The organism is Geobacter sp. FeAm09 (assembly GCF_008330225.1).
In the GTDB taxonomy this organism is placed as follows: Bacteria; Desulfobacterota; Desulfuromonadia; order Geobacterales; family Pseudopelobacteraceae; genus Oryzomonas.
Window position 1 is genome coordinate 1431523 of the sequence record NZ_CP042466.1, and the last position, 461373, is coordinate 1892895.

Here is a 461373-nt window from a genome sequence, read left to right on the forward strand (position 1 = left end):
CCCCAGATCTCCTCGGTCTGCGCCTTGACGCCGGAGATGGCGGAGAGGATGACGACGGCGCAGTCCAGGGCGCGCATGCAGGCGCGGGTATCGGCGATGAAGTTGCCGTAGCCGGGGGTGTCCACGATGTGGACGGAATGACCGTTCCATTCGCAATGGTCCAGGGCCGAGGTGATGGATATCTTGCGCTTGATCTCCTCAGGCTCGAAATCCATGGTGGAGGTGCCGTCATCGACCCGCCCCAGGCGGTCGATCATGCCGGCGTTGAACAGAATCGCTTCGGACAGCGAAGTCTTGCCCGCCCCGCCGTGTGCGATGATCCCCAGGTTCCGAAGTTTGCTCGTGTCGTACTGTCCCATTGCATAGCCCCCTTAAAAATGAGATATCCTCTGCGTAGCTGCCACTTCACCGCTGTTCGTACAACTGTGTGTGTCTGCACAAGAAAGATGTATCTGCCGTCTCAAAAAGGCATTCCGGTTTTTCCGCCACGGCGCTCCGGGGGGCGCGCTGTGGGGTCGTGCCGGAATCAGCTGTTGCGTTCGTACAGTATTCTCAGTCCCTCCAGGGTAAGGAATTCGTCCACCTCGTCGATGGTTTTGGATTCGGGTGCGATCAGGGGCGCCAGTCCTCCGGTGGCGATAACCCGGAACTTCTCCCTTGATTCCAGGCGCATATGTTCCACAATCCCGTCCACCAACCCCACGTAACCGAAGAAGATGCCGGCCTGCATGGAGTTGACGGTGTTTTTGGCAATGATGTGGGGCGGCTTGGCGATGTCCACGCGCGGGAGTTTGCTGGCTCGCTGAAAGAGCGCTTCCAGGGAGATGGCCAGGCCGGGGGCGATGGCGCCGCCGCAGTACTCGCCGCGGGCGCTGATATAATCGAAGGTGGTGGCGGTGCCGAAGTCCACGATGACCAGGGCGCATTTGTGCTTCTCGTATCCCGCCACGGCGTTGACGATACGGTCGGCCCCCACCTCCCGCGGGTTGTCGTATTGGATCGGCATGCCGCTTTTGATTCCCGGGCCGACCACGTAGGGGGTCAGGTTGAAGAAATCCCGGGCAATGGCCTCCATCACCCCGGTGAGCGGGGGGACGACCGAGGAGATGATGGCGGCGGTTATGGCGTGGAACCCAAGGCCGGCCTGGCCGAACAGGCTGTGCAGCAGGACCGCGTATTCGTCGGACGTGCGCGACTTGTCCGTGGAGAGCCGCCAGTTGCGCACGAGCTTTTGCCCCTCGTAGATCCCCAAAACGATATTGCTGTTACCGACGTCAATCACCAGGAGCATTTCAGAGCACCCTCACATCCCCGCTGAGTATTCGTTCGATCGTGCCGTCCGAGTGGCGCACCAGCAGGGCGCCGTCGCCGTCGATGCCGGCAAAGAACCCCCGGACGTCGTCGCGGCCGTGGTTGCTGACCAGTACCTCGCGGCCGTTGGCATTGCAGCGTTCCTGCCACTCCCGGCGCACCTGGGCGAAGCCGTGGTCGAGAAAACCGGCATAGAGCCGGTCCAGTTCGTTCAAGAGACACGCCGTGAACCGCGCCCGGCTGACCCTGCTCCCCGTTTCCATGAGGAGCGAGGTGGCCGGGTGGCGCAGGTCGCCGGGAAACTGGCCGGCCGTCATGTTCAGGTTGACGCCGATCCCCAGGATGACGAAATTGATGCCGTCGTTGATGCCGTCGGTCTCGGCGCTCATCTCGTTGAGCAGTCCGGCCACCTTTTTGCCGCCGATCAACACGTCGTTGGGCCACTTGATCTCCGGTTTGAGGCCGGTGGTCTGTTCGATGGCCCGGGCGGTGGCGACGGCGGAGAGGAAGGTGAGCTGGGGGGCCTCAAAGGGTTTGATCCGCGGGCGCAGGATGACCGAGCAGTAGAGGTTGGCACCCGGCGGAGACGACCAGACGCGCCCCAGGCGTCCCTTGCCCTTGCTCTGCTCCTCGGCGGTGACCACCGTCCCTTCGCCGGCACCCTCTTCCGCCAAGCGGAATGCCTCGGAATTGGTGGAGGTCGTGGTGGCCAGGTTGACCAGCCGCGTGCCGATGAGCGTGGCGTTCAGGTGTGCGCCGATCTCCTCGGCCGCCAAGGTGTCGGGTGACGAAAGCAGCCGGTACCCCTGGGAGGGAACCGCCTCCACCTGGTATCCCGCGCCCCTGAGGGCCGAGATGTGTTTCCAGACGGCGGTGCGCGAGACGCCCAGTTCCCTGCTCAACTGCTCGCCGGAGACGAACCCGCTCTGTTGCCGGAAAAGTTGCAGGATGGTGGCTGCCTTCTTGTGCATTGAACGACTCCTGCAGGGTTCGCTGCGGGTCAATCCAGCAGCATGGAAATATCCATGGCCCGGGCCGAATGGGTCAGGGCGCCGACGGAAATGATATCGACCCCGGTCTCGGCGATGGCGCGCACCGTCTCCAGATTGACGCCGCCGGACGCTTCCACCTGCGCGCGGCCGGCAATGGTCGTCACGGCGGAACGCATGTCCGCGAGGCTCATGTTGTCCAGCATGATGATGTCGGCGCCGCTGGCCAGAGCCTCCTCGACCTGGGCCAGGGTCTCGGTCTCTATCTCGATTTTCAGGGTGTGGGGGATAAAGGAGCGGGCCCGGGCGATCGCCTCCCGGACGCCGCCGGTGGCTGCGATATGGTTTTCCTTGATCAGGACGCCGTCGTAGAGGCCGGTCCGGTGGTTGATGCCGCCGCCGACGCGCACGGCGTATTTTTCCAGCTCCCGCAGGCCGGGGGTGGTCTTGCGGGTATCGACGATGCGTGCCCCGGTTCCCGCCACCGCCGCCACGTAGCGCGAGGTGAGGGTGGCGATGCCGCTCAGGCGCTGGAGCAGGTTCAGGGCCACCCGTTCGCCCATGAGCAGGTCGGCCGTGGTGCCGCGCACCGTGGCGATAAGAGCCCCCCTGGCGGCCGGCGCCCCCTCCGCCAGGCAGACATCGAACTCCATGGCGGGGTCGAGGCGCTTGAAGACCCGCTCGGCCACGAACAGTCCGGCCAGGATCATCTCCTCCTTGGCGATCAGGCGGGCCGAAGCCCGACTGTCGGCGGGGATCAGCGCCTGGGTGGTGATGTCGCCGGTATGGATGTCTTCGCGCAGTGCATGGTCTATGAGGTTGTCGAGTGAGAGCATCATCTGTGAGTTCACCTGAATGGGGGAAATATGCCTATTCCTATATCACAGGTGGAAAGGCGTATCAACCGCAAAACCGGCGCGTTGGAGACCGTGTTTGCCCGTCTACTTTGCAATTGACGGGAAACGCCCCCTCCTGTATAGTAAACCGCTTGAAAATCCAATTTAATCTTATCATAGAGGAGTGGTTAGAATGCAGAAGCACATCTCAGCGTATGTTCTCGCGGTTATTCTACTCACAGCCGTCTGCGCCGCTGCAGTCGAAACCAAGGACATCAAGTTTTCCTTCAAAAACGCGGCGCCGGTTGTTTTCAGCCACGAGCGACACCTGCTCAAATACAACAACAACTGCAAGATGTGCCATAACGCCCTCTACGATCTGAAGACCCGCCGCCATTTCACCATGGCCGAGATGGAGAAGACCAAGTCCTGCGGCGCCTGCCACAGCGGGGTCAAGGCTTTCAGCGTGGCGAGCGAAAAGGATTGCGTCAAGTGTCACAAGGGCAAGACCCAGGACAAGGTCTACAAGGTCAAGGGGGTGTCCGACGCGGTCTTCGGCCATGCGCTCCACGTCTCCAAGACCGGCGGCGCCTGCCGGACCTGTCACAGCGGCAAGATCTTCAGCGGCAAGACCAGGGGCGTCACCATGGCCGAGATGGAAAAGGGGCGGACCTGCGGCGCCTGCCATAACGGCACCAGGGCCTTCACCGTCGCCGGCAACTGCGACCGCTGCCACAAGGGGCTGAAACCCCGGGAGATCACCTTTACCCTCAAGGATACGGCAGCGGCGACCTTCAGCCATTCGTTCCATACCCAGGCATACTCCTGCAAGGATTGCCACACCAAAACCTTCCCCTACAAAGCGGTTTCCGGCAAGGCCACCATGGCCGACATGGAGAAGGGCAAATCCTGCGGGACCTGCCATAACGGCAAGGACGCTTTCGCCGCCAGCGGCGACTGCGGCAAGTGCCACAAGGGGATGAAGCCGGCCAGGATCGCGTTCAAAACCTCCGCCGGCGAGGCCGTTTTCAGCCACGAGTTCCATCTCCAGGCGTACAAGTGCGCCGACTGCCACACCAAGGTGTTCCCCTACAAGGCGGTGACGGGCAAGGCCACCATGGACGACATGGCCAAGGGCAAATCCTGCGGAACGTGCCACAACGGCAAGGAGGCCTTTGCCTCCAGCGGCGACTGCGACAAGTGCCACAAGGGGTTCAAACCGCGCACCATCACGTTCAAGACCGATGCCGGCGACGCCACCTTCAGCCACGACTTCCATACCCAGGCATACAAATGCGTGGACTGCCACACCAAGGTGTTCCCCTACAAGGCGGTGACGGGCAAGGCCACCATGGCCGACATGGAGAAGGGGGCCTCCTGCGGGACCTGCCACAACAAGGACAAGGATGCCTTCTCGGTCAAGGACGACAAGCTTTGCGCCAAGTGCCACAAGATGTAACGTCAGGACTGCAAACGGTATGAAAAAGGGCGTCCTTCCCGGTTGGGGAGGACGCCCTTTCTGTCTCTGCAATGCGAACCCTGTTGGCCGCGCGCTACTCGCCCTTGCGCTGGTCCACCAGGTACCGGCTCCCCTCCGACTCCTTGGCCAGTTTCTTCAGTTCGGCGGCCACCTCGGCCACCTTGGCCACGTGCCGGATCTTGTCCGAGTTCATGGGGACGGCGGCGATGGAGATGGAGAGCAGGGGGATCTTTTCCATCTCCCCCTTGCGGTTGGTGCCGTTGTAATACCCCTGCCGCTTGGTGGCTTCGTCGAACAGGTCCAGCACGATCTGGTCGAAGTGATCGATGATGGTCCCGCATACCGATTCCACCTGGGTCAGGGAGACGATGAAGACGAAATCGTCGCCGCCGATATGCCCGCAGAAACCGCCGCCCGCATCGCGCACGGCGTTGAACATGATGCGGGCCAGCATCCTCAGCACCTCGTCGCCGTGGGAAAAGCCGAAGGCGTCGTTGTACGGCTTGAAATGGTTGATGTCCACGTGGCAGACCGCCTGAGGCTTGCCCATGGCGTCCTCGATGGCCCGCTGGATGGATGTGTTGCCCGGCAGCCGCGTCAGGGGGTTGTTGTCGAAGATGCGCCTGAGGCGGGAGAAGGAGAGCGCAATGCGGCAGAAAAGTTCGCTGAAGTTGAGGGGGAGGAAGGCAAAATCGTCCAGGGGATAGGTTTCCCACGGGAAGGAGTCGTAATCCCTGCTCGACACCAGGCCGATGATCGGGATGGTGCTGAAGAAGCTGTCGCTGCGCAGGGCCGTGACGATCGTGGATCCCGCGTTGCTGTCCGAGGCGAGGTCGATGATCAGAAGGTCGGGCGGGTCGGAATAAAAGGCGCCCAGCACGCCGTCGATATACGACATGCCGGTGGCCTGGTGCCCCCTGCTTTGCAGGCGCAGTTGCAACTGGGAGATGAGCTGCGCGTCGGAGGAGACGAGGGCGATCCTAATAGGTGGCAGCATTATCGACGCCCTGCTGCAACTCCAGGCTGAAGTTCTTGACCTCCACCAGTTTGTCCTCCAACTCCTCGACCAGGTCGGCAATGATCTGCTCGTCGAGCTTGAGGGTATCCCAGGCGGCCTGCTGGATCTGGGGGACATAGCCGTCGCCGCTGTCGCCGAAGCCGCTGGCCTTGATCAGCGCGTCGGCGATATGCACCACAGCGGTCTTGATGCGGTGGTTCCCCGACGCCGCCACATTGTGGTGGCAGTTGATCGGTTCGCTCAGCTTATCCGGCAGGAACCAGCTCTTGGCAAGCCATCCGCCCACTTCGGCGTGATCCGTGTCGATGACTTCCTGCTCCGCCTCCCGCATATGGACCCGCTTTTCCCCGATGACGCGACGGACCTCCCGCTCGGCCTCGCTGCATTTGAGGCTGATGATGACCTTGCCGATATCGTGCAGCAGTCCGGCGGTGGCGATCTCCTCGCACTCCGGCAGGCCGAGCTTGGTGGCGATCAGGTTGGAGGCCACCCCGACCCCCAGGGAATGCTCCCACAGGCCGACGCTGTTCTTCTCCATGATCTCGAAAATGGATGAGGAAAGGGCCAGGCTTTTGACCACGTTGACCCCCAGGAGGATCATGGCGTTGGAGATGGTCGAAACCCGGTAGAAACCATAGGAGGGGGAGTTGGCCAGCCTGAGGATGCGCGCGGAAAGCACCTGGTCCGAGGAAACGATCCTGGCCATCTCCTGTACCGATGATTTGTCGTTGTCGGACAGGGAGTTCAGTTTGCTGATGACACCGGGCAGGGTGGGGAGCGTTTTGGTGTCCATGATGATTTTTTTCAGTTCATTCCGCTTTTCGTCCACCAGATTCTCCCATGGAACGTTTCAGATACTCGGCATAGATGTCGTAGACTTTTGCCATCAAGGGATCCTGACGAACCTTTTCAAAGCGGGTGTCAAGATCGCGGAGCGTCTCTTCGAGCGTCCGGTCTCCTTCCGACCAGACGGGATGCCCCTCCACATAGACGGATTGAATGTTCAGATTCTCCAGCCGGGCAATGAGCGAATCCGTCAGTTCCGTATCCTTGCCGCAGATGGGGATGCCGTTTGCGGACTCGGTGCGAAAGACGTCCCGCGCGAGTACCATGCCCACTTTGGCGGCCATGAGGGGTATTTTCTGCATTGAGGTCGCTGTCCTTGCCTGATGGTTGAATTTGCTAAGCGATTGTTAATAAAACAGGATTAAGCATGATAGCCAAAAAAGGCCCTAACGTCAATCTGTTCATTGGCGGAGCAGGACTTTCGTACCCTGGAACAGATAATACCAGACAAATCGGCAGAGTTCGAGTAGCAAACTCAAAAAAAAGATTCCAACTGCCGTGGCTGTTGCGTCGGTGCGGCAACTTTGCGCTTGCCCACCCACACGACGCCGGTGCCGGTTTGCATGACGATCTTGCGTCCCAGGTGCCCCCCCACGTCCCAGGCCTTGATCGGTATGGCGTATTCATCCAACAGCTGATTGGCCAGGATGACGTTGCGGTCGCCAATCATGAATATCTCGTTGCCGTTGCCGCCGCCGTTGACGTTTGCCCCCCCGAAAACCTTTGCCACGAGATGCTTTTTCGAGCAGCCGAGCGCCAGCATCTTGTGCAGGAGTTTCTCCACGGCGATGTTGCCGTACCGGGGGGTCGCCAGGCCCTCGCCGTTCCAGAGCGGCAGCATGAAGTGATTCATGCCCCCCACGCGGGCCACGGTATCCCACAGGCAGACCGAAACGCATGACCCGAGCACGGTACTGACCTGGTAATCGCGCAGGTCGGCAAAGAGGGTGCCGGGGAACAGAAAGTGCCTGTTTGGAGTGTCTTCCCTATTCATGGAGCCTATTTCTCGCTGATGTCGTCGAACAGAAACAGGTTGCCCCCTTCGGCAAAGGAGGTGAAGGGGGCGTCACCGACAGGGGCCGGGAGCGTGACGCGGAACAGGGAGCCCTGCCCGCGGCCGCTTTCCAGGTCAATGGTCCCCTGCAACAGGTCGGCCAACGCCTTGGCGATGCTGAGTCCCAGGCCGTGCCCCAGGTGGGAGCGGGTGGTACCGGTCTCCAACTGGGTGAAACGGTTGAAGATGCGCTGTTGATCCTCCTCGGCGATACCGGCTCCAAAGTCCCGTACCCCAACGACCAGGCTGCCGTCCGGGGCGAGGGCCAGGGAAACCTGGATGCGCCCCCCCTCGCGGCTGTATTCCAGTGCATTGGCCACCAGATTGGAGAGGATGATCTGCACCTTTTCCGCGTCGGTGTCGAACAGCAGCGGGGCTGCTTCCGGCGGCGGCTCCAGCTCGATCTCCACGTCCTTGCGGGCCGCGCGGTGCCGGAACGATTCCGCCACGTCCCGCGCCACTGCGGTGACGTTCACCCGGCTTATGTGCGGGTCGAGTTCCCCCGCCTCCAGTTCGGCGGCCGCGAAAATATTGCGGAGTTGAAAATCCAGATGGTTTGCTTCAGAGCAGATCATGGACGCCAGGGCGACAATCTCGTCCCGCTCGGGATCAAGGGCCCCTATCTGCCCCGCCAGTCCGACAATGGCATTGAGAGGATTGTTGATCTCGTTGCGGATGTTGGAGAGGAAGTTGCTTTTCAGCGCCTCAGACTGCTCCAACCGCCGGTTCATCTCCACCAGTTTGCGGTTGACCACGCTCAGATCCGAAAAGGTCTTGCGACTCCGGGCAAAGCGGTTGCTCAACTCCTGGATCAGCTCATCGTCCGTCAGATTCATGGCAGATTCTCCCTCACCGATATCCCAGTTCCGCCCCGGTCTCTGTCTATGCCCCCCCACCGGTGGCCTCGGCGATGGGCGCCCGGTTTTTGACCCCGAAGACCTCGATGCCCGCCTTCGTCTCCAGGGGGCAGGCGTTTTCGCAGATGCCGCACCCGTTGCAGATATCCTCCACCACGTAGGGCTCCCTGACCTTTTTACGTACGCCGTCCAACCCCAGGACCTCCACCTCCCGCGTGCGGATGGCCTTGGACGGGATGGGGCAGTGCTCTTCGCAGACCATGCAGTCGATCCGTTTGGCGAACGGCAGGCAGTGGTTCTTGTCGAGAACCGCCTTGCCGATCACCTCGCGCTGCTTGGCGCCCGCCGGCAGTTTGGGGATGGCCCCGGTGGGGCAGACCTGCCCGCACAGGGTGCAGTTGTATTCGCAGTATCCCAGGCGCGGGACGACCAACGGGGTATAGAGACCCTCCATGCCGGCCTGCCAGGCGGCCGGATAGAGGGCGTTCTTCAGGCAGACCTTCATGCATTCGCCGCAGCGGACGCATTTGTTCAGAAACTCGGCCTCGTCGCGCACGCCGGGTGGGCGCAGCAGGCGCTCGCCCTTCTCGGGCGGGCGGAAGCGCGCAGGGATGGCCAGCAGCAGACCGGTGGCCACGCTCCCCAGCAGTACCCGCCGCTCCGGGAGAAACGGCCCGGCATTCCCGCGTCCGGCGGCGAGGCGGAACGAGATGCGCTGATGGGGACAGTGCAGTTGACACTCCATGCAGAGGATGCATTCCTCCTTGGCCAGCAGGTCTCGGTCAAAGGTGGTCGGGCAGAGTTCGCGGCATTTGCCGCAATCGCCGCACAGGCCGGCCGGGATGCGCCGGAAGAGGGAGAAGCGTCCCAGTAACCCCAGCAGGGTGCCCAGGGGACAGAGGTTGCGGCACCAGTTGCGCTCTTCGAACTGTTCCAGGACGATGATCGCCAGGAGGACCAGGGCCGAAAAAGCGGCCAGGGGATAAAGGGTTTCGCGGAACGGCAGCAGATGGGCGTGCAAAAGTTCGTAGGCCGGGGCGATGGCGTCGCGCCGCTCGCCCAGCAGGTGATAGAGTCCGACCCACCCCTCCCGCGCTCCGAGCCCCAAAAGGGGATAGAGAAAAAAGGTCACCCCCCGCAGCAGGATGGCCATGGGGTCCAGCAGCCCGGCCAGATTCAGATTGAACAGGGCCGCCGCCAGGATCGGCAGCAAAAGCCAGTATTTCAGGTTTCCCTTGAGGGCGGCGATGGGCCGGCGTGTGCGGCTTTTGGGCGTCACCAGGTCGAGGACGGTTCCCAGCGGGCAGATCCAGCCGCAGAAAAAACGCCCCAGAAGGAGCGTTGTCACGGCCATCAACACTGCCGGCAGCAGGAGCCAGGTCCAGGTTTTTGCGGCCAGAAGGTAGCTGAAGAACACGAGGGGGTCGGCCCGGAAGAAAGCGTTCACAGCGGCATTGATCTCGTCGCGGCCGCGGTACTCGGTCTGGACGAACAACACGAGGAACAGGGCCAGGAAAGCCAGTTGGCTGGTGCGGGAAGAAGTCGGTTTCATGTCGTCACCTTGTCGGGGGTGGAAAATCGGTGCGGTGGACCGTCTGCGGCGGTGCGGGGTGTGCGAATCGTGCTCATATGTGTGTTTTGTGCTCCTCCCGGTCACGACCGCCAGGTGACGGTAAGGGGGTTGCGTTTCGGTGGTCGCTGGTAGCGCAACAGCGGATAGCCGAGCATCATGGCGTGGATCGGCAGGTGGTCCACCGGCAGGTCCAGCGCCTGCCGCAGCGGTTCCCACCGGGCGGCCGCCATCTGGAAGAAGCCGGCCCAGCAGGTGCCGAGGCCGAACGAGGGGGCGGCGATCTCAAGGTGTGCAAGGGCGATGACGGCGTCGGTTCCGGCCACAATGGAGTCCTTGTGGGCGTATGCCACCACGAGGTGGGGGGCCTTGCGGCAGACCGGATCGTTGCCCTTGTCCCAGGAACGGATGATCCCCTCGAAGTTAAAATAGGCGTTGACCGGCGCGTCGGAAACCATGATGGTCCGCATCCAGTCAACCGCCAGGCCGGCCAGGCGCCGCACCTCGCCACTGTTGTGGACGACCAGCCAGCGTATGGACTGGCTGTTGCCGCTGCTGGGGGCATAGCGCACCATATCCAGGAGCCGTTCAATGGTACCTCGCTCCACCGGGGTGTCACGGTAATTGCGTACCGACCGCCGCATGCGCAGGTAGGCCGCCAGGCGTTCCGGGGCGATGTCGGCCTCGCCGGTTTCGTAACCGTCCGGGACGAGGCGCGCATCCTCGATCTCCACCGCTTCGCTCGGGCAGACCGCCACGCAGTGGCCGCAGATTATGCAACGGGTGGCGCCGTCCGCCACGTAGCGTGGCTGTTCTCCCCGGGGAAGCCTGATGATGTCGAGGGGGCAGGCGGCTGCGCACAGGCCGCAGCGGGTGCATCTCTGGCTGTTGATGGCAAGTTTTGGCATGTCTCGGCCGCTCGCTCCGTCGGGCGTCAGGCCCGCACCACCTTGATCCGCCCCAGGTCCATCTCGCCCAGGCCCCTCTTGTGGGCGGCCACGATGGTCGGGATATCTGCCGGCCTGAGGCCGAACAGGGTGGTGGCAAAGGCGTCGGCGGCCACGATGTCGGCGGAGGCGATCACCTTGTTGAGCACCCTGACGTCGGCCATGTTCCCCCCTTGGGGACCGTGGGCGGTCAGGATGCGGGTGGCGTCGATCACGGTCAGGTGGCTCTTCAGGCGGGCGTTCACATCCGCCAGGGCCGTGTCGAGGCTGCGATGGATGTAGCCCCGGTTCCCTCCCATGACCCCCATGATATTCTTGAGGCCCAGGGTAAGTTTGGACAGGCCGTGGTGCTTGGCGATTGGGACGTTGATGAAGACGTTGGCCGAAAGGGCCTCGTCGTACAGTTCCCACTCCTTGAGGAAGCGGCCGTTCAGGGTCACTTTTTTGAAACGCTCCTGCTCGATCTGCTTGCACTCCACCTGTTTCATTCCCCTGAGTGCCCCTTCAATACCACTGTTGACGTAGCAACGCCGCGAATCGTTACAGGTATAGTCGAACACCTTGACTTTTTTTGCCCCGGCGGCCAGGCATTCCTCCACCAGGGCCCGTACCACCTGGGGATGGGTATTGGCGGCAAACTCGGTGGAGCGGTCCCACCCCATGTTGGGCTTGACCACCACCACATCGCCGGCCTTGACGAAGCGCCGCATGCCGCCGACGGCGTTGACCGCCTTGCGGGTGACGGCCCCGTAATCCTTACCCTCGGCCACCGCTACCAGCGGCTGTTCCTTTGCCGCCAGGGCTTCCTTGACCAGGCTGGGGGTAAGAAGGGAGGCAGCGGCCGCTGTCCTTAAAAACTCGCGTCTATCCATGGGAGGGGCTCCTGTCGGCTGTGGAATCAATGCATATATGGAGGATCATTGTACGCCAGCAGGCGCAATTTTCAAGTACGCAAAAAGGAAAAAGGAGCCGTGGTGGTGCCGGCTGAGCGCACCATACGGGGCATGAGAGCCGGTGATGGCCGTGTCGTCAGCGTCGGCAGGGGGAAAGGGGGGGCTGCAGGCGCTCTTCCGCCAGCGCCGCTCCGCCCAGGAGGCCGGCGTCGTCCCCCAGTTCGGTCTTGAGGATGGCAAGCCCCTCGCGGATGTGGGGGAAGCAGCGCTGTGCCAGCTCCGCCTCAAGCCCCGGGAGCAGCAGATCGAAGCTGGCGGCCACGCCGCCACCCACGATGACCGCCTGCAGATTGAGGATGTTGGCGAGGCTCCCCAGGGCGATGCCGAGCCACCCACCCACCCGCTCGAAGGCGGCCCGGGCGCCGGCTACCCCCTGGCGGGCCAGGGTTGCCACGGCCTCCGCGCTCGGCTCCGTAGCCGCAGCGGCGAGTCGGTCCGCCGGGACCAGTTCGCGGGCGGCGCGTACCACGGCGCCTGCCGAGCAGTACTGTTCCAGGCACCCCCGGTTGCCGCAGGGGCAGGGGAGGCCATCCGGGGCCACGGTGACATGGCCGAACTCGGCCGCAAAACCGTTTGCGCCGGTCCAGAGCCGGTTGTCCAGAATCAAGCCGCTCCCCAGGCCGGTCCCGATGGTGACCGCCAGGAACGACGGCACCCCTCTGCCGGCGCCAAAACGTTGTTCGCCCAGGGCGATGGTGTTGGCGTCATTGCCGCAGGCGGCCGGGATGCCGGTGCGCTCTTCCAGGAAGGCGCCCAGATTCAACCCCTCCAGGGGGCGCATGTTGACCGACGACCGGATCTGCCCATCCCGTCCGATCAGTCCGGGTACCCCGGCGCCGATGGCCTGAATCCCGATGCCGCTGCGGGCCGCCCCGTCGCGCAATTCCGCGATGTCGGCCAGGAGTCGGGAGCAGAAACTCTCACGTCCTCCTTCGATCCCGCTGGCGCTACGCCGCTGGTCGATGATGGTCCCCGATGCCGTAACCAGGGCGCAGCGCAGATTGGTCCCGCCGATGTCGATGCCGATGACGGCCGTTTTCATCCCTTTGCGGCTCCCGCCGTGATCTCTTCGGACAAGCGGTCGTAGGTTTCCATCAGTCCTTCGGGGATGACGCGCACGTTCCCCACGACGGACATGAAGTTGGTGTCGCCGTTCCAGCGCGGCACGATATGGATGTGCATATGGTCCTCGATGCCTGCCCCGGCCGCTTTGCCCAGGTTGATGCCCATGTTGAACCCCTGGGGATTGGCAACGGCCCTCAGCAGGTTGTGGGCCCGGCGCACGCTCTGCATGAGGTCCAGCAGTTCCGCATCGGAGAGATCGTCCATATCGGACACGTGCCGGGCGGGGGCGGCCATGAGATGGCCGCCGCTGTAGGGGTAGCGGTTCATCATGATCAGGGAGTGCCTGCTTCGGGCCAGCACCAGCCGTTCCCGGTCGTCGTTTTCCTCCCAGGCCTTGCAGAAGATACACCCCTCCTGGGGGGCCGGGTTGTTGATGTAGGCCATCCTCCAGGGTGCCCAGATCCGTTCCATGGCGGTTCCTCCTTTGCGCGCTGTCCCTGGATTGTAGCAGCACGAGCGCGGGAGGCAAACCATTAGTTGCGGATATAATATTTTTTTATCCGTACTTATTAACTTCTTGACAAATACGGTGTTTTAGGGATATGTTTTTTTAATTTGAATAAAGATGTTGTCGATATGACCGGGGCTAAGCCCCTGTTTTTTTACCGTAACTAAAACTGGAGGACATGATGGCCAAAATTACCGGTGCATTGGAATATCACTCGAGCGGTAGAAAAGGCAAGATAGAGGTTGTATCTTCGAAACCGTGTTTGACGTCGCGGGACCTTTCCCTGGCATACTCGCCCGGTGTCGCCGAGCCCTGCCTCGAGATCGAGAAGAACCCGGAAGATGCCTACCAGTACACGGCCAAGGGGAATCTGGTGGCCGTGGTCTCCAACGGCACGGCTGTCCTAGGCCTGGGCAATATCGGCGCCCTGGCGGGCAAGCCGGTCATGGAGGGGAAGGGGGTTCTCTTCAAGCGTTTTGCCGATATCGACGTGTTCGACATCGAGCTGAACAGCGAGAACCCGGACGAGATCATTCGGGCCTGCCAACTCCTGGAGCCGACCTTCGGCGGCATCAACCTGGAGGATATCAAGGCCCCCGAGTGCTTCTACATAGAAGAGGAATTGAAGAAGACCATGAACATCCCGGTCTTCCACGACGATCAGCACGGCACCGCCATCATCTCCGCCGCGGCCCTGATCAATGCCCTGGAACTGATCGGCAAGAAGATCGACGAGATCAGGATCGTGGTGAACGGTGCGGGCGCCTCGGCCATCGCCTGCGCCAATCTGGCCATCTCCCTGGGGGTGAGGCGGGAAAACCTGATCATGTGCGACACCAAGGGGGTGATCTACCGGGGGCGCGCCGAAGGGATGAACAAGTACAAGGAGCGCTTTGCCGTCGATACGCCGCTGCGCACCCTGGAAGAGGCGGCCAATGGGGCCGACGTGCTCTTCGGGCTTTCCTCCAAGGGGGCGTTCACCCAGGAGATGGTGCGCAAAATGGCCGCCAATCCCATTATCTTCGCCATGGCCAACCCCGACCCGGAGATCACCCCGGAAGAGGCCCGGGCCGTGCGGGGCGACGTCCTGGTCGCCACCGGGCGTTCCGACTATCCCAACCAGGTCAACAATGTGCTCGGTTTCCCCTTCATCTTCCGCGGCGCATTGGATGTGCGCGCCACGACCATCAACGAGGAGATGAAAAAGGCCGCGGTCTTCGCCTTGGCGGAACTGGCCCGGGAGGAATGCCCCGATTCGGTCTGCCGGGCCTACGGCAACGTCAAATTCTCCTTCGGCCGCGACTACATCATCCCCAAGCCGTTCGACCCCCGGGCCCTGTTGCGGGTGGCGCCGGCAATCGCCAAGGCCGCCATGGATTCTGGCGTTGCCCGGCAGCCGATCGCCGACATGGACAAGTACGTGGAACACCTGGAATCGCTGCAGGGCAAGGCCAAGGAGACCATGCGCCTGATCATCAACAAGGCCAAGAGCGACCCCAAGCGGATCGTCTTTCCCGAGGGGGACAACGAAAAAATCCTCCGCGCCGCCCAGATCCTGATCGAAGAGGGGATTGCCAAACCGATCCTCATCGGCAACCGGGACAAGATCAACGCCAAGATGGAGGAGTTGGGGCTTGATCTGAACGGCAGCGCGCCGATCATCGATCCGGCCAACTTCGATCAGGCCGAGGCGTACGCCCAGGAGCTGTTCAGCCTGCGGCAGCGGAAGGGGCTGACCCTGTCCGAGGCCCGACGGATCCTGACTCGCAAGTCGCGCACCCACTTCGGCTGCATGATGGTGCGCCAGGGGGATGCGGATACCCTGCTCTCGGGCATCGATACCCATTATCCCGAAACCATCCGTCCGGCCCTGGAGGTGATCGGCAAGCAACCCGGTCTTTCCAGCGTGCACGGCCTCTATATGATGATATTCAAGAAGCGGATCTTCCTCTTGGCCGACACCACGGTCTGCATCGAGCCGACCGCCGAGGAGTTGGCCGAAACCGCCATCCTGGCCGCGGAAAAGGCCCAGATGCTCGACATCGAACCGACGATCGCCATGCTCTCCTTCTCCAACTTCGGCTCGGTCCAGCATCCCCAGGCCCTGAAGGTCAAAAAGGCGACGGAGATCGTCAAGGACAAGGTGCCGGGGCTTGTCATCGACGGCGAGATGCAGTCCGATACCGCCGTGGTCACGGAGATTCTCCAGAAGAGCTTCCCCTTCGCCAACCTGAAAGAGGCGGCCAACATCCTCATCTTCCCGGATCTGAACTCGGGGAATATCTGCTACAAGCTCCTGCACCATCTGGGGGGGGCCGAGGCCATCGGGCCGATCCTCATGGGCATGAAGAAGCCGGTCCATGTCCTGCAGCGGGGGGATGACGTGGACGACATCGTCAACATGGCGGCCATAGCCGTGGTGGACGCCCAGATATCATGACATGATCGGGGGTGTGCGCGCGAAGCCCCGCATGGTGAGCCCAATTAGGCCATCAGGAGATCGTCTGCGGCATCCCGGGGATTGCAAGGTGGCGGAATGCCGTGATAACTATGTGATATGTTTTCTTTAGCCATCCCCTGTTTCGTCGCCTCCCCGTGAGGATTATTCAGAGCCCCGACAGGGCATTGTGCAACAAAAACCACAGGCGGTCAGCCTGTGGTTTTTGTGTTTGAATTTGAGGTGCGATGTGATATTTTAACGCAGTTATGGCGATTTATACCTGCAAACTCGGCGCAGCCGACGGCAAAGTTGTGTTTCGCGATCTCGAAGCGGATGAGCCGTTGCAGTTGCGCAAAAGCCTGGAAGACCAAGGTTTTTTTGTTTTTGAAGTAAAGAAGAAGCCGCTGCAGTTTCTTTTCGAAAAGGGATTGAAGCGGCGCCGCATCGATAACCGGTCGCTTTTGACCCTGAATCAGGAAATGCTCGTCCTGATCAAGTCCGGCATGCCGATCATGCAGGTGCTCGATGCGATCCTGGAGCGGCACGAGGCGGGCAAGCTCGCCGAGATACTGCAGCAGGTGCGTGAAGACGTAAAGGGAGGGGCAGCGCTCTCGGCCGCCCTGGACAAGCATGGTCGCGCATTTCCGCAGTTGTACGTCGCCTCCATCCGCGCCGGAGAAAGGACCGGCGACCTGCTCCGCACGATCCGGCGGTATATCCAGTATCTCAAACGGGTTGACGGCATTCGCAAAAAGGTCATCTCGGCGTTGTTTTACCCCTCCATACTCATTATTTTCGCATTCATAGCCATTACCCTGCTTTTGTTGTACGTGGTGCCCACCTTCAGCCAGGTCTATGCCGACTCCGGGTCCCAGTTGCCGGCGCCGACCCGGATGCTGATCGGTTTCACCTCGTTTCTCCGCCATTTCGCCATTTTCGGGGTGCTTCTGGTGGTCGGCCTGATCGCCGCGTATCGCTCCTGGGTCGGTACTGAGTCCGGCCGCTACACGGTCGATCGTTTCAAGCTGACGATCCCCGTGGCGGGCGACGTGTTCACCAAGTATTCGGTGGCCGGGTTTACCCGTACCCTGGCAACGGTGCTCGGTAGCGGCATACCGATCATCGAGTCGCTCCGCATGTGCATCGGGACCCTCAACAACCGGTACATGGAAAAGCGCCTTTTCGAGACGGTCCGGTTCATCGAGGAGGGGGGGAGGCTTTCCACCGCCCTGGAGCGGATCAATATCATGCCGCCCCTTGCGCTGCGCATGCTGGGGGTGGGGGAGGCGACCGGCGCCCTGGAGGATATGCTGGTTGACATTTCCGATTATCTGGAGGAAGAGTTGGAGGAGCGCATGCACGTCCTCACAACGGCCATAGAACCCGCCATCATGCTTGTTGTCGGCGTGGTGATCGGCATCATCATCGTTGCCATGTACCTGCCCATCTTCAAGATCGCGGGCACGGTAGGCGGCTAGGAGCGGCAATGCAGTCGTACCGGCGGAAAAAAATTGGCACGATCCTTATCGAACGCGGCTCGCTCGCAGCGGACCAGTTACCGGTCGTGCTGGATAAATTGACTACCAGCAAGCTGCGTTTCGGGGAGATCTGCATCCAGGATGGGCTGATCAGCGACGATGACCTGGCCCGTGCCCTGGCAGAGCAGTTCAACCTGGAATACGTGGACCTGACCAGTTTCAAGCCGGATGAGGAATTGCTCAATTCCCTGCCGCCCGACGCCCTTTACCGTTTCCGCTTCGTGCCGCTGGAGATGGCGGAAGACTCCATAGTGGTCGCCGTTTCCGATCCCACGGACGTGGTGAAGCTGGACGAGCTTGAACTCCTGTTCGACCGCCCCCTGCAGATCCGCATTGCCGCGGAGTCGGCCGTCGCCGCCCTTGCCAAGGCGGGGGAGGGAACGCGCCGGGTGCTGCGCGAGGTCTCGGAAGACTTCATGCTGCAGTTGGTCAAGGAAACCGACCGGGGTGAAGAGGTCCTGTCGGTGGAGAGCATCTCCGAAGACACGAGCCCGATCATCAAGCTGGTCAACAGTACCATCCTGGATGCGCTTAACCGCCGCGCCAGTGATATTCACATCGAGACCGGCCACGACGGCGTCGAGATAAAGTACCGCATCGACGGCGTCCTCTACCGGGCCAACGAGCCTATCGACCTGCATTTTCAGGGGCCGATCATCTCGCGCCTCAAGGTCATGAGCGAACTGGACATCTCCGAGCGGCGCATCCCCCAGGACGGACGCTTCAAGATTCGCTTCAGCGAAAAGTCCATCGACTTCCGCGTCTCCATCATGCCGAGTGCCCTGGGGGAGGATGCGGTCATCCGTATCCTGGACAAGGAGAGCATCGCCAGCGACATGAAAGGGCTCTCCCTGGAAAATCTCGGGGTGTGCGAACGGGAGATCAAACGGCTACGCAGAAAGATCCGCGAACCGTACGGCATGGTGCTGGTGACCGGCCCCACCGGCTCGGGCAAGACCACGACCCTCTATGCGGCCCTGACCGAGATCCACACGGGCGAGGACAAGATCATCACCATCGAGGACCCGGTGGAGTACATGCTGCGCGGCGTGCTCCAGATCCCGGTCAACGAGAAGAAGGGGCTCACCTTTGCCAAGGGGTTGCGCTCCATCCTGCGCCACGACCCGGACAAGATCATGGTCGGCGAGATCCGGGACTCGGAGACCGCCCAGATTGCCGTGCAATCGGCCTTGACCGGACACCTGGTCTTTACCACGGTGCACGCCAACAACGCCTTCGACGTGATCGGACGCTTCATTCACATGGGGATCGACCCCTACAACTTCGTCTCCTGCCTCAATTGTGTCATGGCGCAACGCCTGGTGCGGCGGGTCTGCATGAAATGCCGCCGGCCGGTCAGCTACTCCGACGACGAACTGCGGGAGGCCCGGGTTGACCCGGAATGTACGCGCAATGTCGTCCTGTACGAGGCGGTGGGGTGCGAGGAGTGCAACGGGACCGGATACCGGGGGCGCTCCGCCATTGTGGAACTGCTCGAATTCAATGATGAGATCAGGGACCTGATTATCGCCCGGGTGCCGGCCACCCAGCTCAAACAGACCGCCCGCGGGGCCGGGGTCGTTTTTCTGCGGGAGGCCGCCGTAGAAAAACTGCTTGCCGGGGAAACGACGCTCAAGGAGATCAACCGCGTTACGTTCGTGGAATAACGGGGATGAATTGACCACTATGCTGCTTGCCAAGACTTCACTCGGAGCCGAGATAAACCCATCCGGCATGGCCTTTGCCCTTTTGGGGGGCACCGCCGCCGCGCCGCGCCTGGAGAGAACCGCCTACGCGCCTTTGGCGGCAGGCACCGTGCGCAGTTCGCTGCGTGAAGCGAATATTCTCGACCCGCAGGCATTTGTCGAGCGTTTCCAGAGCGCCCACAACCTGCTGCTGCATCGTTCGAAGCGCCTTTCCCTTACCCTGCCGGACTCGACTGGGCGCATCATGCTGCTGGATATGGAAGGTCGTTTCAAAAACCGGGCAGAGGGCCTGGACATGATCCGCTGGAAGTTGAAGAAAAACCTTCCGTTCGATGCCGCCGATGCTCATCTGGATTACCAGGTGCTGAAAATTCGCGAGAACGGCGATATGGCCCTGCTGGTAGCCCTGGTATCCCGCACGGTCATCGGGCAATACGAGGACGTACTCACATCGGCGGGGTTCACGCCGGCGCGGATCGATTTCAACAGTTTCAACCTCTACCGGGCATTCGACCGTCGCCTGGCCCTGCTGGACGACTGTCTCCTGATCTTTTTTCACAACCATACCCTCGGCATCATGGCCTATTACGGCGACATACCCGAGTTCATCCGGGTCAAGGAGCTTGCCGGCACGGAGGCCGTGGATAACCGTGTCTTCATGGAGATCAATAACTCGCTCATGGTCTACCGGGAGCGCTTTCCCGAACGGAATACGGCCAATGTGTTCTGCTGCGCCCCCCCTGATGCGGCCCACGCTTTCTGCGAGATGGTTGCCGAAGCGGCCGGATCGGAGGCAACCCTGCTGGAAACCAAAACCGCCGTGACACCCGGCGACGGGGCACCCGGGGACCAGGAGTCGCTCTTCCTCTTTTCCGCCGCCATCGGCGCCGCCCTGAGGAGTCTGTGATGCGTTTCACCATCAATCTGGCCACCAGAACCTATGTAGACCAACGGCTGATCAGCCAGGTCTGCTACACCGCCCTTGCCCTGCTTGCCCTCGTGTTGACATGGAACGTGGTGATTGCATTCAGTAATTTCGGGGAACTGCAACGCCTGAGGGTGGATATCGCAACCTATGAGGGCCGGCTGAACAGCCGGCCCAAGGACATCCCGGAACGCGACTACACCCGCCTGCTGGCGGACATAACCTTTTTCAACGGCGTGATCGAACGCAAGGCCTTTAACTGGCTGGGACTCCTCGATCAGGTGGAGGAGGTCACGCCTGAGGGTATCGCCGTGTCATCCCTGGCGCCTGACATGAAAACCGGCGAGGTGAAGATCGAAGGCTTGGCACACTCCTTTGCGAACGTTCGCGCCTTTATGGAAAAGTTCGATGAATCCAGGGCATTTACCAGAGCCCTGCTCCTGTCCCACCGAGACGTGGCGATGGGCGACAAGACCCGTGGCGTACAATTCAGCCTTTCCTGCAGGATGGCGTCGAAATGAACCAGATGATCCTGGAAATAGCCAGCCAGAGGCGGCGTGTCCTTGTGGCGGTCCTGGTGCTCCTGCTCCTCAACATCGCCGTGCTTGTGGTTTTGAAGGGGTATCTGGCATCCGCCATCAGCGATGCCCAGACCAAATGGGGCGACCTGCGGCGCCGCGTAGCGGTTGCCGGGCAGAACGATGCCGCAACGATCTACCGCCGGGGCAAGGCCGAGCTGGAACAAGTGCGAGGCCGCATCCCCCATAAGAGCCAGTTTCCCCGGTTATTGGGAGGTATCTTCGATACGGCGTCTTCCGACAGCGTCAGGGTCGTAACGGTCACCTACAAGCCCACGCAGGTAAAGGAGAACTCGGCGCTCCTCTCCTACGGCATCTCCCTGTCCGTCAGCGGCAGGTACGCCGCAGTCAAGAATTTCCTGGCGGACATGCAGAAACACGGGGAGATGATCGTCATCGACGGCATGACCATGGCGAACAGCGACCCCTATGAGGAAAACGTCGTTATGGACCTTCACCTGACGGTGTATCTCCGGGAGGTCCCATGAACCGGCAACGGCTGATTCTGTTCATACTGCTCATCGCGCTGGTTGCTGCCGTGATCTGGAGCTTTTGGGCCACGCCCCGCCCCAAGGTCGCTCCCACCCTGAAATACGCCCCGGGCCAGCGGGGCGCCGCCGGTTCGGGTACCCCGGGACGCCCAGCCCCGCCACCGGCGTTGCCGAGCGACGCCCGTATCTTGAGGCTGGGGCTTCTCGACCAGGGGCAGGATCTTTTCAAGGGGTATCGCCGCAATATCTTCAAGCCACTCTTTGTCGATGAGATCAAGGTCATGCAAAACAGGGCAGCGGCGCTTAAGCAGGTAAAACCGCCCCCATTGCCACCCCCGCCGGCTCCGCCGCCCAAGATCGCCCCGCCCCTGACGCCCGCGGAGGAGCGGGCGCAGCAAACCAGGCGTGAATTGGCCCGATTCGTTTTCAAGGGGTTTCTCAGCAAGGATCAGCAAAAAACCATCTTTTTGTCCAAGGATAGCGCCATCTTCCTGGTGAAAAAGGGCGATATTTTCGAAAAGCGCTACAAGGCCGCATCGATTACCGAACAGGCGTTGACCATTCAGGTTACGGATACGGGAGAAGAGATTGTCATACCGCTCATGGAAAATCTCTCGCTCAGAGCAGTGCCCTGACGCATGAACACAGTTCCAGAGGAGACGCTACGGATGCGCTATCTGATTCATCTGACCATACCAAGCCTCATTGCGATTACCTTGCTGTCCGGATGTACGGGCGGACGCCAGGCTTTCAGCACGGGGGAACGATTCGAGGCTGAAGGGCGCTACGACGAGGCCATGTACAGCTATGCCGAGGCCTTTCGCAAGGAGCCCGAGGCCGGCGAATACCGGGTGCGTTTCCTCAGCGCCCGCCAGAAGGCCGCCGACAGGCATTACCGGGACGGTATTCAGCTCAGCGCCAAGGGGGACTATGTCGCGGCGCTGGAAGCGTTTCAGAGTGCCTACGGGCTCGATCCCGGCCAGGCTGCCTACAAACAGCAGGTTGAAGCGGCCGGCCGCCTGAAGGATGCCCAGCTTGCCTTCCAGGAGGGGGCGGAGCTTGAAAAGGCCAACAAGCTCAAGGAAGCCAATCGCGCCTTTACCCAGGCGGTGGCGCTCTGTCCCGACAACAAGGAGTACCAGGCTGCCTTGCGGCGTGTCAGCGGCATGCGCAAGAGCAAGCTTGAAGGCTTCGAACTGAACCTCAAGTCGGCCAAGCCGATTACGCTCAAGTTCAAGGATGCCAAGATCAAAGATGTCTTCAGCATCCTCACCCGGCTTTCCGGCATCAATTTCGTGTTTGACGATCTCGTGAAAGACCAGAACGTCACCATCTACATGGAGAACGGGACCTTTCAGCAGGCCCTGGACCTACTGACCAACATGTTCAAGCTGGGGCGCAAGGTGCTGAACGAAAGCACGGTGATCATCTACCCCAAAGTGCCGGACAAGATAAAGCAGTACGAAGAGATGGAGGTGCGTACCTTCCATCTCAACTACCTGGAGGCCAAGAAGGCGATCAACCTGATCCGGGGCATGTTGCAGGTGCGCAAGATCCAGGCCAATGAAGATTCCAACTCGATCATTGTCCGCGACACCAAGGATGTCGTCGATGTGGTGGACAAGATCCTGGACGCCCACGATGTCCCCGAACCGGAGGTCTTGCTCGACGTGGAGGTGGTGGAGCTCAACGATTCGAACACGGAAAGCGTGGGGCTCCTGCTCAGTTCCTACAACGTGCAGCTGGGGGGCTTTGCGCCGGACGGCACGGCGCTCTCTTCCAGCCTTTCGACGACAACAACCACATCGACGTCATCGACCACGTCGTCGTCCACCATCAGCAGCCTGATCCGCGCCTTTTCCATCAAGGGGTACGGCGGCTACGTGACCGTGCCCAACGCCACCTACAATTTCGGCAAGACGCTGTCCAAGGGCGAGGTGCTGTCCAACCCCAAGGTCAGGGTCAAGAACAAGGAAAAATCCAAGTTCACGGTCGGCACCAGGGTCCCGATCACCACCACGACCACCACCAACTCCACCACGAGCGTCAATGTCCAGTACGTGGACGTGGGGGTCAAGGTGAACGCCGAGCCGACCATTCAGCTCAACAATGAAGTCACCATAAAGCTCTCGCTGGAGGTGAGCTCGATCCTCTCCACCGAAACCGTGGGCAGCACGGATAGCGCGACCAAGGTCGTCACCATCGGCACCCGCAACCTTGAAACGGTGCTTAGCCTGAAGGACGGCGAAACCAGCGTCATCGGCGGCCTGATCTCGCACACCAACAGCGACAGCAAGAGCAAAGTCTTCCTGCTGGGGGATCTGCCGCTCATCGGACCGCTCCTTTCCAACAATTCCGGCAGCAAATCCAAGACGGAACTGGTGCTGGCGATCACCCCGCGGCTGGTGCGAGGGGTGACCGTACCCCAGCTCGACCTCTCCGCGTTCATGTCCGGCAAGGAAGACGACCCTTCCCTGGTTCGGCCGCTGGGGGCCTTCGAAGAGGAGCCGGTCTTTTCGACGGACGGGAATGTGCCGCAGGTTTCCCCGTCCGAGGCGATTACCGACCAGCTCTCGCGGACAAAACCGGCCATTCAGACGTTAACGACACGACGCTCCAAGCGCCCGATTCCGCCTGCCGTGCCGCCGGCATCGCTTGGCGAAAAGGAACGTCAGGCGAAGCAAAACGCCGAGCAGGAACGCATCGCCGCAGAAAAAGGCGAAGAAGAGGGGGCGGCGGCTTCCCCGGCGGCCCCATCAGCAGCGACCGGGGGCGCGCCTTCGGCAGCGGCGAAAGCCACGTGGGTTCCGGACAAGGGAATGCTTGAATTTGTGATGCCGGCCGCCACCACTGTCGGGCAGCCGTTTACCGTCAACGTCAAGGCCAGCTTTGTCAAGGATTTGGCGAAATCTGCTTTCGTGCTGACCTATGATACGGCAAAACTTGATTTTGTCTCGGTGGCGGAAGGGGAACTGCTCAAGGGTGACGGCATGCCGACAACTTTCTCCGGCGAGGCGCAACCTGCAAACGGAACGGTGACGGTCAGCCTTTCACGAAAAACGGAAAATGGCGGCATTTCGGGCAGTGGAACCGTTGCAACCCTTGTTTTCAAGGCGAAGCAGCCGGGGCTTGCCAGTTTTGTCTTTGGCGATGTCACCTTTGCCGCCACCGACGGCAAACCATATGCAATGGTCCCGTTCAGCAAGGCAATTGATGTTAAACCGTAGGCAGGGCAGCCAACTGTTTGGTCGTCGCGGCGTCAGCCTGGTGGAACTGATCGTGACGATGACCATCCTGGCTATCCTGGCGTCGGTCATCATGCCCATGATGCAGATGACCGGCACCCGGTCCCGGGAGATTGAACTGCACCAGAACCTGCGCACCATCCGCACCGCCCTGGACGAGTTTAAAAAGAGCTACGACAAGGCCATAACCGAAAAAAAGATGCTGCAATCCGCCAACAAGTCGGGGTACCCGGAAACGCTGCAGCAATTGGTGGACGGGTATGATTTCGGCGGCCTGTACGCGACCAAGAAGAAATTCCTGCGCAGGATACCGTCCGATCCGACGAATCCGCCCCGGCCGGGCGAAGAGCCGAAATGGGGCATGCGCTCCTATGCCGACAAGCCGGATTCCAGCGTGTGGGGCGGCGAAGATGTCTACGATGTGTACTCATTGAGTGAAGGAACGGCCATTGATGGGACGAAATACAAAGATTGGTGAGCGCCCGGCGCGGTTTCATGCCCTTCCGGCTTCCGACGGCCTGCGGGGCAACGACCGCGGTTTCACCCTGATCGAACTGATGATCGTGGTTTCGATCATTGGCATCCTGGCGGCTATTGCCGTGCCCAACTACCAGTGGGGCATCATCAAAACCAAGGAGTCGGTGCTGCGGGAGGACCTGTACAACTTCCGCTCCACCATCGACCAGTTCTATGCCGATCAGGGCAAGTACCCCGATACGCTCGCCGAACTGGCGGACAAAAAATACCTGCGCGGGATCCCCAAAGACCCCTTTACCGGCAAAAACGATACCTGGGTGACCGTTCCGCCGCCGGCCGAGGGGGGATCTTCGCCCTCCGGTTCGAGTTCGAGCAATGTCTTCGATACGTCGAGCATCCGCGCGGGGCAGATACTGAACGTCAACCAGGGCAATGTGTATGATGTCCATAGCGGCTCCGATCTCGTCGGGACCAATGGCGTTCCCTACAACGAATATTGAGGTGACAGGCGCGGCGCCCGCTGCCGGGACGGACGGCACCCGTCGTGCCGCAGGGGGCTTGCACGCCTTCCAGTCCGAGTTTGTCCGATAACCACCACAGGTAAATCACATGATCCAGTTACATAACGTTTCCTTGGCGTACCAGAAGGATGCCACGGCCTTGAACGGCATCAACCTGCGGATCGAAAAGGGGGAGTTCGTCTTCCTGACCGGTCCGTCGGGGGCGGGAAAGACCACGCTGCTGCGCCTTTTGTACGGCGCCCTCACCCCCACCCGGGGGCAGGTGCTGATCGACGGTCAGAACGTCTCCCGCATGACCCGGTCCCAGATCCCTTTTCTCCGCCGCAGTGTCGGGGTCGTCTTTCAGGACTTCAAGCTGCTCCCCAACCGGACGGTCTTCGAAAACGTCTCCATCACCCTCGAGGTCCTGGGATGGGGGAGGGCGGACATCGGCAAGAAGGTCATGCACGTGCTGAAGCAGATGGGCATGGACTCCAAGATCGCCATGACCCCCCAGCGCCTTTCCGGCGGGGAGCAGCAGCGGGTGGCCCTGGCGCGGGCACTGGTGAACGACCCCAAGATTCTCGTGGCGGACGAACCGACCGGAAATCTGGACGACGCCAACAAGAACCAGATCCTTACCATCTTCAAGGAAGCCAACGTGCGGGGGACGACGGTCGTGGTCGCCACCCATGACCGCCGGCTTATCGATAATTGTCACAAACGGCTGATAACCCTCAGCAAGGGAGAGATCGTTGAACAGGTGGAAAAAGAAGGCGCCCCCGGCGAACCAGCCTAGCATACGCCCCAATCTTGCCGGCGAAGGGTTCGGCGGCCGGCTCGGCTATTATTGCAACCGCGCCTTGACCAACATACGGCAGAATGTCTTCGTCAATGTGGTGACGGTCGGCACCATCACCCTGGCGCTCCTGATCGTTTCGCTGTTTCTGCTGGTGTTCGTCAATCTGGAGAATGCCGCGGAGAACTGGAGCGAACGGGTCCAGGTGACGGTCTATTTCGACCGCGAACTGAGCGCCCAGGAACAGACGGCGTTGCGCGGCAAGATCATGGCCCTGGGCGGCGTGTCCCGCATCGGCTACGTGTCCCGGGACGAGGCGTTCAAGCGTTTTGTCGGCAGGCTCCGGGGGCAGGAGACGCTGCTCGAGGGGGTCAGGTCCGATATCCTGCCCACCTCCTTCGAGATCTCCCTCAAGCGGGCGAACCGGGATACCCGCGGGGTCGAGACGTTTGTCGCCGCACTCAAGGGCATTGCCGGCATCACCGAGGTGCAGTACGGCGAAGAATGGGTCCGGCGCTTCAACACCTTCCTGAACTTCATGCGGCTGCTCGGGGCGCTGTTGGGCGGCTTCCTGGTAGTCGCGGTGGTGTTCATCGTTTCCAACACCATCAAGCTGACCATCTATTCCCGGCGCGATGAACTGGAAGTCATGGCGCTGGTGGGCGCCACGCGCTTTTTCATCAAGGCCCCCTTCCTCATCGAAGGGATCATCCAGGGGGGAGCGGGCGCGGTGCTTGCCGTCGGCCTGCTGTGGGGATTGTACGAGGGGTTCCTCCACAACGCGGGGAGTTTTCTGACCTTCAATCCGGCCACCTCGGGGCTGGCTTTTCTCCCGCTCGAATATCTGGGCGGCATTGCCGTGGCCGGCATCCTGCTCGGTTTCCTCGGCAGCCTCACGTCTCTCAAACGTTTCATTACCGTCTGAAGCAATGATGCGACTGGTATGCATACTACTGATGCTCGCAGCGGCTTCACCCGGGTGGGGCGACAGCCCCAAGGATGAACTGAAGGGGGTCAAGCGGGAGATCAAGGCGAAGCGGCAACTCATCACCAAGAGCCGCAAGGTCGAAGCGGTCGTCTCCACGGAACTCCAGGAGATCGACCGTTCCCTGGAGCGGAAGATGAACGACCTGGGGAGCCTCGACCGGGACCTGCGGAATGTGGAGTCGAACCTCGACCGCACCGGGCGCACCATCACCCAGGTTACGGAGGAGACCAACCGGAAGAAACGGGAGATCGAACGCCGCCTCGTCTCGCTCTACAAGGCGGGCGAACTGGGCGCGCTGCGCATGTTCTTCTCCGCCGAATCGTTTCCCCAGATGGCGGAGAATATCCGTTACATGCGCTCCATTCTGGAGAATGACAAAAAAATATTTGCGGAGTATACTACCAAGATTGAAGAGTTGCGCCGGCTGAAAGCCTCCCTGGAGCAGGATATGACCAGGAAGGAGCGGATCAAGAACGGCATAGCCCTCAAAAAACGCGAGATCGAGCAGGAAAAGAACAAGAAGTTCGCGTACCTGGTCAAGGTGCGCCAGGACCGCAAGGGGTACGAATCGTCGCTCAAGGAGCTCCAGGCCAACGCAGCCCGTTTGCAGGCCATGCTGAACCGCCTTGAGGCGCTGAGCCGGAAAAAGCTTTCATCCCGGCACGAAAAACCGGGGAGCAAGCTCAAGCCGCTCCCGGAACTGCCGCCGGTGCCGGATCGGGGCTTCGCCTCCCAGAGGGGGCGCATGGCGCTGCCGGTCCGGGGCGACATCATCGAGACGTACGGCAAGCACAAACACCCGGAATTCAATTCCTACACCTTCAGCAAAGGGCTCTCCATCGCCGCCGGAGCCGGTACGGAGATCAAGGCGATCTACGACGGCAGCGTGATCTTTGCCGACTACTTCAAGGGGTACGGCAACATGATCATCGTGGATCATGGCGGCGGTTATTTCAGCCTGTACGCCCACGCCGCGAAGATAACGAAAAAGGTGGGCGCCGAGGTCGGCAAGAACGAGACGCTGGCCACGGTGGGGGATGTGGATTCGGCCAAGGGGCCGATGCTCTACTTTGAAATACGGCACCAGGGCAAGCCGGTGGACCCGGCCGGCTGGGTGCGGTGACCATTATCACAAGATATCCTAACGGTGTTCAATACAAACGGAGGCAGAAGATGTTCACAAACGGCAGCAGAAAGAAGAAGATGGTGGTCGGCTTTGCACTCGTTGTAGCTGTCCTTGTGGTTTTCATCGGCATCAGCACGCAGCGGCACGCGGCGGCTGAGGGCAAGGGGAGCGATTACGAGTCCATCGAACTCTTCACGGACGTCATGGCGATCATCAAGAAGAGCTACGTGGACGAGGTGGATACCAAGAAGCTCATCTACGGCGCGATCAACGGCATGCTCTCGTCCCTCGACCCCCACAGCTCCTTCATGGCCCCCGAGACCTACAAGGAGATGAAGATCGATACCAAGGGGGCCTTCGGCGGTCTGGGGATCGAGATCTCCACCAAAGACGGCGTCCTGACCGTCATTTCGCCCATCGAGGATACGCCCGCCTTCAAGGCCGGGATCAAGGCCGGCGACCAGATCCTCAAGATCGACGACAAGTTCACCAAGGACCTGAACATCAATGAGGCGGTCAAGCGGATGCGCGGCCCCAAGGGGACCAAGGTCGTCCTGACCATCATGCGGGAAGGTTACGAAAAACCGCAGGAATTTACCCTGGTGCGCGACGTGATCCAGGTGAAGAGCGTCCGTTCCCGCCTGCTGGACGACGGCTACGGGTATGTGCGCATCGCCCAGTTCCAGGAAAAGACCGATGAAGACCTCACCAAGGCCCTGAAAGCCCTCAAGGAGGAGAACAAAGGCGACCTCAAGGGACTGGTCCTCGACCTGCGCAACGATCCCGGCGGACTCCTGGACCAGGCGGTACGGGTGGTTGACCACTTTATCGCCGAAGGGCAGATGGTCGTCTATACGGAAGGGCGCGAAAAGGATTCCAAGATGCAGTTCACGGCCAAAAAGGGCGGCAAGGAGCCGAACTACGCGATCGTCGTGCTGATCAACGGCGGCAGCGCCAGCGCCTCCGAGATCGTGGCCGGGGCGCTGCAGGACCACAAGCGGGCCATCATCATGGGGACCCAGAGCTTCGGCAAGGGGTCGGTCCAGACCATCATCCCGCTCTCGGACGATTCCGGCCTGCGCCTCACCACGGCCCGGTACTATACGCCCAAGGGGCGCTCCATCCAGGCCAAGGGCATAACCCCCGACATCACGGTCGAGCGTCTGGAACTGCCCAAGGAAACTGCTGAGAAGAAAGAGTTCATGCACATCCGCGAGAAGGATCTGGAGCACCATTTCGAAAACGAGGACAAGACCGACCAGGGCGCCGCCAAAAAGGACGTCAAAAAGGAAAAGGAAAAAGGCACCCAGCAGAAGATCGACGACGCCCTGAAGAACGACTATCAGGCCATGCGCGCCCTTGACCTCCTCAAGGGGTGGGACATCCTGAAGACCATGGGGCCGGGCAAGTAGGGTAGCCGCCCGGGGGCGCACGGGAAACCGGCGCCCCGGGCAGGCTACCGTCCCGCAACGCCATGGCGAACAGACCCAAAAACAGAAGATCCAAGCAGAGCCGGGGCGGCAGCCGTATTGCCGCCCTGGTTGTTGTGGCCCTCATCGTTGCCGCCGCCGGGCTTTACCTGCTGAACGCCCGCCGGGGCCCCGCCCCGTCCCCCGTTTCTCCCCCCCCTGCACACCAGCCGCCCGCGGCCGGACGGAGCACCCCCCGCCGGCGCACCCCGCGGTACCGGTGGCGCCGGTACCCGCGCCACCGGAGCCGACCCATAAAGAGTATCCCCGGGAACCCGCCGCCGTGGAAGAGGAGCAGGAGCAACCGGCCCCGGGACGGAAGGATGGCGCCCGTGGACAGTTGGCCGTCATCATCGACGACATGGGGAACAGCATGCAGGAGGCCCGCGCCCTGGCAGGCATCGGCCTTCCCGTGACCTTCTCCATCATCCCCGGCCTGCGCCACGATCGGGATGTGGCCGATTTCGCCGCCCAGGGCGGTATCGAGACCATGATCCACATCCCCATGCAGTCCAAGGGGTGGCCCCAGCGCAGGCTTGAGGCCAACGGACTCCTGCTCGCCATGGACGACGCCGCCATCCGCGAGCATATGGGCGACTATGCGCTCCGCATCCCCCGGGCCCATGGGGTGAACAACCACATGGGCTCCGAGTTCACCGAGCACGAGGACAAGATGCGCACGGTACTGGAGGTATTGAAGGGGAGGGGACTGTTCTTCGTGGACAGCGTGACCACGCCCAAGACGGTGGGGCTGCGCCTGGCGCGCGAGATGGGGGTGAAGACGGCGAAGCGGAACGTGTTTCTCGATAACGAGCAGGACGGCGCCTATATCCGCGGGCAACTGGCCCAGGCGGTGCGCCTGGCGCGAAAAAACGGCTCGGCCATCGCCATCTGCCACCCGCACCCGGCGACCATCGCCACCCTGGCCGAAGCGCTGCCGACCCTGGCCGGGCAGGGGATCACCCTGGTGCCGGTGTCGCGCCTGGTGCGATGATTAGTGTTTATTGGTGGGGATGGTAGCACTTCTCGGCCGGCGACCCAGCGCAGGTTCATCGCGACCGGGTCTGCTGGACTCATTGGACGTTCGTTTCTGACATTGAACACCAGGGCCTTTCAAATACTTTCCAGCTGTGCCCCCAGACCTCCTTCAACTCTGCTTGGAATTGAATTTATACGTAATTTCAAGGTTTTAATTCTTTGGTCTCCAAGGGGCCAATTCCCCGCCCCTCGGGGCGATCGCTGTATCCAATAAGACCATAGATGCCCCGCTGCTTGCCGCTGGATGATCATCATAAAAAATATTTTGTATTAAATCGTGAAGTCCGACATAATATAAAATATTTTTTGTGTTATATGGGGTTGAAAATGACGGAAGACCAACAGCTCTCTTTGCTCGGATCACGGCTTCGCTCTGAACGAATTGGGAGAAACGATTCCCAGGCCGCATTCGCTGCCAGAATCGGGATCAGTATACCGACGCTCCGCAAAATGGAAGAGGGGGACGGTTCTGTCCGGATAGGGCACTGGGTCCAGGCCCTGAGGGTGCTCAACCGCGATAGGGATCTGGATATGATCCTGGCTCCAAAGGAAGACCTCTTTGCCAAATTCGACAGGCTAAACGCTCCTTCCCGCAAACGGGCTTCCAAAAAGAGAGCATAAGGGGGATATCCTGGTATGATGTACCGCCTTAACGTATGGTCGCGCCTGACGAGTGAAATACTGGTTGGGGATATGGTCTGCGAGATAGATGATTATGGCCTGGCACGCGGAGCGTTTCGTTATTCTCCGGGTTTTCTCGAACATGTGGACGCTTTTCCCCTGGACCCGGTATCGCTGCCACTTCAGCAGGAAATCTTCGAATTCCGCCATCCTGGCGTCGCGAAGGTATTTGAGGACAGCCTGCCGGACGATTGGGGGCGAAAGCTCTTGATACGGAAACATGGGATTCCCCAGCAGAGACAGAACATGCCTGTCTTGCTGGCCGCTCTTGGCGGTTCGGCTCTTGGCGCGCTGGCCTTTTCCCGGCACAAAAAAGTTGATCCCCCGCTTGCGTATCCATCCGTTATCAATCTCTCGACGCTTCTCCACGAGGCGGAGAAATTTGAACGTGGCGAGGCACGGGACGGGGAGATAACAATGCTGCTGAGTGCGGGAAGTTCCCCGGGTGGAGCCCGTCCCAAGGCATTGGTATGCAGCGAGTCGGCCGGAATCGGGTATATCGCCAAGTTTCCAAGCGAAAAAGATACGGTCAATGTGGTCAGGATCGAGGCGGCAACCATGTCCCTCGCCCGAAAGGCGGGGCTTGTCGTTCCGAATACGGTTCTGTCGCCGTGCGGGCGCCGCGACGTGTTGCTGGTAGAGCGCTTCGATATTGTTCCGTCCGGGCGCCGTCACATGATCAGTATGCAAACTTTGCTCAAAGCGGATGGTTATTATGTCGCGCGTTATGGACAACTGCTGGATATCGTGCGGCGGTTCAGCGCCGACCCGGCCAGGGATTCCGAGGCATTGTTCAGGCAGATGGTATTTAACGCCGTCATCGGCAACACTGACGATCATCTGAAAAATTTCTGGATGACGTATGGAGCCGGCGAGGGGTGGAGGCTCTCACCGGCATTCGATCTGGTGCCAAACATCGGGCAGCGGGATGAACACGTCTTGCTCTTTGATTGTGGCCCGTATCATCCGGGCCGAGGAAAACTGGAGAAATTAGGGCGTTCCTGGGGGGTACACCTGCCCGGCACGGTGATCGGGCAGGTGTACGAGGCTGTTTCGACATGGCGGGAGGAGTTTGTCTCCCATGGGGTAGCCGCAGGTGATGTGGACCGTTTCAGGGAAATCGACCGGAACCTTTCCGCGACCTGAGAAGTATGCCCATGGAAGGCTGCCTCAGAGATTCTTCAGCAGGTGCCCCATCTTTGCCTGCTTGGTCTTGAGATACTTGCGGTTGCTCTCGTTGGGGGGCGCCTCTATGGCGACCCGCTCGATGATGTCGATCCCGTACCCCTGCAGGCCGATGAGTTTCTTGGGGTTGTTGGTCAGGAGGCGGATCTTGGTGATGCCTAGGGCCAGCAGGATCTGGGCGCCGATGCCGTAATCCCGCAGGTCGGCCTTGAAACCCAGCTCCAGGTTGGCCTCCACCGTGTCGCGGCCCCGGTCCTGGAGCTCGTAGGCGCGGAGCTTGTTGATCAGGCCGATGCCGCGTCCTTCCTGGCGCATGTAGAGGATGACCCCTTTCCCCTCCCGTTCGATCATCTCCATGGCGCGGTGCAGCTGCTCGCCGCAGTCGCAGCGCTTGCTCCCCAGGACATCGCCGGTCAGGCACTCGGAATGGACCCGGACCAGGATGGATTCGCCCTTGGCGAATTCCCCCTTGACCAGGGCGATGTGATCCAGGTGGTCCACGTCGTTTTCAAAGGCGATGGCCTTCCACTCGCCGCCGTACACCGACGGGAGATGAGCCTCGGCCACGGTGCGCACGAGGCGCTCGTGGCGCAGCCGGTAGGCCACCAGGTCGGCCACGGTGCAGATCTTGATGTCGTGCTCCTGGGCGAATTTCTTCAGCTCCGGCATGCGCGCCATGGTGCCGTCGTCGTTCATGATCTCGCAGATGACGCCGGCCGGCCGGAGCCCCGCCAGGCGCGCCAGGTCCACCGAGCCTTCGGTCTGCCCCGACCGGACCAGAACGCCCCCCTTGCGGGCGCGCAGGGGGAAGATATGGCCGGGGCTGACCAGGTCGTTGGAGGTGGCGTTGTCGGCAACGGCGGTCAGGACGGTGTGGGCCCGGTCGGCGGCCGAAATGCCGGTGGTGACCCCGTGTTTCGCCTCGATGGAGATGGTGAACGCGGTCTCGAAGGGAGAGGTGTTGTCCCGCACCATGGGGCGCAGGCCGAGCTCGTCGCACTTTTCGGCCGTCATGGTCAGGCAGATGAGGCCGCGCCCGTATTTGGCCATGAAATTAATCGCCTCCGGCGTGACCGCCTCGGCCGCCATGGTCAGGTCGCCCTCGTTCTCCCGGTCCTCGTCGTCGGCCAGGATGACCATCTTGCCCTGCCGGATATCCTCTATCGCTTCTTCTATGGTTGCTATCGACATGTGAATCCTATCCTTTCTACGTTCTACCTACAAAAATCCGTTCTCCGCCAAGGTCTTCATGCTCAATCCGCCGCTGTCCTTCCAGGGCTGGGCCAGGCGTTCGATATATTTCCCCAGAATATCGGTCTCTATGTTCACCCTGCCTCCCGGCGCCAAGCCGGCCAGGGTCGTCGTGGCGAAGGAGTGGGGGATCACGGTGACGGTGAACCCGTCGCCGCTCACCTCGTTCACGGTGAGGCTGATGCCGTTTATGGCCACCGACCCCTTTTTGACCAAATAACGCCCGAATTCGGCCGGGAGCGTGAAGCTCAGGACATGATACCCGGAAGCCTGCTCGATCCTCGCCAGCATGCCGCAGCAGTCCACATGGCCGGTCACGATGTGCCCCCCCAGGCGGTCCCCCATGCGCAGAGCCCGCTCCAGGTTGACCTTGTCGCCCGTTTTCAGGGTGTCGAAGGTGCTCTTGGAGATGGTCTCCGGCGAGACGTCGAAGGTCAGCACCGTGCCGCTGATGCTGGTGACCGTCAGGCAGATGCCGTTGACCGCCACCGAGTCCCCCAGGGCGATCCCGTCCACGGGCAGGGCGGTTGCGATGCCGAGCACGGCCGCCTTGGCGCTGCGCCTGAATGAGGCCACCGTCCCCAGGTCTTCGATCAGGCCGGTGAACACGTCGCCTCCGCCGGCCAGGCGTGGACGATGATGTCCTGGCCGCTGTGGGCTATCTGGCCGAATTGCAGCTTGATCGCCTGGTCCATGCTGGTGATGCCGCGCAGGGTGAAGGGCGCGAACCCGTCGCTGCCGATGATCTTGGGCGCCAGGAAGAAGATGAACTCGTCGATGGCGTTGTTTTGCAGCATCTCCCCCGCCAGCCTGCTCCCCCCTTCGAGAAGGATGGACTGGATGCCCCGCTTGCCGAGCTTCTGCAGGAGATCCACCATGGATACCCGGCCGTCGTATTCGTCGCAGACGACGACGGTGGCTCCCTGCCGGGTGTAGCGCAGATGCACCCGGGGATTGCTTTCGGTGGTGGCGATGATGGTGTCGTGGGCCATGCTTTCGCTGAGCACGCCGACGCTCTCCGGCGTCCGTAGGCGGGTATCCACGATGATCCGCTGGGGGTTGCGCCCCTTTACGTGGCGTACCGTCAATTGGGGGTTGTCGGCGATGATCGTATCCACGCCCACCATGATGGCATCGTGTGCCGCCCGCAGCCGGTGGGTGTAGCGCCGCGAATCAAGGCAGCTGATCCACTGGGACTCGCCGGTGACGGTCGCGATGTTGCCGTCCAGGGTCATGGCGCACTTGTAGGTCACGTAGGGGAGGCCGGTGGTGATGTGCTTGATGAAGGGGCGGTTGATGGCCCGGCACTCGGCCTCCATGACGCCGTGCTCCACGATGATGCCGGCCTTGCGCAAGAGGGCGAAGCCCTTGCCCGCCACCTGGGGGTTGGGGTCCACCATGCCGGCGACCACCCGCCGTACGCCGGCGGCGATCAGGGCCTTGGCGCAGGGAGGGGTACGGCCGGTGTGGCTGCAGGGCTCCAGCGTGACGAAGACATCGGCGCCCTGTGCCTCGGCACCGGCCATGGCGAGCGCGTTTACTTCGGCATGGGGCTGCCCGGCCTTCTGGTGCCACCCCTCGCCGACAACGCGGCCGTCCTTGACAACGACGCACCCCACCGCAGGGTTGGGCGACGTTTTGCCGATCCCCTTGCGGGCCAGGGTGAGAGCCCGTTTCATATGCCGTTGGTCCTGTTCACTCATTTTTTGAGCAGCTCCTGTAACTCCTGCATGAATTCGCCAATATCGCGGAACGACCGGTAGACGGAGGCAAAACGGACATAGGCCACTTCGTCCATGCCGTGCAGCTCCTTCATGAGCCATTCTCCGATAGCCGTCGTGGATATCTCCCGCTCGGAGGACTCCTGTATCCTGCTTTCCAGCCGGTCCACCAGGCGTTCGATCTCGTCGATGGAGATGGGGCGCTTTTCACAGGCCTTCTTGATGCCTGAGACGATCTTCATCCGGTCGAACGGCTCGCGGCGCCCGTCCTTTTTGCATACCAGGGGAAGCATTTCTTCGATGCGCTCGTGGGTGGTGAACCGCTTGGCGCATCCCTCGCACTCCCGCCGGCGCCTGATGGTGGCTCCCCCCTTGTCGGGGCGCGAGTCCACAACCTTGCTGTCGGGATGGTTGCAAAAAGGGCATTTCACAGTCAGGACCCTCCGGTGTCGCCAATAAATTGTATCACGTCTATGCCGCTTTCGGTGGTCATTTCCCGAGCAAGTTCGTCGGCATACCCCTCGCCGTAGATGATGGCGCGTATGCCGGCGTTGATGATCATCTTGGTGCAGATGATACAGGGCATGGTGGTGCAGTAGAGGGTGGCGCCGTCGATATTGGTGCCGTGGCGTGCAGCCTGGATGATGGCGTTTTGTTCGGCGTGCAGGCCGCGGCACAATTCGTGGCGCTCGCCGGAAGGGACGCGAAGCCGTTCCCGCAGGCAACCGGTGGCGTCACAGTGGCTGATGCCGGAAGGGACGCCGTTGTAGCCTGTGGCAAGGATGTTGCGGTCTTTGACAAGTATCGCCCCGACCTGTCGGCGCAGGCACGTGGAACGCGTCGCGACCAGGCGGGTGATGTCCATGAAGTACTGGTCCCATGATGGGCGGGGCATAAATAACGTCTCTTTGCTCACAAGATGTGCATCAAATTACTCCAATATCCGCATGAGGTCAATATGTAAGCAGCGACATGGTGGGCGGGCGCCGGGCATCCGGGGGGAAACGGTGGGGACGGCACGCCTTATTTGCTTGAAATGTCTAGTATAATTGTCTTTCCGCGAAGGTCTTGCATTTTTGCCGGACGGGTGATAGTATTTAGCAGTCAGACGCGAAGAGTGCTAACACTCTTCCGGGAACGTCATCAATTTCCTTTACAGGAGAATCCATATGGTTACACGTCTTCCGGTTGTAGCCGACAGTTTGACCCTGTATCTTTCGGAGATCAGAAGGTTCCCCATCCTCTCGGAGGACGAGGAGCACCGCTTTGCGGTGAAGTTTTTCGAGGAAAAGGACCTGGAGGCGGCCCATTCGCTGATCACCGCGAACCTGCGGTTTGTGGTCAAGGTGGCCTCCGAATATCGCCATTACGGGATGAAGATGCTCGACCTGATCCAGGAGGGCAATATCGGCCTGATGATGGCGGTGCGCAAGTTCAATCCCTACAAGGGGATCCGCCTGATCTCCTATGCGGTCTGGTGGATACGGGCCTATATCCAGAATCACATCGTCTCCGCCTGGAGCCTCCTCAAGATCGGCACCACCCAGGCGCAGCGCAAGCTGTTCTTCAAGTTGCGGGAAGCCAAGGACGCCATCCGCAGGTTGGGCAACGGGGAGGACGATCTCCATGCCACGGCCCTGTCGCTCAATGTGAGCGATCAGGAGGTGGTGGAGATGGAGCAGCGCCTCCACGGGGAGGCCTCCCTGGATGCTGAGATCCCCGGTGGCGACGGCTTTACGCTGCTGGAAAACCTGGCCGATGACCGGCAAAACCAGGAGGAGGCGCTGTCCGAGTTCCAGGAGAGCCGGCAGCTCCACCAGCAGGTGGCGCAGGTGGTGGCCGGGTTGAACGAAAAAGAGCGCTTCATCGTGGAAAAACGGATAAGCGCCGAAGAACCCCTGACTCTCCAGGAAATCGCCACCCATTTCTCCATCTCGCGGGAACGGGTCCGCCAGATAGAGGAGGGGGCGCTGAAAAAGATGAAGATCGCACTTACCCCACTATTATCGGCAGCTTAGGCGCTGCACCCTCTGGGTGTGACACGGTGGTGCCCCCCCGACAGGACGGGCGTGCGAAAAACTTTTTTTGCAGATCAGAAAAAAACCTTGACTTTGTCGGCGTGTTTCTTTAAATAAACAAATTCTGTTTCGCGATTAATGAAACAAGTGCTGGCGTAGCTCAATTGGTAGAGCAGCTGACTTGTAATCAGCAGGTTGCGGGTTCGAGTCCCATCGCCAGCTCCAGCGAACAGAAAATGGATTACTTGGCTTTAGTACCGTTCTCCCTGGAGGGATTCCCGAGCGGCCAAAGGGAACAGACTGTAAATCTGTCGTCGTACGACTTCGGAGGTTCGAATCCTCCTCCCTCCACCATACAATCATCGGAAGCCGGCAGCAGGTGTGAATCCAGGAGACTTCGGTCGTTTGAACTGGTAAGGATTGTGTTGGGGTGGTTTCCAAATATCTTCATCTGGTAGCGCGGGAGTAGCTCAGTTGGCTAGAGCATCAGCCTTCCAAGCTGAGGGTCGCGGGTTCGAGTCCCGTTTCCCGCTCCAGTTATCGCCCACATAGCTCAGGAGGTAGAGCACTTCCTTGGTAAGGAAGAGGTCTCCGGTTCGAGTCCGGATGTGGGCTCCATTTCATTTCAGCATCACCACAACATAACAGCGTGCAGGTAGACAAAACAAAAGGCAATGAATGAGGAGGGCCTGTTATCATGGCGAAGGCTAAATTCGAGCGTAACAAACCGCATGTAAACATCGGGACGATAGGTCACGTTGACCACGGCAAGACCACTTTGACGGCAGCGATCACGAAGGTATTGGCCGGTAAGGGTCAGGCCGAATTCAAGGCATTCGACCAGATCGACAACGCTCCTGAAGAGCGTGAGCGCGGTATTACGATTGCCACTGCGCACGTTGAATACGAGACGGACAAGCGTCACTACGCCCACGTTGACTGCCCGGGCCATGCCGACTACGTGAAGAACATGATCACTGGTGCCGCGCAGATGGACGGCGCGATCCTGGTCGTGTCCGCCGCCGACGGCCCCATGCCCCAGACGCGTGAGCACATCCTGCTTGCCCGCCAGGTAGGCGTACCCTATATCGTCGTGTTCCTGAACAAGGCCGACATGGTGGACGACGCCGAGCTGCTGGAGCTGGTGGAGTTGGAGATCCGCGAACTGCTGTCCAGCTACGACTTCCCGGGCGACGACATTCCCATCATCAAAGGTTCGGCCCTGCAGGCGCTGAACGGCGAGAAGGGCGAACTGGCCGAGCCGGCCATCATTGCCCTGATGGATGCGGTCGATGCCTACATCCCCGATCCGGAGCGCGCCATCGACAAGCCGTTCCTGATGCCGGTGGAAGACGTGTTCTCCATCTCCGGTCGCGGTACGGTTGCCACCGGCCGTGTTGAGCGCGGTATCGTCAAGGTTGGCGAAGAGGTCGAGATCGTCGGCATCAAGGCCACGGCCAAGACCACGGTTACGGGCGTGGAGATGTTCCGCAAGCTGCTGGACGAAGGTCGTGCCGGCGACAACATCGGTGCGCTGCTGCGCGGCGTGAAGCGTGAGGACATCGAGCGCGGCCAGGTGTTGGCGAAGCCGGGCAGCATCACCCCGCACACCAAGTTCAAGGCCGAAGCGTACGTCCTGACCAAGGAAGAGGGTGGCCGCCATACTCCGTTCTTCAACGGGTACCGTCCGCAGTTCTACTTCCGTACCACGGACGTGACGGGCGTTGCCGAACTTCCCGCGGGTATTGAGATGGTCATGCCGGGCGACAACGTTGCCATGACCGTGAAACTGATCACCCCGATCGCCATGGACGAAGGTTTGCGTTTCGCCATCCGTGAAGGTGGCCGTACCGTTGGCGCCGGCGTCGTCAGCTCGATCATCGAATAATTTCCGAACGCCGCTGCGGTCGTCTCCGGCCGCAGCGGCGTCACTGTTAAAGGAATAGTCAAATGAGAGACATTATTACCCTTTCCTGCACCGAGTGTAAGCAGAAGAATTACACGACCACCAAGAACAAACGGACCAAGCCGGAGAAACTCGAATTCAGCAAGTATTGCCGTTTTTGTCGTAAACACACTCCTCACAAGGAATCCAAATAATCGTTGTTTTCGGGCGTGCAGGCCAGTAGCTCTAACGGCTAGAGCGCCGGTCTCCAAAACCGGATGTTGGGGGTTCGAATCCCTCCTGGCCTGCCATTTTTCCCATCAGCGTTCAGCGAGCGGGAAAACGCCACTGACGGTGGCGTGACACCAAAGACGGTTTGTCGGTCACTACAGGAGCTCACGTGCAAAACGTAAAAACTTTTCTCGAATCGGTTAAGATTGAGCTTGGCAAGGTTACCTGGCCAACCCGTAAGGAAACCGTGGCCACAACCGGCGTTGTGGTCGTCATCATCTTTCTTATCTCGATTTACCTGGGGGCTTGCGATATCGTCCTGGCCAAGCTGATGCGGCTTATACTGGGATAAAGGATTTATTATGTCCAAAAAGTGGTATGGGGTTCACACCTATTCAGGATTTGAAAACAAAGTCAGGCTGAACCTGAATGAACGCATAAAGAACGAAGGCGTGGAGGAGTTTTTCGAAGAGATCCTGATCCCCTCCGAAACCGTCGTCGAGTTGAAAAAGGGTGAAAAGAAAACCTCTTCCCGCAAGTTTTTCCCCGGTTACATCCTCGTCAAGATGGAGCTGACCGACGAGACGTGGCACATTGTGAAGGAAACAGCCAAGGTCACCGGCTTTGTGGGCGGCAACACGCCGTTTCCCATCAGTGATGAAGAAGTGAACAAGATTTCCCGCCGCATGGAAGAGGGCGCTGAAAAACCGCGGCCGAAGGTGCAGTTCGAAGTCGGCGAGACCGTGAGGGTCGTCGATGGTCCCTTCCTCAACTTCTCGGGTATTGTGGAAGACGTCAAGCCGGACAAGGGCAAGTTGCGCGTCACGGTCACGATTTTTGGCCGGGCGACGCCGGTCGAGCTCGAATTCATGCAGGTGGAAAAGAATTAATTCGCGAACAAGCGTCATAATAGAGAAACGGCATTTGTCACACAAAGGAGCACCATAATGGCAAAGAAGATCACAGGCTATATCAAGCTGCAAGTACCCGCCGGCAAGGCTAATCCGTCACCTCCCATCGGACCGGCGCTTGGTCAGCACGGCGTCAACATCATGGAATTCTGCAAGGCGTTCAACGCCAAGACCCAGGCGGACGAAGGTACCATTACCCCGGTCGTCATCACGGTCTACGCCGACCGTTCCTTCACGTTCATCACCAAGACGCCTCCGGTTCCCGTCCTGATCAAGAAGGCGCTGGGCATTGCGAGCGGCTCCGCCGTTCCCAACAAGACCAAGGTCGGCAAACTGACCAAGGCGCAGGTCGAAGAGATCGCCAAGAAGAAGATGCCGGACCTCAACGCCGCTTCCGTGGAAGCCGCCATGAGAACCGTTGAAGGGACTGCCCGCTCCATGGGCGTCGATATCGTCTAGTCACGGGTTTATATATTCAAAAGAACCAGAGAGAGGTTGTATCATGTCGAAGAGCGCGAAAAAGCATACGGCGGCGATGTCTCAGATAGACAGAACCAAGGTGTATCCCCTTGGGGCCGCCCTTGATGTTGTCAAGCAGACCGCCTATGCCAAATTTGACGAAACCGTCGATGTCGCCGTGAAGCTGGGCGTTGACCCGCGCCATGCCGATCAGATGGTCCGTGGGGCGGTTGTGCTGCCCAATGGCCTGGGCAAGAACGTGCGTGTCCTGGTGTTTGCCAAGGGTGAGAAGGAAAAGGAAGCCCTTGACGCCGGTGCAGACTACGTCGGTTCCGACGACCTGGTGGCAAAGATCCAGGGTGGCTGGTTCGAGTTCGATACCGCCATTGCCACGCCGGACATGATGGGTGTGGTCGGCAAGATCGGCAAGCTGCTCGGTCCCCGCGGTCTGATGCCGAACCCCAAGGTCGGCACCGTCACGTTCGAGATCGGGAAAGCGGTTAAAGAGTGCAAGGCCGGTAAGGTCGAGTTCCGCGTCGAAAAGGCCGGTATCGTCCACGCCCCGGTAGGGAAGGTGTCCTTCGACGCCGAGAGCCTCAAGGGCAACGTGCTGGCGCTGGTCGAAGCGCTGGTGAAGGCCAAGCCTTCCGCCGCCAAAGGCACTTATATCAAGAAGATCTCCCTCTCCTCCACCATGGGGGCCGGGATTAACCTCGATATCAGCGAAGTGACGGCACAGATCTAGTCGTCCCGCTGTAACGATTCTGCAGCCAAAGTCAAAGACAGCAGGCGCACGCACAGCTTAATCCGGTGATGCGGCCGGACCTGCCGAGACTTGGGTAACGTAAGGCTCACTCCTTGCGCTTCCTGACTTTGGCCGGGGCTTTGCCCCAGATACCAAAAGAAAGGAGGAAGTCGCTTGAACAAGAATAGCAAGCAGGAACTGGTAACCGAGATGCATGAGCGGCTCACACGCGCCAAGGCGGTCTTTCTGGCCGATTTCCGCGGCATGAGCGTGGGACAGGCCACCAGCCTTCGCAACGAGCTGCGCGGCGCATCCGTCGAGTACAAGGTATTCAAGAATACCCTGCTCGACCTGGCCGCCAAGGGCACGGACGCCGAACCGCTCAGCCCGTATCTGGCAGGGCCGACCGCCGTCGCCATCACGTATGACGATCCGGTCAGCGCCGCCAAGGTGCTCAGCAAATTCGCCAAGGACCCCCAGGGCAAATTCGTCCTGAAGGCCGGCGTTCTTTCCGGCAAACTGCTGGACGTGAAGCAGATCCAGGCATTGGCAGACCTGCCCTCGCGTGAGGTCCTCATCGCCAAGATGCTGGGCTCCATGCAGGCGCCCGCCACCAACTTCGTCGGCGTGCTTGCGGCACTGCCGAGTTCGCTGGTTCGCGCCCTGGACGCCATTCGCGCCCAGAAGGCCGGCAACTAGCCACCCAATTGACAACTACGCTACATTAAACCTATCGGAGGATTATTTACATGGCTATCACCAAGGAAGAAGTAATCAGCTTTATCGAAAATATGACCGTGCTCGAGCTTTCCGAACTCGTTAAGGAACTCGAAGACAAATTCGGCGTGTCCGCTGCCGCTCCGGTTGCCGTTGCCGCTGCTGCCGGCCCCGCTGCCTCTGCCGAGCCCGCTGAAGAGAAGACCGAATTCGACGTCATTCTCAAGGCTGCCGGCGCCAACAAGATCAATGTCATCAAGGTTGTCCGCGCACTGACCAGCCTCGGCCTGAAAGAAGCCAAGGACCTGGTTGACGGCGCCCCCGGCACCGTGAAGACCGGCGTTTCCAAGCAGGAAGCCGAAGATGCCAAAAAACAGCTGGTTGAAGCCGGCGCCGAAGTCGAGATCAAATAGTACGCCGTACCTTAATAGAAATGTAAGCCAAGGTCGCCTTGAGCGGCCTTGGCTTGTGCTGTTTCAACAAATCCCCTCCCGTTCTGGTAGTCTGTAAATCCGGCTAGTTACGCGTTTGCCGGATGCCTTGATGATACTCGCCAAAGGAGAAGCTATGGCTTATTCGATCGCCAATAACCACTTGTTGCGTAAAAACTTTGCCAAGATTAAAAATATCATTGATATTCCCAATCTGATTGACATACAAAAAAACTCCTACCACCGTTTCCTGCAACAGGAGGTTGCACCCGAATCCCGGAAAAACATCGGCCTCGAAGCCGTTTTCAGAAGCGTGTTCCCCATCAAGGACTTCAGCGAGAGCGCGTCGTTGGAGTACGTTTCCTATACGCTCAACAAGCCGAAATACGATGTGGAGGAATGTCATCAACGCGGGATGACCTTTGCTGCGCCCATGAAGGTCAAGGTGCGCCTGGTCATCTGGGAATCCGGCAAGGAAACCGGCGTCAGGGCGATCAAGGATATCAAGGAGCAGGAGGTCTATTTCGGCGAGATTCCGCTGATGACCGATAACGGGACGTTCATCATCAACGGCACGGAGCGCGTCATTGTCAGCCAGTTGCACCGCTCCCCCGGCGTGTTCTACGATCACGACAAGGGCAAGACCCACTCCAGCGGCAAAGTTCTCTACTCGGCAAGGGTGATCCCGTACCGCGGATCATGGCTTGATTTCGAGTTTGACCATAAAGACATTCTCTACGTGCGTATCGACCGCCGGCGCAAGATGCCGGCAACGGTATTGCTCAAGGCCCTCGGCTATTCGGTCGAGCAACTCCTCAACTATTACTACAAGAGCGAAGAGATCTTCATCAACGGCGAGTCCCTCACCAAGGGCATCGATCCCGAACTGCTCACCCTGCAGAAGTCCACGGTGGACGTGGTTGACCCCAAGAGCGGCGAGGTGATCGTCAAGGCCAACCGTAAATACACCAAGGCCTCCATCAAGAAGCTCTCCGAGCACGGCATCAAGACCGTGCCGGTTGCCGCCGACGGCGTCATTGGCCGTTATGCCTCGTCGGACATCATCGACCCCGCCACCGGTGAAGTCCTCGTAGAGTGCAACGAGGAGGTGACCGCCGCCAAATTCGACGAGATCACGGCCCGGGGCGTGCAGAGCTTCAGCGTGCTCTTCATCGACAACCTGCACATCACCTCGTCCTTCCGCGACACCCTGTTGGTGGACAAGGTGGCCAGCACCGACGAGGCGCTGATCGAGATCTACCGCCGCCTGCGTCCGGGCGATCCCCCGACCCTGAAGAGTTCTCTGGCGCTGTTCGACAACCTGTTCTTCAACCCGGAACGGTACGACCTGTCAGCCGTGGGGCGCCTCAAACTGAATTACAAGCTCGGCCTCAAGGTCTGGCCGGATTGCACGGTGCTCAACGCCCCAAGCCAGCTGGCCGTGGAGGACATCCTGAATCCCCAGGAGCTTGTGGCCCGTCTTGCCAAGGGTGAGGACCAGTTCTCCCAGTACCTGATGATGAAGCTTCCCGCGGAACTGGTGAAAACGCTCAAGAAGAGCGACCTTGCCCAGCCGGTGCCCGAAAAGCTGGTGGAGCAGGTGGTCCAGGAATTCAACAACCTCTTCAAGGACCACGACTTCTTCCAGAAGGACGTTTTCGCCCCCATGGCCCTGAGCGCAGCGACCGTCAAACTGTCCGAGGTGATCGACCAGGGCGTGTTCGACGAGAACCGCCGCGCCATTGAGATCCTGCGCCGCAACCGGATGATCTTCGAGGACCTGTACGCCGATCTCATCGCCGCGTCGTCCAAGAACGACATTCTGGAGATCGTCCGGTACCTGATCGACCTGAAAAACGGTCGCGGCACCATCGACGACATCGACCACCTGGGCAACCGCCGGGTGCGCGCCGTGGGCGAACTCCTGGAGAACCAGTACCGCATCGGCCTGGTGCGCATGGAGCGCGCCATCAAGGAGCGCATGAGTCTGCAGGAGGTGGAAAACCTCATGCCCCACGACCTGATCAACTCCAAACCGGTTTCGGCCGTGGTCAAGGAGTTCTTCGGTTCGTCCCAGCTCTCCCAGTTCATGGACCAGACGAATCCGCTGTCCGAGGTTACCCACAAGCGCCGTCTTTCGGCCCTCGGACCTGGCGGCCTGACCCGCGAGCGCGCCGGCTTCGAAGTCCGCGACGTTCATCCGACCCACTACGGCCGCGTCTGCCCGATCGAAACGCCTGAAGGTCCGAACATCGGCCTGATCGCCTCCCTTTCCACCTATGCCCGCATCAACGAGCACGGCTTCGTGGAAACCCCGTATCGCATCGTCCAGGACGGCAAGCTGACCAGCGAGGTCCGCTTCTTCTCGGCCCTGGAGGAGGAGGGGCACGCCATCGCCCAGGCCAACGCCGAGGTGGACAAGAGCGGCCGCTTCGTCAACGACTACGTCTCGGCCCGCAAGAGCGGCGAGTTCATCCTGGTGCATCGCGACGAGATCGAGCTGATGGACGTGGCCCCGAAGCAGTTGGTGTCGGTCGCCGCCGCCCTGATTCCGTTCCTGGAAAACGACGACGCCAACCGCGCCCTGATGGGCTCCAACATGCAGCGCCAGGCCGTGCCCCTGCTGCGGGCCGACTCCCCCCTGGTCGGCACCGGCATGGAGCGGATCGTGGCCAAGGACTCCGGTGTTTCCGTCATCGCCCGCCACAAGGGTGAGGTGGAGTCGGTGGACGCCTCCCGCATCGTCATCAAGATCGACGAGGACGAGCACGACGAAACCGGCACCGGCGTCGATATCTACAACATGATCAAGTTTGCCCGCTCCAACCAGAACACCTGCATCAACAACCGGCCGGTGGTCAAGGTGGGCGACAAGGTCAAGCGGGGCGACGTGATCGCCGACGGCCCCTCCACCGACATGGGCGAGCTGGCCCTGGGCCAGAACATCGTCGTGGCCTTCATGCCGTGGGGCGGCTACAACTACGAGGACTCCATCCTGGTGTCCGAGAAGATGGTGAAGGAAGACCGCTACACCTCGATCCACATCGAGGAGTTCGAGTGCGTCGCCCGGGACACCAAGCTGGGCAAGGAAGAGATCACCGCCGATATCCCCAACCTGGGTGAGGAAACCCTCAAGGACCTGGACGAATCCGGCATCATCCGCATCGGTGCCGAGGTCAGGCCGGGCGACATCCTGGTGGGCAAGATCACCCCCAAGGGCGAAACCCAGCTCTCCCCCGAGGAAAAGCTGCTGCGCGCCATCTTCGGCGAAAAGGCCGGCGATGTCCGCGACACCTCCCTGACCGTACCCCCGGGTGTGGAAGGGACGGTCATCGGCGCCAAGATCTTCTCCCGCAAGGGGAACGACAAGGATGCCCGCACCGAGCTGATCGAAAAGGCGGAAGAGAACAAGCTCCGCAAGGACGAGCAGGACGAGATCCGCATCATCCGCGATTCGGCCATCGGAAAGCTCAAACGCCTCCTGGTGGGCAAGACCCTGGCGGTCAAGCTGGAAGACGGGGAGGGGCTGCTGCTCCTGGCCAAGGGCAAGAAGATCACCGAGGAAACCCTGGACGGCGTGCCGCTGGATCGCTGGGCCGGCATCTCCGTCAGCGACGAAGGGGATACGGACGAGAAGGTAAGCCAGGTGCTGGATACCCTGAACCGCCAGATCGACCTGATTCACAGCGTCTTCGACGATAAGATACAGAAGCTCAAGCGCGGCGACGACCTGCCGCCGGGCGTGATCAAGATGGTCAAGGTCTACATCGCCATCAAGCGCAAGCTGCAGGTGGGCGACAAGATGGCCGGCCGCCACGGTAACAAGGGTGTCGTTTCCCGCATCCTGCCCGAAGAAGACATGCCGTACATGGAAGACGGCCGGCCGGTGGAGATCGTGCTCAACCCCCTGGGCGTTCCTTCCCGTATGAACGTCGGCCAGATCATCGAGACCCATCTGGGCTGGGCGGCCAAGGGTATCGGCTGGAAGATCGAGGAGATGCTGCAGAAGCACCTCTCCGAGGACAATCTCAAGGCATACCTCAAGGACGTGTACGACGACAAGGAACTCACCAAGTTCATCGACACCCTGGACCAGGAAGAGTTGCTGAAGGTCTGCCGCCGTCTGCAGCGGGGCGTTTCCATGGCCTCGCCGGTCTTCGAGGGCGCCTCGGAGGACAAGATCAAGGGGATGCTGCAAAAGGCCGGATTCCATTCCTCCGGCCAGGTCACCCTCTTCGACGGCCGCAGCGGCGAACCGTTCAAGCACAAGGTAACCGTGGGCGTGATGTACTTCCTCAAGCTGCATCACCTGGTTGACGACAAGATCCACGCCCGGTCCATTGGACCCTACAGCCTGGTTACCCAGCAGCCGCTGGGCGGCAAGGCCCAGTTCGGCGGCCAGAGGCTGGGCGAGATGGAGGTCTGGGCAATGGAGGCCTATGGCGCTTCCTACGCACTCCAGGAATTCCTTACGGTCAAGTCCGACGATGTCTCCGGCCGGACGCGGATGTACGAAGCCATCGTCAAGGGCAAGCACACCCTTGAGCCGGGCCTGCCGGAATCCTTCAACGTCCTCATCAAGGAACTCCAATCCCTCTGCCTTGACGTGGAACTGCTGGAAGGGGACGAGGAATAATTACAGATACCTTCGTAGACAGCCGGCCCGGCGTCGTTACGGAGCTTCAGAATAACGGAGGAGAGCAACGTGGAAGATTATTTCAGTTTTTTCGATAAACCAAAAGATCCACTCCACTTTTCAGCTATACGGATATCGGTTTCGTCGCCCGAGAAGATTCGGGAACGTTCCCACGGCGAGGTCAAGAAGCCGGAAACGATCAATTACCGCACCTTCAAACCGGAGCGGGACGGTCTGTTCTGCGCCAAGATCTTCGGTCCCACCAAGGACTACGAGTGCAACTGCGGCAAGTACAAGCGCATGAAGCATCGCGGCATCATCTGCGAAAAGTGCGGCGTTGAGGTTATCCCCTCCAAGGTGCGCCGGGAGCGGCTGGGACATATCGACCTGGCCACCCCGGTGGCCCATATCTGGTTCCTCAAGTCGCTGCCCTCCCGCATCGGCAACCTGCTGGACATCACCCTCAAGGACCTTGAGAAGGTCCTGTACTTCGAGGCGTTCGTCATCAGCGACCCCAAGAACACGCCGATGCAGTTCTGCGAGGTCATGTCGGAGGAGAAATACCTCAAGGCCCAGCAGGAATACGGCAGCGACGCCTTTGAAGGGGGCATGGGGGCCGAAGCCATCCGCAACTGCCTCCGTTCCATCGACCTGGACGAACTGGCGGTGTCGCTCCGTTCCGAGATGATGGAGTCCACCAGCGAGGCGAAGCGCAAAAAGACCGCCAAGCGCCTCAAGGTCGTGGAAGCGTTCAAGTCCTCGGGCAACAAGCCGGAGTGGATGATCCTGGAGTGCATCCCGGTCCTGCCGCCGGAACTGCGCCCCCTGGTGCCGCTGGATGGCGGCCGCTTCGCCACCTCCGACCTGAACGACCTGTACCGCCGGGTCATCAACCGCAACAACCGCTTGAAGCGCCTCTGCGAACTGCAGGCGCCCGAGGTGATCATCCGCAACGAGAAGCGGATGCTCCAGGAGGCGGTTGACGCGCTGTTCGACAACGGCCGCCGCGGCCGCGCCATCGCCGGCCCCAACAAGCGTCCCCTGAAATCCCTGTCCGACATGCTCAAGGGCAAGTCGGGCCGGTTCCGCCAGAACCTCCTGGGCAAGCGCGTCGACTACTCCGGCCGTTCGGTTATCGTCGTCGGCCCCGAGCTGCGGCTGCACCAGTGCGGCCTGCCGAAGAAGATGGCCCTGGAGCTGTTCAAACCCTTCATCTACAACAAGCTGGAAGAGCGCGGCTACGTCACCACCATCAAGAGCGCCAAGAAGATGGTGGAGAAGGAGCGCCCCGAGGTGTGGGACGTGCTGGAAGAGGTCATCAAGGAGCATCCGGTGATGCTCAACCGCGCCCCGACCCTGCACCGCCTCGGCATCCAGGCCTTTGAACCGGTGCTCATCGAGGGCAAGGCCATTCAGCTGCACCCGCTGGTTTGTACCGCCTTCAACGCCGACTTCGACGGTGACCAGATGGCCGTGCACCTCCCGCTCTCCATCGAGAGCCAGGTGGAGGCCCGCGTCCTGATGATGTCCACCAACAACATCCTGTCGCCGGCCCATGGCAAGCCGATCATCGTACCGTCCCAGGACATGGTTCTCGGCGCCTACTACATGACCCGCGATCGCCTGTACGAGCCGGACCCGGACGAAAGCGGCCGCGCCAAGGTCGATCCGGCCACCGGCAAGCTGATGTACCGCAAGGTCAAGGGCACCGGCAAGGTGTTCTCCTCGCCCGACGAGGTGCGCATCGCCTTCGATGCCGGCGAGGTCGATATGCAGGCCAAGGTCCGCGTGCGGATGAAGAACTTCGTGGACGACGAAAAACCGCAATTGATCGATACCACCATCGGGCGGGTCCTCATGCGGGAGATCCTGCCGCCCCAGGTGCCGTTCAGCACGATCAACAAGGTGCTCAACAAGAAGGAACTGTCCAACCTGGTGGACACCTGCTACCGCCTGGCCGACAGCAAGGAAACCGTTATCCTGGCCGACCGCCTCAAGGAGATGGGCTTCCGCTACGCCAACCTGGCCGGCATCTCCATCTGCCTTGACGACATGGTCATCCCGGAAGGAAAGGCGGCCATCATCACCAAGGCCGAGGACGAGGTCAAGGAGATCCAGAACCAGTACACCGAGGGTCTCATTACCGACGGCGAGCGCTACAACAAGGTCATCGACATCTGGGCAAAGGCGACTGAAGACATCGCCAAGGAGATGCTGGACAACCTCTCCAAGGAGAGCTTCATCGTGGACGGGGAGGATATCAAGGAGTCGTCCTTCAACGCCATCCACATGATGGCCGATTCCGGCGCCCGTGGTTCCGCCCAGCAGATCCGCCAGTTGGCCGGTATGCGTGGTTTGATGGCCAAGCCTTCCGGCGAGATCATCGAGACCCCCATTACCGCAAACTTCCGCGAGGGGCTGACGGTTCTCCAGTACTTCATCTCGACCCACGGTGCCCGTAAAGGTCTGGCCGATACGGCGCTGAAAACCGCCAACTCCGGTTATCTGACCCGCCGCCTGGTGGACGTTGCCCAGGATGCCATCATCACCGAGGACGATTGCGGCACCCTGGACGGTCTGGTCGTGTCGTCCCTGACCGAGGGGGGCGAGATCATCGAGCATATCGGCGACCGTATCCTGGGCCGCGTGGCCCTGGACGACATCCTCGACCCGGTTACGGGCGAGGTGTTGGTGGACGCCAACCAGGAGATCGACGAAAACCTGGTGAAGCGGATCGAGGACGCCGGCCTGGAGAAGGTCAAGATCCGTTCCGTGCTCACCTGCCAGAGCCGCCGCGGCATCTGCGCCAAGTGCTACGGCCGCGACCTGGCCCGCGGCCATATCGTCAACATGGGCGAAGCGGTCGGCGTCATTGCCGCCCAGTCCATCGGCGAGCCGGGTACCCAGCTGACCATGCGTACCTTCCACATCGGCGGTACCGCTTCCCGCCATGCCGAGCAGACCTCCCTGGAGGCCCGCACCGATGGTTCGCTCAAGTTCATCAACGTCAACAGCGTTGTGAACAACGAAGGGCACCATATCGTCATGAACCGTAACGGCGAGATCGCCGTCACCGACGAAACCGGCCGCGAACGCGAGAAATACACGGTCGTGTACGGCGCCAAGATCAGGATCGCCCCGGGCGGAGCCGTCAAACAGGGCGACACGCTGGCCGAGTGGGACCCCTACACCATGCCGATCCTCACCGAGGTCGCCGGTAAGGTCAAGTTCGGCGACATCCAGGAAGGCGTTACCATCGAGGAGCAACTGGACGAAGTCACCGGTCTCTCCCGCAAGGTCATCATCGAGACCAAGGATACGGACAAGCGTCCGCGCATCGCCATCAAGGATACTGCCGGCGACGGCAGCGGGACCATCGGCCGCTACTTCCTGCCGGTGGGCGCCAACATCTATGTCCAGGAAGATGCCCTGGTCAGCGCCGGCGACATCATCGCCAAGATCCCCCGCGAGACGACCAAGACCAAGGATATCACCGGTGGTCTGCCGCGCGTCGCCGAGCTGTTCGAGGCGCGCAAGCCCAAGGACTTCGCGGTTATCTCCGAGATCGACGGGCGGGTTACCTTCGGCAAGGATGCCAAGGGCAAGCGCAAGGTCGTCGTTACTCCCGAGGTCGGCGAACCGAAGGAATACCTGATCCCCAAAGGCAAGCACATCAGCGTCCACGAAGGGGACCACGTGCGTGCCGGCGAGGCGCTCATGGACGGTTCTTCGAACCCCCACGACATCCTCCGCGTACTCGGCGTCAAGGAACTGGCCAAGTACCTGGTGGACGAGGTCCAGGAGGTGTACCGTCTCCAGGGGGTCAAGATCAACGACAAGCATATCGAGACCATCGTGCGCCAGATGTTGCGGCGGGTCCGCATCAAAGAGGTCGGCGATACCAACCTGCTGGTGGATGATCAGGTGGAACGCTGGGTCTTCGAGGACGAAAACGAGAAGGTCTTTGCCGACGGCAAGCGCCCGGCCATCGCCGAACCGCTCTTGTTGGGCATCACCAAGGCTTCGCTCTCCACCGAGTCGTTCATCTCGGCGGCTTCCTTCCAGGAGACGACCAAGGTGCTGACCCAGGCCGCCATCGAAGGGAAGGTCGATTACCTGCGCGGCCTGAAGGAAAACGTCATCATGGGCCGCCTCATCCCTGCGGGAACGGGATTGGCGCGCTATCGCCATCTGCGTCTGCAGGCCGAAGCGCAGATGCAGGAGGCGGCACACCAGGAAGAACTGGTGGCTGACCTGTCGGACGACGAACAAGAAGCTGCATAAGTAGTGGATTATGCTGTGATTTGGTGGGGGAGGAGCGTGCCGTGCGCGCGCCTCCCCCACCGCAGCTAATAAAAATGAAGAAATTGTTTTTTTTAATTGACAGGTGCCGTTCGGATGTAGTAAATATACGGACCATTTGAGTTCGCCTGTGTAACAAGGTTCAGCGCAATAGCCATGAATGGAGATGTCGGTAAATTCCGACCCTACACCTATTCCATTCCCTTTCGCTTATTGTCATGTGCGCTGGATCGGTGGCTCGGAACCAAAACCATTGTTGTTGTATTGTTTGTCGGCTGCGCAAGTTTTCCGGCTTGTGCGTAGTGTCCTGTTTTTTTGTGGAAGCGGGCACAATTGGGTTGACATTTGCGTTTAAAATTTGTTAGTTTCACAATTCGCCTCTCGTGAGGGGTGAATCAGTGTGTCTGGATATTTTTGTGCTGGGAGAATAATGCGACTATGCCAACGATTAATCAGTTGATTCGTGAGGGCAGGGAAAAGAAGAAGGACAAATCGACGGCGCCTGCGCTGAAGTGCTGTCCCCAGAAGCGTGGCGTTTGCACGAGGGTTTATACGACTACCCCGAAAAAGCCGAACTCGGCTCTTCGTAAGGTTGCCAGGGTGCGTCTGACCAACGGGATTGAGGTTACCTCCTATATTCCGGGTGTCGGTCACAATCTTCAGGAGCACTCCGTTGTCCTGATTCGTGGCGGCAGGGTCAAGGACCTTCCGGGTGTTCGTTATCACATCGTTCGTGGCACTCTTGACTCGGTCGGCGTGAAGGACCGCAAGAAGAGCCGCTCCAAGTATGGGGCCAAGCGTCCGAAATAGATATTTGACCTGATTTGCTGAGGGGATAGATATGCCAAGAAGAAGAGAAGTACCCAAAAGAATCATTCTGCCGGACCCGAAATACAGCGACAAGGTGGTTGCCAAGCTGATCAATACGTTGATGCTGGCTGGCAAGAAGAGCGTTGCCGAGTCGATCCTGTACGGTGCGCTCGATCTGGTTGCCCAGCGGAGCAACGAAGAGGCTCTCAAGGTGCTCAAGAAGAGCCTCGACAACATCAAGCCGATGCTGGAAGTCAAGTCGCGCCGTGTTGGCGGTTCCACCTATCAGGTGCCCATCGAGGTTCGCCCGGATCGCCGCATGTCTCTGGCCATGCGCTGGCTGATCAAGTACTCGACCGCCCGCAGCGAAAAAAACATGAAGGACAAGCTTGCCGGCGAAATCCTCGACGCCTACAACAACAGGGGCGCCGCCGTCAAGAAGCGTGAAGACGTTCACAAGATGGCCGAGGCCAACCGCGCTTTCGCCCATTATCGTTGGTAATCATTCAACAGCATCACTTTTTTGGAGGATTTTGTGCCCCGCTTATCACCGCTTGAACAATACAGAAATATTGGGATCATGGCTCACATCGACGCCGGCAAGACGACGACGACCGAGCGCATCCTTTACTATACCGGTGTTTCTCACAAGATTGGTGAAGTGCACGAGGGTACTGCCACCATGGACTGGATGGAGCAGGAGCAGGAGCGTGGCATCACGATCACCTCTGCTGCGACCACCTGTAACTGGAAAGATTGCCGCATCAACATCATCGACACCCCGGGCCACGTGGACTTCACCATTGAGGTGGAGCGCTCCCTGCGTGTTCTCGACGGCGCGGTCGCGGTATTCTGTTCGGTTGGCGGCGTCGAGCCCCAGTCCGAAACGGTCTGGCGTCAGGCCGACAAATATCATGTACCCCGCATCGCCTTCATCAACAAGATGGACCGTATCGGCGCGGACTTCTTCCGCGGCGTGCAGATGATCAAGGATCGGCTCAAGGCCAATCCGCTCCCGATTCAGCTTCCGGTCGGCAAGGAAGAGAATTTCAAAGGCGTCATCGACCTGGTCACCATGAAGGCCATCATCTGGGAAGAAGAGGCCCTGGGCGCCAAGTTCCACGAAGAAGAGATTCCGGCCGACCTGCTTGAAGAGGCCAGGGAATATCGTGAGAAGATGATCGAGGAGATCTCCAGTCACGACGATGCGCTCATGGAGAAGTACCTGGGCGGCGAAGAGCTGACCGAGGCCGAGATCAAGGCTGCCATCCGTTCCTGCACCATCAACATCCAGATCTGCCCGGTCATTTGCGGTTCCTCGTTCAAGAACAAGGGCGTGCAGAACCTGCTCGACGCGGTCGTGGATTACATGCCTTCTCCGCTGGACATCCCCGCCATCAAGGGTATCGATGTGGACAGCGGTGAAGAGGTGGATCGCAAGGCGTCCGACGCCGAGCCGTTTTCCGCCCTCGGCTTCAAGATCATGACCGACCCGTTCGTCGGCCAGCTGACCTTCTTCCGCGTCTATTCCGGCGTGGTTGCCGCCGGGTCCTATGTCTACAACTCGACCAAGGGCAAGAAGGAGCGCATCGGCCGCATCCTGAAGATGCACGCCAACAAGCGCGAAGAGATCAAAGAGGTCTATGCCGGCGATATCGCCGCCGCAGTCGGCCTGAAATATACCACGACCGGCGACACCCTCTGCAATGAGGACAACCAGGTCATCCTCGAATCCATCGAGTTCCCGGAGCCGGTCATCTCCATCGCCATCGAGCCCAAGACCAAGGCTGACCAGGAAAAGCTGGGCATCAGTCTGGCCAAGCTCGCCAGCGAAGACCCTTCCTTCCGCGTCAAGACCGACGAGGAAACGGGTCAGACCATCATCTCCGGCATGGGCGAGCTGCACCTGGAGATTATCGTGGACCGTCTGATGCGTGAATTCAAGGTCGAGGCCAACGTGGGCAAGCCCCAGGTCGCGTACCGCGAAACCATCACCAAGAAGGTCAAGGTGGAAGGCAAGTTCGTCCGCCAGTCCGGTGGCCGCGGCCAGTACGGCCATGTCTGGCTCGAGGTCGAGCCGCAGGAAGCCGGCAAGGGCTTTGAGTTTGTCGATGCCATCAAGGGCGGTGTCGTGCCCCGCGAATACATCCCCGCCGTTGGCAAGGGCGTGCTGGAAGCCTGCGATAACGGTGTCCTGGCCGGCTTCCCGGTGGTGGACGTCAAGATCACCCTGATCGACGGTTCCTACCACGAGGTTGACTCTTCGGAAATGGCGTTCAAGATCGCCGGTTCCATGGGCTTCAAGGAAGGCTGCGCCAAGGCCGGCCCCATTATTCTCGAACCGATCATGTCGGTGGAGGTCGTTGTCCCTGAAGAGTACATGGGTGACGTCATCGGCGACCTCAACTCCAAGCGCGGCCGCATCATGGGCATGGATTCCCGTGCCGGCGCCCAGGTCGTGACCGCCATGGTGCCGCTGGCATCCATGTTCGGCTACTCCACGGACCTGCGTTCCGCTACCCAGGGGCGCGCCACCTACACCATGACGTTCGATCACTACGAACCGGTACCCAAGTCGGTTGCGGATGATATAGTCGCAAAAGTAAAAGGTTAATCAATTACGTTACCAACATTTCTCTGAGGAGGGCCTGTTATCATGGCGAAGGCTAAATTCGAGCGTAACAAACCGCATGTAAACATCGGGACGATAGGTCACGTTGACCACGGCAAGACCACTTTGACGGCAGCGATCACGAAGGTATTGGCCGGTAAGGGTCAGGCCGAATTCAAGGCATTCGACCAGATCGACAACGCTCCTGAAGAGCGTGAGCGCGGTATTACGATTGCCACTGCGCACGTTGAATACGAGACGGACAAGCGTCACTACGCCCACGTTGACTGCCCGGGCCATGCCGACTACGTGAAGAACATGATCACTGGTGCCGCGCAGATGGACGGCGCGATCCTGGTCGTGTCCGCCGCCGACGGCCCCATGCCCCAGACGCGTGAGCACATCCTGCTTGCCCGCCAGGTAGGCGTACCCTATATCGTCGTGTTCCTGAACAAGGCCGACATGGTGGACGACGCCGAGCTGCTGGAGCTGGTGGAGTTGGAGATCCGCGAACTGCTGTCCAGCTACGACTTCCCGGGCGACGACATTCCCATCATCAAAGGTTCGGCCCTGCAGGCGCTGAACGGCGAGAAGGGCGAACTGGCCGAGCCGGCCATCATTGCCCTGATGGATGCGGTCGATGCCTACATCCCCGATCCGGAGCGCGCCATCGACAAGCCGTTCCTGATGCCGGTGGAAGACGTGTTCTCCATCTCCGGTCGCGGTACGGTTGCCACCGGCCGTGTTGAGCGCGGTATCGTCAAGGTTGGCGAAGAGGTCGAGATCGTCGGCATCAAGGCCACGGCCAAGACCACGGTTACGGGCGTGGAGATGTTCCGCAAGCTGCTGGACGAAGGTCGTGCCGGCGACAACATCGGTGCGCTGCTGCGCGGCGTGAAGCGTGAGGACATCGAGCGCGGCCAGGTGTTGGCGAAGCCGGGCAGCATCACCCCGCACACCAAGTTCAAGGCCGAAGCGTACGTCCTGACCAAGGAAGAGGGCGGCCGCCATACTCCGTTCTTCAACGGATACCGTCCGCAGTTCTACTTCCGTACCACGGACGTGACGGGCGTTGCCGAACTTCCCGCGGGTATTGAGATGGTCATGCCGGGCGACAACGTTGCCATGACCGTGAAACTGATCACCCCGATCGCCATGGACGAAGGTTTGCGTTTCGCCATCCGTGAAGGTGGCCGTACCGTTGGCGCCGGCGTCGTCAGCTCGATCATCGAATAAAACGTTACGAGGATATCAATGCAGAGCCAGAAGATCAGAATCCGCCTTAAGGCATATGACCACAAGTTGCTGGACGTTTCGGTAGGCGAAATCGTTGAAACGGCGAAAAGGACCGGAGCCCGCGTGGCCGGACCGATCCCGCTGCCGACGACCATCAATAAGTACTGCGTTCTCCGTGGACCGCACGTTGATAAAAAGTCCCGGGATCAGTTTGAAATTCGGACCCACAAACGTCTGATCGACATTCTCGATCCTACGCAGCAGACCGTGGATGCCCTGATGAAACTGGACCTGTCCGCCGGTGTGGACGTTGAAATCAAACTGTAACGGATAATACGACTGAATAGGAATGGCTATGAAGAAAGGTATCATCGCAAAAAAACTGGGCATGACCCAGATATTCCTGGAAGACGGCACCAAGGTTCCGGTTACGGTTGTTCAGGCTGGCCCCTGCGTCGTCGTTCAGAAAAAAACCACCGATAGCGATGGTTATACGGCGGTTCAGATTGGTTTCGAGCAGGTGAGCGCCGCCAACACCACGAAGCCCCTCCTGGGGCATTGCACGAAAGCCGGCCAGGGCGTCTTCAGGTACCTGCGCGAGTTCAAACTCGAGAACGCCGCCGAGCTGAATGTTGGCGATACCCTTACCCTCGATCAGTTTCAGCCCGGCGATTATGTGGATGTTACCGGGACCAGCATCGGCAAAGGTTTCCAGGGCGTCATCAAGCGCTGGAACTTCAAGGGTGGTCGTGCTTCCCACGGTTCGCGCTTCCACAGGGCGCCCGGTTCCATCGGCGCTTCCGCCACCCCTTCCCATGTCTTCAAGAACAAGAAGATGCCGGGGCAGTTGGGCAACGAACGTGTAACCGTGCAGAGACTCCAGGTCGTACGTGTGGTTTCTGCCGATAACCTGCTGTTGATCAAGGGGGCGATCCCTGGCCATGCCAACAATATCGTCCTCATCAAACAGAGTGTCAAAGCTTAGTAATCAATCGGGAGTAACAGTATGCCTTCGATAGCGGTTTATAACATGAACAAACAGCAGGTGGGCGAGGTGCAGTTGCCGGACGCAGTCTTCGGCACCGAGGTGAAGGAGTATCTCATTCACCAGGCACTCCGTATCCAGCTTGCCAACAGACGAGCCGGGACCGTGGCGGTAAAGAACCGCGCGGCCGTTTCCGGCGGCGGCAAGAAGCCTTTCAAACAGAAAGGCACCGGCAATGCCCGTCAGGGCTGCAGCCGGGCCCCTCAGTATCCGGGTGGTGGCGTTGCCTTCGGTCCGCAGCCCAAGACCTATAACCTGAGCATGAACAAGAAAGCCCGTGCCGCCGCACTCTGTTCGCTCCTTTCGTTCCAGTACAAGAGCGAAAGCATCACGGTGCTCGACAAGCTCGATTTCGACAAGATCTCAACCAAGGATTTTGCCGGCTTCATGCAGCGGTTCGAACTTGAGAAGTCCCTGATCGTCACCGATAGCCCAAGCAATAATCTCTACCTTTCTGCGCGGAACGTACCGCATGTCAAGCTTTTGAAAGTGAGCGCCCTTAACGTTCACGACATGCTGAAGTACAAGAACATCATCTTCACGCAGGATGCGGTTCAGACCGTTGAAGGAGCGTTGCAGAAATGAACATTTACTCCATTATTAAAAAGCCTCACGTCACGGAGAAGACCTCGCTTGGCAGCGATACCTCCAATACGGTTTCCATCGTCGTTGACAGGGATGCCAACAAGATTGAGATCAAACAGGCTGTCGAAACGCTCTTCAAGGTCAAGGTCGACGATGTCCGCACCGTCAACGTGGCCGGCAAGGTCAAGCGCGTCGGCAAGAATTTCGGCAAGCGTTCCAACTGGAAAAAGGCCTATGTGACCCTCCAGAAGGGTCAGTCCATAGATTTTTTTGAGGTTTAATTACTAGTATTCGGGGTTCACAATGGGAATCAAGAGTTATAAACCAACATCGGCAGGACGCAGACACCAGACCTGCTCGACTTTTGAAGAGATTACGACAACAACGGCTGAGAAGTCCCTTCTCGTTTCGCTGCGGAAGTCGGGCGGCAGAAACGCGCTGGGTCGTGTTACCGCACGTCACATCGGTGGCGGCCACAAGCAGAAATATCGCATCATCGACTTCCGTCGTGACAAACGCAATATACCGGCCACGGTGGCGAGCATCGAGTATGACCCGAACCGTAGTGCGCGCATCGCGCTTCTGAACTACGTCGACGGCGAGAAGCGCTACATCCTGGCGCCGCTCAACCTCAAGGTGGGCGATACGGTCATCAGCGGTCCCGAGGCCGACATCAAGCCGGGCAACTCTCTGCCGCTCCGCGCGATACCGCTGGGTACGATCATCCACAACATTGAGCTCAAGATCGGCAAGGGCGCACAGCTGGCCAGAAGCGCCGGTACCTTTGCCCAGCTCATGTCCAAGGAAGGCAAGTATTCCCAGATCAAGCTGCCGTCGGGCGAGGTGCGTCTGATCCTCCAGGATTGCTATGCCACCATCGGCCAGGTCGGCAACATCGACCATGAGAACGTCAACGTGGGCAAGGCCGGTCGTTCGCGCTGGCTCGGCAAACGCCCCAAGGTCCGTGGTGTCGCCATGAACCCGGTTGACCATCCCCATGGCGGTGGCGAAGGCCGCACCTCCGGCGGTCGTCACCCGGTAACCCCCTGGGGTATCCCCACCAAGGGCTACAAGACCAGGACCAACAAGTCTTCCGATCGCTTCATTGTGAAGAAGCGTACCAAATAATACGTTGAGAGGCTGATACATCATGGCACGTTCAATAAAAAAAGGACCTTTCGTAGATGGGCACCTGATCAAAAAGGTGCAGACAGAAGGGCCCAACTCGAAAAAAATCATCAAGACATGGTCGCGTCGCTCAACCATTACGCCTGATTTTATCGGCCTCAGTCTTGCCGTCCACAATGGCCGCAAGTTCATTCCGGTCTTCGTGACCGAGAATATGGTCGGCCATAAGCTGGGTGAGTTTGCACCTACGAGAACGTTTCACGGCCATGCCGCCGACAAGAAGAGTAAAGTCAAGAAGTAATCAGGGGAGTTTGAAATGGAATCCAGCGCAAAATTGACACTTGCACGACTTTCGCCTCGTAAGACTCGCCTGGTGGTGGATCTTGTCAGGGGCAAGGCAATACAGGATGCACTCAATACGTTGCGTTTTCTTCCGCAACCTTCAGCCAAGCTTATTTCCAAGCTGCTGACGTCTGCGGTTGCCAATGCAGAGCAGAAGGGTGTCTCCGACGTTGATAAGTTGTTTGTGAAGACCATATACGTCGATGGCGGCTCCGTGTTGAAGCGTTTTACGCCGCGCGCCATGGGGCGTGCCAGCAAGATTCGCAAACCGACCAGCCACATAGCGGTTACTCTTTCCGATACGAAATAGTTTTTCCTGGAGGTGTAGTTTGGGACAAAAAGTTAATCCGATAGGTTTCAGGCTTGGTGTCGTTAAAACATGGGACTCCAAGTGGTATGCGGAAGCTGACTATGCAAAGCATCTGCATGAAGACCTGGCAATTCGGAAATTTCTGAAAAAGCGCCTGTACAATTCCGGCGTTTCCAAGATTGAAATCGAACGTGCGGCCAACAAGACCAAGATCAACATCCACACCGCACGGCCGGGCCTGATCATCGGCAAGAAGGGCTCCGAGGTCGAGACGATCAAGAAGGATCTGGCCAAGCTGACTTCCAAGGAAGTGTTCATCAATATCCACGAAGTCCGCAAGCCTGAACTGGATGCCCAACTGGTGGCCGAGAACGTGGCCCTCCAGCTTGAGCGTCGGATCGCCTTCCGCCGCGCCATGAAGAAGAGTGTGACGTCCGCACTCAAATTCGGGGCCAAAGGAATCAGGATCACCTGTTCCGGGCGACTCGGCGGCGCTGAAATGTCCCGCACCGAATGGTATCGTGAAGGCCGCGTTCCCCTGCATACTCTGCGTGCAGATATCGATTACGGGTTCGCAGAAGCCAAGACGACCTACGGCATCATTGGAATCAAAGTTCTGATCTTTAAGGGTGAAATCCTCCCCGGTCAGTAACATCCTTATTTTGCGCTACAGGAGTATGCATCAATGTTAATGCCTAAAAGGGTAAAACATAGAAAACAGATGAAGGGCCGTATGACCGGCAAGCCGTGTCGCGGTATCGAACTCTCCTTCGGCGAGTTCGGCCTGCAGGCAACCGAATGCGGTTGGGTGGACTCCCGTCAGATTGAGGCAGCCCGTATCGCCATGACCCGCTACGTCAAAAGGGGTGGCAAGATCTGGATCCGCGTGTTTCCGGACAAGCCGTTGACCGCGAAGCCCGCCGAGACCAGGATGGGCAAGGGTAAAGGTTCGCCCGATTCCTGGGTATGTGTTGTCAAGCCGGGAACCGTTCTTTATGAAATGGAAGGTGTCAGCGAGGAGATTGCCCGCGAGGCGCTTCGACTTGCCGCTCATAAACTGCCCGTTTCCACCAAGTTCATAACCAGGGGAGGCGACCATGAAGCCTAATGAGTTGCGCAATCTGTCGGCCGACGAGCTGTCGAAGAAGCAGGGTGAACTCACCCAGGAACTGTTCAACCTCACGTTCCAGCTGCACACCGGCAGGCTCGAAAATACCGCCAAGCTGAAGACTATCCGCAAAGATATTGCCCGGATCAGCACTATTATTACCGAGAGCAAGGCATAGGGAGCAACTGATGAGTGAACGTGGCCACAGAAAAACACAGTTGGGTGTCGTGGTGAGCGACAAGATGGAGAAAACGGTTGTCGTCAAGGTTGACCGTCTTGTAAAGCACCAACTTTATAACAAATATATCAAGCGCAGCGTGAAGTACAAAGTCCATGACGAGCAGAACGTCTGCAAGGTCGGCGACCGCGTTCAGATCATCGAATGCCGCCCCTTGAGCAAGGACAAGCGCTGGAGCCTGAAGCAGATCATCGAAAGCATCTCTTAGGACAGGGGTACCGAGTAATGATACAGATGCAATCAATACTGGATGTAGCCGATAATTCAGGTGCCAAGAAGCTCTTTTGCATTAAGGTGCTTGGCGGCTCGAAACGTAAATATGCCGGGGTAGGCGACATCATTGTGGCCTCCGTCCGCGAGGCTCTGCCTAACTCGAAGGTGAAAAAGGGCGATGTGGTCAAGGCGGTTATCGTCAGGACCGCAAAAGCGCTTGGCCGCCCCGATGGTTCATATATTCGTTTCGACGATAATTCCGGCGTCGTCATCAATAACCAGAAAGAGCCTGTGGGAACGCGTATCTTCGGCCCTGTTGCCAGGGAGCTGCGCGCAAAGAAATTCATGAAGATCATTTCCCTCGCACCGGAAGTACTTTAATCTGAATCGGAGAACGTAGATGCAAGCCATGAAATCTCATGTCAGCAAGGGCGATACGGTGATGGTTGTTGCCGGCAAGGAAAAGAACAAGACCGGCAAGGTTCTCAAGCTGCTGCCCAAAAAGAATGGTGTGATCGTTGAGGGGCTCAACCTTGTCAAGCGTCATGTGAAGGCACGCGGCAACGAGGCGGGCACCATCAAGGAGAAAGAAGCCGCGATCCACATCTCCAATGTCATGCCCTATTGTCCCAAGTGCGCCAAGCCTGTCAGGACCCGCCATACGGTACTGGAAAATGGCGAAAAACAACGGAACTGCGTTAAATGCGGCGCTTCCATTGAGAAATAGTTCGAAGGAGATACCATTACCATGGCCCGTATAAAGGAATTGTATGATAACGAAATCATTGCCAAGCTGCGCAAGGATTTCAATTATAAGAACATAATGGAAGTTCCGCGCATCGAGAAGGTCGTTGTCAATATGGGCCTTGGTGAAGCTATCCAGAACGTCAAGATCCTTGACTCCGCAACCGCCGAGTTGAACGCCATTACCGGACAGAAATCGGTTATCACCAAAGCCAAGAAGTCCATCGCGACCTTCAAGCTGCGCCAGGGCATGCCGATCGGCTGCATGGTGACCCTGCGCCGGGACCGCATGTACGAATTCCTGGACCGGCTCATGAACGTAGCGCTTCCCCGGGTTCGCGACTTCAAGGGCGTTTCCGGCAAAGCCTTCGACGGCAAGGGTAATTACACCCTTGGCATCAAGGAGCAGCTCATCTTCCCTGAAATCAGCTATGACACCATTGACAAGATCAAGGGTATGAATATAACGATCGTAACAAGCGCCAAAACCGACGAGGAAGGCAAAGCGCTTCTCAAGTACCTGGGCATGCCGTTCAGGAACTAAGATAACTGGAGGATTTCCGTGGCAAAAACCTCAATGATCATCAAGTCGCAGCGCAAGCCTAAGTTCAAGGTCCGCCAGCATAACCGTTGCCCGGTCTGCGGAAGGCCCAAAGCATATTATCGCAAGTTTGAGATGTGCAGGATCTGCCTTCGCAAGTATGCGTCCATAGGCCAGATCCCCGGCGTAATCAAGTCCAGCTGGTAAGCAATCGAACTTGAAGTACACTAGATAGGAGCACACGCACGATGTCCATGACAGATCCAATCGCAGATATGCTGACCAGGATACGCAACGCCAATATGGTCAAGCTGCAGAAGGTAGATATCCCTTCCTCTAACCTGAAGGTCAATATAGCCAATGTATTGAAGCAGGAAGGCTTTATTAAGAATTATAAGGTTATTTCCGACAATCTTCAGGGTGTCCTGAGGATCTATCTGAAGTATATCGACGAGAAGGATGGCGTGATCAACGAGATCAAACGCGTCAGCAAGCCGGGTGGCCGGGTTTATACCAAGGCCGAGGATATCCCTGTCGTCAAGAACGGTATCGGTGTTGCCATCCTGTCAACATCCAAGGGAATCATTACCGACAATGCCGCCCGTCAGGCCGGCGTCGGTGGTGAGCTTATCTGTACCATTTGGTAAACATCGCGATCAAGGAGTAAGCAGAGATGTCGAGAATAGGGAAACTCCCCATAGAGATACCCAAAGGGGTAAAGATCGTCCTGGATGATACGCTGGTTTCCGTACAGGGGCCCAATGGCAAGCTGGCTCGCCAGGTAATGTCCTGCGTCACGATCAATGTCGGCGAGAGCTCGGTAGAGGTCGTCAGGAACGACGAGAGCGCCGCCGCACGCGCCGCCCACGGCCTGACCCGCACCCTGATCAACAATATGGTCGTCGGCGTGACCAAAGGCTTCCAGACCGATCTTGAAATCAACGGCGTCGGCTATCGTGCCGAAGTTAAGGGGAAAGAGCTTGTTTTGAGCCTCGGCTACTCCCATCCCATAAATTTCCCGATCCCGGAAGGCATTGCCATCGATGTGGACAAGATGACCAAGGTCTCCGTCAAGGGCGCCGACAAGGAACTGGTGGGGCAGACCGCCGCCAAGATCAGATCATTCCGCGCACCCGAGCCCTACAAGGGCAAAGGCGTTAAGTATGCTGACGAGACTATCTTGAGAAAAGCCGGCAAGACCGGTAAGAAATAGTCTTTATAAGGAGATTTCTGTGGCAAAGACCGCACTTAAAACCATCATCCGTCTCAAACGCCAGGTCCGTGTCCGTAAAAAGATACAGGGCACCAGCGAGCGCCCCCGCCTGAACGTGTTCAAGAGCGCACGCCATATCTACGCCCAGTTGATCGACGATACCAAAGGCGTTACCCTGGCTGCCTGTTCAACCCTTACTTCCGACTCTGCCGAGCTCGCTTACACTGGCAACGTTGCTGCGGCTACCTATGTGGGGAAGGAAATCGCCCGCTTGGCCATCGAAAAAGGCATTTCATCAGTGGTATTCGACCGTAACGGTTTTCTGTACCACGGCAGAATCAAGGCACTTGCTGACGGAGCCCGCGAAGCCGGGCTGCGTTTCTAAAGCATACGAGGAGGCTTTCATTGAGCAGAATCAATCCAGCGGAACTGAATCTCACGGACCGTGTCGTTCATATCAGCCGCGTTGCCAAAGTTGTTAAAGGTGGTCGTCGTTTCAGCTTTTCTGCCCTGATCGTGGTGGGTGACGGCAACGGCTACGTCGGTTATGGTCTTGGCAAGGCGAACGAAGTACCCGAGGCAATCCGGAAGGGTGTGGAGCAGGCCAAGAAGAACCTCATCAAGGTACCGGTCAACCAGCATCAGACCATCCCCTTTGAAATCGAAGGCAGGTTCGGCGCCGGCCGGCTTCTGATGAAGCCTGCATCCGCTGGTACGGGCGTTATTGCCGGCGGTGCGGCACGCGCCATCTTTGAGGCTGCCGGGATCAACAACATCCTTTCCAAATGCCTTGGCTCCAACAACCCGCACAATGTGGTGAAGGCTGCCTTCGCCGGCCTTGAGCGGTTGAAGACCCCTGAAGAGATCGCCGCACGCCGTGGAATAACCGAATAATCGACTGAAGTGAGGATACCATGAGCAGCACGCTACAAATCACACTCATCAAGAGCACTATCGGGAAAACCAAGAAGCATCGCGATATCGTCGCCGGCCTCGGCCTTTCCCGTCTCAACCAGACAGTTACCCGGCCCGACTCTCCGGAAGTGCAGGGGATGATCAACAAAGTCGGCCACATGCTGAAAGTGACGAAGTAAAAGGGGTGGAATATATGGATTTGAACACACTGAGACCCGCACTGGGATCGACAAAAGATAGGAAGCGCATCGGTCGCGGCACCGGTTCCGGCCACGGCAAGACCGCCACGAAGGGTCACAAGGGACAGAAGGCCCGTTCCGGCGGTAGCATCAAGGCCGGCTTCGAGGGCGGCCAGATGCCTCTGCAGCGCAGGCTGCCAAAGCGCGGTTTTACGCCTCTTGAGCGCATTGAGTATGCTGTGGTGAACCTCAGCCAACTCGACGTGTTCGAGGCCGGCGCCGAAGTGGATGCCGCCGCACTGGCTGCCAAAGGCCTGGTCAAGGGCACCAACGGTCTGGTCAAGATCCTTGGTAACGGCGATATCACGAAATCTCTCAAGGTCACTGCCAATAAATTCAGCCAATCCGCCAAAGAGAAGATTGTTGCCGCTGGCGGGTCTGTCGAGGAGAAGGCCTAGTGTTCGACGCACTCCAGAATATTTTCAAGATCCCCGAGTTGAAGAAACGCGTGCTTTTTTCCTTGGGGATGTTGGCTGTCTATCGTATCGGATGCCATATACCGACACCCGGTATCGACAGAATCGCGCTCGCGCATTTTTTCAAGCAGGCCCAGGGGACGCTCCTCGGCCTGTTCGATATGTTTTCTGGTGGTGCACTTGAACGTTTGACGGTATTTGCCCTGGGCATCATGCCGTACATCTCCTCGTCGATCATCTTCCAACTGCTGACGGTCGTGGTCCCGGCCATAGAAAAACTCTCCAAGGAGGGTGAATCCGGGCGCAAGAAGATCGTCCAGTACACCCGCTACGGCACGGTGGTGCTGAGCGTCGTGCAGGGCCTCGGCATTGCCATCGGCCTGGAAAGCATGCGCGGACCTGCCGGCGAACTGGTCGTCCCCAACCCGGGCTGGAGCTTCCGCCTCATGACGGTCATCACCCTGACGGCCGGCACCGCCTTTATCATGTGGCTCGGCGAGCAGATGTCCGAAAAGGGGATCGGCAACGGCATCTCCCTGATCATCTTTGCCGGGATCGTGGTCAGAATCCCGACGGCATTGAGCAATACCGCCCGCCTGCTGAACGCCGGCCAGCTCTCCCTGTTCGTGCTTATCTTTGTGCTGGCCCTGATGTTCGCCGTTATCGCCGGCATCGTCTTTGTGGAGCGGGGGCAGCGGCGTCTCCCCATTCACTACGCCAAACGCGTGGTGGGGTTGAAGACCTTCAATGCCCAAACCTCCCATCTGCCGCTGAAGGTGAACATGGCGGGCGTCATACCGCCGATCTTCGCTTCGTCCATCATCATGTTCCCGGCAACGGTCGCCAACTTCATCAATATTCCCTGGGTGCAGAAGGCCGCCAAAAGTTTAACGCCCGGCAACCTGGTATATGACATCTTTTTTGTTGCTTTCATCGTCTTCTTCTGTTATTTCTACACGGCTGTAACATTCAACCCGGTAGATGTTGCCGAGAACGTCAAAAAGCATGGCGGCTATATTCCCGGCATCCGTCCGGGAAAAGAGACGTCCGACTTTATGGACAGTGTCCTGACGCGGCTCACGTTTGCCGGCGCCATCTATATATCGATAGTGTGCGTGCTGCCCTCAATTCTGATCGGGAAGTTCAATCTCCCGTTCTATTTCGGAGGGACTGCGCTGCTGATCGCTGTCGGTGTTGGCATGGATACGGTCGCCCAGATCGAGTCGCACCTCATTACCCGCAATTACGAAGGGTTCTTGAAGGGCGTCAGGATCAGGGGGAGAAAATAGGATGAATGTCATCCTGTTTGGCCCTCCGGGGGCCGGTAAAGGCACCCAGGCCCAGTTTATCGTCGAGCGCTTCGGTATTCCCCAGATTTCGACCGGCGACATGCTGCGTGCCGCCGTCAAGGCGCAGTCGCCCCTCGGCGTTGCCGCCAAGTCGATTATGGATGCCGGCGGGCTCGTGTCCGACGAGATCGTCCTCGGCTTGGTCAAGGAACGGATCTCGCAGCAGGACTGTCATAACGGTTTCATTCTCGACGGTTTTCCGCGCACGACCCCCCAGGCCGATGCACTTATTGCATTGCTGGATGGGGTGGGCAAGCACATCGATCATGTCGTTTCCCTCGAGGTGGACGGCGCCGAGATCGTGCAGCGACTTTCCGGCCGGCGTACCTGCCCTTCGTGCGGCAAAGGCTACCATGTGGCCTATGATGCGCCGAAGGTCGCCGGAATTTGCGATGTCTGCGGTGCCGCCCTGGTTCAGCGCAACGACGACCGCGAAGAAACGGTCCAGAATCGCCTGGATGTGTATCGTGAGCAGACCTCGCCGCTTAAGGATTATTTTGAGCAGCGGGGCCTGATGCGTCATATTGACGGCAACGGCACGATCCAGGACATTCAGGGGCAGATCTGCTCATTACTGGAAGGCAGCGTCGGTGATCGTCCTTAAATCTCCCCGAGAGATTGAGAAGATGCGAGCCGCCTGCAAGATCGTTGCAGAAATACTCCTCCTGCTCCGCGAACGGGTAAAACCCGGGGTTACCACCGCAGAACTGGACGAGTTCGCCGATTCCGAGACCAGGCGCCGCAACGCAAAGCCCGCGTTCAAGGGGTATTGCAAGTACCCCAACGCTTTGTGCTGCTCCCCCAACGACGTGGTCGTGCATGGGATGCCGACGAAGATCCCCTTGAAAGAGGGGGATATCATCAGCCTCGATTTCGGTGTCCTCTATAACGAATTTTACGGCGATGCCGCCCTGACCATCCCGGTGGGAGCCGTGCCGGCACGGATCGCAACGTTGCTCAAGGCAACGGAAGAGTCGCTGTATGCCGGCATAGACAAAGCGGTGGCCGGCGGCAGGCTGCACGACATCTCCCACGCGGTCCAGACGCACGTTGAGGCACAAGGTTTTTCCGTCGTGCGCGATTTTGTGGGACACGGCATCGGCAGGAAGCTTCATGAGGAACCGCAGGTGCCCAATTTCGGCGCCGCGGGCACCGGGGTCCGGCTCAAGCCGGGCATGGTGCTGGCCATCGAGCCCATGGTCAACGAAAAGTCGTACGAGGTCGAAGTCCTTGAGGACGGTTGGACGACCATCACCCGCGACGGCGGTTTCTCGGCACATTTCGAACATACGGTTGCCATAACCGATAAGGGTCCTGATATTCTGACACGCATTTAGCAAGCATGTGAAGGGGAGTAATATGAAAGTACGAGCATCGGTTAAGAAGATTTGCGACAAATGCAAGATTGTCAAACGCAAGGGTGTGGTACGTGTTATCTGTGACATCCCTAAGCATTCTCAGCGTCAAGGATGAGTAACTAAAGGAGGATTTACAATTGGCACGCATTGCAGGTATTGACTTACCAAAAAACAAACGGATCGTGATTGCTCTCACCTATATCTATGGTATCGGTAATTCGTCAGCAGAGCAGATCCTTGCCTCCACACAGATAGATCCCGACACCCGCACGGACAAGTTGACTGAAGCCGAAGTCTCTCGTCTTCGCGACGAAATCGACCGCAACTGCAAGGTCGAAGGGGATCTTCGCCGTGAAATTTCGATGAATATCAAGCGGCTCATGGATCTTGGCTGCTATCGCGGCCTTCGTCACAGAAAAGGCCTCCCGTGCCACGGCCAGCGCACCAAGACCAATGCCCGTACGCGTAAAGGTCCTGCCCGCACCGTTGCCGGCAAAAAGAAATAATCCCATTTAGCTCTGGAGAATTCGAATGGCAAGTCCTGCGAAGAAAGTCGTCCGCAAGAAGAAGGAACGCAAAAATATATCCAACGGTGTTGCCCACATCCAGGCGACATTCAACAATACGATCATCACGATCACCGACCCGGTCGGTAATGTCGTGGCCTGGTCCACCGCCGGCGCCAAAGGTTTCAAGGGTTCCCGCAAGAGCACGCCCTTTGCCGCCCAGATCGCTGCCGAGGATTGCGTGAAAAAGGCCCAGGAACACGGCATGCGCAGCGTCGAGGTGTACGTCAAGGGTCCCGGCTCGGGCCGCGAGTCCGCTCTTCGCGCCCTCCAGGCCGCCGGCTTCACGATCAGTTTCATCAAGGATGTGACACCGATTCCCCATAACGGTTGTCGCCCCCCCAAACGTAGAAGAGTTTAACTCGCGTCATTCATATCAAGGAGGTTTTCATTGGCTCGTTATACAGGACCTTCATGCCGTCTGTGCAGAAGAGAAAACATGGAATTGTTTCTGAAAGGGGAACGCTGCTACACCGATAAGTGCGCCATCAAACGCCGCAATTATCCTCCGGGGCAGCATGGCCAAGGCCGTTCAAAAACCTCTGACTACGGCGTGCAGCTTCGCGAGAAGCAGAAGGTTCGTCGTATCTACGGCCTCTTGGAAAAACAGTTCCGTGGCTACTTTCAGGAAGCTGACCGCATGAAAGGGGTTACCGGTGAAAACCTGCTGTCCCTGCTCGAGCGGCGCCTCGATAATGTTGTCTACCGGCTGGGATTCGCCTCTTCCCGCACGGAATCGCGCCAGCTCGTCCGTCATGGTCACTTCACCATCAACGGCCGCAAGGTGAATATCCCCTCCATCCAGCTCAAGGTGGGCGATGTCATCGAACTGCGCGAAAAGAGCAAGAAGATCGTTGCCGTCACCGATTCTCTGGAAGCGGTCGTGCGGCGCGGTGTTCCCCAGTGGCTCGAACTTGATCGCGACGCCTTCAAAGGGCTCATCAAGAACCTGCCGGTTCGTGAAGATGTCACGACTCCGATCCAGGAACAGCTGATCGTCGAGCTCTACTCGAAGTAATTCCCGGGAGACCTGCGCGGCGCCCTGCGCCTCATGTCCATGACCGGACACTAATCCTCCGGAGGAGGTTGTAATGTATAAAAATTGGCGAGATCTGATCAGGCCAAAGCAGCTTCAAGTAGAAAAAGAAACACTTTCAAATACATATGGCAAGTTTTACGCCGAACCCTTTGAGCGCGGGTTTGGCACCACGCTCGGCAACTCTTTGAGAAGGATTCTGCTGTCGACCCTCCAGGGCGCGGCCATCACCTCGGTCCGCATGAAGGGTGTGTTACACGAATTCTCCACGATCCAGGGCGTGACCGAGGACGTGACCGATATCATCCTGAACCTCAAAGGTGTGCGCCTCAAGCTGCACACCGCCGATCAGGCGACCATACGCATCGTACATAAAGGGGAGGGGGTCATTACTGCGGGCGATATTCTCGTCGGCCACGCTGTCGAAGTAATGAATCCCGACCACCACATCCTGACCTGCGGCAAGGATGCCAATCTCGAGATCGAGATGTCGGTCAAGATGGGCAAGGGCTATGTCCCGGCCGATCGCAACCGCGATGAAAAGGCCCCGGTGGGAACCATCCCCATCGACGCCATCTATTCGCCCATCAAGAAAGTCAACTTCACCGTATCCAACGCCCGCGTGGGCCAGATGACGGACTACGACAGGCTGACCCTTGAAGTCTGGACCGACGGCAGCGCCAATCCTGAAGACGCGGTGGCCTATGCCGCCAAGATCATGAAGGAGCAGTTGAGCATCTTCATCAATTTCGACGAGGAGTCGGAACCGAGCCTGATTGAAGAGTCCCAGGAAGAGAAGGACAAGATCAACGAAAACCTGTACCGCACGGTGGATGAACTGGAGCTTTCGGTACGCTCCGCCAACTGCCTCAAGAATGCGGGCATCAAGTTGATCGGCGAACTGGTTTCCAAGTCCGAGGCGGAGATGCTGAAGACCCAGAACTTCGGTCGCAAATCCCTGAACGAGATCAAGGACATTCTCAGCGACATGGGGCTGACGTTCGGCATGAAGCTGGACGAGTTCCCCGATCCCGAGATCATGCGCCGCCTGCGTGGCGAAAAGAAGGAAGAAGAGTAATTCCCAGGATTAGCCAATCGTTTCAGAAAGGAATGCGTTATGCGTCATAACAAAGCGGGCAGGAGACTTGGCAGGAAGACGAGCCATCGCGAAGCGATGTTCCGGAATATGGTCACCTCGCTCTTGAACCATGAAAAGATCACGACAACCGATGCCAAGGCAAAGGAAATACGTTCCGTTGCCGAAAAGATGATCACTCTTGGCAAACGTGGCGATCTGCATGCCCAGCGGCAGGCTGCATCATATATCCGTGAAAAATCCGTCGTGACGAAGCTCTTCTCGGCCATTGCTCCGCGTTACAAAGACCGCCCCGGTGGCTATACGCGCATCATAAAACTGGGCATTCGCCAAGGCGACACCGCTCCGATCTCCTTGATCGAACTGGTGGAAGAAGAGATGAAAACCAAGACGGCCCCGGCGACTCCGCCGAAGGCGGCCAAGGCCCCCGCCCGCAAGGCTGCGGCCAAGAAGGCGGCACCTGCCGCCGAACCGGCGACCGAGCCGGCTGCCGAACAGACCAAAATCGTGGAGCCGGAAGAGGTATGCGAAGCCAAGGCTGACTAGGCGCCTGCCGCTCCCGTACGGCAATGGACGAACAAAAAAGAGGCAAGGGATACATACCCTTGCCTCTTTTTTGTCTTCTTTTTTGCGCCCGCCGTGCCGTCAGGTTATCAGGTCCACCACCAGCCCCTTGATGCCGATGACCTTGGCGGTGATCGCCATATTGTCCCGGTGGTCCTGGACGATGAGGTTGTACAGCTTGTCCGCCTCGGCGTTGATGATCGTGATAATCTCGAAGGTGCGCGGATTCTGCGGTGTCCCGCCGATCTTTTCCAGTCGATAGGCCTCGTTGGAGATCCGCTTGGCCAACTGGCTCAGCAGATCGCGAAACTTTTTGAAGTTGGGCAGGGTCGGTTCGTCCGCCAGTTTGTCTCCGACCATCCCGATCTCGTGGCGCAGGTTCTCCACCTCCTGCTCATAGGACGACATCTCGGACTGCTGGTTGGTCAACTCGGCCGCAAAGGGCGACGTGGCCCCCGCGCCGCTCTTCATGGCGGGCGAATTCCTGCTCTGTTTCCCGATCCCCGGCGTTGCCACCGCATCCCTGATCCGCATTCACACCCCTCTGTCGCTTAGTCCCGCTACCATACCATACTCTTCCCCTTCGAGGCAATTGCGGCGAAAATGCAACAATCACGTTTGCATCGTTTGCCGCTTGTGATATGCTTGCAGCCGTTACCGGGCTGTGCACGTCAGGAGACAAAGGGGGCGACTATGCTGGATTTATTGGAAAAGACGGTCATGACCGCCATCGGGGCCGCTGCCATTACCCAGAAAAGGGCCGAAGAGCTGGTAAACGAGATGCGGGATAAGTACAAGCTGAGCGAGGACGAAGGCCGGAATTTCGTTGACCGGATCCAGGGCATCGCCCAGGAGAGCAAGGACAAGATCGGGGAGATGGCGGAGATCGAGGTCCGCAAGGTGGTTGACCGGCTCGGGTTGGTGTCGCGCGACGAGTACGAGCGTCTGGTTGCCAGGGTGCAGGAGTTGGAGTCCCGCAACAGCGGTTGAACGTGATGCCGGGAATCCGTGTCGTCAAACCCGTGCCACGTGCTGGGTGATGGCAGGCGCGCGCCCGTTGCGGCCCGCTGTGCCCTGGTGGATATCTGTCGTCGGGAATAGCCCATGTTTTCTTTTTTCAAAATCAACCGGAATATCCGCAGCATCCGCCGCTACTGGAATATCGCCCGGGTCTTGAGCGCCTATGGTTTCGACCACGCCCTGGAGGCGCTGGGGCTGCACGATATTGCGGCCCGGGGCAGACGGCTCCTGCGCCATGACGCCGTGGACATCGCCCGCCTTTCGGCCGCCGAGCGGATGCGCCTGGCTCTGGAGGAGTTGGGGCCGACCTTCGTCAAGCTGGGGCAGCTCCTCTCCACGCGGCCCGACATCATTCCCGCCCCCTTTGTGCGTGAGTTCGAAAAGCTCCAGGACCGGGTTCCCAGTTTCTCGTTCGCCGAACTGACGGCCCAGGTGGAGCACGAACTGCATGGCCCGCTGCACGACTTCTTCGCCGAGATCGACCCGGAGCCGCTGGCGGCGGCGTCCATCGCCCAGGTGCACCGCGCCCGCCTGCGGACGGGGGAACAGGTGGTGATCAAGGTCCGCCGCCCCGGCGTGGTGGAACTGGTGGAGGCGGACATCGGCGCCCTCATGTCCCTGGCCCAGTTGGCCGAGCGCCATGTGGCCGGCAGCGAGATCTACGAACCGGTGGCGGTGGTGCGCGAGTTTGCCCGCACGATCCGTCGGGAGATGGACTTCACCCGCGAGGGGCACACCATCGAGAAGATCCGGGACAATTTCGCCCGGAGCGGGTGGCTCTATTTCCCCCGCGTCTATTGGGAGCAGAGCGCGCGGGGGGTGCTGACGCTCGAGTATGTGGACGGCATCAAGGTCTCGGACCTGGACCGGCTGGAACGGGGCGGGCTCGACCGGCGGATCATCGCCCAGCGGGGGGCCGACGCCTTTCTGGAGATGGTGCTCAAACACGGGTTTTTCCATGGTGACCCCCATCCCGGCAACGTCATGATCCTGCCGGGCAATATCATCTGCCTTCTGGATTACGGCATCGTGGGGCGGCTGGACGAGGAGCTCAGGGCCTTCCTGAGCGACATCCTGCTGGCGATCGTCAACCGGGACATGGACCAGGTGGTCTCCCTGCTGCTCTTTGCCGGCGATGTCTCCGACAGCCTGGACGTGCGCGGCCTGAAGCGGGATCTTGCCAACTTCATCGACAGCTACTACGAGATCCCGCTCAAGGAGATCGAGGTCGGGCGGATGCTGATGGAGTTCATCGAGATCATTACCCTGTACAGCATCCGCATCCAGCCGGACCTCATGCTCCTGGCAAAATCGCTGATCATCATCGAGGGGATGGGGCGCTCCCTGGACCCGGCCTTCAACATGGTAGAGCACCTGCGCCCCTTCATGGAGAAGGCCATCCGCCGGCGCATGTCGCCCCGGCGGGTGGCCCACGACATCAACACCACCGTGGAATCGTATCTCAGTCTGGCGCGCAATCTCCCCCGGGATCTCAAGGAGTTCATCAACCGGGTCAACCGCAACAAGTTCAAGATCGACCTGGAACACCGCGGTCTGGATAAGTTTACCGCCGATTTCGACCGCTCCATCAACCGGCTCTCCTCCAGCCTCATCCTGGCGGCCCTGATCATCGGCTCGTCGATCATCATGCAGATCGAGCGCGGGCCGCAACTGTTCGGCCTGCCGGTGCTGGCCTTCCTGGGGTACACGGCGGCCGGGCTGATCGGCCTCTGGTGGGTCTACGGCATCATCCGTTCGGGCAGGTTGTAGCAGGCGGCACACAGAAAAAACTGGTCCTGCGCAGGCAGGAGCCCCAAGGTGGAAGAGCCCGGCATGGAATCGAAACTGACAACCGGTGAACGGAAAAAACGGATACGCGAGGCCCTGGTCATCGTCCTGGCGATCATCCTGATCATCTTTCTCACCAAAACGGAGATGCACCTGACCCAGTTGAGCGCCGACGCGCCCATGGGAAGCAACATCGCCATCTTCGGCGTCATCAACGTCGTCGTCATGCTGGTCATCCTGCTGGTGTACCTGGTCTGCCGCAATGTGGTGAAGCTCTTCGTGGAGAGCCGCACCAACCCGTTCGCCAAACGGCTGCGCACCAAGCTGGTGCTCTCGTTCGTCGGCCTGTCCCTGATCCCCACCATGCTGCTCTTTTTCGCCGCTGCCGGGTTCATCAACAATACGGTCCACAACTGGTTCAACGCCCAGGTGGAAACCTCCCTCAGCGAATCCCTGGAGGTCGCCCAGACCTACTACAAGAATTCCGCATCCAACTCGCTCTATTACGGCCGCCAGATCAGTTCCTTCATCAAGTCCCAGAAACTGCTCAACGAGGCCAATCTGCCCCGGCTCAAGGAGCTGGTCCGGCAGAAGCAGGAGGAGTACAACCTGGGGGTGGTGGAGGTCTATTCGGCCCAGCGGGAGGAACTGGTCCGCTCCTCCAATCCCAACGTGCCCCAGAGCGAGTTCACCAATCCCGCTTCCGAGGACATCAAGCGCGGCCTGGTGGGCGAGGAGCTGACGCGCATCAACCAGGCCGGCAAGGCCGACCTGATCCGGGGCATCGTCCCGGTCTACTCCACCTGGAACCAGACGGACGTGGTCGGGGTGGTGGTGGTCAACTACTATGTGCCCTATTCGCTGGTCAACAAGATGAAGGAGATCACCGGCTCCTATCACGAGTTCCGCCAGCTCAAGATCATGAAGAACCCGATCCGCACCGGCTATATCGCCACCCTGTTCCTCATTACCGCGGTCATCGTGTTCTTCGCCTACTGGATGGGTGTCTACCTGGCCAGCAGCATGACCAAGCCGCTCCAGGACCTGGTGGACGCCACCCGCGCCGTGGCGGACGGCAATCTGGACATCCACATCGAATCCTACTCGGCCGACGAGATCGGCATGCTCATCCACTCCTTCAACCGCATGACCGAGGACCTGCGCGGCAAACAGCGGGCGCTCAACGCCTCCAACCAGGAGTTGTCCCGCATCAACCAGGAGATCGAGGAGCGCCGCCAGTACATGGAGATCGTGCTGCGCAACGTGGCCGCCGGGGTGATCTCGGTGGACAAGACCGGGATGGTGACCACCATCAACAAGTCCGCCGAGCGCCTCCTGAACATCAACACCGGCAAGGTGCTGGGCCGGAATTTCCGCGACGTGCTGCGGGAGAAGCATCTGGAGATCGTCAAGGAGGTGGTGCGGGACCTGGCGCTTTCCAAGCAGGATACCATCAGCCGGCAGATCTTTCTGGACATTCAGGGCTCCCGTCTGGCCCTGCACCTTCACCTCACCATGCTGCGGGACGAGGCGGGGGTCATCCTGGGGACGGTGCTGGTGCTGGACGACATGACCCAGATGATGAAGGTCCAGCGCATGGCTGCCTGGCGCGAGGTGGCCCGGCGCATCGCCCACGAGATCAAGAACCCCCTGACCCCGATCCAGCTTTCGGCCCAGCGCCTGCGCAAGCGCTACCTGTCCCGGTTCAGCGGCGATGAGACGGTCTTCGACGAGTGCACCGAAATGATCATAAAATCGGTGGACGAGTTGAAGAACCTGGTCAACGAGTTTTCCAATTTCGCCCGCATGCCGGCGATCCAGCCGGAGCCCAACGATCTCAACGCCCTGATCAGCGAGACCCTGACCCTCTACCACGAGGCCCACCGGGGCGTGGCGTTCCAGTTCGAGCCGGACGGGCACCTGCCCCTGCTCAAGATCGACCGGGACCAGATCAAGCGGGTGATCATCAACCTGCTGGAGAACGCCGTGGCGGCCATGGGAGAGAAGGGGACGGTCAGGATCACCAGCAGCTACGATGCCGAACTGAAGATGGCGTCATTCGCGGTTGCCGACACGGGCCCCGGCATCGCGCCCGAAGACAAGCCGCGCCTGTTCGAGCCCTATTTTTCCACCAAGAAGTCGGGCACCGGCCTCGGGCTGGCCATCGTCAGCAGCGTGGTCACCGATCACAGCGGCTTCGTGCGGGTCAAGGACAACCAGCCGCAGGGGGCCTGCTTTATCGTGGAGCTGCCGGCGGCATGACGGGAGCGCCACCGCGGACGGGGACCATTTTTACTTTACTGAATGTTGAGGGGTAACGCATGTCGAAAACAATTCTGGTCGTTGATGATGAAAAGGATATCAGAATATCCCTGACCGGTATCCTGGAGGACGAGGGGTATCAGGTGCTTACGGCGGAGAACGGTGTGGAGGCCCTGGAGTGCGCCCAGCAGGAGTTGCCCGACCTGGTGCTCCTGGACATATGGATGCCGGGCATGGATGGCTTGGAGACGCTGGAGCGCCTCAAGACCCACTTCCCCCAGATCACGGTGATCATGATCTCGGGGCACGGCACCATCGAAACGGCGGTCCGCGCCACCAAGCTCGGCGCGTTCGACTTCATCGAGAAACCGCTCTCCCTGGACAAGGTGCTCATCAGCGTGGTGAACGCCCTGCACATGAAGGACCTGCGGGTGGAGAACGAGGAACTCAAGCGGGTGGTGGCCAACGAACATGAGATGATCGGCAGCGCCCCGGTGATGTCCCGGCTGCGGGAGCAGATCATGCGCGTCGCCCCCACCACCGCCTCGGTGCTGGTCACCGGGGAGAACGGCACCGGCAAGGAGTTGGCGGCCCGTTCGCTCCATTATTACAGCCCGCGGCGGGACCGGCCCTTCATCGCCATCAATTGCGCCGCCATACCGGAAGAGCTGATCGAAAGCGAGCTGTTCGGCCACGAAAAGGGGGCCTTTACCGGCGCCGTCGCCCAGAAGAAGGGCAAATTCGACCTGGCGGACGGCGGCACCCTGTTTCTGGACGAGATCGGCGACATGTCGCTTCGGACCCAGGCCAAGGTCCTGCGCATCCTCCAGGAACGGTGCTTCGAGCGGGTGGGGGGCACCCGGCTGGTGACGGTGGATGTGCGGATCATTGCCGCCACCAACAAGGCGCTGGAGGAGGAGATCGGCCAGGGACGGTTCCGGGAGGACCTGTACTACCGCCTCAACGTGGTGCCGTTCCGGGTGCCCGCCCTCAGGGAGCGGCGCGAGGACATCCCGGTGCTCGTGCAGCATTTCGTCGCCCAGTTCTACCGGCGGGAGGGGCGTGAGCCCAAGACCTTCCAGCCCGAGACCCTGGATCTGCTCGCCCGCTACGACTGGCCCGGCAACGTGCGGGAGTTGAAAAACATCGTGGAGCGCATCCTGATCATGACCCCGGGCCGGACCATCACCGCGGCCGATGTCCCGGAACTGCACGGCGCCGCCCCCCTGTCCGACCTCGCCGAGCACCGGCCCGAGGCGGGGCAGCCCATGGGGACCCTGCGGGAGGCCCGGGAAGGGTTCGAGCGGGAGTTCATCATCCAGAAGCTGGAGGAAAACGACTGGAACATCTCCCGCACCGCCGAGGTCATCGAACTGGAGCGGAGCAACCTGCACCGTAAGATCAAGAGCTATGGGATCGACGTCAGGAAGTAGTTTCGGCGCATGACACAGGAGATACCGGCGCCAGGGCCCGTCACGGTCCTGGCGTCGTCGTTTTCGGGGCGGACGGGCGGGAGCGGGACCAGGCGAACAGGCAGAGGGCTGCCAGGCATGCCAGCCCGGCCCCGAAACTGAACGCCGCCTGGGGCGAAAACCTTTGCCAGATCGCGCCGAACAGGAGGCTGGCGGGCAGGGCGCCGACCCCCACCGCACAGTTGTACCATCCAAAGGCGTTCCCCCGTTCGGCCGGTGCCGCCAGATCCGCCAGGTAGGCCTTTTCCACCCCCTCGGTCATGCCGTAGAACAGCCCGTACCAGGCGAACAGGAGCCAGATGTGCCACTCGGCCGCGGCCAGGGCAAAACCGGCATAGGCTATGGTATAGACCGCCCAGCCGGCGATGATCACCCCCCGGCGGCCGATCCGGTCGGACAGGGTGCCGAAGGGCATGGCGGAGCACATCTTGACGACGTGGAAGAAGGTCCAGAGAAGCGGTATGCGGGCCGGCGCCACGCCCAACTGCCCCGCCCGCAGGAGCAGGAAGGCGTCGGAGGAATTGCCCAGGGTAAAGAGCAGCAGGATCAGCAGATAGCCCCTGATGTGCCGGGCCGGCGCCAGCGCTGCGGCGCGCAGGTCTCCGCTGGAGACCGGGTGCGCCACGTCCCGCACCTTGAAGGCGATCAGGGCCACGGCCAGGACGCCGGGGAGGGCGGCCAGCCAGAAGACCGTGCGCAGGTCGGCGACGAACCACGCCATAAGGGCGGTCGCCAGCAAGGGGCCGACAATGGCGCCGGCATGGTCGAGGGAACGGTGAAAGCCGAAGGCCTTGCCGCGCAGACCGGCAGCGGTGGAGTCGGCGATCAGGGCATCCCGCGGGGAGGTGCGGATGCCTTTGCCGACTCGGTCGGAAAAGCGGACGGCAAGGACGGCGAGGGGGGAGGCGGCCAGGGCGATGAGGGGCCGCGACAGGGACGACAGGGCGTAGCCGAAGAGGACAAGCCCCTTGCGCCCCCGGATACGGTCGCAGGCGATGCCCGACGCCAGTTTCAAAAGCGCTGCCGTGGATTCGGCGACCCCCTCGATCATGCCCAGGAAAGCCGGGCCGGCACCCAGCACCCCGGTGACGAACAGGGGGAGCAGGGGATAGATCATCTCGCTGGAGACATCGGTCAGGAAGCTGACCAGGCCGAGTATGAGGACGTTGGCGCCGATGCCGCTGAACATGTGAATGCTCCGCATCTGTTTCTGTCCCTGGGCCGGGGACGTTGTCGGGGTCGTGCTGCTTCCATGATAACGCGCCGCCGCCTTTGCTTCAATTGTAAAAAAGTGAATGACTCCTGTTTGGGACGGAAACTGCCCAACAGGGCGGCACCGTGCCTCAACAAGCGGCAGTTTGGGGGGCATTCCGCCGCGTCGTCGGCCTGCTGTTCGATAAAGTGCAGCTAAATCGGCATATTATGGGGCTGGCGCCTGCTGGCACGCCCCGTGAATCCGTTTCGGGTGAACCGTATCCGGAAGCGGAACGGAGACTACGGGAGGCGTTATGGACAAAACGGAAAAACAGGCCACGATGATGGCGTTCGACGAGGCGGTGGAAGAGCTTGCCACCACGGGCCTCAGGCTGCTGATGCTGCTGAGGGAGGGGACCGTGGAAGGGGTGGAGCAGGAGGACGGCTCCTGGCTGATCGCCAGGACCTCCCTGGAACGCCTCAAGACGGGGGGAGGGGTGCCGCCGGTCAAGCAGAAGGGGTGCGCGGCGTCGTGCACCGCATCCCGCTCCGGCTGTTCCTGCTCGTGACACGGGAGGCGCTTAGGGCAGGCGCTCCCGGGCCGTTGCCACGAGGCAGGCGTACACCTCTTCCCGCGTGACGAAGAAGCGCGGCATCTCGTTGAGGATGTCCTCCAGGAGGTGCAGCACCCGGCCATCGGTGCTCTCCAGGGCATCCATGACCGCCTCCATCATGGGGAGGATGTCGTAGAGATCGTCCCGATTGAAGGGGGTAGGGTCCGGTATGCCGCTGAACTTCGGCTCCTCGCGGTTTTGCAGGTCCTTCGGGTATTTGAACTTCAGGTCGGACGCCTTGACGGTAATTCCCATTCCTCATTTCTCCTTCTCGCTTGAAATCGACAGTTCCGCCGCAGTGCCGCCACGTCTTTCCCGCGTTTGAGCCCCTGCAAGTTACGGCATGATCACCAGGGCGATGCCGCCGGCCACGACCGCCAGGTTGCACCCGGCCGAGATGCCGTGCAGTTTGGCGAACTCCTTCCGGAGCGGATGCTCCTTGGGGGTCGTGTCGAAGGACGGTATCTGCCGCTTGAGGGCGGCCGCCCGCGGCTCGATGGAGAAGGCCTGGAACGAGGTAAGGGCCAGCATGACGACCAGCAGGCAGGCCGGCACGAGCGCGGTGCCGCGCATGATGAGCCGGCAGATGAGGGCGACGGCGCCGCAGGCCAGGCCCCAGCGGAAATATCCCGGAAAGAGGATGCCCACGATCTGGCCGGCCTGGTCCCGGGAGAGGGCCTTGAAGAGCATGGGCGTCAGGATGAAGGTGAACAGGGCGGTCCCCCCGGTCCAGAAGGCGATGGACAGGCGGTAGAGCAGGGCGGCGATCTGCATGGCAACTCCCGTGGCGTTATGCCGGTTTCGGTTTGTGATTCGGTGCAACGATACACCAAGTTGGGGGGGGATGTAAATTAATCGTGGGAAAACGGCGCAGAATGATGTAGAACTAGGCCAAAACTCACCGTTGCGGGATGCCCAGGCATGAAACTACGCTCAAAACTGCTGCTGTCCCTTCTCGCCGCCGGCATCGCCGTGTGCCTGGCCCTGATCTTCGCCAGTCGCTGGACTGCGCCCGGCAGGCATGCCGACGCCGCCTACGTCTCGCTCCTGAACGAGGCCTATGGGGCGGTGGTCAAAAACTACGTGGAAAAGCCCGATGCCAAGAAGCTCGTCCAGAGCATGGTGGACGGCATGCTGGCCTCCCTCGACCCCCACAGCGCCTATCTCCCCCCGGAACCGTACCATGAGATGGAAGTCCAGATGTCGGGGAGTTTCGGCGGCATCGGCCTGGAATTGGGCATGAAGGACGGCCGGCTGACGGTCATCGCCCCCATCGAGGACACGCCCGCTTTCCGGGCCGGCATCCAGGGGAACGACCACATCTACAAGATCGACGGAGTCCCCACGGAGCGGATGAACATCTCGGCGGCCGTCAAGCGCATGCGCGGCGAACCGGGGAGCCCGGTCGTGCTGACCATCCTGCGGGGGGATTCCTCCCAACCCCGGACCTTCAGGCTGGTCCGCGCCGTCATCCGGGTCAAGAGCCTCAAGTCCCGGCTGCTGGAGCCGGGGTACGGCCTGATACGGATCACCCAGTTCCAGGAGCGTACCGGCGATGAATTCACCCAGGCGCTGCAGGCGCTCCGCGCCGCCTCGGGCGGCACGCTCAAGGGGCTGGTCATCGACCTGCGCTACAATCCGGGAGGCCTTTTGGAGTCTTCGGTGGAGGTGGCCAACAACTTCATCGGCGACGACGCCGCGCATACGCTCATCGTCTCCATACGGGGGCGCACGCCCGATGCCACCCAGAACTTCCACGCCACCCTGGGGGCCAAGGAGCCCCGCTACCCGATCGTCGTGCTGATCAACGGCGGCAGCGCCAGCGCTTCCGAGATCGTGGCCGGCGCGCTCCAGGACCACCGACGGGCCGTCATCATGGGGAAACAGAGCTTCGGCAAGGGGTCGGTGCAGAGCATCTTTCCACTGCGCGACAACGGGGCGCTCAAGCTGACCACGGCGCGCTACTACACCCCCAGCGGCCGCTCCATCCAGGCAAAGGGGATCACGCCGGACATCGAGGTCGGCACTGCCGGGCCGGTGGCCGACAAAAACGCCGGCAAGGGAACGGAGCTGAGGGAAAAGGATCTGGAGAACAGGCTGGAGCCGGGCGGCGAGGAAAGAGACGCGGAAGGGGAGGCGGCCATCCCCCGCGGAGCGAAGAAGGGGGCTGCCGCCGAGACGGCCAAGGACTACCAGTTGAGCCGTGCGCTGGAACTGCTGCGCTCCCTGGACCTGCTCCGGCAGAAGGGCGTTACCGCGCTGCCGTAGCGGTCGTCCCGCAAAGGGGGATCACGAAAGACCCCGGTTGCGGAAGATGCGCATCAGCAGCACCCCCAGTATGGAGAGGCAGAGCCCGGCGCAGAGAAACAGGTAGCCGATGGCGCGCCCCTCGCCCCAGCCCCACAGGTCGCGCCCTTTCATGAACATGATCAGGGCGACGCCGGCGAAGGTGCCGATGCCGCCGATGATGTAAACCGCAAAGGCCGTTATGGCCAAACCGATCCCGCGTATACCCGCCATGAATTATTCCTCCCCGGTTCTTGTCTGCTGGGGCATAGTGGAGAAATACCGCAAAAATGTCAATTTCAAAGAGAGCCCCATATGCCGTGTGGCCAGGGGAAGGAGATGCCTGTCATGAAACTTGTCTGTCTGTTGGGTAGCCCCCGCCGCAACGGGAACAGCGCCACCATTGCCGCGCATATCGTGCAGCGGGCGCAGGAATTGGGGGCGGAGACGGAGACCGTGTACCTGAACGGCCTTGCGTACCGTGGGTGCCAGGGATGCTACGCCTGCAAGACCACCCTTGAGCGATGCGTGCTGAACGACGACCTGGCGGCGGTGCTGGAGAGCGTGCGGGAGGCGGACGCCCTGGTCCTGGCCACGCCGGTCTATTACGGGGATGTGGCCGGCCAGTTGAAGAACTTCATCGACCGGACCTTTTCCTATCTGGTGCCCGATTATTACGCCAATCCCCAGCCTGCGCGCCTGGTGCCGGGCAAGCGGCTGGCCTTCGTCTTCTCCCAGGGGAGCCCTGACGAGGCCCGGTTTGCCGATGTGTTTCCGCGCTACAGCGAATTCTTCCGGTGGTACGGCTTTGAGGAGGGGCTCATGGTGCGGGGGTGCGGCCTTTCGGAGCGGAGCACCGTCACCAAGAGGACGCACCTGTTCGAACAGGCCGACGAGGTGGCCCGAAAACTGGTGCTGGGGCAGGGGGCTTAGAGCCCCCCCAACTCCCGCAGCTTGGCGCCCATATCCGCTTCGCGCATCAGCGACTCGCCCACGAGAAAGGCGCGGGCGCCGTCGGCGGCCAGGCGCTCGATGTCCGCGCGGGAGTTGATGCCGCTTTCGGCCACCAGCAGCCGGTCGGGGGGGAGCATGCGGGCCAGGCGGGCCGTTGTGTCCAGGTCGATGGCAAAGGTGCGCAGGTTGCGGTTGTTGACGCCGATGAGGGTGCACTCGGTCCCAAGGGCCGCTTCCATCTCCGCCTCGTCGTGGACCTCCAGCAGCACGTCCAGGTGCAGCTCCCGGGCGATGGCGTGGAATTCCCGCAGCTGTCCCGGGTCGAGGGAGGCGGCGATCAGGAGGATGGCGTCGGCCCCGGCGGCGCGGGCCTCGTAAATCTGGTACGGATCGACGATGAAGTCCTTGCGCAACAGCGGCAGGCTGACCGTTTCGCGGATCAGGGCCAAGAGCCGCAGGTGCCCCATGAAGAACTGCTCGTCGGTGAGCACCGACAGGCAGGTGGCGCCGTTTTCCTGGTAGACCTCGGCGATCTCCAGGGGGTCGAACGCCTCCCGGATGACCCCCTTGCTCGGGGAGCCCTTCTTCACCTCGGCGATGATGGCGGTCCAGCCCGAGGCGACTGCGCTCCGCAGGGCACGCTCGAAGCCGCGCGGCGTATCCTCCAGGTCGGCGATGCGGGCCCGGAGTTCAGCCTGGGGCGTGGCCGCCCGGGCAGCGGCCACCTCTCCCCGCTTGTGTTCGTTGATCTTTTTCAGTACATCGGCCGTATCGTTGTTCATGGGTGGCTCTGTCTTTCCTTGGCTCTTCCCCCGGTGTCCGGGACCGGGGGGTATAAAAATCATTCCGACCGGTTCGTCAGTTCTACCAGTTTTTCGAGCTGTGTCATGGCGCGGCCCGAATCGATGGCCTCGGCGGCCAGGGCAATCCCTTCGGCCGGTGTGGCGACCTTGCCTGCCGCCATCAGGGCGTAGGCGGCGTTCAACAGGACGATGTCCCGCCGTGGCCCCTTTTCCCCGGTCAGCACCGAACGCACGATGGCGGCGTTGGCCGTGGCGTCGCCTCCCTTCAGGATATCCATGGGGCAGCGGGCAAGCCCCACCTGCTCCGGCGTAACCGTCATCAGCCGCACCCCCGCCGGCGTGACCTCGCCCACCAGGGTCTCGCCGGTCAGGGTCATCTCGTCCATGCCGTCGCTGCCGCACACCACAAAGCCGTGCTTGCAGCCCAACCGCTGCAGGACCCCGGCCAGCTTCTCCACCAGGTCGGCCCGGTAGACACCCATGACCTGGCAGTCGGCCCCGGCCGGGTTGGTGAGGGGGCCCAGGATGTTGAAGATCGTGCGGATGCCGATCTCGCGGCGCGGGCCGATGGCGTATTTCATGGCACCGTGCAGGGCCGGGGCGAACAAAAAGCCGATGCCGATCCCGGCGATGCATTTTTCCACGGTTTCCGGAGTGACATCCAGGTTGATGCCCAGCTTCTCCAGCACGTCGGCGCTGCCGCAGGCCGAGGAGACCGAGCGGTTGCCGTGCTTGGCCACCTTGACGCCGCAGGCCGAGACCACGAACGACACGGTGGTGGATATGTTGAAGGTATTGGTGCCGTCACCGCCGGTGCCCACCACGTCCAGGATGGTTTCCCGGTCGATGTTGATGTCGTCCCGGTCGATCCCCAGCACATTCCGGCCGACCCGGATCGGTGTGGCCCGTTCGCGCATGACCCGGGCAGCGCCGGCGATCTCCTCCACCGTCTCCCCCTTCATGCGCAGGGCGGTGATAAACGAGCCGACCTGGGCCTGGGTGCATTCGCCCGACATGATCTGGTTCATCACCTCGATCATCTCGCCTTCCGAGAGGTCCTGCCGCTCAACGATTTTTGCTATGGCTTTTCTGATCATTGTCCAACTCTCCTCCTCCGTCCCCCGGAAGGGATAACGGTCGCGCTGAAAATAAAAAATGGGGATGCAAAGTCATCCCCATTGTCGTGATATGTGCTTGTCAGGTGTGGCCTAGCGCCGCTCCTGAATCTTGAGGATGGCTTCCTTGATCATGGCCTCGGCCAGATCCGGCACGATCTCCCACACGATCCGCTCGATCACCTCTTTCGAAGCGCCGGCGATGGCTGCCCTGAGCTGTTCTTCACTGATGGCGCCGGCCTGGGGGAGGGGGGGCGGCGCGCTCGCTTCGACAACAGCGGCAGGGACAGATGCTTCGAAAGGCGCGCGGACCGGCGGCACGCCGGGAGCCGGCTCGAAAGGCGCAGCCTGCGGGGCGGCTTCCTCGAAGGAAAACTCGCCGAAGGCCGCCTCCTGCGCCGGGGGAGCGGCAAAGGCGTCGGTGTCGGAGTGGAACTCGAAGGTCTGCTCTTCCACCGGAATCCACTGGGAACCGGTGCCTGCGGGCGCGGCCGCCGGCTGGACGGGCGCAAAGGTCGGCTCTTCGTGGGGCATGGCAAAGACGTGGCCCTGTTCTTCGACCGTTTCAAATGCCGCCGCTGCGGCCGGCTCGAAGGCGGGCGGCTCAAACACCGGTGCCGCCGCCTCGAAAGCGGGTGCCGGAGACGGTTCGAACGGGAAGGGCGCGGCAGCGACAGCCGCTGCGGGCTCTGCAGCGGGGGTGAATGCCCCCCATATATCCTCGGGTTTGGCGCTCTCCACGGCGGGAGCCGCGGCGGCAAACGGGTCGGGAGCCGCCGCCGGGGGAGGGGGCTCGAACACAGGTGCTTTCTGGGCCGGTTGGGCCAGCGCGGCGGCTGAGGCGCGGGACGCCCCCTGTTCGAAGAGCGCTTTTACCTTGGTGACGATCTGTTGGGATTCAAAGGGCTTGGCAAGGAAATCATCGGCCCCGCAGCTGTGGGCCTTGTTTTCGTCAAACGGCTCAAAGGAGCCGGTCAGGAGCAGGATCGGTTTTGCGGCCAGGGCAGGAGTGGCGCGAACGGCTTCGCAGACCTCGTAGCCGGTCATGCCCGGCATGACCGCGTCGATGAGCAGAGCGTCGGGGAGAACCTCCCGAGCCTTGTCGAGAGCGTCCTTGCCGTTGTCAACTACCGTGAGGGAGTAGTCATCGCCGCCGAAAATGATGCCAATCACTTTTTGGATAGTGATGCTGTCATCGGCAAGGAGAATTTTGATGCCCATCGTTCCCTCCCTTGTGCGCGCGTACGGGGTGTGTGGAGTGCGATGAAAGCTACCATACGGCTGCTAAGGTGTCAAGGTTTAAGCAGTTCAGCGACTTCGGCGCGATTCGGCCGAACGCCTTTGTGCGCGGGGGGGCGAAAACCGCCACGGAGGGGTGGAGCCGTCGCTGCGCAACCGGTTGAATAACCGGGAGTCCCGAGAGTCGCGGAGATGGGACGGTCGGAGTAGGGGACGGGCTGCGGCGCGCGTTTCCCGGTTCCGGACGTGAAAAAGCCCCCGTGAGGGGGCTTGTGGGGGAAGCTATGGCGCGGCCCCGGAGGGGTCAGGAACGGTAGTCGGCGTTGATGCTCACATACTCGTGGGTCAGGTCCGAGGTATAGACCGTGGCGGTCCCGGTGCCGAGGCCGAGATCCACGCTGACGGTGAACTCCTTTTTCCTGAGCACCTCGGTGCCGAGCGCTTCCGCGTCGCCGCCGGCAAAGACGCCGTTCTTTGCCATGCAGACCGCGTCGAAGCTGAGGGAAAGGAGGGATTGGTCCACCACGGCCCCCGAGTAGCCCACGGCGGCAAAGATACGGCCCCAATTGGCGTCCTGGCCGAAGAAGGCGGTCTTCACCAGGCTGGAGTTGGCGATGGCCATGGCCGCCCGCTTGGCGTCGGCATCGCTTGTGGCGCCGGTGACCCGGATTTCCACGAATTTGGTGGCGCCTTCCCCATCCTTCACGATCTGTTTGGCCAGGGAGAGGAGCACGTCCTGCAGCAGGGCCTCGAACGCCAGGGCCTCGGGCGTATCCCCGGCTATGGCCGGATTGCCCGCCATGCCGTTGGCCAGCACCAGGCAGGTGTCGTTCGTGGAGGTGTCGCCGTCCACGGTGATGGCGTTGAAGGACGTTGTCACCGCCCGGCGGAAGCACCTGTCCAGGGTATGGGCGTCCACGGCGGCGTCGGTGATGATGAAGGAGAGCATGGTCGCCATGTTGGGCATGATCATGCCGGCGCCTTTGGCAATGCCCGCCACCGTGTAGCCGATCCCCCCCGCCTGGCCGCTCCTGGCCTCCATCTTGGGGAAGGTGTCGGTGGTCATGATGGCGGCGGCCACGTCGTCCAGGGTGCCGGAGGTCAACCCCGTCACCAGGGGCGGAATCGCCGCCCGCATCCTCTCCATGGGGAGCTGTACGCCGATGACCCCGGTGGAGGATACCTGCACCGCCTCGTCTGGAATCCCCAGCCCTTCGGCAACCAGGCGCGAGGTCTCCCGCGCGGCCCGCATCCCCTGTTCGCCGGTGCAGGCGTTGGCGTTGCCGCTGTTGACCACCAGGGCCTGGGCCTGGCCCCCTGCGATCCGCTCCGCCGAGAGCAGGACCGGAGCCGCTTTGACGGCATTGGTGGTGAACACCGCCGCTGCCCGGGCCGGCACCTCGGAAAAGATCAGGGCCAGGTCCTTTCTCCCCTGTTTCTTGATGGCCGCTTCCACGGCGGCGAATTGAAAGCCTTTGATATCCATGGTCAGCCCCTTTCGTTAACCACAGAAGCACAAAGAACGCGAAGAAAATCGAACGGGCAAAAACCGATGCCTCGTGTTCATGCCGCTCTTGGTGCCCTGGTTGCTTTGTGGCAAAATAGTCCTGATTTTATTTACCGCAGCACTTCTTGTACTTCTTGCCGCTGCCGCAGGGGCAGGGGTCGTTCCTGCCCGCCACCTTGGCGCTTTTGGCCGGTTCCTGGTGGCGCTCCTCGTCCCCGGAGATGTTGAAGACCAGCTTCTGGGGACGCTGCTCCTCGGCGATCTCCTGGATCTCGTCCTCGTGATTGACCTGAACCCAGTAGATGCGCTCCACCACCTCCTCGCGGATGCGGGCGATCATCTCCATGAACAGGTTGTAGGCCTCTTTCTTGTACTCCTGCTTGGGGTCCTTCTGGCCGTAGCCGCGCAGGCCGATGCCTTCCTTCAGGTGGTCGATGTTGAGCAGGTGGTCTTTCCAGTGGTTGTCGATGGCCTGGAGCATCATCACCTTGATCAGGTGATCGATCAATTCGTCTCCCAATTCGGCGACCTTGGCCTGAAAGATGGCGTGGGCCTGTTCTTTGAGCGTCTCCTGGAAGTTGGTCGGATTCAGCCGGTCCAGCGCCTCCCCGGGCAGGTCCAGGTGGAGGTTGAAACATTTGAACACCAGTTCGCCGATGGCCTGCCAATCCCATTCATGGGCCGGCATCCTTTCGATGCAGTAGGTGGCGGAGATATCCTCGATGGTCTCGTCCAGCATATCCAGGAAGTTGTCGCGGATGTCCTGTCCCGCCAGGATCTCGCGGCGCTGGGTGTAGATCACCTCGCGCTGCTTGTTCATGACGTCGTCGTACTCGATCAGGTGCTTGCGGATGTCGAAGTTGTGGGCCTCCACCTTTTTCTGGGCGTTTTCTATGGACTTGGTGATCATGGTGTGGGTGATGGCCTCACCCTCCTCGATCTTGAGCAGGTCCATGATCTTCGCCACCCGCTCGGAGCCGAAGATCCGGAGCAGGTCGTCCTGGAGCGAGAGGTAGAATTTGGACGAACCGGGGTCGCCCTGGCGTCCGGAGCGGCCGCGCAGCTGGTTGTCGATGCGGCGGGACTCGTGGCGCTCGGTGCCCAGGATGTGCAGGCCCCCCAGCTTGACCACCTCGTCGTGCTCCACGGCGCACTGGGCCCTGAATTTTTCCAGTTCCGCCGCGAACTGCTCGTCGGTGGCCTCGGGGTTGGCCCGGCGCCACTGCTTGGCCAGGGAGTCCGGATTGCCCCCCAGGAGGATGTCGGTACCGCGGCCGGCCATGTTGGTGGCGATGGTGATGGCGTTCTTGCGGCCGGCCTGGGCCACGATCTCGGCCTCGCGCTCGTGCTGTTTGGCGTTCAATACGTTGTGGGGAATCCCCTGGCGCTTGAGCAGTTCCGAGAGCACCTCGGACTTTTCGATGGAGATGGTGCCCACCAGGCAGGGCTGGCCGCCGGCGTAATGTTCCTTGATGTCCTCAATGACCGCCGCGAACTTCTCCATCTCGGTCTTGTAGATCACGTCCGGGAAGTCCGGGCGCAACAACGGTCGGTTGGTCGGGATGACCACTACTTCCAGCTTGTAGATCTTGTTGAATTCCTCGGCTTCGGTATCGGCGGTGCCGGTCATGCCGGAGAGCTTCTTGTACATGCGGAAATAGTTCTGGAAGGTGATGGTGGCCAGGGTCTGGTTCTCGTTTTCGATCTTGACCCCTTCCTTGGCCTCGATGGCCTGGTGCAGGCCGTCGGACCAGCGGCGCCCCGGCATGAGGCGGCCGGTGAACTCGTCCACGATCATCACCTCGCCGTCCTTGACCACGTAGTCCACGTCGCGCTTGTACATGGCGTGAGCCCGCAGGGCCTGCTGGACGTGGTGCAGCGACTCTATGTTGCGCGGGTCGTACAGGTTGTCCACCTTGAGCAGCTTTTCGACCTTCAGGACCCCCTGCTCGGTGAGGGTGGCGCTCTTGGCCTTCTCGTCGATGGTGAAATCGCCGGTGTACTGCTTGCGTTTGCCCGAGAGGGTGTTGGCCTCGACCTCCTTCACTTCGCCCCGCTGCAGCATCGGGATGATGCGGTCGATGATGTAGTACTTGTCGGTGGATTCCTCCGTCGGGCCGGAGATGATCAGCGGCGTCCTGGCCTCGTCGATCAGGATCGAGTCCACCTCGTCCACGATGGCGTAGTTGAAGCCGCGCTGGACGTAGTCGTCCAGGGAGAACTTCATGTTGTCCCGGAGATAGTCGAAGCCGAACTCGTTGTTGGTCCCGTAGGTGATGTCGGCGGCGTAGTTGTCCCGGCGCTCGTCATCCTCGAGGCCGTGCACGATCACGCCGACCTCGAGCCCCAGAAAGCCGTACAGCTTGCCCATCCACTCGGCGTCGCGCTTTGCCAGGTAGTCGTTGACAGTGACGACATGTACCCCCTTGCCGGAGATGGCGTTCAGGTAGGCGGGCAGGGTGGCCACCAGGGTCTTCCCCTCGCCGGTCTTCATCTCGGAGATCTTGCCGGAGTGCAGCACCATGCCGCCGATCAGCTGTACGTCGAAATGGCGCATCCCCAGCACCCGCTTGCCCGCCTCGCGGCAGACGGCAAACGCCTCGGGCAGGAGGGCGTCGAGGGATTCACCCTTGGCGTGGCGCTCCTTGAACTCGGCCGTCTTGCCGCGCAACTGCTCATCCGTAAGCTGGGCGATGGAGGATTCCATGCCGTTGATTTTGGTAACGATCGGCCAGAGCTTCTTGAGTTCGCGTTCGTTCTTGCTGCCGACGATTTTTTTGATAAGGGAACCGAACATTACAATCTCCCACGAAATTTAGTGACGACAAAATAGCTTTCAAAACTAGCATAACTCGGCACGGCACTTCAATAAAAATCAGGGATGACCGGCGCTGGACGGCTCTGGATACGGGCTTGCGGCGGGATATGCGGCCTGTTTCCGGAGGCGGCGTGCCCGGCGGCCATCTGGCTGTGGCTGCGGACCGGTGTGTATTACATTGTAAAGCAATAGCGTTTAAAAATACTAAAAAATATATTGAATAAAACGGAGGTTAGTATCATCGTAAATCTCGGTAAGCACCATGTTGCTACAGGGGTATTTGTTTATAAACTTTTGAAATTAACCAATAAAATTTATTTGATCGTGCGGTGCATAAAAATGCGTTGACATTTTTAGAACGTTGTATTAGATAATAAATTAAATGGTTGGTTTGGATATTTTAAAACGGTAGTTGCATTTGTTGCGGAATGCCGCGGAGATGCTATGGACAGGGCAAGAGGGGCATACTCGGTTCAGTCGGTTCTCAAAGCGTTCGATCTTCTGGAGGCCCTGGCGGCCGAGGGGGCGCACGTGACCGTCCCCCTGCTGGCCCAAAGGCTCGACCTGAGCAGGAACAAGGTCTTCCGGCTGCTGGCAACCCTCGAGGACAGCGGGTTCATCGAACGGGACGGCGAGGGGGCTTACCGGCTCGGCCTGCATGCCTTCGAGATGGCGCAGCACATTCTGAAAAGCACGAGCCTGATCAGGCTCGCCCACCCGGTGATGGAGGAGTTGGCGCGCAAGCACGACGAAGCGGTGTACATCACCGTGATGAACAACGATGAAGTGCTGTTTCTCGATATGGTGGACTCGTTCCAGCAGGTAAAGGCCATGGATATGGTGGGGCAGCGCTTCCCCTTCTTCACCAACGCCGCCGGCAAGGCCATCAAGGCCATGAGTTCTCCGGACATCATCAAATATATGGGGCGGCGCCGCGCCGGAAAGAACGGGGTGCCCGACCTGAAACAACTGGAGAGGGAGCTGCATGAAATACGCAAGAACGGCGTGGCCATCGACTTTGGCGGGGTAGGGGATGGCATCTGCGCCGTGGCGGTGGCGATCCGCGATTATGCCGGCAAGGTCGTGGGGGCGCTCACCATGCTGGCTCCGGCGTTCCGCATGCTTCAGGAACGGCTGGAGCAGGAGATCGTGCCTTCAATGCGTGAAGGCGCGGAGATCATTTCCATGAAATTCGGCTATGCCAGGATGCCGGCTTATTAGATTCACGATCCATGAAATGTGAAAGGAGGGGTTTGCTGGCGGATACCCGTGAAGGATGTGTGAGCCGACCACGTTTACAAAGAGAAAGGAGCACCCCATGGCAGAGAAACAGTACGACTGGTCAGCAATTGCGAAGAATCCCAAGTTTATCGAACTGCATCACAAAAAATCCGCCTTCCTCTTCGGCTGGTGGATATTCTCCTGCGTGTATTACTTCCTGCTGCCCATCGGAGCGGCGTATGCACCGGGCCTGTTCAAGATCAAGATCATCGGCGTCATCAACTTCGGGTACATCTTCGCCCTTTCCCAGTTCTTCGTTTCCTGGGGCTTGGCCCTGTACTACGCCCATGTTGCCAACAAGGACTTTGACCGGCTGACCAGGGAACTGGTCGAAGAAATCCAGTAAAGGAGGATACGACATGACTCTCAAGCATATCACCATTGCCGCCGGCCTGGCTCTTTCCGTAGCCGTGGCCGCCTTTGCCGAAGAGCCCGCCAAGGCCCCCGCGGGTACCGGCGCCGCACCGGCCGCGACCGCTCCTGCCGCACCCTCCACGACCATGACGGCGCCGGCCGCCCAGGCTCCGGCCCCGGCCCCGGCCAAGGCCCCGCTCAAGAAGAAGGAGCTCAAGGCCGACAAGACCATCACCCTCACCATGTTCGCCGTCATCATCGGCATCACCATGGCCGTCGTCGTCTGGGCCGCCCGGCACACCAAGACCGCGGCCGACTTCTACGCCGCCGGCGGCGGCATCACCGGCACCCAGAACGGCTGGGCCATTGCCGGCGACTACATGTCGGCGGCCTCCTTCCTGGGGATCTCCGGCCTGATCTCGCTCTACGGTTATGACGGGTTCATGTACTCAGGTCGGCTGGCTGGTGGCCTACATCACCGTGCTCCTGATCGTGGCCGAGCCGTGCCGCAACGCCGGCAAGTACACCCTGGGGGATATCCTCTCCTTCCGTACCGACCCGAAACCGGTGCGCGCCGTGGCGGCCATCTCCACCGTAGCCGTCTCCACCTTCTACCTGACCGCCCAGATGGTCGGCGCCGGCAAGCTGATGGCGCTCCTGGTCGGGGTCTCCTACAAGACCTCCATCATCGGCGTCGGCATCCTGATGGTCGGCTATGTCGTCTTCGGCGGCATGACCGCCACCACCTGGGTCCAGATCATCAAGGCCGGGCTGCTCATGTCGGGTGCCTTCCTGCTGTCGGTGCTGGTCATGGCCAAGGCGGGCTTCAACCCGATCGGTTTCTTCTCCGACATCGTCAATAGCCCCGATATCCAGGACCACGTCTCCAAACTGGTGCTGAAGGATGGCGTCACCCTGGGCGGCGTGGAGGCGGGGCAGCGCTTCCTTGAGCCGGCCCTGTTCATGAAGGCGCCGCTGGACCAGATCTCCCTCGGCATGGCCCTGGTGTTCGGCACCGCCGGCATGCCCCACATCCTGATGCGCTTTTTCACCGTGCCCACCGCCCAGGCCGCCCGCAAATCGGTCATCATCGCCATGTTCATCATCGGCGGTTTCTACGTCCTGACCACCCTGCTCGGTTTCGGCGCCGCCATCCATGTGACCCCCCAGGGCATTATGTCGGTTGACCCGGGCGGCAACATGGCCACCCTGCTCCTGGCCCAGCAGTTGGGTGCGGACATCGCCCCGATCGTCGGCGACCTCTTCCTGGCCTTCCTCTGCTCGGTCGCCTTCGCCACCATCCTGGCGGTGGTCTCCGGTCTGGTTCTGGCCGCCTCGGCAGCCATCGCCCACGACATCTACGTCAACGTGATCAAGGACGGGCATGCCGACCAGCACGAGCAGGTCATGGCCGCCCGTATCACCTCCCTGGTCGTGGGTGCCGCCGGTATCGCCATCGGCCTCATGGCGGAGAAGGCCAACGTTGCCCATTTGGTGGCCCTGGCCTTTGCCGTGGCTTCCTCCGGCAACCTGCCGGTGGTCATCCTGTCGCTCTTCTGGAAGAAATTCAACACCGCTGGCGTGATCTCCGGCTTGGTGGTCGGCACGGTTGCCTCCATCGGCCTGGTGATGGTATCCCCCAACATGACCTATCCCAAGGTGGTCGCGGCCGGGGCCCAGAAGGTCATCGTCGCCATGGAGAAGAAGCAGGCATCCCTGCCCATGGGCGCCCAGCTTGACGAGAAGGACGCCAAGGCCCTTGCCAAGGCCAGGGTCGATTACGAGAAGAACAAGGACGGCACCTCCATCATGGGGCTCGACAAGCCGATCCTGAAGCTGAAGAACCCGGGCATCATCTCCATCCCGCTGGGCTTCCTGGCCGCCATCCTGGGCGCCCTGGCGTTCCCCAGCAGGCGTTCCGAAGAGATGTTCGACGAGATCTATGTGCGTCAGAACACCGGTATCGGCATGGCCAAGGCCATCGACCACTGATGGTGTAATATTCGCGAGCAGGTGTATAATGGGGAAAGCTTTTGGCTTTCCCCATTTATTTTGTACCGTTCAGGGGCCCACCATGAGGCGAATGTCACGGCATGTGCCGGCAACCGTGGAGCCGGCGGCAGCCCGTCATCCCGGCGCCGGGGGAGGGGAGCGCGATGTCCTGGGAGCGCTGCCCGATCCGCGCCGTATCGGCCGTTACTGCACGGCCGACGAGATCGGCCGTTTCCTGAGGAGCATCTCCGCTCTCCTGGATGAGGACCGCCGGCGTATGGCGGAATGGCGCGCCGAAGGCGACCGGCTCATGCACGGCATTGCCGGGGCCGGGCACGAGGGGTTGAAAGGCATCCATGAGGCCCTGAACCGGATCGAGGTCGAGCGCTTTCTCCTGCTTTTTTCCGTTGCCTCCCTTCATCACAACTGCACCCGGTACCGGGACGAACTGGCCGAGCGCGCCATGGCCACGGTGGCCGAAGAACTCGAAAACAGCGGGCGGCCCGCGCCCCCCGTCCCCTTTGCCCTGATCAGCATGGGCAGCGACGGACGCGAGGAACAGACCCTGATTACGGACCAGGACTACCTGATCGTCTACGGCGACGGCGGCGGCGAGGAGGCGGATCGCTATTTCCTCGACTACTCCACGCTGTTGGTGGATCGGCTGGAGGAGGCCGGTTTCAAGCGCTGCACCGGCGGCATCATGCCGACGAACGCCACCTGGCGCGGTTCCCTCGCCCAATGGCGCAAGCGTCTTTTGGCCATTGTCAGGTACGAGGTGGAGGATTACGGCAAGAACATGATGGATCTGATCGTCCTCTCCGATGCCCGCCATGTCGCCGGAAACCGTTCCATAGCCGAGGAACTGATCGGTCTGATCAGGGGCATGGAGCGGGACTACTTTCAGGTGTTGTGGGGGATGGCCCGGGCGGCGACCGAGATGCGGCTGGCGTTGGGGTTCATGAAGCGGCTCTGGACCGAGGGGAGCGGCGAACACAAGGGGGAATTCAATCTGAAGCTTTTGGCCTGGGCGCCCTTGGTGATGAATATCCGCATCCTCGCCATCAACCAGGGGGTGCCGGCCACGAACACCGTGGAGCGTATCGCCTTTCTCGAAAAGGAGGGGAGTTTTTCGGCGGAGATGGCCCAAGGCCTGCGCGAGGCGTATTATATCCTGACCAAATACCGTATCCTCATGCAGATCAACGTAATCAAGGGCGTCCAGGGGGATTCCCACTACCTCAACCCCTACCGGCTGCCGGCGGAAGAACATGAAAAGATCCGCCACGCCATTATCAGGATCGAGGAGTTGCAGAAAATCATCCACACGAATTTTTCGATCGTGTAGCCGCTGCCGCCGCCTGCCGGGGCGCGTCCGGGATCAGCGGGCTCCTTCGGGGGGAAGGGGGAATGGAAAAGGGAGCGTCGCACGACACTCCCTTTTCTGTTTGCTTCCCGTTTTGTGGTTGCCGGAACTACGGGCGTTTTTTGGCGGCGGCCTTCTTGGCCTTCACCGCGGGCGCCTTGTTCGTCCAGTTGTTCAGGTCATGGGCGATGTTGTGGCAATCCTGGCATTTGGGGAACTTGGTCAGGATGCCGGCCGGATGCGGGGTGCCGTGGCAATCCTGGCACTTGGGCAGCATCTTGTGCTTGTTCTGGTGGCACGTTACGCACAGGAGCTTGCCGTGTTTCGCCTTGCTGGCCGCCAGGAAGGACATGGCGTTTTTGTGGCAGGCGGCGCAATTCTTGTTGGCGAGCGACGAACCGTAGGTAACCACCTTCGGCATATGGGCCTTATGGCAGCTTTTGCAGTCGGCGGCGGTCATGTCGCTGGAGTGGGGCTTGTGACACTGGGTGCACAGGGGGATCTTGCCGTGCACGTCGTGACAGAAGGAACAGTTCAGGGCGGTATGCTTGCTCTTGTTCTCCCTGAGCTGCTTGATCTGGCCACTGTGGCAGGAAAGACAGGGGTCGGTCACGTTGCGGCCGAAGGAGATGTCCTTGGGCTTATGCGGATTCTTGTGGCAGGAGAGGCAGCCCGCAAGCTTGTAGTGCGGCTTGTCCGAGTGACACATGCTGCATTTGGGGATCGGCTTTTTGACCGCCGGCGGGTGGCCGACGTGGCAATCCAGGCACGATACACTCGTTTTGTGGGCTCCGCCCGCTGCCGCAATGTCTGCCGGGGGCTTGGCATGGCATTTTACGCAGTCAAGGTTGACAAGCGTCGTGGCGGGGGCGTCGGCGGCCCATGCACCGGCGGCGAAGCTGACGGCCAGGGATAGTGCTGCAAGAATTCGGGCTGCGGTTCTCATTTCTCCTCCTTCATGTCAATTAATAAAATCGGGGCTAATTATAAGCAAAATAAGGTGAATTTTGCAACAGGCATTTTGCGCGGGGCCCGGCGTCCTCCCCTGTCCCGATCATGTACGTGTTCTTATTTTATGGGATATTATGCAATTAATTAACTTTTTATGTATAAATTATATAAAAAATGGTTGACAGTTCTTTAAATTGTTGTAAATAGGTGAGCAAGCTAAAATAAGAGGCGGTGTGGTAATGCTATGAAATGCACAAACAAGGTAAAGACAATCCGCGAATCGAAGCTCATGAGTAAATCGGAACTTGCCCGCAAGGCTGGCGTGTCCGCGCTTACGGTGGACCGGATCGAGCGGGGCGAAAGCTGCCGTCTTGAAACCAAGCGAAAGATTATCCTCGCGTTAGGCTACTCGCTGGACGACAAAAACAAGGTCTTTCAGGATTAACGACAACGGGAACCTGATATGTTTCTTTTCAGAAAACAGAAAGACGTCATCGGAATAGACATCGGCTCCAGTTCGGTGAAACTGGTGCAGATCAAATGCCTCAAGGATGCTTTCCAGCTTCTCAACGTGGGCATGGTGCCGCTTCCGCCGGAAGCCATCGTGGACAACACGCTCATCGATAGCGCCTCTATCGTGACGGCGTTGAAGAGCCTGACGGCAAGCCTGGGGATCAAGGTCAAGGATGTGGCCTGCTCCATTTCGGGGAACTCCGTCATCATCCGCAAGATCACCTTGCCCGCGATGCCGGCCGAGGAGTTGGAAGACCAGATCATGTGGGAGGCGGAGCAGTACATCCCGTTCGACATCAACGACGTCAACATGGATTTTCAGATACTCTCGCCCGACAGTATCGATCCCGCCAAGATGAATGTGCTGCTGGTTGCCAGCAAAAAGGATATCATCAACGACTATGTGGCTGTTTTCAACGAAGCATCCCTGCAGCTGTCGGTGGCCGACGTGGACTCATTCGCCGTGCAGAACGCCTTTGAGATCAATCACGACGTCGGCCTGGACGAGGTCCTGGCGCTCATAAACATCGGCGCCAACATCATGAACATCAACATAGTCAGAAACGGCATCACGCTTTTGACCCGCGACGTCCAGATGGGGGGCAACCTCTATACGGAAGAGATTCAAAAACAGATGGGGCTGGACAGTGCCGAAGCGGAATCGGCAAAGATCCTGGCCCATGAAACCCGGAACGGCGCCCTGCTGGATGTTCTGAACAAGGTTAACGACACCATTACCCAGGAGATCCGCCGTTCGCTGGATTTCTACAACTCCACGGCGAACGAGGAACGTATTACCGGGATTTTCCTGAGCGGGGGGGCTCCAAGGTCTATCACCTGAGCGAGACGGTGAGCGAAAAGCTCGGCCTGCCGGTAGACACCATCAACCCGTTTGCAAAGCTCAAGTATAACGATAAGGACTTTGACCCTGAATACCTTCAGGAAATCGGCCCGCTCATGGCGGTAAGCGTTGGGCTTGCCATAAGGAGGGTTGGGGACAAATGATCAAGATCAACCTGTTGCCGGTTCGCGCCGCGAAAAAGAAGGAGACGGCCGTCCAGCAGATCACCATCTTCTGCGTCAGTCTGCTGCTGGTGGCCGCTGTCGTGGTTTCCCTGTATGTGGTCAAGCGGATGCAGATTGCCGCCGCGCAGACCGATATTGCCGCGGCCAATGCCAAGATCGGCGAACTGAAGAAGAGGATCGGCAAGCTTGAGGAACTCAAAACACTGAAGGACCAGGTGAAGAAGAAGCTGGATGTCCTGGCCCAGTTGCGCAAGAACAAGACGGGGCCGGCCGAACGGCTGGCCACGCTGAGCGACATTACCCCCGAGCAGCTCTGGCTTACCGGCTACGCGGAAAACGGCGCGGATGTCAAATTGTCAGGTATCGCCTATACCGAAGAGTTGATCGCGTCGTTCATGCGCAGCCTGGAAGCGTCCCGGGACTACACGGGGGTCGAGCTGGTCGTGTCCGAGCAGATGGAGCTGGCGGGGACCAAGCTGAAAAAGTTTGAGCTGACATGCAAGTTGAAGGCAGCTGCCACGCCGCAGCCCGAGGCCGCCCCCAAGAAATAGCATTTACCTTGAACTAGGATGGACTGGCTATGGATCCGCAAGTCGAAAAAATACTCAAGCTGCCGACAAAGCAAAAGATCATCATACTGGTGCTGGTGATGGCCGTGGAGGCTGCCGCGCTGCTCTACGCGCTGTACCTGCCCAAATATAAAGAGCTGGACGGCCTGAAAGCCGAGTTGTCGAAGCTGCAGAACGAGATCGATGACAAGACCAGGATCGCCAACAACCTGCCCCGCCTCCAGCGGGAATACGACCAGCTCAACAAGGAACTGGCCCAGGCCCTGACCGAACTCCCCAACTCCAAGGAGATCCCCTCGCTCTTGACGAGCATCACCACCCTGGGCAAAGGGGCGGGACTCGATTTCCTCGTCTTCAAGCCCAAGGGGGAATCCCCCAAGGATTTCTATGCCGAGGTGCCGGTGGACATCACCGTGTCAGGATCGTATTACAGCGTTGCCAACTTCTTTGCTGCCGTTGCCAACCTCCCCCGTATCGTTAATATAACCAACGTAGCTTTTGCCGATATCAAGAACGTCAACAACAGGATGATGACAAAGGTTACCTGTCTCGCCACCACATTCCGCTTCCTTGATAAGAAAGAGATTAAGGATGATAAGAAGAAACCTGCTCCCAAATAGCCGTTCAGTAGCGGTCGTTGTTGCTGTCGGCATCGTGGCGGCTATGCTGCCGGGCTGCAAGAAGCACGAACAGCCCGCACCTGCCGCGCAACCGGCCGCGAAGGCCGCTGCGCCGCAACAGCCCAAGCCGGTGCAAAAACCGGTCAGTTCGGCGCTCAAACTGCCGCCGCCCCCGGTCAATCAGTTCGATTTCAGCAACAAAAAGGATCCCTTCAAGCCCTTTCTGGTCGTCAAACCGCATCCGGCTGCCCCGGCGGCGGGCACTGCGGCCAGGATCTCCCGGAGCGGCCTCCCCATCCATAGTTTCGACGTCAGCCAGTTCAGGCTGATCGGCGTGGTAACGGGGGATCGGCAAAACAAGGCCATGGTTGTGGACCCCAACGGCAAGGGATACGTCCTCAGGGTCGGAATGTCGATCGGCAAAAACGAGGGCACCGTGACCTCGATCAGCAACAGCGGCGTGGATGTGCTGGAGCAATTCAGAGACGACAATGGTCGGGTGCGCAAGGAAACCATCAAAATCACCCTTCCCAGGAAATAATAAGGAGTTCCGCATGAAGTGGTTTACGAGACAATCTATTGTTCTAGCCCTTGTCTTGACGGTGTCGGCAGCCTTCCTTACGGGGGGGGCAGGCGGTGCGGAAGCAGCCACGGAGCCTGCAAAAGCCAAGCTTGCCGCTATCGAATCCATCAGCGCATCCGGCGAAGGCGCTGCGGCGGAGCTTGTCGTCAGGCTTTCCTCACCGGCAACCTATACCAGCTATAAGACCACCTCGCCCCTTCGCCTGGTGATCGACTTGTCGCAAACGACGCAAGGCGCCATTACAGCGCCGGTCGCCATCAACCAGGGCAATATCAAAAGCGTGAGCGTCAACCGTTTCGACACCGATGCCGGCACCCTGACGCGGATCAGCGTGGAGTTGGTCAACGACATCGACGCGGTCATCTCCGCTTCTCCGGCCCAGCCCGGCGAGTTGCATGTCGCCTTTCCGGTGCAGCATGCTCCGGCGGCAGGACCTGAAACGGTAACCGCCGCCAACGGCGAAAAACCTGCGGAAATCACTGAAAAGAGTCCCGCGCCCGCTGCCGATGGGGTGAAGCCGGTGGAACCCGTCCAGGATGGCGCCAAATTGCAGCCGGTTGTGCCGGCGACGGCCACCAAACATGCGCTGAACGCGGTAACGGCCAGGGACGGCGCCATAATCCTCGCCGTCGAGGGCGGCGTAGACGAGTTCAAGACGTTCAGGCTCAACAAGCCCGAACGCTATGTCATCGATCTGTTCGGCGTCACGAGTATTCTTCCCAGCCGTTTCATCCCCCTGAACGCCATCGGGGTCGCATCGGCCCGCATCGGCCTCTACCCCGACAAGACCCGCGTGGTGCTCGACGCGATCAACGGCAGTTTTCCGGAAGCCACGGCGACAAGAGCGGATGAGGGGGTACGGGTCGTTCTCGCCGGTGCATCCGGCCCGGGCACACCGGCACAACCTGTCGCGGCCGGTGCGGCAAAAACGGATGCCGCGGCTGTCCCGCACAAAGCGTCCGCCCCGGCGGCTCAAAAGGCGGCAGAGGCTGCCCCCGCCGCAGCGCCCCGGGTGGATATGCATCCGGCAGTTGGTCCTGCCATCGTAGAGATGATCGACTTCCAGGTGGTTGACGCCATATCCCGCGTGGCGGTCAGGGTCAAGGGAGATGTGGATGTGGAGCAGCCGGTCACGACCCCGGGCTTCGTTACCCTGACCCTCAAGAACGCGACCCTGGCAAAACGGCTGCAGCGCTCTTTGGATGCCCAGGCCTTCGTGACGCCGGTTCTCCGGGTAACCCCCTTCATGGTCAAGACCCGCAAGGGGACCGACACCAAGGTGCGTATCGCGCTGCGCGTCGCCGCGCCGTATGAATTCCGCCATGAAGGCGACATGTTCTTCATCGATTTCAAAAACCCCGAGGGACTCACCGCCGGCAAGCTGGAGCTGGATACGCCGGAGGCCCGTCTCCATCCCAAGCGTCATGCCGCGAAAGATGCCGATATAACCACGGAACTGGCGCCCGCGCCGGAGGTGCCGTCGAAACCGGGCGAACTGGTGAGGCACTACAAGGGGCGGAAGGTTACCCTTGAGTTTGCCGACGCCGAGGTGCGCAAGATCTTCCAGCTCCTCTCCGAAGTGAGCAACAAGAACTTCGTGCTTGGCGACGATGTCACGGGAACGATCAGCATCAAGCTGGTCAACGTGCCGTGGGACCAGGCCCTGGATATCATTCTCGATACCAAGGGACTGGACAAGCGCGAAGAGGGTAACATCATCATCATCAAGGGCAAGGGGAAATTCAAGTCACAGGCCGAAGAAGAGCAGGAGATCAAAAAGGCCCTGACGAAATCCATCGAGCTTAAAACCGAGACCTTTAGCATCAATTACGCCGACATCACGAGCATCGCCGGGCAGTTCAACGGGCTGAAAAGCGAACGCGGCGTGATTTCCCAGGATGTGCGCACCAACAAGGTGATCGTCAAGGACATTCCCCAGGCTCTGGACGACATGCGCAAGCTGCTGCAGCAACTCGACGTGCCCGAGAAGCAGGTCATGATCGAAGCCCGGATCGTGGAGGCGACCTCGACCTTCACCCGTTCCCTCGGCGTGAACTGGGGCATCCATTACCGGGACGGTTCCGCGTCGTTCCTGGGCATCAACTCGCTGGACACCACGTTCGGCGGCACTGTGTCCACGGTCCCGTCCACATCCGGGGCCAGCAGCAACTCCGGAACGGCGACCGGCATTTCCTTTGGCTCGCTCACCAGCAATATTCAGCTTGATATGCGCCTGAATGCCGCGGCAACCGCCGGGCTTATCAAAATCGTCTCCACGCCGAAGGTTGCGACGCTGAACAACAAGACCGCCAAGATCACCCAAGGACAGCAGATCCCCTACACATCGTCCACCTCCGACAAGGTCGAAACCAAGTTCGTCGAGGCGGCCCTGGCGCTGGAGGTAACCCCGCATATCAACTCCAATGGGACGATCAGCATGAAGATCGACGCCAAAAATGACTCTGCCGGTACCGCCACCGGCAGCAGTACCGCTCCACCGATCAACAAAAAGCAGGCAACGACCGAGATGCTGCTGCGTGACGGAGAGACCACGGTTATCGGCGGGATCTACGTCGACAACGATACGGAATCCGATGAAGGGGTCCCGTTCCTGATGGACATTCCCTTCTTCGGGAAATTCTTTAAATCGAATACAAAATCAAAGACAAAGACCGAGTTGCTGATCTTTATTACGCCGAGAATTTTGAATACCATTTAGACGTTGAAATCTGGGAGGTTTCATGAAGCCGTTTAGTTTTGTTCTTTTGCTAGCAATGCTGTTGGTTGCTATAATACTTCAGTCTTGTGGAGGCGGGTCTGATAAGGCGGTAAATGGTTCTCTCACGCTAACTACTCCAACCGTCACTGGTCCGACAGGTGGATATTATACTGTGTCTTCAACGTTGACATATACGCCACCGACGGGAAAAGATCCAAATGGTTTAGATGTGAAGGTTACGATGGGAGGAGTCTCAAAGACGATTTATCTCGATTCTACCGGTAGTTATGTCCTGACCGATTATGTGGCGCAGACGACTTCTTCTGTCGTGTATACTATAAGTGCTTCGACGGGGGATCTTACGAGTTCTGTGGCTACGATACTCGAAGGTCTTACCCCTCTCAATGCGAGTACCTCTCCCATATTGTTTGCATCGACGGATGCTGCTGGCACCGTAAAGACGACAACCATTGGCGGAGGGGTCAGCCCTTATGCCGTATCTTTGGATTCTACGAGCTCAAGCGACTTGGTGATCTCACTTTCAGGGACAACCTTGAGCATAACTAAAACTTCCACAACCGGCACTACCCAGAAGTCTGGCACTATTACGGTAACCGATTCCGCCGGTTCTAAAATAACAATACTTGTGTATTATTATTAGCGCCACATAGAGGCGAGATACGCGGTTGGCCTGATGTCAGCAAGAGACTGACCAAAAAGACAACAGATCAGCTTTTTTGCAGGGGGATGTTGCATAATCCCCCTGTTTTTTTTATAGTGGCTATTCGGGCGCGGCCATGACGCCGGTGCCGCGAGGCGCCGCCGGCCGGTACCCTGAACAGTCTGAAATTCATTACGTTAAAGGTGTTATGCAACCATGAGCAAAGAACTGGCAAAAGGCTACGAGCCGCACGACGTGGAAAAGAGATGGTACGCGGAATGGGAGACCAAGGGATACTTCCGTGCCGCCGCCGCATCGGACAAGAAACCCTTCAGCATCGTCATCCCTCCCCCCAACGTCACCGGCGCCCTGCACATGGGACACGCCCTCAACAATACCCTGCAGGACATCCTCTGCCGCTGGAAGCGGATGCTGGGGTACAACGTGCTCTGGATGCCGGGCACCGACCACGCCGGCATCGCCACGCAAAACGTGGTGGAACGCCAGCTTGCCGCCGAAAAGATGGATCGCCACGAACTGGGGCGCGAGGCCTTCATCGAGCGGGTCTGGAAGTGGAAAGCCGAGTCCGGCGGCCAGATCATCGGCCAGTTGAAGCGCCTGGGCGCCTCCTGCGACTGGGAGCGGGAACGCTTCACCATGGACGAGGGGCTGTCCAAGGCGGTGCGCACCGTGTTCGTCAAGCTGTACCAGGACGGCCTCATCTACCGGGCAAACCGCCTGATCAACTGGTGCCCCCGCTGCCATACCGCCCTGTCGGATATCGAGGTGGAGCACGAGGACAAAAAGGGGCACCTGTGGCACATCCGCTACCCGGTGGCCGGCGAGCCGGGCAGGTATGTGGTGGTGGCCACGACCCGCCCCGAGACCATGCTGGGCGATACGGCGGTGGCCGTGCACCCCGCAGACGAACGCTATCAGGGCCTGATCGGCAAAAAGGTGATCCTGCCGCTGGTCAACCGGGAGATCCCGGTGGTGGCCGACGAATACGTGGACCGGGAGTTCGGCACCGGGGTGGTCAAGATCACGCCGGCCCACGACTTCAACGACTTCGAGGTGGGGCAGCGCCACAACCTGGACATGATCAACGTCTTCGACGAGTCCGGCGTCGTCAACGCCGCCGGGCGCCAGTACGAGGGGATGGACCGCTTCGAGGCCCGCAAGCGGATCGTGGGTGAACTGGAGGCGGCCGGGCTGCTGGAGAAGATCGAGGACCACGCCATGGCGGTGGGGGGCTGTTACCGCTGCAAGACCGTGGTGGAGCCCTATCTCTCCCTGCAGTGGTACGTCAAGGTCGCCCCCCTGGCGGAGCAGGCCCTGGCCGCGGTCAAGGAGGGCAAAACCCGCATCATCCCCAAGCAGTGGGAAAACACCTACTACGATTGGATGGAAAATATCCGTGACTGGTGCATCTCGCGCCAGATCTGGTGGGGGCACCGCATCCCGGCCTGGTTCTGCGACCACTGCGGCGAAGTGACCGTGGCCATGGAGGCCCCGGCGACCTGCTGCAAGTGCGGGAGCGATGAGCTTCGCCAGGAGACCGACGTCCTGGATACCTGGTTTTCCTCGGCCCTGTGGCCCTTCTCCACCATGGGCTGGCCCGAAAAGACGGCGGAACTGGCCACCTTCTATCCCACCTCCTGCCTGGTGACCGGCTTCGACATCCTCTTCTTCTGGGTGGCCCGCATGATGATGATGGGACTGCACTTCATGGACGAGGTACCCTTCGGCGACGTGTACATCCACGCCCTGGTGCGGGACGCCCACGGCCAGAAGATGAGCAAGTCCAAGGGGAACGTGATCGACCCCCTGACCATCATCGACCAGTACGGCACCGACGCCTTCCGGTTCACCCTGGCCGCCTTCGCCGCCCAGGGGAGGGACATCAAGCTGGCCGAGGAGCGCATCGCCGGCTACCGCAACTTTTGCAACAAGGTATGGAACGCCGCCCGTTTCACCCTGATGAACCTGGAAGGGTTCGACCCCGACACCCTGCGGCTGGCGGAGTTGCCGCTCTCCGAAGGGGACAAGTGGATCCTGCACCGCCTGAACGAAACCGCCCGGGAGACGAACAAGGCGTTGGCGGAGTACCGCTTCAACGAGGCGGCCATGGGGCTGTACCAGTTTACCTGGAGCGAGTTCTGCGACTGGTACGTGGAGCTCTCCAAGAAGGACCTGTACGGCGACGACCCGCTGCGCAAGAAAACGGCCCAGTATGTGCTCTGGTACACCCTGGAACATCTGCTGCGGCTTTTGCACCCCTTCATGCCCTTCATCACCGAGGAGATCTGGCAGGCGCTGCCGGGTACGAAGGAGGGGGCGACCATCATGCTGGCCCCGTACCCCGAAGCTGCCCCGGAACGTTCCCACCCCGGGGCGGCGGCCGACATGGAGCGGGTCATGGCGGTCATTTCCGGCATCCGCAACATCCGCGGCGAGATGGAGGTGCCCCCGTCCCGGGAGATCGGCGTGATCCTATCCTGCGGCAGCGATGAGAGCCTCAGGCTCATGAAGCACAACGAAGGGGCTATCATCAGCCTGGCCCGGGTCGCCGACCTGGCCCTGGGGCAGGGGATCGAGAAGCCGGAGGACGCCTCCATCCAGGTGGCGGGAGACGTGCAGATCTTCGTGCCGCTCAAGGGGCTGGTGGATGTGGAGGAGGAAGAGAAGCGCCTCTCCAAGGAGATCGCCAAGATCGAAAAAGAGATCGACCTGTTTTCGAAAAAACTGGAGAACCCCAGCTTCGTCGAGCGCGCCCCGGCGGACGTGGTCGCCAAGGAGCGGGAAAAGCTGGCCGAGGTTACCGACAAGAAGCAGGTGCTGGAAGCGAGCCTGGAAAAGATCAGACGCCTGAGGGGCTGATGCATGGGGATACGCAAGGTCGCCATATTCGCCAAGAAACATGACCCGCGCTGCCAGGGGGTTGCCGACGACCTCATCAACTGGCTGGAGGAAAGGGGGTGCCGCCCCCTGGTGGAGGCGCACCTGGCCCGCCACATCGGCTATCACCTGGGGACCACGGCCGAGAACATCCGCGAACAGGCCGAACTGGTGGTGGTGCTGGGAGGGGACGGCACACTGATCTCGGTGGCCCGGCTCTTCAGCGGCAGGGAGGTCCCCATTGTGGGGGTCAACTTGGGGAGCCTCGGCTTTCTTACCGAGGTGACGGTGGAGGAGCTCTACCCGGTCCTGGATCTGTGCCTCAAGGGCGACCCCTGCGTTTCGGAGCGGATGATGCTGGAGGTGAGCGTCCGCCGGGAGGGGAGGGAGATCGAGAAGCACCACGTGCTGAACGATATCGTCATCAACAAGGGGGCGCTGGCCCGGATCATCGACCTGGAAACCAAGGTCAACGGCCACCCCCTGACCACCTTCCGGGCCGACGGGCTGATCGTCTCCACGCCCACCGGTTCCACCGGCTATTCCCTGTCCGCCGGCGGCCCCATCATCCACCCGCAGATGAGCTGTCTCGTGATCACCCCCATCTGCCCCCACACCCTGACGAACCGTCCCATCGTGGTCTCCGATGCGGCCACCGTCTCCATTACCGTGGCCTCGTCCTACGACGAAAAGGTCTATCTGACCCTGGACGGCCAGGTCGGCTTCGAGTTGACGGAGCGGGACTCGGTGGATGTGCGGGCCGCCCTCAAGACCACCGCCCTGGTCATGTCCCGCAGCCGGGATTATTTCGAGGTGCTGCGGACGAAACTTAAATGGGGGGGGCAGTAGGGGCGCATTGCATGCGCCCGTTTTGTCTGTATCAATCGAACCTGGGCGCATGCAATGCGCCCCTACTCGCATGTCATCCTGATAGCAAAGCCGAATTACAAGGTGCTATGCGGCGGAGCGTGATTCCATGTTGACCGACCTGACCATCAAGAACATCGCCATCATCGACACCCTGCACATCTCCTTCAGGGAGGGGCTTACCGTGCTTACCGGCGAAACCGGCGCCGGCAAGTCGATCATCATCGATGCGGTCGGCCTCATCATGGGGGGGCGTGCCTCGGCCGACCTGATCCGTTCCGGGGCTGACGAGGCGGTGGTGGAGGCGCTGTTTGACATCTCGGCCCAGCCCGAGGTGGCCCAACGGCTTCGGGATTCCGGTTTCGACTGCGACAACGACGAACTGCTCGTGAAGCGCTCCATCTCCCGGGCCGGCAAGAATCGGGTCTTCATCAATACGAACATGGCCACCCTGGCGCTTTTAGCCGACATCGCCCCCCGCCTGATCAACATCTACGGCCAGCATGAATCCCAGACCCTGCTTCGCCCGGAGAACCATCTGCGGCTCCTGGATGCCTACGCCGGGTTGAATCCGCAGCGGGAAGAGTATGCCCGCGCCTTCGAGCGTTTCCGCGCCCTCCAGGAGCGGCTTGCAACCCTGGACGAGGAGGAGCGGGAGGCGGAACGGCGGCTCGATCTCCTGTCGTACCAGTCCGATGAGATCGCCCGGGCGGAGTTGCGGGCCGGGGAGGAGGAAGAGCTGGAGGAACGCCGCCGGCTGCTGGCCGGCGCCGAGAAGCTGGGGGGAACCACGGCCTCTGCCTTTGAGCGGCTCTACGAGGGGGATGGGGCGATCCTCGGCCAGTTGCGGCGCATCAAGGACTCCATTGCCGAGGTCTCCGCCATCGACCGCAGCCTGGAAGGGGTGGCCGCCTCCCTGGAAAACGCCTACCTGCAGGTGGAGGATGCCGCCATCATGCTGCGCGACTACGCCTCCCGCATCGAGGCCGACCCCACGGCGTTGCAGCAGGCCGATGACCGTCTCGATCTGATCCACCGGCTCAAGAGGAAATATGCGCCCACCGTGGAGGCGATCCTCGAATTCAAGCAGGGGCTCGATGGCGAGATAGATGCCCTGAAGGGGCGGGAACAGGCCCGGCATGACCTGGAAGAGGAACGGGAGCGGCTTGCCCGCGACGTGCAGCAGCGGGGCAAGGAGCTCACCGCACGGCGCACCGCCGCCGCCGGAGCCCTCTCCAAGGCCCTGGCCGCAGAGGTGCATCAGCTCGCCATGAAGAACGCCGTCGTGGAAACGCTCCTGGAGCCGCTGGCGGAGCCGCGCGCCACCGGGTACGAGCGGGTGGAGCTCCTCTTCTCCCCCAATCCGGGCGAGCCGCCCCGGCCCCTGGCCCGGGTCGCCTCCGGCGGCGAGTTGTCGCGGCTCATGCTGGCATTCAAACAGGTGTTGCCCGAGGGGGATGTGCCGACGTTGATCTTTGACGAGGTGGATACCGGCATTGGCGGCGCCACCTCGGAGATGGTGGGACAAAAGCTCAGGAAGGTCGCTTCGGTTCAGCAGGTGCTCTGCATCACCCACCTGGCCCAGGTGGCGGTTTTTGCCGCCCAGCATCTGCGGGTGGAGAAACAGGTGGCGAACGGCAGGACCACCACCCGGGTCATGCCGCTGGCGGATGATGAACGCACCCGCGAGGTCGCCCGCATGCTGGCCGGGGCCAAGATCACGGATTCGGCCCTGGCCCATGCCGCTGAGATGCTGGTGGCGACGAACACCTTGTAGCATGCAAATAATTCGGATATCCCCCCTCCTTGATAACGAGGGGGCATATCCGAATTGTTACCAACTGTTACGGGATACGGGTGGCATGGCGCAAGCTTTCGCTTTACCGCCAGGGGTGGAGGTCAGGATGGCTGGGCGAGGTGCTCGGCGATCCTTGCATGGACCTGCCGTACGGCGCGATAGCGCTCATCCTGCAGGACCGTTTCCGGGGCGTCGGCATCCACGGGGTGCACCGCCAGCCAGGTTTCTTCGCGCAACGATCCCTCGTAGCCGGCCAGCGATTCGTTCAGGAGCAGGAAGAGCCGGTCGTTCATGCCGTCGAATTCCCCCTCGCTGAACCCCTGCATCGGCAACTCCTTGCTGAAAAGCTGATCCCCCTCATGGCTGAACTGCCGATAATCGAGCATGGCCGTCGTTCCCGCGGACCGGGGAAAGAACAGGGATACCGTTTTCATCGCCCGGTCGGCAATCACCATGCGCGCCGCGCCGTAGGCCTGGGATTGGCTGGTCATGCCGTAGAGCGCCGCGCAGAGCAGGTCGGTGAAGCAGTCGCTGTGCAGGAAGCCGCGGCTGGCCCGGTCGGATGTTTCATAGTAGAAGCCCCGCCGCTGCGGCTGCTCCGCCAGGAGCGCGCCGCAGACCAGGCAGCGTTCGGCCAGCCCCTCCAGGCGGGCAAGGTACGACTCCTTCTTTTTTCCTTCCTTTTCCTTCAGCCAGGCCGCGTACAGGCAGGAGCGGGGCTCCGGCGTGGCATCGTAATTCCGCAGAATATCCCGGGTGATCTCGGTAAACTGGCCGTAGACATCGGTGCCCCGGGCATGGGTCAGGATCGGGTAGATCTTGCCGTCCGGGTTGGTATTGAGGCTCTCCACCTTGGGGCTTTTGGAGATGAAGGTATCCAGGCAGCGGTAGCCGCGGTTGATGGCAAAGGCCCGCAGCAGGGTCTTCTGGTCCTTGAACAGGCCGTCGTACTTGATGCGCGAGTCGATCAGGCAGGGGATCAGGGAGAGGGACTTCTTGTCGATGCCGCGCTGATCGAACAGGGCGAAGATGTTCTTGCAGTTCTCCAGGCTGGGCATATCCTTGACCGGGATCAGTACCCGGTCGGCGGCGTACAGGGCGTTCTGGGTCAGGATGTTCAGGTCCGGCCGGGTGTCGATGATGACGATGCCGCCAAAGCCGCATTCGGCGAACATGCGCGTCAGGGTCATGGGCCCCCGGAAGCTGTCGTTCATCTCCCCCAGTTCGGTGGAGGAGGGGATGTAGCCGACGCCGTACTGGCCCACGTGCACCAGCTCCCGTGCCGGAACGCCCGTGAGCATCTCATGGACCGTGCCCCTCGGCTTCTGGCCCGGCAGTTCGAACATCCGGTCGATGGTGAAGTGGTTGTCGAAGGAGAAGATCGTGACCGGCAGGTCGTCGCGCATGGCCTTCAGGTAGATGGCCAGGTTGGAAGCCAGGGTGGTCTTGCCGACCCCTCCCTTTTCCGAGGAAATGGTAATGATGTAGGGATAGTTCTGCATGCATATCCTTCAAAGTAGTGTCGGTACCGGGAGGAAAAGCGAACTTTTGGCTACTTGACCAGCGCGTCGATGGACTTGAGCAGCTTCAGGAGCGCCGGCAGGTCGTCCAGGGGAATGGAGTTGGGGCCGTCGCACAGCGCCTTGTCCGGGTCTTCGTGCACCTCCATGAAAATCCCGTCGATGCCCGCGGCAACGGCCGCCCGGGCGAGAAACTCCACGTATTCCCGCTGGCCGCCGGAGGACTCGCCCTGGCCGCCGGGAAGCTGCACGCTGTGGGTGGCGTCGAAGATGACCGGGAAGCCGGTGGCGCGCATGATCGGGAAGGTGCGCATGTCCACCACCAGGTTGTTGTAGCCGAAGGAGGCGCCCCGTTCGGTGAGGATGACGTTCTCGTTGCCCGACGCCACCGCCTTGGCGGCCACGTTCTTCATGTCCCAGGGGGCCAGGAACTGTCCCTTTTTGACGTTGATGACCCGGCCGCTCTGGGCCGCCGCTACGATGAGGTCGGTCTGCCGGCAGAGAAAGGCCGGTATCTGCAGCACGTCCAGCACCTCTGCCGCCGGCGCCACCTGCTCGATGGAGTGGATATCCGAGAGCACGGACAGGCCGAGAGATTCCTTGACCTTGGCCAGGATCTTCAGGCCGTCCTTGATGCCCGGCCCACGAAAACCACCGATGGAGGTGCGGTTGGCCTTGTCGTAGGAAGCCTTGAAGATGAGCGGTATGGACAGGCCGTTGCAGATGGTCAGCAGCCGCTCGGCATGGCGCAGGGTTGCCGCCTCCGATTCGATGACGCAGGGGCCGGCCACCAGCACCAGCGGCCTGCCGCCGCCGATTTTCACGTCGTTGATTGCGATCTCGCGGGTCATGGGTTACCTCGTTATCTCGTATTGCGGTGCGTGAGCGCCGCCCCGATAAAGGCGCGGAAGAGCGGGTGGGGCTGGAGCGGTTTGGACTTGAACTCGGGGTGGAACTGGCACCCCAGGAACCAGGGGTGGTTGGGGAGCTCGATGATCTCCACCAGATCCTTTTCCTTGTAGATGCCGGACAGGATCATCCCCTTTTCCGTAAGGGCGGAACGGAATTTGTTGTTGAATTCGTAGCGGTGGCGATGCCGCTCGGAGATCTCGGTGGAGTTGTAGGCCGCATGGGCGAGGGTCCCCTTGGCAACGACGCAGGGGTATGCCCCGAGCCGCATGGTCCCGCCTTTTTTGCTGACGGATTTCTGCTCCTCCATGAGGTGGATGAGCGGAGAGCCGCAGTCCGTGAACTCGCTTGAACAGGCGTCCGTGACGCCGCAGACGTTGCGGGAGAATTCGATGACCGCCATCTGCAGCCCCAGGCAGATCCCGAAGAAGGGGATGTTGGCGGTGCGGGCGAACTGGATCGCGGTGATCTTGCCCTCGGTGCCGCGTTCGCCGAACCCGCCCGGCACCAGGATGCCGTCCACATCGTCCAGGTGGCCGTCAACGCCGTCCCGCTCGATCTTTTCCGAATCCACGTACTTGAGGTACACCCGGCAGTCGTTGGCGATGCCGCCGTGGGTCAGGGCCTCGGCCAGGGACTTGTAGGACTCGGTGAGGTTGACGTACTTGCCGACCACGGCGATGCGCACCTCGCCATGGCTGGGATGCCGCAGGGTTTCCACCACGTCCTGCCACGGGGTCAGGTCCGGTTCCTTGGTCCAGATGTTGAGCTTGTCCACCACCTGCTCGTCCAGCCGCTCCTTGTTGAGCGCCTGGGGCACGGCATAGATGTGCTCCGAGTCCACCACCTGGATGACGTCCTTCTCCTCCACGTTGCAGAACAGGGCGATCTTTTTCTTCATGTCCTGGGGCAGTTCCCGGTCGCAGCGGCAGAGCAGGATGTCGGGCTGGATACCGATCTTGCGCAGCTCCATGACCGAATGCTGGGTCGGCTTGGTCTTCAGTTCGCCGGCAGTGCGGATGTAGGGCACCAGGGTGACGTGGACGTAGAGGGTATTGCCGTGGCCGCGGTCGTAGCGGAACTGGCGGATCGCCTCCAGAAAGGGGAGGGATTCGATGTCGCCCACGGTGCCCCCGACCTCCACGATGGCCACATCGGCCCCCTTGGCGTTCTCGATGATCTTGTTCTTGATCTCGTCGGTGATATGGGGGATGACCTGCACTGTGCCCCCCAGATAGTCGCCGCGCCGCTCCTTGTCGATAACGGAGAAATAGACCTGGCCGGTGGTGAAGTTGCTTTTCTTGGAGAGGCGGGCGTTGGTGTAGCGTTCGTAGTGCCCCAGGTCCAGGTCGGTCTCGGCGCCATCGTCGGTGACGAAGACCTCGCCGTGCTGGAACGGCGACATGGTGCCGGGGTCCACGTTGATGTAGGGGTCCAGTTTCTGCATGGTGACGCGCAGGCCGCGCGCTTCCAGCAGGGCGCCGAGGGAAGCGGCCGCCAGTCCTTTGCCGATGGACGAGACGACCCCGCCGGTGATGAAGATGAACTTGGTTTTCATGAAATCTGCTCCTGTGGGAAAGGCTAGAAAATTATTGCGTCACTATGCGGTAGCGCTCCTGCGCCTTGGCCAGGTCATCGGGGGTGTCCACACCGATGGATTCGAACTCCGTTTCGATCACACGGATACGTATGCCGTTCTCTATGGCCCGCAACTGCTCCAGTTTTTCCGAGATCTCCAGAAAGGTCGGCGGCATGGCGGCATACTCGAGCAGAAAGTCCCGGCGGTAGACGTAGAGGCCGACGTGTTTGTAGCAGAGCAGCTTGCCGTTGACGAAGGATTCGTCCTTCAGGTCCTGCCACTTGTCCCGGAAGAAGGGGAGGGGGGAACGGGAAAAGTACAGGGCGCAGCCGTCGGCGCCGGTCACCACCTTGACCACGTTCGGGCTCAAGAAGTCGTGCAGGCACTTGATGCGCGTCTTCAGGGTCCCCATCTTCAGGGCCGGGTCATGGAGAAACGGCATGGTGGCCTGGTCGATCATCTCCGGGGAGATGAGCGGCTCGTCCCCCTGCACGTTGACGATGACATCCGTATCCAGGCCGGCGGCCACCTCGGCCAGACGGTCGGTGCCGGTTTCATGGTCGGTGGAGGTCATGACCGCCTCGCCGCCGATCTGGCGTATGGCCTCGGCGATGCGCGTATCGTCCGTCGCCACGATGACCCGCGAGACCAGGGATGCCTGGCACGCCCGTTCATAGACATGCTGGATCATCGGCTTGCCGCCGATGTCGGCCAGGGCCTTCCCCGGAAAACGCGTGGAGGCGTACCGGGCGGGAATAATTGCTGTGATGTTCATACTGACGTGACCTTGCAAGGAATTTCGAGTGGTACGCCCCGGGACGGATTCAAAGGAAAGCAGACAAAACGGGAGCGCAACGGCATGGTACGGGCCGGCACGCGGAAAACCGCCAGGAAGCCTGCAAGCGTGTGGTTTGAATGCGCCCTGGGATCAGGCATGTCCTATGGTAGGACATAATAGGCTACCTCAAAAAGCATGGGGTGTCAAGAATGGAAAGGCGCGGCTTTGCCCGGCCGCCGCGCCGGGCAGAGCCGCCGGCGCATCAGTGGGCTATGATGCCCGAGCGCCAGTTGAAGGCCTCCAACTGGGCCGCCAGAAGTTCGTCCAGCGTTATGCCGCATCGTTCGAGCAACGACGTGACCGCATCGAAATCCGTCACCTCCAGCTTTTCGGCAAGCAGGAGCAGGTCGCCCAGCCGTCCGGAGCGGTCGAGCAGGGCGGAGCAGATCTCCTCGTTGAGATTGAGGTTCGAGATGATCTCGTCCATGGGCGTCTCGAACAGGACGTCGAGCAGGGAGAGGATGCCGGTCATGAACGCCTCTTCCGATTGCTCGGAGGAAGAGGGCTGCTGCAGCTTCTGCAGCATTAGGGTCTCCATCAGGCGCCCCCGCACCGCCGCCATCTCTAGAAGCGGATTGTCGATGCCGCGGGAATCGTTGCCGGAAAACAGGGACAACTGGATCCAGCGCCGCAGATGGTTGGTCCCCAGCATGAGGATGGCGTGCCGGAGGGTCTTGATCTTTTCCCGCATGCCCAGGGCAACGGAGTTGACCAGCCGCAGGAGGTTGTAGGAGAGACTCGGGTTCTCCTTGAAGGTCTGCTCCAGCTCTTCGAGGGGGGCGTCCGCGGTAAGCTGCTGGAGCAGGGTCAGCATGGCCCGGCCCGAGACATCGAGCCGTTTCCTGTTGAGCACCACCGGGCGTTCGAAGAAATACCCCTGAAAGTAGTCGAAGCCCAGGGCGGCGCAGGTTTCGAACTGCTCGAAGGTCTCGACCTTTTCCGCCAAGAGCTTGAGGGGCCACTGGCGCAGCTTGCGGACGATCTCGGGAAGCTGTTCCGGGCTGGTTTCCAGGATGTCGATCTTGACGTAATCCACGGCGGAGTAGATCTCGTGATAGTCGGGGTTGTACACGTGGTCGTCCAGGGCCAGCTTGAAGCCGAGCTTTCTCAATTCGCGGCAGCGCTCGGCAACCTGTCCGTCCAGCTTGATGTTTTCCAGCAGTTCGAGGACCGATTGTCCGATGGGGAGCAGTTCGAGCAGTTCCGAGAGAAACAGGCCGAGGTAGACGTTGATGAAGCCGACCTTGCCCCCCAGGACCTCCTGGAGGCCGAAGTTGGACAGGGCGCTGGTGATGACGCTGGTGCTGGCCTGGGAATAGCTCTCGAATTCCGCACGGTTGACCGTGGTGGCGCGAAAAAGCAGCTCGTAGCCGACGATCTCCTGTTTGCGGTTGAGGATCGGCTGCCGCCCCAGAAAGAAATTTTCGTTGTTCTTACCCATGGAAACCAACCCGTTACCCGCACAGCCTCAGCACTTCCGGGGCAATGCTCTGAAGGGGGAGCGTCCTGTGGACGCCGCCCTGTTTGACCGCTTCGTTCGGCATGCCGTACACCACGCAGGTCGCCTCATCCTGGGCCAGGGTCATGGCGCCGGCGTCGAACAGCTCCTTCATGCCGTGGGCGCCGTCGTCCCCCATGCCGGTCATGATGACCCCCACGGCGTTTTTCCCGGCGTAACGCGCGGCCGAGCGGAACAGGACATCCACCGAGGGGCGGTGGCGGGACACCAGCGGGCCGTCCTTGATCTCCACGTAATAGCGGGCGCCGCTGCGTTTGAGCAGCAGGTGGTGGTTTCCCGGCGCGATCAGCACCCGCCCGCGCACCACCGAATCGTTGTCGGCCGCCTCCTTCACCGTCACGCGGCAGATGCCGTCGAGGCGCTTGGCAAAGGCGGCCGTGAAATGTTCCGGCATGTGCTGGACGATGACGATCCCCGGGGCGTTTTCCGGCAGCATTTCCAGAAAACTCTTGAGGGCCTCGGTGCCGCCGGTGGAGGCGCCCACCACCACGACCTTCTCAGTAGTCTGGATCATGGCCCGGGTCGCCGGTTTCTCCATGATGACATCGGCGGACAGCTTGGGGGTCACGGTATGGGTCGCCCGCGGCGCCAGTTGTCGCGGCCTGGACATGGCCGCCGCCTTGACCGTATCGCAGATGCGGACCCGCGACTCCTCGATGAACTGTTTGGTTCCCAGCTTGGGCTTGGCGATGATCTCCACCGCGCCGTATTCCAGGGCCTTGAGGGCCGTTTCGCTCCCCGAGTCGGTCAGGCTCGAACACATGACCACCGGGATGGGGTGCTGGGTCATGATCTTCTGGAGGAAGGTCAGGCCGTCCATGCGCGGCATCTCCACATCCAGGGTGATGACGTCCGGCACGCACGCCTTCATGCGCTCCGCCGCCACAAACGGGTCGGAAGCGGCGGCCATGACCTCGATGTGGGGGTCCGACGCCAGGATTTCGGTCAGCGCCTGCCTGACGAGGGCCGAGTCGTCCACGATCAGCACCTTGATCCTGGCCATCATGCGCGCGCTCCCCTCTTGATTGCCCGGATGCGGATCATGGGAATGTCTTGTGTACCTGGCGCACGAAAACCTCGCCGCTGTGGGAATAGAAAAACAGCTTTCGGCCCCGGCTACCGCCGGTGTCGGCCGCCGCCACCTTCACGCCGAGCGTGTCGAGCGCCTGGAGGGCGGCCGCAATGTTCCGGCATCCCACCGACGGCGCCCCCTCGCTCCGGACGCCGGAGTTGAGCACGGCCGCCCCTCCGAAGAGCTTGGCTTCGATGCTGCCTGCGCCGCCGCACAGGGCGTTTATCCTGTTATACAGGTAAGGCACGGCCTTGTCCACATAACGAAAGTCGTCGTGCTCCGCGTCGCCGCCGGGGAGCATGGCGTGGCAGATGCCCCCCACGCCGCTCCGGGGCGCGTGCAGGACCACCGCGACGCAGGAGCCGAGCACCGTGGAAACGAGGGCAGGGCACCGGGCGATGAAAAGCTCTCCCGGCTTCAAGTATACGTTGGACATGCGCTGGTCGTACAGGTTTTTCATGGTTTCCGGTATACGGTCGAGGCCACCGGCGTCAAGGGGACGTTCAGGCCGCTCAGGGTTTCGGAGTGTCCGAGAAAGAGGTAGCCGCCGGGAACCAGTTGGCGGCAGAATTTGTTCAGGAGCCGCTCTTGGGTCGGCTTGTCGAAATAGATGATCACGTTGCGGCAGAAGATGATGTCCATCTGCTCCCGCATGCCGAAATCCTCCATGAAGTTCAGACGCCGGAACTGGACCAGGGCGCGCAGCTGGGGAACCACCCGCACCAGCCCCTTGCTTTTGTCGCGGCTTTTCAGCAGGTATTTTTTCTTCATCTGCAGCGGGATGGTATCGACCCGGTCTTCGGTGTAGATGGCGTTTTTCGCCTTTTCCAGCACCGCCGTGGAGATGTCCGTTGCCAGGATGGCGACGCGAATCCCCGGGTTGTTCGCCATGAATTCCGACAGGACCATGGTCAGGGTGTACGGCTCTTCGCCGGTGGAGCACCCGGCGCTCCATATCCTGAGCGGCGACCGGTAGCCCGCCTCCCGGTCCTCCACCAGCGCGGGCAGCGCGGATTTCAGAAGGTAGTCGAAATGGGCCGGCTCGCGAAAAAAATCGGTCTTGTTGGTGGTCACCACGTCGATCAGGTGAATCAACTCATTGCTCTTGTCCGCGCCGCTGAAGACGTACTCCGCGTATTCCTCGAAGCTGCGCATGCCGAGGGCCTTGAGCCGTTTTTGCAGCCGTGCCTCCAGCATGGTCTTCTTGGCCGCCGGCATCTTGATGCCGACCTCCTCGTAGATGAAACTGCTGAACCTGTTGAATTCCCTGTCCTTGAGCACGGCGGGAATGCCGGGGGTATGGAGGGCCTCGTCGCGGTGGTTCATGAAGCTGTTCCGGCGGGGGTGCGGGGCGTAATCGGCAGCCGGCGCGCGCTCATAGGCCGTCCCTGTCCAGCAGAAGGATGTTGTTCGTGAGAAGCTCCAGCTCGTGGGGGAGCTGGGCGGCCCACTGCGCACAGTCATCCAGGTTGCCGCTGTCGAGGCTCGACTGGATGTGGCTGCACAGGTGGGCGAGGCGCTTGGCGCCGATGGTGGTGGCGGATACCATCAGTTTACGGATGTAGCTTTTCGTCGTCTCGGTATCGCCGGCCTCGATCAGGTCGGCCAGATGGCCGATCAAATGGGGGGCCTGACCGGTGAACATGTCCACAAGCTCGTCGTAGAGGGGGCGGACCCCCCCCAGGTTCTCCAGCGCCTCTTCCTCATCCAGGATGGGGAGTGTGCCGCCCGCTTCCAGTTCCGCCTTTTCCCGGGGGGGAGGGCGCAGAACAGGCCGCACACCGCCCGCAATTCCCTGGCCGACATCGGTTTCGAAAGATACCCGTTCATGCCGACGCTGCGGCACTTGTCCTGGATCGCCTTGAGGGAGTAGGCGGTGAGCGCGATGATCGGCACGCCGCCCCCGCCATCGGCCTGTTCCTCCTCGCGGATCTTGAGGGCGGCCACAAAGCCGTCCATCTCCGGCATGAGAATATCCATCAGGATGAGGTCGTATCCGCCGGTTTTGGCTTCCTCCACGGCATCGCGGCCGTTATCGACGCAGCGGACCTGAACGTTTTCCTTTTCCAGCAGCCTGCGGATGGTGACTTGATCCAGGGTGTTGTCTTCGGCCAGCAGTATGCGCGGCGCCGCATCGCCCCCGCGTCCCGCCTGGGGAGAGGCGGGGCAGCTCCATACCTGGTATTTTATCGCTCCGTGCTGCATGGCCGTTGCTGCCTCGTCATAACGTGGAATCGGGGTGTTAGGCCGCGTCCTGCACCGTGTGCAGTTCCTCGTCGGTGAAGATCTTGTCGCTGTCCAGGATCATGATGAACCTGGTGTCGTGTTTGCCCATACCCTTGATGAAGTCGGTGTTGAGATGGGTGCCGATGTGGGGCGCGGCCTCGATCTGCTCCGGCTCCAACTCGATGACCTCCTGGACCGAGTCGGCCAGAACCCCCAGGATGAGGGTCTCGTCCAGAAGCTCCACCTCCACCACGATGATACAGGTGTTGACCGTGCGCTCGGTGGCGGACATGCCGAACTTGAGCCGCAGGTCGATGACCGGCACCACGCTGCCCCGCAGGTTGATGACCCCCCGCATGAAGTCGGGGGTCTGGGGCACCTTGGTGATGCCGGTGTACTCCAGGATCTCCCGGACCTTGGCCACGTCGAGGGCAAAAATTTCTTCGTCCAGCTTGAAGGTGAGGTACTGGACCGTTTCCGTGATGTCCGCTGCACTCATGGCGCCCTCCTAGAATTTCTCGAATTCGTCGTCGAGGCGGTCCGGCCCCGAAGGCCCCATGTCGAGACTGACCCCGTTGCCCTTGCGGACCACCGGCGCGGAAACGCTCCGGGCCGCGTGGGCGATCTGGACGCTCTTGCGGGCCGGCCGGGAAGCCTGGGAACTGCGCGCCTGGCCGGCGTCGATACGGAAGAAGCTGATGGAATCCTTCAACTGCTCGGCCTGGCCCGAAAGCTCTTCCGAGGTGGAGGCCATCTCTTCCGATGCCGAGGCGTTCTGCTGGATGACGCTGTCCAACTGCTGGATGGCCTTGTTGATCTGTTCGGCCCCGGCGTCCTGCTCCTTGCTGGAGGCGGAGATCTCCTGGACCAGCTCCGCGGTCTTCTGGATGTCGGGGAGCATCTTGTCCAGCATCTGCCCGGCGGTCTCGGCCACCTGGACGCTGCGGGTGGAAAGCTCCGAGATCTCGCCCGCGGCCGCCTGGCTCCGCTCGGCCAGCTTCCTGACCTCGGAGGCGACCACGGCGAACCCCTTGCCGTGCTCCCCGGCCCGGGCGGCCTCGATGGCGGCGTTGAGGGCCAGCAGGTTGGTCTGGCGGGCAATCTCCTCGATGATGGAGATCTTGGTGGCGATCTCCTTCATGGCGCCCACGGTCTCGGCCACGGCCTTGCCCCCCTCCTTGGCGTCGGAGGCCGACTTGACGGCAATCTTCTCGGTCTGGGTGGAATTGTCGGCGTTCTGCTTGATGCTGGAGGTCATCTCCTCCATGGACGACGAGATCTCCTCGGCCGAGGCCGCCTGTTCGGTAGCCCCCTGGGAGAGCTGCTGGGCCGTGGCGGAGAGTTCCTGGCTGCCGGAAGCCACGTTGTCCGCCGCCGCAACCACGTCGCCCACCACGTGCTTGAGCTTGTCCACCATGTTCCTGATGGCCTCCATCAACTGGCCGGTCTCGTCCCTGCTCGTGACCTGAACGGCCACGGTGAGGTCACCGGCGGCCAGTGAGTTGGCCACCCCAACGGCTTCGGACAGGGGGCGCACGATGCCGCGGGTCAGGAACACCGCCACGAATACCGCAAACAGGATGGCAACGCCGCCGATGGCGAACATCCAGCTTCGGGCGGCATCGTAGGTTTTGCCCGCCTCTTCGTAGCGGATCTTGGTACGTTCCTTCTGGTGGTCGGCCAACCCGTTGAGTAGATCGATCCATTTTCTGGTGGCGGGGCGGGCCTCTTTCATCATTAACGCCGATGCCTCGGCGCTTTTTCCCGCCAGGGCGAGCTCAAAGACCTTGTTGTTCAACGGCCGGGCCGCATCCTGGGCCTCTTTGATCTTGGCAATCAGGTCCAGCCCCTTCTGGTCATCCTTCGTGGTCATGCCCTCGATTTTTTTGAAGCCCTCGTTGTATTTTTCGCGCTGTTCCTGGGAACTCTTGTAATATCCCTGCCGTTTTTCGCTGCTCTCGTCGATGATCACGTTGCGCAGGTTCAACGATACCTCAAAGATATTGTTCAACATGTCGTTTGCCAACTCGAACCGTTCATTGTTGACCTTGACGATGCGCTCAAGTTTTCCCTGGATCTGCCCCATATTGGAGATGCCGATCCAGGTCAATGCCAGCATCAGCGCCAGCACAATGCCAAATCCCAATGCGAGCCGTTTACCGATCTTCATGTTGTTGAGCATACCGCCTCCTGGAGTTGAGTAGTGGGCGTACCATGAATCACACGTTGTGCAGAAATGAAAGGTGAACGTCGTGTTTCGTATGACTGAACGTTATCAGTTTTTCGTCAAACTTCAAGCGCGGCGCGGTTCGAACCGGCGGCCTGAAGCGGCACCATGAGCCGCGCCGGGCACACACAGGGCCGGGGCGGCCGCTCCGTTTCACGGGCTCCCGTGCCCGTCGGCTTCGACCGACTGGAGCAGCAGCCCCATGTCGAGGATCAGGGCCACGGTGCCGTCCCCCAGGATCGTGGCGCCCGAGATGCCTTTGACGTCGCGGTACATCCGCCCCAGGGACTTGATGACCGTCTGGTGTTCGCCGATCACATTGTCCACGACAAAGCCGACCTTGGTGCCGTGAATGTTCGTGATGACGATCTGTTCGATGTCCGGCCGGTCGTCGGAGATGCAGAACCGCTCCCGCAGCGGGATGTAGGGGACGATGGCGCCGCGCACGTTGGCCAGGTTGCGGCCGTGGGCCTCCTTGATGTTGTCCCGGGTCAGCTCGACACACTCCTCCACCGACGAGAGCGGCATGACGAAATAATTGGCGCCGATGCGGACCAGCAGGCTTTCGATGATGGCCAGGGTCAGGGGGATTTTGAGGGTCATGGTGCTGCCGGCTCCGCGCACCGTAGCGATATCGATGCTGCCGCGCAGCGCTTCGATGGCCTTCTTGACCACGTCCATGCCCACGCCGCGCCCCGAGACGTTGGTGATCCTGGCTGCGGTGGAGAAGCCGGGGGCGAAGATCAGGTTGTAGATCTCCTTGTCCGACAACTCGGCAGTGGCCGTTATGATCCCCCGCTCCACGGCCTTGGCGCGGATGGCCTCCCTGTCGAGCCCCGCCCCGTCGTCGCGGATGGTGATCAGGACGCTGTCTCCGGAGTGCACCGCGCCCAGGTGCACGGTCCCCTGGGCCGGTTTGCCGGCGGCCACTCGCACGTCGGGCATTTCGATGCCGTGGTCGATGCTGTTGCGGATCAGGTGCACCAGGGGGTCGTTGAGCCGCTCGATGACGGTTTTGTCCAGTTCCGTTTCCGCGCCCTCGGTCTCCATCTCGATCTCTTTGCCCAGTTCCTGGGAGAGGTCGCGCACCAGGCGCTTGAATTTGCTGAAGGTGGTGCCGATGGGGAGCATGCGGATGTTGAGGGCCGTGTCGCGCAGGTCGTTGGTCAGGCGTTCCACCTCTTCGGCGATGGAAGCGAAATCGGCGTTGCCGTGCAGGGCCGCGGTCTGGCTGAGATGGGCCTGGACCGTGACCAGTTCCCCCACCAGGTTGACCAGGAGGTCGAGCTTTTCGGCGGGCACGCGGATGCTGGAGGTCGATTCCTGGTTGGCCCGATCCTGGCGCACGTTCTTGACGTGCTGCTGTTCCACCAGGGCCGACTGCACCTTGTCGGGCGTCACGGCCCCCACGGCAACCGCCAACTCTCCAAAGCGTTTTTGCAGTCCGAGTACCTTCTGGATTTCCATCTGGCTCAAGTCGCCGCGCTCCACCAGGATATCGCCCAGCTTCTTATAGTCCAGATCCGTGTCGCCGTCGCCGCCGTCGTCGATCAGGTCCACCTTCAGCTCGCAATCGTCCTCGATGAAGATGAAAACATCCTTGATGGCGTCCATATCCCGTGCGGTGGTCAGGATGATATCCCAGTAGAGGTAGCAGAGTTCTGGGTTGATGTCGTCAAGCGCGGGAACGTCCGAGGTGTGGGCCACCACATGGCAGGTCCCCAGTTCGCGCAGTTCATTGATCAGGCCCAGCGGCTTGGTGCCGGAGAGGAACAGCTCCGGGCACGGCTTGAAGCGGATGCGCCAGGTCTTCACCGTCTCGGCCCCGGTGGCAGGGGCGGGGCCTGGAACCGCCGGCGGGCTCGTTTCGTCGGGGAGCTGCGGAGCCAGTTGCCTGAGTCCGGCGATAACCGCCTCGCCCTCTGTCCGGTCGGGCTCGTCCCCGGAAACCGACGCGTCCAGAAGGCCCTTAATATGGTCCCGGGCGCGCAGGGTCAGGTTCAGGAGCGATTTCGAAACCGTCATCCTGCCGTTGCGCACCAGGTCGAAGACCGTTTCCACCTCGTGGGTGAAGCCGGCGATCTCGTCGAAACCGAACATGGCGCCCGATCCCTTGATGGTATGCATGGCGCGGAAAACCCTGCCGATCAACTCTTCGTCCGCGGGGTTCTCCTCCAGTTCGAGCAGCGACGTTTCCAGTTCCGTCAGCAGTTCATTCGCCTCTTCCCGGTAGGTGACAATATGGTGTTCGATCATGATAGGGGACCTCGTGCGGGGGTGGCGGGTGCCGGAACGGCAGGGCTCACCCGAGAACCTTCCTGATGACGGCGATAAGCTGCTCGGGCTTGAAAGGCTTCACGATCCAGCCGGTGGCGCCGGCGGCCTTGCCTTCGGACTTCTTGCCGTCCTGGGATTCGGTGGTCAGCATGATGATCGGGATGAACTTGTTGAGCGCCCCGGCCCTGACCCCCTTGATCAGGCCCAGGCCGTCCATGTTCGGCATGTTCAGGTCGGTAATCAGCATATCGACCTTTTGGGAGGAAAGCTTGGTCAGTGCGTCTTTGCCGTCCACCGCCTCCAGGACGTCGTACCCGTTCTGCTTGAGGGTGAAGCTGACCATCTGCCGGACACTGGCCGAATCGTCGGCCGTCATAATCAGTTTTGCCATTATTTCACACCTCCGAACCAAATGCAGGATGCGTTGCCGTTATGACTGCACGGGCCGGTCTGGCATGCCCCGATCCCGTCCTTCAACTCCATTAGGCACGCGGGAAGCTGCCCCGCGAAGGTGAATACTTTGCCGGCCGCCGCCGCCGTCTTGCAGGCGGAGCAGATCAACTGCAGGCCCGGTATGTCGATTTCATGCACCTGCGTCACATCCAGGACGACCTGCTGCGCGCCGGCCAGGGCATTCCTGAGGGTCTCGCGGAATTCCCTGCCCCGTTCGATGGTCAGGGCGCCATCGAGGATGACGGTTGCGGCCGGGGCATCCGCCGCACTTCCCGGGTCATGCGCCTTCTGTTCCGTCATGCCATTTCCCCCGCTCGTTTCTTGGGTTGTACGTCGCCTCAAAAGAGATCCACATTGTCGCCGAACTCCGAAGCGGTGTCCGCCGCTGCCGGGGCTGCCCCCTGCGGTGTTGTGATAGCAAGAGCTATGCCGCGCTTGCGGGCAATCGCCTCGTGGATGTGGCGCTCGCTCTCCATGGTGTAGCGTTCTTCCATGTGGCGCAGGTTGTTTTTGAATTCCGCGCTGGCCGGTTCCAGTTCCCGGGCTTCCCTGACGATGCCGTCGAGGATGGCCATGACCTCGTCCGCCATGCCCGCGACCCGCTCGTGGGCGTCCATGGTGCCGGTGGCCTCCTCTATCCGCTCCGCCAGGGCGCTGACCTTGTCGTTGAGACCGGCCAGCAGGGACACCAGTTCGTCGTTCATGGCGCCCAGGGCCGCGAGGATCTGCTCGGTTTCCGCCTCCATGGTGGCCACCTTCGCCCCCAGGTGATCCTGTTCCTGGCTCGCCTCGCCGAAAAGGCGCTCCGTGACGCGGTTGATCTGCAGCAGGGCCTCCGAGACCGCCGAGGTCTGGGTCACGGCCTCGACCGAAAGCCGCTTGATCGCCTCGGCGAGCACCCCCAGGGCCGCACCCTCGCGACCGGTATGGGCCGCTTTGATCTGGGAGTTGAGGGCGATCAGGTCGATCTCCGAGCCGATCTCCTCGATATCCGTCACAAAGCCGGTCACCTCCTGCATCGTATCGGCGACCTTCTTCAGGGTGGCGGACATCTCCTGGTCGGCCAGGGCGCATTTGGCCAGCACCGCGGTCACGGTGGCCATGTCGCTGCTGATGGCCCCCACGAACGAACCACCGGTCGCCGCGTCCGCGATGCCGGTGGTGGCCAGGGTCTCCGAGGTCATGCGGGCCTGTTTGCCGGCCACGTCCCGGAGGTTTTCGACGATGGAGCGGACCGCGCTGCACAGCTCGGATGCCGCGTGCCGGAGCTGCGCGGATTGCAGTTCGCACACGTCGCCGGCCTCCGTGACCAGATGGCGGCAGTCGCCGTTTGCGGCGGCATCGGTCGGGATGCCCTGCATCCTGGCGGCAAGGCACTCCAGGGCCTCCACGATGTGCTCGAACTGCTGGCGGGTCATGTCGTGCATCTGCATGGAGGAAACCACTTCGCTGATGTTGCCGGAGACCTCGCCGGAGACCGAGGAGATCATGGTGGCGAAGCTGGTGCAGCGGTCATTGACGGAGATCAGTTCTTCCAGGGTGTGGGAGGCGCCCGCCAGGGTCGTGCTCAACTCCCGGTCCTGGGCGTCCTCGCTGGCGCGGACGGTGCGCAGGGTGTCGCCGATCATGCCGGCCAGCATCTGCCGGTCCCCCAGGATGCTGGCGGATTTTTCGTTTACCATGTGGGAGAGTTTTTCCACGTCCATGGCCAGGGTCTGGAACCCGAGCCCCACCTCGCCCAGGCGGGAACTCTCTATCTTCGTGGAGGTGCTCAGCATCCGCAGAATCTTGTACATCTTCTGGAAGCCGTCCAGGGGCTCGGTCAAATGATTGAGAAGCTCCAGGATGCGTTCCAGCATGGTGCAGTTTTCGCGGCTCTGGGAACGGGTGCCGGCGAGGTAGGCCTCCATGTCGCCCATCATCTCGCGCAGGCGTTCGATCACCGTCTGGGCCTGCGGCCCGGAGACCGCCTCGACCATCCGGTTGGCCAGGGAGGTGATTTCCTGGGAGCGCTGGTAAAAATCCTGCATCTGGGCGCCGATATGGAGAAATTCGTTCTCGGTGGTGCCTGCCAGCCTTTTGAGCGTGTCGATGGAAGGGGTGATGACGGAGCGCCACCCGGCTATCGCCGTCGCGTCGCTCGATCCCGCCCCGGATATGGTGATGTGCGCTGTTGCAGGGGACATGTAACGCTTCCTTTATGACGGAACGGATGGATTCAGAGCAAACCGAGCGTCCGTAACTCGTTCATCAGTTTCTGCTTGCCAATGGGCTTGACGAGATAGGCGGTCGCGCCCCCCTGGTAGAACGCCTGCACGACCGTTTTGGGGTCGTCCAGGGCGGTGGTCATGATCACCTTGGCCTCCAGGTGGGCGGGAACCCGGAGCGAGCGCTCCACCTCCCGGATACGCCTCAGTGCCTCCTGGCCGTTGACGCCCGGCATCATGATGTCCATGCAGATCAGGTCGTAGGGGTGCTTGCCCTCGTGGGCCAGTTGGAAGGAGGTCACCGCCTCTTCGCCGTTGATGGCGATGTCGCAGTCGAAATGCTTCGACAGTAGTTCTTTGAGAATGCGGCGCGAAATGAAGTCGTCTTCCACAATGAGGCATTTCACGAGGGGCTCCTTGAGGGCACCGGCATGTCGGTCCTGACCTGAAAATGAAAGCTGCACCCGCCGCCCGGACCGTTTTCGGCCCACAGGCGGCCATCCAGAAGGGTGGCGATATGTCTTGCAATACTCAGGCCGAGTCCGACGCCGCCGAAACGTCGCGTCAACGAACTGTCCACCTGAACGAAGGGGTCGAAGATCCTCTCCAGCATGGCGTCGGGGATGCCGATGCCGCTGTCGCGCACGGTGAAGCATACCCAGGGGCCTTCCGGTGGCTCCGCGGCAACCTCCAGGCGCACCCCGCCGGCCTCGGTAAACTTGAGGGCGTTCTCCAGGAGTATCCCCAGGAGCCGGCAGAGCTGCTCGCCGTCGCAGGCGATGCTCTGCGGCGCATCCGGCGCCACCCGTACTTCGAGGCTGAGCTCTTTTGCGGCGAATCGCTCGCGGTGCTCCCGAGCCAGCCGTCCCAGGGCCGCGGGGATGTCGAGGGGCTCGCGCCTGACCGCTGCCCCATGGCCGAAGCCGCTCCGGAACGAGAGCAGCCGGTCCACGAGTTCCAGCATCTTCCCCGCCGACTGGCGGGCCATTTCGAGGTATTCCTTCTGGAAGCCGGAGGGTTCCGTATCTGCAAGCAGGTCGAGGGCGCCGATCACGCCGTTCATGGGGGTGCGCATCTCATGGGTGATGGTCGCCATGAACTCGCTTTTCTCGTTGGCCGCCCCGAGCAGGGCCGTGCGCGTTTTTTCCAGTTCGGCCAAGGCGTTCTGCAGCTCCCCAGTCCGGGTGGCAACGGCTTCTTCGAGCTCGGCGCGGTAATTCTTTTCCATGCGCAAAAGCTTCGAGTAGGTGACGGCCTTTGTCACCACATTCTGCAGGTAGGGGAGGTCGAACGGTTTGGAGATGAAGTCGAAAGCCCCGTTTTTGATGGCGTTGACCGCCACCTGGAACTGGGCGTATCCGGTCATGATGACGATGGGGGTGTGGGGGCGGCGCTGATGGATGTCGCCCAGGAAGGTGATGCCGTCTTCGTCCGGCATCATGACGTCCGTGATGATCGCGTCGAACTCGCCGTCTTCCAGCAGGCGGCGGGCTCCGGCAGCATGACCGGCGGTGCTGACCCTGATCCCCGTCTTTTCCAGGCCGAAGGAGATGAGACGCAGTATGTCATCCTCGTCGTCCACGACGAGGATGTGGGGAGAACGCCGGTCAAGCTGCTCTGCGGATAGGTTCATGGCTGCCCGGTGAAGGTGTCGAGATGAGAATGTGCTACATGCTATTTTTTGAAATCGTTGATGGTCGAGATGACGTAATCCCTTTTGGCTGCGTCCTTCTGGTGGCAGCCGAAGCAGGTGCCCACGGGGTCAAGCCCGCTCGGGGCGCCGTCGGCGCCGTATCCGGCGAACAGCCAGCCGCCGGTCGTTTTCATGCGCTTGTCCTTGCGCATCAGGACGATCATGTTCTTGGAGCCCTCGGCGGGGGAGCCGGAGCCCTCCTTGATGTTGAAGTGCTCGATGATGATGGAACTCCCCTCGGCAAACCGGTTGCCGGCCTTGTACCCCGCCATGGCCTTCTTGTCGGCGTAGATGTAGTGAATCCCGTAAAACAGGGAACTCTTGTCGGTAACGACCTTGCGGCCGCTTTTTTGCCAGGAATGGTACGACTTGGGCAGGGAAGGGGAGGTTGAGCCGGCCCACAGGGCGGCCGGCAGGGAGATAAGGCACAACATGACACAAGCTGCGATCCGGTTCATAAATGCGAGACTCCTGAGGTGATGGTTTTCTGGTAGTAATTTATCATAACTTGCCTGTTTGTCCACAGGGTAAATACGCCGTTCGCGTTGGCCGGCCGCGCTGGTCAGGGCCGTGAACGCCATGGTCATCGGTCTGCGCGGCACTCAGGGGATCGAGATGACGAAGGCCCGCAGGTTCTGTCCTTGATCGTAGAGCACAATCCCGGCCTTGCTGCCCGCCTTGCCGCGCTTCAGGGAAAAGCCGTCCCGTTGCTCGCGGGAGGTTATGCGGTAGTCGCTGGTCCCGGCCACTTCGGCCAGGGCCGATCTGAGAAGCGTTTCGCTGATGGCATCCCGCTTGACCGCCAGCACCTGGAGGGCTTTGATGCGGCTGCCCGACCTGAGGACGCGGAACTCGTAGTTCGCGTCGGTATAGCGCTCCCAGTTCGGCTTCTGCCGGGAGTAGGCCCTGTCCCGCCCTTTTTCCGGGATAAACGATGGCAGCTTCGCGGTCGCGGCCGGAGGGGCGGCGGGCTTGCGCGGGGCCGAGGGGGCCTTCTGGACAATCGCGGCGGGGGAGGGGGCCGGAGCCGGAACCGGAACCGGAACCTTCTTTTTGGCCGGGGGAGCAGGGGGCGTCGCCGGAGAGGTGGCCGCCGGACGCGGCGGCGGGGAGGAGGTGCCGCCCCCTTGATCGGACCGGTCCGAGGTCAGGTACCACCCCCCCACGGCCAGGCATGCCGCCAGGGAGGCGGCGGCATACGTGAGCCACCTGCCCCGGTGCCGGGAGTGGTAGTTGTGCTCGAAGGCCTTCAGCAGCTCGGCCGGGATCTCCCCTTTGGGGGCGGCGGTGCCGGTCCGGGCGGGTTCAGCCGCTTCCCGGGCGGGTGCGTCCGTCGCCGCCTCGTCCTGGTCCCGGGGGATGTAGATGTCGCCCCAGCGGAGCTTGAAGGCGGGTTTGAGAACCACGCGGAGGATGCTCTTGGCGAGCTGTTCCACGGGCAGGCTCAGGTCCACGACCTGTTCGAAGCATTGCCCGGACGGCAGGGTGGCGTCATCCCCCTCGCGCAGCAGGGCAAAGAGCGGCGTCCTGTCCCCCGGTTCCCCCAGGATGATGTCGGCGATCTCTTTGGCCCCCATTCCCGCTACCCGTTCCTGGATGCAGATGACGGCCGGCCGGTTGCCGCGGATCTCCTCCCGGAGGTCCCGGATGTCCGCCGTCACGCCGATTTCCAGTTTGAGCGACGGCTGGAGCAGAGCCCTGATCTGCTCCACCTTGGGGTTGTCGGATATGAATAACAAGTCTGGCATAGGATTCCTGGGCAATCGATGGGGTGATGTCGCGCCGGGCGCTGCCCGGTGCGTGGCGGTCAGTCGGAGAACGCCGCGTTGATGATGGCCTTTTGCTCTTCGGCATGGATTCTATGGGAGCCGACGGCGGGGCAGCTGTCCTCCGGGCGCCCCACGTAGCGTACCGCCCCCGCCGCCTCGGCCAGGTGCTGGCGCAGGCTGGGCCATGCCCCCATGTTTTCCGGTTCCTCCTGAACCCAGGTGAAGCGTACCCCCGGGGGCAGCGTCCCGACGATCTCCGCGAGCAGGTCCCGGCGCAGGGGGTAGAGCTGTTCGACCCTGAGGATGGCGGTGTCGTTCCGGCCCAGCCGGTCGCGCTCGTCAACCAGTTCGTAGTAGATCTTGCCGCTGCAGGCAAGCACCCGGGTGACGCCGGAGGCGGCCTCGGGGCTGTCCATGATCATCTCCCGGAAGCTCCCCTGCTGCAACTCCGCGAGGGAGGAAACGCAGTTCGGGTGGCGCAGCAGGCTCTTGGGCGTAAAAACGATGAGCGGCTTGCGGAAGGGCTGCTTGAGTTGGCGGCGCAGCAGGTGGAACATCTGGGCCGGTGTGGAGGGCATGGCCACCACCATGTTCTCCCGGGCGCACAGTTGCAGGTAGCGCTCGATGCGGGCACTGGAGTGCTCGGCCCCCTGGCCTTCGTAGCCGTGGGGAAGCAGCATGACCAGCCCGCTGGCCCGGTTCCACTTGGTTTCCCCGCTGGCGATGAACTGGTCGATGATGACTTGGGCGCCATTGGCGAAGTCGCCGAACTGGGCCTCCCAGATGACGAGGCCGCCCGGGGTCTCCAGGGAATAGCCGTACTCGTAGCCGAGCACGCCGAATTCCGACAGGAGGCTGTCCCAGGCCTGGAACGTCGCCCCCCCCCGTGCCGTCGCGGCCAGCGGCGTATAGGAGGTGTCAGTGGCGGTGTCGTGCAGAACGCAGTGGCGGTGGTTGAAGGTCCCGCGCCGCGAGTCCTGCCCCGAGAGGCGCACCGGCATGCCCTCGTCCAGCAGGGTGGCGTACGCCAGGGTCTCGGCATTGCCCCAGTCCAGGCCGTTGCCGCTGATAACCGCCTCGAGGCGTTTTTTGATCAGGGTCAGGATCTTGGCGTGGGGGGCGAAGCCGGGCGGCAACTCCACCATGGCGTGGGCCAGGGCCACGAGCTTTTCCGCCGGGACGCCGGTTTCCGTGCCGGTGGCGGCATAGTCGCGGCCGATGTCGCTCCACTGCTGGTGGAAACCGATCTTCGCCGGCTGGGGCTCGCTCTGCAGGGCGTTGTCGAGGCGGTTCGCGATGTCCTGTTCGATGCCGGCCACTACCGTCGCATCCTGTCCCTCTTCGGCCAGGGTGTCGGCATAGATGCGGTTGACCGGGGGGCGGGTCGTGATCTGACGGTACATGAGCGGCTGGGTGAAGGCCGGTTCGTCCCCCTCGTTGTGGCCATGGCGGCGGTAGCAGATCAGTTCGATCACCACGTCGCGGCCGAACGTCTGCCGGTATTCCAGGGCCAGGCGGGCGGCGTGCACGGCGCTCTCCGGGGCTTCGCCCTGCACGTGGAAGATGGGGCAGGCGAGCATCTTGGCCACATCGGTGGCATAGCGGGTGGAACGGGCATCCTTGGGGAGGGTGGTGAAGCCGATCTGGTTGTTGAGCACCACATGGATGGTGCCGCCGGTGCCGTACCCTTCCAGTTGTGACATATTGAGCACTTCCATGATGCTCCCCTGTCCCGCAAAGGCCGCGTCGCCGTGGATCAACAACGGCAGCACCCGCTGGGCTCCCCCTGCGCCGTAACGGGTCTGCCGGGCGCGGCACTTGCCCTCGACCACCGGATTGACCGCTTCCAGGTGGCTCGGGTTGGAGGTGAGGGTCAGGTGCAGCCTGCCGTCGGGCAGCTCGATGTCGGCCGAATACCCCTTGTGGTATTTCACATCCCCGTCGCCCAGGAAGCCGAACTCCATGGTATCGCGGAATTCGGCGAAGATGTTCTCATAGGGCTTGCCGAAGATGTGGGCCAGCACGTTCAGCCTGCCCCGGTGCGCCATGCCCAGCACCATGTCGCTGATGCCGGCGGCCGGGCACGCCTGCCTGAGCGTATCCAGCACCGGGATCAGGACCTCGCCCCCTTCCAGGGAGAAGCGCTTCTGGCCGGGGAAGCGGCGCTGGAGAAACGCTTCGAACAGCGCCGCCTCATGGAGTTTCTCCAGAATATGCAGCTGTTCGTCACGGGACACCTCCGGCTTGTTGCGGCGCGGCTCCATGCGGTCGATCAGCCATTGCCGCTCGGCCGGCTCCTGGATGTGCATGAACTCGACGCCGATCTCCCGGCAGTAGGTTTCCCGCAGGGTCGCCACGATCTCCCGCAGGGTGGCGCTCTGTCTGCCGAACCGCCGGGCGGTGAAGGTCGTGTCCAGGTCGTCGTTGCTCAGGCCGAACTCGGAAAGCATCAGCAGGGGGTGCTCAAGCAGACAGGGGGAGAGGGGGTCGGTACAGGCCAGCAGGTGGCCGATATTGCGGTAACGGTAGATGAGGGACTGGACCCCGGACTGTTTCAGGGGACCGGGGCCGCCATCCGCCGTCACGGTGGCGGCAGGGGCGCCCCCCTCCCTGCCGAGTTCGAAACCGCTGAAAAAATGCTGCCATTCCTCCGCCACCGCCGTGTTGTCCCGCTGCCAGGTTTCATAGAGAGTTTCGAGCCATGGACCGGAGAGGTTGGAAATGAAGTCTTTTGCCATGTCTGCCTCGTAAGATGTGATGAATGTTCCGCTGCGCACACGCGCCTTGGGGAGCCTACCACAAAATCACCCGTTCAGAGCAGAAAATCGTTGCGGCGCCACTAAGTGCCCCGCAAAGCGGCACCCGGGCCGTGCCTCACGGGTCCGCTTCGGGCGCCGCCTCCCTGGCGCCGTTGCGCAGGTAGAGCAGGAGTATGTTCCCGGCCATGAACAGCAGGGCACCGGCCAGGGCCGCTGCCGCCCCCGGCTCGCGGTGTATCTCCAGCAATGCCCGCCGGTGGGGAACCGCCTCGGCCTGTTTGAGGTAGACGCCGTAACCGCCGGACAGCCAGGGATGGTTGGGGGTGATGGTGACCCGCGCGGCGGCGTCGTTGGGTGCGGTGAACAGCTCGCTGCTGATGCCGGTCGGCATCCCTTGGGGAGACATGATAACACCGATGCTGCCGATTGCAAAAGGCCTGCCGTCCGGCAGGCGGATCACGTCCCCCTCGAAGGCCACCACCTGTTCCATGAAGCCGCCGGTGGCGCTCAAGAGGTGGGCGATCATGATCAGCAGGAAGCCGGCATGGAGCATCTGCGGCGCCAGCAGGGGCACAAGGCCCGCCCGGCCCCGGCGTGCGCCGACGGTGGCAATGGAGCAGAACACGGTATTGACTGCCAGCAGGGCCAGAAGCGCCAGGCAGAGCCAGAGCCACCAGGAGACCGGGAACGGCGCCCGGCGCAGCCATGCCAGGAGCGGCATGGCGTTGATGGCCGCGGCGTATTCCCCCGAGAGCCGGAACGATCCCGCGGCCATGGCGCCGCAGACCGCGGCAAGCAGCACCAGGCACAGTTCGAGTGATATGCACAGTCGCCAGAACGATTTCATGATTTTTAGGCTTGACGATTTTTCCGTTTCAGGATATATAAACTAACTCTTTATGGTGGCTATGGTGAAGCGGTTAACACTTACGACTGTGACTCGTACATACGTGGGTTCAAATCCCACTAGCCACCCCATTTAATTTTTAACTACTTCAGGTAGTTATCGAGTGCAGCCCCTGGCATTGCCCAACGCTTCGACCACAAGCGATGGCCATGACAGGGGCTTTTGTCATTTCTGGCCGGCATGGCCGGCCGCGCCGCCCTGTGCCGGGATCGCCCGGGAAATGCCGTCCGTAACTCCTCAAGCACCGGAAAAACCTCTCCGTGGCGTTGGAAAAATCGTCTGCCGTTCGCTCGCCCCTATACATACTCCCTTAAGGCTCCATAGTCAAAGGGACTGCCGCTTCGGCACAGTCGGGAGCCCCTCGGGGAGCTCCCGGTGCCGCCGGCCGGGCGGGGGAAAATTAGGTGAATTCAGGCCGATGCAGCCGAAGATTGCGGTGGCGCCCGTTGCGGGCGCTACGGAGGAGGCTGCGGGAGTCTGTTCGGCCGCCTGGTGCGGGGCGGCTTGACGAGGCGGGTCGGGACGGCACAGCCGGTACAGGTGGACATGGTGCGGTCTGTCGCCGCAAACGACAAGAGGCCGGGGGAATGGTTCCCCCGGCCTCCGGTTTATCCGGTCGGCGCGGCAAAGGTGGTGCCGTCTTCAGCGGCAAGCAATCCCCGGTACGGATGCGGGCTCAGATCCCGCCGCCGTCCACGTAGCCCACCTTGTTGAGACGGATCTTCTCGCTCTTGTCCACCTGAATCACCCGGCCGTCCTGCACCACAAGCGTCACCGTACCGAAACGGATCGCAGACAGCGCCTCGCGCACCACCAGTTCCAGGTCACGGGTCCATGGCTCGGTCGGGGCGGCCATCAGATCCCCTCGAACAGCGGCGTGGACAGGTAGCGCTCCGCTGCGTCCGGCAGGATCGCCACGATGGTCTTGCCCGCAAATTCGTCCAGCTTGGCCAACCGGACCGCAGCAGCAGCGGCGGCGCCGCTGGAAATACCCACCAGGAGACCCTCTTCCCGGGAAAGGCGCTTGGCGAATTCGATGGCCTCGTTGCTCTCCACCGGTTCCACCCGATCGATCACGCTCAGGTCAAGGGTGTCGGGGATGAAACCGGCGCCGATCCCCTGGATCTTGTGGGGGGCCGGCTTCAATTCCTGGCCGGCCAGCTTCTGGGTGATCACCGGGCTCTCCTTGGGCTCCACCGCCACCGAGACGATCTTCTTGCCCCGGGTGTTCTTGATGTACCGGGAAATCCCGGTGATGGTGCCGCCGGTGCCCACGCCAGCCACCACCACGTCCACCGCCCCGTCCGTGTCGTTCCAGATCTCCGGCCCGGTGGTCTTCTCGTGGATCTCGGGGTTGGCCGGGTTCTTGAACTGCTGGGGGATGAAGTACTTCTTCGGGTCGGAGGCGGCGATCTCCTCGGCCTTGGCGATGGCTCCCTTCATCCCTTCGGCACCAGGGGTGAGGATCAGGTTGGCGCCCAGGGCGGCCAGCACCCGGCGCCGCTCGATGCTCATGGTCTCCGGCATGGTCAGGGTCAGCTTGTAGCCGCGGGCCGCAGCCACGTAGGCCAGGGCGATGCCGGTGTTGCCGCTGGTCGGCTCGATGATCTCCACGCCGGGCTTGAGCACCCCGCGCTTCTCCGCATCCCAGATCAGGTTGGCCCCGATGCGGCATTTGACCGAGTAGGCCGGGTTGCGACCCTCGACCTTCACCAGGACCGTGGCCTTGGCACCCTCTGTAACGTGGTTCAGTTTGATCAGCGGTGTGTTGCCGATGGATTGGGAGTTGTCTGCGTAGATGCTGCTCATGGGTAGTCTCCTTTCAGGTGTTTGCTGCCTATAGAAATACTAGATTAAAAGGGCAAAAAAATTCAGATGCTGAAGTCCAGCACGTTCGCCAGCTTGCTCCGCTCGGTTTCGCTCCGTTCAAGCATATCAGCCAGGGTCAGGCTGTCCAGCACCCGAATCAAAGCCTTGTTGACATCCACCATCACCAGCCGGATGCCGCAGGTCGCCTCGTCGTCGCATTCGTCGCACTTGGCGTAGTTGGTCTCGCTGAGGCACTGCACCGGCGCCAGGTCCCCCTCCAGGATCCGCACCACACTCCCCAGGGTGATCCTGGCGGGCGGGGAGGCCAGGTAGTAGCCGCCCCCCTTGCCGATCCGGCTCTGGAGGATGCCCCCTTTGCGCAGCGACAGGAGGATGAACTCCAGGAACTTCTTGGGGATGTTCCCCGCCTTGGCCAACTCGGAGATCAGCACCGGCTGCGAACTGGGCTGCCCGGCCAGGTGATAGAGCGCCTTGAGCGCGTATTTGGTCTTTTTCGATATCATGTCTAGTTGAACTATAGATAAAGCCAATAAGCATTGCTGTCAAGATTTTTTTATCATGGCTCTCTCCGCATGTGTGAATAAGTGCGCTCGCCGCCCCTTCGGCAACCCCGAACAGCGCCGGCTGTTTCCGCAGCTTGCCCCGCGCGGCGGCAGTTCGCACTATTTGTTATACAGCACACAGTTTAGAGGGAATGTCGAAATAATTAGTAATTACACACTGTTGCTTGTTCTTGATTGTTTTGATAGGTATTTGGCGGGTATTCACCCCGCGGGACGAGCGGAGGAGGCGATGGGCATTTATTCCGGTAATATCGGCAGGTTGAAAAGGATGTGCCCCCGGAGGGCTCTTGGCATGTCAAATGCTTCCTGTTCCGGAGGGGAACCGGATTTTGCCGTAGAAGGAAACACGTCTCGGAGCTCGTTGACGCTACTGCGCGATAAAGGTAGGCACGACAATGAAATCTGACAAATACAAAACCATATTCCACTGGTTGATCCTGAACTCCATCATCACCATGTGCATCGGTCTCTACCTCTCGACCATCTGTCTCATCCCTTCCTGCGCACCCGACCTGCGCAGCATGTTTTTCGATACGAACATAGATATTGTCGTGCCGTATATCATCGCGGCCCTGATCGCGATCCCCATGATTTCGCTTTTGTTTTATTGGAAATGGTACGCGGGACGCAAGCGCTGACGCGGGCATTACCTGGGGAGCAGGGTGGGGGAGGGCTGTTGCGGCTTTTTCGGGAGCGGGCCGGCCGAGGTGGCGTTGGTAAAGGCATAGGACGATACGATCCCCTTGTCGTTGAACAGGATGCGCAAGGTTTCCTGTTCAACGATGTCGAGCATCCCCAGATAGTGGATGTGGTAGAGCCAGGTTTCGCCCCCCGCGTGGAGCAGGTATTCCTTTGTGCCCGATGACATGGACATGCCCGGGGTCTTGTACCTCAGGTAGGGGGCGCCGTAGAGCTTCACCACCTCCTGCTTGGTGGTCCTGCCCGCGACGATCTGCTGCTCGACCCTTTCAGGGGTGAGCCGGTAGACGCAGCCGGCGAAGAAGATGACGGCTGCCGTCACTATAAATACGGTATGGCGCATGACGTCTCCTTGTCGTGTGGTTCTAAGTATAGCAGGACCATGCCGGCGTTCAAGGGGCAAGACGGCGGGGCGCGGGTGAGGTGGCCGCACCGCCGGTCGATGCCGCCGGCAGATGCTTGTAAGACAACGGCATACCAGGGGATTCCGCACAATCTTCGTGTCTCATTCGCCCCATGCCGACGCCCGCTTTGGTACATTTCCCGTCTGGCTGCGCTCCGGCCGCCCTTGCATCGCCGCAATCATCTGTTACAGTTCTTGGCAATACTATCGACGTGTCGATACCGCCAAGGGGCCGCTTCCATGCATGATCAATCGAGCCTGCCGGCCGGTGCCGTTGAACCGGGCGGCGCCGCGCACATCTCACCAGAACCGAAGGACGACCGGCAGGAGAACCGCCAGGCCAGGCAGGACTGGGAACAGACCTTCGACGCCGTTCCCGACCTCATGACGATCATCGACGCCCAGTACACCATACGGCGTGTCAACCGGGCCATGGCGGAGCGGTGCGGCCTGCGGCCGGAGGAGTTGATCGGGCGGAAGTGCCATGAGGTGATGCATGCCTCGCCCGATGCGGCGGGGGTCTGTCCCCATGTCATGATGATGCGGGACGGGTGCGGTCATACGGAACAGGTTGAAGAAAAGAGGCTGAACGGCATTTTCGAGGTGACGGTGTCGCCGATCTACGATGCCGAAGGGCGCTTGACCTCCTGCGTCCACATTGCGCGCGACATCACGGCCCGCAAGAGATCGGAAGCCTATCGCAGCATGGGGCAGGACATACTGCGGGCGTTGAACGAAGAAGGGGACCAGAAAGAGGCCATCCAGAAGGTCATCGGCCTGGTGAAGACGGCAACCGGGGTCGATGCCGTGGGGATTCGTCTACAGGACGAGGACGACTTCCCCTATTTCTACCAGGAAGGCTTCTCCCGGGAGTTCCTGCACAAGGAAAATTCGCTTCTGGCCAGGACGCGGGACGGGGGCATTTGCCGGGACGAATGCGGTGAGGTCTGTCTGGAATGCACCTGCGGCCTGGTGATTACCGGGAAGACGGATGCCGCGGACACCGGTTTCACCAAAGGAGGCAGTTGCTGGACCAATGATTCCTTTCCCGTTCTCCATGTCCCTGCTGCCGAAGACCCCCGGGACAACCCCCGCAATGAGTGCATACACCAGGGGTTCGCCTCCATCGCCCTGATTCCCATTCGGGCCAAAGGCCGCATTGTCGGCCTGCTGCAACTGAACGACCATCGGAAGGGGTGCTTTACCCTTGAGGCCATAGAAACCCTCGAAGGTATCGCCGAGAATATCGGCGAGGCCATGCTGCGCAAGCAGGCGGAAGAAAAACTGGTTGCCAGCGAGAGGTTCCTTCGGACGCTGAACGACCAACTCCCCGGCATGGTCAGCTACTGGACCGACGAACTGCGTTGCCGGTTCGCCAACAGGGCGTATCTGGAGTGGTTCGGCAAGGGGCCGGAAGAGATGATGGGGATTGCCCTGCAGGACCTGATGGGCGAAACGGAATTTTGCAAGTATGAACCCCGCATTCGCGGCGTCCTGCGGGGAGAACCGCAGCATTTCGAAAGGCCCCTGGTAAAGCCGAACGGCGAGACCGGCTACACCTGGACCCATTATATCCCGGATCTGGTGGAGGGTAAGGCGCAGGGGTTCTTCGTGCTGGTCTCCGATTTTACGGAACTCAAGCGGACCGAGGCGGAAAAGGCCAACCTGGAGGCCCAGCTCCAGCAGGCCCAGAAGATGGAGTCGGTGGGGCGGCTGGCCGGCGGCGTGGCCCATGACTTCAACAACCTGCTGACGGTCATCCTGGGCTATACCCAGATGGGGATCACCGAATTGGGGCCAGCGCACCCGCTCCAGGCCAACCTGGAGGAGATCCGCAAGGCCGCCCAGAAGTCCGCCGACCTCACGCAGCAGTTGCTGGCCTTTGCCCGCAAGCAGACCATCGCGCCCAAGGTGCTGAATGTGAATGAGGCCGTGGAGAACACCCTCAAGATGCTGCGGCGCCTCATCGGCGAGGATATCAACTTGGCGTGGAAGCCGGCAGCCGGCCTGTGGCCCGTTCGTGTCGATCCGTCCCAGATCGACCAGATCCTGGCAAACCTGTGCGTCAACGCCCGCGATGCCATCGCCGATGTGGGCAGGATCACCATCGAGACCGGCAACCGCTTTTTCGATCGGGAATATTGTGCCACCCATGTGGGCTTTATCCCGGGAGAGTACGTCGCGCTTGCCGTGAGCGACGACGGCTGCGGCATGGACAAGGAAACGCTGACACACATCTTCGAGCCGTTCTTCACAACCAAGGGGGGCGGCCAAGGCACCGGCCTGGGGCTGGCGACGGTCTACGGCATCGTCAGGCAGAACAACGGTTTCATCACTATCTACAGCGAGCCGGGCCATGGGACGACGCTCAGGATCTACCTGCCCCGTCACGAAGGCGGGGTGGGACGGTCCCGATGGAAGGTGTTGCGCAGCCGCTCTCCGGGGGGCAGGAGACCATTCTGCTGGTCGAGGACGATTCGAGCATTCTGACCATGACAAAGATCTTGCTGGAAAGGCAGGGATACCGCGTGCTGGCGGCAAACAGCCCAAGCGAGGCGCTCCGGCTCGCCCAGGAACACGCCGCCGACATCCGGCTCCTTATGACCGATGTGGTCATGCCCGGGATGAACGGGCGGGAACTGGCGAAAAATCTGGCGCCGCTCTGCCCGAAGGTGAAGTGCCTCTTCATGTCCGGATATACGGCCAACGTCATCGCCCATCACGGTGTGCTGGATGAGGGGGTATACTTTATCTCGAAGCCGTTTTCCCTGCCCGATTTGGCGGCCAAGGTGCGTGAGGTGCTGGATCGGTGAGGGAAAGGCGGGGAACCTGCGAAGGTGACGCGTGTTTGCCCCTGCCGGCTGGCTGGGGCAATGGGGGAAAGGCTGACACGTCATGAGCAAAATGATCGGCATCTTGACTTCCGGGGGCGACAGCCCCGGATTGAACGCGGCGATCCGGGGGGTCGGCAAGGCGCTCCTGGGACGGTACGGCATGAAGGTGATCGGGTTCCGCGACGGCTTTCGCGGCATGATGGAAAACCGGACCCAATTGCTGGATTCGGCCGCGCTCTCGGGCATTCTTACCCTGGGCGGCACGATCCTGGGCACGAGCCGTGACAAGCCCTACGCCATGCCGGTTGCCGGCAAGCTGATGGATATGACCGACGTTATTGTGGAAAACTACCGCAAGCACCACTTGGATGCGTTGGTTTGCCTGGGCGGCGGCGGCACGCAGAAGAACGCCTATCATCTGATGAAGCAGGGGCTGAATGTGATTACCCTGCCCAAGACCATCGACAACGACGTGGTCCTGACCGATGTCTCCTTTGGCTACGACACCGCACTCGGCATTGCCACGGAAGCGGTGGATCGGTTGCACAGTACCGCCCACAGCCACCATCGCATCCTCGTCCTGGAGCTGATGGGCAACAAGGCGGGGTGGCTGGCCTTGGGGGCCGGCATTGCCGGCGGCGCCGATGTCATCCTGATTCCGGAAATACCCTATGATGTGAAGCAGGTTGCCGCGGCAATCATGCGCCGCAGTCACAGCGGGCAGGGGTTCAGCATCGTTGCCGTGGCCGAAGGCGCCGTTTCCCGGGAAGATGCCGCCAAACTGGCCGAAGGGGGCAAGGACAAAAAGAAAAAAGAGCAAAAACAGCAGGCCCAGGAACGGATTGCCGACAGCAAGCCGGGCAACAGCCTGCAATTGGCCCGGCAACTGGAAGAACTCACCGGCCTGGAATCGCGCCTCACGATTCTGGGCTACCTTCAGCGCGGCGGGACGCCTTCGGCTGGCGACCGTCTCTTGGCCACGCGCCTGGGCACGGTCTGCGCCGACCTCATCCATAAAGGCGAATTCGGCGTCATGGTGGCGGCGCGGGGCGATGGCGTCAAGCCGGTGCCGCTCAAGGACGTGGTGGGGAAGCGCAAGACCGTGCCGCTGGATCACGACTGGGTTAAGAGCGCCAGGAGTGTGCATACCTGTTTTGGGGATTAGGACAGGGGAGGGGGAACTCGTCATACGCAAAGACTCACACCGGTTGCAAAGCACCAGGCCGGTATGAGTTATTTTTGTAGCAAAATGATACAAATTGCGGCGCCCGAGGGGATTTCAGGCGCCGTTTTTCGTTTGATAATAAGGTGATAAGGCTCTTGCTCTGTTTGTGTTAATTTTATCAACAATTTGAAATTGCGTTGAAATTTGGGCTTGGGTGGGGTAGAAGGAGGCGTGGGTGGAAAAAAGTGACGAGCTGAATTGCCCTTGGTCAGGTATCCATTCTATATATAATGAAAAATATAGACGCGCCCCCTCTATTCTTTTTGGCCTGTTTCTTGTCCTCTCAGATAAAATAAATGGAAATACTAAATGAGTTCATGTCTTCATAAAAATAATAAAAGAGCAATACAAGTTACTGATAAATATTTGAGAAATAAAAGATACTCATGCCTATTTCCTGGATGTAATGAGACAGCGATTCAATCACATGCTATCCAACGTGCTTCGTGTGCTGAAGCTCTAGCCACTAATGGTGTTGTTTACTCTCTGCAACAATCATATAACATGGCGATTAAGAATAATTCAGCCACTGATCCGCTACATGTCGTAAAAGTTGGTATTAATGACGCTAGTGTGTTCAAGGGTTTCTGCCCTGCCCATGATACGATGCTCTTCGCACCGGCAGAAGCTCCGCCTATGGGCAAAAATGACGGAATGTATATTTCACTTCATCTGCGCGCACTTGCTTTAGAATACTGTCGAAAAAGACGACACGCTGATTTTTTAAGAAAGATGGCTGGATTTATTGTTAATCCAGAAGGACGACAATCATATCTTTCTGTCGCCGATATGCATGATAGATTTTGTAGTAACTTTATGGCGTTATATTTAGGCAGTACATTTAATATTATTCTTGGCTCCAGTATTGATAGTATTGAATATTTTGTAATAAATTTCTCTCAAAATTTGTTAGTTTCATGCTGTGGCTGCTTCAATGTTGAGCCAGATGAATTTGAATCAGTAGTCGCTTACAATCTAATTTCCTACTCAGAAGGTTCGTTACTTGTGCTCACAGTATTTAAGGCCGTTGAGAGGTTTTTGGATGCCTTTCTGGAAAATTATAATCAGCCTCAGAGGATAGAGCAACTAGTCAACGATATTGCCTTTTTTAGGTGCGAGGAACCACTCATTTCTCCTCGGCTGTGGTTGTCGCTGAATGATGAAGAGAGACTTGCTGTACGACGTTCCCTTCGACATCCTGATTATAGGGATGAAATTGAGGCCCCAAGAATTATCAAGCTCACAAAAGCCGACTCTGAGCAATTTGCAGTGCCAAAAGTGCTGGCACGAACGCCCCACTACACAGCAATAATGAACGATCTGGGAAAACTTGTGTGTCCTAACAAATTGTAAATGGGTAATTCCAGGGACATCATACTTAATTCCAAACTATGATTTGTGTTATTTGCCAAAGAAAAAGGCTTTGCAGGAAAAACCCGCAAAGCCCTTATTTATCTGTGGTGCCGGAGGCCGGGGTCGAACCGGCATGGGGTTGCCCCCGCTGGATTTTGAGTCCAGTGCGTCTACCAATTTCACCACTCCGGCAGGTCTCGGCACTATACTGTAACCATACGTGCCCGTCAAGGGTAAATAGCCTTGTTCCCCGTTGCCGGGGGGCAGGGGATGGGGGTGTCGAGAAAAACGTAAAAAAGTTTCAAAATAATATTGACAGCGACGGCGTCATCTGGTAGTTAATTACTTCCTTAGTCAATGGGGCTGTAGCTCAGTTGGGAGAGCGCTTGAATGGCATTCAAGAGGTCGACAGTTCGATCCTGTTCAGCTCCACCAGAAATTCAAGGGGTTAGGCGATACGCCTAACCCCTTTTTCTGTTCCGATTTGGCGCTTTTGCCACCTGGTGACAAAAGCGCCTCCATTCCACGAGGTAGTGCCATGTCCGTATCCGCCGAACGTACCGATCTGGCCGGCTATGCCTGCATCAGCGCCAACTCGCGCGGCCGGAAGCATGCCGAGGAGTTTCGCGACGATCGCCCGGCCTTCGAGCGGGACCGGGACCGTATCATCCACTGCGCCGCCTTCCGGCGCCTGGAGTACAAGACCCAGGTGTTCGTCAACCACGAAGGGGACTATTACCGTACCCGCCTGACCCATTCCCTGGAGGTGGCCCAGATCGGCCGCGCCATCGCGCGCCGCCTGCACCTGAACGAGGAATTGACCGAGGCGCTGGCCCTGGCCCACGACCTGGGGCACACCCCTTTCGGGCATACCGGCGAGGAGGTGCTGAATCGCCTCATGGTGGGGCACGGCGGGTTCGAGCACAACCTGCAGTCCTTCCGCACGGTGGACGAGCTGGAGGAGCGCTACCCGGAATTCAACGGCCTGAACCTGACCTGGGAACTGCGCGAGGGGATCATCAAGCATTCCAGCCCCTACGACGCCCCGTCGGAGATCATGGCCGGGTTTCTGCCGGGCGTGGTGCCCTCCCTGGAAGCCCAGATCATCAACTATGCCGACGAGATCGCCTACAACAACCACGATATCGACGACGGCCTCAAGTCCGGGTACATCACCCTGGAGATGCTGGAGCATATCGAAATCTGGCGTCAGGCCAGCGACGGGATACGCCGGAAGTACCCGGCAATCGACACCAAACGCCTGATTTTCCAAACCATCAGCACCCTGATCGGCCTGTTGATCGGCGATATCTGCGCCACCGTCGCCGCCAACCTGGAGCGGTACGCCATCGTGTCGCAGGACGACCTGCGGCGGGTCAACCGGCCCATGGTGCATTTCAGCGAAGCCATTACGCTGCAGAACATGGAGCTGAAGCGCTTCCTCTTCGAACACCTGTATCGCCATCACAAGGTCGACAAGATGCGGGTCAAGGCGGAGATCTTCATCACCCGGCTGTTCGAGACCTATCTCCGTTTTCCGAACCTGCTGCCCCCCAAATACCGGGCGCGGTTCGACCGTTTCGGCCTGGAACGGGTGGTCTGCGATTATATTGCCGGCATGACCGACCGGTTTGCGCTGGATGAATACAAGCGGCTCTTCGAGCCGTACGAGCGGGGCTAAGAGATGCAGCAGGCAGAGAAGCAGGACGGCACCTACGATTTTTACGCCTTTCTGGCGCGCATGCGCTACATCAGCCGCTGGGGCCTGATGCGCAATACCGTGCCGGAGAATATCCAGGAGCACAGCCTGGATGTGGCGGTGATCGCCCACGCCCTGGCCATGATCCGCAAGACCTATTTCGACGGCAACCTGGACCCGTCACGGGCCGCGTTGTACGGCATCTTCCACGACGCCAGCGAGATCTTCACCGGCGACATGCCCACCCCGGTCAAGCACTTCAACCCCAATTTCAAGCGTTCCTTCCACCAGTTGGAGGATCGGGCGCGCCGCAAGCTGTTGGCCATGCTGCCGCCCGAGCTGGCCAGGGAATACGAGCCGCTCTTCTTTTTCGAGGGGGACGAGGAGTACCGTGCCCTGATCAAGGCGGCCGACAAGATCGCGGCCCTGGTCAAGTGCATCGAAGAGGGAAAATCCGGCAATGTGGAGTTCCGGCGGGCCGGAGCCGAACATTTTGAGAGTCTTTCCGCCAGCCCGCTCCCCGAGGTGCGCTATTTCCTGGAGAAGTTCCTGCCCGGTTACCGGCTGTCGCTGGACGAGTTGCGCCTGGGGTAGCGACCGGCGTGCCGCAATGTTTCCCCTCCCCGGCTTTTCTCCGCAAGGGGGGAGAGGGCGATATCCATAAAAAACGCGCCCGGCAGACCTGCCGGACGCGTTTTTTTTGTCGAACTCAATGAGCTTGCTGCGGATCAGCGGGTGGCTGAACCCTTCATGGTGGCCATAAGGCCCTGGAGCAACGCCTTTCGGGTGGCGTCATCCATCCGGGCATGGGGATGGGCGATGCGGTACTGGAAGGGGGGCATGTCCCCCGACTCCACCTCCCTGGTCACCCTGTCGGGTTTCTCGCCCTTGGCCGCACCCCCCTGCCACTGGGAAAAGTTCAGGTGTTCCCGCGCTTCCGCAACATCGCGGTAGACCAGCCAGGAGGCCGGGGCGATCCGCGAATACCAGGGCCACACGGTTTCGTTGCTGTGGCAATCGAAGCAGGCCTGCTTTACGAGGTCGCGCGTGGCGGGGCTGTCCCAGGCAGGTTCGCGCACCACCGGCGGATTCGTGTGGTCTTTCCCGTAAGGGACCAATTGGCTGGCCGCGGCCAGGATGATGATCATGGCCAGCGATTTGCGGACGATGCTCATGGCTATGCTCCTTTCCGGTGCAGGATCGCCCGGCGGGTGCAGCGGCCCGGAATCAGGCGATCAGGTACGGGGTGACGGCCCCCTCGTTCATGTCGTTTGCGACGGTGATGATCTCTTCGCTCCCGCTGCAGCGGACCTTGATCCGGCAGGCGGCCGCCTGCTCGGCTTTGGTGTAGCGCAGCAGGATGCGCGCCGCCAGCTCGATGCCGGCCGGGTCCTGGGCACCGACGATGACCCCTGCCGGTGTGTTGCCGTCCATCCAGGTAAGGGCCGTCTCGCCCGCCTGCATGACGTTTTCCAGCAGGTTGTTATCCGCTTCGTTGCGGCCGATGATGACCTTGGTGCGCGCCCCGATGCGGAAGTGGCGGCCGATCTTGAGCAGGCGGCAATCCCGCAGGTTGAGCTCGTCGCTGTGGTCGAAGACGTCCCGGACCTTGGGGACGAAGGAAAGCTCGGTCAAAAGACAGCCGCCGGCGGGGCAGGGGTAGTTTTTCACGTCCATCTCGTCGGCCAGTTCGATCTGATCCTTGCGGGAACGCCCCTTGATGGCGAGGAGCTTTTCCCGGTCAATCCACCCCTCGCGCTCGGGGAGGGTCGGAGCGAAGAACTGGGCCGACAACGGCCGCAGCAGCAGGTCTTCCAGGCCGCTCTCCCGTTCGATCACCCGCATGGCGTCGCGGCGCTGGCTCATGGGGCGCTGCCCGAGCACTTCGCCGGTGATGACGAAGTCGGCGCCGCTCTCGGCCATATATTCCTTTGCCTTGCGCAGCAGGTAGATGCGGCAGTCGATGCAGGGATTGATCCCCTTGCCGTATCCGTGGCGCGGGTTGCGCACTACCTCCAGGTAGTCGAGCCCCTTGTTCATTACCTTGATGGGGATCTGGAACTCCTCGGCCACGCGGACCGCCTCGGATTTGCAGCCGGCGTTCTTGCCGGTGCAGGTGCAGAAGGGAGAGGTGAAGTTGAGGGCCTCGACGTCGATGCCCAGGTCGAGCATCAGTTTGACGGCCAGGGTGGAATCGAGCCCCCCGGAGAGGAGGGCCAGTGCTTTGCGTTTCATCGTGAACTCCTGGGGCTCCATGATACGGCCTATCGTGAGCGGAAGGCGCCGTATTACGGGACCGGTGATGTTGGCTTGGATAAACTGCCGGCAGGCAATGGTGTTTTTATAACCCTTCAATTTACCCTGTCACAATTTGAATTTCAAGCATAAAGCAAATATAATCTTTTAGTGCTGTGTTCATGCCGCGGTCAGGGATGGAAACTACCGTTTCATGCCGGAAAATGTGGTTACCTCCACCGCTAGCTGCAATGATTGGGTCGTTTATCTCATACAGCCGGGAACGTTGTGCGAAGGGACCATCGGGTGGATGGTGGACCATGAGGTGGTATGGCGATGGCGGTCGTTGCGACCAGACGGAGAGTAAGAGTGTTAATTTTTTTAACACTCTTAAAAATGTGTTGTTGTTGCAGGTAGTTGTGTAGTGTTAATTTTTTTAACACTTTTGAATTTGTTTAATAATATCAAATTATTATGGCTGTCATCAAAATGTTAATTTTATTAACATTTTGGGTAAGCCCAGAGGGCCATGGCGGGAACAACATCTCTACATATTGAGGCGTTTCATCTTTTCGACCAGGGTTGTCCGGTTGATGCCAAGCAGTGCCGCGGCCTTTGCCTTCACCCCGCCGGCCATGGCCAGGGCCTGCGCGATCAACGATTTCTCGATGGTGGCGAGGGAGGCAGCCATGTCGATCCCCTGTTCGGTCAACTCGACGCACGGTCCGCCGGAAGTCCTCATCTGGCCGCCGATCCCTGGCGGCAGGTCCTCATAGCGGATGACATCCCCCTCCGTCAGGGCCACCAGCCGCTCCACCATGTTTTCCAGCTCCCGTACGTTGCCCGGCCAGCCGTACTCTTCCAGCGCCTCCAGGGCTTGCTTGTTGATGGTCATGGGAGCACGCGCCATCACCCGGCAGCACTTTGAGAGAAAATGTTCCACCAGCGCCATGATGTCGTGACGGCGTTCCCGCAGGGGAGGGAGGTGGAGGGGGATGACGTTGAGGCGGTAGAAGAGGTCCTCGCGGAACCTGTTCTGGCGGACCTCTTGTTCCAGGTCCAGGTTGGTGGCCGAGATGATCCGCACGTCCAGCTTGACCGGCTTGTTCGAGCCGACCCGTTCCAGTTCCTGCTCCTGGATGACGCGCAAAAGCTTGGTCTGCAGGTGCTGGGGCATGGTCCCGATCTCGTCCAGGAAGATGGTCCCGTGGTTGGCTGCCTCGAATTTGCCCGCCTTATCCCTGATGGCGCCGGTGAAGGCGCCGCGCACATGGCCGAACAGCTCGCTCTCCAGCAAGGCTTCCGGAATGGCGCTGCAGTTGACGGCGATGAACGGCTTGTCCCGGCGGTTGCCGTTATAATGGAGAGCCCGGGCGACTAGCTCCTTGCCGGTGCCCGATTCCCCGCTGATCAATACGCTCGAATCGGTCTTGACGATGCGGGCCATCCGTTCGAAGACCAGGGTCATGGCCGGGGAGGTGCCGATGATGTTGCTGAATTCGAAACGCTTCTGGAGTTGCTTGCGCAGGTAGATGTTTTCGGAGAGAAGCTGCTGCTTTTCCAGCGCCTTGCCGATAACCAGCTTCAGTTCGTCGAAGTTGACCGGCTTGGTTATGTAGTCGCAGGCCCCTTCCTTCATGGCCCGCACCGCTGTTTCGGCGGAGGCGTGGCCGGTGATGACGATGACCTCGGTGGAAGGGGAGAGGGCGCGGGCGGTCTGCAGGATGTCGAACCCGCTTTTGTCCGGCAGGAACAGGTCGGAGACGATCAGCTTGAACGGCTCCTGGGTCATGAGGCCAAGGGCCGCTTCGCCGGTGGCTGCCGAAGCGACGCTGTACCCGACCGATTTGAGGAGCAGTTCCAGGGCCTCGCGCCCCGAGTCGTCGTCGTCGATCAGGAGGATGCGGGTGTCATGTGTCATCGTGCGCACCTCAACTAAACCTTCTAACAGGCTATTGAACCCCCTAGGTTGTTCAAAAATAGTCAGATCGTCGCACCCGGAGAAAGTCTTGCGGAGGCGTAGCAAGCGCTACGCCGCACGAAAGGGCTTTCGAGGACGGCGGCGAGATGGCTGTTTTTCAACAACCTTTTAAACGTTGAAGCGGAAATGCATCACATCCCCGTCCTTTACCACATATTCCTTGCCCTCCAGGCGCATGAGCCCCTTCTCCTTGGCCCCGGCCTCGCCGTTGCAGGAGAGGAAGTCGGCGTAGGCGATCACCTCGGCCCGGATAAACCCCTTTTCAAAGTCGGAGTGGATCACGCCGGCAGCCTGGGGGGCCTTGGTGCCGTTGACGATGGTCCAGGCCCGCACCTCCTTGACGCCGGCGGTGAAATAGGTGATCAGTCCCAGGAGTTCGTAGCCGCTGCGGATCAGGCGGTCCAGGCCCGCTTCCGCCAGCCCCATGTCGTGGAGGAACGCCTGTTTCTCCTCGCCCTCCAGTTCCGAGATCTCCGCTTCGAGCTTGCCGCAGATCACTACCGAGCCGGCGCTTTCCGCCGCGGCGATCTCCCGGACCTGGGCCACAAAGGGGTGCTCGCCCCCCAAGTCGTCCTCGGCCACGTTGGCCACGTACAGTACCGGTTTGTCGGTCAGAAGGTGCAGGTCGCGCAGCCAGAGCCGCTCATCCTCATTTTCCGCCACGCCGTGGAGCTTTTTCACCTGCTCCAGGAGCCCTTTGACCCGCTGGTAGAAGGCAACCTCGTCCTTGGCCTTCTTGTCCCCGCTGCGCGCCATCTTGTCGGCCCGCAGGATCTTCTTGTCCACCGTGTCCAGATCGGCCAGGGCCAACTCGGTATTGATCACCTCGATGTCGTCGGCCGGCGAGACGCGGCCGCTGACATGCACCACATTCTCGTCGTCGAAACAGCGCACCACGTGGACGATGGCGTCCACGCTCCGGATATGCCCCAGGAACTGGTTGCCGAGCCCCTCACCCGAACTGGCGCCCTTGACCAGGCCGGCGATGTCCACGAACTCGATGGTGGTCGGTTGGATCTTCTGCGGCTTGACGATGGCCGAGAGCTGATCCATGCGCGGGTCGGGCACCTGGACGATCCCCACGTTGGGGTCGATGGTGCAGAAGGGGTAGTTGGCCGATTCGGCACCGGCCGAGGTCAGTGCGTTGAAGATGGTGGATTTGCCCACGTTGGGCAGCCCGACGATACCGCAGTTAAAACCCATGATTTCACCCTTAATAAAGTACTATTCAAACGTCGATTCTTCCACAATATTGAAAATCATAATCTGCCACAGAGACACAGAGACTCAGAGAAAACCAAAATCAGAGATAAGACTAAAAAACAACAATACCATTTCTATTTATCAAAAGACGGTTGTGTTTTTCTCTGTGTCTCTGTGTCTCTGTGGCAGGTCTTGTCATGATTTCAGCCTTCCAGAAAGTTGCGGTTGTTGAACATGCTCATGGCCTTGGGCAGGCCTTCGTCCAGCATCATCTCCAGCATGTCCAGGCCGCCGTCGATGATGTTGGGGAGGGTCTCCATCTGGTCCGGCGGGATGGTGCCCAGGACATAGTTGCTCGTATCGCCGTGGACCGGTTTGCCGATGCCGATACGCAACCGGACGAAATCACCCTTGCCGAGCTGTTCCATGATGGAGCGCAGGCCGTTGTGGCCGCCATGTCCGCCCCCCTGTTTGAAGCGCGCCGTTCCGAACGGCAGGTCGAGTTCGTCATGGACCACGATCAGGTGCGACAGGGGGAGCTTGTAAAACTGGAGCGCCTGCATGACCGACTTTCCCGAGAGGTTCATGAAGGTCTGGGGCTTGAGCAGGATCAGGCGGTTGTCGCCGTGGTTCCATTCGCCCGCGAGCCCTGAAAATGTCTTGCGGGTTATGGAGATGTTTTCCCGGTGGGCCAGGCGGTCCAAAAAAAGGAAACCCGCATTGTGGCGGGTCCATTGATACGTGGGGCCGGGATTGCCCAGCCCCGCTATGAGTAATGTCTTCATGCGATGAAACGGATCCGGTTAGGCGGCCGGTTCGGCGGGGGCGGCCTCTTCTTCTTCCTTGGCCCTGCCGAGGACGCTGACCACGGGGGTCTTGGGGTTTTCGAGCAGTTTGACCCCTTCCGGAAGGGGAATCTCGCTGATGTGGATCGAGTGGGCGATCTGCAGCTCGGTAATGTCGATCTCAATGTGGTCGGGGATGTTGCCCGGCAGACATTCCACGTGCAGTTCGTGATGGGCCAGGTCCAGCAGGCCGCCTTCCTTGACCCCGGCGGCGGTGCCCTTCAGGGTGACCGGGACCGTGACGCGGAGTTTTTCGTTCATGTTGACGCGGTGGAGGTCAACGTGGCGATAGGTGCCCTTGAGGGCGTCACGCTGCATATCGGCAATGATGGCCATGCTCTGGTCCAGGCTGCCGCCTCCCACCAGGGTGATCAGGTTGTTCTGGCCGCCTTCGCCCGCCAGGGCGCTCTGAAGATCGCGATATTTGATGCTTACCGCAACCGGATCCATCCCCTTGCCGTACACGACGCCGGGGACCATGTCGGCATTCCTCAACTGGCGGCTGATGCCCTTGCCGGTCTTCGATCTCAGCTCGATGTTCATCTGTTTCTGTTGCATACTGTTCCTCCCATGTAGTGATGGGGCGGGCCCCACCCTGTACAGTTATAAAAATATGTCCTTATTGTTCAGAACCCTTAATTCGAAGCAGCCGCACAGAATACTATACCACTATACAAAGAGTGAGCTGACGGATTCTTCCTCATGGATGCGGCGGATCGCCTCCGCCAGAAGCCCCGACACGGACAGCGTCGTGATCTTCGATGTCATGCTTTCCTTGTCTCCCAGAGGGAGGGTATCGGTCAATACGACCTCGGCGATCTCCGAGTTGTTGATGCGTTCGATGGCCGGACCGGAGAGCACGCCATGGGTGGCGCAGGCATAGACGGCGGTGGCGCCGTTGTCCTTGAGCGCCTTGGCCGCCTGGGTCAGCGTTCCGGCGGTGTCGATCATGTCGTCCAGGATGATGGCGATCTTGCCGCGCACATCGCCGATCAGGTGCATGACCTCGGCAACGTTGGGGCCGGTGCGGCGTTTGTCGATCACCGCCAGGGAGCATTCGAGCCGTTTGGCGAAGGCCCGGGCGCGTTCGGTGCCGCCCGCATCCGGGGTTACCATCACGATCGGCTGGCCGTCGAAACGGTTCTTCAGATGGTTGAGGATGACGGGCGCAGCATAGAGGTTGTCCACCGGGATATCAAAGAATCCCTGGATCTGGCCGGCATGCAGGTCAACCGTCACCACCCGGTCGATCCCGGCCGTGGTGATCAGGTCGGCCACCAGTTTGGCGGTGATCGGGGTGCGCGGCGCCGCCTTGCGGTCCTGGCGGGCGTAGCCGTAATAGGGAACCACGGCGGTGATGGTCGCGGCAGAGGCCCGTTTGAGGGCGTCGGTCATGACCAGCAGTTCCATCAGGTTGTCGTTGGTCGGGGCACAGGTGGACTGGATGACATAGACATCGCGGCCACGGACGTTTTCGTTGATTTCAACCATGACCTCGCCGTCCGAAAACCTGCGGACACGGGCCGCGCCCAGCGGCACCTTGAGGGCCTCGCAAATTTTCTGGGCAAGGGTGGGGTTGGAGTTGCCGGAAAAGACTTTGATCTTGTCGAGCATAATGGTTTGTCTGCCTCTCAGCCGAAAAGGACCATGCCGGGCTTTACGCGCGGAAATCCCTGAATTTCCAAAAAGGAAATAAAAGATATACTAAAACGACCGCCAAAATGCAACCTCTTTCGATCATGAATCGCTTATTCCCTGCCGGCGACCCAAAATCAGGCCCGGACACGCATCGGTCCTGCCATGGGCGGGGGTCAACCCCGCAATACGATCCCCTCGGCCAGGGCGAACAGGAGAAACCGGGCCGCCTCGTCGGCCTCAAGCCCCAGGCCGGCAGCGATGCGCCCGGCCGGGTCCCTGCCGTTCAGGCGTTCCAGGAGGCGGAAATAGGGCTCGGCCAGGGATTCGGTGCAGACGCCGTCGCGGCTTGGATAGATGGCGGCACAGGAACCGGCCGGAGCCAGGGTGTCGGCCAGGCGGCGGATGTCCGGCACGCCGGCATCCAGTATCTCCAGGATCTCGTAGTGGAATTCCGCCAGGCGGACCGATCCCGCCAGCCGCAGGGGGGCACGCAGGAGCTTCCCCCCGTCCGTGGTCCGTCCCGGCCGTTTTTCCGGCGGGGTCAGGAGCGCGGCGGCATAGTGATAGTGGTAGTCCACGAGGTCGAGAACCACCGGCAGGAGCCGTTTCAGGCCGGGCCTGCGGAACGCGCTGTCCAGAAAGTCCCGCTGGAGCCGCCAGACTGCACGGTCGTCCAGGTCCTTCTCGTCGATCTGCGGGCCGTGCACGGTCGGCAGCCATTGGGCGAACCGGTGCAGAAAACCGCTGGGGGATACCTTGAGTGCCTTGGCCGCCTCGTTGAACCAGGCTACGGCTTTGCCCCGGGTGTAGAAGATGTCGCAGGCCGTTGCCAGGCGTTGCGCCTCGGCCATGTCGCCGGCCGTGAACGAGGGGGAGGAGAGGAGGGTGTAGGGTGGGTGGGGCAGGTGGTCGAGGCCGATGGCGGCGCTTCGGTCGGCAAGTGCTGTGCCGGGCAGCACCGCCAGGGGGAAGATGTCCAGATGGTTGGGGTAGAGCGCCAGGGCGAAGTCCAGGCTGCGGCGGAAACCGGCCAGGGTGTCGCCGGGCAGGCCGTAGATGAGGTCGAAGCCGAAGGTGGCCCCGCTTTCGTTGAGCAGCCCGACCCGGGCGGCAAAGTCGTCGGGGCGGAAGGAACGCCCCACCCCGTGCAGGACGCGGCTGTCGGCGCTTTGCAGGCCGATCTGCAGTGAACAGGTGATGTGGGCGAAGAGATCGGCCAGTTCCCGGTCGATGAATTCGCTGCGGACTTCGAAGTGGAAATGGATGTGGGGCGCGATTTTTCCGATCAGCTTCAGGATGCTCTTGGCCCTTTTCACATCCTGATTGAACGTGGAGTCGAGCACGAAGACCTGGGCAACCCCCCCCTTGGCGAAACAACGCAACTCGGATTCGATCCGCTCCAGGGAAAAACGCCGCACGCCGTGCTGGCCGCGGGAATCGAAGCAAAAATCGCAGGTAAAGCCGCACCCGCGGGAAAGCTGCCACAGGATGCCCGGGTAACGGCCGAAATCCAGGATGCCCTCCAGGTAGGGGGAGGGGATGGCGTCCAGGCCGGGCAGGGGCGTGGCGGGGGTAAACCGCGGTGCCGCGCCCGGCAGGAGTATGCCGGGAATTCCCTCCAGGGGGGCGCCAGCGGCAAGCCGCGTACAGAGGGTCCTGAAAGGCTGCTCCCCTTCACCCGTAATGACCAGGTTCAGAGGGGACCCGTCGAGGACGCCGTGGGGGTCGGCCGTTGCCTCCGGTCCGCCGGCGAAGAGCAGCACCCGGGGCATGCTGCGGCGCACTTCGGCCGCGATTGCCAGGCAGGCGGCGCGGTTCCACACATACAGCGAAAAGCCGATGGCCGCCGGCTGCCTCTCCAGCAGCTTCTGGGCGCATGCGCGGGGGTCGTCACCGGCAAAAAAGTCCTCCAGGCCGATTGCCACGCCTGTTTCAGCCGCATAGCCTTTCAAAAAGGCGGTGGCAAGGGGGAGCGCCTGGGGAGAGGGGGCGGTATGAAGTGAGACAAGGGTGATGCGCACTGGTGCGAATCCTTTCCAAGGGGCGTCTCGTGTATGACGCGGCGGTGTGCGGCCGAAACAATGAAAAAGGGCTAGCTTGGCAAGCTAACCCTTCATGATGACGTTCACGGTAGATACTGTGTGAGGATTACTATGGTCTTTGGTAAAAGTCAATAACAAAATCAATATGTTTGCGTGATGTGGCGAAGCGTGCCGGAGGTCGTCGGCTCTCTGCTTGCCCTGTCTGCGTTGTTGTATACCGGCAAATAATGTGCGTAAGTCGTCGTCAAGCCGCATTTTTATTGGCAATTTGTCAATGGTTTGTGATATGTGTATGAAAAATAGCAAGAAGTAGCGCATAAACCTGAAAGCGGTCGTGGCAAGAATCTCGTCTGATCTACAAGAAGCAATGCTCTGATTCATGTACGGATGCCTTCATTGCGGAGGCTAATTCATAGAGCTCGAAAGGAGAGCACAATGACCAAGGCAGAGCTGGCAGTAAAGATCGCAGAGGCGGCAGGAATCACCAAGACGCAGGCTGAAAAGGCCCTCAAGGGGTTCATCGATGCTACGACCGCAGCACTCAGGAGTGGCGAGAAGGTCACCCTGATCGGCTTCGGCACCTTCAGTGCGGTCACGCGAAAGGCTCGTACCGGAAGAAACCCCCAGACCGGCAAGGCGCTCAAGATTCCGGCCAAGACCGTTGGCAAGTTCTCCGCGGGCAAACCCTTGAAAGACCTCAAGGCTTCTGCGCCCAAGAAAGCTGCTCCCAAGAAGGCGGCGGCTCCCAAGAAAGCCGCTCCCAAAAAGGCAAAAAAGAAATAGCTCCGCATTGCGGGCGCCTTCGGGGGCCCACGATGGCCGGGCACCACACTCTGCAAAGGCCGTTTTCGCATGGGAAACGGCCTTTGCAGTAAATTTCCCCCGGAGTTCTCTTTCCCGCGACCGCAGCAGACGAGGGGCACGAGCCTATGGACGAGCAACACCCTCCCGACGTAACCACATTCGGCCCCCGGCTTGCCGGGATTCGCAGGCGGCGCCGTTTTTTTTTCGGGACGGTCGCCATCTACATACCGGCCATGTGGATCATCCATTCGATTTCACCCACCTACCGCACCATGGGCACCGCCATCGGGATATGGGTCGTCATCCTCGTCATCGCTATGTTCCGGTCGGCTGTTTGCGTCTGTCCACGCTGCGGCAACCTTTTCCATGTCAATGGCATGACCCTGCTCTATTTGCGCAAATGTCTCCATTGCCAGCTCCACATAAACGCCGACAAAAAACCCGCGAATAGCTGAAAATACTGCATCGGCCCCTTCTTTCATCACCGCATTTCCTTATTTCCTTCGCATTTCTTCCATATTTTACAATTACCCTCGCCCTGACAGCAACAGCCGTACTGTGAGCCCGGAGACGTATGAGCGTCTCCCGATGTCATGAGCGTGAAGGGGTCGTAAGGTCATGGAGACGAAATTACTCGAAGAAACCCTGGTGCAGCAGCTGCAGCTGTTTGAGGAACTGCACGCCCTCCTTGAGCAGGAAACCGATGAACTCGCCCGGATGAATCTTGATGCCATGGAGGACGTGAATCGGCAGAAGAAGGATCTTGCGGAGCGCGTCGAGGCCCATAACGGTTCGCTGCGCCGCATGATCGCCATGATTGCGTCGGAGCAGGGGCTGGCATCGGGCGTCACGCTGGGGAGCATCGCCGCTGCCATGGGCCACAAGGGGGACCTCGTCCGGTTGCGCCACAAGCTCACCGTGGCGGCGCAGCGCGTCCAGGACACCGCCGCCGTGAACAGCACGATTTCGGAACGTTTCGCCAGGACTGCGAGCATGACGCTCGGCCATCTGAGCCGCCAGATCAACCGGTCGAGCGTCTACGGTGCATCGGGGGGCTATCAGCAGAGATCGTCCGTGGCGGTCATGATCAATAGGGAGGCATGAATATGAGCCTTAGTTCGGCGCTGCAAATAGGAAGGAGTGGTCTCGGTGCGTACCAGACCGCCATTGACGTAACCGGTGAAAATATCGCCAATGTCAATACCGCCGGCTATTCCCGCCAGACGGCGGAGCTCGAAACGGCCCCCCAGACAACCACGAGCGGCCTGTCCTTGGGGAACGGCGTGAGCGTCGCTTCCATAGCGCGCTCTTACGATGCCCTGCTGCAGAGTGAGATCGTGGGCGCCCAGACCGAGCAGGGATACGACACCACCACGTATACCGCGCTCCAGGCGGTTGAACCCTCCTTCAATGAGGTCTCCACCGACGGGTTGGGGGCGGCGATCAGCGACTTTTTCGGGTCATGGCAGGATCTGACCAACAACCCCACCGGCACGGCCGAGCGGCAATCGGTTCTGACCGCCGCCCAGAACCTGGTGGACAACTTCAATTCCGTCAGCAAGACCCTTTCGGACAGCATCACGGGGGAAAATACCTCCCTGGTGACGTTGACGGACAGCATCAATCAGAATCTGACGAGTATCGCCGACCTCAACGGCCAGATCAGGACCATCGAGCAGGCCGGCGGCAACGCCAACGAGCTGAAGGACCAGCGGGATCAGAAGATTCAGGATCTTTCCCAGCAGATCGGGATTACCTATACGGAAAACAGCGACGGCACCACGGATGTGAACTTTGCCGATAGCGGCGCAGCCCTGGTGAGCGGGACCAAGGCCGGTTCGTTTTCCCTGGTCACCAATGCCGCAACCGGGCTCTACGATGTCAGCCTGACCGCAGCCGGGGACACCGCTGCCGTCCAGGTCACGCCGGCATCGGGCAAGCTCGGCGCAACCATCGACCTGCGCGACTCCATACTACCGGAGTACCAGAGCAAGATCGACGCCTTGGCGACCGGCATCGCCACGGCGGTCAATGCCCAGCAGCAGGCCGGCTACGACCTGACCGGCGCGGCCGGGATCGCCCTGTTCAGCCCCGCAACGAGCGGGGCGACCATTGCCGTCAACGCAGCCATAACCAGCACGGACCAGATTGCCGCTTCGTCGAGCGCCTCCGCGAAAGGGGACAGCGGCAATGCCCTGCTGCTTGCGGACCTGGCCAACGATACCTCGGCCATGTCCGGTTCGACCTTCGGCGGTTATTACAACAACCTGGTCACCCAGGTCGGCCAGGATGTGCAGAACAGCAAGAACAACGTCACCCAGGACGAAGCCTATACCACCCAGTTGAGCACGCTGCGCGAATCGAACTCGGGCGTATCCCTGGACGAAGAGCTGATCAATCTCACCAAGTACCAGAAATCGTATGCGGCTTCGGCCAAGTTGATCACGACGGTATCCGATATGATGGATACGGTTTTGGGACTCATCCGGTAGGAAGGGAATGTCATGAGAATTTCGTCGAACACGTCGGCTATCAATTCAATCTACAATTTGCAGAAGGGGCAGGCGACCTTCAACAGGCTGACCGAGTTGACGACATCGGAGCAGAATGTCAACCGGCCGAGCGACGACCCCACGGCCACGAGCACCCTGCTCAATATCGGCGATACGCTCAAGGCCATCGACAAGTACTCCACCAACATAACCAAGGCCACCACCTTCCTTACCATCACGAATAACGCCCTGACCGGAATCTCGGACACCATTTCCCAGGCCAAGGAACTCGTCGCTTCCATTTCCGACGGCAGCGACAGCGCAACGGAACGGCAGAGCGTCCATGACCAGTTGGTTTCCCTGAAAAAGCAGATCATCGATTATGCCAATACCCAGTCGGGCGATAATACCTACGTGTTCGGCGGCACCAGCAATTCAACGGCGCCGTTCAGTTACACGAGCAACTCCTACGGCGGGGACGGCAACCAGTCCCAGGTGGAGATCGCCGAGAACTCATACCAGAGCCTGACGGTGACGGGAGATCGCCTCCTGAAGGGGGCCGGTTCCAATCCCAGCTACGGCTCGACGGATATTCTGCAAACGCTGGACAACCTGATCAGCGCCGTGGGGGACAGCACCACCGCGAGCGATGCCACGGCCATCCAGCAGGGGGCCAAGGATTTGGAGGCCGGGGCCTCCCAGATCAACAATGCCCAGATCGATGTGGCCGCCCGGATGAAACGCCTCGAAACGATGGCCACCATGAACACCAATAGCAAGAACACCCTGGAAAACGTCGTCAGCGACATCCAGAACGTGGATCTGACGACGGTGGGCGTCCAGTTGAGCCAGCAACAGAGCGCATACGAAGCGGCCCTGGCCGCAACGGCCAAGATATCTTCCCTGTCGCTCCTGGATTACCTGTAACTGCTCGGTGCTGCCCTGATTGTGGTGTTGGTGAGAAACGCAAGGCCCGGCCTCGGCGTTTCTGGCGAGGCCGCATGAATGCCGGAGAAAGCTGAACCTACGGGGAAACTGCCGAAGCGAGCGGTGCGCCGAATGCCGGTTGATGGGAGGCGGGGGTAGTCAAGCCTTTGTCTGCCTGTGCCACGAGTTGTCCTTCATAGCCGATCAGTTCCTGGGCCGTCTTCAACGCCTTGTAAAGCCTGCCTGATGCAATGCAATCCCTGATCTCGACAAAATAGCGCCGGCTGCTGGGAGCGGCCGCGGCCATCTCCTGCTCCAACTCCGCAAACGCCTCCAGGTATTTCGGGCTGCGGGCATCGTTATCGATGTACATGAGTTGCAGGATGAAGTAGATCCGGCGCGCCGGGGTCGTGGCGCCGGCCTCCGTCATGATGTCTTTCTGGCGGAGTATGGCGACGCTGTTGTTCTCCACGATGAAGTTGACCGGTGTACCGCCGCATTTGATGACGGCCCCGCCCAGGATGATCTTTTCATACGGCTTGAGATGGAGTTTCAGCGACATCGATTCGCCCCGTGTGGTCGTTGTGTGAAATTACGGATGGAGGGGAGATTCTCTCCCCTCCATTCTTTTTGTATCGAGGTACCTTTTAGAACAGTTTCAGGACAGCCTGTGCTGCCTGGGAAGCGAGGCTGAGCGACGTGATGCCCAGGCTCTGGCGGGTCTGCAGCATCAGCAGGTTGGCGCCTTCCTGGTTGGTGTCGGCCAGGGTCAGGTTGTCGGCGCCGGTCTGGAGCGTGTTGACCATGTTGTCGGTGAAGGTCTGACGGGTGGTGACAACGCTCAGGTTGGCGGACAGCGAAGACGACTGGCTGCGCAGGGTGTTGAGTGCATTTTCGAGCTGGGTGGCCGAAGACTGGATGTTGCTGGTGCCGGCGGTTGCGTCCGTATTGCCCCAGTCGAGGTCGCCGCTGACGGCGGTGCCGCCGCTGGTGGCGGAAGCGGTGCTCAGGCCCAGGCCGGTTGCCGTGGCGTCGAAGCCCTTGATCTGCAGGGTGGCGGCGGCGGTGGCGGGGGCGAATTCAACGGTCTGGTTCTGGCCGTTGAGGAAGTTGGTGCCGCGGTAGCCGGAGTCGCTGGCCAACTCGGTGATCTGGGTCATCAGGGTGTTGAAGGTGGTTGCGTAGGTGTTGCGGTCGGTAACGTTGCTGGTTGCCAATGCGGCCTGGGCGACACCCTGGGCGGACTCGATCAGGGAGGTGATGCCGGTGATGCCTGCGTTGGCGGCGGAAACCATCTGCACGGCCTCGCTCATGCCGTCCTTGCGGGACGACAGGTCGGTGGCGCGGGCGGTAGCGGTCTGGGCGGCAAAGAAGTTGGTCGGGTTGTCGAGAGCGGTGTTGACCTGTTTGCCGGTGGACAGCCTGGTCTGGGTCCTGCTGATCAGTTTGGTGGTGTCCTGGAGGGACAGCAGGTTGTTGCGCATGCCGCTGGTGAGGGAAATGTCATTGATTGCCATGGTTACTACTCCTTTCTAGGGTGTGTGCGGTAATTCTTACCGCGTGGTGCGGATTGAATCCGGTTGTTCTGCGTCGTGCCGGTACGGCCTGTTCTTCACCCCCTTTCGCGATAGAATGGGATAACCGGATCGACACCGGAAAAAGGTGGCTTTCGGGCTCCCGGCATCCGTAGAGAACATGAAGTCCCATTGGCATTTTCAGTATCTATCGGCCCTAAATGAGGAGGAAATGTGGCCAAAATAAGGAAACGTGAAACAATCTCGAACAGCGTTGCGATATTCGGGAGGATCGTGAACCAAGGCGCGGGCCGAGCCGCCATTTTTTGCACATTTCGGGATGCCGGCCGTGCGATGGTGCGACATCGTCATGAAGCTAAAATCCCTCCCCGGCAAAGCCGTCTATCTGGTTGGCGCTGGGGTCCATGGTCTTGCCGCTGCTGTCCGTGCCGTTGAAGCTGAAGACGATCCGGGAGGTATCGATGGTTCCCGTCGACGTGCTGTTCTGCCTGATGGAAAAGAAGATCGTTGCCTCCTGGGTGGTCGCGTCGTACATAACCCGGGTGGGCAGGGGCGAGACGACGGTATCCGTGGAGCGATAGGCGCCGTTGTCGTACAGCCCGGTATCCTTGTTGATGGTCGCCCCCCGGGCCTTGGTGATGCTCCAGTTGCTGATGTCCATGACCGAGCCGGCGTCCATCTCGGAGTCGAACAGAAAGGTCACCGAGACCTCTTTGGCGGCGTCCGGCTGAACGAAATCCGTGTCGATGGCCAGAAGCGGCACCGCGCCGAGGGTTGTGTTGAGGGTGCTTTTCGATGTGTCTATGGCGGTGATCTTGGGCTGGCTGACCATGTTTTCGAGATCGGTGGCATAGGTGGTCGCCTCGGTCGTATCCAGATTGGTCAATGCCGTAATCTGGGCTTCCACCTGGTCTTTCTGGCCGTTTTTGTAGTAGGCGTTGCCCAGTTCGTAGATTGCGGCGGCAAAGCCGGATTTAAGTTCAATGGCCTTTTGCAGTACCGGGATGGCGTCGCTTGACTTCCCCTGTTCGTTAAGGCTCAGGCCCAAACCGTAGTAGGCGTTGCCGTCCTCGGGCGACAGCTTGATGGTCGTCCTGAAGTAGGTTTCAGCCTCTTGCGGTTTGCCTTCCTTGGTGAGGAGCTGCCCGAGGGTATAGGGTGCCACGACATTCGAGGGATCGGCGTTCATGGCCGCCTTCAGTTCCTTTTCGGCGGCGTCGTTCTGGTTGTCCTGTATATAGATATTGGCCAGGGCCACGTGAATGTCGTCCTGGGTGTTGTCCAGCTTGAGCGACTGCTTATAGGCGGCAATCGCCTCCTTGTCCTTGCCCAGGGCCGCATAGGCTTTGGCCAGATAGTTATAGGCGGTCTTGTTGTTTCCCGTGCCGTTGTCGGCGTTGTAGGAGATGGCCATCCTGAAGGAGTTGACCGCCTGCTGGTATTTGCCGTTCTGATAGAAGGTCAGGCCGTTGTTCAGCGCCGTATTGGAGGCGCTCTGGCGATTCGTCGTGTCCACCATGGCGGCAAATATGGAGCTGAGGCTGTCAGAACCGATGACCGATGCCATAGCAGAAACTCCTTCCCCTGTGTGTGGTTGTGCGCATTGTTTGCACTGTCGGTTGATTGAGTCGCATTTGTGGCGAATGGCGACACATTTGCTTCTATATCGACTGTAAATGAGGAGGAAATGTGGCTTAAATAAGGAAACGTGGCGTTCCTGGGTGGGGCTGGGGGGCGTGCGGCAAAAAAGGCACCTCCATCAGTCGATGGAAATGCCTTTTTGCCCGTTTTTATGACGTATATTCCACGGGGCATCCGATGCCCGGAGATTCAATGATCCGGTTCGAACGGCACCGGTTCGCAGACGCTGGCGCTGCTATGGGTTTTGGCCCCGCACCGGGAGCAATAGAATGCAGGTTCGCTGCTCAGTTTGGCGCGTTGGCGGCTGTCGGTAACGGCGCATATCTTCGCACTTTTGCTTGCCATGACCTGATCCCCCTTTCGGGACGATTGTCTATCTTACCACGTACCCCTATGATAAACCTTTTTGGGGGGAATGAGCGGCTTTTTAATTCCCGAATTTTGGTACAAAAAAACGGCTTTGCAATCTCTGCAAAGCCGCATATTTATTGGCTGGGGCGCCAGGGATCGAACCTGGGAATGCCGGAATCAAAATCCGGTGCCTTACCGCTTGGCGACGCCCCAATAAAACTATGGCTGGATGAATCGTATCAGATGGTCTCGGCAACGGCGGCAAACCAGCCGGTGCCGTCGGTCAGGACGGTGCGGGCCCGCTCGGCGCTTTCCCGGTCCCCGAAGAGGCCGAAGACCGTCGGGCCGCTGCCGGACATCATGGCCCCTGCCGCACCTTCGCGGAGCATGGCCTCCCTGATCTCGGCAATCACGGGGAAAGCGGGTATGGTTACCGATTCCAGGTCGTTGGAAAGGATCGAGCAGACATCCTCCATACTCCGGAAAAGCTCGGGGAGTTTAGCCAGACCTTCCCGGTTTGTCAACTGTAAACTTCGATAAACCCAGGCCGTGGAAACATGCACGCCGGGGTTGACCAGCAACACCCAGGCGGCCGGCATGGCCGGCATGGGGGTGAGCTGCTCGCCGACGCCCTCCGCCAGGGCCGGTTTCTGGAAGATGAAGAAGGGCACGTCGGCGCCCAAGGTAAGGCCGATTTCCATGAGGCGCTGTTCCGAAAGCCCCAGGCCCAGGAGCTCGTTCATGCCCATGAGCACCGTGGCGGCATCGCTGCTGCCTCCGCCCAGCCCGGCCGCAACCGGGATGTTCTTGGCGATGTCGATGACCGCTCCCTCTCCCGGGTCCGCCAGGTCGAGCAGGGCCTTGGCCGCCTTCCAGGCGATGTTGCCCGGGCCGTCGGGTACGCCGTTCTTGCCGCAGGTTACGAGGATGCCGGGAGTCCCGGTCAGGGTAATGGTGATGGCATCGCACAGGTTGACCCGCTGCATGACCATGCGCAGATCGTGGTAGCCATCGGGACGGCGCCGGATCACGTCCAGGCGGTAGTTGACCTTGGCTGGGGCTTGTAACGTCAGGCTCTTCACACGCACTCCATGGTTGCGGGGCGTACCCCGCGGTTATGCCGGTTGAAAATCGGGAATATTTACTTAACGCAAGAGCCCCCTAAAGGCAAGCCCAAAGTGGCGTGCGGCACGCTTTCGTCCGCCTATTTGATACAGACCCGCCGGACCTCGTGGATATCGGTCAACCCCTGCAGCACCTTGATGATGCCGTCCTGCTTGAGGCTGGACATGCCGTCCAGCACCCCTTGCTCGCAAACGGACTCCGTATGGGCCCGGCGCTTGATCAGGCCCTTCAGCGCGGGGGTGCAATCCAGTACCTCGTGGATGCCGAGTCTGCCGCGATACCCGCTATGGCCGCACCGCTCGCATCCCACGGCCCGGTAAAGGGACAGCCCCTCCCGCTTCAAACCGGCCAAGGCGAAATCCTCTTCGCCGTACTCGGCGATGAGCTCATCGACTTCCGATTCCAGGGGGCGATAGTTCTCCCGGCAATCGGGGCAGAGCCGGCGGGCCAGGCGCTGGGCCAGGACGCAGAGCAGGGAGTCGGAGAAACTGTAGGGGTCGAGTCCCATCTCCAGGAGCCGGGTGACCGTCTCGGGCGCTGAATTGGTGTGCAGGGTGGAAAAGACCAGGTGGCCGGTCAGGGATGCCTCCACGGCTATGCCGGCCGTTTCCTCGTCGCGCATCTCGCCGACCATGATCACATCCGGGTCGAGCCGCAGGAAGGAGCGCAGGGCCGTGGCAAAGGTGAAGCCGATGCGCGGGTTGACCTGCACCTGGCGCAGGCCGGCCTGGGTGATCTCCACCGGATCTTCGGCCGTCCAGATCTTGCGGGTCGGCTGGTTGATCGTGGCCAGGGCCGAATGCAGGGTGGTGGTCTTGCCCGAGCCGGTGGGACCTACGACCAGCACCAGGCCGTGGGGGGTCTTGAGCGCCTCCTCGAAGACACGCCGGTTGCGCTCGGTCAATCCCAGGTTGTCGAAGCTGATCGGCTCGCCGCTGGAGAGGACGCGGATGACGATGTCCTCCAGCCCGCCGACGGTCGGCATGGTGGCCACGCGCAACTCGATGTCCAACGGCCCGAACTTCTTGAATTCGATCTTGCCGTCCTGGGGCTTGCGACGTTCGGCGATATCCAGGTCCGCCATGATCTTGATGCGGGAGGGGAGGGCGAACTTGTATTTGTAGGGGATCTTCTGGTAGACGGCGCACTGGCCGTCGACGCGGGTGCGCACCACCACGTCCTTCTTGCCGGGATAGGGTTCGATGTGGATGTCGGAGGATTTGCTGGCGTAGGCGTCGTAGATGATCTTGTTGACCAGCTTGACGATGACGCTGTCCTTCTCGGTGACTTTTCGGGTTTCCTCCTCGATGTCCGGTTCGTCGCCGAGGGCGGTCTTGCTGAGCAGATCGACGATGCTGTCCGGCAGGATGTCCAGGTTTACCTCGTCGCTGGCACTGGTGGCAACAGCATTGCCGGTTATGTTGTAAAGATGGCGATGGGCCGCGCGGATATCGCTTTCGGTGGCGATGACGGCGATGATCCGCAGGCGGATGCTGTCCTCCAGTTCCCTGATGTCGATCTGCCGGAGGGGGGTGTCCATGGCCAGTGTCAGGGTGTTGCCGATCTTGGAGATGGGGGCGATGCGGTGTTTCTGGGCATAAACGACGCTGATGTACTGGGAGAGGACCAGATCCAGATCCTGGCAGTTGATGGAGACATAGGGCAGGTCGTACTGCAGCGCCACCGCCTGGGCAAGCTGCTCCTCGTCCGCATAGCGCAGCTTGATCAGCGCCTTTTCCAGGGAGATGTCGTACTGCCGGGCTATCTCGCGGGCGTGCCGCATCTTCTGCTGATCCACCCGGCCGTCTCTGATGAGGATTTCGGCCAGTTCCAGGCGCTTGTTTTTCTGGTCGAGCACGAAGCGCAGATCGCTTTCCCGGATAAAGCCGAGTTTGCAGAGCAGTTGGCCGATGGTCTGGTCCGGAATGTTTTTCTGCAGTTCCAGCGCCTGCTGCAACTGTTCCTGGGTGATCAGCTCCTGCTCGATCAGTATCTCGCCGACTTTTTTTACGATCATGGGTGCTGGCGCCTCTATCGTGTTGGGATGTCGAAGCCGTGCTCCAGAAGAAGGGAGCGCACGACCCGGTCAACGGCGAGATCGGTGAGAAACAGGCTGCCGCCGGGCAGGGATGGGTCGTCCAGCCAGAACCCCGACATCTGCACCGAGTAGGGGAGCCCTTCCTCGCGGATCAGGTCATGCCGGTCGTAGCTGCCCCGGATCTTCATCCCGGCAAGGATCTTCTCCGTGCTCCTGCGGAAGTCGTCCTGCCGGTCCAGGGTGATGACGCGGTATCCCTTGGCCTCCAGGAGACGGAAAAGGGTGTAGGTGACCGCATCGCCGTCAAAACGGTTGATCACATACCTCTGGCCGCCGCGGACGAACGACCTGTCGGCCCTGACGGACAGCGAGATGCCGCTGTTGTCCGCCCCGAATACGTCCAGGCTGCGGTCCCGCTCGGGCGCCACCGCCAGCGCCGCCAGGACGGCATCCACCAGCTCCGGCTGGGGCAAACCGCCCACCTGTCTGATGATGCGCGCCGGCCGCACAATGAGGGGGCGGGGCGCGGCAAAGGGCTCGAAGACCGTAAAGCCCTCGCTCCTGAGGAGCCCCCGCACGGCGGGCGACAAGGGCTGCCGTGCGTTGTTCAGCAGAACCGCATCCTGGTTGACCAGGCTGTCGGCAGTCTTTTCGATCTTGAAATCCGAGTGGACGGTCAGTTTCGGGTCGGCGCCGAACTCCAGGTCGAAGTTCTCCTCCACCGAGTAAAAGCCGCCCGCTTCAAGCATGGCGGCCCAAAGCTGCCCGGCGTTCGCCGGCGTTTCCGAGACGATCCTGACCGATGGCTCCTTTTCCTCTATCAGCGTCCTGATCAAAGGCGGGATGCCGTTGGTACGGTCAACCACGATCCGGCCGCCGTCCATGGCGGCAAACATGGGGTAGCGCTGGGGATCGAGGGTCAGGGTGAAGTGGGGGGAATGGAGCGTGAGCGGCTTGGCCAGGTCGCTTTGGGGGGGTACGATCCTGTCCCATGCACCCTTGATCCGCCGCAGGGTTTCCTCCTCGTCGCGTGCCGCCGGAGATGGCATCGGCAGGCTAAAGGTCTTCCCCGCCACCGGCAGGGCAGGTGCGCCGGGCCCGCGGTCCGCCCCTGTCGCGCCCGAATCTTTCGCCGTGCTGCCCACAGCGGGAATCTCGATGCGCTGGCCGACCTTCAGGCGCCTGATGTCGCCGATGTTGTTCCTGCGGCAGATCTCGCCGATCAGCGCCTCGGCCTGGTTGACGGTGACGCCGAAACTGCGCACCAGGATCTTGTGCAGGTTGTCGCCGGCCTTGATGACGTAGGTCGTGCCGTTGTGCGGCACGTGCCCGCCTCCGGGACGAGGGCGATGACGGGCGGCGTGCTTGCCGGTCCTGCCTGCCTCCTTGGGTGCCGACGCCTCCTCAAGGGCTTTGGGACTCAGCTCGAAACGGGGATCCATGGCGGCATGCAGCAGGTGCGCGGGCGCCGAAGCGGCAATGGCGAACAGGAAAACCAGGGTGCTGCGAGTACAGGTACATGAGAACATTGCATCTCCATGGTCGGCCCGAATAAGGCGCCCTTTACGGGGCGGGGCCGATAAAATAATATTCCCGCACAGTGATGAAAAAGGTCCGCAACCGGTGCTTCCGGCGGCTAGTTCAGCGATACGACGATGGCGTTCAGTTTCGCGCCTCTCCGGTAGAGCAGCAGGTCGGCCCCGCCGTCCGCCTGGCCGCGCTCGACCTCGTACCCGGCGACACGCTCACGGGAGGTCACCCGGTAGGTGCCGCTGCCGGCCAGTTCCGTCAGCACCGTCTTCAACAATGCCTCGTCGAGGCGCGGCGCTTTGACCGCCAGGACCTGGACCGCCTTGATGCGGTCCTTTTCCCGGAATATCCGGCATTCGTAATGCGGTCCCGCATAGCGTTCCCACCCCGGATGCCGGGCGGCATACCGGCTGTCGCGGCCATGGGCCGGGACGAACGCCGGCAGCGGCGCAGCAGCCGGGCCGGCCGGGGAAGGGCGCGCGCTGGAAATCGCCGTCTGGGCGCCCGCCGGGCCAGGGGCCGGTTTGGGCTGCCCCGCGGAAGCAGGGGGGGAAGGGGGGCGCACAACAGCCAGGACCCCCGGATTCGGCCGCAGCAGATACCATGCTCCGGCAACGACACACGCCATGACGGCCAGGGCGATGCCTGCCCAGCGTTTCCGCCGTCTGCCCGGCAATTCGAAGCCCTCGATGAAAGGGGCGATATCGTTCCGGCTCTCCTCATCGGCCATCGCGGGCGTCGCGATGCGAAAGTCGCCCGGCGTCGATGCGGCGGAAGGCGCCAGGGCCGTGTGCGCCGGACGGTTGCCGCTTCGGGCCGTCTTGGGTACGGAAGGAGGGTGGGGCGGCCGGACCGCGGCAGGCGGCGGTGCTGGGGTCGGTGGCCCACCGGCAGCGGATAGTGCCGCGGGCATGTCCGGAGCGAGGGGGGCATGGCCGGCTGCCAGGTTGGCCGCCGTCTCGGGGACGGCCAAACGCCGGGACGATGCCGCCTTGGTGCGGGGGGGCGGGCTGGGCGCCTCCCGGACCGGGACAGCGCTCGCCACGGGGACGTCGCTTTCCTGTCCCGAGTCCCGGGCCCCGGGCATGGTGTTCATGAACTCGTCCAGCGACGTTACCAGCACGAACGGATCATCTGCTGGAGCCGCTGATTCGCGGGGAGGGGCCGGCGCGGCGCCGGCCGGTTCCCGGGGGTGGTCCTGTTGCGCGTGGAGTGGGCGGCAGATCTGCTCCCATTGGGGGCCGAGGATCGATTGGAGGGCAGCGGCTAAGGCTTCGGCCAGTTTCGGCTCGGGCAGGGTCAGGTCGAGCAGATGTTCGAAGAGCCCCGTGACCTGCCGGGCGCCGCCATCGCTTTCGTGCATCAGGATAAAGGCGGGCGCTCCGTTCCTGAGCAGCATCTGGATGTGCCGGGCAATCTCCTCGGCGTTGATGCCGGATATCCGGTTCTGGATACAGACGACCGTCGGGCGTTTTACGAAAATATCCTGCAGCGCCTGATCGATGTCGGCCACCACATCGATCGTGACCTTGATGGCCGCGTGGAGGTACTGCTTGATGTATTCCGTCTTGGGACTGTTGGAGATGATGACGAGGCTGACCATTGGTGACCTTTTCGACATGATTGGTCTTGTTTTATCGCATGACGGCTCGGGGCTTGTCAATCTACCATAACTAACACGACTTAAGGTGAAAGAAAATAGTCGTTTTTTGGTAAAAGCCACTCTCCTGCCGCCGGACATGGCCAGGCCGCCAGCGGCAGGCGGGAAGATGGCGGCAGTTTTTCCTTCGTCTCGGAAAAGTGGGCTTGCGCGGCGAGGTTCCGCCATACTATACTGAATGCCGCTCCTGGCGACAGGGGCGAGATTTTGTTCAACAGGAGATGTGACCGTGAATCCGAGATTTCCCGCCGAATGGGAGGCGCAGGACGGCGTCCTGCTGGCCTGGCCCCACGAAGGCACCGATTGGGCCTACATGCTGGACGATGTCCGCCCGGTCTTTGCCGATATTATCCGCCGGATCACCCGGTTCGAACGGGTGGTGTTGACCGCGCCCAACGCCGCCTCGGCCCGGGAGTACCTGGCTGCCGCCGGCATCGGCCTGGAGCGGGTCGTTATCTGCGAGATGCCCAACAACGATACCTGGGCGCGGGACTTTGGCCCCATCACGGTGATCTTCAACGGCCAGCCGGTGCTGCTGGACTTCGGCTTCAACGGCTGGGGGCTCAAGTTCGCCGCCAACCATGACAATCTGATTTCCAAACGGCTCAAGGAACAAGGCGCGCTGGTGCCCAACCTCAAGACCGTCGGCCTGGTCCTGGAGGGAGGCAGCGTGGAGAGCGACGGCCTCGGCACCATCCTGACCACCGCGGAGTGCCTGCTTTCGCCCAACCGCAACCCCCAGTTGGACAAGGGGGAGGTCGAACTGGCCCTGGCTTCTCTCTTGGGGGCCGGGCGCGTGCTCTGGCTCAACCACGGTTTCCTGGCCGGGGACGACACCGACTCCCATATCGACACCCTGGCGCGTATCTGCCCGGACAATACCATCGTCTATACGGCCTGCGACGACCCCCGGGACGAACATTACCCGGAACTGAAGCTGATGGAGGAGGAATTGAAGGCCTTCCGGGCGCCGGACGGCTCCCCCTACCGGCTGCTCCCGCTTCCCTGGCCCAGGGCCCGTTTCGATGAGCAGGCCCACCGCCTGCCGGCCACCTATGCCAATTTTCTGGTGATCAACGGCGCCGTGCTGGTACCCACCTACCGGGACCCGGAGAAGGACGGCCCGGCCATGGCGTGCATCGGCCAGGCATTTCCCGGCCGGGAGATCATCGGCATCGACTGCCTGCCGCTCCTGGAGCAGCACGGCTCGCTGCACTGCGTGACCATGCAGTTGCCCCAGGGGGTGCTGCCATGACGCGCCTCCTCACGGCGGCATTGATCCAGCAGCGGTGCGGCAACGATAAAAAGGCGAACCTGGACGGAACGTGCGCCATGATCAGGCGTGCCGCGGCCGACGGAGCTGCGCTGGTGGTCCTGCAGGAGCTGCATGCCGGCCCCTACTTCTGCCAGGTGGAGGACCCGGCCCTGTTCGACATGGCCGAGCCGCTTCCCGGCCCCGCCAGCCGCGCCATTGCCGAGCTGGCCGGCGAACTGGGGGTGGTCGTCGTGGCCTCGCTCTTCGAACGCCGCGCCCCCGGCCTGTACCACAACACCGCCGTGGTCTTCGAAAAGGACGGTTCCACGGCCGGCATCTACCGCAAGATGCACATCCCCGACGATCCCGGCTTTTACGAGAAGTTCTACTTCACCCCCGGCGATCTGGGGTTCAACCCGGTCAAGACCTCGGTCGGCACCCTCGGGGTCCTGGTCTGCTGGGACCAGTGGTATCCCGAGGCGGCCCGTCTCATGGCCCTGGCCGGGGCCGATCTTTTGATCTACCCCACCGCCATCGGCTGGGACCCGGCCGACAGCGCGGCGGAAAAGGAGCGCCAGCGCGATGCCTGGATTACCGTCCAGCGCGGCCATGCCGTGGCCAACGGTCTGCCGCTTCTGGCCGTCAACCGGGTCGGCTTCGAGCCGTCCCCCCTTCATCCGGAAACCGGTATTCAATTCTGGGGGAGCAGTTTTGCGGCCGGACCACAGGGGGAGTTGCTGGTGGAGGCCTCGCGGGAGAACGAGGAGATTCTCCTGGTGGATGTGGATATGGAGCGGAGCGAAACCGTGCGGCGCATCTGGCCGTTTCTCCGCGACCGGCGTATCGACGCCTACGGGGACCTGGTGAAGCGTTACCGGGATTGATGTGGCAGATCCAAATTTAAGTCAACATCTGCCACGGAGACACAGAGGTACAGAGGTACAGAGGTACAGAGAGAAAAACGCAGTATCTATTTGGGGAAAACAACATCTGAATCCGTTGTTTATTTAGTTTTGCTCCCGCTTTTCTCCGTGTCTCTGCGTCTCTGTGGCAGACGTTTTCAGGGTGGTTAGTTGTGCCGAGCAAACGTCAGAGGCCCCAAAAGGCGAAATCCTTTGGGGCCTCTGACGTTTCATTCCGGTGTGGTGCGGATAGCCCGGCTATCCCTTCAAGCCGGTCTCCCGGGCCAACTCCCGCCAGGCCGGCAGGCTCCGTTCGATCATGGCCATGTCCACGCAGTAGGCGATCCTGAAAAAGCCGGGCGCCCCGAAGCCGCTTCCCGGCACCAGGAGGATGCGGTGCTTCTGGGCCAGCTTGATGAACGCCACGTCGTCGGCCAGGGGGGAGGCGGGGAAAAGGTAAAAGGCGCCGTCCGGCTTGACCAGCTTGAACCCCATGGCGGTCAGTTCCCGTACCAGAAGATCGCGTTTCGCCCGGTACGGTTCGATGTCCACCGACTCGTCCTGCAGGTTGGTCACCAGCCGCTGCATGAGGGCCGGCGCGTTGACGAAGCCCAGGACCCGGTTGCAGTAGATGGCGCCCCCCATGAACTGCATGGCGGTGGGCATGCGCGGGTTGATCGCCAGGTACCCGATCCGCTCGCCCGGCAGGGCCAGGTCCTTGCTGTGCGAGGTGACGATGACCGCATTCTCTATCAGCGGAAAGATGTTGGGGACATGCTTGCCGTCATAGGCGATGCGGGCGTAGGGCTCGTCGGAGATGACGTAGATGTGGCGGCTGGTCTTCTGCTGCGTCCTGTCCAGGAGGTCGCCGAGCTTGCGCAGGCTTTCCGCCGGGTAGATCACCCCGGTGGGGTTGTTGGGGGAGCAGATGATGATGGCCCGCGTCTTCGGCGTGAGCGCTTTCTCAATGGCGTCCACGTCAAGCTGGAAGGTGTCGCGGTCGGTCCAGACCGGCACCGGAATGCCGCCGTGGTTGTCGATGTACGAGATGTATTCCACAAAATAGGGGGCCAGGACGATGACCTCGTCCCCCGGATTGAGGATGGTCTTGAGCACCACATTGAGTGCGCCCCCCGCCCCGCAGGTCATGACCACGTGCTCGAAGGTGACCGGCAGCCCGGAATCCCGGGCCAGTTTTGCCGCCACGGCGGCCCGGGTCTCGGGGTAGCCCGCGTTGTTCATGTAACTGTGCATGCCGGGCAGGGGATGCTGGGCCAGGGCCAGAAGCTCCCGGTAAAAGGCCTCGGGCGGCTCCACATCCGGGTTCCCCAGGGTGAAGTCGTAGACGTTCTCGGCACCGAATTCCTGGCGCAGGGCCTCTCCCTCCTCGAACATCTTGCGAATCCAGGATGACCGCGAGATGAATCCTGCAATTTTGGTGGCGATGGCCATGGCTGTTCCCTCCCCGGTGCCGTTTCTGATAAGATGATCTCATCATTATTACTACAACCGTTCCGGAGAACTCAATGGAAATTCCATCCTACCCCGACTCGCGGCCCCTGGACCTTGCCGATAAGTCATTGCTGGATGGGCGCTTTTCCGTTCTTCAACCGCGCATCTCCGAGTTGACCTTTGCCGGCCTGTACCTGTTTCGCGCCGCCCACGACTATCGGCTGGCCATGGTGGGGGATGCGTTGCTGGTTCTGGGGCGCGGGTATTCGGGGGAACGTTACTGTCTCCCCCCCGTGGGAGGTGCGGTGGAAGCGGCGCTGGATGCGGTGTGGAACGACGGGCTGGAACTCTACGGCGCCGACGAGACGCTTGCGGCACAGTGCCTGAAGCGGGGAGGGGTGACCGCGGCCGAAGATCGGGATTCCTTCGACTATCTCTATCTGCGGGAGGAACTGGCTACCCTGCCGGGCCACCGTTTTCACAAAAAAAAGAACCGTATCAGCTATTTTGCCGCCCGCCACGAATACCGGGTGGCGCTCTTCTCGGAACAGCACCGGGCAGGGTGCCACAGGCTGCTGGAGGTGTGGCGGGGGGTGAACGACGACGGGGGCGCGGCCACTGCTCTCGGCGGGGAATTGGCGGCGGCGGCAGAGGCCCTTGAAATGGCGGAGCGGTTGGGCCTGGAGGGGGTGGTCGTGACGGTTGCCGGCGAGGTCACGGCCTTCAGCCTGGGGGAACGGCTCAACGCCGGGACCGCGGTCTGCCATTTCGAAAAGGCCGACCCCTTCATGGAGGGGGCGGCGCAGCTCGTCAACCGGGAATTCAGCCGGCTTCTTTTCACGGAGTGCCGTTTTGTGAATCGGGAGCAGGACCTGGGGGATGGGGGCTTGCGCAACGCCAAACTTTCCTACCACCCGGCCGAGTTGATCAAAAAGTTCCGCATTCGCCGGACACCACAAATGAATGCCTGAATCCGTGCGGACCCGCGGGTTCGGGTGAAAGAATTAATTCATGTCCTGCCCATGGCAATCGGTTTTCTGATAAATAGTTTGCAATCGCTGGAAAAATATTGTACATAACCTGTTCTTTTAAAGGCGGCATCCGTGCCGTATCTCCTTGCTCCGGGCAGGACCGGGGCTTGAAAACCGTGAGGAGGAAACATCACATGAGGAAGTATGAAACGATTTTCATCCTCCAGCCGGAACTTGGCGAAGACGAGATCAAAAGCATCAGCGCCAAGGTTCAGGAAGTCATTTCGTCGTACAATGGCGAGTGCTTCAGGCTGGACGACTGGGGTGTCAGGAAGCTGGCATACCCCATCAGGAAGTTTGCCAGGGGGCGCTACTATTATCTGCGCTTTGATGGTGGGGCTGAGCTGATCGCCGAGTTGGAACGGCGTCTCAGGCTGAACGAGAAGGTGCTCCGGTACCAGAGCGTCAACATTACCGGGGAACCCGAAAAGGCTGTCGAGAAGAAGGCTCCCGCGGTCGAGGCGGAAGCGGTGGAGGCTGTTGAAGAGGCAGCCGGTACCGTTGAAGCGGCAAACGAATAATTTCCTGGAGGATATACTATCATGAGCGACGAAAGACCCAGCACCCCCTATCAACGTCCGGCAGGCGGCCCCGGCCAGCGTCCGGCAGGCGGCCCCGGCGGCCCCCGCAAGCGTCGTCCGTTTCAGCGCAGGAAGGTATGCCGTTTTTGCGCCGAGAAGAACCTGACCATTGATTACAAAGAGCCCCGTACCCTGCGCTACTTCATCTCGGAGCGCGGCAAGATCGTTCCCCGCCGTATTTCCGGCAACTGCGCGAAACACCAGCGGGAAATCACCGAGGCCATCAAGCGCGCCCGCAATCTGGCGCTTTTGCCGATCGCTTCGAACCACTCGCTGTCCTAGGGGCGGAATGAACCCGAACGCTCCGGCCGGCTCCGTCATGGCACGGCTTCTTGCAGTTATCCTGGGCACCGCAGCAACGTTCGCGTTGTTTGCGGTGTCCTTCGTACTGCCGCCGCTCGGTTTTTTTACGGGGCTTCTGGCCCCTTTTCCGGTGGTGTACTACCGGCTGCGTCAGGGACGCGGCCCGGCTTTTGCCATCCTTGCGCTGGCTGGCGCCGCTTTGACGGCGGCGGTCAGCCCCAACGCGGGCGCCATCTATCTGCTGCAGTGCGGAGTTATCGCCCTGTTGCTGCCGGAACTGCTGCTGCGGGGGCATAGCGCGGCCCGGACCATCGCCTGGACCACGGGTGTGAGTGCGGCCGTCGTGGCTGTCGTCACCGGTATCCTTGCGCTGGTCAGCAATCAGGATCTGCAGCAGGCCCTTTCCGGGGAGATTTCCACAAGCATCTCCCGGGCGCTCGCCCTGTACGAGAAGAGCGGCGTCAAAGGCGAGGAACTGTCCATGGTCAAGAAGTCCATGGACATGGCCGCCGCGCTGCTCATCAGGATTTATCCATCGTTGGTGACCATCCTGCTCGGGATTATGGCGGGATGCAATCTGGCACTCATACGCCGTCCGGCATTCCTGATGGGATACCGGTTCAACCTGGGCAATTTCAAGGATCTCCGGCTGCCGGAGCCCTTGGTCTGGCTTCTGATTGCCGCCGGGTTCGCCATGCTGGTGCCCAATGAGTTCGTCACGATACCGGCTCTCAACGTGCTGGTCGTGACGGCAACGCTTTACTTTTTGCAGGGGCTGGCGGTTATTCAGACCATCATTGCCCGCCAGGCCTTCTACAGCGTCATACGCCTGTTTTTCTGGGTGATGCTGCTGGTACAACCGTATCTCGCGGCCATTGTTGCCGTTCTTGGCATATTTGATCTGTGGGGAGACTTCCGTACCCCCAAAAAACAGGAAAACCTGTAATAATCAGGCTCGAAAGGAGAGAAGCATGAAGGTCATTCTGAAGGAAAACATCGAAACCCTCGGCCACATCGGCGACATCGTCAAGGTTGCGCCCGGCTATGCCCGCAACTATCTGGTCCCCAAAGGGTTTGCCATCGAGGCGACCGAGAAGAACGCCAAGGCGCTGGAACACGCCAAACGCCAGTTGGCCTACAAGAAGAACAAATCCCTGGAGGCCGCCCGCGCCCTGGCCGCCAAACTGGAAGGGGTTGCCATCGAGCTGGTCCACCAGGCCGGCGAAGAAGGGAAACTCTTCGGTTCCGTCACCAACATGGAGATCGCCGCATTCCTCACCGAAAAAGGCTTTGACATCGACCGCAAGAAGATCGTTCTCGCCGAACCGATCAAGCAGGTGGGCGAGGTCAGCGTCCCGGTCAAGATCCACCCCGAAGTTGTGGCAAACCTCAAGGTGACCGTCACGGCCGCCTGATCGCCGGATTCATAGCAGAACAGCAAAAGCCCGCCGGGGATTCTTTCCGGTGGGCTTTTTTTTTTGTGATAAAAATATCAGAATCTGCCACAGAGACACAGAGGTTCACAGAGAAAGGCGTAACACTTCAGGGGAGATTTGAATCCGATTTTCAGCGCCTGCCGTAATCTCTTGGTTTTCTTCGTGTCTCTGTGTCTCTGTGGTAGATGTGTTTTTTACTCTTTACCGCCGGCTTATCTCCAGGAAGTTCTCCAAAAGCTTCATCCCCCCTTCGGTCAGGATCGATTCGGGATGGAACTGCACGCCCCACAGGGGGAGGGTCCGGTGCCGCATCCCCATGATCTCCCCGTTCTCGACCCATGCCGTGACCTCCAGGCACTCCGGCAGACTGCTCCGTTCCACCACCAGGGAATGGTAGCGGGTGGCCTGGAAAGGGTTCGGCAGCCCGGCAAAGATCTCCCGGCCGTCGTGGCTGATGGGCGAGGTCTTGCCGTGCATCAGGGATACGCTCCGGATCACGTTTCCCCCGAACGCCTCCCCGATGGCCTGGTGGCCGAGGCAGACGCCCAGGATCGGAATCCGGCCGGCGAAATGTTTGATCGCCTGGACCGATATGCCCGCTTCGCCGGGGGAGCAGGGGCCGGGGGAGATCACGAGACGTTCCGGCTGGAGGGCCTCGATCTCTTCCACGGTGATCTTGTCGTTGCGGTAGACGCGCACGTCTTCGCCCAGTTGGCCGAAATATTGGACGATATTGAAGGTAAAGGAATCGTAGTTGTCGATCATCAGCAGCATGTTATTCAAGCCCTTTCTCGGCGATTTCCAGCGCCCTCCGGGCGGCCATGGCCTTGTTGACGGTTTCCTGCCACTCGGCAGCCGGGTCGGAATCGGCCACGACGCCGCCCCCGGCCTGGATGTGCACCATGCCGTCCTTGATTACCAGGGTGCGGATGGTGATGGCCAGGTCCATGTTGCCGGAAAAGGAGAAATAGCCCACGGCGCCGCCGTAGATCTCCCGGCGCACCGGTTCCAGTTCGTCGATGATCTCCATGGCCCTGATCTTGGGCGCACCGGAGAGGGTGCCGGCCGGAAACGCGGCCCGCACGACGTCGAAGGCGTCATGGCCGCCGCCCAGGCGCCCCTGCACGTTGGAGACGATGTGCATGACGTGGGAGTAGCGTTCGATGACCATCAGTTCCGACACCGAGACCGTCCCCGTGGCGCAGACGCGCCCCAGGTCGTTGCGCCCCAGGTCCACCAGCATGACATGTTCGGCCCGTTCCTTGGGGTCGGCCAAGAGCTCCTCGGCCAGGCGGTCGTCCTCCTGGGGCGTGGCGCCCCGGGGGCGCGTGCCGGCGATGGGGCGGAGCTCGACCCGGTCCCCCTCCTTGCGCACCATGACCTCGGGCGAGGCACCGGCGATGACCGTGCCGTCCAGTTTCAGGAAGAACATATAGGGGGAGGGGTTGAGGGTGCGCAGTACGCGGTACACGTCGAACGGGTCGGCCGAGAGTCGCCCGCTGAAACGCTGGGAGGGGACGACCTGGATGATGTCCCCGGCCCGGACATACTCCTTGGCCTTTTCCACGGCCGCCTCGTACGCCTCCCGGGTGACGTTGGAGTGCAGTTCGACCGGTCCGCCGGAGGGGGTGGCCGTGGCCGGCGGCAGCGGGGCGCGCAGCCGGCGGATGATGGCTTCTATCTTCTCCGTTGCCTGCCGGTAGGCCTCTTCCGGGGTGATGACGCCATCCAGGTGGGCATTGGAAACCACCTTGATCTTCTGGGTCATGGTATCGAAGATGACGATGGTGTCGGTCACCAGAAAATAGGCTTCGTAGGCGTCCAGCACGGCCGGTTTTTCCGTGGGCAGATGCTCGAAGTGACGCACCATGTCGTACCCCAGGTAGCCGACCGCGCCGCCGAAGAAACGGGGCAGTCCCTCCACCTCCACCGGGGTGAAGCGGGCTAGCAGGGTACGGATGGCGCCGAGCGGATCGTCGGTGGTTACGGCGGTCGTGACGTTGTTCTCGATGATCTCGACGGTATGCCCTTTCGAGCGGATGATGCACGAGGGACTGGAGCCGAGAAAGGAATAGCGGCCCCACTTCTCGCCCCCTTCGATACTTTCGAGCAGAAAGGAGAAACGCCCGTCGTCGAGCTTTTTAAAGGCAGTGACCGGCGTATCCATATCGGCCATGATTTCCCGGTAGACCGGGATCAGGTTGCCTTTTCGGGACAGGGTGCGAAAGGTGTCGATGGGGGGAAAAAACATGTGCATGGCTCCGAAAATGTATCAGGATGATGGGAAAAGCTAGCACAGACCGTTGGGGGGAGTCAAGTTCAGCGGGGTTTGCCCGGCCTCGGGTTTGTTTTTAAACACTTCCCTTCATGGATTTTCATTGTTATACTGCCGAAAAAATTACCTCAAAGGGCCCGGATATGAAACAGACCAACATACTGCTGGAGAGCGACACCAACGAGCTTGAGATCGTCGAGTTCAGGATCGACGAGATGGATGCCCACAATAATCTCGTACCCTGCCACTACGGCGTCAACGTCGCCAAGGTCCGGGAGATCATCCGCCTGCCCCAGATGTCGCGGGTCGTCAATGCCAAACCGGGCGTGGAGGGGATGATCAAGCTGCGGGACAAGGTCATCACCGTCATCAACCTCGCCAAGGTGCTCGGCAAGGATACGGGCGACCTGGTGGCGGACCGGGTGGTGGTCCTCGAGTTCAACAACCTGATGGTCGGGGTCCTGGTTCACTCCGTTTCCCGCATCTACCGGATCTCATGGAAAAATGTCGAGCCGCCGGCCCACTCGGTGCACAGCGATCAGGTCACCGGCCTGGTGAAGATGGACGACCGCATCATCCTGGTGCTGGATTTCGAGAAGATCGTGGGAGAGCTCTGCTCGGAGAGCGCCTTGCGGCCGCTTTCCGAAAGCGCCCTGCTGCCATCCGAAGGTGACGCTACGGACCGCTCCCAAAAAACCATTCTGGTGGCCGACGACTCCCTGTTCATCCGCAATACCCTGTGCCAGGCCCTGCGCTCGGCCGGCTATGTCGTGACCGAAGCGGAAAACGGGGCCGAGGCCTGGGACATCATTCAGGAGAGGCTCACCTGGTGCGGCCAGGACGGCAGCCCCTTCAGATCCCACATCAGCATGATGATCACCGATGTGGAGATGCCGCAGATGGACGGCCTGCACCTCACCTCGCGCGTGCGCAAGGAAGAGACGCTGAAGGACCTGCCGGTCGTGATCTTCTCGTCCCTTGCCTCCGAGGACAACAAGCGCAAGTGGATCGGGCTGGGGGCCAATCATATCCTGACCAAGCCCGACCTGCCCAACCTCGTCAGGGTGGCGGACGAGTTGACCCGGTAGCGTTCGCCGGGCCCTGCTTCCACCACGCTGGTTTCCTGCTCACGCTCCGCTCCGTGCGCACCGCCCTGTCCCGACTCCGGGCAGGGCGGCCGCGGGGCTTCCCCCCCCTTTCGGGCCAAGGCCCGTGCCCCGGCGGAAACGCCATCCTTCCGGCGACACTTTTTCCCGGTACCGGCGGATTGCTCCGTTTTTTTGTTGCCACACGTTTTTTTGGGCGGTAATTTTGCATTGTTCCGCAGCAGGAGGGAATCCCCATGACCGATACGCAAAAAAACCAGAAAAACGGCAAGGCGCCCCTTGTTCTGTTTGTCGATGATAACGCCGACTTCCTGGAAGAGATCCGTTTCGTGCTCCTTTCCAACTCCATCTGCGAAATGGTGACGCTCACCGACAGCAGCCAGGTGCTGGCGGAGCTGGAAAAGGGCATCTACTCGGCCGTGTTTCTCGACTGGATCATGCCGGGGGTTTCGGGTGCCGACCTGCTGCCGGTCATCGCCCAGAAGTACCCGGCCCTTCCGGTCATCATCATGACCGGGGTCAGCGATGTGGATACGGTGGTGAACTGCATGAAGCAGGGGGCCATGGACTACATCACCAAGCCCCTGGATTCGTCCCGGCTCATCTCCAGTATCAACAACGCCTTCAAGATCCTCGAACTCTCGAACCAGAACCAGCAGCTCCAGAACTATCTCCTGGGCGATCCCCTGGCCCAGCCCGATGCCTTCAAGGATCTCCTGACCCGCAGCGACAAGATGCTGTCCATTTTCAAGCTGGTGGAGACCATCGCCCCATCCCGCTACCCGGTGCTCATCACCGGCGAAACCGGGGTCGGCAAGGAGTTGATCGCCCGGGCCATCCACAAGGCCAGCGGCCTGCAGGGCAGTTTCACCCCCCTGAACGTGGCCGGGCTCGACGCCCATATGTTCGAGGATACACTCTTCGGCCACAAACGGGGCGCGTTCACCGGCGCCAACGAGCTTCGCCAGGGGTTGATCGCCAAGGCCCAGGGGGGAACCCTGTTCCTCGACGAGATCGGCGATCTGGCTCCCGAATCCCAGATCAAGCTGCTGCGGCTCCTGCAGGAGAACGAGTACTACCGCCTCGGCTCGGATGTCCTCCTGAAAAGCGACACCCGGATCATCGTCGCCTCCAACCGGGATTTCAAGAAGCTGGTCGCCGAGGGACAGTTCAGGGAAGATCTCTACCACCGGATCTGCTACCACAAACTGCACATCCCCCCCCTGCGGGAACGGCGCGAGGATATCCTGCCCCTGGTCAACCATTATATCAACGTGGCGGCCAAGGCCATGGGCAAGAGGGCTCCCAGGATCGCCGCGGAACTGCGCTGGCTGCTGGAAGACTACGAATATCCCGGCAATGTCAGGGAACTCATCAACAAGGTGAGCAGCGCGGTCGTCGTCAACAAGACCGGCCTCTTGGTGCAGGGCGACTTCCCGGACCTGGCGGTCAAGTCCAGAACCATGATCGATGCCGGAACCAAGGTTGCCAACAGCCAGTTCAGCCTGCATGTGGTCTTCCCCACGTTTCCCTCCATGGGACAGATCGAGAAACTGATGTTCGAAGAGGCCCTGAAGGTTACGGGAGGCAAGAAGGGGCCGGCCGCCGACCTGCTGGGCGTGTGCCGCCAGACGGTGCAGAAAAAGCTTACCGAACTGGAAAAGATGAACTGAGGCTGGTGCGCAAGGCCGCCTCAGGCGGCCTGGGGGCCGGGCGGCGCGTCGGGGCCGGGGCTTGGGGCGTCGTCTGCGGCGGGTATGCTGATGGTGACGGTCGTGCCCTTGTCCGGTTCCGATTCGAACACCAGCTGCCCCCGGTGTTCGGTCACGATGAAGTTCGATATGTACAGGCCGAGGCCGCTGCCGCCGCTTTCCATGCGGGTCGAGAAGAACGGCTCCATGAGGCGGCCCATGATGTCCGGCTGAATCCCCTTCCCGTCATCCCTTACGACGAGGGAAACCATCCCCTTCATGCGGTCATGGCCCGTGGTGATCGTTATGACGCCGTCCCGTGATTCCGGGATGGCCTGGATGCTGTTCAGGATCAGGTTGATGATCACCTGCTCCAGTTGGTAGCGGTTGCCGGTCACCGGGGGGAGTTCCGGGCAGGGCTCCTTCTGGATGGTGATGTTGCCGTGGCGTCCGTGGGCGCGGATAATGGTCAGGGCGTCGGCGACCACCTGGTTCAGGTCCACCCGGTCCTTGGCGTCGCCCTGGCCGCCCACGTTGTAGGCCCGCATATCCTGCACGACCTTTTCGATGCGTTCCGAGCAGCGGGCGATGACCTCCGCCGCCTTGGTCACCTCATCCCGCACCAGGCTGAATACCGCCCCCCCAGCACGAAATCCCCTTCCTCCTCCGCAACCCGTTCCAGTATGGGTATCGCGCTCTTCCACGTTTTGGCGACCTGCTGCCCCGCAAGCTTGATGGCGCCGTTGGGCGTGTTGATCTCATGGGCCATGCTGGAGGCCAAAAGCCCCAGGGAGGTCATGCGGTTGGTCTGGATCAGCTTTGCCATGATCTGCTGCTTTTCCTTCTGGACTTCGAGGCGCATGGCATCCACCAGTTGCTGTTGCAAGCGGCGGTTTTCCTCTTCCCGCTGCTGGAGCGAGGCCGCCAGCAGGCTGACGGCCTCGGCGGCCCGGCCCGGTTCGTCGTTGCTGACCGGAGCGATCCTGACCGTGTAGTTCCCCGCCCGCATGGCCTCCAGGCCGCGCATGAGGGCGCTGAAGGAACGGGTTACCTGGCGGAGCGCCAGGTAGCAGATGGACGATACGGAGAGCCAGAAGAGAAAGGCCGTGGCGCACGCCATCATGATCAGGCGCCGGGTCCGGGCCTTGAGTTCGGTGGTGTCCAGGTCCAGGCGCACGCTGCCGATCAGCGCGCCCATGGGGTCCCTGCCGCCGCTGATGGCCGACTCCGGGGAGGAGCCAAGGGGGGTGCTGCGCACCTCCACGGTCCTGCTCAACAATTCGCCGGAACCGCGGGCAGCCGGTTTGCGTACCTCGGCCAGGACCCTGCCGTCAGCGGTGCGGACCGTCAGGCTGTGGAAGTCGGGGGTGCGGGCGGTTTCCTGCGCTATCTGCATGAGCACGTCGCGGTTTTCGGCGTACAGGGGGAGACGGACGGTATCGGCCAGATGCGCCGCAATCAGTTGGCAGCGGTTGTCGGCATAGGTGCTTTGCTCGCGGATTTCGGTGACGATGTAGGCGGAGCCGAACAAAGCGGCCATGAGGGCGGTCAGCAGGGTGAAGATGAGGAAGAGTTTGAATTGGAAGCTGGCGCGGAACGTTATGAATTGGGTGCGGGGCGACACGTTATTCTCGTTGGTTCAACATGGCCCGTTCGGCCGATATGCCCAGGTGTTTCAGGACGCTCGGATTGGTTTTGAGCTGAACCCGGCGCGGGTAGGCCAGCGGGATGTCCGAGGCGTCGGCCCCCTTGAGGATGGCCGATCCCATGTCGCCCGCCTGCCTGCCCAGTTCCGAGCGGTCGATCTCCAGGACCGCCGCCGCCCCCAGGCCCAGATAGGCGCTGGCAAAGGAGACGACCGGCACGTTGTGCTCCTGGGAAAAGCGGAAGTAGGCCTCCACCGTCTCCCGGGCCACGGCCGTGGTGTCGGGCAGCATCCAGAGCGCATCGACCCTGCCGGCCAGGCCCGCAAGCTGGGCCTGGGTGTCCCGCGGGGTGGAAACCTCGCGCACCACCAGCTCGATCCCCATGCGCTGGGCCGCCTGGCGGGCCTGTTGCACGTACCAGCCGCTCTTGGCGGGATGGTAGATCAGCCCCACGTGGCGTTTTTTCATCCCCTGGAACAGGGAAAGGTAGCGCTCCGGCGGCGCGAACATGCCGATGCCGGTCAGATTGGCGTGGCCAGCGTGGCGGTTGTGGATGCCGAGGGAGATCAGGGCGATGACCGGGGTCTGGCGCAGTTTGCGGGCCGCTTCCAGGGCCCGGTCTCCCAGGGCCAGGACCAGGGCGGGCTGGTCTTCGCGGACGATGCGGCTAATGTCCACGTCGGCGTAATCGGCGAGCACGACCACCCGCTCCGACAATCTGCGGTTGGCGCGGAATCCGGCAAGGGCCTCCTCGAAGGCCGGATCGCGGCGGCTCTGGAGCACCAGCACGTCGTAGGCGTCGGCCGCCAGGGGAAGCAGCAGGGCGAATGAGAATATGAAGGCGGTCAGTATCCTCAAAAGCGCACCCTCATGCCGCCCTCGAACCAGCGGGAAGGATTGGGAGTATAACTGTCGTTGAACTGGGCGCCATTGAACAGGTTGTGTCCTGAGAAGAACACCTCCACGGCATTTCTTTCACGCTTAAAGATTGTTGCTCCCAGATGGAGATCCCACACCAGCCCATAATAACGGGCCAGATAGGACGGGTCCTGGTTCCACCAGATATGGCGGCCGGTCAGCACACCGCGGAATGTCGTATCGTCGTAATGCAGGGACAGTTGGACGGTATGGCGCGGCAGGCCGTATACCTGGGAACCGTCGAGGCTACGGGTGGTTTCGGTAAAGGTGTAGCCGGCCCCCAGTGAGGTGTTCCAGACTGGAATGGTGCGGGCTTCGATTTCGGTCCCTAAGGCAACCTGTTTTTCCGCGTAATATGAATTCGTGGCGAAGTTGTAGGTTTGGATGTCCCATTTCTGGTTGCGGAACAGGGTGCCCTTCAGCCAGAGGTAGGGTACCGACTGGCTCTCGATGCCGATCTGTGTGGTCCAGATCCGCTCCACATTGGTATTGGCAATATCCCGCAGGCTGTACCCCAATCCGGTGTACCCGCGCAGTAGAGTTCCTTCCGTAAGTCGCCAAACGAGGCCGAGTGATGGGCTGAAAGTATCCGTGCGCCCTGTGGTCCGGTCGAAACGGGCGCCGGGAATGATAGAGACAGTTCCTATGTTGAGCGTATCGTTGAGATAGAAACCATGGTGTTTGATTTTGACAAAGCTGGTATTGCTGCCGTAGGCTAGATCCGCCTCGGTCTGTTCGTACACTCCCCCTATGACCAGCAGGTTGTTCTCTTCGCGCCAAGTAAGTTTAATCTCGCCGCCGTAGACCCGGTCGCGAAAACTGCGTTGGGGGTCTGCTGCACCGGTGCTGATGGCGCTGGAAAGATAGTCGGAACCATGGTTTAAATGACGGACAACAGCCTCGAAATCAATGGCACCCGTCAGGGCTTTGTGCAGTCCGACAGAAGCGGTGAGTTGTTTGGCGTTTTCTTTTTCCTGGGAATCGGCCTCGGGCACATAGAGGTCACCCCGGTTGTCAGTCTTGATGTAGCTGATATTCCCCCACATCTGTCCCTGGCCCGGAATGTCCCAAGTAAGGCGGCCGAAAATATTGCGGCTGTAAACGCTGTGGTAGGAAAGAAGGCCGCCGGACCCGAGGTAGCCGCCGGACAGGTAATACCCCACCGGCCCGCCGTTGCCGGAGAGGGAAAGGCCGGTATCGGTGGTCCCTCGCTCACCCAGGGAAGCATCTGCCGTTCCCCCCAGCTTACGTCCCTGTTCCGGGGAGTGGGTGGTGACGCTGATTACCCCGCCCAATGCTTGGCCCCAGGACGATGAACCTGCTCCTTTGACGATCTCAATCCGCTCGATAACCCGAGCAGGGATCAACGCCGTGTCGGCAAAGTTGCCGCTGGTGTTGATAGCTACGCCATCCACCAGCACCAATACGTGGTTGTAGTCGGAACTTTGAATTAACGTGAAGGATTGTCCACCGGGACCGCCCCGTTGCTGTGTCTGAATGCCGGGAATGGTGGCAAGTACATCGGCCAGGGTGTGGGCATTGATGGCCTCGATATCAGCGCTGGTAATGACGGTGACGTTTTCGGCGGTCTGGGAGAGCGGCTTGGGGGCGCGGGAGGCAGTGGACGCCTCTTCCTGCCAGGCGCTGAAGAGCCCCAGGGTCTCGTCCGGTTCTTCCCCCCATGCTAGGTAGGGGAGGGCGCCGAGAACCAGGCAAAGAAACACCAAAAAGGTGCTGATGGTATGTTGAGGTTTGACGAGTGACATGTTAGGATTCCGTGCGCGGGATATTAACAGAAACAAAGACTGAATGTCCAGTAACTTGGAAAGCGTCTGTATATTTAAATGTTTGTTCATGGATTGCTCCTTGCCTACCCCTGGAGAAAAGGACAAATTGGGTGCTTGACACCGGTTCTCTCAATTTTTTTGATGGCGTGACGGGCTGAATATGTGCAAAAAGCCAGCCGGATAGCGTTGCAGCATACTAAAACGAAAGGTGGTGAGGCGAATGCGTGAAGTTCAGGAAGATTTGATGGTATTGGAAGAGGGGCATGAGCAGGGAGTTGTAATGACATGCTGTTCCACAAATGCAGCTTCAGTCAGGTAGTAAACTAAGCATGACGGGAAGGGGGCCCCCTTCCCGTCCTCTTTGTTGTAGAGCGCGTTGTTGAAAGTATTTTAAGTAGATAGAAATGGTGAGGGGACGGCTGCATTAATGGAACTGACACACTATCTGAAAACCTATCCCTGTGCCGACAAACCGGGCCGGGTATTGGCCGTGGCCACCCGGCGCTGCGCGGTGCTGGAACTGTCCGAAGGCCTTCTGGAAAAGGCCCGCACGGGTGACCTGGGGGAGCGGGAGCGGGACACCCTGGCGCGCCTGGGGGTGCTGGTGCCGGACCGGGCCGGGGAGCGGGAGGAGATGCGGCGGACCTTCGAGACCATCAATGGGGAAAACCGCCACTTCGCCGCCCTGGTGACCCTGACCCTGGAGTGCAACCTGGCCTGCGGCTACTGCTTCGAAGACCCCTTCCGGGGGCGGTTCGTCATGGCGGACGATACCGCCGGGATGCTGGTGCAGCGCCTGACGGAACAGATGGCGGCGGGGCGGGACGTGACCGTGGATTTCTACGGCGGCGAGGCCCTGATGGCCCTGCCGCTTTTGCAGCGCATCGCCGGCCGCCTGGGGGAGGCGGCCCGGACAGCGGGTGTGGTTTTCAGGTTCAACATCATCAGCAACGCCACCCTGCTGACCCGGCCGGTGGTGCAGGAACTTCTCCCCCTGGGGCTGGCCGCCGTGAAACTGACCCTGGACGGCCCCCGGGACATCCACGACCGGCAGCGCCCCTTTGTCTCCGGCAAGGGGAGTTTCGACACCATCGTGGCCAACATCGGGGCGGTCCACGACCTGGTGCCGGTGGACCTGGGTGGGAACTACACCCGCGACAACTATCGGCGGTTCCCGGAGATGCTGGATTATCTCACGGCCCAGGGGATCGCCCCGGAGAAGCTGAAGACCGTGGGCTTTGCACCGGTCATCCCCAAGGCGGACGGTACCGTTTCCGGGGATTTCGGCACCGCCTGCGCCTCCACCAGCGAACCCTGGATGATCGAGGCCAGCCTGTTCCTGCGGCAGGAGACGATACGGCGGGGCTTCCCGGTGCCCAAGCTCAGGGCGGCCGCCTGCATGATCGAATTCGAGCACGACCTGGTGGTGGCCTATGACGGCTCCCTCTACAAATGCCCCGCTTTCATGGGGCGGGAGGAGTTGCGGATCGGCTCCCTGGCCGAGGGGGTAGGGGATTACGCCGCGTCCCACAACCTGGATGTGTGGAAGAACGACGAATGCCTGGAGTGCGCTTACCTGCCCATCTGCTTCGGCGGCTGCCGTTTCCTGAGCCTGCTGCGCTCCGGCGCCATCGAGGGTGTGGACTGTCGCCGTGCCTACCTGGATACGGCCCTGGAACAGCTCGTGCGCCAGGATCTGGCCATGGGACGGCCAAAGACCGAGAGCCGATGTTAATTTTGTTAACATTTTTATCTCATGTATAACATATTGAAAATATTTTATATTTGTTGGCAGTGTTAAAAAAATTAACACTATGTGGCTGTCCGTATTTTTTAAATCAATTCGATAGGTTGTCTAATTGTTTTGAAAGAGCGTTAAAAAAATTAACATCCCCTCTCCATCGCCCCGTTTCCCCGCATAATGCTCCCTCCGAGGCCGCAGCCGGCCGGCATTGCGGTCCTGCTGCCGTGATTTTCTCCGCGCCTTTGTGGCTCTGTGGCCTATTTGCCGTGTTGTGGTAGTATTGCATAAACGGTCCACGGGGTGTCGCGGACAGGAGGAGGGACGTCATGGGTGTTCTGATGCAGGCGTTTTACTGGGACTGCCCCCGTGAGGAGGCCCAGGAGTATACGTGGTGGAGGTTCCTTGCCACAAAGCTCGGCGAGCTTGAACAGGCCGGCTTCACCGCCCTCTGGCTCCCCCCTGCCGGCAAGGCCGCCAATATCGGCGGCATGTCCATGGGGTATGACGTGTACGATTATTACGACCTGGGAGCGTATCCGCAAAAGGCGCAGCGCCAGGTTGACGGCGCCGACGAGGTCCGGACCTGGTTCGGTTCGGAGGAGGAGTTGCGCGCCCTGATCAGGGCGGCGCACGGGTGCAGCCTGAAGGTCTATGCCGACCTGGTGCTCAACCACAACAACGGCGCCGACCAGCAGGAGTTCAACCCGATCCTGCAGACATACCGCTGGACGAAATTCACCCCCCAGAGCAACCGCTTCACCCGCGACTGGAGCTGCTTCAATCCGTCGCCCTATACGGAGAGCGACCCCGCCGCCTTCGGCGACATGCCGGACCTGTGCCACATCAACCCCCGCGTCTCCACCGGCATCCTCAACCACGCCAAATGGATGGTCGAGGAGATCGGCTTCGACGGTTTCCGCTACGATTTCGTCAAGGGGTTCGGCGCCTGGATCGTGCGGGCGATCCATGACCGCCAGTACACGCGGAAAGGCCAGCCGGTGCCGCTCTTCGGGGTAGGGGAGTGCTGGGCCGGCGACGCCTTCATCGACGGTTGGCTCGATTCGGTCAACAACTGGGCCGTGCACCGGGTGGGGGCCTTTGACTTCCCGCTGCGCTACCGGTTGAAGGATCTGTGCGACACCTACGGCTTCAGCCTGCGGACCCTGGCGGAGGGGGGCGTGCTGGTCAGGGACCGTCCCCTGGAGGCGGTGACCTTTGTGGACAACCACGATTTCAGCGGCAACGACTGCGTGGTGAACGACAAGATGCTGGCCTACGCCTACATCCTCACCCACGAGGGGTACCCGTGCGTCTTCTGGAAGGACTATTTCAACTACGGCCTGGCCCGGCCCGGCCGGCCGGACGGGATCGAGCGGCTGGTCAGGGTGCACGAGAGCCACGCCGGGGGCGGGACCGTCATCCGCTACGTGGACGACGTGGCGTACGTCATGGAGCGTGCCGGCATCGCCGCTCAGCCGGGGCTGCTCTTTGTCCTGAACAATTCCGGGGAGCCTCTCGGCCGGCGGGTGCAGTCCGGTTTCAGGGGCGCCACCCTGAAGCCCCTGGCCTGGTGGGGCGGGGGCGCGGACCGGGAGCCGTCCGCGATCGTCACCGATGGCGACGGATGGTGCCAGGTGGAGGCCCCCGGACGGGGGTATGTGGTGTACGGTCCCTGACCGGATGCCGCCGGGGCGGCGGCGGCCAAATTTACTCTTGACAAATTCGCTGCGGCTGTGATTTAGTACCAACCATGAACTCTAATCGTTTCTTTAGCGCCTTTTACTTTTTCTTTTGGTACGGCTTTTATTTCAGGCCGTCTGCCCAGGCAAAGGTGTAAGCGCAAGGAAGCGAAACCATGACACACCACAAGCCGGGCGGACAGACAGTCCCCCCGGCTTTTTCATTCACGCACGAGATGCGGACAGGGCCGGGGGGAAACCTTCGGCCCTTTTGCTTGTGGGAAAGGAACAGGGGATGATCATCGTAATGAAGGCAGGTGCCACCAAGAAGGACAAGGACGAAGTGCTCAAACGCATCAAGGAATTGGGCTACAAGCCCCATGTGATCCACGGCTCGACCCGGGATGTCATCGGCGCGGTGGGGGACGAGCGCGGCAAGATGGTGCTGCACTCCCTGGATTCGCTGCACGGCGTCGAGAACGTCGTGCCTATCCTGCAGCCGTACAAACTGGCCTCCAAGGAGGTCAAAAAGGAGTCGAGCGTCGTGCGCATCAACGATGAGGTGGCAATCGGGGGGGAACGGGTGATTATGATGGCCGGTCCCTGTTCCGTGGAAAACGAACGGCAGATCGTGGAAACGGCCGAGGCGGTGAAGAAGGCGGGGGCCCATATTCTGCGGGGCGGAGCCTTCAAGCCGCGCACGTCCCCCTATTCGTTCCAGGGGTTGGAGGAGGAAGGGCTCAAGCTGCTGGCCAAGGCCCGGGAGGTGACCGGTCTGCCGTTCGTCACCGAGGTGATCAACCCCGAGACGGCCGAACTGGTGGCCGAGTACTCGGACATCCTCCAGATCGGCGCCCGCAACTCCCAGAATTTCGCCCTCCTGAAGAAGGTCGGCCAGCTCGGCAGGCCGGTCCTTTTGAAGCGCGGCATGTCCATGACGATCCAGGAATTCCTCATGAGCGCCGAGTATGTCATGAGCGAGGGCAACCAGTCGGTGATCCTCTGCGAGCGCGGCATCCGCACCTTCGAGACCGCCACCCGCAACACCCTCGACCTGTCGGCCGTGCCGGTGCTCAAGGAAAAGACCCATCTGCCGGTGGTGGTGGACCCGTCCCACGGCACCGGCAACCACCACTATGTGGCCCCCATGTGTTTTGCCGCGGTGGCGTGCGGAGCCGACGGCCTGATCGTGGAGGTGCATCCCGACCCGGAGCACGCCTCCAGCGACGGGCCCCAATCGCTGAAACCGGCAAAATTCCAGGCATTGATGGACAAGCTGCGCCTGTTCGCCGAGGCGGCGGGCAGGTCGCTGTAGCGGAGGGTGGGGGTATCCCGTGCGGCAGACGGGCTGCGCGGGGCCCCCACGGCGTTATGCCTAATGGGTCAACGAGGTATAGGTGCGCAGCAGCGGGATGATGTCTTCCGGCAGCAGGGGGTGGCACATGAGGAAGCCCTGCAGCTCGTCGCATTTGCTGTCGTGGAGGAAGGCATACTGCTTTTCCTGCTCGACCCCTTCGGCCACCACGTTGAGCTTGAGGGAGTGGGCCATGAAGATGATCGCCTCGGCAATGGCCGCATTCTCCCCGTCGGGGGTGATGTCCCGTACAAAGGTGCCGTCGATCTTGACCCGGTCGATGGGGAAGTGCTTCAGGTAGGAGAGGGAGGAATAGCCGGTGCCGAAGTCGTCGATGGCCAGGGAAACGCCCATTTCCTTCAATCTTCTCAGGATCGGGATGCTTTTCTCCCCCCGCTCGATGACGGTGCTCTCGTTCAGTTCCAGTTCCAGGCAGTGGGGCGGCAGTTCCGATTCCTTCAGGGCCGATGCCACGATGTCGGGGAAGCCGTCGTGCTTCAACTGGCTGGCCGAGATGTTGACCGAGATGCGCAGACCGTCCGAGCCGCCGTTGTGCCACTGCCGCGCCTGCCGGCATGCCGTCCGCAGCACCCATTCGCCGATGGCGACGATCATGCCGGTCTCTTCGGCAACGTTGATGAACTGGGGCGGGAGCATGTCCCCATGTTGGGGGTGCCGCCAGCGGATCAGCGCTTCGAAGCCGATGATCGTGCGGCTGGCGATGTCGAACAGCGGCTGGTAGACCAGGAAAAACTCGTTGCGCACCATGGCCTGGCGCAGGTTCGCTTCGATCACCTGCCGTGCGAGGGCCTGCCGGTTCATCTCTTCGGAGAAGAACTGATAGTTGTTGCGCCCCTTTTCCTTGGCCTGATACATGGAAATGTCGGCGTTTTTCAGCAGGTCATCGACCGTTGCGCCGTTTTCGGGGTGCAGGGCGATGCCGATGCTGGCGCTGGTGTAGATGGTGTGGTTCTCGAATTGCACCGGTTTCCTGAGGGTTTCGAGAATCTTGTCCGCCACCTTGGGCACGTCGTCGCCGCCGGAAAGCAGGGAGAGGATGATGACGAATTCGTCGCCGCCGATGCGGGCCACGGTGTCGGAACTGCGCAGGCATCCCTGGATGCGGTCGGCGCTGATTTTCAACAGGCGGTCACCGTAGGCGTGCCCCAAGGTGTCGTTGACATATTTGAACTGGTCGAGATCGAGGTACAGCAGCGCCAGGCTCTTTTGGTCCCGTTCCGCCATGACGATGGCCTGTTTGAGGCGGTCACGGAACAGCACCCGGTTGGGAAGCCCGGTCAGGGTGTCGTAGTAGGCAAGTTTCTTGATCTCCGCCTCGGCCCGCTTGCGCTCGATGGTGTAACGAATGGCGCGGCTCAACAGGTTAATGTCGAACTGCCCCTTGAGCAGATAATCCTGAGCGCCGTGCCGCATGGCGGTGAGGGCCAGGGTGTCGTCGGACATGCCGGTGAGGACGATGATCGGGATGTCGGGGGCCTGGGTGTGCATGCGGTGCAGCGTATCCAGGCCGATGCTGTCGGGGAGCGAGAGGTCGAGGAGGATGACGTCGAAATGTTTTTCCGAGACGAGTTGCACCGCAGAGGCAACACTGTTGGCATCGTGGACCAGGAAGAGCACGTCGGAGAGTTCGGAGAAACACTCCCGCAGCAGCCGGACGTCGGCGGGGTTGTCTTCGATCAGGAGGACTCTGATTATTTCGGCGTAGGGCATGGCGGCGCGCTCACATTCCGGGAAGCTTCACAATGGAAAACCAGAACTCCTCGATGGATGTCACCACCTTCGTGAACTGTTCCAGGTCCACCGGTTTGGTGATGTAGCAGTTGGCGTGCAGGGCGTAGCTTTTGAGTATGTCCTGTTCGGCGCTGGAGGTCGTCAGAACCACCACCGGGATCTGTTTCAGGACCTCGTCGCCCTTGATCCGCTCCAGCACCTCGCGCCCGTCCATGCGGGGCAGGTTGAGGTCGAGCAGGATGAGGTCGGGGCGGGGGGCGGAATCATACTCCCCCCGGCGATAGAGGAAGTCAAGCGCTTGGACGCCGTCATTGACGACACTGATGTTGTTGCAGAGTTTTACGTCTTTTAACACTTCCATTGTCAGACGGACATCGGCGGGATTGTCTTCTATCAGCAGTATTTCCGCTGGTTTAAGACTTGATGATGTCATATTGCGGACCTCCAGGTTACGTCAATTGGCGAAAAACCGCTCACCCTCTTCACCTGGCCGGCAGGCTGAAAAAGAAGGTGGAGCCTTTATCCGGCTCCGATTCGAGCCAAATCCTTCCCCCGTGCAATTCCACAATCCGTTTGCAAACTGCAAGACCGATGCCGGTGCCGGGATATTCATCCCGGTTGTGCAGCTTTTTGAAGAGCGAGAAGATCTTTTCCCGGTACTCGGGGGCGATGCCGATGCCGTTATCCTGCACCGAAATGATGTGCCGGTCTTCGACGCAGCGGCACTCGATGGCGATCACGGGCGTTTGTCGGGAAAATTTCAGCGCATTCTCCAGGAGGTGCCGCAGCAGCATGACCAGGAGCGCCCGGTCGCCGGTGATCTGCGGGAACGGGGCATGGGTGACGCTGGCGTCGCGCCGGGCGATCTGCTCCTGCAACCCGGCCAAGGCGCCCGTTACGATCTCCGTGCCGTCCAGGGGGGCGCGCCGTATGGGGTGCCGGCCGAGGTTGAGGTAGGTCAGCAGGTCGTTGAACAGGTGTTTGAGATGGGAGACGTTGGCGACGATGATGCCGATGAATTCATCGGCGTCCCGGTCGAGCTTTCCCGCATAGCGTTTTTCCAGGAGCTGCACGAACCCGCCGATGACCCGCAGGGGCTCCTGCAGGTCATGATAGGCCAGCATGTTGAATTCCTTCAGTTCGGCGTTGCTCTTTTCCAGTTCCTGCGCCTTGACGGCCAGCTCCCGGGCCGCACGGCGGCTTTGGGTGATGTTCACCGCCAGCAGGGTGATGATCATGCCCAGGCTGGCTATGACGAAGATCGTCGTCCACACCAGCCTGGTGTACCTCTCGTAGAACGACACCGGCTTGTTGACGATGGTGCAGCCGTAGGGAAGCAGGGACAGGGGGATATGGAAACGGGTGAGTTGGGTGTAGTCGAATACCACCCGCGTTGTCTGGCCGGTGTAGACCGGCAGGGTGGCGATATCCCGGCCATTGAGGATTTCCAGGGCCATTTCCGCGGCTTGCGCCCCGTGCTGCTTCCCCCCCAACAGGCACCCGCCGATGATGCCGTGGCCGATGCGCTCCTCGTGGCCGCCGTACACCGGGACCGGGGAGCGTTCCCCCAAAAGCTGCGCTATTTTGGTATGGTCGAATACCCGCCCATCCCGGTCCCGGCTGTAGGAGAGCGCCAGGACGAGACTGTCCGCCGGAAGTGACGACAGTTGCCGCAGCATATCGTCGGTCGTCAGGTTGTCCATATAGCGGATGGCAACCGGCTCCTTGAATCCCTTCAGATCCTCTTCCGCCTGTCTGCGGGTCGCCAGACCGGTTGAGGTGTAATCGTGGATGACGAAGATCTGCCGCGTCGCGGGATGCACCTTGAGCATCAACGCCACGGTACCCCTGACGTCGAGCCGTTCGGCAACGCCGGTCACCCTGCTTTGCCCCTTGAGCATCGCCGGCTCGAAGCCGTTGATCCCGCAGAAGACGAGCGGAGCGCCGGGAAAGATGGCGTCGCGGTATTTCAGGGCGAAATCCAGGGCCGGATTGTCCACGGCGATGACCAGGGGGATGGTCACGTGCCGGTACTTCTGGATGAACAGGTCCCGGATTTTGCCGAAGTGTTCCATGTTCGGGAAGTATTTGCAGTCCAGGTACTCCACGGTCGGTTCGATGTCGGGCCGCGCCCGGCGCAGCGTCTCGACGATGCCGATGAGTTCGTTGTCCGACCAGCTGTAGTAGGGGTGATAGGAATTGAGGATCAGGATGCGCGTCTTCTGCTCCGCGCTGCCGGCGGCATGGGCCGGGCCGGCAGCCGCCAGCGTCAGCGCCGTGAACAGGACGACGAGGTATGCCGCGCCCAGGTGCCTCATGCCGCGTCCCCCTTTTCCGTAAGGTCCTTTTTTATGGTGAACGTGAAACAGCTGCCCCGGCCCGCTTCGGATGCCACCCCGATGCGGCCGCCGTGGCGCTCGACGATTTTCCTGCAGATCGCCAGCCCGATGCCGGTGCCGGGGTAGGCGTCCCGCCCGTGCAGCCGCTGGAAGATCTCGAAGATCCGGTCGAAGAATTGGCCGTCGATGCCGATGCCGTTGTCCGTGACGCGGAACTCCCATGCCACAGGGGTCTCGGCGCAGGCAACATGGATGCGGGGCGGCTCGCTGCCCCGGAATTTGATGGCGTTGCCGAGCAGGTTCTGGAACAGTTGCATGATCTGGGTTTCGTCGCCCGTAATGGCCGGGAGCGGGTCATGGGTAATCTCGGCGCCGCTTTCCCCGATGCGTTTCTTCAGGTTCATCTCCGCGGCCCTGAGCGCATTCCCGGCTTCAAAGACGACGAACGGGGCGCCCTGCGATTCGACGCGGGAATATTCAAGGAGGTCGTTGATGAGCCGCTGCATGCGCTGAGCCCCGTCGGTGATGAAGGCGATGAATTCCCCGGCGTCCTTGTCCAGCGTGCCTTGGTAGCGCCGGGCCAGAAGCTGTATGAAGCTGGTGATGGTGCGCAGCGGTTCCTGCAGATCGTGGGAGGCGATGTAGGCGAAGTGCTGGAGTTGCTGGTTCGACTCCGCCAGCTTGTTCGTCAGCTCCTGCTGGGCGATCTCGACCTGCTTGCGCCCGGTGATGTCCTTGACGATCTCGATGCCGCCGATGATGTCGCCGGCCGAGTTCCTGAGGGGCGAAGCAGTAATCAGCAGGCACGTGTCCCGGCCGTTTATGGTGAGGTTGCGTTCCACCGTATGCACCTGGCCATCCTCGAACGTCTGCCTGACGGGGCAGTTGTCGCACACCTCTTGCTGCCGTTCATAGGCCTCATAGCAGAAACGCCCGGTCTGGTCGTCCATCCACCCTTTGCTGGTGTCGTTCTGATAGAGGATGCGGTACTCCCGGTCCTGGATGCTGATGCCGTCGCCGATGCTGGCAAGGATGGCCTCGGTCTTGGCCCGCTCGTCGAGAGCCCGGCCGGTTGCCGCCTGGAGGTCCCTGACGAAGGTGGCGCGTTCTTCCTCGCGTAGCGCCAGGGTTTTGGCCATGTCGTCGAAGGCCCGGGCGATCAGGCCGAATTCACCCTCGGTGTAGGGGATGCCGACCAGGACATCCTGTCCGCCCGCGGCGAGGAGCCCGGATGAGCGGACCAGGCGCCGGGCCCGGTTGATGATGACGCGGTTGGCATAGGCAAACGCCGCCATGGCCGCGAGAGCGACGGCACAGGTGAGAAACCACAGGTTGCGGATGAGGATGCGGTTGGCATCGGTGAGGATCGCCTCCTCGGGCACCTCCAGCCTGATGTGGAGATAGGGGGCCGAATCGCCGGCCAGTTGCAGGGAACGGTAGGCCATGATGCGGTACGCCCCCCCCGAAGGGCGCAGGGTGATCCGCTCGTTTCCCCGGGCGGCGAGCATATCGTTGAAGATACCCCGGTCGTCCTTGGTGCCGATCCGGTGGCGGGCATCGGTGCCGTACAGGATCGTGCCGGTGCCGTCCAGCAGGACCAGGGCGGAGCCGGCCGGAAAGTGGGATTTGTCGAAGATTGCGTTGACCCGTTCCAGGTTGACGGCCGCCTGGACCACGCCCAGCAATTCACCCCGGTCCCCCGTGACCGGCAGGGCAAAGTTGAAGGTCGGCCTGTTGACGGTGCGTCCCACGATGAACTCCCCGGCGGAAAAGGCCCGCCGCCGTACCGCATCCCGGAAGTATTTCCGGTCGCTTACGTTGAGCCCGGGGGGAGGGGGGATGACCGAGGCGGCCGATTCACCGGTGGGGCGGAAGAGCTGGAGATTCAGGTAGCGATCGTCGCTGCGCAGGATTTCCCGGAAAAGCCCGTTGCAGGCCGGCACATCCAGATGGCGCACCTGGGGCAATACGGCCAGGGTCGTCAGGAGTTGGCGCGTGCTGCTGACCGTGTTGGTCATATCGCCGGCCAGCGCCTTGACCAGGGCTGAACACTGGCTGTAGGCCTCGTTCATGGAATTCCGCTTCTGTTCGAGACCGGTGTAGAGGATGATCGCCAGGGCGGGGGTGACCGCGAGTGCGACCAACAGGATGAGGTGGGTGCGAATGGACCATCCGGAAAATGCCTTCACCGTGCGGACTCCGGGGTTTCGAGTGGGATGCCGTCTTCAAGCCGGCAGCATACCGGCCGATTCTATGCACAATTTTGTTTTTTCTCAAGTCAAACAGTTGCAGCAGGATATCATGTTCCCCGCTTTTTTCGAGTTGCGTATACGTTGCAATTCCTCTACCATGCGGGGAAAATAGGGAGAAGGGGTGGTGCTTCATGCCCTGTTCTACCTACGTGTGCGCCTGTTGCCGGGCTTGTTCCGCGGACTCGTGGTTTTTTTCCACGGCCGGGCCGAGGCAAAGCGTGCGGGTAACGAAACCGGGGGAGTCGAATCATGGACGAACAGCTCAAACAAACGCCGCTCTGTGGACGGCACGGGGCTCTCAAGGCGTTGATGGCCCCCTTCGGCGGCTGGAACATGCCGATCCAGTACGAGGGGATCATCGCCGAACACACCTGGTGCCGGAGTCAAGCGGCGCTCTTCGATATCTGCCACATGGGGGAGTTCCTCTTCGAGGGGGACGTTGCGGCCGGCGGCCTGGAGGATGTCTTCACCTTTTCCGTCGCCACGATCCCGGTCGGCCGCTCCCGCTACGGTTTTCTGCTCAACGAAAACGGCGGCATCATCGACGATCTGATCGTCTTCCGCCTGGCCGCGGACAAGGCCATGATCGTGGTCAACGCGGCCACGGCCCCCCGGGATTTCGCCGTCATCGCCGCCCGGCTGAGGGGTGGGACCTTTACCGACATCTCGGCCGCCACCGGCAAGCTGGACATCCAGGGGCCGCTCTCCCGCGACGTCATGGTGGCGGCCTTCGGCGCCGAGGTCGCCGCCATCCCCTACTTCCGCTTCACCACCATGGACCTTCTGGGGGCGGAGGCCATCGTCAGCCGCACCGGCTATACCGGGGAACTGGGCTACGAGATCTTTCTTCCCGCGGACAAGGTCGCCGAGTTGTGGGACCTGCTGCTGAAGGACGAACGGGTGAAGCCGGCCGGGCTGGGAGCCCGGGACGTTTTGCGCCTTGAGGTGGGGTACTCGCTCTACGGCAGCGACATCGACGAAACGACCACACCGCTGGAGGCCGGGCTGGAGGGGTTTGTTGACCTGGCCAAGAACTTTGTGGGCAAGGAAGCGCTGCAGCGCCAGAAGGAGCAGGGCGTGGGCCGCAGAAAGGTGGCTTTCGAGGTGAACAGCCGCCGCTCGCCGCGCCACCACTATGAACTCTGCTTCAGCGGCGAGAACGTCGGCACGGTGACCAGCGGCGTCTTTTCCCCCATGCTCGGCCGGGGCATCGGCCTGGGGTTCGTCAGGCCGGATCTGGCCGCCATCGGTACGCCGCTTACCATCATCCACGAGCGGGTCAGCATGGAGGCCACGGTCTGCGAACTCCCCTTCTACCGCGGCGGGTCGCTCAGGTCGTAGGACTGATTCACAATATTTTCTGCCACAGAGCCACAAAGGCACGGAGAAAATCGGGAGAAAGGCAAACATAAATCAAGCCACGATGGTGGTTTTGCTCCGAAACTGTCTTTTGCTTTTCTCTGTGAACCTCAGTGTCTCCGTGTCTCTGTGGCAGATTTGCCGATTATATAAAACACGTATAAGGAGGATATGCCGTCATGAGCATCTATTTCACCAAGGAGCACGAGTGGGTCAAGGTGAAGGAAGGGATCGGCGCGGTCGGCATCAGCGAACACGCCGCCCATGAACTGGGGGACATCACCTTCGTCGAGCTTCCCGCCACGGGCAAGGTGGTCAAGCAGTTCGACATGTTGGGGGCCATTGAATCGGTCAAGGCCGCCAGCGACATCTATTCGCCGGTTTCCGGCAAGGTGGTCAAGATCAACGAGGCCCTGAACGACGCCCCCGAGATCGTGAACGAGAGTGCGGAAGACGCCGGCTGGCTTGCCTGGATCGAGATCGCCGACGAGACGGAGCTGAAAACGCTGATGACACGTGAGCAGTACGACGAGTACCTGAAAACGCTCTAGGGGCGGAATCCATATTGGCCGGACAAGAGGCGCGGCCGCAAGGATCGCCCTTGGGGCCTGTCACGAAAATGGGCGGCACCATTGACGCATCTCATCTTCGGGCTGCCTGTGCCGTCGCCTCAATCGTAAAATCCTCGACGGAGCCTTGCTTGCACCTGCGGTTTTGCTCGATCGGCAAACGACGATCCAACCCGCATCCGAGCGCCTGAATGTAACACTTGTTCCGCAGCAGACCCTTATTTTTGCCAGGAGAGCTATCCATGAACGACAGTCATTACTCCCCCCACACGCCGGAAGAGATCGGGGAGATGCTTGCGGTGGTCGGCGCTTCCAGCGTCGAGGAACTGTTCGCCCCGATCCCGCCCGAATTGCGGGCCAGGACCTTCAATATCCCCCCCGGCATGTCCGAATTCGAGACGTTTGCCCGGATGCAGGCCATTGCCGCCGACAATAACGCCGCCATGGTCAATTTCATCGGGGGCGGTTTTTACGACCATGTCATTCCCGCCGTGGTCGATCACCTTGCGGGCCGGGCCGAGTTCTACACCGCCTATACCCCCTACCAGCCGGAGTGCTCCCAGGGGACCCTGCAGGCCCTGTTCGAATACCAGACCGCCATCTGCCGCCTGACCGGCCTGGAGGTCTCCAACGCCTCGCTCTACGACGGCGCCACGGCCTGCGCCGAGGCAGCCATGATGGCCCTGCGGGTGACCGGCCGCACCCGGATCGTAGTGGACGGCTGCGTCAGCCCCTTCTCCCGGCAGGTACTTGCGACCTACCTCTACAACCAGGAGGTGGAGGTCGTGGAGATCCCCCCCTGGATGGCCTGTTGAACCGCGCCGCCCTGGCCGCCTGCCTGGATGAGCATGTTGCGGCCGTGCTGGTGCAGAACCCCAACTTCTTCGGCTGCATCGAGGATTTGACTCCCCTGGCGGCACAGGTCCATGCCGCGGGCGCCCTGCTGGTGGCTTCCGTTTACCCGGTTTCCCTGGGGCTCATCACATCCCCGGGCAACATGGGGGCGGATATCGCCGTGGGGGACGGCCAGAGCCTGGGCAACCCGCTCTCCTTCGGCGGTCCCTCCTTCGGCTTCATCGCCGCGAAAAAGGCCTTTATCCGCAACATGCCGGGACGCATCGTCGGCGAAACCGTGGACAAAAACGGCAAACGCGGCTTCGTGCTGACCCTCCAGGCCCGGGAACAGCACATCAAGCGTCACAAGGCCACCTCCAACATCTGCAGCAACCAGGGGCTGTGCGCCCTGCGCGGCCTGATCTTCCTCTCGTCCCTGGGGAGGGAAGGGGTGGTGGAACTGGCCCGCCTCAACCGCGACAAGGCCGAGTACGCCAAGGCCCGGCTGGCCGAGGTTCCCGGCGTGACCGTGCTGCAATCCGCGCCCACCTTCAACGAATTCACGGTATCTTTGCCCAGGCCGGCCGCTCCGGTGGTGGCTGAGCTGCTCAAACAGGGCATTGCCGCCGGCGTGCCGCTGGGGGACTGCTACGAGGATGCGGCCAACGCCCTGGTGGTGACGGTCACCGAGAAGCGGACGAAGAAGGAGATCGACCGGCTGGCCGAGGCGCTGCAGGCCGCGTTGTAACCTGAATCCGTGACGCTCCATGCCTCCGCCGGTCCGGAAGGCATCTGCCTTTGCGTTCGAGCTGTATTCGGCCATCAGACGACGGACCAGCCTGGTAAGCGGGCTGTCACGGCACGGCGGCGTTCGGGCCCCCGGCCGCTGCGGCATTCCGGCATTACGGATTCAGGTTGTACTGCGGGCATTCCAGATTTTGGAGAGACAATTCTATGGAACTTATCTATGAAAAATCCGTTCCCGGCCGCAGGGGCGTAAAGCTGCCGGCCCCGGACGTGCCTGCCGCTCCCCCACTGCCGGAGGGGTTGCTGCGCACGGAACCGGCCGGCTTGGCCGAGGTGTCCGAACTGGACCTGGTGCGGCACTTTACCAACCTGTCCCGGCTGAACTTCTCGGTGGACACCAACTTCTACCCGCTGGGCTCCTGCACCATGAAGTACAACGCCAAGGTGCTGGAGAACGCCGCGGCCCTGTTTGCCCCCCTCCACCCCATGACGGCGCTTCTGCCGGGGGGCGGGGAGTTCTGCCAGGGGAGCCTGGGGCTGCTCTACGACCTGGGGCAGATGCTGGCCGACATCACCGGCATGGACGAGGTCACCACCCAGCCCCTGGCGGGCGCCCACGGCGAGATGACCGGCATCCTGCTAATCTCCGCCTACCACCGCGCCAAGGGGAACAAAAAGAAATACGTGGTGGTGCCCGACTCGTCCCACGGCACCAATCCGGCCTCGGCCGCCATCGCCGGCTACGAGATCATCACCGTGCCGACGGCGCCCTACGGCGACATGGACATGGACCTGTTCCGGCAGGCCATGAACGACGAGGTGGCGGCGGTGATGCTGACCTGCCCCAACACCCTGGGGCTGTTCAACCCGCACATCAGGGAGATCAGCGACATCGCCCACTCCCATGACGCCCTGATGTACTACGACGGCGCCAATCTGAACGCCATCATGGGCAAGGTCAAGCCGGGGGACGTGGGCTTCGACGTGGTGCACGTCAACCTGCACAAGACCTTCGGCACCCCCCACGGCGGCGGCGGTCCCGGTGCGGGTCCGGTGGGGGTCAAGAAGGCCCTGATTCCGTTTCTCCCCCAGCCGCGCATCGACATGGACGAGGAGGGGACCTTCGTCCTCCAGACCTCCCGTCCCGGCTCCATCGGCCGCGCGGCCAACTTCTACGGCAACTTCGGCATCATGGTCAGGGCCTATGCCTACATCATCATGCTGGGGCGCGAGGGGTTGACCCGGGTGTCGGAGCAGGCGGTACTCAACGCCAACTACATCAAGGAGCGCCTGAAGCCCTACTACGATCTCCCCTACGATCAGACCTGCATGCACGAGTGCGTCTTTTCGGCCTCCCGGCAACTGGCCCACGGCGTACACGCCATCGACATCGCCAAGTTCCTGATCGACCGGGGGTATCATCCCCCCACGGTCTACTTCCCGCTCATCGTCAAGGAGGCGATCATGATCGAGCCGACCGAGACCGAGAGCAAAGCGGCCCTGGACGCCTTCATCGACGTGATGATCCAGGCCGCCGAAACCGCCGCGAGCGATCCCCGGGCGCTTTTGGACGCGCCGCTGACCACGCCGGTCTCCCGGCTGGACGAGACCAAGGCGGCCCGGGAGCAGCATGTCTGCTGCCTCGGCGGATAGGGGAGGTCATGCCCGCCGATGGCTGACACAGCGCCGACCTGGCGCCTCATCGAAGACGAACCGAGCACCGGCGCGGAGAACATGGCCATGGACGAGGCGCTCGTGCGCTCCTTCGACCCGGCCCGGTCCCGGCCGGTGCTGCGCCTGTACGGCTGGCAACCGCCGGCCCTCTCCCTGGGGCGCTTCCAGAAAGCCGCCGAGGTGCTGGACCTGGAGCGCTGCCGGTCCGCTGGGGTGCCCATCGTGCGCCGTATCACCGGCGGCGGGACGATCTACCACACCGACGAGGTGACCTATGCCCTGGTCTGTTCGCCGGAGCAGATCCCCCCAGCCTCGTCCATCAAGGATTCCTTTCGCGTGTTGACCGGGTTCCTCGTCTCCCTCTACCGGGATTTGGGGCTTGACGCCTCCTACGCCCTGGACGCTGTCTCCCCGGAAACGCGCCTGGGGGAGCGGACCCCTTTCTGTTTTGCGGGCAAGGAGAGTTTCGACATCCTGGTGAAGGGGAAAAAGATCGGCGGCAATGCCCAGCGCCGGCAGAAGGGGATCATCTTTCAGCACGGCTCCCTGCCACTGGTGAACCGGGCCGCTACGGGGCTGTCGTTCATGAGGGAGCGGGACCCCGCTCTGGCGGCTGGCGCCGTCAGCCTGGAACAGTGCGGCATCCCGGTTGATTACGCCCTGGTCCGGCACAAGCTGATTGCGGCATTTCGAAGAAGCCTCACCGTGGAACTGTCGCCCCAACCGCCCACGGGACAGGAACGCTCCCTGGCCCGCGACCTGCTGGAACGGCGCTATGCCACGGACCGCTGGAACCTTGAAGGGATGGATGCGTGAATATGACGAGGAAACCCGAGTGGCTGCAAAAACGCGTCAATCCGCGAGAACAGGCCGGGATGCGGGCGCTCTTGGGGGAGTTGCGCCTGAACACGGTCTGCCAGCAGGCGCTCTGCCCCAATATCTCGGAATGTTTTCGCGGCGGCCAGGCCACGTTCCTGATCCTGGGGCGGCACTGTACCCGGCACTGTTCCTTCTGCAACGTGGACAAATCGCCGCCTGAACCGGTGGATACCGGGGAGCCGGCCAGGGTGGCCGAGGCGGTTGCCCGGCTGGGGTTGACCCATGTGGTGATCACCAGTCCGACCCGCGACGACCTGCCGGACGGCGGAGCCGCCCTGTACGCCGCCACGGTGGGCGCCATTCGCTCCGTCTCGCCCGCAACGCGCATCGAGCCGTTGATCCCGGATTTTCAGGGGGACCGCCGGAGCCTTGCAGCCGTCATGACCGCAGGCCCGGATATTATCGCCCACAACGTGGAGACGGTGCCGCGGTTGTATCATATCCGCAGCGGCGCCGATTACGGCCGTTCCCTGGACCTGCTCCGCACCTGCCGCGAACTGGCGCCGGAAACCCCGGTCAAGTCGGGAATCATGCTGGGGATGGGAGAGACCCGGGACGAGGTGCTGCGGGTGTTGGGCGACCTGCGCGCTGCGGGGTGCACCTATCTCAGCATCGGCCAGTACCTGGCCCCCAGCCGTAACCATTACCCGGTGCAGGAGTACATCCGGCCCGAGATCTTCGACGGATTGCGGGAACTGGCCCTCGATATGGGATTCAGCCATGTGGAGAGCGGCCCCTATGTGCGCAGTTCCTATCATGCAGGACAGTATCTGGCGGATATCCCCGGCGCATGCCACAAGGAGACAACATAGTGCAGCCCCAAATACTTCTGGCCGTCGCCGACGAAGAACGGCGCCTCATCTATGAAGCGTTCATCAAGAATGAACGGGTGATCTGCCATACGGTATCGTCCCTGCGCGATGTGGCGAACCAGGCCGCCCGGCAGCCCTATAACGCCATATTTCTCGACATGCCGCTGATCGTCAAGGCCTCCCGGTACGAAAAGAGCCTGGTGGAGGATGCCCTGCACGCCCTGCCCAACGTCCGCCTCAACATTACCGCCAAAACCCGTAAAATCCGCATGCTGGTTTCCTGGGACGCCCGGGAGGCCGGTGTGGCCACCCCCGAGGAGCAGCTTAAGTACTGTTGCGAACTGGCCCCGAAGGTGGCCCCCATCTGCAGCAGGGTACCCCTCAACCTGAACGCCGTGCTGTCATGCTCCCCGGATATGACGAACACCGAGCGGACGGTCTGCATCGACTTTTCCCCGGGCGGCTGCTTCCTGTTCTGCGTCAACGACGAGATCGCCCTGCAGACCACCGTGTGGATCCGGCTCGTTGCCCTGAGCGATCAAACGCCCATCGTATCCACCGTCTGCTGGAAACGGGAATGGGGAATGACCAGCGAGATCCCTGGTGTCGGCGTTCGTTTCGATGTGATGACGCCGCAGCAGCAGGCGGAGATCCTCTCGCTCTGCCGGGGCAAGCAGAAGAAATAGGTTGCGGCCGTGCCTGCCGGAGGCTGAAGGGCAACTCGTTGATGCCGAAGGGCAAATACCGATATCCCTTGCGCCCGGCACCGCTTTCGTATAGGTTTTAGCCATGCGCTTACTGGAAACATATGCCATCCACAGGAAATGCCTGCTGCCGTTTGTCATGGCGGCCGCGCTCTTCTTCATTCTTCAGGGGATAAGCGTACCCCACCTTGCCGACCCGCGGGAGCCTCGGCTCTCAAGCCCGCAAAAGAACAAGCCGGCCACCAGTGCCGTCCTCAAAACCCTGCTGCAATCACCCCATGGCAAGATTGCAAAGCACCCCCCATTTCTGGACCGTTCCGGCACGGCCTCCCGGCTTTGCCTCCCGACTGCCCACATCGCGTCTGTTCCCCATGACCTCCACGTTCCCGTCTCGGCCGCGGTCCCGGCCGTCCCTGCCAGGGCTCCGCCCGCGTAGCGCCCCGGCACCCCTGTCATCCATCTGATCCGAAATTTTTTCCGACACCATGCCAGTGCGTCGGGGCAGGTCTCTCCGTGCGCCCGCATCGGCCTTCGCCAGGTATGCCGCCTGGGGAACGTCCCGTCGCGCCTGTCACACGAACACGCTTCCAGGAGGAAACGGTGCAACTTATCAAAAAAACCGCCATCGACTTTATCGGCAAGAGGCATATCACGTTCATCGTATCGGGTATCATCGCCATTGTGGGTATGATCGGCATTGTCCAGATCGCCAGAAACGCCGCCAACATGGGCATCGACTTTTCCGGGGGTACATCGGTGCAGCTCAATTTCACCCAGCCGGTTTCCCTGGAGAAGGCCCGCGACCTCCTCGCCCGGAACAATCTCCACGAGGCCAACCTGCAGGAGATACAGGAGGGGAACAAACTCCTGATCAAGGTCGGTAAAGCCAGCCTGATGGCAGGAAACAATGCCGACACCATCAAGGAAATCTTCAAGAAGGGGTTCCCGGGGAACGATTTCGTGGTGGAAAGCTCCACGGAGATCGGCCCTTCCATCGGCGACAAACTCAAGAAGGATACCCTGGTCGCCGTGGGAGTGTCCATGCTCGGCATCGTCATGTACATAGCCTGGCGCTTTGATTTCAAGTTCGGCTTCGGCGCCGTGGTCTCCACGCTTCACGACGTGCTGGCCATGATCGCCCTGTTTTACGTCCTGGACAAGGAGATCAACCTGCTGTTCATCACCGCGGTCCTGACGATTGCGGGGTACTCCCTGACCGACACGGTGGTGGTGTTCGACCGGATCAGGGAAAATCTCAACAGGAACCTGTCCGGGTCCATGGAGAGCATCTTCAATGCCAGCATCAACGAAGTCCTGTCCCGGACGGTCATCACCTCATTGACCACGTTTCTGGCGGCGCTGTCGCTGTTTCTCTTCGGTGGCGAGGTCATCCACGATTTCGCCCTGGCTCTGGTTTCGGGCGTCGTCATCGCAACCTACTCGTCCATCTTCATCGCCAGCCCCATAGTGCTGGAACTGGAACGCAGGTCGGGAAGGGCCACGTCTCAGGGGGCTGCGCCCGCGACACCGTAAAATATTTTCAGGCAGGAGAACCATCATGGCCAAGCAGTGGGGACTCTCCAATTGGCGGCCGGACATAGCCATCGACCTGGGTACGGCGACGACCCGGGTTGCCGGCAGGGGGCATGGGGTCATAACCCGCACCTCCGTGGCTGGAAACACCCCGGCGTTGTCGGCCGGCGTCGTGGTGGACGGTGACGCCGTGGTGGCGCTTCTTGAACCGCTCATTGCCAAAATGAGGATCTTCGGCGTGATCCGGCCGCGCGCCGTGGCGTGCGCGCCGACCGACGCGAGCGCCGGGGAACGCAACGCTGTTGTCGAGGGGATTTCCCGGGGCGGCGCATCGGCTGTCGTCGTTGTCCCGGAACCCCTCGCCGCAGCCGTCGGGGCGGGGGTTGATATCGTGTCTCCCTATGCACGGATGGTCATCGATCTGGGGGAAGGGGTTACGGACTGCGCCGTCATCGCCTCCGGCAAGGTCGTGGATACGGCGGCCCTGCGCGGCGGGTGCGGCGCGTTCCGGAGCGCGCTGCGGGAGACGGTGTTGAGGATGCGGAACATGCGGATCACCACCCGTCAGGCGGAGCTGCTGCTGCGCGCGGCGCTCCGCGGTCCCGCGACGGTTTCCGTGCAGGCACCCGGGACAGGGGAGGGGGATTGTCCCGCACAACCGCCGATCAGTCTTGCTGAAGCGCGGGAGGCATGCGAGCCGGCGATGGCGGCGATCCTCGGCCTGATAACGGGATTTCTTCGGGATCTACCGCACTCCATGGGCTGCGAGATCATCGAAAACGGCATCACTCTGACGGGAGGCGGCGCCCTTTTGGCAGGCATGCGGGAAAGGATCCAGGCGGCAACCGGGATTGCGGTCATGCCGGTCCCCAATCCGCTTGAAGCGGTGGTGCGGGGGGCGTACGCCATGCTGCCTATCGTGGCGATGCTCAATATGTGGAAGCGTTGAGAGACACAGGCTGCACGGAGGTGGAAATTATGTTAAACTTTTTGAATGCCGCTTCCCTCGCAATCCTTTGGCAACGAAAGTCGCATTATGCTCAAACTGGTCCGATTGGCATGCGGGGCGGGGATTACCCTGTTCATCCTCTGGTTCGCCATGAGCAATTACCGCGATGCGCGTCCCATCGCCGAGGATAACCTTTTCGGGCTGGCCCATTCCCTCCATGCCGCCATTGAAAACAGCGTGCTCCACGACCCCTCCCTTCACTCCCTGGCGACGTTTCATGCCCAGGACCTGGCCTATTTCGCCCTCGTCGACAAGAACGGCGTTTACCGATTCCACTCCAACCAGGAATTGATCGGCACCCGGCTGCAGAACAGCGGCACGTTGCGGCAGTTGTTTGCCGAAACCATGGTGGGTACCCGCGTGAAGCTGGCGACGGGTGAAACCGCGTACGAGTTGTATGGCCATATCCACACGCCCCGTGAGACCATGGGGCTGCGCCTGGTGCTCCACACCTACCGGGCCGACGGGGTCATCAGGCATGCGCGGCTGACCATGATCGTACTGTTTGCCCTCGTGGCGGTCGGGTGGTTCCTGACGTTTGTCATCTATCGCTATTCCCGGCGGGAAGAGGTGCACCGGCAGGAGATGGCGCAGCGTGAAAACCTGGCCAAAATGGGGGAGATGGGTGCCATGCTGGCCCATGAGATCAGAAATCCCCTTGCAGGGATCAAGGGGTTTGCCCAGCTCATTGAAAAGCGGCCCGACGACCCCCGGACAAAGGAATCCGCCCAGCGGATTGTGGGTGAGGCCCGGCGCCTGGAATCCCTGGTGACGGACCTGCTCGCCTTTGCCAGAAGCGATGGGGATGAGGCGGGGCCTTGTGCCGTTGCCCGGCTTATGGGGCATAGCGTCGATCTGATACGGCCTGAGGCCGAGCAGGCCCGGGTCGCCCTGGTCATCGACTGTCCCTCCGACCTGATGGTCACCGGCAAGCGGGACAGGCTCGGCCAGGTGCTGCTCAATATCGTCAAAAACGGCGTGCAGGCGATGCCTGACGGGGGGGAGCTTCGCCTGACGGCACGCCAGGCCGGTTCACAGGCGATCATCACCATCAACGATACCGGACACGGCATCAGCCCGGAAAACAGTGCCAGGATCTTCACCCCTTTCTTCACCACCAAGGCGAGGGGCACCGGGCTGGGGTTGGCGCTCTGCAAGAAGATCGTCGAAGAACACCACGGTTCGATAACGGTTGAAAGCTCTGCCTCCGGGACAACGGTAACCGTAACGCTGCCGGGGGCATGGACAGGGGAGAAGCCATGAAAGGACGTATTCTGCTGGTTGAGGACGATGAAACCTTCAGGAGCTTTTTGCAGACCGTTCTGGAGGAAGCGGGACATGATGTGCTCATGGCCAGCGACGGACTGTCCGGAGCCCGCCTGATCAAAGGCCAGCAGTTCGATCTGGTTGTTTCGGATCTGAAAATGCCCGGCAAGAGCGGCCTCGAACTGTTTCGGGATGCCATGCGGGATGCCGATCCGCCACGATTTATCTTTCTGACCGCGTTCGGCACGGTGGAGGAGGCGGTCGGCGCCATGAAGGATGGGGCTTTCGATTTTCTCACCAAGCCGCTGGAAGATCCGGATGCCCTGGTGAGAGTTGTGGACAGGGCGCTTGAGGGCCTGCAACGCTCGCGGGATTACCTTGCGCTCAAGGAATCCGAAGCGGGCGGATTGCCGCCGGAAGAGCTCATCTTTGCCGGATCGGCCATGCAGCCGATCCGGAAACTGGTCCATAACGTGGCCGGTACCACGGCCAATGTGCTTATCTACGGCGAGAGCGGTACAGGCAAGGAACTGGTAGCCAGGACCATTCACCTGCTCAGTCCCCGGGGGGGCGGCGCTTTTGTCCCGCTCAACTGCGCGGCCATCCCGGAGAATCTTCTGGAGAGCGAGCTTTTCGGCCATGAAAAGGGGGCTTTCACGGGAGCTGTCCAGGCGCGGTTGGGCAAGTTCGAACTGGCCAAGGGGGGTACCATCTTTCTGGACGAAATCGGCGAAATGCCGGTGGCGCTTCAGGCCAAGCTGCTGCGGGTTCTTCAGGAACGGGTGTTCGAGCGGGTCGGGGGCGGCAAGGAGATCAGGGCCGACGTGCGGGTGATTGCGGCAACCAACCGCGACCTTGCCGAAGAGGTCGCGGAGAAGCGTTTCCGCGAGGACCTTTTCTACCGCCTCAACGTCTTTCCGGTCAATCTGCCGCCGCTCCGGGAACGGCGGGATATCATCCCGCTGTTGACGGAGTACTTTATCCGGCGTTTCTGCCGCCTGGTCGGAAAAAAGCTCAAGGGCATCGAGTCGGAGGCGCTCAGGGCCATGAAAGCATATACCTGGCCGGGCAATATCCGCGAGTTGCAGAACGTTGTGGAACGGGCCGTCATCCTGGCCCAGGACACGGTTCGGGCGGTCAATCTCCCCGACGCTCTCGTGGGGGCGGGCGGCCCGGCCGCTGCCGGCCGGGACAAGCTGAAAATGGTGGAGCGCGACCTGATCGTCCAGGCCCTGGAACAGCACGGGGGCAACCGTCGCCAGGCTGCCGAGGAACTGGGGATGTCGCGCCGAACCCTCCAATACAAACTGAAGGAGTTCGGCCTGCTCGGCTAACCGCACGGGACACGTGCGTTGTGCAATATTTTTCTCATGCGGTGCAATTGTTTGCACAATTTATTCTTGTTCCGTGTGTGCTGAAAAATAATAAAATTAATAAGATCAGCATCTTATATTGGTCTGTGGTTTTGGCATACACCGTGGAATATCCATTGGGGCAGAAACATCACATTCCACGGAGGTATCCACACATGAAACGGGTCGGAAGGATCTCAACAGTGGCGGCAATTGCCGCTCTCGTGCTTGCCGCCCAGGCATTGGCTTTTGGTGGCGGGATGGGGGGCGGCCAAACCGGGGGAAGCATGGGAGGGGGGCATCAGGTGTCTTCCGGCATGCAGGGGGGCAGCATGCATCCGGGGGCAATGGCCGGAGCAGGGCCGCAGCATATGGCCATGAATGAAACGGGGTCCCAGGGGATGATGCAGGGCGGCGTTGGTACTACCGCCACCATGCCGTCCGGGCAGATAAGCGGGAGCGGCAATGGCGGGACCGCCGCGAAAGCGTCCACAACCGCAACCACCAAGTAACGCGGATCGGGAGTAGTCCAGCATGTTCAAAGTTCGTTTTTTCTCCGTCGTGACGTTGGCAATCGTTTTGAATGGCCTGTTGACCGGTCCGGCGTTTGCCGGCTTCGGCTTCGGCAGCGATGCCGCGGGGAAGAGCGGCCTGGACTTCGCCAGGGGGTACGATGTGAATACGGTGACGACCGTAACGGGTCGTGTGGTTTCCTCTCCCCAGGCCGGTGAAAAAGAGCACATTTTTGTGGACGTCAAGGCCGGGGGGGAGATCATCAGCCTCAACCTCGGACCCAAGTCTTTCTGGGAGAAGAAGGAAATTCCGCTCCACCCCAACGACGACATCACCGCCAAGGGGTCCAAGGCCCAGGGTAAGGACGGGAAAACCTATCTGATGGTGCAGAAGCTCACCAACAAGACCACCGGTTCCCAAACGGCATTGCGGAACGATCAGGGGAGGGCCGCCTGGTCCGGGTGGAATTCGGGCGGCATGATGCAGGGGGGCGGCATGATGCGCGGCGGTGGCGGGATGATGAGACGCTGAAGCTTGCGGTCTCGTTGCCCACGCAGCCGTCTATTTTCAAGAAGGAGCTCGCAATGCAACAATTTAACGGGTCGGGAAGGTTTGTCTCCCTTCTTGCAATGACAATCCTTGCCATTCTTCCGGCATGGGCGTATGCCGACGAGCCTGCTGCATATTCCGTCGGCCTTGGCTTTGAGTTCGCCTCGGGGAAATACGGAACCGGAGTCAGGACGGACTCCGTATATATGCCGTTCACGGCGACGGTCTACCCGACCGAGCGGCTTGACTTCTCGCTGGAAATCCCCTTTGTCTACCAGAGCAGCAGCGCGGTGGTGGCTGGGGAATACATGGGAATGCAGGGGCAATCCATGGGTACGCAGTCGGTTGCGGCGGCAATGAATGGCATGGGCTCCTCCGGTTCCATGACTTCCGCATCGGCGGGGAGCGTCAATGATTCCCATTCCGGGCTCGGCGACATGAAACTCAAGGCCGGGTATGTCCTGTACACCGAGGAAACGTACGTGCCGGCCATCCGTCCCAATTTCTATGTGAAAATCCCCACCGCCGACAAGAACAAATTCCTCGGGACCGGGGCGTTTGATGAAGGTTTTGCCGTAGAATTGACCAAGTGGTTCGGCAGCTGGTTTGCGGACGGTGAGGCGGGGTACGTCATTCAGGGGAAATCGTCGGTCCTTGCGGCCAGAAATTATCTTAGCTACTACGCCGGAGCCGGTTATCAGTTCACCGAATGGCTGCGTTCCATGGTGCTGCTCAAAGGGACCTCTCCTACCGTCAACGGAGCATCGTCCCAGTTGGAAGCGCGGCTCAGGGTCAAATACCTGTTTGCGCACCACACCGGTATCGATGGCTATCTGGGCAAGGGGATCACGACCGCCAGCCCCGATTACGGCATGGGACTCGCCGTCTTTTACGAATTCTAAACTTCGAGTGAAGGGACCATATCATGATGAAAAAAACCATAACAGCAGCAGCAATAATCACCGCCGGCCTGATCGCCGGGTGCGGCGGGGGCGGGACTACTCCGGCAACGGGTACGACCGCCGTAAGCGGCAAAGTGGCTGACGGCTATCTCGTCGGCGCCACCGTATTCCTCGACAAAAACGGCAACTACCAGTTGGATGCCGGCGAACCGTCGGCCACCACGGATGCCAACGGCGCGTATACCCTGACGGTCGATCCCGCGGATGTGGGCAAGTACCCCATCGTGGCGCTGGTAATCAAGGGGCAGACCATCGACAAGGATACCGGGTCGCCGGTCACCGGCAGCTACGTCCTCAGCATGCCCGCCACAGCCACGAGCGGCACGGTCAGCAGCAACTTCATCAGCCCCATGTCGTCCCAACTGCGGGAAATGATGGAGACCGGGAAATACGCCTCCATGTCGCAGGCTATGACCGCCCTGGCGACCAAACTCGGCATGACGGCCGGGACGAACATGCTCGAGGATTATATGCTCGCCAATAACACCACCATGCACACCGCAGCCCAAAACATGGCGAGCCTGATGGGTGGAGAGATGGCGCAGGTGATGGGGACCAGCGGAACCGTCGTCACCGTGGATGTCAATCGCTACCGCGGCATGATGGGGATGATCTTCAGCAACATGTCGTCCATCAGGGGACCGAATTCCCAGGCGGCCATGACGACCCTCATGGGCACCATGACCTCAGTCCTGGGATCGATGCCGATGACGGGCGCCGGCCAGCCGTACCGGAATATGTCGACCGCCTTCAGTGGAGGGATGATGGGGGGGACGACCGGCACCGGCGGCATGATGAACTGAGGCCCGTACTGCCGGGAACTCAAAAAAAACGGCCGTTCGCAAACGTGAGCGGCCGTTTTTTGTTCCCGGCTTCCTGCCGGGGAGGAACAACCATAAGCGAACGGAGTCGCGCGCGCTTCTCTCCCTATCTCCCCTGGAAACGGGGATTCTTGTGGAAGTAGGCGAAACAGGACTCTATCCTGTGCAACTGCTGCGGCGTCACGTCGATGAAATGGAGCCCGTAGAGACCGTTGCCTTCCTGGGTGCTGTTCCAGACGACCCGTGCGGCAATGCGGAGCGGCGTCTGACGTTCGTACTCTGCCCGGGATGTGCAGGGGGTCATGATGTCCACTTCGAGGGTTTCATTGTGCGGGATATCGGTATTGCCCGGCAGACGCAGCTTGAGCCCCGACAGGCTGAAATCGCTGGAGATGCCCTTGATCTGCTCCTGCCGGCCCGCACGCCGCACGTAGACCAAAAGGCCGTTCTGGGCCCGCGGATGGAGCCGGTTTTCGTTCTGGGTGGGCAGGATCGTGGTGGCGGTATCGAAGGTGAAGCGGGCCATCAGTTTGTTGAATTCCTGGGTCACGTTGTTGAGGTCGGCGCTGATCGTGGCGGTTATGCCCACCTTCGAACCGCTTTCGCGGATGGTCTGGAAGAGGGAGTCGAGGCTCAGTTGCAGGGTGGACAACTGTTCCATCTGGGATTGGCTTACCTCCGATATCCGCGTGTTGGCGGCGGTGGACTCCCGCACGGAAGCCACCATCCGCTCGATGATCTCCGCCGTTTCGTGGCTCTTTTCTTCCCCGTCGCGCACCCGCGCAACGATCTGCTCCATGGTTTTCCCGCTCTGGTTGACCTGGCCCGTCAATTCGGCGATGATCCCGGAGATCTCCTCCGTTTCCCGTGCCGTGCGGGAGGCCAGATTGCGCACCTCGTCGGCGACCACCGCAAAGCCGCGCCCCTGCTCCCCCGCGCGGGCCGCCTCAATGGCGGCATTCAGGGCCAGAAGATTCGTCTGGTCGGCGATATCGGTGATGCTTTCGATAATCAGGTGGATCTTCTCCCCCACCTCATGGAGAACGGCCGTTTCCCGGGCCGCCCGGTTCACCTCTTCCACGGTCAGGCGCATCTGGGCGATATTGTCCCTTGTGGCCCGGAGCCCGCGCTCCGCCTCCTGCTCCGTCTCGAGGGAGGTGTTGCGCACCCGTTCCGACAGCTCCCGCACCGATTCCGATATCATACGCACTTCCGTGGTCGCTGCGGTCACGTCCTGGGCACGTTCCTGCTGGGAACGGCTTGCGCTGGAGATGTCGCCGGATATTTCGGCGATCTGGAACGACGACTGCTCCATCTGGAGGCTCGCTTCGTGGATGTTGCGCAACACCTCGGTCAGGTTCGCCACCATGACCCGCATGGCCATCAGGATCTTGCTGATTTCGTTATTGCGTCGTACGATGATCTCGGGGCTGAGATCTCCTTTTGACATGGTTTGCAGGTAGCCGATGGTGCGGCCGATGGAATCGCTGATGGCCCAGACATTGATGCCGCCGAACAGGGCGCCCAGGCCGATGAAGAGGGCGGCGGCGCCGAATTGCAGGAGAGGGGAGTCCAGCCCCCTCCCGGCAAAGGTTGCGGCGATGATGCAGCCGCTGTAACATACACACAGGATGGTGAGCCTGGTCTTGATGCTCAAACAGAGGTAATAGTTCCAGAGTGCATGCATGGTGGTGGCTCCCCCGGCTATGTGGCATCGTTTTCCCATGAGGCCATGCTTGAATACGGCAGCGAACCTCACGGGCGGAACTATATCAGTCCGCAGGGGGGGACGCAACGAACTTGTTGCCGTTTTACGCTGTTTTTCGGTGGGTTGCGTCTGTCGCGCGCCGGCAGAAAACAAGAGGGAGGTGCGGTTTATGCGGTTTTGCACGGAATCCCCGCCGCGGCAATTGCTTGAGGCGATGCGGCAATTCAATACCCGTGACTGGTATGAGTGCCATGAAACCCTTGAAGATCTCTGGGTGGGGGAGGAAGGAGATGTGCGTGATTTCTACCAGGGCATCCTCCAGGTGGCGGTGGCCCTGCACCATTGGAGAAACGGCAATTACGGCGGAGCGGTCACGCTTTTGGAGGGTGGGGTCGCCTATCTGAAGCGGGTGCCGACGGTGTGCCAGTGGGTGGACGTGGCCGCTTTCATCGCCGCTGCCGACAGGGTGCGGAAAGCGCTGGTACAACTCGGCACGGAGCGCATGGCGCTCTTGGACCGCTCTTTGATACCGGTTTTGCGGGTCGTTTCGCTGCCGGATGACGGAAGATGAACAGGATTACCCCTTAGGGCCGCGGGGAAGACTGCGGCGGGCGTTGCGGGAAACGCCTCGCCGAAGCCATGGCTCAGGCGTAGGTGGAAAAATTGTAGGAACTGTCCGGCTGGGGGGCCTGCTGAACGTTCTGGGCCAGCAGGCTGGCCATCAGGTTCTGCTGGTTGGCGGCCTGTTTTACCATGGCCGTGGACAGCGTCTGCTGGGTCTGGCCGGCTTTTACCAGGAGCGCGGCCCCGGCAATTGTGCTGACATCCATGATGAGTCTCCTTGACCGTTATTATTGCAATATGCGCGGCGAAAGTGCAACAAAAAAGGAAAATGGGTTAATTGACGGCAGGATTTCTGCTATACTTTTTCATGATGATTACCAGAAGTTTGACGATGCTCCTGCCGAAAGAGGTCGCATGATGGAGTTTGCGTGGTGGTACTGGATAATTGCCGGCTTTTGCCTGATCGGCCTGGAACTGGTCGTGCCGTCGTTCACGATCATCTGGTTCGGTCTGGGTGCCCTGGTGGTGGGCCTGCTGAAGGTGCTCTGGTCGGGATTCCCCCTGGCCGGGCAGTTGTTCCTCTGGACCGTGGCGTCCATCAGCTTCACCGTGATGTGGTTCAAATATCTCAAGCCCAAGGTCAACCGGACCCATTCCGGGCAATCGAAGGAAGGGATTGTGGGGGAGGCCGGCATCATCATCCGGGGGACGGAGGACAGCTATGGCCGGGGGACGGTCCGATTCCGCATCGCCGTGCTGGGCGCCGACGAGTGGGGCTGTTATGCCGACGAGGTGCTGCAGGTGGGCGATTCGGTCCGCGTGGTGGATATCGAGGGCCAGGTGCTCAAGGTAACTAAGATTTAAGGGGGATACGATGGCGGGAGTTGTTGTGTTTGGCGTTCTTTTTGTGGTGGTTGCCGCAACCCTGTTTGCCGGGGTCAAGACCGTTCCCCAGGGGCAGGAGTGGGTCGTGGAGCGGTTGGGCAAATATCATTCGACCCTCAAGCCGGGGCTCAACTTCATCATCCCCTATATCGATATCGTGGCCTACCGGGTTTCGACCAAGGGAGACGTGCTCTCCGTGGGCGCCCAGGAGGTGATTACCCGGGACAATGCCGTCATCATCACCAATGCCATCGCGTTCATCAAGGTCACCGACCCGACCCGCGCCGTGTACGAGATCCAGAACTACGAGTACGCCATCCAGAACCTGGTCATGACCTCCCTGCGGGCCATCATCGGCCAGATGGACCTGAACAGCGCCCTGTCGGAGCGGGAACACATCAAAGCCAAACTGCAGGATTCAATATCCAAGGAGGTGGCGACCTGGGGGATCTATGTCCAGTCGGTGGAGATCCAGGACATCAAGCCGTCCGAATCCATGCAGCGGGCCATGGAGCAGCAGGCCAGCGCCGACCGCTTCAAACAGGCCACCATCCTGGAGGCGGAGGGGAAGCGGGAAGCCACCATCCGCGAGGCCGAGGGACGCCTGGAAGCCGCCAAGCGCGAGGCCGAGGCCCAGGTCAGGCTGGCAGAAGCGTCGGCGAAGGCCATTACCGACATCAGCGAGGCCATCAAGGACCGCGATCTGCCCGCCGTGTTCCTGCTGGGGGACCGCTACGTCACCATGCTTCAGAAGCTGGCCGCCTCGCCCAACGCCAAGATGGTGATCCTGCCGGCGGACCTGCCGGCCGCCGTCCGCGGCATGATGGGAAAAGGGTAACGGAAGAGAGGGGGGGATTGGTGCAAAAGGTTCGGCGGCATTTTTGCCGACATCGGCGGGAGTGCCGGGCCGGCCTTGCCGGACCGTGCTAAAAAGCCGGCCGCGAGGTGCAGCTGTTTAGGGCGTCCCGGACTTCCTTCCTGAAGCGCGTGAGGCTTTCCTTCTCTTCTCCGTAGGTGTCCGCATGGTTGATTTTTTCCGTGACAAGGGAGTGCAGCCTGCTCAACTTGCCGTGGTCTCCCATGGCCGCCCGCAGTTCCTTGCGCAATTCATTAACAACTTTGTCGTGTGATCTCATAAACATGTGGCACCACCTGGGAGTTGTTAGGGACGTTTTCGGGGCACCACGCTCATGCATCTGCCCTCGTGATCCCGGTTGACCATGGTGTACGAATGGTCGGGGAGTGAGTCCGGATTGTTGACCGCTTCCTCGTTGTGCCCGTTTTTCTCGTCACCCCTCGTCATGGCAAACGGCTGTCTCCCGTTATGATGCCGCGATGTGGCGTGGCACCGTCCAGACAGGCACAATCCGGTCAACTTCGTAAAAGCTAATATGAATAGACCCGGCGGTCAAGCTATAAATCGCAAGTATTTCAAAGACAACGGCTTTTGTCGCGGTGCCCCTGGCCGGTGAGTCCTCGCGGAATTCGGTGGACAACCCCGCCTCCTTTTCGCTATGTTTCCTCGTTGACGATGCTATGAAACACCTGACAGGATGTGAAACCACCTTGAAGAAAGACCACGACTACTGGATGACTCGAGCGATCGCCGAAGCGGCCAGGGCCCGGGCCAAGGACGAAGTTCCCATCGGCTGCGTCATCGTCCGGGACGGCAGGATCATCGCTCGCGGCCATAACCTGCGCGAAACCGCCCAGGACCCCGCAGCCCACGCCGAACTGATCGCCATCAGAAAGGCCGCACGGAAACTCGGTTCCTGGCGGCTTTTGGATACGACACTTTACGTCACCCTAGAGCCGTGCATCATGTGCATGGGGGCCATCATCCTGGCCCGCATACCCACCGTTGTTTTTGGCTGCCACGACCCGAAGGGGGGGGCGGCCGGCACCCTCTACGACCTCTCCAATGACCCCCGCCTCAACCACCGGGTGGAACTGGTGCCCCGTATCCTGGAGCAGCAGTGCTCATCACTGCTGAGCACCTTCTTTGCCGAACTGCGCACACGGAGGAAGGCGGCAGCTTCCCCTGGCCGGGTGGAGTCGTGCCCCGCGTCGGACGGGTAACGACAGGGAGGGCGAAGCTCCTTCGTTGTGATGCCGTTATGCTGAAACTGGCCGGAGAGCAGGATGACAAACAGAAAACGCCCCGCCGGGAGATCCCGGAGGGGCGTTTTCTGTTTGGACCGGGGTAGGGGAGATCAGTTTTTCAGGCCGAAGGTCTCGTGCAGGACGCGTACGGCCAACTCGGTGTACTTCTCGTCGATCACGACCGAGATCTTGATCTCCGAGGTGGAAATCATCTGGATGTTGATGCCGTTGCCGGCAAGGGCCACGAACATCTGGGTGGCGACGCCGGCGTGGCTGCGCATGCCGAGGCCGACGATGGACACCTTGCTGATGTTTTCGTCGGAAAGGACCTCTTTGGCCTGGATGGTCTTGGCGACCTCATTGGTGATCAGCAGGGCCTGCTTCAGGTCGGCCTTGGTCACGGTGAAGGTGAAGTCGGTCATGCCGGCCTGGCTGACGTTCTGGACGATCATGTCCACCGAGATGGCGGCGTCGGAGAGCGGCGTGAGAATCTTGGCGGCGATGCCCGGTCTGTCCGGTACTCCCATGACGGTAATCTTGGCTTCATTCTTGTCGTACGCCACCCCTGATACGAGAATACCTTCCATTTCCTTATCCTCCCTGGTAACCATGGTACCGGTGTTTTCATTGAGACTTGAGCGGACGTGCACGTCCACATTGTATTTCTTGGCGAATTCCACGGACCGGATCTGCAGCACCTTGGCGCCCAGGCTGGCCAGTTCGAGCATCTCGTCATAGGAAATCTTCCCAACCTTGCGGGCTTCCTTGCAGATGTTGGGATCGGTGGTGTAGACGCCGTCCACGTCGGTGTATATCTCGCAGACGTCGGCCTTGAGGGCCGCCGCAATGGCCACGGCCGAGGTGTCGGAGCCGCCGCGCCCCAGGGTGGTGACGTTGCCGGCCGCGTCGATCCCCTGGAAACCGGCCACGATCACGATGGCACCGTCTTTCAGGTCGGCGTGGATGTTCTTGCCGTCGATGCTCTCAATGCGCGCCTTGCTGGCGGTGCTGTCGGTGACGATCGGCACCTGCCACCCCTGGTAGGATTTGGCCTTGTACCCCAAGGACTTGAGGTGCATGGCCAGCAGGCCGATGGTAACCTGTTCGCCGGTGGCGACCACCACGTCATATTCGCGCCCGTCGGGAATCTCGCTCATCTCGTTGGCCAGGGCGACCAGTTTGTTGGTTTCTCCGGACATGGCGGACACGACGACGATCACGTCGTTGCCTGCCTCATAGGTCTTGATGATCCGTTTGGCGACGTTTTTGATGCGGTCGACGGTGCCAACCGACGTGCCGCCGTATTTCTGGACTACCAGTGCCATACCTCGCTCCTTCACAAAAGGTGGTGGGACAGAACTAAGAACAACCCGAAGGTAAAGCTCTATAACAGATTAGTAACGTTCAGGTCAAAGAAATTTTATCGTCCTGTATACGCCTTAGCAAGCGTGACAACAGAATCTCCGAGGAGGGGCCGCGCGCCTCCATGATGATCCTGCGCCGGTCGTCGCCGGCGTCGTGGAAGGAAATCCGCAGGTGATCGTCGGGGAGCAGACCCTCCAGACGTTCGGACCATTCCACGATACAGACGCCGTCGCCCTGCAGATACTCGGTGAAGCCCAGGTCGTCGATATCCGCCTCGCCCGCCATGCGGTAGAAGTCGAAGTGGTAGATCGGCAGCCGGCCGGGGTACTGGTTCATGATGGCGAAGGTGGGGCTGGCGACCAGGTGGGCGCTTTCCGGGACAGCCGCCTGAACCACGCCGCGGGTGAAGCAGGTCTTGCCCCCGCCCAGTTCACCCCGCAGGGCCAAAAATGCCCCCTGTTCCAGCAAAGCCCCCACCTGTCTCCCCAACTCCTCGGTTTCGTCGGGAGAACTGGTGTGGAAGACCTCCTGGATCACTTCGGGACCAGGTTGCGGATGATGTCGATGCGGGAAACGATCCCCACCAGTTTGTGCCCTTCGACCACCGGCAGTGCGTGCAGCTTGCGGTCGCTCATGATGTCGGCCGCCGTGCTCACCGGGTCGGTGGGGGCGATGGTCACCACGTCGCCGGAGCAGATCTCGCCCACGGTCTGGGCGGTCATCTTCTGCACCTCGCGTTCCAGGGTCCGTTCTCCCTGCAGGGGGATCACCCAGTCGAAGATGGAGATGACCGTGGGGATGTGCAGGTTGCGCCCCTGTTCGATCAGGTCCGAGGCGGTCACGATCCCGGTCAGGTTGCCGGCATCGTCCACCACCGGCAGGCTGCCGAAGCGGCGGGTCTCGAAGATCCCCGCCAGTTCCCGCAGGTTGGTTTCCTTTTTCACGGTAACGACGTCTTTGGTCATGATATCGGCTACGGTCTGCATACGCTGTCTCCTTAGGGTGATGTCAGTAGGTCGTGGTAGGCATGGGGGAGCTTTTCCTGCACGTCGCCGGCGCTCATGCCGATCTCCCCCTTGTCCCGGGCCACCAGATCGGCGGCATGGCCATGGATGAAGACCCCCAGGCGGCAGGCGTCCCGGCAGCCGTACCCCTGGCCCAGGAGCGAAACGATGATGCCGGTCAGCACGTCCCCCATGCCGCCGCTGGCCATGCCCGGGTTGCCGCTGCCGTTGATGGCCGTACTGCCGTCGGGCGCGACGACGATGGTGCGGGAGCCCTTGAGGATCAGGTGGACGCCGAAGGCGGCGGCAAAGCGCCGGGCCGTGGCGATGCGGTCGGCTTCCACCTCGGCGACGGTGGCCCCCATGAGGCGGGCCATCTCTCCCGGATGGGGCGTCAGCACCACGGCGGCGCTTTTCGTGTCCAGCAGGCAGTTCACGTCCCGGGCCACGGCGTTCAGGCCGTCGGCGTCGATCACCAGGGGGAGGGCGGCCGTTTTCAGGAGGGCATGCACCAGGGCAACGGTGGCGGGCTCCTGGCCCAGGCCGGGGCCGATGGCCAGGGCGTCCCTGTCGGGGAGCAACGCCTCGATGGCGGGCAATACGCTGTCGGAAAGGTAGCCGGCACCGGAATCGGGTAGGGGTACGGTCATGGCCTCGGTGGTCTTGACCTCCAGGATCGGGTTGAGGCTTTCCGGGACCGCCAGGGTCACCAGGCCGGAGCCGGCCCGCACGGCGCTGTTGGCGGAGAGCGCGGCGGCGCCGGTTTTGCCGCGGGACCCGGCGACGATCAGGCAGTGGCCGAAATGCCCTTTGTGGGCCTGACGGTCGCGGCGGCGCAGCAGGGGGGCGATGCTCTCGGCGGCGAGAAATTCGCAGCCGTCGGCCTTCTCCACGAGTTCTGCCGGGATGCCGATGTCGGCCACCACCAGGCGGCCGGTATGCTCGGCGCCCGGATACAGGACGTGTCCCAGTTTGGCGGCGGCAAAGGTGACGGTGACGGTCGCCCGCACCGCGCACCCCAGCACCCGGCCGGACGTGCCGTGGATGCCGGAAGGGATGTCCACCGCCACGACCGGCCGGCCGGCGGCGTTGATCAGTTCCACCGCCTCCCGGTGGACGCCGCCAACCTCGCTGTTCAGGCCGGTTCCGAAAAGGGCGTCCACGACGACGTCGGCCTGGCGGAGCTCTTCCTGAAACAGCTCCGTCATTTGTCCCGGGACGGTGCAGTAGGAAACCACGGCCGGAGGCAACTGTTCCAGGTTGATGGCCGCATCGCCCTCGATCCGCTCCCGTTGCGCCAGGATGCAGACCCGGACCTGCCAGCCGCTTTGCAGCAGGAGACGCGCGACAACGTAGCCGTCGCCGCCGTTATTGCCCCGCCCGGCGAAGATGACGGCCCGTTTGCCCCCGGTATAGCCGAATTCGTGGAAGATGGCTTCCATGCAGGCGTGGCCGGCATGCTCCATCAATTCCAGCCCCGGGATGCCGTGCTCCCGGATGGCCTGGCGGTCCACCTCCTGCATGGTCTGCGCAGATATGACCTTCATGGTGCCTCCAGGACGACCATGGCGACCGCCTGCCCGCCGTCATGGGACAGGGAGAGAAATGCCCTCCCCAATCCCTTCTCCGTGAAAATCCTCTCCGCCTGCCCCGTGAGCCGGAGATCCGGCTTGCCGGCCCCGTCGTTCACGACCGCCATGTCGTGCCAGGAGATGCCGTCGCGCAGACCGCTGCCCAGAGCCTTCAGGAAAGCCTCCTTGGCGGCGAAGCGGGCGGCGTAGCACGAGGCGGCATCCTTGCGGGCGTTGCATCGCTCACGCTCCGTTTCGGTGAAGAGGCGGGCGATGATCACCCGGTTGCCCTCCTCCAGAAAACGCCGGAACCGGGCGATCTCCACCGTATCGACACCGATGCCGAAGATCATGCGTACTTGATCAATTCTACCATGTCCCGCACGGCCCGGTCGAGGCCGACCAGCATGGCGCGGGCGATGATGGAGTGGCCGATGTTGAACTCCTCGATCCCCCCCAGGGCGGCAATCGCCTTGATGTTGACGTAGTTGAGCCCGTGCCCGGCGTTGACCCCCAGGCCGACCTTGCGGGCCAGCTTGATGGCGGTATCCACGGCCTCCAATTCCTTCTCCTGCAGAGCCCACTCCCGGGCCTCGGCATAGGAACCGGTATGGATCTCGATGTAATCGGCGCCGGTCTTGTTGGCGGCCTTGATCTGCTCCTGGTTCGGATCGACGAACAGGCTGACGGTGATGCCGTTGTCCCGCAGGCGCTTGACGGCATCGGTAACGGCCTTGATGTTGAGGATGACGTCCAGTCCCCCCTCGGTGGTCAACTCCTGGCGTTTCTCCGGCACCAGGGTGACCTGGTCCGGCTTCACCCTCAGGGCGATGCGCACCATCTCCTGGGTCGCGGCCATCTCCAGGTTCAGCTTGGTCTTCACGGTCTGGCGCAGGATCTCCAGGTCCCGGTCCTGAATGTGCCGCCGGTCCTCCCGCAGGTGGATGGTGATCCCTTCGGCCCCGGCCAACTCGCCCATGGAGGCCGCCGTCACCGGATCAGGTTCAATCCCTCCCCGTGCCTGGCGCACGGTCGCGATATGATCGACGTTCAATCCCAATTTTGCCACGTTAAAACCTCCTCAAATCTGCCACTGAGCTATTGTCCCTTGTGTTCTTTGTGTCTCCGTGAGCGAGTGAGAGCCCGGTTTCGATTAAATCAAAGGCTATCTCTCAGAGAGCTCACAAAGGCACAAAGAAAATCAAAAAGACATTTTAGGGTAAAACCGGATACAGATCGTTTCTCAAGCTTTGCGCCGTTTTCCGTTGCCCCGTGGCAGACCTTTTTGGGTTATCTATTCCCCGATGTGCTGTTTCACCATATCCGCGATCTCGTTGGCCCAGGTGGTGATCTCGTACTTGTCCTGTCCCTCGATCATGACCCGCAGGAGCGGTTCGGTGCCGGAATAGCGGATCAGTACGCGCCCCTCGTTCCCCAGTTTTTTCTCCACGTCGCCGATCCGGGCGGCGATCTCGGGGATGGTCATGATGTCCTTCTTTTCGGCGACCCGGGCGTTGACCAGCACCTGGGGGAGGGCGATCATGACTTTGGCCAGTTCGGAGAGCGGTTTTCCCTCGCGGCGCATGACCGCCAGGAGCTGGAGTGCCGAGAGGATGCCGTCGCCGGTGGTGCTGTGGTCCAGGAAGATCATGTGCCCGGACTGTTCCCCCCCCAGGTTGTAACCCCCCTTGCGCATCTCCTCCACCACGTAGCGGTCGCCCACGGCGGTTTTGATCACCGTGCCGCCCGCCTTTCTCACGGCGATGTCCAGCCCCATGTTGCTCATGACCGTGGCCACCAGGGTGTTCTTTTTCAGGATGTTGCGGCGCAGCATGTCCGTGGCGCAGATCGCCATGATGTGATCGCCGTCCACCTCGTTGCCGAATTCGTCGCAGACGATCACCCGGTCCGCGTCGCCGTCCAGGGCGATGCCGATGTCGGCCCGATGCTCCTTGACGACCGCACTGATCACCTCCGGGTGAAGCGAGCCGCACCCGGCATTGATGTTGGTGCCGTTTGGCTTCACCCCCAGGGGGATCACCTCGGCCCCCAACTCCTCGAAGACGGCCGGGGCGACCTTGTAGGCGGCGCCGTTGGCGCAGTCCAGCACGATCTTCAGGCCGGACAGGTCCATCTCCTGGGGAAAGGTGTTCTTGAGGAACACGATGTAACGGCCGGCGGCGTCGTCGATGCGGAAGGCCTTGCCCACCTCGGTGGCGGTCGGGCGCAGGGAATCGATGTGATTCGTTTCGATGAGGTTCTCGATCTTCAGTTCGATCTCGTCCGGGAGCTTGAAGCCGTCGGCGGAGAAAAATTTGATGCCGTTGTCCTGGAAGGCGTTGTGGGACGCCGAGATGACCACGCCGGCATCGGCCCGCATGGAAGAGGTGATGTTGGCGATGCCCGGCGTGGGAAGGGGACCGACCACGAGCACGTCTACCCCCATGGAGCAGATGCCCGCCACCAGAGCATTTTCCAGCATGTAACCGGACAGGCGGGTGTCCTTGCCGATGACGATGCGGTGCCGCCGATGGCCTGCGCTCTTGAAGATGTATGCTGCTGCCCGGCCCAACTGCATGGCCATCTCGCTGGTCATGGGATAGATATTGGCAACGCCGCGGACACCGTCGGTTCCGAAGAGTTTCTTCACGGTTTTTTGTCTCCTTGGTCTGAAATCGTCTGTTCTCTGATCAGGTCTATTTCCAGCGCGGCCGGCGAGATACGGGTCACCTTGATCCCCTCCGGCAGCTTCAGATTGGTTTCCAAGTGGGAAAAGAGGGCCTTTCCGGGCCTGGCACCCCGCAGGTTGAGGATGACCCGGGAGTTGGAACGCCGCGCGCCGTCGATCAGGATGGAGGGCCCGGTCAGAGTGAAGCGCACCTCGCCCGGCAGGGGCGGGGCCACGGTATAGCCGGGTGGGGTGTTGCGCAACTCCACGGGCAGGACCAGCTCAAAGCGCGTTTCCCGGGACAGTGACGTAAAGCTCCAGATGCAGACCGCCAGCATGAGGCTCAGGATCTTGAGGCTTGCGTTCCGCATGCAGCGGCGTTTGACGGCGGCGAGACTCCAGGTCATGGCTTTGCCGCCTCTCCGGCCGGGACCGCGGTGTGGACACGCATGAAATCCAGGGATTTTCGCAGCATGCGTCGTATTTCGGCCTGCTCCAGGTCGTAATAAATCTTGCCGTCATGCACCAGGGAGATGTTGCCGGTCTCCTCCGAAACCACCATGACCAGGGCGTCTACCAGTTCGGACAGCCCCAGGGCCGCCCGGTGCCGCGTGCCGAAGCTCTTGGCGATGTCCGGGTTTTTTGACAACGGCAGCAGGCAGCCGGCCTTGGTGAGCTTGCCGTTGTGGATGATCACCGCCCCGTCATGGATCGGGGAGTAGGGGAGAAAGATGGAATTGAGCAATTCGCTGGTCACCTTGGCGTCGATCTCGGTGCCCACCTCCACCAAGTGGTCGATGGGCAGCCGGCGCACGATGACGATCAACGCACCGATCCGCTTCTTCGACATGTCGCCCACCGCCTTGACCAACTCCTCGATGGTTTCGGTCGTTTCATCCTGGGTGTTGGCAGGGGTGGGGCGGCGCCCCAGGGAAAGGATGGCCCGCCGGATGTCCCCCTGGAAGATGATGGCCAGAATGATCAGCGCCGAGGAAAAAATGGTGCGCAGCAGCCAGGTGGTGGAGGAAAAGCCGGAGAGTTGCGCCATGTAGAAGCAGGAGAAGAACAGCAGCAGAAAGATCAGGAGCCTGACGGCGGCGTCTTTTTTCAGGACAAGGGAAAAATGGTAGACAAGGACAGCCACGATAAGGATGTCGCCGAGGTCGAGCAGGGTGCTGTTGTCGAGCAATCCGGGCATTCTTTCCCTCTGGGAGCGGCTGGTTTGCTACCGCCTATGGCCGGGGCGGACCAGGGCATTCAGCTGGTGATAATAGCGTGGGCCATGTCGGCCGCATCGCGCATCTCGCGGACATCGTGCACCCGCACAACGGCGGCCCCGTTGGCTATGGCCAGGGCAACGGTCGCGGCGGTGCCGACCATGCGTTCCCCCGTCTCCCGTCCCAACGTCTTGCCGATGAATGCCTTGCGGGAGGTCCCCACCAGGAGCGGCAGGCCGAGGCTGGCGAACTCCCGCAGCCGCCGCAGGATTTCCAGGTTGCCGGCGGTATCCTTGGCAAAACCGATGCCGGGGTCGATGACGATCCGCCCGCGTTCGACCCCCGCCGCAACGGCGCACTCCACCGAGCAGCGCAGTCCGGCAATGACCTCGCCCAGCAGGTCCGCGTAGTCGGTGCGGGTCTGCATCCTGTCGGGCGTGCCGCGGGTATGCTGCAGGGCCACGCCGGCGCCGCTCTCCGCCGCCAGGGGCGCCATGGCGGGATCAAAGCTGAAGCCGCTGATGTCGTTGATGATCTCGGCCCCGGCGGCAAGCGCTCCCCGGGCCACTTCGCTTTTCCACGTGTCCACCGAAATGGGGCGGGAGAGTCTCCCGGCAAGGAGTTCGATGATCGGCGCGATTCGGCGCAACTCCTCTGCGGCCGGCACCTCGGGAGCGCCCGGCCGGGTACTCTCCCCGCCGATGTCGATGATGTCGGCCCCCTCGGCCTCCATCTCCAGGGCGCGTTCCACCGCCTTGTGCGGATCGAGGAAGCTGCCGCCGTCTGAAAAGGAATCGGGGGTTGCGTTGAGGATGCCCATGATGAGCGGACGATCGAGCACCAGTTCGCGATGCGCCGTTTTCCATGTTTTCGGGGGCAAAGAAACGTTGGCCAGGAGGGCGGACAACTCGCCCGCCAGGTCGGCAAGGCCGAACGGCTGCTGGACAAGCTTTTCGCAGAGCCGGCGGAGCTGCTTCTCCGTACCCATGAGGATGACGTCGGTCCGGTCGATGCTGCATGCCACCGTACCGCGGGCCACCGCCGCATCCCCCCCCAGGCCGAGCATCTCCTGCTTGAGGATGTTGGCCTGGCGGCAGAGCAGTCGGCTCAGGTGTATGCAGCGGGTCGACATCTTGGGGGACATCATGCCGATGCCCCGCGGGTCCACGCCGATCCTTGCCAGTTCCCGCTCCGCTTCCTCCCGGGAGGCGACGGCAAGCATCCTGGCCGAAAAGCTGTTCATATCAGGCCTTGAGATCGGTATGCTGCTGCGCGGCCGCTTCGTCGGAGGTCTGCTTCCCGTTGTGCCCGTAGATCGGTGCGCCGGCGGCGATGATCTCGTCCACCTCGGCCCCGGTCAGGTTTTCCTTCTCGATCAGGCATTCGGAGAGGTTGTGCAGGCTGCCGATATTCTCCTTGAGCAGGGTCAGGGCGCGGTCGTAGCTCTCGTCCACGATGCGCTTGATCTCGGTGTCGATCTCCACGGCGGTGGCTTCGCTGTAATTCTTGTGGGTGGCCATCTCCCGGCCCAGGAAGATCTGCTCGTCCTTCTTGCCGAAGGAGAGCGGCCCCATCTTGTCGCTCATACCCCATTCGCAGACCATCTTGCGGGCCATCTCGGTGGCCTGCTCGATGTCGTTGCCGGCACCGGTGGTAAAGGTGTTGAAGATGAGGTCCTCGGCCGCCCGGCCGCCCATCAGCACGGCGATGCGGGCCAGGAGCGCCTCGCGGGAATAGCTGTGCTTGTCCTCGATGGGGAGCTGCATGGTGACGCCCAGGGCGCGGCCACGGGGGATGATGGAAACCTTGTGCACCGGGTCGGTGCCCGGAACCAGCTTGGCCACCAGAGTGTGGCCCGCCTCGTGGTAGGCGGTACTCTTCTTCTCCTCGTCGGAGATGACCATGCTGCGCCGCTCCACGCCCATGAGCACCTTGTCCTTGGCATTGTCGAAATCGATGGATTCCACGACGGCCTTATCCACCCGTGCCGCCAGGAGCGCGGCCTCGTTGACCACGTTGGCCAGGTCGGCCCCGGAGAAGCCGGGGGTGCCGCGCGCGATGACCGCCAGGTCCACATCGGGCGAGAGCGGCACCTTTTTGGCGTGCACCTTGAGGATCATTTCGCGCCCCTTGACGTCGGGGCGGGGCACCACCACCTGCCGGTCGAAACGGCCGGGGCGGAGCAGGGCCGGATCGAGAACGTCGGGGCGGTTGGTGGCGGCGATCAGGATGACCCCTTCGTTGGACTCGAAACCGTCCATCTCCACCAGCAGCTGGTTGAGGGTCTGTTCGCGCTCGTCGTGGCCGCCGCCCAGGCCGGCTCCGCGGTGGCGGCCTACGGCGTCGATCTCATCGATGAAGATGATGCAGGGGGCGCTCTTCTTGCCCTGGAGGAACAGGTCGCGCACCCGGCTGGCGCCGACGCCGACGAACATCTCCACGAAGTCCGAGCCGGAGATGGAGAAGAAGGGAACGCCCGCCTCGCCGGCGATGGCCCGGGCCAAGAGGGTCTTGCCGGTGCCCGGAGGGCCCATGAGCAGCACCCCTTTGGGGATCCTGCCCCCCAGTTTGGTGAACTTCTTGGGGTCCTTCAGGAAAGCGATGATCTCGTTCAGTTCCTCCTTGGCCTCCTCGATGCCGGCCACGTCCTCGAAGGTGATCTTCCCCTGGCTTTCGGTCAGGAGTTTAGCCCGGCTCTTGCCGAAGGACATGGCCTTGCCGCCGCCGACCTGCATCTGGCGCATGAAGAAGATCCAGATGCCCACCAGGAGCAGCAGGGGGAACCAGGAGATGAAGATCGAGAACCAGGAGAATTTTTCCTCTTCCGGTTTGGCGATGATGGTGACCTTCTTCTCCAGGAGCTTTTCGGTCAGGTCGGCGTCGGAGTAGGGCTTGTAGGTGCGGAACTCCTTGCCGTCCTTGCCCTCGAATTTGCCGGTGATGTCGTTGCCCTGGATGGTGACGGAGGTGACCTTGCCGGCATCCACCTGGGCGATGAAGTCGCTGAAATTGATCTTGTCCGCCGTCGGCCGCGGCTTGTTGAACATGTTGAAGAGCAGGATCATCATCAGACTGATAACGAGCCAGAGTGCGAGATTTTTATAGAATTGGTTCACGGTTACCCCCGTACCTGAATGTGCGAAACATTTTTGTGTAAATTTAAATTTAGTACCATAACATGCGGCTATTGACAAGTTCAAACGACCGATGGGGTCGTTTTACCGGGCTCTGAAGTGGGGACGGAATCGGATGGTGCACTCCTTTAAATGATATTGAAAATCAGTTGCATTATCCTGCGGATTGTTGTAAGGTAAAAATCATAAATACGCAGGTGCAAAGGGTAGCCATGTTCATTCCTGCCTTGAACCTGCGATGCGCGCATCGAACAGTAAAGGTTGTTCCATTGTTGACTCAACGGGAGGTTCGTCATGAAAAGAGTATACACGATAGTATCGTTTGCCGCCGCGGCAATGGTTGTTTCCGCACTGCCGGTTCTGGCCGATGAAGGGATAAAAGGGCAAGAGGGACGGTCCATGCAGAAAGACGAGTGCCTGCTGGTCGCCCAGTTGGATGTAACCAATTGCCCGAATCAGACCAGTTCCCTCCAGGGGCGGGTCGAGCGGCTGAACAGGGAGATCGCCAAGGGTACGGACGTCTATACTCCGTCGGAGCTGCAAACCCTTAAAAACGAACGCAGTGAGGTGCAAAAGATCATTGATTACGTGGGTAACAACGCGCCGTCGGATTCAATCTGACTCCGGCAAGGGCACATTATGAGCAGATAAAAAGAGGGGACGGCATCAGGCCGTCCCCTCTTTTTAGGACAGCATCACGTCTCCGAGAAAACGGCCCTGATGGCGCGGGTGGAGGTGCCGTCAAGGCTGGCAAGCCGGGAGGTGCGCAGGCCACAGACCCATAAGAGCGTATCGCCGCTGAAGAGCAGGGGGATGATGCATCGCCTGGAAGGGGGAACCTTGGCGTTGATGAAAAGCTCCTTGACCTTTTTGTTGCCGGCCATGCCGTAGGGGGCAAGGCGGTCGCCGGGCCGGAACATGCGCACGTGCCAGGGGAACGGGGCGCGGTCCGGGTCGAAGAGGGCGGTAGCGGCCGGCAGCGGTTCGACTGCGGCCGGCGCGGCCACAAGGGTCAAGGTCAGATGTGCCCCGCCGGGAAGCCGGTAGTGTCCCACGTCCGTGATTTCCAGCTCCGCTTCGGCTGGCGGTGAAGGCGGTTCGGTTGTGCGCCGCACGAGGAGCGTGTCGTACTCGCGCACGGCGGCGATGCCCTGGGGCAGGTTCAAGGCGGCATTGGGCCGGGATGACTCCAGCAGATGTTCGAGGGCGGCGATATGCCGGTTGGAAAAGTGCTTCAGGTTGCCGGCCAGACGTTCCAACAGCAGGCGAAAGACCCTGCGGCGCAGCGCTGGCGGTTGCCCCGCCACGGTTGGGAGATGGCAAGCGAGCGTTCCGCCATCCTGGGTACAGCTCTGATCAACGACCTGGTGCGCGAGGCGGTCGAGAAAGGCATGTTCATCCGAGAGCACGGCGGCGGTGGCGGCCAGGCGCTCCCGGATGGCCGGATTGTAGCTTTCCAGCAGGGGCAGGAGTTCGTGGCGGATGCGGTTGCGCAGGAAGGTCGTGTCCAGGTTGCTGGCGTCTTCGTGCCAGGTAAGACCACGCGCCGTCAGGTAGGCCACGAGTTCGTCCCGGCTGAACTCGAGCAGGGGACGGATGAAACTGCGCCCGTTCCGGTAGGACATGCCGGACAGCCCGCCCGGGCCCGCCCCACGCAGGAGGCGCATCAAAACGGTCTCGGCCTGGTCGTCGGCGTGGTGCGCCAGCGCCACCGCCGCTGCCTGCCATGAGTGGCGGAGTTCGTCGAGAAAGGCGATCCGCGCCTGACGGCCCGCATCTTCCAGGTTGAGCCGCTCTGTCTGGGCATAGGTATTCACATCCACCCGGCGGCATTCCAGGGGAATGCGGTACCGGGCGGCAAGGGTGCGGACGAATTCCTCGTCCCGGTCCGATTCCGGGCCGCGCAGGCAATGGTTCAGGTGGGCCGCCACGAGCCGCGGCGCACATCCGGGGAGGCGGGAAAGCAGGTCAAGCAGGGCGGTGGAGTCGGCCCCGCCGGAGAGGGCTACGATGACGGTGTCGCCCGGCGCGAAAAGCCCATGCTCGCGGATGGTGCGGGCGACCCGTAGGGGCAGCGTCATGGTGATATCGGTCATTTCTTCTCGATCAGGGCAATGAATGTGGGGGACGATGCGTCGAAAATGTCCCGTGTGGTTCGGCTGGAGCCGCACGGCCGCTCTGGGGGGTGATGCCGGTTCGTCGTGGCATCAGCTCACAGGGCGACTGCTTTCCCGCGAGGCCGGCCGCACGGAGCGGCGGGCCGTTATGATCGGTTCACTATACCAAAAAATGCCGGGGATGTAACCCCGCTGCATTAACTCTGCTTGCATTTGGGCGGGAGCCGCGTCTAAAATAAAGCGATTTGATTAAAAAAGGTTGCAAGCATGCAATTGTCGGCAGACACAATCACGCCGCCAGCGTCGCCGGAGGTCTACCGGCACCAGGCAGAGCGTCCCTCCGCGAATGAAACGCCGCTGGCCGAGCATGCCGCCGTTGCCGCCAGACGCACGGTTGCCTTGTCCGGCGATATCGTTACCCTCTCCACCTCCCAGGAAGACTCTCCCCCGAAAATGAAGGCCTCGCAGCCGGTGAGCAGTGAGGAAAAACAGGCGCTCTTGCAGCCGAATTCGCCGTATGGCGGCTTTTCGGTGTACGGGTAGTTTTGGCAAAGAAGTGATGCGGTTTGTCTGCCGGTCAGTCGATTCAGGCAATCGAGACAACGAGTAGGTACGGTTGTTGCTAGATATTTCCTGTCAAAAAGCGGGCTTCTTGCCCAGGGGGAGATATCTGACATGGCGGTGGTCTGCAACCATACCCCGGCGCTCTCATTGCTGATAATCGGGGACGACGACATGTCCCGCGACATCCTCGCAGCCATAATCCCGAAAAAATTTCCTCGCGTCGCCGTCAACGCGGCTGCCAGCGGCGACGCGGTGCCCGGGGGCATGGGGACATGTCCCCCGGATATCGTGATCACGGATATCACCGTGCCGAGGATGGGCGGCGTGCGGACGGCGGAACTCCTCCCTGCCGTCGGGCCCGATACGAAGCATATCGTGATTACCGCCGACACCGAACGACCGGTTGCGGAAGGCCCCGACGCCTCAGGGATGACGGTCACCCGCTATCTCTTCAAGCCGGTCCGTTACCAGGATCTCTTTGCCGCAGTGGAACACTGCATTGCCCTGGTTGCGGAAGAGCGGGGTGACGCTGCCGGTATGTCAGGCGTCCGTGCGGACGAGCATGTTGAAGACGAAGCTGAACAGACTGAACAGTAGCGCGGCCACAAAGGCGGTGGCAAAGCCGGACACCCTGAAGCCGTGGACCAGCGTTGCGGCCAGATAGAACATCAGCCCGTTGATCACCAGGGTAAACAGTCCCAGGGTCACCACGGTTGCCGGAAGGGTAAAAAGGATGATGACCGGCCGCAGGAATGCGTTCAGCAATCCGATCGCCAGTGCCCCCACCAGCAGGTCCTGAAAGCGGTCGATCTGAATCCCCGGTACCACTTTCATAACCAGAAAGAGGGCAAAGGCGTTCAACACCCATTTGAGGACGAGTCGTGTCATGGTTTCCTCCGGCAGTCCTTTGACAAAACTGTCATAACCACCGTTTTTTCTTGAAATATGCGGCCATTGCCGCGGCGATGGCCAGCATCGCTCCCCAGATGATGAAATAGCCGTAGTGCCATTCCAACTCGGGTATGTATTTGAAGTTCATGCCGTACACGCCGACGATGAAGGTCAGCGGCAGAAAGATGGTGCCGACCACGGTCAGGAACTTCATGACCTCGTTGGTGCGGTTGCTCATGCTGGACAGGTACAGGTCGAGCATGCCGGACAGCAGGTCCCGGAAGGTTTCCACACCGTCGATAACCTGGATGGTGTGGTCGTAGGTGTCGCGGAAGAAGATCCGCGACGTGTCGCTGATCAGGGACGATTCGCCCCGCTCCAGGGCCGCGGTCACTTCGCGCAGCGGCCAGACCCCTTTGCGCATGAAGATGATCTCCCGCTTGAGGGCGATGATCCTCTTGAGGATCTGCTGGGTCGGCCCCTGGGCCAACTCCTCCTCAAGGTCCTCCACGATCTCTCCCATTACCTCCAGCACGGTAAAATAATTGTCAACAATGGCGTCGATCAGGCCATAGGCCAGGTAGTCGGCCCCCATGGTCCTGATACGCCCCCGGCCGCTGCGGATTCGTTCCCGCACCGGTTCGAAGGCGTCCCCGTCGGTTCCCGTCTGGAATGACAGCAGATAGTTCGGTCCGACGATCATGCTGACCTGTTCGGTTTCTATGCCCTGTTCCGGCGTGAAGCTGATCATGCGGGCGACGATGAAGATGTAGTCGCCGTAATCCTCGATCTTGGGGCGCTGGGTCGTGTTGACGATATCTTCCAGTACGAGCGGGTGCAGGTGGTAGCATTCGCCGAAACGCCGGATCAGTTCCACGTCCTGCAGCCCTTCCAGGTTGACCCAGGTTACGGCAGGTCCGGGGGATGGCTGGACGCACTGGTCGAACCCCTCGGGGCGGAATTCCTTGACGCCGTCCGGTGAATAGACGGTTACGTCGATGGCGGCGCCGCCGCTGCGCGCCGCGCCGATGTGGACCAGCGTGCCGGGAGGAAGGCCGGCCTTGCGGGATTGCCCGCTGTAGAGCCTGCGTTTGCGTGCCATCTCAGATCCCCAGGATGTCGGCCATGTGCACCAATTCGTTGTTCAGCTTTTTCTGGCCCCCCTTGACCACCATTTCCAGCAGCGTGGTGGTCAAGGAGTTGATCGACAGGCCGAGCATAACCCCTTTTGTCCCGGAGAGCAACAGTTCCACCGCTTTCAGGCCGAAGCGGCTCCCCAGCAGACGGTCGAAGACCGTGGGCGCGCCGCCCCGCTGGTAGTGCCCCAGCACGGTTACCCTGGTCTCGAAGCCGGCGCAGCCCTTGATGCTGTCGGCGACCTCCTGGGCGTGCCCGGCCCCTTCGGCCATGATGATCAGGGCATTGGTGCGCCCCTCCTCGTAGCGTTGCCGCAGTTGGTGGCACATCTCCGTCAGGTCGAATTCCACCTCCGGCACGATGGCGAATTCCGCCCCCGTGGCGATGGCCGACGTCGAGGCCAGGTAGCCTGAGTTGCGTCCCATCACCTCCACGATGAAGGCCCGGTCGTGGGAACTTGCCGTGTCCTTGATGCAGTCCACCGCGTAGATGATGTTGTTCAGCGCCGTATCCACCCCCAGGGCCATATCGGTGTACGGGATGTCGTTGTCGATGCTGGCCGGGATGCCGATCACCGGGAAGCCGAGCAGGTCGAGGGCGCGGGCGCCGTTGAGGGAACCGTCGCCGCCGATCACGATCAGCCCGTCCACCTTTTCCCGCAACAGGTTGTCCAGCGCCTTTTTTTGTCCCTCGTCGGTACGGAATTCCTGGGACCGGGCCGACTGCAGGAAGGTCCCCCCCCGTTGGAGCACCCCGGAAACAGCCCTGCTCGTAAGCTCCAGGTAATCGTTTTTCAGGAGGCCGGCAAACCCCTTGCGGTAGCCGATCATCTCCACGTTGTTGGCGATGGCGGTGCGCGCCGCGGCGCGGATCACGGCGTTCATGCCGGAACAGTCGCCGCCGCTGGTAAGAATGGCGAGTCGTTTCATGGTTCTGGTGTCTCCTTGGTCCTTTATCCCGCTGACAACGAGGGCAACGGTGCCCCTATGGTTTTTTCCTTCTGGCGCGCAGCCACTCCATGCGTTCCAGGATGTTCTTCTCGTAGCCGTGCCCCTTGGGCTCGTAGAACTTTTGCCCGGCCAGTTTCTCCGGCAGGCATTCCTGGCCGGCGTACCCTTCCTCGTAGTCGTGGTCGTAGCGGTACCCCTTGTGATACCCCAACTCCTTCATCAGCTTGGTGGGGGCGTTGCGGATGTGCAGGGGAACGGGGAGGGCGCCGCTCTTTCTCACCTCGGACAAGGCGGCGTCGATGCCGGCGTAGGAGGCGTTCGACTTGGGGGCCGTTGCCAGGTAGACGACCGCCTGGCCCAGGGTGATGCGCCCTTCGGGCATCCCCACGAACTGGAAGGCCTGGAGGGCCGACACCGCCACCTGCAGGGCCCGGGGGTCGGCATTGCCGATGTCCTCGGAGGCCATGATGATCATGCGCCGCAGGATGAAGAGCGGGTCCTCCCCCGCCTCCAGCATGCGGGCCAGCCAGTAGAGGGCCGCGTCCGGATCGCTGCCGCGCAGGGACTTGATGAAGGCGGAGATAACGTTGTAATGCTCCTCTCCCCCCTTGTCGTAGAGCAGGGCCTTCTTTTGCAGGGCCTCCTGCACGGTCTCGATAGTTATGACGTTGTCTGTCGTAATCCCTGCTGCCACCTCCAGGGTGTTCAAGGCTATGCGGGCGTCGCCGCCGCACTGGTCGGCCAGGAAGACGAGCGCGTCATCGTCGGCCGTCAGCCCGAGGCGGCCGAGTCCCCGTTCCGCATCGTTCAACGCCTGGCGCAGGATGGTTCCGACCGTGGCCGCGTCCAGTTGATTCAGGGTCAGGACGCGGCAGCGGGAGAGGAGCGGCGCGATGACCTCGAAGGAGGGGTTTTCGGTGGTGGCGCCGATGATGGTGACAACCCCCTTTTCCACGTAGGGGAGAAAGGCGTCCTGCTGGGATTTGCTGAAACGGTGGATCTCATCCACGAACAGGATGGTGCGGGCGCCGCGGGCGGCGTACCCCTCCGCTTCGCGGAAGATCTCGCGGATCTCCTTGACCCCCGAGAGGATGGCGGAAAAGAAGATGAAGTGGGACTTGGTCTCCCGTGCGATGACGTGGGCCAGGGTAGTCTTGCCGCATCCGGGAGGGCCCCAGAAGATCAGCGAGGAGAGGTTGTCGGTCTCGATCATCCGTCGCAGGATGCGCCCTTCGCCCAAAAGGTGCTCCTGTCCGGTGAATTCGGCTACGTTCCGGGGGCGCATGCGCTCCGCCAGCGGTGCGTTTGCCGGGGTCGGCTGGTCTTTTGCCGTGTCGTTGGGGGAATCCCACAGGGTTGGTGTCTTCATTGAGTTCCGTTCCGGGTCAGGCCAGGTCGCGCCGGCTGTGACGGCCGATATTTTCAGGTTTGACGCCCCAGATCTCCCGGGCATACTCGGCGATGGTGCGGTCGCTGGAGAATTTCCCCATGCCGGCCGTGTTGAGGATCGATGTGCGGGTCCATTCGTGGGGGTGGCGGTAGAGCCGGTCAACCTCGTCCTGGCAGGCGACATAGGAGGCGTAGTCGGCCAGGAGCAGGTAGGTGTCGTTGCCCAGCAGGCTATCCACAATCGGTTTGAACAGACCGGGTTCGCCCGGCGAGAACGTGCCGTCGGCGATCATGCCCAGGGCCTGCTGCAACTCCGGGTTGCGGGCATGATAGTCGCCGGGACGGTAGCCGGCCCGTTTCAGCCCCTCCACCTGTTCGGCGTTCATGCCGAAGATGAAGATGTTGTCGCGGCCGACCTCTTCCATGATCTCGATATTGGCGCCGTCCAGGGTGCCGATGGTCAGGGCGCCGTTCAGGGCGTACTTCATGTTGCCGGTGCCGGACGCCTCGGTCCCCGCGGTGGAGATCTGCTCCGACAGGTCGGCTGCCGGGAAGATGAGCTCTGCCAGGGAAACGCTGTAATTGGCCAGGAACACCACCTTGAGCAGGTCGTTGGCCGCCGGGTCGTTGTTGACCACCTCTCCCACGGCATTGATGAGGCGGATGATCAGTTTGGCCATGAAATAGGATGGCGCCGCCTTGCCGCTGAAGATGACCGTGCGGGGAGGGACGTTCAGGCCCGGATTGGCCCTGATGCGGTTATAGCGGGCGATGACGTGGAGCACGTTGAGCAGTTGCCGCTTGTATTCGTGCAGGCGCTTGGTCTGGCAGTCGAACAGGGAGTCGGGCGAGACCTGAATGCCGTTGTGCCGGTAGATGTAGTCCGCCAGCCTCCGTTTGTTGGCGCGTTTGACCTCCGCCCACTGCTGCTGAAAATCCCGGTCGTGGGCCATTGGCCGCAGTTTTTGCAGTTCATCCAGGTTGGTGACCCAGGCGTCGCCGATGGTGGACGAGATCAGGTCCGACAACCAGGGGTTGGCGTGTTTGAGCCAACGCCGCTGGGTGATGCCGTTGGTCTTGTTGTTGAAACGTTCCGGCCAGAGGGCGAAGAAGTCGCTGAACAGGTGATCTTTCAGGATGTCGCTGTGCAGTGCCGACACGCCGTTGACGGAGTGGCTGCCGACGATGGCCAGATAGGCCATGCGGATATGTTTTTCCCCCTCTTCCCCCACAATTGACATGCGACGTAATCGGTCGCTGTCCCCGGGAAACCGGGCCCCCGCTTCCTTGAGGAAATGGTCGTTGATCAGGTAGACGATCTGCAGATGGCGCGGCAGGATGCCCTCCAGCATGCGCACCGGCCATTTTTCCAGGGCCTCGGGCAGGATGGTGTGGTTGGTGTAGGCGAAGGTCTTCACGGAAAGATCCCAGGCCGTTTCCCAGGAGAGCATCTTCTCGTCCAGCAGGATGCGCATCAGTTCCGGGATGGCCAGGGTGGGGTGGGTGTCGTTGAGCTGGATCGCCACCCGTTCGGGCAGCAGGCCCAGGTCGTCGTGTTTCTTGGAGAAGCGGTAAAAGATGTCCTGCACGGTGGCCGACGCCAGAAAGTACTCCTGGCGCAGGCGCAACTCCTTCCCCTCGGCCATGTGGTCGGCCGGGTAGAGCACCTTGGAGATGTTTTCGGTCTTCATCTTGGATTCGACCGCGCCGACGTAGTTGCCCCGGTTGAAGGACTCCAGCTCGAATTCGCGGGTGGATTTGGCGCTCCACAGGCGCATGGTGTTGACCGTTTCGTTGCCGTAGCCCGGCACCGGCACGTCGTAGGCCAGGGCCATGACGTCGTGGGTATCGACCCACGAGTGGCGTATCTCCCCCGCCGGGCCGCTCGATTCAACGACCCGGCCTTCGTAGCGGATCTTGTGCAGATGCTCCTGACGGCCGAACTCCCAGGGGTTTTCGTAGCGGAGCCAGTTGTCCGGCAGTTCGTACTGGCCGCCGTCGATGATCTTCTGGAAGAACATGCCGTACTCGTAGCGGATGCCGTAGCCGTAGGCCGGCAGGCTCATGGTGGCCATGGAGTCGAGAAAACATGCCGCCAGTCGCCCCAGGCCGCCGTTGCCCAGGCCCGCGTCCCACTCGTTTCCGGCGATGTCCTCCAGGTCTATCCCCATCTCCATGAGGGCGTTTTCCCACTCATCCCTGATTCCCAGGTTGATCAGGCTGTTGCCCAGGCTGCGCCCCATCAGGAACTCCATGGAGATGTAATAGACCCGCTTGGCGTCATTGATGTAATAGGACTGCTGGGTGTCGAGCCAGCGTTCCGCCAGCATGTCCCGCACGGCAAAGGCCAGGGCCAGGTAGAGATCGGCCTTGGTGGCCGAGTACTTGTCCTTGACCAGGGTGTAGTGGAGATGCCGCATGAAGGAGCGCTGCAGGTCGGTTACGGTCGGTTTCCCCTCACCGGCAGAGGTCGTATGGTTTGCGTTCATGGGACCGGCCCTTCAGGTAACGTGATCGGGAACGACGACAAAAGTATATAGGCACATCTTCCCGAAAGCAAGGTTAGGTATGTTTAATGATGGTGGCCGGCAGGCGTGGACCGGGCGCTGTGCCGCTTAGGGGATCTCGTCGCCGGGGAGCGCCGTGCGGGAAAGAGGTTAATAAAGCGAGTTGTGTATACTGACTTGATTTTGAATTTTCTTAGTATATTTAGTAAATATGTACATTTTTTTACTCGAACGGGCAAAGTCAGGGCAACCTGACGACGCAAAGCTACCTGTCCAATTCCCGTTGGATAGAGGGGCCGCCGAGGGAACATCCTGCGACGGGCCCGCCCTTAAATAAGGACGGGCCTTTTCTTTTGTGCAGCGTATCCCTGCCATGGTGACGGCATTCATGACGGCGGCCGCTGCCAAAGCGGCACGGGGCGGCCTTGATGGTGGGGCCTCGATCAGCGCGGTATTGGCATTGAAAACCATATCTGAAAAAATCGGAAACAACGTTCAATGGATTTATAGGGGGGAGCATGCATACTGAAAATCAGCGTAGAAACTGGTTGCTAGCACGTATTGTATTCTTTTTGATGACGATGCTGGCTTGTTCGGGAGGGGCCTGGGCGGCAGGGACGTCGGGAACGCTTTCGTTCACTGCGGGTGACGGCGATGTGCAATACTCCTTACAATCAACAACAAGAACTGTAGGAGGGCAAACATTTACGATCAGTGCTCTTCCCGGGAACGTTCTTGGCTACGATTCCAGCCAAGGCGCAGATGGCCTCTATGTTTATGATGGTGGTGCCAGCTCTGGCGTCAATGTAACCATTGCGGCACCGAATGGCTACGTGTTCGACATAGATTCATTCAAGGCGTTGGCATCGGATACGGTAGTAAGCTATGTTCTGACGTATGGGAATGGATCGACTGCATCCGGTTCTCTGAATGGCGTCAGCACGAGCGGCCTGAGCACGCTCAGTCCGACGATAAGCGGCATTAAGCAGATCGTATTGAGTTCAGTGGATTATGCTGTTTTCCAGGATTTCGCCCTGAGCAATATACATCCGTTGACATTTGCAGTTACCTACAATGGCAATGGCAACACCGGGGGGGCTGTGCCGACGGATGCCACGGCCTACTCCAATGGCAGCACCGTTACGGTGTTGGGCAACACGGGCTCACTAACGCGTACCGGCTATACCTTCTATCGTTGGGATACCGTTTCTGGTGGTGGTGGCGCCCACTATGTCGGTGGGGATACCTTTTCCATATCGAGCGATACAACATTGTATGCTCAGTGGACCGCCAATCCCCCCAGCGCAACAACCGGGTCGGCGACGTCTGTGACGGCTACGGGGGCGACACTGGGTGGAACGGTCAATGACAATGGGCTCGCTACAACGGTAACATTCGATTATGGCCTGACGACAGGGTATGGCACCAACGTTGCGGCAACAACAGGCGGAACGGTTGGCGCAGGCACGGGGAGTACCTCCGTCGGGTTGAGTTTATCGGGCCTTACGTGCAATACGCCGTATCACTTCCGGGCCAAGGCGGTCAATGCCGGTGGAACCACCTATGGGAGTGACGGTAACTTTACGACGACTGCCTGCGTGCCTGGCGCACCGACCATTGGTACAGCGACGGCGGGCAATGGCCAAGCCTCGGTGGTATTTTCCGCTCCGGGGTCGGACGGCGGGGCTGCTATCAGCGGTTACACGGTTACCTCCAACCCGGGCAGTAAGGTTGGCACCGGAACGACCAGCCCGATTACCGTGACGGGGCTGACCAATGGCACCGCTTACACCTTTACGGTGACGGCTACCAATAGCGTGGGGACAGGGGCTGCATCGGCGTCTTCCAGTAGTGTGACGCCCAAGGCAACTCAGGCCATCACCTTCGCCAATCCGGGCGCCCAGAACTTCGGCACCACCCCGACCCTGTCCGCCACCGCCGATTCCGGCCTGACCGTTACCTTCACCTCGTCCACCACCGGGGTATGCACCATCACCAGCGGCGGGACGCTCACCTTCCTCACCACCGGCACCTGCACCATCAACGCCGATCAGGCGGGCAACGCCACCTATGCCGCCGCCACCACGGTCACCCAGCCCTTTGCCATCAATGCCGTGGCACCCGGCGCCCCCACCGGCGTAACGACCACGGTGAGCGACGGCCAGGCGACCGTCACCTTCAGCGCACCGGCCAGCAACGGTGGGGCGGCCATCACCGGCTATACCGTGGTTTCCACCCCGGCGGGCGGCACCGACACCAACGCCGGAAGCACGGCACTTTCCCACGTGGTTACCGGGCTCGCCAACGGCACCGCCTACACCTTCACGGTCACGGCCACCAACGGCGCCGGTACCGGCTCCGCCTCGGCCGCCACCACCAGTGCCACCCCCAGGGGGAACCAGGCCATCACCTTCAATAACCCGGGCGCCCAGAATTTCGGCAGCGCTCTGACGCTGAGCGCGACGACCAATGCGGCGGGCCAGACCGTTGCTTTCAGTTCCAGCACCACCGGTGTGTGCACCGTCAGCGGCACAACCGCCACCTTCGTGATGGCGGGGACGTGTACGATCAAGGCAGACGCTGCCGCCACCTCCAGCTATCTGGCCGCACCGACAGTCACCCAGAGCTTCTCGGTCAACGCCGTGGTTCCCGGCGCCCCCACCATCACCTCTGTCACAGGAGGTATCGGCCAGGCCATGGTGGTATTCACCGCGCCCGCCAGTAACGGCGGGGCTGCCATAACCGGCTATACCGTCACCTCCAGCCCGGACAACCTGACGGCAACGGCACTCGGCAGCCCCATTACGCTGAACGGGGTCACCAACGGCACGGCTTACACCTTCACGGTCACAGCTACCAACAGCGCGGGCACCGGCCCCGCCTCGGCCCCCTCCACAAGTTTCACCCCCAAGGGGATCCAGACCATCACCTTCGCTCAGCCTGCTGCCCAGAGTTTCGGCACCACGCCGACCCTGGCCGCCACCGCCTCCTCCGGCCTGACCGTCACCTTTACCTCCTCCACCACCGGCGTCTGCACCATCACCGGTGGAGGTGCGCTCACCTTTCTCACCACCGGCACCTGCACCATCAACGCCGCCCAGGCGGGCAACGCCGCCTATGTCGCCGCCGCGACCGTGACGTGGTCGTTCAACGTGGCGGCCGTGGTGCCCGGTGCGCCCACCATCGGCAGTGCCTCGGCGGGCGACACCCTGGCTTCGGTGACCTTCACCGCCCCGGCCTTTACCGGCGGTTCTGCCGTCACCTCCTATACCGTTACCACCAACCCCGGCGGCCTCACGGCCACCGGCACCGCCAGCCCGATTACCGTCACCGGGCTCACCAACGGCACCGCCTACACCTTCACGGTGACGGCCACCAACAACGTCGGAACAGGGGCAGCCTCCGCAGCCTCCAGCAGCGTCACCCCCAATCCGGGCCCCGCCGTGGCCAGCGTCGCCGTTCCCGCCAACGGCACCTACAAGATCGGCGACAACCTGGACTTCACCATCATCTGGGACAGCGTCGCCACCGTTACCGGCACCCCGCGCATGGCGCTGGTTATCGGCAGCAGCACGGTCTACGCCACCTATATGTCCGGCTCGGGCACCACCGCCACCCTGTTCCGCTACACCGTGACCGCCGGCCAGAGCGACAGCGACGGCATCACCGTCGGCGCCTTGACCCTCAACGGCGGCACCATCAGAAACAGCGCCAACAGCAACGCCACCCTGACCCTCACCGGTGTCGGAAACACGTCCGGTGTATTGGTCGATACCACGGCGCCGACCCTGCCGGCAGTGAACATCGTGGTCAACAACCAGTCCGATCCGCACAAGATCGTGCTGACGTTCAATAAGGCCCTCAACGCCACCACCATCGGCGCCGCCTCTGCCTGGGCGGCAGCCGCCAACGGCGGCGCCCCGATCTACGCCATCGCCGGCGCGGCGTTGACCGCCGCCAATCAGGTTACCCTGACCCTGGCTGCGGTAGACATCACCACTGCCGCCACCTTCATCACCGACAGCGCCGCCAACGCCCACCTCAGGATCACGCCGCCCGCAACCCTGGCCGACAGCGTCGGCAACACCTACGCCGCCGGTCAGGTCACGGAATCCGGTGCCGCCCATATCCTGGACACCACCCCGCCGGTCCTCGCCAGTGTCGGCATCGGCGCTGCCACCAGCACCGGCGGCACCATGACGGCTATTGCCAGCGAGAAGGCCAAGGGGTACTGGATCGCCGTTGCCGGCGGCGCCACGGCCCCCGCCGTGGCCCAGGTCAAGGCGGGCGTCGCCTACGGCGGCGTCACGGTCGTGGCCGACGGCACCGGGGCACTGCCGGCGGGCAGTGCCGGCAGCATCGCCCTGAACGGTTTAGCGCCCAGCACCGTCTACGACATCTACCTGGTGGCCGAAGACGCAGCGGGCAACGCCACGGCTGCGGTCGCCAAGGCCGTCATTACCACGGGTGCGGCCCTGAAGGTCTCGACCCTGCCCGACGGGGCGGTCACCACCGACACCACCCTCAACGTCAGCGGCACGGCGGGCACCCCGGCCAACCTCAAGAGCCTCACCATCAACGGCACCAGCGTGGCGGTGGCGGCGGACGGCAGTTTCAGCTACCCGGTCCAACTGCTGGCCGGGGCCAATGCCATCACCGTCGTCGCCACCGACATCAGCGGCACCATTGCCACCGACAGCCGCACCATCACCCTGGACAGCAGCGCGCTCCACCTGGCGGTCGCCTATCCGCCGGACAACAAGGCGCTTATCCAGCAGTCCGTCACCGTCACCGGCTCCATCGCGGAACTGCTCGCCAGCGGCACCGCCAAGATCGCGGCCAAAGCCGAGGCCGCCACCGCCGCCGATCCAACCATGGTGGTCAGCTACAGCATCAACGACGGGACGCCCGGCACCGCCACCCTGACCGACGGGACCTATTCCTTCACCGTCGATCTCACCAGCGGCATGAACACCATCCAGATATCGGCGGCGAACGGGGCGGGCAAGACCGCCCAGGCCAAGCGCACGGTCACCTACCAGCCCGCGTTCTCCCTGACGGTCAGCGACCCGGCCAGCGACATCCGCACCCCCCAGACCTCCTACCTGCTGCAAGGGATCGTGGCGGACAACAGCGCACCGGTCACCGTCACCATCACCATGGATGGCCAGACCTACACCCCCACGGTGGACAGCACCACCGGGGCCTTCCAGCAGCAGCTGACCTTCAGCGGCAGCAAGGTCTACCAGGTGAGCGTCACCGCCACCGACGGCAGCGCCACCCTTTCCGTGCCCCGCAACATCATCACCGTGGCCGGGGCCGGATCGGCCTTTACCATCGTGGACGCCCTCACGGCGTTGAAAGCGTCCGTGGGCCTCGTCACTCCGGACCAGAGCCAGATCCTCAGGCTGGATGTGGCCCCCATGGTGAGTGGCGTTTCCGTTGGTGACGGTATGGTGGATATGGAAGACGTCATCATTGTCTTGCGCAAAGCGGTCGGACTACTCTAATCTATTCAACAATTATCCCAAGGAGGATTGCTCCATGAAGACCACCCTGAAACTCATCCTCGCCACCCTCACGCTCGCCGCCCTGTACGGCTGCGGAGGCGGCGGCAACGGCAGCAGCACCCCCACAGCGGTGGCCGACAGCTACGTCTTTCCCAGCGGCACGGCGACCATTACCTTCTCCGCCATGAGCACGGCCCAGCTGGCCGCGCCGGTCAGCGGCATCGACTTCACCGTCACCCTGCCCGCCGGCATGACCCCCACAACCGCCGGTGGCGCATCGGGGCAGATCGACAGCACGACCATCACCGCCGGCTCGGCCCTGACCGGCACCAACCTGGCCTTCGGCACCTATTCCGTATCCACGCGCAAGGCCCACCTCTCCATGGCCACCACCAGCAACAGCTACCGCTCCGGCGAGTTCCTGCGCCTGACCTGCACCGTGGCTTCCGGTACTTCCATCACCCTGGCGCAGTTCAAGGCCGCCAACGATCCGGTGACCATCATCAAGGCCGTGGGGTACGACAGCGCCACCGCCAGCACGGTGGTGCTCACCGACAAGCTCAAAGTCACCATCGGAGCGCTGAAGTAACGGAGAATATTGTGTAACCACCTTTTCGGGCCGCTTGACATCTGTGCATGCGGCTCGGAAAGGGTCTCGCGATTCTCCACCGCTACCCCGTCGATACGGACGGCCGCCAGCATATGCAGGCGGCCGTCCGATTTTTTCTGCATAATATCCTCGAAAACTCTACGGCATTCCGGGTTGACACCGGTTCGCATATATACTATCGTTTATATCCTTTATCCGCGCCAATCGGCTGTTTGGCGCCATGAAAATCCGCACCACCGAGGACAATCAATCATGCGCAGCGATACCATCAAGCAGGGACTCGAACGAACACCGCACCGGGCGCTCCTCAAGGGAACCGGCGTTCCCGACAGCGCTTTCGAAAAACCGTTCATCGGCGTGGCGACCAGCTTCACCGATCTGATTCCGGGGCACTCCGGCATGCGCGACCTGGAGCGCTTCATCGAGAAAGGGGTCCACACCGGCGGGGGCCATGCCTTCTTCTTCGGCATCCCCGGCGTCTGCGACGGCATTGCCATGGGGCACAAGGGGATGCACTACTCCCTGCCGACCCGCGAGCTGATCGCCGACATGGTGGAATCGGTGGCCGAGGCGCACCGGCTGGACGGCCTGGTGCTCCTGACCAACTGCGACAAGATCACCCCCGGCATGCTCATGGCCGCCGCGCGCCTGAACATCCCGTGCATCATCGTCACCGCCGGTCCGATGATGAGCGGCCGCAGCCTGAGCGGCCGGAAATATTCCTTTGTCACCGATACCTTCGAGGCCATGGCCCGCTACAAGGCCGGCGTGATCGACGACAAGGAGCTCAAGGTCTGCGAGGACAACGCCTGCCCCGGCATGGGCTCCTGCCAGGGGCTGTTCACCGCCAATACCATGGCCATCCTGACCGAGACCATGGGGATGAGCCTGCCCCGCTGCGGCACCGCCCTGGCGGTTTCGGCCTTGAAACGCCGCATCGCCTTTGCCTCGGGAGAGAAGATCGTCGAGCTGGTGAAAAACGACGTCAAGCCCCGCGACATCATGACCCGCGCGGCTTTCGAAAACGCCATCCGGGTCGATCTGGCCCTGGGCGGTTCGTCCAACACCGTGCTGCACCTGCTGGCCATCGCCCGGGAGGCGGGGGTGGACCTGCCGCTGGAAACCTTCGACATCCTGGCCAAGGACACCCCGCAACTGGCCTCCATGAACCCGGCCGGGGAATACTTCATGGAAGACCTGGACGTGGCCGGCGGCGTCGGCGGCGTGCTCAAACAGTTGGGGGACAAGATCAAGGATGCGCCGACCCTGTTCGGCCTGACCACCCATCAGTTGGCGGCAAGCATCGCCAACGTGGATGAAGAGGTGATCCGTCCGCTCTCGAACCCGATCAAGAAAGAGGGAGGCATCGCCATCCTCTCCGGCAACCTGGCCCCCAAGGGGGCGGTGGTCAAGCAGTCGGGCGTGTCGGCCGCCATGATGCTGTTCGAGGGGACGGCCCGCTGCTTCGATGCCGAGGAAAAGGCCATGGCCGCCATCATGGAAGGGAAGATCACCTCGGGCGACGTGGTGGTGATCCGCTATGAAGGCCCCAAGGGCGGCCCCGGCATGCGGGAGATGCTGGCTCCCACGGCGGCCATCATGGGGATGGGGCTCGGCGATTCCGTGGCCCTGGTGACCGACGGCCGTTTCTCCGGCGGCACCCGCGGACCCTGCATCGGCCACATCTCGCCGGAAGCCGCCGAGGGCGGTCCCATTGCCCTGGTGGAAGAAGGGGATCGCATTCTGCTCGATATCCCCAACCGCCGCCTGGAGCTGCTGGTGGACGAGGCTACCCTGGCCGCCCGCCGGGCCGCCTGGAAAGCGCCGGAAGCCAAGATCAGGACCGGCTGGCTGGCGCGCTACGCCAAACTGGTCACGTCGGCCCACACCGGCGCCGTAACGACGGCCGATTGAGACGGTTGTTGAAAACAGCCATCTACGCCGCCATCCTCGAAAACCCTTTTCGTGCGGCGTAACGCCCCTCATCCTATCCTTCTCCCAAAGGGAGAAGGGATACCGTTCCCTCTCCCTCCGGGAGAGGGTGGCCAAAGGCCGGGTGAGGGCCTCCTCAGGGTCTTCTGCGGGTGCGACGATCTGACTATTTTTGAACAACCTCAGTTTTTCAACAGATTATGTTACTACTTCCGGGGTTGATGCATCTGGCGTCTTGAACCGGAATGCTGCCTAAAGGAGGAACCATGGAAACGCTTCCGAACAGGTTGATCGTTTTCGCCCTGCATGTCCGTACTTCAGCGACGGCGCGAAAACGATAGCTTGCATTTCAACCATCCATTACATTCAGAGGTATCACCCATGAAAATGAACGGTGCACGAATATTGCTGGAATGTCTCAAAAAGGAAGGTGTGGACACGGTCTTCGGTTATCCCGGAGGCACCGTGATCAACATATACAACGAACTCTTCGGTTTCAAGGATATCCACCACATCCTGCCGCGCCATGAACAGGCCGGCACCCATGCGGCCGACGGCTATGCCCGCGCCACCGGCAAGGTCGGCGTCGCCATCGCCACCTCCGGGCCGGGCGCCACCAACACCGTGACCGGCATCGCCACGGCCTACATGGATTCGATTCCCATGGTGATCATCACCGGCCAGGTGTCCACGGCGCTCATCGGCAACGATGCCTTCCAGGAGGTGGATATCATCGGTATCACCCGCTCCTGCACCAAGCACAATTTTCTCGTGCGGGATGTGAAGGACCTGGCGCTGATCATAAAGAAGGCCTTCTATATCGCCAGCACCGGCCGGCCCGGCCCGGTGCTGGTGGACCTTCCCAAGGACGTGCAGATCGCCGAGACCGAGTTCGCCTACCCGGATACGGTGGAACTGCGCAGCTACAAGCCGACCGTGGCCGGACATCCCCGCCAGGTGGAAAAAGCGGTGGATATGCTGCTGGAGTCCCAACGTCCGGTGATCTACGTGGGGGGAGGGGTCATACTGGCCAATGCCTCCGACGAGCTGACCGGCCTGGCCCGCAAGCTGTCGGTGCCCGTAACCACCACCCTGATGGGGCTCGGCTCCTTTCCGGGAAACGATCCGCTTTCCCTGGGCATGCTGGGCATGCACGGCTCCTACTGCGCCAATATGGCCATGACCAACAGCGATTTGATCATTGCCGTGGGGGCGCGCTTCGATGACCGGGTGACCGGCAAGATCGCCACGTTCGCGCCTACCGCCAAGATCATCCACATCGACGTGGACCCGACCTCCATCAAGAAAAACGTGCGGGTCGATCTGCCGATCGTGGGGGATGTAAAGGACGTCCTGACCAAGATGATCAAGCTGGCCGACAAGCACAAGGAGAAAGCGGCCGGCTTCAAAACGGCGCTGGCCCCCTGGCATGAGGATATTGCCGGCTGGAAGGCCAAACATCCCCTTGCCTACAAGCAGAGCGCCACCGTCATCAAGCCCCAGTTCGTCATTCAGAAGTTGCGCGAACTGTCGGACGACGACGCCATCATCGCCACCGACGTGGGACAGCACCAGATGTGGACCGCCCAGTTCTTCCAGTTCAACAGGCCGCGCACCCTCCTCTCCTCGGGGGGCTCGGCACCATGGGGTACGGCCTGCCGGCCGCCATGGGGGCCCAGGCAGCCTTTCCCGAGCGCCAGGTGATCACCATCTGCGGCGACGGCGGCGTGCAGATGAACATCCAGGAGATCGCCACCCTGGTGCAGAACCGCCTGCCGGTCAAGATCGTGATCCTGAACAACAACTTCCTCGGCATGGTGCGCCAGTGGCAGGAACTGTTCTTCGACAAACGCTATTCCCAGACCTGCATGGAACTGCCCATCGATTTCGTCAAGCTGGCCGAGGCCTATGGGGCCAAAGGTTTCAGCACCTCCAAGCCGGGCGAGGTGGAGACCGTCATCAAGCAGGCCTTCAAGGAAAAAGGGCCGGTGATCATGGAGTTCAAGATCGCCCGCGAAGAAAAGGTGCTGCCCATGGTTCCGGCCGGGGCATCCCTGAACGAGATGGTGCTGAACGCCTAACTGACTGATAGCAATTTGCCACAGAGACGCGGATATACGGAGAAAACCGAGAGAGAAAAACACTCTGGATAATCGTTTGTTTATTCTTTTGTTGTGGTTTTCTCCGTGTCCCCCTGTGTCTCAGTGCCTCTGTGGCGGAAGTAGCTTTTGACTTTATGGAGGTTTCCCCATGCTGCATACCATATCAGTGCTGGTTGAAAACGAATTCGGCGTACTTTCCCGCGTGGCGAGCCTTTTTTCGGGACGCGGCTTCAACATCGATTCCCTGACCGTCGCTCCGACCAACGAGGAGGGGCTCTCGCGCATGACCATCGTCACCCGCGGCGACGAACAGATCCTCGAACAGATCACCAAGCAGCTCAACAAGCTGGTCGATGTGCTCAAGGTGATCGACTTCAGCGACGGCAGCGCCATCGAGCGCGAGATGATCCTGGTCAAGGTCACGGCCGAGGATGAAAATCGCGCCGAGGTGCTGCGGATCGTGGACATCTTCCGTGCCAAGATCATCGACGTCACTCCCAAATCCTATACCATCGAGGCCACCGGCAGTCCGACCAAGATCGACGCCATCCTGGAACTGCTCCGCCCCCTGGGGTTGAAGGAACTGGTCCGCACCGGCGCCGTGGCCATCGGGCGCGGCGCCAAGGGGTGGAAAGGGTAGGGCGCGGCCGCCGCATGCTCGCTCGGGGCCGCGCAAACACTCATTGCGCGGCCCTTTTCGTCTGATCATTGGCCACAGAGCCATACAAGACGCGTGGAAAACCCGCAAGGAAATCCGAACCTGCCGCAGAGACGCGGAGACGCAGAGAAAAACAGAGACACATTAAAAAAACAGCCGGTTTGAGGATGGTTTACCCCCCAAGAATATCTTTCGTCCTGCTCCATGTACCCCTGTGTCTCCGCGTCTCTATGGCGGAAATGCCGATTTTGGACTATTACGGTGATGCTTTCGTGCTATTATTTACCCACAAGAAATTCCTCTGTTGATCCGTCTCTGCCGTGAGGGCACCATGTCGAAACAACGCAAGATAGCCATCATCATCGCCGCCACGTTTGTGGCACTCATCCTTTTCTGCAGCGCCATCCTGCCGCTCATCGTCCGCAGCCAGGCCGTCGCGGCCCTGGGGGATGCCATCGGCCGGAAGGTCCGCATCGAGAAGGTCGGCATCAACCCCTTTACCCTCACGGTCACGGTTTCGGGCTTTGCCATCGAGGAAAAGGACGGCGGCCCCTTCGTCTCCATCGGGCAGCTTCGCGCCTCCCTCAGCCTGGCCTCGATCTACAAGCGCGCCCTGATCATCTCCCGGGTCGCCGTCGAGGCGCCTTCGCTCTCCATTGCCCGCCTGGCCGCCAACCGGTACAACTTCAACGACATCATCGAGCGCCAGAAGGCAAAGCCCAAAAAGGAATCCAGCGGCGAATTCCGCTTCTCCATCAACAACATCACCCTTGCCAACGGTTCCGTGGATTTCGACGACCAGGCCGTGGGCGGGGGGAGGAAGCACACCGTCCGCGACCTCAGGGTTGCGGTTCCCTTTATCAGCAATATCCCCTATCTGGTGGAAAAATACACCGATCCCCACATCTCGGCCCTGGTGAACGGCGCCCCCTTCAGCTTTTCCGGCAAGGTAAAACCGCTCAGCAAGTCCATGGAAACCTCGGTGCACATCGACCTGCGGCAGCTCGACCTGCCCGGCTATGTGGCCTATGCACCGGTCAGGCCGCCGGCCGATCTGGCGTCCGGCAAACTGACCGTCAACACGGATGTCAGTTACCGCATATCGGCGGACAAAAAGCCGGAATTGACCATCAGGGGGCTGGTGCAACTGGACAACATCGCCGTCAACCTGAAAGAGGGGCAGCCGCTGTTCCGGCTCCCGTTGTTCCAGGTGCGGGCATCGGACCTGGAGGTCTTTGCCCGGCGTTTTCTGGTGGATAACGTCACCATGGAAGGGCTTGAACTGTTTGCCGGGCGTACCGCCGGCGGGGAGTGGATGTATCAGCGCCTGCTGCCCCGGCCTGCCGGAACACCGCGGCAACCGGCTGCCGAAACCGCCAAGACCACCAAGACCACCGCTGAAGCGAAAAGCGGCTCCGCACCGCTGCTCGTCCGCATCGGTTCCTTCGATTTCAGAAACGGCGTACTCCACATCAGCGACGCCCTCCCCAAGGGGGGCTTCAAGGGCAACGCCACCGGGATCAATGCCGCAGTGAAGGGCTTCACCACCGAACCGGGCAAATCGGCGGATTACGAGGTGGCGCTCTCCCTGGACAACGAGGCCGAATTCAACGCCGACGGCGCTTTCAGCCTGGCGCCGCTCAAGGCCACGGTTTCGGCCGAGTTGAATGATCTGAAGCTCCAGAAGGGGTGGCCCTACCTGGCCGGTTTCCTGACGGCGCCGCTCAAGGGAACCCTGGATCTGGCCGTCGAGGCGGCCTATACCCCGGAGAGCGGGGTGGACGTGGCGCGGGCGGACCTGGGCTTAAGCGGACTCTCGGCCCGCTACGGCGACAAGGAAGGATTTGACCTGAGGCGCCTGGAGGTGAACGGCGCGGCCTACCGCCAGAAAGAGAACCGCCTTGACCTGGACGAGATCATGCTGGCCCAGGGCAATGTGTCCCTCTCCCGCGAGGTGAACGGCGCCATCTCGCTCCTGTCGCTGCTGAAAAAGCCCCAGGAACAGGGGGCATCGGCGAAAAAGGCCGGGGCCGCGAAAAAAACCGCCGCAGCGGGACCGTCGGCCCCTGCCAGAGAGTTCTCCTTCCGCGTCAAAAAGGTGCGCCTGGACAAGCTTGCCGCTTCCTTTACGGACAAGACGCTGTCGGAAAAGCCCCACTTCACGCTGCGCAACACCAGCCTCACCCTGGTCAACCTGAACGGCCCGCGCTTCACCCCGGCGCAATTGCGCTTCTCCACGATCTTCGACAAGGCCACCCCGCTCAAGGCCAGCGGCACGATCACGCCCAACCCCTTCCACTACAAGGGTAGCGTCAGTGCGGGCAGGCTGCCGCTGCGCGACTTCGAGGCATACTTTCCCTCCAACATCAACGTCTTTGTCCTGGGGGGCTCCGTCGACGCCACCATGAGCGTGGACATCGCCCTCAAGGGGGGCAAGCCGACCGGCACGTTCAAGGGCAACGCCGGCATCCGCGGCTTCCACGCCATCGACACCGTGGCCGAGGAGGACCTGCTCAAGTGGGAAAGCCTGCAACTGGACGACATCCAGGGCAATCTGGAACCCTTCAGCCTGGCTCTGCGCCAGATCGCCCTCAACGGGGTCTACTCCCGCATCATCGTGCGCAAGGACGGTACGCTGAACCTGCAGAACCTGGTGGAAAAACCCAAACCGCCAGCGGCCTCCCCCGCTGCCCCGGCACCCGCCGCGCCCGTACCCGCCGCCCCGGTAGCGGCCGCACCTGCGGCTGCCGCTGCGCCGCAGCAGGCGGCCGCCAAAAAGCAGATCCAGATCGGTGCCGTGACGATCCAGGACGGCACCTTGTCCTTTAGCGACAACCACCTGCCGCAGCATTTCGCCACCACCTTCTACAACCTGGGCGGCCGGGTCAGCGGCCTCAGTTCCGAGGAATCCAAGTTTGCCGACGTGGACCTGCGGGGCAACCTGGAGAACCATTCGCCACTCCAGATCACCGGCCGGATCAACCCGCTGCGCGACGATCTGTTCGTGGACCTGAAGGTCTCCTTCCGTGATATCGAACTTTCGCCCGTTACCCCCTATTCCGGCACCTACCTCGGGTACACGGTGGAGAAGGGCAAGCTGTACCTGGATCTCATGTACCGCATCGACAAGAAGCAACTGGATGCCTTCAACAACATCTTCATCGACCAGTTTACCTTCGGCGAGAAGGTGGAGAGCGACAAGGCCACCAAGCTGCCGGTCAAGCTGGGCCTGGCCCTGCTCAAGGACCGCAAGGGGGAGATCCATCTGGACGTGCCGGTTGCCGGCCGTACCGACGACCCCAAATTCAGCGTCTGGAAGCTGGTTTTTCAGGTTCTCAGGAACCTGATGGTCAAGGCGGTCACCTCGCCCCTGTCGCTGCTCTCCTCCATGTTCGGCAACGGCCAGGATTTCAGCGCCATCCAGTTCAGCCACGGCACCAGCGCGATCCCCCCCCAGGAGGAGCAGAAGTTGAACGCCCTCGCCAAGGCGCTCCTGGACCGGCCGGCCCTCAAGGTGGAGTTGAAGGGGTACGTGGACCGGGAAAAGGACACGGAGGGGTATCGCCGTGAACTGCTGGAGCGGAAGGTGAAAGGGGAAAAATTCCTGGCCCTGGGCAAACAGGGGACGCTGAAGGAGGGTGAGAAGGCCGACAGTATCGTGGTGGGGAATGATGAGTATCCGACCTATCTGACCGCGGTCTACAAAAAAGAAAAGTTCCCCAAGCCGCGCAATATGCTCGGTCTGGTCAAGACCCTTCCTCCCGAGGAGATGAAGAAACTGATCATCGCCAATACGGTGATCGGGGAGCCGGAACTGAAAAAACTGGCCCACGAGCGGGTGGTGGCGGTCATGAATTACCTGGTGGCAAAAGGCCATGTCCCGGCCGAACGGGTTTTCCAGAAGAATGACGACCTGTTCAAGGCGCCGGAAAAGGAGACGACTTCACGCAGCCGGGTGGAGTTGAATGCCATTGCACAGTAACCCATGACCACCGACCTGACCACCGCCCCTATCCCGGCACTGATCCGGCGCCTGGCCATCCCCTCCGGGATCGGTTTCTTTTTCAACACCATGTTCAACGTGGTGGATACCTGGTATGCCGGCCGGCTTTCCACCACGGCGCTGGCGGCCATGTCACTCTGCTTCCCGGTGTTCTTCATCATCCTGGCGGTGGGCGCGGGCATATCCACCGGGGCAACGACCCTCATCGGCAATGCGCTGGGACGGGGGCAGCGCGACGAGGCCCAGCGCTTCGTGCTGCAGTCCCTTTCCTTCGCGCTGGTGCATGCCGTTGCCCTGACCGCCTTGGGACTGGCGTTTGCGCCCCGCATCTTTACCTTCATGGGCGCCGAGGGGGAGTACCTCACCCTGGCGCTCGGCTACATGAACGTGACCCTGTGCGGCGCGACCTTTTCCATGCTCAATTTCGTGATGAGCTCCATCCTTAACTCCCACGGCAATACGGTCACCTATCGCAATTTTCTGGTCACGGTCTTTTTCCTCAACCTGGTCCTCGACCCCTGGTTCATGTACGGCGGGCTGGGGGTGCCCACCATGGGGTTGCCCGGCATCGCCTTGGCCACGGTCTCGACCCAGTGCCTGGGCAATTTTTACCTCTTCGGCAGCCTCTCGCGCTTGAAGGTGCTTCCCGTTTTTGCCCTGCGTGACCTGTGGCCCCGCCGGTACTATTACGGCGAATTGATGAAGCAGGGCTTTCCCTCGGCCATGAATATGATGACCGTGACCGTGGGGGTCTTCATCATCACCTGGTTCGCCGGCAGGTTCGGCAAGGAGGTGGTGGCGGCCTACGGCATCGGCACCCGCATCGAACAGCTCGCCCTGTTGCCGATCATGGGGCTGAACGTTTCCACCCTGGCCTTGACCGCCCAGAATTTCGGCGCGGGGAACCTGAAACGTATCCGCCAGGTATTGGCCCTGTCACTCCGCTACGGTTTCATCCTTGCCGCCATCGGCACGGCCCTGGTGCTGGTTTTCAGCGCCGATCTGATGTCGGCCTTCAGCCGCGATGGGGCGGTCATAGCCGCCGGGGTCCGTTATCTGGGGATCGAAGCGCTCGTGTTCCCGGCCTATGTGCTCCTCTATGTATGCGTCTCGGCCATGCAGGGGGTCAAACGCCCCGGCTTCGCGCTGCTGATCGGCCTCTACCGGCAGATTGCGGTGCCCTTTCTGGTCTTTCCCCTGCTGGCCATCATGCTGGGGTGGGGCGTGATGGGCATCTGGTGGGGCATTTTCATCACCACCTGGTCGGCCGCCGTCATTGTGGTCATCTATGTCACCTGGATCGTGAAAAAGTTGGAAAAGGATACGCTACCCGCATGAAACGTGTTGCCATTGCCACCCTGGGCTGCAAGACCAACCAGTTCGAGTCCGCCGCCATGAGCGAGCAATTCCGTAAGGCCGGCTACCGCGTGGTCCCCTTCACCGAGCCGGCCGACATCTACGTGGTCAACTCCTGCACGGTCACCGCCCGCACCGACGCGGAGACCCGCCGCCTGATCCGGCGCGCCCGCCGCCTGAACCCCCAGGCCCGCATCGTCGCCACCGGCTGCTACGCCCAGGTGGCGCCGGGGGAACTGGAGCGCATGCCCGAGGTGGACAGCGTGCTGGGCAATCGGGAAAAACAGGATATCGCCGGCCTGGTGGCGGCGGGCGGGAGCCGCATCTCGGACATCAGCACCGAACAGGCAGCCGAGCCGCTGCCGCTTTCGAGCTTTGCCGAGCATACCCGAGCCTTTCTCCAGGCCCAGAACGGCTGCAACTCCTTCTGCGCCTACTGCATCGTGCCCTACGCCCGGGGCAGGAGCCGCAGCGTGCCCCTGGACGACGTGCTGCAAGGGGTGCGGGAACTGGCCGCCAACGGCTACCGGGAGGTGGTGCTCACCGGCATTCACCTGGGGGCCTACGGGCTCGACCTCGCGCCGCGGCACTCCCTGGCCGACCTGGTGCGGCGCATCACGGAAGACGGCAGTGTGCCGCGCCTGCGGATCGGTTCGGTGGAGCCCAACGAACTGAGCGACGAATTGATCGGACTCATGGCCGCCTCGACCGCCGTCTGTCCCCATGTGCATCTCCCCTTGCAGAGCGGCAGCGACACGGTACTGCAGCGCATGGGGCGGCGCTACACGGCCCGCTTCTTCCGCGATCTGGTGGCCCGGGTCACGGCCGCACTGCCGGACGCCTTCATCGGGGCCGATGTGATTGCCGGGTTTCCCGGCGAAACGGACGAGGAATTTCTGGAGACCCTGCACCTGGTGGAGGAGGTGCCGTTTTCCGATCTGCACGTATTTCCCTTTTCCCGGCGGGCCGGCACCAAAGCGGCCGGGATGCCCGCCCAGGTGGCGGCCCAGGTCGTCAGGGAGAGAGGGGAGCGGCTGCGGGATGCTGCTGCGGCCAAAAAGACGGCATTCCTCCAACGTTTCGTCGGGCGCACCCTGCCGGTCCTGGGGCAGACATGGCAGCCGGGAACAGGGTGCATCAAAGGGCTGAGCAGGAATTACCTCCAGGTGGAATACGCCGCAGCGGAAGAATTGGTGAATCGGGAGGCAACCGTCGTGATCGAGCAGATCCGTGACGGGCGGGCACTGGGGCGGCTGGCCGGGTTATGGGCGGAACAACATTCGTAAAAACGTATCTTTCCTTGACTGGTCCAACCATTTCTGTGATAATCACGCCCCGTTTTGTCAAATTATTGTTTGAGGAGATGGCCATGAAGAAGACGCTTGTTCTGTGCTTAACTGTTCTGTTGTCCCTTGCGGCGGTCTGCGCCTTTGCCGGCGACGGGTCCTGGGAGCGCGTCAAAAAAGAGGGTAAGCTGGTCATCGGGCTCGATGACGCCTTTCCGCCCATGGGGTATCGCCAGGCAGACGGCAAACTGGTCGGCTTCGACGTTGATGCGGCTGAAGAGGTCGGCAAGCGTCTCGGCATCAAGATCGCATGGCAGCCCACCGCCTGGGAAGGGGTGATCCACTCCCTGAACGCCAAGAAGTTCGACTGCATCTGGAACGGCATGACCATCACGCCGGAGCGGGCCAAGGAAGTGGCCTTCACCAAGCCCTATATCATGGACGGCCAGATTGCGGTGGTCAATTTCAAGGAAAAACGTTTCAAAGGGCTGAAAGACCTGAAGGGGATCAAAGCCGGCACCCAGAAAGGGTCCTCCGGCCTGGAAGCGGTCAAGAAGCTTGCCACCCCGCCGAAGGAACTGAAGGAATACGAAGATTACCCCAAGGCGCTGCTTGATCTGGAAGCCGGGCGTATCGACGTGGTGGTGGTGGACAACGTCACCGGCCGCGACATGATCGCCAAGCGTCCCGGAAAGTTCAAGATCCTCCCCGGCATGATCAGCAAGGAGCCCTTTGGCGTGGCTTTCCGCAAAGAGGACAACGGCCTGCGCGACAAGGTGCAGCAGACCCTGGACAAGATGGTCAAGGACGGTTCCATGGCCAAGATCTCCCGGAAATGGTTTGCGGAAGATATCGCTAATCCCAAGAAATTCTAGAGACTATGAAACGTTTTTACATACACTTCAGCAGGGTCGCCGTGACCCTGCTTTTTTTGTGGACGCTGGCCGGAACCGCTCTGGCACTGGATGGTGACGCCCTTTCCCGCCAGGCGGGGGAACTGATGGCCCAGGGGGACCTGCCGGGCGCCGTGGAGCTGCTCAAGCAGGTTCCGGTTCCGGCCAAAGGCGGCGATGCAAGCGCTTTTGTGGCCAGCCGCATGCAGATGGCCAGGATCTATGTTTCGTTGAACGAGGCCGACAAGGCCCTGGCCGCCAGCCGGGAAGTCCTGGCGCTGTTCCCCGACAACAGCGAGGCCCGGAACACGGTCGCCGCCATCCAGAAACAGCAGCAGTCGCGCTGGCTCTCGCTCTTGGACGACTGCCGCAAATTCCTCCCGGCCCTGCTCAAGGGTGCGGTTATGACCCTCTTGCTGGTGCTCTGCACCATGCTGGTATCCCCCTTGGGGGGGCTCCTGATCGCCTTGGGGCGCATCAGCACCTTTCGGCCCCTGTCCGCCGTCTGCTGGTTCGTGATCTGGTTCTTCCGCGGCACGCCGCTCCTGCTCCAACTGTTCTTCATCTATTACGGCCTGCCGGCCTTCGGCGTGACCCTGCCGCCCTTGACGGCCGCCGTGATCGGCCTTGGGCTCAACTACTCGGCCTATCTGGGCGAGATCATCCGCGGCGCGATCCAAAGCATCGATCAGGGGCAGATGGAGGCGGCCAAGGCCATCGGCATGACCTACGGCCAAGCCATGCGGCGAGTCATCATCCCCCAGACCTACAAGCGCCTGATGCCCCCCATCGGCAACGAATTCATCGCCCTGATCAAGGACACTGCCCTGGTATCCACCATCGCCATGGTGGAGTTGATGCGCTCGGCCGACCAGCTTTTCAACACCTATTTCAACATCACGGCCCTGGCTCTGGCGGCGGTCATCTATCTCCTCTTGACGAGCATCTTCACCTTCATCTTTGAAAAAATCGAATATCGGGCAGGGATCTATGAGCACCGCTAGGGAGCCGTTGATACGGCTCATGGGCATCACCAAGCGTTTCAAAAACCTGACGGCCGTGGACCGGATCGACCTGGACGTCTTTCCGGGCGAGAAACTGGTCATCGTCGGGCCGTCGGGATCGGGCAAATCCACACTGCTGCGCTCCATCAACCTGTTGGAAGAGATCGATGACGGGGTAATCCGTTTCCAGGATCGCGAGGTGGGATACGTCACCCGCCACGGCCGCCGCCATCTCGACCGCCCCCAGGCGGTGTGCGCCCTGCGCACCGAGATCGGCATGGTGTTCCAGCATTTCCATCTCTTCCCCCACATGACCGTGCTGGGCAATGTCATGGAGGGGCCGCTGACCGTCCGCAAGATGCCGCTCCCAGAGGCCCGTCAGGTCGCCCTGGACATGCTGGTCAAGGTCGGGCTGGCCGACAAGCGGGACGTTTTTCCCGCCACCCTGTCGGGGGGGCAGAAACAGCGGGTAGCCATTGCCCGAGCCCTGGCCATGCGGCCAAAGCTCATGTTGTTCGACGAACCGACCTCGGCCCTGGACCCGGAACTGGTGGGGGAGGTGTTCGACACCATTCATACCCTGGCCGACGAAGGCATGACCATGATCATCGTCACCCATCACATGGGCTTTGCCCGTGAACTGGCCGACCGGGTGATCTTCATGGAATCGGGCCGTTTTCTGGCCCAGGGCGCCCCCCAGGAGTTTTTCAGCGTTGGCCAGGAAAACGAGCGCATCAGGAGCTTCCTCAACAGGCTGCTGTGAAAAGGCAGGTATCATCACGTTTTCAAACCGGAAGGCCCTGGCGCCTTCCGGTTTTTTTGTGACGTCCGCGGGGGAGTGTTAAAATAGTTACCATTGGTAAAAAAACAACAACTTATTGATATTAAAATAATATTTAGTTTAGTGTTAAAAAAAGTAACACTTTGTATGATGCTGTAATTATTGGATAAAATTAAAAGTGTTAAAAAAATTACCATTTTTCTTATGCTTCAAGGTGCTCCATTGAACGCCGCGCGGAGGTGTGCGTATGCAACGATCCGATACCATGGGTTTTTTGCGAGATGGCACGAGAGTTGATATGAATTTATAGTTATACCGTATCCCATGTCCGGCCGACGGAGACATCAATGGCACTATCACTTCAGTCCGCGCACCTTGAGAATGATGGCCAGCAGAAACAGAGAACGATCCTGGTGGTTGATGACGAGTTGCTGGTGCGGCAGATGTTGCAGGATTGTCTCGAAGAGTACGGCTTTGCGGTGCTTACCGCCACGGACGGGGTCGAGGCGTGCGGACTTTTCATGAAAGAGTCCGCGCGGATCGACCTATTGGTGAGTGACGTGCTCATGCCGAAGATGAACGGTTTTTACGCCTATCAGGTCATGTGCCGGGTGAAGCCGGGGTTGAAGGCCATTCTGGTGAGCGGCTACCCGAATGGTGCCGATATGATCAACGAAGGGAGCGCAAACCCACCGGAATTTCTCTCCAAGCCGATCAGTCCCAGGGAGTTGATCTCGAAGATACACGCAATGCTGGGGAGCGTATGACGGTCTAGACGGAGAAATTCCGGGCGGCGCGGGAAGGGGGATTGCGGGAAGTTGCGGTAAAGATTCCGGAATACCCTGCCGAAATGGGAAATGAGGTATTTTGTAAACAAAAACGCCCTCTTCGAGCAAGAGGGCGTTTTTGTTGTCTTGGGAGCCGCCCCGGCTTCTTCTTGTGGTAATTTATTGACAGTTGCCGGGGAATGTACTATTTTCAGCACTTGTTTTATCAACGGTTTGTACCGGTTTTTCCGGAAAATTTCGTAGGAAGGTGGAACAAGAGCATGAAGGTCTATTACGACAAAGATTGTAACGTAGCACTTCTGAAAAAGAAAAAAGTCGCCATCGTCGGCTATGGTTCCCAGGGGCATGCCCATGCCCTGAACCTTAAAGATTCGGGTATCGATGTCCTCGTCGCTCTGAAAAAGGATTCCTCCTCAGTGAAGAAGGCCAAGGACGCCGGGTTCAAGGTCGTCACGGTGGCCGAGGCCGCCAAGGTGGCCGATGTCCTGATGATCCTGCTCCCGGACGAGATCCAGGGCGACATCTACCGCGAGGAGATCGCCCCCTATCTGAAAAAGGGCGCTTCCATCGCCTTTGGCCACGGCTTCAATATCCATTTCGGCCAGATCGTTCCCCGTGAAGACATCAATGTCTTCATGGTGGCCCCCAAGGGGCCGGGGCATCTGGTGCGCCATGAGTACACCAAAGGGGGCGGCGTGCCGTGCCTGATCGCGCTGCACCAGGATCCCTCCAAGAAGACCAAGGACCTGGCCCTGGCCTATGCCTCGGCAGTTGGCGGCGGCCGCTCCGGCATCATCGAAACCTCGTTCAAAGAGGAAACCGAGACCGACCTGTTCGGCGAGCAGGCCGTGCTGTGCGGCGGCATTGCCGCCCTGATCCAGGCCGGGTTCGAAACCCTGGTCGAGGCCGGCTACGCCCCGGAGATGGCATATTTCGAATGCCTGCACGAAACCAAGCTGATCGTTGACCTGATCTATGAAGGCGGCATCGCCAACATGCGCTACTCGGTCTCCAACACCGCCGAATACGGCGACCTGACCCGGGGCCCGCGCGTGATCACCGCCGATACCAAGAAAGAGATGAAAAAGATCCTCGACGAGATCCAGACCGGCGAATTCTGCAAGGAGTGGATGCTGGAGAACAAGGTCAACAAGCCGACCTTCAACGCCCTGCGCCGTCGCGGTTCCGAGCACCAGATCGAGCAGGTCGGCGCCAAGCTGCGCGCCCTGATGCCCTGGATCGGCAAGAACAAGATCGTCGATAAGACCAAAAACTAGAATAATTTTACGCATCCGACACCCCTTTGCCCTATGGGAGAGGGGTGTCCGCGTGTTCAGGCAGGTTGCATGAATAACTCGACCCCATTTGCCAGAGAAGGTTATCCCTTCATCATTTGTTCCACCGGATTGACGTTTCTGCTGGCCGTGGCCGCCTGGAAATGGTGCTCACTGGTGCTGGCCGCCCCCGCTGCGCTGGCCTGCGTGGCGACCCTGTTCATCCTTTATTTCTTTCGCAATCCCGAGCGTACCCCGCCTGGCGACGGGCACGCAGTGGTGGCCCCTGCCGACGGGACGGTGATCGTGGCGGAGTGCGTCCCCGATACGCCGCTCGGCACCCCGGCGCTCAAGATCAGTATTTTCATGTCGGTCTTCAACGTGCATGTGAACCGTGTCCCGTTTGACGGCACGGTGGTGGACACGTTCTACCATCGCGGCAAGTTCTTCGATGCCCGTGACGGCCGGGCCTCCTTCGAAAACGAACGCAGCGGCATCGTCCTGGAAACCGCTGGCGGCGTTCGGTTGGCCTTTGTGCAGATTGCCGGCCTGATCGCGCGGCGGATCGTGTGCTACGCCCGAACCGGCGACGCCCTGAAGCGGGGGGAACGTTACGGGCTGATTCGCTTCGGATCAAGGGTGGATGTGTATCTGCCGGTTGACGTACAACCGCTGGTAAAGCTTGGAGATGTGACCGTGGCGGGTGAAACCGTACTGGGGCGTCTCGCCTAGGCGGAGAAAGCGTGGCATGAACTCTGAACTGAATGACAAAAGGGCCGAAAGGGCCGAAAACCTCAAAAAAGGGATTTATATCCTGCCCAATCTGTTTACGACCGGGAGCCTGTTTGCCGGTTTCTACAGTATGGTGGCCAGTCTCAACGGCAATTTCGACATTGCCGCGCTCTGGATCTTCGCCTCTGCCGTTTTTGACGGCCTGGACGGCAAGGTGGCCCGTCTGACCGGAACCACCAGCAAGTTCGGCGTTGAATATGATTCCCTGGCCGATCTGGTGTCGTTCGGGGTGACTCCGGGACTGATGATGTATGCCTGGGCGCTCAAGCCGTTCGGGCGTCTCGGCTGGCTGGCCGCGTTCCTGTTCGTGGTTTGCGGCGCATTGCGCCTGGCGCGTTTCAATGTTCAGGTCAATACGGTGGAGAGCAAGCGCTTCGTGGGCTTGCCCATCCCGGCGGCAGCCAGCACGGTGGCCGCCACCGTCCTGTTGTTCCATCATTGCGGGTGGCCAAGCTCGTACAAGCGGCTGGCAATCCTCGCCTTGATCTACCTCCTGGCCTTCCTGATGGTGTCGGGATTCCGCTATTATTCGTTCAAAGACCCGGCGCTGATCAAGCGGCAGCCCTTCGGCTTCCTGCTTCTGGCCGTGGTGCTGCTGATTGTCGTCGCCGCCGAACCGGCGGTGATGACCTTTGTCATCATGATTGCGTATGTTGTTTCCGGCCCATTGGGATTTGTGGTCGGTTGGCCGCGTCGCCGCCGCTTGGAAAAGGCCGTGCACAAGGGGCATGGAGCCGCCGCCGGCCGCTAGTGTCCTCTGCGGCCTGTCGGTAATTCCGCGCAGCCTGGGCCTACGACAGGGAATGAGACGCGGGGGTCAGGGGAGGTCGTGCAGGTGGGCCTTGATGCACTCTTCCGAGATTTCAATGGTGGCGAACGTCTTGTTGGCCGACGTCCGCGTCAGCGTGCCGGGGTTGAGGAACAGGATGCCGGATGTGGTGATGCAGGTGGCGCGATGGCTGTGACCGAACAGCACTGCGTGGGCGCACAACTCCTCTGCCCGTTGCTTCAACCTTTCCAGCCCGCCCTTGACCCCGTAGGCGTCTCCATGCACCAGCAAAATCCGTTTTCCCTCACACTCCCACAGCATCTCCCGCGGCGCCGAGGTGTCGTGGTCGCAATTGCCGGAAACGGCAATGACGTCCAGATGCATCAGGTTGCGCAGCAGGTTTGCGTCTTCGATGCCGTCGCCGAGATGGATGACGGCGTCCACAGGTTCCGTCAGGCTGTGGGCCTGCACGGCAGGGGCAAAATTGCCGTGGGTATCGGATACGACCAATGCTTTCATGGTGTTAGTGTACCAGAAATCGGGGTGTCATGGCACCCTAAAATCGCCGACCCGGGTGGCCTTACATGTTGAAGAAAATAGCCTTGATCTTCCTTGCCGCCATGGCGGCCTTCCTGATCCTCTTTGCCGGTTCCCTGCTGATCGCCAAGGCGATCATGGGATCAATGGATACAAAACTGGCGGACAAGGAGGGGGTCGGCCTGGTGGAGGTCCGGGGGATGATCCTTGACTCCAGGGACACGATCCGCCAACTGCGCTATTTCCTCAAGCAGGATGCCGTCAAGTCGGTGGTGCTGCGGGTTGATTCACCCGGCGGGGTGGTGGCGCCTTCCCAGGAGATCTACGAAGAGGTCAAAAAGTTCGCCGCCCGGAAGAAGATCATCGTTTCCATGGGGAGCCTGGCCGCCTCGGGCGGCTACTACATCTCCGCTCCGGCCACGCTGATCTATGCCAACCCCGGTACCATTACCGCCAGCATCGGCGTGATCCTCAAGCTTTCCAACATCGAGACGCTGATGGACAAGATCGGCATCAAGTCCTATACCCTCAAAACCGGCAAGTTCAAGGACTCGGGCTCGCCGTTGCGGGAGTTGTCAACGGAGGACCGGGCCATGCTGCAGGCGGTCATCGACAACACCCATGAGCAATTTGTCCGGGCAGTGGCCACCGGGCGCAAGCTGCCGGTGGAGGATGTCCGCAGGATCGCCGACGGCCGCATCCTCTCCGGAGAACAAGCCAAGGGGCTGAAACTGGTGGACCGCCTGGGCACGCTCCAGGACGCCATTGAGGAAGCCGGGCGCCTGGCCGGCATCACCGGCGATCCCGAGGTCATCCGTGCCCCCAAGAAAAAGATCGACTACCTGGATGTGCTGGCCGACGGTATGGAAGGCAAACTGGGCGGCACCCTGAAGAATGCCGCCGGCGGGATGCGGCTGATGTACGAAGCGGAGTAGGGGAGAGCGGCGAGAGCTGCCTCTTCGCCGCCCTGTCGGGGCTATTTCCCCTTTTTCAGCCGGTCGTGGGCGGCGAGGATGATCCGTTCGGTCGTGGCCCAGTCGATACAGGCATCGGTGATGGATACGCCGTATTTCAACTGGCCGGGATCGGCGGCGATCTTCTGGCTCCCGGCCTCCAGATTGCTCTCGATCATGACGCCGGAGATGGAGGTGTTGCCGTCCACGATCTGTTGGATGACGCTCTCCAGAACCTCGGGCTGTTTCTGGTAGTCCTTGTTGGAGTTGCCGTGGCTGCAGTCCACCATGATGGTGGGGAACAGCCCGTTCTTCTTCAGGCTTTCTTCGGTGGCCGCGATGTCCTCCGGGGTGTAGTTGACCCTGCGGGAGCCGCCCCGCAAAACGATGTGGACGTCCGGGTTGCCGCAGGTCTGGATGATGGAGGTGCGCCCCTCCCGGTTGATGCCGAGGAAGCTGTGGGGATGCTGAACCGCCTTCATGGCATCCATGGCGATCTGCAGATTGCCGTCGGTGCCGTTTTTGAAGCCGACCGGGAACGAGAGGCCGCTCGACATCTCCCGGTGGGTCTGGGATTCTGTCGTCCGGGCTCCGATGGCGCCCCAGCTGATCATGTCGGCCAGGTATTCAGGGGTAATCGGGTCCAGCATCTCGGTGGCCACCGGCACGTTCAGGGAGGTGACCTTCAGGAGCAGGCCGCGGGCGATGCCGAGCCCCTTGGAGATCAGGTGGCTGTGGTTCATGTCCGGGTCGTTGATCAGCCCTTTCCACCCGATGGTGGTGCGCGGTTTCTCGAAATAGGTTCTCATGACCAGCAGCAGGTGGTCCTCGACCTTGCGGGACAGGAGCGCCAGGCGTTTGGCGTACTCGATGGCGGCCACGGGGTCGTGGATCGAACAGGGGCCGACCACCACCATCAGGCGCCGGTCGCGGCGATGGATGATCTCCTTGACGCGTTCGCGGCTCGTGTTGACGAACTCGCGGTCACGGTCGGAGAGGGGAAACACCTGGCGCAGGTCGGCGGGGGCGATGACAGGCGTTATGGCGCTGATCTTGAGGTTGTTGGTTTTAATCATAGTGGATTTCGCCTTGTTCGAAAATGTGCTTGCAACGTATGCAAAATAGAATGATTAATGCTGGTTTGTCAAATAGTTGTTTACACTATGCCGTGCGGAGCCCTGAGGAGGGGTTGCTATGTTCTCAAGTGATGTCGCCATCCAATTCCTGACCGTCGGCGGAGTGGCCATTGCCCTCATCGTGGCGGTTGCCTGGTCCACCAAGTCGGTTATCGTCCACGAGGTCAACAAACGGCACGATCTGTTCAAACAGCAGCTTCAACTGGATGTCACCCATACGCTCGAACAGTTCAGGAACGCCCTGACCGAGGAAAAGATGATCTTCGGCGCCATGCAGGACAGCAGGTCGGATTCCCTGGTTCAACTGTACGGCATCATGATCGATATCGGCAAAAACGGCCGGATGCTTTCCCGGCCGGGGCAGAGCAATCTGGCGGCAGTCGTCGCCCTGGCCCAGGACTTCCTCACCTCCCTCCAGGAGTTCTTCGACGTCTACCAGAAGAACGGCATCTATTTCAGCGACGAGTTCTGCTCAGCCATGAATACCTTCATGACCGAGGATGAGGGCATTGTGGCGGAGATCACCGCCACGGTCGGCACCCCGGCCGCCGCATTCCAGGATGAACAGAAGAAGATTGCGGATATTCAACGGTCCTGGGGCACGTTCGAAATGCGGATTCCGGTCATGATAGCGGAAATGAAGAGGGAGTTTCGCCGGCTGGTGGGCGGTTCGAGCAAATGGTTTTAGGCGACGGCGTTGGGAGGCGTGCTGTTTTCGTTGACCGGGACGGCACCATCAATGTGGAGAAGGACTACCTCTACCGGATCGAGGATTTCGAGTTCATCCCCGGGGCGCCGGAGGCGATCAGGCTTTTGAACGAAGCCGGCTTTCTGGTGGTGGTCGTGACGAACCAGTCCGGCGTTGCCCGGGGGTATTACACCGAAGAGGATGTGGAGTCCCTGCACCGCCATATTGACGCCGAACTCGCCAAAACCGGCGCGCGGGTGGATGCGTGGCGGTACTGTCCCCACCATCCGGCGGGCCGTGGCAGTTACTCGCTCCCCTGCCGGTGCCGCAAGCCGTTGCCCGGCATGCTTCTGGATGCGGCCCGCCGCCACACTATCGATCTTGCGGCATCGGTCATGATCGGCGACAAGCTGGCCGACGTGGAGGCCGGGATTGCCGCCGGCTGCCGCACGATCCTGGTGCGAAGCGGCTACGGCGCCGCCGAGGAGGCCCGGGTCTCCCCGGGGACCACGGTGTGCGACGACCTGCTGGCAGCTGTTCTCTCCCTCGTGGGCCAGCGTGATGAGGTTTGACAGGTTGCCGTCCGGCATGTAATAATTCCCGTTCACATTAACTTCCTGAAAAGGAAAAGGATCACCCATGACCCTTGGTATCACCAAAGGCATTATCCTGGCCGGAGGCGCAGGCAGCCGGCTGTTTCCGTTGACCCTGGTGGCCAGCAAACAGCTTCAGCCGGTCTACGACAAGCCGATGATCTACTACCCCCTGGCGACCCTTATGGCGGCCGGTATCAGGGATATCCTGCTGATTTCCACGCCCCACGACACCCCCCGCTTCGAGAAACTTCTGGGGGATGGCTCCCGGTGGGGCATCACCATCACCTATAAGGTCCAGCCCGAGCCCAAGGGGATCGCCCAGGCTTTCCTGGTGGGAGAGGAATTCATCGACCGCAAGCCGGTATGCCTGATCCTGGGCGACAACATCTTCTACGGCAAGATGAACCTGGACCGTATCTTCGCCGAATTTCGGGGCGGGGCGCGCATCTTCGGCTATCAGGTCAACGACCCGGAGCGCTACGGGGTTGTGGAGTTCGACGCATCGGGCAGGGTGCTCAGCATCGAAGAGAAGCCGAAACAACCAAAATCCCACTATGCGGTCCCCGGCCTCTACCTGTATGACGGTACGGTGGTGGATACGGCCAAGTCCATCGTCCCCTCGCCGCGGGGAGAACTCGAGATCACCGACGTCAACACGGCCTACCTGCGCCGGGGAGAGTTGACGGTGGAGCGGTTGGGGCGGGGCATCGCCTGGCTGGACACCGGAACCCACAAGAGCCTCCTGGAAGCCAGCAATTTCATCGAAACCATCGAGTCGCGCCAGGGGCTCAAGATCGCCTGCCTGGAAGAAATCGCCCTGCGGCGCGGGTTTATCGATTGCGCCCGCATGAGGCGGGTCATCGAGGAGACCCCCAATTCGAGTTACCGTGATTATCTCCTGCGGGTATACGGCGAAAACGAACTCTGCGGCAGCAACTAGCACATTGCCGGGAATAAAGCGGGAGACGCCGGACAGCCGGTCTCGTATTACGTTCCCTTCGAGTTGACAGTTATGGATTTTTTCAAGAAATATGCCCTTTTCATCCTGACGGCGGTCGGCATACTTGCGGCCCTGATCTTCTATTCCCTCAACATCCCCCACAAACGCGACGCCAATATGATCGAACGCGGCATCCTGACCGTTTTTGCGCCGATCGCACAGCCGTTTTCCCAGGTGAGCGAGTTTGGCGCGACCGTCTGGACCGACTATCTCAACCTGGTGAACGTGCGTCAGGAGAACCGGCATCTGCTGCAGGAGATCAAGGTGCTCAACAGCCGCCTCATTGCCGCGCAGGAGGCGGTGCTGGCAAACAAGCGCCTGAGCCAGCTTCTGGACGTCAAAAACTCGATCAAGGCGCCGACCGTCGCCGCCAGCGTGATCGGCGAGGATCTGAGCCCCTGGTTCGGGACCCTGGTCATCGACCGGGGAAGCTCCAGCGGGATCACCGAGGGGATGGCCGTGGTGGCGGCTGACGGTATCGTGGGCCAGGTGGTCAAGGTCGCCCCCTCCAGTTCCCGGGTGCTGCTCTTGACCGATCATTCCAGCGGCATTGCCGCCACCATCCAGCGATCCCGCGCCAGGGGCGTGGTCAAGGGGAAGGGGGAAGGGCTCTGCCAACTGGAGTTCACCACCCGCGAGGAAGACGTCAAGGTCGGCGACATGGTGGTATCATCCGGCATCGGCGGGGTGTTCCTGAAGGGACTGCCCATCGGCGAGGTGACCATGGTCAAACGGGGCGAATACGGAATTTTCCAGACCGTCACCATCCGTCCCATCGTGAATATCGCCCACCTGGAGGATGTTCTGGTGATTGGGAATAGTCATGACTAGGGCGGGGGTGGCACTGATCGTCGTCATGCTGGCCGTGGTGTTCCAGGCATCGGTGTTGCCGGTTCATATCGCCTCGCCCTTCAAGCCGGACCTGCTGCTGATCGTCACGGTCTACCTGGCCTTGCGCGGTTCGTTCGCGGCGGGTGCGCCCCTCTCCTGGGGGCTGGGGGCCGTCAAGGATGTGTTCAGCGGACTCTACCTGGGGCTCAATGCCTTCAGTTTTCTCCTCATCTTCCTGGTCATCAAGAACATCTCTGACCGGCTCTATACCGAGAGCGCCCCGCTTTTCGTGATAACCGTGGGCGTGGCGACCCTGAGTTGCGTCTTCATCAATCTGCTTCTGCTGGTCATGTTCACGACATCGCCCGGCATCGCCTACTCCATGAGCGTCGGGCTGGTGCCTCACCTGCTGGTGAATGCCTTCGTAGCTTCCCTTGTTCCCCTGATACCCGGTTTCGACCGTCCGCTGGAAAACCCATGAAAGAACAACGTTTCGTCCGTGAGATTACGGAGTCCAAGAGAAGGATTCTGATCCTCTCCTTTGTGGTGGGCGGCATATTCTTCCTGCTGCTGCTGCGCCTGTGGCACCTGCAGATCCTGAGCGCCGACAATTACCGCAACATGTCGGAAAACAACCGCCTGCGGTTCGTGCCGGTGGCCGCATCCCGTGGGGCCATCATGGACCGCAACGGTACGGTGCTGGTCAGCAACCAGCCTTCCTTCAGCCTGGCGGTGGTGCCCCAGGAGGTGGAGAACAGGGACGAATTGCTCGATCGCCTTGCAAAACTGCTCGGCATGGATCGCGCCGAACTCAGCGAACGTTGGGAGAAGGGAAAGGGGCGGGCCAAGTATTACCCGATCATCCTGGCGTCGAATATCACCCGCGACCAGGTGGAGATCGTGGAGGAAAACCACCTGCGCCTGCCAGGGGTCGAGATCGAGATGAAACCGGTGCGGGAGTACGCCAGCGGCGTTCTGGCGGCCCATTTGCTGGGGTATATCGGCGAGATTTCAGAGGATGAACTGAACGCCAAGGGGTATGAGGAGTACAACCCCGGCGACTATCTCGGCAAGAACGGCATCGAGCGCAGTTGGGAAAAGGAGTTGCACGGCAACGACGGGGGGCGGCAGTTGGAGGTGGATGCGCGCGGCCGGGTCCTGCGGACCATTTCCGAATCCTACCCCACGGTCGGCAACAGCGTGGTGCTGACCATCGACGCGCGTGTCCAGAAACAGGCGGAAAAGGCCTTTGGCGACCAGGCCGGGGCGGCGGTCGCCATGGACGTGAACACCGGCGAGATCCTGGCATTCGTCAGCAACCCGGGGTTCGATCCCGCCCTGTTCAGCGGGAAGATGCCGGCGGATACCTGGAAGGAATACCTGGATGACAAGCGCCACCCCTTGGAGAACAAGGCGCTGACCGGTCAGTACCCACCCGGATCGACTTTCAAGATCATCACCGCCCTGGCTGGCCTGGAGGACGGCAAGATCGACGAGAACACCACCGTGAATTGCAACGGCACCTATGAACTGGGAACCTCCACCTTCAAGTGCTGGAACCGGCATGGCCACGGCGTCACCAACCTCAAGAAGTCGCTGCGCGAGTCGTGCGACGTCTATTACTACCAGTTGGGCGAGCGGCTCGGGGTGGACCGCATCGCGGCCATGGCGAAGAGATTCATGCTCGGCGCGCCCATGGGCATCGGCCTGGCCCATGAGAAGGCGGGTCTGATCCCCACCGCCGACTGGAAACTGAGGCGCTTCGGCAAACGCTGGCTCCACGGCGAGACCGTGCCGGTCTCCATCGGCCAGGGGTATGTGCTGATGACGCCGATCCAGTTGGCCTCCATGATCGCCACGGTGGCCAACGAGGGCAACGTGTATCGCCCCTACCTGGTGAAGCGTATCGTCGATGCCGACGGCAAGCCGCTCAAGGAGTTCAAGCCGGAACTGATGGGCACGACCGGTATCTCGGCGGATAAGTTCAAGCTGGTCAAGCAGGGGCTGTTTGCCGTGGTGAACGAACCGGGCGGGACCGGGGGCGCGGCGCGGCTCTACGATGCGCACGTGGCGGGCAAGACCGGTTCCTCCCAGGTGGTCAAGCTGCGCGACAGCAAACAGGCGACCCCGTACCAGTACCGGGACCACGCCCTGTTCGTGGCCTTCGCCCCCTATGAAAAACCGGAGATCGCCGTGGCGGTGATCGTGGAGCACGGCGAGCACGGCGGCTCGGCCGCCGCCCCCATTGCCGGGCGCATTCTGCGGGCCTGGTTCGACAGCAAGAAGCCGCCCAGGAAAGAACCGGTACGCCTGAAGGGAGACGATGAAGCAGGGGGCGACGACGAACCGGCGCCGCCCGTGAAGAAACAGGGTGTGAATGAGGATCAGGCCGATGATTGACCGCCGACTGCTGACAAATATCGACTGGATGCTGATCGGATTTGTGGCCGCGATCTGCCTGCTGGGCATCATGAACATCTACAGCGCCACGGCGTCCTACAAGATTGTCGGCGCTCCCTACTACCTCAAGCAGTTCAACTGGGTGCTGTTCGGTTTGCTGGTGGTCACGGTGATCTGCAGTATCGATTACCACATCCTGGAGGATTTTTCCTACTGGTTCTACGGCTTTCTGATCGTCCTGCTCGTGGCCGTGCTGGTGGTGGGGCGCCGTTCCATGGGGGCGACACGGTGGCTGAACCTCGGCCTGTTCAACGTGCAGCCGTCGGAGTTGATGAAGATCGTCATCATTGCCACATTTGCCAAGTATTTCAACAATGTGCAGACGGTGGGCGGTTTGAGCGTCAGGGATGTGCTCTTCCCGCTCGGCATCCTGGCGGTGCCGGTCCTGCTCATCATGAAACAGCCCGACCTGGGGACCGCGGTCCTTGTCCTTTTGATCGCCCTTTCCATAGCGGTCTATGTGGGGCTCCGGTGGTCCACGGTGGTCACCTTTGCCGTGGTGACGATGCCGCTTGTCTGGCTGGGCTGGGCAAAATTGCTGCGCCCCTACCAGAAAAACCGCATCCTCGACTTCCTCAACCCGGAGCGTTCGCGCCTGGGAAGCGGCTACCACATAATCCAGAGCAAGATAGCCGTCGGTTCCGGCGGCCTCCTCGGCAAGGGGTTCGTCAAGGGCACCCAGTCCCAGTTGCGCTTTTTGCCGGAGCAGCATACGGACTTCGCCTTTTCCGTATTTGCCGAAGAGTGGGGCTTTATCGGCTGCCTGGTGCTGATCGTCCTCTATCTGATCCTGGTGCTGTGGGGGCTCAACATCGCCCGGCGCTGCAACGACCGGTTCGGCAGCCTGCTGGCGGTGGGGGTGACGGCCATGCTCTTCTGGCACATCGTCATCAATATGGGGATGGTGATCGGCCTGTTTCCGGTGGTGGGGGTGCCGTTGCCGTTCTTCTCCTACGGCGGCACGTCCATGATCACTTCCATGGTGGGGATCGGCATTCTACAGAACATCAGCATGCGGCGGTTCATGTTCTGAGCAGGCCGGGAGGGTCCCGGCGCAGCGGGCAAGACGCGTACGGGAAGGCCTAGACCTGCAGTCTTTTGCGTGCTGCGGCCAGCCGGGCCTTGACGTCGGTACTGCTGGCGCAGGCAAGGACCTGGCGCGCCAGGGCGCGGCACTCGGGGAGGCTGTGGGCGCGGATGGCCTGCTTGACCACCGGGATGCTGGGCGCCGAAAGGCTGAATTCGCGGATACCCATGCCTACCATGAGCAGGGCGTTGATCGGCTCCGTTGCCATCTCGCCGCAGACCGACGCCTTTTTGCCGGCCTTTGACGCCGCATCGGCCACCCGTTTGATGGATTGCAGCACCGCCGGGTGGTACGGGTCGTAATACTGCCGCACCCGGGGATTATTCCGGTCCGCGGCCAGGGTGTACTGGATCAGGTCGTTGGTGCCGATGCTGACGTAATCCACCTCCCTGAGCAGGTGTTCGACGATCTGGACGGCCGCCGGTATTTCGATCATGATCCCCAGCGGGATGTCCTTACGCAGTTCATGTCCCTCCTGTTCCAATTCCTCCCGCACCGAAGCGAGGATCTCCTTCACCTGCCGGATCTCATCCACCGAAGAAATCAGCGGAAACATGATGCTGGGCGTGCCGGCGGGGGAGGAAAGCAGGATTCCGGCCAACTGCTCCCGGAAGATGTCCTGGCGCTCCAGGGAAACGCGGATGGAGCGCCACCCCAGAAACGGGTTGTCTTCCTGGGGGCAGCTGAAGTAGGGCAACGCCTTGTCGCCGCCGATGTCCAGGGTGCGGATATTGACCGATTGCCCGGAGAACGCCCCCAGGATCTTGCGATAGACGGCGGCCTGCTGGTGACGGTCGGGGAAGGTGCTGCGCGTCATGTACGGGAATTCCGTGCGGTAGAGACCGACCCCTTCCGCGCCGTGGGTATTGGCGACCCGCACGTCGGAGACGAGGCCGATATTGGCATTCAGGGTAATGGTGACGTGGTCGCGGGTCACCGCCGGCAGGCCCCGCAGGCCTTCCAGCTCTTTCTGGCGTCCGGCGTGGTCCCGCTCCAACCGCTCGTATTCTTTCTTGATGGCGCCGTCCGGGTTGATGTAAATGTGGCCGGAGGTGCCGTCCACGATGATCTCGTCCTTGACGTTGGAGGCGTCCATGAGCCCCGGTATCCCGAGGACGGCCGGAATACCCAGCGATTTTGCCATGATGGCGACGTGGGAGTACATGTTGCCCTTCTCGGTCACAATGCCGAGGATCTTGTCGTGGTCCAGCATGGCCAGGTCCGAGGGGAAGATCTCATCCGTCGCCAGAACCCGCTTTTCCTTCAGGGTCACCGCCGTTTTGTCGTTCCCCTCCAGGCAGTCGATCAGACGCCGTCCGATGTCCTCCATATCCGCCGACCGGGCACGCAGATAGGGATCTTCCATGGCCGAGAAGGCCTGCACGTAATGATGGACAACCTCGTGCACGGCACGGGTCGCCCCCATGCCCTGATCGATCAGGTCGCAGACCTTGCTGGAAAACCCCCGGTCCTCGAGGATCATCAGGTGGGTGTGGAAAATGGCGGCGTCATCTTCGGAAAGGGTCTCGCTGACCCGTTTCTCCATGTAGAGGGTCTGGATCTTCACCTTTTCCAGGGCCAGGCTGAGCTTGCGGTGTTCATCGGCCTTGGTGCCGACCTTGGCCACCTTGATGACCTTGTCGTTGAAGCGGTCGAGGATGTAGACCTTGCCGCGGCAGAATCCCGCCGAAACGGCGCTGCCGGAGAGCATGCGCGGCGGAGACGAGACCTTTTTGTCGGCTTTTTTCGCGGCCGGCGGTTCGCTCATGGCGTCGCCGTTCATCATTTTGGCCAGTTCCTGCTCAAACCAGGCGCGTTCCTGCTCGGTGCGCTGGATGGAATCGAGCAGGCGGGCGTTGTGCACGATGCTGCTGATCTGGAAGGTAATGGTGCGTAGGGCGCTGATCTCGTCTTCGCTGAAATCCCGCGCCTCGCGGGTCTGGATGACGATGACGCCGATGGGGGTCTTGCGCTCGAACAGCGGCAGGCCGAGAAACGAGAGGAATTTTTCCTCTTTGGATTCCTTGAAGTACTTGTAGCGGGGATGGGCCGGGGCGTTGTCGGTCATGACCATGCCGCGGCTCTCGAACGTAAGGCCGGTGAGCCCCTCGTGGACCTTCATGGATACGCGGTTGACCGATGCCTTGGAAAGCCCCTTGCTGGCCTTCAGCACCAGGGTCTCGCCATCCTGCTCCAGGAGGTAGATCGAGCAGACGTCCGTGCCCATGCGTCTGGCCACGATGGTGACGATATTGTCCAGTGTTTCGTGAAGATCATGGGAATGGAGAATGATGGCGCTGATGTCTTCCAGGGTGCGCAGGCCGATGGAGTGATGGCTCTCTTTCATGAACATCTCCAATGCAAGAATATCTCCAAAGTATAAATTATTTTGTCTCGAAGTAATAGTCTTTAATGATCCTGTTTGATGAAATCGAACCGGCATATGGTATACGGGGGAGGGGGACATTCCGGGGGGGGGCGATCCATTAATTTTGTGGAAACATCGCGGGCAGTTCTGGTATCTTGCCAGCAGCCGTTACCACTACCTGCCATTACAGGAGACAACCATGCCCGACAAACTTCTTCACGAGCTATTGCGTAAAGGTATCGATCTCCTCGAGTCGGGAGATGCTCCGGCGGCGGCCGCCGTCCTGGAGGAGTACCGGAAGGCGTACCCCGATGACCCGGACGGCTGGTTTTGTTGTGGGGACGCCCTGGCTGAGAAGGGGAGCCTGGACGACGCCATCGCCAGTTACCGCGAGGGGCTGCAGCGTGCGCCGGATGATCTGGATGCGCTGACGACCCTGGGGGATCTCTATTTTGAGGCATCCCGGCCCCGGGAGGCCATTGCCAGCTATCAGCGCGTGCTGGATCTGGACCCCAGGGATGCGGATGCACTGGTCAGCATCGGCCTGGTTTACAACAGCCAGGAGCGCGGCGACGATGCCATTCGCGCCTTTCATCAGGCGCTCGAACTGGAGCCGGACAATGTCTTTGCCTGGAATGCCCTGGGAGATGCCCTTTATGGGCAGGATGATGCGGAAGGCGCGGTGGCGGCTTACCGGAAGGGGATAGAGATCGATCCGGAGGATCCCGCCGTTCACTACAATCTGGGGGAGCTGTACTACGACCTTGAAGAGCTGGAGGAGGCCGAAGAGGAGTGCCGCGAGGCGGTCCGGCTCGACCCCTGTTTCAGCATGGCCTACCTGACCCTGGGGGGGATCTGCATGGATCAGGATCGGACCCGGGATGCCGTGCGCTACTTCGAGCAGTACCTCAAATGCGAAAAGTCCCCCCAGGCGGAGGAGATGGTCGCCGAGGTAAAGGCGGTGGTCGAAGGGTTGAAGGAAGAGTTGAAGGAGTGATGCCGTCTCCGGTCGGCAGGAGTTTTGTTTGTCATGAAAAAACCGGCATTTCGCCGGTTTTTTCATGACAGGAGTGCAAGGGTGGGGATGGCTGCGCTATTTGCGGGCAAAGCCCTCTTTGCCGAAGGAGTATTCGAAGTGCATGTGGTCGGTATAGGTGCCGTTCAGGATGGCCACCACATCCTCGGTGAAGACCAGCTCCTCGTCGGTGGGGATCACGAAGACCTTGACCGGCGAATCGTCCGTGGTGATCAGGGACTCCCGCTTGCGCGTCATGGCGTTTTTGTTCCGTTCCCTGTCCAGGATGATGCCCAGGTGCTCCAGCCCCTCGATGGCCTTCTCGCGAATCGGGGCGCCCATCTCGCCGACGCCGGCGGTGAACACCACCGCATCCAGCCTGCCCACAACCGACATGAATGCGCCGATATACTTCTTCAGCCGATAGGCTTCTATTTCCAGGGATAGCTGGCAGCGGGGATCGCCGGCCTGGGCGTGTTCGATCACATCCCGGCGGTCGGTGAACCGTCCGGTGATGCCCATGACGCCGCTCTTTTTGTTGAGGATGCTGTCGATCTCCTTGGCGGACAGATTTTCCTTCTGCATCATGAAGGCGGGGATCGCCGGGTCGATATCGCCGCAGCGCGTCCCCATGACGGCCCCTTCCAGGGGCGTGAGCCCCATGGTGGTATCCACTGAAACGCCGTTTTTGATGGCACAGTGGGAAACGCCGTTGCCGATATGCATGGTGACGATGTTGCACTCTTTGGGAGACTTGCCCAGGAGGACTGCCGCACGTTTGGATACATACAGGTGCGAAGTGCCGTGGAAGCCGTAGCGCCGGACCTGGTACTTCTCGTACCATTCGTAGGGCAGCGGATAGATATAGGCGTGCTCCGGCATGGTCTGGTGGAATGCGGTGTCGAAAATGGCCACGTGGGGGATGGTGGGCATGAGCGTCTGGGCCGCCTCGATCCCCTCGATGTTGGGCGGATTGTGGAGCGGAGCCAGATGCTGGACCTCCTTGACCGCATCGAGGACGTTGTCGTCGATCAGCACCGAACAGGTGAACTTCTCGCCGCCATGCACCACGCGGTGGCCCACGGCGGAGATTTCGGCCACGCTTTTCAGCACGCCGTTGACCGGGTCGGTGACGGTCTTGATGACCAGGTCGATGGCAGCCTGGTGGTTGGGGCAGTCCTGCTCGTAATGGTGGGTCTCGCGACCGGGGACTTCGTGCATGATGAACGAGTCGCCGATGATGACCCGCTCCACCATGCCCTTCGCCACGATCTCCTTGCGCTCCCAGTCGAAGAGCTGGTACTTGACCGAGGAACTCCCGCAGTTCAGCGCCATTATAATCATGCTGTCCTCCCTCGAATAAATAGCGATAAGTTTATAATATCAGTAAAAAAGAATACTCACACTAAAATAACCCGCTAAAATAAAACTGTTTTTGATATATACCGTAGTGCCGTTTTGAATTCAACACATTTCGTAAAAATCCACAATGAGGGGTAACGCAATCTTGACTGGACAACTGATCGGGGACATGGTATACATTAAGATGTTTTCCGCAAGGAAAGCGCATCTTACAAGGAGGTGAAACCGTGGCTCATACGATTACCGACGACTGCACCAATTGCGGCGCATGTGAGGATTCCTGCCCGGTGAACGCCATCAGCGAACAGGGGGCCAAGCGTACCATCGACGCCGATACCTGTATTGACTGTGGTGCTTGCGTGGATACCTGTCCCGTGAATGCTATCCATGCCTAATCCGCATTGAGGCAACGCTGCTGAAAAAGCCCGTGGCAACACGGGCTTTTTTTTTATGGTATACGGCGTCGTTTTCACCTTTCCTCGCCGGCGCTATTTTTTGATGAGCCAGAGGATGAAGGATATGGCGGCCGAGATCAAAATGCAGGTGGCGAGCGGAAAATAAAAACTGAAATGTTCCCGTTTGATGGTGATGTCTCCGGGCAGCCTCCCCAGCCACGGCAGACGTGGGGCAAGGGACAGCGCGAGCCCCGCTGCCACCAGGACGAGTCCCATGATGATCAGGGGGCGTCCCGGCCCGTTCATGGCCGTTTCTCCCGCGGGGCGTAGCGCTCCTTTTCGCTGTAGATGCAGCCGCAGTACTGCTGACGGTACAGCCCCATCTCCTTCGACAGTCTGATCCCCTCCTGCCAGCCGGTGCGAAAATCCTCGTAAAAGAAGGTTACGCCAAACTCCCGGCCCGCCTGTTCCCCAAGGGCCCTGATCTCTTCGTGACGCTGGTAGCGGCTGTACAAGAGCGAAGTGGTGAACGCCGCAAAGCCGTGCCCGGAAGCCGCCGCCGCCGTTGCTCTCAGGCGCGAGGCGTAACAGTAGCTGCAGCGTTTGTCCGGCTCGGCGGCGACATTGGCCAGGAACCCTTCCAGATCATACTCGTCCCGCACGATGAGGGGCATGGTTTCGCCGTCGGCCATCTGTTGCGCCGCGTCCCGCCGGCGAGCGTATTCCTGATAGGGATGGATGTTGTGGTTGAAGAAAAAGCCGGTGACGTCATGGGCGGCGGCGCGCAGCCTGTGCAGAGGATAGATGGCGCACGGTCCGCAGCAGGTATGGAGAAGAATGTTCATGGCTGAAGAGTGTCCTGGTCGGGGATGTATGTCATTTATGCCGTTATTGTACCCCCAACCGCCCGGCGGTTCAAAGGAAAATCGGAGCGCCGGCATCAGGTCGGGGCGCGGTGGGGACCGCGGGCGCATCATCAATGGTTGCTATTTTTTCCGATTTTAGGTATGTACTGCAACGCCTGACTGAAACATGTCCGGCACAATGACTCAAGCAGAGGCGGAACTCGAAATGATTCTAGAAAAAGCCAAGTGGGTGATACAGACGGAAGCCGAAGCCCTGCTGGCTATGGCGGAAAGAATCGGCAGCGCCTTTGAGGCGGCGGTAGAGCTCATATTGGCCTGCAAGGGGCGTGTGGTGGTCAGCGGCATGGGGAAATCGGGACTGGTCGGGCAAAAGATCGCCTCCACCATGTCTTCCACCGGCACGCCGGCCTTCTTTCTCCATCCCGCCGAGGGGATTCATGGCGACCTGGGGATGATTATGACCGGCGACGTGGTGATCGCCATATCCAATAGCGGAGAGACCGAGGAGGTGCTGCGCATCCTGCCGGCCATCAAGAGGATCGGCGCCCGCCTGATTGCCATGAGCGGCAATCCCGGCTCCGCCCTGGCGCGCAGCAGCGATGTCTTTCTGGACGTCTCGGTCAGGGAAGAGGCGTGCCCCCTGGGGCTCGCGCCGACGGCGTCCACCACCGCCACCCTGGCCATGGGCGATGCGCTGGCGGTAGCCCTTCTGGTAAAGCGGGGCTTTCGCGCCGAGGATTTCGCCATCTTTCATCCCGGCGGTTCCCTGGGCAAGAAGCTGCTGCTGCGGGTGGAGGACATCATGCATGGCGGCGAGGCGATACCGCTCGTTTCCGGGGATATGCTGATGAAAGACGCCCTGTTCGTCATCACCGCCAAAGGGCTGAGAGTGACCGGCGTGACCGGAGAGGGGGGGGCGCTCAAGGGGGTCATTACCGACGGCGATCTCCGCCGGGCCCTGGAGCACGGCTATGACATCCTCGGCAAGCAGGCCTCCGAGATCATGAAGCTCAATCCCAAGCACATCATGCGCCAGGAGTTGGCTGCGGCCGCGTTGCAGATCATGGAGCGTTGTTCCATTACCTCGCTGTTCGTCTTTGACGACGAAGGGGCGAACGTTCCGTGCGGAATCATCCATCTGCACGACATCCTCAGGGCCGGTATCGCATAACATGGACAAACGGCTCGCACCAATCAAGCTGCTGCTTCTCGATGTGGACGGCGTCATGACGGACGGCGGCATCATCTATGATGGCAACGGTCTCGAAACCAAGGTTTTCAACGTCAAGGACGGACATGGCATCAAGATGCTGCAGCGCGCCGGCATCCAGGTGGGGATCATCACCGGGCGCTCGTCCGCCGTGGTGAATGTCCGCGCCCAGGAATTGGGGATCGAGCTGGTCTATCAAGGCGCCCTGAGGAAGCTGGAAAGCTACGAGGACGTCAAGCGGAAGACCGGCCTGGGCGACAGCCAGATCGCGTACGTGGGGGATGACGTCATCGACGTGCCGGTCATGCGCCGCGTCGGATTTGCCGCCGCGCCCCGCGACGCCCTTGCCGAGGCACGGAATGCGGCGCATTACATTACGGAGCGCGACGGCGGGCGGGGAGCGGTGCGCGAGGTGTGCGACCTGATTCTCAAGGGATGCGGAAAATGGGATGAGGTCGTGGCGCGTTATGAATTGTTTTGATTATTCAATCTCTGTGCCAAAAAACGAGCATGGCGTACCTTTTGCTGGACAGCCCTGCCGGCCGATGGTATAGTATACGCCGATATGGTATCGCCCGGAAACATCAGGCTGGCATTGGCTTTTCTTGTCATGACGGCGATTATCGGCATCGTGGCCGCCATTACCCTGAAAGGCCCGCGCCAGGCGGCCCTACCGGAGCCGGTCTCCCGGCAACTTCCCCAGAACATCGACATGGCCATACACGACGCACGCTTTTACGAGGTGCGGGAGGGTGCGGCTGTCTGGGAACTGGTTGCCAAGAAGGCCGAGTATGACAAAACCGGCGATGTCGCCCATCTGTCCGATATCCACATGGACTTTGCAAGGACGGCCACTGCCGGCGCCATTACGGTGACGGCGGCACAGGGGACCTATTTCAGCAAAAGCAGAAACGTCGCTTTGCGCGGCAAGGTGCATGTGGTGACGGAGAGCGGCGTTACGTTCGATACCGAGGCCGTTGATTACGTGGCGGTGCGCTCCCAGTTCAGAACCTCGGACAAGGTGACGTTCCGGCAGCAGCGCCTGACCCTGACCGCACAGGGGATGGTGTTGGATGTAACGAGCCAGAAAGCCCGCTTCCTCAAAAACGTTGATGCCGGCGTGGCCGGTTTGAAGAGTCGATAGATGAATAAGATGAAAATTAAATCATTATTATTTATAATACCTCTCAGCCTGATGCTTCCGCTGGCCAGCGCATCGGCCGCCGCCCACAAGGACCGGTCGAGCCTGCCCATCGCCATCAAGGCCAACGAGCTGGCCGCCGACAACAAGGGCAAGACCGCGATCTTCAGCGGCAAGGTCGTGGCAAAGCAGGGGGATATCACCATCTATGCCGATCGGCTTACCATCAATTACGGCGACAAGAAGAGCGACGTCGAAAAGATCGAGGCGGACGGCAATGTGCGCATTGTCCAGGAAAACCGTATCGGGACCGCCTCCCATGCGGTCTATGAAAGCAAGCAGGGGCGCATCACCCTGACCGGCAACCCCAAGATCATGCAGGGAGCCGACACCATGACGGGCAATACCATTACCTACTTCATCGATGAGGACCGCAGTGAGGTCTCCAGCGGAGCCGGCCGTCCGGTAGAGGTGGTCATTCATCCGACGGGCAAAAAAGGCAATGCCGGCACACGCTGAGCCTCTGAGGCTCTGGACCCGCGGCCTGCTCAAGAATTACGGCGGCCGCCAGGTGGTCAAAGGGGTGGACCTCTCCATCCAGGCGGGCAGGGTGGTGGGGTTGTTGGGGCCGAACGGCGCCGGCAAAACCACGACCTTCTACATGGTGGTCGGCCTTGCCCGCCCCGACGGCGGCCAGGTTTTCCTGGGGGACGACGAAATTACGGGGCTACCCATGTACCAACGGGCTCGCCGGGGCATCAGCTATCTCCCCCAGGAGGCGTCGGTCTTTCGCAAGCTTTCCGTGGCCGATAATCTCCTGGCGATTCTGGAAACGGTCGAACCGGAGCGTGCCAGCCGCAAGCGCCGAATGGAGGAGCTTCTCGAAGAGTTCGGGATCACCCATATTGCCGGCGCGAAAGGCTATGCCCTCTCCGGCGGCGAGCGGCGGCGGGTGGAGATCGCCCGGGCGCTGATCACGAATCCGGCCTTTATCCTGCTGGACGAGCCCTTTGCCGGCATCGATCCCATTGCCGTGGCCGATATTCAAAACCTGATCGTGTCGCTCAAGGAACGCAATATCGGCGTGCTCATCTCGGATCACAACGTGCGCGAGACCTTGGGGGTCTGCGATGAAGCATACATTCTGAGCGGCGGCGAGGTGTTGGAATTCGGTTCGCCGGACGACATCGCATCCAGCCGCAAAGCGCGGGAGATCTATCTGGGAGACGATTTCCGCCTCTGATGGAAGGTATAAAGATATAGACGAGTTACCGGTTCCAGCTTCGGTGTGCATACACTGATCATTACGTCCTGTCCGAGGTAGAAGCAGCATGGCAATGGAGATGCGCCAACAACTGAAGATGACCCAGCAACTGGTGATGACGCCCCAGTTGCAGCAAGCCATCAAGCTGCTCCAGTTGACCCGCTTGGAGCTTCAGGATGTCGTGCGCCAGGAGTTGGAAGAGAACCCGCTCCTGGAAGAGAGCGTCGAGACCGAGGAGGTCCGCGAGCCCGAATCCCTGGAGATCGATGAGAAGGAAAGCGAACCGGCACAGGACGGCGAGGAGTTCCACGAGGTAGAAACCGGCGAAGATACCCTGCGGGACTGGGACAGCTATCTGGACGGCTACAACTACAGTTCCGGCGAGCAGTACAGCGGAGAGGACGACCGGCCGTCGTTCGAGAGCATGCTGACCCGCAAGGGGACCCTGAACGACCATCTGCTCTGGCAGCTCCATATGGGGCGCTTTTCGGATGACGAGGTCCAGGTGGGCGAAGAGATCATCGGCAATATCGACGAAAGCGGCTATCTGCGCGCCGCGGTGGAGGAGATAGGCCAGGTCTGCCATTGCGATGCCGACAAGGTGCTGTCGGTTCTGGAGCGCATCAAGGAGTTCGATCCGACCGGTGTCGGCGCCCGCGATCTCAGGGAATGCCTTCTCATCCAGGCCCGTTTCCTGGGGATGGAGGGGAGCGTCGTCGAGCGGGTGCTGCTCAACCACTTGAATGACCTGGAGACCCGCAAATACAAGCAGATCGCCCGCGATCTGGGGGTCGATCTCAACCAGGTGCTGATGGCGGCCAAGATCATTGCCGGCTTTGACCCGCGTCCGGGCAGGATTTACGGTTCCGAAGAGGTGCAGTACATCTCGGCGGATATCTTCGTCTACAAGGTGGGCGAAGAGTATGTGGTCATGCTGAACGAGGAAGGGCTGCCCAGTCTCCGTCTGAGTCCCTATTACACCGAGGTGAAGGGCAACGCCGGAGTCGATTCCCGGGCCGAGGAGTATATCAACGAAAAGGTCCGCTCGGCCATGTGGTTGATCAAGAGCATTCAACAGCGCCAGCGCACCATCTACAAGGTCGCCAAGAGCATCATCAGGTTCCAGCGCGAGTTTCTCGACCGGGGCATCGAGTTTCTGCGCCCCCTGGTGCTGCGGGATGTGGCCGACGATATCGGCATGCACGAATCCACCATCAGCCGGGTCACCACCAACAAATACATGCAGACTCCCCAAGGGCTGTTCGAGTTGAAATATTTCTTCAACAGCGGCCTTTCGACCAGCGAGGGGGAATTCGTCGCTTCGGAGAGTGTCAAGAACCGCATCAAGGAGATTATAGAAAAGGAGGATCCGCGCAAACCGCTCTCGGATCAGAAGATTGCCGAGATGCTTTCCGGGCAGACCGTCAATATCGCCCGGCGCACGGTTACCAAGTACCGCGAACTTCTGAGGATCGGCTCCTCATCCGAACGGAAACGGCATTTCTAAACCTCAAAGTCCGAGGCACCACTCTAACTACACGAAACACGAGGAGGAAGGTATGCAGATAACGACGACATTCAGACACATGGAACAGAGCGATGCCCTCAAATCCTATGCCGAGGAAAAACTCGAACGGGTAACCAAATATATCGACGGTCCGATCACCGCCCAGGTGTTCTTTACGGTTGAAAAGAAGATTCGCCACATCGTGGAGATCGTCATAAACGCAAAAGGCGTCAGCAGCAAGGCATCCGAGGCGACCAACGACATGTACGCCGCCATCGATGCCGTGATCGACAAGATGGAACGCCAGCTCAAACGCTACAAGGAAAAGATCAAGACCCACAAACCGGCTTCCGATGAGCGGGGCCGCCAACTGACCAAGAAGGTGTTCCAGGCCGAGAGCATCGAGGCCAGCGGCGAACCGGTGGTCATCAAGGCCAAGACGGAGACCGCCAAGCCGATGTCGGTGGAGGAAGCGGTCATGCAGATGGACCTGCTCCATAAGGATTTCATCGTCTTTACCGACTCGGCCAACAGCGAAATCAACGTTCTTTATCGTCGCAAGGACGGCAACTTCGGCCTGATCGAGCCTCAGCGGGCGTAATTGCCGGACCACCGGCGCGCTGGAGATGCCATTGGAGGGAATCAGCCTTTCCATACAGGAAATCCTGGATGACAGCGAGTACGGTCTGGGCCTGAAACTCCTTGCCGGCCAGGCGGGGATGGGTAACCGGATCTACAGTCCGCGCATCCAGAAGCCCGGTCTTGCCCTGAGCGGTTACACCGAGCACCTGCATCCCGAACGGATTCAGGTGCTCGGCAACACCGAAATCTCCTATCTCAACCAGGTCGACGACCGCCTGGCCGCGGAGAGCATCAAGGCGCTCTGCGTCTTCCCGATCTCCTGCTTTATCATCACCAAGGGGCTGCTGCCGCCCCACTGCCTGCTGGATGCGGCCGAGAACGCCGCCATTCCGGTCCTCAGCACCCCGCACCAATCCTCGACCTTCATCTCGCTGATCACCAAGTTCCTGGAAGAGCGCCTGCTCCCCACCACCCACCTGCATGGTGTGCTGGTTGACGTGTTGGGGGTCGGCATCCTGCTGACCGGCAAGAGCGGCATCGGGAAAAGCGAATGCGCCCTCGACCTGGTCATCCGGGGGCATCGGCTGGTGGCCGACGATATGGTCTTCATCAAGAAAAAGGTGCCGGCGGCGCTCGTGGGCCAGGCCGAAGAGGCCATCCAGCACCTGATGGAGATCCGCGGGTTGGGCATCATCAACATCAAAGACCTTTACGGCGTCTCGTCCATCCGGGAGAAGAAGATCATCGACATGGTGCTGGAACTGGTGGAGTGGGACCCCAACCAGGAATACGACCGCCTCGGCCTGGACGACCGCCGGAAGACCATCCTGGGGGTCGATATCCCCCACATCTGCATACCGGTGAGGCCCGGGCGCAACCTGGGGTCGATCATCGAGGTGGCTGCCCGCAACTTCCTGCTCAAGGGGATGGGTTATCATTCCGCGCGGGATTTTCAGGAACGGCTCATGTCGCGGCTTGAACTGCGCCCCCTGGGCAACGAGGTGGAGTAGGCCATGCGCATCATCGTGATAACCGGCATGTCTGGTTCGGGAAAGTCCACCGCGGTGAGGGCCCTGGAAGACGAGGGGTTCTACTGCATCGACAACCTGCCGGTGCGCCTCTTCAAGCGCTTTGTGGACCTGATCGAGAAATCGGGCGAGACCTTCAAGGGGATCGTCCTGGTGGCCGATATCCGCGGCCGTGAATTTCTCAAGGGCTACGAGATCGCCTTTCAGAAGATTCGCAATGCCGGCCACAGCGTCGACATCTTCTTCTTCGACGCCCTCGATGAAACCCTGATCAGGCGTTTCTCCGAAACCCGCCGCCGCCACCCCGCCGCCGAACATTGCTCGGTGGGCGAGGGGATCCGCATGGAGCGCAAACAGCTTTCCGGCCTGCGGCAGATGGCGTCCAAGATCATCGACACCTCGGAATTCAACGTTCATCAGCTCAGGGACTTCGTGCTGCGGATCGTCAGGGGCGAGGAGGGGGGCAGCCCGTTCGTCGTGGATGTCCAGTCCTTCGGCTTTCGTTACGGCATTCCCATGGAGTCGAGCATCGTCATGGATGTGCGGTTTCTCCCCAACCCGTTTTTCGTCCCGGAGATGAGGAACCTGTCGGGACTTGACCCCGAGGTGCGGGATTATGTCATGGGGCTCCCGGAGACCAAGGCCTTCATCGACTCCTTTTTCCCGCTGGTGAATATGCTGATACCGGCCTATCAGCGGGAGGGCAAGGCATATCTGACCATCTCCATCGGCTGCACGGGGGGACGGCACCGTTCGGTGGCCATTGCCGAAGCAACGGCGGCACATCTGCGGCGCAGTTTTCCCGCAGTACGTACTACTCACAGAGACATTGAAAAGGGACAGCAATGACAGGACTGGTTCTGGTAACTCATGCGGGCTTGGCAGGGGCGCTGCTGCATACGGCCGAGATGATCGTCGGCCCGATCGATGCCTGCGAAAAGATCGAGGTTGCCCCCGATGAACGTTCCGAGCAGATTATGGCCAAGGTGGTCGCCGCTGTGGAAAAGACGAGCGGGGACGGCGCCGTCATCATGACCGACCTGTTTGGCGGGACCCCCTCCAACATGGCCATGCCGTTTTTGAAAGACGGCTCCGTCGAAGTGCTGACCGGAGTCAACCTGCCCATGATCATAGAATTTTGCGCAAAACGTTCCCGGATGGGGATTCCCGAGTTGGCGGCCGAGCTCCAGCGGTGCGGTCGCGAAGGTATCATCATTGCCGGCGAGTTCCTGAAAAAATAGCGGCACCGGATTCACACCCCCATACGGAGCAGTGCGCTCCCACGAGGTCTTAACTACGCCATGCTCCAGAAGGAATGCACGATTGTCAACAAGCTCGGCCTGCATGCCCGCGCTTCGGCCCTGTTCGTCAAGACGGCCAGCCGGTTCGTCTCCGAGATCCGGCTGGAAAAAGAGGGGATCGAGGTAAACGGCAAAAGCATCATGGGGATCATGATGCTGGCGGCCTCGAAGGGAACGACGGTCCGCCTGAGCGTAAACGGCGACGACGAGGAAGAGGCCCTGCAAACCATGGGAGACCTGATTGCCAATGGCTTCGGCGAAGAATGACATGCGCCTGTTTTCCGGCATTGCAGCGTCCCCCGGCATTGCGGTGGGACGGTTGCAGGTCGTTGACCGCCAAAGCCCGACGGTCGAAGCCTATTTGGTCGAACACGACAACATCGATACCGAGATCGAGCGCCTGCGGACCGGCATCGAACAAACCCGCGCCGAACTAGAAGCGATCAGGGCGCGGCTCGCCGAAAATGCCGGTTCCGACCACCTCATCTTCATAGAAACCCATCTGCTCATCATGTCCGACGACCGCCTGTTCAGCGAGTCGGCGGCGATCATCGAGAACTCGCGCATCAATGCGGAAGGGGCCTTGCGCCGCACCCTCCACAAGTACCGGGAATTCTTCTCCGGCATCGAGGATGCATACCTGCGGGAACGGATCAGCGATGTGGAGGCGGTGGTCGAAAGGATCCTGCGCACCATGACTGGCCAGGTTCAGACGCCCATCTCCGCGGAGCAGGGCCAGACCATCGTGGTTGCCCATGATCTCATGCCGGCCGACATCCTGCAGATGGACAAGACGCGCATTATCGGCATGGTCACGGAGGCCGGCGGCCGAACGACCCATGCCGCAATTCTGGCACGTGCCTTCCGGCTGCCCGCTCTGGCGGGCATCGACGATATTGCCGATCTGGACTACGACCATGCCCCGGCCATTCTCGACGGCATCAGCGGGACCCTGATCCTGAACCCCGACCAGGCGACCTTCCGGCGCTACCTCAAGCTGAAACAACGCTATGAATACGACGAACAGGCGCTGCTCAGGAGCGCCGCGCTTCCCTCCGTGACCCTCGATGGCCATCGCCTCGAGCTCAGGGGCAACGTGGAGGTGCCGGAAGAGGGCGCTTTCGTGCTCAGCCATGGCGGGGAGGGGGTCGGGCTGTACCGCACCGAGATGCTCTTCATGAACCGACTGGAGATGCCGGAAGAAGACGAGCAATACCGTATCTATAGCGCCATGCAGCAGGCGGTCGCCCCCCATCCGCTCACCATCCGGACGCTGGATGCCGGCGGCGACAAGCTTTTGGCCGGGATCCCCCTCGGCGGCGAGCAGAATCCCGCCATGGGGATGCGCGCCATCAGGCTGACTCTGGCCATGCCGGGCGAGTTCAAGAAGCAGTTGCGGGCCATCCTGCGGGTCAGTGCCGCCGGCGCCACCCGTATCATGTTTCCCATGATTGCGGGTCTGGACGAGCTGCGCCATGCGCTGGTCCTGCTGGATGAGGCCAAAAACGAGCTTGCGGCGGCCGGCATCCCCTTCGACAGGGACATCAAGGCCGGCATCATGGTCGAGATCCCCTCGGCGGTGACCATCGCCGATCTTCTGGCGAAGGAAGTCGATTTCTTCAGTGTCGGCACCAATGATCTGATCCAATACACCCTTGCCGTGGACCGCGCCAACGAACAGTTGGCCCCCATGTACCAGCCGCTGCATCCGGCCGTGCTCCGTTCCTTGCGGCGGGTGGTCGAGGCGGCCCACCGGGCGGGCATACCGGCCTGCATCTGCGGGGAGATGGCCGGCGACCCATTCTTCTTGCCGATCCTGCTCGGGCTCGGTTTCGACGAACTCTCCATGAATGCCTCGGCGATTCCGCGGGTCAAGCAGATGGTGCGCAGTTGCAGCAGGGAGCGCGCCGCGGAGATCGCCACCGCCTGCTTTTCCTTTGCCACCGCCGCCCAGATAGAAGAATTCCTGAAACAACAGATAGCCATCCATTTTCAGACAGGTCGTGAATGATGTCTCCTCTCCTTGTCCTCACCATGTTCGTCTGTGCGTTCGGCCTGGTCATCGGTTCCTTCCTGAACGTCTGCATCAGCCGCCTGCCCCGGCACGAATCGGTGGTTTTCCCGCCGTCCCACTGCCCCCTCTGCCAGTACCGCATCCGCTGGTTCGACAATATTCCGCTTCTGAGCTATCTGCTGCTTCGGGGCAGATGCCGCGGCTGCGGGGCGCACATCTCCTTGCAATATCCGCTGGTGGAGCTGCTGAACGGGCTTTTGACCCTGGCCCTGTTCTGGCGGTTCGGGCTTTCCCTGAGCTTTGTGGTGCTGTTGCTCTTCTGCTCCGCCCTGGTGGTGATTACCTTCATCGATATGGAACACCAGATTATCCCCGACGAAATCTCCCTGCCCGGGATCGTGATCGGCTTCATCTTCTCCTTCTTCCTGCCGTGGCAGACCTGGCTCGGCTCCCTGGCGGGAATCCTCCTGGGAGGAGGCAGCCTGCTGCTGGTTGCCTCCTGCTACCAGTGGCTCACCGGCAAGGAGGGCATGGGAGGGGGCGACATCAAGCTGTTGGCCATGATGGGGGCCTTCCTGGGGTGGAAAGCTGTTCCGTTCATCATCTTTGCCAGTTCCCTGGTCGGTTCGGTGGTGGGGATAACCATCATGCTGATCCAGAGGAAGGATTCCAAGCTGGCCATCCCCTTCGGCCCCTATCTTGCCTTTGGCGCGGTGTTGTACATCTTTTACGGCAGGCAGCTCATCCAGTGGTATCTCCACGTGGGCAGCGCCGTACGGGGATAACGGTGCGCACGGTCCGGCTCAGCCTGACGGTTTCCATCCTTGCCTTTCTGACCTGCATGTTGCTGTTGGCGTGGCTGCTCTTCAGCACGCTGGCCTTCAAAACCTCCGCCAATGATCTCTATTCCCAAAAGGGGGAATACGGACGGACGCTGTTGAGCGCTTTCGTCGCCCAACTGCCCGACGTGGTCCCGACCTTCCCGGAGGGGATGATCCAGCCCATGTCGCCTCCGGCCGTATTCGCCCAAAAATTGGCTGACGACGGCGCCTTCCTGCGGCTCTCCCTCCTGGATGCCAATGGGAAAATCATCTTTACCGCCGGCAAGGAATCGGGCGACATTTACCTCCCCTTCAGCGGTCCTCCTTCGTCCCAGGAGCGGCCGGTCGTTTTGCCGGGCGGGGGGGGCGTCGCCCGCGTTATCCCGGTGCTGCGAAACGGCGCCGTCGTCGGCAGGGCAGGGATCGTGCTGTCGCTCGCCGCGGAGAACGAACGGCTGCAGCGCTCCCAGAAGCTCTTCATGACCTATTTCGTCATCGACTTCATCCTCCTTCTGGGTTTTGGTTCCTTTATCCTGTCGCGAATCGTGGTAAAACCGATCAACAGCCTGCTGGCAGCCACGGAAAAGATCACCGGCGGCCATTACAGCCAGCAGGTGCATGTCTCCGGCAGCGCGGAACTCGTCCGCCTGGCGGAATCCTTCAATGAAATGTCCCGCTCCCTGCTTGGCAAGGAGCGTTTGGTCTCGGAGCATGTGGCCGCCCTCGAAAAGGCCAACGAGGAGTTGCGCCAGGCCAGGGAGGAGGCGATTCACACCGAGAAGATGGCCTCCATCGGCCTTTTGGCGGCCGGGATGGCCCACGAGATCGGCACGCCGCTGGCATCCATCATGGGATACGCCGAGCTGCTTTCCGGCGAACAGCCCCATAACCCGGCCATTCAGGATTACGCGCAGCGCATCTCCGGGGATTGCAGCCGCATCGACCGTATCGTACGGGGGCTTCTGGATTTCGCCCGGCCCCGCGGCAGTGCCGTTGAGGCGTGTGAGCTCAGCCCGCTGGTGGCCGCCTCCCTCGAACTGCTGGCGCAGCAGGGGGTGTTCAAGCGCATCAAGGTCTCCACCCAGTTGGACGAGCATCTCCCCCCGGCGCTGGTCGATCCTCACCAACTGCAACAGGTGCTGATCAATCTGATCCTCAACAGCCGCGATGCCATGCCTGATGGCGGGAAGCTGGCCATTCGGGTCAAACAGGATGCCTGCCCGGCATTCCTGCGCACCTCCTCCCGCTGTCTGCGGCTGGATGTGCTGGACAGCGGCGGCGGCATACCGGAGGAACACCTGGCGCGCATCTTCGACCCCTTCTTCACCACCAAGCCGCCCGGAAAGGGAACCGGTCTGGGGCTGGCCATCTCCGCGCGCATCATCGAGGCTTTCGGGGGGAGAATCACCGTGAAGAGCGTACCGGGCACCGGGAGCTGTTTTAGCGTATGGCTTTCCGCCCAGGCCGGGGAAGGTGCCCCGTGACAGACAGCCCCAAACATATCCTGATCATCGACGACGAGGAAAACCTGCGTCACATGCTCTCGGTCATGCTGGCCCGCCAGGGATACCGGGCCGACACGGCGGCCAACGGCATTGCCGGGCTGGAGCGCCTCAGGTCGGCGACCTACGATTTCGTCCTCTGCGATATCCGCATGCCGGAAATGGACGGCAAGACCCTTCTGGCAGAGGCGCTGGCGGCGGGCATCGCCTCGCCGTTCATCATGATGTCCGCCTATGGGACGGTGGACACGGCGGTGGCATGCATGAAGATGGGGGCCTACGACTTCATCTCCAAGCCGTTCAAAAAAGACGAGATCGTGATGGTGCTGAAAAAGGCCGAGGAACGGGAACGCCTCAAATCGGAGAACAGGAGGCTGCGGGAGATCGTGGCCGGCAAGGACGGTTTCTGCGGCATCGTCAGCCGCAATCCGGCCATGCAGCAGATATTCTCCCAGATCCGCCGGATCGCCGATCTTAAGACCACCGCCCTGATCCTGGGGGAATCGGGCACCGGCAAGGAGCTTGTGGCCAACGCCATCCATACCTGTGGGAACAGGGCAAAGAAACCGTTCGTGGCGGTCAACTGCGGCGCCATCCCGGAGAACCTGCTGGAAAGCGAACTGTTCGGCCATGTGCGGGGTGCCTTCACCGACGCTTCCGGCGACAAGGCCGGGCTGTTCGAACAGGCCGACAACGGCACCCTCTTCCTTGACGAGATCGGCGAGATGCCCCAGGCCCTGCAGGTCAAACTTTTGCGGGTGCTCCAGGATGAGGAGATCCGCCGGGTGGGGGCCGCTGCGCCCCGTAAGGTCGATGTGCGGGTCGTTTCGGCCACGTCGCGGGATCTGGAGGCGGATGTGCGTTCAGGCCGTTTCCGGGAAGACCTCTACTTTCGGCTCAATGTTTTCAGCATCACCCTGCCGCCGCTCCGGGAACGGGTCGAGGATATTCCACTCCTGGCCGAATACTTCATTGCCAAATACGGGGCCGGCGGTGACGCCGCCCCGATCAGGATCGCCCCGGAGGCGCTGCGGCTGTTGACGGCATACGACTGGCCCGGCAATGTCCGCGAGTTGGAAAACGTCGTCGAACGCGCCACTATTCTGCGCACCGGCGACGCTATCACCGCCGAATGCCTGCCGCCCCGGGTCCGGGGGGGGCGGGAACCGTCGAAGTCCACCCGTCCGACGAAAACCTCTCCATAAAGAAGGCTGAAGACGCCCTGGAGCGGGACCTCATCCGCAGGGCGCTGCTCAAGACCGGCGGCAACCGCACCAAGGCGGCCGTCATCCTGGAGATCAGCCATCGGTCGCTGTTGTATAAACTCAAAGAGTTCGGGATTGAGTAAGCAAAAATTGCGTAGCGGCACGTTGCCGTGCCGACCAGCTATGAAAAAATTGCAGAGCAATGGGACGCCAGTTTGAAAAAACACCGAAAAACGGCGTGTTGCGTGAGCTGTGCTTTAAGGCATTCATTTTGCTTGTTTTTCCACACCATTTCCTGAAAGGAATCACCATGCTCAAGATATTGTTTGCCGTTGCCGCATTTATCACCCTTTGCACCTCGCCGCTCTTCGCCATGGATAAAGCGGGCCACAGCAGCGACTGCACGTCATGCCACACCCTTTCGAACACGGAGGCCGCGGAGCTGCTCAAGGCTACCGGGGGGACGGTAAAGTCCATCAAACCGGCCCCCATAAAGGGGATGTTCGAAGTCCTGATGGAAAAAGAAGGCCGGCAGGGCGTCATCTATGTGGATTACGCCAAAAAACGCCTCATGCAGGGGCTCATCGTCGATCTGGCGACCCTGCAGCCGGTTTCGGCGCACGTGCCGGAACAGCCCCAGCAGAAACAGGCACTCGATACCGCCACCATTCCCCTGGAAAACGCGGTGGTCATGGGCAACCCCAAAGGGGCCAGGAAGCTGTACGTCTTCAGCGACCCGGACTGCCCCTATTGCCGTAAATTCCACGCCGAACTGAAGAGCCTGACCAAGGCGGCGCCGGATGTGGCGATTTACCTCGTTCCCTTCCCCCTGGCCATGCACCCGGGCGCCTACGACAAGGCGCGGGCGATCCTGGAGGCGAAGAGCCTGGATGTGCTGGACAGGGCCTTCGAAGGCAAGGAAGTCCCCAAGCCGACGAAGGATGCCAGCAAAGCCCAGGTGGATGCCAACATCAAGTTCGGCAATGCCAACGGCATTACCGGCACCCCCACGATGGTCATGCCGGACGGCAAGATCGTGGTGGGGGGCAGGGATGCGGAGACGTTGAAGAAGATGCTGGAGGGAAAGTAGGCTAATGCATGAATTTTAAAACGTATATTACGATAGGCTCCCTGTTGCTGCTGTCATCGCCAGCGCTATCGCGGGCTCATGAAAACACGGTCCGGGGCGATTGCGCTTCGTGTCACATCCTCTCGCCGGAAGAAGCCACTCAACTTCTGAAGAGAGGGGGGGGGACGGTCAAATCCGTCAAGCAGGCCCCCAATCGGGGCATGTTCGAACTGCTTGTGGAAAAAGACGGTCGAGAGGGAATCGTGTATCTGGATTACGGCAAAAAGTTCCTGATACAGGGATTGGTTCTCGGCCTGGACACCTTTCAGCCGGTGGCATCCCATGGCACTCCGGCCTTGCAGCCCCAGAGAATTGCCACCATTAACCCGGTTTCCCTTCCGGATCAGTACGCCCTGAACCTGGGGAACCCCGACGGAGCGAAACGCTTGTACGTCTTCACCGATCCCGACTGCCCTTATTGCCGCAACTTGCACGACGAGTTGAAAAAACTCGAAAAGATGGCCCCGCAAGTGTCGATCCGTGTCATGCTTTTCCCGTTGCCGACACATCAGGGGGCCTATGATAAGGCGCGGGTCATCTTGGGGCGGAAAAGCCGGGAACTGCTTGATATGGCCTTTGAAGGGAAAGCCCTGCCGCAGCCGATGGGTGACGAAGGCAAGGCGCCGCTTGACGCCGTCATGGGGTTTGCGTATGCCCATGGTTTTACCGGCACTCCTACCATTGTATTTCCCGATGGGTCGGTGGTGGTGGGCGTTCGTGATGCCGCGACGCTAAAAAACTTGTTGGAACGCATGTAACGCAGCAGCCAGGCAGGAGGATTTGTCATGATACAGGGAAGTTTCAAGCTCGGGGCGGTTCTCACGGCGTTGGCACTGGCGTTGGGAAGCGGGGCCACCATGCTGCACGCGGCATCCAGTCAGACGACCTATGCCCCGAGCATGTCGGATTACTGTGTGCAGCCCCCGTTCCTGGCCGGATATGTGCCCCCCCAGGTGCTGTTCACCATGGGGAAGGATCACAAGTTCTATTATCCGGCCTATAACGACGCCTCGGATATCGACGGCGATGGCCAACTCGAAATCTCCTACAAAAATGATTTCGAATATTATGGTTATTTCGACTCCTACAAGTGCTACAACTATACGAGCGGCCGCTTTGAGCCCTACGGCAATACCAGCAGCAAGTACTGCACCGGTACTAATGCCGGTAAGTGGAGTGGCAATTTTCTCAACTGGGTCGCCATGTCCCGGGCCGATGTGATCAAGCTGGTGATATACGGCGGTTATCGAACCGCGGACAACCAGGGGACCAACTACGACGAAATCAGCGGCGAATATATTCCCCAGGACGGCCATATCTGGGGTAAGGAGTACGTGGGGAGCGACGCCGCCAGTCTTTTTCCTGGCGGGGTCAGCAACAGCCGCGCCTTGTTTTGCGTCAACGGGGTCACGACCAACGGCAACAGTATCTCACAGTTGAATGTGATTCCCGAAGCCGACAAGATTAAAAATTCGTCAGGGAATTATGTGACCGGTCTGCGGGCCTGGAACTGGGTCAACGTGGACGGCAACAGCAATATCTGCTCCGGCACCGCCATTGATCTGAATAACGACGGACAAGCCGAGTCCGCCACCTTGACGGGGCTGGCCAAGTACAACGTCTCGGTCAAGGTCTGCGATCCGTCGTCAGGCTTCATCAACGACGCCACTTGGGAGACGAAGCACTGCAAGCAATACGGTTCCAACTACCGCTCCATCGGCCTGATGCAGCTTTACGGCGAAACTTCCAGCAGCGCCAAGGTCTGCAGCAAGGATATGTACACCTCCTGTACCAGTGACAGCACCTGTTCCTCCATCAGCAAGGGGCAGTGCGTCAATGCGGCCAACATGTTCTTCGGCTTGATCGCCGGGTCGTACCAGAATCCCAAGGCAGGTGGCTTCATTCGCAAGGACGTTTACAGCATCAACGAAGAAACCAACCAAAGCAACGGTCAGTTCCAGACCTCCGCCAGCAGCGGCAAGGGGTTGCTGATCAAATCCATCGAGCAGTTCAAGGCCCAGGCGTCCTATCCGTTGAACACCCAATGGGGCAACCCCATCGGTGAGATTCTGTACGAAGGGATGCGCTACTGGGCCGGCAAGGGCACCCCGACTTCCGACTTTGTTTCCAGTATCTCCAGCGGCTCCAACGGCGACAACAGCAACTACGCCTCCAAGCCGGACTGGGACACGCCGGCAACCCTGTACCCTACCTGTTCCATGCGTTTCAACCTGGTCTTTTCCGACGTTTACAACAGCTTCGACGACGACCAGTTGCCCGGCTCGGCTTTCAATACCAGTTTTAGCGGCGACTTGACGAACCTGAACGTCCAGACGCTGGCCGACCGGATAGGGAACAATGAAAGTCTGGGCACTTCCATGGTGGTGGGGGAGTCGCTGGCGACCAGTAGCCTATCAGGGCGTTGCGACAACAAGACCTCCATCGCCGGCATGGGGAGCGTCCGCGGGCTCTGTCCGGCTGAGGGGGATTTGAAGGGGAGCTATTATCCGGCCGCTGTGGCCTTGTACGGACACAACTCCATGCTTGCCAACACCAATACGTCCAACGTACTGACCTATGTGGTGGCCTTTACCTCCAATGTGCCCGAGGCCAGGGTGACGACAGCGGATGGAACCCAGGCCTTGATCATGCCCTACGGCAAATCGGTGTCCAGCAGTTACGGCTGGAACTGCACCACCACCAATACAACCTTCACCGTTGCAGGCGTCAGAGATGCTACAAATACAAGCGTGCCGAACCTGAAAATCGATGCAAAATCCGGTTACACCACTTCAAGTTGCCCCTCCATGGCGACGGTCGGCTATTATGTGCTTGATAAAATGTACAACTCATCAAATAAACTCAACTATATCCAATTTCTTACCTCCTATGACGACTTGGGGGGGGGCGACTATGATCTGGACGTGCTGGCCAAATATACGGTCTGCGCCGCAGGTAACAGTAATTGCTCGGATTTGACCGGAAGTCAGGTCCGGGTGACGGTGGAACGCGTGTATTCGTCGGCGGGCAACCCGAACGCTTTCGGCTTCACTGTTGCGGGCGTCGGCTCTTTGTCCGGAACCTACATGATCGTGCAGCATACCTCGAGCCCGCCGTCAGGGACGTCATGGGCTACCACCAGCACCCCACTTCCCACTACCTCCCAGTCCATGATTTTTAATGCCGCCTCCTCAACCGTCACCCTGCCCAAGCCTCCCTTGTGGTATGCGGCCAAATACGGCGGCTTCAAGGATACGGACGGCACGGGACTGCCGTACACCGATGACACCTGCGATCCCGCCACCCGAGGCTCGAACACGCGCAACACCCGCTGCAACCAATGGGACACCGTGGGGAACGGTACCCCGGACAATTACTTCCTGGTGACCGACCCGAGCAAGATGGAAGCGCAACTGCGCCTGGCGCTGGATTCCATTCTGGCGCGGGTCGCCTCGGGGACGGCGGCCTCGATTCTCAACAACAGCCAGGGGAGCGGTGCCAGCCTGATCCAGGCGGTCTTCTTCCCGCGCAAGGATTTCGACAACGGGACGTCGGGCTACTGGGTCGGCGAACTCTACAATATGTGGTATTACCTGGATCCGTTCCTCCAGACGACCTCCATCAGGGAAGATACCAACAAAGATTTTTCATTGAACCTGAGAAACGACAGGATTGCCCAGTTCTATTTCGATTCATCCCAGAACAAGACCCAGGTGCAACTGTACAGCGATGCGAATGGCGACGGCTCGCCGGACTCGGCGACACCGGACGTGGTGGTGGACCCCGATGCGATCAGCAGCCTCTGGAAAGCCGGGAGATCCTTGTGGAGCAGGAATCCGACCAGTGACCCGCGCCTGCTCTATACCCATACCGATGATTCGACCCTGGATATCTTCAACAACAATAGCCTGACCAAATTTACGACCCTGACCAGTGCCTACAATCCGGCATTGCAGAACAAGAGCACCATCCTGTCGCTGCTTGGCATGTCCGACATTACCAAGACCGGCAAGGTGATCGACTACATCAACGGCAGCGACCAGAGCGCGGACAGTGACGGCACCCTCTACCGCAGCCGCAAGGTCAGCATCAGCAATTGCGGCATCACCAGCACCAATCTGGAATCAACGTCCTCCGACAGTTGTTACCGTGTCTGGAAACTCGGCGATATCGTGACGTCCACCCCCAAGGTGGTTTCAACGGTAAGCCAGAATTCCTATAACAACGCCGTGCCCAACGGTTATAACGATCAGACCTACACCAAATTTCTCAACTCCTCGACCTACCAGAATCGGGGAATGGTGTTTGTCGGCAGCAACGACGGCATGCTGCATGCTTTCAGGCTGGGGGTGCTGAAGGAACTCTCCGGTAGATACGACAAGGCGCAGTTTTATTATTCCGGCAGTCCGGCAACCAGCAGCAGCAACCTTGGACGCGAGGAGTGGAGCTTCATCCCGAAACAGGCACTGCCCTATCTGCCGTATCTGAAGGATACCGCTTATTGTCATCTTTATTACGTCGATAAATCCCCGTCGCTTATTGATGCCAGCGTCATCAAGCCGTCAACGTGCTCCTCGTCCGCAAATTACTGGGATTGCACCAAGAGTTCGGACGGTTCCACCTGGGAGACCGTGCTGGTTGGGGGAATGGGATATGGTGGCGCGGCCAAATGGAACGGCGACTCGACCTACACCGCCCCGACAGACAGCGTCAAAACGCCGGTTAAGGGGACAAGCACCGCGACCGGCGTGGGGTATTCCTCCTATTTCGCCCTTGATGTGACTGATCCTACCACCCCCAAGTACCTCTGGGAGTTCCCGGGGACAACCTCCGCCGTCGGGCAGTTGGGCTTTTCCACCACCGGCCCGGCATTCGTCCGTATTGCGGGAAAGGTCAAAGCGACGGACGGCGTGACGGATACGGCGTCACCTGATCATACGAAAAATGGCCGTTGGTTTGCCGTGTTCGCCTCAGGTCCCACAGGGTACATCGATACCGTGCAGCATACCTTCCTGGGGCAGTCTGACCAGCAACTGCGGATTTTCATTGTCGATCTGGCCACCGGTGCCCTGGTGCGGACGATCGACAAATTCGCCGATAATACGACGCTCCCGACGTACGCATTTGCCGGCTCCCTGTCCACGAGCGTCATCGACACCGACCGGTGGAATTCGGGGTCCAGCGGGTGGTACAGTGATGACGCTGTCTATATCGGCTATGTGCAAAAGGCCAGCGACGGCACATGGACCAACGGTGGCGTGATACGACTATTGACCAAGGAAAGCACCGATCCCAGCACGTGGGTCGCCTCGCCCCTTATCAGCGGTATTGGTCCCGTCACTACCTCGGTTACCAAGCTGCAAGATCGCAGCAACAAAAATCTCTGGCTGTACTTCGGGACCGGCCGGTATTTCTTCAAAGGTGACGATGCTACGGGACAGCGGGTTCTGTACGGTGTCAAGGAACCCTGCTACAGTACCATAAATCGATATGCCAGAACCGGGCTTAACAACATAAATGGTGGAACGGACAACGACATCGACTCAACTTGCACCGACTCATCGCCATCAGGGCTGGTGAATCAATCGGGTTCGGCCTCATCAGCGCCGGCCACAACCCTCAGCACGAACGCCCCAGGGTGGTACATCAATCTGGATGGGGCCGACAGCACCAACTCCATCAATGCCGAGCGGGTGATTACCGACCCGGTTGCCAGTGCCGCCGGCGCGGTGTTTTTCACCACCTTGAAGCCGAGCGGGGACGTCTGCAAGTTCGGTGGAGATACGCTGATATGGGCGGTACGCTATGATACCGGCGGCGCTCCGCCTTCCGCGGCCATGCAGGGGAAAGCCCTGATACAGGTTTCCACTGGGGCATTCTCGCAGATATCGTTGCAGTCAGCCTTCAGCAGTTCAAACCAACGGTACAATTCGAGGCGTCTGTCAACCGCGATTTCCGGAGTTCCCCCTGTTTCCCAGGGGCTTTCACTGGTTACGAACCCGCCACCGGTGAAGAAGTTCTTGCATGTGAAAGAAAAATAATGCTGTTATGTGTCGCTCAACAGTTACAATTTCCTGTGATGGTTTCGAGGCGCGGCGGGGAGACATGAACATGAGTAGAGCCGGATTCTCGTTGATCGAGTTGATTGTCACCATGGCTATCATTGGGATACTGCTTTCTGTCGCTACGCTCAATTTTACCGCCATGCAGCGCAAGGCCCGGATCGAGAGCGAGACGCGGCAGATTTTTGCCGACCTGAATGATGCCAGGCTCAATGCCATCTATCTGAAGAGGAACTATCGGGTCACGTTCCAACCCGGCAGCTATGTGATGAAAAACTACACCAGCGACAATGAGGCCACAACGGCCGGGAAAACCCTTTTTACCAAAACAGTCCCCTATCAACTGAGCCTGAGCAATGGCGGTTCCATTGCAAATGCCGTTGCTGAATTCGACAAGAGGGGGCTTGCCACCGATCAGACGACCCTGAACATTTTCTATGTCAATCCGGCAAAGAGCGGCGCCATAATTGATTGTATCGTTATTGGCGTGGCAAAAACAAATATGGGGCAGGGAGTGGACAGTGACAATAATGGGCAGGCGGAAAGCTGCAGTGTCAAGTGACCGTGGTTTTACTCTTATCGAGTTCCTTGTGGCCCTCGTCATCCTTATGGTGGGACTCTTGGGACTTTTGCAGGCCGTCAACGTCTCCCTGAATCACAATCTGCAGAACCAGTTGCGGAACGAGGGGGTTATCGTTGCGGATGAACAGATGGCCAAGGAAATGGCCAAAGGGTATGATCTCGTTTCCACATCTACCCGTACCTATGTCGTCAGTAATCGCCCGGTTTTGAATGCGTTGAAGAATTTTTCGGTTAGCCGATCCGGTACAACCATCCAGAACTCCAAGCAGGTCAATATTGTGGTCACCTGGCACCACAAGGGGGCTTCGTACAATCATGAGGCGGCAGCGGTAATCACCAAGACAAATCAGTGAACGGAAATACTATGCGATCGAATAACAGCGGTTTTACTCTGATTGAAGTGTTGATTGTCACGGCTGTTTTCGTGATTGTGCTGCTGATAACGGGAAGTGCCTTCAAGACGATCCTCGGGCAGAGCGCCAAGGTGTTTCGGAGCGAGGAGAGCAACATAGAAGGTATCATTGGTCTCGAAATGTTGCGGCATGACCTGCAGCAGGCCGGTTTGGGGCTGTTTACCGAAACCTCGACGGTCAGTTATACCGGCGAAGCCCTGAATGCTCCCGCAAGTACCTATAACGACTTCAATGCCGGTACGGAGCCGCCGCGGCCGATCGTCGCCGGCAATAATGTGGCGTCTGTTGCGTCGGACCCGGACAGCAGCGGCAATTATAAAATTCTTGCCGGCACCGACTACCTGGTCGTAAAGGCCGCCACGGTCAGTACTTCCAAGACGGCACAGAAATGGACCTACCTTGAAATTTCGCCACCCAACGTCACGTCCCATTCCTGGCCATCCGCTGCGGAGAACCTGGGGAGCGGCGACAATGTGGTCCTGTTGAAGCGGCAGGTGAGTACCAGCGGCCAGAGCACGACCTTAACCCCCACCCTTACGAACCAATTCTATTACACGTACAGCAATACGGCCTTTGCCCAGTTCTCATCGGCGAGCAACACCATATATACGGCGTATGGCATTGACAGCTCCACGCCCCGCATGCCCTTCAACCGGGCCGATTATTTTGTCGGGCTTCCAGTTATCGGTTCCGGTACACCCGATTCGAGCAGGATTCCCGATGTCTGTGCCAAGGATGCCAGCGGCAGTCCCAGCCCCTATGTGGGAATCCTCTACAAGGCAACGGTCAATCATGCCGATGGCAAACTGACGTACCATCCGCTATTGGACTGCGTTGCCGATATGCAAGTGGTCCTCGGGTGGGATATGAACAGCGATGGCGCAATTGATTGTTATTCGAATGCGGATGGCACGGTCATGATCGGTAGTTGTACCGCACCAACCGGCGGTACGGCGGCGGACGCCCTTTCAGCGACAAACAAAAACAACGCCTCCGCTGCCACAGTGCCGAATATCAGGAACAACCTGAAAATCGTAAAGGTTTACCTATTGGCCCAAAACGGCAGGCGTGATCCCAATTATACGAGTCCTTCACCGATTGTCGTCGGTGACACGGCGGCAGCTGAAACGAGTTTGACTAATTCTTATGACTTAGCCGCCAAAGGACTGCTCAATTATCGTTGGAAACTGTATCGCGTCGTGGTTCGTCCCAAAAATCTCTTCTCCAATGAGTAGTCTGAGGTGATGGTCTTGAACAGGATAAAGAATGAAGATGGTTTCGCCCTGGTCACATCCTTGATGCTGACCCTGATATCGCTCACGATTGTCATGGCTCTGCTCTACATGATGACCCAGAGCATCCACGTGTCGGGGATGAACAAGCGTTACAAGACCGCGGTTGAGGCGACCTATGGCGGAGCAGAGATATACGCCAAGGATATCCTGCCGTTTATCATGCGGAACTACTCGAGTTCCACTTCCACCCTGTCGTCGAATCTTCAGACTGCCTTTGGCACCGGTGTTCAGTTGAATTCCAGCGAGTCATGTATGCGGAGCAAACTGACCAAATCGACCGCCAATTGGCCAGCTGGATGCAGTAACACACCCAACCCGAAACAGAATTACGATATGAGTTTCACCATGGCAGCCGTTAAGGGCAGTCCGTTTGTCGTGTATTCCAAGATTGTCGACACGGTGAAGGGTAATTCCGATACGAGCGGTCTTCAACTGGAGGGTTCTGGAGTTGCGGAATCCAGTACTGTTCTCACGCCCCAGTCGATTCCATATATTTACCGTATGGAGCTTCAGGGAGAACGACAGAATAATCCCATGGCGCAAGCTAATATTGAAGTTCTTTACGCGTATTGAAACATGGTGGAATGCTTTCAGGAATGTTGCGTCCTTAATTTATTCTTATTAGTTTGGTGTGGATAATGATAAAAAACGCTTGACAAATAACTACATACATGGTTTTAAAGCACAGCTGCACTGTTATGTTTGACTTGATTGAAGGAGGGCTTGCGCTGTGCACAGGAAGATTCCATGTGGTGTGGTTGTGTCGTTCGTCGTTTGTTTGCAACTCCTCGTGTCCCCCGGCTCTGCACATAATGCCCTTGCGTTGTCCAATCAACCCGCCCCCCCAAAGGTGTCCTGCGTCACCGCCGACTGCCACGGCAAGATGGGCACCGAAAAGTACGTGCACGGTCCCGTGGCGACGGGCGACTGCACCTTCTGTCACAAACAGGCGGGAAAACACAAGTTCGAAGCCATAGAGAACACGGGCAAGCTGTGCGCCGAGTGCCATGAGCGGCTCGATACCCACAAATACGTACATGCCCCGGTGAAACAGGGCAAGTGCTTCACCTGCCACGATTCCCACCAGTCACCCAACAAATACCAACTTCGCGCCGCCGGCGCGGAACTCTGCTTCAAGTGCCACGACCGCTCCATCATGAAGGGCAAATTCGTCCATGGGCCGGTTGCCGTGGGGAGTTGCACCACCTGTCACGCCGTGCACCAGGGCGATTTCCCCAAGCTGCTGCGGACAACGGCCAACGCCGTCTGCTTCGAATGCCACGCCGACAAGGCCGAGGCCTTCAAAAACAAGAAGTTTACCCATGCTCCGGTTCAGAAGTCCTGCACCCTCTGCCATGACCCCCATAACGGCGGATACCGGTACAACTTCAAGGCCGATGGTTCGGAAGAACTCTGCCTTGGCTGCCACAAGGACAAGCAGACGGACATCAACTCGGCCACCGTGAAGCACAAGGGGCTCGCCACGGAAAAGAAATGCCTCGCCTGCCATGACCCCCACGTGTCCGATTACGTCAAACAGTTGACCATGCAGCCGGCAGACCTCTGCATGAGCTGCCACAACAAGGAGTATGGGGCCGGCGCGACGCGGGTGGCGAATATGAAGGCCATGCTGGATGCCAATACGGATTTTCACGGCCCCATCAAGCAGAAGGACTGTTCGGGGTGCCACAACACCCACGGTTCCAAGAATTTCAGGATCCTGCGCGAAAATTTTCCCCCCGTCTTTTATGCCGGCTATAACCCGGAAAACTACAAGCTGTGCTACATGTGCCATGAAAAATCCCTGGCCGACGACGAGCGCACGACCAAGTTGACCGCCTTCAGAAACGGCGACCAGAACCTGCATTTCGTCCATGTCAACAAAACGGTGAAGGGGCGTACCTGCCGGGCCTGCCACGATGCCCACGCCACCAACAACCCGCGCCACGTGCGGGATTCGGTCCCCTTCAACGCCTGGAAGCTGCCGGTCGGTTTCGAGAAGACCGCCGACGGCGGGCGTTGCCTGCCGGGGTGCCACAAGCTCTTCGCCTATGACCGGAAGCATGCGGTGAAGAATCAATAATGGCGGCTGGCACGAAGCGTTTGACGGCACACTCCCCCTTGCGCCTGCCTGGCGGCGGGCGGTGGGGCGTACGTGCCGTCATGGCCGCACTCATGGTCGCCGCTCCCTGGACGGCGGGTGCGGCAGCGCCCGAGGCCGCGGCCCCGGCGCAAACGGCACCGCCCGTTGTCGCCCCGGTCGCCCCGGGTTCCGGGGACAGTGAGCTTTTCAGCCTGCGGGAGCAGATCGCGCGGGCGCCGGAGGACGCCGTCCTTCATGTGCGCCTGGGGTACCTGTTGCTGAACGCCGGCGCCCTGGCAGAGGCGAAGACGGCGTTCGACGAGGCGCTGAAGCACAACCGCCACTCCCATGCCGCCATGACCGGGGAGGGGATTCTCCTGGCCCGGGCCGGCAACCTCAAAGAGGCCGAGCAGGTACTGCTGGCGGCCCTGGTCCGCAATCCCGACCCGGTCAGGACCCATTACGAGCTGGGGCGCGTGTACGAGGCGTCGGGCGATCTCGACAAGGCGCTGGCCGAGTATAAAGAGGGCATCGCCAAGTACCGGCAGGGGAGAAAGTAACGGTTCCGTTCCCCTGCGCCACGAAGGTGTGCCGCACGTACCTGTCAGAAGGAACGATGATCACGACCATCCCCCCATCCCCCGTTTGGGCCGCCTTGAAAAAAAGCGCGCTGCTGGGCGTTTTGTTCGCGGCCTGCGCTGTTCTGCCCCCCACACCCGCCCATGGGACGCTCCAGCAGCTCCAGACCGGCATGGAGGCCCCCGACTTCTCCCTGTACCAGGCGGCCGGTGAAAAGAGATCGTTTGCCGACCTGAAAGGGGAGAAGCTGACGATCCTCCTGATCTGGTCCACCTGGGACAAGAAATCGGAGAAGGCTCTGGCCCGGATGGAGCAACTGTACCGGAAGTACCGCGGCCGGGGACTGGCGGTCGTGGCCATCGAAGCGGATGTGCGGGGCGGCGCGGATGCCGACCCGCACATCCGTTCAATAGTCGGGCGGCTCGGGCTGACCTATCCGGTGCTGGTGGACCGGGGGCTGGACTATTTCCACGATATCGGCATCATCGCCCTGCCCACGACGGTCATCGTTGATCGGGAGCGGGTCATCCGGTACGAGCTTTCCGGCTACCCGCTGGTGGGTGCGGAGGAGATGGCGGATTTCGTGACCGCCTCCCTGGAGGGGGCGAGGCCGGCCATAGCGGCGAAGAAGGGGTATCAGCCGGCCAAGAGTGCGCTTCGTTTCTACAACATGGGGCGGAATACGCTGAAATCGGGACGCATGGCCGAGAGTTCGGAGATGTGGTTCAAGAAGGCCATTGAGGCCGACCCCGCGTTTGTCCTGCCCCACATCAGTCTGGGCAAATTCTATCGGGAGCGGGGCGACAAGGCCCTGGCTGAAGCGCAGTTCCGGGAGGCCCTGAGCAAGGAGCCGACCCATGTCATCGCCCTGTGCGAATCGGCGCTGCTCATGTTCGAGGACGGGCGGCTGGCAGAAGGGCAGAGCTTGCTGGAGAGCGCATTGAAGGCGGACGAATCCTACACGCCGTGCTATTACTACGCGGGTTTTGCCTATGGCCGGCAGGACAAGCCGGAGCAGGCGTTGCAGATGTTCGACGAGGCGGAGCGGATCAACCCCCTGGACTATAACCTGTACGTGTACAAGGGGCGGGTGTTTGAAGAGCGGAAGCGACCGCGGGAAGCGGCCGGGGCCTATCGCAAGGCGCTGGAAACCATCCTCCAGATCGATGAAACCCTGAAACGCACTGGGCAGACCCCCGGCGCCAAGACCGGGGAGGGGATGCTCCTGGCCCGGGCCGGCAACCTCAAGGAGGCCGAGCAGGTACTGCAGGCGGCCCTGGTCCGCAATCCCAACCCGGTCAGGACCCACTACGAGCTGGGGCTCGTGTACGAAGCGTCGGGCGATCCCGACAAGGCGCTGGCGGAGTATAAAGAGGGCATAGCGAAGTATCGGCAGGGAAGAAAATAGCACATCAGGCGTGAGTTGAAGAGCGGAAGGTATAATGTCCCGAAAAAGAGTTCCAAGCCCCCATCCGGTTTTGAAGAAAACCGCGCTCCTGGCCACACTGCTCACCGCGTACGGCATGTTCCTGTTCACCCCGGCGGCGGCGACGCTCCAGCAGCTCCAGACCGGCATGGAGGCCCCCGACTTCTCCCTGTACCAGGCGGCCGGTGAAAAGAGATCGTTTGCCGACCTGAAAGGGGAGAAGCTGACGATCCTCCTGATCTGGTCCACCTGGGACAAGAAATCGGAGAAGGCTCTGGCCCGGATGGAGCAACTGTACCGGAAGTACCGCGGCCGGGGACTGGCGGTCGTGGCCATCAATGCGGACGGGCAAAAGATCTCCGACGCCGACCTGGCGCGCATCCGTTCAATCGTCGAGCGGCTCGGGCTGACCTATCCGGTGCTGGTGGACCGGGGGCTGGACTACTTCCACGATATCGGCATCATCGCCCTGCCCACGACGGTCATCGTGGACCGGGAGCGGGTCATCCGGTACGAGCTTTCCGGCTACCCGCTGGTGGGTGCGGAGGAGATGGCGGATTTCGTGACCGCCTCCCTGGAGGGGGCGAGGCCGGCCATAGCGGCGAAGAAGGGGTATCAGCCGGCCAAGAGTGCGCTTCGTTTCTACAACATGGGGCGGAATACGCTGAAATCGGGACGCATGGCCGAGAGTTCGGAGATGTGGTTCAAGAAGGCCATCGAGGCCGACCCCGCGTTTGTCCTGCCCCACATCAGCCTGGGCAAATTCTATCGGGAGCGGGGCGACAAGGCCCTGGCTGAAGCGCAGTTCCGGGAGGCCCTGAGCAAGGAGCCGACCCATGTCATCGCCCTGTGCGAATCGGCGCTGCTCATGTTCGAGGACGGGCGGCTGGCAGAAGGGCAGAGCTTGCTGGAGAGCGCATTGAAGGCGGACGAATCCTACACGCCGTGCTATTACTACGCGGGTTTTGCCTATGGCCGGCAGGACAAGCCGGAGCAGGCGTTGCAGATGTTCGACGAGGCGGAGCGGATCAACCCCCTGGACTATAACCTGTACGTGTACAAGGGGCGGGTGTTTGAAGAGCGGAAGCGACCGCGGGAAGCGGCCGGGGCCTACCGCAAGGCGCTGGAAACCATCCTCGGCATCCACTAGCCTGCCGGCATGACTGCGTGCACCTGCAGGGGGCGGCTACCTTTTTTGATACTCGAGAATAAAGGCTTTTTCGATGTCGGCAGCCTTGACATCCAGGCTGGTCAGGGAAAGATAGCGAAGTCCGCCGTCGATCGTGTTTTCACTGGCGCTGAGAGGCCCGTCATGGGGGTCCCTCACCTCTTCGTTCTGCATGCCGACCACCAGCAGGGTGTTGTCGTAGAGCGTACCTTTGACATTGACCTTCGGGTTGGACCGCTCATCGACCTTTGAGCGGAGCGCCATGATCCGGTCCGTCAGTGTGGCCCTTTTCTGGCGCAGCTCCTCGATTTCCTGAAGCGTTCCCGCCTCTCCGCTTTGCTTGTGGTTGAGGGCGAGTTCCTCCATGAGCCTTTCGAGCTCTTCGGCATCGTGATAATCGACCCCCACGGTCAGCTTTGTCCTGACCGATGCCAGCGATCCGATTTTCTTGGCCTCGACCCCCCCCAACGCGGCATACGTCCCGCCGGCAATCGCACCCTTGTTGACGATGATCCTGCCCAGCGTCCTTACGGTGCAATTGTGCAACTCCACCTCCACAAAGATATCGCCGGCGCATTCGATGGTGCAGTCGTGGATGAACTGCGCCGTGATGTTGCCGCCGCACGCTATGGTTCCCTTGCCCTGGCCATCCATGCCGCAGAAGGAGATGTCGCCGCCGCTCTCGATGCGGCAGTTGCCGATATTGCCGCTGACGCGCAGCCCCTTGGTGGCGTGGACGCTGAAGTCGTCGAGCACGTCGCCCCGCACCTCCACGACGCCGTTGAAGACGATGGAGCCGACCCGGAAATTCACATCCCCGGACACCACGTACTCTTCCTCGACGGATATTTCACCGGATGCCACGCACACCCTGCCCGCGGCAGCGGCAACAAGCCGCTCCCCACTGTCCTCGGCGGTGATATTCTTGCCGATCTTGAGGGCCAGGGGTTTGCCCGGGACGGGGGGAATGGTTTCGCCGGTCACGCTTTTGCCGGCAGATCCGGGGGTGGGGGGGTGACACGGGCGATCTCGTCGCCCGGCATGACGTTGATAAAGGTCTGAACCTGATGCAGGTCGATGGCTGCGGCATCGTCGCCATCCGGCTGGACGGAGGCGGATGGTTGCACCGTATAGGAGAGCGAGCCGTCGATGCCGTTGGCGGGTGGGATGCCGGTTGCCACCACCACGCTGTGCAGCGTCTGTCCGGCCGCGGCGTTGACCGCAAAGGTGCTGAGGGCCTTTTCGTCAAAATCTCCCTTCACTCCGGCCGCGGCAAGGTAGCCGTTCAACTCGTCCCTGGTCATCATGGACCCCTGCTGGCGCGGTACGTAGCTGCAGAGGCATTCCTGCTTGTCCTTGGATATGGCGATAAACAGGCTGTAGCCGAGTTTTTTGAACTCCTTGCCCGGGATGCTGTTTTCCCTGGCCCCATCTCCTGCCGGCGTGTCGCTCATCATGACGATAGCTCCGTTCGTTGGATTGATCCCCGGTTATTTGGCGTGTAAACGCTCTGGCGTTGTTATGAGGGAGGATCGCTCGAGTATGATTGGTGCTTTCATTAATATCGGCAGAATGCATCCGGATTTGTAGGAATATTTGAACTTTTTGTTACGGGGCGCAGAGAGGGGCGGTATGGCTCCCCCGGCTTTGCCGGGGGAGCTTTAATCCGTTATTTCGCGGCTGCTTTGACCATCAGTTCGCTGACCAGCTTCGTAAAACGCAGCGGGTCCTTGATGGGCGACCCCTCGGTCAGGAGCGCCTGGTCGTAGAGCAGGTCGGCGTAGTCGCCCAGGGCCGGGGCTGCCTTGTCCGCCGTGTGCAGTTCGGCCATAACCCTGAGGATGGCGTGGTCCGGGTTCAGTTCCAGGATACGTTTGGATTCGGGCACGCTCTGGTTGAGCGCCTTCATGATGCGCTCCATGTTGGCGTTCATGCCGTGCTCGTCGGCAACCAGGCAGCAGGCGCTGTCGGTCAGGCGGTTCGAGAAGCGCACCTCCTTGACCTTGTCCTTCAGGCGGTCCGTAATGAGGGAGATCAGGTCGGAGAACTCCTTCTGGGCCTCTTCACGTTTCTTTTCCTTTTCCTTCTTCTCATCTTCGCTGTCCACGCTGATATCGCCGCGGTCAACCGCCTTGAGCTGCTTGCCGTCGTACTCGGTGAGCGCCTGGACCACCCACTCGTCCACCGGGTCGGTCAGGAACAGCACCTCGAACCCCTTTGACCGGAACACCTCCAGGTGGGGCGACTGCTCCAGGGCTTCACGGCTGGTGCCGGTGATGAAATAGATCTCCTTCTGCGCCTCGGGCATGCGTTCCACATACTCTTTCAGCGACACAAAGGAACCGTTCTCGCTCCTCGTGCTTTCGAACAGGAGCAGGTCCTGGAGCTTCTCCTTGTTGGCGAAGTCGAAGTGGACCCCCTCCTTGAGGACCGGGCCGAACTCCTTCCAGAAGGCCACATAGGAATCGTAGTTCTTTTCCTTCTCGTCGGCCAGGGTGGAGAGGACCTTGCCGACCAGGTTCTTCTGGATGCGCTTGATCTGCACATCCTCCTGGAGGATCTCGCGGGAGACGTTGAGGGGGAGGTCGGAGGAGTCCACCACCCCCTTGACGAAGCGCAGATAGTCGGGGATCAGTTCCTCGCACTTGTCGGTGATGAACACCCGCTTGACGTAGAGCTGCAGCCCCTTTTTGCGGTCGGAGAAGAACATGTCGAACGGTTTGCGGGCCGGCAGGTACACCAGGGCCTTGAATTCGCTGGTGCCTTCCGCCGAGAAGTGGATGGTGCGATAGGGGGCCTCGAAGTCATGGGAGATATGTTTGTAGAATTCGTTGTATTCCTCTTCGGTCACGTCGCTTTTGGCACGCGCCCAGATGGCCTTCATGGAGTTGAGGATTTCCTCCTCCGTCTTCTCGATGGTGCCGGCCCCCTCGATCTCCTTGCCGTCCACCCCCTTGGGCACTTCGGTGCGGGTGACGTCCATGACCACGGGGTACTGGATGTAATCCGAGTATTTCTTCACGATGGAGCGGATCTTCCACTCGTCCAGGTACTCCTTGAACTCGTCCTTCAGGTGCAGGACGATCTCGGTGCCGCGTTTTTCCCGGCTGCACCCCTCGATGGTGTAGGAGCCGTCGCCGGCGGATTCCCAGCAGCATCCCGACTCGATGGAGCCGGCCGCGCGCGTAAAGAGCGTCACCTTGTCGGCGACCATGAACGAGGCGTAGAAACCGACGCCGAACTGGCCGATCAGTTCCGGGTTGTCGCTGGTCACCTTGTCCTTGAGGCTCTGCATGAAGGCCTTGGTGCCGGAGCGGGCGATGGTGCCGATGTTCTCCTCGACTTCGGCCATGTTCATGCCGATGCCGTTGTCGCGGATGGTCAGGGTGCCGGCATCCTTATTGGGGATGAGCTTGATCTTCCAGTCGCTGTTCCCTTCCAGCACCGATTCGTTGGAGTGGGCCTCGAAGCGCACCTTGTCGATGGCGTCGGAGGCGTTGGAGATCAGCTCGCGCAGGAAAATATCCCGATTGGAGTAGAGGGAATGGATGACCAGATCGAGAAGCTGCTGCACCTCGGTCTGGAACTGCTTGGTGGTCTTGGACATGCTTATGCGTTCTCCTTTGTGGGATGGAATCGATACGGAAACAACCTAATCATCGCAGGGGAGTTTTTCAAGGGGAGCCGCGGCCCGAAATGGGGGCCGCGTGCGCCGTGCCGGAAAAAATGAACTCCGGCACGGCGCACGCGGCATGGACGCTAATTCTCCATCTTCTTCCTGATGGCCTCCACGACGTGGTAGGCGTCGTTGATGGCGGTGTAGATCAGGTTGGGGTGCTTCTCCTCGGCAATGGCTCCCGCGTTGATCTTCATATAGGACGGCGAGATGGCGCCGCCGATGACGTAGACCCCCCTGCGGGTGGATTCGAACTCGGAGGAGAGGAGTACCAGGCGGTCCCCCTCCTTGGCGATCTTGCAGACCCCGGCCGCGCAGGTGATCATCTGGATGCCGAGTTTGTCGAAGACCGGCATGGGCCCTTGGGAACCGATGCAGGCGATCACGTTCTCCATGGGAAAGCTCAGGGCGTGGTACAGGTCGATGCCGTCCGCCTGCTTGAATTCGTTGATGCGGATGACCAGACGGTCAACCCCCTCCTTGTCCACCTCGCCGATGCGCGGCGTGGCCCCGGGATACAGGCGGATATTGCCCCCCAGGAGGATCTCTTCGCCCAAACGCTGGGCCGTCTCCTTGTTGACGTCGAATTTTCCCGACGTGTGGGACCAGTAGACCGGTTGGTTGTCGTTGACCTCCCGCTTGGCCTTGAGTATGGCGATGACCACGTCCGCCGCGGTGTTGCCGCCGCCGATGACCAGCGTCTTGACGCCCACGTATTTGCCGGCGTCCTCCAGGTTCTTGGCCACCATCTTGGCGTCGCCGTATACCGACAACTCCCGGGGAATGCTGCTGCCGAAGGCCAGCACGACCTTGCGCCCGCGAAATACGCCCTTGTCGGTTAGCACCGAGAGCACGTCCCGCTCTTCCCGGATATCCTCGAAGGCGACCTCGGTGCGCACATTGATCTTCTCGTGCTGCACGAAATGCTGCACATACTGGATGTAGCTCTCCACCGTGACCGGCTTGTCGGGCGGCCGCAGCTCATCCACCAGGAACGGTTCCGGCGCATCCTTGGGCTTGGAGGCATACACATGCTTGCCCTCGGGATAGGTATTGGCGATCCCCTGGAATACCGACTTGCCCGATTCGAGCACCAGGTAGGAGAGACCATGCTTGTGGCACAGGTAGGCGGTGGCCAGGCCGGCCGGTCCGCCGCCTATGATGAGTACATCGTACAATGAGCTCATGAGGTGCCCCTGTCGTGAGATAATGGTTATTATACGAAATTTTATAACATGACTTCCGACCAAGATAAAGGCATTCGGGAAAAATTGTGGCGCTGGGGGAAAGGGAGGGCGAACAGTGGATTTTTCCGCCCGGTGGGGTACAATAAAACAACAGACATCAGCACGAAGGAGGACGGTCATGGAGGACAGAGATAAAAAGGTTGCTGCGGCGGCATTGCTGATGGTGGCGGGTGGTATCGTGGGCGCCGGGCTTGCGCTGCTTTTGGCCCCCCAGTCCGGCCAGCGCACGCGCCGGGACATCTCGCGCTATGCGCGGCGCGCCAAGACCCGGGCCGATGAGGCGGTGGAGGACATTACGACCAATATCAACGACCTGGTGGAAACCATCGGCGAGAAGACCGATGAACTGGTCGAAAAGGGCAGGGATGTGGCCAGCGGCGCCCGCAAGGACTTGGTGCGGCTGATCGAAGAAGGCGCAGCACGCCTCGAGAAGTTCCGGACCAAGCTGAGCCGGATGTAACAGCGCCTATTGCTGGTTTTGACCGGGTGGAAGGGCGACCGGAGGCGCCGGATGCGAGGTGGCGCCGTTGGGCTGCTCCTTGGGCAACGGCTCCTTCGGCTTTGCCGGGTGTGCCTTGGCCGGTTGCTCTTTGGGCGCCTGCTCTTTGGCGGCCGGTTCCTTCTGCTTCGGTTTCTGCTCATCTTCCCGGGCTGCCGGGAGCACGGTTATGTCGCCGTAGTAGCCGGTTGCGGACTCATGGGTGTTGTCGCTGTCGGTCATGATGGCGATGGCGCCGACCCTGGGCGCCTCCTCGCCGAAGGCGGCACGGTAGTCGTCGGCAAAATTGCGCCGGTGAGCAGTCCAGTGCCCGGCCAGTTCATCCCCTCCATCCACGGCAATCATGACCACGTTCTTCGAGTAGGGATTGCGGATGCTCTCTCCCTTGCGCAGGACGTTGCCCCACACGTACTCGATGGCCCGGGTCTGGGAGAAGAAGCCCCGGGGAAACACCACGTAGAGGCGGGCGGCAAAGTCGTGCCCGTCTTTGATCCTCTCGTTGCCCTTTTTGACCGTATGGTCGATCTTCCATGACCATCTGATGACCGGATGCGTCTTGGGGTCGATATCGATTTTGTGGAGCAGCCCCGACGCCGTATCGTGGCTTTTTCCCATGAGAACGCTCTTTCCGTTGTCCTGGACAAAGGTGTAGGTCGATTTTTTCGAGCCGAAAACGGTCTGTTCCTTCCACCCCGCCAGCTCCGACGAACTGAACTTGCCGATGCGCAGTTCGGATTCGGCGGCCAGGGCGGGGAAAGCGGCCAGAAGAGAGGCGATGACAACAGCGGTGCGCAGGGACCGGTAAGGGTGCATATGGTTTAGCCTTTTGAGATGGTGATGGTTTTTTCGCCGTTGCCCGGTATCAGGGCGCTGAAGTACTCGATGGAGGCGAAGGCGGCAGAGGGTTTCGGCTGGATCGTGGAGCTGAAGCGGCTGATGTACACCGGATACCTGATGCCGTACCGCTGTGCCGTGGCAAGGTTGATTTCGCTGTCTTCCCCCAGCATGGTCCGGGCGGGATCGTAGCGGACAACCCTCTGGAGTTCCTCCCAGAAACGGTCGTCCTCCTTGGGCAGGCCGACCTCGTGCGCCGAGATGATGCCGTCGAAGTATGCCCCGATACGGGTGGTTTTCATCTTCAGGTCCAGGGTCTTGGCATGGGCGTTGGTCACCAGCCGGACATCCTTGCGGTTGTGCCGCAGAAATAGCAGGAATTCCACCACAAAGGGGTGAACGGCGATCAGGTGCTCCACCTCCCGCTTCAGCTGGGGGATGTCCAGTTTCAGGCGTTCGGACCAATAATCCAGATCGGTCCAGTTGAGGGTCTGTTCTTGGGACTTGAACAGGGCATGCAGGTGCTTCCGGGCGTACTCCTCCGTCGTGCCGTTGCGGGCGGCCCACCGTTTGGGAACGTGTTCCAGCCAGAAGTGGTCGTCGAAGTGCCTGTCCAGCAGGGTGCCGTCCATGTCCAGGAGGACGGTGTCGATGGTATTCCAGTCAATAATCATGGCAGAGACGTGAGGAGCGCTTTCAGGGTTTCAGTTGTTCAGCGTCTGCCGTTGGCCATTTTCAGGCTTTCGGGAGAGCGGCGGAGCCACCACATGAAGAACGGGCCGGCCAGCCCGCCGATGCCCAGGCTGGCAAAGGCCAGGCCCCAGGCGCCGGTGATGCCGGGGAACGGCTGCCACCCCCGGAAGGTATCCAGGGTCCAGCCGAAGACCGTCGGCGAGATCGAGGCCAGGGAGTAGCCGATCAGGGACTGAAGCCCCATGGCGGCCCCCAGGTAGCCGGGGGCGACCAGTTCCGTCAGCCCGGTGGAGAAGACCGGCGACTCCGCCACCACCAGATAACCGTACAGCAGACCGATGGCCGAGGTCAACCATATGTTGGTGTTGATCAGCCAGCCGAAGGAAAAAGAGAGCAGGGCGCTGGCGAGCATGACCATGGCGATGGTGGCGGTGCGGCCGAAACGGTCGGAGAGGGTGCCGGTCACGGCGGTCGAAAACGCGCCGATGCCGACCAGCAGTGCGGCAATGGTGGAGGCGAGGGCGGTGGCGCGCCCCTGGCCGTAGCCCCACCCCACCAGGGCGGCCGTGAAGAACGGGGCCAGCCAACTCCGCATGCCGTACATCTCCCACATGTGGGAGCCGTAGCCTAAGATCATCAGGATGGCCGGCCGGTTGCGGGCCACCTCCGCCGTGTAGCCGCCGGTGATCTGGGCCCTGGGGGCGGGGTGGTACCCGCGGAACAGCGGAACGGCGAGCAGTGCCCCGGCAAACACGCCGACGGAACAGCAGGTAAAGGCGGCGCGCCAGCCATAGAGCCCGCTCAGCCACCCGGTGACGGCCAGGGAGAGCGACGAGCCCAGCATGAGCGAGCCGACGTAGATGCCGATGGCCCGGCCGCGCCTGGCCGGGGCGAACCGTTCCGCCACCAGCTTGAGCCCCGGCATGTAGGTGCCCCCCATGCCGATGCCGGTCAGGGCGCGCAGGACCATGCCGCTGGCGAAGTCATGGGCGTACCGGGCAAAGAGCAGGTTGGCGGCGGCGGACCAGAGGGCGGCGCCGATGAAGATCAGCTTGGTGTTCATGCGGTCGGTGAGGGTCGAGAGGATGACCCCGGAGGCGATGTAACCCACTTGGTAGACCGAAAAGATCATGCCGGCCCGGGTGTTGCTCATGCCCCATTCCTGGCGCAGGATGGGCAGGATGGCCGAGTAATTGATAAACACCAGCATGATGAAGAGCTGGCACAGGCAGAGTAGCAGGAGCCAGCGGGTGTTCTGCCGTTCCCGGCCGGCGCCGGTGCTGGGCGGAGTGCCGGTCATGGAAACAGGTCTGCTTCCTTGAACCGTTTGCCGTCGCGGTCCTTGGCCGAAATGGTCGGTTCGGCGGCAAGGGGCCACGCGATCGCCAGGTCCGGGTCATTCCAGGCGATGCAGCGTTCATGCTCCGGCGCCCAGTAATCGGTGGTCAGGTACAGGAACTCGGCATGTTCCGAAGTAACGCAGAAACCGTGGGCGAATCCGGGGGGCACCCACATCTGCCGCTTGTTTTCGGCGGAGAGGGTGGCGCCGAACCAGGCGCCGAACGTGGGCGAACTGCGGCGGATGTCCACCGCCACGTCGAAAACCTCGCCGACAATGACCCGCACCAGTTTCCCCTGGGGGTGCCGGATCTGATAGTGCAGCCCGCGCAGGACCCCGCCGGTCGAACGGGAGTGGTTGTGCTGGACGAACGTGACGTCAAGCCCGGTCAACTGGCGCCAGATCCGTTCATTGAAACTTTCGAAGAAAAATCCGCGTTCATCGCCGAAGACTTTGGGCTCGAGGAGGAGAACGTCGGGAAGGGTGGTGGCAATAATGTTCATGACACTGCTCCGAAGGAAATGGGATGGTGGACCTGTTCTAGCAAATTCAGGGAGTAGGCCGCAAGATATACTTTTTTTGCGCGGGCGCTCCCGAAACAGGGTAGATTTTTCTGAAAAGCGCGGTATGATGTGGTCATGATAAATTCTACCGTCTTACCCAATGGCGTCAGGCTCATCAGTCAGCGTGCCGAACATATGCACACCGTTTCCATCGGCATCTGGGTGGCCAATGGCACGCGCCACGAATCCCACGACAATAACGGCATCGCCCACTTCATCGAGCACCTTCTCTTCAAGGGGACAAAGCGGCGCACCGCACGCCAGATATCCCACGAGATCGACTCCATGGGGGGGATCCTCAATGCTTTCACCGGCCACGAATACGTCTGCTATTACGCCAAGGTGCTGGCTTCGTTCCTCCCCAGGGTGGCGGACCTCCTGACCGATATCTTTCTCCACTCGAATTTTCCGGCCGACGAGATCGAGCGGGAGCGGAAGGTGATCCTTCAGGAGATCAAGATGCGGGACGATGCGCCGGAAGAGTGCATCCACGACCGTTTTCACCAGAATTTCTGGAAGGGGCACCCCCTGGGGTTGTCGGTGCTTGGCTCGGAAGAAACCATCAGCCGGCTCTCCCGCAATGACATCGTTGCGTACAAACAGAGCCGCTACCGCCCCGAGGACATCATCATCTCGGCCGCCGGCAACGTGGACCACGCCGAGCTGGTTTCTCTCATGCAGGGAGCCTTTTCGGGGCTTTCGTCAAGCTGGGTACCCGTCGCCGCGGGAGAAACCGCCTCTCCCGGCCGGTGCGTCAGCCTGATCGAGCGGGACCTGGAACAGGCCCTGATCTGTCTGGGAACACGGGCGTTGCCCCAGAACCACCCCGACCGTTACGCCCTGTTCCTGCTCAACACCATTCTGGGGGGCGGCATGAGTTCGCGCCTCTTCGACGAGGTGCGCGAGAAAAAGGGGCTGGCCTATTCGGTCTATTCCTATGTGATTTCCCACGCCGACTCGGGTTCGCTGGTGGTCTACGCCGGGACGGAGCAGGAGCATTGCCGGGAGGTCATCGATATCGCCCTGCGGGAGATGGGGCGGCTGAAGCGCGAAGCGGTGCCGGAGGATGAGCTCGACTCCTCCCGGGAGCAGCTCAAGGGGAAGATCCTCATGTCTCTGGAGAGCACCGACAGCCTGATGACCCGTCTGGCCAAGAACGAGATCTACCTGCAACGGTACCAGCCGGTCGAGGAGGTCCTGGCCGGTTTCGACGCCGTCACCGCCGGCGACATCATGGTGCTGGCGAACGAACTTTTCGACGGCAGCAAGCTGAATCTGGAAGTGATGGGCAAGGTCGCCGGCCTTGACGTGACCGGGGACCGTCTGGCCTTTTGATGCCCTGCGGTCAATCCCTGCCGGTGTGGCCAAAACCTCCAGCACCGCGTGAACTATCCTGGCTGAACTCATCGATAATGCTCAATTCTGCCTGGGTCACCGGTACGAACAGCATCTGGCAGATGCGTTCGCCCGGCTCCACGGTGTAGGCAGTTGTGCCCCGGTTGAGAATGCCGATGCCGATCTCCCCCTGGTAGTCCGAATCGATAACCCCCACCGTATTGGCCAGTACGATCCCGTGTTTGATCCCCAGCCCGGAGCGCGGCACCAGCAGGGCCACCAGGTTCCGGTCGTGGATGCTGATGGCTATGCCGCTGGGGATCAGCACGGTCTGGCCCGGCTGCACCGTGAGGGGGGCGTCCAGGCAGGCCCGCAGGTCCATGGCCGCCGAACCGCCGGTGGCATAGGTGGGAAGCGGGATGCGCGAGCCCATCAGGGGGTTCATGATTTTGGTTTCAATTTTATGACGGTTCATGGTAGTTTTTCCCGTGATTCAGAGTGAATGTGGCTCGGCTGCCACCATAAACGGGAGCGGCTGCCGAGCGCAACCAAAATCTGACGGCGCAAAGGACGTGTGAACGATGAAAGACACTAGAATTACTCAGTTTGCAGAAATATTGGTGGACTATTCCACGCGGGTGAAAAAAGGGGACGTGGTGTTGATCAACGCCGCCGGCCTGGAAGCCCTGCCCCTGGTCAAGGAACTCCATGCCCTCTGCCTCAAGCGGGGCGCCGCGTATGTGGAGTATGCCTTTTCCGTCCCCGAGATCGACCGCAATTTCTACAACCTGGCCAACAAACAGCAGTTGGACCATTTCCCCCAGCACAAGCTGGATTTCTTCAAGACCCTGACCGTCTATATCGGCATCGCGGCCGGCGACAACTCCATGGTCATGGCCAATGCCCGCCAAGAGGCCATGGTGGCCTACCAGAAACTCACCAGACCGCTGGTGGACCAGCGGGTCAGGCACACCCGCTGGGTGGTGACCCGGTACCCGACTCATGCCGCGGCCCAGGAAGCCAGGATGAGCTTGGATGAATACGAGGATTACCTCTTTTCCGCCTGCTGCATCGACTGGCGCGCGGAATCGAAGAAACAGGACAAGCTCAAGAAGCTGATGGACAAAACCAAGCAAGTACGCATCGTTGCGCCGGATACGGATCTTGCGTTCAGCATCGACGGCCTGCCGGGGATCAAGTGCGACGGGCGTTTGAACATGCCGGACGGCGAGGTGTTCTCCGCACCGGTCCGGAATTCGGTCCAGGGGCACATCACCTATAACTGCCCCAGCATCTACCAGGGCAAGGAGTTCAACGGCGTGCGCTTCGAGTTCAAGGACGGCAGGATCGTCAAGGCCAGCGCCGAGGCGGGCATGAGCGGGGCGCTCAACAAGATCCTGGATACGGACGAGGGGGCCCGCTACATCGGCGAATTCTCCCTGGGGATCAACCCGGGCATCCGCCGCCCCATGCGCAATATCCTCTTTGACGAGAAGATCTTCGGCTCGATCCACTTCACCCCGGGCCAGGCCTACGATGAGTGCGACAACGGCAACCGCTCCGCCGTCCATTGGGACCTGGTGAGAATTCTCGCCGACGGCGAAATCTGGTTCGATGGCGTCCTGATCCAGAAAAAGGGGACATTCGTCCACAAGGATCTGTTGGAACTTAATCCGTGACAGGAGTGGAACTTATCCGTATGAGTGACGTGAAACAGCCCGAGATCGAGTTTGATCACGATGATTTCGAGAGTGTGTCTCTCGACGATGAGCTCCGGGTGGATGAGTGCTGCCAGGAATTGCTCAAGCGCTTTTACTTAAGCCTGGTGGGCAGGGGCATGACGCCGGAGCAGGCATCGGAGTTGGCCTTCAGCGCCGATCTCTATCTGCGGGACTATGTGGTGGACTTTGCCCGCCAGAACGTGGCCCGGCCGCAGCCGGGCATTGTCAGGTGTTTTGCGGCCACGTGGTTCATCACCCATACCCTCGACCCGGAGATGCGCATTCTGGAACGGCATCTGGCCGGCATCCGCGAGTTGTACCGCTATCTGCACGCGCAGCATCTGATCTCCCGTGAGGAACTGGATTTTCTCGAAGCGGAGGCGGACCAGACCGATTACTATGGCCAACGTATCGAGAGTTTTCTCGCGATCGTGGGCGATGGCTATTTTGCCTGGGAGGCGGAGTGCCCCCTCCGGGGCTGAACAATGCCGGAATCCGCGATGCCGCCATGCCTGCTTGTCCGGAAGGCCTCAGCCTTTGCTTTCAAAGAAATGCCGCAACCTGCCGGAGTACCGTCAGAATGAGTGACGTGTACGACACGGGCGGCGTGCAGGCTCCAGCTCTTCTGGCCACTACGGCATTCCGGCATCACGGATTCCGGGAATCTCTACGGCGTAAAAGGAGCCGGCACACCATGGCAGGCAGACGTTTGAAAGGGATAACCATAACGATCCTGGCTCAGGAACACGCGAGGCAGGACTGGCACTTCGACTTCGAGGCGGATCTCTTCCGCCGCTTTTGCGAGAACCTGGCGCGGGATATGAAAAAGCTGGGGGTTGCGCTCACCGTCGTGCGCAACCGCGACGCGACCATCACCATCAACAGCTACGCCGACCTGCTGAACTGCGTCAAGATATCCTCCCCCGACGACGGCCATGCCAACCAGTGCGTCGGGCATATCATCGGCAAGAGCGAACATCTGGATATCATGGAGGATATCGGGGCCGCGGTGCGGCGGATCGCCTTTGCCCCGGAGACTGTTGCCCCGTCGAGCGAATTCAGAAAGGTATGCCACAACTGCGGTTGCGGATGTTGAAACAGGACCATGATAGATAACGCGGAAAGATTCGGAGCATTGCTGGAGAGGGTGGAGCGGCTTGTGGAAGGGATGATGCCCGCCGCCGTCGCCCCTCCCGATTGCGAGCATTTCCTGGCGTTCCGCTGGGAACGGACCGGCGAGCGGGGGCGCCTGGCACCGGTGATGTATCCCCACCTCTTTGATCTGAACGAATTGGTGGGCATCGACGACATCAAGGAAGAGGTGGTCCGCAACACCACCCAGTTCGTGGAGGGGCTGCCGGCCAACAATGTGCTCCTGTGGGGCGAACGGGGGTGCGGCAAGTCGTCGCTGGTCAAGGGGCTGTTGAAGCCGTTTGCCTCGCGGGGGTTGCGGATTGTGGAGCTGAAACGCTGGGATATCATGTCCCTGCCCCACATAACCTCCCTGCTGCGGGATGCGCCGTACCGCTTCATCCTGTTCTGCGACGACCTTTCCTTTGACGAGGGGGAGGGGGATTTTCGCGCCCTCAAGACGCTTTTGGACGGCGATATCGAGGAGCGCCCCGGCAATGTGCTGATCTACGCCACCTCGAACCGCCGCCATCTCATGCCGGAGCGGATGGAGGACAACACCGGCGACCTGGAAATACACCCCGAGGAGGCCGTGGGCGAAAAACTAGCATTGGCAGATCGTTTTGGGTTGTCGTTCGGGTTTTACAGCCTCGACCAGGACGAGTATCTGGATGTGGTCCGCTATTACGCCGCCCGCCGGGGACTCGGGGTGAAAGACACGGAACTGTGCGACCTGGCGTTGAAGTGGTCGCTGTATTCCGCGCGCCGCAGCGGGCGCTCGGCCCGCCAGTTTGTGGATGATCTGGAAGGGCGCCTGGGGCTGACGAAAAGCGGAAGGCGGAAAAAGTCCTCTCTCTGACCGGATCGGGTGTGTTTCGGGCAGGTTCAAACCGTGGAAAATTGTAGCTTTCAACGGTATTATGGTGTATTTGTTAAAGCAAACACACCGTGGGGGCGGGAATCCAACGGATGGCCGCCCGCCTGAGCGCAGGAGAAGAAATAACCGAAAAGCGGCCTTGATCGCTGTCACCCCCCTTCTGCGAAGGAGAAGTTTGTCTATGGCTACCGCCGTCATACCGGAAACTGTCAGGAAACTGCTTGCTTCGCAGCCCATCGAACTGCCCATATTCCATCCCGTTGCCATCAAGCTGCAACGCATGCTTTCCGATTATGACTTTACGGTGGATGAAGTCGCCAACGTGGCTATCGAGGACCAGTCCCTGGCCACCCAGATGCTGAAGATGGCCAATTCGCCCATGTATATGGGGCGCACCAAGGTGGCCACCATCAAGGAGGCCGTCATCCGCCTGGGGGCGCAGCAGGTTATCAACCTGGCCATCGCCGCCTCCCAGGCCGCCATCCACTCGTCCCAGAACGAAGCTCTCAACCGTTACATGAAGCAGCTTTGGCTCCACAGCCACGGTTCGGCTCTCGGCGCGCGCTGGCTGGCCCATGCCTGCGGCATGCGCGGGGTCGCGGACGAGACCTACCTGGCCGCGCTTCTGCACGACGTGGGCAAGCTCTACCTCCTCAAGGCGATCGAGCGCCTGGTGGATGCCGGCGTGATCAGTTCCCTGTTCGACGAAGAACTGATCGCCGACATCTTCGAGGCCATGCACGTGGAGCAGGGGTACCGCCTGATGCTGCACTGGAACTTCCCGGCCATGTACTGCGATGTGGTCCGGGATCATCATCTGGAGCAGTGGGATGTGGTCAACAAAATGCTGACCATCGTCCGCTTCGTCAACCTGGCCTGCCGCCGGGTCGGCCTTGGCCTGAAACACGATCCCGCATTGGACTTGATCGCAACCAAAGAGGCTGAAGTCCTCGATCTCAGCAGTTTCCAGATTGCGGAACTTGAAGCGTTGCTTGAAGAATCACGGGAAACTGTCTTTGAATGACTCTCGTCCGGCGGACGTTCGCGCGTCCGTTCACACGATGGTGCCGCACGCCATGTCCTTACCCGCCCTCCGGGGGTATCTCAAACTTCTTCGGCCGACGCAATGGCTGAAAAACCTGATGATCTTCTTCCCCTCTTTTCTGGGGGGACGTTCTTCCTATCCGTTGCGTGCCCCGCTGCGCTGCTCCCGTTCGCATCCTTCTGCCTGGCGTCGAGCGCGACCTATATCCTCAATGATCTTCTGGACCGGGAACATGACCGCAACCATCCCGAAAAGAGGTTGCGGCCGTTGCCGTCCGGCCTGATATCGCCTCGTTCCGCCCGCGCGCTTGCCCTTGCCCTGGCCCTGGCCGCCATGGTTCTTGCCTGGCAGGTGTCCGGCGCGTTTCTGCTGTTGGTGCTGCTGTACGGCGGTGTCTCCAGCGCCTATTCGATCAGATTGAAGGAGTATGCGCTGGTCGATATCTTTTGCATAGCGGCCGGATTTCTGCTGCGGCTCGAGGCCGGAGGAGCGGCCTTTGGGGTGACGATCTCGGAATGGCTCTTTTTGAGCGTCTTCCTGCTGGCGGTCTTCCTCGGCACCGGCAAGCGCCTCAGCGAGAAGAACCGCCTGGGGAGGTCCGCCGCCAGCCACCGCAAGGCGCTGGTCGCCTATCCTGAAGGTTTTCTGGACGGGACCATGTACATGACCGGAGCTGCGGTGCTGGTTACGTACACCCTCTATGTCATCTCGCGCCACTCATCGCTGCTGCTCTACACGGTTCCGCTCTGTTGTTTCGGGTTATTGCGCTATATCCTCCGGGTACAGTCCGGGAAGGGGGGCGACCCGACCGAGTCGCTGACGAAAGACCTGCCGCTGTTTATCGTCGGGCTCGCCTGGGCGGTGATGGTGGGGTGGGGGATATACGCACCATGATAGGAGGGGTTGCTCAATCAGTTTTTTTGCCGGGGCGCTATCATCACTATACAACAAAGTGATTTTTCATTATAATTAGGTCGCTATGTAGTCTGAGATTTTTATGAAACCATTTTTCCTCATTTATTTTTTTCAAAACAGGTTCCGCAGTGATTAAGCGCCTCTATCTTTATAAGGATCTTTTGCTTGTATTTATATGGCGGGAATTTTTGATCCGTTACAAGCAGACGACAATTGGAGTACTCTGGGCTATACTGCAACCGGTCAGTCTAATGTTGCTTTTCACCTTTATTTTTGGGGTTGTTTTGCAGACGAGCCACAAAAATTATCCCTATGTTCTTTTCTTTTATGCCGGTGTCCTACCTTGGACATTTTTTTCTGGATCAACCAATTTTGCAGTCACCAGTCTTTCGAACAATTTCAATCTGGTTACCAAAATTTATTTTCCTCGTGAGATCATTCCCCTCTCCGGTGTTGCCATAAATCTTATTGATTACTTCATTGGTCTTTTGGTGTATTTTATTTTATTGTTGGTTTATCAGACACCACTGACTTGGAATTTTCTCTGGCTTTTTCCTCTCATGGTGATGCTGGTTGTGTACACAACCTCGATCTCGCTTTTTCTCGCCGCTCTCAATGTCTATTATCGAGATGTCAAACTTGTTTCGGCCTTTCTGTTACAATTCCTGTTTTTCGCTACGCCGGTAATCTACTCCATCGATACGGTCGAGAGTCGCTGGAAAATGTTACTATTTCTTAATCCTTTGGTATTTATTGTCGAAAATATGCGGCGCGTCACCATCGAGGGCAGAGGCATCATCATGTGGCAGATGGCCATAGAAGTAATTGGCACTATTGCACTTTATCTTGTGATTTATCGCATCTTCGTTCGTGTTGAGAGGGCTTTTGCGGATGTCATTTGAACCGGTTATTGAGTTCAACAATGTCTGGAAGAAATATTCAAAACAGCAGGTGTTAAACAACTCGCTACGAGATGAACTGGTTTCGGTTATTACCGGTAGGAAATGTCGCGATGAGTTGGCGGATGGTGAATTTTGGGCGCTCAGGGATATTTCACTGTCTGTGAAAAAAGGGGAATGTGTTGGTCTGTGCGGCTCAAATGGCGCGGGTAAGAGTACTATTCTCAAACTGATATCTAATGTTACTTATCCGACCAAAGGGGCAATCAGTGCCCAAGGGCGGGTGGCGCCGTTGATCGAGTTGGGTGCCGGTATGCATCCGGACCTCAACGGCATCGAAAATATCTACATGAACGGCACTATCCTTGGTCTTACCATAAGAGAGCTTAAATACAAAGTTGAACAAATAGTTGACTTCTCGGAACTCCATGAATTTATAAATGTTCCGGTAAAAAAATATTCATCTGGGATGTTTTTACGGCTAGCTTTTTCCATTGCGGTTCACAGTCCGGCTGATATCTTTCTATTTGATGAAGTTTTAGCTGTGGGAGATGAAGGTTTTCAGTCAAAATGTCTTCAAAAAATTGAAAATATTAAATCTGATAACGGCACAATATTTGTGGTAAGTCATGATACTAATGCTCTTGGCAGAATATGCGATCATATTGTTAGGCTTGAGCATGGCATTGTCTTGACGGGAGAAAAAATACAATAATTTCCTGTTCTTGTGATAATTATTTTAACGAGTTACTTTGAGAGTAATTTAGATGGTTCCAATATCCCCAAGTCGCCCGAAAGTTGCCGCAGTAGTCGTGCTTTACAATCCCGATGGTTTGGTCTGTGACAATATCAGATCCTACCTCGATCAGGTTGATGTGGTATATGCTGTGGACAATTCCGATTATGAAGCGGTCCATCTTGCGCCACTTATAGCTGAGAAAAAAGTCCACTATATTCCCAATGGGAGTAACCTTGGGATTGCCAAGGCGCTTAATATAGGCGCGGAAAGAGCCATTCAGGAAGAGTACGATTATCTACTCACCATGGACCAAGATAGCTCGGCCACCGCCGACATGGTCGATGCCCTCTTGGGATGCCTTGAACCGGGCGAGGTGTCACAGGTGGGGATTGTGTCACCCTTTCATCTCACCGATATTGACACTCCACCTGTTGATAAGCCTTACCGTGAAGAGGTTCTGACTGCTTGGACCTCAGGGAATCTGCTGAATCTGAATATTTATCGGGTTGTCGGGCCCTACAGGGATGATTTTTTCATAGATTTTGTCGACCATGAATACTGCCTGAGGCTTCAAACCCATGGATACCGGGTGGTCCAGTCGAACCGTGCGGTGTTGCACCACTGTATAGGTACAAAACTGAAGAAAAACAAATTTCTTTACCTTACGCTAATTACTTCAAATCACTCCTGCACCAGACGTTACTACATAACAAGAAACAGGTTTTTGGTGCAGAAGCAGTATGGCAAACTCTTCCCCGGATTCTTGAAGACTGACAGAAAAAGGTTTTTTGCCGAATTGGTGAATATCTTGTTTTTCGAGCGTAATCGGTTCCGAAAATACCTGATGATATGCAGAGGGTATTGGGATTATTTGATCGGAAAGATGGGGAGACTGACCGAGTGAGCAGTCTTGTCGACCGCTAGGCACCTTTGTGAAACGGGAGCAGCGTCTGGAGGAAAAGGGCTACGGTCTATTTCTGTGCCCAACTATCTGAGATGTTTCGACAGAGTAATATTTTTTTGTAGAAATATCCATGAACTAGGTACAAAAAATGTGTTTAATCAGCGTAATAATTGTGAATTGGAACGGCATAAATTTGCTGAGAGACTGCCTTGATGCCGTCCTAAGTCAGGATTTTTCCGATTTTGAGGTTATACTGGTTGATAACGGCTCAAGTGATGGTTCGCCAGAGTTGGTACAGAAGAACTACCCAACGGTCTGTTTGTTGCGGCTTGAAGAAAATCGTGGTTTTACTGGTGGTAACCTAGCTGGCTTGGACCAGGCACGTGGCTCCTTCATTGCCCTTCTCAACAACGACACGCGGCCTGAAAAAAGATGGCTTGGTGCGCTTTACCGTGGCATGGTGAACGACAACAAAATAGGCATAAGCGCCTCGAAGATAATAATTGACGGTACCGACATGATAGACAGTGTCGGTGACATTTTTACGACCGCTTTCACTGGTACAAAGCTTGGAAGCCTTAGTTGCCACCGAGATTTTTCTACACGGATGTTTGTTCATGGTGCCTGCGCTGCTGCGGCTCTCTATCGCAGAGAGATGATGGATGAAATCGGTTTTCTTGATGACGATTTTTTTTTCAATCATGAAGACACTGACTTTAACCTCAGGGCTTGGCTGTCTGGCTGGAAATGTATTTATGTGCCAGAAGCCGTGGTATACCACAAAGTAAGCGCGTCGCTTGGAACTTTGAACGATAACAGTGTGTACTATTTTTCCCGTAACAATGTCTGGGTCTGGATCAAGAATGTCCCTTCTGGATGTATGTTTCGCTATCTTCACCAACGACTTATATATGAATTAAGTTCGTTCGCATTTTTTTGTTTTATGAAAGGAAAGTGGGTACCATATTTGAGAGGTAAGTTTGATTCTATGAAAAAAATACCGATAATGTTAAATAAACGCAAAGCAATACAAAAAAATGTCAAGTTATCCAATTATGAGATAGCTGCTGGTCTTATGCCGATAGCTAAGTATTTAAAACAGCGCCTTAAGAATATAGAATAATTTCCAAATGCCTCATGCCATAAGCCTAAAAGCGACTTCTTTGTGATGCAAACATTATTTTTGAAGCGATTAGACAGAAAAATTGGTGGTTTTTTGACCCGTATCCTGAAACCATCATGCCTTACTACGGATATGGTTTACATGCCTCCCTCCTCCATCCTCCTCATCCGCCCCGGCGGCATCGGCGACGCCGTACATCTTATCCCCACCATAAGCGCCATCAAGTCAACATACCCGGATGCGGCCATCGATATTCTTGCCGAAAAGCGTAATAGTGCCGTATTCAATCTCTCTCACCATGTCCGCCATGTCTTCCACTACGACAAACCGCTTGAGCTGTTCCGCGCCCTGCGGACCACCTACGATGTGGTCATCGATACGGAACAGTGGCACCGCCTGTCGGCCGTTGTGGCCCGCATGACTCGTGCGCCCGTATCGATCGGCTTTGCCACCAACGAGCGGGCGCGTTTGTTTACCCACGCAATAGCCTATTCCCAGGACGATTGTGAAATCGACAGCTTTTACCGGCTGCTTGCGCCGTTGGGTATCGCAAGGGCAGAGGTCCCTGCGCTCTTTCTCGCTGTCCCCCCCAAAGCGGCTGAAAAAGCGAATATGCTTCTGGAAGGGGGTGGGGGGAGGGCCTTCGTAACGCTCTTTCCCGGCGCCAGCATCCCGGAACGGCGCTGGGGGGCTGAGAAATTCAGAAATCTTGCTGATATGCTGGCTGCCGTGGGGTTGGCGGTTGTCGTTGTCGGGGGTGGGGAAGATCAGGAACAGGGAGAGATGATCGTTGCCGGTGGCACGGGGCTGAACCTGGCGGGTCGGACCTCGTTGTCCGAAACCGCGGCGGTTATTCAGAAAAGTGCCCTGTTGGTGAGCGGCGATTCCGGCGTGCTGCATATCGCCGTGGGGCTGGGGGTACCGACCGTATCGCTGTTCGGGCCGGGGAGGGCGAGGAAGTGGGCGCCCCAGGGAGAACGCCATCTGGTGCTCAACAAGAAGTTGCCCTGTTCGCCCTGCACGACCTTCGGCACTACGCCCCCGTGCCCCATCGCTGCCAAGTGCATGGCCGACATAACGGTCGATGAGGTCGGTAACGCCGTGACCGTCCTGCTGACTGCCACCGGAGGGCTTCCTTCCTTCTGCTGCAAGAAGGAGTGGCTCGAAGGCGCTGGACGCCCTAAGCCGTGATGGGAGCCGGTTCGCACAGGTTCTCGGCGCAGTTCGCCTCGGCGCCGCAGGTGAAACAGTAAAACTTGGGATCGGTGGTGATGCGTGCGATCTCCTCGGTTTTCCCGTTGCTTCTGAGCATGCACATGTGGCTGTGGCTGGTCGCTCCGCACCGGCAGGTTGCTTCTGCCATGTTTTTTTCCTCCTTGGTTGGGATATGGTCCCTGTTTTATATACCAACTTCATCGTACGGGCAAGCGCCGGGCTTAGCCCCTGCTCCGGCGAGAGTTTTTTTGTTCGCAGACCGTCGGCAAATATGGTACATTTTTTCGGTTAACACCTTGCGTCCCTGAGGAGAACCGCCCGAGATGCCATTCAAGCCCACATCCATTCTCGTGACCGGAGGCGCCGGCTTCATCGGCTCCAACTTCATCCATTCCTTCGTCGCCGCCAACCCCGGCTGCGCCGTGACCAATCTGGATTGCCTGACCTACGCGGGCAACCTGAAAAACCTGACCGCGGTGGAGGACAACCCCCGCTACCGCTTCATCAAGGGGGACGTCTGCGATGCCGCGCTGGTGGCAGCCATCCTGAAGGAACGGGCGGTCGATGCCGTCGTCCATTTTGCCGCCGAATCCCACGTGGACCGTTCCATCAGCGGCCCCGAGATCTTCGTGCGTACCAACGTGCTGGGGACGCAGGTCCTGCTGGAGGAGAGCCGCCGGCACTGGCAGTCCGGGGCGGTGCCCGATTTCCGCTATCTTCAGATATCCACGGACGAGGTCTACGGTTCCTTGGGGGAAACCGGCTATTTCACCGAGCAGACCCCCCTGGCCGCCAACTCTCCTTATTCGGCCAGCAAGGCCGGGGCGGACCTCCTGGTGCGGGCCTACCACGAAACCTACGGCATGCCGACCCTCAACACCCGCTGCTCCAACAACTATGGCCCCTACCATTTCCCCGAAAAACTGATTCCGCTCATGATCCACAACATCATCACCCGCAAACCGCTGCCGGTCTACGGCGACGGCCTCAACGTGCGCGACTGGCTCCATGTGCGGGACCACGCCGTGGCGGTGGAAACGGTCCTGAAACAGGCCGCGCCCGGCTCGGTCTATAATATCGGCGGCAACAACGAGTGGAAGAACATCGATATCGTCCATCTGGTCTGCGACTTGCTGGATGCCCGGCTGGGGCGCGCCGCCGGCGAGAATCGCAGCCTGGTCGCCTTTGTCAAGGACCGTCCCGGCCACGACCGCCGCTATGCCATCGACGCATCCAGGCTGAAGCGCGATCTGGGCTGGGAGCCTGCCTATACCTTCGAACAGGGGATCGCCGAAACCATCGACTGGTACCTGGCCCATCAGGAGTGGGTGGCCGAGGTCACTTCCGGCTCGTACCGCGACTATTACACGCAGCAATACGGGAGCAAACAATGATTCTGGTGGTTGGAGCCAACGGCATGCTGGGCCGGGATTTGCTCCCCCTGCTCGGCGACCGGGGACGAGGGGTGGATATCGACGGGATCGACATTACCTCCCTGGAGTCCGTCGAGCGCGTTCTCACGGCGGTGCGCCCGTCGGTGGTGGTCAATTGCGCCGCCTACACCGATGTGGATGGTTGCGAGAGCAACCAGGAAACCGCCATGCAGGTCAATGGGGAAGGGGTGGCCCATCTGGCCATGGCGAGCCGCATGATTGGAGCGTGCCTGGTCCAGATCAGTACCGATTATGTCTTTGACGGCGGCAAGGGGACACCCTACCTGGAGGACGACGCCCCCAACCCGCTCAACGTCTATGGCGAGTCCAAGCTGGCCGGCGAGATGAACGCGGCCGTCAACCCCGACCACCTGATCGTCCGCACCCAGTGGCTCTACGGCCACCACGGCAAAAACTTCGTCGAAACCATGCTGCGCCTCGGCGCCGAGCGTCAGGAACTCTCGGTGGTGGACGACCAGGTCGGTTCGCCCACCTGGACCGTGGACTTGGCACACGCCGTCGTGGCCCTGATGGAAAAGGGGTGCCGGGGCGTGTACCACGCCGCCAACGGAGGGTATTGCTCGTGGAACGATTTTGCCCGCGCCATCTTCCAGGAGGCCGGCATGGCGGTAACGGTCACCGCCATGACCACCGAGCAATTGAACCGCCCGGCGAGACGCCCGCTCCATTCGCCGCTCGACTGCGGCAAGCTGGCGCGTGACGGCGGCTATCGGCCGCAGCCGTGGCGGGAGGCACTGCGGTCCTATTTGAGGTTGAGGAAATAACTATCGAGAGGGAGATGTTCATGGAACGGGGAGAGCGCCCTTGGGGTTCTTACGTCGTATTGGACGAGAACACCAGCTACAAGATCAAGCGCATCGAGGTCAAGCCGGGAGAGCGGCTGTCGTTGCAGAAGCACCATCACCGCAGCGAGCACTGGATCGTCGTGTCCGGCATTGCCAAGGTCACCTGCGGCGACGACGTGCTTTTTGTCAATGTCAATGAATCCACCTTTATCCCCATCGGGAAGAACCACCGCCTGGAAAACCCCGGAAAGATCCCCTTGGTCGTCATCGAGGTGCAGAGCGGCGAGTACCTGGGTGAAGACGATATCGTCCGTTTCGACGATGATTACAATCGTTGTTCTGTGCCCGATGCGTCTTAAAGTTTTGCCGCAGCTATGTATGTATAACTTTTTGAAATATATTGTCGTCATTGTTTTGCTGCTGGTGCTGTCGGCTTGTGCCGCCACCTCCACCACGGTGGTGGACGAGGAGGTCGTCACCAACAGGCAGCCGATGGCGACCTACAAGTCTCTGGTCATCCGCAACTTCGAGTTGAACCGGGAATTGTACACCAGCGTCCCGGAAGGGCGTATGAACGAGCGTGAACGGCGCTACGCCCGGATGCCGGTGGAACTGGCCGAACAGATAGAGCGTTACGTCCGCGCCCGGCATACCTATCAGGATGTTGCCCGCGACGGTCAGGCCGGCGGGACGGCGCTGGTGCTGAAGGGGCGCTTTACCAGGCTCGGGCGTTTTCGCATATCCATCACCGCGGCACTGTACGACGGCGCCACCGGCCAGGAGGTGGCCTATTTCCGCCAGACCCTGTGGGATGTCTTCGACACCAGCGAAACCCTGGGCAGCCTGGCCCGGGAAGTGGCCGATTTCATAGACCGCATTCAATACAAGTAAGGAAGGGGCTCCTGTGTATATCGTGATCCTTGCCGGCGGTTCCGGCACCCGTTTCTGGCCCCTGTCCCGGGCTGCGCGTCCCAAACAGCTCATCTCCATCACCGGGGACAGGACCATGCTCCAGCGGACGGTGGAACGGGTGCTGCCGCTCCATCCCAAACGCATCCTGGTGATCACCAACCAGATCCAGGCCGAAGAAACCGAACAGCAGCTCTCCGGCTACCGGGACGTGCCCATCGATGTCATCGCCGAACCGTCCGCCCGGAATACCGCCCCGGCCATCGGCCTGGCCGCCGCCGTCATCGCCGCCCACGACCCGGCCGGGATCATGGCGGTCCTGCCTGCGGACCATTTCATCAAGGACGAGGAGAGCCTCCGGGCAACCCTGGTCCATGCCGGCCATGCGGCGCGCAACGGCTATCTGGTGACCCTGGGCATCATGCCGTCCCGTCCCGAAACCGGCTACGGCTATATCGAGGCCGATCTGGAACTGCGCGGCGACGGGCCGTTCCCGGTGCGCCGTTTCGTGGAAAAGCCTCCCCTGGAACAGGCGGTCCGCTACCTGGAAGAGGGAAATTTCTTCTGGAACAGCGGGATGTTCCTCTGGCGCTGCGATACGATCTTAAGTGAGATAGCCTTCTATCTGCCCGACCTGGGGCGGGCCCTGTCGGGGATCTCGTTCACCGGCGATGTCTGGGAGATTTCCGATCTGGCGGCGCAGATCAAGGCGATGTACGATTCGATAGACGGCGTTTCCATCGATTACGCCGTTATGGAAAAATCGTCCAAGGTGCAGGTGGTGCCGGTGGAAATGGGGTGGAGCGATGTGGGGAGCTGGAGCGCGCTGCCCGAGGTGGTGGCCCCGGACGCCTCGGGTACGGTCTGCATCAACGCCGCCGGTCACATCGCGATTGATTCGACCGATTGCCTGATCTACGCCGACGGCCGGGTGGTGGCCACGGTCGGGGTCAAGGGGCTCGTGGTGGTTTCGACTCCCGATGCCCTGCTGGTGTGCGACCGTGAACGGGCTCAGGACGTGAAAAAGGTCGTCGAGCGCCTGGCGGAACGGGGGCTTGCGTCCTGCCTGTAGGGGGGCGGCTCATGGCAGATGAACGTTCGGCGACGATTCCCGTGACCCGGTTTGCCCCTGCCGGACTGGCCTCCAGCGAAGTTCTGGCGGCACAGCGGCGGGCCGTTCTCCTCGAAGAGATGGTGGATGCCCTCATCCAGGCCATGCCGGGCTACGTGATGCTGGTGAACGAACAGCGGCAGCTTGTGGCTTTCAACCGTAACGTGCTCAAACTCACCGGGGCTGCCGACGATGCCGCGCTGGTCGGCAAGCGCCTCGGTGAAGCGCTCCGCTGCGCCCATGCCGGCGATTTCCCGGCCGGGTGCGGCACCGGGGACCGGTGTTCCGTATGCGGCGTGGTGCTCGCCCTTTTGAACAGCCAGCAGAGCGGCGGACAGGTGGTGCGGGAGTGTCTCATCACGCTGCAGGGCACTGGGGGGCTCGCCCTCGATATGCAGGCAACGGCAACGCCGCTTGAGATCCGTGACCGGAAGTTCACCGTGTTGGCGCTCCAGGACATCAGCGACGAGAAGCGCCGGCAGGTACTGGAACGCCTCTTTTTCCACGACGTGATCAACACGACCGGCGGGATCCATGGCTTGGCCTCCCTCCTGGCGGAACAGGAGGATGTGCCCGAGCGCGTGCAAACCGAATATGTCTCCTGGCTGGTGGCGCTCTCGGAAAACCTGCTGGACGAAATCCGGGGGCAACGCACCCTGCTGGAGGCGGAGCAGGGGGAGTTCGTGCCCGAAGTCTCCACGGTCGGCATCCGGGCGGTATTGCATGAGGTCAGGCGGCTGTTCGAGTATCATGAACGGGTTCCCGGCAGGGAGTTGGTGGTGCAGGATGGGCCCAATTGCACCGTCATGACCGATGTGACGATCCTGCGGCGGATTGTCGGCAATATGACGCTGAATGCCCTTGAGGCCACGCCTGCGGGCGGGGTGGTGACCCTTTCGGCGGCTGCGGCGGGCGGCTGGGTAACCATTGCGGTGCACAACCCGGGTGTCATCCCCCCGGAGGTGCAGCTGCAGTTGTTCAAGCGCTCCTTCAGCACAAAGTCGTCGTCGGGCCGCGGTATCGGCACCTACAGCATGAAACTGTTCGGAGAACGCTATCTCAAGGGCAAGGTCGCCTTCAAAAGCTGTCTGAATGAAGGGACGGCCTTCACGTTTTCCCTGCCTGTGGGATAACTATTTTTTTGTCGGATTTGTCAACCTGCAAGGTTCTGTGGGTTGACCATGCGGGGGTATATATGGAGATTTCTATTCGGCAGGAGTTGGAGCAGATCCGGGAGCGGGGGTTGTACCGCAGGACGCGCCTTGTTCAGGGGGGGCAGTCGGCGTGGGTGGAGATGGATGGCACAAAGGTGCTGTTACTCTGCTCCAACAACTATCTGGGGCTTGCCGACCACCCGGCCCTGATCGAGGCCTCGGCCGACGCAGCGAGACGGTTCGGCGTGTCAAGCGGCGCCTCGCGGCTCGTGTCCGGCACCATGGAATTGCATGAACGGCTGGAGGCCGCGGTGGCCCGTTTCAAGCAGACCGAGGCGGCACTGCTCTTCAACAGCGGCTATGCCGCCAATACGGGCATCATTTCGGCGCTGGCCGGGCGCGGCGACGTCATCTTCTCCGACCGGCTCAACCATGCCAGCATCATTGACGGCGCGCTTTTGTCCGGTGCCCGCTTGGTGCGCTATCCCCATAACGACCACGGCGCCTTGGCCCGGCTGCTGGAAAAAGAGCGCGGCAACGGGCGGGCCCTGATCGTCACGGACGGCGTCTTCAGCATGGACGGCGATATCGCCCCGCTGAGGGAACTGGTCGGGCTCAAGGCCGCCCACGGGGCGCTCCTGATGGTGGATGACGCCCACGGCGGCGGGGTTCTCGGAGAGCAGGGGAGGGGGACTGCCGAAATGCTGGGCATCACGGAGGGCATCGATATTCTCATGGGCACCTTCGGCAAGGCCCTGGGGAGCTACGGCGCCTATGCCGCGGTTTCGCAGGAATTGCGGGAGTTGCTGCTCAATCGCGCCCGCAGCTTTATCTTTTCCACCTCCCTGCCGCCGTCGGTGCTGGCGGCGTCCCTGGCGGCGCTTGAAGTGGTGCAGTCGCCGGAGGGGGCGAGCCGGCGGGACCGGCTGCGCCGCAACAGCGACCTGTTCAGAGACAGCATGCGCTCGGCCGGGTTCACCCTCCCCGACGGCACTACCCAGATCGTGCCGATCATGACCGGGCAGGCCGACACCACCATGAAGTTTTCGGAACAGTTGTTGGCCGAAGGCCTGTATGTCCAGGGGATACGGCCGCCGACCGTGCCTGCCGGCGCCTGCCGCCTCCGTTGCACCCTCATGGCGACCCACGGCGACGACGACCTGGCCTGGGCGGCCGAACGGATCACCGCGGTGGGCCGGTGTCTGGGGGTTATCTGATGCCGTGGTATGAAGGGTTTGGCGGTGAGCGCCTCTGGTACCGGGAACAGGGGGAGGGGCCGGCTCTGGTGCTGGTCCACGGCTGGTGCATGTCCTCTGCCGTCTGGCGCTTCCAATTCGACCAGCTCTCCGCCGGGGGCTTCCGCGTGATCGCCCCGGACTTGCGCGGCCACGGAGACTCCCCCCAGGGCTCTGCCGGATGCCGCCGCGAGGTCTTCGTTGCCGATGTGGCGGCGCTTTTCCGCCACATCGACCTGCGGGGCGCCCTGCTGGCCGGCTGGTCCCTGGGTACCCAGGTGGCCATAGGCGCCGTTCCCCTGCTCAGGGAGCGCCTGGCCGGCGTGGCCCTGATCTGCGGCACGCCCTGCTTCACCTCCCGGGTGGACTTTCCCCACGGGCTCGCCCCGGTGGAGGCCGAGGGCATGGCCCTCAAGGTCCGCCGCAACCTGAAGCGGGCCCTCGAAGGATTCTGCGCCCGCATGTTCGCCCCCGGCGAACTGGATGCAAGTGGCCGCGCCGACGAGATCCGCGCCCTGGTGGCCGGGGTGTCCGCCCCGGAAACGGAGGTGGCGCTGCAATCCCTGGCCGCGCTCGCGGCGGCCGACGTGCGGCCGGAACTTGCGGCCATCGACCGGCCGACCCTGGTGATCAGCGGCGAACTCGATCCGATCTGCCCCTCTGCGGCTTCGGCCTACATGGCACAGCGGCTCTCCGCCTGCCGCCCTGTGGTGTACGCCGGCTGCGGCCATGCGCCATTTATGACCCGTTGCGACGAGTTCAATGCCCAGCTTGCGGATTTCAGCCGGGAGGTGCATGGCCGTGTTTGACAGACGCAAGGTCGGCACCTCGTTTCACCGGCACGCCGCGGCATACGACCGTTTCGCCTCGGTGCAGCAGCGGGTGGTGCGGCGCCTTATGGAGCTGCTGGAGGCGCACGTCGGGAGGGAGCCCCACGCCGCACTGGATATCGGCTGCGGTACCGGGGCGTTGGCGGGCGCCCTGAAACGACGCTATCCGGACGTCCTGTGCTGCGGGCTCGACCTGGCCTTCAACATGCTCGTTCAGGCCGGCGCCAAGGGGGGCAAGGAGTGCCTGCTCGTCAACGGGGATGCGGAGCATCTTCCGTTTCGGGAGGACGCGTTCGATCTCGTCGTGTCCGCATCGACCCTGCAATGGCTCGATTCCCTGGATGGCTGTCTCGAAGAGTGCCGGAGGGTCGTCAAGCGGGATGGGGTGATCGCCCTGGCCTTCTTCGGCGGCGCGACGCTCTGGGAGTTGCAGGAATGCTATCGTGAGGCGCTCGCCCGGCGCGCGTCGGGGGACGACCCGCGTATGGGGCGTTTGCATCGTTTCATGGGGATTGAGGCGGTGCAACAGGCGGTGGAGCGGCTTGACATGGGGGAGGCGCTGGTGACCAGCGAGATCGAGATGGAGTATCACTCCGACGTGGCCGGGCTGCTTTCGTCCATCAAGGGCATCGGCGCCGGAACGGCGTCGCGGGGCGGCACCGGGGGGCTCGGGTGGCGCGGGATTATCAGCGATATGTCCGAGGCCTACCGGCGGCGTTTCCTGGCTGACGGCAAGATTCCTGCAACCTACGAGGTGATCTATCTCATGGTGAAACCGGCCTGAATCCTGTTGTTACAGTGCGGCGATGATCTTCTTGGCCAGGGGGTGGATGACGCTGTAATGCACCTCGACCCCCTCCCGTTTCCCCTCGATGATCCCCTTGTGCTTCAACAGGGCCAGGTGTTGGGACACCGTGGCTTGCGGGAGGTTGAGGCACTCCCAGATATGTTTTACATTACATTCCTGGGTGCAGAGGCCGGCCACGATCTTGAGCCTGATCGGATGGCCCAGGACCTTCAAGACCTCTGCCTCGGCGGCAAATTGCTTATTGACATTAAATTCCATCGATGTGCCTCGCATATATGAATATTTAAAAAATATATATATTGATTTCTATGCTGTCAAGGGCAAAGAGGGGCGGAGCCGCGCTGCCGGCCGAAGAAACGGACGCCGGTCAGCGGGGAAAGATGTCCTTGCTCAGATGGCAGGCCGCAAAGTGGCCGTCCCGTTTTTCTTCCAGTACCGGCTGGACGGTGCGGCACCGTTCGACGGCATAGCGGCAGCGGGGGTGAAACCGGCACCCCGGGGGGATGGCCAGGGGCGAGGGGAGGTCGCCGGCAAGGATGACCGCCGTGTGCCCCTGATGGCCGCTGATGCGCGGGATGGCTGCGATCAGCGCCTCGCTGTAGGGGTGCTGGTACTGCTGGAAGAGAAGGGCGGCCGGCGCGCTCTCCACAATCACCCCCAGGTACATGACCAGCACCCGGTCGCAGATATGCCGCAGGACCGAAAGATCGTGGGAGATGATGGCCATGGTCAGGTGGCGTTCGGACTTCATGGCCTGGAGCAGGTTGATGATCTGGGCCTGGATGGAGATGTCGAGGGATGAGACCGGTTCGTCGGCGATGATGATCTCGGGCGATGAGGCCAGGGCCCGCGCGATGCCGATGCGCTGGCGCTGGCCGCCGGAGAATTCGTCGGGGAAGCGGTCGGCGTGCTCCGCTTTCAGGCCGACGGCCTCCAGGAGTTGCAGCATGGTGGCGCGTATGGTCTGCCGTGAACCGCCGCCGGCAATGACCAGCGGTTCGGCGATTGAATCGCCGATGCGCATGCGCGGGTTCAGGGAGGAAAAGGGGTCCTGGAAGATCATCTGCGTTCGCCGGCGGAACCGTTCCCGTTCCGCCGGCGGGAGCGTCTTGACCGCCCTGCCGCAGTAACGGACCTCGCCCCCGTCGGGAGGCATGAGCCCGGCCAGGAGCTTGCCCAGGGTCGATTTCCCGCATCCGGACTCGCCGGCGATGCCGACGGTTTCTCCCCGGGCGATCTCCAGGTCAACCCCGTCGACCGAGGTGAGCAGTCCGGTCTGCGAGGCAGGCCCGGCGCTGACCCGGAACTGTTTGCGGAGCTTTACCCCGCTGAGAAGTGGCTGATCGGGTGTCATAGGCGTTTCCAGCAGCGTACGTAGTGTCCGGGAGAAACCTCTTCCAGTTCGGGGACCTGGGTGCGGCACGGGGGACCGGCGACGGGGCAGCGCTCGCAGAAGCCGCACCCGGACAGTTCATTGGTCAGGCCCGGCGGCTGCCCCGGCAGGGTGGCAAGCGGCTGGCCCGGCGGTGCGTTCTGGGGCAGGGATGCCAAAAGCGCCGCGGTATAGGGGTGCCGGGGGGCGGCGAGGAGCTCCGCCGTCGGGGCCGATTCCACGATGCGGCCGGCATACATGACGCAGGTCCGCTCCGAGCGCTCGGCCACGATGCCCAGGTCGTGGGTGATCAGCAGGATGCCCATGTCCGCCGACTGCCGGAGGGAGTCGATCAGCTCAAGGATCTGGGCCTGGATGGTGACGTCCAGGGCGGTCGTCGGCTCGTCGGCAATCAGGAGCGCCGGGTTGCAGGCCAGGGCCATGGCGATCATCACCCTCTGGCGCATGCCGCCGCTCAACTGGTGGGGATAGTCGCGCATGCGGTCGCCGGGGGACGGTATCCCCACTTTGCGCAGCAGCTCCCCGCCGTATTCGGCCGCTTCGCGGCGTGACATGCCCCGGTGCAGCAGCAGCGGTTCCCCGATCTGTTCTCCGATGCGCAGGACCGGGTTGAGGGAGGTCATGGGTTCCTGAAACACCATGGATATCCTGCTGCCCCGGATGGCACGCATGGCATCCTCGGAGAGCGGGACGAGATCGGTGCCGTCGAAGGTGATGGAGCCGGAACGGATGAAGCCGGGCGAGGGGACGAGCCGCATGATGGAGAGCGCCGTCAGCGACTTGCCCGACCCCGATTCGCCCACGAGGGCAACGGTGCTCCCCTTGTGGATCTCCAGGCTAACGTCGTTGACCGCCGGCAGGACCCCCTTCGTGGTTCTGAAGCAGGTGCTCAGGTTTTTGAGCGAGAGCAGTGCCGTCACCTGCGACCTCCGCCGGGAAATGCCGTGGGGCCTGACGGGCATGGCCGTGATATGTCAGCGCGGAAGCGAGTCATGAGGGGGCCAGTGTAACCAGTCTCCAGCCACTTTACAACGGTAAATTTTCCCGGCTGTTCCGCGCGGCGGCCACCGTGCCCGGGTGCTAAAACAAATTGACAGGAAGCCTGTTTATGTGGTCTTATCATCGAGTTTTGCAACTGATAAAGATACGCATATTCCTGGTCGGGTTTTTGATTGTCACGGCCTTTGTTGCTTCAGCGGGGCGCAGGAGCCATGCCGCGCTTCCGGCCGATACGATCAGGGTCGCAATCGTCAAGAATGCCCAAGGGGTCACCGTGGACGGCGACGGCCTCCTGGCGGTGCGGGAAAACGGCGCTGCCGTTGCTGTGCGGGCTCCGGCGAGCGTCAAGGCGGGCCGTGGCGAGGTGCTGGTGGACGGCGTCGCCTGCCGCCGCCTGGTCTTCTCGGCGGCTTCGGCAGTCTCCATCAACGGGAAACCGTACCGGGGGATAGCCGAGATAAGCTTCGGCGACAAGGGGCTGGTGGTTGTCAACGAGTTGCCCCTCGAAGACTACCTCGTGGGCTTGATCAATTGCGAGATATCCTCCGCCTGGCCGATCGAGGCGATCAAGGCCCAGGCGGTGATCGCCAGGACCTACGCGGTCAACCGGCGGGAGAGCCGGCGCAATGCCTTGTACCATCTTGAGTCGTCGGTTATCGACCAGGTGTATAACGGCTGCGAGATCGAGGACAGCCGTGCGCGGCGCGGGGTCTCCGAAACGGCCGGTGAGGTGCTGACGTACAACGGCGCCGTCATTCAGGCCTTCTATCATTCCAACTGCGGCGGCAAAACCGAGGCGGCGGAGAATGTGTGGGGGGCGAGCATCCCCTATCTCAAGGGGGTCGATTGCCAATACTGCCTCCTGTCGCCGTCCAGCTCCTGGGACCAGAAGCTGTCCCTGAGAGAGTTGGAAGACAGGCTCAGGGCCGCCGGTTTCAGGGCGGCAGGCTTGACAGACATCCGGGGCGGTGCCCGTAACAGCCGGGGGCGGCTGAAAAACGTCATCGCCCTGGCCCAGCGGGGCGAAGTGGCCATACCGGGCGACCAGTTCCGCAAGGCGGTCGGCTACGGGGTCATCAAGAGCACCAATTTCACCGTCAGGGTTGCCAACGGGGATGCGGTGTTTTCCGGCCTCGGCAACGGACACGGCGTGGGGCTCTGCCAGTGGGGCGCCAAACAGCGGGCCCTGGAAGGTTTCTCGTACGCCGAGATCCTTTCGTACTATTATCCCGGCACAGAACTGAAAAAGCTCTCTGACATTCGCTGAACGGTCGTACGGTTATGCTCGTCAAGGATTTCAATTACCATCTGCCCCAGGAACTGATCGCCCGCTATCCGGCTCCCGAGCGTGACGCGTCGCGCCTGATGCTCCTGGACCGCACCGCGAAAACCATCGGCGAGGATGTCTTCGCCCACCTGGGGAGCCATCTTTGCCCCGGCGACCTGCTGGTGATGAACGACACGCGGGTTATTCCGGCCCGGCTGTTCGGCACCAAGGTAACCGGCGGGGGGGTGGAGCTGTTCCTGGTGAAGCGGTTATCCCCCGGAGGAGACGAGTGGGAATGTCTCCTGCGCGGTTCGAAACGCTTCAAGGAGGGACAACCGATTCTGCTTGCCGCCGGAATGACGGCGCGGGTGGTCGTCCGCCAGGGGCCGGAGTCGTGGCGGGTGGCGTTCACGGGCGCCGAACCTTTCGATACGTGGCTTGAGCGGGAGGGGCACATCCCGCTCCCCCCCTATCTCCAGCGCGATGACGATCAACAGGACCGGGAACGGTACCAGACGGTCATCGCCTCCGCCCCCGGAGCCGTGGCCGCACCCACGGCCGGCCTCCATTTCACCCGTGAGCTTTTGGCTGCATTGGCGGCCCAAGGGGTGGGCAGCGCCCGTTTGACCCTGCATACCGGTCTCGGGACCTTCAAGCCGGTGCGGGTGGAACAGGTGGAGGAGCACCGCATCCACCGCGAATGGTACGCCATTCCCGCCGAAACCGCCGCTGCCATCCGTTCCACGAAGGAACGCGGGGGAAGGGTGGTGGCGGTCGGCACCACCAGCGCCCGGGCGCTGGAATTCGCCGCTGGTGACGACGGCAGCATCCGGGCCGGCGCCGGCGAGGCCGACATCTTCATCTACCCGGGCTACCGCTTCCGGGTGGTGGACGGCCTGATAACCAATTTTCACCTCCCGGAATCGACGCTGCTCATGCTGGTGGCCGCCTTTGCCGGCAGGGACTTCGTTCTCGACGCCTACCGGGAGGCCGTTACCCGCGGTTTCAGGTTTTACAGCTACGGCGATGCAATGTTACTGATTTGAGAGGGCGTGTGTCCGGCACTTTTTCCGTTATTCACCGCGACGCCTCGTGTGGGGCGCGCCTCGGTTCTTTGAAAACACCCCATGGCGAGATTGCGACCCCGATCTTCATGCCGGTGGGCACCAACGCCACCGTCAAGGCCATGACCCCCGAGGATCTGTGGGCGGTCCACGCCCAGATCATCCTCTCCAACACCTACCACCTGTACCTGCGCCCCGGCCACCGGCTGGTGGAAACGCTGGGCGGTCTGCACCGGTTCATGAACTGGTCGGGGCCGATCCTCACCGACAGCGGCGGCTTCCAGGTCTTCAGCCTGGGCGAACTGCGCAAGATCAGCGAGGAGGGGGTCAAATTCCAGTCGCACCTGGACGGCTCCTATCATGTGCTGACCCCGGAGCTTTCCATCAAGATCCAGGAGGCACTGGGGGCGGACATCATCATGTGCTTCGACGAGTGCCCCGCGGCCACGGCCGATTACGACTATGTCAGCCGTTCCCTGGAGATGACGACCCGCTGGGCGAAACGCTGCAAGGAGGCCCACCAGCGGGAAGGGCAGCAGTTGTTCGGCATTATCCAGGGGGGGATGCATCACGACCTGCGCGCCCGCAGCCTGGAAGAAATCTGCGCCATCGGTTTCGACGGCTACGCCCTGGGCGGGCTTTCGGTAGGAGAGGAAAAGGAGCAGATGTATGGGGTGATGGAGTGTTGCGCCCCGCTCATGCCAAAGGCCGCGCCCCGGTACATCATGGGGATCGGCGCGCCGGAGGATTTGGTGGAGGCGGTCTGGCACGGCTTCGATATGTTCGATTGCGTCATGCCGACCCGCAATGCCAGAAACGGCATGCTCTTCACCAGCCAGGGGCGGATCAATATCAAGGCCAAGGCGTACGAGGAGGACGGGGGACCCCTTGACCCGGCATGCGGCTGCCATGTGTGCCGTACCTATTCCCGTGCCTATCTGCGGCACCTCTACCGGGCCGGGGAAATTTTGGCTTCCCAGTTGAATACCTACCACAATCTGTATTATTATCTTGACCTGATGCGCCGGATGCGCGAGGCGATTCGGGAGAACCGTTTCACTGAGTTCCGTCGGGACTTTTACGGTAGCCAAACGAATAGTCACGTTCAAAAAAAGGAGGAGAGTTAGATGGTAGGATTAGCGTTTGCGATGGCAGGTCCCCCGGGAGGAGCAGCGGGGCAGGCAGGTGGTGGAATGGCCGCTTTTCAGCAGGCAATTCCCTTGATTTTGATGTTCGGTATTTTCTACTTCCTGCTGATCCGCCCGCAACAGAAGAAGGCGAAGGAACACAGAACCCTGCTGGATTCCCTCAAAAAAGGCGATCTCGTCATCACTGCCGGCGGGGTGCACGGCAAGGTTTCCTCCGTTGACGACACCATCGTGACCCTGGAAGTTGCGCCCGGCGTCAACATCAAGATCACCAAGAGTTACGTCGCGACCATCAAGAAGGACTAGAAGCAGACAGCCGTAACAGGGCATGCAGTACAAACACGGTAGTTTATAATGCAATTACATTGAAGGGAGAATGAGCCTCATGCCGAAAGGAATTGGCTGGCGTATTGGCCTTATAGGCATTTTCGTCCTGCTGTCGTTTCTCTACCTGACCCCGACCCTGGTGTCCAAGCTGCCCTCCTGGTGGAGCGTGCTTCCCAAGGACAAGATCCATCTGGGCCTTGACCTGCAAGGCGGTACGCATCTGGTGCTCGAAGTGGATACCCAGAAGGCGGTCGAGGGGACTCTGGACATCGTGGCCACCGACCTGGAGGACACGCTGACCGGCAAGAACCTCCATTTCAAACGAATCAGCCGGACCGGCTCCGACAAGGTAACGGTGGTTCTGTATGAAAAGGGTACGGCCGATGCGGTGCAGAAGCTTCTCAAGGACAAGTACCCCACCTATGAGCTGAGCCCTCCCCACGACGAAGGCGGCTTTGTCGCCCTGAGCCTGCGGGTGAACGAAAAAGACGCCCAGGATCGCAAGGACAAGGCGGTTCAGCAGGCCCTGGAGACCATCAGGAACAGGATAGACCAGTTCGGCGTCTCCGAGCCGATCATCCAGCGCGAGGGCATCAACCATATCGTCGTGCAGCTCCCCGGCATCAAGGACCCCCAGCGCGCCATCGAGCTGATCGGGCGTACGGCGCGGCTTGAGTTCAAGATGGTTCGCGAGGACGTTTCTCCCTCCGCCGTCACGATTCCCGACGATGCGGAAGTCATGAAGGAAAAAACCGCGGATGCGGCCACCGGCGCCGTCAGCGAAGTGCCGTACGTGCTGCAGAAAAAATCGCTCATCACCGGCGACCTGCTGACCGATGCCCAGGTGCGCATCGATTCCCAGTTCAACCAGCCCTACGTCGCCATCGAGTTCAACTCCCTGGGGGCCAAGCTGTTTGACCAGGTGACCGCCGCCAATGTGGGCAAGCGCTTTGCCATCGTGCTGGACAACAACATCTATTCCGCCCCGGTCATCCGGGAGCGCATCTCCGGCGGTAGCGCCCAGATATCGGGCAACTTCACGGAAAAGACCGCCTCCGACCTGGCCATCGTGCTCCGCGCCGGGGCGCTCCCCGCGCCGGTCAAGATCATCCAGAACGTGACCGTCGGCCCCTCCCTGGGGCAGGATTCCATCAACAAAGGGCTGATGGCCGGCCTCATCGGGGTTGTCCTGGTCGTCGTCTTCATGGCGATCTACTACAAGTTGTCCGGCATGGTGGCCAACATGGGCATGGTGCTGAACGTGATCTACCTGATGGGAGCGCTGGCGGCCATGGGGGCAACCCTGACCCTGCCGGGCATCGCCGCCATCGTCCTTCTGATCGGTATGTCGGTTGACTCCAACGTTCTGATATTCGAGCGCATCCGTGAAGAGCTCAAATTGGGCAAGAGTCCCAAGGCGGCCCTGGATGCCGGCTATGACAAGGCCTTCCTGACCATCATGGACTCCCACATCACCACCCTGATCACGGCGGCGGTGCTGTTCCAGTTCGGTACCGGTCCGGTCAAAGGGTTTGCCGTTTCCCTCAGCCTGGGTGTCATCATCAACCTGTTTACCTCGCTGATCGGCACCAAGGTGACCTTCGACCTGTTCCTGCACAAGGGCACGGCCAAGAAATTGAGCATATAGGGGGAGCACATGGAACTTCTGGGCAAGACCACCATAGACTTTATCGGAAAACGCAATATTTCGTTCGTCATATCGTCGATCATCGCCATTCTGGGCATCGTTGGCATTATTCAGATCGCCCGCGGGGCGGCCAACATGGGGATCGACTTCTCCGGCGGCACCTCCATGCAACTCAAGTTCGCCAAGCCGATGGCCATGGCGGATGCGCGCACGGCGCTGCACAAGCACGGCATCGCCCGGGTCGATCTGCAGGAGATCAAGGAAGGCAACAAACTGCTGATCAAGATCGACAAGAACGCGGGGGCCGCGGTCGGCAAGTCGGCCGACGCGGTCAAGGCCTCCTTCACCAGCGAGTTTGCCGACAACCCCTTTGTCGTGGAGAGCACCACCGAGATCGGTCCCTCCATCGGCGACAAACTGCGCAAGGATACCCTGGTGGCGGTGGCCATTTCGCTTCTGGGCATCATCCTCTACATCGCCTGGCGTTTTGACTTCAAGTTCGGCATCGGCGCCACCGTGGCGACCATCCACGACTGCCTGGCCATGTTCGCGGTCTTTTACCTGTTCAACAAGGAAATCAACCTGCTGTTCATCACCGCGGTGCTGACCATTGCCGGCTATTCCCTGACCGACACGGTGGTCGTGTTCGACCGTATCCGCGAAAACCTGCACAAGAACCTCAAGGGGGCGATGCAGACCATCTTCAACAACAGCATCAACGAGGTGCTTTCCCGGACCATCGTTACCTCTCTGACCGTGTTCCTTGCCGCGGCATCGCTGTTTCTGTTCGGCGGCGAAGTGATCCACGACTTTTCGCTTGCCCTCCTGATCGGCGTGCTGGTCGGCACCTATTCATCGATCTTCGTTGCCAGCCCCATTGTGGTTCTGCTTGAAAACCGCGCCCTGGCAAGACAGGGCGAGAAAGCTTGACCGAATGAATCACGGACTGAAATTCTGAAGGAGAAACAGCCATTGAAAAACGAAAATATAATCATAGCTGTTGTAGCGTTGATAGCCGGTCTCTTGGGCGGTTATCTCGTGTTCAGTATCAGCTCCAGCCATAAACAGCAGCAGGCCATGCCGGCGATCCCGGCCGGTTCCGGCAGTCCGACCGACTATGCCCGCCGTATTGCCGAAGCGGAGAAGATCGTTGCCCAGGACCCGAAAAACGTCACGGTCTGGATCTCCCTCGGCAACGACTACTTCGACACCGATCAGGCCCAGAAAGCCATCGGCGCCTATTCCAAGGCCCTGGAACTGGACCCGAACAACACCAGCGTCCTGACCGACCAGGGGGTCATGTACCGCAGGGTGGGGTGGTACGACAAGGCGCTCGCCAACTTTGAAAAGGCCCTGGCGCTCGACCCCAAGCATCTCCAGAGCCTGTACAACATGGGCATCGTCTATGCCGTCGATATGAAACAGCCGGAAAAGGGGCTGCCGTACTGGAAGAGATACATCGAAGTGGACCCGACCAGCGCCACCGGCATTCAAATCAAGGGCATGATCGAGCAGTACAGCAAGGGAACACCGCCGGCCATGAAATAGACAAAAAGTCCCCCGCCTGACGGGGGATTTTTTTTACCTGCATCGAGGTGGCTTCAAGAACCAGTTCTCTCACCCGCTCGCTACGTTTGCTCAAGCTCACAAAGGCACGGAGAATATCAGAAAACAAAGCCTTTCAAGGGTGAACCATAATTCTTTCTGATTTTCTTTGTGCCTTTGTGAGCTTTGTGAGAGCCAGTCTTTGACGTTGTGAAGTTACGATCAGAGGAAGCATTGTTGTGCATAAGAAATGGAACTTGAAACGAGTTGATGAACGGACAGCCGAACGCCTGGCCCAGGACCTTGCCTTGCACCGGCTTATGGCAACCGTTCTTGTTGCCCGGGGGATTGAAACCGCTAACGAGGCCGCTCCGTTCCTGGCCCCGTCCCTGTCGGATATGCTCGATCCCCAGCTTTTGCGTGGGGTGGCGGGGGCGGTCGAACGCCTGCTGGCTGCGCGCCGTAACCGGGAGACCATCTGCATCTACGGCGATTACGACGTGGACGGCATCAGCGGCACCGCACTCCTGGTGTCCTTTCTGCGGCAGACCGGTTTTTCCTGCCGCTATTTCATCCCGAACCGTTTCGATGACGGCTACGGGTTGAACCGGGAGGCCATTCAGGGGATCATTGACCTGGGCGCCAATCTGATCGTGTCGGTGGACTGCGGCATAACGGCGGTTGAAGAGGCGTTGTTCTGCCGCGAGCAGGGGATCGAACTCATCGTCGTCGATCACCACCTGCCCGGGGAGACGCTCCCGGCTGCCGTCGCCGTGGTAAACCCGATGCAGCCCGGCTGCCCCTATCCCTTCAAGTCCCTGGCCGGGGTCGGGGTGGCCTTCAACCTGCTGGTAGCCCTGCGCACGGCCCTGCGTGACGAGGGGGCTTTCACGGGGGGTAGGGAGCCTGACCTGCGGGAATGGCTCGACCTGGTGGCCCTGGGCACCATCGCCGATGTGGTCCCCCTTACCGGGCAGAACCGCATATTCGCCTTTCATGGCCTGCGGCAGCTCTCCGCGGCGACAAAACCGGGCGTACAAGCCCTCAAACAGGTCGCCGGGGTGACGGGTGGGGTGAGCTGCGGCCAGGTCGGCTTCCGTCTCGCTCCCCGCCTGAATGCCGCCGGCCGCATGGAAAGCGCCGTCCCGGGCGTCGATCTCCTGTTGAGCGGCGATCCGGCGGAATGTCAGGGTATAGCCGAGGACCTGGATGCCGCCAACGCCGAGCGCCAGGCCACAGAACGGCGCATCCTGGATGAGGCGATCGAGATGGTGGAGAAGGCCGGCGCGTACCCCGATTGCCGGAGCATCGTCCTGGCCTCCCCGAACTGGCACCAGGGGGTGGTGGGGATTGTCGCCTCGCGCCTGGTGGAGCGGTACCACCGGCCGACGATCCTGATCAGCCTTGACGAAGACGGCAGCGCTAAGGGGTCGGGCCGCAGCATCCCCGGTTTTCACCTGCTGGATGCCGTCAGGGCCTGCTCCGGCAGCCTGGAACGTTTCGGCGGCCACCGGTACGCCGCCGGCGTGGGCCTGCGGGCGGACGCGTTCGGCGCGTTCGCCGCCGCTTTCGAGGCCGAAGCGGCCCGGCTCCTGACTGCCGACGATCTCGTGGCGCATCTGGAGGTGGATGCCGAGGCGCAACCGGTCGATATTACGCCGGAACTGGCCCGGGAACTGAAACGGCTCGAACCGTTCGGCGCCGGCAACCCCGAGCCGGTGCTGCTCATGCGCGGGCTGAGGGTCATGGAACACCGCGTGGTGGGGGACGGCCATCTGCGGCTGCGGTTGGCCGGGAAAGGGCGCCACTTCAGCGCCATCGCCTTCCGTCTTGCGCCGCGGGAACTCCCTGATATGGTTGATATAGCGTTTTTTCCGGAGATGAACGAATGGAACGGCAACTCCACCCTGCAGTTGCGGGTGAAGGACCTGCGTCCCGCGGAGTGATGCATGCAGCGCAACGAACGTTTTGATCAGGCGGAGAGAGTCATCCGCATCGGCTTCTGGGTCAATGCACTGCTGATGGTCTTCAAGCTGGCCGCCGGCTACTGGGGGCGTTCCGACGCCGTGTTTGCCGACGGCATCGAGAGCGCCTGCGATTTCGTCGCCCTGTTCTCCACCATGGTGGCGCTCAAGCTGGGCCGCAAGCCGTTCGACGAACAGCACCCCTACGGCCACGGCCGGGCCGAAAGCCTGGCGGCCCTTCTGGTCTCCCTGGTCATCGTGGCGACCGGCGCCTGGATCATGGTCGGATCGGTCCATGCGGTCATCGACCGCGACTTCAAATCACCCGGCCTCATCGCCGTTGCGGCGGCTTTCGTCACCATCGTCATCAAGGAGTGGCTCTACCGCTTCTCGCAAAGGACCGGAACGCGCCTGGAGAGCCCGGCGCTTCTGGCGGTCGCCAAGGATCACCGCAAGGACGCCATCACCTCGATCTCGACCCTGGCCGGCGTGGGGGGGGCCTATTTCGGCTGGGGCATCATGGACCCCCTGGCGGCGGGACTCACCTCGATCTTTATCCTGCACATCGGTTTCCAGGCCTTTCGGGAATCGGCCCACGACCTGATGGACGGCGCCGCCCCGCCGGATTTCGTCGGCGAGGTTACCCGCCTGGCGGAGAGCGTGCCGCGGGTGGAGCATGTCCACGGCATCCGCGCCCGCCGTTCCGGCCAGTACATGATCATCGACCTCAAGCTGGATATGGACCCGGCCATGACGGTCAAGGAATCCCACGATGTGGCCACCCGGGTGAAGGAACTGATCTTCCAGGGGTTTTCCAATGTGGGCGACGTCATGATCCACATCAATCCGCACGACGAGGAGCATGAGGACCTGATCAGGCTGTGACGACGACCCCGCTTCCCATTGACGCAATCCTTCCGAACCTCCTCCAGACCGCCCGCACCGCCCCCTGCGCCGTGCTGCACGCCCCGCCCGGCGCGGGCAAGACCAGCCGCGTTCCCCTGGCCCTGCTGGACGTCATTCCCCCCGAGGCGGGCCGCATCGTCATGCTGGAGCCGCGCCGCATCGCCGCGGCATCGGCGGCCCGCTGGATGGCCCGCACCCTGGGGGAGGAGGTCGGGCAGACGGTGGGCTACTCGATCCGCTTCGAGACCCGGGTATCACCCGCCACCCGGGTCGAGGTGGTCACCGAGGGCATCCTGACCCGCCGCATCCAGAACGATCCCCTGCTGGAGGGGGTGGGGATGGTGATCTTCGACGAGTTTCACGAACGAAGCATCCAGGCCGACCTGGGGCTGGCGCTCTGCCTGGAGGTACAGCGCCAGGTACGGCCGGACCTGAAGATCCTGGTCATGTCGGCCACCCTGGATGTGGAGCCCCTGGCGCGTCTCATGGGGGATGCCCCGGTGCTGAGCTCTGCCGGGCGCTCCTTTCCCGTGGAGGAGGTCTACCTGGAGGAACGTTCGTCGGGACGGCTTCCCGACCGTATGGTTGCCGCGATCCAGCGGGCCCTGCGCGAGACGGAGGGGGACCTCCTGGCGTTCCTCCCCGGCAGCGGCGAGATTCGCACCTGCGCCTCCCTGCTGGCGGGATGCGGCTTGGGGGAGAAGGGGGTCTCGGTTCACCAGCTTTACGGCGATCTCCCCTTCGACGAGCAGCAGCGGGCCATCCAGCCCGGCAGGCAGCGCAGGGTGGTGCTGGCCACCAGCATCGCCGAAACCAGCCTCACCATCGAGGGGGTGCGGACGGTGATCGACAGCGGCCTGTCGCGGCGGCTGCGCTTCGACCCGGCCAGCGGCATGAACCGGCTGGTCACGGTGCGCGAATCCGCCTCTTCCGCCGAGCAGCGCAAGGGGAGGGCAGGCCGGCTCGGGCCGGGGACCTGTTACCGTCTGTTCAGCCGCCACACCCTGAGCGCCATGACGCCCCACACCCCGCCGGAGATCCTGGACACCGACCTGTCGCCCCTGGTGTTGGAACTGGCCGCCTGGGGCGTTGCGGACCCGCAGGGCCTGGCCTGGCTCGACCCGCCTCCCGCGGCGGCCCTGGCCGTGGGGCGGCGCTTGCTGGCCGATGTGGGAGCATTGGACGCCCAGGGGCGCATCACCGCCCCGGGGCGGTCCATGATGCGGCTGCCGCTCCATCCGCGCCTGAGCCGGCTGCTGCTGCGGGCCCAGGAACTGGGCTGTTCCCGGCTCGGTTGCGACCTGGCGGCGCTGGTCTCCGAACGGGACATCTTCCGTGCGGCCGGGGTGGGACGCGCACCCCGTGTGGGGCTGTCGGACATCGGCGAGCGCCTGGAATGCCTGCACGCCTGGCGCAATGGCGGTTCCGGCGGGCAATGGGCGGATACGGCGGCCCTGAAAGCGGTGGAGCGGGTGAGCCGCCAACTGGCGCATCTGCTGCCGCCCGCCGCCAAAGACAGGCCGGTCGATACGGATGAGGCGACGGCCAGGCTGCTCTTGGCCGCCTATCCCGACCGGGTGGCCCGGAGCCGCGGGGACGGAGAGGGGCGCTATCTGCTGGCGAGCGGCCGGGGTGCCCGGCTCTCGCCCCGCAGCGTGACCCGAAAGGCCGACTACATCGTGGCGGTAGATGTGGACGGCGGCGGCCAGGGCGAGGGAACCATCCACCTGGCCTCGGAGGTGGGTGAGGAACTGCTGCACCGGGAGTGCGCCGGTCTGATCGTCCGGCAGAACGCAATAACCTGGAGCGAGCGGGAAAAAAGGATTGTGGCGGCCCGGGAGGAGTGCTTCGGGGCGCTCAGGCTCTCGTCCGCACCCTACACACCCGCCCGTGAGGAGGCATGCCCCGTGATCCTGGAGGCGGTGCGGGCCTCCCACCTGGAGCTGCTGGACATGAACGACGGGGTGCGCCGGATGCAGGGGAGGGTGGCGCTCCTGCGCCGGGCCCTGCCGGAGGATGGCTGGCCGGACCTGTCGGACGAAAACCTGCTGGAAACGCTGGAGGAGTGGCTGGGGCCCCATCTGGCCGGGGTGCGCACCGCTCAACAACTGCGGGCGCTGGACCTTGCCCCGCTGGTGCTCGGGCTGTTGGACTACCGCCGCCAGCGGCTTTTGGATGAATTGGCCCCCACGCATCTGGAGGTACCCAGCGGCTCCCGCATCAGACTCGATTACGGGTCCGGCGAGTGGCCCGTATTGGCGGTGAAGCTGCAGGAATTGTTCGGATTGGCGGATACCCCGGCCATCGCCCGGGGGAGGGTGGGGGTGCTGCTGCACCTCCTGTCACCGGCCGGGAGGCCGATCCAGGTTACGCGGGATCTGAAGGGGTTCTGGAACGGCGCCTACCATGAGGTGAAAAAGGAGTTGAAGGGGCGGTATCCAAAACACCCCTGGCCGGACGACCCCTGGAGCGCCCAGCCGACGCGGCGGGCGAAGCCACGGGGTAGCTAGATTTGAAAACAAGAATCTGCCACAGAGTCTCTGTGGCAGAAGTTTATTGCCGTGCCTGAAATCGCCACTCACCGACATCACCCTCGCACACCGCCGCAACACCCCGGCCGGGATTGGCCGCCAGATGCCGCAGGATGGCGAAGACCTGCTCCACCGCCTCCGGTTTGCCGAGGTTCGCGGCGACCTCTCCGGCGGTCATGGCGCTTTGGCCCCTCCCCAGCAGCGCCATGATCTCCTTCTGCAGGGCCAGGACCGCACCGGCCGCCTTTTTCCCCGCTTCGACCCCCGGCTGGTGGTAGGCGTTGATGTTGACCAGGCTGGCGTACAGGCCGACGGCGCGTTCGAACAGGGCGATCAGGACGCCCAGCGTAAATGCGTCGAGCCGTTCCACGGTAATGGTCATGGATTCGCGCCCCTTCTCGTACAGTGCCTGGCGGGTCCCCTGGAAGAAGCCGAAGAGGAAATCACCGCTGGTAATCCCCTCCTCCACCGGCATGGAGGTCTCTTCCCGATCGCGCAGCACCTCCACGAAGGTCACGAAGAAGTTGTTCACCCCTTCGCGCAATTGCTGCACATAGGCGTGCTGGTCGGTGGACCCCTTGTTGCCGTACACCGTCAGTCCCTGGTTGACGATGCTGCCTTCCAGGTCCTTCTCCTTGCCGATGGACTCCATGATCAACTGCTGCAGGTAGCGGGAAAAGAGCAAGAGCCGGTCCTTGTAGGGGAGCATGACCATGTCCTTTTCCCCGCGGCCGCCCGTGGCGTGGTGCCACATCAGGGCCATGAGCGCGGCGGGATTTTGCCGGGTCTCCGGCTGGCGGGTGACGGTGTCGCAGGCCGCGGCGCCGGCCAGCAAGGCCGTGATGTCGAGTCCCTGCAAGGCTGCCGGGAGCAGGCCGACCGCCGAGGTCACGGAGGTGCGGCCGCCGACCCAGTCCCACATGGGGAAGCGGGCGAGCCAGCCTTCCGCGGCGGCGAGCCGGTCCAGTTCGCTTCCGGCGCCGGTCACGGCCACGGCATGGCGGGCGAATTCCAGCCCTGCGCGCCGGTAGGCGGACTGGGCCTCCAGCATGCCGTTGCGGGTCTCCTTCGTGGAACCGCTCTTGGAGATGACGACGGTCAGGGTGCGCCCCAGGTCGTCCCCCAGTTCGGCGAACACCCGATCCATGCCGTCGGGATCGGTGTTGTCGAGGAACGTAGGCTTCATCCGGTCTTTGGGCGTACCGAGGGCGTCGGCCACGAACTGCGGCCCCAGGGCCGAACCGCCGATGCCGATGATGAGCAGGCGCGTGAATTGTCCATTGTTTTGGGATGTTATGCCGCCTGAGTGAATCTGTTGGCTGAAGGTTTTGACCAGGCCGAGGGCCGCCGCAATCTGGTCGCGGATCGCCTCGGTCGGGGCGAGGGGGGCGTTTCGCAGCCAGTAGTGCCCCACCATGCGCTGTTCGTCGGGATTGGCCAGTGCGCCGGCCTCCACGGCGTTCATGGCGGCAAAGGCCCGTTGCATGGGCGGCTCCATGTGCTTAAGGAACGTGTCGGGGAATCCCATGCGGCTGATGTCAAGCGACAGCCCCAGCTTCGGACACAGGCAGAGATGGGTGGCATAGCGCTTCCAGAGTGCGGGCTCGTCCATGGTAACCTCCGGTTCGGTCGTAAACGTCAGAGCCATTTTGCCCTGTCCATGCCGTTTGTCAAGCAGCCAGTCAATTCATCCCCGGATATTGTGTCCGCCGGAGAAAAAACAGGGGGTCCGGGCCGTTTTTCTTCTTGTAACATGGCGAAGTTTTTATTAGGTTCAGGACAATGGGAAAAACAGCCTGCCATCCCCCTGCTTTCCATGGTGACGCTCTAAGTAGCCGCATCCGCTCTGACGGGGCCGAATTCAGGATAGAGGTCTGTTATGAGAAGAAAGTCAGCGACCGACACACCCCACGCGGAGCTCCCTGCCGAACTTGACGGGCAATTGCCCGCAATTCTGGAGCTGGTACAGGCCAGGACCGGCCACGATTTCAGCTCCTACAAGGCCAATACCATCCAACGGCGCATCGAGCGGCGCATGGCGATGAACAATGTGCGCGGGGCTGCCGACTACCTTGCCTTCCTGAACGGAAACCCCCGGGAAGCCCATGATCTCTGCCGGGAGTTCCTCATCGGGGTCACCGGATTTTTCCGCGACCCGGAAGCGTTTGCCGTCCTCGGCCGCGAGGTCGTGCCGCGTCTCTTCGCGGGGCGCACTGCCGACGACCCGGTACGCATCTGGCACCCCTGCTGCTCCACGGGCGAAGAGGCCTACTCCATGGCCATCCTGGTCAGGGAGTATCTGGAGAGCCGGAACCGTACCGCCGAGGTGCTGATCTTTGCCAGCGACCTGGACGAAGAGGCGCTCGCCCAGGCCCGGGCCGGGCACTATCCCGACGCCATCGAGGCGACCGTGGGGGCGGAGCGGCTCGCTGCCTGGTTCACCAAAACGGACGGCGGCTACCAGGTGACCGGGCAACTGCGGGAGATGGTCGTCTTCGCCCATCACAGCCTGATCAAGGACCCCCCTTTTTCCCGCCTCGACCTGCTCGTCTGCCGCAACGGCCTGATCTACCTCACCCCTGCCATGCAGAAACGGCTCATCCCCCTCTTTCACCAGGTGCTGAAACCGGATGGTTTCCTGTTCCTCGGGGCCGCGGAATCGATAGGCCAGCATGCCGATTTGTTCCTCCCGATCCATAAGAAGTGGAAGATCTTCCGGCGCCGGGAGAGCAGCCGGTCCGGCGAAACGGTCTTCCCCTTTTCCGTTTCCGTCCCCAAGGCCGCCGGGGCGGTCCGGTCTCCACGGACTGCCGAGGCACGGGATGACGCCCCCGCGGAGCGTGCCGAGAAGCTCCTCGCGGAGCGGTACGCCCCTCCCTGGGTGTTGATCAACGACAAGTACGAGGTGGTCCATGTCTCCCCCCGCGCCAGCCGTTTTCTCGAAGTGCCGGTGGGCGAACCGTCCCGCGACATCCTGAAAATGGCGCGGGAGGCCCTGCGGCCGTCGCTGCGGGCGGCGATCCACACGGCATTCGGCGAACGGAGGCAGGTTGTTTTCCGGGGGGTGAAGGTCGGTGACGGCGAGGGGGAAGCAACGGTCAACGTGCTGGTGGAACCGCTCGCCACGACGCAGCTTGGCGTAATCCAGGCCATGGTGGCCTTCGAGCCGGTATGCGCCCCCCCGATGGCCCCAACGGCCCACGGCGCCGAAATCGCCCCGGGCGACGAATCCTCCAAGGATGCCTTGATACGCCACCTGGAGGAGCAATTGTGCGTCACCCACGAACAGCTACAGGTCGCCGTCGAACAGCTCGCCACCTCAAGCGAGGGGTTCATGTCCTCCAGCGAAGAGCTCATCACCATCAACGAAGAATACCAGTCCATGAACGAAGAGCTGCAGGCGACCAACGAGGAGTTGGAAACCTCGAAAGAGGAATTGCAGGCGCTCAACGAGGAACTGCTCTCCGTCAACGCCGAACTGCAGCAGAAGGTGGAAGAGCTCAATCTGGCCAATAGCGACATGGAAAACCTCTTCGCCAGCTCGGAGATCGCCGCCATCTTTCTTGACCGGCAACTGGTCATCAAGCGTTTTTCTCCCGCCATGGCCGCCATCTTCAGCCTGATTCCGGCCGATATGGGCCGCCCCTTCCAGCACCTGGCGGGAAAGCTCGACTGGTCGTCCCTTTCCTGCGATGCCCGGGAGGTGCTGGGGGGACACCCCATTGCCGAGCGCGAGGTTACGACCCTGGAAGAAGGGCGCTGCTACCTCAAGCGGGTGCTCCCCTATCGCAGCCACGATGGGGTCGTGAGCGGTATCGTCATCATCCTGGTGGACATCAGCGCGCACAAAAAGGCCGAAGAGGTGAGGGCCCGTCTGGCGGCCATTGTGGAATCGTCGGATAACGCCATTATCTCCAAGGGGCTGGACGGCCGTATCAGCACCTGGAACAGCGGCGCCGAACGGCTGTTCGGCTATCGGGCCGAAGAGATCATCGGGAAGCCGGTCTCCCTCCTCTTTCCCCCCGAACTGCCGGCCGAAGATGAGCAGATACTGGCTCTGCTGAAGGCCGGCGAGCGGGTCGATCACCTGGAAACCGTACGCTTGGCCAGGGACGGCCGGAGAATCGACGTATCCCTGACCGCCTCGCCCGTTAAAGATGATGTGGGCCGCATCATCGGGGCATCACAGATCGTCCGGGATATCACCGAGAGGAAAAAGGTGGAGGAGCACGCCCGGCATCTCGCCTCGTTTCCGCAATTGGACCCCAATCCGGTCCTGGAGGCGGATGCAGCGGGCACCATTGTCTTTGCCAATCCTGCCGCACAGCGTTTCCTGGAGTCCGTCGGGCTGACCGGGGAAGACGCCGTGCGCTTTCTTCCGGGGGATGTGAAGGAGATCCTGGAGGAGTGGGACAGGACGACCGAATCGACCCTGTACCGGGAAATCGTCATCAGGGACAGGGTCTTCGGGGAGACGATCCAGTTGCTCCCCCGTTTCAACCTGGTGCGCATGTATGCCCATGAAATAACCAAGCGCAAGCGGGCGGAGGAGGAACTGCTCCGTGCCCACGACGAGTTGGAGCATCGGGTTGCGGAACGCACCGAGGAGCTGGCGGCGGCGCTTACGTCCCTGCGGAAGGAAACCAGCGAACGGCTGCACGCCCTGGAGGCCCTGCGCAAAAAGGAACAGATGCTCCTGCAGCAGAGCCGCCTGGCGGCCATGGGAGAGATGATCAACAATATCGCCCACCAGTGGCGTCAGCCGCTGAACGTGCTGGGGCTTTTGGTTCAGCAGATACGGCTGTTTTACGGTATGGAGCAGTTCAGTCAGGAGTTTCTGGACGAAACCGTCGGCAAGGCGATGGGGTTGGTCAATCACATGTCCCAGACCATCGACGACTTCAGGAATTTTTTCAAGCCGGACAAGGAGAAGGTCGAGTTTGCGATCCGGGATGTGGTGGTAAAAACCCTGGCGCTGGTGGAGGAAAGTTTCAAGAACCAGCAGATTGCGGTTGAGATCCAGACAAACGCCAACCCCCGGGTTACCGGCTATCCGAACGAGTACTCCCAGGCCCTGCTGAATATCCTGCTGAATGCCCGGGATGCGCTGCTGGACAAGCGCCCCGACGGGGCCAAGGTCATGGTGGCCATAGACAGGGAGGACGGACGCTCCATTGTGACCATAACCGACAACGCCGGCGGCATCGCCGGGGATACCATGGGCAAGATCTTCGAGCCGTATTTTACCACCAAAGGACCGGACAAGGGGACGGGGGTGGGGCTGTTCATGTCGAAAGCCATCATTGAAAAGAATATGAACGGCAGGCTGACGGCACGCAACATCGCCGATGGCGCGGAATTCAGGATAGAGGTCTGAACGGGGGAGCCGGGAACGAAAAAAGGCGGGGATGCCCGCCTTTTTTCGTTTTATGTGCCGCCCGGTTGGGAACTATTTCTTCACGTTGTAGAAGACCTCGTGCCCCCTGAACAGGGCCACGTTTTCCAGTTCGTCCTCGATGCGCAGCAACTGGTTGTATTTGGCAACGCGGTCGGTGCGGCAGAGGGAGCCGGTCTTGATCTGGCCGGCATTGACCGCCACGGCCAGGTCGGCCAGGGTGGTGTCCTCGGTTTCGCCCGAACGGTGGGAGATCACCGTGGTGTAGCCGGCCCGTTTGGCCATCTCGATGGCCTCCAGGGTCTCGGTCAGGGTGCCGATCTGGTTGAGCTTGATGAGGATCGAGTTGGCAATACCCTTCTGGATGCCTTCCTTGAGGATCTTGGGGTTGGTGACGAACAGGTCGTCCCCCACCAGCTGAATGCGCTTGCCCAGGCGCTCGGTCAGCTTTTTCCAGCCATCCCAATCGTTTTCGGCCATGCCGTCCTCGATGGAGATGATCGGGTATTTGTTGACCAGGTTCTCATAGAAATTCACCATGTCGTCGGCGCTCTTCTCCTTCTGCGCCTCGTTTTCCAGGATGTATTTCCCGTCCCGGTACAGCTCGGACGAGGCCACGTCCAGGGCCAGAAGCACGTCCTCGCCCGGCTTGTAGCCGGCCTTGACGATGGCTTCCATGATCACTTCCAGGGCCTCTTCGTTGGATTTCAGGTTGGGGGCGAAACCGCCCTCGTCGCCCACGGCGGTGTTGTAGCCTTTGCCCTTGAGCACGGATTTCAGGGCGTGAAAGACCTCGGCCCCCATGCGCAGGGCCTCGGCGAAGTTCTTCGCACCGGCCGGCATGATCATGAATTCCTGGATATCCACGTTGTTGTCGGCATGGGCGCCGCCGTTGATGATGTTCATCATCGGCAACGGCAGTTCGCGGGCGCCGGCGCCGCCGATGTATTTGTACAGCGGCTGCCCCGCTTCCTCGGCGGCCGCCTTGGCCACGGCCAGGGATACGCCCAGGATGGCGTTGGCGCCCAGGTTGCTTTTGTATTCGGTGCCGTCCAGCTCCAGCATCTTCATGTCGATGCCGACCTGGTCGTCGGACTCCATGCCGATGATCTCATCGGCGATCTGGTTGTTGACGTTGTCCACCGCCTTGAGTACGCCTTTGCCCAGATACCGGGACGTGTCGCCGTCGCGCAGTTCCAGGGCTTCACGTTCGCCGGTGGATGCACCGGAGGGAACGGCGGCCCGCCCAAAGGCCCCGGATTCGAGAAACACCTCCACTTCAAGTGTCGGATTTCCGCGGGAATCCAGAATCTCCCGAGCATAGACATCTACGATTTCACTCATTGCTGCCCCCTTGCATGGAATTGGTTGGTATGGAGATACCCTGTCTCCGTAAACACAAAATAGCATTTCTATATCATATTACTTTCAAGAAATACAGACATGCCGGGAAAAAATATGGCCCGCGCAGAAATATCCCCGCCACTTTGGCAGACACGTATTCACATTATGTCGTAATAATGGTATGAAATAGCTGCCCATTGTTTGCGGACAAAATCCTCTGGTCAGCGGAGAAGGAATTCATGCCGGCAGGTTCCCTGGATCGCCTCACCATCGACAAGTCCCGCCAGCCTTCACCCGTGCGGGGTAGGGGGTGGCGTACGCGCCTTCTGGTGGCGGTTGCCGTCGTGCTCGCTGCCGGGATGGTGCTGCTGGCCGCCCAGAGGCGCTCCGTCTCCATTGAAACGACCAACGTCTCCCAGGTGTTTCCGACCCAGTCCTTTACCCTGTTGAACGCAAGCGGCTACGTGGTGGCCCAGCGCAAGGCGGCGGTGGCCGCCAAGACCACCGGCCGGCTGGAATGGCTGGGGGTGGAGGAGGGGAGCCGGGTGACGGGCGGCCAGGTTATCGCCCGGTTGGAGAACAAGGACCTGGAGGCGGCCGTGCGGCAGAGCGAGGCCCAGGTCCAGAGCGCCCGGTCTGCACTTGATCAGGTCAAGGCGGAACTGGTCGATGCCAAACAGGCGTTCCTGCGGGACAAGGAGTTGCTCAGCCAGGGGATCGTCGCCCAGTCCGAATACGACGCGGCCTACGCGCGCTACAAGAAGGCCGTTGCCGGCGTGGCGGGTGCCGAAGCCGGCATCCGCACCGCCACCGCCGCGCTGCGGGGGGCGACCGTGAATTACGATTACAGCCTGATCCGGGCTCCGTTCGACGCCGTTGTCCTGACCAAGAACGCCGACGTGGGAGACATCATCACCCCCCTGGGGGCAGCGGCCAATGCCAAGGCGGCCGTAGTCTCCATAGCGGATCTCGGCTCCCTGGAGGTGGAGGCCGACGTCTCCGAGTCGAACCTGGCGGTGGTAAAGGCGGGGCAGCCGTGCGAGGTGACCCTGGATGCCCTGCCCAATACCCGCTTCCGTGCCGTCGTGCACACCATCGTGCCGACTGCCGACCGCACCAAGGCGTCGGTCATGGTCAAGGTGCGCCTTGTGGATGCCGACCCCCGCATCCTGCCGGAGATGAGCGCCAAGGTGGCCTTCCTGGAACGGGAGGCCCAGAAAGCGGACCAGTTGCCGCGCATCGCCGTCAAGCCGTCGGCAATCGTCACCTTCGGCGGCCGCCAGGGCGTCTATCTCGTCAGGGGGGAGCGCGTGGTTTTCACCCCCGTTACCCGCGGCGCGCCGTTGGGCGATCTGGTGGAGGTGGGCGGGGTGAAATCCGGCGACCGGGTCGCGCTCAAGCCGCTGGATAAACTGAAGGATGGGGCCAGGATCAGCCTGGCCGGGGAAAAATAGGGTGATGGCCGGTTCCGGGGAACGGCGGATCGTCGTCAGCATCCGCAACGCCGCCAAGTCCTATCGGCGGGGCAGCCAGGTGGTGCCGGTCCTGGAGGATATCACCTTCGATATCGAGCAGGGGGAATTCCTGGCGTTGATGGGGCCGTCCGGCTCGGGCAAGAGTACCCTGCTCAACCTGATTGCCGGCATCGATTCCGTGGACAGCGGTTCCATCGTGGTGGACGGCGTGGATATCGCCACCCTGGGGGAACGGGAGCTTGCCGACTGGCGCGCGGCCCACGTGGGTTTCATCTTCCAGTTCTACAACCTCATCCCGGTTCTGACCGCGTTTGAAAACGTGGAGCTGCCGCTCCTCCTGACGCCGCTTGGCCGCCGTGAGCGCCGGGAACACGTGGTGGCCGCCCTGGAGGTGGTCGGCCTGGCCGACCGCATGGAACACTACCCCTCCCAGCTTTCGGGCGGCCAGCAGCAGCGGGTCGCCATCGCCCGGGCCGTGGTGAGCGACCCTTCCATCCTGGTGGCCGACGAGCCGACCGGCGACCTGGACCGGGTCTCCGCCGAGGAGATTCTCGGCCTCATGGCGCGCCTGAACAGCGAGTTCGGCAAGACGATCATCATGGTGACCCACGATCCGCGTGCCGCCGAAAAGGCCCATTGCATCAGGCACCTGGAAAAGGGCGTGCTGAGCGATGTTCCTTCTTAAACTGCTCTCAAGGAACGCCCTGCGCCACCGTCTGCGCACCGGGCTTACCATTGTGGGGATCACCATCGCCATCCTGGCTTTCGGCCTGTTGCGGACGGTGGTCAGCGCCTGGTATGCCGGGGTCAACGCCTCGTCGGCCGCACGCCTGATCTCGCGCAATGCCATCTCCCTGAGCTTTTCCCTGCCCCTTTCCTACCTGGAGCGGTTCAGGCAGGTGGAGGGGGTCCAGTCGGTTTCCTATGCCAACTGGTTCGGCGGCGTCTATATCACGGAGAAGAACTTTTTCCCGAATTTTGCCATAGAGCCGAAAAGCTATTTCGAGCTGTATCCCGAATTCGTGCTTTCACCCGAGGAAAAACGGGCGTTCCTGCTTGACCGTAAGGGGTGCGTGGCCGGCCGGAAGCTGGCCGAGCGCTTCGGCTGGAAGGTGGGCGACAGCATCACGCTCAAGGGCACCATCTTTCCCGGCACGTGGGAATTCGTCCTGCGCGGCATCTATCGCGGAGCGGAGAAATCGACCGACGAGAGTCAATTCTTCTTCCAGTGGGACTATCTGAACGAGACCCTGAAGAAGACGGTCTCGCGCCGGGCCGACCAGGTGGGCGTCGTCATCCTGGGACTGAAAAATCCGCAGACCGCCGCAGAAACCTCCCTGGCGGTGGATGCGCGGTTCAGGAACTCCCTGGCCGAAACCCTGACCGAGACGGAAAAGGCCTTCCAGCTCAGCTTCGTCTCCATGACCGAGGCTATCGTGGTGGCCATCCGCATCGTGTCGTACGTGGTGATCGTCATCATCATGGCGGTGGTGGCCAACACCATGGCCATGACCGCCCGGGAGCGGATCGGCGAGTACGCCGTCTTCAAGGCCCTGGGGTTCAGGGGGTATTACATTGCCGGCATGGTGTTCGGCGAGTCCCTTTTTATCGCCATGACCGGCTGTGCGACCGGCATCGTCCTGACCTTTCCGGTGGCCGCCAGGTTCGGCAAGGTCATGGGCGCGTTTTTTCCCGTATTCCAGGTCGAGCGGTCAACCCTGTACCTGGATGTGCTGTTCTGCCTGGTGGTCGGTCTGGTGGCGGCGCTCTTTCCCACCTGGCGGGCGGTCAGGATCGGGATTGCCGACGGCCTGCGCAGGATCGGCTAGTTTCCGCCCGGAAAGGGGTCTTTTCCGCCCATGCGGCGTCAATCTTCGGGCTTGCTTGTGCGGCGTACTGATGTACGCCTCCGCGCAATCCCTCGATTTCCTTGCCTGGACGAAAAATCCCTCCTTTCCGAATCGGAAACTTGGATAGAATTATTGGGAGATGTGACGAGGAGACCCATGAAAACCAGAATCCTGATCGTTGATGACGAACTGAGCATGCGCGAATTCCTCGCGATCCTGCTGGAGCGGGAAGGGTACGGGGTGGTGGTGGCGAGCAACGCCGAGGAGGCGCTCCGCCAGATTGACGGCTCCCTGTTCGATCTGGTCATATCGGACGTGCAGATGCCCGGCCTGAGCGGCATCGAACTTTTGGCCCGGATCAAGCAGACGACCCCGGACACCGCCGTGCTCATGGTGACGGCATTCACCGCGGCGGAGCAGGCGGTGGAGGCCATGAAGCTGGGGGCCTACGATTACATCTCCAAGCCGTTCAAGAACGAGGAGATCAAGATCCTGATCAGCAAGGCCCTGGAGAAACAGGGGTTGAAGCGGGAGAACACCATCCTCAGGCAGGAGGCGGCCCAGCGGGACGGTTTCTGCGGCATCATCGGCAAGAGCGCCAGGATGCGGGAACTGTTCGACATGATCCAGAAGGTCGCCCCCAGCCAAAGTTCGGTGCTGATCCAGGGGGAGAGCGGCACCGGCAAGGAGTTGGCGGCCCGGGCCATCCACGCATGCAGCCCGCGCAAGGCCAAACCCTTCGTGGCGGTCAACTGCGGGGCCATCCCCGAATCCCTGATCGAGAGCGAGCTGTTCGGCCACAAGAAGGGCGCCTTTACCGGCGCGGTGGCCGATAGGCCCGGTCTCTTCGAACAGGCCGAGGGGGGCACGCTCTTCCTGGACGAGATCGGTGAACTGCCGCTCCTCTTGCAGACCAAGCTGCTGCGGGTCCTGCAGGAGCGTGAGTTCCGCAGGGTGGGGGACGCCAAGGTGTTCAAGGCGGATGTGCGCGTGCTGACCGCCTCCAACCGTGACTTGGACGAAGACATCAGGACCGGCGCTTTCCGGGAGGATCTCTACTACCGCATCAACGTGGTGCAGATCGTCATGCCGCCGCTCAGGGAGCGGATCGAGGACATCCCGCTCCTTGTGGAGCATTTCTGCCGCAAGCTGCATCCCGACGCCCCGGCGACGGTTTCCCCGGGGGCGCTCAAGGCGCTGATGAATTACTCTTTTCCCGGCAATATCCGCGAACTGGAGAATATCGTCGAGCGCAGCCTGATCCTGGACAGCGAGATCATTGCCGAAGGGAGCCTCCCCAAGCAGGTTACCGCCGGTAGGGCACCCTGCCTGGGCACGGAGATTGTGATCCCCGACGAGGGGATGTTCCTGGAACCGCTCTTGGAAAACCTGGAGCGGCAGTATCTGCTGAAGGCGCTGGAAAAGACCGGCGGCGCCAAGAAAAAGGCCGCCGAACTGCTGGGCATGACGTTTCGGTCGTTTCGGTATCGGTTGGCGAAGTTGGGGATGGATAGTGGAGTGGAGTGACAATAATTGTCAGGTTGGGTGACGCGTTGGGTCTTGTTCTGGGAGCCACAGCACGTTGCCTTTCAGATATGTTTGTATTATCAATTTGTTATGATTGTCTTGGGTTTGGCTCCCGATTTGCATGAGTTAAGCTTTGAATTTTCAACATTATATCCTGATGGAACACAACACAACGAAAGGGGAAAAACATGCTACAAAAAATGAGAAACAAAAAAGGCTTCACCTTGATCGAACTGTTGATTGTTGTTGCGATCATCGGTATTCTGGCCGCCGTGGCCATTCCGCAGTTCAACGCGTATCGTCAAAAGGCCTATAACAGTGCCGCGTCGAGTGACTTGAAAAACACGAAAACCGCACTTGAATCCGTCATGGCAGACGCACAGAAGTATCCCACCAATCTCCAGTAATTAATTTATACGATGAAAGGGGCGTTCTAATGAAAAGAAAAATTTTCGCATTGGCCGGACTTGTCGCCATGATCATGTCAAATGCTTCCATGACTCTTGCTGCAACGGCGGCAGGGACTGAATTCGTTGCAACGGCGGGAGCTGCAATTCAGTATAGTACCGATGGTACAAATTACAAAGACCTTGCCAAGCTGTCGAACAACGTTGCCATGCATTGCTTGGTCAGTACCGCATCGGACCAATATTCGCTGGCATCAAAGCATACCCAATCGATTCGCGAGTATGGCACCTCTTCTCAAGATACCAAAATGTATTACCATGAACTTGCAACTACTGCTACAGCGATGACTACTCTTTCTGCAACGGATACGAGCCAGATGACATCGTGGACATCCATGTAGCATCTTCTTCTACACCGTAACGGGATGCTTCGGCATCCCGTTTTTTTTGGAGCTTCTTTGTGCAAAACGCTGCTGTTAATGTCAGAAATCAATCTCTCATTATCATCACCATCCTGTTGAGCTGTTTTTACCCTTCACTCTTTGCCCCCTTCAATTCCATCGATGATGTCAAAATGGTTAATCAACTGATCAACGTTGATGCCATTTCTCCTGAAAATTTATTTTTCTCCGGTGGCAGTGGGCAATACTATCGCCCCTTGTTATTTGCCACGTTTCTGTTTGACAAACTTGTCTGGGGGGTCCAGGAAAGCTTCATGCACCTGGAGAATGTTCTGCTTCATCTTGTCAACACCCTGCTGGTTTTTTGTCTTGTCAGGCAGTTTGCCAAAGCATGGCATTGGGATATGCCATATCTTTCATTTGTTACAGCCCTCCTGTTTGGCCTTCATCCCATAGTCACAGAACCGGTTAACTGGGTATCCGGGCGTACCGACCTGCTTGCTGGGACATTCGTTCTCTCCACGATCTTGTTGTTCATTCGCTCCACGTACCAATCATCTTATTTGTTTGGTGGTGCGGGTGCTTTTCTCTTGTTTTGTGGGTGCCTTTCAAAAGAAACAGCCTTGTTTGTTCTGCCGGTACTCTGTTTGTGGTGTCTTCTCCCTCCACGAGACGGTAGCTGTCAGCCTTCAGTGTGCCTGAGAGCGTTTCTCTTTGTATCGTATCTTGTGTCGGGTCTTGGCTATCTGTTAATGCGCTGGCATGCCTTGAGCGGCGGCGACAAGATTCTACGTACTGTGGCCAATGGGACCGGCGGTTCCGGCGCCACGTTTGGCATTTGGGATATAATTCGAGTTGGCCTTAAAACAGCTGGCTTTTATTGTAAAAAACTTATCCTACCCCTTCCGCTTAACTTCGGGATTGTCAAAATATCGCCCCATTATTTCTGGTTAGGGCTTCTGGTATGCATGGGAATCTGTTATTGTCTGTATGCACGCACTACTGTTGCTTACCTGTTTATTGCCGCTTTTTGCCTGGTATCACCTGCTTTTCTTCTGCCGCTGTTGAAGATTACATGGACGCCGGTTGCTGAACGGTATGTGTATATTGCTTCCGCCCCATTGCTCATTGCTCTCTCGATTCTTTTTGTCCGCTATCTGCAAGCACATTTGCCAGCATCGGCAATGGTGTTTTTCGTGACCGTTTTGTTGTCTTGTGCCGGTTTTGTCACTGTTAAGCGCACTTTTATCTGGCAAGACAATTTATCTTTATTTGAGGATACCGTAAGAAAATCGCCCGATTTTTCAGCCGCAAAAAATGAGTTGGCTATTGCCTTGAGTGACAGAGGCAGGATTGAGGAGGCCAATAAGTTGCTGCTTGCCAACAGCGGGAACGATGCCCAACCTTCATCCATCAATAAAATCAAGGTTTTTGTGAACGACGGCAAGTTTGAGGAAGCATACAGACTGATGGGAGAACGGAAGAGCAGGGGAGCAAAGGAGGATAAGGATTCTCTGGATCTGCTGTACTTGATTGATGCACAACGGCTTAAAAGTTCAAAAAATGATCGCCAGTCACGGGAAATACGTCAGGAAATGCTTGTGATCTTGGAAAAACTTCATTCATTGTCAGGAGATTCGGTATACTTTTATCGGATTGGGCAGATACAGTTGCGATTGGGGAACAAACTTGCTGCCAAACAATCTTTTAAGAGTGCATGGCAAAATTCATTACCAAACTGTTATTATTATGAAGCTGCCAAGAAACTTGCAGAACGTTTGTGAAGAATAGTTAATTATAGCTTCGTAAGGCTTTTGCGTATCGATTAGTTTTTTTCCGTATCACTCGTCAATTTTACCAAGGAGACCTGGCCAATATGCTGAATGTTATTCTTGTTACCTTGAAAGGAGTGTTCCGAGACCGAGTCTTTCTAGGGATCGCAGTTCTATTGGTATTATTTTTATTTATTCCATCCGCTGCATCTCTTTCAATGCGTCAAGTGACGGAACTGTCCATTACGTTGTCATTGTCACTTATTTCTTTCATTTTACTACTGCTAGCGGTTTTTTTGGGGGCAACTTCCATTTGGAGAGACATGGAGCGGCGTTATACCTACAGCGTTCTTAGCCTTCCAGTCAATCGCAGTTTCTATTTGTTTGGACGCTTTTGGGGGCTGGCTCTGTTTCTCATTTTGACTTCTACCGTTTTGGGCGCAGTAACGTGTTTGGTGATAAAGGTTGCGTCAGGCATCTATCCTCCCGACCGACCGATCATGTGGGGTTATCTGGCATTAGCTATCATATTCGCCACCCTCAAATATATTCTACTGATTGCTGTGGCTATTACGCTGTCAACAGTCAGCACTTCCTTTTTTTTACCAATCTTTGGTACCATTTGCATTTTTATTGCCGGTGGCATAACACAGCAGGTGTATGAATATCTTAACTCATCTGCAGTTCAGGCAACCATTTCTCCTTTTTTCAAGATGGCAGCAACGGTAGTCTATTATCTCCTTCCCAACCTGACTGGCTTTGACCTGAAGGTCAATGCCATTTATAGCATTGCTCCAGATCCACGGGGATTGTATCTGACTTTTGCATATTTTCTGGCTTACACATCCATTTTATTGGGTTGTGCGGCATTAGCGTTCAGCCGGAGGGAGTTGAAATGATCCGCGATATGGCGTCTGTCAGTCTTCTGGCAGTCGGCTTGCTTGTCTATCTTGTGGTCGTCAGTCCTTTCACAAGCTATATGCGTAACAAGCCAATTGAGGAAAAGCTCGGTTTCGTGCCGAGCGTTAAATTGCTCAAACCGCTGAGTGCTGACCAGAAGGAGTTGGTCGGGGCCTCTTTGTCCATGAAGGTTTTGATGTATTATGGCGGCGTTCTTGAAAAAATTCAGGGGCGCAAGGTAATCACAGAATCACCGGACCTGCTGGGAATGTCCCGTCTGCTCCATGGGGCGGTACAGCTTGATCCATATAATATGGATGCGTACTATTTTGCACAGGGGTTTCTAACGTGGGATGCCCGACAATTCAAGGTGGCCAACAACTTACTCCAATACGGCATGAAATATCGTACCTGGGACTGGTATCTACCGTTTTATGCTGGCTTTAATCACGCTTATTTTTTGAAGGATTTTAAGAAAGCTGCCGAATATTACCGCAGGGCTGGAGAACTGTCTGGACAGGAGTTGCATATCAGCCTCGCGGGCAGATATCTGCAAGAGTCAGGACAGACAAACCTTGCTATCGGGTACCTTAGAGCGATGATTGCGTCCTCACACAACGAAACCGCGCGAAAATCCTTTGAGACAAGGCTGAATGCCTTCGAAGGCGTGCGAATGATCGAGATTGCCCGCGACCGTTTTCGTGGAAAAAAAGGACGGGAACCGTTATCTGTGGCTGAGTTGCTCAAGTCAGGTTTTTTGGAAACCCTGCCAAGCGACCCCTATGGCGGGCAGTTCTACCTTGAGCCTGATGGCAAAGTGTCAACCACCAGCAAATTTGCTTTTGGAGGAAAAACGAAGTGACCGCGTTCAACGCCCTTGATATCCAAGGTCTGTCCAAAACATTCATCGGCAAGCGCCGCCAGCGTGTCGAAGCGCTCAAGGGCCTGTCCCTTTCCATTGCCCAGGGCGAAATCTTCGGCTTCCTCGGCCCCAACGGCGCCGGCAAGAGCACGACCATCAAATGCCTGATGGGGCTGATCCGGCCGACGGCCGGCACGGCTACCATCATGGGCGAACCGATCGGCAGCGTCGCGTCGCGGGCGAAAATCGGTTTCCTGCCCGAGAACCCGGCCTTTTACGATTACCTGTCCGCCGAGGAATATCTCCGCTTTGTGGGCAAGACCTTCAAGATGCCGGAGGCCCTCCTGACCCGCAGGACGGACGAGGCGTTGAAGCAGCTCGAACTGTGGGATGCCCGCAAGCGGCCCATGCGCGGCTACAGCAAGGGGATGGTGCAGCGGGTCGGACTGGCGCAGACCTTGATCCACGATCCCGACCTGTACATCCTGGACGAACCCATGAGCGGGCTCGACCCCATCGGCAGGGCACTGGTGAAGGAGATCATCCTCGATCTGAAGAAACGGGGCAAGAGCGTTTTTTTCAGCACCCACATCACCGACGACGTGGAAAAGGTCTGCGACAGGGTGGGGGTGATCGTCAAGGGACAGCTGGAGGCCCTGGACAGCGTCGAGAATATCGTGCGGCAAGGGATTGAAGGGTACGTCGTGCAGACCAGGCTGAACCAGGGCAATCATGACGCTTTGGCGGCTTTTGCCGTCATGCGCAGGAATGACGCCTTCGCGGAGTACTTCGTGCCGGTGGCGCGCTTCAATGAATTCGTGGCGTTGGCCGGGCAGCATTCGGTGGAGGTCACGCTGGTGGAAACGAAACGCAAGGACCTGGAAAGCTTCTTTCTGGAAATTGTGGAAAAGAGGAATTCATAAGCCATCGCCCTGCCGGACGGCTCCTCCCAATGCCTCCGCAAGCTCCTTCATCCGGTACGGCTTGATCACCGCACCGCAAAAACCATACTCTTGGTAGTGAGCCATGATCGGATCGCTGGAATATCCGCTGGAAACCACCAGGCGTGCCGCGGGATCAAGCTCAAGAATCACCCGGGCGGTCTCCTTGCCCCCCATGCCTCCCGGCACGGTCAGGTCCATGATGACGACATCGAAGGGGGTGCCCGATTCCTGTGCCGCCCGGTAACGGGAAACTGCCTCTTCACCGGTGGTGCAGGTCGTTACCCGGTACCCCAAAAGATGGAGCATCTTGGTGGCAAGGTCGAGGATCATCTCGTCGTCGTCCATGACAAGGACGGAGCCGCTGGCCGGGGGGGCGCTCGCCACGGCACCGTCTTCCGGGCGGCCGGCGGCCGGCGTCGCCGCGCCTGCTGCCGGGAGATGGATGGTGAAGGTAGCCCCGGTGCCGGCGCCGGAACTGACGGAGATGTGGCCGCCATGCCTGGTGATGATCGAGTAGACCGAGGAAAGCCCCAACCCCGTGCCGCCCGCTTTGGTGGTGAAATAGGGATCAAATATCTGCTTCTGGATTTCATTCGGGATACCGCATCCCTCATCTGAAAAAGTCAGTTTGACATATTCCCCTGCTGCCACCCCCAGAGTGTTGCTGTCGTCCAGCGTGACGTTTTCAGCCGTAATGGCCAGCCGCCCGCCACCCGGCATGGCCTGCACGGCATTGATCACGATGTTGTTGAAGGCCTGATTGATCTGGCCCGCATCCGCCTCGATGATGCGCAGGTCCGCAGGAAGATCAAGGGCGGCCGTCACCTCGGTGCCCCGCAAGACCAAAGAGACGGATTCCTCCACCAGCCGTTGTACCGAAAGCGGCTTTTTGACCGGTTCGCCTCCTTTGGCAAAGGTCAGCAGTTGGCCGGCAAGTTCGGCGGCGCGTTGTGCCGCCTTCTCCGCCTGCTCCAGGGGTTCGCGGGCCTTATGCGCCCCATCGATGAACAACTGGGCAAAGGATATGTTCCCCAGGATGCTGGTGAGGATATTGTTGAAATCATGGGCGATCCCTCCGGCCAGAAGTCCCAGGGATTCGAGCTTCTGCACCTTCAGGAGTTCGTTGTGGGTGAATTCGCGTTCGGTGATGTCGGTGAAGATGGCAAGGGCGCGGTTGCGGATGAGTTGGGTGTTGATGATTACGTGCCGCACCGTGCCGTTCTTGCAGGTGATTTTTGCCTCCCGGGGCACAACCTGAGTGCCATCCGCCATTTCCGATAACCCGTTCGTCCATGCTGCGGCAACCTGTTTGCGGTAGCCGGGTTCGGGATAGGCCTTCAGAAACCATTGGTCGGTCGTGGGGATATCGTCGATGGTGTAGCCAAAGTGGCTCACGAAGCTGCTGTTCACGTATTCGATGACCCCGTGGTAGTTCGTTATGCCGACGCCCACGGGAAGCGCTTCCATGAGCAGCTTCAAGGTCTGTTCGCTCTCCCGCAGCATCTCCTCCGCACGTTTGCGCTCCGTAATGTCCCGGGCGATGTTGAGGATACAGGGGGCACCCTCGATGTCGATACGGCGGGCCGACATCTGCCCGACAACAATCGTTCCATCCTTTCTTCTGAATTCGGCCTCGTGATTCATGGCGATACCGTGGGCATTGATTTCACGCACCAGGCAAGCCCGGTCCTCGGGGTTGACCCAGATGTTCAGTTCAAGGGACGATCTGCCTATGACCTCTTCCGGCTGATAGCCGGTAATGGCGCTGAACCCTTCGTTCACCTCCAGGTAGATGCCGTCTTCCAGACGGTTGATGCTGATCGAGTCCGGCGAAATGCGGAATGCGGTGGAAAACTTTTCTTCCGAGAGGCGGAGCCGTTCCTCGGCCCGCTTGCGTTCGGATATGTCCCGGACCATGGCCAGGATGCAGCCGTTGTCGTCAAGCGTCGTCTTGCACAGGGTGATCTCTGACGGGAAAACGCTCCCGTCCTTCTTTTTGCTGACCCATTCAAATACTTGGGAAGAACCGGTCAGCGCGCGTTGGAGCAATTCCTGCGCCTCCTCGGCAGAGTAGGGGGGCGTGCCGAGGCTCATGTGGCCGAAGGTCATTGCGAGAAATTCGCTGCGGCTATAGCCGAACATGGTGCAGGCGGTCTGGTTGGCGTCGATGAAGCCGCCGGTCCCGGCATCGTTGATGAATACGGCGTCGTACATGTTGTTGTAGATGGTCTGGAATCGCTCTTCGCTGGTCCGTCCCCGCTGCTTCGCCTCCATTGTACCGGTGACATAACGGGCAATGAGATGGAACAGGAGTGCGGCAGTGACAAGGACAAAAGCAAATCCCTTGAAGATGGAAATGCTGGCAATGGTGGCCGGGGACCTGACGAAGAATTCGAGGGCTGAATCGGACAGATAGATCCATAGCGAGCTGAAGGCGGCATAGATGCCGACAATCTTGAATACCTGCCAAAGTCCCCTTGTTTTGAAAGGATGGTACACCGAAATGGCCTCTCAATGAAAAACGGTTGATGATGGGTGCCGATGTGCCTGCGGGCAATGGGTTGCAACATTAACCCAAAATAATATATTCGAAAAGCCTTTTGGCGACAATCCGGATGAAAATGTGTGTTCCGCGCCGTTTCAGCCTGTTTGGGATACATTGTACAGCCACAGCGAGATCTGGCAAGGTGATGCCCTTGATTACGGCTCGTGGGTGTTGCCCGGGAATATGCCCAGCACCTTGACTTGTTGGAAGAAAACGCGTACAAACAAAAATAATTTTCGTTTAATCGTGAGTATCTTTCATGAACAAAGAGCAGGGGCGCGCCATTCTCCAACGGCTGAAGATGAAGGTCACCCCCAAGCGGCTGGAGGTTATGTGCTGCCTGGGAAGCGAGCCGCTCTACCTTTCCGCCGACGAGGTCTGGCATCGCATCAGGGACCGGGTCGCCAGCGTCGGGCTGCCCACGGTGTACCGCATCCTCGATGAGCTTGCCGAGGCCGGCGTCATTACCCGCATCTTCCTGGCCGACCGCAAACAGTACTACTTTCTTTGCGCCAACCAGGAGCACCATCATCATTTCGTGTGCGAGTCCTGCCGGCGGGTCGAGGACCTGGGCCAGTGCGTGCTCGGCGATGGCGCTCTCGATGTGGTTCAGCGTTCGGGCGGGCGCGTGACGTCCCATATCCTGCAAATCAACGGGGTGTGCGGCACCTGCAGCACTCCGCGCGAGGGAACGGCATGCCGGACGAAATAGTCAGGACGGAGCGGCTCTGCTGCAGTTATCGGACGGGCCGGGTCTTGGAGGACATCTCCATCTCGGTGGCGTCGGGCGATTACGTCGGGATTGTCGGCCCCAACGGCTCGGGCAAGAGTACGCTGGTGCGCGCCCTGATGGGACTGTGCGCCATCAGCGGCGGCGACGCCTCCCTGTTCGGCGTGCCGTGCAGCCGCTTCAACGCCTGGGGCCGAATCGGGTATCTGCCCCAAAGCCTGCACTTGCTCAATCCCATATTCCCGGCCACCGTGGCCGAAACGGTCGGCCTCGGCCTTTTGTCGTTGAAGCGCTTCCCCCGCCGGTTGACCGCTGCCGACCGGGCGAAGGTGGATACCGTCCTGGAGCAGTTGGATATCCAAACCCTGCGCTCCAAACTGATCGGCGAGCTTTCCGGCGGCCAGCAGCAACGCGTTCTTCTGGCCCGCGCCCTGGTCAACGACCCGGATCTGCTGATCCTGGACGAGCCGACCGCAGCCCTGGACCCTGAGATGCGCGAACGTTTTTATGCGCTGATGGGCGAAATAAACCGTTCCCGGCAGGTTACGGTGCTATTGGTGACCCACGATACCGGCGCCATAGGGAAATACGCCTCGAAGATGCTGTATCTGGATAAGCGTATGCTCTTTTACGGTAATTTCGAGGAGTTCTGCCGCTCCACGGACATGTCGGACCTGTTCGGGGAACATTCCCAACACTTGATGTGCCACAGGCATTAGTTCACCATGAATTATATCGAAATACTCTCATACGGTTTCATCCAGCGGGCGCTTCTGGCGGGAACGCTGATCGCCGTGCTCTGCTCGGTGCTGGGCGTGTTCCTCGTGCTGCGGCGGCTTTCCCTCATCGGGGACGGCCTGGCTCATGTCACCTTCGGCGGCTCCGCCATCGCCCTGTCGCTCAAGCTCTATTCCGCTTCGGCACTGCTGGTGTCGCTGCCGGTCGTGCTGCTCTCGTCCCTGGGCATCCTCAAGCTGACGGAAAAAGCCCGCCTGAACGGCGACAGCGCCATCGGCATCGTGTCGGCGCTGGGGATTTCGGCGGGTATCATTCTGGCGAGCGCGGGGGAGGGTATAACGTTGACCTGCTGAGCTACCTGTTCGGCAATATCCTCTCCATAACCTCCCAGGAGGTGGGCATTGCCGCCGTGTTGTTCTGCGTGGTGATACTGCTGTTGTCCCTCTTTTTCAACGACCTGCTCGCCATCTCCTTTGACGAGGAACTGGCCCGGGTATCCGGCATACGGACCGCAACCATCAATGCGGTGCTGGTGTCGTTGACGGCCCTGTCGGTGGTCCTGGCGATGAAGCTGGTGGGGATCATGCTGATCTCGTCGCTCCTGATCCTGCCGGCGGTGTCGGCCCTGCAACTGGCCCGCAGCTTCAAGTCCTGCGTTGTCCTGGCCGCCCTTCAGGGGGGCTGTTCGGTCGTGGTCGGCATTTTCCTGTCCTTCGCCACCAACCTGCCCACCAGTGCGATGATCGTACTGCTCAATCTGGCCTTTTTCAGCCTCGCCTTCCTTGCCCGGCGCTGTCTGCAACCTAAAAGTAATAGCTGAAGTCCTTGATTTCAAAAGGCGACTCATTCAGGCACTCGATAAAGACGTCCACCAGGAACGGGTCGAATTGGCTTCCCTTCTGTTCCTGCAGTTCCCGGATGGCGGCCTCCTTGGTCTGGGCCGGCCGGTAGGAGCGGACGGAGAGCATGGCATCGAAGGCGTCGGCAATGCTGACGATGCGGGCATGGAGCGGAATCTGCTCACCCTTGAGGCGGGCGGGGTAGCCGCTGCCGTCCCAGCGCTCGTGATGATGCAGGATGGTGGGCACGATATGGCTCAGGCTCTCGATCCCCACGATGAAGAGCGTGCCCTTGAGGGGATGTTCCCGGATGAGGGTTTCCTCGCGCAGGTTGAGCCGCTCCGGTTTGTTGAGCACATCGTCGTCGGTGCCGATCTTGCCGATATCGTGAAGAATTGCGCCGAGGTACAGGTCGCGCAGCTTGGTCTCGGAGAGTTTCAGTTTGGAGCCGATGCCGAGGGAGTATTCGGTAACCCGTTTTGCATGCCCCTGGGTATAGGTATCCTTCAACTCCAGGGCTCCCACCAGCGCCTGGATGGTGCTGTTGAACAGGCGTTGATCCCATACCTCGTCATCCATGGCAGCGCCGGCCAGCATGGCCTTGGCGACATCTTCCGAAGCGTGGTTGCCGGCCAGCCGGGAAACGATGGCCAGGGCAAAGGGAAGTGCCGTGCCCGGACCCTTGCTGGTCATGATCCGCCCGTCGGTCACCACGGGTTGGTCAAGATAGTATGCTCCGCCAAGCCTTTCCCGGTAGGCGGGGTAGGAGGTGGCCTGCCGGCCGTGGAGCAGGCCGGCGCTGGCGAGCACGATCGGCGCGGCGCAAATGGCGCCGAGGAGTTTGCCGGCCTCGTGGAAATCCTTGAGGAGCTTGTCTACCCGGATATCCGAGTTGAGATTGTCGCTGCCCGGCTGGCCGCCGGGGAGGACGATCATGTCGAAGTCGTCGGCCCTGGCGGTATCGATGGTCGTATCGGGTATGACGGCGACCTTGCGGGCGCTGGTCACCGGCCCCGGATGCAGGCCGGCCGTCACAACCTCGATTCCGGCCCTGCGGAGCACGTCGATGACCGTAACGGCTTCAAGCTCTTCAAAACCTTCGGCTAACGGAATCAGGACCTTTGGCATGCTGTATCTCCCCGGTGGAATGCTGGATTCGGGTTCGATAGTAGCTGAGATACCGTAAAACTCAAGCATAATTCCATGGGCGAACCGGCGTGTCAGCCATCGGGCGGATACGCCGGCAGTCTGCCACCAGGCGATACCCTGCACGAATGACCACCACGGACGTACGGTGCAGCCATTGCCCCGAACAGTGGCAATTTCCCAATTTAATTGACTTTGCAGGTATTAATTGCGTATAAACAAACACTTCACCATGAACGAAAAACATCTCTTTATTGAAACCTTCGGCTGCCAGATGAATGTGAACGATTCCGAGCGGATCGCCACCATGCTGGCCGATTTGGGATACAGACCGACAACGGCGCCTGCGGATGCGGACATGATCCTGCTCAATACCTGTAGTGTCCGGGGAGGGGCGGAGGAAAAGGTCTACAAGCGCCTCAGCCATTACCGCAGCCTGAAAAAGGCGCACCGCGGCCTTATTCTGGGGGTGGGCGGCTGTGTGGCCCAGCAGGAGGGAGAGCACCTCCTGCAGAAGTTTCCCTTTCTGGACCTGGTCTTCGGCACCCATAACCTGCACCTGCTTCCCGACATGGTGCGGGGCGCGGAAAAGGGCGAGCGGCGCTGCGAAACGGCCTTCATCGATAACGACCAGCGTCTTGACCTGTTCCCTCCGGTCAAGGGGGCGAGCCGCCTGAGCCGTTTCGTGACCGTCATGCAGGGGTGCGACAATTTTTGTTCCTACTGTATCGTTCCCTATGTGCGGGGGCGCGAAATCAGCCGACGTGCGGCCGATATCCTCGACGAGGTCGGGCAACTCGCCGCAGAGGGCGTTCAGGAGGTGGTGCTGCTCGGCCAGAATGTCAACTCCTACGGCATAAAGAGCGCCAACGAGCCGAGCTTTGCCCAATTGATCAGGCAGGTGGCCGGGGTGGAGGGGATCCGCCGCATCCGCTTTACCACCTCCCATCCCAAGGATATGTCCGATGAGTTGATAGCCTGTTTTGCGGATCTGCCCAAGCTGTGCGGCCAGATCCACCTGCCGGCCCAATCGGGCAGCGACGCCATGCTTTCCCGCATGAACCGGGGCTATTCCCGCGCGGCCTACCTGGAGCGGATCCGGGCCCTCAAGGCGGCCCGCCCCGGCATCGCCATCACCGGCGACATGATCGTCGGCTTCCCCGGCGAGAGCGAGGCGGATTTCGAGCAGACCCTGACCCTGGTGGAAGAGGTCCGTTACGCCGACCTTTTTTTGTTTGTGTATTCGCCACGCCCCGGCACCAAGGCGGCGGAGCTGCCCGAGGAGCTCTCCCGGGAGCAAAAGGTGGAGCGCCTGGAACGCCTGTTGGGATTGCAGCGGCGTATCACCCTTGAGATCAACAAGTCGTATCTGGGCACCTTCCAGGAGGTTATGGTGGAGGGGGAGGGGAAGCGCCCCGGCCAGGTGTCCGGCAAAGCGGAGAGCGGCAGGATCGTCAATTTCCCCGGTGATCCGTCCCTGATCGGGAACTTCGCCACGGTACGCATCGTGGCGGCCTACCAGAACTCGCTGCTGGGAGAGCTGGCGCACAACCCGTAACCATAAAAATCCGCCACAGAGACACAGGGAAAAACAGAAAGTTCCCCCGCCGGGGAGAGTTGGTCAGATTCTGTTTGAATTTCTCCGTGTCTCTGTGGCAGAAGTTATTTGATTGAATGAAGAGAGGCAATCATGTCCACCGAATCGACACCAACCCCGGTATCCAACAATTTTCTCCGTACCATCCTCGAAGAGGACCTGAAAAGCGGCAAGCATACGTCCATCGTCACCCGTTTCCCGCCCGAGCCCAACGGTTATCTGCACATCGGCCATGCCAAGTCCATCTGCATCAACTTCGGGCTGGCGCGGGATTTCGGCGGCCGCTGTCATCTGCGTTTCGACGACACCAATCCCGCCAAGGAGGAGATGGAATACATCGAATCCATCAAGGAGAGCGTCCGCTGGCTTGGCTTCGACTGGGGCGCGAACCTGTACTGCGCCTCGGAATATTTCGAGCAGCTCTACCAGTGGGCCGAGTACCTGATAGAGCAGGGCAAGGCCTATGTGGAGGATCTTTCCGCCGAGGAAATGCGCGCCTATCGCGGCACCCTGACCGAGCCGGGCAAGGAGAGCCCGTGGCGCAACCGCCCTGTCGACGAAAACCTCGATCTGTTCCGCCGCATGCGGGCCGGCGAGTTCCCCGACGGGGCCAAGGTGCTCAGGGCGAAGATCGACATGGCCTCCCCCAATATCAACCTGCGCGACCCGGTGCTGTACCGCATCATCCACGCCAGTCATCCCCACGTGGGCGACGCCTGGTGCATCTATCCCATGTACGATTTTACCCATGGCCAGTCGGATGCCATCGAGGGGATCACCCATTCCATCTGCACCCTGGAGTTCGAGGACCACAAACCGCTGTACGAGTGGTTCCTGGACAACCTGCCGGTGCCGAGCCGCCCGCGGCAGTACGAGTTCGCCCGGCTCAACCTGACCTATGCGGTGATGAGCAAGCGCAAGCTCCACGAACTGGTCGGCCTGGGCATCGTCAGCGGCTGGGACGACCCGCGCATGCCGACCCTGATGGGCATCAGGCGGCGCGGCTATACGCCCGAGGCGGTCCGGGCCTTCTGCGAGATGATCGGGGTGGGGCGCAGCGATTCCTGGATCGATATGTCCATCCTTGAGGAATGCGTCCGCTCGGACCTGAACGAGCGCGCCCCCCGCGCCATGGCGGTGCTTCGGCCGCTCAAGGTCGTGGTGGACAACTATCCCGAAGGGCAGGCCGAGGAGTTCGAGGCCCCCAATCATCCCCAGAAGCCGGAGATGGGAAGCCACCGGGTGGCCTTTTCCCGTGAACTGTTCATCGAGCAGGACGACTTCATGGAGGAACCGCCCAAGGGGTTCTTCCGCATGGCCCCCGGCTCCGAGGTGCGCCTCCGCTACGCCTATATCGTGCGCTGCACCGGCGTGGTCAAGGACGAAAGCGGCACCGTCGTCGAGGTGCATTGCGAATACGATCCCGCATCCAGGGGAGGTTCTGCGGCCGACGGCAGGAAGATCAAGGGCACCATCCACTGGGTTTCCCGGGCCCATGCCGTGGATGCCGAGGTGCGCCTGTTCGACCGCCTTTTCAACGACCCGAATCCCGACCGGGGCGGCGCCGACTACAAGCAGTTTCTCAATCCGCACTCCGTTGAGGTCATCGGGGCCGCCAAACTGGAGAAGAGCCTGGCCGATGCCGACCCGGAGACCCGTTTCCAGTTCGAACGCCAGGGATATTTCCGTCCGGACCCCATGGATTCGCAGCCGGGAAAGCCGGTTTTCAACCGGATCGTCACCCTCAGGGATGCCTGGACCAAAAAGTGATACATGAAAGAGTGTGATATAATTATATGAAAAACAAAGAATTTAGATCGGGATTCGTCTCCATTGTCGGCCGCCCCAACGTGGGCAAGTCCACGCTGCTGAATCGCGTCCTCGGTGAGAAGATCGTGGCGGTTTCGGACAAGCCGCAGACGACCCGCACCGTTATTCGCGGCATTGTCTCCGATGAGGCGAGCCAGATCGTGTTCGTGGACACGCCCGGCATCCATGCCGCCAAAAGCCGCATGAACCGGGCCATGGTGGATGCCGCCTACGGGGCCATTTCGGGCATCGACCTGCTCCTCTTGGTGGTGGACGCCACGGCGCAACGGGACGACGCCTTTGTGCGGGAAGTGGCGGCCAAGGCCGGTGCCCCGGTCTTCCTGATCCTGAACAAGGTGGATCTGGTTGAGCCCAAGGAGCGGCTTCTGGCGTTGATCGCCACGGTTTCGCGCCTGCACCCCTTTGCCGAGGTGGTGCCGATCTCGGCCCAGACCGGCGGCAACGTGGAGCGCCTGGTGGAGCTGATCCGCGAACGCCTCCCCGAAGGACCGGCCTATTTCCCCGACGACATCCTCACCGACCAGCCGGAAAAGGTGATCTGCGCCGAACTGGTGCGGGAAAAGATCTTCCGCCTGACCGGAGAAGAAGTTCCCTATGCCACGGCAGTTATGATCGACTCCTTCAAGGAGCGGGAGAATGGTGTGGTCGCCATCAGCGCCACCATCCTGGTGGAGCGGGAAGGGCAGAAGGGGATCATCATCGGTAAAAAGGGGGCCATGCTCAAAAAGATCGGCCAGGCGGCCCGCGGCGATATCGAACGCCTGCTGGGGACCAGGGTCTTTCTTGAGCTGTTCGTCAAGGTGCAGGAACGGTGGACCGAACGGACGGCCGTTCTGAGGGAGTTGGGGTACGAATGAAACCTATTGTCGCCATAGTCGGCCGCCCCAACGTGGGCAAGTCAACCCTGTTCAACCGCCTGTTGGGGCATCGCCGCGCCATCGTGGACGATCTGCCCGGCGTGACCCGCGACCGCAACTACGCCACCATCACCCGTTTCGACAAGCCGTTCATCCTGGTCGATACCGGCGGCTTCGAACCGGTGACCGAGGATCGCCTGCTGCAGCAGATGCGGGAGCAGTCCCGCCTGGCCATGGAAGAGGCCGATGTCATCATCTTCCTGATGGATGCCAGAAGCGGCCTGACCCCGGCCGACATCGAAGTGGCCACGATGCTGCGCCGCGTCAAGAAACCGGTCTTCTACGTGGTCAACAAGGTTGACGGCGAAAAGCTGGAGAACGAATCGGCCGAGTTCTACTCCCTGGGGGTGGAGCGCCTCCATACCATATCGGCCGAACACAATCGGGGCGTCATCGACCTGATGGAGAATCTGCTGGATGTCTTTCCCGAGGCGGATGCCGAGACCCCCGATGACGAGATCACCCGGATTGCCGTGGTGGGGCGCCCCAACGTGGGCAAATCGTCCCTGGTCAACCGGTTGCTCGGTTTCGAGCGGATGGTGGCCAATCCGACCGCCGGCACGACCCGCGATTCGGTGGACACCCTTTTTACCTGCAACAAAAAGAAGTACCTGCTGATCGATACCGCCGGCATCCGCCGCAAGGGCAAGACCACGGAGAAGCTGGAAAAGTACAGCGTGGTGGATTCCCTGCGCAGCATCGAACGGGCCGACGTCGTCCTGGTCGTCCTCGATGCCGAGGAGGGGGTGACGGAGCAGGATGAACGCATCGCCGGCTATGTGCACGAGGCGGGCAGGGGGTGCGTCTTTGTGGTCAACAAGTGGGACACCCTGGAAAAGGACAACAGCACGCTGGGGGTCTACGTGGACAAGGTCAGGACCGGCTTCAAGTACCTGGCCTATGCCCCGATCGTCTTCGTATCCGCCAAGACCGGCCAGCGCATCGGCAAGGTCATGACCACCGTGGACGACGTCATGGGGCAGTACATCCACCGGGTGACGACCTCGGACCTGAACCGGGTCTTTTCCGAAGCCACGGATGCTCACCATGCGCCGTTGGCCCACGGCCGCCGCGTAAAGTTCTACTTTGCCACCCAGGTCGCTACCCGGCCGCCATCCTTTGTCATCTTCACCAATCAGCCGGACAGCATTCATTTCTCCTATGAACGCTATCTGATCAATCGATTCAGGGAGTCCTTCGGCTTCGACGGCGTGCCGATCCGGCTCATCTTCAGGGGGCGCGACAAAAACGGCGCCGCCCGCCACCCCTTAGCCAAGCGGGAGCGGCATTGATAAAGGCTTTACTTGCCCATATTGATGGTTTACAATTTAGCCCATTTTTTGCATTTCCACACAGGTAGGGGCCTTTCCGTATGAGCCTTGTCGGAAACCTTGAAGAGCTCGGGCTGGGCGAGATTCTGCAACTGATCAGCCTCAGCCGGAAGACTGGGGTGCTCTCCCTCCACAGCAGGGGACGGGAAGGGATGATCGTCTTCAAGCAGGGGCTGGTGGTAAAGGCGCTCTCATCCCTGTCCCGGACGGGGCTGGGGGAAGTGCTCGTCCAGCGGGGCGTCATGGATTCCGACACCCTCGGCAAGGCCTTGGCGCTCCAAAAGGAGAGGGGATTCAGCGAGCACCTGGGGATCATCCTGACCAAACGTTTCGCCGTGCCCCACGAAACCATCGAAGAGGTGGTCCGCGAGCAGATCGAACAGCTCGTCCTGTCGCTTTTTTCCTGGCTTGAAGGCACCTTCGATTTTGAGCCCCAGGAAAATATCGAGGCCATCGACGGCGGCATTGTCGATCCTCTGCAGTTCATGCTTTCCAAGGGACTTAACCCGCAGTTCCTGGCAATGGAGGGGACCCGGGTCGCCAGAGAAAGCCGCGCCGCCGTAGCGGACCACGGCGGCGGCACCGATGAAGCGGAAATCCCGTTTGACCTCTCCGATGTGGTTCACATCCCGGAGATCGTACCCGAACCGGCGGCCGCCCGCCCGCTGGTGATCGTTGACGATGACGGCACGACGTTGAAAACCCTGGCGGAACTGCTGCGGGAGAACGGCTATGAAGTCCATGCCATGACCAGCAGCGAAGATACGCTGATCAGGGTCGATAACCTCCATCGCGGCGGCCAGTGCCCTGCTGTCCTCGTGGACCTGATCATGCCGCGCATGGACGGTTCCGGGGTTCTCGGCGGGATTGAACTGCTGGAGCTCCTCCACAACAACTTCACGGATATCCCCATCCTGATGATGACGGACTATCATCATGCGGAAGCGGAGAAGAGGGTCAGCGACATGGGCTATGGCTGCGTGATGAAGCCCCACCGCGCCGAATGTTCCTCACCTGAAAGCATGCGGGCCTTTCTGCCGGTGCTTCTGGATGCGCTGCGCCGTTCGGAATCGCATGATGCGGCACGTGGATGACAGTGCGGCAATGGGGAGCGAGGGGGAGCGTATCGACTATGGTGAGGAACTTTCAATGAATCGACCGGGTGCGGCGCGAAGGTATGACGCTTGTGGATACAACAGGTGAAACGGTGAGCAGAAAGACGATACTTATTACGGACGATTCAACGGCGCTTCGCGCCATGCTGGTGTCCATCATCGAATCCCTGGGCGATTTCCGCATCGTCGAGGCGGCCAACGGTTTCGAGGCCCTGCGTCTTCTGCCCCGGGAGCATGTGGACCTGATTTTCACGGACATCAATATGCCCGACATCAACGGCCTCGAACTGATCAGCTACCTGCGCGACAACCCCAATTACCGGCACATTCCGGTGGTTATCATCTCCACCGAAGGCAGCCGGGGCGACATGGAAAAGGGCCGATTGCTCGGCGCCAATGAATATGTCGTCAAACCGTTTGATTGCTCTGACCTGAAGAACATCATCGAGAAGTATCTGGGATGATCCCCTGGAATGACGGACAGCCTGCATGAGTGACAACAGCCCCTTTATGAACAAGGCAGTACGGGACTTTCTGGCCGAAGCCGAAGAGATTGTGGAGCACCTCGGTTCCGAACTGGCGGACCTCGCCGATGTGGCCGACAAGGGGGATGCGGACCCGGACCTGCTGAATGCCATCTTCCGGGGGGCCCACTCCCTGAAAGGGCTGGCCGGTATGTTCGGCTTTGCGGGGATCGCCGAACTGTCCCACAACATGGAGAACCTGCTGGACTGGCTTCGGCTCGGCAAGCTCAGGCTCGATGCGGGGGTGATCGGGGTATTGCTCGAATCCCACGATGTCTTGCTCTCCCTGGTGCGGGGCCTGTCCGAGGGGGAAGGGAGCGTCCCTGACGAGAAAATCTCGGCATGCACGGCCAGGATCAATGCCTGCCTGGAAGAGCCGCCCCGCAATGCGGCCCAGGCTTCGCCACTGGCGGTCCTGGGCCTTTCCGAACAGGTTGTGAAATCCCTCACTGAATACGAAGAGCATCGCCTGCTGGAAAATCTTTCCAAGGGCAGGAACATCTACCGTGTTCATGCTTCCTTCGATCTGGCGACCTTTGACCAGGACCTGGCGATAGTTTCCGACGCAATCAAGACCTGCGGCGAGGTCATTAGCACCCTGCCCAGCATGAGCAGCAACATGGAAACCAATATCGATTTCGATATTCTGGCCGGTTCCGCCCATGCATACGACGAATTTGCGCTGGCGGTCAGGCACGACAGGGTGGCTGTGGCGCTTTTGAACGGCGTGCCGGAACCGCCGGTTGCCGCCGATACGGGAAATACTGCGGTCTCCGCCGCCCGGCAGCCCGGAAACGATGAAGCGGCGGATCTTGCCGCCCCCCGGCCGCGGTGTCGGCCCCTGCCGCCGGCACGCCGCCCCTGTCCGCCAAGAGCATCAGCCGCACGGTCCGCGTCGATATCGGCAAGCTCGACGAACTGATGAACATCGTCGGAGAGCTTGTCCTGGCCCACTCCTCCATCGCCGCCCTGGCGGAGCGGTTGCGGAGCGAGCGGTTCTCCCAGGGGGCCGTCGAGCTGGGCAAGTCCGCCAAGGTGCTGGAACGCAAACTGACCGATCTGCAGAAGGGGGTCATGGATATCCGCATGATCCCGGTCGGGCAGCTCTATGAGAAGATGTCCCGCATTGTCCGCACCATCTCCCGGGAACAGGGCAAGAAGGTGGAACTCCTCTTCCACGGAGCGGATACGGAGCTGGACAAGCTGATCGTGGAGGATATCTCCGACCCGATGATGCACATCATCAGAAACGCCATCGACCACGGCATCGAGAGCCCGGAGCAGCGGCTGGCGGCAGGCAAGCCGGAAAAGGGCGTCATCAGGATTTCCTCCTTCCAGAAGGGGAACCATGTCGTCATCGAGGTGGAGGACGACGGCGGGGGGATCGACATTGAAAAGGTCAAGGCCCGGGCGCTCCAGAAAGGCTTCGTGCATGACCTGAGCACGGTTTCCGACAAGGAGGTGCTCGATTTCATCTTCCTCCCCGGCTTCTCCACCACCGACCAGGTGAGCGAGGTCTCCGGGCGCGGCGTCGGCATGGACGTGGTCAGGAACAATATCGCCGCCATTTCGGGCCTGGTGGATATCGAGACCACCAGGGGCCAGGGCACCCGTTTCATTATCACCCTGCCCATCACCCTGGCCATCATCAAGTCCCTGATCATCTCCTGTGCCGGGCGGACCTACGCGCTCCCGGTGACCTCGGTGCTGGAGTCGCTGCTTTTGACCGGCCACGACATCAAGACCGTGGAGCGCCGTGAAGTCACACAACTACGCGATACGACCCTGCCGCTTCTCCGGCTGGAGGAGTTTCTCTGCCTGAACCGCCGGTCGGACCGTCCCGGGGAGTTCTATGTCGTGGTGGTCGGTGCCGCCGAAAAACGGCTGGGTGTCGTGGTCGACGAACTGCTCGGCCAGCAGGACATCGTGATCAAGTCCCTCGGGGAGGGCTTCCGGCGCTTCCCCGGCATCGCCGGGGCAGCCGATCTGGGGGACCAGCGCACGATCCTGGTGCTGGATGTGGGCGGCATGATCAACGATACCATGAGATCCGGGAGCTGAGGTCATGTACAAAGCCTTTTTCGGATTCCGGGAAAAGCCGTTCGGCAAGACCCCCGACCCCCGTTTTCTCTTTCTCAGCGCGGGGCACGAAGAGGCCTTGGCGCGCCTCGAATTTGTGCTGGAGGAGCGGGAGATGGCCGTCCTCACCGGCGAGATCGGCTGCGGCAAGACGACGCTCTCCCGGGCGCTGATGGACCGGCTGGGTGATGGCTACCGTTTCTGCTATATCGTCAATCCCCGCCTGACAGGGCTGGAATTCCTGCGGACCACGGCGCGCCTGCTCGACGTCGAGGCGCCGTCGGCGCTCAAGGACGAAGTGCTGGAACAGATCAATACGGTGGTCTACGACAGCTACCAGAAGGGGATCTGCCCGGTCATCGTGGTGGATGAGGCCCAGATGATCTCCGATGCGGAGGTCTTCGACGAGATCCGCCTGCTGACCAATTTCCAGTTGGACGACCGCAATCTGCTGGCGGTGATCGTCATGGGCCAGCCGGAGTTGCGTCCCATGCTGGCTTCGCCCCGTTTCGAACCCCTGCGGCAGCGGATCGCCCTCAATTACCACCTTGAGCCGCTGACGCTGGAAGAGACCATGGAATACCTGGATTTCAGGCTGGAAAAGGCCGGCGGCATGCCCGGTTTATTCACCCCCGATGCGGTTCAGAAGATCTTCGAGATTACCGGCGGCGTTCCGCGCAGGATCAACTCCCTGGCAACCAACGCCCTGCTGGTCGCTTACGGCAACGACGCCGCCCTGATCGATTCTGCGGTCATCGATGAGATTAAAGACGAACTGATGATGTAGAAGGATTCCGACCGAATGAACCTGGCAAAGATACGGCAGAAAGTCCACAACAGAGAGGCCGCCGAGCGGGCCGCCGAAGAGGAACGCCCCCGGCGGGACGTGGCGCCATCCCCGCCGGCCGGGGCACCCGCCTCTCCCGCTGTCGTTGCCGCCGACCATCCGCCCCTGACCGATACGGCAGCCGCCGCGCTTCCCGAGGAGCGGCTGAGCCCGGCGCCGCGGCGTGGCCGGCATATGGACCCGCTCGATATCATTCTGGCGGGGCGGGCAGCGGCGGGCTGCGACGACGACCTGCCGCTGGCATCCGAGGGCCAGGTGGCCGCGGAGGCGGAGGACTACGAGGAAATCCTCTGTTTCCGCATCTCCGACGAGATTTATGGCATCAATATCATGGAACTCAAGGAGATCATCAAACCCCGCGAGACGACCGAGGTCCCGCGCGCCCCGGCGTTCATCATGGGGGTGATCTCCCTGCGCGGCGTCATCATTCCCGTCTTTAACATGCGTGAGCGCCTCGGCCTCCCCCAGGGAGACCGAAACGGCCGGGAACGCATCGTGATCGCCAAGCGCGGCGAGGGCTTCACCGGCCTGCTGGTGGATGAGGTCATCCAGGTCGTGCGCATCGGAAAAGATGGGCGCGAAGCGGCTCCGGCGGTTCTCGAAGGGATCGACCGCGATTTTGTCAGCGGCATCGGCCGTACCGGTGCCATGATGATCATTCTGCTCAACGTGGCAAGCATCACCGATATCAACATCTGCTGAGCAGGCCGGCCCGGCGGGGCCGGTCGCTGTTCACCACGATGGTCGTCTGAACGGAGCCTCGCGAATAGCTTATGAAAAAGGAACTGCAGAACATCGAGCTGGCATGTTTCAGCCTGGGGGACAGGCTCTTTGCGGTGGACATCATGCGCATCAAGGAGATCATCCTGCCCCAGAAACTTGCCGGCCTGCCCCGGGAGTCGGACCTGCTGGAGGGGGTCATCAACCTGCGCGGCGAATTGATTCCGGTCATGGACATGCGACATCGCTTCGGCATGCCGAAAGCCGGCGAACACGTTCCGGGCCGGCTTCTGATCGTCTCCCTTCAGGGACAGATGCTGGCGTTGGCGGTGGATGACGTGCAGGAGGTCATCACCGTTTTGGCCGGCGAGATCAAGCCCGCTCCCGATATAGCGGAAGGGATCGGCATGGAGTACGTCCTGGGGATGTGTCTTTCACGCGACCAGATGTTCATGATCCTCGACATCGATTCCCTGCTCGCCCCATCCGATGTTCGCCTGGAGTCGTTACGTGGATAGCCGGGAAGAGATACGCAACGCCCTTAAATCCGCCGACGAAGAGTTGCGCCGTGCGGCCGTCGCTTCCCTGCGCGGCAGGGATGCGGCGGAGGTGTGCGAGTTTGTTTTCACCGCCATGGGCGACGACAGTTGGCGGGTGCGCAAGGAAGCGGTCAACGTCTTTGTGGCGGCGCACCCCTCCGGCGATCTGATCGCCGGACTGCTGGAACTGCTGCGCGACGAGGACAATGCCGGACTGAGAAATTCCGCCGCCGAGGCGCTCGTCATGCTCGGAGCGCGGGCGGCCCGCCAGTTGAAAGCGCTTGCCGGCGATCCCGATGCCGGCGTGCGGAAGTTTGTGGTCGATGTCATGGGGGGAATAGGCAGCGCAGTGTTCGTCCCGGACCTCCTTGCCGCCCTCCATGACCCGGATATGAACGTTTCCGCCGCTGCCGCCGAACATCTGGGCACCATCGGCGACCCCGGAGCGGTGCCGGAACTGCTCGCGGCGATCGCCGCCCATGAAAGCCCCTTCTTCCGCTTCAGCGCCCTGTCGGCCCTGGGAAAGCTGGGAACCCCCGGACCGGTGCCGGAGGAGGTCAAGGGCCTTGTCGGGCAGGAGATTTTCGGCAAGGTGCTCTACGATTGCCTCGGGAGCATCGGCGACCATACGGCCGCGCCCATCCTCCTGGAGGGGCTCCTTTCCGGCCAGAAAAGCGCCCGCTGCGCTGCCGTCAAGGCCTTCAACCGCATCCTGCTGCGTTCCGGCGCTACTGAGCGCCACCACCTTCACGGGGTGGTGCGCCGCTTGTCGGGCAGCGCTGCCGTGCCGGCCTTCATGGAACTGCTGGATGTGGAAGGGCAGGATACCGCCCTGGCGGAGGCGGTGACGAACCTTTTGGGGATCATGGGCGACGTGCGGGCCGCTGCGCCGCTTTTGGCCGCCTATCTCTCCGAGCGGCTTTCGAGCCCGGCGCTCACAGCCCTTTCCGCCCTCGGCCCCGCCGGTATGGATGCCCTGCGGCAAATCTATCCCGCCGCCGAAGAAAAGGCGTGCGCGGCCATCTGCACACTGTTCGGGGAGCTGGGCTACCACGGGGGAGACGACCTGATCCGCGCGGCGCTGCAGGACCCTTCGCCGGCGGTGCGCAGGGCTGCCGTACGGGCCGCCGGTCAGCGGGGGCTGTCGGACTGCATCCCGGAGATCATCGGCTTGCTCCATGAGGCGGACGATGATTTCAGCGGCGCGATCATCTCCTCGCTTCAGGTTCTTGCCCGGAAGGACAACCATCCCGTCCGGGCGGTTGCGCGTCAACTGGCCGATTCCGAACAGCCGCAACGCCGTCGCGATGCCGCCCTGCTCTTTGCCGCCCTCCGTGACGGCGACTGCCTGTCGCGGCTTGCCAAGGACGAGGACCCTTCCGTTCGGCAAGCCTCGGTGGCCGCCATTGGGAAACTGCACCTCCCCTCCTTGCACGGGGTGCTGCAGATCGCCCTGGTGGACGAAACCCCGGAAGTGCGTATGGTCGCTGCCGATGCCTTGGGAGAATCGGGGAGCGCCGATGCCCTCGAACCCTTGCGCCTGGCCCTGCGCGATGACGACTCCCGGGTGCAGTGCGCGGCCCTGAAGAGTATGGCCCGCCTGGAACCGGGGACCATTCTCGACGTGATCGGCTCCCTGCTCCCCACTGCCGGCGGGCTGCTCATGATCACCTGCCTCGAGGTGCTCGAATCGTCGGGCAGCGGCGCCGCCCTGGACCTGGTGGAGACGGTGCTCGACAACGAGGATGAAGAATTGGTCAAATTGGCGCTCGCCATCCTCTCCCGCCACGACCGGGAGCGCATCCTGCGGAATGCCGAACGGCTTTTCGCCCATCACCATGCCGGCATCAGGTATGACACGGCGGCGGCCCTGGCGGGGCTTCCCGGCCAGCAGCAGCGGACTGTTCTGAAGGCGGCCCTTGAAAGGGAAGGGAACAACCTGGTCAGGGACCTGATGAAACGCCTGTTGAAGGGGGTCGCATGACCTTGTCCCTGGACACAGGACAGACCATGTCCGATGACGAGTTCCGGATCATACGGGACAGCATCTACAGTCATTGCGGCATTTTTTTCGACGACGACTCGAAATACCTGCTGGAGAAGCGCCTTGCCCGCCGCCTGCCCGCCCTGAGCCTGAACAATTTCCGCGAGTATTATCATTTTTTGAAATACGACCGGAACAAGGACCAGGAGATGATGGACATCATGGATGTCCTCACGACCAACGAGACCTATTTTTTCCGGGAATCGTTCCAGCTTTCCGCTTTTACGGACGAAGTCATCCCGGAACTCATCAGCGTCAAGTCGGCCCGGGGGGATCGCACGCTGCGCATCTGGAGCGCCGGCTGTTCCACGGGTGAAGAACCCTATACCATCGCCATGCTGCTGCGGGACATGCCCGGCCTGCGGGGGTGGAAGGTGGAGATCATCGGCACCGACATCAGCCAGCGGGTTCTGCAACACGCCCGGCGGGGGGTCTACACGAAATCGTCGTTTCGGGCGACCGAAGAGCGCTACATCAAACGGTTTTTCTACGAATACGACGGCGGGCTCAAGGTGACGGACGATATCCGCGAAATGGTCACCATCAGCCACCTCAACCTCTTCGACAAGATCCGCATGATGATGCTCGGCAAGATGGACCTCATTTTCTGCCGCAACGTGATCATCTATTTCGACCTGGCCGCCAAGAAGAGGGTCGTCGAAGAGTTTCATCGTTCCCTCAACGATGGCGGTTTCCTGCTGCTGGGGCATTCCGAGTCGCTCATGAACGTCACCACGCTTTTTACGCTCCGCCACTTCAAAAATGATATGATCTATCAGAGGCCGGAGCGTTCTGCATTGGGAGGCGGGTCATGAGGCGGCTCAAGGTGCTGGTGGTGGACGATTCCGCTTTCAGCAGGCGCACCATCACCAGGATGCTCGAAGGGCTCGAGTGCGTCGAGGTGGTCGGTTATGCGACCAACGGCGAGGAAGGGGTCCACAAGGTGGCGACCCTGAAGCCGGACCTGGTCACCCTGGACCTTGAAATGCCGAAGATGGACGGCTTTACGCTGCTGCGCATCCTGACGGTCCGGTACTCGACCCCGGTAATTGTCGTGAGCGCCCTGAGCAGCGCCGACAAGGTGTTCAAGGCCCTGGAACTGGGCGCCCTGGATTTCGTGGCCAAGCCTTCCAGCGGGGCCTCCAACGACCTCTTGCTCATCAGGGAGGACCTGCAGCAGAAGGTGCTCCAGTTCGTCAGCCTGGGAGTGCCCCGGCTGAAGCAGCCGCACCTGCCGTCCCACGAAAGAGCGCGGGAAGGCGCGGGAGCGGCGGTGCCCGGCGTTGCGGGCCAATCCCCCTTCGATCTCGTCGCCATCGGCGCCTCGACCGGAGGGCCGCCGGCACTGCAATTTCTCTTCTCCGCATTCGAGCGGGCGTACCCCTTTGCCGTGGTGGTTGCCCAGCACATGCCGTCCGGTTTTACCCACGCCTTTGCCGAGCGCCTGAACCGCGCCTCCCTGTTCGAAGTGAAGGAGGCGGCGGATGGCGACCTGGTCATCCCGGGCCGGGCGCTGATAGCGCCCGGAGGTTCGAACCTTGTGCTGGAGGTGCGGGACGGCCGGACGGTGGCGCGGGTCGTTCCCCCCACGGACGCCGACCGGTATGTGCCGTCGGTGGACGTCATGCTGGAGTCCTGCGCCGCTATCTACAAAAAGCGCATGATAGCCGTTATCCTGACCGGCATGGGGAACGACGGCACCAGGGGCGTCCGCAAGGTCAAGGAGCAGGGGGGCTTCGTGATCGCCGAATCCGATGAAACGGCCGTCGTCTACGGCATGCCGCGCGAAGCGGCCGCGACCGGCCTGGTGGACAGGATCGTTCCCATGCAGTGCGTCCACCGGGAAATCCTGGCCAAAGGCTCGTTTTCCTGATTTCATTCCTGCCGCCCGTGCGGCTATGCTCATTGAACGCAATCCAATTTTTGTCCAGAAAGGAAGAACATTGTGGAACTGAAGTACATCCCCAGGGATATAGAGCAAAAATGGCAGCGCTGTTGGGAGGAGGGGGCATCCTTCGCCGTCACCGAAGACCAGGACAGGAAGAAGTACTATCTGCTGGAGATGTTTCCCTATCCTTCCGGCAGGATTCATATGGGGCACGTGCGCAATTATTCCATCGGCGACGTGGTCGGCAGGTTCAAGAAGATGCGCGGTTTCAACGTGCTGCACCCCATGGGGTGGGACGCCTTCGGGATGCCGGCCGAGAATGCCGCCATCCAGAACAAGAGCCATCCGGCCAAGTGGACCTATGAAAACATCGACTATATGCGCGGCCAGCTCAAGAAGATGGGGCTTTCCTACGACTGGGGCCGCGAGCTTGCCACCTGCGATGTGGCCTATTACCGCTGGGAGCAGAAGATCTTCCTGGAGATGCTCGCCCGGGGGCTGGCGTACAAGAAGACCTCTTTCGTCAACTGGTGCCCGAAATGCGAGACCGTGCTGGCCAACGAGCAGGTGGAGGACGGCGCCTGCTGGCGCTGCGACAGCGTGGTCGAGCAGAAGGAGCTGGATCAGTGGTTCTTCCGCATCACCAACTATGCCGAGGAGTTGCTGGACTGGACCTACAAGCTCCCCGGCTGGCCGGAACGGGTGCTGGTCATGCAGCGCAACTGGATCGGCAAGAGCATCGGCTGCGAGATCGATTTTCCCCTGGAAGGGCGCAGCGAGGCCGTCAAGGTCTTTACGACCCGCCAAGACACGGTCTACGGCGCCACCTTCATGTCCCTGGCTCCCGAACACCCTCTGGCGCAGCAGGTGACCACCCCCGACCGCAAGGCCGAGGTCGATGCCTTCATCGAAAAGGTCAAAAAGACCGACCGCATCAAACGGACCGCCGAGGATTTTGAAAAGGAAGGGGTGTTCACCGGCTCGTACTGCATCAACCCCCTCACCAAGGCCCGCATGCCGGTGTATCTGGCCAACTTTGTCCTGACCGACTATGGCACCGGCGCGGTCATGGCGGTGCCGACCCACGACCAGCGCGACTTCGAGTTTGCCCGCAAATATGCGCTGCCGCTTCAGGTCGTGATCCAGCCGGAAGGCGAAAGCCTCGATACCGCCACCATGCAGGCCGCCTTCACCGAGGTCGGGACACTGGTCAACTCGGGCCGGTTCGACGGACTCAAGAGCGATGCCGCCAAAGAAGCCATCGCCGATTACCTGGAGCAGGAAGGGATCGGGAAAAAGACGATCAACTTCCGTTTGCGCGACTGGGGCATCTCCCGGCAGCGCTACTGGGGCAACCCCATCCCGGTCATCTACTGCCCGGAGTGCGGCGTGGTGCCGGTGCCGGAACAGGATCTGCCGGTCCGGCTCCCCATGGACGTGGAGTTCAGTGGGGAAGGGGGGAGCCCGCTGGCCAAACTGGACTCCTTCGTCAACTGCACCTGCCCCAAATGCGGCACGGCGGCGCGGCGCGAAACCGACACCATGGACACCTTTGTCGAGTCGTCCTGGTATTTCCTGCGCTATTGCTGCCCCGACTTCCAGGACGGCCCCCTGGACCGCAAGCGGGTGGATTACTGGATGTCCGTTGACCAGTACATCGGCGGTATCGAGCACGCCGTCCTGCATCTCCTGTATGCCCGTTTCTTCACCAAGGTGCTGCGCGACCTTGGCTACGTCTCCTGCGACGAGCCGTTCACCAACCTGCTGACCCAGGGCATGGTCATCAAGGATGGGGCCAAGATGAGCAAATCCAAGGGCAATGTGGTCGATCCCAATGCCCTCATCGAGCGTTACGGCGCTGATACGGCCCGCCTCTTTTCCCTGTTTGCGGCGCCGCCGGAAAAGGACCTGGACTGGAGCGACCAGGGGGTGGACGGTTCGTTCCGTTTCATCAACCGCGTGTGGAAACTGGTCCATGACCGGCTCGACCTGGTGAAAAACGCCGCTGCGCCCGACCTGGCGGCGCTCACGGCAGAGGAGCGCACCCTGCGCCGCGCCGTGCACAAGACCATCAAAAAGGTGACCGAGGACATCGAAGAGCGGTTCCATTTCAATACTGCCATCGCATCGATCATGGAACTGCTCAACACGCTCCAGCCGGCCGACCTCCAGTCACCGCAGTTCGGCGCCGTCATGAAAGAGGCCCTGGCAAGCACGGTGCTGCTGCTGGCCCCCTTTGTCCCTCACGTGAGCGAAGAATTGTGGGAGCGCCTCGGCAATGCCACACCCCTTTCCCGCACCGCCTGGCCGGAGTATGACCGGGATGCGGTCGTGGACGAAGAGGTGCTGGTTGTCGTCCAGGTCAACGGGAAACTCCGCACCCGGATCACGGTGAGTGCCGAGACCAGCATGGAGGAACTCAAGAATAGCGCCCTGGCGGACGAGAAGGTGCTCCCGTTTCTTGAGGGCAAACAGTTGCGCAAGATCATCTGCGTACCGGGCAAGTTGATCAACATCGTGGTGGGGTAGGGGGAGAGGGCATGTCTTTCGGAGGATTCCTGCGCCTTGTTCCGCTCCTGGCGCTCTCTTGCGCGCTGTTGTTTGCGGGGTGCGGTTATCGTTTTGCCGGAACAGCCGGTAACCGGCTGACAACGGGTCAGTCGATCTGGGTGGCGTTCATCGCCAACGAGACGATCAGCCCAACGGCGCAAACCGTGATCCGGCGGGCGCTGTACGAGGAATGCCACGCCATGCGGGGGCTGGCCCCGGCGGACAGGGAGACGGCGGCCGACCTCAGGGTGCGGGGCAATCTGGTCTCCTATACCCTCAAGGCGGTTTCCTATTCCGCAGCCGACCAGGTGAAGGAATACCGCCTGACGATCTCCGTTGACCTGGAATTGCATCAAAAGGGTGGGGCAGTCCCTCTTTGGAAGGGGACCGTCCAGGCGTCCCAGGACTTTCCCGCATCCACCGACCTGGCCCTGCAGCACAATGCCGAGGAGGCTGCCCTGAAGGCGGCCTCCCGGACCCTGGCCGACCGGTTTCTCGTGACGGTGGAACAGGCCTACTGACATGACCGCACAGGAGTTTGAAACCGCCATCAACAAGGGGACCATCCCGGCGCTCAGCTATTTGTACGGCGAGGAGACGTTCCTGATTGACCGGGCGGTCCGCCAATTGCTGGAACGGGCCATCGACCCGTCACTCAAGGATTTCAACTTCAACGTCTTCTACGGCAACGAAACCAAGGGGGTTGAAATCCTCGATGCCGCCCAGACCCTGCCCATGTTCGCTGAACGGCGGGCCGTGCTGGTGAAACGCGCGGATGGGCTCAAGGCGGATATTCTTGAGAGCCTGCTGCCTTATGTCCGCAACCCGGCGGCAACCACGTGCCTAGTGTTCACCGGCGCCAAGGTCGATCAGCGCAAGAAATTCTTTCAGGAACTCAAGAAGCAGGGGTGCCTGGTGGAATTCAAACGACTCTACGACAACAAGCTGGGCGGCTTTATCCAGAGCGAAGCGGCGGCCCAGGGAAAGTCGATCGATCCGGCCGCCACCGGGCTGCTCTCGCTATTGATCGGCAACAATCTCCAGGAGTTGTCGTCCCAGATTGAAAAGCTGGCCGTGTATTGCGGCACGCGGCCGCGGATAACCGTGGAGGATGTGCGCATCATCGCCAGCAGCAGCAAGGCGTTTACCGCTTTCGAGCTTGCCCGTTTCCTCGGGATGCGCGATCTGCAGAACGCCCTCAAGAGTCTGGCGGCTCTCTTCCGCAACGGCGAAGACGCCCCCATGATGATCGGCGCCCTGACCCGGCATTTCCGGCAACTGTGGCGCATCAGGGAACTCTTGGACCGCAGGGTTGCCCAGGCCGACATCGGCCGGGAGCTCAATATCCATACCTTTTTTCTGGGGGAAGTGGTCCAGCAGGCGAAAAACTTCTCGCGGGGTGAATTGGGAAAGCTGTTTGAAGAACTCTACCGCTGCGACGTCGCCTCCAAGACCGGGGGAGGGCAGCCCGCAACCCTTATGCATGGCCTTGTGGTCGGGATCTGCACGTCGTCGCTGGCGCAGTAACCCCGTCAAGCTTCGGGTGCGATCCCAACGCGTGGACCTCATCCACACACGTGATTCAGGTCCTCATCTCGGCACGCTTTTGTATCTGAGCTAACGACCAGGCAGTGACGCACGGAGCATTTCCGCCAGTTCATCGATCCGATATGGTTTTGCGATAGCGCCGGTGAAACCATAGGTACGATAGTCGGACATGATCGGATCGTTTGAATAACCACTGGAAACTATCAGGCATGCAGCCGGATCGAGAGCAAGGATCTCTTCAGCCGCTTCCTTGCCGCCCATGCCACCGGGAATGGTCAGATCCATGATTACCACCGAGAACGGCGTTCCCGATTCCTGTGCAGCTTTATAGCTCCGCAGGGCCTCTGACCCTTCGTTGCAGGTCGTAACCCGATACCCGATTTCTTCAAGCATTCCAACGGCAAGTTCCCGGATCATCTCCTCGTCGTCCATGACAAGAATCGAACCGCCACCATGACCTTTGGAGGTTTGTGTGACAGGTTCGGTTTGACATTCTGAAACAGCTTCTCCGATTGACGGCAAATGGATTGTGAAGGTGGTCCCCTTATCCACGAGAGAGCTAACGCCGATATGTCCGCCATGCCTGGTGATTATTGAATGGGTTGAGGCAAGTCCCAACCCATTCCCGCTTACTTTTGTCGTGAAGTAGGGGTCAAAGACCTTTTTCAGATCAGCCTCTGATATTCCGCAGCCTTCATCGGTAAAGGTAAGGCAGATATAGGCGCCGGGAGGCAGTGCTACGGTATTCCTGCCGGCAAGCGTCTCGTTTCGCGCAGATACGGTTATTACCCCTCCACCGGGCATCGCTTGCGTAGCGTTGATAATAATGTTGTGGAATGCCTGGCAGATCTGCCCCTCATCCGCTTCTATAGCGTGAATTGAAGCAGGGATGTCGACGATACCCCTGACATTGGAACCGTGAAGAACCAGCGACACTGATTCATTGACGAGGTGTCGGAGTGAAACTACTTTCTTGACCGGTTCGCCACCGCGGGCAAAGATCAGGAGTTGACGAGCCAGTTCGGTGGCCCGCACCGATGCTTTTTCAGCCCCAACCAGGGCTTTGTGTGACCTGTGCGTCTCATCAATGAACATCTTTGCAAGGGATATGTTCCCCATGATCCCGGTCAGAATATTGTTGAAATCGTGCGCAATGCCACCGGCGAGTACCCCCAGCGATTCCAGTTTCTGCACTTTCAGCTCTTCTTTTTCGTGCTCTTTGAGATCGGAGATGTCCAGGGCGATTCCCGTTATACCAGCTATCCTGCCCAATTCATCAAAGAGTGGCGTCTTATACGTAAGGTGCCACTTTGGTCCATCCGGTGTTACAATCTGCTTTTCCTGCTGCCTTTTCTGACCGGTGGTACACACCTCGTGGTCGTCGGCGATATAGCTTCTAGCTGTTTCCTGGGGGAACAACTCAAGGTCAGTCTTGCCGATGCACTCATCTACCGTATGACCACAGGCTTTGGCATACGGCTCGTTAACCATTTCCAGGCGGCCTTCCGAGTCCTTGAGCCATGCCATCATGGGCAGGTTGTCCAGTATGGCGCGCTGCTCCAGCAATAGTCTTGCGTTGGCTGATTCCGTCTGCTTGTGCTCTTCGATCTCTCTTGCCAACTTTTCATTTGTCTGCCGAAGTTTGTCATTTGTCTCGGAAAGTTGCATGGTCCGCTCGGCAATCTGCTCTTCCAGAAGCTGATTGCGTTCCACCAACCCCTTCAGAGGATAGACTTCGCCCTCACGGACCAGGTAGTAAGGGATGGAGATGCTGCTGTGCGAGATTTTCCACTCTGCGGACTCCTTGCGGAATATGAGCACAAGGCGAGCGGTCTCGCGTGACAGGATGTTGTCTGCGAATGGCAGGTGAATGATGAAGAAGCCGGTGGTTACAGCAATCGTATCAGACAGGGATTGGATTGCCAGATCCTTGAGCTCGATACGGAGCGGATCCTTGACCTGGGCGAAGTCCTGGCGGGTAATCGCCACCCATTCTTCCCGGTCTTTGACGAGAAAATCCCCGCCACCCGTAAAACCGGAAAAATCATCACTGAAACATGTGGTGAGGCGGTCATCGCGGGACGCATACATCCGAAGGTATTCGTCAAACAGTTGCCGGATTTCCTGGTAGTCGCTTGCATTCATTGAATGTGCCCTCATTATCAGGTCGACTGGCTGTTTCTTGTTGTTCCCCGATGGCTTCCAAATAGTGGAGCGTGGCAGCTACGCGATATGTTAGACCGCGTAACGTTGGCCCACTGGGAACCCCGACCGGGATGCGCGCCGTATCCCTTTTAAAATAATTGCCCCTGGATGCCAACAAAAAAAGGCGATACTCTTCGTTGGTACAAAGATACATCGCCTGAAAATTTCTTGGATAAACGTTATTGCTTTTTGTAAAAAAAGGGGGCCCCCATTGCATGGGAGTCCCCTTTGTGATCGTATGAAGCCTGCGGTGCGGCTAGCCCAGGGTGTTGACGAGCTTGGTCAGACGCGACACGTTCCTGGATGCGTTGGAAGTGTGGATCACGCCCTTCGAGGCAGAGGCGTCGATGACCGGAATGGCGGCCTTCAGGGCTGCGGTTGCGGCTTCCTTGTCCTTGGCCTCGACGGCCTCGCGCACCCGTTTGATATATGTTTTCAGCGTAGAGGTAACGTGCCGGTTGCGGGCATTCCTCTTGGCGTTCTGCTTAATCCTTTTTATTGCCGACTTGTGATGTGCCAAGCTGCACCTCCGTATGATTCTTTCCGCGTGTAATATCTAAATTGAAGCTAGTTTACTAACACTACTGCGATTGTGTTGTCAAGAAAAATTATGGCGATAGCCGTACCCGCCTGCCGTCCACGCAGATCTTTCCCGCGCAGAAAAGGCGCACGGCCTCGGGGTAGATGCGATGCTCCTCGTGCTGGATGCGGGCCGAGAGGCTCTCTTCGGTGTCGTCCTCCCGGACCGGAACGACCGCCTGGAGGATGATCGGGCCGGTGTCGGTTCCGCAGTCCACGAAATGAACCGTGCACCCGGCGAAGCGGACGCCGTGGTCAAGGGCCTGCTTCTGGGCGTGGAGCCCCGGGAATGCCGGCAGCAGGGCCGGGTGGATGTTCATGATGGCATGGGGATACGCCGTGACCATCACGTCGGTCAGGATGCGCATGAAACCGGCCAGGACCACCAGTTGGGCGCCATGGTTCCGCAGGATTTCGACCAGGGCCGCGTCGTACTCCCGGCGGTTGGCGTAAGCGCCGCTCTCAAGGGCGATTGCCGGAATGCCGTGCTTTTCGGCGCGTTCCAGGGCAAAAGCGTCCTGCCTGTTGCTGACCACGCATACTATGGTGGCGTTGATCTCGCCCGACGCGATATGGTCCATAATGGCCTGGAGGTTGGTGCCGTTTCCCGAAACCAGAACCGCCAGCCTGACCGGACCCCTTTCAGCCACTACCCCTCCACCAGTTCGACGCATTCGCCGCCGTCCGCACAGGTGGCGATGTCGCCGATAATCCAGGCCTGTTCGCCCAGCCCTTTCAGGCGATAGACGATATCCTCCGCTTCCTGCTCCGCGACAGCCACCACCATGCCGATCCCCATGTTGAAGGTGCGGTACATCTCGTCGCGTTCAACGTTGCCCGCATCCTGCATGATATGGAAAAGGGGCTGCCGCTCCCAGCGGTTCAGGTGGATGGTGGCCTTGCACCCCCGGGGCAGGATGCGGGGAATGTTTTCCAGCAGGCCGCCTCCGGTGATATGGGCGATGCCGTTGATCCTGAAGTCCTTGAGCAGGTTCATGATGGAACGGATATAGATGCGCGTCGGCGTCAGCAGCTCTTCGCAGACGCTCCGGCCGGTGCCGGCCAGGTCGGAGTCGAGGGAGAGCCCCATGCGTTCGAAGATGAGTTTGCGCGCCAGGGAGTAGCCGTTGCTGTGGAGGCCGCTGGAGGCAATGCCGATCAGGCGGTTGCCCACGGAGATGCCCGAACCGTCGATGATGTTGTCCCGTTCCACCACCCCTACGGCAAAGCCGGCGATATCGTATTCACCGTCGGCATAGAAGCCGGGCATCTCGGCCGTTTCGCCGCCGATCAGGGCGCAGCCGGCCTGTTTGCATCCTTCGGCGATCCCCTTGACCACGTCCGCCGCTTTTTCGGGCAATAGCCTGCCGGTTGCCAGGTAGTCGAGGAAAAAGAGCGGCTCCGCCCCCTGGACGACGATGTCGTTGACGCACATGGCCACCAGGTCGATGCCGACGGTATCGTGGCGGTCGGCCATAAAGGCGATCCTGAGCTTGGTGCCGACGCCGTCGGTGCCGGAAACCAGCACCGGATTCTTGTATTTTGCCGTGTTCAACGAAAACAAGCCGCCGAAACCGCCGATATCCGCCATGACCTCCGGACGGGACGTGGCCTTGACCAGCGGCTTGATCATGCTGACAAAACTGTTGCCGGCCGCTATGTCAACCCCGGCATCCTTGTATGTTATCCTTCGTTCGCTCAAGCTCTCCACCTCCTTGGTTAAGAAACTTTTGTAAAACACGGGCCGTAAAATGTCAATTTCAAACTGCTGAAACCGCCCCGTTACGCCCGGGAACCGCACCATCCGGCCCGCAACAACAGCTTGACAAGAGGGGGGAGTCCGCATACTATCTGAAAACGCTAACACTGGCGGGGGGGATATGCAGTCGAGCCGGCTGGGAGAGATCCTGGTAAAAAACAATCTGATCACCAAGGAGCAGCTTGCCAAGGCCCTTGAGGAACAGAAGCTCTCCGGGGGGCAGATGCGCCTCGGCACGGTCCTGATCAAGCAAAATGCCATCAGCGACCAGAATCTCACCTCGTTCCTCTCCAAGCAATACGGCGTTCCCGCCGTCAATCTCTCCGATTACGACATAGATCCGGCAGTCATCAAGGTCATTCCCCAGGAAGTCGTCCAGAAATACCAGCTCATCCCGGTCAACCGCGCCGGCGCAACGCTGATCGTCGCGGTCAGCGACCCGTCCAACCTGTTCGCCATCGAAGACATCAAGTTCATGACCGGCTACAATGTTGAGATGGTGGTCGCGTCCGAGGCGGACATCAAGGTCGCCATCGACAAGAATTACGACCAGTCCGCATCCCTGGCCGACGTCATGGGCGACATGGATTTTGAGGATGTGGAGGTCGTCGGCGACGTCGACGAGGTGGATGTCAACTCCCTGGAGCGGGCCACCGAGGATGCGCCGGTGGTCAAGATGGTCAACGCCATCCTCCAGGACGCCATCAGGAAAAAAGCCAGCGATATCCATATCGAGCCCTACGAAAAGATATTCCGCGTGCGCTATCGCATCGATGGAGTGCTCTACGAGGTGATGAAGCCGCCTCTCAAGCTGAAAAACGCCATCACCTCGCGCATCAAGATCATGTCGGAACTGGATATCGCCGAACGGCGACTGCCCCAGGACGGCCGCATCAAGATCAAACTGGGCGGCGGGAAGGACATGGACTTCCGCGTCTCGGTGCTGCCGACGCTGTTCGGCGAAAAGATCTGCATGCGGCTTTTGGACAAGAGCAACCTGCAAACGGACCTGACCAAGCTGGGCTACGAACCGGAGGCCCTGTCGCATTTTCTGCGCGAGATCCACAAGCCGTTCGGCATGGTGCTGGTCACCGGCCCCACCGGGAGCGGCAAGACGGTTTCCCTCTATTCGGCCCTGGCCGAGCTCAACAAGGTCTCCGAGAACATCTCCACCGCGGAGGACCCGGTCGAATTCAACTTTGCCGGGATCAACCAGGTGCAGATGCACGAGGATATCGGCCTCAATTTCGCCGCGGCGCTGCGCTCCTTCCTGCGGCAGGACCCGGACATCATCATGATCGGCGAGATCCGTGATTTCGAGACCGCTGAAATAGCCACCAAAGCGGCGTTGACCGGGCATCTCGTCCTTTCCACCCTGCATACCAACGATGCCCCGGCCACCATCAACCGCCTGCTCAACATGGGGATCGAGCCGTTCCTGGTGGCGTCGGCCGTCAACCTGATCACGGCCCAGCGTCTTGCCCGCCGGGTCTGCGGCGAATGCAAGGAGCCGGAAGACATCCCGGTCCAGGCCCTGATCGATGCCGGCGTCTCCCCCGACGAGGCCCCTTCCTTTGTCTGCATGCGCGGCAAGGGGTGCTCCGTCTGCAACAACACCGGCTATAAGGGGCGGGTCGGTTTTTATCAGGTCATGCCCATGCTGGACGAAATCCGCGAACTGATCCTCAACGGGGCCAACACCGCCGAGATCAAGCGGGAATCCATGCGTCTGGGCATCAAGACCATGCGTCAGTCAGGGCTTACCAAGCTCAAGGAAGGGGTCACTTCCTTTGAGGAGGTCCTGCGGGTAACAGTTGCCGATGACTAGAAAGGACGGGCTCAATGGTTAATCTGCACCAGCTGCTGAAGGTTCTTGTCGAAAGCAACGGTTCCGACCTGCACATCACCACCAATACCTCGCCCCAGATCAGGGTTGACGGCAAGCTGACGCCCCTGGATTTTCCTCCGCTGAACCAGATCGAGACCAAGCAGCTCTGTTACAGCGTCCTGACCGATGCCCAGAAACACAAGTTCGAAGAAGAGAACGAATTGGACCTTTCGTTCGGGGTCAAGGGGCTCTCCCGTTTCAGGGGCAATATATTCGTCCAGCGCGGGGCCGTGGCCGGGGTGTTCCGGGTGATCCCCTACCGCGTCCTGACGTTCGAGGAGCTTGGGCTGCCCCCCATCGTTTCCGAACTGGCCGCCAAGGCCCGCGGCCTGATCCTCGTGACCGGCCCGACCGGCAGCGGCAAATCCACGACCCTGGCCTCCATCATCGATTACATCAACATCAACCGCCGCGAGCACATCGTCACCATCGAGGATCCGATAGAGTACCTGCACCCCCACAAGGGGTGCCTCGTCAACCAACGGGAGGTGGGGGCCGACACCAAGGGATTCAAGAATGCCCTCAAATACGTGCTGCGCCAGGACCCGGACGTGGTCCTGGTCGGGGAAATGCGCGATCTCGAAACCATCGAGGCGGCGCTGACCCTCTCGGAAACCGGCCACCTCTGCCTGGCCACCCTGCATACCAATTCCTGCGTCCAGACCATCAACCGTATCGTCGATGTGTTCCCCCCGTATCAGCAGACCCAGATCCGGGCGCAGCTCTCCTTTGTGCTGGAGGGGGTCATATCCCAGGCGCTTATTCCGAGGATGAACTCGCGGGGACGTGCCCTATCCCTGGAGATCATGGTCCCCAATGCCGCCATTCGCAACCTGATCCGCGAGGACAAGGTCCATCAGATCTATTCCCAGATGCAGGTCGGGCAGGAAAAGTTCGGCATGCAGACCATGAACCAGTCGCTTTTGTCCCTGTACCAGAAACGGCTGATATCCCTGGAGGAGGCCCTCGGGCGCTCCCAGGACCCGGAAGAACTCAAGCAGATGATCAACAACCCCTCTGCCTCCCTGAACATGCAGAGACGGCCGCCTGTGCACTAAAAGCGAGGAGTATCGGACAATGCCAAAATTTTCATGGGAAGCACGTACCAGAACCGGTGGAGTGCAAAAGGGCGTCATCGAAGCTGCAAGTGCCAACATCGTCGAAGCCCAGTTGAAAAAATACGGTTTCACCAATATCAGCGTCAATGAACAGGCCAAGGCGTTTTCCGTCAAACTTCCCAAATTCGGTGGCGGCGGCAAGATCGAAACCAAGGACCTGGTCGTTTTCACCCGCCAGTTCGCCACCATGATCGATTCGGGCCTGCCGTTGGTCCAGTGCCTCGAGATCCTTGCCGGCCAACAGGAGAACAAGGCCTTCAAGGAGATACTCTACAAGGTGAAGGAAAGCGTGGAAAGCGGCTCGACGTTTGCCGACGCCCTGGGCAAGCACCCCAAAGCGTTTGATCAGCTCTACGTCAACCTGGTGGCTGCCGGCGAGGTGGGCGGTATCCTCGACACCATCCTGAACCGCCTGGCGGCCTACATCGAAAAGGCCATGAAGCTGAAGAAGCAGATCAAGGGGGCCATGGTCTACCCCATCACCATCATGTCCATCGCGGTTATTGTCGTCGGGGTCATCCTGATCTTCGTCATCCCGACCTTCGCCAAGATGTTCGCCGATTTCGGGGGCGAATTGCCGGCGCCGACCAAGTTCGTCATTGCCCTGAGCAATTTCCTGCTGAAGTACATCATTGTCATCATTGCCGTCATCTTCGGCATCATTACCGCCATCAAGAAATACTACGCCACGGCCGGCGGCCGGAAGAAGATCGACCGCATGGCGCTCAAGGCGCCGATTGCCGGCCCGCTGATCAGGAAGGTCTCCGTGGCGAAGTTTACCAGGACCCTGGGAACGATGGTCAGCTCCGGCGTGCCGATCATGGACGGCCTTGACATCGTGGCCAGGACCGCCGGCAACAAGATCGTCGAAGAGGCGATCTACGGCGTGCGCCAGGCCATCTCCGAGGGCAAGACCATGGCCGAGCCGCTGGCCTCCTGCGGCGTCTTTCCCCCCATGGTCGTCCAGATGATCGCCGTGGGCGAGGCCACCGGCGCCATGGACGCCATGCTCACCAAGATCGCCGATTTCTACGACGACGAGGTGGACGACGCCGTCTCGGCCATGACCGCCATGATGGAACCGCTGCTCATGGTGTTTCTGGGGACGACCGTCGGCGGCTTGGTCGTTGCCATGTACCTGCCGATCTTCAAATTGGCGGGGGCCGTCGGCGGCTAAGACATGGGGCTTGAACGGAAACTCAGGCTTTTCATCTATGCCAGGATCGTGGTTTCCTTCCTGTTCCTGGCATCGACCATCCTGCTGAACTACCAGGACCTCTCCTCGGCCGACGAACACCTTCAGAGCGGCCTGGTCCGCTTGATGGCCTTTTCGTTTCTGTTCTCCCTTGGCTGCCTGCTCTTTCTCCGGTTCCGGAGATACCACTCCTTTATCGCCTATCTCCAGGCAATCTGGGATTTGCTCTTCGTAACGGTCCTTCTGCTGTTTACCGACGGCATACTCAGTCCCTACTCGTTTCTCTACCTCCTCTCCATCATGAGCGCCGGCCTGTTGCTGGGCGGCCGGCAGGCGTTCTACGCCGCATCCCTGTGCAGCATCCTGTACGGCTCCATCGTCGATATGCAGTACTTCGGCCTGCTGGCATCGATCGGGCTCAGCCGGTCCGATGCCCAGCAGCTCGGCGCATCGCACATTTTCTACACGATCTTTTTCAACCTCATGGGCTTTTACCTGACCGCCCTCATCACCGGTTTTCTCTCGGCCCGCGCCAGGGAGAGCGAGGAAGCCCTTCGGGAAAAAACCGTCAACTACGATGAGCTGGAACGTCTGAGCATGAGCATCGTGTCGAACCTGGAAAGCGGCCTGCTTACCATCACGCCGGCCGGCAGGATCAGGGTTTTCAACCATTACGCCGAGATGATCACCGGCTTGACGCAGGCCGCTGCCTATAATACCCGTCTTGTGGACATCTTTCCGGCGCTTGCGGATGTTGCCGGAACCATGGATGCCCGGCTGGACGGGGAGTTCGAATATGAACTGCCGAGCGGCGAAACGATGACCCTCGGCTACAACGCCGTGTCGTTCAGCGACAGCCAGGGGGGAGCGGCGGGGGCAATTGTCAACTTCAAGGACCTCACGTCGATGAAGCGGATGGAAGCGGCTCTGAAAAGGGCGGACCGGCTGGCGGCCCTTGGCGAGATATCCGCCCGCATGGCCCACGAGATCCGGAACCCCTTGGCGGCCATGAGCGGTTCGGTCCAGATGCTGGCCGAGCACGGCTCCGTAGCGGAAAACGATCAGCGTCTGCTGAAGATCGTGCTGCGGGAGGCGGGAAGGCTCAACGGCCTGATTACCGATTTCCTGGCCTATGCCCGTCCTTCCTCTCCCTGCAAGGAGAGGTTCGAGTTGCGGCCGCTGGTGGAAGATCTGATCATGCTCCTCTCTTCGGACAGCCACTTCGGCAGGGTATCCTTCCGCAATCTCGTTGCCGCGCATATCCTGATCCAGGCCGATGTCAATCAACTGCGCCAGGTGCTGCTGAACCTGTTTCGCAATTCTGCGGATGCCATGCCGGAGGGGGGCATCGTGGAGATCGAATCCCGTTTCCAACTCAGCGGTGCCGATGGATTCAATAAATCCCCGGCAGCGATCATTACGGTGACCGACAACGGTTGCGGCATCGACAGCGGCACGGCGGCCCACCTGTTCGAACCCTTCTGGACCACCAAGGCGGACGGCTCGGGCCTGGGGCTGGCGGTCACCTACCGTATCGTCGAGACGCACGGCGGGACCATCACCGTCGAGTCGCCTCCCGAAGGGGGCTGCTGCTTCACCATCATGCTCCCCGTGTAACGAAGGGGCCGATTGCGATGATCGTTCCGCTTTCCTATAGCTTTCGCAATCTTCTCACCCGCCGTCTGACCACCTTTTTGACCGCAACGGGGATGGCGCTCGTGGTGTTTGTCTTTGCCTCGATCCTGATGCTGTCGGCGGGGTTGGAGAAAACGCTGGTCGAAACCGGCTCCGACGATAACGTCATCGTCACCCGCAAGGCGGCCAATTCGGAGGTGCAGAGCGGTGTGGACCGGTCCCAGGCCGCCATCGTGGAGAGCCTGCCGGACATTGCCACCGGAAGCGACGGGAGTCTGCTGGCGGCCAAGGAACTGGTCGTGCTGATCAGCCTCTCCAAGCGGGGCAGCGACAAGCCGGCCAATGTGGTCATCAGGGGGATCGATCCGGCCTCCCTCAAGCTCAGACCCCAGGTGCGGCTGGTGGAGGGGCGCATGCCGCGTCCCGGCTCAGCGGAAATCATGGCGGGGGGCAGTATTGCCCAGCGCTTCAAAGGTGGCGGGATCGGCGAATCCCTCCGCTTTGCCATGCGCGACTGGACGGTGGTCGGCATCTTCGATGCCGGTGCGACAGGTTTCAATTCCGAGATATGGGGCGATGCCATTCAACTGATGCAGGCCTTCCGGCGGCCGGTGTACTCCTCGGTCACCTTCCGGCTGCGCGACAGCGGCGACTTCCCCGCGGTCAAGGCAAAGCTGGATGCCGACCCGCGCCTGACGCTGGATGTGCGTCGCGAAACCCGCTACTACCGCGACCAGTCCGAGGCCATGGCCAAATTTTTACGCATACTCGGCATGTCGTTGACAGTGATCTTCTCCCTGGGGGCCATCATCGGCGCCATGATCACCATGTATGCCGCCGTTGCCAACCGGGTCGGGGAGATCGGCACCCTGCGGGCACTCGGTTTCCAGCGCAGCAGCATCATGCTGGCTTTTTTGACGGAATCCCTGCTGCTCGGCCTGATCGGCGGTGCCGCGGGGCTTTTCATGGCGTCGTTCATGCAGCTTGTCACCATCTCTACCATGAACTGGCAGACTTTTTCCGAGCTTGCCTTTTCATTTACCCTCACCAGCGAAATTATGTACCAGTCGCTTTCCTTTTCCCTGTTCATGGGGTTCGTGGGAGGCGTCATCCCCGCCGTGCGGGCCAGCCGTCTGAATATCGTCGATGCCCTGCGGGAAAGTTGAAATGGAGAAATATGGATGAACGGCTTGCCCCATAAAAAACACATCGTATTGGCGGCCCTGGCCGCGGCATCGCTGGCCCTGTACCTGATCGACTATTACGTTCTCGGCAACAGCCGCGATATTGCATCGAGTTTTCTTGGAAATCTTGCTTTTTTGCCAGTTTACGTCATATTCATTACATTGATTGTCGAACAAATTGTGCGGGAGCGGGAACGCCAGGCGGTCATGCGCAAGCTCAATATGGTGATCGGTGTTTTTTTCAGCGAGGTCGGCAACCGTCTGCTCAAGGAATTATCCACCTGTGTGGAGGCCTGTGGAGAATTGAAGGGCCGTCTCATGGTCGATGGGGGCTGGAAGGATGATGAATTCGCGAAGGCGCTGGACTACCTGCGCCGGACCGATATCAAGGTCAATTGCGATGCCGAGGGGAAGGGCCGGCTGAAGGGGTTCCTGATCGAAAAGCGCGGATTTCTGGTCGGACTCCTGGAAAATCAGAACCTGCTGGAGCATGAGCAGTTTACCGACCTTCTGTGGGCCGTGTTCCATCTGGTGGAGGAGTTGGAGGCGCGGCCATCCTTCGATGCCATGTCCCCGAGCGACAGCGAGCATATCAACGTGGATATCAAGCGCGCCTTCGGGCACCTGGCCCGGGAATGGACGCTGTACATGCGGCACCTCAAGGTTGACTACCCCTACCTGTTTTCCCTGGCCGTCCGTCTCAACCCGCTGCTCGATACCCCCGATCCCCGGGTCCACTGATGGACTGGCACCTGCAGGACATAGGAGCGGTTCTGGCAGAGCAGGAAGTCGATGCCGCCTGCGGCCTCACAGCCGACGAAGCCGCCCGCCGCCTGTCCCGTTTCGGCGGCAACGAATTGCAGGAGCGGGGCGGTACGTCGCCCTGGCTCATTCTGTGGGAGCAATTCACCTCCACCATGGCGCTGATCCTGACCGGGGCAGCGCTCCTCTCCGCCTTTGTCGGCTCTTTCAAGGATAGTCTGACCATCCTGGCCATCGTCTGCCTCTTCGCCGTCCTGGGATTTGTCCAGGAATACCGCGCGGAACGGGCCATGCGGGCGCTCAAGCGGCTGGCCGTGCCGGTGGTGCGGGTGCGGCGCGACGGCGTAGCGGTCGAAATCCCGGCGGTCGATCTGGTGGCGGGTGACATCGTCCTCGTGGAGGCCGGCAATCTGGTGCCGGCCGATTGCCGGCTGGTGGAAATCCATAACCTGCGGGTGCAGGAGGCGGTCCTGACCGGGGAGGCCGAAGAGGTCGAAAAGTGTGCCGAGAGCCTGGAGACGACCGGCGACCCCCTGCCGACCGGTGAGCGCCGGAACATGATCTTCATGGGCACCACGGTCGCCTATGGCCGTGGGGTTGCCGTTGCCGTCGCCACCGGCATGCACACGGAACTGGGCCGCATCGCCGGCATGTTGCAGAATGTGGCCCAGGAGTGGACGCCGTTGCAAAGGCGTCTCGACCGTTTGGGGAAGGTCCTGGCCCTGGCCGCCGTGGCGGTTTCACTGCTGTTTCTGGCCATCGGCCTTTTGCGCGGCGAGGAACTACGCCTCATGCTGATGACCGCCGTCAGTTTGGCGGTGGCCGCCATCCCGGAGGGGCTGCCGGCGGTAGTCACCATCACCCTGGCCATCGGCTCCCAGCGCATGCTGAAACGTCAGGCCCTGATCCGCAAGCTGCCCGCCGTGGAAACCCTCGGTTCGGTGACGGTGATCTGCTCCGACAAGACCGGTACCCTGACCCAGAACCGCATGGCGGTCATGGAGGTCGTCACCGGCACCGAGATCCGGCAACAAACCTCCGGGGCGGGGCAGGGAGGGGGAACGGGGGCCGACCGCCGGGGAATCCTGGCCTGCGTAGCGCTCTGCAACGAGGCGGTGCTGACGGAAAAAGAGGGGCAGGGGGTGGGGGACCCAACCGAGACGGCGCTTCTTGCGGCCGCGGCCCAGGAGGGGCTGTTGCGCCATGAACTTGAGGCCATCCTGCCGCGCGTGGCCGAAATCCCCTTCGATTCCACGGTCAAGCGCATGGTCACCTTCCACGCCGTTGCGGATGCCGCCTTGGCCGCGTCGCTCGGCATTCCCGTCCACATTCATCCCGGCGCATGTCTCGTGATCGGCAAGGGGGCGCTGGACGCGGTGCTAGATCTGTGCGACCGGATCGGCGACCGGCAGCTTGCGGCAGCGGAGCGCCAGGCTGCCCTGGCGGCTATGGACCGCCTGGCCGGCCAGGGGAGGCGCGTCCTGGCCGTTGCCTGCGGCATGGGCGACCGCGACACGCACGCCGTGCGCACCTTTTCCCTGATCGGCCTGGTCGCCATGATGGACCCCGTGCGCCCCGAGGCGCGGGATGCGGTTGAACTCTGCCGCCAGGCCGGCATCCGGCCGGTCATGATCACCGGCGACCACCCGCTGACCGCCCGCTCCATTGCCGAATCGCTGGGCATGGGGGAGGGGGGGCGGGTCATGACCGGTGCCGAACTCGAGCGCATCGGCACGGCCGGCCTGGCCGCCTCGTGTTCAGAGGTGTCGGTTTACGCGCGGGTCTCGCCGGAGCACAAGCTGATGATCGTCGATGCCCTGCAGCAGCAGGGGCAGGTGGTGGCCATGACCGGGGACGGCGTCAACGATGCCCCGGCCCTGAAAAAGGCCGATATCGGCGTCTCCATGGGGATCACCGGCACCGACGTGGCCCGCGAGGCAGCCGACATGGTACTGCTAGACGACAACTTCGCCACCATCGTTTCTGCGGTGCGGGAGGGGCGCACCATCTATGACAACATCCGCAAGTTCATCGAATTTTCCGTGGCCGGCAACCTGGGCAAGATTCTGGCCGTGCTGACCTTGCCCTTTCTGGGGTTGCCCAGTCCGCTCACCCCTCTGCAACTGCTCTGGCTCAACCTGCTCACCGACGGCCTGCTCGGTCTGGGCATGGGAGTGGAACGTTCCGAACCGGACGTCATGGCCCGTCCCCCCATTTCGCCGACCTCCCAGATTTTTGACCGCCGCATGGTGCGCCACACCCTGCTGACCGGCGGTATTATCGGTACTTCGACCATGCTGCTGGCCCATCACCACTGGCGGTTCCATCCCGAGAACTGGCAGACCGTCCTGTTCACCTCCCTGGCCTTTGCCCAGATCGGTCAAGCCATGGCCCTGCGTTCGTTCCGGCACTCCTTTTTCCGCATGGGGCTCTTTGGCAATCCCCTGCTTCTGGCCATGGTCGGAGCGGTGATCCTGCTGCAGGGGATGGTCGTCTATCTGCCGGCCCTGCAGAGCTTCTTTAAAACCGCCCCCCTGGGGGCCGAAGCGCTGGCCTGGGTGTTTGTGCCGGGAATGACGCTGTTTGCCGCCCTGGAGATCGAAAAGGTCGTCGTACGGCGCATGGCGTGACGTTGCTCATGTGTGACGCTGTATTATATGCCCCCGTTGTGGTAGTATGTCATCAAGACAGAAAGGATGTTTTGACTTCTCACGTCGCATAACGGGAGGTGGCTATGAAACGGCTTGTCCTGGCGGCACTGATGACGTTCACGTTCTTGATCCAGGCGGGGTGCGGCAACGACGGCGGCAGTGCGCAGCCGTTATTTGTTGCCCATATCCTGAGCGATTCCGCCTCTGACGGCGATATCGCACGGGATGCCGTCAGCGGCGTTTTTACGGTGACACAGGGCATGTCGTCGAGTGTCCAAAGCGTGTTTGCCGGCATTGATCCGACTACCGGGGCCGAATACCGGACTTTTCTCGATTTTCCCCTGACCGGGGCGGGCGGCGTGCCGGGGAGTGCCGTCATTGCGTCGGCGTTCCTGGATATCGTTATCACCAGCATCCTGCCCCAACCCCTGAGCGGTACGATCCCCATCCGCATTGACCTGGTTTCCTTCCAGCCGCCAACCCTGGTGGGAGCCGATTTCGATCGAACGCTCCAACCGGCGCTGGCGACCACCACGATTATTCCGCCCATCTCCCAATCCGACTTTGGAGGACACGTAACGGTGGATGTTACGGCTTTGATGGTGGAAGCGCAGCGCTTGGGCCTGCTCAACTTCCAGGTCCGCATTCTGCGTGATTTGGGGACCGCCGCGCCGGGGCTCATCGAGATCAACGATACCACCGGGGCGAACCGGAGCACCCTCGCACCACTATTGCAGGTCAGCTATTTCTAGCTCGGCCGTAACGCATATCGTTACCTGCCCATACCGCGTTGCCTGAATAGATAAGTAAGGCAGCGCGTTTTTTTTTGCAGGATTACCCGGACGGGAGACCATCATGACACCGCAGATAGAGGAACTGATTCAGAAGATCAGGAAGATTGAAGAAGAGCTTGAGGTCGAGTTCCGCGCCAAGCGGGAACAGTTCCAGTTCGTCATCGTGGAGAAACGCGTAAAGTTTGCCGAAGAAGTGATACGCCAACAGCGTCGCCTCAAGACCGGAATCTTCCACTATTTGGCGGAATCCCGTCCGCTGAACATACTGACCGCCCCGATTATCTATGCCGGATTTATCCCTTTTCTGTTGCTGGACCTCTTTCTGGCAATCTACCAGATGGTTTGTTTTCCGATCTACGGTATCCCCAAGGTAAAACGCGCCGACTACCTGATCTTTGACCGTGAAGATCTCCCCTACCTCAACATCATAGAAAGGTTCAACTGTTTCTACTGTTCCTACGGCAACGGCCTGGCTGCCTATTTCCGGGAGATCGCCGCCCGCACCGAACAATACTGGTGCCCGATCAAGCATGCACGCCGCATCCGAGCCGCCCATAACCATTATCCCCGTTTTTTCGAATACGGTGACGCCGAAAGCTATTGCAAGGGGCTGGAACGACTGAGGAAGGAGCTGGAGAAGGGCACCGGAGTATAAAGACGGTTAAAAAATGCACGATGCACACGCGTGCAACATCGTGGATGGACTTTTGGGAAACACGCCGGTAGTATGATGCAGTTTATCTGCGGCCGGCTGGTCCGCAGTGAGCAATGACGCTAACACGCTGAAAGGACACCGTTTCCATGAAATGCATTCCCATTCCCCGCACCGAATCCGCCCACGACTATCAACTGCTGATCAAACAACTGCTCCTGCACCCCGTGGTGGATGCGCCGGACCAGGAAATCGTCTACCGGAACCAGGTTCGCCACAGCTACCGCCAGTTCCGCGAGCGAGTCCAGCGCCTTGCCGCGGCATTGACGCGCATGGGGGTGAAGCCGGGTGATACCGTGGCCGTCATGGACTGGGACAGTCATCGCTATCTGGAGTGCTTTTTTGCCGTGCCGATGATCGGTGCGGTGCTGCACACCATCAACGTCCGTTTTTCCGCCGAACAGATCCTCTTCACCATCGATCATGCCGAAGATGACGTGCTCCTGATCAATTCCGAGTTTTTGCCGATTCTGGAGCAGATCCGCGGCCGCATCGACACGGTGCGCGATTTCATCCTTCTCAAAGGGGACGATCCCCACCCCCACGAGACAACCCTGACCTTTACCGCCGAGTACGAGGAACTGCTGGCCTCGACCCCGCCGGAATTCGAATTCCCCGACTTCGACGAAAACACCCGCGCCACCACCTTTTATACCACCGGCACCACCGGGATGCCCAAGGGGGTCTACTTCAGCCACCGTCAACTGGTGCTGCATACCCTGGGGGTCCAGGCGGCCCTCTGTTCCTCGGTTGCCCAGGGATGCCTGCATCGTGGCGACGTCTACATGCCCATCACACCCATGTTCCATGTCCATGCCTGGGGATTACCCTATGTGGCCACCTCTCTGGGGCTCAAGCAGGTCTACCCCGGGCGTTACGCGCCGGACATGTTGCTGGAGCTGGTCGAGCGCGAAAAGGTAACCTTTTCCCACTGTGTACCGACCATTCTGCATATGCTGCTCAAACATCCCCACGCAGCCAAAATGGATCTCAGCAACTGGAAACTGATCATCGGCGGCGCAGCCATGTCCCGGACACTGTGCCTGACAGCCTTGGGACATGGCATCGATATCTTCACCGGCTACGGCATGTCCGAGACCTGCCCCATTCTGACCCTGGCCCAATTGACCCCCGATATGTTGAAGCTAAGCCCGGAAGAACAGGCCGAGGTCCGCTGCAAGACCGGTCTGACACTTCCTCTGGTGGATCTGAAGGTGGTAGGGGAGGGGAGGGACGAGATGCCCCGCGACGGCCGCAGCACCGGCGAGATCGTCGTCCGCGCCCCCTGGCTGACCCAGGGCTACCTGAAGGATCACAAAACCTCCGAGAAGCTTTGGGAAGGAGGTTACCTGCACACCGGAGATGTGGCGGTGCGGGATGAGCGGGGATACGTGAAGATCACTGACCGGAGCAAGGATGTCATCAAAGTCGGCGGGGAGTGGATATCCTCTCTGGAATTGGAGGATATCATCGCCCATCATCCCGCTGTGGCCGAGGTGGCGGTGATCGGCCAGCCCGACGAAAAGTGGGGGGAGCGTCCTCTGGCCCTGGTGGTACCGAAAGCGGGCACGGTGGTCGCGGAAAAACAGATTCAACATCATGTGCGGGAATATGCCGACAAGGGAATGATTTCCAAGCAGGTTGTCCTCCTTAGGACGCGCCTGGTGGAAGCTATCGATAAGACGAGCGTGGGGAAGATTAATAAGGTGGCGTTGCGGGAACGGTATGTTAGTTTTGACCTGTCTTTGCAATAGTGGACACGAGATATTCCCTAAGCGGCAATTTTGAAGAACTGCCGCTCGTAACTCTCCGGTGCTTGGTAGCCAATCGCTGAGTGTCGGCGACGCCGATTGTAAAAACCTTCGATGTAACGAAATATCTGGCTCTGTGCATCTGTTCTGGATCTGAAGGTACAATGATGTATCAGCTCTCTCTTCAAGGTCCCAAAAAATGATTCTGTGATGGCGTTATCATAACAGCAGCCGGTCCCGCTATGCTCTGGATACCGCCAGCACCTTTGACGAGGGTTTGGTATCGTTTGCTGCAATACTGCGACCCGCGATCGGAATGAAAGATCAATCCTTGGCCGGGACGCCGCCGTACCAAGGCGTTCTTGAAAGCGGTGACAATCAGGTTGTCGGTCATTCGGCGATCCATGCTCCAGCCAACAATACGGCGGGAGAAGACATCCAAAATGACAGCCAGATACAGCCAGCCATCAACAGTCCGGATGTAGGTAATATCGCCGGTCCAGAGCCGGTCCGGGGCGGTGGCGGAAAAATTGCGATTAACCAGATTAGGCGCCACGGGTCGCTTGTGATCGGAGTTTGTCGTGACTTTGAATCGTTTCGTGGTCTTGACGCGCAGTCCATGCTGCTTCATCAACCGCCAGACGCGGTTCTTACCCACGTGGGTTCCCTGCTCACGAAGTTCATTGCCGATCCGACCGGCACCATAGGTCTGATCACTATCATCAAAGGCAGCTTTGATGGCAACAGCTAGTTCCGCATCTTCTCGCTGGCGCTTGGTCGCTCCAGACTGTAATACCGGCTCCGAGACACTCCAAAGACACGGCACATCTCCTTCACTCCGTACTGGGAGCGGTGCTCGGTTATGAACCCGAATATCGATGCGGGTCCGTCGAGAAGATGGCCACTGCTTTTTTTAGAATGTCACGTTCCCGCTGGAGACGCTCATTCTCTTTGCGCAGACGTTTTAGTTCGGCTTCCGGTGACTCCGGGGCAATTCGTCCGACATGGGCGGCATCTTGATAGTCGCGGTGCTTCTGCACCCAGCCCTTCAGGACTCCATAAGTAATCCCAAGGTTCCGTTCGACTTCGCGAACTCCGAGGCCTTCTTCCACTACCATCTGGACAGCCTCACGCTTGAAGTCTGGATCGTACCAGCGATGCATGTTCATGAACACACCTCCTGTCACCGTTAGGGTAATTGGTGTGTCCGCTAAAGTAAAGATAGCTCATTTAGAGTGTGCAATATGACCTTCCCCGAGATTGTGGGCAGTCCGAAAAGCTGGTAAAATCAAGCTAGGAGGACTGCAATGATTCAACGGAGGAAGTTGTACCCCCGCGAATTCAAGATCAAAACGGTCAAGCTAGTTGTTGCGGGTAAAGAAACCGTTCCCCAACTGGCCGAGGACCTTGGCATTCACCCGAACACTATCTACAAGTGGGTCAACAAGTACAGCGAGAAACCCGCTGACGCCTTTCCTGGTAAAGGCAATCTCGCACCAGATGCCGCTCTTCTCAGGGAGCTTCAGCGTGAAAACGAGCGGTTGCGGATGGATCGTGACATTTTAAAAAAAGCTGCGGCCATCTTCTCAAAGGAACGGCAATGAAGTTCCGCTTCATCCAGGCTCATGTGAAGGAGTTTCCGGTAAGTGTTCTCTGCGGCACCCTGGGTGTCACTCGGAGCGGCTACTATGCCTGGAACAGGCGACCGGACTCCGGGAAAGCCGAAGAAGACCGACACTTAATCGAAGCCATTAAGGCGATCCATGAAAATAGTCGTGAAACCTATGGTACGCCTCGAATTCGAAAAGCACTGAAGTCCGCCGGCAAACGCATTGGTAAAAGCCGGATTGACCGCCTGAGACGAGAAGCTGGCCTTAAAGTGAAAACGAAGCGGAAGTTCAAGGCGACAACCTACTCGCAGCACAATTATCCGGTTGCGGAAAACATCCTGAACCGGGAATTTCACCCAAGCGGCCCGAACCGCGCCTGGGCGTCGGACATCACCTACATCTGGACGCGCGAAAGCTGGCTATACCTTGCAATCGTCATGGATCTGTTCTCCCGCAATGTCGTCGGTTGGTCGATGGCAGAGCGGATGACGAAATCCCTCGTGGTGGATGCCCTGCACCAGGGCTCATTCATCAGCAGTATGCGAGCGAGTTGTACCAGCAGCAGCTTTCAAAGAACGGCATTATTTGCAGCATGAGTCGCACGGGCGATTGCTGGGACAACGCCCCGATGGAAAGCTTCTTCGGTACGCTGAAGAAAGAGCTTGTCTTTCACGAACACTATGCTACGAAGGCACAAGCCCGCCAGAGCATTTTTGATTACATCAAGCGGTTCTATAACCGCTGCAGGCTGCACTCGACTCTTGGGTACGTGCCTCCGGCTACTTACGAGAACCTGCAAGCTAAACAAGCCGCTTAACTGACTGTCCACGAAAACGGGGGAACTCCAATATAGTGACTTGTGGCTATATTGAATAAGGTTCAAAAAATGTCGACAGTTATTTTAAATTAAATGTGTATATTACTTTTGTGGCACAATATTTGCTTGAATATTTTTTTGAATGAAGACTAACGTCTGTAAATCAGGTCTTATAAATATGAAAAAGCAAAATTATCAGCAATAGTCTTTCTAATCTGTATCACGTCTTGATTTTTTGATGCCACCATTTCTATGGAGAGGGATGGGAATGCATCTCTCAAACTTGCAGCCCTTTTTGGCAGGCTCAAACTTCTGTAATACGACTTTATTTTAACAATAACTGACAAACTTTAACCAATTCTATGATAATTACTCAAAGAATATTGATATTGTTTATATTGATGATTTGCTTTTTTATAAATGAATCAGTTTCTGTTGCTGTGGCTGCGAGTGATGAACTGCCGGTTCAGCATAATTGGGTTGAAATCACCGGTAAATATCATTTAATTAGTAATAGTTGTGACGACTGGAGAGGTGGGGAAGCCAGAGCTAGCATTGTCGTAGGAAAAGATGATGTTTTTTTATTTGATTTTCTTGCACAAAATGCATTTAGAGATGATGGGATTTATGGCTCTGTTGTTGACATGCATACATGGAGTGAAGATTGGTACTCACAAGTTGCTGTTGGTACAGGATCTGGGCAGTTTTATTTTCCCGATATTAGGGGAGATGCGTCTTTAAGCAAAAAATGGCTTCCCTCTCGCAACCTTATCACAACATTAGGTGGCGGCTTTTCCAAAGCAAAAGATGTACACTGCGATATGTACTTGCTGGCCTCGATAACGGCATATTTTCCTCGAGTTTTTATTGTCGAAGCAGGTACTCGAATTACTTGGAGTAATCCCGGTGAGGTGCGATCAGAACGAGGTTTTGGTGTCGTTACATATGGGGCTGATCATAATAGGTACGTGACACTTCGTTATGAAGGTGGCAAAGAAGGGTATCAAGCAATAGGCTCCTCGACATTTATAGTTGATTTTACTAGTCAAGAAGCCTCCCTAAGTTGGCGGGAATGGATAGCTAAGAATTATGGAACTGTCACAAAAATTGAATACTACAATAATCCTTTTTATTCAAGGACAGGTTTGACTTTTGGAGTATTTTATGAGTGGTGATCTGCAGTTTGTTGACCAACGCGACAAAAAACTAAAACGATTCCGTCACATGGGGGTATACGGTTCTGTGATTCAACCTCATCGATCTATGACTGCTTTTCATTTAGTCCCAAGTAGCTTATTGAGTATGATTGCAATTCCATTTATCCTTATTTTATTCCTTCTGCTGGGCTTGCCGCATGTTATGCACCTATGGCAGGTTTTTTTTTCATACGCTTTTGATCTCATGGGGATTGAGTCTGATATAAATGTATATACCATAAAGATTCTTCCTTATTATTATCTTAATATTCCTTCTTGCGGTATGGAAGCAGAATGGCCCACAATTACAGATTTTAGTAGAGTTGGTATAACAATAACGGTTATTTTTATAATATCATTTATTTTTAGTGAAAGTTTTACTCCTCTAATCTATTTTTTAAGAGTTGTGTGTCTTGTTCAGTTGACAGCATTTGTATATTTTAAATTTGAGCCTGTGCCATTTTCATATAACTTGTCAGAATATAACTAATAAAATCAAATAGTTACGTTAATTTACGTAAATGTTTCTTTGACAACCTGCCAGCCTTTCTGATAATAAGCTCGATAACATACGAAGTTATATACATCTCCTTGGATTTAAAGAAATCCTTGGTTGAGCGGATTGCCTCCCTGGGGGGAGTCCGTTTGATGCAAACTTGTCGTAGCGGTCTAGGACCGTCTTTTCGTATGCCGCTTGAGCCTTTTTGCTTTTATCGATCTCAACAGGGTCGATAACCTTGAATTCCGCCTTGGCGGTCTTGGCCTTGTACTGGAGGAAGCGAAAAGAATCGGTTAAAGAGTCAAGCAGGGATACGAAAGCAATAACAAGGGGTTCAGGGAGATCAACGGACACGGTTACAGTGTCGTCATGGTAGCCTGAAACCCGAAAATCGTAGAGATTGCGGGAAGAGCAGGGGAGAGCAGATTTTCTAATTTTTTCCAGTTGCATAATGAAAATATATATTCTGGTAAAAATATGTCAAGAAAAAAGTTTTCTGGTGAAAACAAATGAATAAAATTAAAGAATTAGTAGAAGAAAAAGGAATAAGGACAAAAGACTTAGCAGAAATGCTTGGTATTACGCCAGGACAGGTATCGAATCTAAAAAGTGGAAGACAAAAGCCATCAAAACGGATTGAGAAGCTGATTGATGCGATATTTTTTGAAGGCAGAAAGCCTCATCCAGACCCCATTATCGAAAAAGTAATTGTGATGATGGAAGAAATGGACACGGACACTAAGGAAAATGCTCTCTCTTGTGTTCAAAAAGAGAAACTGCTCACGGATTTGATGAAGCAAAAAAGAGGGAAGGTCGCAGCGTAAAAACATAAACGGGGACAGCTAAGTGTATTTTGAAGCATTGGATCCCTCCATGTTATCCTCTTAAATTTTGGGTTGGTTTTAAACTTATTTCACGTAGTTCTCATTGGAGGTTTTGACATGTCGCTAGTCAAGTTAAGCTATTCAGAGTTTGAAAGTGAGCCCAAAATATGGAAAATATCAGATGCAACTTTTTCAGGAATTAATCTGATAGCTGGAAAAAATTCTGCTGGGAAATCGAGACTTTTAAGCGTAATTAATTCATTGTCTCATCTCTTAACAGGCAAGGTTCAGAGACTTTTTGAATCCGGAAAGTTTGATGTAACTATTAATTTAGCTGGAGGTGAGTTCAATTATAAAATTGAGATTAAGGATTCAAGCGTAATCAATGAGAGCCTCATTGTTAATAATATAGAATTACTAATGCGGAATGAAGATGGTACAGGAAAAATATATTATGAGACAAAGACTGATTTTCTAGAATTTAAACTTCCACCTGATGCTATTGCAGCTGTTAATCGTCGCGATGAAATACAGCACCCTTTTTTGATAGAATTACATAAATGGGCAAATAGTATTGCCTACTATCAATTTGGGTCAGACTTTGGAAAAAGTTTTCTTATGCGTGTCGATATTGCAGAAAATATTTTTGACAGCAAGAATCCCTCTTATTTGGATGATCCTAACAACCTTGTACGTATTTATGCTACTGCATTTAATAGTTTTGGAGAAGAATTTGATCAAGCAATAATATCTGATATGCGAAATTTAGGCTACGCATTAACTGAAGTGGGCTGTACAGATATCCAACAAATGATAAAAATACCTCTATCTGCTTTAGGTATGTTTACAACTGAGGAAGAACTTGGTTTTATGAATCCACAACTCAATATGTCGCAAGGAATGTTCCGAGCATTAGCTTTAGTAATTCATTTGAATGTATGCGCATTTTCAAAAAGTAAAAATCTAATATTAGTGGATGATATTGGAGAGGGGCTAGATTATGAGAGAGCAACAGCTATTATTGATTTGTTGATATACAAAGCTATTAATAACGATATGCAAATAATTATGACAAGTAATGACCGATTTGTAATGAATAAAATACCTCTTGAATATTGGTCTGTACTAAAACGAACCGGCGGTATCGTAAAAATGTTCAATATAAGAAATTCAGAAAAACAGTTTAATAGATTCAAATACATGGGTATGAATAATTTTGATTTTTTTGCCTCTAATTTTTTTGAACAAGAGGTACCAAATGATTAAACGTCTTGCAATATTTGTTGAAGGTTTGACAGAACAAGAATTTGTTATTCAACTGTTGAAGGAGATAGCCGGCCGACGTCAAATTACTCTCGAAATTAGGAAGCAGAGTTGTGGGCACCTGACGCTTGTTGAAATTCAGACACAACCTTCACCAGATTTTTATATATTAGTGGTGAATTGCTGCAATGACGATCAAGTTAAGTCACAAATTATTGATCAACATGCTTCATTAAAGGCGGCGGGATACTCAATGATTATCGGCCTCAGAGATGTTTACCCTTTTCAGCATAGCGATATTACGAAATTGCAAAGTTGTCTTTATGCTGGATTACCTGTTGACCACCCTTCTATAAACTTGCATTTAGCAATAATGGAAGTTGAAGCATGGTTTTTGGAGGAGATTAATCATTTTAAAAACATTGACCCAAAAATCACAGAGTCTGAACTTGTAAATAATGGATTTGATATTAATATTAACCTGGCTTCTGATCTTCCGCATCCCGCTGAGACGTTAGATAATATCTATAAGGCTGTTGGAAAAAGGTATATTAAGGACAAAAAACGAATTCAACGCACTGTTAATGCGTTATCTTATGAAGAGCTTTATATTAATGTTAGAAGCAAATCAACTTCATTTGATGGTTTCTTAACAAGTATAGAACATGGCCTATTTTGTTAAAGAGATTTTTCTTCCCAGTGCCTTGATTTATTTGAATCGGGGGGGGGGGGGGGCAATTCAAATTTTAATAAACAAAATTGTAAGGAAATGTGAATGATAGATACAACTTATATTACCGAATTCAGCGAGAGAATGTTACATGCCTTGGAATGGAAAAGATTTGAAATACTTTGCTGCGAATTTATCAATATGGCTGGATATAAAGCTAAAGAAACTTCATATGGTGCTGATGGTGGTATAGATATAGTAGTAAAAGATAGCAAAGATAGTGTACAAGCTATTATCCAATGCAAAGCCTGGAATACATACACAGTTGGCATTAAGCATATCCGAGAACTTTACGGAATTATGATGAAGGAGAATGTGAAGACCGGCGTGTTTATTACCACCAGTAAATATACCAAGGAAGCACAGGAGTTTGCAGAAGAGACGAAGATTCAATTAGTGAACGGTGCTAAGTTTGTCGAGGTGGTGAACAGATTACCAAAAGACAAGCTGAAACGCCTAATCGACATGACATTTGAGGGCGATTATTCAACGCCTACATGCCCAAAATGCGGGGTAAAGATGGTATTGAGGAACACAGAGAAACCGTTTTGGGGATGCGCCAATTTCGGAAGAACACGATGCCAACACAAGTTTTTCATAAAGAGAGCTGATGTTGTCGAGGAGTGAACGAGGGGCCGAGAAATCGGCCCTTTGTCATTTGATGTAGATGGTTCCAATCCCGATGTTACGCCTTGTTTGAACCATACGGCCATCGGATAGCAGCAGGTGAAAAGTTTTTTTATCGGCAGATATAGAGCCAACGACACGAGGCGGACCTGTAGCGGCTGCGATCGCAGGTGATAATTCCGGTTGTGTTCCGGGAGCCGTTACCGTCACCGAAGTTAACGGCGGTTGCAGTTGCGGAGCCTGAGCCGGAACAGCCGACACAGGAGACACAGGAGACACAGGAGGCACAGGAGGCACAGGCATGGCCGGAGCAGGTGGCGGCGGTGGTTGCAGTTTCGGTTGTGCCGTCTGATTCTGTTGTTTTCTTTGTAGCTCGATCTTGGCTTGTGCATCCTTCATGCGTTTGCCGGTGCCAAAGAGATCCCCGGTCGCAAAGCTGCTTTTAGAGAACATATAGAAGCAGAAGAGCAGCACCAGGGGCAGGGCGAAGAACACCGGATGTTTGAGGATGTTGATATGCTGCATGAAGCCTACTTCTTTGGCGTCTGCGGTCGTATAGGACTTATAGCAGGGGAATATCTTGGGGTTGTAGGAACGGACGTTCTTGGCCAGGGGCTGACCGTTGTGATCGTCGCCGGTGTATGAGTAGCAGAGGTACTTTTTTGTTACGGCTCCACCGAGGAAATTGACCTTGCGGAAATAATAGGTCCACTCGGTGAGGGTTCTCACCTGTTTTTCAACCTTCTCAATATCCTGGGTGATAAGCACCACATCGTAGCCGTCATGCCGGTGAGTCGAGGCCCAATCGGCCAAGGCCCGGTTTTCCTGTTTCTGCCAATCCCTGGCGTTGAAATGCTTGTGCGCCTCGTCGATGATGATGAGCGAACCTTTGGGGCAGATATACTCATCCCTTGTGAACGAAACCTCTTCACCGTCGATCATGCGGGTATAGGTCTTTGACTCCGTGCCCCAGAAGTTGAGCACTTGGTTTCTGTCCAGGAAGCGGAACCGGGTGCCGAATTCGTAGTCGTCCAGGTTGAGCAGGTTCTTCAAGTATTCCTGATGTTCCTGTTCGTCCATGCCGTCGATGTTGGTGCAGACCACCCGGCCAAGCTTGATATTGTCGTAGACCTTTTTGACGGCTTCATAGCTCTTGCCGGAGCCGGGAGTGCCGACGAAGAAAACGATCATGTTCTAGATCCTCGTGAACGCCGCAGGTATGAGATTGAGAATCAACCGGATAACGATGGCGTAGGCCAGCATCGACATGCCCGTGGGAATGCCGGTGGCGTTGATGACGTAGAGCAGTTGCGGCGGCAGGCCAGACCACAGGCCGGCGACGTTGGTTATCAGGGTGCCGATATCCAGTGCGCCCACAATGGCGACAACGGCGGTTAAGAGGCCGTCAAAGACAAAGAACAGTCCGGCCTTGAGGACGTACAGGGCACCGTCCAGAATCCATTTAAGGGCGGTCAGGAGCAGTTCGAAGAACTTGCCGACAAACTCGACAATGGCGTTAATCCCTTCGACAATCATTGCGATCCTCCCTTGAGCAGTACAATTCTGATGGATACCCACCCGAACAGCACCAGGACGATGGCTTTCAGAACCACAAAGACGCCGTTGAATTGGGCGAAGTCGTAGCTGAACTGGCCGAATCTGCCCCCGGAGAATGACATGGACGAGGTGGAGCTAGAGGGGATGCCGGCCAGGAATTGATTCGGCAGGGAGAAGATGGCGGTGCCCTTCATCTGGTTGACGAAGGTTTGAAAGCGGGTGCCGAAGTTGAAGTCCTTGGATTGGTCGCCGTAAGGGGTGGAGCCGTCGAAGGTGCCGGTGTAGCTGGAATCGTCGGTGCCGGATTCCTGTTGTGCAGCCTGATCTGCAGCCAATTTGTCAGCGGCAGCTTGTGCGGCTTTCTGAGCGGCTAGAGCATCGAGATACTTTTGATAGAGTGCGGGATCACCACCTTGACCAGTGGCAAGATTGCCCCCGGAATTGGTGTAAGCGTTGCCGGCATTGGTTGCGGCATTGCCGGAAGAGGTCGCGGCGTCTTGTGCCGATTGTTGTGCCTGGCCATTGGCGTTATACGTCTGCAACTGAGACGGAGTCATAACGCTTGACGATGGCGGGGGGGCATAGGGAAGGCCCGTAGTATCATCGGTGAAGGTAGGCACATAATTGGGGTCTTGCATCATCTTGTCAATTTCGGCCTGATAAGCAGGATTGACAGCACCGGAACCACCAGAGGAAGCCATTTTCCCCGCGAATGCGGGAGGGGTATTCGTCATTTTGACCGGAGTAGTAGCCCCATCAGATTGGCAAACGTAACGCTCGCCAACATAAGCAGAACCACTCTGGTATATTGCAACGATGGTATTTCCACCGTAGACAACTCCAGGGGTTTGGCCAAGACCGGAGAGAGCGGCAGCATAAGAGCTAAAAGTCCACTTACCCTGTGACCCGATAATATGATAACCGGTATTACCCACAGAAAATTTTGTACCAGCAGTTTGCGCTTTAGAACCATCGTAAGGGGGATAATTGGGATCAGTGGTTGAATAAAGAGAGTTTTGTATATTGGGATAATCAGACGGATGCTTGTCTGATATGTTTTTTACGTCTGAATAGGGGATTTTCGCAGTAATGGATTTTTCAACAACTGCGGGGGGATTGAGAGTCAAATCAATGTAGGTAACCTGACTGGGACGGGTGATATTGCCGGATGTATCAACAGAAGAGGATGATCCCTGTTTCATGGCGTAATAAATTCCAACGGCAGCGGCAGCGACATGTAGGGCCAAGGAGGCGGCGAAGTAGGCCGGAGGAATGGCAAGAGGCAAGAAAGCCTTTGCCGGAAGGGCCATGGAGAGGATAAGGATGATCGTCAGTACGGTTTTACGCATGGGAGATCACCCAACGGACAAAGCCGATGATGAAGAAGAGGCCGATAAAGCCCACAACGAGGAAGCGGAAGCGTATGGCTTCGAAGTCGGTTCTCATAGGGCGTTTCCTGCTTTCTTGATGATGCCGTAGACGACGATCACGCAGATGATAGGCACCAGGGGCACGAAGAAGGATATGAAATCAGCGTAAAGCTGGTTGTAGTCGAAGCCGGGGGGTAGCTGGATCATGGTCAGAACCTCGTGTTGATTGCCATGACAAAGGCGATGGCGGAGAGTGCGCCGACGAAGAATGAGACAGCCTGGGTGATGAGTTCGGGAGTCATTACCGTATGCTCCTGATGGCGGTGAGGATGAGGTTGACGGTCATGCCGGCGAACCAGCCGACCATGACGAGGCCGGCGCCGTAGCCAAACCATGTGGTGTCCAGGATCATGGCGTTACCTCCTGTTGAGATAGGTTTTGTCGGTCATGTAGTTGTGCCATGACCTAGAGCCGATTTCAGGGTAGCCGGGGCGGTATGGTTTCTCAGGGGCGGCACAGGCGGTCAGGAGGATACAGGCGATAAGGAGTGCGCGTTTCATGTCAGTTCCCCGATAGTTCACGGATTTTGGCCCGGTAGCGGGCTCTGATAATGTCACGGCTGACGGGATCTACGTCTGGATTAGTGTAGATGCTGCGCTCTATCCTGGCTTGTTCAATAAGGGTTTTGGCGCGGCGATCACGCAAGACGTGTTCAAAGGTGTCCTTGAGTTGATCCAGGGCGATCATGATGAAGAACACGGCGACCATGGCGACAATGACGCTTTGCACGTCGGTGATGATGCCGCCGGTTGCCTGGGAGATTGCTTGAAACAGAAGGTCGTTGATGGTTGTTGGCGTCATGGTGTGCCCCAAGGGTTAGGGGGAGCCGAAGCTCCCCCAGGTTCATTACATGCGGTTGCCGGCTTTTTTGAGGTACTTGTAGCCGACGAACAGCAGCAGGATGAGGACACCGGCCATGAGGATGGTGGTGATGTTGGCCTGGAGTCCCGTGGTGTCGAATGCGGCGAACACGGGGTCAAGGGTGGCGTTGGCGGCATGGGACGGTTCAGCGGTGCCGAAGATGGCCGATGCGGTGGCGGTTACGGCGGTTACACCCGCAACGACGTGTTCTTTTGCCTTGCGGTAGACGGTTACTGCGAAGTTTTTGACTTTCTGAAACATGGCTTTCTCCTTTGTGGTGGTTTTATACAATCCTGTCCCGGAAACAGGGTGTATATGGGTTAGCGGCCAAGAACCTTGACCAGGAGACCGATGCCGATGATGATCAAAAGGATCATGATGATGCCGGTGGCAACGGCGGTGACGTCGGTCTTGATGCCGTCGAAGTCGCTGACCTGGATCATGGGGGTCCAGGCGGCGACGGCTGGCATGGGAACGATTGCCAGCAGGGTTAGTATGAGCAGTACGAGAAGCATTACCTACCTCCTATGCAGCGGCCTTGAGGGGCGGTGCCGGGGCGGCTGCGTTGGGCTTTGCGGTTGCCAGGACCAGTCCGGCGCATTCGAAGAGCATGTCGCCGTAGTTGGCCAGGATGAGGTTCGGGGAGTCGATGTTGACGGTGATCTTGTCGCCCCAGGTTCTGTCACCAAAACCGTGAAATGGTCCCATGACCTTGAATTCCAGCTTTTTGCCGCCTTCGGTCATGAGGGATACCTTTTGGTATTTGAGGCCCGATTTGTTGTCGGTCCTTGCCTCGTTGCCTGCCAGTACGCCGTACACTCTCATTTCCATGATTGCCATTGTCGTTTCTCCTTTTGTAGTTTATGGCCTTTGGGCCTTGTTACGCTGCCAGACGGTCTTCATCCGCTTCCTGGAATGGAGCAAGCTGCATCTGAAATTTGAGTTGTTCCGGATTGTGGAAGATCTCAAGCCCTGTGTAGCGGTATTCGATGTTGTCGAGGGCTTCCAGGTGGATATTCCGGGATGCAAGGTTTCGCTTGTGCTGATACCAGGATCGTTCGGATTTATGCGCCGTGTATTGGTTTTTAGCTTCTTTGAGGCCAAAGCGCCGGACCAGTTCGATGATTTGGTTTTCATGGGCTGATAAAGCCAGTACGCCGCGTATTTCGCCTTTGACGAGTATGGGAATGTCTATGTATTTCGCTTTTTCGTTGTCAAAGCGTTCAACCAGTTTGGGGATGTCCTTGATTTTGTCCATTTGATACCTCGTAAGATAATGTCGCTTGAATTCAAGCTCGAATCTGACCATTCGCATGAGATCGTCGATTTCTGACGGTGAAAGCGGCACCAGTTCGCTACAGCGGTCCACTTGTGCGTCGTCTGCGCAGTATTTGTCGCTGTATAGGTGTTTGTGTTTCTTCCGTTCGACGTCCAGGAATTCCTGTCCTTTGTAATAGAGCTTTTTCCCGACCCAACTAGACCGGAGGGCTATCATGTGGCCTTTTCGTTCTGTCCTTTCATCGCTGGTTGGATGTTTGCTCAGTCGAAGTTCCAATACTCGGAGGTAGTCGACGGGCGAGGCGTTCAACATCAGGAAGTTTTGGGACAAGTCAACGCGATATATAGCGAACCGCTCAGGGGTGAAGTCGTAACCAAGAGCGATAGAAAGGGAGTGAATCCACCTGTGGAGGGCTAAGAGGTCCGTTTCAAGGCTGGTGTTTTTGTTGTTGTAAGCTGATGGACTCTGCCATTTCTGCAAGCTGAATTCGAAGAATGCAACGTCTTTGCTGGATGTGTCGTCTTTAACAGCAAAGCCGAGATCAAGGAGGTCTTTGGCTTGGCGGGTGGTGATTCGGAGGCCGGAGTAGTGGGATGGCATGCAATCACCACGGACCACGCTTTTTTCCCAGAGGATTTCACCGTCAGGGGAGATTTTTTGCAGTCTCTCAGCGCTCTGCTCCAGGAGCAGGTTTAGTTTGCGATCAAGGGGATATGCAAGCTTGATCGTGTCGATCATTCGACACCACCGAAAAGACAAAGTTGGCCGCTGTAGTTTACATAACGCCGTGCGATGGTGCCGTCAGGGCGCGGTTTAGCTATGACGCGCTGTTCTGAGGGATGAACCGGGCGATGTTTGAGTAGGTCGTAGCTTGTGGGGCAATTTTCGCAATGGACATAGTGATTATCGTCCGCGAGGATTGGCAGAAGGGCGTTGCATTCGAAACAGTGGTGGACAAATGAGTCGATAAAACGTTGGCCGTCGAACTTATGAATGATGCGACCATTGAGGGAGATGTTTTGAGTCATTTTTGCCCTCCATACAAAAAGGACTCTTCAAGTCGGATACTGCAAAAAGTTGCAGTCAGTACGGGTGATACTATTAGCCGTACTGGCGAGAAAATGTGTTGAAAACGCAACAGGTAAAAACGCGCCTTTTGCGTCGCGTTGTCCAGGCCGCCTCTGGCGGCCATGGGCAACCGCGACGCAGGGTTGTAACGGCGCAAGTCAAAGGCGTTGTTTCGAGGGCGCGAGCAGACACAGCGGAGGGGCGAGGCGCTAGAAGCCGCGTAGAGGCGTTTTCTCGGATTGCCGCAGGGGTGAGTGAGGATCATGTTGTGGACCCCGCGAAAACCCTTTTACGCGGGCTTACTGTTGCCGACTCTTCAGAGTCGGCGATGAAAGGCAGTTTTGTTTGGTGTTCGAGACAGAAGAGGCCTCGACGGAGTATGTCCGACTTGGTGACGCGGCAGGAGCTGGCGATCCTGTAGCTTTTTACAAGCAGAGTGAGGCGCTTGTATTCGTCGTCGGACAATGAAAGCAGAAATTTGTGAGGGCGAGACATGGGACACCCCATAAATATATATTATTCCGATAAGTTAAGTAATATCGCTCAGTTGCAATATTAATTGTACTTAACATAATATAACTTATGGGCGGGACCCGTCATTTTATTTGTGTTGCGTTTTGAACCCAAATAAGGCTGTTGGTTGACGGTTTCGGCTTGCCTCATTACTGGTCTACTGTCTGGACCACGGATGATATGCTGGGCAGTCTCGACATCGATGGCCTCGGGCACGTGCTTGAGGCCATCTTTGCTTCCCTCCGCAATCGACCTGCGCATAACGGCAGCGAACAGAAATGGCGCACGGCGTTAAGTTTTGTGTCAAGCATAGTCATACATCGAAAATTATCGTGGCCGCCCCGAGCATTCCTTTCCTATAAATTCCCAATTTAACTAACCCATGAGTCAGCGCGCACACCCCACCACTTGAAAAGTATGGCGATTAAGCGTATTAATATTTACATTATCCAAAATTTGTCGGGCGGCTGCACCAATTATCCGCATTTTCTGCCGTGGTCGTGGCAGCATATATGAAAGTCTTATGAATAAGAAATCGTCAGTTCACGTGCATCGTATCTCGGAAGTTGTTGCCATTTTGCTCCTGACCGCTTTCGTTTTTGGCTCCTCGATCTGTTTTGCCGGACAGTTCAGGCCCCCTGTTGCCAATTCGCCCACTCCCAGCGCCCCTGCAAACGAACTTGAGACATTGATCGGCAACGCCAGGGATATTTACGAGAAATCGAAAATAAATCATTGGAAACATCTCGACAAAAAAGTCAGTTCCCTTATGAGGGCGGAACAGACCATCTCGGGTATAATGCACGACAAGGATATCCCCTATTATAAGAACCTTATGGGGGTTACAACGGACCTTGAGCGCGCCGTTGCTGTGCAAGATCGAATAGCTTCAATGAAATCGGCAAACAAGATCATGCTGCTTGGTGCCCGGCTGGCCGAAACCCATAATGCGGCTACGCCGATAAACGTTGCGGTTATCGGCTATTGCGGGCGCAAGCTGGAGATCCTCTCGGAAACCGAAAGTGTTTTTGACCTCTCCGATACCGTTACCAAGCTGCATTTGTCGTGGCAGCAACTGATCCCCCAAGTCACGGCCCATGGTGGGATAAAGGAAGTAAAAAAGTTCGCCGACATCATGAAGCGTTTTGAAGTGGCGAAAACCCCAGAAGAATATGGCAGGCTGGCGGCTGCCGTGGTCGATCAAGCCGAGATTATTGAAAAGTTGTTCAAAAAGTAACGTTTTGACGCCAACGTACAGAATTTGGGGTGATTATGGCCCCTGAGGATTACCGATCGTGGGCGTAAATTCCCGTGAACATGGCCTGTTGAGGGCATTGCGCTCCAGGAATTACCGATTTTTCGTTGCCGGCCAGGGGATATCCCTCATTGGCACCTGGATGCAGCAGGTGGCCATGAGCTGGCTTGTCTACCGCCTGACCGGATCGGCCCTTCTTCTTGGTGTTATCGGTTTTACCAGTCAAATCCCCACGTTCCTCATCGCCCCTGTCGCCGGCGTGCTGGCCGACCGGTGGGACCGCCGCCGCCTTCTCATGATCAACCAGACGTTCGCCATGTTCCAGGCGGCCTTTCTGGCAACCGCCGTTCTGGCCGGCTTTGCCCAGATTTGGCTGGTTATCCTGCTCAGCCTGCTTCTCGGCGTCATCACGGCATTCGAAATTCCCATACGCCAGTCCTTTGTCGTTGAGTTGGTCGAACATCGTGAGGATCTGGGCAATGTCATCGCCCTCAATTCCTCCATGGTGAACGGCGCCCGCCTCATAGGACCGTCCGTTGCCGGGTTGCTGGTTGCATCGGTGGGCGAAGGGGTTTGTTTCATCATCAACGGCATCAGCTACCTGGCAGTCATCATGGCGCTTGCCGCCATGCGCATCGCGCCCCGCCCTCCCCGCCCCCGGCAACGGCACGTGCTGCAGGAACTCCGCGAGGGGTTCAGCTACGCCTTTGGCTTTGGCCCCATACGGAGCATTTTGCTGCTTGTCGCCTTTGTCAGCCTGATGGGGATGCCTTATGCCGTCCTCATACCGGTCTTTGCCAAGGAGATCCTCCACGGCGGGGCCCATACCTTCGGTTTCCTCATGACCTCAGCCGGCTGCGGCGCCCTCATCGGCACCCTCTACCTCGCCTCCCGCCGGAATGTCGTGGGGCTCGGCCGGATAATAGTCGTGGCCGTCATCCTCTTCGCCGTGGGCATCGCCCTGTTCGCCCTGTCGAGCTACCTTCCCCTCTCCCTGGCAGCCCTCGCCATGGCGGGATTTGGCTCTATCACCCTGGTGGCATCCTGCAATACCATAATTCAGACCATACTCGAGGAAGACAAGCGAGGGCGGGTCATGAGCTTTTTCACCATGGCCTTCCTGGGGATGGCGCCCCTCGGGAGCCTCGGTGCCGGCGCCATGGCCGACCTCGTCGGCGGCCGGTACACGTTGTTGGCCGGAGCGGGATTCTGCCTGGTCGGCGCAGCGGCATTTGCCCGGAACCTGCCGAAAATCAGGGAGAAGATCCGTCCGATTTATCTTCGTATGGGGATAATCGGCGGTTTGCCCGCAGACGACGGACAAACGCCGGCACCAGGGGAACCGCATGGGGCTGAACATCCGGCAACCGGGCGCCGCTAAACCGGCCATCACCGTGCCGACGATCCATCAACCCCCCTCGTGAAATCGTCAAAACACCAGTAATTGAGCAAATCTGCGTAATTAAACTTGCAATTTTGCGTGACTGTCAGTAATGTAAGAAAGTTTCGCAACATATGAATGCATGAGGAGCCCCCTTCGGTATGAGCAAAGAAGAAGCGATTGAAGTAGAAGGAACCGTCATCGAGCCACTGCCTAACGCCATGTTCCGCGTCAAACTGGAAAACGACCATGTGGTCCTTGCCCATATTTCCGGCAAGATGCGAAAATACTTCATCAAAATCCTTCCCGGCGATAAGGTGACGGTAGAGTTGTCCCCCTATGACTTAAGCCGTGGCCGGATCACCTATCGCGCCAAATAACACCTCCCACGAGCCGGCTGGTACGATAGCCCGTCCGCAAGATGGGCTTTGTCGTATTTCGAATACCCAATTTATTTCAGTGAGGAACGAATGTACACAGTAGCAGATCTGAAAAAGGGGCTGAAGATTACCCTCGACGGTGATCCCTACATCGTCATCGCCTTCGACTTTACCAAACCGGGTAAAGGCCAGGCGCTCTACCGGACCAAGATGCGCAACATGATCAACGGAACCATCCTCGACCGCACCTACCGTTCCGGTGAGACCTTTGAGCCGGCCAGCCTGGAGGAACGCCAGATGGAGTACCTCTACAAAGAGGGCACCCACTATACCTTCATGGATCAGCAGACCTACGAACAGGTCGTCATGGAGGAAGAGGCCATGGGCGATGCCAAGAACTTCCTGCTGGAAAACCTCAAGGTGGATGTCATGCTGTTCGGTGAAAAGGCCATCGGCGTTGCGCTTCCCAACTTCGTCAACCTGCGCGTCATCCAGACGGAGACCTGGGCCAAGGGTGATACCAGCGGCAACGATTCCAAGCCCGCCACGGTGGAAACCGGATACGTCCTCAGGGTACCGCCCTTTATCGATGAGGGTGAGTTGATCACTATCGATACCCGTACCGGTGAATATTCCACCCGCGTTAAGGGATAACGGCACCACAAAGCAAGAGTCCCCGTTCGGAACATAACAATAAAAAAACCCGCCTGAAAAGACGGGTTTTTTTATTGTGCCATCATCCGAAAAACAGCTACACCTTGAACCACTCGACCATGACGTTCAGTTCCGAGGCAAGGGCGGAAAGGCTTACCGACGAGTTTTTGATGTCGGTGAACGAACCCTGGATATTTCTGGTGATGCCCGCTATTTCGTTCATATTCTTCGACACATCCTCGGAGGTGGATGATTGCTCTTCCGTGGCGACCGCAATGCGCTGGACCATGTCGGTGACCTGGCCCACGTAGGCCACGATGCTGTCGATGGATGCCAGGGTCTGGTTGACGTGTTCCAGCACCTTCTCCACCGATTCCCGCTCCGTTTTCATGCAGTCCACCGACTCCGTAACGCTCGACTGCATCTTGGTGATGGTGCGCGCGATGTCATCCGTGGCCTCGGTCGTACGCTCCGCCAGCTTCCGGACGCTGTCGGCGACCACGGCGAATCCGCGTCCCATATCGCCGGCGCGGGCCGCTTCGATGGCCGCGTTGAGCGCCAGCAGATTGGTCTGATCGGCAACATCCTTGATCAGCGTGACAATATTGCTGATCTCCTCAGACTGCGCCCCCAGGTCCTCCACCTTTCGGGAGGCATCCTTCACCATGTCGGCAAACGATGCCAGTTCCGTCATGGTATTCTGCATCACATTTTTGCCATCCATGGCGATGCGCTTCATGTTTTCCGCCGCTTCGGACGTCTCGGCGGTGTTGCGCGCCACTTCCAGCGTCGTCTGGGACATTTCCGTAATGGCCGCCGCCGACTGCTCGATACGGGCGGTCTGTTCCCCCGCCCCCTTTTCCAGGGTGGTGGAGGTGGCCGACATCTGGTCGGAACTGCTTGCCAGGCTGAAGGTGGCCGATTTGATCTTGCCGACCATATCGCGCAGGTTGCCGACCATGACGGCCATGGATTCCTGGACCTTGCCGATTTCATCGGTCCCGGCCCCGGAAATATCCGTATTCAGCTCACCGTTGGCCACACTGCGGGAAACCCGCTGGAGGGTGTTCAACGGCCGGGAGATGGAGTGGTAGACCCAGATGCCGAAGATGATGCCGAATATCACCGCCCCGATGCTGATCCCCGCTATCAGAAGCGTCGTAAAGTTGACCATCCTGTTGACCGTCAGGATCGCCTTCTCCTGGTCGCCCTGGGCGACACTGACCGTACTTTTTCCACGCTCCAGTTGCTTGGCTACTATCTCGTTCATTTTTGCGGTTACGGCGGCGGCCTTCGCCTCCATGGCGATTCTGTTCTGGATCTTGGCGATTACGCCGTCCTTCGCCAGCAACAGGCCTCTGATGGTCGTGAGGCTGGCCACGGCCCCCCGCAGGATCTGCAGTTCTTGCTGGGCGCGCACGCTGGTCAGTTTCTTGTCCAGTTCCCCCCGCAGTTTGTCGATGCGGGCAAAGGTGCGCTGGATCTCGCCTTCGGCATCCGTCACCTCCTTGGCGGTGGCCAGGGTGAACAGGCGCGACGACATGCCCTCGACCGTGAGGCCGAGGGAGATGAGCTCTGAATTGTCCACCAGTATGCCGGTAGCCGTGCTGTTTTGGCTGAAGAGTCCCCCCTGGCGTCCGGTTTCCGTCGTGTAGGTCTCGCCGGCGGTCGTCATCTCCTGTTCGATGACGAGCATCATGGCGCCGATCTTGTCGTTGACCTCCTTGACCAGGGCGTCGCGGTTGGCGCTATCGGTGCTGGTCTGGCCGACGGAGGCGCCGAGCAGTTTGATCAACTCGGCGGATTTGGCGGAAATATGATGGAGTTCTCCCGACAGGTGCGGGGACGCCTTGAGGTAGTCGCTCTGCTGGATTTTATTGATGGAGGTGTTGAACTTTCCCTGGGCCAGGATAAGCGCCTTCCTCGTTGTGGCCCGTTGCAGGTCGAAAAGGTTCAGTTGCAGATCCTTGAGCGCCAGTTTGAGCATCTCGATGCCGCGGACCTTGCCCGATACGCTTTTCGTCGTTTCGATGGATTTTGCGTACAGCGACGAGGAGGTTTTCTGCAACCCCTGGATCTTCTTGTCCAGTTCCCGCAGCTTCAGGTTGCTTTCCCGGATTTTGCCGATGATGGTCTTGCTGGCGGCGCTGGCCTCCGCTTCCGCCTTGAGCTTGCTCTCCGTTACGGAGTAGATGTCGGTCGCCACGGCGACAAACTCGTCGTAGGTCTGGTTCTTGGCGTCGTTGGACAGCGCTTCGAGATTTTCCTGGGCGGTTTTCACCTCCGCCAGGGCCTTTTCAGCGGTGGCCTTGGCCGCGCCATATTCCGCCTGGTTGCGGGATGCCTCCACCTTGACCAGGGAGGCGGTGGCGCTCTGGATGAAGCGCTGGAATTCGACCGTCCGCATCTGGAACGGGGTGCTGCGTTGGGTGAGATACTGGAGTTTCGACTTCACAAAGCTCATGCCCACGATGCTGCCGACAGTCACGGAGGCAATGATGATAATGACAATAACAACATTCAACGTCAGTTTTGTTTTGATCGTCATGAAACGCCCCTGGCAGGTCTCGCTCCGCACAGGCATCCGTACGCATGGTGAAGCTGCGTCACGGGTGATGCCGCGGGAAATGAAACGGATGGATTATTGGGAAACAAAAAGAAGAAATGCATGAAGAGCGGAGCATTTCAGCTCCGCTCCCGGCAGGCCGCCATTCAGTTCTTGGTGAACTGCTTCCCTTCACCTTTGATGTAGTCGAGCAACTGCTGCACCTTGGGGGAAGGTTTGCCTTTGGTCACGGCGATGATGGGACGGGCATAGTCGGGGGTCTCGACCTTCTTGACCGTCGCGTCGATCATCGAATAGGGGCCGAATCCCACCGCCTCGGGGTTGGAGGCGATAACGTTCCTGATGTCCTCGAATTTTGCCGCCTCGATGACGTCCTTGGCATACTCTTCCTTGTTCAGGGCCAGTTTTTTGAACGATCCCATGGTTGCGGGGTTCTGATTGCTCAGGACGACGATGATGGGTGCGTCACTGCCGCCCACATCTTTCCAGTTGGAAAGCTTGCCGGTGAAGATTCCCTTGACCTGCTCCCCCGTCAGTTTGCCCACCGGATTGTTCTTGTTCACCACCACATAGATATTGCCCTGGCCGATGACCGCATGCTGATAGGCGGCCGGGTCCTTGACATCCAGCCCATCCTTTCGGGCGCTTGCCAGCAGTTCCTCAAAGGTCGAACCGGCGGCGCTCACGTCGATCTCGTTGTTGGCCAGTTGTTTGAAAGCGATGGTGGCGCTGGTGAAGATGATATTGACCTTGTTGCCGCTCTTCTTTTCGAAGCTGTCGCGGACCGGGCGGATGAAGTTGTCGATTGGTGCGCCGCCGCCGCCCACCTTGATCTCATCCGCCTGAACCGTGGTCGTGGCTCCTGTCGTAACAGCCGTCATAAAAGCCAGTGCAAGTGCAATCCTCTTCATGTTGGTGCCCCTCCCTCTGTGGTGTCTGTTCAGTCAGGAATCATAATCTAATGAAAAATTATACCAGAAATTGCGGCATTTCAAGCTAAATACGCGAAAAAACGGCAACACGCCCAGATCATTGGCGTTTATGTTCGCGCGGTAATGAATGACCGGTTGAGCTTGCGCGGCAGGCTGTGCTAGTCTGGAGCCGTTACGGATCTTCTCAGAAAAGGATGGATCATGTCGCCATTTCGCTTGGCCAATCTCCACCTGCGGGCCCGGATAATCCACGTGATCCGGGAATTTTTCCGGTCGCGCGGTTTCCTGGAGGTCGAGACGCCGCACCGTATCCCCGCCAACGCCCCCGAGGAGTACATCGACCCGTATCGGGCCGGTACCGGCTATCTCCACACCTCGCCGGAAATCTGCATGAAGCGGCTCTTGTGCCGCGGATACGGGGATATTTTCCAAATCTGCCGGTGCTGGCGGAGCGACGAGCGCGGCACGAGGCATGTGCCCGAATTCACCCTGCTGGAATGGTACCGGGCGGATAGCGATTACTACGCTCTCATGAAAGACTGCGAGGAACTGCTCAAGGCGGTGGTCGAAATGGTTGGCGGGGGAACGGCGCTGTCGTACCGGGGGCGAAAGATCGAGTTCAATAAGGGTATCGGGCGGATAACGGTCAGGGAAGCCTTCGAGCGTTTCGGCGGCACGACCATGGAAACGGCCCTTCGCGACGGCACCTTCGACGAGATCATGGTTACCGCCATAGAACCGGCCTTGCCGCGGGACGTGCCGGCCATCCTCATGGATTATCCGGCCGAAGCGGCCGCCCTGGCCCGTCTCAAGCCGGGCGACCCGACGGTGGGCGAGCGTTTCGAACTGTATGCCGGCGGCCTGGAGCTCGCCAATGGCTTCAGCGAGCTCACCGATCCCCGGGAACAGCGAGAGCGCTTTGGTGAGGCCAATGCCAAACGCCTCCGGTCCGGTCTCCCGCCCCTCCCCCTCCCCGAGCCGTTCCTGGCCGACCTGGGGAACATGCCGCCCGCCGCCGGAATAGCCCTGGGCATCGACCGTTTGGTCATGCTCTGCGCCGACGCGGAGAGGATCGACGATGTCGTCGCCTTTACGCCGGAGGAGCTGTGAGGTCCCGGTAGGCAACCCGCTCACCCCGGTAGGTGGTGAGATAGACCGTGTCCCCGTCCCGCTCGAAGGCATCGGGCAAGAGGGGAACCTTGCCCTTCCCCCCGGCAGGTCGATCACGTAGTGGGGAACCCCCAGGCCCGAAATATGCCCGCGCAGCGCCCGGATGATCTCAAGCCCGCTGGCCAGGGGCGTGCGGAAGTGCGCCGTTCCTTTGACCAGGTCCATCTGGTGAAGATAGTAGGGCCGCACCCGGATGCCCAAAAGCCCCGACATCAGGTCGCGCATGGTGGCGATGTCGTCGTTGACCCCCCGCAGGAGCACGGTCTGATTGCCCATCTGGATGCCGGCATCGGCCAGAAGGCCGCAGGCACCGGCCGATGCCGGGGTGATCTCGGCGGGATGGTTGAAATGGGTGTTGACATAGAGCGGATGGAAACGTTTCAGCATGGCGCACAGTTCCGGGGTGACGCGCTCCGGCAGGGTGACCGGGATGCGGGTGCCGATGCGGATGATGCCGACGTGGCCGATGGCGCGCAGCCGGGTGAGGATGTCGTGCAGGGAGGCGTCGTCGAGCATGAGCGGATCGCCGCCGGAGAGCGTCACGTCGCGGACGGCCGGGGTCGCCTTGATGTAGGCCATTGCCTGATCCAGCCGGTCGGCGCCGGGCGGCTCCGCCCCGCACCCCACATGGCGCTTGCGCATGCAGAAACGGCAGTACACCGGGCAGCGGTTCGAGACGAGCAGCACGACCCGGTCGGGGTAGCGGTGGATCAGGCCGGGGACCGGGCTGAGCGAAACTTCGGCCAGCGGATCGGGAAGCTGGCCGTCATCCTCCAGTTCCCGCACATCGGGGATGCACTGCCGCCAAATCGCATCGCCCGGCTTCTGGATGAGCCCGGCATAGGACGAGGAAACCAGGAACGGATAGCGGGCCGCCACCGAGCGCACGGCCGGTAATTCGGATTGATTTATCTTGAGTTTGTCAATGGTTACACTGGTATAGTTGATGTATTTCATGAAATCATGCTTTCCGGTTGGGGTGAAATCGCTTCACGGGGGCACCTATCAAGTCTGCACGACCGAATTGTCTTGAAAATAACCATATTATGTGAAATATACAACAGATTAAAATCATCTGCTGCGCTGCGACGGCGGTATTCATGTACACGAAATATTTCGGATTCAAAGAAAAACCGTTTACCCTGACGCCCAATCCCCGCTTCATCTTCCTCAGCAAACATCACAAGGAAGCGTTCGCCCATCTCCTGTACGGCATCAACAGCCATTACGGTTTTATCGAACTGATCGGCGAGGTGGGCACCGGCAAGACCACGGTGTTGCGCACCCTGCTGGGGCAGCTACAGGACAAGAACTACCGTACGGCCCTGATCTTCAACCCCAGCCTCACCGGCGTGGAACTGCTGCGCAGCATCAACAACGAGTTCGGCATCGACGCCAGCAGCCAGTACGCCAACGAACTGCTGGCGGTCCTGAACCGCTTCCTGCTGGAGGAAAACAGCAACGGCAGAACCGTTGTCCTGGTCATCGACGAGGCCCAGAACCTGGACCCGGCCACCCTGGAGCAGATCCGGCTCATCTCCAACCTGGAAACCGAGGATGACAAGCTGATCCAGATCATCCTCGCCGGACAGCCGGAACTGGAGCACCTGCTGTCCAAACCGGAATTGCGCCAGATTAACCAGCGCATCGCCGTTCGCTACCGGCTCCGGCCGATCAGCATGGACGAAACCCGCGCCTATATCCGCCACCGCATGGAGGTCGCCGGCGAGAGCGGCGGCGTATCCTTCAACCGTTATGCCATCAAATACATCTATCTCTACACCCGCGGCGTTCCCCGCATGATCAACATCCTCTGCGACCGGGCTCTCCTGATCGCCTACGGCGACGAACGCCGGGATATCGGCGCCAGCATCGTCAGCAGGGCCATCAGGGAGATTCTCAACCTGCCGCGGAACCGCTTTGCGCCAAAGCGCCTGGCGACTATGACCGCCGCGGTCATTGCCGTGGTGGCGCTTCTGGCATTGGGGGCTGCCCAATGGCAATCCGGCCGTTTCCGGCACGTGGGGCAGCGCCTGCTGGCCCGCCTTGCCGCCCCCTCCGCTCCCGTCACGTCGGAGCCGTCCGGGGCGAAGGCATCCGCCACAACAGCGAATTCCCCCACCAAGGCCGCATCGTTGTCGGCATCGGCGTCCCGCCGGATCTCCAGCCTGGAGCAGGAACTCCTTTCTTACGAGCAGGCCGGCACCCATCTGCACGCCCTGAATGCCCTCATCGCCCGTTGGCGGGCGCAACCCTACGGCACGGTCGGCGGGCGCCTCACGACTCCCGATACCTTTTCGCGTCTCGCCGCCAAGCGGGGGCTGCGCCTGACGCCCTTCACGGGAACGCTCGACGAAGCCATCCGCTTCGATCTTCCCTTCCTGGCGGTGACCCGGGTGTCGGGTGACCTGGGGGCCTACTGCCTTGCCGTGACCGCGGTTCGCGGCGACAGCGTGACCGTGTCTCCCGCGCTGTTCGGCAAGGGCGTCGTCGATCGGAAGGAGTTGGCATCCCTGACCACCGGGACCTTCTACCTCGTCTGGAAGAACATCGGCCGCATTCCGGTCACGATTACCCCCGGAGAACGCCGGAACGAGATCAGCACCCTGCAACGGCTTCTCAGGCAGGCGGGTGCGTACCATGGGCCGTTCGACGGCATCTACGGCGACGCAACCGCCGCGGCGGTGCGGGCGTTCCAGCATTCCCACGGCATCGCCGCGGACGATCTGGTGGGCGAACTGACCCTGGCCGTGCTCGTGCCCTACGATACGGGCGCCAACATCCCTTCCCTCAAGGGAAACTGATCGGACAAACGGATGAGTTCCATTCTCAAGGCGCTGAAAAAGCTGGAAGAGGAAAAATCGGCCCGGACGCCGGACGCCCTCAAGATCGATACCGAAATCCTGCGCGGCGGAGGTCCGTCCCGCTTTCCCTATCGCAACGTCGTCCTGCTGGCGGTGCTGTTTTTCGTCTGCGGGTCCCTACTCACCTATCTGTACGTGAAACGAGGGGCCAACCCTGCCGTCACCGTAGCCACTCTCCCCCCGCCGGAGCATGCCGCGCGCCCCCAGGCGGCACAGCCGCCGCCCGCCGCCGTGGAAGTCCCCGGGGAAAGCCGGCCTGCCGGCCGACCGCAGCCTCGGGCACAGAATACACCGGCCCCGGTTACCGTCGCCGCGCCCCATGCCAAGGTCAAGCCTTCAAAACAGATCCGCGCCGCCACGCCGTTATCGGCGGGGCAAGCGAAACCGGGAGCCGCGGCCGTGCCGGCGGCCGCCACCGCGCCAACCCCTGCCAGGCGTATCCCCACCCTCAGGGTGGACGGCATCGCCTACCACTTCGGCAGCGCCGACAGCCTTGCCGTGGTGAACGGGAACACGGTCTATGTGGGGGCAATGGTCGATGGGGCGAAGGTCGAGGACATCGGGAAGGATCGCATCCGGTTCAGCTACGAGGGGGAGAGGTTCGACATTCCCCTGGGCAAGTCCAATTGATCCATGAAAAGGGCGCCGCAGGGACGCTGGGCTAGACCACACTTCAAGGCAGGAACGCCGCTCGTCTCCTCGTCTCTTTTCTGCGGCGTTGCGGCCTTGTTGGCCAGGGTCAGCGCACGATCACCCGGACGAATTTCACCAGGTAGTCCACACCGGACCAAATGGTCAGCAGGGTGGCGATCCAGAGGTAGAACATCCCCACATTATGCATGTTGACATGCACCAGCGGGTTGTCGATCCCGAACAACCAGTTGTAATCGTAATGCAGCACCAGCCCGAGAATGGCCACAATCTGAAAGATCGTCTTGAACTTGCCCAGATCGCTGGCCGGAATGACGATCCCTTCGCTCGACGCAATCCCCCGCAGCCCCGTAATAATGATCTCCCGCCCCAGGACTACCAGCACCATCCAGGCGGGAACCCTCCCGAAGGGGAGGATCATGATCAGGGCCGCCATCACGATCAACTTGTCGGCGATGGGGTCGAGAAACTTGCCGAACACCGTGACGATCCCCATGCGCCGCGCCAGGTAACCGTCCAGCCAGTCGGTGATGGATGCCAGGGCAAAAACCGCGGCTGCCCAGAAGCCGGCACTCTGGGCCGGTGAAAGGAGCAGAAACGCCATGAGTGGAATGGCTGCGATCCGAAGCATGGTCAGCATATTGGGGATGTTGAGTATGGGATGGGAGGTGCGTGTCGTCATGGATTCAGTTCGCCCGATAGGATTGCATGTAGGATAACACCCGGTTGACATAGGTGCGGGTTTCGGCGTACGGGGGGATACCCCCGTATCTGGCCACTTTGTTCAGTCCTGCGTTGTACGCGGCCACGGCCAGGGAGACATCCCCGCGGAACGTATCCAGCAGAAAGCGGAGGTATTTCACCCCCCCTTCCACGTTATCCTTCGGATCGAAGCTGTTGCCGACCTTGAGGGACTTGGCGGTTCCCGGCATGAGTTGCATCAGGCCGCTGGCCCCCTTGGGGGAAACGGCATTGGGGTTGTAGCCGGACTCGGCATGAATGACCGCCTTGATCAACGACTGGTCAACCCCGTATTTATCCGCATAGGTCTTGATGATGTGATCGTATTCGGCCGGGTTGACCGAGGCGGCGAACTTGAGCCTCGTGCGCAACTGCTTGTCCTTTTTAAGGTCGCGCATAAAGACTTTGAAACGCTTGTCCGTCGGGGCGTCGGTAAAGTGGACGATCCCTTCCGCATCCTCATAACGGTAGATATCGGCATGGGCGGGCATGACCGCGATCAGGAGGGCTCCTAGGCCGGCCAGGGCGGCTACCCTTGGCACGACCATCATATGACGGATGTTTTGATCCCTATGCATAATTTTCCATAGTCTCAAATATGAATGATTTGTTCAAGAGTAAATCCATGTACGTAGGTCACGTCATGTTCCCCCGGCGCCTGCCGTAGCGTTCCAACCGCCCATTCATCTCGTCGGCCAGCCCCCGGTGGACCATGTCCCAGGAAAAACGCCATTCCCAGTTTCCAAACGCCGTGCCGGGGAGATTCATGCGGGCGGTGCCCGGCAGGCCGAGAATATCCTGAAACGGTATGACAACCGTATCGGCCACGGACATCAAGGCTATCCGGACGATGTCCGCTACGATATCGCGCCCGTTCGAACCGACATAATCCCGTACCAGGCTGCGATGGTGTTCATCCTGGCCGGTATACCATCCCAGGGTGGTGTCGTTATCGTGCGTCCCGGTGTAGACCACGCAGTTTTTGACACAATTGTGGGGCAGGTAGGGGTTGGCCGGGCCGGAATCGAAAGCGAATTGCAGAATCTTCATGCCGGGAAAGCCGAAACGGTCGCGCAGGGCCTCTACCGCGGGGGTGATGATGCCAAGATCTTCGGCGATAATGGGCAATGCCCCAAGTGCGGAGCGAACCGCCTCGAACAGGCGCTCCCCCGGGCCGGCCCCCCATGCTCCCCGCTCCGCTGTCCGCTCGTGGGCCGGCACCTGCCACGCCGCCTCAAAACCGCGAAAATGGTCGATGCGCACAGTATCGAACAACGAGAAGGCATGGCGAAAACGTTCGATCCACCAGTCGAATCCCCGGTGTTCCAGGATTTCCCAGTCATAAAGCGGGTTGCCCCAGAGTTGGCCGGTCCGGCTGAAGTAGTCGGGCGGCACGCCGGCCACGGAGGTCGGCCTGCCCTGGCCATCAAGCAGGAAAAGGTGGCGGTTGCGCCAGACATCGGCCGAATCATAGGCCACAAATATCGGTATGTCGCCGATGAACGAGACCCCCCGGCTTGCGGCATATGCCCGCAACGCCTGCCATTGGCGGGAAAACTGCCACTGCAGGTATTTCTGGGCTCCGATCTCGGGCCCCAGCTTCAGCGAAGCCTTCTCAAAGGTTTCCGCCGTCAGCAGCGCCGCTTCCTTGGGCCACTTCTGCCAGCTTTTCCCCTTGTAATGCTGCTTGAGCGCCATGAAAAGCGCAAAATCGTGCAACCAGGGCGTCGTATCGCAGAAGTGCCAGAACTCCTCGGTCCGCGAGCTTCTCTCGGCGGCAAGGAAGGTTGCCGCCGCCTGGTGGAGCAGCCCCGGCTTCACATCGGAAACGCCGCCATAGTCCACCCGTTCTTCGGGAAAATGGCTGCCGACCGCCTCAAGCGGCAGATCGCCCTCCCGGGCAAGCTGCCGGAGGTCGATCAGGAGGGGGTTGCCGGCAAAGGCCGACAGGGATGAATAGGGGGAGTTGCCGCAGGCGGGCGGAGTCAGGGGGAGCACCTGCCAGTAGCTCATCCCCATGGTCGACAACAGGTCCACGAACCTTCGTGCGTCGTCTCCCAGCGTCCCGATGCCGTCATGCCCTGGAAGCGACGTTGGATGAAGCAGGACGCCGCAACTCCGTCTCTTGAGCATTGTCTGCCTCCTGAATCGTTTTGTCGCAATTAAGCCATAGACAACCCTGCTTTGCAAATAAAATCAATATTTTGACAAACATTAAAATATGATTCAATTCCCGGCGGCTTTCGGGTATAGTTTCGAGAGAGCACCAGCTATGTTCACGAGGCAACCATCCCCTTTTCCCGTTCGTTCTGCGGACCCAAGATGAATAAGCAACCCCTGGACATACCGACCGGCGCCATCGATGCCAGGCTCCTGGCGGCCCTGATCATCGAGCTCAATATTTCGCTCCGTTATTTCAGGTCATATCCCGCCGGGCATCCCATCATCGACGCCTCCCTGAAGAAGGTTGTGGCGCTCTATGCAAAACTGATGGCGGGGCATGACGAAATCGTCGTTGCCGCCGCAAAGAACGCCCTGCTGGTGGAAAATGTCTCCCTCGACAAATCGAACCTTGTCTTCCGCGATTTTGCCGGCGTGCTTTTCGAGCACGGCATCGGCGCCTTGATCTTCCACAAGGGGCTGGACGTGGAAGAGCTCAGGAGCTTCAACCTGATTCTGGGGCTCAAACGGGAGGAGCTCAACGCCCGGGGAGGCATCGAAAAAATCTGGGAGCAGTCGCACATCGCCGCCCTCGGCATGCGCGCCATCCGCTACGATCTTTTCAGCGCCACCGAGGACGACGCCCTGGCCGACTCCTCGACAACGGGACAACCGGGCGAAGGGCTCTGGGAACGTTTTGCCCGTGGCCTGATGGGGGGCACGCTCGGTTTCGGCGGGGCGGACGCCGCCGGCATCGACCCCCGGCAGTTGGCCGATGCGTTCAACCGCCGCTACCGCGAATCGGGCGCCAGCGGGGATGACGGGTACATCGACGTCTTCGCCGACCTGCTCGAACCGGAAGAAAACGACCGGGAAGACGGCGCCAAGCGGCGCATCCCCGGCCGACAGATCGCCGCCTTCGTGGAACACCTGGACCCCGGCCTCCGCCGCACATTACTCTCCAAATCCTTCGCCATCGACGAACCGGGTGCGCGCCCTGCGCTGGAAGAGATCATCGGCCAACTGCCCGACCACGTGATTGCGGGAATCCTGGACGATATCGACAGCAACAGGGTCACGGTCCCCCCCGCCGTCATGACGCTCCTGCAGCGCCTCTCCCTGCATGCAGCCAGCGGCAGCCACGATTCGCTCTCCTTCTCCCAACTGGCCGAAGAGGGGGCACAGGATAAACTGCGCATCATCTTCGGCGAGCATGCCGCGGAGGAACAGGGATTCCAGGATGACGGGGCGCCGGCGCGGCCGTGCCGGCCTGGCGGCGGGATGATGCCCTCCCCCCGCCAGGAGCTCGAACGCTTGCGGGAAACCATGCAGGCCGGTTGGCTGGAAAGCCATGTCGGCCAGATCATCCTGCGCCTCGCGGCCGCGGCGGACAATCCGGACGGGATGGAGCCTTTGGCCCAGAATCTGGGGGATATGTGCGGTTATCTGCTCCAGACCGGGGATTACCATCAACTGCTCGGGATCATCGAACAGGCAGACTCCCCCGCCCTCCCCCCGGCATTCCGGGAGCACCTCGCGGAACGTTTCCGCCGCCGCGACTTCCTGGACGAGATCATGAACGGCCTGACCACCTGGGGCAAGAGCCGCTTCGAGGACATCCGCCTGCTGGTGGAAACCATCGGCCCCCCGTTCATCGAACCGCTTCTGGACAACCTGGCCGAGGAAGAAAACATGTCGCTGCGGCGCTTCATGATGGATTGCCTCCTGGGGTTCGGTCCTGCCGCAAAAGAGTCGATCCTGGCGCGCCTCGACGACCAGCGCTGGTATTACCTGCGCAACCTGCTCATCATGCTGCGCTCCCTGGACGACCCGGACATCGTCCCCCACATCCGGCCCCTGGCCATGAACAGAAACCCCAAGGTCCGGCAGGACGCCTTGCGCACCCTGCTTTCCTACAACGATCCGGTGGCGGAACGCCAGCTTCTGCGCGACCTGGAAAGCAGCGACAAAGAGGTCAGGCTCGCCGCCATCGCCATGGCCGAAAAAAGCCGCTCCCCCGACGTTTTCAGAAAGCTTCTGGCGATTGTGGCCAAAAGCGGTCTTTCGCAACTGGATATCGAGCTGAAGAGCACCGCCATTGCCTCCCTGAAGGAGATCGGGCGGGAGGAGGCCCTCCCCGAATTGCTCAAGGTGCTGGGGTCCGTGAACCTGATCCGCGCCAAGGCCCTTGCCCGCCTCAAACTCGACATCGTCCGTTCCCTGGAAGGATACCCCCCCGCAAGCGCCCTGCCGATCCTGGAAAAGATCGCCAAGGGCAGCGACGAATTGGCGCGGCAGGCAGACGAATCCCTGCGGGCCGTCAGGATGAGATCCGATGGATAGTGAAAATCTCGTCATACAGGAATCCATCCGCTCGTTGCTCTCGGCAACCGCCAACGCCGCCCTCTACTCCATGGGGCATCCCCAGGTGGCGCGCCTGGCCGAGTCGGCCTACAAGGGCATCAGCGCCGCCCTTGGCGTCTCCCCGCAGATATCGTTGACGGTTATCGAAGACGAACTGGTCATCAACGGCGAACCGCCCTCCTTCAGCCTCTTCCTGAACCGCTTCGCCGAGATGCTCGCATCCAGGGGAATTGGTCATGTGAAGCTTGTCGAGGGGCTCGGCCGCGAGGAGATCACCGCCCTCATCGCCGCCTTGGCCAGTCAGGAAGGGGCAAAAACGGCTTTATCCTCCAGCGAGCACATCCGCTTTGGCCGCGTCGAACTGCTGGAGGGAAGCAACGGTGAATACTCCGTGGAGGAAACCGGAGCCGCGGGCCGACGCGAGATCCCCCTGCGGGACATGCCGGCCGAAGAGTTGGCCCGCTTCACGGAGATCTACGAGGCGCTCAGAAGGAAACAGAAGATGAAGGTTGCCGGCATCGTCGAGATCGTCTCCGCGTTCATCGCCGCTTTCAGGCGGGAGGGGGAATCCCGGCTGGTCACGGCGACCATGCGCAGCGACGAGGAGTATACCTTTACCCATTCCGCCAACGTGTGCATCCTCAACCTGGCCCAGGCCATGTCCCTGGGCATCGAGGGGCAGATGCTGCACGATATCGGCATGGCAGCCATGCTGCACGATATCGGCAAGCTCTTCATTCCCGAGGAGATCCTCATCAAGAAGGGTAAGTTGACGCCCCGGGAGTTCAGCCTGCTGGAGGGGCACCCGGTGCGGGGCGCCCGGCATCTCCTGGAGGTTCCCGGCGTCCCCCGCCTGGCGGTGGTGACCGCCTACGAACACCACATGAAGCACGATTTTTCCGGCTATCCCAAAGCGCCCGATGGCTGGCGTCTCAACCTGTGCAGCCAGATCACCATGATCTCCGATTTCTTCGATGCCATGCGGACCCGGCGCCCGTACCGCGACCCGGTGGACCTGCGGACCATCGTCAGCCAGATCCGGGAGCGGGCCGGGAGCGATTTCCACCCCCTCCTGGCCCGCAACTTCCTGAACGTCCTCAAGCGCATGGTCGAGGCGCGCCGCTCCTCATAATCTCCCCCTCCCCTTCTTGACATTCCCCGCCGCCGTGCTTACCTACCATGTGTAGGGCAGCACATTTTATTCACTATCCGAAGGAACGAATCATGGACTTCAACCGTTTGACGCAAAAATCCCAGGAAGCCTTTGCGGAGGCCCAGAACAAGGCCGTTACCAGCGGCCACGTGGAGGTGGACGGCGAGCACCTGCTCTGGGCCTTGCTGGAGCAGCCCGATGGTCTGGTGCCCCGCCTCTTGACCCGGATGGATGTCCGCCCCGAGGCGATCAAAAAGGAGGTCGAGGCGGAACTGGACCGGCGGCCCCACGTGTCGGGCCCCGGGGCCGAGCCGGGCAAGATCTACGTATCCCAGCGGCTGTCGCGCATCCTGGTGGCCGGAGAAAACGAAGCCAAGCGGCTCAAGGACGAGTACGTATCGGTGGAACACCTCTTCGCGGCACTTCTGGGCGAAGGGGACAAATTCCCTTCCGGCAGGATACTCAAACGGGCCGGCATCGACCGGGAAAAATTCCTCAAGACCCTGACCGACGTGCGCGGCAACCAGCGGGTGACCTCGGCCAACCCGGAGGCCAGCTACGAGGCCCTGGAGAAATACGGCCGCGATCTGGTCAAGATGGCAAAAAGCGACAAGCTCGACCCGGTCATCGGCCGGGACGAGGACATCCGCCGGGTGATCCGCATCCTGTCGCGCAAGACCAAGAACAACCCGGTGCTGATCGGTGAGCCGGGGGTCGGCAAGACCGCCATCGTGGAGGGGTTGGCCCAGCGCATCGTGCGGGGCGACGTGCCGGAAGGGCTCAAGGACAAGACGGTCTTTGCCCTGGACATGGGGTCGCTCGTGGCCGGGGCCAAATACCGCGGCGAGTTCGAGGAACGGCTCAAGGCGGTGCTGAACGAGATCAAGGAGGCCCAGGGGAACATCATCCTCTTCATCGACGAACTGCACACCATCGTGGGGGCCGGCAAGGCCGAAGGCGCCATGGACGCCGGCAACATGCTGAAACCGATGCTGGCCCGGGGCGAGTTGCACTGCATCGGCGCCACCACCCTGGACGAATACCGCCAGCACATCGAAAAGGACGCCGCCCTGGAGCGCCGCTTCCAGCCGGTGCTGGTGGAACAGCCCTCGGTGGAGGACACGGTATCCATCCTGCGGGGGCTCAGGGAGCGCTTCGAGGTGCATCACGGGGTCAAGATCCAGGACAACGCCCTGGTGGCCGCCGCCACCCTCTCCAACCGCTACATCACCGAGCGTTTCCTGCCGGACAAGGCCATCGACCTGGTGGACGAGGCCTGCGCCATGCTGCGCACCGAGATCGACTCCCTCCCCTCCGAGTTGGACACCATCTCCCGCCGGGTCATGCAGTTGGAGATCGAGGAGCAGGCCCTGAAGAAGGAAAAGGACCCGGCCAGCCGGGAACGGCTGGAGACGCTGCGCAAGGAACTGGCCTCGGACCGGGAAAAGGCCACCGCCATGCGGGCCCGCTACGACACGGAAAAGGTGGCCATCCAGCGCGTCCAGGGGCTGCGGGAGCAGATCGAGAAGACCCGGCGCGACATCGAACAGGCCGAGCGCTCCTACAACCTGGAACAGGCCTCCAAGCTCAAATACTCGGAGTTGCCGGGGCTGGAGACCGCCCTGAAGAACGAGGAGGCTGCCCTGAACGAAAAGCAGGGGGGGCAGAAACTGTTGCGGGAAGAGGTAACCGAAGACGAGATCGCCGAGATCGTGGCCCACTGGACCGGCATCCCGGTCACGCGGCTGGTGGAGGGGGAACGGGAAAAACTGCTGCGCCTGGAGGACATCCTGCACCAGCGGGTGGTGGGCCAGGACGAGGCGGTGCGCCTGGTCACGGATGCCGTGCTGCGCGCCCGGTCCGGCATCAAGGACCCGCGGCGGCCCATCGGCTCGTTCATCTTCCTGGGGCCCACCGGGGTCGGCAAGACCGAACTGGCCCGTACCCTGGCCGCGGCCCTGTTCGATTCGGAAGAGAATCTGGTGCGCATCGACATGTCGGAGTACATGGAGAAGTTCGCCGTATCGCGCCTCATCGGCGCGCCCCCGGGCTACGTGGGCTACGAGGAAGGGGGACAGCTGAGCGAGGCGGTGCGGCGCAAGCCCTACAGCGTGCTGCTGTTCGACGAGATCGAGAAGGCTCATCCCGATGTCTTCAACATCCTGCTGCAGATCCTGGACGACGGCCGGGTCACCGACAGCCACGGGCGCACGGTCAGCTTCAAGAACACGGTGGTTATCATGACCTCCAACATCGGCGCCCCCCACCTGCTGGAGGGGATCACCGCCGACGGCGAGATCCGGGAGGATGCCCGCAAGGCGGTGATGAACGAACTGCGCGCCAGCTTCCGCCCCGAGTTCCTGAACCGGGTGGACGACATCGTGCTCTTCAAGCCGCTGCACCTGGACGAGGTGGTGCGCATTGCCGACCTCCTGGCGGAACAGTTGAAGGAACGGCTGAAGGATCGTCACATAACTCTGGAAATTACCGACGAAGCCAAGCGCTTCATCGCCCGGGCCGGCTACGACCCGGTCTACGGTGCCCGGCCGCTCAAGCGCTATCTGCAGCGGGAATTGGAGACCCGGGTGGCGCGAGCCATCATCGCCGGCAATGGGTTGGAGGGGAGCACCCTGCGCGTGGAGGTGCGGGATGGGGCGCTGGTGGTCGGCGTGGAGAGTGCCCAGGGGCAGGCGGTGGAGCAGATAGCCCGGCAATGAAAACATACCACACAACGGACAAAAGCCGGTCCCTGTTCAACCAGGGCCGGCTTTTGTCCGTTTCAGATAAAAAGAGCGCTGACAAAATGATGCTTCTTGTGTTGTCCTCATCATGTGATGGGTCACGAATATCTGCCCGGACCACAAAAGGGCCGGCCCATCCTCGGCATGATGCCCCTTCAATAAGCAGTACCTCTTTCGTTCGGGATTCCCGCCCCGATCAACTCCCCAGCCACCAGCCGTGATAACTGAACGGCACATGGTGCCGCAGCATCACCCGCGCCAGCGGACCGTCGGCCAGTCGCTCGCCATCCAGCACTGCCAGCAGGCTTTTCCTGGTCCGGCTGTCGTAGACCTCGGTGAGTACCCAGCCGTTCCCCTCCGGCACCGCGCTGTTCCGGGGGACAAAGACCGGCTCGCCGCAGTAACAACCTGCACCGAAATCGTAGCGTGTTCTCTGCCCTGATTGCAGATCAATCCGCTGGATAGCCGACCAGAAAAACTCGTCCGGGTTGGCCGCGCAGAGCCAGACAAAACGGTTCGGCCGGCAACGGCCGCGTTCGTCGATGCGCGGCCACTCGAAATTCCCCGTGGCCAGCAGTTCCCTGGCTACTCGTTTTTGCCCCGATTCTATCCGGTAGCGCCACAATTGGCCCGGGGTGTGGCCCCTGCCTTTTCCCCCGGTCATGACCGCATTGGCCGCGGCCCCCGGGCCGACCAGGTGGTCCGGATCGGCATACCCCACGAAATCGGCAATCAGTTCATCGCCGCGTTCAAAAGCATTGACGGAATGCCACATGAACGACGGCTCTGTCGGAAAAAGCAGCGGCACACCGCTGAAGTCCCGAGCCAGGACAAGGAGCAGGTTCCCCTGCTCGGGGCGCCAGCGTAGCGAGTCAAGGATGCTGCGGACTCCCAGGAGCGGCCCCCAGACCTCCACCTCCAGCGGGTGGAGACTGAGCATCACGTGGCTTTTAGCGACAAACCAGTCGTGCAGATAGACATAGCGTGGGAGGTCGATGATCCGGTGCCGCGACAGCGTACCGTTGGCGGCGAAACAGGTCAGGTGCAGGGAGACCCGGCGTCCGTACTGGATCCCGAAATGAAGCCATTCGCCGGTCAGGGGGTCGAACTTGCCGTGGGCCGCAAAGATCACTGGGATTTCCGAGGCTATGCCAAGCCTCGATTCGCCACGAGTTTCCAGGGTTACCGGGTCCAGCTCGAACGGCAGGGATGATTCGTCAAACGCATACAACCTGCCTTGCCAGGGAAACACCGTGACACCCGCCTGGCTATGGATGCGGCCCGGTCCCCAGAAATTGTTCCACAGGCCGCCGGGGGCCAGGGTGCTCCAGGTGGGGTAGAGAAAACGGCCCGCCGCCGCTTCTTCCACAAGCTTGGGGGTGGCTACGAAACGGTTGCGGAACCGGACCCCGTGATCGTGAAAATGAAAGCGCTGGATCAGCCCGTCCCCATCCAGGAGGCTCCGCTTGCGCAGCCCGCCCCGGTCGAACAATCCGGGACCGTTGCGGAAGAGCGTCCCGCGCAGCCCTGCCGGGATCACCCCCTCCACCTCCGCAGCATAATCATACTCTTCAGGCAACGAGGTAGCCAACCCCAGGTAGGGTTGATCAGGGCCGCCGAAGTCGCGAAAACCGGCCTTGGACAGGGGGGTGCTGGCGGCACAACCGCTCAGCAGGGCACATGCGGTGCTGCCGCTGCATGCAAGGAACTCTCTGCGCGTCATCATGTCTGTCAGTATACCACACGGGGGCCGCTGCGCAGGCAGGCGGCAAGGCCCCCTGCCCCCAGAACTCCCCATTGTTGCAGACGCCCTACCCCCGGCTCATGCCGTAATGAGCCTTACGGCCGGCAGACTGTTCGTCGCCGGTCAGCGTAAGGGTGAACCTGGTCCGGAGCGGTATGGATACATGGCGATGGTTGTCGTGCACCACAACCTCCACGACCCACTCTCCCAGGGGGTCGGCAGGCTCGCCCACGAAACGTACGACGTTCGCGGCAAGATAGATGTGCGTCGGCGGACCGGCCAAGGTGCCGGCAAACCCCTTGAGTCCGCGATTCTCGGTCGCCTTCTTGTCCGGCCCGGTTATCTTGAGGTCAAAGGTCACGTCCACCGTTCCGGCGGCATCCAGAGCCGGATTGGCGAAAAAGACCAGTATGGACGCCTGCTCGCCCCTCTTGAGATTCTGGACCACCAAAAAACTCGGGACAGCCTCCGAAGGGGTGTTCCATGTGCTTTCCCAATCAGGATCGGCGGTGATGAGCACGGACGCGCCAAAGCCGTTGACCGTTTTGCTGGCCTCGGAATTGACCGCGGGGATGCCGTTTCGCAGCCATCTCCCGTCATCGGCGGCGACTGCCAGGGTGTTGATGGCGAAGGTCAGGAGGAAGAGCAGTAAAAGCAGGGATTTCATGGCGTTGCCTTTCGTCCGGCAGTATCGAGCCGAGGCCGGACCTCACCTCTCAAAATGCGGCACCGGCCTCGGACCCTCTCCGGGACGGGAATGTTTTCCCGTGAGGGTTTCGATGCGGATACACACGATCCCGGTACAGGCGAATTTTTCCGCTGATACCGGAAAAACACACGGAGCGTTGTATCGCGCTGCGAACACCCGGAGGACTTCGTCTTTCAGTGCGGGATCGTCCACCAGTTCGCCGACGCCTGTACCACACACGCTGCGATAGCGAGTGGTGGTCTTTTCAACACGGACATCTACGGCCGTGGAAAAACCGATGCGGGGGTCCGCCCGCAGCAGGTCCAGCTTCCGTCCCTCCAAGGCGCAATGGAAGTAGATGCAGCCGTTGTGATAAACGTAATTCACCGGCAGTACGTAGGGCGTCTCGCCGGAGTTGAGAGCGATGTACATTTCCGTGGCATCTCGCAGCACTTGCTGCATGGATGCAGGGTCTGAAATTTCACGTTCGGTTCTGCGCATAAGAGGACTCCGTATCGGTGGCAGGGGATATACTGAATATACTGAGTTTAATTGCCGGTATAAGGGAATTGTGGGGGCGGTCCTTGACATGGGACAAAGCTCTCATGTAATGACAAAATGTCCTCTGCCAAGGGCAGACCGCTCTATCTGCATATGGATGCCGGGATGTATACTGCTAATTTTAAATGTAATTTAAGATAGTTAAAAATCTGCACTCTTCCAATCTCACTATACTAGCACAAAAAAAAACAGAAACCACGCTATCCGGCAATCATCAGATTGCGCCATTTAGATGCAAACATTTTCCCGGTACACATAAGATGCGCTCAACGGCCCCTTCCCCTCTCCCCTTGACAAAATCCCCCCACAGGAGAATAATTCCACCCTTTGGCGTATACAAAACCAGAAGGGACCTGTGCATCATGCTTATCGAAAGCGATTTCCTCGTCATCGGCAGCGGTATCGCCGGACTCTCATTTGCCCTCCAGGCGGCCGACCACGGCAGCGTCGCCCTGGTCACCAAGCGCGACATCTCCGAATCCGCCACCAAATATGCCCAGGGAGGCATCGCCTCGGTCTTTTCCGCCGAGGACTCCTTTGACGCCCATGTGGATGATACCCTGGTGGCCGGGGCCGGCATCTGCCATGAGGATGTGGTGCGCATGGTGGTGGAGGAAGGCCCCCAGACCATCCGCAACCTGATCGAATGGGGGGTCAAGTTTACCACCGGCAGCGGCAGCGATGGCTACGACCTGACCCGGGAAGGGGGGCACAGCGCCCGCCGCATCCTGCACGCCGAGGACATCACCGGCCGCGAGATCGAACGCGCCCTGGTGGAGGCGGTGCGCCAGCATCCCAATGTTCGGCTGTACGAACACCACATCGCCATGGACCTGATCACCCAGGCCAAGATCGAACGCCGCCCCCTGGAGCAGAATCGCTGCCTGGGGGCCTATGCCCTGGATATCACCGCCGGCGAGGTTAAGACCTTTTCCTCCAAGATCACCCTGCTGGCCAGCGGCGGCGCGGGCAAGGTCTACCTGTACACCTGCAACCCGGATGTGGCGTCGGGCGACGGGGTAGCCATGGCCTACCGTGCCGGCGCCACCATCGCCAACATGGAGTTCATGCAGTTCCATCCCACCACCCTCTTCCACCCCCTGGCCAAGTCGTTTTTGATCTCCGAGGCGGTGCGTGGCGAAGGTGCCATCCTGCGCCGCCGGGACGGTACGGCCTTTATGGAAAAATACCACAAGCTGAAGGACCTGGCGCCCCGGGATATCGTGGCCCGCGCCATTGACCACGAAATGAAGGTCAGCGGCGACGACTGCGTCTTCCTGGACATCACCCACGAGCCGGCGGATTTCGTGCGCAGCCGTTTTCCCAACATCTACCAGACCTGCATGGAATTCGGGCTGGACATGACCCGGGAATGGCTGCCGGTGGTGCCCGCAGCCCACTACCTGTGCGGCGGCGTAGCGGTCAACATCGACGCCGAAACCGACGTCCCCGGGCTGTATGCCATCGGCGAGGCCGCCTTCACCGGGCTGCACGGGGCCAATCGCCTGGCCAGCAATTCACTGCTGGAAGCTGCGGTCTATGCCACCAGGGCCTACCGCCATGCCATCCAGGCGGTGAAAAAGCTGCCCAACGGCCACCCCGAATTGCCGGTGTGGGACTCGGGCACCGCCACAAACAGCGATGAAATGGTGGTGGTTTCCCAGAACTGGGACGAGATTCGGCGCAGCATGTGGAACTATGTGGGGATCGTCCGCTCCGACAAACGCCTGGAACGGGCCATGCGGCGCATCAAGCTGATCCAGGACGAGATCGAGGAGTATTACTGGAACTTCATCGTCACATCGGACCTGATCGAGTTGCGCAATATCGCGACCGTGGCCGAGCTGATCGTGACCTGCGCCCAGATGCGCAAGGAGTCCCGCGGCCTGCACTACAACATCGACTATCCGGAGCGGGATGACGTCAACGGCAAAAAGGACTCGTTCATCAAGAAGCAGTTCTGATTTTCCGCCACACGGGAAGATCCCCCATTCTTTACGGTACAGAGGAGAAGCCATTGGATATCAATGACATTCGCACAAGGATAGACCTGCTGGACGATGTATTGCTGCGGATCTTCAACGAACGCGCCCGCCTCGCCCTGGAGATCGGACACCTCAAAAAGGAGCTGAACCTGCCGGTCTTCGATCCGAGTCGCGAGAAACGCATCTTCGCCCGCATGAAGGACGAAAACCCCGGCCCCCTGGATGACGGAGCCATTGTGAGACTGTTCGAGAGGGTTGTGGACGAATCGCGGCGGTTGGAGCGCATCATGTCCCATCAGGAAGAAGGGGCGTAACCGTTTCGGAATCTTTAAAGTGTTGGATGAGAGGAGTTGGTTAAAGATGCTGATTATTATGAAAAAAAATGCACCTGATGAGACCCTTGACCAGATAAAGGAGTATCTCATCACCCGTGATTTCGATATTCATCAATCAACCGGCGCCAACCGGACGATCATCGGCGTCATTGGCGATACGGAAACCCTGAACGACCATGAAATCGAGACCATGCCCGGCGTAAGCCAGGTAGTGCGGATCAAGAAGGACGACTGAATGTGAACGGCAGGCCTGCCACGGAGACGCGGAGACGCGGAGAAAACCGCGCAGGAGTTGCCCCTGTGACATGGTCATCTCCCAATCTCTGAGGCTCTGCGGCATATGGTTTCCGGGGTGGTTCTCAGCCCAGCATATTTTTGATGTCTTCGCTTTTGAGGGGCACCTCGACCTGCCCCCCATCCTCCATCCGCTTGAAGGCGGCCTTGCCGGTGACGATTTCGTTCTCCCCGATGACCACGCTGTAGCGGGCCCTCAGCTTGTCGGCGCGGCGCATCTGGCTCTTCAGGCTTTTGCCTTCGTAGTCCATCTCGACACTCACCCCCGAGCGCAGCAGTTCATGCATCAGCCGGAAGGCAAAATCCCGTTCCCCTGCCCCCATGGTGGCGATGAACAGGTCGGGCTGCCGGGAAAAGTCCTTGTCGCCCAGAAGCAGGGCCACGCGTTCGAAGCCGATGGCAAAGCCGATGCCGGGGATGGCCGGTCCGCCAAGCTGGGAGATCAGGCCGTCGTAGCGCCCGCCGGCCGCAACGGCCGACTGCGACCCCAAAAGGCCGGTCACCAGTTCGAAGGTGGTGCGGGTGTAGTAATCCAGGCCGCGCACCATGCGGGGGTTGATGGCGTAGGGGGTGGCGGTGGCGTCCAGATAGCTTCTGACGCTGACAAAGTGGTCGGAGCAGGCCCCGCAGAGATGGTCCAGCATGGAGGGCGCGCCGGCGGTAGCCTCGGCGCAACCCGGCACCTTGCAGTCCAGGGTGCGCAGCGGGTTCGTGGTGAAGCGCCGTTTGCAATCTTCGCAGAGGAGCTCCAGGCGCTCTTCAAGGAATGCCACCAGCGCCGCCCGGTACGCGGGCCGGCATTCGGGACACCCCAGGGAATTTATCTGCAGGGACGGTTCGTCCAGGCCGATTTCCCGGAAGAACTGCACCAGCATGTTCAGCACCTGGGCATCGGCCAGGGGGGCATTGACGCCGGTGATTTCCGCGCCGATCTGGTGGAACTGGCGGTAGCGCCCCTTCTGCGGACGCTCGTAACGGAACATGGGGCCCAGGTAGTACAGCTTGGCTACCGGGTCCTGGGCATAGAGCTTGTGCTCGATAAAGGCCCGCATGACGCTGGCCGTTCCCTCGGGGCGCAGGGTGACGCTGTTGTCGCCCTTGTCGGTGAAGGTGTACATCTCCTTCTCGACGATGTCCGTGGCGTCGCCGATGGAGCGGCAGAACAGCTCGGTCTTTTCCATGATCGGCACGCGTATTTCGGAAAAGCCGTTCAGTTCGAAAACGCGGCGTGCGGCCTGTTCTATATACTGCCATCGATCCGATTCCGTCGGAAGGATGTCGTTGAATCCTTTGATTGCCGTAATGGACATGGGTATCCTCGGGTTGCTGAGATAAATAACGTGTGGGGAACGGGGTCAGGAAGTGAGCAGAAAATGGCTGACGCAGTTCTTGCCGCTGGACTTGCTGGAGTACATGGCCTTGTCGGCCATTTCCAGAAGTTCGTACTTGGACAGGGTGTCATCGGGGCAACAGGCGTAACCGATGCTGCAGGTCAGGCGGATATTGTAGCCTTCCGCCGCAAGGAATACGTGCGATTCGACCCGCTGCCGGATACGTTCGGCCACCATGAGGGCGATATCGCATCCGGTTTCCACCAAAAGGATCGTGAACTCGTCGCCGCCATAGCGGATCACCACGTCGACCTCGCGCACCGACTTCTGTGCCAGGGCCCCCATTTCCCGCAGGACCTGGCTTCCCACCAGGTGGCCATAGGTGTCGTTCACGCTCTTGAAGGAGTCGATATCGAGAAACAGAACGGCGAGGTGCGACGAATAGCGCTCGGCCCGCTTCAGCTCCTGGTTGAGGGCGACCTCCAGGTAGCGGTGGTTGAACAGGCCGCTTAAGTCGTCGATGAAGAGCATGTCCTTGGCCCGGGAATAGGTCTCGGCATTCTCGAAGGCCTGCGAAGACTGCTCCAGCAGGAAGAGGATATTTTTCCGTTCAAGCTGGATGTTGGACAGGCGGCGGCCCGGCTCGTTGAAAAGCACGATCACGCCGTGGAACTGCCCCCTGTTGCAGACATATATCAGGCAGGCCTCTTCGATGCCGTCGCCCGCCTCGCCGGGAAGCGCGAGCATGTCGATCTGGTGGTTCGTCGGCAGGTTCCCCGGGAGCGCTGCCAGAACGATCTCGCGGTAGTGCTCGGCGCTCTCGGGGGTAAGCCCGCGCACCTCTTTCAGGTCAAGCCGGTTGTCGGCCTGGAAAAAACCGAGATAGCGGCCAACGCCGATCTCGCGCGCCAGGGCCTCGACCATGAGATGGTAGATCCGTTCCAGTTCAAGGCAGCTGGCAATGGTCTGGCTGACCTGAAACAGGCTCACCATCTTCTTGAGTTCTTCGTTTTCGTTCAAAAGCCTGCGCTGCTGTATGCACAAGGCAACGGAATGACGGAACTCGTCGGGATTGACCGGCTTGAGCAGATAATCCCGCGCCCCGTGCTTGAGGGCGAAAATGGCCGATTCCAGATTGGTGTCGCCGGTCACCATGATGACGTCGATATCGGGATTGAACCCCTTGACGCGGGACAACACCTCCATGCCGTCCACCTCGGGCATGATCAGGTCGGTAATCACCAGGTCGTAGCGGTTCCCGGCCAGCATCTCCAGCCCTTCCCCACCGCCGCAGGCGCAATCCACCGCATACCCCTCCTTGTGCAGCAAGTCGGAGAAGGCCTCGCGAAAGAAACGGTCGTCTTCTATAATGAGAATTCTTTCCATGACGTGGGCCCGTGGATGCATGAAAATGCCGTCCCTATCTCTTTACCGCATTTACGCAAGGCATGTCAAATTGCTTTATCCTGTTGCTGCACAATCATTTTGCACCATAGGGGGCGTTGACGCTCCACCCCTCCCCGTCGCTGGTCAGTTCTATGGTGCCGTCCCGGTCCGTGCGCCAGGTGCGGATGCCGCGCCGGTTCAGGCGTTCCAGGGTCTGCCGGGCCGGAAGCCCGAAGCTGTTGTCGCGGCCGGCCGAGATCAGGACCAGGGATGGCGAAACCGTGTCGAGCAGCGCCTCCGACGTGGAAAAACGGCTGCCGTGATGCCCCGCCTTGAGCACGGTGGAGGCCAGCGGCACCCTGTCCGCCAGCAGGCGCTCCTCGGCGGGGAACCCGGCATCGGCAGTGAAAAGCATGCTGAACGAGCGATAACGGAGCCGGAACACCAGCGATTCGTCGTTCATCCCCATCTCGTCGTCGGCCGGTCGCCGGGAGGGTCCGCCCCGCGGCGGGGAGAGCACCGTCACCTCGACACCGTCGGCAAAGGCGAATGTATCGCCCGCGGCCAGGCGCCGGGCCGGAACGTGCCGCTCGGCCAAGGCGGCCTGCAGCCGTTCATACTCATCTCCGGCGCCTCCCTGGAACGGTTCCCAGAATTCACGCACCGGGAAGGTCCGGACAAGGAACGGCATGCCGCCCATGTGGTCGGGGTGGCTGTGGGTCAGCACCAGATGGTCGATGCTGCGCACGCCGAGTTTCCACAGGGCCGGCCCCAGGATGTGGCGGCCGAAGTCGCGGCCGGTGTCGTGCAGATACCCTCCCCCGTCCACCAGCATGGTCTCGCCGCCGGGGGAACGGACCAGCAGCGACTCCCCCTGCCCCACGCTGAGCATGGTGATATGCAGGCGGCCGTCGGCCGCGGCCGGAGTAGTCACATGCGCCGCAACCGCCAGCAGGGGAGGCAGGGCGCAGAGTGCCGCCGCCCTCCGGGAACGGCGCAGAAAGCTGACCAGCACCATGAAGCAGATACAGCATGCCATGTCCAGACGGGTAATGCCGTGGAAGGATAAGAGCGGCAGCCGGGCGAACAGCGTCACCAACCGGTTGGAGAGTGCGGTAAGCTGTGCCGCGCACCATAAGAGCCCCCAGGCCGCGGGCGGGAAGAGGTACACGAACGGCAGGGCGCAGGAACCGACCAGCACCGCGCCATAGCCCAGGATCGGCACGATCAGGAAGTTGGAGAGGACGCCGTTGAGGGAGGCCTGGTCGAAATAGAACAGGACCGGGACCATGGTGGCGCCCGTCGCGGCGAGGGATGCGGCGACAAATTGCACCAGGTTGCGCTGCCAGGCCCTCGGCACCCCCCTGATGCGCTCCATGACCGGGGGGACGACGATGACGATGCCCCACAGGGCCAGGAAGGAAAGCTGAAAGGAGAGGTCGAACAGGCTGGGTGGCGCGAGCACGACCAGAAGAAAGGCCGCGAGCAGCAAGGCATTGAGCGGATCGGTTTCCCGTTCGGCATGGAGCGCCAGGACAAAGGTTGCCAGCATGATGACCGAGCGGGAGGTCGCCGGAGCGGCGCCGGAGAGAAAGAGATAGAGCAGCATGGCCGGCAGCGCGATCAGGAGCGCCGTCCGGCGCAGGTCGAGGCGGAGCGCCAGAAATTCGGAACGGGTCGCCACAAACAGGGTGGCCATGACCATGAACCAGGCGATGATGCCCACATGAAACCCGGAGATGGAGAGGATATGGTTGACGCCGGCCCTCGTGTAGGCGTCGTTCAGGTCGTCGGGGATGCCTTTCTGGTCGCCGACCAGGAGGGCGGCCAGAACCGATGACCGTTCCCGATCCGGCACCGCATCCCTGATGAAATCGCCGAGACGGCGTGCAACAAGGTCCGTACGCCGCAGGAACGAATCCTCCGCCGCGCCGCGGATCAGGATGATCCCCTCCGGCGCGGCGACCCGCCCCGTGGCCGAGACCTCCCGATAGGCCAGGTGGCGCGCATAGTCGAATTCACCGGGGAGCCCGAGCCGATGGGGGGTGGCAATTCGCGCGGCGCACCGGACCCGGTCGCCCCGCGCCAGACCGGGGTCGCCCCCGTCCACGAAGAGCATCATCCTGCCGCACGTCGGGACGGGGCGCCCTTCCCTGACGACCCCTTCAACCCGCACCACGAAACTGCACCCGCGGGACGTGGCCGTTGGCCGCGAATCCACGATCCCCTCCACAATGACCGGGGTGCGGGCGGCAAAATTGCGTATATCGTCTGCCGGGACGGCGGGCTTCGTGTAAGGCTCCAGGGCGAGGACCCCGAAGGTGAAGAAGAAGGCGGCGGAGCAGAGGAGAAGGGGGACGCGGTTCCGTATCAGGCAACTGAGCAGCAGGCAACAGAAAAGAGCTGCCGGAAGGCCAAGCGGCACGGTCACGGCCCGGCTGTCCGCCAGGCAGAGCCCGGCAGCCATCGCCCAAAAGGGTATCAGCAGCGGATGGCGTCGGAGCATGGAGGGGGCGCAGCTGGTGAGCGGTAATACATCGGTTCATCTCCAGACGAAGATTTCCGGCATCCCGGGCACTGACCGCAGGATCACGTCGAAAACGATACCAGAATACCGCGGGAGATACAATATCGTGCCGGCCACTTGAAAACATGGCGATTGGATGGTAGATATGTAAAGGTGAATACCGCCGGCGCGAAGAAAGACCCGAGGATCCATGATCCCTGATCAGTCTCATTCCACAAAATCGATGGTTCTGGCTGCCGCGGAATTGAGGCGCTCCTACCGGTACGCCGAGATCAGCCAGCGCCGGCGGCTCACCCTGGCCGAGGCGATTACCGCTGCAAACCTGCGTTTCATCGAATCCGGCAGCGTCAGCCAGATGGCTTCGATCCTGCTCGACGCCTCCATGGCGGTCACCAATTCCCCTTTCGGGATGCTCTACGAGTTGCTTCCCAACGGCAGTGCCTCGGTCCAGGCGTTGTCGTTGGCGTCGTTTGACCCGGTTTCCGACGTGCGCTGCTTCCGCGATATCCAGTACGAAATCCGTCGCCACGGCAGCTATGAGATGAAACGTCACCCCTCGATCTTTTTTGCCGCCGCGGAGGGGGGCTTGAGCGTTGTCATGGATTCCCCGGCCCATCCCCGCTGGATACCCTGCGCCTGTCCGATCTGCTCTCCCCTTCTGAGCCGTTTCATGGGCATACCGCTCAAGATGGGCACCACCGTGGTCGGCATGCTCTGCCTGGCGAACAAGGACAGCGATTATCTGGCGGAGGATGTTGCCGAACTCGAACATTACGCCCAGACCTGCGCCATGGCCGTGGGCATCGCCAAAGCGGAACTCGGCCGCAAGGCTGCCATGGAACAGGCGCGCCAGGCCCAGAAAATGGAGGCCATCGGACAATTGGCGGGGGGGATCGCCCATGACTTCAACAACCTGTTGACCGTGATCAACGGTTATAGCACCCTGCTGCTCCAGAAGCTCGACCCGGATTCGGCGATGAGCCGGGAGGCCGGGCAGATACTCAACGCCGGGGAGCGTGCCACAACGCTTATCCGGCAGCTCCTGACCTTCAGCCGCCGGCAGATCATCGCTCCCCACCAGATCCATGTCAACTCCTTCATAACCGGCCTTCAGGAGATTCTTTGCCGGCTGATCGGAGAAAACATCGCCCTCGACACGAAGCTTTCAAGCGATGTGGGCCTGATCAAGGCCGACCCGGGGCAGATAGAGCAGATCGTCATGAATCTCGTCATCAATGCCCGCGACGCCATCGAGCGGGGCGGCGCCATCACGATCGAGACCGCCGGCTGCGGCAGCGACGACACCTTCCTCCGTCGGCAGGGCGATAGCGCGCCGGAAGACTTCATCGTCATTTCCGTCGCGGACAACGGCATGGGGATCGCCGACGAGATCGTCGGCAGGATCTTCGAGCCCTTCTTTACCACCAAGGAACAGGGCTCCGGCACGGGATTGGGGCTTGCCACGGTGTACGGCATCGTCAAACAGAGCGGCGGCCATATCCAGGTACTGACGGAAATCGGCATGGGATCGGAATTCCGCGTCTATCTGCCCAAATGCCACGATCATGCCCAGGCACACCCTCCCCTGGCCGCCCCCGTGGCGCACCGGGCCGCTCAGGGAACGACCGGCCTCATTCTGGTCGTGGAAGACGAGCCGTCCGTGCTCGAACTGTCCGCCGCCACCCTCACATCGTGCGGGTTCGAGGTGTTGACGGCCGCCACCCCCCGGGAGGCACTGCACCTGTTCGAACTTCACGGCCACAGGATCGATCTGCTCCTCTCGGATGTGGTCATGCCCGGGATGACCGGCCCGGAAATGGCGAAAATCATGCGTGACTCCCATCCGGAGCTGAAGGTCGTTTTCATGTCGGGATACTCGGAGATGCAGCGCAGCGTCCCGGTTTCTCCCGCCGAACGCCCGAGCTTTATCATGAAACCGTACAACCCGCTTGAGCTGACGCAGATCGTTACCGAACACATCAGACCTACCCCCTGGAGCGAAACGAACGGAGACCTTTCATGAATGAACACATCCTGATTGTCGATGACGAGGAAATGATCAGAGAACTGCTTGCCTCGGCCCTCCTCCAGGAAGGCTATGCCTGCCACCTGGCAGCCAACGTGGATGAGGCGTTCACCATTCTGAGCGAACACCCGATCGTACTGGTCATATCCGACATCATGATGCCGGGCAGAAGCGGCGTCGATCTGCTGCGGGACATCAAGAAGGTCGATGCCGACATCGCGGTGCTGATGGTCACCGGGCTCTCCGACATGAACACCGCGCTGGAGTTCATCCACCTCGGCGCGGACGATTACATCTCCAAGCCCTTCAGCATCAACCGCGTGTTCCTGACGGTCAAGAACCTCCTGGAGAAGCGCAATCTGGCCATCGAAAAGAAAAACTACCAGATAAGCCTCGAATTCAAGGTCCTGGAACAGACCGAACAGATTCGCCGCACCATGAACGAGTTGCATAAAGCCTATGACCACACCCTGACCGCCCTGGTCAAGGCCCTGGACGCCCGGGAAAAAGAGGTCGGCTCCCATTCGGAGCGGGTGATGAACTACACCTCGCTCATGGCCGCCAAGTTGGGTATCCATGGCAACGATCTCGAACAGCTGGCCAAGGGGGCACTGCTCCACGACATCGGCAAGATCGGCATTTCGGACAATATCCTGCTCAAGCCGGGCGCGCTGAACGACAGCGAATGGGTCGAGATGCGCCGCCATCCCCAGGTGGGCTATGCCATCCTGTCCGAAATCGGATTTCTGAAGGGCCCGGCCGAGATCATTCTCACCCATCACGAGCGTTTCGACGGCACCGGGTATCCCAAGGGGCTCAAAGGCGAACAGATCCCCATCGGTTCGCGGATCTTCGCCGTGGTGGACACCCTGGACGCCATGACCTCGGACCGCCCCTACCGGAAGGCGCTCCCGTTCGATGCCGTCACCAGCGAGGTGCGCACCTTCCGCGGCAGCCAGTTCGATCCCGACATCGCCGACCTCTTTCTTTCCCTGACCCGCAGCCAGTGGGAAGAGTGCGCCGGCAAAAACTTTATCTGACGCCATGAGATTGTACGGAAAGAGGGGAACGGCATGAGCCATTCCCCTCTTTTTTTCGTTCCAGCACCTGTCCCCGGGCGGGCGCTTCCGGTCAGTCGTCCTCCCAGCCCCCGTCCAGATCATCGTCGTCCCGGTCGTCCAGGGCATCATCCTCGCCATAGACATCCTCATCCAGGTCGTCCCCGTCCTCCTGGCCTTCGGGCCGGTAGGAGCCAACCGCCGCAGGGCGCGTGTCGTCCTTTTCGGAGATGCGTTCGAAGCGCACCAGCAGATCCTCGTTGGTGCAGAAACGGTCCTGCTTGTAATCGCACCGCTCCCGCTCGCACAGATCGAACAGCTGGATCTCGCTGCACAGCCGCTGTACCGGTTTTCCCGTTACGCTTTCCTCGATGTCGTCTTTGCCCGGCACGACCCGCCTCCCCTTAGTGTTCTTCACGGTTGCTTCACTTGTTCTCTCAAGCCCCCTGCGTACGGCTCTTGGGGACTAGGCATGGCCGCCATTCAGGAACTCTCCGGCCTTTTCCACATCCTCGCGGCTCCCGATGTAAACCGGGGCGCGCTGGTCCAGACCTTCCGGCATGATGTCCAGGATGGGAATCGTGCCGTTGGTGGCGGCTCCGCCAGCCTGTTCGATGAGATACGCCATGGGGTTGAGTTCGAACAGCAGGCGCAGTTTGCCGTTGGGGCTGTCCGTGAGGGACGGGTACATGAAGATCCCCTTCCCTTTCATCAGCACCTGGTTGATATCCGGTACAAAGCCGCCGGAATAACGCAATTTCGAGCCTTTGTCCTCCAGGTGGCGGATGAAGAGTTCGTTTTCTTCCGTGTATTTCTTGCGCAGACCGCCCGGGGCGTAGATATCCCCGCTCGGTTTCATCCGGACGTTCTCCCTGGTCAGGGTGAACTCCATCAACTGGTTCATAGTAAATTCGTAGACCCCCTTGCCGATGGAGTAAACCAGGGAAACCCGCGGCCCGTAGAGGATATACATGGCGCCGACCATCTTGCGCCCCGGCTGGAGCAGGTCGCACCCCTGATAGATGCCCACAATGGTACCCACGGCCAGGTTCACATCCACCAGGGATGAACCGTCCAGGGGATCGTACGCCACCGAGAACATCCCCTGGGGATTGCTGGTGACCTGGTAGATTTCCTCCATCTCCTCGGAAGCGATGTTGCACACCACGCCGGAATGGATCAGGCGCTTGCGCATGATGCGGTCGGAGAGCACGTCCAGGGCCAACTGTTCCTCGCCGTAGAGGTTCGAGGTGCCGGCCACCCCCAGATCGCCGGTACGCACGGCATTGATGACATATTTGCTTGCTTCGGCGATTTCACAGATCAGATGAACCAAATTGTCGCTGATGTTCTGTTCGCGCAGATGCGCGCGCAGATCTATCTGAAATTTGGTTTTTCCTGGTTCGCTGGGCATGCCGACCTCCGCATTGAGTCAAATAATGTGAATGTTGCAACCCTGCAACCATACTGTAATCAGCCGTTTTTAGCAATACTAAAAGCCCGGAGAACCGGGCCTTGACGGCAAAAAAGCTAATGAAAAAGCCGAAGTGGCGAAAAAACAAGATAGGATGAGGCGATGAGGGCAAACAGCAGGTACGACCCCAGCGCAAACGCGGCGAGCCGGCGCTGGGTCGCCGGAATGATGCGCGCAAGGGAGGCGTGGCGCCGAAACGGCGTCAGCGCCCCTGCCCCCAGCCCCGCCACCCCGCCGCCGAAGAGGGTCCCGTAGAAGGCGTATCCCACGTAACCGTACTCCTGCTGCAGCATGCAGAACGGGCAGTGATGGGACGGCAGCTCATAGACGTAGAGGCCGATGAAGGAAACCAGGGATGCGGCGGAAACAACGAACATGACTGCGCTTACGGCGGAAAAGAAATAGCCTCCACGGCCCCGCTTGACGACGTAAAGACTGCTGGCCAGGGCCACGGCCAGGCAGGAGTAGTACACCCATACCATGGGGGCGGCCGGCAACCCGGCGAGGTCCCTGCCGATGCTTCCTGTGCCGGTGCCGAACAGGCTGCCGCAGCAGGACGTGATCACATCCGCGTGCAGCCCCCGGAAATAGCGGTAGTGCACAGAGGTCTCGACGAGCACCAGCGGCGCCAGCAGGGTGACGAGGAGAGCGTATTTGGCCTTGATGAGGGGGTAGTCGTAGCCGCGGGTATCCACATGGTTGATGACCAGCCACACCCCGGCCAGGAGGCAGGTGGCGATCTTCAGGAAAAGCGTCGGATAGCCGTAGCCGTTTGCGTTGAGGCTGCCGGCCGCGCACATGGCGCCGGTAAACTGGCTGTGCAGCGTGTCGGCGGTGAGGATGAACAGAAACAGGGAGAGCGCCTGAAAGGCCAGGGCGTAGCCCAGGATGGACGAAACCAGGTAGGTGCGCCGCTCCAGCCGCACCTGGCGTTCGCTGCCGCTGCGCAGATCCCAGGCGCGCATGATGCCGACCCCGTGCCAGGCCGCAGAGAGCACCATGCCGGCAATCAAAAACGACGAGACCAGGAGCGCCACTATGGCGGGGTGCTGCATCACGATTCCGTCCCGCCGGGGTGGGTGCGGCCGTCCCGCATCTCCACGACCCGGTCGGCCAGGCGGGAATCGCAGGCGATGGGGTCGTGGCTGGCGATCAGCACGGTCTTGCCCTGGGTCTTGAACAGGGCGACGATCTCCATGAACTCCCGGGAAAGCTTGCTGTCCAGGTGTGCGGTCGGTTCGTCGGCGATGATCACCGCCGGGTTGTTGATCAGCGCCCTGGCAATGGCCACCCGCTGAAGTTCGCCGCCCGAAAGCAATTCCACCCGTGACGAGGCGTGGCGCCCTATGGCGAAGAGCTGCAGCAGTTCCCGGGCGCGCGCCTGGAAGACGGCATGGCTTTCAGGGGTCGGATAGGCGGGGAGCATGACGTTCTCCAGCACGGAGATGCCCCGCACCAGATTGAACTGCTGAAAGATGAAGCCGAAGGTGGTGCGCCTGATTTCGGTCAGGAAGCGCTCGGGCAGGCTGGAGATGTCGAAGCCGCCGTCCCCCTCCTGGGGTGCGAGAAATGCCGGGCGGATGCCGTGCAGGCGGATGCGCCCCGAACTGGGGCGGCTCATGCAGCCGACCAGGGAGAGGAGCGTGGTCTTGCCGGAGCCGCTCGGGCCCTTGAAGATCGTAAGCTGCCCCGATCCGATGGTCAGGCTGACGTCGTCGACGGCGGTGAACTGGTTGCTCCTGCCGATGTTGAAGCTCTTGGTCACATGGGAAAGTTCTATCACGGTTACGACCTCATGGCGGCGTCGGGATCGGTGGCGGCCGCCAGCCAGGCGGGAACGATGGTTGCCACGGTATAGGGGAGGACCGTCAGGAAGAAGAGCACGGCCACGTGGTAGCCGTCCACCGCCGGCACCAGCCTGAACTTCGGATAGAGCACGGCCCACCCCTTGAGGGCATGCTCGAACAGCGATGCGGAAAAGAAGAACACATGGCCGTAGGCCAGAAGCGTCCCCAGCAGGAACGCGCTCAGGGAGACCACGATCCCTTCCCAGAACTTGAGATAGAGCACATCTGCCGTTTCCCAGCCGATGGACTTGAGGATGCCGATCTCCCGCCGCTCTTCGGCCGAAAGACCGGTGGCCTTGTCCCAGGCGAAGATGACGAAGGAGAGCACCGCGGCGGCGAGGATAACCACCATCATGCCGCCGCGCCAGTCGAAGATGGCGTCATAGGTCCGCAGCATCTCGCTCTTCAGGATGGGGCGGGTGTCGGGGAAGGCATCCAAAACCTTTGCGGCGATCGTGGCGAGTTCGCGGGGGTTGGCCACGGTGACGGCAAGGTCGGTCGCCTGAGCGGTTGGCAGGTTGAACATCGCCTGGAAATCCTCGGGCGACATGACGATCAGGTCGGCCGCCACCAGATTGGATGCGGCCGGATAGACCCCCTTCACCGTAAGCAGGAGGGGGATGTGGGTCGAGGTGCGCAGCGCCACCATGTCCCCCACCTTCACCCGCT

At 60.3% G+C, this 461373-nt stretch carries 433 protein-coding genes, 9 tRNA genes, 9 pseudogenes and 1 riboswitch (2 of these 452 cut by a window edge); of the genes and pseudogenes, 285 read left to right on the plus strand and 166 right to left on the minus strand.

Annotated features, from left to right (window positions below; translation table 11 throughout):
- The 4 genes from fusA (FO488_RS06705) to nadC form a co-directional block, all read right to left on the minus strand.
- Positions 1-359 carry the beginning of an elongation factor G gene (fusA, locus tag FO488_RS06705; RefSeq protein ID WP_149209845.1) on the minus strand. The gene continues 1726 nt to the left of window position 1, outside the view, so only the first 359 of its 2085 coding nucleotides appear in the window; its start codon is at positions 357-359; its stop codon lies beyond the left edge, outside the window.
- A gap of 167 nt (positions 360-526) precedes the next feature.
- The gene (locus tag FO488_RS06710; protein WP_149209846.1) at positions 527-1291 is read right to left on the minus strand and encodes a type III pantothenate kinase; all 765 of its coding nucleotides are present in this window, start codon (positions 1289-1291) and stop codon (positions 527-529) included.
- Position 1292: 1 nt separating this feature from the next.
- Positions 1293-2282 carry a biotin--[acetyl-CoA-carboxylase] ligase gene (locus FO488_RS06715; RefSeq protein ID WP_149209847.1) on the minus strand — a complete coding sequence of 330 codons (990 nt, stop codon included), beginning with the start codon at positions 2280-2282 and terminating at the stop codon, positions 1293-1295.
- Between the two features lie 29 nt (positions 2283-2311).
- Entirely contained in the window at positions 2312-3136 is an 825-nt protein-coding gene (nadC, locus tag FO488_RS06720; RefSeq protein ID WP_149212102.1) for a carboxylating nicotinate-nucleotide diphosphorylase, read from the minus strand.
- Between the two features lie 193 nt (positions 3137-3329).
- Between nadC and FO488_RS06725 the strand changes: the two genes are divergently transcribed.
- Positions 3330-4595 carry a cytochrome c3 family protein gene (locus FO488_RS06725; RefSeq protein WP_168205934.1) on the plus strand — a complete coding sequence of 422 codons (1266 nt, stop codon included), beginning with the start codon at positions 3330-3332 and terminating at the stop codon, positions 4593-4595.
- A gap of 94 nt (positions 4596-4689) precedes the next feature.
- Here FO488_RS06725 and FO488_RS06730 read toward each other — a convergent pair whose 3' ends face one another.
- The 10 genes from FO488_RS06730 to FO488_RS06775 form a co-directional block, all read right to left on the minus strand.
- Positions 4690-5613 carry a diguanylate cyclase domain-containing protein gene (locus FO488_RS06730; protein WP_149209848.1) on the minus strand — a complete coding sequence of 308 codons (924 nt, stop codon included), beginning with the start codon at positions 5611-5613 and terminating at the stop codon, positions 4690-4692.
- Positions 5597-6463 (minus strand): HDOD domain-containing protein, encoded by an 867-nt coding sequence (locus tag FO488_RS06735; RefSeq protein WP_149209849.1) that lies wholly within the window; start codon positions 6461-6463, stop codon positions 5597-5599. Before FO488_RS06735 ends, FO488_RS06730 begins: the two co-directional genes overlap by 17 nt.
- Positions 6444-6782, minus strand: a complete 339-nt coding sequence (locus FO488_RS06740) for a hypothetical protein (RefSeq protein WP_149209850.1) — start codon at positions 6780-6782, stop codon at positions 6444-6446. The genes FO488_RS06735 and FO488_RS06740 overlap by 20 nt, the downstream gene beginning before the upstream one ends.
- A 173-nt stretch (positions 6783-6955) precedes the next feature.
- On the minus strand, positions 6956-7474 hold the full coding sequence (locus FO488_RS06745; RefSeq protein ID WP_149209851.1) for a chemotaxis protein CheD: 519 nt from the start codon (positions 7472-7474) through the stop codon (positions 6956-6958).
- Positions 7475-7479: 5 nt separating this feature from the next.
- Complete coding sequence (locus FO488_RS06750; RefSeq protein WP_149209852.1) at positions 7480-8370, minus strand: sensor histidine kinase KdpD; 891 nt, start codon at positions 8368-8370, stop codon at positions 7480-7482.
- 46 nt (positions 8371-8416) lie between these two features.
- On the minus strand, positions 8417-9943 hold the full coding sequence (locus FO488_RS06755; protein WP_149209853.1) for a 4Fe-4S binding protein: 1527 nt from the start codon (positions 9941-9943) through the stop codon (positions 8417-8419).
- Positions 9944-10044: 101 nt separating this feature from the next.
- On the minus strand, positions 10045-10869 hold the full coding sequence (locus FO488_RS06760; RefSeq protein WP_149209854.1) for a nitroreductase family protein: 825 nt from the start codon (positions 10867-10869) through the stop codon (positions 10045-10047).
- A gap of 26 nt (positions 10870-10895) precedes the next feature.
- A complete protein-coding gene (locus FO488_RS06765) occupies positions 10896-11780 on the minus strand; it encodes a DUF362 domain-containing protein (protein ID WP_149209855.1) in 885 nt (294 codons plus the stop codon).
- Between the two features lie 157 nt (positions 11781-11937).
- Positions 11938-12903 carry an ROK family protein gene (locus FO488_RS06770; RefSeq protein WP_149209856.1) on the minus strand — a complete coding sequence of 322 codons (966 nt, stop codon included), beginning with the start codon at positions 12901-12903 and terminating at the stop codon, positions 11938-11940.
- The gene (locus FO488_RS06775) at positions 12900-13397 is read right to left on the minus strand and encodes an HIT domain-containing protein (protein ID WP_149209857.1); all 498 of its coding nucleotides are present in this window, start codon (positions 13395-13397) and stop codon (positions 12900-12902) included. Before FO488_RS06775 ends, FO488_RS06770 begins: the two co-directional genes overlap by 4 nt.
- 218 nt (positions 13398-13615) lie before the next feature.
- On the opposite strand from FO488_RS06775, the gene FO488_RS06780 reads away from it, so the two are divergent.
- From FO488_RS06780 to FO488_RS06860, 17 genes are all read left to right on the plus strand, one after another.
- On the plus strand, positions 13616-15874 hold the full coding sequence (locus tag FO488_RS06780; RefSeq protein ID WP_149212103.1) for an NADP-dependent malic enzyme: 2259 nt from the start codon (positions 13616-13618) through the stop codon (positions 15872-15874).
- 266 nt (positions 15875-16140) lie between these two features.
- On the plus strand, positions 16141-17352 hold the full coding sequence (locus tag FO488_RS06785; RefSeq protein ID WP_149209858.1) for a type II secretion system F family protein: 1212 nt from the start codon (positions 16141-16143) through the stop codon (positions 17350-17352).
- Positions 17353-17360: 8 nt separating this feature from the next.
- On the plus strand, positions 17361-19079 hold the full coding sequence (locus FO488_RS06790) for a GspE/PulE family protein (protein WP_149209859.1): 1719 nt from the start codon (positions 17361-17363) through the stop codon (positions 19077-19079).
- Between the two features lie 19 nt (positions 19080-19098).
- Positions 19099-20025 carry a type IV pilus biogenesis protein PilM gene (gene pilM / locus FO488_RS06795; protein ID WP_240732255.1) on the plus strand — a complete coding sequence of 309 codons (927 nt, stop codon included), beginning with the start codon at positions 19099-19101 and terminating at the stop codon, positions 20023-20025.
- A complete protein-coding gene (locus FO488_RS06800) occupies positions 20025-20564 on the plus strand; it encodes a PilN domain-containing protein (protein WP_149209861.1) in 540 nt (179 codons plus the stop codon). Before pilM (FO488_RS06795) ends, FO488_RS06800 begins: the two co-directional genes overlap by 1 nt.
- Positions 20561-21109, plus strand: coding sequence for a type 4a pilus biogenesis protein PilO (gene pilO / locus FO488_RS06805; RefSeq protein WP_149209862.1), 549 nt, complete (start codon positions 20561-20563; stop codon positions 21107-21109). The genes FO488_RS06800 and pilO overlap by 4 nt, the downstream gene beginning before the upstream one ends.
- Complete coding sequence (locus FO488_RS06810) at positions 21106-21747, plus strand: hypothetical protein (RefSeq protein ID WP_149209863.1); 642 nt, start codon at positions 21106-21108, stop codon at positions 21745-21747. The genes pilO and FO488_RS06810 overlap by 4 nt, the downstream gene beginning before the upstream one ends.
- Before the next feature lie 33 nt (positions 21748-21780).
- On the plus strand, positions 21781-24339 hold the full coding sequence (locus tag FO488_RS06815; RefSeq protein ID WP_149209864.1) for a cohesin domain-containing protein: 2559 nt from the start codon (positions 21781-21783) through the stop codon (positions 24337-24339).
- On the plus strand, positions 24326-24835 hold the full coding sequence (locus FO488_RS06820; RefSeq protein WP_149209865.1) for a type II secretion system protein: 510 nt from the start codon (positions 24326-24328) through the stop codon (positions 24833-24835). Before FO488_RS06815 ends, FO488_RS06820 begins: the two co-directional genes overlap by 14 nt.
- A gap of 79 nt (positions 24836-24914) precedes the next feature.
- On the plus strand, positions 24915-25334 hold the full coding sequence (locus FO488_RS06825; protein WP_240732256.1) for a general secretion pathway protein GspG: 420 nt from the start codon (positions 24915-24917) through the stop codon (positions 25332-25334).
- A gap of 109 nt (positions 25335-25443) precedes the next feature.
- On the plus strand, positions 25444-26133 hold the full coding sequence (ftsE, locus tag FO488_RS06830) for a cell division ATP-binding protein FtsE (RefSeq protein WP_149209867.1): 690 nt from the start codon (positions 25444-25446) through the stop codon (positions 26131-26133).
- Entirely contained in the window at positions 26090-27058 is a 969-nt protein-coding gene (gene ftsX, locus FO488_RS06835) for a permease-like cell division protein FtsX (protein ID WP_149209868.1), read from the plus strand. Before ftsE ends, ftsX begins: the two co-directional genes overlap by 44 nt.
- 7 nt (positions 27059-27065) lie before the next feature.
- Entirely contained in the window at positions 27066-28244 is a 1179-nt protein-coding gene (locus tag FO488_RS06840; protein ID WP_149212104.1) for a murein hydrolase activator EnvC, read from the plus strand.
- A gap of 50 nt (positions 28245-28294) precedes the next feature.
- A complete protein-coding gene (locus FO488_RS06845; RefSeq protein WP_149209869.1) occupies positions 28295-29659 on the plus strand; it encodes a S41 family peptidase in 1365 nt (454 codons plus the stop codon).
- Positions 29660-29936: 277 nt separating this feature from the next.
- Positions 29937-30710 carry a divergent polysaccharide deacetylase family protein gene (locus FO488_RS06850; protein WP_240732206.1) on the plus strand — a complete coding sequence of 258 codons (774 nt, stop codon included), beginning with the start codon at positions 29937-29939 and terminating at the stop codon, positions 30708-30710.
- Between the two features lie 371 nt (positions 30711-31081).
- Positions 31082-31375 carry a helix-turn-helix transcriptional regulator gene (locus tag FO488_RS20615; protein WP_149209870.1) on the plus strand — a complete coding sequence of 98 codons (294 nt, stop codon included), beginning with the start codon at positions 31082-31084 and terminating at the stop codon, positions 31373-31375.
- A gap of 15 nt (positions 31376-31390) precedes the next feature.
- Positions 31391-32581: a type II toxin-antitoxin system HipA family toxin gene (locus tag FO488_RS06860; RefSeq protein ID WP_149209871.1), complete on the plus strand. Its 1191-nt coding sequence runs from the start codon at positions 31391-31393 to the stop codon at positions 32579-32581.
- Between the two features lie 24 nt (positions 32582-32605).
- On the opposite strand, the gene FO488_RS06865 is transcribed toward FO488_RS06860, so the two are convergent.
- The 5 genes from FO488_RS06865 to FO488_RS06885 are packed head-to-tail and all read right to left on the minus strand — an operon-like array spanning position 32606 to position 36487.
- Entirely contained in the window at positions 32606-33811 is a 1206-nt protein-coding gene (locus tag FO488_RS06865) for a bifunctional 3,4-dihydroxy-2-butanone-4-phosphate synthase/GTP cyclohydrolase II (protein WP_149209872.1), read from the minus strand.
- A 27-nt stretch (positions 33812-33838) separates the two neighbouring features.
- On the minus strand, positions 33839-34480 hold the full coding sequence (locus FO488_RS06870) for a riboflavin synthase (protein WP_149209873.1): 642 nt from the start codon (positions 34478-34480) through the stop codon (positions 33839-33841).
- Positions 34465-35574, minus strand: coding sequence for a bifunctional diaminohydroxyphosphoribosylaminopyrimidine deaminase/5-amino-6-(5-phosphoribosylamino)uracil reductase RibD (gene ribD, locus FO488_RS06875; protein WP_149209874.1), 1110 nt, complete (start codon positions 35572-35574; stop codon positions 34465-34467). Before ribD ends, FO488_RS06870 begins: the two co-directional genes overlap by 16 nt.
- On the minus strand, positions 35571-36023 hold the full coding sequence (gene nrdR, locus FO488_RS06880) for a transcriptional regulator NrdR (protein WP_149209875.1): 453 nt from the start codon (positions 36021-36023) through the stop codon (positions 35571-35573). Before nrdR ends, ribD begins: the two co-directional genes overlap by 4 nt.
- 2 nt (positions 36024-36025) lie before the next feature.
- Complete coding sequence (locus tag FO488_RS06885; protein WP_149209876.1) at positions 36026-36487, minus strand: cytidine/deoxycytidylate deaminase family protein; 462 nt, start codon at positions 36485-36487, stop codon at positions 36026-36028.
- Positions 36488-36761: 274 nt separating this feature from the next.
- Between FO488_RS06885 and rpoH the strand changes: the two genes are divergently transcribed.
- The 50 genes from rpoH to rplQ all read left to right on the plus strand — a co-directional run bounded on the left by rpoH (position 36762) and on the right by rplQ (position 71572).
- Positions 36762-37610, plus strand: a complete 849-nt coding sequence (rpoH, locus tag FO488_RS06890; protein ID WP_149209877.1) for an RNA polymerase sigma factor RpoH — start codon at positions 36762-36764, stop codon at positions 37608-37610.
- A 149-nt stretch (positions 37611-37759) separates the two neighbouring features.
- Positions 37760-37835 (plus strand) — tRNA-Thr (locus tag FO488_RS06895).
- A 43-nt stretch (positions 37836-37878) separates the two neighbouring features.
- Positions 37879-37964 (plus strand) — tRNA-Tyr (locus tag FO488_RS06900).
- Positions 37965-38069: 105 nt separating this feature from the next.
- A tRNA-Gly gene (locus tag FO488_RS06905) sits at positions 38070-38146 on the plus strand.
- A 6-nt stretch (positions 38147-38152) separates the two neighbouring features.
- Positions 38153-38228 (plus strand) — tRNA-Thr (locus FO488_RS06910).
- Between the two features lie 79 nt (positions 38229-38307).
- On the plus strand, positions 38308-39498 hold the full coding sequence (gene tuf, locus FO488_RS06915) for an elongation factor Tu (protein WP_149209878.1): 1191 nt from the start codon (positions 38308-38310) through the stop codon (positions 39496-39498).
- A gap of 62 nt (positions 39499-39560) precedes the next feature.
- Entirely contained in the window at positions 39561-39710 is a 150-nt protein-coding gene (gene rpmG / locus FO488_RS06920) for a 50S ribosomal protein L33 (RefSeq protein WP_149209879.1), read from the plus strand.
- Between the two features lie 19 nt (positions 39711-39729).
- Positions 39730-39806 (plus strand) — tRNA-Trp (locus tag FO488_RS06925).
- An 89-nt stretch (positions 39807-39895) separates the two neighbouring features.
- Positions 39896-40078, plus strand: a complete 183-nt coding sequence (gene secE / locus FO488_RS06930) for a preprotein translocase subunit SecE (RefSeq protein WP_149209880.1) — start codon at positions 39896-39898, stop codon at positions 40076-40078.
- Positions 40079-40088: 10 nt separating this feature from the next.
- Positions 40089-40616, plus strand: a complete 528-nt coding sequence (gene nusG / locus FO488_RS06935) for a transcription termination/antitermination protein NusG (protein ID WP_149209881.1) — start codon at positions 40089-40091, stop codon at positions 40614-40616.
- 57 nt (positions 40617-40673) lie between these two features.
- The gene (rplK, locus tag FO488_RS06940; protein WP_149209882.1) at positions 40674-41096 is read left to right on the plus strand and encodes a 50S ribosomal protein L11; all 423 of its coding nucleotides are present in this window, start codon (positions 40674-40676) and stop codon (positions 41094-41096) included.
- A 43-nt stretch (positions 41097-41139) separates the two neighbouring features.
- Positions 41140-41841 carry a 50S ribosomal protein L1 gene (gene rplA / locus FO488_RS06945; RefSeq protein ID WP_149209883.1) on the plus strand — a complete coding sequence of 234 codons (702 nt, stop codon included), beginning with the start codon at positions 41140-41142 and terminating at the stop codon, positions 41839-41841.
- Positions 41842-42015: 174 nt separating this feature from the next.
- Positions 42016-42540, plus strand: a complete 525-nt coding sequence (gene rplJ / locus FO488_RS06950; protein ID WP_149209884.1) for a 50S ribosomal protein L10 — start codon at positions 42016-42018, stop codon at positions 42538-42540.
- A gap of 50 nt (positions 42541-42590) precedes the next feature.
- The gene (gene rplL, locus FO488_RS06955) at positions 42591-42971 is read left to right on the plus strand and encodes a 50S ribosomal protein L7/L12 (RefSeq protein ID WP_149209885.1); all 381 of its coding nucleotides are present in this window, start codon (positions 42591-42593) and stop codon (positions 42969-42971) included.
- Positions 42972-43125: 154 nt separating this feature from the next.
- Positions 43126-47625 (plus strand): DNA-directed RNA polymerase subunit beta, encoded by a 4500-nt coding sequence (rpoB, locus tag FO488_RS06960; RefSeq protein WP_149209886.1) that lies wholly within the window; start codon positions 43126-43128, stop codon positions 47623-47625.
- A 69-nt stretch (positions 47626-47694) separates the two neighbouring features.
- On the plus strand, positions 47695-51909 hold the full coding sequence (gene rpoC / locus FO488_RS06965; RefSeq protein WP_149209887.1) for a DNA-directed RNA polymerase subunit beta': 4215 nt from the start codon (positions 47695-47697) through the stop codon (positions 51907-51909).
- 456 nt (positions 51910-52365) lie between these two features.
- Positions 52366-52737 (plus strand): 30S ribosomal protein S12, encoded by a 372-nt coding sequence (gene rpsL, locus FO488_RS06970; RefSeq protein ID WP_149209888.1) that lies wholly within the window; start codon positions 52366-52368, stop codon positions 52735-52737.
- Positions 52738-52768: 31 nt separating this feature from the next.
- The gene (gene rpsG / locus FO488_RS06975; RefSeq protein ID WP_149209889.1) at positions 52769-53239 is read left to right on the plus strand and encodes a 30S ribosomal protein S7; all 471 of its coding nucleotides are present in this window, start codon (positions 52769-52771) and stop codon (positions 53237-53239) included.
- Positions 53240-53272: 33 nt separating this feature from the next.
- Complete coding sequence (fusA, locus tag FO488_RS06980) at positions 53273-55351, plus strand: elongation factor G (protein ID WP_149209890.1); 2079 nt, start codon at positions 53273-53275, stop codon at positions 55349-55351.
- Positions 55352-55393: 42 nt separating this feature from the next.
- Positions 55394-56584: an elongation factor Tu gene (gene tuf, locus FO488_RS06985; RefSeq protein WP_149209878.1), complete on the plus strand. Its 1191-nt coding sequence runs from the start codon at positions 55394-55396 to the stop codon at positions 56582-56584.
- Between the two features lie 18 nt (positions 56585-56602).
- On the plus strand, positions 56603-56911 hold the full coding sequence (rpsJ, locus tag FO488_RS06990) for a 30S ribosomal protein S10 (RefSeq protein WP_149209891.1): 309 nt from the start codon (positions 56603-56605) through the stop codon (positions 56909-56911).
- 28 nt (positions 56912-56939) lie between these two features.
- On the plus strand, positions 56940-57569 hold the full coding sequence (rplC, locus tag FO488_RS06995; protein ID WP_149209892.1) for a 50S ribosomal protein L3: 630 nt from the start codon (positions 56940-56942) through the stop codon (positions 57567-57569).
- Positions 57570-57590: 21 nt separating this feature from the next.
- Complete coding sequence (gene rplD / locus FO488_RS07000; protein ID WP_149209893.1) at positions 57591-58214, plus strand: 50S ribosomal protein L4; 624 nt, start codon at positions 57591-57593, stop codon at positions 58212-58214.
- Positions 58211-58495, plus strand: a complete 285-nt coding sequence (locus tag FO488_RS07005; RefSeq protein WP_149209894.1) for a 50S ribosomal protein L23 — start codon at positions 58211-58213, stop codon at positions 58493-58495. The genes rplD and FO488_RS07005 overlap by 4 nt, the downstream gene beginning before the upstream one ends.
- A 22-nt stretch (positions 58496-58517) precedes the next feature.
- Entirely contained in the window at positions 58518-59342 is an 825-nt protein-coding gene (gene rplB, locus FO488_RS07010) for a 50S ribosomal protein L2 (RefSeq protein WP_149209895.1), read from the plus strand.
- A gap of 22 nt (positions 59343-59364) precedes the next feature.
- Entirely contained in the window at positions 59365-59643 is a 279-nt protein-coding gene (gene rpsS / locus FO488_RS07015) for a 30S ribosomal protein S19 (RefSeq protein WP_149209896.1), read from the plus strand.
- A gap of 15 nt (positions 59644-59658) precedes the next feature.
- The gene (rplV, locus tag FO488_RS07020; protein ID WP_149209897.1) at positions 59659-59994 is read left to right on the plus strand and encodes a 50S ribosomal protein L22; all 336 of its coding nucleotides are present in this window, start codon (positions 59659-59661) and stop codon (positions 59992-59994) included.
- A 19-nt stretch (positions 59995-60013) separates the two neighbouring features.
- Positions 60014-60646, plus strand: coding sequence for a 30S ribosomal protein S3 (gene rpsC / locus FO488_RS07025; RefSeq protein ID WP_149209898.1), 633 nt, complete (start codon positions 60014-60016; stop codon positions 60644-60646).
- Between the two features lie 33 nt (positions 60647-60679).
- Positions 60680-61102, plus strand: coding sequence for a 50S ribosomal protein L16 (rplP, locus tag FO488_RS07030; protein WP_149209899.1), 423 nt, complete (start codon positions 60680-60682; stop codon positions 61100-61102).
- Entirely contained in the window at positions 61092-61280 is a 189-nt protein-coding gene (gene rpmC, locus FO488_RS07035) for a 50S ribosomal protein L29 (protein WP_149209900.1), read from the plus strand. The genes rplP and rpmC overlap by 11 nt, the downstream gene beginning before the upstream one ends.
- 10 nt (positions 61281-61290) lie before the next feature.
- The gene (gene rpsQ / locus FO488_RS07040) at positions 61291-61548 is read left to right on the plus strand and encodes a 30S ribosomal protein S17 (RefSeq protein WP_149209901.1); all 258 of its coding nucleotides are present in this window, start codon (positions 61291-61293) and stop codon (positions 61546-61548) included.
- A 17-nt stretch (positions 61549-61565) separates the two neighbouring features.
- The gene (gene rplN, locus FO488_RS07045; RefSeq protein ID WP_149209902.1) at positions 61566-61934 is read left to right on the plus strand and encodes a 50S ribosomal protein L14; all 369 of its coding nucleotides are present in this window, start codon (positions 61566-61568) and stop codon (positions 61932-61934) included.
- A gap of 19 nt (positions 61935-61953) precedes the next feature.
- Positions 61954-62280: a 50S ribosomal protein L24 gene (gene rplX / locus FO488_RS07050; protein WP_149209903.1), complete on the plus strand. Its 327-nt coding sequence runs from the start codon at positions 61954-61956 to the stop codon at positions 62278-62280.
- A gap of 21 nt (positions 62281-62301) precedes the next feature.
- Positions 62302-62841 carry a 50S ribosomal protein L5 gene (gene rplE / locus FO488_RS07055; protein WP_149209904.1) on the plus strand — a complete coding sequence of 180 codons (540 nt, stop codon included), beginning with the start codon at positions 62302-62304 and terminating at the stop codon, positions 62839-62841.
- Positions 62842-62859: 18 nt separating this feature from the next.
- Positions 62860-63045, plus strand: coding sequence for a type Z 30S ribosomal protein S14 (locus FO488_RS07060; protein WP_149209905.1), 186 nt, complete (start codon positions 62860-62862; stop codon positions 63043-63045).
- 41 nt (positions 63046-63086) lie between these two features.
- Positions 63087-63485 (plus strand): 30S ribosomal protein S8, encoded by a 399-nt coding sequence (rpsH, locus tag FO488_RS07065; protein ID WP_149209906.1) that lies wholly within the window; start codon positions 63087-63089, stop codon positions 63483-63485.
- A 26-nt stretch (positions 63486-63511) separates the two neighbouring features.
- Positions 63512-64051: a 50S ribosomal protein L6 gene (gene rplF / locus FO488_RS07070; RefSeq protein WP_149209907.1), complete on the plus strand. Its 540-nt coding sequence runs from the start codon at positions 63512-63514 to the stop codon at positions 64049-64051.
- A gap of 19 nt (positions 64052-64070) precedes the next feature.
- Positions 64071-64436, plus strand: coding sequence for a 50S ribosomal protein L18 (gene rplR, locus FO488_RS07075; RefSeq protein WP_149209908.1), 366 nt, complete (start codon positions 64071-64073; stop codon positions 64434-64436).
- 20 nt (positions 64437-64456) lie between these two features.
- The gene (gene rpsE, locus FO488_RS07080) at positions 64457-64945 is read left to right on the plus strand and encodes a 30S ribosomal protein S5 (RefSeq protein ID WP_149209909.1); all 489 of its coding nucleotides are present in this window, start codon (positions 64457-64459) and stop codon (positions 64943-64945) included.
- A gap of 20 nt (positions 64946-64965) precedes the next feature.
- The gene (rpmD, locus tag FO488_RS07085) at positions 64966-65145 is read left to right on the plus strand and encodes a 50S ribosomal protein L30 (protein ID WP_149209910.1); all 180 of its coding nucleotides are present in this window, start codon (positions 64966-64968) and stop codon (positions 65143-65145) included.
- 14 nt (positions 65146-65159) lie between these two features.
- A complete protein-coding gene (gene rplO, locus FO488_RS07090) occupies positions 65160-65603 on the plus strand; it encodes a 50S ribosomal protein L15 (RefSeq protein ID WP_149209911.1) in 444 nt (147 codons plus the stop codon).
- Complete coding sequence (gene secY / locus FO488_RS07095) at positions 65603-66910, plus strand: preprotein translocase subunit SecY (protein ID WP_149209912.1); 1308 nt, start codon at positions 65603-65605, stop codon at positions 66908-66910. The genes rplO and secY overlap by 1 nt, the downstream gene beginning before the upstream one ends.
- A gap of 1 nt (position 66911) precedes the next feature.
- Complete coding sequence (locus tag FO488_RS07100) at positions 66912-67574, plus strand: adenylate kinase (protein WP_149209913.1); 663 nt, start codon at positions 66912-66914, stop codon at positions 67572-67574.
- 22 nt (positions 67575-67596) lie between these two features.
- A complete protein-coding gene (map, locus tag FO488_RS07105) occupies positions 67597-68307 on the plus strand; it encodes a type I methionyl aminopeptidase (RefSeq protein WP_240732208.1) in 711 nt (236 codons plus the stop codon).
- Between the two features lie 22 nt (positions 68308-68329).
- The gene (rpmJ, locus tag FO488_RS07110; RefSeq protein WP_149209915.1) at positions 68330-68443 is read left to right on the plus strand and encodes a 50S ribosomal protein L36; all 114 of its coding nucleotides are present in this window, start codon (positions 68330-68332) and stop codon (positions 68441-68443) included.
- A gap of 22 nt (positions 68444-68465) precedes the next feature.
- Positions 68466-68834 (plus strand): 30S ribosomal protein S13, encoded by a 369-nt coding sequence (gene rpsM / locus FO488_RS07115; protein WP_149209916.1) that lies wholly within the window; start codon positions 68466-68468, stop codon positions 68832-68834.
- Positions 68835-68859: 25 nt separating this feature from the next.
- Complete coding sequence (gene rpsK, locus FO488_RS07120; protein ID WP_149209917.1) at positions 68860-69255, plus strand: 30S ribosomal protein S11; 396 nt, start codon at positions 68860-68862, stop codon at positions 69253-69255.
- A 30-nt stretch (positions 69256-69285) separates the two neighbouring features.
- Positions 69286-69912: a 30S ribosomal protein S4 gene (gene rpsD / locus FO488_RS07125; RefSeq protein WP_149209918.1), complete on the plus strand. Its 627-nt coding sequence runs from the start codon at positions 69286-69288 to the stop codon at positions 69910-69912.
- Positions 69913-69985: 73 nt separating this feature from the next.
- Entirely contained in the window at positions 69986-71008 is a 1023-nt protein-coding gene (locus FO488_RS07130) for a DNA-directed RNA polymerase subunit alpha (RefSeq protein ID WP_149209919.1), read from the plus strand.
- A 39-nt stretch (positions 71009-71047) separates the two neighbouring features.
- Complete coding sequence (gene rplQ, locus FO488_RS07135; RefSeq protein ID WP_149209920.1) at positions 71048-71572, plus strand: 50S ribosomal protein L17; 525 nt, start codon at positions 71048-71050, stop codon at positions 71570-71572.
- 99 nt (positions 71573-71671) lie between these two features.
- On the opposite strand, the gene FO488_RS07140 is transcribed toward rplQ, so the two are convergent.
- Positions 71672-72124, minus strand: a complete 453-nt coding sequence (locus tag FO488_RS07140; protein ID WP_149209921.1) for a YaaR family protein — start codon at positions 72122-72124, stop codon at positions 71672-71674.
- Between the two features lie 159 nt (positions 72125-72283).
- Between FO488_RS07140 and FO488_RS07145 the strand changes: the two genes are divergently transcribed.
- The 4 genes from FO488_RS07145 (at position 72284) to FO488_RS07160 (ending at position 78093) form a co-directional block, all read left to right on the plus strand.
- A complete protein-coding gene (locus tag FO488_RS07145; RefSeq protein WP_149209922.1) occupies positions 72284-72580 on the plus strand; it encodes a phasin family protein in 297 nt (98 codons plus the stop codon).
- Positions 72581-72694: 114 nt separating this feature from the next.
- Positions 72695-74380 (plus strand): AarF/ABC1/UbiB kinase family protein, encoded by a 1686-nt coding sequence (locus FO488_RS07150; RefSeq protein ID WP_149209923.1) that lies wholly within the window; start codon positions 72695-72697, stop codon positions 74378-74380.
- A 63-nt stretch (positions 74381-74443) separates the two neighbouring features.
- Positions 74444-76660, plus strand: a complete 2217-nt coding sequence (locus FO488_RS07155) for a PAS domain-containing sensor histidine kinase (protein ID WP_149209924.1) — start codon at positions 74444-74446, stop codon at positions 76658-76660.
- A 59-nt stretch (positions 76661-76719) separates the two neighbouring features.
- Positions 76720-78093: a sigma-54 dependent transcriptional regulator gene (locus FO488_RS07160; protein WP_149209925.1), complete on the plus strand. Its 1374-nt coding sequence runs from the start codon at positions 76720-76722 to the stop codon at positions 78091-78093.
- Between the two features lie 40 nt (positions 78094-78133).
- On the opposite strand, the gene FO488_RS07165 is transcribed toward FO488_RS07160, so the two are convergent.
- Complete coding sequence (locus tag FO488_RS07165) at positions 78134-79321, minus strand: MFS transporter (RefSeq protein WP_149209926.1); 1188 nt, start codon at positions 79319-79321, stop codon at positions 78134-78136.
- Positions 79322-79640: 319 nt separating this feature from the next.
- Between FO488_RS07165 and FO488_RS07170 the strand changes: the two genes are divergently transcribed.
- Complete coding sequence (locus tag FO488_RS07170; RefSeq protein ID WP_149209927.1) at positions 79641-79895, plus strand: hypothetical protein; 255 nt, start codon at positions 79641-79643, stop codon at positions 79893-79895.
- Positions 79896-79907: 12 nt separating this feature from the next.
- Here the strand turns inward: FO488_RS07170 and FO488_RS07175 are convergent, their stop codons facing one another.
- Positions 79908-80195, minus strand: coding sequence for a hypothetical protein (locus FO488_RS07175; RefSeq protein ID WP_149209928.1), 288 nt, complete (start codon positions 80193-80195; stop codon positions 79908-79910).
- A gap of 81 nt (positions 80196-80276) precedes the next feature.
- Positions 80277-80714: a DUF4149 domain-containing protein gene (locus tag FO488_RS07180; protein ID WP_149209929.1), complete on the minus strand. Its 438-nt coding sequence runs from the start codon at positions 80712-80714 to the stop codon at positions 80277-80279.
- Between the two features lie 147 nt (positions 80715-80861).
- On the opposite strand from FO488_RS07180, the gene FO488_RS07185 reads away from it, so the two are divergent.
- Positions 80862-82208: a S41 family peptidase gene (locus tag FO488_RS07185; RefSeq protein WP_149209930.1), complete on the plus strand. Its 1347-nt coding sequence runs from the start codon at positions 80862-80864 to the stop codon at positions 82206-82208.
- A 21-nt stretch (positions 82209-82229) separates the two neighbouring features.
- On the opposite strand, the gene FO488_RS07190 is transcribed toward FO488_RS07185, so the two are convergent.
- The gene (locus FO488_RS07190; RefSeq protein WP_149209931.1) at positions 82230-82460 is read right to left on the minus strand and encodes a hypothetical protein; all 231 of its coding nucleotides are present in this window, start codon (positions 82458-82460) and stop codon (positions 82230-82232) included.
- A gap of 114 nt (positions 82461-82574) precedes the next feature.
- On the opposite strand from FO488_RS07190, the gene FO488_RS07195 reads away from it, so the two are divergent.
- Positions 82575-83159: a flavodoxin family protein gene (locus FO488_RS07195; RefSeq protein ID WP_149209932.1), complete on the plus strand. Its 585-nt coding sequence runs from the start codon at positions 82575-82577 to the stop codon at positions 83157-83159.
- On the opposite strand, the gene trpC is transcribed toward FO488_RS07195, so the two are convergent.
- The 5 genes from trpC to secA form a co-directional block, all read right to left on the minus strand.
- Positions 83156-83962, minus strand: coding sequence for an indole-3-glycerol phosphate synthase TrpC (trpC, locus tag FO488_RS07200; protein ID WP_149209933.1), 807 nt, complete (start codon positions 83960-83962; stop codon positions 83156-83158). The genes FO488_RS07195 and trpC overlap by 4 nt on opposite strands.
- Positions 83963-84021: 59 nt before the next feature.
- Entirely contained in the window at positions 84022-85080 is a 1059-nt protein-coding gene (gene trpD / locus FO488_RS07205) for an anthranilate phosphoribosyltransferase (RefSeq protein WP_149209934.1), read from the minus strand.
- Positions 85081-85191: 111 nt separating this feature from the next.
- Positions 85192-86319, minus strand: a complete 1128-nt coding sequence (locus tag FO488_RS07210) for a response regulator (protein ID WP_149209935.1) — start codon at positions 86317-86319, stop codon at positions 85192-85194.
- A 322-nt stretch (positions 86320-86641) separates the two neighbouring features.
- Positions 86642-87823 carry a bifunctional glutamate N-acetyltransferase/amino-acid acetyltransferase ArgJ gene (gene argJ / locus FO488_RS07215; RefSeq protein ID WP_149209936.1) on the minus strand — a complete coding sequence of 394 codons (1182 nt, stop codon included), beginning with the start codon at positions 87821-87823 and terminating at the stop codon, positions 86642-86644.
- A gap of 127 nt (positions 87824-87950) precedes the next feature.
- Entirely contained in the window at positions 87951-90641 is a 2691-nt protein-coding gene (gene secA / locus FO488_RS07220; RefSeq protein WP_149209937.1) for a preprotein translocase subunit SecA, read from the minus strand.
- 465 nt (positions 90642-91106) lie between these two features.
- Here secA and FO488_RS07225 point away from each other — a divergent pair, with 465 nt between their 5' ends.
- From FO488_RS07225 to FO488_RS07240, 4 genes and pseudogenes are all read left to right on the plus strand, one after another.
- Positions 91107-91883 (plus strand): IclR family transcriptional regulator, encoded by a 777-nt coding sequence (locus tag FO488_RS07225; protein ID WP_149209938.1) that lies wholly within the window; start codon positions 91107-91109, stop codon positions 91881-91883.
- Between the two features lie 97 nt (positions 91884-91980).
- A complete protein-coding gene (locus FO488_RS07230; RefSeq protein WP_149209939.1) occupies positions 91981-92289 on the plus strand; it encodes a DUF485 domain-containing protein in 309 nt (102 codons plus the stop codon).
- A gap of 13 nt (positions 92290-92302) precedes the next feature.
- Positions 92303-94289: pseudogene (locus tag FO488_RS07235) on the plus strand (cation acetate symporter).
- 82 nt (positions 94290-94371) lie between these two features.
- Entirely contained in the window at positions 94372-95637 is a 1266-nt protein-coding gene (locus tag FO488_RS07240) for a putative nucleotidyltransferase substrate binding domain-containing protein (RefSeq protein ID WP_240732209.1), read from the plus strand.
- Between the two features lie 127 nt (positions 95638-95764).
- Here the strand turns inward: FO488_RS07240 and FO488_RS07245 are convergent, their stop codons facing one another.
- Positions 95765-96601: a cytochrome C gene (locus tag FO488_RS07245; RefSeq protein WP_149209940.1), complete on the minus strand. Its 837-nt coding sequence runs from the start codon at positions 96599-96601 to the stop codon at positions 95765-95767.
- 249 nt (positions 96602-96850) lie between these two features.
- Between FO488_RS07245 and FO488_RS07250 the strand changes: the two genes are divergently transcribed.
- From FO488_RS07250 to recN, 10 genes and pseudogenes are all read left to right on the plus strand, one after another.
- Positions 96851-97051, plus strand: a complete 201-nt coding sequence (locus FO488_RS07250) for a helix-turn-helix transcriptional regulator (RefSeq protein ID WP_149209941.1) — start codon at positions 96851-96853, stop codon at positions 97049-97051.
- Between the two features lie 18 nt (positions 97052-97069).
- Positions 97070-98124, plus strand: a pseudogene (gene pilM / locus FO488_RS07255) (type IV pilus biogenesis protein PilM).
- Positions 98121-98696 (plus strand): PilN domain-containing protein, encoded by a 576-nt coding sequence (locus tag FO488_RS07260; protein ID WP_149209942.1) that lies wholly within the window; start codon positions 98121-98123, stop codon positions 98694-98696. Before pilM (FO488_RS07255) ends, FO488_RS07260 begins: the two are co-directional and overlap by 4 nt.
- 29 nt (positions 98697-98725) lie before the next feature.
- On the plus strand, positions 98726-99334 hold the full coding sequence (locus tag FO488_RS07265) for a type 4a pilus biogenesis protein PilO (RefSeq protein WP_149209943.1): 609 nt from the start codon (positions 98726-98728) through the stop codon (positions 99332-99334).
- Positions 99306-99875 carry a pilus assembly protein PilP gene (locus FO488_RS07270; protein WP_149209944.1) on the plus strand — a complete coding sequence of 190 codons (570 nt, stop codon included), beginning with the start codon at positions 99306-99308 and terminating at the stop codon, positions 99873-99875. Before FO488_RS07265 ends, FO488_RS07270 begins: the two co-directional genes overlap by 29 nt.
- Positions 99876-99888: 13 nt before the next feature.
- A complete protein-coding gene (gene pilQ, locus FO488_RS07275) occupies positions 99889-102636 on the plus strand; it encodes a type IV pilus secretin family protein (protein ID WP_168205935.1) in 2748 nt (915 codons plus the stop codon).
- A 22-nt stretch (positions 102637-102658) separates the two neighbouring features.
- Positions 102659-103297: a hypothetical protein gene (locus tag FO488_RS07280; RefSeq protein WP_149209946.1), complete on the plus strand. Its 639-nt coding sequence runs from the start codon at positions 102659-102661 to the stop codon at positions 103295-103297.
- A 216-nt stretch (positions 103298-103513) separates the two neighbouring features.
- Positions 103514-106177, plus strand: a complete 2664-nt coding sequence (locus tag FO488_RS07285) for a valine--tRNA ligase (protein ID WP_149209947.1) — start codon at positions 103514-103516, stop codon at positions 106175-106177.
- A 9-nt stretch (positions 106178-106186) separates the two neighbouring features.
- Positions 106187-107044 (plus strand): NAD(+)/NADH kinase, encoded by an 858-nt coding sequence (locus FO488_RS07290; RefSeq protein WP_149212107.1) that lies wholly within the window; start codon positions 106187-106189, stop codon positions 107042-107044.
- 127 nt (positions 107045-107171) lie between these two features.
- Positions 107172-108839: a DNA repair protein RecN gene (gene recN, locus FO488_RS07295; RefSeq protein ID WP_149209948.1), complete on the plus strand. Its 1668-nt coding sequence runs from the start codon at positions 107172-107174 to the stop codon at positions 108837-108839.
- Between the two features lie 122 nt (positions 108840-108961).
- On the opposite strand, the gene FO488_RS07300 is transcribed toward recN, so the two are convergent.
- From FO488_RS07300 to FO488_RS07405, 22 genes are all read right to left on the minus strand, one after another.
- The gene (locus tag FO488_RS07300) at positions 108962-110362 is read right to left on the minus strand and encodes a ParA family protein (RefSeq protein WP_149209949.1); all 1401 of its coding nucleotides are present in this window, start codon (positions 110360-110362) and stop codon (positions 108962-108964) included.
- Between the two features lie 50 nt (positions 110363-110412).
- Positions 110413-111231, minus strand: a complete 819-nt coding sequence (kdsA, locus tag FO488_RS07305; protein WP_149209950.1) for a 3-deoxy-8-phosphooctulonate synthase — start codon at positions 111229-111231, stop codon at positions 110413-110415.
- 11 nt (positions 111232-111242) lie between these two features.
- The gene (locus tag FO488_RS07310) at positions 111243-112847 is read right to left on the minus strand and encodes a CTP synthase (RefSeq protein WP_149209951.1); all 1605 of its coding nucleotides are present in this window, start codon (positions 112845-112847) and stop codon (positions 111243-111245) included.
- Positions 112848-112878: 31 nt separating this feature from the next.
- Positions 112879-113643 carry a 3-deoxy-manno-octulosonate cytidylyltransferase gene (gene kdsB / locus FO488_RS07315; protein ID WP_149209952.1) on the minus strand — a complete coding sequence of 255 codons (765 nt, stop codon included), beginning with the start codon at positions 113641-113643 and terminating at the stop codon, positions 112879-112881.
- Positions 113644-113908: 265 nt separating this feature from the next.
- Positions 113909-115147, minus strand: coding sequence for an EAL and HDOD domain-containing protein (locus FO488_RS07320; protein WP_149209953.1), 1239 nt, complete (start codon positions 115145-115147; stop codon positions 113909-113911).
- 13 nt (positions 115148-115160) lie between these two features.
- The gene (locus FO488_RS07325; protein ID WP_149212108.1) at positions 115161-116228 is read right to left on the minus strand and encodes a chemotaxis response regulator protein-glutamate methylesterase; all 1068 of its coding nucleotides are present in this window, start codon (positions 116226-116228) and stop codon (positions 115161-115163) included.
- A 37-nt stretch (positions 116229-116265) separates the two neighbouring features.
- Complete coding sequence (locus FO488_RS07330; RefSeq protein ID WP_149209954.1) at positions 116266-116757, minus strand: chemotaxis protein CheD; 492 nt, start codon at positions 116755-116757, stop codon at positions 116266-116268.
- A complete protein-coding gene (locus FO488_RS07335) occupies positions 116754-117623 on the minus strand; it encodes a protein-glutamate O-methyltransferase CheR (protein WP_149209955.1) in 870 nt (289 codons plus the stop codon). Before FO488_RS07335 ends, FO488_RS07330 begins: the two co-directional genes overlap by 4 nt.
- A 49-nt stretch (positions 117624-117672) precedes the next feature.
- On the minus strand, positions 117673-117942 hold the full coding sequence (locus tag FO488_RS07340) for an Hpt domain-containing protein (RefSeq protein ID WP_149209956.1): 270 nt from the start codon (positions 117940-117942) through the stop codon (positions 117673-117675).
- Entirely contained in the window at positions 117915-118502 is a 588-nt protein-coding gene (locus FO488_RS07345; RefSeq protein WP_149209957.1) for a response regulator, read from the minus strand. The genes FO488_RS07340 and FO488_RS07345 overlap by 28 nt, the downstream gene beginning before the upstream one ends.
- Before the next feature lie 37 nt (positions 118503-118539).
- Positions 118540-119022 carry a chemotaxis protein CheW gene (locus tag FO488_RS07350; RefSeq protein ID WP_149209958.1) on the minus strand — a complete coding sequence of 161 codons (483 nt, stop codon included), beginning with the start codon at positions 119020-119022 and terminating at the stop codon, positions 118540-118542.
- A 9-nt stretch (positions 119023-119031) separates the two neighbouring features.
- A complete protein-coding gene (locus FO488_RS07355; RefSeq protein ID WP_149209959.1) occupies positions 119032-120705 on the minus strand; it encodes a methyl-accepting chemotaxis protein in 1674 nt (557 codons plus the stop codon).
- Positions 120706-120903: 198 nt separating this feature from the next.
- Positions 120904-123006, minus strand: coding sequence for a chemotaxis protein CheA (locus tag FO488_RS07360; RefSeq protein ID WP_149209960.1), 2103 nt, complete (start codon positions 123004-123006; stop codon positions 120904-120906).
- A 46-nt stretch (positions 123007-123052) separates the two neighbouring features.
- Complete coding sequence (locus tag FO488_RS07365) at positions 123053-123418, minus strand: response regulator (RefSeq protein WP_149209961.1); 366 nt, start codon at positions 123416-123418, stop codon at positions 123053-123055.
- Complete coding sequence (locus FO488_RS07370; RefSeq protein ID WP_149209962.1) at positions 123418-123780, minus strand: STAS domain-containing protein; 363 nt, start codon at positions 123778-123780, stop codon at positions 123418-123420. Before FO488_RS07370 ends, FO488_RS07365 begins: the two co-directional genes overlap by 1 nt.
- A gap of 38 nt (positions 123781-123818) precedes the next feature.
- On the minus strand, positions 123819-125666 hold the full coding sequence (locus FO488_RS07375; RefSeq protein WP_149209963.1) for a methyl-accepting chemotaxis protein: 1848 nt from the start codon (positions 125664-125666) through the stop codon (positions 123819-123821).
- 32 nt (positions 125667-125698) lie between these two features.
- Positions 125699-126094, minus strand: coding sequence for a PleD family two-component system response regulator (locus tag FO488_RS07380; protein WP_149209964.1), 396 nt, complete (start codon positions 126092-126094; stop codon positions 125699-125701).
- The gene (locus FO488_RS07385) at positions 126091-127320 is read right to left on the minus strand and encodes a hybrid sensor histidine kinase/response regulator (protein ID WP_149209965.1); all 1230 of its coding nucleotides are present in this window, start codon (positions 127318-127320) and stop codon (positions 126091-126093) included. The genes FO488_RS07380 and FO488_RS07385 overlap by 4 nt, the downstream gene beginning before the upstream one ends.
- A 41-nt stretch (positions 127321-127361) precedes the next feature.
- Positions 127362-127838 (minus strand): cytochrome P460 family protein, encoded by a 477-nt coding sequence (locus FO488_RS07390; protein WP_149209966.1) that lies wholly within the window; start codon positions 127836-127838, stop codon positions 127362-127364.
- A gap of 144 nt (positions 127839-127982) precedes the next feature.
- Positions 127983-129128, minus strand: coding sequence for a hypothetical protein (locus FO488_RS07395; protein ID WP_149209967.1), 1146 nt, complete (start codon positions 129126-129128; stop codon positions 127983-127985).
- Between the two features lie 59 nt (positions 129129-129187).
- Positions 129188-131887: a 2-oxoglutarate dehydrogenase E1 component gene (locus FO488_RS07400; protein ID WP_149209968.1), complete on the minus strand. Its 2700-nt coding sequence runs from the start codon at positions 131885-131887 to the stop codon at positions 129188-129190.
- Positions 131888-132023: 136 nt separating this feature from the next.
- Positions 132024-132755 carry a cytochrome C biogenesis protein ResB gene (locus tag FO488_RS07405; protein ID WP_149209969.1) on the minus strand — a complete coding sequence of 244 codons (732 nt, stop codon included), beginning with the start codon at positions 132753-132755 and terminating at the stop codon, positions 132024-132026.
- A gap of 55 nt (positions 132756-132810) precedes the next feature.
- Here FO488_RS07405 and FO488_RS07410 point away from each other — a divergent pair.
- Positions 132811-132886: transfer RNA gene (locus FO488_RS07410), tRNA-His, on the plus strand.
- Positions 132887-133491: 605 nt separating this feature from the next.
- Here FO488_RS07410 and FO488_RS07415 read toward each other — a convergent pair.
- From FO488_RS07415 to FO488_RS07425, 3 genes are all read right to left on the minus strand, one after another.
- The gene (locus FO488_RS07415) at positions 133492-133671 is read right to left on the minus strand and encodes a YezD family protein (protein WP_149209970.1); all 180 of its coding nucleotides are present in this window, start codon (positions 133669-133671) and stop codon (positions 133492-133494) included.
- Positions 133671-134624 (minus strand): cysteine synthase A, encoded by a 954-nt coding sequence (cysK, locus tag FO488_RS07420; RefSeq protein WP_149209971.1) that lies wholly within the window; start codon positions 134622-134624, stop codon positions 133671-133673. Before cysK ends, FO488_RS07415 begins: the two co-directional genes overlap by 1 nt.
- Positions 134625-134686: 62 nt before the next feature.
- Positions 134687-135148 carry an Rrf2 family transcriptional regulator gene (locus FO488_RS07425; RefSeq protein WP_149209972.1) on the minus strand — a complete coding sequence of 154 codons (462 nt, stop codon included), beginning with the start codon at positions 135146-135148 and terminating at the stop codon, positions 134687-134689.
- A gap of 455 nt (positions 135149-135603) precedes the next feature.
- Here FO488_RS07425 and FO488_RS07430 point away from each other — a divergent pair, with 455 nt between their 5' ends.
- Positions 135604-135846, plus strand: coding sequence for a hypothetical protein (locus tag FO488_RS07430; RefSeq protein ID WP_149209973.1), 243 nt, complete (start codon positions 135604-135606; stop codon positions 135844-135846).
- 8 nt (positions 135847-135854) lie between these two features.
- On the opposite strand, the gene FO488_RS07435 is transcribed toward FO488_RS07430, so the two are convergent.
- Entirely contained in the window at positions 135855-136250 is a 396-nt protein-coding gene (locus tag FO488_RS07435; RefSeq protein WP_149209974.1) for a hypothetical protein, read from the minus strand.
- 300 nt (positions 136251-136550) lie between these two features.
- Between FO488_RS07435 and FO488_RS07440 the strand changes: the two genes are divergently transcribed.
- From FO488_RS07440 to FO488_RS07455, 4 genes are all read left to right on the plus strand, one after another.
- Complete coding sequence (locus FO488_RS07440) at positions 136551-138800, plus strand: PAS domain-containing protein (protein WP_205743376.1); 2250 nt, start codon at positions 136551-136553, stop codon at positions 138798-138800.
- Between the two features lie 2 nt (positions 138801-138802).
- A complete protein-coding gene (locus FO488_RS19665; RefSeq protein WP_205743377.1) occupies positions 138803-139123 on the plus strand; it encodes a response regulator in 321 nt (106 codons plus the stop codon).
- Positions 139124-139205: 82 nt separating this feature from the next.
- Complete coding sequence (locus FO488_RS07450; RefSeq protein WP_149209977.1) at positions 139206-140309, plus strand: 6-phosphofructokinase; 1104 nt, start codon at positions 139206-139208, stop codon at positions 140307-140309.
- A gap of 369 nt (positions 140310-140678) precedes the next feature.
- Positions 140679-141722, plus strand: coding sequence for a hypothetical protein (locus tag FO488_RS07455; protein WP_149209978.1), 1044 nt, complete (start codon positions 140679-140681; stop codon positions 141720-141722).
- A 105-nt stretch (positions 141723-141827) separates the two neighbouring features.
- On the opposite strand, the gene FO488_RS07460 is transcribed toward FO488_RS07455, so the two are convergent.
- A tRNA-Leu gene (locus FO488_RS07460) sits at positions 141828-141914 on the minus strand.
- A 167-nt stretch (positions 141915-142081) separates the two neighbouring features.
- Between FO488_RS07460 and FO488_RS07465 the strand changes: the two genes are divergently transcribed.
- From FO488_RS07465 to yfbR, 3 genes are all read left to right on the plus strand, one after another.
- A tRNA-Ala gene (locus tag FO488_RS07465) sits at positions 142082-142157 on the plus strand.
- Between the two features lie 103 nt (positions 142158-142260).
- Positions 142261-143403 (plus strand): deoxyguanosinetriphosphate triphosphohydrolase, encoded by a 1143-nt coding sequence (locus tag FO488_RS07470; protein ID WP_149209979.1) that lies wholly within the window; start codon positions 142261-142263, stop codon positions 143401-143403.
- A gap of 3 nt (positions 143404-143406) precedes the next feature.
- Entirely contained in the window at positions 143407-144015 is a 609-nt protein-coding gene (gene yfbR / locus FO488_RS07475) for a 5'-deoxynucleotidase (RefSeq protein ID WP_149209980.1), read from the plus strand.
- A gap of 134 nt (positions 144016-144149) precedes the next feature.
- Here yfbR and FO488_RS07480 read toward each other — a convergent pair whose 3' ends face one another.
- From FO488_RS07480 to FO488_RS07515, 8 genes are all read right to left on the minus strand, one after another.
- On the minus strand, positions 144150-144596 hold the full coding sequence (locus FO488_RS07480; protein WP_149209981.1) for a heme-binding domain-containing protein: 447 nt from the start codon (positions 144594-144596) through the stop codon (positions 144150-144152).
- A gap of 52 nt (positions 144597-144648) precedes the next feature.
- The gene (locus FO488_RS07485; RefSeq protein ID WP_149209982.1) at positions 144649-145656 is read right to left on the minus strand and encodes a hypothetical protein; all 1008 of its coding nucleotides are present in this window, start codon (positions 145654-145656) and stop codon (positions 144649-144651) included.
- Positions 145657-146203: 547 nt separating this feature from the next.
- Positions 146204-147577, minus strand: a complete 1374-nt coding sequence (locus FO488_RS07490; protein WP_149209983.1) for a sigma-54 dependent transcriptional regulator — start codon at positions 147575-147577, stop codon at positions 146204-146206.
- A 168-nt stretch (positions 147578-147745) separates the two neighbouring features.
- Positions 147746-148840, minus strand: a complete 1095-nt coding sequence (gene ychF, locus FO488_RS07495) for a redox-regulated ATPase YchF (protein ID WP_149209984.1) — start codon at positions 148838-148840, stop codon at positions 147746-147748.
- A gap of 203 nt (positions 148841-149043) precedes the next feature.
- Positions 149044-149625: an aminoacyl-tRNA hydrolase gene (gene pth / locus FO488_RS07500; RefSeq protein WP_149209985.1), complete on the minus strand. Its 582-nt coding sequence runs from the start codon at positions 149623-149625 to the stop codon at positions 149044-149046.
- 18 nt (positions 149626-149643) lie between these two features.
- Positions 149644-150243, minus strand: a complete 600-nt coding sequence (locus tag FO488_RS07505) for a 50S ribosomal protein L25 (RefSeq protein ID WP_149209986.1) — start codon at positions 150241-150243, stop codon at positions 149644-149646.
- A gap of 111 nt (positions 150244-150354) precedes the next feature.
- Positions 150355-151299 carry a ribose-phosphate pyrophosphokinase gene (locus tag FO488_RS07510; protein ID WP_149209987.1) on the minus strand — a complete coding sequence of 315 codons (945 nt, stop codon included), beginning with the start codon at positions 151297-151299 and terminating at the stop codon, positions 150355-150357.
- A gap of 197 nt (positions 151300-151496) precedes the next feature.
- Positions 151497-153344, minus strand: coding sequence for a B12-binding domain-containing radical SAM protein (locus tag FO488_RS07515; RefSeq protein WP_149209988.1), 1848 nt, complete (start codon positions 153342-153344; stop codon positions 151497-151499).
- A gap of 408 nt (positions 153345-153752) precedes the next feature.
- Here FO488_RS07515 and FO488_RS07520 point away from each other — a divergent pair, with 408 nt between their 5' ends.
- A complete protein-coding gene (locus FO488_RS07520; RefSeq protein WP_168205936.1) occupies positions 153753-154148 on the plus strand; it encodes an HU family DNA-binding protein in 396 nt (131 codons plus the stop codon).
- 275 nt (positions 154149-154423) lie between these two features.
- Here the strand turns inward: FO488_RS07520 and FO488_RS07525 are convergent, their stop codons facing one another.
- On the minus strand, positions 154424-154651 hold the full coding sequence (locus tag FO488_RS07525; protein ID WP_149209990.1) for a hypothetical protein: 228 nt from the start codon (positions 154649-154651) through the stop codon (positions 154424-154426).
- 136 nt (positions 154652-154787) lie between these two features.
- On the opposite strand from FO488_RS07525, the gene FO488_RS07530 reads away from it, so the two are divergent.
- From FO488_RS07530 to flgL, 3 genes are read left to right on the plus strand one after another with little or no spacing between them, the layout of a single operon-like run.
- A complete protein-coding gene (locus FO488_RS07530; protein ID WP_149209991.1) occupies positions 154788-155273 on the plus strand; it encodes a flagellar protein FlgN in 486 nt (161 codons plus the stop codon).
- A gap of 2 nt (positions 155274-155275) precedes the next feature.
- Positions 155276-156661 (plus strand): flagellar hook-associated protein FlgK, encoded by a 1386-nt coding sequence (gene flgK, locus FO488_RS07535; protein WP_149209992.1) that lies wholly within the window; start codon positions 155276-155278, stop codon positions 156659-156661.
- Between the two features lie 12 nt (positions 156662-156673).
- On the plus strand, positions 156674-157588 hold the full coding sequence (gene flgL / locus FO488_RS07540; protein WP_149209993.1) for a flagellar hook-associated protein FlgL: 915 nt from the start codon (positions 156674-156676) through the stop codon (positions 157586-157588).
- A gap of 97 nt (positions 157589-157685) precedes the next feature.
- Here flgL and FO488_RS07545 read toward each other — a convergent pair whose 3' ends face one another.
- The 9 genes from FO488_RS07545 to FO488_RS07580 all read right to left on the minus strand — a co-directional run bounded on the left by FO488_RS07545 (position 157686) and on the right by FO488_RS07580 (position 167411).
- The gene (locus tag FO488_RS07545; protein ID WP_149209994.1) at positions 157686-158150 is read right to left on the minus strand and encodes a flagellar biosynthesis repressor FlbT; all 465 of its coding nucleotides are present in this window, start codon (positions 158148-158150) and stop codon (positions 157686-157688) included.
- 85 nt (positions 158151-158235) lie between these two features.
- Positions 158236-159105 carry a flagellin gene (locus tag FO488_RS07550; protein ID WP_149209995.1) on the minus strand — a complete coding sequence of 290 codons (870 nt, stop codon included), beginning with the start codon at positions 159103-159105 and terminating at the stop codon, positions 158236-158238.
- Positions 159106-159478: 373 nt separating this feature from the next.
- Positions 159479-160690, minus strand: coding sequence for a tetratricopeptide repeat protein (locus tag FO488_RS07555; RefSeq protein ID WP_149209996.1), 1212 nt, complete (start codon positions 160688-160690; stop codon positions 159479-159481).
- A 263-nt stretch (positions 160691-160953) separates the two neighbouring features.
- Complete coding sequence (locus FO488_RS19380; protein WP_168205937.1) at positions 160954-161109, minus strand: hypothetical protein; 156 nt, start codon at positions 161107-161109, stop codon at positions 160954-160956.
- Between the two features lie 144 nt (positions 161110-161253).
- Positions 161254-161328, minus strand: a tRNA-Gln gene (locus tag FO488_RS07560).
- A 26-nt stretch (positions 161329-161354) separates the two neighbouring features.
- On the minus strand, positions 161355-162197 hold the full coding sequence (gene ispE / locus FO488_RS07565; RefSeq protein WP_149209997.1) for a 4-(cytidine 5'-diphospho)-2-C-methyl-D-erythritol kinase: 843 nt from the start codon (positions 162195-162197) through the stop codon (positions 161355-161357).
- A gap of 122 nt (positions 162198-162319) precedes the next feature.
- Positions 162320-164257, minus strand: coding sequence for a GspE/PulE family protein (locus FO488_RS07570; protein WP_149209998.1), 1938 nt, complete (start codon positions 164255-164257; stop codon positions 162320-162322).
- A 14-nt stretch (positions 164258-164271) separates the two neighbouring features.
- Positions 164272-165807: a LysM domain-containing protein gene (locus tag FO488_RS07575; protein ID WP_149209999.1), complete on the minus strand. Its 1536-nt coding sequence runs from the start codon at positions 165805-165807 to the stop codon at positions 164272-164274.
- 107 nt (positions 165808-165914) lie between these two features.
- Positions 165915-167411: a hypothetical protein gene (locus tag FO488_RS07580; protein WP_149210000.1), complete on the minus strand. Its 1497-nt coding sequence runs from the start codon at positions 167409-167411 to the stop codon at positions 165915-165917.
- A 286-nt stretch (positions 167412-167697) separates the two neighbouring features.
- Between FO488_RS07580 and FO488_RS07585 the strand changes: the two genes are divergently transcribed.
- Positions 167698-168723: an agmatine deiminase family protein gene (locus tag FO488_RS07585; RefSeq protein ID WP_149210001.1), complete on the plus strand. Its 1026-nt coding sequence runs from the start codon at positions 167698-167700 to the stop codon at positions 168721-168723.
- Positions 168720-169607, plus strand: a complete 888-nt coding sequence (locus FO488_RS07590) for a carbon-nitrogen hydrolase (protein ID WP_149210002.1) — start codon at positions 168720-168722, stop codon at positions 169605-169607. Before FO488_RS07585 ends, FO488_RS07590 begins: the two co-directional genes overlap by 4 nt.
- Before the next feature lie 276 nt (positions 169608-169883).
- Here FO488_RS07590 and FO488_RS07595 read toward each other — a convergent pair whose 3' ends face one another.
- Entirely contained in the window at positions 169884-171077 is a 1194-nt protein-coding gene (locus tag FO488_RS07595) for a pyridoxal phosphate-dependent aminotransferase (RefSeq protein WP_149210003.1), read from the minus strand.
- A 74-nt stretch (positions 171078-171151) separates the two neighbouring features.
- On the opposite strand from FO488_RS07595, the gene FO488_RS07600 reads away from it, so the two are divergent.
- The 5 genes from FO488_RS07600 to rplI all read left to right on the plus strand — a co-directional run bounded on the left by FO488_RS07600 (position 171152) and on the right by rplI (position 174407).
- Positions 171152-172048 (plus strand): DUF2156 domain-containing protein, encoded by an 897-nt coding sequence (locus FO488_RS07600; protein WP_149210004.1) that lies wholly within the window; start codon positions 171152-171154, stop codon positions 172046-172048.
- A 194-nt stretch (positions 172049-172242) separates the two neighbouring features.
- The gene (rpsF, locus tag FO488_RS07605; protein WP_149210005.1) at positions 172243-172629 is read left to right on the plus strand and encodes a 30S ribosomal protein S6; all 387 of its coding nucleotides are present in this window, start codon (positions 172243-172245) and stop codon (positions 172627-172629) included.
- 21 nt (positions 172630-172650) lie between these two features.
- Positions 172651-172971 carry a 30S ribosomal protein S18 gene (rpsR, locus tag FO488_RS07610; RefSeq protein ID WP_149210006.1) on the plus strand — a complete coding sequence of 107 codons (321 nt, stop codon included), beginning with the start codon at positions 172651-172653 and terminating at the stop codon, positions 172969-172971.
- 37 nt (positions 172972-173008) lie between these two features.
- Positions 173009-173938 carry a YybS family protein gene (locus FO488_RS07615; protein ID WP_205743378.1) on the plus strand — a complete coding sequence of 310 codons (930 nt, stop codon included), beginning with the start codon at positions 173009-173011 and terminating at the stop codon, positions 173936-173938.
- A gap of 25 nt (positions 173939-173963) precedes the next feature.
- A complete protein-coding gene (rplI, locus tag FO488_RS07620) occupies positions 173964-174407 on the plus strand; it encodes a 50S ribosomal protein L9 (RefSeq protein ID WP_149210008.1) in 444 nt (147 codons plus the stop codon).
- A gap of 222 nt (positions 174408-174629) precedes the next feature.
- On the opposite strand, the gene FO488_RS07625 is transcribed toward rplI, so the two are convergent.
- Positions 174630-175202 carry an aminodeoxychorismate/anthranilate synthase component II gene (locus FO488_RS07625; RefSeq protein WP_149210009.1) on the minus strand — a complete coding sequence of 191 codons (573 nt, stop codon included), beginning with the start codon at positions 175200-175202 and terminating at the stop codon, positions 174630-174632.
- A 1-nt stretch (position 175203) separates the two neighbouring features.
- A complete protein-coding gene (gene trpE, locus FO488_RS07630) occupies positions 175204-176679 on the minus strand; it encodes an anthranilate synthase component I (protein ID WP_149210010.1) in 1476 nt (491 codons plus the stop codon).
- A 167-nt stretch (positions 176680-176846) separates the two neighbouring features.
- Between trpE and FO488_RS07635 the strand changes: the two genes are divergently transcribed.
- Together FO488_RS07635 and FO488_RS07640 are read left to right on the plus strand one after the other, a co-directional pair.
- The gene (locus tag FO488_RS07635; RefSeq protein ID WP_149210011.1) at positions 176847-177791 is read left to right on the plus strand and encodes a chemotaxis protein CheV; all 945 of its coding nucleotides are present in this window, start codon (positions 176847-176849) and stop codon (positions 177789-177791) included.
- A gap of 254 nt (positions 177792-178045) precedes the next feature.
- The gene (locus tag FO488_RS07640; protein ID WP_149210012.1) at positions 178046-179482 is read left to right on the plus strand and encodes a sigma-54 dependent transcriptional regulator; all 1437 of its coding nucleotides are present in this window, start codon (positions 178046-178048) and stop codon (positions 179480-179482) included.
- 20 nt (positions 179483-179502) lie between these two features.
- Here FO488_RS07640 and FO488_RS19925 read toward each other — a convergent pair whose 3' ends face one another.
- The 4 genes from FO488_RS19925 to FO488_RS07655 are packed head-to-tail and all read right to left on the minus strand — an operon-like array spanning position 179503 to position 183920.
- Entirely contained in the window at positions 179503-180111 is a 609-nt protein-coding gene (locus FO488_RS19925) for a sensor histidine kinase (RefSeq protein ID WP_240732210.1), read from the minus strand.
- Positions 180108-181124, minus strand: a complete 1017-nt coding sequence (locus tag FO488_RS19930; protein WP_240732211.1) for a hypothetical protein — start codon at positions 181122-181124, stop codon at positions 180108-180110. The genes FO488_RS19925 and FO488_RS19930 overlap by 4 nt, the downstream gene beginning before the upstream one ends.
- A 1-nt stretch (position 181125) precedes the next feature.
- On the minus strand, positions 181126-182004 hold the full coding sequence (locus tag FO488_RS07650; protein WP_149210013.1) for an ABC transporter substrate-binding protein: 879 nt from the start codon (positions 182002-182004) through the stop codon (positions 181126-181128).
- Complete coding sequence (locus FO488_RS07655; protein ID WP_149210014.1) at positions 182001-183920, minus strand: TonB-dependent siderophore receptor; 1920 nt, start codon at positions 183918-183920, stop codon at positions 182001-182003. Before FO488_RS07655 ends, FO488_RS07650 begins: the two co-directional genes overlap by 4 nt.
- A gap of 358 nt (positions 183921-184278) precedes the next feature.
- Between FO488_RS07655 and gptM the strand changes: the two genes are divergently transcribed.
- The 3 genes from gptM (at position 184279) to aroF (ending at position 188589) form a co-directional block, all read left to right on the plus strand.
- Entirely contained in the window at positions 184279-185586 is a 1308-nt protein-coding gene (gene gptM, locus FO488_RS07660; RefSeq protein ID WP_149210015.1) for a geopeptide radical SAM maturase, read from the plus strand.
- 335 nt (positions 185587-185921) lie between these two features.
- Positions 185922-187271: an alpha-amylase family glycosyl hydrolase gene (locus tag FO488_RS07665; RefSeq protein ID WP_149210016.1), complete on the plus strand. Its 1350-nt coding sequence runs from the start codon at positions 185922-185924 to the stop codon at positions 187269-187271.
- A gap of 298 nt (positions 187272-187569) precedes the next feature.
- Positions 187570-188589 (plus strand): 3-deoxy-7-phosphoheptulonate synthase, encoded by a 1020-nt coding sequence (gene aroF / locus FO488_RS07670; protein ID WP_149210017.1) that lies wholly within the window; start codon positions 187570-187572, stop codon positions 188587-188589.
- Between the two features lie 60 nt (positions 188590-188649).
- On the opposite strand, the gene FO488_RS07675 is transcribed toward aroF, so the two are convergent.
- Genes FO488_RS07675 through FO488_RS07690 form a run of 4 tightly spaced genes read right to left on the minus strand, consistent with a single transcriptional unit; the run spans position 188650 to position 194908 of the window.
- On the minus strand, positions 188650-190359 hold the full coding sequence (locus FO488_RS07675) for a bifunctional diguanylate cyclase/phosphodiesterase (RefSeq protein ID WP_149210018.1): 1710 nt from the start codon (positions 190357-190359) through the stop codon (positions 188650-188652).
- 10 nt (positions 190360-190369) lie between these two features.
- Positions 190370-190813, minus strand: coding sequence for a response regulator (locus tag FO488_RS07680; RefSeq protein WP_149210019.1), 444 nt, complete (start codon positions 190811-190813; stop codon positions 190370-190372).
- A gap of 49 nt (positions 190814-190862) precedes the next feature.
- On the minus strand, positions 190863-192698 hold the full coding sequence (locus tag FO488_RS07685) for an ABC transporter substrate binding protein (protein WP_149210020.1): 1836 nt from the start codon (positions 192696-192698) through the stop codon (positions 190863-190865).
- Positions 192695-194908: an ATP-binding protein gene (locus FO488_RS07690; RefSeq protein WP_149210021.1), complete on the minus strand. Its 2214-nt coding sequence runs from the start codon at positions 194906-194908 to the stop codon at positions 192695-192697. Before FO488_RS07690 ends, FO488_RS07685 begins: the two co-directional genes overlap by 4 nt.
- Positions 194909-195220: 312 nt before the next feature.
- Between FO488_RS07690 and gcvT the strand changes: the two genes are divergently transcribed.
- From gcvT to FO488_RS07770, 16 genes and pseudogenes are all read left to right on the plus strand, one after another.
- The gene (gene gcvT, locus FO488_RS07695; protein ID WP_149210022.1) at positions 195221-196312 is read left to right on the plus strand and encodes a glycine cleavage system aminomethyltransferase GcvT; all 1092 of its coding nucleotides are present in this window, start codon (positions 195221-195223) and stop codon (positions 196310-196312) included.
- Positions 196313-196509: 197 nt separating this feature from the next.
- Positions 196510-196881: a glycine cleavage system protein GcvH gene (gene gcvH / locus FO488_RS07700; protein ID WP_149210023.1), complete on the plus strand. Its 372-nt coding sequence runs from the start codon at positions 196510-196512 to the stop codon at positions 196879-196881.
- Positions 196882-197141: 260 nt separating this feature from the next.
- Positions 197142-198481 (plus strand): annotated as a pseudogene (gene gcvPA, locus FO488_RS07705) (aminomethyl-transferring glycine dehydrogenase subunit GcvPA).
- 206 nt (positions 198482-198687) lie between these two features.
- On the plus strand, positions 198688-200133 hold the full coding sequence (gcvPB, locus tag FO488_RS07710) for an aminomethyl-transferring glycine dehydrogenase subunit GcvPB (protein WP_149210024.1): 1446 nt from the start codon (positions 198688-198690) through the stop codon (positions 200131-200133).
- Between the two features lie 18 nt (positions 200134-200151).
- Positions 200152-200970 (plus strand): lipoate--protein ligase family protein, encoded by an 819-nt coding sequence (locus FO488_RS07715; protein WP_149210025.1) that lies wholly within the window; start codon positions 200152-200154, stop codon positions 200968-200970.
- On the plus strand, positions 200967-201845 hold the full coding sequence (lipA, locus tag FO488_RS07720) for a lipoyl synthase (RefSeq protein ID WP_149210026.1): 879 nt from the start codon (positions 200967-200969) through the stop codon (positions 201843-201845). Before FO488_RS07715 ends, lipA begins: the two co-directional genes overlap by 4 nt.
- Positions 201845-202531: a PilZ domain-containing protein gene (locus FO488_RS07725; protein ID WP_168205938.1), complete on the plus strand. Its 687-nt coding sequence runs from the start codon at positions 201845-201847 to the stop codon at positions 202529-202531. Before lipA ends, FO488_RS07725 begins: the two co-directional genes overlap by 1 nt.
- 103 nt (positions 202532-202634) lie before the next feature.
- Positions 202635-202985: a hypothetical protein gene (locus FO488_RS07730; protein WP_149210028.1), complete on the plus strand. Its 351-nt coding sequence runs from the start codon at positions 202635-202637 to the stop codon at positions 202983-202985.
- Between the two features lie 164 nt (positions 202986-203149).
- Positions 203150-204082 (plus strand): protein translocase subunit SecF, encoded by a 933-nt coding sequence (gene secF / locus FO488_RS07735; protein WP_149210029.1) that lies wholly within the window; start codon positions 203150-203152, stop codon positions 204080-204082.
- A 25-nt stretch (positions 204083-204107) separates the two neighbouring features.
- Positions 204108-205031: a rod shape-determining protein gene (locus FO488_RS07740; RefSeq protein ID WP_149210030.1), complete on the plus strand. Its 924-nt coding sequence runs from the start codon at positions 204108-204110 to the stop codon at positions 205029-205031.
- 87 nt (positions 205032-205118) lie between these two features.
- Positions 205119-206354, plus strand: coding sequence for a nitrogen regulation protein NR(II) (locus tag FO488_RS07745; RefSeq protein ID WP_149210031.1), 1236 nt, complete (start codon positions 205119-205121; stop codon positions 206352-206354).
- The gene (locus FO488_RS07750) at positions 206351-207691 is read left to right on the plus strand and encodes a sigma-54 dependent transcriptional regulator (protein WP_149210032.1); all 1341 of its coding nucleotides are present in this window, start codon (positions 206351-206353) and stop codon (positions 207689-207691) included. Before FO488_RS07745 ends, FO488_RS07750 begins: the two co-directional genes overlap by 4 nt.
- Before the next feature lie 194 nt (positions 207692-207885).
- Positions 207886-208221 (plus strand): hypothetical protein, encoded by a 336-nt coding sequence (locus tag FO488_RS07755; protein WP_149210033.1) that lies wholly within the window; start codon positions 207886-207888, stop codon positions 208219-208221.
- A 22-nt stretch (positions 208222-208243) separates the two neighbouring features.
- Positions 208244-208753 (plus strand): DNA-binding protein, encoded by a 510-nt coding sequence (locus FO488_RS07760; protein ID WP_149210034.1) that lies wholly within the window; start codon positions 208244-208246, stop codon positions 208751-208753.
- A gap of 98 nt (positions 208754-208851) precedes the next feature.
- Positions 208852-209673: a transporter gene (locus tag FO488_RS07765; protein ID WP_240732213.1), complete on the plus strand. Its 822-nt coding sequence runs from the start codon at positions 208852-208854 to the stop codon at positions 209671-209673.
- A 23-nt stretch (positions 209674-209696) separates the two neighbouring features.
- Positions 209697-210536, plus strand: a complete 840-nt coding sequence (locus tag FO488_RS07770; protein WP_240732214.1) for a hypothetical protein — start codon at positions 209697-209699, stop codon at positions 210534-210536.
- A 124-nt stretch (positions 210537-210660) separates the two neighbouring features.
- On the opposite strand, the gene FO488_RS20405 is transcribed toward FO488_RS07770, so the two are convergent.
- Positions 210661-212241: a methyl-accepting chemotaxis protein gene (locus FO488_RS20405; protein ID WP_149210036.1), complete on the minus strand. Its 1581-nt coding sequence runs from the start codon at positions 212239-212241 to the stop codon at positions 210661-210663.
- Positions 212242-212431: 190 nt separating this feature from the next.
- Between FO488_RS20405 and FO488_RS07780 the strand changes: the two genes are divergently transcribed.
- Positions 212432-212833, plus strand: coding sequence for a DUF309 domain-containing protein (locus FO488_RS07780; RefSeq protein WP_149210037.1), 402 nt, complete (start codon positions 212432-212434; stop codon positions 212831-212833).
- Between the two features lie 73 nt (positions 212834-212906).
- On the opposite strand, the gene FO488_RS07785 is transcribed toward FO488_RS07780, so the two are convergent.
- Positions 212907-213092 carry a hypothetical protein gene (locus tag FO488_RS07785; RefSeq protein ID WP_149210038.1) on the minus strand — a complete coding sequence of 62 codons (186 nt, stop codon included), beginning with the start codon at positions 213090-213092 and terminating at the stop codon, positions 212907-212909.
- A gap of 148 nt (positions 213093-213240) precedes the next feature.
- Between FO488_RS07785 and FO488_RS07790 the strand changes: the two genes are divergently transcribed.
- Both FO488_RS07790 and FO488_RS07795 read left to right on the plus strand, forming a co-directional pair.
- Entirely contained in the window at positions 213241-213690 is a 450-nt protein-coding gene (locus FO488_RS07790; RefSeq protein WP_370514328.1) for an NfeD family protein, read from the plus strand.
- A gap of 10 nt (positions 213691-213700) precedes the next feature.
- Positions 213701-214549 (plus strand): SPFH domain-containing protein, encoded by an 849-nt coding sequence (locus tag FO488_RS07795; RefSeq protein ID WP_149210039.1) that lies wholly within the window; start codon positions 213701-213703, stop codon positions 214547-214549.
- Positions 214550-214637: 88 nt separating this feature from the next.
- Here the strand turns inward: FO488_RS07795 and FO488_RS07800 are convergent, their stop codons facing one another.
- From FO488_RS07800 to FO488_RS19390, 3 genes are read right to left on the minus strand one after another with little or no spacing between them, the layout of a single operon-like run.
- Complete coding sequence (locus FO488_RS07800; RefSeq protein ID WP_149210040.1) at positions 214638-214853, minus strand: hypothetical protein; 216 nt, start codon at positions 214851-214853, stop codon at positions 214638-214640.
- Between the two features lie 20 nt (positions 214854-214873).
- Positions 214874-215014 (minus strand): hypothetical protein, encoded by a 141-nt coding sequence (locus FO488_RS19385; RefSeq protein ID WP_168205939.1) that lies wholly within the window; start codon positions 215012-215014, stop codon positions 214874-214876.
- 19 nt (positions 215015-215033) lie between these two features.
- The gene (locus FO488_RS19390) at positions 215034-215207 is read right to left on the minus strand and encodes a hypothetical protein (protein ID WP_168205940.1); all 174 of its coding nucleotides are present in this window, start codon (positions 215205-215207) and stop codon (positions 215034-215036) included.
- Between the two features lie 40 nt (positions 215208-215247).
- On the opposite strand from FO488_RS19390, the gene tadA reads away from it, so the two are divergent.
- Complete coding sequence (gene tadA, locus FO488_RS07805; protein WP_149210041.1) at positions 215248-215790, plus strand: tRNA adenosine(34) deaminase TadA; 543 nt, start codon at positions 215248-215250, stop codon at positions 215788-215790.
- A 134-nt stretch (positions 215791-215924) separates the two neighbouring features.
- Here tadA and FO488_RS07810 read toward each other — a convergent pair whose 3' ends face one another.
- The 11 genes from FO488_RS07810 to ftsH form a co-directional block, all read right to left on the minus strand.
- Positions 215925-217139, minus strand: a complete 1215-nt coding sequence (locus FO488_RS07810; RefSeq protein ID WP_149210042.1) for an aspartate kinase — start codon at positions 217137-217139, stop codon at positions 215925-215927.
- Positions 217140-217218: 79 nt separating this feature from the next.
- A complete protein-coding gene (gene tsaE, locus FO488_RS07815) occupies positions 217219-217716 on the minus strand; it encodes a tRNA (adenosine(37)-N6)-threonylcarbamoyltransferase complex ATPase subunit type 1 TsaE (protein WP_149210043.1) in 498 nt (165 codons plus the stop codon).
- Positions 217713-218165, minus strand: a complete 453-nt coding sequence (locus tag FO488_RS07820) for a CBS domain-containing protein (RefSeq protein WP_149210044.1) — start codon at positions 218163-218165, stop codon at positions 217713-217715. Before FO488_RS07820 ends, tsaE begins: the two co-directional genes overlap by 4 nt.
- 11 nt (positions 218166-218176) lie before the next feature.
- Entirely contained in the window at positions 218177-219730 is a 1554-nt protein-coding gene (locus FO488_RS07825; RefSeq protein WP_149210045.1) for an NAD(P)H-hydrate dehydratase, read from the minus strand.
- A complete protein-coding gene (locus FO488_RS07830) occupies positions 219727-220107 on the minus strand; it encodes a holo-[acyl-carrier-protein] synthase (protein WP_149210046.1) in 381 nt (126 codons plus the stop codon). The genes FO488_RS07825 and FO488_RS07830 overlap by 4 nt, the downstream gene beginning before the upstream one ends.
- Complete coding sequence (locus tag FO488_RS07835) at positions 220104-220823, minus strand: pyridoxine 5'-phosphate synthase (RefSeq protein ID WP_149210047.1); 720 nt, start codon at positions 220821-220823, stop codon at positions 220104-220106. Before FO488_RS07835 ends, FO488_RS07830 begins: the two co-directional genes overlap by 4 nt.
- Positions 220824-221048: 225 nt before the next feature.
- Complete coding sequence (glmM, locus tag FO488_RS07840; protein WP_149210048.1) at positions 221049-222404, minus strand: phosphoglucosamine mutase; 1356 nt, start codon at positions 222402-222404, stop codon at positions 221049-221051.
- A complete protein-coding gene (locus FO488_RS07845) occupies positions 222401-222829 on the minus strand; it encodes a hypothetical protein (RefSeq protein WP_149210049.1) in 429 nt (142 codons plus the stop codon). Before FO488_RS07845 ends, glmM begins: the two co-directional genes overlap by 4 nt.
- Positions 222826-223620 (minus strand): diadenylate cyclase CdaA, encoded by a 795-nt coding sequence (cdaA, locus tag FO488_RS07850; RefSeq protein WP_149210050.1) that lies wholly within the window; start codon positions 223618-223620, stop codon positions 222826-222828. The genes FO488_RS07845 and cdaA overlap by 4 nt, the downstream gene beginning before the upstream one ends.
- Positions 223621-223679: 59 nt before the next feature.
- Complete coding sequence (gene folP / locus FO488_RS07855; protein ID WP_149210051.1) at positions 223680-224882, minus strand: dihydropteroate synthase; 1203 nt, start codon at positions 224880-224882, stop codon at positions 223680-223682.
- A gap of 1 nt (position 224883) precedes the next feature.
- The gene (ftsH, locus tag FO488_RS07860) at positions 224884-226755 is read right to left on the minus strand and encodes an ATP-dependent zinc metalloprotease FtsH (protein WP_149210052.1); all 1872 of its coding nucleotides are present in this window, start codon (positions 226753-226755) and stop codon (positions 224884-224886) included.
- 312 nt (positions 226756-227067) lie between these two features.
- On the opposite strand from ftsH, the gene FO488_RS07865 reads away from it, so the two are divergent.
- Positions 227068-227394, plus strand: a complete 327-nt coding sequence (locus FO488_RS07865) for a hypothetical protein (protein WP_168205941.1) — start codon at positions 227068-227070, stop codon at positions 227392-227394.
- Positions 227395-227468: 74 nt separating this feature from the next.
- On the opposite strand, the gene tilS is transcribed toward FO488_RS07865, so the two are convergent.
- On the minus strand, positions 227469-228869 hold the full coding sequence (gene tilS, locus FO488_RS07870) for a tRNA lysidine(34) synthetase TilS (RefSeq protein WP_149210053.1): 1401 nt from the start codon (positions 228867-228869) through the stop codon (positions 227469-227471).
- A 288-nt stretch (positions 228870-229157) separates the two neighbouring features.
- On the opposite strand from tilS, the gene FO488_RS07875 reads away from it, so the two are divergent.
- Entirely contained in the window at positions 229158-229433 is a 276-nt protein-coding gene (locus tag FO488_RS07875; protein ID WP_149210054.1) for a hypothetical protein, read from the plus strand.
- A 132-nt stretch (positions 229434-229565) separates the two neighbouring features.
- On the plus strand, positions 229566-230051 hold the full coding sequence (locus tag FO488_RS07880) for a response regulator transcription factor (protein WP_149210055.1): 486 nt from the start codon (positions 229566-229568) through the stop codon (positions 230049-230051).
- Here the strand turns inward: FO488_RS07880 and FO488_RS07885 are convergent.
- From FO488_RS07885 to FO488_RS07905, 5 genes are all read right to left on the minus strand, one after another.
- Positions 229995-230342 carry a phage holin family protein gene (locus FO488_RS07885; protein ID WP_149210056.1) on the minus strand — a complete coding sequence of 116 codons (348 nt, stop codon included), beginning with the start codon at positions 230340-230342 and terminating at the stop codon, positions 229995-229997. The genes FO488_RS07880 and FO488_RS07885 overlap by 57 nt on opposite strands.
- A 31-nt stretch (positions 230343-230373) precedes the next feature.
- Positions 230374-231447 carry a magnesium/cobalt transporter CorA gene (gene corA / locus FO488_RS07890; RefSeq protein ID WP_149210057.1) on the minus strand — a complete coding sequence of 358 codons (1074 nt, stop codon included), beginning with the start codon at positions 231445-231447 and terminating at the stop codon, positions 230374-230376.
- A 1-nt stretch (position 231448) separates the two neighbouring features.
- Complete coding sequence (gene pfkA / locus FO488_RS07895; RefSeq protein ID WP_149210058.1) at positions 231449-232411, minus strand: 6-phosphofructokinase; 963 nt, start codon at positions 232409-232411, stop codon at positions 231449-231451.
- A 55-nt stretch (positions 232412-232466) separates the two neighbouring features.
- Positions 232467-233717, minus strand: coding sequence for a replication-associated recombination protein A (locus FO488_RS07900; protein WP_240732259.1), 1251 nt, complete (start codon positions 233715-233717; stop codon positions 232467-232469).
- Positions 233718-233817: 100 nt separating this feature from the next.
- Entirely contained in the window at positions 233818-236310 is a 2493-nt protein-coding gene (locus FO488_RS07905) for a glycogen/starch/alpha-glucan phosphorylase (protein ID WP_149210060.1), read from the minus strand.
- Between the two features lie 242 nt (positions 236311-236552).
- A riboswitch (cyclic di-GMP riboswitch) is annotated at positions 236553-236632 on the plus strand.
- Positions 236633-236701: 69 nt separating this feature from the next.
- Here FO488_RS07905 and FO488_RS19670 point away from each other — a divergent pair.
- The 16 genes and pseudogenes from FO488_RS19670 (at position 236702) to pssA (ending at position 260068) form a co-directional block, all read left to right on the plus strand.
- A complete protein-coding gene (locus tag FO488_RS19670) occupies positions 236702-236857 on the plus strand; it encodes a hypothetical protein (RefSeq protein ID WP_205743379.1) in 156 nt (51 codons plus the stop codon).
- Between the two features lie 1231 nt (positions 236858-238088).
- Positions 238089-241838, plus strand: coding sequence for a beta strand repeat-containing protein (locus FO488_RS20410; RefSeq protein ID WP_370514329.1), 3750 nt, complete (start codon positions 238089-238091; stop codon positions 241836-241838).
- A gap of 34 nt (positions 241839-241872) precedes the next feature.
- Positions 241873-242427, plus strand: coding sequence for a hypothetical protein (locus tag FO488_RS07915; protein WP_149210062.1), 555 nt, complete (start codon positions 241873-241875; stop codon positions 242425-242427).
- A gap of 273 nt (positions 242428-242700) precedes the next feature.
- Complete coding sequence (gene ilvD / locus FO488_RS07920; RefSeq protein WP_149210063.1) at positions 242701-244362, plus strand: dihydroxy-acid dehydratase; 1662 nt, start codon at positions 242701-242703, stop codon at positions 244360-244362.
- 399 nt (positions 244363-244761) lie between these two features.
- Positions 244762-246461: pseudogene (ilvB, locus tag FO488_RS07925) on the plus strand (biosynthetic-type acetolactate synthase large subunit).
- A gap of 169 nt (positions 246462-246630) precedes the next feature.
- The gene (gene ilvN, locus FO488_RS07930) at positions 246631-247122 is read left to right on the plus strand and encodes an acetolactate synthase small subunit (protein ID WP_149210064.1); all 492 of its coding nucleotides are present in this window, start codon (positions 246631-246633) and stop codon (positions 247120-247122) included.
- A gap of 349 nt (positions 247123-247471) precedes the next feature.
- A complete protein-coding gene (locus FO488_RS07935; protein ID WP_149210065.1) occupies positions 247472-251122 on the plus strand; it encodes a DUF748 domain-containing protein in 3651 nt (1216 codons plus the stop codon).
- Positions 251123-251125: 3 nt separating this feature from the next.
- On the plus strand, positions 251126-252481 hold the full coding sequence (locus FO488_RS07940; protein WP_149210066.1) for an MATE family efflux transporter: 1356 nt from the start codon (positions 251126-251128) through the stop codon (positions 252479-252481).
- A complete protein-coding gene (gene mtaB / locus FO488_RS07945; protein ID WP_149210067.1) occupies positions 252478-253785 on the plus strand; it encodes a tRNA (N(6)-L-threonylcarbamoyladenosine(37)-C(2))-methylthiotransferase MtaB in 1308 nt (435 codons plus the stop codon). The genes FO488_RS07940 and mtaB overlap by 4 nt, the downstream gene beginning before the upstream one ends.
- Before the next feature lie 83 nt (positions 253786-253868).
- Positions 253869-254660, plus strand: a complete 792-nt coding sequence (locus FO488_RS07950; RefSeq protein WP_149210068.1) for an amino acid ABC transporter substrate-binding protein — start codon at positions 253869-253871, stop codon at positions 254658-254660.
- 5 nt (positions 254661-254665) lie between these two features.
- Complete coding sequence (locus tag FO488_RS07955; protein WP_149210069.1) at positions 254666-255682, plus strand: ABC transporter permease subunit; 1017 nt, start codon at positions 254666-254668, stop codon at positions 255680-255682.
- On the plus strand, positions 255669-256445 hold the full coding sequence (locus tag FO488_RS07960) for an amino acid ABC transporter ATP-binding protein (RefSeq protein WP_149210070.1): 777 nt from the start codon (positions 255669-255671) through the stop codon (positions 256443-256445). The genes FO488_RS07955 and FO488_RS07960 overlap by 14 nt, the downstream gene beginning before the upstream one ends.
- Positions 256446-256810: 365 nt before the next feature.
- Positions 256811-257230, plus strand: coding sequence for a response regulator (locus FO488_RS07965; RefSeq protein ID WP_149210071.1), 420 nt, complete (start codon positions 256811-256813; stop codon positions 257228-257230).
- Between the two features lie 281 nt (positions 257231-257511).
- The gene (gene ilvC, locus FO488_RS07970; protein WP_149210072.1) at positions 257512-258528 is read left to right on the plus strand and encodes a ketol-acid reductoisomerase; all 1017 of its coding nucleotides are present in this window, start codon (positions 257512-257514) and stop codon (positions 258526-258528) included.
- Between the two features lie 69 nt (positions 258529-258597).
- Positions 258598-259257: a phosphatidylserine decarboxylase family protein gene (locus FO488_RS07975; protein WP_149210073.1), complete on the plus strand. Its 660-nt coding sequence runs from the start codon at positions 258598-258600 to the stop codon at positions 259255-259257.
- Between the two features lie 16 nt (positions 259258-259273).
- Positions 259274-260068: a CDP-diacylglycerol--serine O-phosphatidyltransferase gene (pssA, locus tag FO488_RS07980; protein WP_205743381.1), complete on the plus strand. Its 795-nt coding sequence runs from the start codon at positions 259274-259276 to the stop codon at positions 260066-260068.
- A 66-nt stretch (positions 260069-260134) separates the two neighbouring features.
- Here pssA and FO488_RS07985 read toward each other — a convergent pair whose 3' ends face one another.
- The gene (locus tag FO488_RS07985; RefSeq protein ID WP_149210074.1) at positions 260135-260605 is read right to left on the minus strand and encodes a metallophosphoesterase; all 471 of its coding nucleotides are present in this window, start codon (positions 260603-260605) and stop codon (positions 260135-260137) included.
- Positions 260606-260670: 65 nt separating this feature from the next.
- On the opposite strand from FO488_RS07985, the gene sppA reads away from it, so the two are divergent.
- Positions 260671-261558 carry a signal peptide peptidase SppA gene (sppA, locus tag FO488_RS07990; protein WP_149210075.1) on the plus strand — a complete coding sequence of 296 codons (888 nt, stop codon included), beginning with the start codon at positions 260671-260673 and terminating at the stop codon, positions 261556-261558.
- A gap of 41 nt (positions 261559-261599) precedes the next feature.
- On the opposite strand, the gene FO488_RS07995 is transcribed toward sppA, so the two are convergent.
- Positions 261600-262652, minus strand: coding sequence for a 3-deoxy-7-phosphoheptulonate synthase (locus tag FO488_RS07995; RefSeq protein WP_149210076.1), 1053 nt, complete (start codon positions 262650-262652; stop codon positions 261600-261602).
- A 118-nt stretch (positions 262653-262770) separates the two neighbouring features.
- On the opposite strand from FO488_RS07995, the gene FO488_RS08000 reads away from it, so the two are divergent.
- The 7 genes from FO488_RS08000 (at position 262771) to rodA (ending at position 269320) form a co-directional block, all read left to right on the plus strand.
- Positions 262771-263400: a hypothetical protein gene (locus tag FO488_RS08000; protein WP_149210077.1), complete on the plus strand. Its 630-nt coding sequence runs from the start codon at positions 262771-262773 to the stop codon at positions 263398-263400.
- Positions 263391-263972, plus strand: a complete 582-nt coding sequence (gmhB, locus tag FO488_RS08005; protein WP_149210078.1) for a D-glycero-beta-D-manno-heptose 1,7-bisphosphate 7-phosphatase — start codon at positions 263391-263393, stop codon at positions 263970-263972. Before FO488_RS08000 ends, gmhB begins: the two co-directional genes overlap by 10 nt.
- A gap of 67 nt (positions 263973-264039) precedes the next feature.
- Positions 264040-264936 carry a glucose-1-phosphate thymidylyltransferase RfbA gene (gene rfbA / locus FO488_RS08010; protein WP_149210079.1) on the plus strand — a complete coding sequence of 299 codons (897 nt, stop codon included), beginning with the start codon at positions 264040-264042 and terminating at the stop codon, positions 264934-264936.
- Between the two features lie 72 nt (positions 264937-265008).
- A complete protein-coding gene (gene mreC, locus FO488_RS08015) occupies positions 265009-265827 on the plus strand; it encodes a rod shape-determining protein MreC (RefSeq protein WP_149210080.1) in 819 nt (272 codons plus the stop codon).
- A 7-nt stretch (positions 265828-265834) separates the two neighbouring features.
- Positions 265835-266308 carry a rod shape-determining protein MreD gene (gene mreD / locus FO488_RS08020; RefSeq protein ID WP_240732215.1) on the plus strand — a complete coding sequence of 158 codons (474 nt, stop codon included), beginning with the start codon at positions 265835-265837 and terminating at the stop codon, positions 266306-266308.
- Positions 266305-268227, plus strand: a complete 1923-nt coding sequence (gene mrdA, locus FO488_RS08025) for a penicillin-binding protein 2 (protein ID WP_149210082.1) — start codon at positions 266305-266307, stop codon at positions 268225-268227. The genes mreD and mrdA overlap by 4 nt, the downstream gene beginning before the upstream one ends.
- Positions 268220-269320, plus strand: a complete 1101-nt coding sequence (gene rodA, locus FO488_RS08030; RefSeq protein WP_149210083.1) for a rod shape-determining protein RodA — start codon at positions 268220-268222, stop codon at positions 269318-269320. Before mrdA ends, rodA begins: the two co-directional genes overlap by 8 nt.
- 49 nt (positions 269321-269369) lie before the next feature.
- Here rodA and ptsP (FO488_RS08035) read toward each other — a convergent pair whose 3' ends face one another.
- Entirely contained in the window at positions 269370-271721 is a 2352-nt protein-coding gene (gene ptsP / locus FO488_RS08035; protein ID WP_149210084.1) for a phosphoenolpyruvate--protein phosphotransferase, read from the minus strand.
- 220 nt (positions 271722-271941) lie between these two features.
- On the opposite strand from ptsP (FO488_RS08035), the gene FO488_RS08040 reads away from it, so the two are divergent.
- Positions 271942-272739, plus strand: a complete 798-nt coding sequence (locus FO488_RS08040) for a lipopolysaccharide assembly protein LapB (RefSeq protein WP_149210085.1) — start codon at positions 271942-271944, stop codon at positions 272737-272739.
- Positions 272740-272835: 96 nt separating this feature from the next.
- Here the strand turns inward: FO488_RS08040 and FO488_RS08045 are convergent, their stop codons facing one another.
- Complete coding sequence (locus FO488_RS08045) at positions 272836-274101, minus strand: acetate kinase (RefSeq protein WP_149210086.1); 1266 nt, start codon at positions 274099-274101, stop codon at positions 272836-272838.
- A gap of 245 nt (positions 274102-274346) precedes the next feature.
- Between FO488_RS08045 and FO488_RS08050 the strand changes: the two genes are divergently transcribed.
- A complete protein-coding gene (locus FO488_RS08050; RefSeq protein WP_149210087.1) occupies positions 274347-274514 on the plus strand; it encodes a DUF362 domain-containing protein in 168 nt (55 codons plus the stop codon).
- Positions 274515-274607: 93 nt separating this feature from the next.
- On the opposite strand, the gene FO488_RS08055 is transcribed toward FO488_RS08050, so the two are convergent.
- Both FO488_RS08055 and FO488_RS08060 read right to left on the minus strand, forming a co-directional pair.
- Positions 274608-274820, minus strand: a complete 213-nt coding sequence (locus FO488_RS08055) for a DUF2905 domain-containing protein (protein WP_149210088.1) — start codon at positions 274818-274820, stop codon at positions 274608-274610.
- Positions 274817-275359 (minus strand): epoxyqueuosine reductase QueH, encoded by a 543-nt coding sequence (locus FO488_RS08060; protein WP_149210089.1) that lies wholly within the window; start codon positions 275357-275359, stop codon positions 274817-274819. The genes FO488_RS08055 and FO488_RS08060 overlap by 4 nt, the downstream gene beginning before the upstream one ends.
- A gap of 226 nt (positions 275360-275585) precedes the next feature.
- On the opposite strand from FO488_RS08060, the gene FO488_RS08065 reads away from it, so the two are divergent.
- The 26 genes and pseudogenes from FO488_RS08065 to FO488_RS08190 all read left to right on the plus strand — a co-directional run bounded on the left by FO488_RS08065 (position 275586) and on the right by FO488_RS08190 (position 303674).
- Complete coding sequence (locus FO488_RS08065; RefSeq protein ID WP_149210090.1) at positions 275586-276551, plus strand: SIS domain-containing protein; 966 nt, start codon at positions 275586-275588, stop codon at positions 276549-276551.
- A 1-nt stretch (position 276552) separates the two neighbouring features.
- Positions 276553-277071 (plus strand): HAD family hydrolase, encoded by a 519-nt coding sequence (locus tag FO488_RS08070; protein ID WP_149210091.1) that lies wholly within the window; start codon positions 276553-276555, stop codon positions 277069-277071.
- A gap of 129 nt (positions 277072-277200) precedes the next feature.
- On the plus strand, positions 277201-277734 hold the full coding sequence (gene lptC, locus FO488_RS08075) for an LPS export ABC transporter periplasmic protein LptC (protein ID WP_205743382.1): 534 nt from the start codon (positions 277201-277203) through the stop codon (positions 277732-277734).
- A 51-nt stretch (positions 277735-277785) separates the two neighbouring features.
- Complete coding sequence (gene lptA / locus FO488_RS08080; RefSeq protein ID WP_240732216.1) at positions 277786-278250, plus strand: lipopolysaccharide transport periplasmic protein LptA; 465 nt, start codon at positions 277786-277788, stop codon at positions 278248-278250.
- Positions 278234-278974 carry an LPS export ABC transporter ATP-binding protein gene (gene lptB, locus FO488_RS08085; protein ID WP_149210093.1) on the plus strand — a complete coding sequence of 247 codons (741 nt, stop codon included), beginning with the start codon at positions 278234-278236 and terminating at the stop codon, positions 278972-278974. Before lptA ends, lptB begins: the two co-directional genes overlap by 17 nt.
- 88 nt (positions 278975-279062) lie before the next feature.
- Complete coding sequence (gene rpoN, locus FO488_RS08090; RefSeq protein WP_149210094.1) at positions 279063-280502, plus strand: RNA polymerase factor sigma-54; 1440 nt, start codon at positions 279063-279065, stop codon at positions 280500-280502.
- Positions 280503-280554: 52 nt separating this feature from the next.
- Positions 280555-281103, plus strand: a complete 549-nt coding sequence (hpf, locus tag FO488_RS08095; protein ID WP_149210095.1) for a ribosome hibernation-promoting factor, HPF/YfiA family — start codon at positions 280555-280557, stop codon at positions 281101-281103.
- 31 nt (positions 281104-281134) lie between these two features.
- Entirely contained in the window at positions 281135-282094 is a 960-nt protein-coding gene (gene hprK, locus FO488_RS08100; protein WP_149212113.1) for an HPr(Ser) kinase/phosphatase, read from the plus strand.
- Between the two features lie 3 nt (positions 282095-282097).
- On the plus strand, positions 282098-282961 hold the full coding sequence (gene rapZ / locus FO488_RS08105) for an RNase adapter RapZ (protein ID WP_149210096.1): 864 nt from the start codon (positions 282098-282100) through the stop codon (positions 282959-282961).
- Positions 282958-283353, plus strand: a complete 396-nt coding sequence (locus FO488_RS08110) for a PTS sugar transporter subunit IIA (protein WP_149210097.1) — start codon at positions 282958-282960, stop codon at positions 283351-283353. Before rapZ ends, FO488_RS08110 begins: the two co-directional genes overlap by 4 nt.
- Positions 283354-283413: 60 nt before the next feature.
- Positions 283414-283680: an HPr family phosphocarrier protein gene (locus FO488_RS08115; RefSeq protein WP_149210098.1), complete on the plus strand. Its 267-nt coding sequence runs from the start codon at positions 283414-283416 to the stop codon at positions 283678-283680.
- A 1-nt stretch (position 283681) separates the two neighbouring features.
- A complete protein-coding gene (gene ptsP / locus FO488_RS08120) occupies positions 283682-285424 on the plus strand; it encodes a phosphoenolpyruvate--protein phosphotransferase (RefSeq protein WP_370514330.1) in 1743 nt (580 codons plus the stop codon).
- Positions 285424-286212 carry an A24 family peptidase gene (locus FO488_RS08125; RefSeq protein ID WP_149212114.1) on the plus strand — a complete coding sequence of 263 codons (789 nt, stop codon included), beginning with the start codon at positions 285424-285426 and terminating at the stop codon, positions 286210-286212. The genes ptsP (FO488_RS08120) and FO488_RS08125 overlap by 1 nt, the downstream gene beginning before the upstream one ends.
- 2 nt (positions 286213-286214) lie before the next feature.
- A complete protein-coding gene (locus tag FO488_RS08130; protein ID WP_149210100.1) occupies positions 286215-287732 on the plus strand; it encodes a sensor histidine kinase in 1518 nt (505 codons plus the stop codon).
- A pseudogene (locus tag FO488_RS08135) lies at positions 287696-289098 on the plus strand (sigma-54-dependent transcriptional regulator). Before FO488_RS08130 ends, FO488_RS08135 begins: the two are co-directional and overlap by 37 nt.
- A gap of 167 nt (positions 289099-289265) precedes the next feature.
- Positions 289266-290045 carry a DsbC family protein gene (locus FO488_RS08140; protein WP_168205942.1) on the plus strand — a complete coding sequence of 260 codons (780 nt, stop codon included), beginning with the start codon at positions 289266-289268 and terminating at the stop codon, positions 290043-290045.
- Between the two features lie 200 nt (positions 290046-290245).
- Positions 290246-290842, plus strand: coding sequence for a DsbC family protein (locus FO488_RS08145; protein WP_240732217.1), 597 nt, complete (start codon positions 290246-290248; stop codon positions 290840-290842).
- A 27-nt stretch (positions 290843-290869) separates the two neighbouring features.
- Positions 290870-296125: a pilus assembly protein gene (locus tag FO488_RS08150; RefSeq protein ID WP_149210103.1), complete on the plus strand. Its 5256-nt coding sequence runs from the start codon at positions 290870-290872 to the stop codon at positions 296123-296125.
- A gap of 70 nt (positions 296126-296195) precedes the next feature.
- Positions 296196-296708: a Tfp pilus assembly protein FimT/FimU gene (locus FO488_RS08155; protein ID WP_168205943.1), complete on the plus strand. Its 513-nt coding sequence runs from the start codon at positions 296196-296198 to the stop codon at positions 296706-296708.
- Positions 296698-297081, plus strand: coding sequence for a prepilin-type N-terminal cleavage/methylation domain-containing protein (locus tag FO488_RS08160; protein ID WP_240732218.1), 384 nt, complete (start codon positions 296698-296700; stop codon positions 297079-297081). Before FO488_RS08155 ends, FO488_RS08160 begins: the two co-directional genes overlap by 11 nt.
- 11 nt (positions 297082-297092) lie before the next feature.
- A complete protein-coding gene (locus tag FO488_RS08165) occupies positions 297093-298376 on the plus strand; it encodes a PilW family protein (protein WP_149212115.1) in 1284 nt (427 codons plus the stop codon).
- A 15-nt stretch (positions 298377-298391) separates the two neighbouring features.
- A complete protein-coding gene (locus FO488_RS08170) occupies positions 298392-299009 on the plus strand; it encodes a hypothetical protein (protein WP_370514331.1) in 618 nt (205 codons plus the stop codon).
- 277 nt (positions 299010-299286) lie between these two features.
- Positions 299287-300519: a cytochrome c3 family protein gene (locus tag FO488_RS08175; RefSeq protein WP_205743383.1), complete on the plus strand. Its 1233-nt coding sequence runs from the start codon at positions 299287-299289 to the stop codon at positions 300517-300519.
- Positions 300519-301079, plus strand: a complete 561-nt coding sequence (locus tag FO488_RS08180) for a tetratricopeptide repeat protein (RefSeq protein WP_149210107.1) — start codon at positions 300519-300521, stop codon at positions 301077-301079. Before FO488_RS08175 ends, FO488_RS08180 begins: the two co-directional genes overlap by 1 nt.
- 56 nt (positions 301080-301135) lie before the next feature.
- Positions 301136-302506: a TlpA disulfide reductase family protein gene (locus tag FO488_RS08185; RefSeq protein ID WP_149210108.1), complete on the plus strand. Its 1371-nt coding sequence runs from the start codon at positions 301136-301138 to the stop codon at positions 302504-302506.
- 70 nt (positions 302507-302576) lie between these two features.
- On the plus strand, positions 302577-303674 hold the full coding sequence (locus FO488_RS08190) for a TlpA disulfide reductase family protein (protein WP_205743384.1): 1098 nt from the start codon (positions 302577-302579) through the stop codon (positions 303672-303674).
- A 36-nt stretch (positions 303675-303710) separates the two neighbouring features.
- Here the strand turns inward: FO488_RS08190 and FO488_RS08195 are convergent, their stop codons facing one another.
- From FO488_RS08195 to FO488_RS08210, 4 genes and pseudogenes are all read right to left on the minus strand, one after another.
- A complete protein-coding gene (locus FO488_RS08195; protein WP_370514340.1) occupies positions 303711-304562 on the minus strand; it encodes a FapA family protein in 852 nt (283 codons plus the stop codon).
- 48 nt (positions 304563-304610) lie between these two features.
- Positions 304611-305149, minus strand: a pseudogene (locus tag FO488_RS08200) (flagellar assembly protein A); the annotation flags it as partial.
- Positions 305150-305361: 212 nt separating this feature from the next.
- Complete coding sequence (htpG, locus tag FO488_RS08205; RefSeq protein WP_149210112.1) at positions 305362-307299, minus strand: molecular chaperone HtpG; 1938 nt, start codon at positions 307297-307299, stop codon at positions 305362-305364.
- A 152-nt stretch (positions 307300-307451) separates the two neighbouring features.
- Positions 307452-308555 carry an NAD(P)/FAD-dependent oxidoreductase gene (locus tag FO488_RS08210; RefSeq protein WP_149210113.1) on the minus strand — a complete coding sequence of 368 codons (1104 nt, stop codon included), beginning with the start codon at positions 308553-308555 and terminating at the stop codon, positions 307452-307454.
- 178 nt (positions 308556-308733) lie between these two features.
- Between FO488_RS08210 and FO488_RS08215 the strand changes: the two genes are divergently transcribed.
- Positions 308734-309075, plus strand: a complete 342-nt coding sequence (locus tag FO488_RS08215; protein WP_149210114.1) for a YtxH domain-containing protein — start codon at positions 308734-308736, stop codon at positions 309073-309075.
- A gap of 6 nt (positions 309076-309081) precedes the next feature.
- Here the strand turns inward: FO488_RS08215 and FO488_RS08220 are convergent, their stop codons facing one another.
- The 4 genes from FO488_RS08220 to rfbC are packed head-to-tail and all read right to left on the minus strand — an operon-like array spanning position 309082 to position 312483.
- Positions 309082-309927 (minus strand): DUF3047 domain-containing protein, encoded by an 846-nt coding sequence (locus FO488_RS08220; protein ID WP_240732219.1) that lies wholly within the window; start codon positions 309925-309927, stop codon positions 309082-309084.
- Between the two features lie 5 nt (positions 309928-309932).
- Positions 309933-310622, minus strand: a complete 690-nt coding sequence (gene yrfG, locus FO488_RS08225) for a GMP/IMP nucleotidase (protein WP_149210115.1) — start codon at positions 310620-310622, stop codon at positions 309933-309935.
- 38 nt (positions 310623-310660) lie between these two features.
- The gene (locus tag FO488_RS08230) at positions 310661-311941 is read right to left on the minus strand and encodes an MFS transporter (RefSeq protein WP_149210116.1); all 1281 of its coding nucleotides are present in this window, start codon (positions 311939-311941) and stop codon (positions 310661-310663) included.
- On the minus strand, positions 311938-312483 hold the full coding sequence (gene rfbC / locus FO488_RS08235) for a dTDP-4-dehydrorhamnose 3,5-epimerase (RefSeq protein WP_149210117.1): 546 nt from the start codon (positions 312481-312483) through the stop codon (positions 311938-311940). The genes FO488_RS08230 and rfbC overlap by 4 nt, the downstream gene beginning before the upstream one ends.
- Before the next feature lie 135 nt (positions 312484-312618).
- Here rfbC and FO488_RS08240 point away from each other — a divergent pair, with 135 nt between their 5' ends.
- Entirely contained in the window at positions 312619-313878 is a 1260-nt protein-coding gene (locus tag FO488_RS08240) for a pitrilysin family protein (RefSeq protein WP_149210118.1), read from the plus strand.
- Positions 313879-313888: 10 nt separating this feature from the next.
- On the opposite strand, the gene dut is transcribed toward FO488_RS08240, so the two are convergent.
- Positions 313889-314353, minus strand: a complete 465-nt coding sequence (dut, locus tag FO488_RS08245; RefSeq protein WP_149210119.1) for a dUTP diphosphatase — start codon at positions 314351-314353, stop codon at positions 313889-313891.
- Positions 314354-314459: 106 nt separating this feature from the next.
- Here dut and FO488_RS08250 point away from each other — a divergent pair, with 106 nt between their 5' ends.
- From FO488_RS08250 to FO488_RS08300, 11 genes are all read left to right on the plus strand, one after another.
- The gene (locus FO488_RS08250; protein ID WP_149210120.1) at positions 314460-315557 is read left to right on the plus strand and encodes an aminopeptidase; all 1098 of its coding nucleotides are present in this window, start codon (positions 314460-314462) and stop codon (positions 315555-315557) included.
- Positions 315558-315577: 20 nt separating this feature from the next.
- Positions 315578-316081: a hypothetical protein gene (locus tag FO488_RS08255; RefSeq protein ID WP_149210121.1), complete on the plus strand. Its 504-nt coding sequence runs from the start codon at positions 315578-315580 to the stop codon at positions 316079-316081.
- A gap of 212 nt (positions 316082-316293) precedes the next feature.
- Positions 316294-316695 carry a hypothetical protein gene (locus FO488_RS08260; RefSeq protein WP_149210122.1) on the plus strand — a complete coding sequence of 134 codons (402 nt, stop codon included), beginning with the start codon at positions 316294-316296 and terminating at the stop codon, positions 316693-316695.
- A gap of 9 nt (positions 316696-316704) precedes the next feature.
- A complete protein-coding gene (locus FO488_RS08265) occupies positions 316705-317589 on the plus strand; it encodes an ATP-binding protein (RefSeq protein WP_149210123.1) in 885 nt (294 codons plus the stop codon).
- A 199-nt stretch (positions 317590-317788) separates the two neighbouring features.
- The gene (locus tag FO488_RS08270; protein ID WP_149210124.1) at positions 317789-318631 is read left to right on the plus strand and encodes an HDOD domain-containing protein; all 843 of its coding nucleotides are present in this window, start codon (positions 317789-317791) and stop codon (positions 318629-318631) included.
- A 102-nt stretch (positions 318632-318733) separates the two neighbouring features.
- Positions 318734-319546, plus strand: coding sequence for a decaprenyl-phosphate phosphoribosyltransferase (locus FO488_RS08275; protein ID WP_240732220.1), 813 nt, complete (start codon positions 318734-318736; stop codon positions 319544-319546).
- A gap of 149 nt (positions 319547-319695) precedes the next feature.
- Positions 319696-320469 carry an ABC transporter permease gene (locus FO488_RS08280; protein ID WP_168205945.1) on the plus strand — a complete coding sequence of 258 codons (774 nt, stop codon included), beginning with the start codon at positions 319696-319698 and terminating at the stop codon, positions 320467-320469.
- Positions 320459-321181, plus strand: a complete 723-nt coding sequence (locus FO488_RS08285; RefSeq protein WP_149210126.1) for an ABC transporter ATP-binding protein — start codon at positions 320459-320461, stop codon at positions 321179-321181. The genes FO488_RS08280 and FO488_RS08285 overlap by 11 nt, the downstream gene beginning before the upstream one ends.
- A gap of 52 nt (positions 321182-321233) precedes the next feature.
- Positions 321234-322109, plus strand: a complete 876-nt coding sequence (locus tag FO488_RS08290) for a glycosyltransferase family 2 protein (protein WP_149210127.1) — start codon at positions 321234-321236, stop codon at positions 322107-322109.
- A 148-nt stretch (positions 322110-322257) separates the two neighbouring features.
- Positions 322258-323232, plus strand: a complete 975-nt coding sequence (locus FO488_RS08295) for a glycosyltransferase family 2 protein (RefSeq protein WP_149210128.1) — start codon at positions 322258-322260, stop codon at positions 323230-323232.
- A 132-nt stretch (positions 323233-323364) separates the two neighbouring features.
- Positions 323365-324423 (plus strand): glycosyltransferase family 9 protein, encoded by a 1059-nt coding sequence (locus FO488_RS08300; protein ID WP_240732221.1) that lies wholly within the window; start codon positions 323365-323367, stop codon positions 324421-324423.
- Here FO488_RS08300 and FO488_RS08305 read toward each other — a convergent pair.
- On the minus strand, positions 324413-324595 hold the full coding sequence (locus FO488_RS08305) for a hypothetical protein (RefSeq protein WP_149210130.1): 183 nt from the start codon (positions 324593-324595) through the stop codon (positions 324413-324415). The two genes, FO488_RS08300 and FO488_RS08305, sit on opposite strands and share 11 nt — an antisense overlap.
- A gap of 175 nt (positions 324596-324770) precedes the next feature.
- Here FO488_RS08305 and rfbB point away from each other — a divergent pair, with 175 nt between their 5' ends.
- From rfbB to FO488_RS08350, 9 genes are all read left to right on the plus strand, one after another.
- Entirely contained in the window at positions 324771-325841 is a 1071-nt protein-coding gene (rfbB, locus tag FO488_RS08310) for a dTDP-glucose 4,6-dehydratase (RefSeq protein ID WP_149210131.1), read from the plus strand.
- A complete protein-coding gene (rfbD, locus tag FO488_RS08315) occupies positions 325838-326665 on the plus strand; it encodes a dTDP-4-dehydrorhamnose reductase (protein ID WP_149210132.1) in 828 nt (275 codons plus the stop codon). The genes rfbB and rfbD overlap by 4 nt, the downstream gene beginning before the upstream one ends.
- Before the next feature lie 20 nt (positions 326666-326685).
- Positions 326686-327045: a cupin domain-containing protein gene (locus FO488_RS08320; protein ID WP_205743386.1), complete on the plus strand. Its 360-nt coding sequence runs from the start codon at positions 326686-326688 to the stop codon at positions 327043-327045.
- 31 nt (positions 327046-327076) lie between these two features.
- Positions 327077-327577: a hypothetical protein gene (locus tag FO488_RS08325; protein ID WP_149210134.1), complete on the plus strand. Its 501-nt coding sequence runs from the start codon at positions 327077-327079 to the stop codon at positions 327575-327577.
- A 13-nt stretch (positions 327578-327590) separates the two neighbouring features.
- Entirely contained in the window at positions 327591-328667 is a 1077-nt protein-coding gene (locus tag FO488_RS08330; RefSeq protein WP_149210135.1) for a mannose-1-phosphate guanylyltransferase, read from the plus strand.
- A gap of 11 nt (positions 328668-328678) precedes the next feature.
- Entirely contained in the window at positions 328679-329839 is a 1161-nt protein-coding gene (locus FO488_RS08335) for a sensor histidine kinase KdpD (protein WP_149210136.1), read from the plus strand.
- Positions 329840-329901: 62 nt separating this feature from the next.
- The gene (gene bioF / locus FO488_RS08340) at positions 329902-331077 is read left to right on the plus strand and encodes an 8-amino-7-oxononanoate synthase (protein WP_149210137.1); all 1176 of its coding nucleotides are present in this window, start codon (positions 329902-329904) and stop codon (positions 331075-331077) included.
- Positions 331077-331904 (plus strand): alpha/beta fold hydrolase, encoded by an 828-nt coding sequence (locus FO488_RS08345; RefSeq protein WP_149210138.1) that lies wholly within the window; start codon positions 331077-331079, stop codon positions 331902-331904. The genes bioF and FO488_RS08345 overlap by 1 nt, the downstream gene beginning before the upstream one ends.
- Positions 331897-332709: a methyltransferase domain-containing protein gene (locus FO488_RS08350; RefSeq protein ID WP_168205947.1), complete on the plus strand. Its 813-nt coding sequence runs from the start codon at positions 331897-331899 to the stop codon at positions 332707-332709. The genes FO488_RS08345 and FO488_RS08350 overlap by 8 nt, the downstream gene beginning before the upstream one ends.
- A 9-nt stretch (positions 332710-332718) precedes the next feature.
- Here the strand turns inward: FO488_RS08350 and FO488_RS08355 are convergent, their stop codons facing one another.
- From FO488_RS08355 to FO488_RS08365, 3 genes are all read right to left on the minus strand, one after another.
- A complete protein-coding gene (locus FO488_RS08355) occupies positions 332719-332991 on the minus strand; it encodes a helix-turn-helix transcriptional regulator (protein WP_149210140.1) in 273 nt (90 codons plus the stop codon).
- A 109-nt stretch (positions 332992-333100) separates the two neighbouring features.
- Positions 333101-334087 (minus strand): ABC transporter ATP-binding protein, encoded by a 987-nt coding sequence (locus FO488_RS08360; protein ID WP_149210141.1) that lies wholly within the window; start codon positions 334085-334087, stop codon positions 333101-333103.
- Positions 334084-335046: an ABC transporter ATP-binding protein gene (locus tag FO488_RS08365; protein ID WP_149210142.1), complete on the minus strand. Its 963-nt coding sequence runs from the start codon at positions 335044-335046 to the stop codon at positions 334084-334086. Before FO488_RS08365 ends, FO488_RS08360 begins: the two co-directional genes overlap by 4 nt.
- A 209-nt stretch (positions 335047-335255) precedes the next feature.
- Here FO488_RS08365 and FO488_RS08370 point away from each other — a divergent pair, with 209 nt between their 5' ends.
- The 10 genes from FO488_RS08370 (at position 335256) to hrpB (ending at position 347504) form a co-directional block, all read left to right on the plus strand.
- Positions 335256-336392, plus strand: coding sequence for a SpoIID/LytB domain-containing protein (locus FO488_RS08370; protein WP_240732222.1), 1137 nt, complete (start codon positions 335256-335258; stop codon positions 336390-336392).
- Between the two features lie 14 nt (positions 336393-336406).
- The gene (gene queA / locus FO488_RS08375) at positions 336407-337438 is read left to right on the plus strand and encodes a tRNA preQ1(34) S-adenosylmethionine ribosyltransferase-isomerase QueA (RefSeq protein ID WP_149210144.1); all 1032 of its coding nucleotides are present in this window, start codon (positions 336407-336409) and stop codon (positions 337436-337438) included.
- A gap of 8 nt (positions 337439-337446) precedes the next feature.
- Positions 337447-338583, plus strand: a complete 1137-nt coding sequence (gene tgt / locus FO488_RS08380; protein WP_149210145.1) for a tRNA guanosine(34) transglycosylase Tgt — start codon at positions 337447-337449, stop codon at positions 338581-338583.
- A complete protein-coding gene (yajC, locus tag FO488_RS08385) occupies positions 338584-338910 on the plus strand; it encodes a preprotein translocase subunit YajC (RefSeq protein WP_149210146.1) in 327 nt (108 codons plus the stop codon).
- A gap of 79 nt (positions 338911-338989) precedes the next feature.
- Positions 338990-340579 carry a protein translocase subunit SecD gene (secD, locus tag FO488_RS08390; protein ID WP_149210147.1) on the plus strand — a complete coding sequence of 530 codons (1590 nt, stop codon included), beginning with the start codon at positions 338990-338992 and terminating at the stop codon, positions 340577-340579.
- A 9-nt stretch (positions 340580-340588) separates the two neighbouring features.
- Positions 340589-341509, plus strand: coding sequence for a protein translocase subunit SecF (secF, locus tag FO488_RS08395; protein ID WP_149210148.1), 921 nt, complete (start codon positions 340589-340591; stop codon positions 341507-341509).
- Positions 341510-341551: 42 nt separating this feature from the next.
- Positions 341552-342127, plus strand: a complete 576-nt coding sequence (locus FO488_RS08400) for a tetratricopeptide repeat protein (RefSeq protein ID WP_149210149.1) — start codon at positions 341552-341554, stop codon at positions 342125-342127.
- Positions 342128-342381: 254 nt separating this feature from the next.
- Entirely contained in the window at positions 342382-344070 is a 1689-nt protein-coding gene (gene recJ / locus FO488_RS08405; RefSeq protein ID WP_240732223.1) for a single-stranded-DNA-specific exonuclease RecJ, read from the plus strand.
- Between the two features lie 3 nt (positions 344071-344073).
- The gene (locus FO488_RS08410; RefSeq protein ID WP_149210150.1) at positions 344074-344973 is read left to right on the plus strand and encodes a cation diffusion facilitator family transporter; all 900 of its coding nucleotides are present in this window, start codon (positions 344074-344076) and stop codon (positions 344971-344973) included.
- Positions 344970-347504, plus strand: coding sequence for an ATP-dependent helicase HrpB (hrpB, locus tag FO488_RS08415; protein ID WP_149210151.1), 2535 nt, complete (start codon positions 344970-344972; stop codon positions 347502-347504). Before FO488_RS08410 ends, hrpB begins: the two co-directional genes overlap by 4 nt.
- A 43-nt stretch (positions 347505-347547) precedes the next feature.
- On the opposite strand, the gene FO488_RS08420 is transcribed toward hrpB, so the two are convergent.
- Positions 347548-349137: a glucose-6-phosphate isomerase gene (locus FO488_RS08420; protein ID WP_149212119.1), complete on the minus strand. Its 1590-nt coding sequence runs from the start codon at positions 349135-349137 to the stop codon at positions 347548-347550.
- A 48-nt stretch (positions 349138-349185) separates the two neighbouring features.
- On the opposite strand from FO488_RS08420, the gene FO488_RS19675 reads away from it, so the two are divergent.
- Together FO488_RS19675 and FO488_RS08425 are read left to right on the plus strand one after the other, a co-directional pair.
- Positions 349186-349356 (plus strand): hypothetical protein, encoded by a 171-nt coding sequence (locus FO488_RS19675; RefSeq protein ID WP_205743387.1) that lies wholly within the window; start codon positions 349186-349188, stop codon positions 349354-349356.
- Positions 349357-349404: 48 nt separating this feature from the next.
- Complete coding sequence (locus FO488_RS08425) at positions 349405-352902, plus strand: CheR family methyltransferase (RefSeq protein ID WP_149210152.1); 3498 nt, start codon at positions 349405-349407, stop codon at positions 352900-352902.
- A 72-nt stretch (positions 352903-352974) separates the two neighbouring features.
- Here the strand turns inward: FO488_RS08425 and eno are convergent, their stop codons facing one another.
- A complete protein-coding gene (gene eno, locus FO488_RS08430; protein WP_149210153.1) occupies positions 352975-354264 on the minus strand; it encodes a phosphopyruvate hydratase in 1290 nt (429 codons plus the stop codon).
- A 239-nt stretch (positions 354265-354503) separates the two neighbouring features.
- Between eno and FO488_RS08435 the strand changes: the two genes are divergently transcribed.
- The 10 genes from FO488_RS08435 to FO488_RS08480 all read left to right on the plus strand — a co-directional run bounded on the left by FO488_RS08435 (position 354504) and on the right by FO488_RS08480 (position 364381).
- Positions 354504-355718 carry an efflux RND transporter periplasmic adaptor subunit gene (locus FO488_RS08435; RefSeq protein WP_149210154.1) on the plus strand — a complete coding sequence of 405 codons (1215 nt, stop codon included), beginning with the start codon at positions 354504-354506 and terminating at the stop codon, positions 355716-355718.
- Positions 355719-355722: 4 nt separating this feature from the next.
- Positions 355723-356424: an ABC transporter ATP-binding protein gene (locus tag FO488_RS08440; protein ID WP_149212120.1), complete on the plus strand. Its 702-nt coding sequence runs from the start codon at positions 355723-355725 to the stop codon at positions 356422-356424.
- A complete protein-coding gene (locus FO488_RS08445) occupies positions 356411-357568 on the plus strand; it encodes an FtsX-like permease family protein (RefSeq protein WP_149210155.1) in 1158 nt (385 codons plus the stop codon). Before FO488_RS08440 ends, FO488_RS08445 begins: the two co-directional genes overlap by 14 nt.
- A gap of 177 nt (positions 357569-357745) precedes the next feature.
- Positions 357746-359116, plus strand: a complete 1371-nt coding sequence (locus FO488_RS08450) for a sigma-54 dependent transcriptional regulator (RefSeq protein WP_149210156.1) — start codon at positions 357746-357748, stop codon at positions 359114-359116.
- 188 nt (positions 359117-359304) lie between these two features.
- Complete coding sequence (locus FO488_RS20420) at positions 359305-359523, plus strand: type IV pilin protein (RefSeq protein ID WP_149210157.1); 219 nt, start codon at positions 359305-359307, stop codon at positions 359521-359523.
- A gap of 29 nt (positions 359524-359552) precedes the next feature.
- Positions 359553-359924, plus strand: coding sequence for a hypothetical protein (locus tag FO488_RS08460; protein ID WP_149210158.1), 372 nt, complete (start codon positions 359553-359555; stop codon positions 359922-359924).
- 59 nt (positions 359925-359983) lie between these two features.
- The gene (locus FO488_RS08465) at positions 359984-361708 is read left to right on the plus strand and encodes a hypothetical protein (RefSeq protein WP_149210159.1); all 1725 of its coding nucleotides are present in this window, start codon (positions 359984-359986) and stop codon (positions 361706-361708) included.
- A gap of 92 nt (positions 361709-361800) precedes the next feature.
- A complete protein-coding gene (locus tag FO488_RS08470; RefSeq protein ID WP_149210160.1) occupies positions 361801-362595 on the plus strand; it encodes an ABC transporter permease in 795 nt (264 codons plus the stop codon).
- Positions 362592-363458, plus strand: coding sequence for a hypothetical protein (locus tag FO488_RS08475; protein WP_149210161.1), 867 nt, complete (start codon positions 362592-362594; stop codon positions 363456-363458). The genes FO488_RS08470 and FO488_RS08475 overlap by 4 nt, the downstream gene beginning before the upstream one ends.
- Positions 363455-364381 (plus strand): ABC transporter ATP-binding protein, encoded by a 927-nt coding sequence (locus tag FO488_RS08480; protein WP_149210162.1) that lies wholly within the window; start codon positions 363455-363457, stop codon positions 364379-364381. The genes FO488_RS08475 and FO488_RS08480 overlap by 4 nt, the downstream gene beginning before the upstream one ends.
- Here the strand turns inward: FO488_RS08480 and FO488_RS08485 are convergent.
- Positions 364376-366901, minus strand: a complete 2526-nt coding sequence (locus FO488_RS08485) for a PAS domain-containing sensor histidine kinase (protein WP_149210163.1) — start codon at positions 366899-366901, stop codon at positions 364376-364378. The two genes, FO488_RS08480 and FO488_RS08485, sit on opposite strands and share 6 nt — an antisense overlap.
- Before the next feature lie 305 nt (positions 366902-367206).
- On the opposite strand from FO488_RS08485, the gene FO488_RS08490 reads away from it, so the two are divergent.
- The 3 genes and pseudogenes from FO488_RS08490 to FO488_RS08500 all read left to right on the plus strand — a co-directional run bounded on the left by FO488_RS08490 (position 367207) and on the right by FO488_RS08500 (position 369235).
- Positions 367207-367659 (plus strand): Fur family transcriptional regulator, encoded by a 453-nt coding sequence (locus FO488_RS08490; protein ID WP_149210164.1) that lies wholly within the window; start codon positions 367207-367209, stop codon positions 367657-367659.
- Positions 367644-368396 (plus strand): metal ABC transporter ATP-binding protein, encoded by a 753-nt coding sequence (locus FO488_RS08495; protein WP_149210165.1) that lies wholly within the window; start codon positions 367644-367646, stop codon positions 368394-368396. The genes FO488_RS08490 and FO488_RS08495 overlap by 16 nt, the downstream gene beginning before the upstream one ends.
- Positions 368397-368402: 6 nt before the next feature.
- Positions 368403-369235 (plus strand): annotated as a pseudogene (locus FO488_RS08500) (metal ABC transporter permease).
- Here FO488_RS08500 and FO488_RS08505 read toward each other — a convergent pair.
- Positions 369219-370382: a DJ-1 family glyoxalase III gene (locus FO488_RS08505; protein WP_149210166.1), complete on the minus strand. Its 1164-nt coding sequence runs from the start codon at positions 370380-370382 to the stop codon at positions 369219-369221. The pseudogene FO488_RS08500 and the gene FO488_RS08505 overlap by 17 nt on opposite strands.
- Positions 370383-370632: 250 nt before the next feature.
- Between FO488_RS08505 and miaB the strand changes: the two genes are divergently transcribed.
- The 17 genes from miaB to holA all read left to right on the plus strand — a co-directional run bounded on the left by miaB (position 370633) and on the right by holA (position 389908).
- Positions 370633-371958, plus strand: a complete 1326-nt coding sequence (gene miaB / locus FO488_RS08510) for a tRNA (N6-isopentenyl adenosine(37)-C2)-methylthiotransferase MiaB (RefSeq protein WP_149210167.1) — start codon at positions 370633-370635, stop codon at positions 371956-371958.
- A gap of 132 nt (positions 371959-372090) precedes the next feature.
- Positions 372091-373767, plus strand: a complete 1677-nt coding sequence (locus FO488_RS08515; RefSeq protein ID WP_149210168.1) for a glutamine--tRNA ligase/YqeY domain fusion protein — start codon at positions 372091-372093, stop codon at positions 373765-373767.
- A 26-nt stretch (positions 373768-373793) separates the two neighbouring features.
- The gene (gene era / locus FO488_RS08520) at positions 373794-374684 is read left to right on the plus strand and encodes a GTPase Era (protein ID WP_149210169.1); all 891 of its coding nucleotides are present in this window, start codon (positions 373794-373796) and stop codon (positions 374682-374684) included.
- The gene (gene der, locus FO488_RS08525; protein ID WP_149210170.1) at positions 374681-376036 is read left to right on the plus strand and encodes a ribosome biogenesis GTPase Der; all 1356 of its coding nucleotides are present in this window, start codon (positions 374681-374683) and stop codon (positions 376034-376036) included. The genes era and der overlap by 4 nt, the downstream gene beginning before the upstream one ends.
- A gap of 80 nt (positions 376037-376116) precedes the next feature.
- Positions 376117-377169 (plus strand): response regulator, encoded by a 1053-nt coding sequence (locus tag FO488_RS08530; RefSeq protein WP_149210171.1) that lies wholly within the window; start codon positions 376117-376119, stop codon positions 377167-377169.
- A 113-nt stretch (positions 377170-377282) separates the two neighbouring features.
- Positions 377283-377654: a response regulator gene (locus FO488_RS08535; protein ID WP_255516548.1), complete on the plus strand. Its 372-nt coding sequence runs from the start codon at positions 377283-377285 to the stop codon at positions 377652-377654.
- Between the two features lie 25 nt (positions 377655-377679).
- Entirely contained in the window at positions 377680-378636 is a 957-nt protein-coding gene (locus FO488_RS20620) for an Hpt domain-containing protein (RefSeq protein WP_149210173.1), read from the plus strand.
- Complete coding sequence (locus FO488_RS20625; RefSeq protein WP_370514333.1) at positions 378546-379775, plus strand: chemotaxis protein CheA; 1230 nt, start codon at positions 378546-378548, stop codon at positions 379773-379775. Before FO488_RS20620 ends, FO488_RS20625 begins: the two co-directional genes overlap by 91 nt.
- Before the next feature lie 4 nt (positions 379776-379779).
- The gene (locus FO488_RS08550) at positions 379780-380580 is read left to right on the plus strand and encodes an ExeA family protein (RefSeq protein WP_149210174.1); all 801 of its coding nucleotides are present in this window, start codon (positions 379780-379782) and stop codon (positions 380578-380580) included.
- A gap of 15 nt (positions 380581-380595) precedes the next feature.
- Positions 380596-381342 (plus strand): chemotaxis protein CheW, encoded by a 747-nt coding sequence (locus FO488_RS08555; RefSeq protein ID WP_149210175.1) that lies wholly within the window; start codon positions 380596-380598, stop codon positions 381340-381342.
- 71 nt (positions 381343-381413) lie between these two features.
- The gene (locus FO488_RS08560) at positions 381414-381878 is read left to right on the plus strand and encodes a chemotaxis protein CheW (RefSeq protein ID WP_149210176.1); all 465 of its coding nucleotides are present in this window, start codon (positions 381414-381416) and stop codon (positions 381876-381878) included.
- Positions 381871-383883 carry a HEAT repeat domain-containing protein gene (locus FO488_RS08565; protein ID WP_168205948.1) on the plus strand — a complete coding sequence of 671 codons (2013 nt, stop codon included), beginning with the start codon at positions 381871-381873 and terminating at the stop codon, positions 383881-383883. The genes FO488_RS08560 and FO488_RS08565 overlap by 8 nt, the downstream gene beginning before the upstream one ends.
- Positions 383880-384758 carry a protein-glutamate O-methyltransferase CheR gene (locus FO488_RS08570; protein ID WP_240732224.1) on the plus strand — a complete coding sequence of 293 codons (879 nt, stop codon included), beginning with the start codon at positions 383880-383882 and terminating at the stop codon, positions 384756-384758. Before FO488_RS08565 ends, FO488_RS08570 begins: the two co-directional genes overlap by 4 nt.
- Positions 384755-385816 carry a chemotaxis response regulator protein-glutamate methylesterase gene (locus tag FO488_RS08575; RefSeq protein ID WP_149210178.1) on the plus strand — a complete coding sequence of 354 codons (1062 nt, stop codon included), beginning with the start codon at positions 384755-384757 and terminating at the stop codon, positions 385814-385816. The genes FO488_RS08570 and FO488_RS08575 overlap by 4 nt, the downstream gene beginning before the upstream one ends.
- Before the next feature lie 72 nt (positions 385817-385888).
- Entirely contained in the window at positions 385889-388360 is a 2472-nt protein-coding gene (gene leuS, locus FO488_RS08580) for a leucine--tRNA ligase (RefSeq protein ID WP_149210179.1), read from the plus strand.
- Positions 388361-388371: 11 nt separating this feature from the next.
- Positions 388372-388902, plus strand: a complete 531-nt coding sequence (gene lptE / locus FO488_RS08585) for an LPS assembly lipoprotein LptE (protein ID WP_149210180.1) — start codon at positions 388372-388374, stop codon at positions 388900-388902.
- 1 nt (position 388903) lies between these two features.
- Entirely contained in the window at positions 388904-389908 is a 1005-nt protein-coding gene (holA, locus tag FO488_RS08590; RefSeq protein WP_149210181.1) for a DNA polymerase III subunit delta, read from the plus strand.
- Positions 389909-389998: 90 nt separating this feature from the next.
- Here the strand turns inward: holA and FO488_RS08595 are convergent, their stop codons facing one another.
- The 4 genes from FO488_RS08595 to purM all read right to left on the minus strand — a co-directional run bounded on the left by FO488_RS08595 (position 389999) and on the right by purM (position 394415).
- Positions 389999-392074, minus strand: coding sequence for a nuclear transport factor 2 family protein (locus tag FO488_RS08595; RefSeq protein WP_149210182.1), 2076 nt, complete (start codon positions 392072-392074; stop codon positions 389999-390001).
- Positions 392075-392390: 316 nt separating this feature from the next.
- The gene (rpsT, locus tag FO488_RS08600) at positions 392391-392654 is read right to left on the minus strand and encodes a 30S ribosomal protein S20 (RefSeq protein ID WP_149210183.1); all 264 of its coding nucleotides are present in this window, start codon (positions 392652-392654) and stop codon (positions 392391-392393) included.
- A gap of 88 nt (positions 392655-392742) precedes the next feature.
- On the minus strand, positions 392743-393363 hold the full coding sequence (purN, locus tag FO488_RS08605; protein WP_240732225.1) for a phosphoribosylglycinamide formyltransferase: 621 nt from the start codon (positions 393361-393363) through the stop codon (positions 392743-392745).
- Entirely contained in the window at positions 393363-394415 is a 1053-nt protein-coding gene (gene purM / locus FO488_RS08610; protein ID WP_149210185.1) for a phosphoribosylformylglycinamidine cyclo-ligase, read from the minus strand. The genes purN and purM overlap by 1 nt, the downstream gene beginning before the upstream one ends.
- A 178-nt stretch (positions 394416-394593) precedes the next feature.
- Here purM and pilB point away from each other — a divergent pair, with 178 nt between their 5' ends.
- From pilB to FO488_RS08660, 10 genes are all read left to right on the plus strand, one after another.
- Positions 394594-396300 carry a type IV-A pilus assembly ATPase PilB gene (gene pilB, locus FO488_RS08615; RefSeq protein ID WP_149210186.1) on the plus strand — a complete coding sequence of 569 codons (1707 nt, stop codon included), beginning with the start codon at positions 394594-394596 and terminating at the stop codon, positions 396298-396300.
- Positions 396301-396314: 14 nt separating this feature from the next.
- Entirely contained in the window at positions 396315-397418 is a 1104-nt protein-coding gene (locus tag FO488_RS08620; protein ID WP_149210187.1) for a type IV pilus twitching motility protein PilT, read from the plus strand.
- Between the two features lie 19 nt (positions 397419-397437).
- Positions 397438-398655, plus strand: a complete 1218-nt coding sequence (locus FO488_RS08625) for a type II secretion system F family protein (protein WP_149210188.1) — start codon at positions 397438-397440, stop codon at positions 398653-398655.
- A 3-nt stretch (positions 398656-398658) separates the two neighbouring features.
- On the plus strand, positions 398659-400290 hold the full coding sequence (locus tag FO488_RS08630) for a nitrogen regulation protein NR(II) (protein ID WP_149210189.1): 1632 nt from the start codon (positions 398659-398661) through the stop codon (positions 400288-400290).
- A 17-nt stretch (positions 400291-400307) separates the two neighbouring features.
- The gene (locus FO488_RS08635) at positions 400308-401474 is read left to right on the plus strand and encodes an ABC transporter permease (RefSeq protein ID WP_149210190.1); all 1167 of its coding nucleotides are present in this window, start codon (positions 400308-400310) and stop codon (positions 401472-401474) included.
- A gap of 15 nt (positions 401475-401489) precedes the next feature.
- Positions 401490-402233: a hypothetical protein gene (locus tag FO488_RS08640; RefSeq protein ID WP_149210191.1), complete on the plus strand. Its 744-nt coding sequence runs from the start codon at positions 401490-401492 to the stop codon at positions 402231-402233.
- Positions 402233-404884 carry a cation-translocating P-type ATPase gene (locus tag FO488_RS08645; protein ID WP_149210192.1) on the plus strand — a complete coding sequence of 884 codons (2652 nt, stop codon included), beginning with the start codon at positions 402233-402235 and terminating at the stop codon, positions 404882-404884. The genes FO488_RS08640 and FO488_RS08645 overlap by 1 nt, the downstream gene beginning before the upstream one ends.
- A gap of 104 nt (positions 404885-404988) precedes the next feature.
- Positions 404989-405657 carry a hypothetical protein gene (locus FO488_RS08650; protein WP_149210193.1) on the plus strand — a complete coding sequence of 223 codons (669 nt, stop codon included), beginning with the start codon at positions 404989-404991 and terminating at the stop codon, positions 405655-405657.
- Between the two features lie 103 nt (positions 405658-405760).
- Positions 405761-406354 carry a hypothetical protein gene (locus FO488_RS08655; protein WP_149210194.1) on the plus strand — a complete coding sequence of 198 codons (594 nt, stop codon included), beginning with the start codon at positions 405761-405763 and terminating at the stop codon, positions 406352-406354.
- A 146-nt stretch (positions 406355-406500) separates the two neighbouring features.
- A complete protein-coding gene (locus FO488_RS08660) occupies positions 406501-408165 on the plus strand; it encodes a fatty acid--CoA ligase (protein WP_149210195.1) in 1665 nt (554 codons plus the stop codon).
- A 17-nt stretch (positions 408166-408182) separates the two neighbouring features.
- Here the strand turns inward: FO488_RS08660 and FO488_RS20630 are convergent, their stop codons facing one another.
- Genes FO488_RS20630 through FO488_RS08675 form a run of 3 tightly spaced genes read right to left on the minus strand, consistent with a single transcriptional unit; the run spans position 408183 to position 409331 of the window.
- On the minus strand, positions 408183-408458 hold the full coding sequence (locus FO488_RS20630) for an IS3 family transposase (protein ID WP_168205949.1): 276 nt from the start codon (positions 408456-408458) through the stop codon (positions 408183-408185).
- Complete coding sequence (locus FO488_RS08670) at positions 408347-408988, minus strand: IS3 family transposase (RefSeq protein WP_149210196.1); 642 nt, start codon at positions 408986-408988, stop codon at positions 408347-408349. The genes FO488_RS20630 and FO488_RS08670 overlap by 112 nt, the downstream gene beginning before the upstream one ends.
- A gap of 34 nt (positions 408989-409022) precedes the next feature.
- Complete coding sequence (locus tag FO488_RS08675) at positions 409023-409331, minus strand: transposase (protein ID WP_149210197.1); 309 nt, start codon at positions 409329-409331, stop codon at positions 409023-409025.
- 138 nt (positions 409332-409469) lie between these two features.
- On the opposite strand from FO488_RS08675, the pseudogene FO488_RS08680 reads away from it, so the two are divergent.
- From FO488_RS08680 to FO488_RS08690, 3 genes and pseudogenes are all read left to right on the plus strand, one after another.
- Positions 409470-410589, plus strand: a pseudogene (locus FO488_RS08680) (IS3 family transposase).
- 362 nt (positions 410590-410951) lie between these two features.
- A complete protein-coding gene (locus FO488_RS08685; RefSeq protein WP_149210198.1) occupies positions 410952-411764 on the plus strand; it encodes a YaiO family outer membrane beta-barrel protein in 813 nt (270 codons plus the stop codon).
- Positions 411754-412275: a hypothetical protein gene (locus FO488_RS08690; RefSeq protein ID WP_149210199.1), complete on the plus strand. Its 522-nt coding sequence runs from the start codon at positions 411754-411756 to the stop codon at positions 412273-412275. The genes FO488_RS08685 and FO488_RS08690 overlap by 11 nt, the downstream gene beginning before the upstream one ends.
- Before the next feature lie 87 nt (positions 412276-412362).
- On the opposite strand, the gene FO488_RS08695 is transcribed toward FO488_RS08690, so the two are convergent.
- A complete protein-coding gene (locus FO488_RS08695; RefSeq protein ID WP_149210200.1) occupies positions 412363-412734 on the minus strand; it encodes a hypothetical protein in 372 nt (123 codons plus the stop codon).
- Positions 412735-412793: 59 nt separating this feature from the next.
- Between FO488_RS08695 and FO488_RS08700 the strand changes: the two genes are divergently transcribed.
- From FO488_RS08700 to FO488_RS08715, 4 genes are all read left to right on the plus strand, one after another.
- The gene (locus FO488_RS08700) at positions 412794-413108 is read left to right on the plus strand and encodes a helix-turn-helix transcriptional regulator (protein ID WP_149210201.1); all 315 of its coding nucleotides are present in this window, start codon (positions 412794-412796) and stop codon (positions 413106-413108) included.
- A 117-nt stretch (positions 413109-413225) separates the two neighbouring features.
- The gene (locus FO488_RS08705) at positions 413226-414374 is read left to right on the plus strand and encodes an AAA family ATPase (RefSeq protein ID WP_149210202.1); all 1149 of its coding nucleotides are present in this window, start codon (positions 413226-413228) and stop codon (positions 414372-414374) included.
- On the plus strand, positions 414367-415053 hold the full coding sequence (locus FO488_RS08710) for a DUF4276 family protein (RefSeq protein WP_149210203.1): 687 nt from the start codon (positions 414367-414369) through the stop codon (positions 415051-415053). Before FO488_RS08705 ends, FO488_RS08710 begins: the two co-directional genes overlap by 8 nt.
- 93 nt (positions 415054-415146) lie before the next feature.
- Positions 415147-415728: a DUF2034 domain-containing protein gene (locus FO488_RS08715; protein ID WP_149210204.1), complete on the plus strand. Its 582-nt coding sequence runs from the start codon at positions 415147-415149 to the stop codon at positions 415726-415728.
- 27 nt (positions 415729-415755) lie between these two features.
- Here the strand turns inward: FO488_RS08715 and FO488_RS08720 are convergent, their stop codons facing one another.
- The 10 genes from FO488_RS08720 to FO488_RS08760 all read right to left on the minus strand — a co-directional run bounded on the left by FO488_RS08720 (position 415756) and on the right by FO488_RS08760 (position 421883).
- Positions 415756-416919 (minus strand): zonular occludens toxin domain-containing protein, encoded by a 1164-nt coding sequence (locus tag FO488_RS08720; RefSeq protein WP_149210205.1) that lies wholly within the window; start codon positions 416917-416919, stop codon positions 415756-415758.
- A 3-nt stretch (positions 416920-416922) separates the two neighbouring features.
- Positions 416923-417264 carry a DUF2523 family protein gene (locus FO488_RS08725; RefSeq protein WP_149210206.1) on the minus strand — a complete coding sequence of 114 codons (342 nt, stop codon included), beginning with the start codon at positions 417262-417264 and terminating at the stop codon, positions 416923-416925.
- Positions 417261-418634, minus strand: coding sequence for a hypothetical protein (locus tag FO488_RS08730; RefSeq protein ID WP_149210207.1), 1374 nt, complete (start codon positions 418632-418634; stop codon positions 417261-417263). The genes FO488_RS08725 and FO488_RS08730 overlap by 4 nt, the downstream gene beginning before the upstream one ends.
- A gap of 93 nt (positions 418635-418727) precedes the next feature.
- Complete coding sequence (locus FO488_RS20345; RefSeq protein WP_255516549.1) at positions 418728-418862, minus strand: hypothetical protein; 135 nt, start codon at positions 418860-418862, stop codon at positions 418728-418730.
- Between the two features lie 354 nt (positions 418863-419216).
- The gene (locus FO488_RS08735) at positions 419217-419516 is read right to left on the minus strand and encodes a hypothetical protein (protein WP_149210208.1); all 300 of its coding nucleotides are present in this window, start codon (positions 419514-419516) and stop codon (positions 419217-419219) included.
- A 45-nt stretch (positions 419517-419561) separates the two neighbouring features.
- Positions 419562-419837, minus strand: a complete 276-nt coding sequence (locus FO488_RS08740; protein WP_149210209.1) for a hypothetical protein — start codon at positions 419835-419837, stop codon at positions 419562-419564.
- A 59-nt stretch (positions 419838-419896) separates the two neighbouring features.
- A complete protein-coding gene (locus FO488_RS08745) occupies positions 419897-420091 on the minus strand; it encodes a hypothetical protein (RefSeq protein WP_149210210.1) in 195 nt (64 codons plus the stop codon).
- A gap of 10 nt (positions 420092-420101) precedes the next feature.
- On the minus strand, positions 420102-420416 hold the full coding sequence (locus FO488_RS08750) for a hypothetical protein (protein ID WP_149210211.1): 315 nt from the start codon (positions 420414-420416) through the stop codon (positions 420102-420104).
- Between the two features lie 40 nt (positions 420417-420456).
- A complete protein-coding gene (locus tag FO488_RS08755) occupies positions 420457-421593 on the minus strand; it encodes a hypothetical protein (RefSeq protein WP_149210212.1) in 1137 nt (378 codons plus the stop codon).
- Positions 421590-421883, minus strand: a complete 294-nt coding sequence (locus FO488_RS08760; RefSeq protein WP_149210213.1) for a hypothetical protein — start codon at positions 421881-421883, stop codon at positions 421590-421592. The genes FO488_RS08755 and FO488_RS08760 overlap by 4 nt, the downstream gene beginning before the upstream one ends.
- A 1076-nt stretch (positions 421884-422959) precedes the next feature.
- Here FO488_RS08760 and FO488_RS08765 point away from each other — a divergent pair.
- From FO488_RS08765 to efp, 4 genes are all read left to right on the plus strand, one after another.
- The gene (locus tag FO488_RS08765) at positions 422960-423673 is read left to right on the plus strand and encodes a hypothetical protein (protein ID WP_149210214.1); all 714 of its coding nucleotides are present in this window, start codon (positions 422960-422962) and stop codon (positions 423671-423673) included.
- 58 nt (positions 423674-423731) lie between these two features.
- The gene (locus FO488_RS08770) at positions 423732-425072 is read left to right on the plus strand and encodes an MFS transporter (RefSeq protein WP_149210215.1); all 1341 of its coding nucleotides are present in this window, start codon (positions 423732-423734) and stop codon (positions 425070-425072) included.
- 161 nt (positions 425073-425233) lie between these two features.
- Positions 425234-425452 carry a translation initiation factor IF-1 gene (gene infA, locus FO488_RS08775; RefSeq protein ID WP_149210216.1) on the plus strand — a complete coding sequence of 73 codons (219 nt, stop codon included), beginning with the start codon at positions 425234-425236 and terminating at the stop codon, positions 425450-425452.
- 90 nt (positions 425453-425542) lie between these two features.
- The gene (gene efp, locus FO488_RS08780) at positions 425543-426106 is read left to right on the plus strand and encodes an elongation factor P (RefSeq protein ID WP_149210217.1); all 564 of its coding nucleotides are present in this window, start codon (positions 425543-425545) and stop codon (positions 426104-426106) included.
- A gap of 97 nt (positions 426107-426203) precedes the next feature.
- On the opposite strand, the gene FO488_RS08785 is transcribed toward efp, so the two are convergent.
- Together FO488_RS08785 and FO488_RS08790 are read right to left on the minus strand one after the other, a co-directional pair.
- The gene (locus FO488_RS08785) at positions 426204-428654 is read right to left on the minus strand and encodes a methyl-accepting chemotaxis protein (protein ID WP_168205951.1); all 2451 of its coding nucleotides are present in this window, start codon (positions 428652-428654) and stop codon (positions 426204-426206) included.
- Between the two features lie 164 nt (positions 428655-428818).
- Positions 428819-429583, minus strand: a complete 765-nt coding sequence (locus FO488_RS08790) for a substrate-binding domain-containing protein (RefSeq protein WP_149210219.1) — start codon at positions 429581-429583, stop codon at positions 428819-428821.
- Positions 429584-429805: 222 nt separating this feature from the next.
- Between FO488_RS08790 and epmA the strand changes: the two genes are divergently transcribed.
- Complete coding sequence (epmA, locus tag FO488_RS08795; RefSeq protein WP_149210220.1) at positions 429806-430714, plus strand: EF-P lysine aminoacylase EpmA; 909 nt, start codon at positions 429806-429808, stop codon at positions 430712-430714.
- On the opposite strand, the pseudogene FO488_RS08800 reads toward epmA, so the two are convergent.
- Positions 430695-431731, minus strand: a pseudogene (locus tag FO488_RS08800) (KamA family radical SAM protein). The gene epmA and the pseudogene FO488_RS08800 overlap by 20 nt on opposite strands.
- A 143-nt stretch (positions 431732-431874) precedes the next feature.
- On the opposite strand from FO488_RS08800, the gene FO488_RS19400 reads away from it, so the two are divergent.
- Together FO488_RS19400 and FO488_RS08810 are read left to right on the plus strand one after the other, a co-directional pair.
- On the plus strand, positions 431875-433578 hold the full coding sequence (locus tag FO488_RS19400; protein WP_168205952.1) for an ExeA family protein: 1704 nt from the start codon (positions 431875-431877) through the stop codon (positions 433576-433578).
- A 12-nt stretch (positions 433579-433590) separates the two neighbouring features.
- Positions 433591-434268, plus strand: coding sequence for a general secretion pathway protein GspB (locus FO488_RS08810; protein WP_149210221.1), 678 nt, complete (start codon positions 433591-433593; stop codon positions 434266-434268).
- A gap of 109 nt (positions 434269-434377) precedes the next feature.
- Here FO488_RS08810 and pgsA read toward each other — a convergent pair whose 3' ends face one another.
- The 3 genes from pgsA to malQ form a co-directional block, all read right to left on the minus strand.
- The gene (gene pgsA, locus FO488_RS08815) at positions 434378-434971 is read right to left on the minus strand and encodes a CDP-diacylglycerol--glycerol-3-phosphate 3-phosphatidyltransferase (RefSeq protein WP_149210222.1); all 594 of its coding nucleotides are present in this window, start codon (positions 434969-434971) and stop codon (positions 434378-434380) included.
- Between the two features lie 4 nt (positions 434972-434975).
- Positions 434976-435578 (minus strand): lytic transglycosylase domain-containing protein, encoded by a 603-nt coding sequence (locus tag FO488_RS08820; protein ID WP_149212124.1) that lies wholly within the window; start codon positions 435576-435578, stop codon positions 434976-434978.
- An 88-nt stretch (positions 435579-435666) separates the two neighbouring features.
- Positions 435667-437193 carry a 4-alpha-glucanotransferase gene (gene malQ / locus FO488_RS08825; RefSeq protein WP_255516558.1) on the minus strand — a complete coding sequence of 509 codons (1527 nt, stop codon included), beginning with the start codon at positions 437191-437193 and terminating at the stop codon, positions 435667-435669.
- 159 nt (positions 437194-437352) lie between these two features.
- Here malQ and FO488_RS08830 point away from each other — a divergent pair, with 159 nt between their 5' ends.
- From FO488_RS08830 to clpB, 3 genes are all read left to right on the plus strand, one after another.
- Positions 437353-439533, plus strand: coding sequence for a HEAT repeat domain-containing protein (locus FO488_RS08830; protein WP_149210224.1), 2181 nt, complete (start codon positions 437353-437355; stop codon positions 439531-439533).
- Positions 439526-440686 (plus strand): HD-GYP domain-containing protein, encoded by a 1161-nt coding sequence (locus tag FO488_RS08835; protein ID WP_149210225.1) that lies wholly within the window; start codon positions 439526-439528, stop codon positions 440684-440686. Before FO488_RS08830 ends, FO488_RS08835 begins: the two co-directional genes overlap by 8 nt.
- Positions 440687-440778: 92 nt before the next feature.
- Complete coding sequence (gene clpB / locus FO488_RS08840; protein ID WP_149210226.1) at positions 440779-443424, plus strand: ATP-dependent chaperone ClpB; 2646 nt, start codon at positions 440779-440781, stop codon at positions 443422-443424.
- 220 nt (positions 443425-443644) lie between these two features.
- On the opposite strand, the gene FO488_RS08845 is transcribed toward clpB, so the two are convergent.
- The 3 genes from FO488_RS08845 to FO488_RS08855 all read right to left on the minus strand — a co-directional run bounded on the left by FO488_RS08845 (position 443645) and on the right by FO488_RS08855 (position 446381).
- Positions 443645-445174, minus strand: a complete 1530-nt coding sequence (locus tag FO488_RS08845) for a carotenoid oxygenase family protein (protein WP_240732226.1) — start codon at positions 445172-445174, stop codon at positions 443645-443647.
- An 85-nt stretch (positions 445175-445259) separates the two neighbouring features.
- Positions 445260-445859 carry a hypothetical protein gene (locus tag FO488_RS08850; protein ID WP_149210227.1) on the minus strand — a complete coding sequence of 200 codons (600 nt, stop codon included), beginning with the start codon at positions 445857-445859 and terminating at the stop codon, positions 445260-445262.
- A gap of 42 nt (positions 445860-445901) precedes the next feature.
- On the minus strand, positions 445902-446381 hold the full coding sequence (locus tag FO488_RS08855; protein ID WP_168205953.1) for a pyridoxamine 5'-phosphate oxidase family protein: 480 nt from the start codon (positions 446379-446381) through the stop codon (positions 445902-445904).
- A 422-nt stretch (positions 446382-446803) separates the two neighbouring features.
- Between FO488_RS08855 and nadB the strand changes: the two genes are divergently transcribed.
- The 3 genes from nadB to FO488_RS08870 are packed head-to-tail and all read left to right on the plus strand — an operon-like array spanning position 446804 to position 448996.
- Positions 446804-448405, plus strand: a complete 1602-nt coding sequence (gene nadB, locus FO488_RS08860; protein WP_149210229.1) for an L-aspartate oxidase — start codon at positions 446804-446806, stop codon at positions 448403-448405.
- Between the two features lie 53 nt (positions 448406-448458).
- Positions 448459-448740 (plus strand): chorismate mutase, encoded by a 282-nt coding sequence (locus FO488_RS08865; RefSeq protein WP_149210230.1) that lies wholly within the window; start codon positions 448459-448461, stop codon positions 448738-448740.
- A gap of 46 nt (positions 448741-448786) precedes the next feature.
- The gene (locus FO488_RS08870) at positions 448787-448996 is read left to right on the plus strand and encodes a hypothetical protein (protein WP_149210231.1); all 210 of its coding nucleotides are present in this window, start codon (positions 448787-448789) and stop codon (positions 448994-448996) included.
- 124 nt (positions 448997-449120) lie between these two features.
- Here the strand turns inward: FO488_RS08870 and hisS are convergent, their stop codons facing one another.
- From hisS to FO488_RS08885, 3 genes are all read right to left on the minus strand, one after another.
- Positions 449121-450365: a histidine--tRNA ligase gene (hisS, locus tag FO488_RS08875; RefSeq protein WP_149210232.1), complete on the minus strand. Its 1245-nt coding sequence runs from the start codon at positions 450363-450365 to the stop codon at positions 449121-449123.
- Positions 450366-450410: 45 nt separating this feature from the next.
- Positions 450411-451772 carry a diguanylate cyclase gene (locus tag FO488_RS08880; protein WP_149210233.1) on the minus strand — a complete coding sequence of 454 codons (1362 nt, stop codon included), beginning with the start codon at positions 451770-451772 and terminating at the stop codon, positions 450411-450413.
- 94 nt (positions 451773-451866) lie between these two features.
- The gene (locus FO488_RS08885; RefSeq protein WP_149210234.1) at positions 451867-454278 is read right to left on the minus strand and encodes a DNA internalization-related competence protein ComEC/Rec2; all 2412 of its coding nucleotides are present in this window, start codon (positions 454276-454278) and stop codon (positions 451867-451869) included.
- Positions 454279-454522: 244 nt separating this feature from the next.
- Here FO488_RS08885 and FO488_RS08890 point away from each other — a divergent pair, with 244 nt between their 5' ends.
- On the plus strand, positions 454523-456322 hold the full coding sequence (locus FO488_RS08890) for an ATP-binding protein (RefSeq protein ID WP_205743388.1): 1800 nt from the start codon (positions 454523-454525) through the stop codon (positions 456320-456322).
- Positions 456319-457365, plus strand: a complete 1047-nt coding sequence (locus FO488_RS08895) for an HD-GYP domain-containing protein (protein WP_149210236.1) — start codon at positions 456319-456321, stop codon at positions 457363-457365. The genes FO488_RS08890 and FO488_RS08895 overlap by 4 nt, the downstream gene beginning before the upstream one ends.
- A gap of 91 nt (positions 457366-457456) precedes the next feature.
- On the opposite strand, the gene FO488_RS08900 is transcribed toward FO488_RS08895, so the two are convergent.
- The 5 genes from FO488_RS08900 to FO488_RS08920 form a co-directional block, all read right to left on the minus strand.
- Positions 457457-457801, minus strand: coding sequence for a hypothetical protein (locus FO488_RS08900; RefSeq protein WP_240732227.1), 345 nt, complete (start codon positions 457799-457801; stop codon positions 457457-457459).
- Positions 457802-457849: 48 nt separating this feature from the next.
- Positions 457850-458797, minus strand: coding sequence for a class 1 fructose-bisphosphatase (locus FO488_RS08905; RefSeq protein WP_149210237.1), 948 nt, complete (start codon positions 458795-458797; stop codon positions 457850-457852).
- 116 nt (positions 458798-458913) lie between these two features.
- Positions 458914-459912: a hypothetical protein gene (locus FO488_RS08910; protein ID WP_240732264.1), complete on the minus strand. Its 999-nt coding sequence runs from the start codon at positions 459910-459912 to the stop codon at positions 458914-458916.
- A complete protein-coding gene (locus FO488_RS08915; protein WP_149210239.1) occupies positions 459912-460640 on the minus strand; it encodes an ABC transporter ATP-binding protein in 729 nt (242 codons plus the stop codon). The genes FO488_RS08910 and FO488_RS08915 overlap by 1 nt, the downstream gene beginning before the upstream one ends.
- A gap of 2 nt (positions 460641-460642) precedes the next feature.
- Positions 460643-461373, minus strand: the 3' portion of a protein-coding gene (locus tag FO488_RS08920; protein WP_149210240.1) for an ABC transporter permease. The gene runs 406 nt beyond the window's last position; 731 of the gene's 1137 nt are visible here — the last part of the coding sequence; its start codon lies off the right edge, out of view; its stop codon occupies positions 460643-460645.

What these genes read in the sequence shown, in the direction of transcription:
- FO488_RS06710 (WP_149209846.1), bottom strand. Translation starts at nt 1,291, where the DNA reads ATGCTCCTGGTGATTGACGTCGGTAACAGCAATATCGTTTTGGGGATC.
- FO488_RS06715 (WP_149209847.1), bottom strand. Translation starts at nt 2,282, where the DNA reads ATGCACAAGAAGGCAGCCACCATCCTGCAACTTTTCCGGCAACAGAGC.
- nadC (WP_149212102.1), bottom strand. Translation starts at nt 3,136, where the DNA reads ATGCTCTCACTCGACAACCTCATAGACCATGCACTGCGCGAAGACATC.
- FO488_RS06725 (WP_168205934.1), top strand. Translation starts at nt 3,330, where the DNA reads ATGCAGAAGCACATCTCAGCGTATGTTCTCGCGGTTATTCTACTCACA.
- FO488_RS06730 (WP_149209848.1), bottom strand. Translation starts at nt 5,613, where the DNA reads ATGCTGCCACCTATTAGGATCGCCCTCGTCTCCTCCGACGCGCAGCTC.
- FO488_RS06740 (WP_149209850.1), bottom strand. Translation starts at nt 6,782, where the DNA reads ATGCAGAAAATACCCCTCATGGCCGCCAAAGTGGGCATGGTACTCGCG.
- FO488_RS06745 (WP_149209851.1), bottom strand. Translation starts at nt 7,474, where the DNA reads ATGAATAGGGAAGACACTCCAAACAGGCACTTTCTGTTCCCCGGCACC.
- FO488_RS06750 (WP_149209852.1), bottom strand. Translation starts at nt 8,370, where the DNA reads ATGAATCTGACGGACGATGAGCTGATCCAGGAGTTGAGCAACCGCTTT.
- FO488_RS06755 (WP_149209853.1), bottom strand. Translation starts at nt 9,943, where the DNA reads ATGAAACCGACTTCTTCCCGCACCAGCCAACTGGCTTTCCTGGCCCTG.
- FO488_RS06760 (WP_149209854.1), bottom strand. Translation starts at nt 10,869, where the DNA reads ATGCCAAAACTTGCCATCAACAGCCAGAGATGCACCCGCTGCGGCCTG.
- FO488_RS06765 (WP_149209855.1), bottom strand. Translation starts at nt 11,780, where the DNA reads ATGGATAGACGCGAGTTTTTAAGGACAGCGGCCGCTGCCTCCCTTCTT.
- FO488_RS06770 (WP_149209856.1), bottom strand. Translation starts at nt 12,903, where the DNA reads ATGAAAACGGCCGTCATCGGCATCGACATCGGCGGGACCAATCTGCGC.
- FO488_RS06775 (WP_149209857.1), bottom strand. Translation starts at nt 13,397, where the DNA reads ATGGAACGGATCTGGGCACCCTGGAGGATGGCCTACATCAACAACCCG.
- FO488_RS06780 (WP_149212103.1), top strand. Translation starts at nt 13,616, where the DNA reads ATGGCCAAAATTACCGGTGCATTGGAATATCACTCGAGCGGTAGAAAA.
- FO488_RS06785 (WP_149209858.1), top strand. Translation starts at nt 16,141, where the DNA reads ATGGCGATTTATACCTGCAAACTCGGCGCAGCCGACGGCAAAGTTGTG.
- FO488_RS06790 (WP_149209859.1), top strand. Translation starts at nt 17,361, where the DNA reads ATGCAGTCGTACCGGCGGAAAAAAATTGGCACGATCCTTATCGAACGC.
- pilM (WP_240732255.1), top strand. Translation starts at nt 19,099, where the DNA reads ATGCTGCTTGCCAAGACTTCACTCGGAGCCGAGATAAACCCATCCGGC.
- FO488_RS06800 (WP_149209861.1), top strand. Translation starts at nt 20,025, where the DNA reads ATGCGTTTCACCATCAATCTGGCCACCAGAACCTATGTAGACCAACGG.
- pilO (WP_149209862.1), top strand. Translation starts at nt 20,561, where the DNA reads ATGAACCAGATGATCCTGGAAATAGCCAGCCAGAGGCGGCGTGTCCTT.
- FO488_RS06810 (WP_149209863.1), top strand. Translation starts at nt 21,106, where the DNA reads ATGAACCGGCAACGGCTGATTCTGTTCATACTGCTCATCGCGCTGGTT.
- FO488_RS06815 (WP_149209864.1), top strand. Translation starts at nt 21,781, where the DNA reads ATGCGCTATCTGATTCATCTGACCATACCAAGCCTCATTGCGATTACC.
- FO488_RS06820 (WP_149209865.1), top strand. Translation starts at nt 24,326, where the DNA reads ATGTTAAACCGTAGGCAGGGCAGCCAACTGTTTGGTCGTCGCGGCGTC.
- FO488_RS06825 (WP_240732256.1), top strand. Translation starts at nt 24,915, where the DNA reads ATGATCGTGGTTTCGATCATTGGCATCCTGGCGGCTATTGCCGTGCCC.
- ftsE (WP_149209867.1), top strand. Translation starts at nt 25,444, where the DNA reads ATGATCCAGTTACATAACGTTTCCTTGGCGTACCAGAAGGATGCCACG.
- FO488_RS06840 (WP_149212104.1), top strand. Translation starts at nt 27,066, where the DNA reads ATGCGACTGGTATGCATACTACTGATGCTCGCAGCGGCTTCACCCGGG.
- FO488_RS06845 (WP_149209869.1), top strand. Translation starts at nt 28,295, where the DNA reads ATGTTCACAAACGGCAGCAGAAAGAAGAAGATGGTGGTCGGCTTTGCA.
- FO488_RS20615 (WP_149209870.1), top strand. Translation starts at nt 31,082, where the DNA reads ATGACGGAAGACCAACAGCTCTCTTTGCTCGGATCACGGCTTCGCTCT.
- FO488_RS06860 (WP_149209871.1), top strand. Translation starts at nt 31,391, where the DNA reads ATGATGTACCGCCTTAACGTATGGTCGCGCCTGACGAGTGAAATACTG.
- FO488_RS06865 (WP_149209872.1), bottom strand. Translation starts at nt 33,811, where the DNA reads ATGTCGATAGCAACCATAGAAGAAGCGATAGAGGATATCCGGCAGGGC.
- ribD (WP_149209874.1), bottom strand. Translation starts at nt 35,574, where the DNA reads ATGAGTGAACAGGACCAACGGCATATGAAACGGGCTCTCACCCTGGCC.
- FO488_RS06885 (WP_149209876.1), bottom strand. Translation starts at nt 36,487, where the DNA reads ATGCCCCGCCCATCATGGGACCAGTACTTCATGGACATCACCCGCCTG.
- rpoH (WP_149209877.1), top strand. Translation starts at nt 36,762, where the DNA reads ATGGTTACACGTCTTCCGGTTGTAGCCGACAGTTTGACCCTGTATCTT.
- tuf (WP_149209878.1), top strand. Translation starts at nt 38,308, where the DNA reads ATGGCGAAGGCTAAATTCGAGCGTAACAAACCGCATGTAAACATCGGG.
- rpmG (WP_149209879.1), top strand. Translation starts at nt 39,561, where the DNA reads ATGAGAGACATTATTACCCTTTCCTGCACCGAGTGTAAGCAGAAGAAT.
- nusG (WP_149209881.1), top strand. Translation starts at nt 40,089, where the DNA reads ATGTCCAAAAAGTGGTATGGGGTTCACACCTATTCAGGATTTGAAAAC.
- rplK (WP_149209882.1), top strand. Translation starts at nt 40,674, where the DNA reads ATGGCAAAGAAGATCACAGGCTATATCAAGCTGCAAGTACCCGCCGGC.
- rplA (WP_149209883.1), top strand. Translation starts at nt 41,140, where the DNA reads ATGTCGAAGAGCGCGAAAAAGCATACGGCGGCGATGTCTCAGATAGAC.
- rplL (WP_149209885.1), top strand. Translation starts at nt 42,591, where the DNA reads ATGGCTATCACCAAGGAAGAAGTAATCAGCTTTATCGAAAATATGACC.
- rpoB (WP_149209886.1), top strand. Translation starts at nt 43,126, where the DNA reads ATGGCTTATTCGATCGCCAATAACCACTTGTTGCGTAAAAACTTTGCC.
- rpsL (WP_149209888.1), top strand. Translation starts at nt 52,366, where the DNA reads ATGCCAACGATTAATCAGTTGATTCGTGAGGGCAGGGAAAAGAAGAAG.
- rpsG (WP_149209889.1), top strand. Translation starts at nt 52,769, where the DNA reads ATGCCAAGAAGAAGAGAAGTACCCAAAAGAATCATTCTGCCGGACCCG.
- tuf (WP_149209878.1), top strand. Translation starts at nt 55,394, where the DNA reads ATGGCGAAGGCTAAATTCGAGCGTAACAAACCGCATGTAAACATCGGG.
- rpsJ (WP_149209891.1), top strand. Translation starts at nt 56,603, where the DNA reads ATGCAGAGCCAGAAGATCAGAATCCGCCTTAAGGCATATGACCACAAG.
- rplC (WP_149209892.1), top strand. Translation starts at nt 56,940, where the DNA reads ATGAAGAAAGGTATCATCGCAAAAAAACTGGGCATGACCCAGATATTC.
- rplD (WP_149209893.1), top strand. Translation starts at nt 57,591, where the DNA reads ATGCCTTCGATAGCGGTTTATAACATGAACAAACAGCAGGTGGGCGAG.
- FO488_RS07005 (WP_149209894.1), top strand. Translation starts at nt 58,211, where the DNA reads ATGAACATTTACTCCATTATTAAAAAGCCTCACGTCACGGAGAAGACC.
- rplB (WP_149209895.1), top strand. Translation starts at nt 58,518, where the DNA reads ATGGGAATCAAGAGTTATAAACCAACATCGGCAGGACGCAGACACCAG.
- rpsS (WP_149209896.1), top strand. Translation starts at nt 59,365, where the DNA reads ATGGCACGTTCAATAAAAAAAGGACCTTTCGTAGATGGGCACCTGATC.
- rplV (WP_149209897.1), top strand. Translation starts at nt 59,659, where the DNA reads ATGGAATCCAGCGCAAAATTGACACTTGCACGACTTTCGCCTCGTAAG.
- rplP (WP_149209899.1), top strand. Translation starts at nt 60,680, where the DNA reads ATGTTAATGCCTAAAAGGGTAAAACATAGAAAACAGATGAAGGGCCGT.
- rpmC (WP_149209900.1), top strand. Translation starts at nt 61,092, where the DNA reads ATGAAGCCTAATGAGTTGCGCAATCTGTCGGCCGACGAGCTGTCGAAG.
- rpsQ (WP_149209901.1), top strand. Translation starts at nt 61,291, where the DNA reads ATGAGTGAACGTGGCCACAGAAAAACACAGTTGGGTGTCGTGGTGAGC.
- rplN (WP_149209902.1), top strand. Translation starts at nt 61,566, where the DNA reads ATGATACAGATGCAATCAATACTGGATGTAGCCGATAATTCAGGTGCC.
- rplX (WP_149209903.1), top strand. Translation starts at nt 61,954, where the DNA reads ATGCAAGCCATGAAATCTCATGTCAGCAAGGGCGATACGGTGATGGTT.
- rplE (WP_149209904.1), top strand. Translation starts at nt 62,302, where the DNA reads ATGGCCCGTATAAAGGAATTGTATGATAACGAAATCATTGCCAAGCTG.
- rpsH (WP_149209906.1), top strand. Translation starts at nt 63,087, where the DNA reads ATGTCCATGACAGATCCAATCGCAGATATGCTGACCAGGATACGCAAC.
- rplF (WP_149209907.1), top strand. Translation starts at nt 63,512, where the DNA reads ATGTCGAGAATAGGGAAACTCCCCATAGAGATACCCAAAGGGGTAAAG.
- rpmD (WP_149209910.1), top strand. Translation starts at nt 64,966, where the DNA reads ATGAGCAGCACGCTACAAATCACACTCATCAAGAGCACTATCGGGAAA.
- rplO (WP_149209911.1), top strand. Translation starts at nt 65,160, where the DNA reads ATGGATTTGAACACACTGAGACCCGCACTGGGATCGACAAAAGATAGG.
- FO488_RS07100 (WP_149209913.1), top strand. Translation starts at nt 66,912, where the DNA reads ATGAATGTCATCCTGTTTGGCCCTCCGGGGGCCGGTAAAGGCACCCAG.
- map (WP_240732208.1), top strand. Translation starts at nt 67,597, where the DNA reads ATGCGAGCCGCCTGCAAGATCGTTGCAGAAATACTCCTCCTGCTCCGC.
- rpmJ (WP_149209915.1), top strand. Translation starts at nt 68,330, where the DNA reads ATGAAAGTACGAGCATCGGTTAAGAAGATTTGCGACAAATGCAAGATT.
- rpsK (WP_149209917.1), top strand. Translation starts at nt 68,860, where the DNA reads ATGGCAAGTCCTGCGAAGAAAGTCGTCCGCAAGAAGAAGGAACGCAAA.
- FO488_RS07130 (WP_149209919.1), top strand. Translation starts at nt 69,986, where the DNA reads ATGTATAAAAATTGGCGAGATCTGATCAGGCCAAAGCAGCTTCAAGTA.
- rplQ (WP_149209920.1), top strand. Translation starts at nt 71,048, where the DNA reads ATGCGTCATAACAAAGCGGGCAGGAGACTTGGCAGGAAGACGAGCCAT.
- FO488_RS07140 (WP_149209921.1), bottom strand. Translation starts at nt 72,124, where the DNA reads ATGCGGATCAGGGATGCGGTGGCAACGCCGGGGATCGGGAAACAGAGC.
- FO488_RS07145 (WP_149209922.1), top strand. Translation starts at nt 72,284, where the DNA reads ATGCTGGATTTATTGGAAAAGACGGTCATGACCGCCATCGGGGCCGCT.
- FO488_RS07150 (WP_149209923.1), top strand. Translation starts at nt 72,695, where the DNA reads ATGTTTTCTTTTTTCAAAATCAACCGGAATATCCGCAGCATCCGCCGC.
- FO488_RS07155 (WP_149209924.1), top strand. Translation starts at nt 74,444, where the DNA reads ATGGAATCGAAACTGACAACCGGTGAACGGAAAAAACGGATACGCGAG.
- FO488_RS07160 (WP_149209925.1), top strand. Translation starts at nt 76,720, where the DNA reads ATGTCGAAAACAATTCTGGTCGTTGATGATGAAAAGGATATCAGAATA.
- FO488_RS07165 (WP_149209926.1), bottom strand. Translation starts at nt 79,321, where the DNA reads ATGTTCAGCGGCATCGGCGCCAACGTCCTCATACTCGGCCTGGTCAGC.
- FO488_RS07170 (WP_149209927.1), top strand. Translation starts at nt 79,641, where the DNA reads ATGGACAAAACGGAAAAACAGGCCACGATGATGGCGTTCGACGAGGCG.
- FO488_RS07175 (WP_149209928.1), bottom strand. Translation starts at nt 80,195, where the DNA reads ATGGGAATTACCGTCAAGGCGTCCGACCTGAAGTTCAAATACCCGAAG.
- FO488_RS07180 (WP_149209929.1), bottom strand. Translation starts at nt 80,714, where the DNA reads ATGCAGATCGCCGCCCTGCTCTACCGCCTGTCCATCGCCTTCTGGACC.
- FO488_RS07185 (WP_149209930.1), top strand. Translation starts at nt 80,862, where the DNA reads ATGAAACTACGCTCAAAACTGCTGCTGTCCCTTCTCGCCGCCGGCATC.
- FO488_RS07190 (WP_149209931.1), bottom strand. Translation starts at nt 82,460, where the DNA reads ATGGCGGGTATACGCGGGATCGGTTTGGCCATAACGGCCTTTGCGGTT.
- FO488_RS07195 (WP_149209932.1), top strand. Translation starts at nt 82,575, where the DNA reads ATGAAACTTGTCTGTCTGTTGGGTAGCCCCCGCCGCAACGGGAACAGC.
- trpC (WP_149209933.1), bottom strand. Translation starts at nt 83,962, where the DNA reads ATGAACAACGATACGGCCGATGTACTGAAAAAGATCAACGAACACAAG.
- trpD (WP_149209934.1), bottom strand. Translation starts at nt 85,080, where the DNA reads ATGATCAGAAAAGCCATAGCAAAAATCGTTGAGCGGCAGGACCTCTCG.
- FO488_RS07210 (WP_149209935.1), bottom strand. Translation starts at nt 86,319, where the DNA reads ATGGGCATCAAAATTCTCCTTGCCGATGACAGCATCACTATCCAAAAA.
- argJ (WP_149209936.1), bottom strand. Translation starts at nt 87,823, where the DNA reads ATGGATATCAAAGGCTTTCAATTCGCCGCCGTGGAAGCGGCCATCAAG.
- secA (WP_149209937.1), bottom strand. Translation starts at nt 90,641, where the DNA reads ATGTTCGGTTCCCTTATCAAAAAAATCGTCGGCAGCAAGAACGAACGC.
- FO488_RS07225 (WP_149209938.1), top strand. Translation starts at nt 91,107, where the DNA reads ATGGACAGGGCAAGAGGGGCATACTCGGTTCAGTCGGTTCTCAAAGCG.
- FO488_RS07230 (WP_149209939.1), top strand. Translation starts at nt 91,981, where the DNA reads ATGGCAGAGAAACAGTACGACTGGTCAGCAATTGCGAAGAATCCCAAG.
- FO488_RS07240 (WP_240732209.1), top strand. Translation starts at nt 94,372, where the DNA reads ATGAGGCGAATGTCACGGCATGTGCCGGCAACCGTGGAGCCGGCGGCA.
- FO488_RS07245 (WP_149209940.1), bottom strand. Translation starts at nt 96,601, where the DNA reads ATGAGAACCGCAGCCCGAATTCTTGCAGCACTATCCCTGGCCGTCAGC.
- FO488_RS07250 (WP_149209941.1), top strand. Translation starts at nt 96,851, where the DNA reads ATGAAATGCACAAACAAGGTAAAGACAATCCGCGAATCGAAGCTCATG.
- FO488_RS07260 (WP_149209942.1), top strand. Translation starts at nt 98,121, where the DNA reads ATGATCAAGATCAACCTGTTGCCGGTTCGCGCCGCGAAAAAGAAGGAG.
- FO488_RS07265 (WP_149209943.1), top strand. Translation starts at nt 98,726, where the DNA reads ATGGATCCGCAAGTCGAAAAAATACTCAAGCTGCCGACAAAGCAAAAG.
- FO488_RS07270 (WP_149209944.1), top strand. Translation starts at nt 99,306, where the DNA reads ATGATAAGAAGAAACCTGCTCCCAAATAGCCGTTCAGTAGCGGTCGTT.
- pilQ (WP_168205935.1), top strand. Translation starts at nt 99,889, where the DNA reads ATGAAGTGGTTTACGAGACAATCTATTGTTCTAGCCCTTGTCTTGACG.
- FO488_RS07280 (WP_149209946.1), top strand. Translation starts at nt 102,659, where the DNA reads ATGAAGCCGTTTAGTTTTGTTCTTTTGCTAGCAATGCTGTTGGTTGCT.
- FO488_RS07285 (WP_149209947.1), top strand. Translation starts at nt 103,514, where the DNA reads ATGAGCAAAGAACTGGCAAAAGGCTACGAGCCGCACGACGTGGAAAAG.
- recN (WP_149209948.1), top strand. Translation starts at nt 107,172, where the DNA reads ATGTTGACCGACCTGACCATCAAGAACATCGCCATCATCGACACCCTG.
- FO488_RS07300 (WP_149209949.1), bottom strand. Translation starts at nt 110,362, where the DNA reads ATGCAGAACTATCCCTACATCATTACCATTTCCTCGGAAAAGGGAGGG.
- kdsA (WP_149209950.1), bottom strand. Translation starts at nt 111,231, where the DNA reads ATGACCCGCGAGATCGCAATCAACGACGTGAAAATCGGCGGCGGCAGG.
- FO488_RS07310 (WP_149209951.1), bottom strand. Translation starts at nt 112,847, where the DNA reads ATGAAAACCAAGTTCATCTTCATCACCGGCGGGGTCGTCTCGTCCATC.
- kdsB (WP_149209952.1), bottom strand. Translation starts at nt 113,643, where the DNA reads ATGAACATCACAGCAATTATTCCCGCCCGGTACGCCTCCACGCGTTTT.
- FO488_RS07320 (WP_149209953.1), bottom strand. Translation starts at nt 115,147, where the DNA reads ATGGGTAAGAACAACGAAAATTTCTTTCTGGGGCGGCAGCCGATCCTC.
- FO488_RS07325 (WP_149212108.1), bottom strand. Translation starts at nt 116,228, where the DNA reads ATGGCCAGGATCAAGGTGCTGATCGTGGACGACTCGGCCCTCGTCAGG.
- FO488_RS07330 (WP_149209954.1), bottom strand. Translation starts at nt 116,757, where the DNA reads ATGAAAAACCTGTACGACCAGCGCATGTCCAACGTATACTTGAAGCCG.
- FO488_RS07335 (WP_149209955.1), bottom strand. Translation starts at nt 117,623, where the DNA reads ATGAACCACCGCGACGAGGCCCTCCATACCCCCGGCATTCCCGCCGTG.
- FO488_RS07340 (WP_149209956.1), bottom strand. Translation starts at nt 117,942, where the DNA reads ATGTTCACCGGTCAGGCCCCCCATTTGATCGGCCATCTGGCCGACCTG.
- FO488_RS07345 (WP_149209957.1), bottom strand. Translation starts at nt 118,502, where the DNA reads ATGCAGCACGGAGCGATAAAATACCAGGTATGGAGCTGCCCCGCCTCT.
- FO488_RS07350 (WP_149209958.1), bottom strand. Translation starts at nt 119,022, where the DNA reads ATGAGTGCAGCGGACATCACGGAAACGGTCCAGTACCTCACCTTCAAG.
- FO488_RS07355 (WP_149209959.1), bottom strand. Translation starts at nt 120,705, where the DNA reads ATGCTCAACAACATGAAGATCGGTAAACGGCTCGCATTGGGATTTGGC.
- FO488_RS07360 (WP_149209960.1), bottom strand. Translation starts at nt 123,006, where the DNA reads ATGATCGAACACCATATTGTCACCTACCGGGAAGAGGCGAATGAACTG.
- FO488_RS07365 (WP_149209961.1), bottom strand. Translation starts at nt 123,418, where the DNA reads ATGGCAAAACTGATTATGACGGCCGACGATTCGGCCAGTGTCCGGCAG.
- FO488_RS07370 (WP_149209962.1), bottom strand. Translation starts at nt 123,780, where the DNA reads ATGACGGAACAGAAGGCGCATGACCCGGGAAGTGCGGCGGATGCCCCG.
- FO488_RS07375 (WP_149209963.1), bottom strand. Translation starts at nt 125,666, where the DNA reads ATGTCCCCTGCAACAGCGCACATCACCATATCCGGGGCGGGATCGAGC.
- FO488_RS07385 (WP_149209965.1), bottom strand. Translation starts at nt 127,320, where the DNA reads ATGAACCTATCCGCAGAGCAGCTTGACCGGCGTTCTCCCCACATCCTC.
- FO488_RS07390 (WP_149209966.1), bottom strand. Translation starts at nt 127,838, where the DNA reads ATGAACCGGATCGCAGCTTGTGTCATGTTGTGCCTTATCTCCCTGCCG.
- FO488_RS07395 (WP_149209967.1), bottom strand. Translation starts at nt 129,128, where the DNA reads ATGCCAGACTTGTTATTCATATCCGACAACCCCAAGGTGGAGCAGATC.
- FO488_RS07400 (WP_149209968.1), bottom strand. Translation starts at nt 131,887, where the DNA reads ATGGCAAAAGACTTCATTTCCAACCTCTCCGGTCCATGGCTCGAAACT.
- FO488_RS07405 (WP_149209969.1), bottom strand. Translation starts at nt 132,755, where the DNA reads ATGAAATCGTTCTGGCGACTGTGCATATCACTCGAACTGTGCCTGGTG.
- FO488_RS07415 (WP_149209970.1), bottom strand. Translation starts at nt 133,671, where the DNA reads ATGGCCGCCCCGACCGAGCCATGGACCCGTGACCTGGAACTGGTGGTG.
- cysK (WP_149209971.1), bottom strand. Translation starts at nt 134,624, where the DNA reads ATGAGCAGCATCTACGCAGACAACTCCCAATCCATCGGCAACACACCG.
- FO488_RS07425 (WP_149209972.1), bottom strand. Translation starts at nt 135,148, where the DNA reads ATGATATCGAAAAAGACCAAATACGCGCTCAAGGCGCTCTATCACCTG.
- FO488_RS07430 (WP_149209973.1), top strand. Translation starts at nt 135,604, where the DNA reads ATGAAATCTGACAAATACAAAACCATATTCCACTGGTTGATCCTGAAC.
- FO488_RS07435 (WP_149209974.1), bottom strand. Translation starts at nt 136,250, where the DNA reads ATGCGCCATACCGTATTTATAGTGACGGCAGCCGTCATCTTCTTCGCC.
- FO488_RS07440 (WP_205743376.1), top strand. Translation starts at nt 136,551, where the DNA reads ATGCATGATCAATCGAGCCTGCCGGCCGGTGCCGTTGAACCGGGCGGC.
- FO488_RS19665 (WP_205743377.1), top strand. Translation starts at nt 138,803, where the DNA reads ATGACAAAGATCTTGCTGGAAAGGCAGGGATACCGCGTGCTGGCGGCA.
- FO488_RS07450 (WP_149209977.1), top strand. Translation starts at nt 139,206, where the DNA reads ATGAGCAAAATGATCGGCATCTTGACTTCCGGGGGCGACAGCCCCGGA.
- FO488_RS07455 (WP_149209978.1), top strand. Translation starts at nt 140,679, where the DNA reads ATGAGTTCATGTCTTCATAAAAATAATAAAAGAGCAATACAAGTTACT.
- FO488_RS07470 (WP_149209979.1), top strand. Translation starts at nt 142,261, where the DNA reads ATGTCCGTATCCGCCGAACGTACCGATCTGGCCGGCTATGCCTGCATC.
- yfbR (WP_149209980.1), top strand. Translation starts at nt 143,407, where the DNA reads ATGCAGCAGGCAGAGAAGCAGGACGGCACCTACGATTTTTACGCCTTT.
- FO488_RS07480 (WP_149209981.1), bottom strand. Translation starts at nt 144,596, where the DNA reads ATGAGCATCGTCCGCAAATCGCTGGCCATGATCATCATCCTGGCCGCG.
- FO488_RS07485 (WP_149209982.1), bottom strand. Translation starts at nt 145,656, where the DNA reads ATGAAACGCAAAGCACTGGCCCTCCTCTCCGGGGGGCTCGATTCCACC.
- FO488_RS07490 (WP_149209983.1), bottom strand. Translation starts at nt 147,577, where the DNA reads ATGACACATGACACCCGCATCCTCCTGATCGACGACGACGACTCGGGG.
- ychF (WP_149209984.1), bottom strand. Translation starts at nt 148,840, where the DNA reads ATGGGTTTTAACTGCGGTATCGTCGGGCTGCCCAACGTGGGCAAATCC.
- pth (WP_149209985.1), bottom strand. Translation starts at nt 149,625, where the DNA reads ATGAAGACATTACTCATAGCGGGGCTGGGCAATCCCGGCCCCACGTAT.
- FO488_RS07505 (WP_149209986.1), bottom strand. Translation starts at nt 150,243, where the DNA reads ATGCAACAGAAACAGATGAACATCGAGCTGAGATCGAAGACCGGCAAG.
- FO488_RS07510 (WP_149209987.1), bottom strand. Translation starts at nt 151,299, where the DNA reads ATGCTCGACAAGATCAAAGTCTTTTCCGGCAACTCCAACCCCACCCTT.
- FO488_RS07520 (WP_168205936.1), top strand. Translation starts at nt 153,753, where the DNA reads ATGCCTTCATTGCGGAGGCTAATTCATAGAGCTCGAAAGGAGAGCACA.
- FO488_RS07525 (WP_149209990.1), bottom strand. Translation starts at nt 154,651, where the DNA reads ATGAAAGAAGGGGCCGATGCAGTATTTTCAGCTATTCGCGGGTTTTTT.
- FO488_RS07530 (WP_149209991.1), top strand. Translation starts at nt 154,788, where the DNA reads ATGGAGACGAAATTACTCGAAGAAACCCTGGTGCAGCAGCTGCAGCTG.
- flgK (WP_149209992.1), top strand. Translation starts at nt 155,276, where the DNA reads ATGAGCCTTAGTTCGGCGCTGCAAATAGGAAGGAGTGGTCTCGGTGCG.
- flgL (WP_149209993.1), top strand. Translation starts at nt 156,674, where the DNA reads ATGAGAATTTCGTCGAACACGTCGGCTATCAATTCAATCTACAATTTG.
- FO488_RS07545 (WP_149209994.1), bottom strand. Translation starts at nt 158,150, where the DNA reads ATGTCGCTGAAACTCCATCTCAAGCCGTATGAAAAGATCATCCTGGGC.
- FO488_RS07550 (WP_149209995.1), bottom strand. Translation starts at nt 159,105, where the DNA reads ATGGCAATCAATGACATTTCCCTCACCAGCGGCATGCGCAACAACCTG.
- FO488_RS07555 (WP_149209996.1), bottom strand. Translation starts at nt 160,690, where the DNA reads ATGGCATCGGTCATCGGTTCTGACAGCCTCAGCTCCATATTTGCCGCC.
- FO488_RS19380 (WP_168205937.1), bottom strand. Translation starts at nt 161,109, where the DNA reads ATGGCAAGCAAAAGTGCGAAGATATGCGCCGTTACCGACAGCCGCCAA.
- FO488_RS07570 (WP_149209998.1), bottom strand. Translation starts at nt 164,257, where the DNA reads ATGATCGTAAAAAAAGTCGGCGAGATACTGATCGAGCAGGAGCTGATC.
- FO488_RS07575 (WP_149209999.1), bottom strand. Translation starts at nt 165,807, where the DNA reads ATGTTCTCATGTACCTGTACTCGCAGCACCCTGGTTTTCCTGTTCGCC.
- FO488_RS07580 (WP_149210000.1), bottom strand. Translation starts at nt 167,411, where the DNA reads ATGGTCAGCCTCGTCATCATCTCCAACAGTCCCAAGACGGAATACATC.
- FO488_RS07590 (WP_149210002.1), top strand. Translation starts at nt 168,720, where the DNA reads ATGACGCGCCTCCTCACGGCGGCATTGATCCAGCAGCGGTGCGGCAAC.
- FO488_RS07595 (WP_149210003.1), bottom strand. Translation starts at nt 171,077, where the DNA reads ATGGCCATCGCCACCAAAATTGCAGGATTCATCTCGCGGTCATCCTGG.
- FO488_RS07600 (WP_149210004.1), top strand. Translation starts at nt 171,152, where the DNA reads ATGGAAATTCCATCCTACCCCGACTCGCGGCCCCTGGACCTTGCCGAT.
- rpsF (WP_149210005.1), top strand. Translation starts at nt 172,243, where the DNA reads ATGAGGAAGTATGAAACGATTTTCATCCTCCAGCCGGAACTTGGCGAA.
- rpsR (WP_149210006.1), top strand. Translation starts at nt 172,651, where the DNA reads ATGAGCGACGAAAGACCCAGCACCCCCTATCAACGTCCGGCAGGCGGC.
- FO488_RS07615 (WP_205743378.1), top strand. Translation starts at nt 173,009, where the DNA reads ATGGCACGGCTTCTTGCAGTTATCCTGGGCACCGCAGCAACGTTCGCG.
- rplI (WP_149210008.1), top strand. Translation starts at nt 173,964, where the DNA reads ATGAAGGTCATTCTGAAGGAAAACATCGAAACCCTCGGCCACATCGGC.
- FO488_RS07625 (WP_149210009.1), bottom strand. Translation starts at nt 175,202, where the DNA reads ATGCTGCTGATGATCGACAACTACGATTCCTTTACCTTCAATATCGTC.
- trpE (WP_149210010.1), bottom strand. Translation starts at nt 176,679, where the DNA reads ATGTTTTTTCCCCCCATCGACACCTTTCGCACCCTGTCCCGAAAAGGC.
- FO488_RS07635 (WP_149210011.1), top strand. Translation starts at nt 176,847, where the DNA reads ATGAAACAGACCAACATACTGCTGGAGAGCGACACCAACGAGCTTGAG.
- FO488_RS07640 (WP_149210012.1), top strand. Translation starts at nt 178,046, where the DNA reads ATGACCGATACGCAAAAAAACCAGAAAAACGGCAAGGCGCCCCTTGTT.
- FO488_RS07655 (WP_149210014.1), bottom strand. Translation starts at nt 183,920, where the DNA reads ATGAACAAACATTTAAATATACAGACGCTTTCCAAGTTACTGGACATT.
- gptM (WP_149210015.1), top strand. Translation starts at nt 184,279, where the DNA reads ATGGAACTGACACACTATCTGAAAACCTATCCCTGTGCCGACAAACCG.
- FO488_RS07665 (WP_149210016.1), top strand. Translation starts at nt 185,922, where the DNA reads ATGGGTGTTCTGATGCAGGCGTTTTACTGGGACTGCCCCCGTGAGGAG.
- aroF (WP_149210017.1), top strand. Translation starts at nt 187,570, where the DNA reads ATGATCATCGTAATGAAGGCAGGTGCCACCAAGAAGGACAAGGACGAA.
- FO488_RS07675 (WP_149210018.1), bottom strand. Translation starts at nt 190,359, where the DNA reads ATGCCCTACGCCGAAATAATCAGAGTCCTCCTGATCGAAGACAACCCC.
- FO488_RS07680 (WP_149210019.1), bottom strand. Translation starts at nt 190,813, where the DNA reads ATGACATCATCAAGTCTTAAACCAGCGGAAATACTGCTGATAGAAGAC.
- FO488_RS07685 (WP_149210020.1), bottom strand. Translation starts at nt 192,698, where the DNA reads ATGAGGCACCTGGGCGCGGCATACCTCGTCGTCCTGTTCACGGCGCTG.
- gcvT (WP_149210022.1), top strand. Translation starts at nt 195,221, where the DNA reads ATGGACGAACAGCTCAAACAAACGCCGCTCTGTGGACGGCACGGGGCT.
- gcvH (WP_149210023.1), top strand. Translation starts at nt 196,510, where the DNA reads ATGAGCATCTATTTCACCAAGGAGCACGAGTGGGTCAAGGTGAAGGAA.
- gcvPB (WP_149210024.1), top strand. Translation starts at nt 198,688, where the DNA reads ATGGAACTTATCTATGAAAAATCCGTTCCCGGCCGCAGGGGCGTAAAG.
- FO488_RS07715 (WP_149210025.1), top strand. Translation starts at nt 200,152, where the DNA reads ATGGCTGACACAGCGCCGACCTGGCGCCTCATCGAAGACGAACCGAGC.
- FO488_RS07730 (WP_149210028.1), top strand. Translation starts at nt 202,635, where the DNA reads ATGCGCTTACTGGAAACATATGCCATCCACAGGAAATGCCTGCTGCCG.
- FO488_RS07740 (WP_149210030.1), top strand. Translation starts at nt 204,108, where the DNA reads ATGGCCAAGCAGTGGGGACTCTCCAATTGGCGGCCGGACATAGCCATC.
- FO488_RS07745 (WP_149210031.1), top strand. Translation starts at nt 205,119, where the DNA reads ATGCTCAAACTGGTCCGATTGGCATGCGGGGCGGGGATTACCCTGTTC.
- FO488_RS07750 (WP_149210032.1), top strand. Translation starts at nt 206,351, where the DNA reads ATGAAAGGACGTATTCTGCTGGTTGAGGACGATGAAACCTTCAGGAGC.
- FO488_RS07755 (WP_149210033.1), top strand. Translation starts at nt 207,886, where the DNA reads ATGAAACGGGTCGGAAGGATCTCAACAGTGGCGGCAATTGCCGCTCTC.
- FO488_RS07760 (WP_149210034.1), top strand. Translation starts at nt 208,244, where the DNA reads ATGTTCAAAGTTCGTTTTTTCTCCGTCGTGACGTTGGCAATCGTTTTG.
- FO488_RS07765 (WP_240732213.1), top strand. Translation starts at nt 208,852, where the DNA reads ATGACAATCCTTGCCATTCTTCCGGCATGGGCGTATGCCGACGAGCCT.
- FO488_RS07770 (WP_240732214.1), top strand. Translation starts at nt 209,697, where the DNA reads ATGATGAAAAAAACCATAACAGCAGCAGCAATAATCACCGCCGGCCTG.
- FO488_RS20405 (WP_149210036.1), bottom strand. Translation starts at nt 212,241, where the DNA reads ATGCATGCACTCTGGAACTATTACCTCTGTTTGAGCATCAAGACCAGG.
- FO488_RS07780 (WP_149210037.1), top strand. Translation starts at nt 212,432, where the DNA reads ATGCGGTTTTGCACGGAATCCCCGCCGCGGCAATTGCTTGAGGCGATG.
- FO488_RS07785 (WP_149210038.1), bottom strand. Translation starts at nt 213,092, where the DNA reads ATGGATGTCAGCACAATTGCCGGGGCCGCGCTCCTGGTAAAAGCCGGC.
- FO488_RS07790 (WP_370514328.1), top strand. Translation starts at nt 213,241, where the DNA reads ATGATGGAGTTTGCGTGGTGGTACTGGATAATTGCCGGCTTTTGCCTG.
- FO488_RS07795 (WP_149210039.1), top strand. Translation starts at nt 213,701, where the DNA reads ATGGCGGGAGTTGTTGTGTTTGGCGTTCTTTTTGTGGTGGTTGCCGCA.
- FO488_RS07800 (WP_149210040.1), bottom strand. Translation starts at nt 214,853, where the DNA reads ATGTTTATGAGATCACACGACAAAGTTGTTAATGAATTGCGCAAGGAA.
- FO488_RS19385 (WP_168205939.1), bottom strand. Translation starts at nt 215,014, where the DNA reads ATGACGAGGGGTGACGAGAAAAACGGGCACAACGAGGAAGCGGTCAAC.
- tadA (WP_149210041.1), top strand. Translation starts at nt 215,248, where the DNA reads ATGAAACACCTGACAGGATGTGAAACCACCTTGAAGAAAGACCACGAC.
- FO488_RS07810 (WP_149210042.1), bottom strand. Translation starts at nt 217,139, where the DNA reads ATGGCACTGGTAGTCCAGAAATACGGCGGCACGTCGGTTGGCACCGTC.
- FO488_RS07820 (WP_149210044.1), bottom strand. Translation starts at nt 218,165, where the DNA reads ATGCAGACCGTAGCCGATATCATGACCAAAGACGTCGTTACCGTGAAA.
- FO488_RS07825 (WP_149210045.1), bottom strand. Translation starts at nt 219,730, where the DNA reads ATGAAGGTCATATCTGCGCAGACCATGCAGGAGGTGGACCGCCAGGCC.
- FO488_RS07830 (WP_149210046.1), bottom strand. Translation starts at nt 220,107, where the DNA reads ATGATCTTCGGCATCGGTGTCGATACGGTGGAGATCGCCCGGTTCCGG.
- FO488_RS07845 (WP_149210049.1), bottom strand. Translation starts at nt 222,829, where the DNA reads ATGACCTGGAGTCTCGCCGCCGTCAAACGCCGCTGCATGCGGAACGCA.
- cdaA (WP_149210050.1), bottom strand. Translation starts at nt 223,620, where the DNA reads ATGCCCGGATTGCTCGACAACAGCACCCTGCTCGACCTCGGCGACATC.
- folP (WP_149210051.1), bottom strand. Translation starts at nt 224,882, where the DNA reads ATGAACAGCTTTTCGGCCAGGATGCTTGCCGTCGCCTCCCGGGAGGAA.
- FO488_RS07865 (WP_168205941.1), top strand. Translation starts at nt 227,068, where the DNA reads ATGAAAAGAGTATACACGATAGTATCGTTTGCCGCCGCGGCAATGGTT.
- tilS (WP_149210053.1), bottom strand. Translation starts at nt 228,869, where the DNA reads ATGACCGATATCACCATGACGCTGCCCCTACGGGTCGCCCGCACCATC.
- FO488_RS07875 (WP_149210054.1), top strand. Translation starts at nt 229,158, where the DNA reads ATGCAATTGTCGGCAGACACAATCACGCCGCCAGCGTCGCCGGAGGTC.
- FO488_RS07880 (WP_149210055.1), top strand. Translation starts at nt 229,566, where the DNA reads ATGGCGGTGGTCTGCAACCATACCCCGGCGCTCTCATTGCTGATAATC.
- FO488_RS07885 (WP_149210056.1), bottom strand. Translation starts at nt 230,342, where the DNA reads ATGACACGACTCGTCCTCAAATGGGTGTTGAACGCCTTTGCCCTCTTT.
- corA (WP_149210057.1), bottom strand. Translation starts at nt 231,447, where the DNA reads ATGGCACGCAAACGCAGGCTCTACAGCGGGCAATCCCGCAAGGCCGGC.
- pfkA (WP_149210058.1), bottom strand. Translation starts at nt 232,411, where the DNA reads ATGAAACGACTCGCCATTCTTACCAGCGGCGGCGACTGTTCCGGCATG.
- FO488_RS07900 (WP_240732259.1), bottom strand. Translation starts at nt 233,717, where the DNA reads ATGCGCCCCCGGAACGTAGCCGAATTCACCGGACAGGAGCACCTTTTG.
- FO488_RS07905 (WP_149210060.1), bottom strand. Translation starts at nt 236,310, where the DNA reads ATGAACGCAAACCATACGACCTCTGCCGGTGAGGGGAAACCGACCGTA.
- FO488_RS19670 (WP_205743379.1), top strand. Translation starts at nt 236,702, where the DNA reads ATGGTGACGGCATTCATGACGGCGGCCGCTGCCAAAGCGGCACGGGGC.
- FO488_RS07915 (WP_149210062.1), top strand. Translation starts at nt 241,873, where the DNA reads ATGAAGACCACCCTGAAACTCATCCTCGCCACCCTCACGCTCGCCGCC.
- ilvD (WP_149210063.1), top strand. Translation starts at nt 242,701, where the DNA reads ATGCGCAGCGATACCATCAAGCAGGGACTCGAACGAACACCGCACCGG.
- ilvN (WP_149210064.1), top strand. Translation starts at nt 246,631, where the DNA reads ATGCTGCATACCATATCAGTGCTGGTTGAAAACGAATTCGGCGTACTT.
- FO488_RS07935 (WP_149210065.1), top strand. Translation starts at nt 247,472, where the DNA reads ATGTCGAAACAACGCAAGATAGCCATCATCATCGCCGCCACGTTTGTG.
- FO488_RS07940 (WP_149210066.1), top strand. Translation starts at nt 251,126, where the DNA reads ATGACCACCGACCTGACCACCGCCCCTATCCCGGCACTGATCCGGCGC.
- mtaB (WP_149210067.1), top strand. Translation starts at nt 252,478, where the DNA reads ATGAAACGTGTTGCCATTGCCACCCTGGGCTGCAAGACCAACCAGTTC.
- FO488_RS07950 (WP_149210068.1), top strand. Translation starts at nt 253,869, where the DNA reads ATGAAGAAGACGCTTGTTCTGTGCTTAACTGTTCTGTTGTCCCTTGCG.
- FO488_RS07955 (WP_149210069.1), top strand. Translation starts at nt 254,666, where the DNA reads ATGAAACGTTTTTACATACACTTCAGCAGGGTCGCCGTGACCCTGCTT.
- FO488_RS07960 (WP_149210070.1), top strand. Translation starts at nt 255,669, where the DNA reads ATGAGCACCGCTAGGGAGCCGTTGATACGGCTCATGGGCATCACCAAG.
- FO488_RS07965 (WP_149210071.1), top strand. Translation starts at nt 256,811, where the DNA reads ATGGCACTATCACTTCAGTCCGCGCACCTTGAGAATGATGGCCAGCAG.
- ilvC (WP_149210072.1), top strand. Translation starts at nt 257,512, where the DNA reads ATGAAGGTCTATTACGACAAAGATTGTAACGTAGCACTTCTGAAAAAG.
- FO488_RS07975 (WP_149210073.1), top strand. Translation starts at nt 258,598, where the DNA reads ATGAATAACTCGACCCCATTTGCCAGAGAAGGTTATCCCTTCATCATT.
- pssA (WP_205743381.1), top strand. Translation starts at nt 259,274, where the DNA reads ATGAACTCTGAACTGAATGACAAAAGGGCCGAAAGGGCCGAAAACCTC.
- FO488_RS07985 (WP_149210074.1), bottom strand. Translation starts at nt 260,605, where the DNA reads ATGAAAGCATTGGTCGTATCCGATACCCACGGCAATTTTGCCCCTGCC.
- sppA (WP_149210075.1), top strand. Translation starts at nt 260,671, where the DNA reads ATGTTGAAGAAAATAGCCTTGATCTTCCTTGCCGCCATGGCGGCCTTC.
- FO488_RS07995 (WP_149210076.1), bottom strand. Translation starts at nt 262,652, where the DNA reads ATGATTAAAACCAACAACCTCAAGATCAGCGCCATAACGCCTGTCATC.
- FO488_RS08000 (WP_149210077.1), top strand. Translation starts at nt 262,771, where the DNA reads ATGTTCTCAAGTGATGTCGCCATCCAATTCCTGACCGTCGGCGGAGTG.
- gmhB (WP_149210078.1), top strand. Translation starts at nt 263,391, where the DNA reads ATGGTTTTAGGCGACGGCGTTGGGAGGCGTGCTGTTTTCGTTGACCGG.
- rfbA (WP_149210079.1), top strand. Translation starts at nt 264,040, where the DNA reads ATGACCCTTGGTATCACCAAAGGCATTATCCTGGCCGGAGGCGCAGGC.
- mreC (WP_149210080.1), top strand. Translation starts at nt 265,009, where the DNA reads ATGGATTTTTTCAAGAAATATGCCCTTTTCATCCTGACGGCGGTCGGC.
- mrdA (WP_149210082.1), top strand. Translation starts at nt 266,305, where the DNA reads ATGAAAGAACAACGTTTCGTCCGTGAGATTACGGAGTCCAAGAGAAGG.
- rodA (WP_149210083.1), top strand. Translation starts at nt 268,220, where the DNA reads ATGATTGACCGCCGACTGCTGACAAATATCGACTGGATGCTGATCGGA.
- ptsP (WP_149210084.1), bottom strand. Translation starts at nt 271,721, where the DNA reads ATGAAAGAGAGCCATCACTCCATCGGCCTGCGCACCCTGGAAGACATC.
- FO488_RS08040 (WP_149210085.1), top strand. Translation starts at nt 271,942, where the DNA reads ATGCCCGACAAACTTCTTCACGAGCTATTGCGTAAAGGTATCGATCTC.
- FO488_RS08045 (WP_149210086.1), bottom strand. Translation starts at nt 274,101, where the DNA reads ATGATTATAATGGCGCTGAACTGCGGGAGTTCCTCGGTCAAGTACCAG.
- FO488_RS08055 (WP_149210088.1), bottom strand. Translation starts at nt 274,820, where the DNA reads ATGAACGGGCCGGGACGCCCCCTGATCATCATGGGACTCGTCCTGGTG.
- FO488_RS08060 (WP_149210089.1), bottom strand. Translation starts at nt 275,359, where the DNA reads ATGAACATTCTTCTCCATACCTGCTGCGGACCGTGCGCCATCTATCCT.
- FO488_RS08065 (WP_149210090.1), top strand. Translation starts at nt 275,586, where the DNA reads ATGATTCTAGAAAAAGCCAAGTGGGTGATACAGACGGAAGCCGAAGCC.
- FO488_RS08070 (WP_149210091.1), top strand. Translation starts at nt 276,553, where the DNA reads ATGGACAAACGGCTCGCACCAATCAAGCTGCTGCTTCTCGATGTGGAC.
- lptC (WP_205743382.1), top strand. Translation starts at nt 277,201, where the DNA reads ATGACGGCGATTATCGGCATCGTGGCCGCCATTACCCTGAAAGGCCCG.
- lptA (WP_240732216.1), top strand. Translation starts at nt 277,786, where the DNA reads ATGCTTCCGCTGGCCAGCGCATCGGCCGCCGCCCACAAGGACCGGTCG.
- lptB (WP_149210093.1), top strand. Translation starts at nt 278,234, where the DNA reads ATGCCGGCACACGCTGAGCCTCTGAGGCTCTGGACCCGCGGCCTGCTC.
- rpoN (WP_149210094.1), top strand. Translation starts at nt 279,063, where the DNA reads ATGGCAATGGAGATGCGCCAACAACTGAAGATGACCCAGCAACTGGTG.
- hpf (WP_149210095.1), top strand. Translation starts at nt 280,555, where the DNA reads ATGCAGATAACGACGACATTCAGACACATGGAACAGAGCGATGCCCTC.
- rapZ (WP_149210096.1), top strand. Translation starts at nt 282,098, where the DNA reads ATGCGCATCATCGTGATAACCGGCATGTCTGGTTCGGGAAAGTCCACC.
- FO488_RS08110 (WP_149210097.1), top strand. Translation starts at nt 282,958, where the DNA reads ATGACAGGACTGGTTCTGGTAACTCATGCGGGCTTGGCAGGGGCGCTG.
- FO488_RS08115 (WP_149210098.1), top strand. Translation starts at nt 283,414, where the DNA reads ATGCTCCAGAAGGAATGCACGATTGTCAACAAGCTCGGCCTGCATGCC.
- ptsP (WP_370514330.1), top strand. Translation starts at nt 283,682, where the DNA reads ATGCGCCTGTTTTCCGGCATTGCAGCGTCCCCCGGCATTGCGGTGGGA.
- FO488_RS08125 (WP_149212114.1), top strand. Translation starts at nt 285,424, where the DNA reads ATGTCTCCTCTCCTTGTCCTCACCATGTTCGTCTGTGCGTTCGGCCTG.
- FO488_RS08140 (WP_168205942.1), top strand. Translation starts at nt 289,266, where the DNA reads ATGCTCAAGATATTGTTTGCCGTTGCCGCATTTATCACCCTTTGCACC.
- FO488_RS08145 (WP_240732217.1), top strand. Translation starts at nt 290,246, where the DNA reads ATGTTCGAACTGCTTGTGGAAAAAGACGGTCGAGAGGGAATCGTGTAT.
- FO488_RS08150 (WP_149210103.1), top strand. Translation starts at nt 290,870, where the DNA reads ATGATACAGGGAAGTTTCAAGCTCGGGGCGGTTCTCACGGCGTTGGCA.
- FO488_RS08155 (WP_168205943.1), top strand. Translation starts at nt 296,196, where the DNA reads ATGAGTAGAGCCGGATTCTCGTTGATCGAGTTGATTGTCACCATGGCT.
- FO488_RS08165 (WP_149212115.1), top strand. Translation starts at nt 297,093, where the DNA reads ATGCGATCGAATAACAGCGGTTTTACTCTGATTGAAGTGTTGATTGTC.
- FO488_RS08180 (WP_149210107.1), top strand. Translation starts at nt 300,519, where the DNA reads ATGGCGGCTGGCACGAAGCGTTTGACGGCACACTCCCCCTTGCGCCTG.
- FO488_RS08185 (WP_149210108.1), top strand. Translation starts at nt 301,136, where the DNA reads ATGATCACGACCATCCCCCCATCCCCCGTTTGGGCCGCCTTGAAAAAA.
- htpG (WP_149210112.1), bottom strand. Translation starts at nt 307,299, where the DNA reads ATGTCCAAGACCACCAAGCAGTTCCAGACCGAGGTGCAGCAGCTTCTC.
- FO488_RS08210 (WP_149210113.1), bottom strand. Translation starts at nt 308,555, where the DNA reads ATGAGCTCATTGTACGATGTACTCATCATAGGCGGCGGACCGGCCGGC.
- FO488_RS08215 (WP_149210114.1), top strand. Translation starts at nt 308,734, where the DNA reads ATGGAGGACAGAGATAAAAAGGTTGCTGCGGCGGCATTGCTGATGGTG.
- FO488_RS08220 (WP_240732219.1), bottom strand. Translation starts at nt 309,927, where the DNA reads ATGCACCCTTACCGGTCCCTGCGCACCGCTGTTGTCATCGCCTCTCTT.
- yrfG (WP_149210115.1), bottom strand. Translation starts at nt 310,622, where the DNA reads ATGATTATTGACTGGAATACCATCGACACCGTCCTCCTGGACATGGAC.
- FO488_RS08230 (WP_149210116.1), bottom strand. Translation starts at nt 311,941, where the DNA reads ATGACCGGCACTCCGCCCAGCACCGGCGCCGGCCGGGAACGGCAGAAC.
- rfbC (WP_149210117.1), bottom strand. Translation starts at nt 312,483, where the DNA reads ATGAACATTATTGCCACCACCCTTCCCGACGTTCTCCTCCTCGAGCCC.
- FO488_RS08240 (WP_149210118.1), top strand. Translation starts at nt 312,619, where the DNA reads ATGATAAATTCTACCGTCTTACCCAATGGCGTCAGGCTCATCAGTCAG.
- dut (WP_149210119.1), bottom strand. Translation starts at nt 314,353, where the DNA reads ATGAACCGTCATAAAATTGAAACCAAAATCATGAACCCCCTGATGGGC.
- FO488_RS08250 (WP_149210120.1), top strand. Translation starts at nt 314,460, where the DNA reads ATGAAAGACACTAGAATTACTCAGTTTGCAGAAATATTGGTGGACTAT.
- FO488_RS08255 (WP_149210121.1), top strand. Translation starts at nt 315,578, where the DNA reads ATGAGTGACGTGAAACAGCCCGAGATCGAGTTTGATCACGATGATTTC.
- FO488_RS08260 (WP_149210122.1), top strand. Translation starts at nt 316,294, where the DNA reads ATGGCAGGCAGACGTTTGAAAGGGATAACCATAACGATCCTGGCTCAG.
- FO488_RS08265 (WP_149210123.1), top strand. Translation starts at nt 316,705, where the DNA reads ATGATAGATAACGCGGAAAGATTCGGAGCATTGCTGGAGAGGGTGGAG.
- FO488_RS08270 (WP_149210124.1), top strand. Translation starts at nt 317,789, where the DNA reads ATGGCTACCGCCGTCATACCGGAAACTGTCAGGAAACTGCTTGCTTCG.
- FO488_RS08275 (WP_240732220.1), top strand. Translation starts at nt 318,734, where the DNA reads ATGGCTGAAAAACCTGATGATCTTCTTCCCCTCTTTTCTGGGGGGACG.
- FO488_RS08285 (WP_149210126.1), top strand. Translation starts at nt 320,459, where the DNA reads ATGTCATTTGAACCGGTTATTGAGTTCAACAATGTCTGGAAGAAATAT.
- FO488_RS08290 (WP_149210127.1), top strand. Translation starts at nt 321,234, where the DNA reads ATGGTTCCAATATCCCCAAGTCGCCCGAAAGTTGCCGCAGTAGTCGTG.
- FO488_RS08295 (WP_149210128.1), top strand. Translation starts at nt 322,258, where the DNA reads ATGTGTTTAATCAGCGTAATAATTGTGAATTGGAACGGCATAAATTTG.
- FO488_RS08300 (WP_240732221.1), top strand. Translation starts at nt 323,365, where the DNA reads ATGGTTTACATGCCTCCCTCCTCCATCCTCCTCATCCGCCCCGGCGGC.
- FO488_RS08305 (WP_149210130.1), bottom strand. Translation starts at nt 324,595, where the DNA reads ATGGCAGAAGCAACCTGCCGGTGCGGAGCGACCAGCCACAGCCACATG.
- rfbB (WP_149210131.1), top strand. Translation starts at nt 324,771, where the DNA reads ATGCCATTCAAGCCCACATCCATTCTCGTGACCGGAGGCGCCGGCTTC.
- rfbD (WP_149210132.1), top strand. Translation starts at nt 325,838, where the DNA reads ATGATTCTGGTGGTTGGAGCCAACGGCATGCTGGGCCGGGATTTGCTC.
- FO488_RS08320 (WP_205743386.1), top strand. Translation starts at nt 326,686, where the DNA reads ATGGAACGGGGAGAGCGCCCTTGGGGTTCTTACGTCGTATTGGACGAG.
- FO488_RS08335 (WP_149210136.1), top strand. Translation starts at nt 328,679, where the DNA reads ATGGCAGATGAACGTTCGGCGACGATTCCCGTGACCCGGTTTGCCCCT.
- bioF (WP_149210137.1), top strand. Translation starts at nt 329,902, where the DNA reads ATGGAGATTTCTATTCGGCAGGAGTTGGAGCAGATCCGGGAGCGGGGG.
- FO488_RS08345 (WP_149210138.1), top strand. Translation starts at nt 331,077, where the DNA reads ATGCCGTGGTATGAAGGGTTTGGCGGTGAGCGCCTCTGGTACCGGGAA.
- FO488_RS08355 (WP_149210140.1), bottom strand. Translation starts at nt 332,991, where the DNA reads ATGGAATTTAATGTCAATAAGCAATTTGCCGCCGAGGCAGAGGTCTTG.
- FO488_RS08360 (WP_149210141.1), bottom strand. Translation starts at nt 334,087, where the DNA reads ATGACACCCGATCAGCCACTTCTCAGCGGGGTAAAGCTCCGCAAACAG.
- queA (WP_149210144.1), top strand. Translation starts at nt 336,407, where the DNA reads ATGCTCGTCAAGGATTTCAATTACCATCTGCCCCAGGAACTGATCGCC.
- yajC (WP_149210146.1), top strand. Translation starts at nt 338,584, where the DNA reads ATGGTAGGATTAGCGTTTGCGATGGCAGGTCCCCCGGGAGGAGCAGCG.
- secD (WP_149210147.1), top strand. Translation starts at nt 338,990, where the DNA reads ATGCCGAAAGGAATTGGCTGGCGTATTGGCCTTATAGGCATTTTCGTC.
- secF (WP_149210148.1), top strand. Translation starts at nt 340,589, where the DNA reads ATGGAACTTCTGGGCAAGACCACCATAGACTTTATCGGAAAACGCAAT.
- FO488_RS08410 (WP_149210150.1), top strand. Translation starts at nt 344,074, where the DNA reads ATGCAGCGCAACGAACGTTTTGATCAGGCGGAGAGAGTCATCCGCATC.
- FO488_RS08420 (WP_149212119.1), bottom strand. Translation starts at nt 349,137, where the DNA reads ATGGACGAGCCCGCACTCTGGAAGCGCTATGCCACCCATCTCTGCCTG.
- FO488_RS19675 (WP_205743387.1), top strand. Translation starts at nt 349,186, where the DNA reads ATGCCGTTTGTCAAGCAGCCAGTCAATTCATCCCCGGATATTGTGTCC.
- FO488_RS08425 (WP_149210152.1), top strand. Translation starts at nt 349,405, where the DNA reads ATGAGAAGAAAGTCAGCGACCGACACACCCCACGCGGAGCTCCCTGCC.
- eno (WP_149210153.1), bottom strand. Translation starts at nt 354,264, where the DNA reads ATGAGTGAAATCGTAGATGTCTATGCTCGGGAGATTCTGGATTCCCGC.
- FO488_RS08435 (WP_149210154.1), top strand. Translation starts at nt 354,504, where the DNA reads ATGCCGGCAGGTTCCCTGGATCGCCTCACCATCGACAAGTCCCGCCAG.
- FO488_RS08440 (WP_149212120.1), top strand. Translation starts at nt 355,723, where the DNA reads ATGGCCGGTTCCGGGGAACGGCGGATCGTCGTCAGCATCCGCAACGCC.
- FO488_RS08445 (WP_149210155.1), top strand. Translation starts at nt 356,411, where the DNA reads ATGTTCCTTCTTAAACTGCTCTCAAGGAACGCCCTGCGCCACCGTCTG.
- FO488_RS08450 (WP_149210156.1), top strand. Translation starts at nt 357,746, where the DNA reads ATGAAAACCAGAATCCTGATCGTTGATGACGAACTGAGCATGCGCGAA.
- FO488_RS20420 (WP_149210157.1), top strand. Translation starts at nt 359,305, where the DNA reads ATGCTACAAAAAATGAGAAACAAAAAAGGCTTCACCTTGATCGAACTG.
- FO488_RS08460 (WP_149210158.1), top strand. Translation starts at nt 359,553, where the DNA reads ATGAAAAGAAAAATTTTCGCATTGGCCGGACTTGTCGCCATGATCATG.
- FO488_RS08470 (WP_149210160.1), top strand. Translation starts at nt 361,801, where the DNA reads ATGCTGAATGTTATTCTTGTTACCTTGAAAGGAGTGTTCCGAGACCGA.
- FO488_RS08475 (WP_149210161.1), top strand. Translation starts at nt 362,592, where the DNA reads ATGATCCGCGATATGGCGTCTGTCAGTCTTCTGGCAGTCGGCTTGCTT.
- FO488_RS08490 (WP_149210164.1), top strand. Translation starts at nt 367,207, where the DNA reads ATGAACAAAGAGCAGGGGCGCGCCATTCTCCAACGGCTGAAGATGAAG.
- FO488_RS08495 (WP_149210165.1), top strand. Translation starts at nt 367,644, where the DNA reads ATGCCGGACGAAATAGTCAGGACGGAGCGGCTCTGCTGCAGTTATCGG.
- FO488_RS08505 (WP_149210166.1), bottom strand. Translation starts at nt 370,382, where the DNA reads ATGCCAAAGGTCCTGATTCCGTTAGCCGAAGGTTTTGAAGAGCTTGAA.
- miaB (WP_149210167.1), top strand. Translation starts at nt 370,633, where the DNA reads ATGAACGAAAAACATCTCTTTATTGAAACCTTCGGCTGCCAGATGAAT.
- FO488_RS08515 (WP_149210168.1), top strand. Translation starts at nt 372,091, where the DNA reads ATGTCCACCGAATCGACACCAACCCCGGTATCCAACAATTTTCTCCGT.
- era (WP_149210169.1), top strand. Translation starts at nt 373,794, where the DNA reads ATGAAAAACAAAGAATTTAGATCGGGATTCGTCTCCATTGTCGGCCGC.
- der (WP_149210170.1), top strand. Translation starts at nt 374,681, where the DNA reads ATGAAACCTATTGTCGCCATAGTCGGCCGCCCCAACGTGGGCAAGTCA.
- FO488_RS08530 (WP_149210171.1), top strand. Translation starts at nt 376,117, where the DNA reads ATGAGCCTTGTCGGAAACCTTGAAGAGCTCGGGCTGGGCGAGATTCTG.
- FO488_RS20620 (WP_149210173.1), top strand. Translation starts at nt 377,680, where the DNA reads ATGAGTGACAACAGCCCCTTTATGAACAAGGCAGTACGGGACTTTCTG.
- FO488_RS08550 (WP_149210174.1), top strand. Translation starts at nt 379,780, where the DNA reads ATGTACAAAGCCTTTTTCGGATTCCGGGAAAAGCCGTTCGGCAAGACC.
- FO488_RS08555 (WP_149210175.1), top strand. Translation starts at nt 380,596, where the DNA reads ATGAACCTGGCAAAGATACGGCAGAAAGTCCACAACAGAGAGGCCGCC.
- FO488_RS08560 (WP_149210176.1), top strand. Translation starts at nt 381,414, where the DNA reads ATGAAAAAGGAACTGCAGAACATCGAGCTGGCATGTTTCAGCCTGGGG.
- FO488_RS08570 (WP_240732224.1), top strand. Translation starts at nt 383,880, where the DNA reads ATGACCTTGTCCCTGGACACAGGACAGACCATGTCCGATGACGAGTTC.
- FO488_RS08575 (WP_149210178.1), top strand. Translation starts at nt 384,755, where the DNA reads ATGAGGCGGCTCAAGGTGCTGGTGGTGGACGATTCCGCTTTCAGCAGG.
- lptE (WP_149210180.1), top strand. Translation starts at nt 388,372, where the DNA reads ATGTCTTTCGGAGGATTCCTGCGCCTTGTTCCGCTCCTGGCGCTCTCT.
- holA (WP_149210181.1), top strand. Translation starts at nt 388,904, where the DNA reads ATGACCGCACAGGAGTTTGAAACCGCCATCAACAAGGGGACCATCCCG.
- FO488_RS08595 (WP_149210182.1), bottom strand. Translation starts at nt 392,074, where the DNA reads ATGAATGCAAGCGACTACCAGGAAATCCGGCAACTGTTTGACGAATAC.
- pilB (WP_149210186.1), top strand. Translation starts at nt 394,594, where the DNA reads ATGCAGTCGAGCCGGCTGGGAGAGATCCTGGTAAAAAACAATCTGATC.
- FO488_RS08620 (WP_149210187.1), top strand. Translation starts at nt 396,315, where the DNA reads ATGGTTAATCTGCACCAGCTGCTGAAGGTTCTTGTCGAAAGCAACGGT.
- FO488_RS08625 (WP_149210188.1), top strand. Translation starts at nt 397,438, where the DNA reads ATGCCAAAATTTTCATGGGAAGCACGTACCAGAACCGGTGGAGTGCAA.
- FO488_RS08630 (WP_149210189.1), top strand. Translation starts at nt 398,659, where the DNA reads ATGGGGCTTGAACGGAAACTCAGGCTTTTCATCTATGCCAGGATCGTG.
- FO488_RS08635 (WP_149210190.1), top strand. Translation starts at nt 400,308, where the DNA reads ATGATCGTTCCGCTTTCCTATAGCTTTCGCAATCTTCTCACCCGCCGT.
- FO488_RS08640 (WP_149210191.1), top strand. Translation starts at nt 401,490, where the DNA reads ATGAACGGCTTGCCCCATAAAAAACACATCGTATTGGCGGCCCTGGCC.
- FO488_RS08645 (WP_149210192.1), top strand. Translation starts at nt 402,233, where the DNA reads ATGGACTGGCACCTGCAGGACATAGGAGCGGTTCTGGCAGAGCAGGAA.
- FO488_RS08650 (WP_149210193.1), top strand. Translation starts at nt 404,989, where the DNA reads ATGAAACGGCTTGTCCTGGCGGCACTGATGACGTTCACGTTCTTGATC.
- FO488_RS08655 (WP_149210194.1), top strand. Translation starts at nt 405,761, where the DNA reads ATGACACCGCAGATAGAGGAACTGATTCAGAAGATCAGGAAGATTGAA.
- FO488_RS08660 (WP_149210195.1), top strand. Translation starts at nt 406,501, where the DNA reads ATGAAATGCATTCCCATTCCCCGCACCGAATCCGCCCACGACTATCAA.
- FO488_RS08675 (WP_149210197.1), bottom strand. Translation starts at nt 409,331, where the DNA reads ATGAACATGCATCGCTGGTACGATCCAGACTTCAAGCGTGAGGCTGTC.
- FO488_RS08685 (WP_149210198.1), top strand. Translation starts at nt 410,952, where the DNA reads ATGATAATTACTCAAAGAATATTGATATTGTTTATATTGATGATTTGC.
- FO488_RS08690 (WP_149210199.1), top strand. Translation starts at nt 411,754, where the DNA reads ATGAGTGGTGATCTGCAGTTTGTTGACCAACGCGACAAAAAACTAAAA.
- FO488_RS08695 (WP_149210200.1), bottom strand. Translation starts at nt 412,734, where the DNA reads ATGCAACTGGAAAAAATTAGAAAATCTGCTCTCCCCTGCTCTTCCCGC.
- FO488_RS08700 (WP_149210201.1), top strand. Translation starts at nt 412,794, where the DNA reads ATGAATAAAATTAAAGAATTAGTAGAAGAAAAAGGAATAAGGACAAAA.
- FO488_RS08705 (WP_149210202.1), top strand. Translation starts at nt 413,226, where the DNA reads ATGTCGCTAGTCAAGTTAAGCTATTCAGAGTTTGAAAGTGAGCCCAAA.
- FO488_RS08710 (WP_149210203.1), top strand. Translation starts at nt 414,367, where the DNA reads ATGATTAAACGTCTTGCAATATTTGTTGAAGGTTTGACAGAACAAGAA.
- FO488_RS08715 (WP_149210204.1), top strand. Translation starts at nt 415,147, where the DNA reads ATGATAGATACAACTTATATTACCGAATTCAGCGAGAGAATGTTACAT.
- FO488_RS08720 (WP_149210205.1), bottom strand. Translation starts at nt 416,919, where the DNA reads ATGATCGTTTTCTTCGTCGGCACTCCCGGCTCCGGCAAGAGCTATGAA.
- FO488_RS08725 (WP_149210206.1), bottom strand. Translation starts at nt 417,264, where the DNA reads ATGATTGTCGAAGGGATTAACGCCATTGTCGAGTTTGTCGGCAAGTTC.
- FO488_RS08730 (WP_149210207.1), bottom strand. Translation starts at nt 418,634, where the DNA reads ATGCGTAAAACCGTACTGACGATCATCCTTATCCTCTCCATGGCCCTT.
- FO488_RS20345 (WP_255516549.1), bottom strand. Translation starts at nt 418,862, where the DNA reads ATGATCCAGCTACCCCCCGGCTTCGACTACAACCAGCTTTACGCTGAT.
- FO488_RS08735 (WP_149210208.1), bottom strand. Translation starts at nt 419,516, where the DNA reads ATGACGCCAACAACCATCAACGACCTTCTGTTTCAAGCAATCTCCCAG.
- FO488_RS08740 (WP_149210209.1), bottom strand. Translation starts at nt 419,837, where the DNA reads ATGTTTCAGAAAGTCAAAAACTTCGCAGTAACCGTCTACCGCAAGGCA.
- FO488_RS08745 (WP_149210210.1), bottom strand. Translation starts at nt 420,091, where the DNA reads ATGCTTCTCGTACTGCTCATACTAACCCTGCTGGCAATCGTTCCCATG.
- FO488_RS08750 (WP_149210211.1), bottom strand. Translation starts at nt 420,416, where the DNA reads ATGGCAATCATGGAAATGAGAGTGTACGGCGTACTGGCAGGCAACGAG.
- FO488_RS08755 (WP_149210212.1), bottom strand. Translation starts at nt 421,593, where the DNA reads ATGATCGACACGATCAAGCTTGCATATCCCCTTGATCGCAAACTAAAC.
- FO488_RS08760 (WP_149210213.1), bottom strand. Translation starts at nt 421,883, where the DNA reads ATGACTCAAAACATCTCCCTCAATGGTCGCATCATTCATAAGTTCGAC.
- FO488_RS08765 (WP_149210214.1), top strand. Translation starts at nt 422,960, where the DNA reads ATGAATAAGAAATCGTCAGTTCACGTGCATCGTATCTCGGAAGTTGTT.
- infA (WP_149210216.1), top strand. Translation starts at nt 425,234, where the DNA reads ATGAGCAAAGAAGAAGCGATTGAAGTAGAAGGAACCGTCATCGAGCCA.
- efp (WP_149210217.1), top strand. Translation starts at nt 425,543, where the DNA reads ATGTACACAGTAGCAGATCTGAAAAAGGGGCTGAAGATTACCCTCGAC.
- FO488_RS08785 (WP_168205951.1), bottom strand. Translation starts at nt 428,654, where the DNA reads ATGACGATCAAAACAAAACTGACGTTGAATGTTGTTATTGTCATTATC.
- FO488_RS08790 (WP_149210219.1), bottom strand. Translation starts at nt 429,583, where the DNA reads ATGAAGAGGATTGCACTTGCACTGGCTTTTATGACGGCTGTTACGACA.
- epmA (WP_149210220.1), top strand. Translation starts at nt 429,806, where the DNA reads ATGTCGCCATTTCGCTTGGCCAATCTCCACCTGCGGGCCCGGATAATC.
- FO488_RS19400 (WP_168205952.1), top strand. Translation starts at nt 431,875, where the DNA reads ATGTACACGAAATATTTCGGATTCAAAGAAAAACCGTTTACCCTGACG.
- FO488_RS08810 (WP_149210221.1), top strand. Translation starts at nt 433,591, where the DNA reads ATGAGTTCCATTCTCAAGGCGCTGAAAAAGCTGGAAGAGGAAAAATCG.
- pgsA (WP_149210222.1), bottom strand. Translation starts at nt 434,971, where the DNA reads ATGACGACACGCACCTCCCATCCCATACTCAACATCCCCAATATGCTG.
- FO488_RS08820 (WP_149212124.1), bottom strand. Translation starts at nt 435,578, where the DNA reads ATGGTCGTGCCAAGGGTAGCCGCCCTGGCCGGCCTAGGAGCCCTCCTG.
- FO488_RS08830 (WP_149210224.1), top strand. Translation starts at nt 437,353, where the DNA reads ATGAATAAGCAACCCCTGGACATACCGACCGGCGCCATCGATGCCAGG.
- FO488_RS08835 (WP_149210225.1), top strand. Translation starts at nt 439,526, where the DNA reads ATGGATAGTGAAAATCTCGTCATACAGGAATCCATCCGCTCGTTGCTC.
- clpB (WP_149210226.1), top strand. Translation starts at nt 440,779, where the DNA reads ATGGACTTCAACCGTTTGACGCAAAAATCCCAGGAAGCCTTTGCGGAG.
- FO488_RS08845 (WP_240732226.1), bottom strand. Translation starts at nt 445,174, where the DNA reads ATGATGACGCGCAGAGAGTTCCTTGCATGCAGCGGCAGCACCGCATGT.
- FO488_RS08850 (WP_149210227.1), bottom strand. Translation starts at nt 445,859, where the DNA reads ATGAAATCCCTGCTTTTACTGCTCTTCCTCCTGACCTTCGCCATCAAC.
- FO488_RS08855 (WP_168205953.1), bottom strand. Translation starts at nt 446,381, where the DNA reads ATGCGCAGAACCGAACGTGAAATTTCAGACCCTGCATCCATGCAGCAA.
- nadB (WP_149210229.1), top strand. Translation starts at nt 446,804, where the DNA reads ATGCTTATCGAAAGCGATTTCCTCGTCATCGGCAGCGGTATCGCCGGA.
- FO488_RS08870 (WP_149210231.1), top strand. Translation starts at nt 448,787, where the DNA reads ATGCTGATTATTATGAAAAAAAATGCACCTGATGAGACCCTTGACCAG.
- hisS (WP_149210232.1), bottom strand. Translation starts at nt 450,365, where the DNA reads ATGTCCATTACGGCAATCAAAGGATTCAACGACATCCTTCCGACGGAA.
- FO488_RS08880 (WP_149210233.1), bottom strand. Translation starts at nt 451,772, where the DNA reads ATGGAAAGAATTCTCATTATAGAAGACGACCGTTTCTTTCGCGAGGCC.
- FO488_RS08885 (WP_149210234.1), bottom strand. Translation starts at nt 454,278, where the DNA reads ATGCTCCGACGCCATCCGCTGCTGATACCCTTTTGGGCGATGGCTGCC.
- FO488_RS08890 (WP_205743388.1), top strand. Translation starts at nt 454,523, where the DNA reads ATGGTTCTGGCTGCCGCGGAATTGAGGCGCTCCTACCGGTACGCCGAG.
- FO488_RS08895 (WP_149210236.1), top strand. Translation starts at nt 456,319, where the DNA reads ATGAATGAACACATCCTGATTGTCGATGACGAGGAAATGATCAGAGAA.
- FO488_RS08905 (WP_149210237.1), bottom strand. Translation starts at nt 458,797, where the DNA reads ATGCCCAGCGAACCAGGAAAAACCAAATTTCAGATAGATCTGCGCGCG.
- FO488_RS08910 (WP_240732264.1), bottom strand. Translation starts at nt 459,912, where the DNA reads ATGCAGCACCCCGCCATAGTGGCGCTCCTGGTCTCGTCGTTTTTGATT.